Origin of the sequence: Sphingopyxis sp. PET50, assembly GCF_025244705.1 — a bacterium.
In the GTDB taxonomy this organism is placed as follows: domain Bacteria; phylum Pseudomonadota; class Alphaproteobacteria; order Sphingomonadales; family Sphingomonadaceae; genus Sphingopyxis.
The window spans coordinates 57672-507229 of the sequence record NZ_CP104207.1 but is presented as its reverse complement, the minus strand read 5'-3'; the positions used below and the strand labels follow the sequence as shown (position 1 = coordinate 507229).

Sequence of the window (449558 nt, the reverse complement as noted above, 5' to 3'; positions counted from 1 at the left end):
GCCCCCGCGCGCGCATTGACGATCGGCGCGCGGAAACCGGTCGAGAAGGTCGCATAGGTGGTGAGGCTGTCGCTCGGCTTGAAGGTCGCGCTCGCCTTCCACGACGGCTTCGACCCCTTCGCCTTGACGCCGGTCGCCGCCGCATAGGGGGTGAAGGTGTCGAAATTCGCAGGCAGGCCGAGCAGTGCATAGTCGTAATAGTTGAAGCCGAAGGCGGTCGCGAGGTAGCCCCCCGCCTCGGTGAAGCCTTGTGCCGACGTCTCGCCATAGCGCATCCCGCCGGTCAGCCAGAAATTGTCCGAAAAACGATAGGTCAGCTCGCCGAAGCCCGCGAGTTCCTCGCTGATGAAATGCGTATATTGTTTCTGGAAATATTTGTCGGGCAGCCCGGTCAGCCCGCGCGCCGCGAGAAAAGCGAGGTTCGAGCGATAGAAATAATCGACGTCGCGGCGACGATGGAGATAGAAACCGCCCAGCACGAACTGGAACGGCCCATCGAGCGTCGAGGCGAGCCGCGTTTCCTGGACGAACACCTTGTCATAGGCGTCGGCGTCGAGGCCGAAGGCGATCGGCGCCCCCGGAAAGGAGCCCGGCGCAAAGGTGCCGGCGAGATCGACATAGAAACGCTGGTCGAAGTCCGAATAGGTCGACGAGCTGGTGAGCTTCGCGAAATCGAACTCATAGTCGATCGTCGCGTTGGTGATCGCCTGCTTGCCGGTGAAGCGGTCGGGTTCGTCCGACACGCGCTTGTTGCGGCCGAGCGAGGGCGCGGTCAGCGAGCTGTCCTTGGGATTGCTGTATTCGTAGCTGCCGAGCAGCTTGATCGACAGCCGGTCGGTCGGACGCCACAACAGCACCAGCCGCCCGCCGTAATCGATCAGCGTGTTGGAGTTGTGGACACCCGTCCCGACATTGTCGAGATAGCCCTCCTCGTCGCGGTAGAAGCCGACCGCACGCACCGCGAGCCGGTCCTCGACCAGCGGCACATTGACCATCGCATTGTAACGCTGGCGAAAGCTGTCCGACCCGGTCAGCCCGAAATCGACAAGCGCGGCGGTGTCGAAATCATCGAGGTCGGGGCTCTTCTGCAAGATGCGCATCGCGCCCGACAGCGAACCCGACCCGAACAGGGTCCCCTGCGGCCCGCGCAGAAATTCGACGCGCTCGACGTCGAAGAGATTGGGGTCGACGACGGTGGTGTTGCCGATCGTCGAGACCGGCAGCTCGTCGATATAGATGGCGACCGAGCTTTGCAGGTTCGCGTTGTAACCGTTGGTCGCGATGCCGCGGGCGGTGAAATTGTTGAAATTCGCGGTCGGCTTGTTGAGCACGACCCCCGGCGTCTCGCGCCCGATGCCTTCATAGCCGACGATGCCCTTTTCGGTCAGCTCCTCCTGCGAATAGGCCGAGATGCTGAGCGGGACGTCCTGGATGCGCTCTTCGCGGCGGGTCGCGGTAACGATGATCGAGCCGTCGTCGGTATTGTCCTCGGCCTGCGGCGCGGTGTCGGCGGCGTCCTGCGCGGCGGCGTCCGCCGGCATAGCAAACAGCGCGCCCGCGCAAACGGACGCAAACAACATTGCCCTCATGATGCCTCTCCCATGTAGCGCCGCTCGAATGGCGGCATGGCCATTTCATGCCAGCGGTCCGCAGGCGAGTCAATATTCACTCTCTTGTGTGTGAATATTTTAAACGGCGCCTGGGCGAGCTACGACGGTCCGGCGAGCGAAGAGCATTGCCGCGGACGGGAGGGTGATTTGCAGACCCGAACGGGCGATGGCCACGGCAGTTCCGCGCGCAGCCACCGCCTGCCGGATTATTGTTGCGGCGCTTCGACAGCCGGCTCGGGATCGGCGGGCGCCGGTTGCTCGGCGGCCTGCTGGTCGGCCGGGGCGTCCGCATCGGCCGCCGCCGGAGCGGTGTCGGGGGCCGGAGCCGCCGGCTGCGCATCGGCACTGGGGGCGGCGGGCGCTTCCGCCGGAGCTTCGGTCGCCGGCTGCTGCTCCTCGGCGGGAGCGTCCTGCGGGGCGGGTGCGGCCGGGGCCGAAGCCTCGGCCGGGGCGTCCTGGGCATGGGCCTGAGCCATCAGGCCGAAGGCGGTCAGGGCGGTAAGGAAGAGTCTGTGATTGCGACGCATATGGTTTTTCCTTTTGGCAAACAGAGACGAGACGATGGGTCCCGGATTTGGCGGATCGTGATACGGGAAAGGCGATGCCCCCTTACGCGCAAGCCATGACCCACCGATCCAAGGGGCTAAATTTGCTTTTGACCGAGGCCAATCCGCGATGCGCCCGGCATCCCCACCGGGCGATGAACGTCACATCGGATCGGTCGGGTCCGGCGATCCCGGTCGGGGTCCTTCAGCCATACCGGGCGTCTTCATCGCCCTGGATGCGGCCGAGAAAGGTTCTGAGCCCGCCGCTATAGGTGCGTCCCACCGGCGCCTCGTCGCCATTGACGAGCGTCGCGGTGACCGCGCCGGTCGCCTTGCGCCGGACCCGTACGATGGCGCTCCTGCGGCAAATGGCGGACCGGTGAATGCGAATGAACTGGCCGGGATCCAGCATCGCCTCCAGTTCGGACAGCGTGGTCCGCGCCATACCGCCGCCGGTCCGCGCATGGATCCGGACATAGTCGCCCTGCGCTTCGAACCAGAGGATGTCGTCGATCGCCACCCGATCGAACGCCTGATGACGATGCACCCAGAGGCTGTCTTCGTCCGACGGGCCGCATGGCCGGCTCACTGTGCGGCTCCCGCAGCCGGGCGGCGGCCGCCGTGTCGCGGCCGAGCCAGCGCTGCGCCCGGCGGATCGCCGTGCGCAGCCGGTCACGCGAGACGGGCTTCAGCAGATAGTCGACCGCTTCCACCTCGAACGCCCTGGCGGCAAATCCGGCGTGGGCCGTCACAAAGACGATGGCGGGACGCTTCCCCTGGGGAAGGCGTTCGAGAAGATTGAAACCGTCGAGGCCGGGCATGGTGACGTCGAGCAGCACAAGATCGGGCTTCAGTTCCCCGATCATTTCGACGGCCCGGCGCGCGCTGGTGGTGGACTCGACCAGCCGTACCTCGTTCATGCCCCGCAGCGAAGCGGCGAGGCGGCGGAGCGCCAGCGGTTCGTCATCGACGAGCAGTGTGCGCAAAATCCTCATGACGGTCTCGAAAGCGGCAGGTCGAGGACCGCGCGATAGCCGCCCCGCGCATCGGGCGCCGCGATCAGGCGGCCGCGGCTGCCGAAATGGGCCTCCAGCCGGTCCCTGACATTGGCGAGTCCGAGGCCGCTTCCGCCCTCGGGTATCTCGCCCGCCCCGCCGTCGTCCTCGACGATCAGGCGCAGTTGCTGATCCCGCTCCTCGGCCGCGATCGTAATCGTGGTCATCGTCTCCGACCGGCCGACGCCATAGCGCACGGCGTTCTCCACCAGCGGCTGCAGGATCAGCGACGGCACCAGCGCCGAGCGCAAGGCGTCGGGAACATGGATGGCGACCTGCATCCGGTTGCTGAAGCGCGCCTCCTCGATCGTCAGATAGAGGCGCAGCAGGCGAAGCTCTTCGCCGAGGCGGATCATGCCGTCCGATTCACCGGCCGGCCGCGGCGCGGATAAAGGTCGACAGATTGAGCAGCATGGCCTCCGCCTGCCGGTTGCGGCGCTCCAGAACCAGCGCGGAGATGGAATTCAGCGTGTTGAAGAGGAAGTGCGGATTGATCTGATATTGCAGCGCCGCGACCTTCGACTTCTGGGCCAGTTCCTGCAGCACGAGCGCGCGTCTCAACTGGTCTTCGGCTTCCCAATGATAGACGAGCGCAAGATGGGTGCCGGTCCAGGCCAGCGTATAGCCGAACCAGGCCATGATCCATTGCGCCGATTCGGAAGCCGAGATGCCGGAGGTATCGGGAAGCGGCGCGATCACCCGGTTCAGGGTCAGGCTGAACATGGCGATCAGCACCGCCATGACGAGCGCGCCGACCAGCCCGCAAATCACGCGCCGCGAAAAGGACAGGCTCCGCAGCCCGTCGAGGATATAGGCCATGGCCAGGCAGAGCGCGGTCCCGAACGCCGCGGTGAGAAGGCGGCGCGGGGCAACGACGTCAAAGGACCAGGGCGTCGCGAACGACGCCCTGATCGACAACATCAGGAAGGCGAAGAACCAGAACGCGCCGATCAGGATGAGCACCGAGCGGCGTCGGGAGCGTTTCGCCTCCCGCGTAACGCCAGGAGAATCGTGGGACATCGCGACCATTCGAGAGCATCGAAAGCGCCCAGCTAGAACAGTCGGCCAGCAAAGCCAACAGGCGTGAGGCGGCGCCACAAGCGCTGCGAGGGACGTTGACCGCGCCTGCGCGACGTCTGGCGACCGGTTAGTCCGCCAGAACCTCCACCTCGCGCATTTCGCGGATATCCTCCGACGATGCCCCGGCCATGATCCGGTAGCGGCCCGGGACCACCCGCCAGCGGCCCTCATCGGCGTCGAACCGGGAGAAGGCGCGAGGATCGAGCGTCACGCTGACGGTCTTGCGCGCGCGGGTAGGGAGGTCGATCTTCGCGAAGCCGCGAAGCGCGAAGGGCGGATCGGCGGGAACCGGCGTCACCGGCGCGACATAGAATTGCACCACCTCCTTGCCGGCGCGCGCGCCGTCGTTGCGCACCGTCAGGCGCACCGGCAGCGCCTCGCCGCCGCGGGCGCGGGCTGGCGCGGACAGGCCCGAATAGGAAAAGCGCGTATAGCTCAGCCCGTGCCCGAAGGAGAAAAGCGGCTTCACTCCTCTGGCCGCATAGCCGCGATAGCCGACTAGCAGCCCTTCCGAATAGGCGACCTTGGCGCCCTTGATATTGACGATGTCGTCCTCGCTGCGCGCGGGGAAGGTCACCGGCAGCTTGCCCGAAGGATTGACCTGGCCCGTCAGAACCCCAGCCAGCGCCGCCGCCCCGCCCTCGCCCGGCAACCACATATCGACGATCGCCGGCGCCTTGTCGTGCCAGGGCATGGTCATCGCCGCGCCGGCTGTTCACGACCACCACGGTCCTTGGATTGGCCGCGAGGATCGACTCGACCAGCCGGTTCTGGTCGCCGGGCAGGTCGATCGTCTCGCGATCATAGCCCTCGCCCTCGGTGGTCGAGGAAGAGCCGACGAAGACCACCGCCGCATCGGCGCCGCGCGCCGCGGCGACCGCCTCTTCGAGCGAGGGCAGCGGCTCGCGCACGCCAAAGCTCAGATATTCATAGGGCGTCTGCCCCGTCGCATAGTCGATGCGGACCGGATAACCGCGCCCTGCCTCCAGCGTCACCGCCACGGTGCGGCGCGGGATCGGAAAGCCCAGCACGTCGCGCGTGTCGGGCTTCGGCGCGGTATCCTTGCTCAGCACGGTCTTGCCGTCGAGGCTGACCGTCGCATTGCCCGTGCCGCGGACGCTGAATTCATAGGCGCCGCTCTTTTCGGGCCAGAACGTCCCTTCCCAGCGCAACGCGGCATAGCCGGTGACCTGCGGGCTCGGCGATATTGCCGCTGATCCGCTTGAGGAAGCTCGTCACGGTCTCGCTCCGCACCGGCGCGCCGCTCATCGCGGCATCGGCATAATAGGTCGCTGCCAGCCCCTTGGTGCCGCGATCCGGGCCGGGGCTGAACCATTCGGGGTTCGCGCCCGGCGGCGTCTCCTCATTGTCGACACCCTTGGCATAGGCGACATCGACGCCCGGCAGCGCGGCCTTGAGCGCGTCGAGCGGCGTGATCGTCTCGAACGGCGCGACCTGCGAACTGCCGCTGCCCTGGATGCGGACCACATCGGCATTGGGCCCGATCACCGCCAGCGACTTGATCGACGACGGAAGCGGCAGGACACCCTCATTCTTCAGAAGCACGATCGCTTCCTCGGCCGCCTTCTGCGCGAGCGCGGCGTGGCGTGGCGGCGTATCGGCCACCGGGCGCGGAGCGCCGCGTTCGATCGCGCCGCTGCGCACGATCATCCGCACGACGCGGCGCGCATTGTCGTCGATCTGCGTGGGGCTGATCTCTCCCTTGTCGACCGCCGCCTTCAGCTTGGGGCCGAAATGGGTGGGCGGCCCCGGCATTTCGATATCGAGCCCGGCGTTGACCGCCGCCGCCGTCGAGCGCGTCGCACCCCAGTCGGACACAACGGCGCCCCTGTAACCCCATTCGGTCTTGAGCAGGTCGGTCAACAGCCAGCGGTTCTCCGAGGCATGGGCACCGTTGACCTTGTTGTACGCGGCCATCACCGACCAGGGATCGGCCTCCTTCACGACGGTTTCGAAGGCGGGGAGATAGATTTCGCGCATCGTGCGCGGGTCGACGACCGAATCGACGATGAAACGGTTGGTCTCGCTGTTGTTGGCCGCGAAATGCTTGAGCGAGATGCCGACGCCGGTTCCCTGCACACCCTTCACATAGCCCGTTCCCATCCGCGCGGTCAGATAGGGATCTTCCGAATAGGTCTCGAAATTACGGCCCCAGCGTGGCGTCCGCACGATGTTGACGGTCGGCGCGAGCAGCATGTCGGCGCCGTGCGCGATCGTCTCTTGTCCGATCGCCCCGCCGACCTCTGCCGCAAGGTCGGGATTCCACGTCGCGGCAAGCGCGACCGCCACCGGAAAGACGGTCGCGGGCCGCCCCTCCGGCGAACGCACGCCGGTCGGGCCGTCGGTCATGCGGAAGGACGGGATGCCGAGCCGTGGGATCGGGTTCAGCGTCATCGAAGATTCGCCCGCGAGCAGCAGAATCTTCTCGTCCAGCGTCAGCCGTGCCATCAGATCGTCGACCCGCGCTTCCAATGGTGCGTCCTTGTCCTTGTAGACCATGTCCTGCGCCGCGGCGCCGGACAGCGCCGTCACCGACGACAGGAGCGCCGCTGCGAGACAGGCTGTCCGGCCCTTCATCACTTGATCTCCGCCAGGTCCGCCGCGGTCGCGGCCAGCATCTCGTCGGTGATCTTGCCATTGGCGTAGGGCTGAAGCTGGTTGAGGCTGATCGCCTTGAACATCTCATATTCGGGCAGCGCGATCATGCCGGGGAAATGTTTTTCGATCACCGCCTTGCCCTTTTCGTCGGCGACGATGTCCTGCAGCGGCGTGTCGAGGGTGAACTTGCCGTCGGCGGCAGGCGCCTTCGCCTCGTCGGTGGGGGCCGGAGCCGGAGCGGGAGCCGGCGTCCCGCCGGTCTGCGCCTGAGCCGCGGCGGCAGCGGCAAGCATCGCGGCGGCAAGCATCATCTTCTTCATCACATATCTTCCTTTCCTAAGTCTGCGACCATTGTTTCGCGAATCAGATATTTCTGGATCTTCCCCGTCACGGTGGTGGGGAAGGCATCGACGATACGGACGTATCGCGGCACCTTGTAATGCGCGATCTGCCCCCGGCAGAAGGCACGAATGGCCTCGTCATCGGCCTCGGTCCCGGGCTTCAGCCGGACCCAGGCGCACAGCTCCTCGCCCATCCGCGCATCGGGCACGCCGACCACCGCGACATCCTCGACCGCCGGGTGGCGATAGAGATAATCCTCGATCTCGCGCGGGTAGATATTCTCGCCGCCGCGGATCACCATATCCTTCAGGCGCCCGACGATATTGCCATAGCCCTCGGCGTCGATCGTCGCGAGGTCGCCCGAATGCATCCAGCCTTCGGCGTCGATCGACTCCGCGGTGCGCTCGGGCTCGCCCCAATAACCGAGCATCACCGAATAGCCCCGCGTGCACAGCTCGCCCGGCTGGCCGGCGGGAACGATATTTCCGTCGGAATCGACGATCTTGCATTCGAGATGCGGCTGCACCCTTCCGATCGAACCGACGCGGCGTTCAAGCGGATCGTCGGGCGAGGTCTGGAAGCTGACCGGGCTCGTCTCGGTCATGCCATAGGCGATGGTGACATCGCGCATGTTCAGCCGCCCGATCACCTGCCGCATCAGCGGTTCGGGACAGATCGCCCCCGCCATGCAGCCGGTGCGCAGCGACGAGACGTCGAAATCGTCGAAGCCGGCGTGGGCCAGCACCGCGATGAACATCGTCGGCACGCCGTAAAGCGCGGTGCAGCGCTCCGCCTCGACCGCGCGCAGCACGGCCTCCGGATCGAAGCCTTCGGACGGATAGACCATCGCCGCGCCATGGGTGACGCTGGCCAGATTGCCCATCACCATGCCGAAGCAATGATAGAGCGGTACCGGGACACAGATGCGGTCGCCCTCGCCCAGCCCCTGTGCGCGGCCAACGAAATAGCCGTTGTTGAGGATGTTGCGATGGCTGAGCGTCGCCCCCTTGGGCAGGCCGGTGGTCCCGCTGGTGAACTGGATGTTGATCGCCCCGTTCGGGTCGAGCTCCGGGCCGATCTCCGCAAGGCGGGCGCGCTCTGCCGGCGCCCGCCAACTCCGCGACATCGTCGAAACCCAGCCAACCCGCGCGCGGACCCCTGCCGATCAGGATCGCGGCGCGCAGGCTCGGCAGCCGCTCGGCGTGCAGTCCGCCCGGCGCGCTTTGCGAAAGCTCGGGCGCCAGTTCCTCGATCATCGCCGGATAGTCGCTGGACTTGAAGCTGGTCGCCGCGACGAGCGCCGACAGGCCGACCTTGTTGATCGTATATTCGACCTCCGACAGGCGATAGGCGGGATTGATCGTGACAAGGATCAGCCCGGCGCGCGCGGCCGCGAACTGGGTCAGCGTCCATTCGGCGCAATTGGGCGCCCAGATGCCGATGCGGTCGCCCGGCTGCAATCCCAGCGCCAGCAGCCCCGCCGCGAAGGCGTCCGACCGTTCGAGCAGCTCGGCGAAGGTCCAGCGGATATTCTGTGCGACCGAGACCAGCGCATCGCGGTCGCCCCAGCGCCCGGCGGCGCGTTCGAGCGCCGCACCGATCGTGTGCTCGATCAGCGGCGGTTCGGCGGCGCCGGTGACATGACTCATCATTGTCCCGGCGCCTCGCAGGTGAAGCTTGCCGCTTCGTCGGTCGGCCCCTTGCCATCCCATTTCGCGATCTTCGGGAAAGGGCACAGCGGCCGGGTCCGCCCCGCCTTCAGCCGGCAGGCCGAGATAGGCGAAGAGATCATTGTCATATTTGGTCGCGATAATGCGGTCGGGCGCGGGGCTGCCCTGCCGCCACGCATCGACCGTGCCCAGTGCGTCGAAGATGTTCGGTCCCGGCCCGGCGAAACAATGCGACATGCCGGGCACCATGAACAATCGCACCGACGTCGCCGCCGCCTTCGGCTGGGCTGCGACGAGCCGCTGGTAATAGGCGATCGTGCTGCCCGGCGGGATCGCGGCATCGTTCCAGCCGTGATAGAGCAGCAGCTTACCGCCGCGCTTGAAGAAGGGGGCGAGCGCCACGCCATCGGCATCGAGATCGCCGCCGACGCGCTCCTTTGCGAGCGGATAGTCGCGCGCGAGGTCGAAATCCGATAGCTGCCAGTCGGCCTTCCCATGCACGAAATAGCGGAAGAATTGCGTCGAGAATTTCGCATGTTGCGAATTGGCGCCCGTCAGCCACTGGCTCCAGGTGCCCGCCTCAGCCTCGGCACCCGGCGCGAAACCGGGGTAGAAGGATTTGCCGTCGGCGGTCTTGGGTCCTTCGTAGAAGTGCGTCGCGGTCGCGACCTCGGCCGGCGTCAGGCAGTCGGCGCCGCCCTCCCCCGGCATGCAAGCTTCGCCGGGTCGAAGCGGCAGACGCGCGGGTCCTCGATCACGCCGTCGGTGACGCCGTCGAGCGCGTCGCACTCCCCGAGCGAGGCGGTCTGCAACAGTTTGAGTTTCGCCGGCGAGAGGTCGCCGCCGGGCTTGCCGGCCGCGATCGCATTGGTGGCAAAGGCGCTTGCCATGCGCGTCCAGGGGATCGCCGGCGCGCCCGCGACGATCGCGTCATAGTCGGCGGGATAGCGCTGCGCGAACGTCAGCGCCTGGCGCCCGCCGTCCGAACAGCCGTGGAAATAGCTCGCGGCGAGCGGCGCCTCATAATAGGCCGCGATCACCTCTTTCGCGGTCTCGGCGCCGGCATGATTGGCGCGCCAGCCATAATCGCGCACCTTCTCGGGCGCGTTCAACGCCCAGCTTGCATCGACGTCGCTCTCGCCGACATGCCCCATGTCGGTACCGACCGCCGCATAACCCTTTTGCACCGCACCGCGCATCAGCAGGGAGGGCAGCAGCATGTTCGCGCCGAAACCGCCGTTGCCCGCGCCCATCAGCTTGCCGTTCCAGCCGCTGCGCTCGGGCAGCCACACTTCGACCTTGATCGACGATCCCGGCACCGGCGTCAGCGTCGCCTGCACGCGACAGAAGGCGGCGGGCGCAGGCAGGCCCGGTTGCCCCGCCTGCAGGTTGACGACCGCCCCGCTGGAAAGCGGGGTCGCGGCATCGACCTTGCCATACGCCAGCCCCAGACCGGCCAGCGCTTCGCAGCTATCGACCTTTTGCACCGCCGGGACCGCGGGAGCGGATGCCGTTTCGCCGGTTGCGCAGGCGGCAAGCGACATGGTGCCGGCGAGCAGGAGGAAGGATACCGCCCTCATTGGCCGAGCAGTCCCTGGCTTCGCATCCACCCGGCCATATCGTCCGGCCAAGCATCGCTCGGCTTGCCGCTTTTCGCCATGCCGAAGCCGTGGCCGCCCGCGGAATAGGTGACGAGCTTCGCGGACTTGGCGGCGCCGGTCCACGCCTCGGCCAGCCGGAGGCTGTCGCCATGCGCGAGCTTGTCGTCGTCGGCGACCGCAACGAACAGCGGCGGGGCATCCTTCGGCGCCGCGATCGTATCGGGCAGCAGGCCCGGATAGATGGCGATGGCGAAATCGGGGCGGCTCTCGGGCTTGTCGGCGAGCAGCGTCCACACCGTGACCGCACCGCCCGCCGAAAAGCCCATCAGGCCGACGCGGTCGGGCTTCACCCCATAGCGCGCGGCATTGGCACGCACCCAGGCGACCGCTTCCTCGCCGTCCGCCGTCGCGAGCGGGCGCAGCGGCTCGACCGCGGCGCGCAGGCCGGGAAGATCGTTCAGATAGCGCATCAGGCTGAGCGGGAAATCGGCGCCGGTCTCGATCAGGCGATATTTGAGCACGAAGGCGGTCACCCCTTGGCTGTTCAGCCATTTCGCGACCGCCGCGCCTTCATTGTCGATCGACAGCATGTGAAAGGCGCCGCCCGGCGCGACGATCACCGCGGTGCCGTTCGCCTTGCCTTCCTCGGGCAGATAGGCGGTCAGCGTCGCATCCGACACATTGCGCACGATCGTGCCGAAGGGGCCGGTTTCGGTCACTTCGGCCGACGTCGCCGGGACCGGGTCGGACGACAGGCGGATCACCTCCCACGCGCAGGCGGGGATCGCGGCCAATGCGAGCGCACCGGCGGCCAGAATGGAGAGACGCATGATCATATCCTTCACTTTCTCGCCTCGCGCGCTGCTGCGATCGCCGAGAGCGCCGGGCTCGCGGCGGATTCCATGGCCGTCGCCGCGACACCGATCGACAGAAGCTGCGGCGCGCCCGCGTCGAGACGCGACCATCGCGCCAGGCTGTTTCCGTTCGGGTCGCCGGTCCTGGCGAAATTGGTCCAGTAATCGCCGATCGCCCTGGCGGCAGCGCGGTCGGCCGCGCTCGCGTCGGGCGGCAGATTGCCGAACTGGAAGGCGACGTCGGACGCATGGACCGCGCCCACGTCCGGTTTGCGCTGCGCCTCGGCGACATAGCCGAAGCGATAGAGATAGGCTGGCGCACCCGCGCGCGTCTGCATCAGGCCAAAGGCCAGCGCGGGTTCGGCAAAGATGATGTCGCCGCCGACACGCCGGTTCGCTTCCTCCTCGTCACCATAAGCCGCCATGACGGCCTCGCCCCCCGCACCGAGCCCTTCGAGCGCGGGCTTGTTCACCATGCCCCGGAAGGCGCCGGGCACGAAACCTAGTTCGTCGTCGTTGCTGCCGACGATGAGCGGGATCTTCGGCTGCCCGCCCGCCGCGAAGATCGCGTCGGCGTGCCCCGGCACGACCGCACCGTCAGTGATCGGCCCCGAATAGCGGTCATCTTCCTTGCTGAAGAGCGTGATCCCGCCCAGCACCGTGTCGGCCGGCAGCGCACGCAGCGCCGCCGCGTCGGCGGCCTTGACGCCGGCGGCGAACGCCTGTCCTTTGGCCTGCGCCTCGGCAAGCGCGGGCCAGCGGTCGCGGCCGCCGCCCGAGGCGACGATCGCGCGCGCGAACAACCCCTTCGCTTCGGGCGAAGTCATCAGACGAATTACCGATTCGCCACCCGCGCTTTCGCCGAAGATGGTGACATTGGCCGGATCGCCGCCGAAGGCCGCGATATTGCGCCGGACCCATTGGAGCGCGGCGATCTGATCCATCAACCCCCAGTTGCCGCCGCCCTCCAGGGCAGGATGCGCGAAGAAGCCGAAACGCCCGAGCCGATAATTGAAGCCGACCACGACGACATCGCGCCGCGCCAACGCCGCCCCGTCGGTTTCGGGCAGCGACGCCGATCCCCCGACGAAGCCGCCGCCGTGGATCCAGACCATGACCGGCAGCTTTGCGCCTTTCTCGGCGCGCGGCGTCCAGACGTTGAGGAACAGGCAGTCCTCGCTCATCGGCCGCTCGCCCGCCTTCGCGCCCGGCAGCGGATTTTGCATGCAGTCGGCGCCATAGGCGGCGGCGTCGCGCGGCGCGGTCCAGGGCGCGGCGGGCGCGGGCGGGCGCCAGCGGCCCTCGCCGACCGGCGCCGCGGCATAGGGCACGCCCTTGAAGGACATAATGCCATCGGCTGTCGCGCCCGCCACCGGCCCGCTGTCCGTCGCCACCTGCTGTGCGGCGGCGGGGACGGCCATCGCGCAGAGCGCGGCGAACAGAGCGATGCTGCGGATCATGGGGTCCCTCCGGTGGTGAAAATGAACGTGCCGGGACCGGTGCGATAGACGGCATGGCCCGCCTCCCGCCGCACCGCCTCGGCGCCGACGGGGCGGTCACCGCCCCGAAAGCCTCGGGCACCCAGATTTCGCCGCGCGTGTTCGGCGGAACCTCGGCGGTCAGCGTCAGCTCGGCCGTCCGCGACCGTCCATCCCGAAAAGGCGCGGCCGTGGATCGTGTCCATCGCCGCCTCGGCGTTCGCCAGCCCGTCCGGAATCGCGGGCTTGACAAGCACGACCTTGTATCCCGGCGCGCCGGGGCGCAGGCCCGCGACCCGCTGACGCAGCCAGTCGGCGATCGAGGCGAAATAATGATGATCGCGCGAGCGGCTGTTCAGGCTCCACGTCTCGAACATGGTCGAATGGCCGTTGGCGATCCACCACCCCCAGCCCGGCTCGTCGGTGCGCGTCGCGACGCGATAGGCGATGTCGGCATGGCCGTAATCGCTCAATATTTCGAGCAGATAGCGCGTACCAAACACCCCGGTGCGCAGCCCCTGGCGGTCTACATCGCGCGCGATCGCGTCGGCGACTCCCTGCTCCGCCCCCTTCGGCGCCATGCCGAAGGCGAGCGGCAGGACATTCTGCACCTGTGTCGGCGGCCCGGCGGCCCCCTTTGCATCGACGGTGCGATACCAGCCGTTCGCGGCGTCCCAGTAGCGCGCGTTATAGGCCGTGCGGATGTCCTCCGCGAGCCTGGCATAGCGCGCTGCATCCTCGGCCTTGCCGACGATGGCGGAGGATTTCGCGAGCAGGTTCGCCTGATGGAAGAAATAGGCGGTCGTCACCGCGTCGATGCCGCCCCCGCGCGCATTGGTGAAATCCATCCCGCCGACGGCTGCCCATTCGGACAGGCCCGCCGCCCGCTGGTAGCCGGGCGCCTTGATGAAGGTCGCGGTATAGTCGACCAGCCGCCGCTGCATGTCCTGATTGTCGGCCAGCACGCGCGTGTCCCCATAGGTGGTATAAAGTTCCCACGGCAGGATCATCGCCGCGACGTCCCATGGCGTCGTGGGTCCCCAGATGACGTTCCAACCGGGGCTGTCCTCATAGCCATAATAGGGGGTCGTCGGCGCGATTTCGGGCAGTTCACCCTTGTCGGACTGAGCATCGCGGAAATCGCCGAGCCATTTCGTCCAGACGCGCGCGATGTCGAGGCTGCGCGCCGCCGCCCCCGCGGACGCCTGCGCGTCGCCGGTCCAGCCGTTCTTTTCATAGGTCGGCGTGTCGGTGACGAAGCCGTGCAGATTGTTCAGGATCGTCGCGGTCGCGGCCGCGTCGATCCGGTCCAGCAACGGATTGCTGCTCGCAAAGCGGCCGGTGCGCGCGACCGCCGAATGGACGATGCGCGCGGTCAGCGCGCCTTCGGGCGGCGTGCCGGGAAAGCCCTGCACCTCGACATAGCGAAAGCCGCGATAGCCGAAGCGCGGTTCCCATCGCTCCTCGCCCCTCCCCGCCAGCGTATAGCGATCGGTCTGCAACTGCGCGTCGATCAGGCCGGCGGCGGGAACCACCCGGCCGTCGTCGGCGATGCGCTCGCCCGCGACCATCGACACCGTCGTGCCCGCCGCGCCCGCGACCGTCAGCACCGGCCAGCCAGCGACGATGCGCCCGAAGTCAAAGACATGGATGCCCGGCGCCGCCTCCGCCACCGCGACCGGAGCGATCGAATCGACCGGTTCGATCGTTTCCGAATTGGCGGCGACGAGGCGGCCGAGCGGGTCCGGCGACCAGCGTCGCTGCCTGCCATTTGCGGTCGCGGAAACCCGGCACGTCCCAGCCCGCCGGAACGCGGCGCGCGTCGAAACGCTCGCCGCGATGCACCGAATCGTTCAGCGTCGGACCCGACACCGTCCGCCAGCTGCCGTCGGTCGCGACCGTCTCGCGCGTGCCATCGGCATAGGCGATTTCGAGCTGCGCTTTCAGCGCCGGTTCGCCGTGCCAGGGCGCGGCGTGGAAATACCATTCATTGGGATCGGTCAGCCCGTACCAGCCGCGCCCCAGTTCGGCGTCGGCGACATTCTCGCCCCGCCGCAGCAGCGCGGTCACGTCATGGGTGTAAGTCAGCACCCGCTTGTCATAGGCCGTGAAACCGGCGCCGAGCGGCGAGCCCACGGCCTGTCCGTTGATCGACAGCCGCGGCATCCCCGCCCCCGCGACATAGAGGCGCGCGCTCGCGATCGGCTTCGTCACGCGAAAGGCGCGGCGCACCAGCGGCGCGGGACTTTCGATCGGCAGCACCAGGTCGACGCCGCGCACGCCGCTCGCGACCACCAGCCCCGCCCCGGTCACATCGCCGCCGGTGAAGGGATTGTCGCCGCCCGCGAAATCGACCGTCACGGCTGCGCTGCCGCTTCCCGAAACGCGCACGCCATGCACGATCGCCGATTCAGCTTCCTTGCTAGGCAAAGCCGATCGTGCCGTGCGAATGCGCCGCATCCTCGATCGTCGCGACCACCGTCCCGTCGAAACTGGTCACGATCCGCGCGCCCTCGGCCCGGATCGTTAGCCGGATCCGCCGTCCCCTGATCGTTTCCGGAAGCTTCACCTGACCCAGCCGCTCGGTCTTGACCGCCGAACTGGCGCCGCCAGGGTAGCGGCGCACCGACTGGATCAGCTCGGGCCCGTTCCCGTCCTCGGCGAGCGTCCAGACATAGGCGTCGCCATAGCTTTTGCCGTGCGGCAGCGCGCGGAACAATATGTCCACCGCCTTGCCGGTCAGCGTCAGATCGACATCGAGCGTCAGGTCGCTCCAGTCATGGTCGCGCCGCTGCGGCCCGCCGATCCACCGCGCTTGCCAGTCGGACGGCGCGAGCAGCCCCATTTCCCACCAGCCGGGCGCGCTCCAGCCGCTCGCCCGGCCATCGGCATCCCACACCTGCACCTGCCACCAATAGCGCTGGCGCGCAGCGAGCGCCGGACCGGCATAGGCGATCTGCACATTCGCATCCGATTCGACCCGCCCGCTGTCCCACAGCGGCGCGCGTTCGAGAGCTTCCGCCGAGGTCGCGACGCGAATCCGATAGGCGGTTTGCTGCGCGACCGGCGACCGCCAGGCGAAGCGCGGCGCGGCGACGTCGAGCCCGAGCGGCGCCTCTGCATATTCGGTGCGGAGCGCCGACGGTTCGCCCTGCGCCGTGGCGGCGGAGGCGAGCGCGATGCCGACCGCCGCCAGCGCGCCCAGGATCAGGCCCCGCAAGCTTCCGGTCGGCAACAACACATCCTCCTCGTCAGAATTTGGTGCGAATACCGAAGGATATCAGACGGCCCAGCGTGCTGCCATTGGTATAGCCGGCGGCATTGTTCAGGAAGGGCGGATCTTCGTCCAGCACATTGTCGATGTTGAGCGTCAGCAGCGTGTTCGGCAGCAGATCGTCCAGATTATAGCTGAAGAAGAGATCCACCGTGTTGAAGGCGGACACGCGCGTCTGCGGCGGTACGCCAAGCAGCGGATAGCCGCCGCGATGATTGAGCGTCGCGCGCGCCGTGAAGTCGCCGAGCGTGCCGCCGAGCGATGCGGTGAAGAAGAAGCGGCCGACGCCGTTCTTGAGGTCGTCGCTGAAGGGTTCACCCTGAACGACCTGCGTTTCGCGGTTCAGCAAATAGGTGCCCGCAAAGGCAGCGTTCAGCGAACCGAAGCCCGTCGGCTTGGCTATAGGCGAGATTGAAGTCGATGCCGTCGACATTCACCGCGCCCAAGTTGGCGCGTTGTGCGAAGAAGAGCACATAGGGCGAACTGATCGCATAAAGCGTCGCAAGGTTCGGGACGCCGTCGATGCGCAGATCGCCCGCCGCCGCCTGCGCCTGCGCAAGCGTCGGGTTCAGGATATAGAAACTCGAATAGGCGGGGTTCGAGAAGAGCACGGGCGACGTCACCGGCGGTACGGCGATCGCATTCTTGAACTTCACGTTGAAATAGGTCGCGCTGGCGACGAGCCCCTCGATCGCCGCGGGCTTGAGATCGAAGCCGAGCGACCAGGTATCCGCCGTCTCGGGCTTCAGATTGGCGTTGCCGCCGGCGATCACCAGCGTCGGGCGCAGCGCGTCGAAGGGCGAGCTGTCGGGCGCGCGGAACGGACTGAACGGCAGCACCTGCACGCGCGAATCGACCGAATTGCCTAGGTCGGCAAGGCTCGGCGCATGGAAGGACGTGCCGTAATTGCCGCGGATGGTCAGCGCCTCGAACGGCTTCCAGGTCACGCCGATCTTCGGATTGGTCGTGCTCCCGACATCGTTGTAATCATCGTAGCGGATCGAGCCCGACAACTCGAGGCTGTAGAAACCCGGCGTCGCATTGTCCGACCCGAAGATCGGCACCAGCACCTCGCCGAACAGCGACTTCACCGTGCGCGAGGTATACGCATTCATGCCCGTGATGGCATTTTGCGGGCCGCTGCCGGTGAAGGACTCGATATTCTCGTAGTGATATTCGGCGCCGACCGCGAGACGGACGTCACCGCCCGGCATCGCGAAGAGCGGCCCGTCGAGCACGAACCGCCCTTCGGCCAGTTCCTGCGTCGCCTCGCCATAGTTGACGAAATCGTTGATCGCCGCGAGCACCGCCGGCGAAGTGGCCGACAGATTATAGGGATTGAGCGCGGTCGCTGCCGTCGTTCCGGCGAGCGCCAGCGTCACTGCGGTGGCGTTGATCGAATCTTCGGTCGATTCATTTTCGCTGCGCCCGAAATTGGCGAGCGCGCGCAATTGCCAGCCGCCGCCCAGCTCGAATTCGAAGCTGGGGGTGACGCCGTACGAGGTGAAGCTCGACGGGCTGACATTGGCCGGGCCGAACACATCGTCGAAGGCAAAAGCGACATTGTGCGACGTCTCGGCTCCGATCGGCTGAAAGAAGGGATTGAGCGCGGTGATCGTCCCGCTCTGGCTGCTCTGCGCCGTGCGATGCACCGTGTCGCGCTTCGACCAATAGGCCGAAAGATTGAAATAGACGCTGTCGCTGAGTTCCTGGGTCAGGCCGGCAGAAGACGCTGTGCCGCTCCTCGCGCGGATAGATGGCGGCATAATCGGTCTGGTCGCAGCGGTTGAGCGTCCCCGGCGCGCGGCCGGGCAGTGCATAGGTCGTCGTGCCGACGGTGATGTTCGCGAGCGAACAGGCGGTGCTGCGGAAATCGCCGCCGCCGCGTGCGGCTTGGTCGGCGGTCGCATAATCGCGGTCGAGCCCGATCAGATCGTCGTGCCAGGCATAGGCATAGGAGATGAAGACCGAGCCCGAACCCCAGTCCTTGCCCGCTATGATGCTGGCGTCGACCGTCTGATAGTCCTTGGCAAAGCCGTAGCGCGCGTTGACGCCGATGCCGTCGTAGCGGTCGCGGGTGATGAAGTTGATCACGCCGCCGATCGCGTCGGAACCATAGATGGAGGAGCCGCCGTCAGGGATGACGTCGACGCGCTTGATCACGTCGGGCGGGATGACCGAAGGATCGAAGCTGGTCTGCAGGATGCCCGCGCCGACCATGCGATGGCCGTTCATCAGCACGAGCGTGGTCGACCCCCCGCTGGCGCCGAGATTGCGGATATTGGGGCGCACGATCGGATTGCCGAAATTGCCGACACCCGCCGGGATTGTCCCGAAATTGCCGACCTGCGGAATCGAGGCGAGCAGGTCGTTGGCCGAGGCGGCGCCGGTGGCGATCACCTCTTCCTCGGTCACGCCGATGACATTGGTGCCGACCGGCGCAACGCCGCGCAGCAGCGTACCGGTGACGACGATCGCGGCATCTTCCGATTCGCTGCCCGAGGCATCGGCGTCGGCATCCTGGGCATGGGCGACGCTCGCCGCCATGAGTGCCGCCGCGCATGCCAGCGCTGAAGCGCCGCGGCACCGGATATCGCGCCGCGCAAGAAAAACCGAACCCGCTGCAGTCATCACCTTCATCGCATTCCTCCCTGCCCCGCATCGCTGGCGGAAATCTCTTTGGCTGGAAGGCGGGCGGATGTTCCGTCGGCAACCCTCCAATACGCGCGCTTCTTTCGAGCGCTTTTGCATCATTGCTCAATATTTGTCTTTAATGATCACGTCAATGATCAAATTCAATCATCACGCGACACAAGAACGGCCGCACAGAGGGTGGAATTCCCGAAAAGGGGCCGTCAGGCGATGATGATGCGGATGCCGGCGGCTTCCATCATCAGCCGGTAGCGCGGATCAATGCCGGCGTCGGTGACGACAACGTCGATCTCGTCGAGCGCGCAGACGACATTGCCCGAGGGGCCGGAGAATTTCGAGCTGTCGACCAGCACGATGATCTCGTCCGCCCGCTCGATCAGGCGCCGTTCGGCGGCGACCAGGATGACGTCGGCCTGCATCAGCCCGGCAGGCCCCATCGACGCCGCGCCCATGAACAGCTTCGGCGCGTGAAAGCGCGGCATGCCATCGTCGCCCGCCGCCGACAGCACGATATTCTGCTCGCGGAACACCTGCCCCGACGGTACAAGGATGCGCGTCGTCGGCTGCGGCAGCAGCGCGCTGACGATGTGCAGCGAGTTGGTGAGCACCTGCAGCCCGAGCCCGTCGAGGTGCGGGCACATCTGCAACGTCGTCGATCCGCCGTCGATCATCACGCCCTCACCGGGAATGCACAATCGGGCGGCGGCGCGGCCGATCGCTTCCTTCGCGGCGCGGTTGCGGCCTATATTCTCGTGGAACGGCACGCCCGACAGCCCCTCCTGCGCGACAACCGCGGCGGGCGGAGCCGGGTCGGCGCGTTTTGCACCGCCGCGGATGCGCGTGATCAGCCCCGCCTCCTCCAGCCGGTCAAGGTCGCGGCGGATCGTCGCCGGCGATGCCGCCACCCGCGCCTCCAGGTCGCGGAACGACACGAAACCGCGCTCGCCCAGGCTGTCGAGGATCATCTTTTCGCGTTCGGCTGCGTGCATGTCGGCCCCTGTCTATGCGCCTATTTGACGGGAGCTGCGCCGGGTTGCAACGAAATGATTAGACGATGCCCGCCGCGGTGCCCGCCGCCTGGCGCTCCCGCGCCTTGCGCGCGCGCCAGCCGCTGGCGCGATAGGCGGCGATCGGGTCGATCGCCCCGCCCGCCCCGGCCCGCGCTTTCGCGAGGATCGGCGTCACATCGGTGCGGTACGCCTTCCGCAGCGCCTGGAACGCCATCATCGTGTCGTTCGCTTCCTGCGCCGCGAGCAATTCCTCGCGGTCGACGAGCAGCGCCTTCGCATAGGCACCGGCGATCGCCTCGGCCGACGACAGCATGCTTTCGATCGGATCGGTGACATTGTGCGACTGGTCGATCATATAGGCAGGGCGGAAACCGCCGCGCGGGTTCATCTCCGCCTCGACCAGCTCGTTGAACACCAGGAACAGCTGGTGCGGATTGATCGAGCCCGAATCGAGGTCGTCGTCGCCATATTTGCTGTCGTTGAAATGAAAGCCGCCGAGCTTGCCGAAGCGGTGCAGCCGCGCGACGATCTGCTCGATATTCACATTGGGCGCGTGGTGGCCGAGATCGACGAGGCACTTCGCCTTGTCGCCCAGTTCCTGCGCGACGAGGATCGAACTGCCCCAGTCGGAAATGACGGTCGAATAGAAGGCGGGCTCGTAGAGCTTATGCTCGATCAGCATCCGCCAGCCGTCCGGCAGCGCCGCATAGACCGCCGACGCCGCGTCGATATAGCGGTCGAGCGAGCGGCCGAGATCCTGCTGTCCCGGAAAATTGGTGCCGTCGCCGACCCACACGGTCAGGTCGGTCACGCCCAGTTGGGCCCCGATCCCGATGCATTCGATATTGTGCGCGATCGCCTGTTCGCGCACCTCCGCGCGGGTCGAGGAGAGCGAGCCGGTGGCATAGCTCGCCGCCTGCCCCGGCTGGTCCTGGAAAGTGTTGCTGTTTACCGCGTCGAAGCCGAGGCCCAGCGCCGCCGCCTCCTCGCGCAGCGCGCGATAGTCGCTCACCCGGTCCCAAGGGAAATGCGGGCTGACGCGCGGCGTCATGCGGCAGAGCTGCTGGATGACCGCGCAATCCTCCAGCTTCTCGTGGATGTTGGTCGGCTCGCCGGGAATCGGGAATTTGGCGAAGCGCGTGCCGCCGCGCCCGGCGCCCCAGCTCGGCACCGCGACCGAAAAGCCCGCGACCTTCGACGTCACCGCCTCGATGTCGATCCCGCGCCGGTGAAGCTGGCGGCCGAGGCTGTCAAAATCATCGTCGAGTGCGTCGGAAAGCCCGGCGTTCAGGCGTTCGACGATATCCCGCGCCACAGGCGAATCGGTCGCCATATCCGTCTCCCATCTTCGTTTATCGCGTAAAGGCCTGGGCGTTGCCCGCATCGACGTTGATCATGTTGCCGGTCGACTTTGCCGCCATATCGCTCGCAAGGAAATAGACGGCTTCGGCGACATCCTCGGGCAGCACGTCGCGCTTCAGCAGCGAGCGGTTGCGATAATGCGCCTCCAGCTCGCTCCCCGCGTCGATGCCGTGCGCGCCCGCGCGCTCGCGGCGCCAGTCGCCGTCCCAGATGCGCGATCCCTTGATCACCGCGTCGGGGTTGACCGTGTTGACGCGGATGCCATGCGGCGCGCCTTCGAGCGCGAGGCAGCGCGCGAGATGCAGCGACGCCGCCTTGGCCGAGGCATAGGCCGCGGCGTTGGTCGCCGCCGCGATGCCGTTCTTCGACCCGATGAAGACGATCGAACCGCCGCCCTGCGCCTTCATCAGCGGAAAGGCGGCGCGCGCGGTCAGGAAATAACCTTGTGCGAGCACGTCATAATTGCGCTGCCACAAATCGAGGCTGGTATCCTCGATCGGCGCCGAAGAGGCGATGCCGGCATTGGCGACGAGGATGTCGAGCCCGCCGAACTCGCGCGCGCATTCGGCGAAGGCGGCGGCGACCTGCGCCTCGTCGGTGACGTCGCACAGCGCGGCGCGGACCTTGTCGCGGCCGAAGCGGCCTTCGAGCTGCCGCGCCGCCGCGGCCAGCGCGTCGGCGTCGCGGTCGACCAGCATCACGCAGGCATCGTCCGCCGCCAGCCGCTCGGCGGTCGCCGCGCCGATCCCGCCCGCGCCGCCGGTGACGAGCGCGATGCGCCCGGCGAGCGGCTTCGGCCTGGGCATGCGTTGCAGCTTCGCCTCCTCGAGCAGCCAATATTCGATGTCGAACGCTTCCTGCTCGTCGAGCCCGACATAGGAACCGATCGCCTCCGCCCCGCGCATCACATTGATCGCATTGGCATAGAATTCGCCCGCCAGCCGCGCCGTCGCCTTGTCGGCGGCAAAGGTCATGCGGCCGATGCCGGGCACCAGCACGACGACCGGATTGGCGTCGCGCATCGCGGGTGAATCGGACCGGGCGCAGCGCTGATAATAGGCGGCATAGTCGCGGCGATAGGCCTCGATGCGTTCGCCCAGCCACGCGGCCTCGCCGATCCGCGCCGGGTCGAGCACCAGCGGCGCGATCTTGGTACGCAGGAAATGATCGGGGCACGAGGTGCCGATCGCGGCGAGCCGTTCGAAATCGCGGCCGCCGACGAACTCCAGCGTCTCGGCATCGTCGGCGAAATGGCCGACGCGCCATCCGCCCATCAGTCCGCGCAGCAGCGGCATCAATACCCCTGCCGCCGACGCGCGTTCGGCAGGGGATCGCGGCGGTGCGACCTCCCCGCCGAACGCGGGCCCCCCGGCCAGTTTCCGGTTCAGATAGTCGGCGGCATCGGCAATCAGGTCGATCGTGTTGGCATAGCAGGCCTGCGCCGTGTCGCCCCAGCAGATAATGCCGTGCCCCGCCAGCATCACGCCGCGCAGCCCGGGATTCGCCGCAACGAAATCGCGCAGCTTCAACCCCAGATCGAAGCCTGGCCGCTGCCACGGCAGCCATCCGACCGCGCCGCCCCAGATCGCCCGCGTCGCGGCCTCGCCCTCGCTCGACGCCGCAAGCGCGATGATCGCGTCGGGATGGACGTGGTCGACATGGTCGAAGGGCAGATAGGCATGGAGCGGCGTGTCGATCGACGCCGCGCGCGGGTTGAGCGCAAAGGTGCAGTGCGGCAGATAGCCGACCATTTCATCCTCGTGCGCGAGGCCGCGATAGAGGGTTTCGAGCCCCAGCAGCTTGTCGAGATAGAGCGTCGAAAAACCGTCGAGCCGCATCGACCCGATGTCGCCGCCCGATCCTTTCACCCACAGCACGCGCACTGCATCCCCGGTGAGCGGATCGCGCGCGTCGAGCTTGGCCGAAGTGTTGCCGCCGCCGAAATTGGTCACGGTCAGGTCCGAACCCAAAAGATTCGAGCGATAGAGCAGCAAGTCCTCGGGCGTCTTTCCTGCCGCCTCCGCATCCGACCAGCGATTCGGCGGCACGGCGAAGCGAAGCGCAGCGGCCTGGGATTTGGGTGAGGCATCCAATAGCTCGGACATGCGGTTATCCGTTGTTTCGTTGTCGGGCGGCTTGTATCGAAATCGCTGGCATGTTGCAATCAGTTTCGATAAAGTTCGATCAAATTCGGTCGCAAAGAAGCAAAGAGGGAGAGCATGACGGGCCGCGCTACCATCGTCCTCGACGTCGGAAAGACGCTGGCGAAGCTCAGCCTCTGGTCGCCCGGAGGCACACTGATCGAACGGCGGATGCGCGCCAATGCACGGGTGGAAGCGGGCCACTATATCGCGCTCGATGCCGCGGGAATCGAAACGTGGGTGGCCGAGACGCTCCGCGACCTCGCCAGGCTAGCCGACGTCGGTGCAATCGTGCCGGTCGGGCACGGCGCCGCGGCCGCGATCATTCGCGGCGACCGCCTCGCCTGCCCGCCCCTCGATTATGAAGAGCCGATGCCGACGATGCTGCGCGCGCCGTACGACGCGGAGCGCGGCCCCTTTACCGAAACGGGATCGCCCGCCCTCCCCGATGGGCTCAATCTTGGGGCGCAATTGTACCGGCTCGAAGCCATCGACCCCACCCTGCGCGAAGGCACCCGGATATTGCCCTGGGCACAATATTGGGGCTGGCTGCTGTCGGGCGTCGCGGCGTCGGAAGCGACCAGCCTCGGCTGTCACACCGACCTCTGGAACCCGCTCGCCGGCTGGCCGTCGGCGCTCGCCGAGCGGCAGGGCTGGGCCAGCTGGCTCGCACCGCTCCACCGCGCGGACGATATTCTCGGTACGCTGACGCCCGCCTGGGTCGCACGCACCGGCCTGCCCGCCGACACCGCGATCTATTGCGGCCTTCACGATTCGAACGCCGCGCTGCTCGCCGCGCGCGGCTTTGCCGAGATTGCCGGCCATGAATCGACCGTGCTGTCGACCGGCACCTGGTTCGTCGCGATGCGCTCGCCCCGGGACGCGGCTTCGGTCGAGACCGGCGCGCTCGACCCGGCGCGCGACTGCCTGATCAATGTCGATGCTTTCGGCAAGCCGGTCCCTTCGGCGCGCTTCATGGGCGGGCGCGAGATCGAGACGCTGATCGGGCTCGACACGCGGCGCATCGACATCCGGCCCGACCAGTCCGCACTGCTTGCCGCGCTGCCGCAGGCGATCGAAAGCGGCGCCATGGTCCTGCCAAGCTTCGCCCCCGGCTTCGGCCCCTTCCCGCATGGCCGCGGCCGCTGGGTCGCGATGCCCGGCGACCCTGCGGCGCGGCGCGCGGCCGTATCGCTCTATGCGGCGCTGGTCGCCGACACCGCGCTCGACCTGATCGGGACGAAGGAGCGCCTGCTGATCGAGGGGCGCTTCGCCGAAAGCCAGGTCTTCGTCCGCGCGCTCGCGACGCTGCGGCCCGATGTCGCGGTCTACGTGGGCAAGGCGCACAACGACGTCTCCTATGGCGCGCTTCGCCTGCTGGGAGCCGCGCTGCCGCCCGCCGAGCCCCTCGAACGGGTCGCGCCGCTCGGTCTCGATCTTGCACCTTACCGCGACCAGTGGCGACGCGAGGCGGAGCATATGGAGGAAGCGGCATGAAGCCCGCGTCGATCGCCGACTATCGCAAGGCCGCGCGCCGGCGCCTGCCGCGCTTCCTGTTCGATTATTTCGACGGCGGCTCCTACGCCGAAACCACGCTGCGCGCGAATATCGCCGACCTTCAGGCGATCGCGCTGCGCCAGCGGGTGCTGAACGATGTGTCGGCGATCGACCTGACGACCGAATTGTTCGGCCAGCAGCTCGCGATGCCCATCGCGCTCGGTCCCATCGGGCTTGCCGGCATGGCGGCGCGGCGCGGTGAGGTGCAGGCGGCGCGCGCCGCCGCCGCCGCCGGTATTCCCTTCACCCTGTCGACCGTGTCGGCCTGTTCGCTCGCCGAGGTCGCGCGCGGCTGCGATACGCCCTTCTGGTTCCAGCTCTATATGGTGCGCGACCGCGGCTTCATGCGCGCGCTGCTCGAACAGGCGCGTGCGCATCGCTGTCCGGTGCTGGTCTTCACCGTGGACATGCCGTTGCCCGGCGCGCGCTATCGCGACTATCGCTCGGGCCTCGCGGGGGCGCCGGGCCTCGGCGGAAAGCTGCGCCGCGCCGACCAGGCGGTGCGGCGCCCGCGCTGGGCGTGGGACGTCGGGGTGAACGGCCGGCCGCACCAGCTCGGCAATGTCGCGCCGCTGCTCGGCCCGAAGTCGGGGCTCGAGGATTTCCTCGGCTGGATGAAGCATAATTTCGACCCCGGCACGAGCTGGCGCGACCTCGATTTCATCCGCGCGCATTGGAGCGGTCCGATCGTCGTCAAGGGCATATTGGACGCCGAGGACGCGCGCGCCGCCGCCGCCGCCGGGGTCGACGGCCTCGTCGTCTCCAACCACGGCGGCCGCCAGCTCGACGGCGTGCCCTCGGTCGCGCGCGCCTTGCCGGCGATCGCCGACGCGGTCGGCGACCGGCTGACCGTTCTCGCCGACGGCGGCGTGCGGTCGGGGCTCGACGTCGTGCGGATGCTCGCGCTCGGCGCCCGGGGCGTGCTGCTCGGCCGCGCCTGGGCGTTCGCGCTCGCGGCGGCGGGCGAAGGCGGCGTCCGCCATGTGCTGGAATTGATCGAAGCGGAGATGCGCGTCGCCATGGCGCTCACCGGCAAGACGCACATCGGCGCCATCGGACCGGAGTCGCTGGCCGCCTGACCATCGTCACAAGGGGAGGAGAGGATTATGGACGCGAACCCGCTGCTCGGCGTGTTCTTTCACTGGCTGGGCGGGCTGTCCTCTGCCAGCTTCTACGTGCCCTACAAGCGTATCCGCGGCTGGTCGTGGGAAATCTTCTGGATCACCGGCGGCATCTTCTCCTGGCTGTTCGCGCCCTGGCTGCTCGCCGGAATCCAGACACACGACCTGCCGGGCGTGCTCGCGGCAACACCCGGCGACATCTGGTTCTGGTGCTGGTTCTGGGGCGCTATGTGGGGACTCGGCGGGCTGACCTTCGGCCTCACCATGCGCTATCTCGGCCTGTCGCTCGGCATGGCGGTGGCGCTGGGGCTGACCACGGTGATCGGGACGATGGGGCCGCCGGTCTTTCGCGGCACGCTGGGTGAGCTTGCCGCGACCGACGCCGGGCGGATCGTCTTCATCGGCATCGCGATCACGCTTGCCGGCATCATCCTCGTCGCGCAGGCGGGCCGCCGCAAGGAACGCGAGATGGGCGGCGCGGACGCGGCGCCCGACGCCGGCGAGTTCGACCTGCGCAAGGGGCTCGCCATCGCGGTCTTCTCGGGCATCATGTCGGGCTGCTTCGCCTGGGGCCTCGATGCGGGCCAGCCGATCCGCGACCTGACGCTGCGCGCCGGAACCGATCCGCTGTGGCAGGGGCTGCCGGTGCTGTGCGTCGTGCTGCTCGGCGGGCTCACCACCAACCTCGTCTGGTGCGCGATCCTGATCGCCCGCAACCGCAGCGCGCGCGAATTCGTCGGCGCGCCGGTACGCGGCACGAGCGAACGTCCGCCGCTCGCGAGAAATTATGCGCTCGCGGCGCTCGGCGGGACGCTCTGGTATTTCCAGTTCTTCTTCTACACGATGGGCGAAAGCCAGATGGGGCGCTTCGGCTTCTCCAGCTGGACGCTGCACATGGCGAGCATCATCCTCTTTTCGACCCTGTGGGGCTTCGCGCTGCGCGAGTGGGCGCCCGCAAGCTCGCGGACGCGCACGCTCGTCTGGTTCGGGATCGGCGTGCTGATGCTGTCGACCGTGGTGATCGGCTACGGCAACGCGCAGGGCTGACGGGTCAGCGGATCACCAGCCGCACCAGCGCGTCGATATGGGCGTCGATCGCGGCCTTGTTGGTTGGATCGACGCCCCAGACGCGCTGCACCTCGGGTGCCAGCGTATAGAAAAGCTGCGCGCCGCCGACGAGGATATAGACGAGCGCCGGCAGCGACGCGGGCGGCACCAGCCCCTCGTCCTGCAGCCACTGGACGAAAGCGCCCGACGAGCGGCTGGTGCGGACGATGAAGGTGTCGACCATCCAGCGGAACCGTTCGGTGTCGCGGCAGCTTTCCTGCACCATCAGCCGCGCATGTTCGGGATGCTGCGCCCAATAATGGACACGCTGGCGCAGCATGTCGCGCGCATAGTCCTTCTTGTCCTCATAATCCTCCAGCTTCGGCGAATGGGCGATCTCGCCGAGCTGGCGTTCGAACAGAAAGGTCACCGCCTCGCGCCACAGCGTTTCCTTGTTCTGGAAATGATATTTGATCAGCGCATGGTGGACGCCCGCCAGGTCCGCGATGGCGCGCGTCGAGGTGCCCTCGAAGCCATGCGTCGAAAATTCGTGCAGCGCCGCTTCCAATATATTCGCCTTGGTGGCTTCCTTCTGCCGCGCGCGCATGTTCAAGGTCGATGTCCCGTTGCTGTGGCCCGAACATCCCCGGTGCCCGCAGATCGACGGGACATCAAGTCATTATGCATCTGAATAGCGAATGCCCCTATTGCCGGCTGCACCAGCCGCACCGGACCGATCAGGCCCGACGGCATCAGCGGCGCATCGGCACGATAGCCGACCGTGGTGGTAAAGGTTCGCTTCTCCGCCCCCGGCTGGGCATCGCCGATCAGCCGGTTGACCCACAGGTTGGTGACACGAAGCTCGATCCGGTTGGCGCCGGGAACCAGCGCGTCGGTGATGTCGAGCCGATAGGGCGGCTTCCACAGCGTACGAAGCGACCGGCCATTGACGACGACATCGGCCAGTTCGCCGACCTCTCCGAGATCGAGGAGCAGGCGCCCTGTGCCGAGGTCGCGGCGTGCCAGGGCGATCTCGCGGCTGTAGGTGCCGGTGCCGGAGAAATAGCGGATACGCGGATCGGCGCTGTCGCTCCACGATCCGGCATCGGCGGCGATCGCGGCTTCGGGACCGCCGCGTTCCGCCTGAAAGCGGAGCATCCAGCCCTTCGACAGGTCGCGCAGCAGTTCTTCGCGCGGGGCGGCCGCCGTGGCCGCCGCCCCCTCGCCCTCGCCGAAGACGACGAAGGCCGCACCGTCGGGGTCGAAGGCCAGGGGCACAATGGTCCGCCCCTCCTCCACGCGATGGGGCAGCGTCGTCACCGCGCCGCTGTCGGCATCCCACAATTCGGGAACGCGCCCAGCCACCCGGAACGATATTTCGGTCCGCACGGCCCCGCGTGCGCCGCTGGCGAGGAAATAGATGTCGCGCTCGCCGGAGACGCGATGGAGCACGCGCAGCGGCACGGTATCGCCGGCGACCCGCCAGTCGGGCGCGATACCCGCGCGCGCCAGCGCCTCGGCGGCCGGCATGTCCCATATCCTGCCCCCGCCCCATAGCCGCGCAGTCAGCCGCTCATATTCGGCGGGATCGTCAGCGAGGCTGGGCGAGGCAACGGGCCGCGCGCCGATCACCACCGCGCCGGCATCGGCCAATGCAGCGATCTTGCGTAATATTTTCAGTGTCATGCGCGACGACGTCCCGCCGAGCTGGAGCACGCGATATTCCATCCCCGAAGGCGTAACCAGCCGCCCGTCGCGAACCTGCAACAGGTCGAGCAGCGCGTCGGCGTTGACGAAGTCGAAAGCGTGGCCGGGGGGTATGTCGGCAACCTCATGCTCGCCATAGAGCCCGGTCAGCGGCGCTTCCTCGCCGTAAAAATAGGCGATGTCGGCGACATAACGCCCCTGGCGGAGCAGATATTGCGACCGTGCGAGATAGTCGGTCCAGGCGCGCGCCTGCCCCGCCCAGGTTTCGTTGCGATTGAAATATTGGCCGAAGATGCCGAGCGTCAGCCCGGGCAGCTTGCCCTCGACCGGCTGGTGCACCGTGCTGTGCAGCATCAGGCGCGTAACGCCCAGCGCGAAGGCGGTGTCGGCGACGCGCTTCAGCCGGCGCGGCGAGCCCGTCCACGGCGCGAGTGCGGAGGTGAACGCCTCGGCGGCGACCGGATCGCGGCCGTAAAGATGCGCGACCGACGCCGCGCCCTTGAGGTCGGCAATCGACGTCGCCTCGAAGCCGCTGGTCTCGTTCGGCGCCCAGATCGCGCCCGCGGGCTCGTCGGCGTGCGAACGCATCGCCATGTCGTCGCCCAGTGCCGGGCGGTGATCCTCGAGCGCTTCGGCCCGAATGCGGAGGCCCGCGGCGCGCGCGCTGGCCGCGACCTGTCCATAATGGTTCGCGGCGAGCAGGTCGGCGATCGTCGCACGATAATCCCACAGGAAGCGGTCGCTCGCCTCGGCGCTGCCGACGATCCGGCCGGTCAGCGCGGGAAGCCATGGCGTCGGATCATAGCCACGGCGCGCCTTGAACGCGGCGATCATCGCCGGGGTCCAGTTCTGGCTGCCGACCTCGATGCTGTCGTTGAGAATGGTGGTGACCCCGCGCGCGCCGACCAGGTCGGGCGGCAACGCGGCGCGATAGGTGTCGAGATAGCGCCCCATATAGGCGGCGACCGCCCCTGCATCGAGCTTGTCGACCTCATAGCCCGTCGCTTCGGCGGGCGCGGGGGCGTTGACCGCGCCGGTCAGCGAGTAGCCGAGGCGCAGCACCTGCCATCGGCCCGGCGGCGGGGTCCAGTCGAGCATCCCGTCCGGCTTCAGCCGCGCGGTGAGGTCTACGACTTCCGAAAGCGGAATCGTCGATCCCGCACCAGCCTCAGGCGTCGCAAGCGCATAATAATCGGGGGCGGCGGCAAAACCCGCCTTTTCCTCGAAACGCGTCACCCGCGCGTCGGGCAACAGCATCAGGCGTTGCAGCCGCACATCCTGCACCGGCGGCGGACTGTCATAGCGCGTGTTGGCGATCCCCGGCGCACGGAGGTTGAGCACGCGGCGCCACAGATTGCCCATCCCCGCCGCATGGCCGGAAGACCACGCGAAAGCTGCGCGCCGTTACCGCCGGAAAGGAAATCGTGCCCTGGTGAAAGGCCGATAACGGCAGGTCGCGGACGGGCCGGAAATGCGCGCCGTCGTCGCTCGCTTCCAGCGTCGCCAGCGGCGCGACATCGAACGGCCCGGGCCGCGTCAGCCCGACCACCACCGAGCGGATCGTCTGCGGCCGGTCATAGTCGAAGCGGATCCATTGCGGGGATGCGGCAGCGAGCGGCAGCACGACGCCCGGCGCGCGCTCGAGCGCCGGGCCGGTGAGCAACGCGGCGTCGAGCGTCCCGCCGCTCGCGCTGACCCGCGCCTCGGGCAAAGGCACGGCGTCGGCGGGCACACGCCAGGCGAGCAGGGCGACGTCGCGATAGAAGGCGGTGGCCTTCGCCTCGTCGTTCCGGGCGATATCCTGGAACGGGCCGGGCACCCCCGGCGGCGGCGCGAGGCGGCCGGTGAAGCGTCGACCGCCTTCGATCAGCGTCTCGCCCCACACCAGCTTCTTCATCGCGTCCTCGGGCGCGACCCACGGGCCGCCGGTCTCGCTCCAGCCGGGGGAGGAAGCGATGCCCGCCTCGATGCCGCGCGCCGCCGCTCCGGCGATCGCTCGGTGGAACGCGGCCTGCCAGTCGGGGTGCATATAGATCAACCGCCGGTCGACCAGTTGCGGCACGCCTGGCTGCGCGACGTCGAACAATTGGAAGCCACCGATCCCGATCTGCTCGAACCAGGCAAGATCGCGGTCGATGCCCTCGGAGGTGACGTTGCCGTCCATCCAGTGCCACCACAGCCACGGTCGCGCCTCGTGCGGCGGTTCTTCGAATCCTTCGCGCACCGGATCGGACGGCTGCGCCGCGGCCGACGCCAGCATCAGGGGAAGGACGAGGGCGATCGCGAAGGTGCGGATGCTCATATCGTTTCTCCTTCGCGGCGGGCAGCGATCTCGGCGACGATGCGGTCGTGGACGCCGCGCCGGAGCGGGTTGAGAAAGATGAGCGCCGCCGACAGGCCGACGCCGGCGAGCGGGATCAGCACCATGATCGTGCGGATGCCCTCGATCGTCGCGGCGCTCTGATGCCGGTTGGCGACGAAACCGACGCTACCCAGTGCCACGCCGAACAGCCCCGCCCCGACGCCCAGCGCCACCTTCTGGAACAGCAGCGCGAGTCCGAAGAGCAGACCCTCGCTGCGCAGCCCGGTACGCCACTCGCCATATTCGACCGTGTCGGGCAGCATCCCCCAATAGGCGAAGACGATGCCGAGAAAGGCCGCCTGCATCGCGACGACGAAGATATTCATCTGCCACACCGCGTCGAAGCGCAGCAGACCGAAAAGCACCAACCCCGCGCCGAACAGGCCGCAGCCGATCAGCCAGATCGTCCGCTTGGCGGCGAAGCGCGCGGCGAACATCCACGCCGGCACCGCGACCAGCCCGCTCGCCCCGGCGAGCGCCAGCGCGGTCGGCCCGGCGTCCGGCGCCTCGAGCACATATTTGAAGTAATAGAGCAGCGATTTGGCGAAGGCGGTGTAGCAGGCGACGAACAGCGTCCCCGCCAGCACCACGGTCCAGAAGGCGCGGTTGCACAGCACCGCGCGGCGTTCCGCCCACGACGCCGGGCGGTGCGCGGCGGCGGCGCCCGCGCCTTCGCGCGTCGTCAAAAAGACGAAGAAGAGGATCGGCGTCGCAAGCAGCGCGAAGACGGCGGCGGCGGCGAAATAGCCCCGCGCGCCGTCGGGGCTGCCCGTCACCCAGGTTGCGATGCGCGGCGTCGCGAGCGCGACGATCACGCCGGCGCAAGTGCTGAACACCAGGCGCGCCCCCGCGATATTCGCGCGATCGGCGCCGCTGCGCGTAATCTGTGCCGTCAGCGCGACATAGGGGACGTTCACCGCCGCATAGAGGCTGCGAAAAAGGAAGTGCGCCGCCATCACCACCGCGACAAGCGTCGCTCCCTCAAAGGGCGGCGGCCAGTAGAGAAGGCAAAAGCCGAGCGCAAGCGGCACCGCGCCCAGCAGCAGCCACGGGCGATAGCGCCCCCAGCGGGTCCGCGTCCGGTCGGCCGCCACGCCGATCAGCGGATCGACGATCCCGTCCCAGATCGACGCGGTCATATAGAGCAGACCCGCCGCCGCTGCGGCGAAAGCCCGACCGCCTCGGTATAATAGAAGAGCAGAAAGAGCGAGAGGCTCTGCCAGTAAAGGTTGAAGGCGAAGTCGCCCGAACCAAAGGCGATCGTGCGTCTCCAGCCGAGCCGGGTTTCCATCACGGTGCCTCCAGCACGAAACGCACCGGCTCGCCGGCCTCGGCATGCGGCGCGATCCAAAGATCGAACGCGCCGGGTTCGACCGTGCCGTCGGCCCGCGCCAACAGCGAGCGCGTGATGCCGAAATCGACCTTCGCCATGCCGCCTGCCGGAACCGCAAGCTTGCGAAATCCCTTGAGCTCGCGCCCGGGCCGCACGGGCATCGAGGCGATGTCGCGAATGTAGAGTTGCGCCGTATCCTCGACCGCGACCCCGCGCGTTTCGCACAGGATGCACGACGCCCTGATCTCGCCGTCCCAGGGCAGAACCGCGCTGTCGAGCCGCACCGCGCCATAATCCGCCCGGCCATATCCGAGCCCGAAGCCAAAGGGGAAAAGCGGGCCCGGCGCCGCGTCGATATAGCGCGCGGTGAAGGGACCCGGCACGTCGCCCGGTGGCCTGCCGGTCGGCTTGCGCGCATAATAGATCGGAAGCTGCCCGACGTGGCGCGGAAAGCTCATCGGCAATCGCCCGCTCGGCGCGGCGCGGCCGAGCAGGAGATCGGCAACCGCGCTTCCCGTCGCGGCGCCGAGGAACCAGGTCACGAGCAGCGCATCCGACAAACCGGCGAGTTCGGGAATCACCAACGGACGTCCGGTGCGCAACAGGGTCACCAGCGGCTTGCCCGTTCGCCGCATCGCCCGCGCGAGTTCCATCTGCACCGCGGGAACCGCCGGATCGGTTCGCGAACGCGATTCCGCCGACATATGCTGCCCCTCGCCAAGCGCAAGCACCACGACATCGGCCCACAGCGCCGCGCGCTCGGCGGCCGCGAAGCCGCCGCGAATCGGCCCTTCGATCTCCGATCCCGCCTCGACGCGCAGCAGGTCCGCGTCGATGGCGTCCGTCAGCCCTTCGGCAAGGCTTTCCGAATCCCGCCCGTCGCTGAACAGCGCCCATGCACCGTTCAGATGCGCCTTGTCGTCGCCGAACGGCCCGATCAGCGCGATCTTGGTGCCACGCTTCAGCGGCAGGAGGCCGCCTTCGTTCCGCAGCAGCACCGGGCAGCGCGTTGCCGCATCGCGCGCCAGCGCCCGCGCTGCCGAGCGATCCGCCGCCTCACCGATCCCGCGATAGGGTTCGTCGAACAGTCCCAGCGCGTCCTTCGCCTTCAGCACGCGCATAACGGCCGCGTCGAGCGCCGCCGCCGCAGCACGTCGCCCACGCTGACAAGCTCCGCAAGATGGTCGGCGTAAAGGCCGCTGCCCATGCACATGTCGAGCCCGGCGAGGAAGCAGAGCCGCGCCGCTTCGCGCGGGGTCTCGGCGAGCCCGTGGGCGATCACCTCGCGATCCGAATTGAAATCGGAAACGGTGAAGCCCTCGAACCCCCATTGATCGCGCAGCAGGCCGGTCAGCAGCTTCGCGTTGGCGCTGCACGGCACCCCGTCGATATCGTTGAACGCGGTCATCACCGCCCCCGCTCCCGCCGCCAGCGCGGCGCGATAGGGCGGCAGATACACCTCGGCGAGCGTCGTCGGCGACAGCTCCGCCGTATTGTAATCGAGCCCCGCCTCGGCCGCGCCATATGCGGCGAAATGCTTGACCGTCGCCATCACATGCCGGCGGTCGGACAGATCGCCCTGGAAGCCGCGCACGCGCGCCGCGGCGAAGGAGGCGGCGAGGAACGGGTCTTCGCCATGGCTTTCGATCGCCCTGCCCCAGCGCGCGTCGCGGCAGACATCGGCACCCGGGGCAAAGGTCCAGTGGATGCCCTCCGCCGCGGCCTCGGCCGCCGATGCCTCGGCGGTTCGTCGCGACAGGTCGGGCTCGAAGCTTGCCGCCTCGGCAAGCGGCACCGGAAAGGCGGTACGAAAGCCGTGGATCACGTCGGCCCCGAACAGCAGCGGAATGCCGAGCCGCGATTCCTCGACCGCGATGCGCTGCAATCGCCGTACATGCGCCTCGCCCGGCAGGTTGAAGACCCCGGTGACCCGCCCCGCCCGAATGTCGTCGATCCGCTTTTCGGGCGCGTCGAAGCTGATCCCGGGATTCACCGGATCGCCGGTCCACTGGACATCGGCCGAATAGAGGGAGAGCTGGCCGACCTTTTCGTCGACCGTCATCCGGGCGAGCAGATGCTCCAGCCTGTCGATCGCCATCGGCTCAGTCCGCCGCGAGCCGGGCGAGCAGGAAATCGCGCGCGGTGGCGATCGCCTGTCGCCCTTCGGGCGTGTCGGCGAGATAGCTCATGAAGACATGCGGCATCCCCTCGTAAAGGTCGAGCATCGCCTCGCGCCCCGCCCCGCGCATCACCTGATATTGCCTCACGAAATCGCTGAGCAGAAGCTCGCGCGTTCCGCCCTGGATCAGCGTCGGCGGAAAGGGCTTGCGATAGTCGCCGCGAACCGGCGACGCCCAGGGATGGAGCATCCCCGCCGCCGCATCCTCGCCCGCATAGGCAAGCCGCATCGCCTCCAGCGTCTCCGGGACGTCGAGTACCGGATCGGCGTCGGCGAGCGTGCGCCGCGTATCGCCCTCCGCGCCCAGATCGGTGCAGGGCGACAGGCCGACGAGCGCGGCCGGGAGCGGTTGCCCCTCGTCACGCAGTCGCAGGGTCGTACCCAGGATGATGTTGCCCCCGGCACTGTCGCCGAACAGGCCGATCCGCGATGCATCGTGCCCCGCGGCGAGCAACGCGCGATAGACCGCCGCGACCTGTCCGGTCACGCCGCGAAAGTCCTGCTCGGGAGCCAGACCATAGTCGACCGACACCACCTCCAGCTTCGTCGCATCGGCGAAGATCGCCGCGGTGCGAAAGCTCGACCGCGCCGAACCCGTCGCCCATCCGCCGCCATGGACATAGATCAGCAGGCGCTTGCCCCGCGCCGCATCCCTGGGCACCACCCGCAGCACCGGCACGCCGTCGAGCGTCGCCGGCGTCGCAACGACGCGATAGCGGTCCGCCACCGCCGCCATCCGCTCTGCGGCGCCCTGTTCGGCCATCGCGCGGATGCTCAAGAGATCGGTGCCGAGGTTCACGCGCTGCGGGCGCGCCTGACGCTGCGCGGCAAGCGCCGGAGCGAGGATCGCTCTGGCCTCGGGCGAGACGCTGTCCGGCACGGTGAAGCGCGGTTCGTCTTCGGCAGGGGCCTGCTGCGCCGGCGCGGCAGAGGGCAGCAGCAGCATCGCGGCGCAGGCCGCCTTGATCGACACTCTCATCCGCCTTCCCTCCGCTTCAGCGCTTCGAGCCGCGCTTCGCATCGCCGACGCGCGCGAGCACGTCGAGCGCCCCCGAACTGGCGCTCTCCGCCTTGGTGGCGTCCGCGCCGAGCCGCAGCCGCTCGCCCTCGGGCCGGAAGCGCGGCCAGGCGGGGCGGCCCGCGCCGTTCGGATCGCCGCTGCGCGCGAAAGCAACCCAATAGTCGCCGATCAGCTTCGCCATCGCCCGGTCCTCGTCGGACGCGGGGACCTTCAGATCCTCCAGATTCCCGAAGACGAAATAGACGTCGGCGCCGTGCGGCGCGCCTTTGTCGGTCGCGCGCTTCGCCAGCCGGCACATAGTCGAAATGATAGAGATAGCTGATATTCGGCGCCGCCAGCCCGGCGAGGAAACGCGCCGGTTCGACGAAGATCGCATCGCCCGCCAGGTTACGCTCATAATCCTCGGGCGAGGCATAGGCGGCTTTCGCCTCCGCCTGCGCCGCGCCGAGCTGAGCGCCCAGTGCCAGGGTGAACATCCCCTGCATCGCTTCGGGGATGAAGCCGATCTCGTGACTGTTCGCACCCGCCATATAGGGAACCTGCGCCTGCCAGCCCTCGACGAACGCGGTGTCGACCCGGCCCTGCACAAGCCGCCCGTCGACCATCGGGCCGGAATAGGTCGCGGCCTCGGGATTGAGCAGGGTCATATTGCCGCGCACGACATCGGCCGGGATGGCGCGGAGCGCGGCGAGATCGTTGTCCTCGATACCCGCGCCCTTCGCAAAGGCCACGCCCCTGGCCTCGGCTTCGGCCAGCGGCACGCCGTCATCGCGTCCGCCGCCCGATTGCGCGATCGCCTTGTGGAACAGACCGCGCGCCGCGGGGATCACCATCATCTGGTTCACCGCGCCGCCGCCCGCCGATTCGCCGAAGATCGTCACATTGCCCGGATCGCCACCGAACGCGCCGATGTTGCGCTTGACCCATTGCAGCGCGGCGAGTTGATCCATCAGTCCCCAATTGCCTGTCGGCGCGTCCCCTGCCTCGGCGGTCAGCGCCGGATGCGCGAAGAAGCCGAAACGCCCGAGCCGGTAGTTGAAGGTCACCACCACCGCGCCGCGCGCCGCAAGCTTCGCGCCGTCATAAGCGCGCTGCGCCCCCGATCCGGCGGTGTTGCTGCCGCCGTGAATCCAGAACAGCACGGGCGCCCCGCCGCTCACCGGTTTCGCGGGCGCCCAGACATTCAGGAACAGGCAGTCCTCGCTCATCGGCGCGCCTTCGCGGTCGGCCTCCCAATCGCGGCGGCTGTGGACGCAATCGGCGCCATAGTCGGCGGCGGAGCGCACCCCCCGCCATTTGGCGGTCGGCGCCGGCGCGCGCCATCGGCCCTCGCCCGTGGCAGGCGCGGCATAGGGAACGCCCTTGTAGGCGACGACATCGCCGGTCCGGACTCCCGCCAGTTCGCCACTGTCGATCGAGATGCGTACTGCGTCCTGCGCCATCGCCACGGGCGCCGCCACGCTCGGCCAGACCGAGCATCAACCAGCCTATCGCATTTTTCACGACCCTCTCCTCTTCCATCCGCTTTAGCTATCCGCCTGCATAATGAACTTGTCGAGTCCGGTTCAGCGCGGAAGCCGTTGATATTCGGCCTCGTGCGGCACCGCGCTCTGCCCCGCGGCAGGCCGGACACCGACCGCGATCACCCCCGGCACGGTTGCCTCGATCTGCAGCAGCCGGCTTTCGCGATCGAAGGTCCAGCGCGCCGCGCGGGTCGATGGTCACCGCAATGTCATCGGGAAAATGCGCTTCGGGCACCACGATTTCGCTCGGCGCGGCGATCGCCGGATCGACGTCGATCCGGGCCTCGAACAGGCCGGTTTCCGCGTCGAAGCGCATCGCGGCGATCCGCCCCTGCGCGCGGCGGACATAGGGGCGCGCAAATCCCTTCAACGCCCGCGCGCCGTCGCCGCCGTCCGCCACCTGGTCGGGCGAGAAGATCGACAGATCCTCCTGGTTCCAGCCGTCGCCGATGCGCAGGTCATTGCGGTTGCTGGCCGTATAGTTCCACTGGGTCGACGAGATGCCGAGCGCGTCGAGCGCGTCGTACATCGCGGTCAAGGCCGCGACATGCGGCGCCCATATGGCTTCGTCACGCCGCCCCGCCGCCCAGCGCGCATAGGCGCGCCCCTCATCCAGGTCGAAGGGGATGCCGAACTCGCCCATCAGGCGCGGCATCGCGCGCGCCGGGTCGGCGGCATCGAACAAGGCGCCGATCTCGTCGATATAGCGTGCGCGGAGGGCCGCCGGACCCGCCTCGGCATCGAAACGTTTCTTCCACAATATGCCGACGTCGTACCAATGGCTCGCATTGACGCAGCGCTCGGGCATATCGGCGGGAAAACCGCGCCCATGCCCAAGCTGATAAGGATTGACCTCGGCAAACAGCAGCCAGTCGGGATCGATCGCGCGCAAAGTGTCGGCTATCCGCTGAAAAAAGGGGAGCAGCAGGTCGGTATCGGGGTCGATCGCGCGCCCGTCCACAATGCGGAAGAAATCCTCATCGAGGACGCGCGCCTCCTCACCCGCCCCCGTCCAGGCTCCCGCTACCGCATAGGGGTCTGCGGCGCCGGGAACCCAGATCGACACGCCGCCGGGGTTGGCGACCTCCTCACCGGCGATTTCCATCGCGCCGTCCGCGCCCGGCGCCAGCACCGGCAGCGTCACGGCCCGGCCGCTTGCGGCCTGCAACGCGGCGAAGGGGGTCCAGCACGGCCCGGCACGGACCGGGATCGGCGCTTCGCGCGTCGCGGCGAGTTGCGGCGCGCTCATCGCCTGGCCGATCCAGCCGGGGCTCGGCTCATTGAGCGTATCGAAGCCGATCACCGCCGGATTGCCGGTCAATCGTTCGGCGAGCGCCGCCATCGCCCCCAGATAGTGGCGCTGCAGATAATGCTGCACATTCTCGCCGTCGATCCGCCATTCGGGGGTGAGCAGCGCCCCCGCGAAAAAGGCGGTCCAGATCAGGCCGTTCGCGGGCAGGCGATAGTTGCGCGCCCAGCTCATCATCGGATAGGCGTCCTCCTGCCGCGCCTCGGCGCCGGCGGGATCATAGCGATATTGCATGACGTTCGCCGCGCCCGCCGCGTCGAAGCGCGTGAAGTCGAGGCCCAGCTTCCCGAAAACCCAGCCCGGCGCCCCGTCGCCGCCGGTCATCCGGCTCCACACATCCTGGTGCATGTCGATGAACAGGACGAAGCCATGCGCCTCGGCACGCCGTGCGACCGCTGCGACATAGTCGAGATAGGCGGCATCGTACCGGCCCGGCCCCTCATGTTCGATCGCTTCCCATGTGACGAGCAGGCGTAGGCAGTTGAAACCCCAGCGGGCGATGCGCGCAAGATGGGCGTCCGCCTCGCCCAGCGGAAAGGGCTTAGCCAACAAAGCTGACGCTGCGATGATCCGAAAAGTCGGTCGGGACATGGGTGCCGCCGTCGGGAAAGGGCAGCTTGCAGTCGCCGCCCAGGTTGACGCCGCGCAGTACGACCTCGCGCCCGTGGGTATCCACGAACCGCCCCTTGGCCACGTCGATCATCCGCCTGCGCATTCGCTCTTCCCTTGGTTCGCGATTTTCATTATGCAATCGGTTAATAACGGCATAGGTCGAACACGTCCATAGCCAAATCAGAAACAGCGTCATCCATCGGAAGGCGTCGGAGGGAGGATAAAATGCCTAAGAAATTCAATCTGAAATCGTCCGTTTCCAGCATGGCGGCGCTGGCCGCCCTGCTGCTGCCCGCGGCGGTCCGCGCGCAGGACACTTCGTCCGAGTCGCGCGAAGAAGCGGCTATGCAATCGGACAATGAAGGGCAGGATGAGACGATCGTCGTCACCGGTACGCTGATCCGCGGCATCGCGCCCACCGGCACCAATGTGATCGGTGTCGATCGGGCCGAAATTGTCGAAAGCGGTGTCTCCTCCTCGACCGACCTGCTCGCCAATATCCCGCAGCTCAGCTATTTTGGCAGCGTGCCGCGCGCGAACCAGGACCGCGGCAGCCCGGTATTCTTCCCCAACCTGCGAAACCTCGGCGCGACCGGTGGGCAGAACACGCTGATGCTGGTCGACGGGCGGCGCCTGGTCGGCCAGGGCATCTTGTCCTCGACCGCCGATCCCACGGTCATTCCGCCGGTGGCGATCGAGCGCGTCGACGTCATCCCCGACGGCGGCTCCTCCATCTATGGCTCCGACGCGATCGGCGGCGTGATCAACTTCATCACCCGCCGCCGCTTCAACGGCATCGAAGCGAGCGCGCGTTATGGCTTCGCCGACGACTATAACCAGGCCGACGGCGACATCATCGCGCGGCAAGGACTGGGGCACCGGCTCGCTCTACCTTGCCTATGCCTATGCCTGGCACAGCAACCTCTCGGGCGCCGATCGCGATTACATGACGAGCAACCATCTCGACCAGGGCGGGTCGGACCTGCGCAGCACCGCCTGTGCGCCGGGCAATATCCTGATCGGCACGACCACCTATGCGTTGCCCGGCCGCGTCGCCGGCACAGTCAACCGCTGCGACGAACCGAAGCAGATCGACGTTTATCCGCGCGAGGAGCGGCATAGCGTCTTTGCGTCCTTCGTGCAGGAACTGACGCCCGGCATCGAATTCAATGCCACGGCCTATTGGTCGGGCCGCAAGACGACCGTGCGCACGGCGCAATCCTCGACCAGCGGCACGATCACCGCCGCCAACCCATATTTCGATCCGATCGGCGCGGAGACTTCACATAACGTTGCCTTCTCCTTTGCCGACGTCTTTGGACCCAGCAACATCACCCGGCAGAATTTCCAGTCGGCGGGAATCACCGCCGGGCTGAACGTCGATGTCGGCGGCGGCTGGCAGCTCCGCACGCTCGGCAATTTCGGCCGCAGCCACAGCGAAATCCACGAGGATCTGGTCAACGCCGCCGCCGTCACCGCCGCCCTCGCGGGCACGACGCTCGCAACCGCGCTCAATCCCTATGACCCGGGCGCGAGCAACCCCGCCGTGCTCGCCGCGATCGACGATTTCGAAAATCACGACACCGGCGTGCAGGAACTGGTCGAAGGGCGCCTCGTCGCCGAAGGACCACTGTTCGCGATCGGCGGCGGCGACGTCCGCCTCGCGGTGGGCGCCGAATATCATTACAACAATCTGAAGCAGACGCTGATCCCCGGCCCGCGCGGCACGCCCGTTTCGGCGCCCGGCGTCACCCGCGCCTATTCGGCGCGCGACGTGAAGTCGCTGTTCGGCGAACTGGTCGTGCCGATATTCGGCTCCGCCAACGGCGTGCCGGGGCTGCGCAGCCTGACCTTGTCGGGGTCGGTACGCTACGACGATTACAGCGACGTCGGCAGCACCACCAATCCCAAGATCGGCGTCACCTGGAAGCCGTTCGAGGATCTGACGATCCGCGGCAATTACGGCACCTCGTTCCACGCGCCGGGGCTCGAATCGACGAGCGGCCTCGGGCAGCAGGCGCAGATTCTGCCGATCAGCCCCTTCCGCCGCGCCGACAGCCCGGTCACCGACCTGTTTCGCCCGACGATCATCCTCGCCGGCGGCAATCCGAATCTGAACCCGGAAACCGCGACGACCTTTTCGGCGGGCTTCGACTGGCGGCCCGACGCGGCGCCGGGGCTGCTCGTCAGCGCGACCTATTACAAGGTGGATTTCAAGGATGCGATCGGGCTGATCTCGGCCGCGACGCTGTTCACCGATCCCAATTTCGCTTCCTTCTACACGATCAACCCGACGCTCGATCAGGCGCGCGCGGCGACCGCGGGAATGCAGCTCGTCGGGGTGCCGGATATCGGACTCCTTTATGTCGGCACCTCGCCCTATCTGCTCGCCGACGCGCGGCTCAACAATTTCGGCGCGCTCAAGACCGAGGGGATCGACTTCCACCTCAACTACACCCGCCCCGTCGGCAACGTGACGCTGATGGCCGATGTCGCGGGCAATTATGTGCTGAAGCGCGATTTCTCGACCGGCGGCGCCAATGGCCCCTTCACCGACACGCTCAAGAACGGCACCGGCCGCCTCTTCTTCGTCGCGACGCTCGGCGGCAAGATCGACGGCTTCACCGGCCGCATCGTCTATAATTATCGCGGCGGCTTTCCGATCCAGGGCCTCGTCAACCAGACGCGGGTCGGCGCCTTCCGGACGGTCGATCTGCGCTTTTCCTGGGATCTGCCCGCACAGGGCGTGCTGGCGGGGACGCAGCTGATGCTCAACGTCGACAATCTGTTCGACGTTGGCCCGCCCTATGTGAATACGGCGCGCACCAATTTCAGCCAGCTCAACGGATCGACGCTGGGCCGCTTGTTCCAGTTCGGCATCCGCAAGACCTTCTAGCCAAGGCGCCCAAGCCACCCTTTCCGACAGAAAGAACCAAAAGCCATGAGGCGATTTCATCCGGCAATGGTCCTTGGCGCGGCGGCGATCGCCTCGCCTGCCATCGCAGCAATGGCCCCTTCGCCCGAACAGCGCTGCACATCGCTCGCCGGACTGGCGCTCCCGGATACGGTGATCGCCTCGGCCGTCTTCGTTCCGGCCTACCCCTATACGGGCAAGGATGCCGACATCGACGGCGCGGGCATCACCCTGCCCACCCATTGCCGCGTGACCGGAACGATCAGGCCCACGCCGCGATCGAACATCGTCTTCGAAACCTGGCTTCCGGCCGAGGGCTGGAACGGCAAGTTCCACGGCGTCGGCAACGGCGGCTTCGCGGGCGACATCAACTATCGCGGCGGGCTCGTCGAAGGGACGGCGCGCGGTTATGCGGTCGCGAGTACCGACACGGGCCATTCGCCGGGCGGCTTCACCGCGCCATGGGCCGTCGGCAACATCGAGGCGCAGATCGACTATGGTCACCGCGCCATCCATCTGACCGCCGTCAACGCAAAGGCGCTCATCGCGGCCTATTATGGCAAAGGCCCGCGCTACTCGGTCTTCAGTTCCTGCTCGAACGGCGGACGCCAGGCGCTGATGGCGGCACAGCGCTACCCCGCGGATTACGACGGCATCATCGCCGGCGCCCCGGCCTGGGATTTCACCCGCCTGTCGCAGATCTTCATCTGGAACGGGCTCAGTCTGACGCGGACGCCGGGTTCCAATATCCCGCTCGGCAAAGCTGCCCGCGATCCAGTCCGCGGTGCTCGCCCAGTGCGACGCGCTCGACGGGCAGAAGGACGGGCTGGTGCGCGATCCGCGCGCCTGCCGGTTCGACAGCCGCCCGCTGCTGTGCACCGGCGCCGACAGCGACGCCTGCCTGTCGGGCGAGCAGGTCGCAGCGCTCGACGACATCCTGCGGGGGCCCCCGCTCAGCCGCGGGCCGCGCATCGGCTATGCCCCGGCGGGGGTCGAGGCGCTGCCCGGCGGCTGGGCGCCGTGGATATCCTCGACCGACCCGATGATGACCGGTGCCGGCGTTTTCGGCCTCGGCATTCCGCGCTTCTTCGCGGGCCTGCCCGACGCCAGCTTCGCGAATTTCGACTTCGGCCGTGACGGCCCGTTGCTCGACCAGCGTGTCGGGTCGATCCTCAACGCCGACAGCGCCGACCTGTCCGCCTTCTTCGGGCGCGGCGGCAAGTTGATCCTCTACCACGGCTGGGGGGACGCCGCGATTCCGCCGCAGATGAGCATCGAATATTTCGACCGCGTTCGCGCCGCCATGGGGCGCAAGGCCGACAAGGCGATGCGGCTGTTTATGGTACCCGGCATGCAGCATTGCAATGCCGGGTCGGGCATCAACAGCTTCGGCCAGGGCGCGCCACCGCCGCCCTGGGCGACGCCCGAGGAGGATATCGGCGCCGCGCTCGAGGCCTGGATCGAACGCGGCCGCGCGCCCGAACAGATTGTGGGCGTGTCGGCGAGCAATTTCCGTATCGGCCCGATGGACCGCCGCGCCGCCCAGGTAACGCGCAGCGGCCTGCTCTGCGCCTATCCGAAGGTCGCCGAGTGGAACGGCAAGGGCAATCCCGACATCGCGGACAGCTATCGCTGCCGATGGCCGCGATGAGATGGCGCCGCGGCAAAAGTCATCGACGAAGGGCCCGATAATTGTGCGCGCGGCGCAGGCAGGCCCGATTTCCCGCGATGGCGGGGACAGCCGGATCGGTTTGGGATCCGGACTTCAAAAGACAGGCGGGGCTATGCTGTCCGCCGTCAGCGCCAATGGCACAGATTTGAGGTTGTGATTTAAGGAGGATTTGGGCTTCGTCGTAGTGACGAAGGAACGAAGATGAAGCCCAAATCCTCCTTAAAAAAATCGCCGCCCAAGGCTCCCGCGGAGCGGGTGGTGAAGGACATCCGGCGTGCGACGCGTCGGCACTTCTCGGCCGAAGACAAGATCCGGATCGTGCTGGAAGGCTTGCGCGGCGAGGACAGCATTGCCGAGCTGTGCCGCAAGGAAGGGATCGCCCAGAGCCTGTATTACACCTGGTCGAAGGAGTTCATGGAGGCCGACAAGCGGCGCCTCGCCGGAGACACCGCCCGCGCTGCGACCACCGGCGAAGTGCATGACCTACGCCGCGAGGCCCGAGCCCTGAAGGAATGCGTTGCCGACCTGACCTTGGAAAACCGCCTGCTCAAAAAAAGCATGATCGCGGATGGGGGCGACGACGAATGAGGTATCCGGCATCCGAGAAGCTCGAGATCATCCGGATCGTCGAGCAGTCGCACCTGCCCGCCAAGCGCACGCTGGACCAGCTGGGCATCCCTCGCCGGACCTTCTACCGCTGGTATGATCGCTTCGTCGAAGGCGGGCCGGAGGCGCTGGAAGATCGACCATCGGCGCCGAGCCGGGTGTGGAACCGCATCGGCGACGATATCCAGCAGCAGATCGTCGAGATGGCGCTGGATTACAGCGAACTGTCACCGCGCGAACTGGCGGTGCGCTTCACCGACGAGAAGCGCTACTTCGTGTCGGAAGCCACGGTTTACCGTCTGTTGAAGGCCCATGATCTGATCACCAGCCCGGCCTATATCGTGATCAAGGCCGCCGATCAGTTCCACACCAAGACCACGCGGGTGAACGAAATGTGGCAGACCGACTTCACCTACTTCAAGATCATCGGGTGGGGCTGGATGTACCTGTCGACCGTGCTCGACGACTTCTCACGCTACATCATCGCCTGGAAGCTGTGCACCAACATGCGGGCCGAGGATGTCACCGACACGCTGGACCTCGCGCTCGAGGCCTCGGGTTGCGACAGCGCAACGGTGCTGCACAAGCCTCGGCTGCTGTCGGATAATGGCCCGAGCTACATCGCGGGTGAACTGGCGGAATATATCGAGGCCCGGAAGATGAGCCATGTGCGCGGCGCTCCGATGCATCCCCAGACTCAGGGCAAGATCGAGCGCTGGCATCAGACCCTCAAGAATCGCATCCTGCTCGAAAATTACTTCCTGCCCGGTGACCTTGAGGCTCAGATCGAAGCGTTCGTCGAGCATTATAACCACCGACGTTACCACGAGAGCCTGAACAACGTGACGCCCGCCGACGCCTACTTCGGCAGGGCCGATGCCATCGTCAAACAGCGCGAAAGGATCAAACGGAAGACCATCGAACATCGGCGCTTGCTGCACCGCAAGATCGCCGCTTAATATCAACCCCAGGACGAGGCCCGCACTCCGCTAATTTACGCCGCGAGTTGTGCCAAATGTTCTGACGACGGACAGTTTAACTGAACAAAGTTCTGAAAAACCTAGAATTTCTGGACATTCCCGAACGTCCATGGACGTCACCGGACGGTGAATGGCAGAAGAGGACTCAAATATTATCTCTAATACATTGATTATTATGAAGTTTTCTCCGAATTAAAATGACTAATACCCAGTTCAATACCCTAGATAAAATTCAGTGCAGTGGTTCGAGTCCCGAATGACTGCCCTTGCATCAAAAGCCCGCCTGATTCGGCCGGGCACGGACGTCGACCCACCCGGGCGCAAGCCGCGTCAAAAATAGTATCGGGACGGGCGAAAATCATGATCGTCATCGTCACCGAAGAGCCTGTTCTTTTCGAAGCGCCGCTGTAGCCCATCCGCCGAGAATGCTGCCTCGCGGCTCGCCAGGCGCTTCTCCGCGAAGGCAAGGAACGCCTCGGCCCGTCCTTCCGCTGTCGAAGCGAGTTCGGAACGCAAGCCGCCGACCAGGCTGCGCAGGCGTTCGAGCGCAGCGAGTTCATCGAGAATATTGTCGAGTGCTTCATAGCGGCGTTTTTCGACATGCTCTGCACGCTCGGCCCGCTCGCGCTGTCGCCTCTCCTCCTCGCGTTGCCGCGCATCTTCTTCCCGGCGAACGCGGTCTGCTTTCATCGCCGCGGCATAGACGGCAATCCCGACCGCGATATCGCCTGCGATCAACTCGAGACGTTGAACCTTGGCGTCACGAAAAGATTTGCGCGGGCTCGCATTCCAGAAATGCTGTTGATCGAGCTCGAACGAGAGCTGGCCGGTAGGATGATAGTCCCATTCGGGAAAGCGCGGTGGAAATAGATCAACATCATCGTCGTCATCCCAACCCCGCGGCGTGCTTCGCCGAGCCCAATAGCGGTCCCGCTTGCTCTTCCATGCGGCGTACTCCGCCTGCTCCTTCTCGGTAAGCACATGCTTCTCGCGTCGCGTGAGTTCCGAAACCGAAAAGCCGATCGCCTCCCCATCGCATATGAAGACCGCGCCCTTTTCGCCGCGCTCGAATTTGATTCCGAGCGTCGCCGCAGCGGCGACGATACGGTTCAGCACCTGCTCGAAGCGATCCACGGACTCGGAACCGATCAGCGTGCGAACGACTCCGGCACCTTCTACCGACACCAGAATAGAACCGGCAGCGGGCTTCGCCTTCCGCAACTTCGCGGCTGTCCGCTCGATGATCGGATGGGACGGCACATCCGCTTCGCTGTCGATGCTGGACGCCGCGATCCGGGCCTCTTCGCGCGCGACGGCCATAAGCTCCGGTTCCCCGCGCAATTCGCCGGCGGTGATGCTGATCCTGGTCTCCTTGCCCTCTGCGGCGAGTGGTAACGGCGTCTGCTTCACCGGTTTTCCGGCCTGCTTTTTCGCCCACCAGCCGAGCGGGGGCTTGGGAATATCATGCTTCTTGCAAATTTTGTGGAGCGCGACGTCGGAAAGCCGAAACTCCTTCGCCAGGTGCGTCATCGGCTTCGACCAGACGAGGTCGTAGAACTCTTCGCGCGTAAAGGATTGCGTCATCGGGACCGGCTCCAATCAGATAGGCGGCAAGGCGATATTGGATCATAGACGTCGGCCCGCCGAAATCCCCTGTCACCAGCCGCAGAAATTTACCGGACCGGCAAAACGGTCATCGCCCAAGAGCCAAGAACAAATGCCAGAGGGCGCTTGTCAACATCCGGTCTCGCTGCTAGTGGCGCCCCTCGTTGCCGCTTTAGCTCAGTTGGTAGAGCACATCATTCGTAATGATGGGGTCACAGGTTCGAGTCCTGTAAGCGGCACCATCCAACGCATTGAAATAAAACGCTTTTTTGGCGCGTTCGCGGTGCCAGGCCGCAGCATTGTTGCTCTCGCGCGCATAGGCGCGCAGCATCGGACGACCATCAACTGACACTTGAGGTAACGTCCATGTTGACCCTCCGGCAGATTCGGTCGCTCCGCCCACGCTCGAAACCCTACAAGATCTACGACGGCAACGGGCTCTTCCTGCTGATCCAACCCAATGGCTCGCGCCTTTGGCGCTTCAGATACCGCCTGTACGGCCGCGAGCGAAGGCTCTCGCTCGGGAAGTTTCCGCAAGTCGGATTGCGCACCGCCCGCGCGAAATGCCACGACGCCCGCGACCAGCTCGCGGGAGGAATTGATCCGGCTGTCGCCAAACGGAACAAGCTCGTGACCATGGTCGCCTCCACGGCGACCTTCCGCGCCATTGCCGATGAATATATCGACAAGATGAAAGCCGAAGGCAAAGCCCCCGCCACGCTTGCCAAGCTGCGCTGGTTTCGGGATCTGCTCGATCCGCACATCGGTTCGATGCCGATCGGCGGTGTATCGCCGCACGATCTGCTCATCGCGCTCAAGCTGATCGAACGCCGTGGTCATCACGAAACCGCCGTTCGCACCCGCGGATTCGCTGGACGCATCTTTCGATACGCGATCGCGACTCTCCGGGCCGAACATAACCATGCCGAGGTTCTTCGCGGTGCATTGATCGTTCCGAAAGTAACGCACCGCGCCGCGATCCTCGACCCGCGACATGTTGGCGAGCTGCTTCGCGCCATCCAAAGCTATACGGGTCGCCCCGAAACGCGGATCGCGCTTCAGCTCGCCCCGCATGTTTTCTTGCGCCCGGGCGAACTACGGGCGGCGAAATGGAGTGACATCGATTTCGACGACGCCGTGTGGACCATTCCCGCGGCAAGGACGAAAATGCGCCGGTCCCATGCCGTGCCGCTGTCGTCCCAGAGCCTCGCACTGCTTCGTGAGCTCGGTACGCTCAATAATCCAAGCCACTATCTCTTCCCCGCCCTGCACAATTGGCGACAGCCGATCTGCGAAAATAATCTCAACAACGCGCTGCGGCAGCTCGGGTACGACGGCGACGAAATGACCGCGCACGGCTTTCGTGCGATGGCGAGCACGTTGCTCAACGAATCTGGCTTGTGGCATCCCGACGCGATCGAACGCGCACTCGCGCACTGCGATCCCGATCCTGTTCGCGCGGCCTATAATCGAGCCAGCCATTGGGCCGAGCGTGTGCGGATGGCGCAATGGTGGTCAGATCATCTCGACGAACTGCGAAGCGCCGGAAACGTGATCCACGTCGATTTTCGTGGCGGAAGATCGACCTGCAGCCCGGAATAATGGCGCGACGGTGTTCGCAGCTCAGTATTTCTGGAAAAGGCGCTTCAGGCTCGCGTAGAGAATGAAGGTCGATCGGCCGATCTTTACGGTATCGATCGTGCCCGCCCCGATCAGCTCATAAAGGGCCGTGCGCGGAATGCCGGTGAGTTTCACGGCATCAGCAACGCGCACGCTGAGCGGTTCGGTCGGCAGTGCGCCTTGCGCAGCCAGCGCCTCTGCCGCGATCCGCTCGCGCTCCTCGAGACTGATCCCTCGCCTCATTTCGGCATCCCCGAGGAGGAGGGACTCATTGCGGTTTCATCTCGCAAGAGCCAGCCTTCTACATCGGCCTGCCGCCTCGCAAGATCGAGTGGCGGTAGCGCTGCGGCAAATCGTGACACGCCCGATCCGTCGAAGCTGTCGACGCCCGCCGCCGCGCAAAGCCGGATACGCCGCGCGCTGTTGACCCGGCCGACATGGCATATTGCGCCGCGTGCGTGTGCGAGCCTTGCCCATCCCGTCATCGTCGCCAGCTTCCATTCGGTATCGCCACCGACGAAGATCCCGACGCGCGGGCCAGTCAGGTCGCGGATATGCCCTGGCGCGATCCCGTTCTGGACAGCTATCATGAAGGTCGCACTGGAAAGGCTTCGACGATTGCGGAGCCGGGCGAGCCACATTCGCGAAAACTTCAGCGATGCCATGCCGCCCATGACGATATCGGGCACGGCGATCCAATCCGCATCGGCACCGAGCAGGGCAACCGCTCGCTCGAACGCAGCTTCGTCGAATGGCTCGCCGCGCTGGAACGAGGTCCACGCTCCGTTGTCGAGAGCATAGCGGAAGCCCTCCGTCCGCAAGGCACCGCGTGCCGACACCATCAGCCTCCATCCGGCGCGGCGCAGGGCATCGAGGTTGCGGCGAGTGCCGGTACGGGAGGCATAGGCTATCATCATCCCCCCTTTCCGCTCCGTTCGCGGCGCAACCGCTGAAATGAGCGATCATTGTCGAGAAACGCCGAGAGCATGTAGGGGATGAGGTCAGATACATGGGCCTGTTCACCATAGGCATCCGCATAGACGGCTGCATAATCGAGCAACGCACAGTGAAGGTCGGGCATCACGCTAATGGTGAGCTTGGTCGGGGCGCGGTCGGGCAGCTTCGGCAATTTGAGATCAGCCACGCGCGCCTCCCCAAGCCCGCCCGACGACAATATCCCTGTGGACGATGACCCGAAGCGGCCAGCCCGGACGGACGCGCACGGTCGGCTGGATATCAAGGCCTCGCGCGACAAGTTGGTCGCCTGCACGCGCACCGCCCTGCTGCGCGGACTCGCGAATAGCGCGAACGAGATCGCTTTCGGTGCTGCCGAAACTCAATTCGGTGCCGACGCCGAGCAGTGTCGACAGCGCGACGCCCTTCAAGAGCTGCCATGTGTGCCGATCGATCTTGTCGGAAAGGCCCGCATAGCCCTGTGTGTCGGTGGCAGGAACATTGTCGATGCGGACCGACGACCCGTCGGGCAGGATAATCCGCTGCCATACGACGAGCGCACGGCTCTGGCCGAAGGCGACGACGCTATCGTAACTGCCGATCAACCGCGAGCCATGGGGAATGAGCAGGCTTCGCCCGGTCACGCTGTCATAGACATTTTCCGTGACCTGCGCCGTTACCAGTCCCGGAAGGTCCGAATTAAGCCCGGTGATGAGACTGGCCGCAATGACGCTCCCGGCCTGTAAGGTCCAGCGCGAGATAGGCGCGACCAGCCTGTGCGGGCTCACATCGGCGGTCTCATTGGCGCGCCCCACCATCGCGTTCTTCCGCTGCTGTCCAGTGGGGTCGGTCGCTTCCTCGGTCTGCGCGATCGGCGGCAATTCGGAGTCCCGCACTGCCGGGACCGCAACAGGGCTGGCGGAAGCCCGGTTGCCGGCGATTTGCAGCATCACCCCGGATTCCCGCGCTGCACGCTGTTCGGCCGCGACCCGCTGGCGCTCGGTCTCCGCCTCCTGGGCCGCACGCCGCGCGGCTTCGTCGCCCTCATCTTCCGGCAGCATTTCCGGCCCGCGTTGATGATTGAGGATCGGACGCCCCAAATCTCCGGGAAGCGGAGCACCGAGCGGCGGCACGTCGCCATAGCTGGTCGGCGCGCCCGCAAGCGCATCGGGCGCCGCCTTCGCGCCATGCGGCTTGTCATCGGCGGGCGCGACGATGCCGATGCTTGCCGGTTTCAGCGCGAGCCATGCGACGCCGACAATCGCGGTCGATCCGGCGGCGGCAATGGCGATGACCGCTCCGCGGCGGAAGCGAGTGACGCGACCGGGCGCCGCGCGCAGGACCAGCGTTTCCGGATCGGCCTTGGTCAGGCGCGGCGCTGGCGGGGGAAACGGCAGGATCGGTCATTTGCCCTTCCCCCGCTTCGGCTGCGCCGTCTCGATCCGCACGACCTTCTGCTTTTTGCCGCCAAGGCGCAGTTCAGCCGCACCGAACAGGCGATCGACGACATAGTAACGCCCCGCGACACGGTAGTTGACGAGCTGTGCCTCACCCTCCTCGCCGATGACGAACAACGGCGGCGCTTCACCGACGGCGATGCTCGGCGAAAACTCGATGAAGGTTTGCTCGGCCATCATCGAACGCGCGCAGTGGTCGCCATGCCGGCTTGTCGCCCGAGATCGCGTAGTTGAAATTGAGATTTGCGACGGCAAGGCCCGAAGCCACTGGCATTGCCGCCTCGGCAGCCTCCCGGTCATGGCGCAGAGCGATCAGCTCGTCCTGCGGATAGGTCCAGGAAAGTGCCGCCATTGCGCCGCTCAACCGGCTTTCGAGTTCGATGTGATAGACGCGCCGATCGGTCGTGATGAGCAAATTGGTGCGCAGCCCGGCGGAAAAGGGCTTCACCAAAATATGCGTCCGTTTGCCCTGCCCGCTCCCGCTGCTCGTGTCGCCGACCGTCCAGCGCACCGTATCGCCTGCCGCGACCGAGGTGATCGTCTCGCCAGGCTGCAGCGCGATATCGGTCACGCGTTCGGGCGCGGCGTAGAGGCGATAGAGCGTGCCTTCCGACCACGGGTAAACTTGAACGGCACTGATATAGCCCGCTCTCGTCGGTTCACGCAGCGCCGCTCTGTTGGCGGCATCGACGCGCGCGGCTGTCTGCGCGGCGGCGGGAATGGCGAGCGCGAAGCAGCTCGCCGACAAGAGGACGGCACGGATCATTGGGCGTTCCTTTCGGGACTCGAGGGAGTTGCGGGCTCGGCAAGCCCTGGATCAAGCGGCGACCCGAGCGGGAGGTCGCGATGCAGCGGCGCTTCCGGGAGCAAATCCGACGGCAACGGAAATTCTCTGGGCATGGCCCGTTCGGAGGACGGCTCCAGTTCGCGGCTCCAGTCGATCGCGTCGACATAGAGGCCGAGCGGATTCTTCCTCAGCACCTCGGCCGAACGGGGCGGCTGGATTTTTACCGTCAGCATCGCGGTCCATCGCGATGTGCTGGTGAGGCTCCCGCGCTCATATGCGCTCTCGGTCCATTTGACTTGGAAGCTGTTGTCGGACGCGCGCACAACGCTGGTCACCTGCACCGACACCGTCTTGCGGCCGACCTCGGCGAACGGATCGGCGGCGCGGGCATATTCGCCGAGGAACAGCGAAGCGCGCTCGGTCGCGAAATCATAGGCCGACAGCCAGTTCTCGCGCATCAGCACCGGATCGAGCGAGCGCGCTCGGATGTTCGCGATGAAGCGTCCGAGGTGCCAGGAAATCTGCGGGTCGGTCGGCCGATAGTCGGTCACCGCGGGCGCGACGCTGCGCGCTTCGCCGAGGCGGTCGACCTCGACCACATAGGGGACGACGCGGCTTTGCAGCGACTGCCACACCAGCGCAGCCGACAGGCCGGTGGTCAGGAACAGCCCGCCGAACGCCATCATGCGCCAATTCCTCGCCTGAACGCGGGCGGACCCGATCCGTCCGTCCCATAGCTGCCCGGCGCGCTGATAAGGCGTCTCCGGTTCGGGCGTTCTCCCATAGCGCTCGACGGCACGCTTGAATCGCATGATCTAGTCCCTTTCCCTGATGTCTGGAGTGATACTGCCGCCGCCGCGGTCGCCACCCTGGACGGTGTTGATCGCCATCTGGCGGCGGTGGCGCGACGCCTGCGTGGACTGGAGTTTTTGCGCCCAGGCGGGCATGGATTCCTGCCTCGCGGCGCCGTTCGCAGCGGTCGCAGACCCCGCCGATGTACTGCCCGCGGCCCAGGCCGCTTGCTGGCCACGGTCGGCAGCCGCGCCGAGATCGAGGCTCCCGCGCATCCGATTGGCGGCAGTGCCTTTTGCCGCGGTCGCCATGCCGCCAAGACCGGCGCGGATGGTGGCGGAGCCCGATGTTTCCTGTCCGAGCTTGTAGGCGGTCGTCGCGGCCGATCCCATCGACGTGCCCGCGCGGATCGCGCCGAGACCCGCCCCCGCGACGCCGCGCGCGGCCGCGACAGCACCGGCACCGCCCATGGCGATGCCGCCCGCCGCGAGCGCGGTCGTGGCCATCGCCGACCCCGCGCCGAGTTGCGGTCCGCCAGAAACGAGACCCGAAGCGATTCCGGGTCCGAAGATAGCGAGCCCGAAGATCACGAGGCTCGCGAGCATGAGCGACACGGCCTGCTCGATCGACATCTCGTCGGTGATCGCGCTGGTGAAGTCCGCGAAATAGTTCGACCCGATGCCGACGATCACGGTGAGCACCATGACCTTGATGCCCGAGCTAACGACATTGCCGAGCACGCGTTCGGCGAGAAAGGCGGTGCGGTTCCAGAGCGCGAAGGGCACGAGCACGAAGCCCGCGAGGCTCGTCAGCTTGAATTCGAGGATCGTGATAAAAAGCTGGATCGCCATGATGAAGAAGGCCGCGATCACGACGATCCACGCGATCACCAGCACCGCGATCTCGACGAAATTGTCGAAGAAATCGATGGGACCGACGAGATCCTTCGCCTGCTCGAGAAGCGGCCAGGCCGCTTCGAATCCAGTTCCTGCCAGGCGCCCCGGTTTCAGCAAATCGTCGGCGGTGATCGCGCTGCCGCCAGCGGTCAGGCCGAGACCGGCGAAGCTATTGAAGACGATCTCGGACAGCGTCGAGAAACTGTTCAGGATCAGGGCGAACACGCCGACATAGAGGATCTTCTTGAGGAATTTGGCGATGACATCGTCTTCGCCGCCGAGCGCCCAGAACAGGCCGGCAAGCGTGATGTCGATGCCGATCAGGATCGTGGTGAGGAATCCGACGTCGGGACCGAGAAGCCCGAATCCGCTGTCGATGTAGCGGATGAAGGCTTCAAGAAACATGTCGATGACATTGAGATCATCCATGTCGGATTCCTGCAAAAGCGAATGATGTCGCGGGCGTCATGGGCCGAGCTTGGAGGGGTGCCTTGCGACGCCCGCGACGAAGGAAGGGCGGCTTTGGACGGGGGGGAAGCCGCCCTCCCCCCAGCTCATGGGTGCGGCGTGTAGGCCTTGCCGTCGCCGAGGAAGCGCTTCGTTCGTTCGCGCGCTTCGCGCGCGCTCTGTCCGCGCCGCGCGGCTTCGAGCGATTGGCTGCGGAACTGTGCCGCCATCAGGTTCTGGATCTGAAACTGCTGCTTCGCAGTGAGCGCGAGAAGCTGGTTGGTGGCCTGCCCGACCTGCAATGAGCCTTCGGCACCCTGGCTCTTGGCGACGATCTGGCTGAGCGCCTGCGCATCGTCGCGGACATTTTCGACGATCTGGCTCTGGACGCCCATGGTCTGGCGAAACGCCGCCATCTCGGTGTCGAGCCGCTGCTTCGCGGCGGCAACGCGCTGATCGCGCTTCAGAAGCCGGTCGAAATCGGAAGGAAAGATCTGGCGATAGCGTTCGTCGAGCTGACCGACACGGAAGTCGACCCCCTGCGCCTGCCCCATCAGCCGATCGATGGCGCCGAGCTTCTCGCGGAGCCGGTCGAGTTCGGGGAAGTCGATCCGGCTGAGATTCTTCTCCATACCCTCGATCATCCGCGCCTCGTTCTGAAGCGACTGGATCTGCTGGTTGATCTGTCGCAACGTGCGCGCCGCGGTGAGCAGGTTCTGCGAATAGTTGGCGCTGTCGAATACCGGCATCGCATGGGCAGGCGGCACCGCCATCGCCAAGCTGGCGCCGAGCGCGGCGGCTCCAAGCAATGCGGCCATCACATCATTCTTCACGGTCTTTCTCCTTCGGGGGTTGAGGGATGGGGAATGCGGACAAGCAGGTCGGCTGCCCATTCAAGGCCAGATCCGGCGAGAAAGCGCCGCGCGAACTCGAGTGGATCGCGCCATCCGACGCCGAGCGGGTCGATGTGCGACAGGATCGCGTCGATCCGCTTCTGCGTGTCGGGATCGGAGGCGCCGCAGAGCGCGAGCGCGATCGGGCCCAGCCCGAGTTCGAACAGCCGGTTGCCGCGCGCCGATTGCAGATAATATTGCCGCTTGGGTGTCGCCCGGCTGACCAGTTCGATCTGCCGCGCATTGAGGCCGAAGCGTTCATAGGCCGCGCGCGACTGCGGCTCGATCGCGCGGTCGTTCGGCAGCAATATGCGCTGCGGACAGCTCTCAATGATCGCGGGCGCAATGGCGCTGTCGGCGATGTCGGCGAGCGATTGCGTCGCGAACACCACCGCGACGTTGCGCTTCCTGAGCACCTTCAGCCATTCGCGAATGCGCGCGGCGAACAGCGGATGGTCGAGGAAAACCCAGGCTTCGTCGAGGATGAGCAGCGTCGGCTGCCCGGTGAAGCGTTCCTCGAGCCGGTGAAACAAATAGGTGAGCACGGGCGCAACGACGCCCGACTGGCCCATCAGCGCCTCGGTCTCGAAGCATTGCACATCGGCGACAGCGAGATCATCTTCCGCCGCATCGAGCAGCCGCCCGAACGGACCTTCAAGCGTATAGGGCGCAAGTGCGACACGAAGCGGCGCGGACTGGAGCAGCAACGACAGGCCGGTGAGCGTGCGTTCCTCGACCGGGGCCGTCGCGAGGCTGGTCAATGCCGACCAGACGGACTCTTTGACCTCGGGCGTGACCAGCAGCTTTTCGTGTGCGAACAGCGCACATATCCATTCGGCGGCCCATGCTCGTTCGTCGGGGCGGTCGATATGGCGGAGCGGCTGAAAGGCGATCGCCTTGCCGTCTCCCTCCTCGCCGCCGAGTCCAAGCGCGTGATGCGCGCCGCCCATCGCCAACACTGCGGCGCGCGCCGAGAAACCCTTGTCGAAGATAGTGACTTGGGAGCCCGGATAGCGACGGAACTGCAATGCCAGCAACGCGAGCAGGACAGACTTGCCGGCTCCGGTCGGGCCGACAATCATCATGTGCCCGACATCGCCGACATGGGTCGACAAACGAAACGGGGTCGAAGCGCTGGTCTCGGCATAGAGCAATGGCGGCCCGTCGAGATACGTATCGCGCGCCGGGCCCGCCCACACCGACGACAGCGGCATCAGGTGCGCGAGATTCAGCGTGTGGACGAGGGGCTGACGGACGTTCGCGTAAACCTGCCCCGGCAGGCTCGACAGCCAGGCTTCGACCGCGTTTACGCCCTCGCGGATACAGGTGAAGCCGAGCCCGTTCACGATCCGCTCGACCCTGCGGACCTTTTCCTCGACGCGGGCGCGATCTTCATCCGCAACGGTGATCGTCGTCGTCAGATGACCGAAGGCGACATGATCGCCGCCGAGCGCTTGTAACGCGAGATCGGCATCGACCACCTTGTTGTCGGCGTCGCTGTCGAGGAGTTGAGCGGGCTGGTTGTAGATGACCTCGCGCAACAGCGCGGTGATCGACTTCCGCTTGTTGAACCACTGGCGCCTGAGTTTGGTGAGCGCCTTGGTTGCCTCCTGCTTGTCCAGCGCGATGAATCGCGTGACCCAGCGATAGCCGAAATCCTCATGATTGAGCGCGTCGAGGATTCCGGGCTGGCTCGCGTTCGGGAAGCCGAGGATGGTGAGGGTGCGGAGATGCATACCACCCAGCATCGGCTCGAGCCCGCCGGTCAGTGGCGTATCGGCGAGCAGCCCGTCGAGATACATCGGCGTGTCCGGCACCGCGACGGGATGCGAGCGCTCGGAGATCGTGCCGTGCAGGAAGCTCAGCGTCTCTGCATCGCCCAGCGCGCGAACCTCGGGCATGAAACCCGAAAAGAGATCGAGCGCGCGTTCGGTCTCAGCGATGAAGGCTTCGAGCGCCTGCCGCCAATCGCGACCCTTTATATTGTCGCTACGCTCGACGAGCACACGGCCCGCCGTATCGGCCTGATCGGGCGGCGGCAGGAAAGTGAGCGTCAGATAATAAAGGCTCTCGAAATGCCTGCCCGCGCTCTCGAAGCCCGCGCGCCGCTCCTCGTCGACCAGCCGCGATACCGCTTCGGGAAACGGGCCGTCCGGATAACCCAGCGCCTCGCGCCGTTCGGCCTCGAAGTGCAAGGCCCAGCCCGAACCGAAACGCTTGAGGACATTGTTGGCGCGCGCGCACGCAGCGATCAGTTCTGCATCGGTCGCCGATTCGAGGTCGGGCCCGCGAAAGGCAAGCGTGCGCTGAAAACTGCCGTCCTTGTTGAGGACCACGCCGGGCGCGACCAGCGCCGCCCAGGGCAGATGATCGGCGAGCCGGTCGGCCCGGCTGCGATATTCGCGCAAGTTCAGCATGAGAGATATCCCTTCTGGCGAAGGTGACGCGCGAGAACGGCTGCGAAGTCCGGGTCGCGCTTGGCCGCGAACACGGCGAGCGTATGCCCGAACGCCCACAGGGCGAGCCCCGCGATCCATTGCTGAAGACCGAGGCCGATCGCGGCCGCGAGGGTGCCGTTGGCGATCGCGATCGCGCGCGGCGCGCCGCCGATCAGGATCGGTTCGACAAGCGCACGGTGCATCGGCGCCTCGAAGCCGTCGATCTGTTGTGTCGCGCCAGTCATATGATCAGCGCCCCACCGCCGAACGAGAAGAAGGACAGGAAGAAGGAACTCGCAGTGAAGGCGATCGACAGCCCGAAGATGACCTGGATCAGCCGCCGGAAGCCGCCTGCCGTCTCACCGAACGCCATCGTCAGCCCGGTCGTGATGATGATGATCACACCGATGATCTTCGCGACCGGACCCTGGACCGATTCGAGCACCTTCTGGAGCGGTTCCTCCCACGGCATGCCCGAGCCGGCGGCCTGTGCCGTCGCGGCGATGGCGACGCCGAGCGCAGCCGCGGCCGTGATGGAGGCGATCTTGTGAAATCGGGAGGTACGGGACAGGTGCATGTCATTCTCCATCGGAAAGACGGGCTGGATTGGGGGTGAGGCCGCAGACGGCATAATTTCCCTGCGCGTCGAGGCCGGCGACACGCCCGATGGCATCGACACGGCGCGCCAGTCCGCGCCCGGAAATGAACACCACCATGTCGATCGCCTCGGCGATCAGTCGCCGCGGCACCGTGACGACGCTTTCCTGCACGAGTTGTTCGAGCCGGTAGAGCGCGGCGACGGCGCTGTTCGCATGGACCGTCGCGATGCCGCCGGGGTGCCCGGTGTTCCAGGCCTTGAGCATATCGAGGGCTTCCCTGCCCCGGACCTCGCCGACGATGATGCGGTCGGGGCGAAGCCGGAGGGTCGACCGGACGAGATCGGCCATGGTGACCCCGCCTGCACCGGCGGCGCCGGTCGGGCGCGTGCGCAGCGCGACGACATCGCTCGCGGCGCACTGCAATTCGCGCGTATCCTCGATCAGGATGACGCGCTCGTCGAGATGCCCCATTTCGGCGAGCAGCGCGTTGGCGAGCGTCGTCTTGCCCGACGAGGTGCCGCTCGGCGACGAGGATATTCTTCCGCTCGACCACCGCCATCGACAATTGCCGCGCGGTATCCGCCGACATGATGCCGTCCTTCACATAGTCGAGCAGCGTATGGATCTTCGATGCGGGCTTCCGGATCGAGAAACAGGGCGCGAGGCTAACCGGCGGCAGCACGCCCTCGAACCGTTCCCCTGCCCCTTCCCCATGTGGCGGAAGTTCCGCCGACACGATCGGCGATGCCGCGTGGACCTCGGTCCGGGCATGGCTCGCGACCAGGCGGATAATGCGTTCGACCTGCGCCGGATCGTAGCGCGTTCCGGTATCGATCCGCCCTTCGCCGAGCCGGTCGAGGCGCAGGATGCCGTCGGGATTGACCATGATCTCCTGGGTCGCGGGATCCGACAGCGCCGCCGCGATCGCCGGCCCCATCGCCGTGCGCAGCATCGCGCGACGTCGGCCGAGCGAGTTATTGGCGTCGATCAGCATCTCGCTCATGGCCGCACCTCGGGATCATTCGCGCCGAGCGTCCGCTTGCCGCCGGCAATCTGGCGGCCGAGCTGCGCGATGAAACGCTCGAACCGCTGGTTGCCCGTCGCGAGCGCGGCTGCATCGGCTTCGGGAAGCGGCGCAGTGACGGTAAGTTGATAGCGCACGAACAGTGCCAATGCCTCGAGCGCCACCTCGATGTCGCGCCTAGCCCGCCGCGACCTCGCGCGAGATACGGTCGAGACGGACCTTGAGAAGATCGTCGACCTCCTTGGTCGCCCGCCGAGCCAGCCAGCTCTTGAGAGCATCGTTGACCATGTGGGACTTGTTGCCGCCGCGCCGAACGACCAGCGCGTCGAGCGCGTCGCTGAGTTCGCGATCGATATAGAGATTCTGCCGAACCTTCATCGCTCAGAGCCCCGGCAGCAGGTCTTGCGACTGCGACTGGTTCATCGCGTGCCCACGCACCATCGACGCACGCACCTGATCCATCACGCGCTTGTCACCGGCGGGATCGGAATCGTCGCGTTCGAGATCGGGCAGTTCGAGCTGTTTCGCCAGCTCTGCCTTGACGGATGCTTCCTCGATGCCGGGATGCCGCTGCTGCTCGAGACCGCCATCATCACGGGCGGCAGCATCTGTCTTCCGTTCCGCGCCGAGGCGGATATCGACCGCGCTGGTCGTCCCGCTCCAGTCGTCGGCACGTGGGCGCGGCCGATCGGGATATTTCTCGGCGGAGAGGGTTGGCGGCGCGATCACACGACCGCGGAAATTGCCGTCCTCGAAATAGCGCAGCTTCTTCGCACGGATCGGCGCCATGCCCGAGACGAGCACCAGCTCGTCGGCGGGCGGAAGCTGCATCACCTCGCCTTGCGTCAGCAGCGGGCGTGCGGTTTCCTGCCGGCTGACCATGACATGCGCGAGCCACGGCGCGAGCCGGTGCCCGGCATAGTTGCGCATCGCGCGCTGTTCGGTCGCGACGCCGAGCGCATCGGAGATGCGGCGGGCCGTCCGCTCGTCGTTCGTCGCGAAAGCGACGCGGACATGGCAGTTGTCGAGGATCGCATTGTGCTCGCCATAGGCTTTCTCGATCTGGTTCAGCGATTGCGCGATCAGGAAAGCACGCACGCCGTAACCCGCCATGAAAGCCAGGCTCGTCTCGAAGAAGTCGAGCCGCCCGAGCGCCGGAAACTCGTCGAGCATCATCAGGAGTTGGTGCTTGCGTCCCCTGGCCGGATCGGCATCGAGCTTTTCGGTCAGGCGGCGCCCGATCTGGTTGAGCACGAGACGGATCAGCGGCTTAGTGCGCGAGATGTCGGACGGCGGAATGACCAGATAGAGCGAAACCGGATGCTCCGCTTCGACGAGATCGGCGATGCGCCAGTCGCAGCGCGATGTGACCGCGGCGACGGTCGGATCGCGATAGAGGCCGAGGAACGACATCGCGGTCGAGAGCACGCCGCTGCGTTCATTCTCGCTCTTGTTCAGCACCTCGCGCGCCGCCGATGCGACAACGGCATGAACCTGCGGCGCATCCTTGGTGCCGAGATGATTGGTCGACATCATGCGCCGGAGCGTGGCGACGAACGGACGCTGCGGATCGGACAGGAACGAGGCGACGCGCGCGAGCGTCTTTTCTTCCTCGGCATAGAGGATGTGGAGGATCGCGCCGACGAGCAGCGAGTGCGACGTCTTCTCCCAGTGATTGCGCCGTTCGAGCGCGCCTTCGGGATCGACGAGGATGTCCGCGATATTCTGGACGTCGCGGACCTCGTGCGCGCCGCGGCGCACTTCGAGGAGGGGATTATACCTGGCTGACGCGGGGTCGGTCGGGTTGAACAGCAGCGCGTGGCTGAAGCGCGCACGCCACCCGGCGGTGAGCTGCCAATTCTCGCCCTTGATGTCGTGAATGACCGCCGAGCCGGTCCAGCTCAAGAGCGTCGGGACGACGAGGCCCACGCCCTTGCCCGAGCGGGTCGGCGCGAAGGCCATGACATGTTCAGGACCATCGTGACGCAGATAGCGTCTGCCCTGGCGCCCGAGGAACACCCCTGCGTCATGAAACAGGCCGGCGCCGTCCATCTCGCGAGGTGTCGCCCAGCGCGCCGAGCCATAGGTCGTAACGTGCCGCGACTGGCGCGCACGCCAGAGCGAGCCGCCGATCGCCGCGGCGCAGCCGAGAAAACCGCTCGCGCCGGCAAGCGTCCCCGCCTTGTCGAAGACGTGCGGCGCATAGGCCTCGAACGAATACCACCACCAGAAGATCGCCCACGGGCGGTAGATTGGAAGCTCACCAATCCGGAACCATGCCACGCCGAGCTCGGCTTGGTAGCCGAGCATCGCCGCACACCATTGCGTGGCTGCCCAGACGCCTGCAACGACGATCGCGAACACGAGCAAAATCTGGCCAATGAGCAATTTGGTCGGCGTCATGATGAGCTCCGCCCGGGGACGGAAAATCGCCCCGGTTCAGGGCTCGAGAAATCGACCAAAAGGCGATTTGAGAAAATCACACCCTCGAAGCGCCACGAAGCGCCTGGACGCGTCCTTGTTAGTCGCCAGCTACAATGGCTCTGGCGGCTGCCCGCCCGTTCGGGCCATGGAATGCTAAAAAGCACACAGGGTCGCGGACATAATCTGAATGAACACAGGCGAGGTCATCCACCCGAACAGGGTGCTCCCTCCTTGCAGACGAGCAGTTTTTGACGCTCGCGCGCTCTATGTTATGATCTGTCAAACATAACCGGAGTCGCAACTATGGGAGCAAAGGCCGATCAGGACCTTTGGGGCCAGGTAATGGCCGCGGAACTGCGGCATGGCGACCATGCGCCCGAGTTCATCACGCAAAAGGCGCAAGCACTCCGCCGGGCTCGGCGAATATTGCGAAGCCGAATTCTGGACGCAGGTCGCCGAGTGCCTCCGTGACTTGCATGCCATCAAGTTTGCTGGCGCAGGCAAGGTGCTCGGGAATATTGACGAGCGCCAGGCGTCGCAAATCGCGAACTATCGATCCGGCTCCGCGCCCCGGACGATGGGCGGTCCAAGTCCGAACTCGAACAGCTGACCTCCGGGGCCGCTTTCTGACATCTTGTGTTCGAATCGATCGGGCGGTTAGCGACCGGGTCAGGAAATACTCGGCCCACCGCGCTGGCGCCCAAGCGCCCAACTGATCCAGCCGTCGCGCATGATGCCCGACACTGATTTGCCGACATGACGATCGAGCACCGGACGCCAGGGGACAAGCGTGAAGTCGCGCGACCTTTCGACCAGCGCGTAGCGCCCACTCATCGTGTCGACCGGTCGTCGGTACATGCCGTCGATCCGCTCTCCGGCCTTCGCCTCCGTGAACGGCAATCCCAACTCGCCCGAGAGACCGCTTGCGACCCGCAACAGCTCGCGCCGCTGAAGCGTGGAAATCATGCCGCTCCGATAAGAGAATTGCCCTGCCCTTTCCTCGGCCAATCCCTCGGCCACCAGCCATTGCCGCCGCCGTGCCTGCGCCTCGCGCACGTCATGCCCGAAGCCAGTATCGCGCAGTGGCTCGGGAAGAGATGCAATAAGCTCTCGGTCGAGCCAGGTCGCGGCGTCGGCATCGACGAGCTTTTCGAGCGGCAGCGGCGACAGCGTTTCAACGGAAACGGGCCGGTCTTTCGCGCGGGCGTTCTCATAGGCGGCGGCGCGATCGAGATGATCGGGCGCTATGATCCAGCTTCCATCGGGATCGCGTTCGACGTTGCGGGTCAGTCGGCGCATGGCTTCCAGCCTCCGGACATGCGTTTCGGCGAAGGCTTCGGTCGCGCTCGCATCGTGACGAAGATGCGCGTCGATCGAATAGCGTCCCTCATTGGCCGCGGCGACTTCGGCAATCGTGCGATCCGAAGTGCGGATGCCGGTTTCGACGGGCGCGATCCGGACGATGGCACCGGGCACGTGGCTCTCTACATTCTCCCCCTTGCCGATGTCGACATAATGCGAGCGACCATCGGTCGCTTCGACGATGACATAATGACGATCGGCAATCTCGTCGGAGAGGCCGCGATGGACGACACGACCGACCAGCGCATGCGCATCGGCGACCGCCGGATCGTATATGGCCTGATCGACCAGCGCTCGGCGTATCGCCCCGTGCCGCATAGGTGCGCTGCATGGTGCGGATGATGTCGCCGCGCTCACCCATGCGCCGCAGCGTATCGGCGAGGTCCGGCGCGAGGCGCCAATGCGACGCACCGACCTGCGCCGCGAGCCCGAGCCGTTCGAGCGTCTTCAGCCGCCCCATGCGGATGGTCTGGTCGAACGCGCCGCGCGCACGGGTGCTCACAAGGATGTTCTCGTCGGCCTCGCGGATCAATGCCCGGTCGATGCTGGTCAGCCGTTCCTGCCCGACCTCGGCACGAAGACGCTGTTCAATCGCATTGTCGGTGCGCGGGCCAAGATCGAGATCGACCAGTTCGCACGCGCGCTCGCGCAGACCGTGGCTGATATAGTCGCGTGCGATGATCAGATCGTTGCCGCGCCCGTCCTTGCCGCGCACGACGATATGCGTGTGCGGATGGCCCGTATTATAATGATCGACCGCCACCCAATCGAGCGGGGTGCCGAGATCCTCTTCCATGCGCGCCATGAGCCGCCGGGTTAGCGGTTTGAGAGCGTCATAGTCCGCGCCATCCTCGGGGCTGACGATGAAGCGGAACTGGTGGCTATCGGTCTGCGCCCGTTCGAGCCAGGCGCTGCGATCGATCTTGTCGCTGTCGGCGCCATAGAGCTGGCCGCGCCCGCCCTCGCGCGTCGTGCCGTCGCGCTCGACGTAACGAAGATGCGCCTTCGCACCGTCGAAACCCCTGCCCTTGAACGATATAAGCCGCGCCTTGACGATCACGCGGCGCTGCCGGAACGCCGCAAAGCGATCGCGCGCCGACAGGACGCGTCCGACGCCGGCGCCGCGTCCGATCCGGCTGCCGGTAAAGCCGCTCCGGCGCGAACGCACGGAGGCACCGCCGCGGGCAAGGTTCGCGGCGGCCAGAACCCGGTGCAAGAACTTGCGCGGCCGCGGGTGCCTGTCCCGGCTCCGAAGGCGCCCCGGTTCAGGTTCGAAATCATCGTCGTCGGACATGCACCAAGGCTCGCGGGAGGGAGGAAGCGGCGATCATGCGCGCCTGCTCGCCCATTGAAAATCGGTGCCGCCAAACGCCGCTGAATTCCGCCACTTTCGGGCGCACCGGCACTGCTGGGAGCCAAGGGGCACTGTTTTTCCACCCATAAAAAGGATGTGCAGACAATCGCTTACGGCAACCAGGGGTGCCGTAGCTTCTCTATCTTGCCTTACGCCGCAACCCCCTCGCCCGTCCGTTCGCGTTCCCCCGCCACCCCCCTCTCGCACGTAGAAAGGGAAGCGGCGCCCGTTGGCACCGCTCCCCTTGTCGCGCTGGAACAATGGCGCGGCAGCTTAGGCCGGTCGCGCCTCTCGACCACCGCGCCCGGCCCGATTGCCGCGCCGCCATTGCTTCTCGGCGGCGCGCAACTCGGCCTCGATCTGGCGCCGTTCGGCCGCGTCGTCGCACCATGAAAGCTCCGCACGCAGTTCCTCGATTTGCTGTTCGATGCTCATCGTCCGTCTCCTGATCTTGTGAAAGACAGGTGTCTCGCCCGGCGGCGGGCGGGCCGGGTCAGGGACCGCGAAGCGGCCGCGCCAGCGGCGATGGGGGTCACGATTTTGCGCAGCAAAATGGTGGGGCCCCGTCGTCCTTGACGCGGCCCGTCCGTCGCCGGATGCTTGGCCTATCCGAGCAGACAGCCTCTTCCCCGCCCCCGGTTACAGCCCGGCACCTTCGGGATTTCGGGGCGTGGCCCGCAGCCTGTCGGAAGGATGGAACGTGCATAAAAGCGCCGCCCGAACCGCGAAAGCGGCGGGCGGCACGATAGTCGGGAAGGCAGGCGGCGGCAGAGCCGCCGCCTGCTCAAAGGTCACGCAGCTTCGCGTTCAGGCTCCGGTTTCGGCTCGACTTTGGCGGGTGCCGGAAGCGCGACCACCGCGCCGGGACCGCTGGGTTCGGGGTCGTGATCGGCCCGCGCGGCCTGCACATGGGCATGGGCCGCGACTGTGCCGATGCCGCCGCGCGCGGTGTAGGCGGACGGTGGGAAGACCATCCATTTCGGCACCCAATTCTCGACCTTGGTGCGCCCGTTCGCACCGTCGAGATGATCGCGGACGATCTGCTTCAAGGTCTTGGTCTTCTCCAACGAGTTGGCCGTCGCGACGCCTTCGCCCGCGACCTCGGCGACTATGCAGGTCAGTACATCCTTGTCGCGCAGGCACTCGAAAAAGGCATCATCGGCTTGCCAGTATTTGGCAATGTCAACGCCGACCTCGATACCCACGGCCTCGACCGCCGCGCTGCCCGATGCCAGGGTTTCGCCGATGACAATGGCGATCACCTCCATCACCGCACGGTCGGGAAGGTCGAGCAAGCGCAGGAACACTCCCGCAAGACCATAGCCTTCGCCATTGCCGCCGGTCACGGTCGGCTCCTCGGCGGAAAAGCCGAGAAGGTCCAATACGGCGCGGCGCTTCATATCGAATTCCGTCTCGCCCTTGCAGGTTTCGACCGACTCGCGAACCGCCTCGTTGCGGCAGGTCTGCGGTTCGGGCTGCACCTTCCACAAATGCGATCCGGTGATGGCATGCGCGACCATCAGACGCAGCGCGACCTTTGGATGGCCGGTGAGCGCGGCGCGAACGGCGGCATGACGATGGAGGTCGATATAGGTCTGCATCGTGCTGGTGACTTCGGGGCGCGGCGCCTTGGGGCCGGTATCGATCACCTCGCCGCGTTCGAGCCTTTTCGCTTCCTTAGCTGTCACATAGCCTTCGTAGAAGGTGATTTCGCCATTCTCGCGCACATCGATATAGATGCGCCCGCCCTTGCGTTTGGGTGCCTTGGCGAACTCGTAGCGGGGAAAATATTCACCCGCCGGAACAATCACCACGTCGCTCCACCCCTCGTCGAGATAATCCTCGCGCCGCGCCGCGATGGCCGCATCCTGCTCTTTCCAGAAGGCATCGGCATCGGCGAAATAGCGGTCCTCGCCGAACAGGTCGGCGATGATCGCGAGGCCGCTCGCCTCGACGTCGAACAGCGCATGTTCGACCTTGATCGATGCGCCGCCGAACAGCCATTCCTTGAGTTGATGGCCGGTCGGACAATAGGCATCGGGATCGTCGTGAAGGACGAGCCACGCCTTTTGCTGGTTCTTGCTCGCCAAGGTCAGATGCCGGACGGTCGCCGCGTTGATCTCCTCCTTGCGGTAGAGATCGCGGATGCGCGGCAGAAGATTGCCGAGCGCGAGGATGCGCTTCACGCCCTGCTCGGGAATGCCGAAGGTCGCCGAAATATCCTTGATCTCGCGGCCTTCCTTGACGAGGCGGGTAAAGGTTTCCCAGCGCGTCACCTCGTCGGGTGCGAGCCGCGCGATATTCTCGATCAGCGACGCCTCGATGGCGTCGGCATCGTCACCGGCTTCAAGAATGGCGCACGGCAAGGGATTGACCTCGCCGCCGCTCGCGGCGCAGTCCGCCGCGACGATCTGCGCGGCGGTAAAGCGCCGCGCGCCCGCGACGATCTCGAAGGTATCGGGACCGCCATTGGGACGAACGAGCAACGGCATGAGCACGCCGCGCTTGCGAACGGTTGGAAGGATGTCCGCCACGTCGGGCGCCTTCTTCGCGTAGCGCATATTGGCCTTGCTGATCGACAGCTTGCCAAGGTCGATAAAGTCGAGTTTCATTGTCGTCACCTTTCTTACGGGAAGGTGCCGGTCCGTCGGGATTTCGCGATTTGGGCGGACCGGCTTCGATTGCGGCGGAACGCGCCGCGCGTCATCCACCCGAAGGCGGAAGCTCGTTGGCGCTGCGGCGCAGTTCGCTTTCGGCGACGATGATCGAACCGAGACGCCGCGCGGTGTCGGCCCAGACCGACAGCGGACGCAGCGGCATGAAATGTTCGTCGCGCTCAATGGCAAGGCCGAAGGGAAGCCGGACGCCCGCAATTTCGCGGAGCGAAAAGACGCCGAGTTCGGGGCAGCCGAAACCGAGATCGGCGAGCCCGAAGAGCGTGTCGCCGTCAGCGTCGAGCTCGGTCGCGATCCACGTCGCCGCGCCGATCGGCGAGAAATATTTGACGACGGGCAGTGGGTCGGGTTCGGCTTTGCCGCTTTCGACGGCGCGCCGATGCGCGGCGGCATTGGCGCGGAGCGCCGCGCGAAGCTCGGGCGGGAGCAGGATCATGCCGCTACCCTCCCCTCGTTGTACGCATCCGCATGGCGAGCCAATATCCAGTCGGCGGCCTTGCTCGCGTGGCTCGCGGCGCGGAAGATCGCGCGGCTATCCTCGTTCAGAAGCTCGAGCCAATGCGCGAGATAGTCGGCGTGGCGGACGGTCGGCACGATGCCGAGCGCGGCGCACAGGAAGGCGCTGCCCATTTCGGCGACGAGTTCCTCGCGCGCATAATGTTTGCCGCCGAGGCCGTTCATGAGTTTGCGGTCGAGCCGCGAGACATGGCCGGTCGCGTGGGTCAGTTCGTGCAGGGCGGTGCGGTAATAGTTGATCTGCTCGAAGAAGGCGGGTTGCGGCGGCACCCCCACGAAGTCGTGCGCGGGCACATAAAATGCCTTGTCGCCGCCGATCCGGAAATCGACCCCCGATGCGGCGATGACCGCCTCGGCGAGCGGCACGATCTCGCGTTCTGGAAGCGGCGCGGGGTCGGCCGCGAGACCTTCGCCAAGCCCCTCGCACTGTGCGACGTTGAACAGGGTGAAGCGCTTGAGGAAGGGAATGGCCTTGGCGTCCTCGCCCGCCTCGCGCGCGCGTTCCTTCTCGGCCTCGGGGGTGAAGCTGTCGGCGTAGACGACGGCGGTGCCGCGCTCGCCCTTGCGAACGCTGCCGCCCGCTGCAAGCGCCTGCCGGAAGGTGAGCCATGTTTGCGACGGCCAGCCGTGGTCGATCACCGCGCCCCAGAGGATGAGAATATTGACGCCGCTGTAGGGACGGCCGGTCAGCGCATTGCGCGGCAGCCCGGGCGCGACAGCGCCCTCGCCTTCGCCGCGTCCCCAAGGCTGCACCCAAGGGAAGCGCCCTGCTTCGAGCTCGGAAATGATGCGGCGGGTGACCTCTTCATAGAGATCGGCGCGGGGCTCCCCCCTGCCCTCGCGGGCTGCGCGGCGCTTGCCGGTCTGGCGCATGGCTGTCCTCCTCACACGCCCGAAAACCCCATGGGCCTCCCCGGAGTGGGGGTGGGCGGCGAGTTGCGACCTGCCGGGCGCGGCCAGGAGGCGGCGCGCATCCGGAGGACCGGAACGAAGAGGAGAAGCCGGGCCCGAAGGGCCGGCTTGCACGGCGCCGGGCCGCGCCCAGAAGGGCGCGCCGCCCACCGCCACGACGGCGGGAAGGCCCGACAACGAACCGCCGCGCGGCACGCGCGGGCAACGTACGGCCGCAAGGCCGGCGCCAGGGATCGTGACCGAAGGCCGGGACGCACAGCGGCCCGGCGCCTCGCGCCCGCGGGAGGCGTAGAGCCCGGCCGCACCCTGGTGCCGCGGCGCACCTGGTCGCTCCGGACTATTTTTCACCCCCGACTCTCGACGCGTCACGCCGCAAGACATATCGGACGAGGACATGCCCCGGCCGGACCGGCGCGGGGCCACCGGCGCGATGGAGACAGGTCATTGATCGACTATGAGATGGCGGTGAACGAGGCGTGGGATCGCCTCGACTCCGATGAGCCGGAGAGCGCCGCGCCCCTTGCGCGCGCGATCCTCGCCGACCATCCCGATGCCATCGACGCCTATGTGGTGCTGGCCGCAACCTGCACGGTCCCGGCCGAGGCCGCGGCGCTGCTGCGCGAGGCGGTCCGGATCGGGGCCGCGATGGCCGGCGGGACCGGACATGCTGACCCGGAGACGATTGCCGCCTATGATCGCGACGCGCATGTGCGCGCCCTGAACCATCTCGCCCGGCTACTCTGGTATGATTGCCATCGGTCGAACCGGAAAGAGGCGCTGATCCATGCCCGCCGGGCCTTGCGAATGGACAATGACGACCGCAACAATACGCGGATCCTGCTCATGGCGTGGGAGGCGGCCGAAGGACATTGGGCGGCCTCGCGCAGGATCACCCGCAGCTGCCGCAAGGAACCACGGACCGAGATACGCTACTGGCTCGCGCTCCACGCCTTCAGGGACGGTACGCCCGACGCCGAAGCGCTGCTCGACAAGGCGATTGCGACGAACCCGCATGTGCCGGCGGCGCTCGATCGGCGCATCACGCTGTTGCACGACCGGAATCCGTACTGCACATGGGGCTCGCCCGAGGAGGCGGTGCTCTACGCGCGCGCCACGGGTCGCGTTCTGCCACTGTGCGAGACGTTGATGTGGCGTCAGGCGGCTCGCCTGCTGACGCGGCAGGAAGAGGCGGCCGCAAGCGTGTCGCTGGCGGAACTCGCAAGTCTCGCGGAGACCGATCTCGCTCGACAGTCATCTTGGCGTCGCGCGCGGTATGGAAGGCATCGGTCTTGCCCGCCATCGTAATCTGGGCCTTGCCGAAGACCTTCTTCGCCGGGGAATCAACCTTTGCAACATCAGCAATTTCGGCCAGTTTGTTCCGTGGTTCACCGGCGTACTCGCGACCGTGCTTGCCCGACTTGGTCGTCTACGCGAAGCGGGCGCATTGCTGGATGCCTATCGTGCTTCGGACACGAACCACGAGACATGGTGCACCGCGGAATTGCTTCGTCAGCATGCAATCGTGGAGCATCTCTCCGGCGCCTCGAGCGCTATCGTCATCGAGAGCCTCGACAAGGCGGCCGCGATGGCAATGCGGCAAGGAGCTCGTGCCTGGTCGACCGCAATCGCCGAGACCCGGAGACAGATTCTCGCGCCGAGACCGGGGCGGGCGGCGCTCTGACATCGTCATATACCTGACGTCTTCGCCGATCGACTAACGGACCACTATCCCGGCGACTCTGCCGCCCTCGCCGCCGATAGCCCAGAGTGGCGCCGCCGCCGGTCCTGCCGAGCGGAAGCAATGGGCCGATCGCGCGGCGTAAGCTCCTCCTCTCCCGCCCGGATCGCGCCCATTGCGCCTTGGTCGATGAACCAACGCCGGTCGGCTAGAGCCCGTTCGCGAGACGCCGGCTGCCCAATATCAAGTCACATGTTACCGCGCCGTCGTCACTGGCCAGGATCTCCCGCGTCCTTCAGTCCTGCGCGGGGAGTTCGACGAAGGCGTTGCACCTCATCGTCGCAGCAAAGCCTCATAACCGGAATTGCCATGGTCCTGTCGAGCACTGCTCTGGAAAATATGCACGCGATCGACGCGGCCTGGAATGGCCGACAATGGGAGCGATATGCCTCTTTCCTCGCCGACGATCTCGAGGTCCAGACGGCAGGCGAGGCCTCCAGTCACGGGAAGCGCGACCATGTCGAGAAGGCCCGCGCACTCTGCGCCGCCTGTCCGGACGCGGTCGTCCATTCCGACCCCTATATCGAGTTCTTCACCAATGCCGAAGGCGACAAGAGTTGTTCGGTCGCCCGCATTACCGGCACCTTGTCCGGCCTGCCCTTCGAAACATCCTTCGCGTCGATTTGCACCTGGCGCGACGGGCAAATCGTGCATCAGCTTCAGTTCATCGACACGGAAACCGCCAAACGGCAAGTCGGAGCAGGCGAACAGGCTGCGGAACCGTGATCGGGTCTGGGAACGCCCGCAACTCCTTCTTTGCCGAATCCGGTGCAGGCCGATATCGTCCTGTTCGATCGGTCAACCGGCGAAAGGACGCTAACATGCCGCTATCGCAAGCTCGCTTTCGCGTCATGGCAGTTGATGCGAAAAGCTCCCGCATCGCTACCCTCTTTCTCCCGCGGTGGCGATGTCGGCTCCCCCTCCCTGCCTCGAGCCGACGCAAAACTGGATCGGCGCCCCGACCTGATGACCCCTGCCGGGTGCGCCGGTCCATTTTGTCGAAGAACGATCGGGTCGCCCGCGCGACACCGTCGAGCAATGACCGATGTCGGGCCCGTCGTGGCCCATTGAAACGAAATCGAACCGACAACACCCTTGCATGAGAGGAAATAAATCATGGGCTTTGTGAGCACGCAGGACGGAACGCAGATTTTCTACAAGGACTGGGGCCCGAAGGATGCCCAGCCGATCGTCTTCCATCATGGGTGGCCGCTGTCGTCGGACGATTGGGACGCGCAGATGCTTTTCTTCCTTGCAAATGGCTACCGCGTCGTCGCGCACGATCGCCGCGGCCACGGCCGGTCGGAACAGGTGAGCGAAGGCCATGACATGGCGCATTATGCCGCCGACGCCGCAGCGGTCGCCGAGCATCTCGACCTCCGCAACGCCGTGCATATCGGCCACTCCACCGGCGGCGGCGAGGTCGCGGCCTATGTCGCCCGCCACGGCATCCCGCAGGGCCGCGTCGCCAAGGCGGTGCTGGTCAGTGCGGTGCCGCCGATCATGCTGAAGACCGACCGCTACCCCGGCGGACTGCCGGTCGAGGTGTTCGACGGCTTCCGTGCCGGTCTTGCCGCCAATCGCGCCAGCTTCTTCCGCGAGGTCGCAGCGGGTCCCTTCTACGGCTTCAACCGCCCCGGTGCGAAGGTCGATGAAGCGGTCATCGACAATTGGTGGCGCCAGGGCATAATGGGAAGCGCCAAGGCGCATTATGAAGGCATCAAGGCCTTCTCCGAAACCGACCAGACCGACGATCTCAAGGCGATCTCGGTTCCGGCGCTCGTATTGCACGGCGACGACGACCAGGTCGTACCCTACCAGAATGCGGGTGTGCTGCAGGCCGAAATCCTGCCGAACGCGACCCTCAAAGTCTATCCGGGCTTCTCCCACGGCATGCTCACGGTGAATGCCGACGTGCTCAATGCCGACCTGCTGGCATTCGTCGAGGCCTGAGCGCGTGGCGCCGATACACGGAGCGGTGACCTGCCGCCGCTCCGGAAGCTTGCAGGGTTGGTCCGCTTAAGCTCGGACCGGCATTCGCCCCCGCCTAACAGCGCTATCTGCCTATCGGGAGATTTCGGCTGAGCGGCAGACGGCCCGAGTGATGCCCGTCAGCCAGACGCCGCTCGCCGCCCTCCAAAATTGGGTTTGAGCAGTTTGGCACCGGTGCGTAGCCGGTCGAGCTCGTCCGACCAGAACTGCATCATCGTGACGCGTTCATCCCAATATTCGCCGCGGGTATAGGCACGCCGCACACCATCATTCTCCATATGCGCAAGTTGGCGCTCGATGGCGTCGGGATTGAACCGCCCGCTCTCGTTGAGCAGCGTCGCCGCCATGGCGCGGAAGCCATGAGCGGTCATCTCCTCCTGGCCGAAGCCGAGCGCGCGTAGCGCGGCGTTCACGGTGTTCTCCGACATAGGCTGGCGGTCGGTCCGAAAGGACGGAAAACAGTAGCGGCCGGTGCCGGTCAGGTCCCAAAGCTGCTCGAACATCCCGACCACCTGCGTGGAGAGCGGTACCCGGTGCGCGCGCCGCATCTTCATCTTCTCCGCGGGAATGTTCCAGACCGACCGGTCGAAGTCGAACTCGCTCCATTCGGCCTGCCGCAGTTCGCCTGGACGAACGAACAAATGTGCCGACAGCCGAAGCCCGAACAGGGTGATCGCGTGGCCGGTATAGCCGTCGATCGCGCGCATCAGTTCGCCGGCGCGGGTCGCTGTCGTGATCGCCGCGAGATGCTTGGGCTTGGGCACGGTGAGAGCGCCGCGCAGATCACTCGTGGGATCACGCTCGGCCCGCGTCGTGGCGACAGCGTAGCGGAACACCCGACCGAGGACACTGCGCATCCGCCGGGCGCTTTCATAGCGTCCGGTCGCCTCGACCGACCGGAGCACGACGAGCACCTCGTGGGCGGTGATCTTGGCGATCGGACGCGTACCGATTTTCGGATAGGCCTTGTCGAGCAGCCAACGGATCTTGCTCAGCGTGATCTCGGCCATGCCCTCACGCTCATTCTTGCCGATCCATTCGAGCGCAACCGATTTAAAGCTGTTATCCTCTTCAACGCGGGCTTTCGCGAGATCGACCTTCCGCTGATGCGACGGGTCGACCCCCAGCGCCAGCAGGCGCCGTGCCTCGTCACGCTTCGCCCTTGCATCCGCGAGACCGAGGTCCGGCCATTGTCCAAGCGACTGCGTCTTCTGTTTGCCAAGCCAGCTGTAGTTCAGGCGCCAGAGCTTCGAGCCGTTCGGCTTGACGAAGAGGTGCAAACCGCCGCCATCGAACATCTTGTAAGGTCGCTCGCGGGGTTTCGCGTTGGCAATGGTCGTGGTAAAGAGGGTGCTCATAGGGGTATCGCCTTTTCGAAAAGGCGAAAACGATACCCTTCGGGATACCCTATTTGTTCCTGATTGGTGCCGTATCCGCCCGGATTTGACCGGACGGCTATAGCACAAAAAATGGCTGAAATCTCCCGTTTTTCGGACGTTCTCGGACGCCCCCGGAAGAACAAATGGTGCCCAGAAGAGGATTTGGCGGGCAATCCATTAAGCCTTGGAAAACAAGAGAAGTTTTCTAAATGCCTAGCCCGGCTGTACTAGCCCGTTGTACTAGGAAAATCAAAGGTTTTCCGTCGATGTGGGTCCCTGTTTGGGCATCGAACCTCAGCCATAGCATGATGATGAAGCCGTCGGAGAAAGCACCTTAGCGGGAAAGGACTGGATTTCATTTGGCCTTACTAAGAACGCTGAAAATCCGAGGATTTTGGAACACACACCCTGTGGGATTATGCTAAGCACCGGTTTATGCGATCTCCCAGGTTCGGCCACGGTAGACCGCCAAACTTCGACGGCCTGCGAGACAACCCCATTGACTAGCCGCATATCCCGCCCGACGATAGCGAACTCAAAACATCGAGTAGGACGCACAAAATGAAGCTGGAAGTTCTCGGCTTAGATTATGACCAACGCATTGCTTGCTTTATGATCAACGCCCGTGCTGACTATGACTGGTATTTGGCCAAAACACAGGGTTCGGAAGCCAACCTTGCGATCCAGCGTGACGTAATTAAAGGCACGAAGCCGTACAGAACCCTTCGTGCAGACCTCAAAATGGGATGTATACTTCCAACAATCGTTCTAGCCGTTAGGGACGTAGACCTCACGCCTACCGAGCGCTACAGTAAAGAACAAGGCTTTATTGAAGCATCAAGAGACGACTTGCTTTTGTTGACTGCAGCCATAGACGCAGCAACCCCTGCTGACATTGATATCGTGGATGGACTTCAGCGTACCAATGCGCTTCGCCAAACTTTATCTGAACTTGAAGGAGCGGCAAAAGCGGCGTTTCTCGCACGGTCTTTGCGATTAGAAATTTGGGTTGGCATCCCTTTTTATTCGCTGGCTTATCGGATGCTTCTGTTGAATGCTGGTCAGAAGCCCATGTCGATGAAACATCAAATCGACATTCTCTCTCGCGGATTAGCTGACGATCTTAAAGATTTGCCTGGGATAGAAATAATAACAATTAAGGATCATAAACGCAGAGTTAAACCAGGCCAGTTCCATCTCTCAACTCTTGCTCAAGCATTCCAGGCTTGGCTTCAGCGCAACCCAAATGTTGATGTTAGCAACATGGTTGTTGAGACACTGATAGTAGATGAAGCATTGGAGACGCTAGGCGTTGACCTGCAGAGCGGCGACGGAGCCAATCACCGCGACAATTTTAGAGAGTTCGTTACCTGGTTGCTTGCATTGGATAAAATACTCGGAGAGGGCAATAATCGCTTCCTCGGGAATGACACGGTAGTTCTCGGCTTTGCGGCGGCTGTCGGCTTTGCATATAAGAACGAGCAGCTGCGGGATCGCGTACAACCGGCTATGACGAGCCTGCTAGAGGAAGCCAAGGCTGACCCAGATGACCCGATGGGAGTGAACTCTTTTGATGCACTTCGGCGCAGCATTGATACCCGTAGAAGCAATGTCGGCGAGGCAACTCGAGAATTCGTGTTTAGGGCAGTACGTGAATATATAATGCAGAGCGGAACTAGCTCTATGACCGAATGCTGGACCCAATCTGCTACGATGATGTAAAATGAACTTACTGGATCTAATTGGCCTAGGCAGTCCGGACGATATTGACCCCGACCGGCCATTGGACATTGCGGGTTTTACGTTAGGCCCCGACGCTAGCAGGGAAGCCGCCCTTCTGGCCACTCATGGCATAACTAAAAGCGTACAATGCTCTAGCAAATCTAACGTCAGCATTCCCCTGTATTGGCTCTTGTCCCGACAAGGCAACGAGATCGGCGAAGCGTTCTGCTTCCCGAAGGGGCAACTGATAGGACTACCAACCGCACTTGAGATCGCTTTTGTGAGGAGCATAGCAGCAGTTGAAGAGCAAGAATTTTCAAAAATAGTTGACGGAGACTGCTTGGTATCAATAGGCGATGCCGCCGACTTATCCAAGATATGTGAAGTCTTATACGCAGTACGTCCACCTATCTTTGGCCATAGTGTTTTGGCAGGTCAATACGGTTCGATTGATTTGACAGAAGCAGACGATAAGCAATTGTCTCGCCCAGTCATAAAATGTCTGCAAGGCTCTTTTGAAGCCATGCCTGTTAAGTTTAGATTTCTGGAGCTTTACCGGTCTATGGAAGCTCGGTTTTTGAGGGAACTAAAAGAAAGTCTCTTAGCGGAGTTCGATGCGCAACCGAAAGCCGCACTGGAAAGTGCAACGAAAAAGCTCAAGTCCGAACTGGCACAGTTCCTTCTCTTGTCGGAAATAAAAAAGCCTTACTTCGAAATGATTTGGAGTGCCGCTCACAATTTAAGAACGACAAATAGGCTGGCGATTGCTCTGTTCAGAAAATTGTCCGAGCATGATCTAGCAAACTCTCAATCTAAATCAGGAGCCGCGCTTATATACTTCCTTCGCTGCGCCATAGTACACGCAGGACAGAAGGATATGATATATGAGGCATATCCGGATGGAGAACACTTCCTCAACGTGATTATGGAGCACGTCGAAGAGGCGTCCCTTGCACTCGCGGGTATTCATTTGTCCTAGGATATCTTCGGCTTCCCTCAGGACGTTATTTTTACCGATTGGCACTCGACGGTCAGAATTTGCTATTTTTACGAGAGGCAGGTCCTACGAGTATCGCCTCTTCTCTGCCCCCATGCCCCTGCCCGCTCGCCCTCGCCCTCGCCCTCGTCGCCACGCCCTCTTGCGATAGCCCTCAGCAATGCTTGCCAAACTCATTGTTCATTGGTAAACGAACGTATAGGCATGAACAGGACAAGGCATCTATGAACGATCATCGACATACCAAGGCAGTCGCATACCTGCGGGTATCGACCGACCGGCAGGGCAAGAGCGGGCTGGGATTGGACGCGCAGCGGGAAGCCGTCGCCAGATACATCGCCGCCAACGGACTTGAACTGACCCGCGAATATGTGGAGGTAGAGACTGGCAAAGGCAGCAACGCCTTGGCTAGGCGCCCCGAACTGGTCGGCGCATTGGCAGAGGCCAAGCGGACGAAGGCTCTGCTCATTGTCGCCAAGCTCGACCGGCTTGCGCGCAATACGCGGTTCTTGTTGACCCTGATCGACAGCGGCGCCGACGTTGCATTCGCCGATATGCCGCAAGTAGCGGGACCCATGGGGCGCTTCATCATTACGCAGATGGCGGCTGTCGCTGAACTTGAGGCCGGGTTGATTTCCCAGCGGACCAAGGCGGCCCTTGCCGCTGCAAAGGAGCGCGGTCAGGAACTCGGGAAGCATGGCAAGATACAAGCCGCCCGCAACAAGGCAGAGGCAGCGGAACGGCTAGCGCCGGTTGCACCTATCCTGCGAGAATTGAAGGCAGGGGGAATGACGTTGCGCCAGATGATCGCCGCGCTCAACGAGCAAGGCGTTGCCAGCCCAGCGGGCGGTAAGTGGCATCTCGGGAATTTGCACAAGGCGCTTGGTCGTCTGTAATGGGAATGAGCAAGCCGCACTCTGCGGCTGCTATTTCAAAGCGCGGCGCAACAATATCTGATAGCAAGTGCGCGCACCTCATCCGTATGTTGTCAGATTGTCATTGAATACGACCTTATGGTTCAATTCCCAGCGGCATCAATGAGATGCCTATTGTAATTGGTGCACACTAGAGGAAACCATATTTCTGTATCTATCTGACCGAAGGAAACCGGGTAAACCCAGCCATGATAGGTTCGCCCTTGGTAATGGAATGGCAAGGCACTGATGATGCTAGCAGCGGAATGATATGCTCCTGAAAACCTAGGGATTGGATAGGCCAGCCGATGGCAAGCCTAGGCTCATTGATGGATACTCGCATCAAGCATAGGACTTGGCAAAATCATCAAGTCCCAATGCCACCCCGGACTGAGATAAGCTTTCGATCAATCGGTTGATGGCCAGTACCCGCGTTGAACGGCCCATGGCATCGGCAAGCCGAGCATTCTTGACCAGCTCACGGGTAACCTCATGACGAGGATAGCTCCGTAAAAATCCCAGACCCTTGTCGAATACAGCATCGGCTCTCCGCTGAGCATCAACTGGCAAGCTGTCGATACCACCGCCTGCTCCGATCGGCATGGCATGACGAGTGCGCTCCATAGCTTCGATAATGTTTGTCATCCGTGTCAGGTGTTGCCCCATTCGGAACTGACGCAGCGGTCGTCGCACGGTGAAGTAACCGAACAGCCCTACACCAAGCACAAGAATGATTGATCCCCAAGGGCCTCTGTCGATGGCCGCGATTAGTGTCTGATAGAACGGACCATCATCGGCGAGCCGCGCCGCCTCTTCGCGCTCAGCCATCTGATTGATGTACAAGGCATCGCCGGGCTGGGTGGCGTCCATTGTCGCCTCAGAACTGCCGGGGGTTATATTACCTGACACCCTCCGCAGTATGATCCCGGCAGCAGTCGGCTTAGGCTTCGCGTCCTCGCGGGTTACCCGCTTAGGCAACAGGCCCCGACTTCCGAATACCTCATTTGGGGCCATACCGATAAGGTCGGCGGAGGTAATCGTTTCTCCTGTCGTGACAACCGTTGTTGCTCGCTCAGCAGTCAACTTACCGCCTACGTCTTCGTGAGCAGCCGGTACCGCAAGCTCCTGAGCTGATGCTTCGAGCGGAGCGAGCGTACCGATTAGGCTAAGGGCTACGGCATAACGCATGAATAAACGGGGGCCGCTTGAACTGGCTCCCGCCACTCTCGGCATAGAGGTACGTTCAATAGACAGGCTTGGCATAGTCCCCTCCCCGTTGGCGCGACGCTAACATGGCGGCACGCCTTGAGCAATTGGGTCGTAAATACCGTGGTCATAGAATAATGAAACCCCGACCGTCGCCTTGTGGTCAGGGTAGCGGGGCATCGAGACGATCAAGGTCAATTGGCCCTGTTGGGTCAGGCTATCCGCAATCGACGGAAGGGCGCGGGCCTGTCGCAAGAGGCGCTGGCCGACGCAGCCGAAATTGACCGCTCCCACATGGGTAAGATCGAGCGGGGCGAGCGCAATGTCAGCGTCCTGAATATCCTCAAGATCGCCGCTGCGTTGAACTGCCCCGCCTCCGCCATCTTCATCGACGCGGGAATGTAGTCCAATTTCGCCTGCGCTCGCCGGACAGCGCCATTGCACCGCGAGACGAAGAAACGGGCCAGAATGACCGACAGGCACTCTACGGCCTGCAAATGAGCATTTCAGGCGCGCTAGATTTTCAGCCCCGGTATGCGATAGCTCGCAATGGCCGCAACAAGGGTCGCCATCGAAGGCTTGGACCCATATTTGTCCGCCGCGTCCTTTCCTCTATGCCCCTGAATTTCTCGGCACAAACGTTCAGAAATTCCCGCATTCGTAGCTTGCGTTTTCCAAGTGTGGCGGAACGAGTGAAAGACTTTAGTGTTGTCAGAGATACCGAGAGAGCGCTTATACCGGGTGAACCATTGCCCCCATTTGTCGGTCAGCGACTGCCCAACTCCAATCGGCTTCAAGTCAGGAAACACCCTACCTTGCTGGTTGGAGAGGCCCTGCACATAGGCGACGAAACCAAGTTCGATCAGCTTGGGATGCAGAGGAATTAGGCGACGGCTCGCAGCGTTTTTTATCTTGTTGACCAATGCCCCTTCCGCATCAGGGCGATCGGTGATGTCCATGCACCATGCCTGCTGAGGCTGTTCAGCGTCATCTAGATATACGGACTGACGCACGTCACTGACACGCAACTGCCCAAGCTCCTCTCTGCGCGCACCCATAAACAGGGCCAGCAATGGTAGCCAATATGCTGCCTCGCCGCCGCAACCCTTCGACCGTTCACCTTTTGAATGGACTGGACCAGAAAACAGTTTGGCTAGATCGTCGATGTCCCAGTCTGACCGGTCTTCCCTTTTCTCGGTCACCCAGATGCGAACATCCTTTGTGGGATCGGTTTCAATGACGTCGTTCTGTGCCGCCCAACCGAGCAGCGTGCGCAGATACGCTAACTGGTTACGCACATTGACCTGCGACCGGCTGGCATCAGCTATCAGGCTTTGCTTGTATGCCTGCACGTCTGCCTTACTGATGAGTTCGGCGGACTTCCTGCCCATGATCGAGTTGAACAATCTGGCGGAACTTTCATATGCGGCTCGCCCCTTGGCCGAAGGGCTGCGCTCAGTCGCCCAGCCATCAACAATGTCGGTATCTAGGAAAATCCCGTTACCCTTGGGCGCAACGACGGCCTTTTCAGCTACTACAGCCGCTCCCGGCGCATTGCGTTTGTTCGCCTCGCGCTCCAACTCCGCGCCATATATCTGTCTTACATTGGCAATGGCCAGTTGGGCAGCACGGGCGACATGCTGAGGAGCCGCGTCAGGCACCTGCCCAGCCTCAAGGGCATCCATGATCGGCGCGAGTTCCTCGGCCTCTTCATCGGCGTTTTGAGCAGCCTCAGAAGCCAAGTCGGCTTGTTCCTCATCCCATTCCCAACGCGCCCGCTCGCGGTCTAAAAGAGCCTGAGACTTGGGGGCTGTCGGAGGTTGCGCCGCTGCGTCGAACGAGGCCTGCGCTTTGTCCAAGCGGGCCTGAGACCAACTCGCCCATTGATCGAGGATCAACCGCTTGGCCGCGTCCCGGTCCTTTGTGCGTAACGTGAATTTCATTTCCCGCTTGCCGCCGAAGAACGGGTGCAGGTGTTCAGGGATGGCTCTGCGGAAGTAATAGACCCCGTTGGGGGCCTTGTGCCGATAGTTGCACATGTCATCGTCTCCTAGCACAATTGTACTAGGCGATTGTGAAAATCCCTTATTTTCCAACATTATCCAGAGCCTTCAATGCCCTAGGGTAAATGGTGCCCAGAAGAGGACTCGAACCTCCACGACCTTGCGATCGCCAGCACCTGAAGCTGGTGCGTCTACCAATTCCGCCATCTGGGCACGGGGTAGGAGCGGGCGCTTAGCGGCGCGCGCCTTGGCTTGTCAACCGCGCTGCGCGCCCGCGCATGCATTTTATCGCAAAGTCGCGCTTTTCGGCCCGCACGGGCCGCTCGCCCCTTGCCCGCACCGGCGCTTCGCGGCATGGGGAGCGCGACGGCGGACGGTGCCGGGACAGAATCACCACGGGCTGATGCGATGCGAAATCTCGACGGACAATTGATCACGGTCTTCGGCGGCAGCGGCTTCATCGGCCGCTATGTCGTGCAGAAGCTGCTCGCGCGCGGCGCGCGGGTGCGCGTCGCCGAACGCGAACCGCGCCGGGCGCTGTTCCTGAAGCCGCTCGGCGGGCTCGGCCAGACGCAGTTCGTCGCCGCTGACGTGCGCGATGCCGCCGGCGTCGCGCGCGCGATCCGGGGCAGCGACGCGGCGATCAACCTCGTCGGCAGTTTCGACGACATGCAGGCCGTCCACGCGGCGGGCGCCGAGCCATATCGCAGCGGCCGCCGCGGCCGCCGGCGTCGCGACGCTGGTCCATGTCTCGGCGATCGGCGCCGACAGCGACGCCGCTTCCGCCTATGGCCGCAGCAAGGGCGACGCCGAGGCTGCGGTGCGCGGCGCCTTCCCCGCCGCGGTGATCCTGCGCCCCTCGATCGTCTTCGGCCGCGAGGACAAGTTCATCAACCGCTTTGCCGCGATGATCCGCCTGTCGCCGGTCGTCCCGGTGATCGCGGGCGCGACAAAGCTCCAGCCGGTCTATGTCGGCGACGTCGCCGCGGCGGTGTTGGCGGCGCTCGGCGCCGCGCCGGGCAGCCGTTTCGAACTCGGCGGGCCGCAAATTCTGACGATGGGCGAATTGCAGCGCTGGATCGCGGACGCCACCGGCCGCAAGCGCCTGTTCGTCGATGTGCCCGATGCCGTTGCGGCGGCGCTCGCCACCGGTTTCGGCTGGGCGCCGGGCGCCCCGATCACCCGGGATCAGTGGCTGATGCTGCAACGCGACAATGTCGTCGCTTCGGGCGCGGCGGGGCTTGCCGACCTCGGCATTACGCCCTGTTCGCTCGCGTCGGTCGCCGACGGCTGGCTGGTGCAGTATCGCCGCCACGGCCGCTTCGCCGAACTCGCCGCCCGCTGAGCCCCCGCCCCCGCCTTCCTCTGGCGCGGGCCGCAAAAGCTGCTAGTCTGGGGACGGGGTCGCTTCTGCTTTGCGGGGGTGTGCGATGAAATATGGGGGGATGACCGCGCTGCTGACGGTGGCGATGGTGCTGGCGGGCTGCGACAATACGCCGGCCGATTTGCATGGATTGCCGAAGGATGCGGCCGAACGCGCGACCTTGTGCGGCCGCGCGGCGGTGGCCTTTGCCGCGGCCGGCAGCGGCAAGGGCGCCGCCGAGGAGAAAAGGCGCCAGGACCTGCTCCAGACCGTCGTCGACAAGACCGGCTTTTTCGGCGCGACCGGGCTCGACGATGAAAAGGGCAAGGCGCTGCTCGGCGATATCGAGGGCACGCTGAAGGGCGGCAACTGGCTCGGCACGCTCAACCAGTGCAAGGCCGCCTATGCGCTCGGCGATCCCGAAGCGCTCCCCGAACTGCCCGGCGATCCCAAGGAAAAGCCCGCGGCCTGCGCCGCGGTCGCGGTCGCCTCGGCATTCCGCGACGGGTCGGGCGACCTGGCCGCGCTGCAGAAGAATGTGCTGATGAACCCGCAATCCTCCTATTTCCTGATCGCCGCGGCGGCACAGGACGGCGGCATCGCGGCGGCGCAGAATGCCATGGTCGGCAAGGTCGAATGGGCGATCTCGTCGGGCGCGGTCGGCCCGCTGACCGAGGCGTGCGTCAAGGAATATCCGAAGGCCGCGGCGACCACCGCCGTGACCCTGCCCGCCGACGACGGCCAGGCGGTCGCCGCCTGCGGGTTCAACGTCGGCCTGATGGGCGCGCTCGAAGGCGAGGAGGGCGCGATGGCCAAGGCGGTCGAGGCGAAATTGCGGGGCGGCACCGCGCTCCCGGACATGAGCCTCGCCTCCAATCCGAAGAAGCTGATCGAACAGGCGCTCGACCTCGGCCCGCTCGGCCAATGTGCTGAAGGCCTGCGACGCGCGGTTCAAATAGCGGCTGGCCAAGCCGCGCCCCGCCCCTTAGGGGCAGGGGCGGGACGGGGGCGTCCGGCACCGACCGGGCGCCCTCGCCGCATATCGGCATATCGGCAGCCAGTCGCAGGACCTTCATGAACGAGATCATCACCGCCATCATCCTCGGCATCGTCGAGGGGTTGACCGAATTCCTGCCGGTCTCGTCGACCGGTCACCTGATCCTCGCGACCGAATTGCTCGGCTATGACGCGGCGCGCTGGGCGATCTTCAACATCGCGATCCAGCCGGGGGCGATCCTCGCGATCGTGGTTTTGTACCGCAAGCTTTTCTGGGAGATGTTCACCGGCCTGTTCCGCCGCGACCCGCAAGCGATCGCGTTCGTGCGCAACCTGCTGCTCGCCTTTTTCCCGGCGGTTCTCCTTGGCCTCGCGTTCGGCGACTATATCGAGCTGCTGCTCGAAAATGCCGTCGTCGTCGCCTGGGCGCTGATTATCGGCGGCTTCGCGATCCTGCTCGTCGAACGTTATGCCAAACCCAGGGAAAGCGGCGGGGTCGCCAATCTGTCGGCGCGCCAGTCGATCCTGATCGGCCTCGTCCAGTGCATCGCGATGATCCCCGGCGTCAGCCGTTCGGGCGCCACGATCCTCGGCGCGATGTCGCTCGGGGTGGACCGCAAGACCGCGGCCGAGTTCAGCTTCTTCCTCGCGCTCCCGACGCTGACCGGCGCGACCGCGCTGCAACTCTTCAAGCATCGCGACGCGATCTCGTCCAACGACCTCGGGTTGATCGCGGTCGGCGCCTTCGTCTCGTTCGTCGTCGCCTGGGCGGTGATCAAGGCCTTCCTCGCGGTCGTCACGCGCTATGGCTTCACGCCTTTCGCCTGGTACCGAATCATCGTCGGCGCTGCGGCATTGCTGTGGCTCGCGGCCAGATAGGACCGAACTGGTACCATTAATGAAAGATAGTTGCGCGCGAGACTTTTCCGCTTGCCAATGGCATCCGTTTTAGGACAAAAATACTGTCCTATTGCACATTTCTTTCGTGACATCGGCGCTTTGGCCATGCATTCGCCTCGCAACGAAGGGAAAATAGCATGGCTGCCGATCGCATGCTCCAATTTGTGGGGCACGGACAATCCTACCCCGAAAAGCGCAGCGCCGAGGAACGCGCGCGCGATTTCCGCGAGATTGCGGAACGTTATGCAGCCCCGCAGGCCGACGCGCAGGCCGCGCGCTGCTCGCAGTGCGGCGTGCCCTATTGCTCGGTGCATTGCCCGCTGCACAATCACATCCCCGACTGGCTGCGCCTGACCGCCGAGGGGCGGCTGCGCGAGGCGTATGAACTCAGCAACGCGACCTCGACCATGCCCGAGATCTGCGGCCGCATCTGCCCGCAGGACCGCCTCTGCGAAGGCAATTGCGTGATCGAATTTTCGGGCCACGGCGCGGTGACGATCGGCAGCGTCGAAAAATATATCACCGACACCGCCTGGGCAGAGGGCTGGGTCGAACCCGTGTTTCCCGGCAAGCCCACCGGTCAGTCGGTCGGCATCATCGGCGCGGGGCCCGCGGGCCTCACCGCCGCCGAATACCTGCGCGTCGCGGGGCACGAGGTGCATGTCTATGACCGGCACGACCGGGCGGGCGGCCTTCTCACCTACGGCATCCCCGGCTTCAAGCTCGAGAAGGACGTCGTGATGCGCCGCGTCGAGCGGCTCGCAGCCGACGGCATCCATTTCCACCTCGGCTTCGAGGTGGGCGCCGACGCGACGCTCGACGAGCTGCGGCAGCGGCACGACGCGATCCTGATCGCGACCGGCGTCTACAAGGCGCGCGAGATTGCGGTGCCCGGCAACGAGGCCGAAGGGGTGATCGCCGCGCTCGACTATCTGATCGCCTCGAACCGCAAGGGTTTCGGCGACGACGTCGCGGCGTTCGACGACGGCCGCCTCGATGCGAAGGGCAAGCATGTCGTCGTCGTCGGCGGCGGCGACACCGCGATGGACTGCGTCCGCACCGCCGTGCGCCAAGGCGCGAAGTCGGTCAAATGCCTCTATCGCCGCGACCGCGCCAATATGCCCGGCTCGCAGCGCGAGGTCGCCAATGCCGAGGAGGAAGGCGTCGAATTCGTCTGGCTCTCCGCTCCCGAAAGCTTCACCGCCGACCGCCATGTGAAAGAGGTCGCGGTGGCGGGCATGCGCCTCGGCGCGCCCGACGCCAGCGGCCGCCGCAGCCCCGAACCCGATCCGGGCCGCCAGTTCGACCTGCCCGCCGATATGGTCATCAAGGCGCTGGGCTTCGACCCCGAGGAACTGCCGCACCTGTTCGGCGCCCCCGATCTCAGCGTCACCCGCTGGGGCACCTTGCGCGTCGATCATCAGACGATGATGACCAGCCTGCCCGGCGTGTTCGCCGCGGGCGACATCGTGCGCGGCGCCAGCCTGGTCGTGTGGGGCATCCGCGACGGCCGCGACGTCAGCGATCAGATGCAGCGCTGGCTGAGGGCGAAGGCCGCCGGTGACCGCCAGGCCGCCTGATGATGCGTTTCGGACCATTGCAATCGCTCCGCAATCCGATAGCGTCGGATGGGGGTCGCACCTGCCCGGGACCGGCGTCCCGGGCCCAAGAAAGGCGACCCGAATGACGTTGCGATTTTTGACCCTTGCCTGTCTGGCATCCCTCGCGCAGGGCACGCCCGCGATGGCACAGGAAACGGCGCAGCAGGTGTATGACGCCTATGTCGCGGCCTATACCGATGGCCAGAGCATTGATGCCTATCCCGAATATCTCGCGAACCTCACGCTCAAAGATCATATCGGCTCGATCCTGAAGGACGATCCCGAGCTCAAGGGCTGGGCCGACACCGACACCAGCACCGCCGTCGCCGCGTTCGGCGCCCCGATCCGCGCTCCCTACAAGCTGCGCGTCACCGGCCGCCTGATCGGCACGCTGTCGATCGCCGACGCCAAGGCCGCGACCGCGCTCGCCGCCGATCCCGCCGCGCTCAAGACGATCAACTGCGTTGCCAGGCAAACCCAGCCGCGCCGCGTCCGAATGGGCCGCCTGCGCCGCCGACGGCGGCCGCGCCTTCACGGCGGAGGAACAGGCGCTCGGCACCAGGGCGATCACGGCGGTCAACCAGGCGCTGGCCAGTCCCGACCTCAACTCGGCGGTGGTCGGCATCGTCTGCCACACGCTCGACCGCTTCAGCGACCGCGTCTCCACCGAGGAAATGACGCGCAAATATTCGATGACGGTCACCGTCATCAGCGCCGAGCCGCCGCTGGCCTGCGACCGCGCCAGGCCGCGCTATGCCGCGCTCGCCTAGCCACGACGCCTATCTGAAACTCGAACCCAGCCTCATCTTCGACAGCGCCAGGAAGGGCGAATGACCATGACCAAGTTCAAACTGCTTCTGTTCGTCGGCACCGCCACGCTCGCGTCATCGCCCTTGCATGCCGCGCCGAAAGAGGCCCCCGCCGCGGAAGTCATCCCGGTCGAAATGACGGAACCGGATTATGTCGATCCCGCGTCGCCCGAAGGCAGGGCCCAGGCCAAGGCGAAGATGCAGAAGGAGATCGACGAAGCGATCAAGACGGTCGAAAAGATCTTCGGCACCGACAAGTTGCCCGCGATCGCCCCGGCGCAGCTCGCGCTCGCGCAACAGACGACGGGCGCGCTCGTCCCACCGGGCAGCCTCGAAAAGATGATGGACAATCTCTATGGCAAGCTGTTCCGCGGCCTGGTCGGCGAACTGGGCGGCATGTCCGACCTCATGCTCTCGTACAAGACCGGCGTCGAAAGCGACAAGATCGCGGCGCTCGACGCGCCGAGCAAGGAGGCGATCGCCGACATTTTCGACCCGCACCGCAAGGCGCGCGAAGAGCAGATCATGACGAACGTCAAGCCGATCGTCAGCGAAGTGCTGCGCGATCTGGAGGCGCCGATGCGCGACGGCATGGCGAACGCCTTCGCGCGCAAGTTCAGCGCCGACCAGCTGACCCAGATGAACGGCTTTTTCGCGACCCCGGCGGGCAGCGCCTATGCGAGCGAATGGATGGCGCTGCAGGCCGATCCCGAGGTGATCCTGGCGATCATCAAGTCGGTGCCGCCGATGGCCGACAAATGGATCGACCGCGCGCCCGAGCTCGAAAACAAGTTCAAGGACGACCTGCCGAAGGAAAAGCAGCTCACCGACCTCAGCGACGCCGAGCTGACCAGGCTCGCCGGCCTGATGAAGGTCGACGTTCAGGTGCTCAAGGAACAGCGCGACCTCTACAATTCGGCCGAAGACTATTCGGGCAGCGACGACTGGAGCGCGGGGGACGCGGCCGCCGATGCGGCAGCGGCGGCGGCCGACGCGACGATGGACGGCTTCGATGCCGGCTACGACCGCAGCAACTGGTCCGACGCCGACCGCGAAAAGGTCGAGGCACTGGAGGCCGCGGTCAGCGACGCGACCGCCGCCGCCTATGAGGCCGAGGCCGAGGCCGCCGCCAAGGCCCGCAAGAAGCTCGGCCTGCCCAACCCCGCCGAATGAGACGCCTGCCCCCAACACGAGCCCATGACATGACCCACGCAAAGATATTCATCGCGGGCGGACTATTGGCGCTGGCCCTGCCGCGCGGGTTTGACCTTGCCTGCTGCCGAGGCCGCCGCGCAGAGCAGCGTCGCGGTTTCGCCCGAATCGCTGGCGCTGGGCGTCGAGATCGCAACGCTGCTGAACAGCGAAGAGATCACGCGGGTGCAGACCACCAAGCTGTTTGACGAAACGATGCCGGCGACCTTTGCCGGGAACCCCGATTTTGCCGCGCTCGAAGCCGATTTTCCGGGCGTGACGCAAGAACTTCTCGCCGCCATGCGGCCGGAAATCGAAAAGCAGGTGATCGCCAGCCTGCCGGACCTCTGGAACCGGCTCGGCGCCGTTTATGCCGGCTCGCTGACCGATGCCGAAATGCGCCAGATGCTGCTATTCTATCGCAGCGACACGGGGCGATGGCTGATCGACCAGATCGCGACCGGTGTCGATTTCTCCGGCATGATCGACACGATGATCAAGAACCCCGAGGCCCGCGTCACGCCCGACGATCTGCGCAATTCGCTTCAGGGAGCGGCCGTCACCGGTGTCGTGCGCACCATGACCAAGCAGCGCGAAGCCGATCTGCGCGCCATGTTGGCGACGTCGGCGGGCCGCAAGATCCGCGCGCTGAACCCCAGGCTGCTCGCCATTGCGGCTGCATGGTCGAACGAACCCGACCCCGAGGGCGATGCGCGCATTGACGCCATCGTCGAAGGGGTGATCGGCAAATATATCGACGCGGACGATGACAAAGCGGAAAGAAGCTGAGGTGACCCATTACCCCACCCCCGAACATGCGCGCCTCGAAACCGAGGGCATGTACCGTCCGGACCTCGAATCCGATGCCTGCGGCGTCGGCATGGTCGCCGCGACCGACGGCAAGGCCTCGCGCCGCGTGGTCGAGGCGGCGATCGAGGCGCTGCGCGCGGTGTGGCACCGCGGCGCGGTCGATGCCGACGGCAAGACCGGGGACGGGGCGGGAATCCATGTCGACCTGCCGGTGCGTTTCTTCGACGATGCGATCGCCGCATCGGGGCACAAGGTGCGCCCGAACCGCCTCGCGGTCGGCATGGTCTTCCTGCCGCGCACCGACCTCGATGCGCAGGAACATTGCCGCACGATCGTCGAGTCCGAGATCATCGACGCGGGCTACACCATCTACGGCTGGCGCCAGGTGCCGGTCGACGTCTCGGTGATCGGCGACAAGGCGCAGCGCACGCGCCCCGAGATCGAACAGATCATGATCGCCGGGCCGCTGCCCGAAGAACAGTCGCTCGCCGAGTTCGAAAAGCGCCTCTATCTCGTCCGCCGCCGGATCGAGAAAAAGGTCGTCGCGGCACAGATCGCCGATTTCTATATCTGCAGCCTGTCGGCGCGCTCGATCATCTACAAGGGGCTGTTCCTCGCGGAAAGCCTCGCCGATTTCTATCCCGACCTCACGAACAAATTGTTCGAGAGCCGGGTCGCGATCTTCCACCAGCGTTATTCCACCAACACCTTCCCGCAATGGTGGCTGGCCCAGCCCTTCCGCTGCCTCGCCCACAATGGCGAGATCAACACGATCCGCGGCAACAAGAACTGGATGAAGAGCCACGAGATCAAGATGGCCAGCCTCGCCTTCGGCGAGCATAGCGAGGACATCAAGCCGGTGATCCCGGCCAAGCGCGTCGGACACCGCCGCGCTCGACGCCGTGTTCGAAACCCTGTGCCGCGCCGGCCGCGACGCGCCGACGTCGAAGCTGATCCTCGTGCCGGAGGCCTGGGCCAACGAGGACGACATGCCGCCGGCGCACAAGGCGATGTACAATTATCTCGCCAGCGTCATGGAGCCGTGGGACGGCCCCGCCGCGCTCGCGATGACCGACGGGCGCTGGGCGGTCGCCGGCATGGACCGCAACGCGCTGCGCCCGCTGCGCTATACGCTGACCGCCGACAATCTGCTCGTCGTCGGCTCCGAAAGCGGCATGGTGCTGCTGCCCGAGGCGAGCATCCGCAAGAAGGGCCGCCTCGGCCCCGGCCAGATGATCGCGGTCGATCTCGACGAGGGCACGCTCTACGAGGATCGCGCGATCAAGGACAGGATCGCGGGCGCGCACGACTATGCCGCGCGGGTCAAGGGTTTCCGCACCATGGCCGACCTGCCCAGGGGCGGCAGATCGACCCTGCCCGTCTTCGACCGCGCCGAACTGCTGCGCCGCCAGGTTGCCGCCGGCCTGACGATGGAGGATATGGAGCTCATCCTCTCCCCCATGGTCGAGGATGCCAAGGAAGCCGTCGGCTCGATGGGCGACGACACGCCGCTCGCGGTCATCTCCGACAAGCCGCGCCATGTCGCGCAATTCTTCCGCCAGAATTTCAGCCAGGTCACAAACCCGCCGATCGACAGCCTGCGCGAACGGCATGTGATGAGCCTCAAGACGCGCTTCGCCAACCTCGCCAACATCCTCGACGAAAGAGGGCAGAGCGACCACGTCCTCGTCATCGACTCGCCGGTGTTGGTGGGCGACGACTGGGACCGGCTGCGTGCCTATTTCGGCGACGCGGTCGCCGATATCGACTGCACCTTTCCCATGCGGCGGCAATGCCGCGACGCTGCGCGAGGCGATCGCTCGCATCCGCAAGGAGGCCGAGGATGCCGTGCGCGCGGGACGCAGCGAGCTGTTCCTGTCCGACGAAAGGATCGGAGAAAACCGCGTCGGCGTCGCGATGGTGCTCGCCGCCGCCGCGGTCCACACGCATCTCGTGCGCAAGGGGCTGCGCAGCTACGCCTCTATCAACGTCCGCTCGGCCGAGGTGCTCGACACCCATGCCTTCGCGGTGCTGATCGGGGTCGGCGCGACCACCGTCCAGGCCTATCTCTCCGAAGCCGCGATCGCCGACCGCCACGCGCGCGGGCTGTTCGGCGGCGAGCTGTCGCTCGACGATTGCCGGGCGCGCTTCCGCAAGGCGATCGACGACGGCCTGCTGAAGATCATGGCGAAGATGGGGATCGCGGTGATCTCCTCCTATCGCGGCGGCTATAATTTCGAGGCCGTCGGGCTCAGCCGCGCGCTCGTCAACGACCTCTTCCCCGGCATGCCGGCGAAGATTTCGGGCGAGGGCTATCAGTCGCTGTTCATCAACGCGACCGAGAAGCACGAGGCCGCCTTCGACAGCCGCGTGACCACCCTGCCCGTCGGCGGCTTCTATCGCCAGCGCGCGGGCGGCGAGACCCACGCCTATTCGGCGCAGCTGATGCACCTCTTGCAGACCGCGGTCGCGACCGACAGTTACTCGACCTATCTGCAGTTCGCGCGCGGCGTCGCCGACCTGCCGCCGGTCTATCTGCGCGACCTGCTAGAATTCAACTATCCGGCGCAGGGCGTCGCGCTCGACAGCGTCGAGGCGATCACCGAGATCCGCAAGCGTTTCGTCACCCCCGGCATGTCGCTCGGCGCGCTGTCGCCCGAGGCGCACGAGACGCTCGCCATCGCGATGAACCGGATCGGCGCCAAGGCGGTGTCGGGCGAAGGCGGCGAAGCCGCCGAACGCTATCAGCCCTATGCCAATGGCGACAATGCCAACAGCAACATCAAGCAGATCGCGAGCGGCCGCTTCGGCGTCACCGCCGAATATCTCGGCGCCTGCGACGAGATCGAGATCAAGGTCGCGCAGGGCGCCAAGCCCGGCGAGGGCGGCCAGCTTCCGGGCTTCAAGGTCACCGAATTCATCGCGCGGCTGCGGCATTCGACGCCGGGCGTAATGCTGATCAGCCCGCCGCCGCACCACGACATCTATTCGATCGAGGATCTGGCGCAGCTCATCTACGACCTCAAGCAGATCAACCCCAAGGCGCGTGTCTGCGTGAAGCTCGTCAGCTCGGCGGGCATCGGCACCGTCGCGGCGGGGGTCGCGAAGGCGCATGCCGACGTCATCCTCGTCTCGGGCAACACCGGCGGCACCGGCGCCTCGCCCCAGACCAGCGTCAAATATGCCGGTACGCCTTGGGAAATGGGCCTGTCCGAGGTCAATCAGGTACTCACCCTCAACGGGCTGCGCCACCGCATCCGGCTGCGCACCGACGGCGGGCTCAAGACCGGCCGCGACATCGTCATCGCCGCGATCCTCGGCGCCGAGGAATATGGCATCGGCACTTTGAGCCTGGTCGCCATGGGCTGCATCATGGTGCGCCAGTGCCACAGCAACACCTGCCCCGTCGGCGTCTGCACGCAGGACGAAAAGCTGCGCCAGAAGTTCACCGGCAATCCCGAGAAGGTCATCAACCTGATGACCTTCATCGCCGAGGAGGTGCGCGAAATCCTTGCCAAGCTCGGCTGCCGCAGCCTCGACGAGGTGATCGGCCGCACCGAACTGCTGCGTCAGGTCAGCCGCGGCGCCGAACATCTCGACGACCTCGACCTCAACCCGATCCTCGCCAAGGTCGACGCCCCCGACGAGCAGCGCCGTTCGCAGGGACCGCATTTCCGCAACCCGGTGCCCGACAGCCTCGACGCGCAGATATTGAACGACGCCAAGCCTCTGTTCGAGCGCGGCGAGCGGATGCAGCTCACCTATAACGTCCGCAACACCCACCGCGCCGTCGGCACGCGCCTGTCGGCCGAGGTCACCGCACGCTTCGGGATGAAGGGGCTCGCCGACGATCATGTCCAGGTCCGTCTGCGCGGCACCGCCGACCAGTCCTTGGGCGCCTTCCTGTGCAGCGGCATCACGCTCGAAGTGTTCGGCGACGCCAACGACTATGTCGGCAAGGGCCTGTCGGGCGGCCGCATCGTCGTGCGCCCGACCGTGTCGAGCCCGCTGGTCAGCCGGCACAACACGATCGTCGGCAACACCGTCCTCTACGGCGCGACCGCGGGCACCCTGCTCGCCGCGGGCCAGGCGGGCGAGCGTTTCGCGGTGCGCAACTCGGGCGCCAACGTCGTCGTCGAGGGCTGCGGCGCCAACGGCCTCGAATATATGACCGGCGGCGTGGCGGTGATCCTGGGCAGCGTGGGGTCGAACTTCGGCGCCGGCATGACCGGCGGCATGGCCTTCGTGCTCGATGCCGAAGCCAGCTTCGAACGCCGTGCCAATCCCGAATCGATCCAGTGGCAACGGGTCGAAAGCAGCCATTGGGAAGGCGTGCTCAAGGCGCTGGTCGAGGATCATGCCAAGTCGACGGGCAGCAAATGGTCGAGCGAAATCCTCGCCGACTGGGACCGCTGGCTCGGCCAGTTCTGGCAGGTCTGCCCGAAGGAAATGGTCGGCCGCCTGACGCATCCGCTCAGCGACGCCGACATCGCGGTGGTGGCGGCGGAGTAGAATCCGTCGCCCCCGCGAAGGCGGGGGCCGCAATCGGTTTACGCAGCGGCGCAGAGTAAGGCCGACAGCGGCCCCCGCCTGCGCGGGGGCGACGATTTGCCGCATCACCCCATCGCCTCACCGCAACCCCCGGCCATGTTCAGCCCAGCGAAAGCCTGCTATCCCTAATCACCGCGTTTTCACCGACCCCGCTCCCTTCCCGAAAGGAAGATGCCGATGACCCGCTGGACTCTCGCTGCCCTCCCCCTGCTTGCCCTCGCCGCACCGGTGCCGGCGCAGGCCGCCGATGTGCGCGACGCGGCCGAAGCGCTGACCGATCCGGTCGAAACCGACCACATGGCCGAGACCGTGACCGTGCTGGTCGACGCGCTGATGCGCACCAACATCGGCCCGCTTGCCCAGGCCATCGCGCACGTCGATCCCGACTCATCGGCAGCTTCCATCCCGCCCGACGCAACTTTGGGCGAGGTCACGGGCAGCGATCCCGACTATGGACGGCGTCTCGGCGACGATGTCCGCGCGACTTCGCGCATGGCGGGTCACCTCGCCGCCGCGGCGGCGGCTTATGCGCCCGTTCTCAAGGAGATGGCGCGCGACATGGCGGCGCAATGGGAACGCGAACGCGACGCCGCGCGGCGCTGATCCACAGGCCCGAACGCCGCATCGCACCATAGCCGTTGCGCGTCGCGGCCCGCTGCCGCTATGCCGACGCCATGTGGCAACTTTACCAATTTCCGCTCTGCCCCTTCTCGCGCAAGATCCGCCTCCTGCTCGGCGAAAAGGGCGTCGGCTACGACCTCGTGCGCGAATCGCCGTGGGAGCGCCGCGACGAATTCATCGACCTGAACCCCGCCGGGCGGACGCCGGTGATGGTCGACAGCGCGCGCGGCCAAGTGCTGATCGACAGCAATGCGATCGCCGAATATTTCGAGGAAACGGTCGAGGGCAAGGCGATGATCAACGGCACCGCCGCCAATCGCGCCGAAATCCGCCGCCTGACCGCCTGGTTCGACCAGGACTTCTATTATGAGGTCACCGGTCCCCTCCTCTTCGAGCGCATGCAGAAGCGCATCGTCCACCGCCAACCCCCCGACGGCGGCGCTCTGCGCGAGGCGATGAAGGCGGCGAACCAGCATCTCGACTATGTCGATTATCTGATCGACCACCGCACCTGGCTCGCCGAGCGCGACGATGAGCCTCGCCGACCTAGCCGCGGCGGCGCATATCTCGGTCGCCGACTATCTCGGCGGCATCGACTGGACGGGGCACGAGCAGACGAAAGGATGGTATGCGGGCCTCAAGTCCCGCCCCAGCTTTCGCCCCCTTCTGGCCGAACGGATGGAAATCGTGACGCCGCCGAAATATTACGAAGACGTCGACTTCTAAGCCTCGTCATTGCGAGGAGCAAAGCGACGCGGCAATCCAGAGCCCGCGTAAACCGCCCTGGATTGCTTCGCTTCGCTCGCAATGACGCGCGAGGAAATCAGCAGCTCTTATATTTCCAGTTCCGGTCCTTGCCCTCGGCGATCCATAAGATCGCCTGCGCGACGCGCTTGTCACGGGTTTCCTCGCGCTTCGCTTCGGCCACCCATTCGCAATATTCGCGGCGATGGCTCGGCGCGAAACCGCCCCATGTCTTGCGCGCCGCCGGATTCGCCGCCAGCGCCCCGGCGAGTGCCGCAGCGGCACTTCGGCTTCGGGCTTTTTGGACCTGGCCGCCGCACGGCGCGGATCGGGCACCTTGTCGCGGATCAGGCGGGCGGCCTTCGCGATCAGCGCGGCCAGTTCGGCATCCGCCGGCAGGTCGCCGAGGCCGGTCAATCGGCCGAGACTTCCCATCGCCCCCGCGCGCTCCGCCGTTCCCGTCACTTCGGCATGGCGCCAGAAACCGAAGACGGCGTGGGCCTTGAACGCCGCCATATTGGCGAGCGGGCTGCCGCCCAGAATGAAGGCGGGCATGCTCCATTTGATCGCTTCCTCGACATCGGGAAGCTCGCGATGCACCAGGTCGCGCAAATGGGTCAGGATCGGCTGCGCAAAGGGCTGCGCCTTCGCGATATAGGCATCTACGCGCGGGTCGCGGCCTTTCACCCCGGCCACCGCGCCGCGACCAGATAGTTCATCGCCTCGTTGCCGCCGAGCTTGAAGCCCCGCGCGGGCGACGGCGACAGGCCGGTGCGGTCGATCACCTCCAGACCCGCATCCTCGATCAGTCCCGTCAGCTCCTCGGGCTTTAGAAACCGGTCCCAGTCGTGCGTCCCGCGCGGCACCGCGCCGATGCGCTCGGCGGCCTCGACAAGCAGCAGCTTCGACAGCGCGGTGCGATTGGGGGTCGACAGGATCATCAGCCCGCCGGCCGCGAGCCGCGCCGCGAGCTGGCCGATGAAGGCCGCGGGGTCGCTGACATGCTCGACGACCTCCATCGAGGTGACGAGGTCGAACTTGCCCGGAGGCAGATCGGCCAACTCCCCCGCGAAATAAGCAATGTTCAACCCCTGCCCCGCCGCATGGCTCTGCGCCGCCGCGATATTTTCGGGCGCGGCATCGACGCCGGTCACATCGGCCCCCATCCGCGCCAGCGGCTCGGCGAGCAGCCCCGCGCCGCAGCCGACGTCGAGCGCGCTTTTGTCGCGCAGCGGATGCCGCGCGCGCGCGTCGCCGTGCCAATGCGCGTCGATCCGACCGCGGATATACGCCAGCCGCACCGGATTGAGCTTGTGCAGCATCGCCGACGAGCCGTGCGGGTCCCACCAGTCGGCGGCGAGGGCGCCGAAATGGGCGGCTTCGTTCGGGTTGATCGTGGCGGCGCTCATGCCCCGCGATGTGGCACCACGGCATCGCGGGCGCAAGAAATTCTATCCGCGGCAGACGACAGCCGGCCTTGCCTTCCCCCGCCCCCTTCCCTAACAGCCGAGCGCCGCGAAATTGTACGAATGTTGCGGTGGAAACCAGTTTCTTGAAAGCGGGGCGAAATGGCGCGGATCGTGATGAAATTCGGGGGCACGTCGATGGCGGGCACCGAACAGAATCCGCACCGTCGCGAAGCTCGTCGCGCGCGAGGTCGCGAACGGCAACGAGGTCGCCGTCGTCGTCTCGGCGATGGCGGGCGAGACCGACCGGCTCGTCAATTTCTGCCGCGAGGCGAACCCGCGCTACGACCCCGCCGAATATGATGTCGTCGTCGCCGTCGGCGAACAGGTCACGTCGGGCCTGCTGGCGCTGACCCTTCAAGCCATGGGCACCCCGGCGCGCAGTTGGCTCGGCTGGCAGCTCCCGATCCGGACCGAGGAAGCGCACGCCCGCGCGCGCATCGCCGACATCGACACCGGCGCGCTCGGCGCCGCGATGGCGCGCGGCGAGGTCGCGGTGATCCCCGGTTTCCAGGGCATGATGGACGACGGCCGCGTTGCGACGCTCGGCCGCGGCGGGTCGGACACCAGCGCGGTTGCGGTCGCAGCGGCGGTGAAGGCCGACCGCTGCGACATCTACACCGACGTCGACGGCGTCTACACCACCGACCCGCGCATCGTCTCGCGCGCGCGCAAGCTCGACTATGTGACCTATGAGGAAATGCTCGAGCTCGCGAGCGTCGGCGCCAAGGTGCTGCAGACGCGCTCGGTCGGCCTGGCGATGAAAGAAGGCGTGCGCGTGCAGGTGCTCTCTAGCTTCGTCGAGGGCGACGAAGCCCCCGCCAGAGGCACGATGATCGTCAGCGACGAGGAAATAGAGGAACATCAGATGGAACGGCAGCTGATCACCGGCATCGCCCACGACAAGAATGAAGCGAAGATCATCGTCACCCGCGTCCCCGACCGGCCGGGCGCCGTCGCGACGATCTTCGGCCCGCTCGCCGCCGCCGGGATCAACGTCGACATGATCATCCAGAACGTCGGCCGCGACAAGGGCGAGACCGACGTGACCTTCACGGTGCCGCAGACCGACCTCCTGCGCTCGATCGACCTGCTCGAGGGCGCGAAGGACAAGATCGGGTTCAACCGCATCATCAGCGACGACAAGATCGCCAAGATCAGCGTCGTCGGCGTCGGCATGAAGAGCCACGCGGGCGTCGCCAGCACGATGTTCCGCGCACTGGCGGACCGGGGGATCAACATCCAGGCGATCTCGACCAGCGAGATCAAGGTCAGCGTGCTGATCGACGAGGACGAAACCGAGCTCGCGGTGCGCGTGCTGCACACCGCCTACGGCCTCGACGCCGAATAATGTTCCCCGGCGAAAGCCGGGGTCCAGATGGTGCGGCGCCAGGGGAGCATGGGCCCCGGCTTTCGCCGGGGAACACGGGCTTCTATTCGGCGGGCTGAAGCTCTCCGGCGCGGCGGCGCAGCCGCGCCTGGCCGATGACATGCACCGTCGCGACATGGATCGCGAACAGGCCGAATTTCGACGCCAGCGGAAAGACGCCGATGAACAGCGGCCACCATGCGGTGAAAAGCAGCGCGACGATCAGGTTGAGCGCAGCGCTGGCGAACATCATCGCCGACCAGATCATGCCGAACCGGTCCATCACATCGCCGACCAGCGCCAGTTGTGCGGGCGGAATATAGCGGTTGAGCCAGCCGCGGCGGAGCATCACCGTGCCGACGATCAGATAGACGATCGTCGGCTTCGCCATCACGAAGCGCGGGTCGCCGGTCAGCAAGGTCGCAGCGGCGGTGAGCAGGACCGACGCCAGGCTGATCCACTGGAGCGCCGCGACCCTGTGGCCCCGCCCCAGTTCGTACCCGACGACCCCGATGGCGACGACGGTTCCGGCGATTGTGGCCGGAACGATGCCTGCCCCGGCGGCGAGCAGCACGGCGAAGACGATAATGCCGAGCGAATCGAACAGCATCGGCCCCAGGGCATAGAGCAAGGTCCGCATGACCCATCCTTTCGCAATCCAATGTTACCGACGTCAACATTGGCGTCCGGCCGCGATCGGGTCAAGGCAAAATTTACATCGTTAACATGGTTTGCGGTGAACCGAGCCGAATGCGGCGGTCAGTTGCGCAGCCGCACCTTGGCGGTCACCGACAGGCCGGGCCGGAGCTGCGCCAGCGCCGCCTGCCCGGGATCGAGCCGGATGCGCACCCCGACGCGCTGGACGATCTTGGTGAAATTGCCCGACCCGGGCTCGAACGGCAGCAGCGTGAACTCGCTCGCCGACCCCGGCGCAAGGCTTTCGACGGTGCCGGTCAGCGTCTCGCCCAGCGCATCGACATAGACCTCGGCCTTCTGCCCCGGACGCATCGCATGCGTCTGCGTCTCCTTGAAATTGGCGACGACATAGACCGACCTTATCGGCACCAAAGTCAGCAGCCGCGAGCCCGGCTGGACATAGTCGCCGACCTGCACCTGCCGGTTGCCGACGACGCCCGAGATCGGCGCGCGGATCAGCGCATGGCCCCGGTCCTGTTTCGCCAGCGTCAACGCAGCGCGCGCCTTCAGGGCCGCCGCCTCGGCCGCTTGCACCTGCGCCAGCAGCACCGGACGGCGCGCCCGCGTCACCGCCGCCTGTTCCTGGCTGGTGCCGAGGTCGGCGCGCGAACGCTGCGCCGCCGACGCCGCGCCGACCGCGGTCGCACGCACCTGATCGGCGTCGCGCCGCGTCACGAAGCCATCGACGAGCAGCGCGTCATAGCGTTTGAGGTCCGCGGATGCGCGATAAGCCTCGGCATCGGCGGCGGCGATCTGCGTGCCCGCCGCCCTGATCCGCGCCGCCGCGAGCCGCTCGTCGGCGCCGAGCGCCGCCAGCGCCGCCCTCGCCGTCGCGACCTGCGCATCGGCGTCGGCAACGGCGGCTTCGGCCGATTGCAGCCGCGCGTCATAATCCTTGGCATCGATACGCACGAGCGGGTCGCCCGCCTTCACCGCCTGATTGTCCCGCACCAGCACCGCCGCGACCAGCCCGCCGACCTTGGGCGCGACATTGCTCGAATCGGCCTGCAGATAGGCATTGTCGGTCGATTCCGCGGTGCGCGGCGAGGTCAGCCACCAAATGCCCGCCGCCGCGACGGCCAGGGCGATCAGCGCCACTTTCCAGGCCTTTTTCGGCAGCGCGAAGCGGCGACGCTTTCCCTCGCCCACCGGCACCTCCGCCTCGGCGGCGATCGGACTCTGCGCGTTCATTGCTGGATCACCAGCAGGGTCGAGGTCGCGGTCGCATAGAGCCGCCCCGCCGCATCGGTCAGCCTCGCCTCGACATAGGCGACGCGCCAGCCGACCGAGATGACATGCCCCTCGGCGCGCACCTTGCCGGTCTTGTCGGTCATCGCCTTCAGATAGGAGGTCTTGAGTTCGAGCGTCGTCATCGCCTGGTCGTCGGCAAGCTTGGTGACCACGGCTATTCCGCAGGCGGAATCGAGCAGGGTCGCGGCATAGCCGCCATGGACGATCCCCATCGGATTATAATGTTCGGGTCCCGGCACGCCCTCGAACGCCGCCCAGCCATCGCCCGCGTCGACGAGCTGGAAACCCAGCGTATGGCCGATCGGCGGCCGCCCGCCGCTCGCGATCAGCCCCCGCACCTTGGCGAGCGTCATCGCGCCGCCTCCAGCCCGTAGCGCGCCACGATGCTGGCGTGGGTGTCGGCGAGCATCGCGTCGGACAGCGCCGGATCGCCGACCGCGCGGGCCAGCGCGACCCCGCCCACCAGCTGCGCGAGCAACGCACGCGATTCGGCCTCGGCATCGGCGTAACCCAGCGCCGCCAGCGGCACCGCGAGGCGCGAGGCGATGCCGACCACCCCCGCCCCGAACCGCTCGCGCGTTGCCGGTTCGGCGCGCGCGAAATCGCCCGACAATGTCGGCAGCGGACAGCCCCGGTCGCGGCTGTCGCGGTGCGCGGGCGAGAGGTAGAAATCGACATAGGCGCGCAGCACCGCGCGCGGATCACCGTCGGCATCGATCCGCTCGGTGCGCGCGCGCGCATCGGCGAACATCGTCCCGATCGCTTCGCCGACCAGCGCGTCCTTCGACTGGAAATGGGCATAGAAGCCGCCGTGCGTCAGTCCCGCGCGCGCCATGATGCCGGCGACAGCGACATTGTCGGGGCCCTTCGCCCGGATTTCCTTCGCGGCCTCCTTCAGCACGCGGGCGCGTGTCTCGGCCTTATGCTCGCTCGAATAGCGCACTTGCGGTCTCCTTTATATGATGCATATAATATAATGACAGCAGGACACAAGCCCGATGGCATCGATTCCCCTCTCCGCCGGGCAAGGCCCCGCGTCGGCCCCCAAGAGCGACGACGCGCCGTTCGACCCGGCGGGCCTGACCAATGCGCGCAAATATCTGATCTTCGCGGTAATGGCGTTCGGCCAGTTCATGGCGCTCATCGACATCCAGATCGTCGCCGCCTCGCTCAACGAGGTGCAGGCGGGACTCAGCGCGGGACCCGACGAGATCAGCTGGGTGCAGACCGCCTATCTGATGGCCGAGCTCGTCATGATCCCTTTCTCCGCCTTCCTCGCGCAGGCCTTGTCGACGCGCTGGCTGTTCGCGGCGTCGGCGGGGCTGTTCACCGTCGCGAGCATGGCGTGCGGGCTCGCGTGGAGTATCGAATCGATGATCCTGTTCCGCGCCGTGCAAGGCTTCGTCGGCGGCGCGATGATCCCGACCGTGTTCGCGACCGGCTACATGCTGTTCCAGGGCAAGCAGCGGGCGATGATCCCCGCGATCCTCGGCATGGTGTCGGTGCTCGCGCCGACGCTGGGGCCGACGGTCGGCGGCTGGATCACCGACGCGATGGGATGGCGCTGGGTCTTTTTCATCAATGTCGTGCCGGGCGCCGCGGTGACGCTCGCGATCGTCGCGCTGGTGCGCGTGGACAAGGCGGACCTGTCGATGCTGCGCCGGATCGACTGGGTGCATCTCGCCTCGATGGCGATCTTCCTCGCCGGTCTCGAATATGTGCTCGAGGAAGGACCGAAGCACGACTGGTTCGGCGAACCGTCGATCGCGGTCGCGGCCTGGGTGTCGCTCGTCGCCTTCGGCCTGTTCCTCGAACGCTCGTTCCGCTCGGCGGGGCCGATCGTGAAGCTGTCGCCGTTCCGCAAGCCGACCTTCGCCTTCGCCTGCGTGTTCAACCTCGTGATCGGTTTCGGCCTTTATGCCAGCACCTATCTGATCCCGATCTTCCTCGGCCGGGTACAGGGGTATAACGCCTCGGAGATCGGGACGACGGTGTTCGTCGCCGGCATCGCGCAACTGCTCGGCGTGCCCATCGCCGCCGCGCTGTCGCAGCGCGTCGATCCGCGCATCGTCATCACCTTCGGCCTCAGCCTCTTCGCCATCGGCCTGTGGATGTTCAGCTTCATGACCCCCGATTGGGGCTTCGCCGCCCTCTTCTGGCCGCAGGTCGTGCGCAGCTTCGCGATCATGCTGTGCATCGTGCCCTCGGTCGGGTTGGCGCTGGGCAATTTCGAGGGGGCGGAGCTACGCTATGCCTCGGGGCTGTTCAACCTGATGCGCAACCTCGGCGGCGCGATCGGCATTGCGCTCGTCAACACCTGGCTTGGCGACAATATGCGGCTCCATGCGCTGCGCCTCTCCGAAGCGCTGGGCCGCTCGGCCGAGACCGCGAACGAAGTCGCGGCGGGGCTGGCGCAGCATATCGGGCGTTATGTGTCGGACCCGGCGGTCGCGCAGCGGATGGCCGAGGGCACGCTCGGCCGCCTCGTCAGCCGCGAGGCGCTGACGCTCGCCTTCGACGATGTCTTCCGCCTGATGTCCTACTTCTTCCTCGCCGCGCTGCTAATGGTCCCCTTCTGCAAACCCCCGCCGATCGGCGACCCCGCGCCAAAGGATGCGCATTAGAGCCTTTCCGTTTCGGATGGAATCACCCCCCCTTCAGGGGAGGGGCTTCAGATAGGCATCAATCAACGTCGGAAAGACGCTAACGTTCAGCAGCCGAACTCAACGCTCTTCCGCCCGGTCGACCATATCCATGAAATCGCGCGCCAAATCGCGTTCGCCCGCGTCCTTGAACGCCACGTCGAGGTCGGGCGCGACGCCCAGCATATACATCAGCGCCCACAGCGCGAAGCGGCGGCCGGGGTTGGTTTCGAGGCCGAAATCGACGCGCATCCGCTCGGCGTCGGCGGCGAGCGCCTCGGGGTGGATGGCCGCCACGTCGGTGGTGCCGAAATAGCGGTCCAGCTGGTCATCGAAATCCATGGCGGTGCCCTACTGAAAATCGGACTGTTCGAAAAGTCGCCCCGTTGTCATTCCCCATGCCGCCCGATAGGGCGGCGGCGGTGAGACAGGCATGAAGACGAGCATCGACATCGGGACCGACGGCGCCGGGCAGGGCGTGCGCATCGACGTGCAGGAACTGCTCGCGACGCGCTTGCTCGTGCAGGGCAATTCGGGGTCGGGCAAATCGCACCTGCTGCGCCGCATCCTCGAGGAAAGCGCCGCGCTGGTGCAGCAGATCGTGATCGACCCCGAGGGCGATTTCGTGACGCTCGCCGATGCCTACAGCCATGTCGTGATCAACGGCGGCGACTATAACGAGCGCGAGATCGCGGCGATGGGCGCGCGCATCCGCGCGCATCGCGCCTCGGTCGTGCTCAGCCTCGAATCGCTCGATATCGAGGCGCAGATGACTTGTGCCGCCGCCTTTCTGAACGCGCTGTTCGATGCGCCGCGCGAGCATTGGTTTCCGGCGCTGGTCGTGGTCGACGAGGCGCAGATGTTCGCGCCGAGCGTGTCGGGCGACGTCGCCGACAATGTCCGCCGCGCCAGCCTGTCGGCGATGACCAACCTGATGTGCCGCGGCCGCAAGAGGGGACTGGCGGGCGCGATCGCGACGCAGCGGCTCGCGAAGCTCGCCAAGAATGTCGCCGCCGAGGCGAGCAATTTCCTGATGGGGCGCACCTTCCTCGACATCGACATGGCGCGCGCCGCCGACCTGCTCGGCATGGAACGGCGGCAGGCGGAGCAAATCCGCGACCTCGAACGCGGGCATTTCCTGGGGCTCGGCCCCGCCATCTCGCGGCGCCCGCTTGCCGTGCGCATCGGCGCGACGCGGACCGCGACCCGGATGGGGACGCACAGCCTGATGCCGCTGCCCGACGCGCGCGGCGCCGACATGCGCTCGATGCTGTTCACCGAGACGGAGGCGCCGGCTGACGCCGCGCGCCTTCGCGCCCCAGCCCGAACCGGTGGCGGCGGACGAACTGCTTGAACGCATCGCGGCGCGGGACGCGCCGCTCGAAGACAGCCATGCGCCGCCGGTGCTCGACATCGTCGCGGCGGCCGAGGAGGCCGGGCACAGCGATGCGGTGGTGATCGCCACGCTGGAGGAGATGCTGGCCGACCCCGACTGCGCCTTCCAGGCTGAAGCCCTCCTCTATCAGGATTTTTCGGTGCGCTGCCGGATGCAGAAGCTGAAGGCGGTGCCGCTTGACCTCGTGGCCTTCCGCCGCCGCTTCGCCCTGGCGAAGGGCGGGGTGTTCGACCCGGCCGAGCCGCGCTGGCGCGAGGCGCTGGCGGTCGCGGGACGCTTGCCCGAGGAGATGATCGCCCCCTTTCTCCAGATCGCGCGCGCGGCGATGGACGGCGAACCCTGCCCCGGCGACGAGATATTGGGCCGCGCCTATGGCAGCCGCTCGCCGGGGCGCATCCGGCGGCTGGTCGACTATATGGAAAAGCAGGGCGCGATCGTCGTGCGCTCCGATTTCGGCGGGCGGCGCTCGATCGGCATTCCCGAGCTGGGGCTGAGCACCGAGGCCGAGTAGGCGGGGCCACATGGTCGGGAGACGATCTACCCTTTCCGGAACAGCGCCTCCGCGCTCATCTTGAAGGCGCCCGCGGCGTCGCGGTGTTTTCGGGTGCGCTCGATCTCGCTTTCCAGCACCGCGATACGGTCGTTCAGTTCGTCGACCGACAGCGGATCGAGCGGCTGTCGGGTCAGCGCCGCCAGCACATCGTCGCGGCGGCGGGGAAGGTCTTCGTCGTCCATCGCACCGGGCCTCCTCTTTATCGGCGGCGGACTGTTGACCCGCCGCCCCGCGCTGTCAATAAGCGCCCTGTGGGAAGCAGGGGGACAACAACGTGACCAGCGTGCCGGACAGCATGACCGCCATCGCCATAAGCGAGCCGGGCGGCCCCGAGGTTCTTGTCGCGGAGACGCGCGCGGTGCCGCAGCCGGGGCCAGGCGAGGTGCTGATCCGCGTTGTGGCCGCCGGGGTGAACCGCCCCGACGTGCTGCAGCGCATGGGTTTCTACCCGCCGCCGCCGGGGGCGTCCGACCTGCCGGGGCTGGAGATCGCCGGGACGATCGTCGCGGTTGGTCCGGGGGGCGACGCCGGGACCGTCGGCCAGGCGGCATGCGCGCTCGTCGCGGGCGGCGGCTATGCCGAATATTGCACCGCGCCGGCGGGAAGCTGCCTGCCGGTGCCGGCCGGATTTTCGATGGCCGAGGCGGCGGCGCTGCCGGAGACGGTCTTCACCGTGTGGCACAATCTGTTCGAGCGCGCCTGGGTGATGGAGGGCGAGACGGTGCTCGTCCATGGCGGCACCAGCGGCATCGGCACCACCGCGATCGGCCTGTGCGGGATTTTCGGGATCAAGGTGATCGTCACCTGCGGCAGCGCCGACAAATGCGCCGCCGCGACCGCGCTCGGCGCCGACCTGGCGGTCGACTATTCGAGCGAGGATTATGTCGAGGCGGTGAAGGCCTTCACCGGCGGGGCGGGCGTCAATGCGGTGCTCGACATGGTCGGCGGCGATTATCTGCCGCGCAACCTGGAATGCCTCGCCGAAGACGGACGCCACGTCACCATCGCCTTCCAGCGCGGCGCCAAGGCCGAGATCGATATCAGCCAGGTGATGCGCCGCCGCCTGACGCTGACCGGATCAACGCTGCGCGCGCGCAGCGCCGACTTCAAGGCGGCGCTCGCCGACGAGATTCACCGGACGCTGTGGCCGCGCCTGTCCGAAGGCGCGTGGAAGCCGGCGATGGACCGGGCCTTTCCGCTCGCCGAGGCAAGCGCCGCCCATGCGCGGATGCAGGCGGGCGCGCATGTCGGAAAGATCGTGCTGGCGGTGGAGTGAAGCCGGACGCAAACGGGGAACGGGTAGCCAGATCGTGATTGCCTTTGAATCAAGCACCCATGTGTCCCCGCGAAGGCGGGAACCCAGGCTTCGTCACTCAAAGCCGATCATGATCTGACCACCCCAGCACCGCAGCAGCCTAAAAACTCGCCCGCGCCGTGATCCGGATGTCGCGGCCAGCGAGCGGCACATAGTCCTTGGTAAAGCTCGCGTGACGACGGGCGTCGACGTCGAAGATATTGTTCGCGGCCAGCGTCAGCGACAGGTTCTTCGTGTCGGGCAGCGGGCGCCAGGTCAGCGACGCGTTGACCAGAGTGAAGCCCTTGGTCGGTGTCTCGAACGTCGTGACGCGGTTCTGATCGTCCGTCCATTCGACTTCGGCGCGCGCGTCGATGCGTTCGCCCTGCGCTTCGAGCCCGCCGAGCACGCGCAGCGGAGGGATGCGCGGCACGGCGCCGCCGCCCTTGATCTTCGCGCGCGTCATGTCGGCGGTGATATCGCCGACGATGTTGAACCCGCCAATCTGCGCGATGGGTGCGCTGCCCTCGAACTCGAAGCCATAGGTGCGCGCCTTGTCCTGCCGGAACTGGAACAGGGGAAGCTCGTCTTCGATCAGGCCGGTGTCGCTTTCATAGATAAAGCCGTCGAACCAGCTCGCATAGCCGGTCAAGGCGAGCGAATAGCCGTCGCGGTAGAATTTCAGCGAGGCTTCGCCGCCCCAGCTCGTTTCCTTGTCGAAATCGGGGTTGCCGCGTTCGAACGCCTGGGTTGCGGCATGCGGGCCGTCGGAGAGCAATTCCTCTGCCGAGGGTGCGCGCTCGCTGTGCGATACCGAGAAACTCGCCTTCACGCCATCGGCGAGCGCATAGCTGAACCCGCTCGGCGCCCGAGAAGGCATTGAACGAGCGGTCGAAGCCGATGCTGCTCGCCTTCACGTTCGATTTTTCATAGCGCAACGCGCCTTCGAGCGTCAGCGGCCCCATCTCCTTTTCCTGCAGCGTAAAGGCGGCGAGCCGGGTGGTTTCGTTCGGCGGCAAAAAGGCCTCGTCGCCAATCGCCGCAAAATCGCGGAAGCTGTACTGCACCCCGCTCGCGCCGCGCCAGCCGCCGCGATCGTTCTGCGCCAGCTCGGTGCGGAACTCGATGCCCTTGTTGAGGAAGGTGGTGCCGGGTACGCCGTCGTCGAACTCGGTATGGGCATAATCGCCATAAGCGCCGCGAACCCGCAGCTTTTCGAACAGGCCGTCGCCCAGTTCGACTTCGCCCCGCAGGTCGACACGATATTGGCGCGACGAAATCGTCGGTTCCTCGCCCAGGTCGGCGCGCGGCGGGATGCCATAGTCGCTTTCGAGATAGCCGAACGAAACGCCGAGCATGCCGCCGTCGTTGATATAGCTGGCGCCGATGCCGGCGCTCGTGCTCGTGCTCGCGCTGTTGGGAATGCGGCCGCGGCTGTTCGCCGCGCCGGTCAGCCGCGCGGCTTCGTCGGCATCGCCATCCGCGGCCGCATCGGCCGCGAGATCGAGCAGGTGCTGCCGCAAGGGCTGCGCATAGATCGGCCCGCCGGCGCGGACATTGTTCGAATCGCGGTAATTGCCATCGACATGGACCACGAACTGTTTGGTGAGCGCGACGTCGACCGAGGCGCCGATGCTCTTGTCGTCGGCGGCGCTGCCGTAGCTGGCGAGCGCGTCGATGTGAAAGGGCGTTTCGGGAATGCCGCGCGGAATGCGGCGGTCGAAGACATTGACCGCGCCGCCGATCGCCTGGCTCGAAAACAGCAGCACCGACGGGCCGCGCAATATCTCGATCCGCTCGGCGGTCAGCGGGTCGATGCTGACGCCATGATCGGCCGAGGTCGACGAAGCGTCGATCGCGCCGAGGCCGTCGACCAGCACGCTGACCCGCTCACCCGAAAAACCGCGCAGGATGGGGCGCGAGGCGCCGGGCGAGAAGCTGCTGGTCGACACGCCGGGCTGGCGGGTCAGGCTGTCGCCGATCTGCCCGCGAATGTCCTGCGCCAGCCTTTCGCCCTCGACGACCGACACATTGCCCAGAATGTCGAGGCTGCGGACATAGGGCGCGGTGACCACGATCGGTTCGTCGGTGTGAAAATCGTCGTCGCCGCTCTGGGGCGCCGCACTCTGCGCGAAGGCGGGAGTGGCGAGCAGAAAGGCAAGGGTCGAGACGGCGGAGCAAGGCAAGCGCATGAAAGGGAGTATCCTGTTTTCGTGGGCGACTGTCGCGGCGGCAGTAATGATATATTGTTACAATGGCAAGAGCCGGTTCCCGCCGTTCGTCGGCGCCAACGTGCAGTCCGTCGATGCGAGGGGGTGGGAGATGGGCGGTTGGGGCGGGATCGGCGGGGAGCCCAAGCTAGGCATGGTGCAAAAAAGGGCGGCCGACGACCGCCCTGTCGCCTATTTTAGGCGTTCATATCCTTTGCAAACCCGAGCGGTCTGTGGGGATCGGGATGGGAAGCGGACGTTGCCGATCCTCCCCGGCACGGGGAGGGGGACCAGCGAAGCTGGTGGAGGGGCACAGGCGGTTTGCCTTGCCGGTGAGGTCGTGCGCTACGGCTCCGTTGCAGAAATGAGGGCTTTACGGTCTGGCGTCGCGTATGCCTCCTGTGCCCCTCCACCACCCTTCGGGTGGTCCCCCTCCCCCGTTGGGGGAGGATCGCTTACGCCCGCTCCCGCCCGAAACCAGCCATTCCCGCCCCGCGTTTGCAAACAACATCATCGCCCTTTTTCCGGAACACTCCGGCCGGGCCGGGAAAAAGCCGCGATTATTCGGCGCGCGTCGGAATCCCGTCCATCAGCTGGTGCAGTTCACCCGCCTCCCACATCTCCATCATGATGTCGGAGCCGCCGATGAATTCGCCCTTCACATAGAGCTGGGGAATCGTCGGCCAGTCGGAATAATCCTTGATGCCCTGGCGGATTTCCATGTCCTGCAGCACATCGACGGTGTCATATTCGATGCCCAGGCGGTCGAGCATCGTGATCGCGCGCGACGAAAAGCCGCATTGCGGGAACAGCGGGGTGCCCTTCATGAACAGCAGGACGGGGTGGTCGGCGACCAGCTTGGCGATACGGTCATGGGTGGCGTCGGTCATGGTGCGTCTCCGGTGGGGCGCCAAACGCGCCGGCAAATCATCTGCTCCCTATGAAGGAACGCCGGTGGTCAATTGCAAGGCATGAAGTTCGCCGCCCATGCGCCCGCCGAGCGCGGCGTACACCGCCTTGTGCTGGGCGACGCGCGTCATCCCGCGAAAGGATTCGCTGACCACATGCGCCGCATAATGGTCGCCATCGCCCGCGAGGTCGGTGATCGTCACCGTCGCGCCGGGAAAGGCCGCGGCGATCATCGCCTGCAGATCGGCCTCGTGCATCGCCATCGGACGGGCCTTACTGCTTGTCCATGAACTGGCGGCGCGCCTCGACTGCCTTGTCGTTCAGCGCGGAGCGGATTTCGGCGTCGCTGATCTCGACCCCGGCCGCCGTGAGGTCGCCCGCCAGCTTGCGGATCACATCCTCGTCGCCCGCTTCCTCGAAATCGGCCTGGACCACCGCCTTGGCATAGGCGTCGGTCTCTTCGGGGGTCAGTCCCATGCGTTCGGCCGCCCATTCGCCGACCAGCCGGTTGCGGCGCGCGGTGATGCGGAACTGCACCTCCTGGTCGCGCGCGAACTGCGCTTCAAATGCTTTTTCGCGGTCGTCGAATGCGCTCATCATATCCTCTTGGGCTTGGAAACCGAGATTTGCAGATAGGTCGGGCGCGCGAGGCGCGCAAGCCGCCTGTGCCGCAGATCACTTCCCTTTTGCATGCGAAGGGTTTAGGGTCCGGCCCAACGGGATTTGGGTCGTACCGCAGTAACAATGACTGCGCCTTGCTAGGCAACGCGCCGGCGCGGCGCCCTCGCGCTTGTTTGGGGGATTGGGTACATGGCCGCTCGACGTCCGTTTTTCCTGTCGATTCTGGGGGTGCTGGCGGCCGCCGCACCCGCGGTGGCATCGGCACAGAGCAGCGACCCCACGCTGCGCGACAGCTTCGCGATCGGCGACAAGGGCGGATCGCTGTGCGAGGTCCAGGCGACGGTGCGCGATTCGGTCATCGAGGGAATGTTCGACCGCGCCTGGATGATCCTCTGCCGCGACGCGAGCCAGCCGGTCGGCTATGTCCGGATGCTCCGCGCCTCGCCCGCCGACGCGCAGGCGCGCATCGAGCGCGCGCGGGCGGGCACGATCGTCTGCACCGCTCCCGACCGCTGCGCCGTCAAGGACAGCGACGTTCAGTGGAACACCCGCATCGAGGGCGACGGCCGCTCCAGCTACGCGGTCGAGGGCTTTGCCGCCTATAATGACGCGCTGAACCTCGCGCTCGAATCGATCCGCCAGCGCAAGCTGGTCTCCGGCGTGATCAACGTCGCGACGACGTCGATCGGCGGCAACGACGGCTTTGCGCGCACCCTGGCGGGCACGATCGACGTCGACCGTGCCCTCGCCGAGGGCTATCGCCGCAATCACAGCGGCGACTATGCCGAGGCCGCCGAATTTTTCGAGGCGCTGTCGCGCCGCGCGCTCGAAGAGCAGTCGGCGGCCGACATCGACCCGACCGAATTCACCCTGAACCGCGCGCTGCAAAAGTCGAATCTCGGCGAATTCGCCGAAGCCGAGCGGCTGTTCGGCGAGGTCGAGGCGATCCCGACCACCGACCCGGTGCAGTTGCGTCTGCGCCGCAATTTCCGCGCGATCCATGCACTGAACCAGCGCGATTATCGCCGGCGCCGCCGACCTGCTCAACACGCCGATCCCGCCGCTGACCAGCGCGGTCACGGTCGAGGGCGATGCGGTGACGCTGACCCCCCAGATCGTCGCGGGCGTCAACAGCGGCAGCAATGCGCGCGCCATCCGCCAGACGTCGGACGACGAACGGCTGACCCCGCTCGAACGCGCACAGATCATCGACGCCCAGGCGGTCCATCTGCTCGGCACCGTCGAACGGCTGCGCGGCGAACCCGCGGCCGCCAAGGCGGCGCAGCTCAAGGGACTGGCCGACGCCATGGCGGTGCGCGAAGGCCGCGTGACCTCGATCGTACGGCTGCGCTCGCAGATGCTCGGCGAACTCGCGCTCGCCGAGGAAGCGGCGGGAGACAAGGAGGCGGCGGACGCGCGCTTCCTCGAATCGGTCAGCGCCCTGGCCGTCGAATATCCCGAAACCAATGCGCTGGCCTCGGCGCGGGCGCGCTACGCCGCCTTCCTGACCCGCCAGGGCCGCGACGACGAGGCGATGAAAATCTATCATGACGTCGTCGGGACGCTGGCGAATTCGCAGCGCTCGACGTCGGGCATGGCGAACATGATGGCGCCCTATTACCGCCTGCTCGCGGCGCGGGCCGCCGCCGACCCCGCCGCGGTCGCCGACTTCTTCGTCGCCAGCCAGCTCCAGGTCCGCCCCGGCGTCGCCGACACCCAGGCGGTGCTGGCGCGCGAATTATCGAGCGGCACCGAGGAAGGCTCGCGCCTGTTCCGCCAGGCGACGACGCTGAACCGCGATATCGAACGCGCGCGGATCGAGGATGCGCGGTTGGCGCAGATGATCGCATCGCCGGAAATCAACGCTTTGCGCGCCGACCTCAAGGTGCGGCTGGACAATCTGGGCTTCCAGCAGGCGGAGACCGTCGCCGCGCTCTCGGCCTATCCGCAATATCGCGTCGTCGCGCCGGGCAAGCTCGACCTCGCCGAACTGCAGCAGGTGCTGCGCGCCGACGAGGCCTATCTGAAGATGCTCGTTGTCGGCGATGCGGTCTATGCGATGCTGATCGACAACAAAGGGGCGCAGCTGTGGCGTTCGGACCTCAGCGCCGCGCAGCTCGACGCCGCGGTCGACAGCGTGCGCTCGACGATCTCGATCGTCGAGAACGGCCGCCGCGTGACCTATCCGTTCGACGCCGCGACGGCGCGCAGCCTCTATAGCAAACTGTTCGGCCCCGTTGCCGACCGCCTGCCGACGATTGCCAACATCATCTTCGAACCCGACGGCGCGATGCTGCGGTTGCCGATCAACCTGCTCATCACCTCCGACGCCGGTCTTGCCGCCTATGAGGCGAAGCTCGATGATCCCGAGGCCGACGCCTTCGACATGCGCGGCATCGCCTGGCTCGGGCGGACGACGCGGCCCAGCACCGCGGTGTCGGCGCTGTCGTTCCGCAACGCGCGCCAGGCGGCGCCGTCGAACGCCGCGAACCAGTATTTCGGGCTCGGCCAGAATCAGCCGGTCGGCCCCACCCTGCCCTCGCTCGGTACCCGCGCCGCCGCGGGCGGCGTCGACGACAGCTGCCACTGGGACCCGATCCAGTGGAACCGGCCGATCTCCGCCGACGAGCTCAACACCGCGCGCAGCGCGATGGGCGACCGCGCGGCGGCGCTGCTGACCGGCGGCGCCTTTACCGATACCGCGGTCAAGGCGCGCGCCGACCTCGATGACTATCGGATCATCCATTTCGCGACCCACGGGCTGGTCACCGCGCCGCGTCCGTCGTGCCCGGCGCGCCCGGCGCTCGTCACCTCGTTCGGCGACAGCGATTCGGACGGGCTGCTGACCTTTCAGGAAATCTACGACCTCAAGATCGACGCCGACCTCGTCATCCTGTCGGCGTGCGACACCGCGGGCGCCGCATCGGTCAGCGCGACGCGCGAGGCCGGCGTCGCCAGCGGCGGCGGCAATGCGCTCGACGGGCTGGTCCGCGCTTTCATTGGCGCCGGCGGCCGGTCGGTGATCGCCAGCCACTGGCCCGCGCCCGACGATTTCGACGCGACGAAGCGGCTGATCGGCGGCCTGTTCGCGGCGCGGCAGGGCGAAAGCGTCGCCGATGCGCTCTGGGCGACGCAGATGCGGCTGATGGACGAAAAACAGACCTCGCACCCCTATTACTGGGCGGGTTTCGCGATCATCGGCGATGGCGGCCAGGCGCTGCTCCACGGCGGCACCGCAACCGCCGCCGCGCCTAAAAAGGGGAAGGCCGACGGCCGCGCCGCCCGCTGATCCGATGAGCGAAGTTCCGACGACCGACACTGCGCCGGCGACCGAAGCCGCGAGCGAGAAGCGCGCCGCAGTGCCGCTGCGCAAGCAGCTGCGCCTAGCTGGTCACCCAGCTCGGCACGTCGCGGATGATCGCGACGCTGCTGTTCCTGGCCTTTGCAGTACTGATCGCCCGGCTGAGCTGGGGTATCCCGCTCGTCGGCGATGCCGAACGCGCGCTCTATGACGGCCGCGCGACGACGATGGCCGAGCATGTCGATCAGGATTCGCGCATCGTCATGATCACCTATACGGACGAAACGGTGTTCAACACCGGCATCCGGTCGCCGCTCGACCGGACCCTGTTGGCCAACGCCCTCGCCAATATCGACGCGATGGGCGCCAAGGCGATCGGCATCGACATTCTCTACGATGCGCCGCGTCCCGACGACGACGCGCTCAAAGCGCAATTGCGCGCGATGAAGACGCCGACCTGGCTCGCCTATCTGTCACAGTCGGACAATCCGACGACGATACAGTTCCAGCAGCAGCAATTCCTCGACCGCTTTCTGGCCGATGTCACGACGGCGAAGACCCGTCCGACGAGCGTGCGTTTCCGCGTTGATGAGGATGGCGTGATGCGCAACTGGCCCAACCGGCCGAAGGGGCTGCCGCCGCTGATGGCGAATGCGCTGGCGCCGGTCGACAGGGAATATGCGGATTATCAGGGGAATATCCGCTTCCGCCTGCCCGCGCGCGCCAATGCGAACGAGGAAGAAGGGGTCTTTCCCAATCTCCCGATCGACCTGTTCGGCGAGCCGATGGACGACGAGACCCGCGCCGGATTCGCCGAGATGGTGCGCGGCCGCTATGTGCTCATCGGCGCCGATATCGTCGATAACGATCTTTTCTCGATCCCCTTCTCGCGCCTGCCCGACCTGCAGACGGGCGAGCGCGAGCAGATGATCGGGCTGGAGGTCCACGCCCATATGCTGGCGCAGCAACTCGACGGCGCCTGGTCGAAACCGGTGCCCGGCTGGGCGCTGTGGGGGCTGGCGGTGCTCGTCGTACTCGCGGGCGGACTGACCAGCCTGATCGACCTGCTCGGCGCGCTGGGTGGTGCCGATCTTCATCGCGCAGCTGATCTTCTTCATCGCCTACCCCTTCTGGCTGCAGAAGATCGGGGTCGATACCACCGGCCTGCCCGCCTTCGGCCAATCGCTCGGCTGGCTGTTCGGCTATGCCGCGGTCGGCAGCGCGGCGCGCACCATCGGCTCGCACCAGCGCGCCTTCGCGCAATCGGCACTGGGCAAATATCTGCCCGCCGATGTCGCGGCGCAGATCATGCGCGACCCCGAACAACTGTCGCTGCACGGCGAACGCCGCAATATCTTCTGCGTGTTCACCGATCTCGAAGGCTTTACCAAGCTCAGCCATGCGACGACGCCGGAAACCGTGGCGCGCCTGCTCAACGAATATCTCGACCGGCTGTCCGACGTCGTCCTCGACCATGGCGGCACGATCGACAAATTCGTCGGCGACGCGGTCGTCGCTTTCTGGGGTGCGCCGCTCAGCCGCCCCGACGACGGGCAACAGGCCGCCGCCGCCGCGCTTGCCATGTATGAGGCGGGCGAGAAGTTCCGCGTCGATCTCGCGGCCGAGGACGTCCCGCCGCTCGGCATGACGCGCGTCGGGCTGCACGTCGGCGATGCGATCGTCGGCAATTTCGGGGGCGAGGGCCGCATCCAATATACCGCGCTCGGCGACAGCATGAACACCGCCTCGCGGCTCGAGGCGGCGAACAAGAGCCTGAAGACCGGCGTGCTGATCTCGGCCGAGGCCGAATCGCGCGCCGGGCGCGACGACCTGGTGCCGATGGGCCGGGTGACGCTGCGCGGCCGCGCCCAGCCGGTCGACACCTTCACCCCGCGCCCCGATCTCAGCCCCGAACAACGGGCAAAAATAGCGGAAATGGTTGCGGCGCACGCGTCAGGCGATAAAAATCTCTATGTGACCTGCGCCACAGCGCTGGGCGAACAATTCAGTCAGGATACATCCATCCTGTTCTTAATAGAACGATTGAACGTGACCGAGAGTGGAGAAAGCTATGTCCTATCCTGAGTTCCGCATGCGCCGAGCTGGGATTGGCCGCAACCGCAGCCTTTGCCGCGATGGCGCTGACCGGCGTCGCCGCGGCGCAGTCGATGGTCGTCCGCTCGACCGGCCCGTCGGCAGCGAAATATCCGACCGGGACCAAGTTCAAGGCGGGCGACCGCCTGACGCTGGTCGCGGGCGACAAGGTCGTGCTGATGCAGGGCGGCAAGACGCGGACGCTGTCGGGCGAAGGCACCTTCAACGCCAACGCGACCGTCGTCGCCAGCCAGTCGATGGGCCAGACCGTCACCCGCATGATCGCCAAGCGCCCGCCGACGCAGACGCGCGGCGGGGCATCGCGCGGGAAGGACGAAACGCCGCCAGACGAGACGCGCGCGCCGAACCTGTGGCTGCTCGACTATCGCGAAGGCGGCACCTTCTGCGTCGCCGACCCGGCCGCGCTGCTGCTGTGGCGCCCGAATGCCGACGCGGCGACGACGGTGACCGTGACCGGCAGCCGGCGCCAGCGGCAAGGTCGAGCTCGCCAAGGACAGCTGGTTCCGCAAATGGTCGAGCGAATGTCCCGCTGCAATATGACGTCGACTACAGCTTTTCGGGCGGCGGGCTGGCGGCGCCGGTGACGGTGCGCTTCACGCCGCTCGAGGCGCTGCCCGAGACCCCCGACGCCTCGTACGAGATGCTGTCGGGCAAGGGTTGCTCGTCGCAAGTGGAACGTCTGGTCGACGCGATGGCGCAGGCCGAAACCGAATCCGCAACGGGATGAAGCGAGCCGGGCGGCCATTGAAACCGCCCGGCCCATCTGGTAGCAAGCATTTGAAAAGCTGCCGTCCGAGCGGCAAGTCCTTTCCTTGGGTCGAAAGTTCGCGTGGTGGTCCTGACCGCCACGCCTGAAGAATTTGACGTGCGGCAGCGGCGCCGCGCGTGGTCGAACGCAAGGGGTGGTGATGACCGTTTGGGGCTTGAAGGGACAGTCGCGCGTGGCCGGGGGACACGGCCGCGCGATCGGGCGAATCCTGTCGACATCGGGACTGGTCATCGCCGCGCTGCCGGTCGCCGCGCAGGCGCAGGTTGCGACACCGCAAATCCCGACCCGCGAGGAAATCCAGCGCCCGGCACCGCCCGCGGCCCCGCCCCCGAACGAACAGATCGTCGCCGCCGACGACGCGATCGAGCGGGCGCCCTGCCCGCTCGCTAACCCCGAATTCGCCAATGTCCGGATCACGCTGCGCGGCGTCGAATTTTCGAGCGTCGAGGGCATCGACCCCGCGATGCTGGCGCCAGCCTGGTCCGATCGCGTCGGCCAGGACCTGCCGATTTCGGTGGTCTGCGACATCCGCGACCGCGCCGCGACGATGCTGCGTTCGCAGGGCTATCTGGCCGCGGTGCGCGTGCCGCCACAGACGATCGGCGACGGCATCGTCAAGCTCGACATCCTCGCCGCGCGGATGAGCCGCATCGAGGTCCGTGGCGACGCCGGCGCCAACGAGAAGCTGCTCCAGCGCTATCTCGCCCATCTCGAAGACCAGCCGGTGTTCAACATCGTCGACGCCGAACGCTATCTGCTGCTCGCGCGCGACATTCCCGGCCTCTCGGCGCGCCTGACGCTGCGCCCCGGCGCGGTGCCCGGCGAAGTCGTCGGCGAAGTGACGGTCGACCGCACCGCCGCGATCCTCGACTTCAACGTCCAGAATTTCGGGTCGAAGGACGTCGGCCGCTGGGGCGGCATCGCCCGCGCGCGCGTCTTCGGCCTGACCGGCATGGGCGACATGACCACGGTCAGCTTCTATTCGACCCCCGACTTCGACGAACAGAATGTCGCGCAGATCGCACATGAATTCCGCGTCGGCGACGAGGGGCTGAAATTCGGCGCCAGCTATACCTATGCCTGGACCCGGCCGAGCGTCGCGGCGCTGCCGATCAAGTCCGAAACCCAGATCGTCAGCCTGTTCGCCTCTTATCCGCTGGTGCTGACGCAGGCGCGCCGCCTGACCATCGGCGGCGGGCTCGACCTGATCGACCAGGACATCGCGCTCGGCGGCGTGCCGATCAACCGCGACCGGCTGCGCGTCTTCAACCTGCGCGCCGACGGCACCTGGGTCGATCCCGCATCGGTCGCGGGACGCGGCGGTTACAGCCCGGCCGAGCCGCGCTGGTATCTGGGCGCGTCGGTCGAAGCGCGGCAGGGCGTCAATTTCCTGGGTGCCAGCGACGATTGCGGCCCCACCGGCGCCACCTGTTTCCTGCCCGGCGCGATCCCGCTGACCCGCGTCGAGGGCAAGCCCGACGCCTTCCTCGTCCGGGCCAACGCGCTTGCCGAATGGCGTCCGGTCAAGAATTTCACCTTCTCGCTCGCCCCGCGCGCGCAATGGGCGAGCGATCCCCTGCTCGCCTATGAGGAATTTTCGGGCGGCAACTTCACCGTCGGCCGCGGTTTCGACCCCGGCACGGTGATCGGCGACAGCGGTGTCGCGGTGTCGGTCGAGGCGCGCTACGGCTCGCTGGTCCCCGCCAACACGCAGAGCGGCGCGCTCCAGCCCTTCGTCTTTTTCGACGCCGCCTGGGTATGGAACAAGGACCTCGCCTTCGCGGGGCTCAATCCGCAGAAACTTTATTCGGCGGGCGGCGGCGTCCGCCTCGCCTATGGCGATGTCGGCCAGCTCGACCTGACCGTCGCGGTGCCGCTCAACCGCGCCGGCTTTCTGGCGCAGAAGCCCGACCCGCGCTTCTTGGTCAATTTTACTACCCAGTTCGGCGTGAAGGCGCGCTGACATGAATTTTGCATCGAGGACTTCCGCCATGCGTATGACTGTCCCCACCGCCTCCGCCCGCAAGGGCAAACAGCGCCTGCTGACCAGTTGCGCGATCGCGGCGGGGATGGCCGCCCTCGCGCTCGGCGGCCCTGCGCTGGCGCAGGTTCAGGGCACCGGTCAAGTCGTCGCCAGCCCCGGCCTCGGCACCGCGACGATCGTCAACAACCCGCCCGCCAAACCGAACACGACGCAGGTCGTGACCAACGGCAACCAGACGATCATCAACTGGACTCCGACCGATACCGCCGCGACGGGCGCGCCGATCGACTTCCTGCCCGCCCTCAACACGCTCGAATATTATGGCGCCGGCAATTATACCGTGCTCAACCGTTTCGTCGCGATCGATCCGCTTTCGGGCCTGCCGATCCCGATCAGCCGCCAGATCGCGCTGAACGGCACCGTCAATTCCTACATCGGCTCGCCCGCGGCGGGCGCGGGCGCGGTCCAGGGCGGCAATATCTGGTTCTACAACGCCGCAGCGGCATCCTGATCGGCCAGAATGCGGTGATCAACGTCGGCAGCCTGGTGCTGACCGCGAACGACATCGACACCAACGGCGGCCTGTTCGGCCCGGGCGGCGAAATCCGCTTTCGCGGCGCCTCGGGCAGCACCTCGGCGGTCGAAATCGCGGGGGGAGCGTTCATCAGCGCCGCCAATCCCGGCAATCCGGGCAGCAGCTATATCGCGCTCGTCGCGCCGCGTGTCGCGCAGGCGGGCATCATTGATGTCGACGGATCTGCGGCGCTCGTCGCCGCCGAACAGGCCGACATCACGATCAACAACGGCCTGTTCGACATCAATGTCACCGTCGGTGCGGAGGGTGGCGACGTCATCACCCACACCGGCACCACCGGCGGCCCGTCGCACGAGCAGGACGACGCCGACCAGAGCCGCGTCTACCTCGTCGCAATTCCCAAGAACGACGCGGTCACCATGCTGGTGTCGGGCCAGATCGGCTATCAGGATGCCGCGGTCGCCCAGACCGACCCCGATGGCGCGGTGGTGCTGTCGGCGGGCTATAATATCCAGGGCGGCGCGCTCGCGGCCGCACCGGTGAACACGACCGCCGCGAACATCTCTGTCAGCGACACGATTTTCCAGAGCAGCGTCACCGCGCGCGCCAGCGGCGCTTTCGTCGGCGCCCCGCGCTTCAGCCTGCCGACCGGCGGACCGGTGACCGCCCCGCCGCCGCCGCAAAACGGGCGCATCGTCGTCCAGGGGAATGCCACCTTCATCGGCGACGCCAGCGCGACGCTGAACGTCGGGCCGAACCAGCTTGTCGGCGCGATCGGCAACATGATCGTGCAATCGAACGGCACCGGCGGGACGCCGGGGAGCGCGACCGTCAATGTCACCGGCGGGACGCTCGCGGTGCTCGGCAGTCTGGGCATCGCATCGAACGGCGTCGCCGATGCGGTGACCGGCGACAGCACCGGCGGCACGGCCGAACTCAACATCAGCGGCGGCCAGGTCGTCGCCGGCGGCAATGTGATCGTCCAGGCCCAGGGGACCGGCGGCCTCGACGTCGATGGCAACGGCGGCGACGGAACCGGCGGCACCGCCACCCTGACCGTCGAAACCGGCGGATCGCTGACCGCCGACACGATCAGCGTGTCGGCGAGCGGGCGCGGCGGCGGCCTTACCTCCAGCCCGCTGGGCGAGGTCACCGTGGCCGACATCGGCGGCAACGGCCAGGGCGGCACCGCGACGCTGGTGGCGCAGAACGGCGGCAGCATCACCGCCAGCAATGCGATCAACGTCAGCGCGACCGGCAGCGGCGCCACGGGGAATCTACAGTCAGGCAGCGGAACCGGCGGCACGGCCACCTTGCGGATCCTGACCGGCGGCACGACCGTTACCACGCCGTCGACGACGGTGGACGCCAGCGGGACCGGCGGCGGCTCCATTTCCCTACCGATCGTCGGTACCTTTCCGTCGGCGAATGGCGGCGACGGCGATGGCGGTACTGCCGAACTCGAATATGCGACCGACTTTTCCTCGCCCTCGTCGCTCGGCGCCGTCACCCTGGCGGCGGCCGGCACCGGCGGCGGCGCAAACGGCGCGGATGCCACGGGCGGCAATGCGACCGGCGGCGATGTCATCATCGGCGCGACCGCGGGCAATCTGACCGTCGATTCGCTGACGCTGAACGCCGGCGCGACCAGCGGCGGCGCCAGCGATACGGCCGGATCGAACGCCACATCGGGCAATGCGACCGGCGGCACGATCGACATGAGCGCCGGCAATGGCGCAACGCTGGGCGTCACCGGGACCGCGGTCGCCGACGCGAGGGCGATCGCCGCCGTCGCCGATAATGTCGGCAGCTCGACGGGCGGCGATATCGCGGTCAGCGCGACCGGCGGCGGCACGGTAAACGTCGGCGCGGACTTCCAGATCACCGCAACGGGGGGTCAGCTGGTCAGCACCTTGCTACAGACGGTGGGTACGAGCACCGGCGGCGATATCGACCTGACCGCCGACGGCGGCACCATTTCGGTGGGCGCCATCATGGCCGAGGCCAATGCGAACACCAACAATGTCGCGGGCGCCGACGGCGGCGCGCAGGGCGGCACGATCGACGTGCGCGCGTCGAACAATGGCGTGTTCACGACGGTCGACCAGTCCGCCGTCAACGAATTGAGTACCGACGCAATCGCAGGCTCTTCGGCGGGCGGCACCGACGCCACGGGCGGCACGATCCAGCTCATCGCCGATGGCGGCACGATCGATTTCCAGGGCGGCAGCTCCTTTTCGGCAGGCGGCAGGGCCGGCGGAGACAACGCGCTCACGGCCTCCAATGTCACGGTCGGACGCGGCGGTTCGATTCTGGTCCAGTTACTGCCGAGCGCCGGCGACACGAGCGTGATCAGTTTCACCGACGCGCTGATGGCGTCCGACGGCAGCGCTGGCACCGCAATGGAGGGCAGCGGCTCGCAGTCCGGCGCGGCCAGAGGAAATGGCGGCGGCGTCACCATCGACGTCCAGGCCAGGCACGCTGACCGCCAACAGCATCGCCGCCTCCGCTTCGGGCTTCGGGGGCTCGGTGCAGGGTCAGGGCAGCGAGGGCCGTGGCGGCACGGCGACCTTCACCCAGTCCGGCGGGACGGCGAACGTCAACGCGCTGATGGTCGCCGCGGACGGCTTTGGCGGAGCGGCTCCCGGCCCGGGCAAGTCGGGCCCCGGGTTCGGCGGCGATGCGGTCATCAACCTGAACAGCGGCGCGATCGACGCCCAATCGCTCACCGCCAGCGCGTCCGGCATCGGCGGCTTCGGCGCCGGGGGCGACGACCTCGATCCGCTGGCCCCGACCGTTCCGGGCGCGGGCGGCGACGCGCAGGGCGGCAACGCGACAATCACGATCCTCGGCGACGCGACGGTGACGGTGCAGAGCCTTTCGGCCATCGCCACCGGCGAAGGCGGCGCGGGCGGCGATTTCGTTTCGCTGTTGGGCGGCAACGCCGATGGCGGCACGGGCGGCGATGCCACCGGCGGCAACGCCAATATCGTGCTGGCCAGCGGCGTCATGACCATCGGCGACGTGACCGCCGACGCGTCGGGCGTGGGCGGCAGCGGCGGCAGCCTGTTCCTCAGCAGCAGCGGACCCGTCGCCGCCGCGTCGGGCGGCAACGGCGGATCGGGCCAGGGCGGCATCGCGCTGATTTCGACCTTCACCGACACCGCCGAGCGTGACCGGCACGATCGGCAGCTTCGCCGCGGGCCTTGGCGGCGATGGCGGCAGCAACAGCCTCGGCGGCGACGGCGGGACCGGCACCGGCGGCGACGCGACGGTCCAGATCGACGCGATCGACACCACGCTCACCGCCGTTCTTGCCGACGCGGGCGCATTCGGCGGCAATGGCGGCTTCGGCAATGGCGGCCCGGCGGGGAACGGCGGCGCCGCCGGCGCGGGCAATGCGACGATCGTGCAGACCGGCGGCACGCTGACCGCGACGACCATCGGCGCGTCGGCCGTCGCGTCGGGCGGGTCCGGCCAGACCGGCGGCAATGCCGCCGGCGGCCGCGCCACGGTCAATCTGTTCGGCGGCACGCTGGCCGCGACCAGCATCACCGCCGCCGCGGCGGGCATCGGCGGGATAGGCGCGACGGGCAACGACAATGACCCCGCGAATCCGGCCGATGGCGGCGACGGCGGCGACGGCCAGGGGGGCACCGCGCTGATCGACCTCGACGGCACCGCGACGGTAACAGCAACCACGGTAGGCGCCTTTTCCTCCGGCATGGGCGGCGACGGCGGCGGTTATTTCGCGTTCAACGGCGTCGTCGGCGACACGGGCCGGGGCGGCAATGGCATTGGCGGCGACGCGATCGTTCGGCTGACCGCGGGCGACCTGTCGACCGGCGACGTCACCGCCGATGCGCTCGGCCTGGGCGGCAATGGCGGGAATTTCTCCAGCGCGACCTCCGGCCCGCCGCTGACCGGTATCGGAACGGGCGGCGACGGCGGCACCGGTCGCGGCGGCAATGCTTCGATCGAATTCACGACCGCGATCGGTGCGGCCGGCACCGTCGCCAGCTACTCCAACGGCCAGGGCGGCACGGGCGGCAGCAATAGCGTCGGCGGCCAGGGCGGCGCCGGGATCGGCGGCACGGCGCAGGCCGTCATCGACAATATCGACGCGGGGGCGCTCGGCGTCCTGCTCGATTCGAGCGCGACCGGCGGCGACGGCGGCATCGGCCTCGACGGCGCGGGCGGCCAGGGCGGCCTTGGCGCCGGCGGCATCTCGCTCGTCGACGTTCGCGGTCCCGACGGATACGCGCTGGTCACCGATGCGAACTTCGAGGCGACGGGCATCGGCGGTACGGGCGGTAACGCCTTTGCGCGTCCGGGCGGCGACCGGATCTTCGGCCCTTCGGGGGGCAATGGCGGCGATGGGGTCGGCGGCACGGTCCGGATTCTCGTCACCGACGGCGCGGCGGATCTGGGCGTCGGGCGCCTGGGCACGAGCGGGCTCCGCAGCAACGGCGTGGCCGGTGACGGCGGTCGCGGCGCCGACAATTTCGGCTCGACGACACTCCCCGGGACGCGACGGCATTCTCGGCACGATGGACGACATCGTGGTGGACTTCGTCGGCGGCGACGGCGGCATCGCGGGCGCCGGGATCGGCGGCACGGTCCAGCTGACCACGATCGGCGGCACGATCGGCTCGCTCGGCGCGCCGGTGTCCCTGTCGGCGAACGGCCAGTCGGGCAACGGCGGCGACGGCGGCGACGGCACCGGCGGAGCCGACGGTGGCGGCTCGGGTTTCGCCGATCAGGGCGGCACCGTCATCCTCGAAGCGCGCAGTTCGCCAGCGAGCACCGGCGCGATCAGCTTCGGCGACACCAATATCAATGCCGACGGCTCCATCGCCGGCCGGATCGAGCTGATCGCCGAGGGCGACATCAGCATGGCCAGCCTGACCGCGAGCGCGACGGGCTTCGCCAACCAGACCAACAACGACACCGACCTCGCGCCCGCGGGCATCTTCCTGGGCATCAACGACGGCGGCCTCATACAGACCGACGGCGCGGTGTCGCTGACCACGGGCAGCTCGGTCGGCGTCTATGCGCAGGGCAGCGGCCAGCTCAACGTCGGCGGCGACCTGACCGTCACGGTCGACGACCAGGTCGATATCCGCCACGATTTCCGCGACGGCACCGCGCCGACGATCCAGACCGGCGGCAGCGCCAACTTCACCGCGGTCAATTCGATCCGCAGCGCGCCGGGCAGCCTTGTCAGCGCGGGCACCAGCCTGTTCATGAACGCCACCGGCCTCAACAGCGCGATCGACGTCGACTCGCTCGATGCCCAGACGCTGACCTTGCTGCTGGCGACCGAGGGCCGGATCAACGTCTATGGCACGACGACCAGCGGCGACGACCTGACCGCCAATGCGGGCGGCGAAGTGGCGATCAACGACGCGGCCGCCGGCGACGACATCAGCCTGATCGGCGGCACGGTGGTGGCGGGCACGCTGAACACCGACGGCTCGGGGCTCGATTCCGAAGTCGACGGCAGCAACATCTTCATCGGCACCGCAGGCGCCGCGACGGTCGAGCATGCCGAAGCCGACAATGATTTCATCGCCGACGTCGGCAGCTTCGCGACCGGACTCAACTCGATCATCACCGGCGGCGACATCATCATCACCTCGCCGGGCGCGGTCGATCTCGGCAATTCGACCGCGGGCGGCTTCGTGTCGGTCGACGGCGAATCGATCGCCTTCAACATCATCGACGCGGGCACGACGATCGGCCTCAACGCGACCGGCACCGCGCCGGGGGCCGAGGGCATCCTGGGCAACAACATCATCGCGGGCGGCGACGTCACGCTGACCGGCAACACGATCCGGATCAACGACAGCGCGGTCACTTCGGCCTCGCTGTTCGCCAACGCTACCGGCGGCGACGCCAATCTGTCGGCGACCACCGACGGCAATATCGCGATCTTCGCCGACGGCAATATCGGCGGCGCCTTCCTGGCGGGCGGCAACATCAACCTGAACGCGACCGGCGACATCACCGCGCAGGCGACGGCGACCGGGGGCTATACGGACACCAGCGGTATCGGGGCGGAAGGCTATGTCTTCGTCGATGCCAATGGCACGGCCAGCATCCTCGCGGGCAGCGGCGCGGCGACGATGTTCGGGGTCCGCGCGGGAACCAACGCGAGCGTCGACGGCGCCACCGTGGGCGAGGATCTCTATGTCCTGGCCGGCAACACCGCGACCGTCACCAATTCGGCCGCGGGCGACGACCTGATCGTGAGCGGCACTTGCTGCGTCATCGTCGACAATGTCTCGACCACGGGTCTCGGCAACGACACGCGATCGATCGGTTACAACGACAATCCCAGCGCGATGACCGGCTTCGGCATCTTCACCTCGCCCGGCAATGGATCGAACATCGTCCTGACCGCCTCGGCGGGCACCATCGACGCCAACGACGCTGACGCCTTCGACAATCTGACCGCGACCGCCAGCGATGTCGTGCGCTCGACGGGGACGCTGCGGTCGGGCCTCGTGACGACAATCACCGGCAGCGCGCTCGACCTCGAATCGGTTGCCGCGGGCACCGACATCCTCCTGACTTCGACCAGCGGCGGGATCACCGCGATCGGCGCGCTATCCGCGGGGCATGACCTGACGATCAGCTCCGCCGCCGACGGCGTCCTTGGCGATCTGGCGGCCGGCGACGATATCCGCATCACCGCCAGCGGTGATGTCGCCATCGGCTCGATCCTGACCACCGCAGGGGGCCTCGACAATGAAGCCGACTTCTCGGGCGCCTATGTCGATACCCCCGGCAGCATCACGATCACGGGGACGACCAACACTGCAGGCCAGACGCGTCTGACCGCGGGCGGTACGGTCGATACCGGCCCGATCACCGCCGATTTCACCTTCATCGACGCGGCCGGCGCGGTCAACGTCACCGGCGATATCACCAGTGGCGGCATGTATGTCGAGGGCAGCAGCGTCGCCATGCGGAACGGGTTCGGCAATTCCGGCCAGATCGTGCTGCGCGCGACCGACGGCGACGTCACGGTCGACGGCACGGTGACCACCCTCGCCTCGCTCGAGGTGGAGGCGCCGGGCGCGATCAGCATCACCGGAACGGCGAACGGCGGCAACTATGTCCAGATGACCGGCGGGTCGATCGCCGCCGCCGATATCAGCTCCAACTCGTTCGTCTTCCTGACCTCGACCGCCGGAGCGATCAATGCGACCGGCACGATCAGCGCCGAGCACCGACGTGATTCTCGACGCCGCGACGGGCGGCACCTTCAATGCGCTGGTCGCGGGCGACGACGTCTCGATCACCGCGGGCGGCAATGTGACGATCGCGTCGATTACCGCCGACGGCAGCAATCCGCAGGGCGAGGAGATCGGCAGCAACGTGTCGGGCACCGTCGCGGGCACGCTGACCGTCACCGGCAGCACTTTCGCCAATGACGACGTCAATTTCAACGCGCTCGGCATTTCGCTGCAGGACGTCGAGGCGGGCGGTTCGCTGACCGCGACGACCACCGGTGGACCGCTGACGCTGACCAGCGCCGATGTCGGCGGCGATATCGCGCTCACCTCGGCGCGCGATGTCGTCGCGACCGGCACGCTCCAGTCGGGTCTGACCACCAGCGTCAGGGGCCGGAACCTCGACCTGCAGTCGGTCATCGCCGACACCGACGTCGACCTGACCGCGACGGTCGGCAACATCGTCACGGGCGGCGACGTCAGCGGTGTCAACGTCACCTTTTCCGCGAACGGCGACATCACGCACGACAACGACAGCCTGCTGAGCGCCGACAATATCCTGACACTGACCGCCGCAGCGGCAATATCGACGTCGGCAACGCCAGTTCGGGCGACAATATGGTCTTCGATGCGGTCGGCGCAATCGCCGCCAACGCGCTGACCTCGGGGCGCAATATCTCGCTCGAGGCCGGCGAGACGGTGAACCTGACGGGCAATGCCGACGTCACGGGCATCTTCCGCATCCAGGCGGGCGATATCGAGCTCAACGGCATCGACATCGACGCCGCGACGGTCGGCTTCCTCGCGACGACCGGCGGCATCCACGCCACCGGCACGCTCGACATCAACGGTCCGGTCACGATCGAAGCGGCAGGCGCGGTCGACATGACCGGCGACATCCTGGCGCCGAGCGTGATCGACATCCGCGGTGCATCGGTCGCTCTCGGCAATGTGACGGGCGGCAGCGTCGTCGGCATCGCCGCGACCAACGGGGCGGTCAATTCGGACGGCACGATCAGCGCGGGCAGCGACCTGTTCATCTCGACGACCGACGGCGGCACGTTCGACACGCTGCTTGCGGGCGACGACATCGGCATCACCGGCAGCGGCGATATCCGCGTCGCGCTGATGGACGCGACCGGCAGCAATCCGCAGGGTGAGGAAATCGGCAGCAATGTCGGCATCGACATCGACGGCAATGTCGTCGTCGGGCATGGTGAAGCGGCAGGCGACTATATCGTCAACGCCACCAGCTTCACCACCGGGCTCAATTCGATCATCGCCGACGGCAATATCGAGATCACGACCAGCGGCGCATCGAACCTCGGCAATTCGACCGCGGGCGGCCATATCGAGGTCGATGCGCAGTCGATCGCCTTCAACACACTCGACGCCGGCGACTATGTCAATCTGAACGCCAACGGCACCGCGACCGGCGCCGAAGGCATCGATGGCGCGGCGATCGTCGCTGCGAGCGACGTCATTCTGATCGGCAACAGCATCACGGTGGGCAACATCGACGCCGGCGGGCTGCTCTCCGCCTTCGGCAGCGGCGGCGACGTCGCGATCGGCACCGCGGTTGCGGCGAGCAATATCGGCGTGATCGCCGCCGACGATATCGGCGGCGGCTATGCGGCCGACGGCGATATCGAGATGAGCGCCGACGGCATCATCGCGGTCACCGCCAATGCCGCGGGCGGCGCGCCCGACCCGAGCAACGGCGACGCGAACACCGCCGGCAATGCCTATTTCGACGCCGGCGGCAACGTCGTCCTGACCGACAGCAGCGGCGCGGGCATGGTCGGCGTCAGGGCCGGCGGATCGGCGACGCTGACCGGCGTCACCGCGGGCGAGGACATGCTGGTGCTGGCGGGCACGACCGCGGCGCTGTCGGACGTGACCGCGGGCGACGACCTCGATGTCGTCGCGGCGGGCGATGTGACCGCGTCGAACGTCGCCGCCACCGGCGCCGGCCTCGACGGCTTCCTGCTCCGCTATACCGCCGCAAGCGGCTTCACCATCGGTCAGGGCGAAGGCGTCTCTTCGCTCGACGGCGCCGATATCGACATCCGCTCGTCGGGCGGCGCGATCGCCGCGAACGGACTCAGCGCGGGCGACGACATCTTCCTCACCGCGGCGACGTCGCTCGACGTCGATGGCGCCGAAACGCTGGGCCTCGGCCAGACCGGCGGCGACAGCAGCATCCGCACGCAGAGCGCCGACGCGACGCTGGCCGGGCTCGACGCCTTCAGCGACGTTGCCGTCTCCGCATCGGGCGCGGTCGGGGTCGCAGGCCCGGTCGCCGCCGGGCGCGACGTCACGATCGACGCGGGGTCGGTGAATGTCGCGACGCTGACGACGGTCGTCGGCGGCAACACCCTGCTGGTCGATTCGATCGCCGCGGGCCGCGACATCGACATCGCCGCCGGCGATGCGATCGACGCCGGCGCGCTGCGCGCTGGCCGCGACCTGTCGCTGACCGCGGGAACGACGGTCAACGTCCTGCAGGCGGTCAGCGGCGCGGGCGGCACGCTGTCGCTTTCGGGCGCGCTGGGCGTGACCGGCGACAGCGTCATCAGCGGCGGCGCGACCAATCTGACGAGCGACGCCGGGCTCATCCAGATCGCCAATCTCTCGTCGGCGGGACCGGTCGCGGCGAGCGCCGACGCCATCCAGATTGCGGGACCGGGATCGCTGATCTTCAGCCAGCTCGACGCCGACGCCGGCGATGCGTCGGTCACCGCCAGCGGCAATCTGGCGGTGACCAGCGGCTTCGTTGCCGGAACCGCGACGCTTCGTTCGACGAACGGCGACCTCGCCGTGACGCAGCTTCAGGCCGCCGATGTCCGGCTCGACGCCGACGACGACATGACGCTCGGCACCGTCACCGCCGACGCGACGCTCATCGGCGAGGCGGGCGGCGTGCTGACCGTCAACGGCGGCGTCACAGGCCGGCAGATGGCGCTGGGGTCGAGCGACATCGTCATCGACTCGAACGGCCGCCTCGGCACCGGCGGCACAACCGAAATCCTCGACATCCGCAACACGTCGAACACCCGCGTGACCTTCATCGGCGGCACCGGCACGCGCGATGGCTACCATATCGACCAGACCGAAATGACGCGGCTGTTCGGCAACGACATCACGATCTTCGCGCCGAAGGTCGACGAGAATCTGGGCGGCTTCGTCGCGGCGGCGCCGGGCGCCCTGCCCGTCCCGATCGCCAGCATCGGCAGCAGCGAGCAGCCCGACGTTGTCATCGACGATTTCACGATGACCGCGGGCGGATCGACTGCGAACCTCGGCGCGAGCGGATCGCTGACCATCGCGACGCCCGGCAAGGCGCGCGTGATCGGCGACGTGTCGCTGACCGGCATGTCCGACGGCAACAGCCTCAACATCTTCGCCGACGACGCGCTGGAGGTCATCCTGGGCGAAGGGACGATCAAGCTGACCGGCAGCGGCACGGCGCTGGGCGGGATGCTGAACCTTCAGTCGGACGACGTGATCGTCGCGACGGCCGGCGCGATCGCCGACGTCGGCAGCGCGACCGGCATCGACGCGATCGACGACCGGCTGGCGCAGAACGACGGCATCCTCCTGGACGAGGGGGCGCTGGCGGCGGGCGGCATCGACGTCAGTGTCGTCGGCGGCTTCTATGTCCAGAACAGCGGCGCCGGCGACCGCTTCGCGCAGCGCCGCGGGCTGACCTTCGGTCCGCTCGGGCTCAATGTGAATGTCGAGGGCTCTGCTACACGCATCGTCATCAATGGCGTCCACCTCGGCTCGTCGGGCCAGGTCACCGGCCTCGACGCGATCCCGCTGCTGTCGATCGACGGCTTTGTGATCGGCAGCGGCCCGCTCGCGGGCAGCGGCCTCGCCTTCGATTCGGGATCGACGATGAACGGCTGCCTGATCGTCAGTTCGACGACCTGCGCCTTCCTCGAATTCGAAAGCTCCTTCCCGGTCCAGGACGTCATCCGCGACCGGGAAGACGATGGGGAAGAGGGCGACGACGCCGAGGGCATGGGCCTGCCGATCCCCCTGATCACGATGCGCAGCCTCGACCCGCTCACCGGCCAGCCGCTGCTCGACGATCCGGTGACCGGCGCGGGCAACGACGATCTGTGGACGCCGCCGAGCGAATAAGCGTTTCGGTTGACGGGAAACCCCGGCGCGGGGCATGGGCGCGGTGATGACCGACGCCCCTGCCCCGCCGCTGAAGCTGTTCAACAGCCTGACGCGCTCCCTCGAGGAGTTCGTGCCCGTCCACCCCGGCGAAGCGCGCGTCTACAGCTGCGGCCCGACCGTCTATAATTACCCGCATATCGGCAATATGCGCGCCTATGTCTTCGCCGACACGCTCGGGCGCACCCTGTCGTTCAAGGGCTACAAGCTGACCCACGTCATCAACATCACCGACGTCGGCCATCTGACCGACGACGCCGATGCGGGCGAGGACAAGCTGGAGAAAGCGGCGGCCGAGCGCGCGCAATCGATCTGGGACATCGCGCGCCATTATACCGAGGCCTATTGGGCCGACGTGAAGGCGCTCAACATCCGCCAGCCCGCGCACTGGTCGATCGCCACCGACTATGTACCGCAAATGATCGAGTTCGCGAAAGCGATCGCGGACCGGCATTGCTACGAGCTCGACAGCGGCCTCTATTTCGACACTACGACGGTCGCCGACTACGGCCGCCTTGCACGCCACGGCACCGACGAGGGCGAGAGCCGCATCGACCCGGTGGAGGGCAAGCGCCACGCCGCCGACTTCGCGATCTGGCGCAAGACCCCGCCGGGCGAGACGCGCCAGATGGAGTGGGACTCGCCCTGGGGCCGCGGCGCGCCGGGCTGGCACCTCGAATGCTCGGTGATGTCGGAAGCGCTGCTCGGCTTCCCCTTCGACATCCACACCGGCGGCATCGACCACCGCGAGATCCACCATCCGAACGAGATCGCGCAGAACCAGGCGCACAGCTGCAGCGACGCCAGCGGCGCGCGCTTCTGGATGCACAATAATTTCCTCGTCGAACGCAGCGGCAAGATGTCGAAGTCGAGCGGCGAGTTCCTGCGCGTGCAACTGCTGATCGACAAGGGCTACCACCCGCTCGCCTATCGGCTGATGTGCCTGCAGGCGCATTATCGCAGCGAGCTCGAATTTTCGTGGGAGGGGCTGGGGGCGGCGCTGACGCGGCTCAAGCGGCTGGTGATGGCCGCCGCATCCGTCCGCGATGCCGATGCGGCCGCGGTGACCGACCGCCGCCTGACCGACCTGCTGGCGAAATTCGACGCCGCCATGTCCGAGGATCTCAACACGCCGGTCGCGCTGACCCTGCTCGAAGAGGCGGCGGCGATGAAAAAGATCGACGCGGGGCAGAAACGCGCCGCGCTCGCGGCGATGGATGCCGTTCTCGGCCTCGACCTGCTGACGATCACCCGCGCGGATTTGCGCGTCCGCCCCAAGGCGGTAACGATCGCCGAAGCGGAGATCGAGGCCGCCCTCACCCGCCGCAAGGAAGCGCGCGCCGCCAAGGATTTCGCCGCCTCCGACGCCCTGCGCGACGAACTCATCGCCGCCGGTGTCGAGGTGATGGACGGCGATCCGCTGGGATGGGACTGGCGGCTGGAACCTTGAATTCCCCTCCCGCTTGCGGGAGGGGTTCGGGGAGGGCATGTTCCGTCCTCAGATGAATCGCCGTGAGCGGACAGGCCCTCCCCGGCCCCTCCCGCAAGCGGGAGGGGAGATATATGACCAAGACCGTCACCGTCCTCTCGGGCCTCATCCGCCCGCTCGTCGAAAACCGCCTGCCCGAATGGGTCGAGCCGCGCTTCTTCCAGTCGAAGGAAGAAGCGATGGCGCTCGCGCCGGAAGCGGAGATCGGCTGGTTCGACATGTACGACAAGCGCGACATGGCCGCCGCGATCACCGCGGCGTCGAAGATGAAGTGGCTGAACTCGATCTACGCCGGCGTCGACGGCATCCCGCTCGACCTGCTCGCGCGGCGCGGGACGATGCTGACCAACGGCGTCGGCATCAACGCGATCACCATCGCCGAATATGTGGTGATGGGCATGCTCACCGTCGCCAAGGGCTATCGCGAGGTCGTGCGCGCGCAGGAACGGCGCGAATGGCTCCACGATTCGCCGGGCAAGGTCGAACTTTTCGGATCGAAGGCCCTGCTCCTCGGATACGGTGCGATCGGCAAGCTCGTAGAGGAGCGGCTGAAGGCGTTCGCGGTCGACGTCACGGTCGTCCGCCGGACACCGGGACCGAACACGCTGACCCCCGATCAATGGCGCGCACGGCTCGGCGATTACGACTGGGTGATCCTCGCGGTCCCGGCGACCCCGGAAACCGACGGCATGATCGGCGCCGCCGAACTCGCCGCGATGAAGCCGACCGCGACGCTGATCAATATCGCGCGCGGCAGCGTCGTCGATCAGGCGGCGCTGGTGACCGCGCTCGACGCGAAACAGATCGCCGCGGCCTTCCTCGACGTGACCTCGCCCGAGCCGCTCCCCGCCGACGATATTCTGTGGACGCTCGACAATGCGCATATCACCATGCACCTGTCGGGCCGCGCGCAGGACAAGATGTTTGTCCGCGCGGCGGAACGCTTCCTCGAAAATCTGGACCGCTGGCACAAGGGCGAACCGGTCGAGCCGCGCGTCGACCTGACATTGGGTTATTGAAGCGGCGCGCCGCTTGCGGCACACTGGCCGCATGATCCTATCGCGGCGGACAATCCCGATCATGGCGGCCACGCTTGTCGCCGCCGCGCCACTACCCGCGGGAGGCGAGACCGTGACGGAACAGATCGCATCGGGCGAATTCGAGGTGAAGATGACCCCGTCAAGCGCCGCCGATGCACCGGTCGGAAGCTTCGCGCTCGACAAGAGCTACCACGGCGACCTCGAAGCGCATAGCGCCGGCCAGATGCTCGCCGTGCGCACGGCGGTCGACGGATCGGCGGGCTATGTCGCGATGGAAAAGGTCAGCGGCACGCTCGCCGGCAAGCAAGGCACGTTCGTCCTCCAGCACAGCGCGACGATGACGCGCGGCAGCCCCGACCTGTCGATCACCGTCGTCCCCGATTCGGGCACCGACGGCTTCGTCGGCCTCGCCGGACGGATGGACATCCGGATCGAGGGCGGAAAGCATTTCTACAGCTTCCGCTATACGCTGGGCGGTTAGGCCTAGCCGTTCGGCCTTCAGTTCGCGCACCAGGGGCTGCAACCGTTCGTCATATTTGGCGAGCATCGTGTGCGCACCAGCGTGGTCGTAAAAGCTGACCAACTCGCGCCCGTTCCAGCGGTGCAGCGCATAGGCCGGATCCTCGGCCACGATCATCGGGCGGTCGTCGGGGTGGTTCTCGTCGATCGGGCGCAGGTCGAGCGACACCTGCGGCGCGGTCGACGAACAGATGGCGACGGTGCGGCCCTCCCACGACACGGTGACGCTGCGGTGCAGATGGCCGCAGATCAGGCCGCGCACTTGGGGATGGCGGCGGATGACGTCGGTGAAGGTCGCGACCCACGGTTCGTCGGGGTGGGTGTTCATCCACTCGATGCCGCTTTCGACCGGCGGGTGGTGCATGACGACATAGGTCGGCTTGGCCGAATCCTTCGCCAGTTCTGCATCGAGCCAGGCGGCGCGGCGGTCGCAAAAGGCGCCGCCATGGCGCCCCTCCTCGAGCGTGTCGATCGTCACCAGCCGCAATTCGGGCAGGTCGATCGTATATTGGATAAAGCCGTTGCCGTCGTCGAAGCCCGGGAACTGCGCATGGAAATTGTCGCGCAGGTCATGGTTGCCGACGCTCGGCCATACCGGAAAGGGGCAGCGCGAAAAGGCGGTCGCCAGCCGAGCGGTAGCTGTCGGGGTCGCCGCGGTCGGTGATGTCGCCCGTCGCCAGCAACAGGTCGGGCCGGTTCGGGCCGTCGATGAGTATATCGAGCACCTCGTCCAGCCGCTTGCGGTTATATTCCGCCGGATTGTCCTGATCGAACCCGATATGGATATCGGTGATCTGCGCGATCAGCATATCCGTCCCCTGCTCCGGCTGAGCTGGTCCGACCGCCCCCGTTCATCCACCCCGTTCAGCGACTTGTAACGCGGGTGTGCGCCAAGTCACACTATAAAGACGCCGCCCCGTCCGCCCTGTGATCTGGCTCACAGTATAAGTATCGCGCGGGGGTTGTTTTGTGATGAATGCGGTCTTTTTCTTGCGCTGGGTGGGCGGCATCCACGGTTTGCCGCCGTCGTCATGATATTCGTGGCACATCGCGCAGGGCGATTCGGTCGCGGTCTCGACCTTCACCAGCCGCGCCCCGCCCTCGCCGACATGGCAGTCGCGGCACTGGCGCAGCCCGGGGACGAGGAAGTCGGTCGACGCCTTCGATCCGGTGGCCGCCGTGTGGCAGTCGGCGCATTCGGTCTCGCGGTGCGCATCATGATCGAACCAGCCCTTTTGCAGGAAGCGCGGCGTCTGGTCGACCGCCGCCACGCGCCAGCCGGTGCCCGCGGTGGGAGCGAAGATCGTGTGGCAGTCGTAACAGGCGCCGCCCTTGGAGAAGACCGCGCGCACCGCATCCTCGGCGCGGCTCGGGCGCACCGCGACTTCGCGGAAATAGATGTTGTACACCTGCCCCTCGGCATATTGGCCGGGCCGCCGCCGCGCCATGCCGCCGAGCTGCAGCGGCCGCGCCAGCGGGGTCGAGCGGTAATAGGCGGTCAGGTCGGCGGCCACCTGGTCGGGCTCGCCATGGCGCAGCGTGCGCGTCACGCCGCCGACGGTCTCGAAGGCGAGGCTGTGGCACATCGCGCAGTCGCGCTCCATCTCGACCGGCGCGATCCGCACACCGTCGGCGTCGGGGCGGTGGCAGTTTTCGCATTCGAGCTTCTTGCCGAAATCATGGCGGCCGCGGAAACTCGCCGCCATGCGCGCAACGCCGCCGGTCGCCTGCAGGTGCAGGTCGTGCGGGAATTTCAGCCCGTTATAGTCGGCGAGCCCGCTCGTCATCAGCGTGCGCACCGGCTTCGCCCCCGGCGCCGGGCGGACAAGCGGGCGGAAATCGGGGTGGCGGGTGCCGAAATCGCCCGCGTCGGCCAGCATCGTCGGGAAACCCGCCGCTTTCAGCCGCCCGCTCATCCCGTCGTGGCAATCGGCGCAGAATTTCTGCGGCGTCGCCGCCATCGGCCCCGCTCCTTCATGCTCGGTATGGCATTCGACGCAGCGCCCCTGCGGCCGGTTGAAGGCCTTGGCGAAGCCCGCGAGGATTTTCTCGCCCACGCCCGGCGGGTGCCGCGCCGCGAGCAATTTCGCGGTCGAGGCATTGGCGTGGGCATTGCTCATCGCCTTGTGCTCGCCGGTGTGACAGCCGACGCACGCCTTGTCGGTCACCGCGACGAACGGCTCGACATGGCACGACTGGCAATCGTTCTTCAGGCTCTTGTGCGCGCTCGACAGCGGCCCCGACAGCCATGCCTGGTCGGCATGATAGCCCTTGGGGCGAACATTGACGTCCTTGTAGCTCTGCCACGCCCAGATCGGCCCGACCAGAAAGGCGAGCAGCATCAGGACCGCGAAGGTCCAGGCGCCCATGCGCTTGCCCGGCATCACGCCCTGCAGAGAGAAGGCCTTCGCCTCGTCGACATCCTTCGACGATTGCGACAACTCGTCGATGCGCTCGACGAGCAGGATGATATTCTCGCCCTCGCGCGCGATCGTCAGGCGGTGCCCGCCGAAGCGCAGTTCGGCACCCGCCGCGCTGTCGAGGTCGGCGGCATCGACGGCGCGACCGTTGAAACCAAAGCCCAGCCCCTCCAGCGCCTGTACCCGGACGTGACGGCCGTCGGTGCTGCTGATCGTCGCATGATGCGGGTTCACCGCTAGGTCGGCGATGTGGATGGTGTTGCTGCCCTCGCGGCCCAGCGTTATCGTGTCGCCCGGCAGCGGCGCGTCGCGGATGATCTGCTTGCCCGTCTTCGTCGTCGAGATACGGCGCAGGATGAAGCTCATGTTTCCCCCTCCCCTCGCCTTACCAGTAGAAGAAGACGCTGATGATGTGCGCCGACAGCGCCGCGATCAGCGCAAAGGTCAGCGGCACATGCACATAAAGCCAGATTTCGAGCAGCGCGCGGATCCTGAGATGCTGGCGCAGCCGTCCGAGCGCCGCCTGTTTCTGCGTGAGCAGCCCGACCACCTTCTCGCGCGCCTCGGGGTTGCTCGTTCCCGGCCGGCGAGCGCGTGCAGCGCGGCGGCGGTCGCGCATCGGGGATAACGGCCCGACAGCCGCGCGCCGATGCCGCCCGCGAAGGGATCCTCGTCGAGCGCCTTCAGCACCGGCGCGGTGTCCTGCGGGGTCAGCGGCTGCGCGGCGGCGTGGAGCTGACGGTCGAAGGCGCGGATCGCCTCGAGCATCTGCATCTGCGTCATCTCGTCGCGGTTGTTCGACAGCGCCTGCGGCAGCGTCGCATAGACGATGATGCCGTACAGCCCCGACAGGATGACGAGCATCATCAACGCCCAGGCGAGCGTATGGACGTTCCAGCCGAGCTGGAAGCCGGTGTGCCAGGTGCCGATGACCATCAGGCTGAGCCCGAGATAGACATGCGCCGAGGTCCAGGCCTTCAGCGACCAATAGTCGCTCGTCATCTTGCGCTTGCGATAACCCAATGCGGTGAGCCACAGGATCAGCCCGGCGCCGAGTGTGCCGAGCGTATAGCCGTACCAGCTGCCGCCATTGTGCCGCGGCGTGACGTCGATCAGCGCATAGGACACGATGATCAGCAGACAGAGCCCGCCCGAAATCTTGGCCCAGCGGAAATTGGCGTAGCGCAGGAAACCCTCGTGCCGCCGTTCGCGCACGCGCTCGGTCTGCGTCGCCTTGCTCCGGCGGCGAGCGCCGAAGAGGCTGGAAAAGAGGCTCGCCATCAGTCCGCGTCCTCTTCGAGCCGTGCGATCGACAGGAATTCCTCGGGCGAGACGCGGATCGCGGCGCCGGTCGGACAGGCGCGCACGCACGCCGGGCCGTCGGCGATGCCCTTGCACATATCGCATTTGACCGCGATCTTTTTGGGCTTCTCCTCGCCCAGCTTTTTCTTGGTCCATTTGGGCGAGGGCTCGCCGGGTCCGGGGCCGAAGCCGGTGAGCAGCCAGCGGATCAGGCTCGGCTTCTCGGGCGGCGCCGCTTCCATGCGGATCACCCCATAGGGGCAGTTGCGCATGCAGTTGCCGCAGCCGATGCAGCCCGGCTCCATGAACACCTCGCCGTCGGGGCCCCGGTGGATGACGTTGGGCGGACAATCGGCCATGCAATGCGGATGCTCGCAGTGGCGGCAGCTCGTCGGAACGTGCAGATGGGCAAAGGTCTTGCCCGCCTCGCGGTCGAGCCGCGACAGGCCCTCATGGCTGTCGGCGCAGGCCTTTTCGCAATTGTCGCAGCCGACGCAGAGATTCTCGTCGATCAGCAACGCGTCGGTCGCCTCGCCCAGCCCTTCCTTCATGATGAAGCTGGCGGTGTCCGAATACATGTCGACCGCGCTCGAATAATTCGCCTTGCGCGCCTCGATGAAGCTGTTCATCTGCGCGCGCTCGGCCACCGCCGCCTCGGTCGCCTCGCGCACCTTGGGCTTCGCGGCGAGCATCTTGCGGAAACTCTCGCCGGTCAGCTTGATCAGTTCGGAACCGACCGCGGCCTTCACCGTCGCGTTGCGCGGCTGGCCGCTGAGCACGCCCATTTCGCCGAAGAAGCTGCCCGCGGGCAGGTAGCGCAGGAAGATGGGTTTGCCGCCGATATCCTTTTCGACCACCATCGATCCCGAGCGGATGACATAGACATCGTCACCCTGCTCGCCTTCGGTCAGCACGACCTTGCCCGCCGACACGCGTTCGACCTGGGCCTGATCGACGACCGGCTGAAGGTCCTCGACCGTCAGGCCGCCGCGGAAAATCTGCAGCAACTGGCGTTCGAGCGAGATGCGTTCGATCACGCGCTTGGCGCCCGGCACGCCCGCCATCAGCTTCAGCGCCGCGGTGCGCGACACCTCGATGAAGATGCTGTCCTCGCCCGCGCGGATCGTCGCACCGCGCTTGCGGCCCGAAATCAGGCCGACCTCGCCGAAGATCGAGCCCTGCTCGATCTTCACCGTCGCGCCGCCGCCGATCTCGACCACCGCATGGCCGTCGGCGATCGCGAACAGCGACGATCCCGGCTCATCCTTCTCGAAGACGATCTCGCCCGTGCGATAATGGGTGGCCTTCGAATCGAGCATGAATTCGCGCATCTGCAGCGGCGACACTTCGGAAAAGATGCGGACGCGCTGGCGGAAAAATTCGAGCCATTCGCTGACCGATATCTTCTGCGGCAGATTGGCGAAGATCGCCGCCAGATCCTTTTCGTCGGCCGGGGTCAGCCCGGTGTTGCCGTTGATGAACTCGACGACGTCATAGCCCTGATTCATGCAATGCTTGATCAGCGGATAGCCCGCGAGCGCGCCGATCACGAAGATGCCGGGGACGGTCGATTCAAAGGTCGGCGACAGCTTCGGAAAGGCTTCGCGGTCGGGCCCGGTGAATTCGATGCCCATCGCTTCGACGAAACCACGCGGTGCCACCGATCCCAGCCGCGCGACGATGACGTCGCACTGGATCTTTTCCTCGCCGGTCGGCGTCTCGAGCGTCAGCCAGCCGGGCTCGACCGCCTTCGGCTGCGTCTCGGTGCGGATCGACATAAAGCCATTCTCGCCCGCCTCCATCATGTCGGAGACATTCTTGGCCTTGGCGCGCGCGAAATCCTTCGAGCGGTTGAGGATGGTGACGGTATTCTCGAGCGCTTCCTCGGCGACGCCGAGCGCATTTTCGATCCCCGCATCACCCGATCCGACCACGGTGATATGCTTGTCCTTGAAATCCTCGGGATCGTCGACGGTATAGATGATGTGCGGCAGGTCGTTGCCGGGGCAGCGCATCCGGTTCGGGTTGCCCTGCGTGCCGATCGCCAGCACGATATTCTCGGCCTTGACCACGCCCTTGCTGGTCTTGATCTCGAACGCGCCCTTCTGGCCGGTCACCTCGGTGACTTCGGCTTGCTTGACGGCATAGACCTTGTTGGTGTTCGCGTCGTCGTCCCAGTTGCCGAGGATATATTCGCGCGCGCCTTCGGCGAAGCGGCAGTCGGAGCGCAGGTCGAGCCGGTCGGGCGTCGCCAGCACGCGCTTGCCCTTCTGATATTTGAAGATGGTGTCCGACAGATGGTCGGTCTTTTCGAGCAGGACATGGCTCAGGCCGAGCTGCCCGGCGCGCGATGCCGCGCTCAGCCCCGCCGGTCCCGATCCGATGATCGCGACCTTGACCGCCTCCGTCGGGAGCGGCTTCCACTCGACCTTGCTTGTCATGCGCGCGCCCGCGCCCGGCGCCTTGCGCCGCGCCGTTCCATGGCCTTGATGCTGACGAACCTGCGCACGGGCATCCCTGTCCCCCTATCGCCAGCCCCCCGGCGAGTACAATCTGGATGCGACCCGGACTTATGTCCTGGGTATCAGGCTATGCCCTTGAAAGCGGGGAGAGGTCAACCGGTGAGCGGCGGAAATCCGTTGTTGCGAGTGGTTCTCAACTGACGGAAAACAGACGGGGAAAAGGGTCAGGCGAGCGCGAACAGCGCCGCGGCCGGCGTCGGCAGCAGCCGGCTCGAAGCGCGACCAGCCGTCGGGGCCCAGTTTTTCGAGCGGCCGGAACCGCGCCTTGTACGCCATGCGCGCCGACCCCTCGATCCAGTAGCCGAGATAGACATAGGGCAGCCCCGCCTTCGCGGCGCGCTGGATATGGTCGAGGATGATATAGGTGCCCAGCCCCTCGCGCAGCGGATGCGCGGTGTCGAAAAAGCTGTAGATCATCGACAGCCCGTCATTCTGCCGGTCGGTGAGGCAGCAGCCGATCAGCCGCCCGCGCCCGCCATCAGCGGTGGGCTCGCGATATTCGATCAGATAGGAATCGACCGGGGTCTGTTCGACCATGTCGGCGAAATCCTGTTCGTCCATGTCGGCCATGCCGCCGTTGGGATGGCGCGACGTCAGATAGGATCGCAGCAGCGCATATTGCTCCTCGGTCGCCCAGGGCCTGCACGCGGTGGCGACGATGTCGCCGTTGCGGCGCAGATTGCGCTTCTGCGAATTGCGGGGCACGAAATCGGCCGTGGGCACGCGCACCGACACGCAGGCGGTGCAGTCGGCGCAGCTCGGGCGATAGGCGACCGACTGGCTACGGCGGAAACCGATCCGGCCGAGCGCGTCGTTCAGCTCGCCCGCATTATGGCCGCTGAGTTCGGTGAACACCTTGCGCTCGGTCTTGCCCTCCAGATAGGGGCAGGGCGCCGGGCTGGTGACGAAAAAGCGCGGAAAACGGAACGGGGCGGACACGCGGGGCAAATCTCCGAATGGGCGCGTCGGACCCGGCACAAAGCCCTCCCCGTCGCTTGGATGCGACGGTTATGCCGCGCCGCGCCGATGGTGCAAAGAGGATTCACCAATTTTGAGCGCCCCGGCGGGGGTCGGTGCGAAAATTCTTAACCCGTTGCCCGGCACCTGTGCCGGACTGAATCAATCATCCGCCATAACCGCGCAATTCGTCGCCGGTCAGCGTCGCGACGTGCAGCACATTGGTCGATCCCGGCGTGCCGAACGGCACCCCCGCCATCATGACGAGCTTCGATCCCGCCTTGCCGATCCCGTGGCGCAGCGCCATGCGCTTGCCCTTGGCGATCATCTCCTCGAAGCTGCCGATATCCTTGGTCGGCACCGCATGCGCGCCCCACAGCAGCCCCATGCGCCGCGCGGCCTCCTTCTTCGGCGTCAGCACCAGCAGCGGCGCGTTCGGCCGCTCGCGCGCGACGCGGCGCGCGGTCGACCCCGACGCGGTGAAACAGATGATCGCGTCGGCGGCGATCGTCGTGATGATGCCCCCCGCCGCCTCGGCCAGCGCGTCGGCGGTGGTCGCGTCGGGATGCGTCTCGGTGAAATGCAGCCGCCGGTAATAGTCGGGATCGCTTTCGACCGAGCGCGCGATCCCGTCCATCATCGTGACGGCCTCCACCGGCCAGGCGCCCGCCGCGGTCTCGGCCGACAGCATGATCGCGTCCGCCCCGTCGTACACCGCGGTCGCGACGTCGCTCACCTCGGCGCGCGTCGGCGAGGGCGAGACGATCATCGATTCGAGCATCTGCGTCGCGACCACCACCGGCTTGCCCATCCGCCGCGCCGTGGCGACAATCCTTTTCTGAAGCGGCGGTACGGCTTCGGGGGGAAGCTCGACCCCCAGGTCGCCGCGCGCGACCATCGCAGCGTCGGCGAGCTCCAATATCTCCTCGATCCGCTGCACCCCCGACGGCTTCTCGAACTTGACGAGCAGCGCCGCCTTGCCGCCGATCAGCCGCCGCGCCTCGGCGACATCCTCGGGCCGCTGGACGAAGGACAAGGCGATCCAGTCGACCCCTTGCTCGAGCGCGAAGGCCAGGTCCTTCCTGTCCTTCTCGGTCAGCGCCGCCAGCGGCACGACGACGTCGGGGACGTTCACCCCCTTGCGGTCCGAAATCCTGCCGCCGACCTCGACCACCGTCTCGATCCGCGTCGGCGCGATGTTCCTCACCCGCAGCACCAGCTTGCCGTCGTCGATCAGGAGCCGCGTACCGGGCGCGAGCGCCGCGAACAATTCGGGATGCGGCAGGTGGACGCGCGTCGCATCGCCCGCCGCCTTGTCGGCGTCGAGCACGAACACCTCCCCCTTGACCAGCTCGGCCGCCCCGTCGGCGAAGGCGCCGACGCGCAATTTCGGCCCCTGCAGATCGACGAGGATCGTCGTCGGCCGCCCCGTCTCCTTTTCGAGTGCGCGGATCGCCGCGATCACCTTGGCATGGCCTTCATGGTCGCCGTGGCTCATATTGACGCGGAAGGCGTCGGCGCCGGCGCGGTGCAGCGCCGCGATCATGTCGGCGTGGGCGCTCGCGGGACCCAGCGTCGCGAGGATGCGCACCTTGCGCTGGCGGGGGGTGAAGCTCTGGACCACGGGGTGCTCCGGTCAAGATCGGGGGTGAAGGGCGACCGCTTGCCTAGGCGCGTTGCGGCGGGCAAGGCAAGCCGCGTATAGCTATTCATCCCGCCATCCGAAGGAAATCCGCCATGTCCTGCAGCGACGACACCGCCCCCGGCACCGACGACCTCGACAGCCTCGACGACGCCGTCGCCGCGGCCGCCTTCCGCCGCCTCGTCCGTCTGCTCCGCCACCGCAGCGACGCCGCGAACATCGACCTGATGGGCCTCGCGGGCTTTTGCCGCAACTGCCTTGGCGACTGGATCGCGGAGGCCGGCGGCATGGACCGGGAGGCGGGCCGCGCGATCGTCCACGGCATGCCGACCGCCGAGTGGAAAACCCTGCACCACACCCCCGCGACCCCCGAACAGCTCGTCCGGATGGAAGAAAGCATGGCGAAAAATCCCTGACCCTATTAGGGGGACCGCGAGGCGATTCTCGCCGCAACCCATCCTCACCATCGGAGTCAAAAATGAGCGAAGCCACCGTGTCCGACCAGCAGCTGCGCCTGTTCATCGAGCGTATCGAGCGGTTGGAAGAAGAGAAAAAGGGCATCGCCGACGATATCCGCGACACCTATAACGAGGCGAAGTCGCAGGGTTACGATCCGAAGATCATGCGCCAGATCGTACGCCTGCGCAAATTGCCGCCGCATGATCGCAAGGAGATGGAAGCGATCCTCGACGTCTATAAATCGGCGCTCGGCATCGACTGACCGGGCCGCCAAGCCAAAGGAGAGAGACGATGTTCAGCACCACCACCAACGCCGTCGAGGGCCGTCCGGTTCGCGAATATCTGGGCATCGTCACCGGCGAGGTGATCGTCGGCGCCAACCTGTTCCGCGACCTGTTCGCCAGCATCACCGACATCGTCGGCGGCCGCTCGGGCAAATATGAGGATGTTCTCGCCCGCGCCCGCAGGGAGGCGCTCGGCGAGATGGAGGCCGAAGCGGCGAAACTCGGCGGCAACGCCGTGATCGGCGTCGACCTCGACTATGAGGTGCTCGGCCAGAACGGCTCGATGCTGATGGTCTCGGCCAGCGGCACCGCGGTCGTCCTCTGACGCTGTGGTTGTCTGCCCGGCGCGCCCGCGCTAGGGCGGCGCCCACGCATCAATACCGAATGGAGGACGGCGATGGCCGGCCATAGCAAATACAAGAATATCATGTACCGCAAGGGCGCGCAGGACAAGAAGCGCAGCAGCCTGTTCTCGAAGCTCAGCCGCGAAATCACCGTCGCGGCGAAGATGGGCCTGCCCGATCCCGACGCCAACGCCCGCCTGCGCGCCGCAATCAACGCCGCGAAGGCGCAGTCGATGCCCAAGGACAATATCCAGCGCGCGATCGACAAGGCTGCCGGCAACGACGGCGATAACTATGAAGAGATCCGCTACGAAGGCTACGGCCCCGGCGGCGTGTCGCTGATCGTCGAGGCGCTGACCGACAACCGCAACCGCACCGCGACCAACGTCCGCACCGCCTTCAGCAAGAATGGCGGCAACCTCGGCACCTCGGGCAGCGTCAGCCACGGCTTCGACCGGCTCGGCCTGATCAGCTATCCCGCCGGCGCGGGCGACGCCGACACCGTGTTCGAGGCCGCGCTCGACGCGGGCGCCGACGACGTCGAATCGTCCGAGGACGGCCACGAGATCTGGACCAGCGTCGACAGCCTGCACGAGGTCGCCAAGGCGCTCGAAGCCAAGCTGGGCGAAGCCGAAGGCGTGAAGCTGGCGTGGAAACCCACATTGAAGAGCGAAGTGTCGGACGAAGCCGTCGCGCAGACCCTGTTCAAGCTGATCGACACGCTCGACGACGACGACGACGTCCAGACCGTCTGGGGCAATTACGACATCCCCGATGCGGTGATGGAGAAACTGGGCTGATTTCTGAAGCCCCTCCCCTTCAGGGGAGGGGTTGGGGTGGGGGCTGGCAGTGAAGCACCAACGCAAGACCGCCAGATTGGACGTCGGCATCTGGTTCAATTCGAACACCGGCCACATCCACCTCGCCGCCAAGGATCATTTCATCTCGACCGTCAGCGCAGACCCGGCATCCAGGCGCTATCACCCCAATCTGTACCGGAAACTGGCAGCGGCGCTGCGTGATGCCGACTGCCCCCACCCCAACCCCTCCCCTGAAGGGGAGGGGCTAAAAGAATGATCATCCTCGGCCTCGACCCCTCGCTCAGTTCGACCGGCTGGGGCGTCATCCGCGTCGAGGGCAGCCGCATCAGCCACATCGCCAACGGCCAGATCAGGACCGATGCCAAGGCGCCCCTGCCCGACCGCCTCGCCCATCTCGACACAGTGCTCGCCGCGGTGATCGCCGACCACACCCCGGCGCAGGCCGCGGTCGAGGAGGTGTTCGTCAACGACAACCCCCAATCGACGCTGAAGCTCGCGCACGCCCGCGGCGTCACCCTGCTCGCCTGCGCGCGCGGCGGGCTGCCCGTCGCCGAATATGCCCCGCGCCTCGTCAAGAAGGCGATCGTCGGCACCGGCGGCGCGGCGAAGGAACAGGTGCAGGCGATGCTCCGCGTGCTGCTGCCCGGCGCCAGGGTCGCGGGGGCGGACGCCGCCGACGCGCTGGCGGTCGCGATCTGCCATGCGAACCACCGGCCGCGCGGTTGAAATCTCACGCAAAGGCGCAAAGGCGCGAAGAAAAAGAGGACTCACACAAGGACACGAAGATGACGGTCTCGACCGCGAGATCGCATCTTCATCCGGCCGGGCGGCATGTTCTTCCGGACTTCGTCCGGCCATCGAATGCGGAGGTCGCGTCACAAGCACGGCGATCATGAGGGACACTGGCCTCTTTGTGTCTTTGTGTGAGAATATTCTCTCTCTTCCTGCTTCGCGCCTTTGCGCCTTTGCGTGAGACATTTTTCCTTCCTTGTTCCCTTTTCATTCCCGCCGCGCTACGCACATCGCATGATCGCGAAACTCACCGGACGGCTCGACAGCAGTGGCGCAGGGCATGCGGTGATCGACGTCGGCGGCGTCGGCTATCTGGTCGAGGCGTCGGCGCGCACCCTCGACGCGCTCGGCCCGGTCGGCGGCGACGTCACCATCCACACCGAAATGCTGGTGGGTGAGGATTTTCTCCGCCTGCTCGGCTTCGCGCGCGCCGAGGAGCGCGACTGGTTCCGCCTGCTCACCAGCGTCCAGGGTGTCGGCGCCAAGGTCGCGCTCGCGATCCTCTCGGCGCTGGAGGTTACCGATCTGCAACGCGCGCTAGCCAGCGGCGACAGCGCGATGATCGCTCGGGCGAACGGCGTCGGGCCGAAACTCGCGCAGCGGATCACGCATGAACTCAAGGACAAGGCGGGTGTGTTCGGTGGCGTCGAAGGTTCGAATCCTACCCGAGGAGCCACACCTGGCCCGCTCGGCGACGCCGTCGCCGCCCTCACCGGCCTCGGCTTCAAGCCCGGCGAAGCGAGCGCTGTGGTCGCGGCGGCGAGCGAGGAATTGGGCGCGGACGCGAGCCTTGATGCGCTGGTGCGACTGGCGCTGAAGAAGGCCGCGAAGTGAAGTCCGTCGGCTTAGCCCTCGCTACGGCAGCATTGCTGGCGAGCAATATCGCAAAAGCCGACGAGATATGTTTAAGACTGAAGTCGTTCGAGACCGCCGCCCGTTCGGATAATCCCGTCGAGCCGCAGTGGATCGACGTCTATTGGGCCGTCGATGATGAGGCCATATTTTCATCAGCCTGCATACACGGCGAGAAAGCAGCGTCCGGCGCGCTGTGCGAATGGCTGGTCGAAAATATGTCGCGCGAGTTTTCGGGCCTGTTACCAAAACGCATACTGGATTGCGCGAAGACCGGCCGCAATCCCTATGGCGCTACAGACTTTCCCGCCCGAGCCACGTTCTTCGCAGGCCATCAGGGCGGGCGCTTTTATCTACAGACCGCTCATCGGAAGGATTCGGAGAAGCCCTGGATGCGATTGACCATTTTCCCCGACCGCCGGAGATCGGATGCAAGCACTCTGCCTGAGCCCGTCGATTACAAGCGCACGGTCGAATAGTGACGTGACCGGCCGTCTCGTAGATCACGCGATGACCACCCGCCACGCCGCCTGCCGCTGCGGCCAGCTCCGCATCGCCTGCACCAGCGAGCCGATCCGCGTGTCGGTGTGCCATTGCCACGAGTGCAAGGCGCGCAGCGGCAGCGCCTTTGCCGCGCAGGCCCGTTTCCCGAAGGAGAACGTCCGAACCGAGGGCGAAGCGAAGATGTGGCAGTACACCGGCGCGAGCGGCAACACCGCCGACTTCTTCTTCTGCGCCACCTGCGGCGCGCACGTCTGGTACCGGGCGCGGCCCTATCATGACGCCTATGCCGTGCCGCTGGGCAATTTCGAGCCCGGCCACGGCTTCGTCCCCGACTATTCGGTCTATGAGGAGCGCAAGGAGCCTTGGGTTTCGATCACCGGCGAAGGGATCGAGCACTATGATTGATGGGATGCTCCGCCTATCCCCTCTCCCGTCGGGAGAGGGTTGCGCAGACTTGGCGGCGAAGCCGCCTAGTCGAAGCTGGGTGAGGGGATCGCCGAGGGCCCGCAACTGCAACGCCGATCCCCCTCATCCAACTTCGCCTAGCCGCTTACAGCGGCAAGGCTTCGTATCCTTCTCCCTCGAAGGGAGAAGGTATAAGGGGACACCGTGACCGACCTCACCACCCCCCTCCGCATTCCCGAGGACGCCGACGCCGCGCTGCGCCCCAAGTCGCTCGCCGAGTTCGTCGGCCAGGCGGCGGCGCGCGAGAATCTGCGCATCTTCGTCGAGGCGGCGAAGGCACGCGGCGACGCGCTCGACCATGTGCTCTTCTTCGGCCCGCCGGGGCTCGGCAAGACTACGCTGGCGCAGATCGTCGCGCGCGAGCTCGGCGTCGGTTTCCGCTCGACCAGCGGCCCGGTGATCGCCAAGGCGGGCGACCTCGCCGCGCTGCTGACGAACCTCGAGGACGGCGACGTGCTGTTCATCGACGAGATTCACCGGCTGGCGCCCGCGGTCGAGGAGATCCTCTATCCGGCGATGGAGGACCGCGCGCTCGACATCATGATCGGCGAGGGACCCTCGGCGCGCTCGGTGCGCATCGACCTGCCCAAATTCACGCTGGTCGGCGCGACGACGCGGCAGGGACTGCTCACGACGCCGCTGCGCGACCGTTTCGGCATCCCGGTGCGCCTGAATTTCTACACCCATGCCGAACTCGAGCAGGTGATCACGCGCGCCGCGCGGCTGCTCGCGCTGCCGATAGCCCCCGACGGCGCGCTCGAAATCGCGCGCCGCGCGCGCGGCACCCCGCGCATCGCGGGCCGCCTGCTCCGCCGCGTGCGCGATTTCGCGACCGTCGCGGGGCATGAGGTCGTCGATGCAAAGGCCGCCGACGCCGCGCTCAACCGGCTCGAAGTCGACGCGCTCGGGCTCGACGCGATGGACCGGCGCTATCTCCTTATGATCGCGGACATCTATCGCGGCGGACCGGTCGGGGTCGAGACGCTGGCGGCGGGCCTGTCGGAGCCGCGCGACACGATCGAGGATGTGATCGAGCCCTATCTGCTCCAGATCGGCCTGATCGCCCGCACCGCGCGCGGTCGCATGCTGAACGCAAGCGCCTGGAAACATCTCGGCCTCAATCCCCCCGCCGGGTCGCAGGACGGGCTTTTCGACAAATAGGTTGCGCCGATGCGGCCGCAAAAAGGATCGACCATGAAGAGATTTGCCTTTTTCCCGATCGTCGCCCTCGCCGGCATCGCTGCTCCGATCGCCACGGCGTCGGAGGCTCCGTCGATCGACAGCCTTGTCGTCTGCGCCTCGCTGCACGGCTGGTTGGCCCAACATCCCGACGTTTCGGAATCCGACCGCGTACTGGCGAACCGGGAAGCGTTCTGGTTCCTGAGCCGCGCATGGGAAGCGGCACCTTCCGAGCAGGAGGTGACCGCCGAGAATTACAAGCGACGGGTGAGCGAGCGAAAGCAGCGGGCGGCGATGGCCGCTTTCCATCCAGACCCGGGCGCCGAAGCCGACATGATGCAGGATGCCCAAAAGGAAATCGGTTCATGCAGCGCGGTAGGCGCGGCGCTTGTCGCGAAAAAATGACGGAAATCCGACCGTTTCTGCCACCAATCGGCCCATCGTTGCGACGAAACGTTTAACAGGGGTTTGCGACGAGTCGTTGCGCCGCTATCGGTCATTGCCATGACCGCCGTGCCGCCCCCTTTTGTTCCCGGAGCCTTTGTCGGGGCCGAGCATCATTACCGGACGCGCGTCTATTTCGAGGATACCGACCTGTCGGGCATCGTCTATCACGCCAATTATCTGCGCTATATGGAGCGCGCGCGATCGGACATGCTGCGCCTCGCCGGCATCGACCAGCGCGCGGCAATGGAGGCGGGCGAGGGCGCCTGGGCCGTCACCGACCTGGGCATCAAATACCGCAGCCCCGCGAAGCTCGACGATGATTTGCTCGTGGTCAGCACCGTCGAGGCCGTGCGCGGTGCCAGCGTCATTATCGCCCAGCGCATCCTTCGCGGTCAGGCGGCGTTAAGCCCGGAAACGCTTACCGAGGGCCGTGTCACAGCCGCCTTCCTGTCCCCCGCAGGCCGTCCCCGCCGCCAGCCCGGCGACTGGGTCCAGCGCTTTTCCGCCGTCATGAATGGAGAGACCATCCCTTGCTGAACAATATCTCGCTGGCTGCCGACGCGGCGACGCTGTCGCCGATCGCGCTGTTCCTTCAGGCCGACTGGATCGTGAAGGGGGTGATGATCGGCCTGCTCCTCGCGTCCATCTATGTCTGGACGGTGATCTTCAGCCACGGCCTTGGCGTCGGCAAGCTGATAAGGGCGTCCGAGCGGTTCGAGCGCGATTTCTGGCGCGCGGACAATATCGACAAATTCTATGACAAGAACAGCGGCGAGGAGCTTCCGAGCGCCAAGGTTCTCGCCGCCGGGATCAGCGAATGGCGCCGCTCGACCAAAGGCAAGGCCATCGACCGCGAGGGCACGCGCGAGCGGCTCGGCATCGCGATGAACGCCGCGCTCGCGGGCGAGGTCGACCGGCTGGCCGAGAAGATCGGCACGCTCGCCACCATCGGTGCGGTCGCACCTTTCGTCGGGCTGTTCGGCACCGTCTGGGGCATCATGCGCAGCTTCACCGCGATCGCGGCGGAGAATAACAGCAGCCTCGCGGTCGTTGCGCCCGGCATCGCCGAAGCACTGTTCGCGACCGCGATCGGCCTGTTCGCGGCGATCCCCGCGGTCATCGCCTACAACAGCTTCTCGCAGCGGCTGAACCGGCTCGAATCGCGGCTCGGCCGCTTCGCCGACGGGCTGCACGCGACCTTCAGCCGCGAACTGGAGCTCGAAGCCTGATGGCGATGTCGGGTCTTTCGGCCGGCGGCTCCGGCCAGCGGCGCGGGCGCCGCGGCGGCCGTGCGCCGATGTCGGAGATCAACGTCACGCCGCTCGTCGACGTGATGCTGGTGCTGCTGATCATCTTCATGATCACCGCTCCCCTGCTGGCCTCCGCCGTCCCCGTCGACCTGCCCGAAAGCCGGGCAAAACCCGTCGAGACCGAGGAACAGGAGCCGGTGCAGCTGTCGATCAACGGCGACGACACCATCTATATCGGCGAAGAGATCGTGGCCGAGGCCGAACTCCCCGCCCGGCTCGACGCGATCGCCGCGGCGCAGAGGGACGGCGAACGGCCGCGGCAGATCATGCTGCGCGCCGACAAGGGACTCGACTATGGCCGCGTGATGCGCGTCATGGGTGAACTCAACCGCGCCGGGCTGACGCGCATCGCACTGGTCACCACGGGGTCGGACAGCGCACCGGCCGCGGTCACCGGCGGTTCAGCAACGGCGCCATAGGCTCACCCCATGGCGGCAACACGGGCAGTCACCGGCAACGAGGCACGCGGCATCGCCATCGCGGTGGTCGCGCATGTCGTGATCATCGGCCTGTTGTCGGTGCAATGGACAGCGGGCGAGCGGCGCTTCGACAATCCGCCGATGGAGGTCGATCTGGTCGCCGAGACCGCGCCGGAATCGAGCGCGCCGATCATCAGCGAGGCACCGCCCGCGCCGCGGCTTGGCGAGGAAGACGCGGTCGAGATCGCCGCGCCCGAACCGCAACCGGTGCCCCCGCCGCCGAAGCCGTTGCCCGAACCCGTGGTCCGTCCAAAACCGGCGCCGAGCACCGAAGCAGGTCGCCCAGCCGAAGCAGGCACTGCCGAAAAAGACGCAGCCCCCAGCGCAGAAGGCAACCCCAAAGGCGACGCCAAAGAGTTCGACCAAGAAGGCGGGCATAACGCCCAGTGGGCGGCTCGACGGCATCGTCGAAGGGCTGGGCCGCGATGCGACGAAGTCGCAGAGCAAGGGCGCGCCCGCGAAACAGACCGCCGCGCAAGTGCAGCGGTCGGCCCAGTTGGCGGTCGATCGCGAAATCAAGCCTCATTGGCAACGCAATGCGCCGTCCGGCTACGAGGTCGAATTGCTGCGCCTGACGCTGGAAATACGCCTCAGCGCCGATGGCAAGGTCCTCGATGTCCGGCAGATCGGCGACCTGACCGGAACGACCGATTCCAATGCGCCGCAACAAAAGCGCTTCATCGAACAGGCGCGCAAATCGATCACCCAAGCCGCACCCTTCGAAATTTCAGCGGATGGTTATGATGGCGTCATCGTCGTCAGACAGCCCTTCGCCGCCGTCAGGAGATGAAGATGAAAACCCCGATCGCCCTATTGGCTAGGCCTTCTGGCGCTGGGGGCCACATCGGCTTCGGCGCAGCAATCCGCCCCGGCGCAGCCCGCCGAACAGGTTCAGGACTCGCCCGAAGTCGTCGCCGAACTTGGCGGCGAAAAAGCCGTCATCGCCGTTCCCGCGCTCGCGACGCCCGCAGTCACCACCGTCGCCGGGCTGCGCACCGACAGCCTTGGCCGCCAGATCGCCGAAGTCATCGCCGCCGACCTCGAACGCAGCGGGCTTTACGCCCCGCTCGGCCCCGGCAGCGTCCGCGCGATCACCATGGCGGAAGTCACCGCGCCGCGCTTCGCCGACTGGCAGGCGCGCAATGCCGAAAATGTCGTCCATGGCTTCGTGCGCACCAACAGCACCGGCGGCCTGATTGTCGGCTGCTATCTCTACGACACCGACCTCGGCAGCGAACTGGTGCGCCAGGGATTCGAAATCCAGCCCGCCGACTGGCGCCGCGCGGCGCATAAATGCGCCGACGCCATCTATTCGCGCCTGTCGGGCGAAGCTCCCTTCTTCGACAGCCGCGTCGCCTATATCGCGGAGAGCGGGCCGAAGGGGAACCGCATCAAGCGGCTCGCGATCATGGATTCGGACGGCGGCAACCACCGCTTCATCACCAACGGGCAGGCGCTGGCGATCAGCCCGCGCTTCTCGCCCGATTACAAGAAGATCGTCTATGTCAGCTATCTGAACGACCGCGTCCGCGTCTTCATCTACGACGTCGCGGCCGGGACCCAGAAACTGGTCACCGAAAGCCGCAACGCGACCTTCGCCCCGCGCTGGTCGCCCGACGGCCGGCAGATCCTCTTTTCGATGGCGGTCGCCGGCAACACCGACATCTACCGTATCTCGGCGGAAGGGGGCACGCCGGTGCGGCTGACCAACACGCCGGGCATCGACGTCGGCGGCAGCTTCTCGCCCGACGGCAGGAAGATCGTCTTCGAAAGCGACCGGTCGGGCAGCCAGCAAATCTACACGATGAACATCGACGGATCGAATCAGCAGCGCATCAGCTTCGGCGGCGGCCGCTACGCCACGCCCGAATGGTCGCCGCGCGGCGACCTGATCGCCTTTACCAAGATGGGCGGGGGCGAGTTCCGCATCGGGGTGATGACCCCGGCGGGCGGCGGCGAGCGGCTGCTCACCAACGACTGGCAGGACGAGGCGCCGACCTGGTCGCCGAACGGCCGCGTCATCCAGTTCTTCCGCACCACGCGTGGCAAGGACGGCCGGTCGAGCCTGTGGCAGGTCGACCTGACCGGCGTGAACATGCGCCGGTTGCAGACACCGCAGGACGGCTCCGACCCCAGCTGGGGACCGGTGCTGCCCTGACGCGCCAAGCGGCACAAAATGGGGGGCAGAACCCATTTCGGAACCTTGGGTTCGACCTTGGGTTCAACATGGGTTAATCTGAAGATGAACACGACCATCCGGATCAACACGAAAGGGACGAGAACATGACGACGATACGGAAAACCAGCGCCATGATCGCCGCGATCGCAATGCTCGCCGTGGGCGCCTGCGCCAAGAAGGCGCCCGATACCCTGCCCCCCATCCCCGATGGCATCGACGATGGCAGCGGCGGTTCGAGGGGCAGCGGCACTGTGATCCCGGGATCGCAACAGGACTTCCTCAACAATGTGTCGTCGGACCGCATCTTCTTCGGTTTCGACCAGTTCAACGTCGATGCCGAGGATCAGGCGACGCTGCAGAGCCAGGCACAGTGGCTGCAGCGCAATTCGGCGGTGCGCGTCCTGCTCGAGGGCCATGCCGACGAACGCGGCACCCGCGACTACAATATCGCGCTCGGCGAGCGCCGCGCGAATGCCGCGAAAAACTATCTCGCCTCGCTGGGCGTCGATCCGTCGCGGATCGAGGTGATCAGCTATGGCAAGGAACGTCCGGCCGAACTCGGCTCGACCGAGGAAGCCTATGCGAAGAACCGCCGCGCGGTGACGGTCGTCATCCAGCGCTGAGCAGCGGCCAGACCGGCACCGCCGCCCAGGCGGCGATGGCCAGAAAGACACCGAAGGGGACCGTTCGCAACGACAGCGGGCGGTCCCCTTTTCCTTGGGTGAAGAGCGCCCAGACAAGGCCGCCGAAGCTCGCCAGCAGGATCATGAGCGGCAGCGCCTGCCAGCCGATCCAGCAGCCGATCGCCGCGACCAGCTTGGGATCGCCGCCGCCCATGCCATCACGCCCCCGACCGCGCCGATAGGCGAGCGCGATCAGGGCCAGCACCGCACCGCCCGCGACCGCGCCGATCCAGCGGTCGAGCAGCCCGGTACCGAGCATCGGTCCCGCAAGGAGCAGGCCGGCGAAGGCCAGCAGGGCGCTCAGCCGGTCGGGCAACCACATATGCCGCGCATCGAGCAAGGCGAGCGGCAGCAGCAGCCAACCGAACAGCGCCCAGAGCCAGCCCGCGAGCCCCGGCACCACAGACAGCGCAATGGCTCCGATCAGGGCCGACGCCAGTTCAACCTGCATATGAAACGGATCGATCGGCGCGCCACAAGTCCGGCAACGCCCGCGCTGGAAAATCGCGGAGGCCAGCGGGACGAGATCCAGCGGGGCAAGCGGCCTTCCGCATCCGTCGCATACCGAGCGCCCCAGCACGGAGCGCCCATCGGGCCAGCGCAGCACCAGCGTCGCGATGAAGCTGCCGAGGGTCAGCCCGAGCAGCGCCGCGAGCCCGACGCCCGCTCCATGCGGCAAGGCGGCAAGCGCCACGGCCATCGGATCAGAAACGGCCCGTGCTCACCAGCACGAAGCCGCCGTTGCCGGGCCGGAAACCGATCGCCGACAGCGCCGCCGCCATCGCCGGATCGTCGGCCTGGATCGCGAATTGCGCGCGGTACGCGCCGCTGCCGTCGAAACCGAGCGTCAGCCGCTCCATGCCGGACTGGCTGGTCAGCGCCGCCTCGGCGCGTCCATCGGCGCAGCGCAGCGGCCCCGACAGGCCGCGCGACAGGTCGAGCCCGGCGATCGAGGTGCCGACATTCAGCTGGATGCGGCCCGCCGCGCTGACGCACCGCCCGCGCTCATCGAAACGCACCGCCGTGCCTTCGAATCGCAGGCTGTCGACCGGCACCATGCCGAGACCGCCCGAAAGCGACGATGTGCCGTTGAGATCGGACAGCCCGCGCGGATTGCTCCCGTGCAGGCGACCGGCCAGATCGCCGAGCCGCGGATCGGGGCGCTTGAACGCCATCTCGACATCGCCGCCGAGCAGCGCCAGCGGCGACAGGCTGGCCTGCACATTGCCGAGCGGCAAGGCACCGAGCCGCGCCTCGATCAATTCGCCTGCCCACACCGACCCGTTCACCTCGCGCGCGGTCAGGCCCGATCCTTCGGCCCCCGCCATCGCGAGCGCGAGCCGCATCGGGAAAGTCGCGACGATCAGCAGCAGCGCGACCGCCACGGCGGCGAAGATCAGGCGGCGGCGCATCAGGCCCCGCCCCGCCGCAATTCGGCGGTCATGCCCACGGTGCCGTCGGCCGCCGGCGTAATCGTCAACTGGTCGACGACGAAGCCCTGTCCTTCCAGCGACGCAAGCCAGTCGGTCAGCACCGTCGCCTTGGCCGTCGCGATCGCGATCGTCGCCTGCCCTTGCCCGCGCGCCTCGTTGCGGTCGAGCGTCAGCCCGATCTCGCCCGCCGATTGGGTCAGAAACTGGTCGATGGCGACGCCGTCAGTGGCGGCGGCCACCGCGGGCGTAGCCGCCGGGCGCTGCGTGAGCAATTGTACCTTGGCGGCGATCCGGCCCTGGCGCTCGATCGCGGCGCGATGATCGGCCTCCAGATTGCCGAAGGCGGCATAGGCCGGGCGGCCGAGCAGCCAGATCAGCACGCCGAGCACGAGCACCGCCGCGACGCCGACCAGCCAGCGTTCGCGGCGCGACAGCCCTTGCCACCAACTGGCGATCCGCTCGCTCATGGCACCGCCCTCACCGTGATATTCGCCATCTGGTTCCCGTCACTGCCCGCCATCGGCTGCGCCGTGACCTTGTAGCCGCGTGCCTGCAATGCGAGCAGCACGGCGTTCAGGTCCTCCGTGCGCGGCGCCGCAAGCGTCGTCGACAGCGTGCCATCTGTCCGGTGCGACAGCGTCTTGAGCGCCACGCCCGGCGTATCGCGCATCGCATCGTAAAGCGCCGACGCCGGCACCGAGAAGGCGAGCGGTCCGCCCCCCGCCGCGGCGAGACGGCGGTCGAGTTCGGCCTCCGCCGCCGCGGCGTCGGTGGCGGTCACGCCCGCCTTCTTCGCCGCGGCCACGCTCGCCTCGTCGGCGCGCGCGATGTCGGCGTTGACGCGGATCACATGGATGACCGGGATCAACAGCGTGACGGCCAGCAGCGCCAGCGCGAGCCGCTTCATCCAGATCAGCATCGCCGGATCGATCAACCAGCCGCGCTTCGGCTGCCACGCCCCGCTGAGCAGGTCGAGCGGCGGGGCGGCGAGCGACAGCAAGAGCGCCGCACGCATCCGGTCGGCATCGAGCGGCGCGATCGGGCGCCCGGCGGCAATCAGCGGGTCGAGTTCGGGGTCCGAGGCGAAGCTCCGGTCGTCGCTGCGCACGATCTGTTCGCGCCCCAGTTCGGCGGTCCACAGGCTGCCGGGCTCGGGCGGCGGCACGATCGCGGCGGCGGGGATGATCGCGGCGGGCGACAGCCCCTGCGCCTTCAGCCAGTCGGTCCACGCCGTCATCGCGGCGTGCGTCGTGACCGCGACCGGCACCGCCTGCCCCGCGTCGGCCGGCTGACCCGTGACGACATGCAGCAACGCGGCAGCGCTCAGGCTGTCGCGCAGCGTGTCGACGCGCGCGATCGCGGCGGCCTGCGCGGGGGCGGCATCGGGATAGGCGCGCCAGCGCAGCGGCGCGTCGGCGGCGGGCGCGAACGCGATCAGCCGGTCGTCGCCTTCATCGTCCTGCGGCTTTTCCCAGGCATCGACCCAGCCGTCGCCCTGCCCCGAATCGACGATCACCCCGTCGTCGACGCGCAGCCAGGCCGCGTCGGCGCCGCCATCGGCCAGCGCCGCCTGCGTCGGCAGCCAGAGAAGCAATGTGCGCGCCATGTCAGTCGGTTTCGCCCCAATCGCGCCGCACGACCACCGGCGGCGCCTGCCCTGCGGCGGGCGCACCCCCATTGGCGTCGATCAGCGAAACAGACGTCAAGAAACCATCCCCCATCGTCACGTCGGTCTTCAGCACCAGCCAGCGGCTCGTCACCCCCGCCTGCTCGGCGACATCGGGGGGCGGGTCGAGCCGGGCAAGCGGCCCCGATTCCCAGAATCGCACGCTGCTGCCATAGCCGCTGCGGCGGGCCGCGCCGCCAGCGCCGCGCGCGCATCGGCGACGCTCAACTGCCCCGGCAGCAGCATCGCGACAAGCGGCGCCTGTTCGGGCGCGAGCGTATTGACGTTGAGCTTGACCGGCCCCGACGCGGGCAGCGCGCAAATCCACGGTTTGAGCCGCGCATAGAGCTTCGGCGTCACCCCGCGCACGGCACGCAGCTCGCTGATGTCGGCCATGCGGCGGTTGCCGGGCAGGTAGCTGCCGGGCAGCGCGCGATAGACGCCGTCCTCGGCGCCGAGCGGACCATCGACGCTGTCGCTGTCGATCCAGTCGGCGGTCGCGCCGGCCACCGCGCGCGCCTCGTCGGCGTCGACGCCGAGCAGCGTCATCAGTTCGGCGAACTGGCCGGTGCCGCCGGGGCGCTGGGTGAAGCGCCCGGCTATGGTCTCGGCGACCAGGCTGTTGAGGTTGAAGCAATTGCTCGCATCGGTCAGCCGCGCCGTCCCCTGCCCGTTCGGAAGTGGCAGGGCGAAATCGCGGCCGAGCCAGTTGTCGGCGAGGGTCAGCTTGGCCGGATCGCGCCCGACAAGGTCGGCGACGCGGCGCAGCGCGATCTGCTCGGCCGCGAAGCTGTAGGCGCGTCCCTGATCGACCGTCGCCGCGCTGCCCGCGATGCGCGTCGCGAGCGTCAGCCGGTCGAGCGCCGTCGCGGCGATCACCGCCATCACGGCGACGAGCAGCAATACGCTGAGCAGCGCGGCGCCGCGCTCATCGGGCGTGCGGCGGATCATGGTGCGGGCGCCACGGGCATGGGCGGCGGGACCGGCGTCGGTGCGGTCAGGAACAGCATCACCAGCGGGGCGCGGCCCTGCCGCGTCAGCCGCACCTCGACCGCGCGCGGCAGGCGGTCGCCGGGTTCCGACGTCCAGCTGCCCGCCCATTGTCCCCGCTCGTCGCGATAGCGCACGGCGATGCCGGTCACCTCGTCCACCAGCCGGTCGCCATCGCCGAGCGGGGTGCCGTCGAGCATCGGCTGGACCGCGCGGCGCCATTCGCCGCCGACGCGCGCATAGGCGACGCGTTCGACATTCGGGCGCGCGCCGCCGTCGAGCGAAACCGCGCCGCCATGGACCAGCGCAAAGCCCGTTTCGGACCCCGCAAAGGCCGGGATCGCCTCGCCCGAAGGGCCACGCGTCGCGCGCGGCAATGCCTGCGCCAGATCATTGGCCATCACCGCGCGCAGCCGGTTGATCCCGCCCATCGCCTTCAGCCGGTCCTGCACCGCGTTCTGCGTATCGACGCTGCTGCGCAAGAGGCCGACGCCGATCGCGGCGATCGCCGCGAACAGCGACAAGGCGACGAGCATTTCGACGAGGGTGAAGCCGCGATCATCGCCAGATGATCGCGCCCCGGCGGAAGCCGGGGCCTCGTGAGACCATGCCGAACGTTGCTTCAGCCAACCATGGACCCCGGCCTTCGCCGGGGAACAGCCATGAGATAACAACGCCCTCATCGGCTGGGCCGTATGATCGTCAGCGCCGCCTGCCCGCGCCCGTTTTCGGGGCGGATGATCAGGTCGATGCGCAGCAGGCTGTCGTCGGCGGTCTTGGCGACGCGCTGGTCGATGCGCCAGTTGCGCCCGGCGTTGGACACGCCGACCGCGCTGTTGCCGATCGTCGGCGGCGCCGGGTCGGTCCACAGCTCGACCGCGCGATTCTGCGCGACGATGCCGGCAAGCGTGCTGTCGTCGAGGTCGCCGGCGGTCCGCACCGCATAGGCGTCGAGCCGTACCAATGTCAGCGCAGCGATGCTGATGATGCTGAGCGCGACCAGCATTTCGAGCAAGGTGAAGCCCCGCTCATTCGCCACGGCTGACCTCCCCGGTCGCCGAGACGCGCACGACCTCGCGCGCGCTGCCGCCGCTCAGCACGATCGCCTGCGGGGTCGGGCTGGTGCCGACGCGGTCGAACAGGATGCGCGCCGCGTCCTGCCCGTTCCCGGCGGCGAAGCGCACGTCGGACGGCCAGTTCCGCTGCCGGAACGATCGCCCCGGCAGCGACTGCCATTCACCGCCGACCCGCCGTTCGAAGCCATAGCCCGAGGGCGCGAAATTGACCGAGACGCTGCGTCCCTCGATCACCGCGATGTCGCGCGCGGCGGCGAGGCGCGCGGCGAGCCGGTCGGCTTCGCTGCGCACGCTCTGTTCGTCGCCGGGGATCGTCATCACCACCGCGGTCGCGGCGAGCGCCAGAATCGCCAGCACGACCATCAGTTCGACGAGGGTGAAGCCGCGTTCGGACCGACGCGCGCGCGCCTCAGCTGTCGGCGCGGATATCCGCATTGTCGTCGCTGCCTCCGGGCGCGCCGTCGGCGCCGAGCGAATAGATGTCGAAGGGCGTGCCATTGGGGCCGGGCACCTGATAGTTATAGGGGCGGCCCCACGGGTCTTCGGGCAGGCGCTTGATATAGCCGCCGCGGCGGTAGCGTTCGGGCTGCGTCAGCGATGGCGGCGGCGTGATCAGTGCTCCCAGCCCGTCGCCCGACGCCGGATAGCTCAGATTGTCGAGCCGATATTGTTCGAGCGCGGTTTCGAGCGTTGCGATATCGGCCTTCGCCTTGGTCACCATCGCCTTGTCCTGGCTGGGCAGCACGTTGATCAGCACCACGGTCGCGAGCAGCCCGATGATGAAGATCACGACCATCAGCTCGGTCAGGGTGAAACCGCGCTCGTCGCGCTTGCCGCGCCGCCGGGGCGACGGACGGGCGGGATCGAGCATCAGGCGGAAGAAGAGCTTCATCAGCGACATTTTCATAGTCCGGCAAGGTTCTGCAACTGGAGGATCGGCAGCAGGATGGCAAGGATGATCAGGGCGACGCACGACCCCATAACGACAATTATGACAGGTTCGAGTAAGGCCATGGACGCCGCCGTGAAGCGGTCGAATTCGCGCTCCAGATAGTCGGCGGCGCGTTCGAGCATCACCTCGAGCCGCCCCGCGCTCTCGCCGCTCGCGGTCATGTAGACGAGCAGCGGCGGGAACACTCCGGCGTCGCGCAGCGCCGCCGACAGCCCGCCGCCGGCGCGCACCTGATCGACGATCGTCGCGGTCGCGCCGGCAAGCGCGGCGTTGCGGATCGTCGGCACCGTCAGCCGCAGCCCTTCGACCAGCGGCAGGCGGCTCGACACCATCGTCGCGAGCGTGCGCGCGAAGCGCGCCGCGTAAAGGTCGCGGAGCAGCCGCCCGAGCAGCGGCAGGCGCAGCAACCGCGCATCGACGCCCGCCTTGAACGCCGGACGGCGCATCGCGGCGACCCAGGCGAAGGCCGCCGCGGCGAGCAGCAGCGCGATCAGCCACCACCAGTTGGCGGCGAAGCCCGAGATCGCGATCACCGCGCGGGTCAGGAAGGGCAATTGCTGACCCGTATCAGTGAACTGCTCGACGACGCGCGGGACGACGAAGATCATCAGCGCCGCGACGACGCCGATCGCGACGATGGCGAGCACGATCGGATAGGCGAGCGCGGCGATCAGCTTGCCGCGCACCTCGGCCTGGCGTTCGAGCAGATCGGCGAGGCGCGCGAGGATGGTGGTGAGGCTGCCCGTCGTTTCGCCCGCCGCGACCATCGCGCGATAGAGCGGCGGGAAGCTGCCCGGCTGGCGCCCCATCGCATCGGCGAGGCGGCGTCCTTCGAGCAGGCCGGCGTGGACGTCGCCGATGATGAGGCGCGCGGCCTCCGCCTCGCTCTGGCGGGTCAGCGTGCGCAGCGCCTCTTCGAGCGGCGCGACCTCGGCGAGCGTCGCGAGCTGGCGGGTGAAGAGCGCGAGCTGCTTCGACGATAATCTGTTGCGGCGGAACGCGAGGAGCGAGGCCCCCGCGGCCGGCTTCGCGCCCGTGGCCTCGACCGCGACGATATGGAATTTGCGCCGCGCGAGGTCGGCGCGCGCGGCATCGTCGTTGGCGGCGGTCAGCCGCCCCTTGCGTTCGCGGCCCTGGGGATCGATCGCCACATAGCGATAATCAGGCATCGACATCCTCGCGCCGCGCGATGCGGATCGCTTCTTCGGCGGTGGTCAGCCCCTTGGCGACCATCGCCCGCGCCGCCGAGGCGAGCGTCGGCGATTTGAGGAAGGCGTGCTTCACGATCATCGCCTCGTCGCCGCCATTGTAGATATAGCGGCGCACGGTGTCGTCGACCTTGATCGCCTCGAACACGCCGATCCGGCCCTTGAAGCCGGTGCCGCCGCACTGGTCGCAGCCCTTCGGCTTCCAGATGACGGTGCCGATGTCGAGACCGAGCATCGCGGCGACGCTGTTGTCGGCCTGGATCGGCTCGCGGCAATTGTCGCAGAGCTTGCGGACGAGCCGCTGGGCCAGCACCGCACGCAGCGTCGAGGCCAGCAGAAAGGGTTCGACCTTCAGGTCTTTCAGGCGCGTGATCGCACCGACGGCGTCGTTGGTATGCACGGTCGAAAGCACGAGGTGACCCGTCAGCGACGCCTGCACCGCGATGTCGGCGGTTTCGCGGTCGCGGATTTCGCCGACCATCACCACGTCGGGGTCCTGGCGCAATATCGCGCGGAGGCCCGCCGCAAAGTCGAGACCCACCTTGGCGTTCACCTGCGTCTGGCCGACGCCGTCGACGGCATATTCGACCGGATCCTCGACCGTCAGGATGTTGCGCTGGCCGTCGTTTAGCTGTTTCAGCGCCGCATAGAGCGTCGTCGTCTTGCCCGAACCCGTCGGGCCGGTGACGAGGATGATGCCGTTCGGTTCGGCGAGCGCCTCGCGCAAAATCTGGTCGGCGGCGCCCGTCAGGCCGAGCACGTCGAAGTCGATGCCCGCCGCATCCTTGTCGAGGATACGCATCACGACGCGTTCGCTAGGCGCGGCTGGGCAGGGTCGAGACGCGGACGTCGACCGCCTTGCCCGCCAGCGTGAGCCCGATGCGGCCGTCCTGCGGGATGCGGCGCTCGGCAATGTCGAGGCGCGCCATCACCTTGATGCGGCTGACGACGACGGGCGCGACGTGCGGCGGCATGCGCAGATGTTCGCGCAGCACGCCGTCGGTGCGCATCCGCACGACAAGGCCGCTTTCATAGGGTTCGATATGGATATCGCTGACCCCCTGCCGCACCGCTTCGGCGATGATCGCGTTGATCAGGCGGATCGCGGGCGCATCGTCGGCGCTGTCGAGCAGATCCTCGGCGCTGGGGATACCGAGTTCGAGGTCGGCGCCGTCGAGCGACCCCGCCATTGCGGCGGCCGAGGCATCGACGGCATAATGGTCGGAAAGCAGACGGTCGAAATCGGCGTTGGTCGCGGCCGCGACCTTGAGCGGCGCGGCGAGATAGCGTTTCACCTCGATCAGCACCGCGGGGTCGGCGCCCTCGCGCAAGGTCGCGAGCCATACGCCGCCTTCGCCCGGCGCGATGACGACGCCGTGCGTTCGCGCGAAACCATAGGGGATGTCGACCGGCGCCGGGGAAGCGGCGATCGGATCGTCTTCGGTCACGGATAGTCTCCCGGCGGCGGAGCGGGGGCGTTGGCGACCGAGGGCGGCACGTCGGTGGTCGTAACGGTGCCGTCGGGACCGCGCAGCGCCGGCAGGTCGACCGGACCGACGGTGATGTCGGCGGCGGTCGGCGGCGACGGGGGCGTGGTGCCCATATAGTCGCGCACCAGCGTATCGATCGCGGGCTCCTCGTCGGGATTGCGGCGGAGCTGCGTGTCGCGGATATAGCCGTAGCGGCGCGCGGTGAGCGCGGCATTATCCTCGCGGTTGCGCAGGATCGTCGGGCGGATGAAGACCATCAGATTGGTCTTGGCGCGGCTGCGGCTGCGCGACTTGAAAAGTTCGCCGATCAGCGGGATGTCGCTCAAGAGCGGGATGCGCTCGATCGTCCTGCGCTCGTCGTCGTTGAGCAGGCCCCCGATCGCGAGGATCTCGCCGTCGTCGACGGTCAGCACGGTTTCGAACGACCGCTTGTTGAGGATGAGGTCGCTATTGCGCGACGATACGGGGCTGGCGACGCTCGACACTTCCTGGCGCAGGAACAGCTTGACCTCGCCCGCGCCGTTGACCTGCGGCGTGACCTCCAGCTTGATGCCGACCTCCTCGCGCTGGACGGTGCGGAAGGCATTGTCGAAATTGTCGCTCAAAGCCTCGCCGGTGGTGATCGGCACTTCTTGACCGACGAGGAATTTTGCCGCCTGATTGTCGAGGGTTACGATATGCGGGGTGGCGAGCAGGTTCGACGTCGTGTCCGACTTCACCGCATTAATGATAGCCCCGAAAATCGTGTTCTTGCCGATGTCGCCCGCAAAGCCGGCAAAGCCGCCGGTCGCCTGGAGCAGCTGCGCGGCCGCCGCTTCCTGCAGGCTGTTGCCGAAGGCGCTCGATGTCTGGGTAACGACCGTGGTGCCATCGACGGTGGTCGTGTCCTGCGCCAGCTGCGTTGCGGCATAGGCGCCGCCGAGCGTCAGGATGTTGGGCGAGGCATTGCTGTAGCTCGTCGCGACGAAGGGGATATTCTTGCCGCCGAGCAGGAACTGGACGCCGAGCTGCTTGGCGGCGCTGTCGCCGATCTCGACGACGATCGCCTCGACCAGTACCTGTTCGCGGCGGCTGTCGAGCTGACGGATCAGCTCGCCGAGCATCCGCTGCACCTCGCTGTTGGCCGCGACGATGATCGCATTGGCGCCTTCGTAGCGGGTGACGATCGCCGGGCCGCGCGTCGAAATGCTGCCGCCCGAGCCGCTGACCGAGGTCGGGGTGGAGGCGACCGGGGCCGCCGTCGGCGCCGATGCGCCGCCACTCGACGACGAGGAGGACGAAGAGGTTGCCGGTGGCAGCCCCGCCTTCTGCGCCGGATCGCTGCCGCCGCCGATCAGTTGCTGCAGCGTCGGCAGCAGCGTTTCGGCATTGGCATGCTCCAGCCAGTAGACGCGCAATTCGGTGCCGCCCGCCGCCTTGGCGTCGAGGTCGTTCGCCATCGACACGAAACGCGCGACGAGCGCCTGGTCGCCGCGCAGCGCGATCGCGTTGCTGCTGTCGATCGGCACGATCGCGACGGGCGACTGCGCGCCCTCACCCGCCGCGGGCACCAGCGCCTGCAACGCGGCGGCGATCTCGCGTGCGCCGGCATTTTTCAGCGTGACGATCTGGCTGGTCGTGCTGTCCCGGTCGATGCTCGCCGCAAGGGCACGGATGCGGCGGATATTGTCGGCGAAGTCGGCGACGACCAGACTGTTGGCGTTGCGGTTCGCGGTCAGCGAGCCCTGCGGGCTGACCAGCGGGCGCAGTGTCTCGACCGCCGCGACGGCGTCGATATGGCGCAGGCGGATGATTTCGGTCACGAACTGGTTCTGCGCCGCACCCTTGCCGCCGATGCGGCCGGGCTGGGCGGCGGCGCCGTCGATCGGCTGGATGCGATAGGCGCCGTTCGGTCCCGGTACGGCGACGAGGCCGTTCGAGCGCAGGGTGGCGAGGAAAATCTCGAAATATTCGCTGCGCGACAGCGGGCGGTCGGTGACCACCGAGACCTTGCCGTTGACGCGCCCGTCGATGACGAAGGTCCGCCCGGTGATGCGCGCCGCATCCTGGATGAAGGCGCGGATGTCGGCGTCGCGGACGTTGAGCGTATATTGCGCCAGCGCGGGGCCCGGCGTGGCGGAAACGAGCGCGGCGGCAAGCATCAGGGACAGTTTGAGGCGCATATACCCTACTTCGAGACGAAAATGGCGATCGGGACGACTTCGGCGCCGCGCTCGACTTCGAGCGAGAGGCGCGCACCCGGTGCGAATTGATTGGCGAGCGCGGCGGCGTCGCCCGCCGAGCCGATCGGGCGGCCATTGATGCCGCGAATGACGTCGCCGGGACGTAGCCCCGCAGCGCGGAAGGTCGCCCCATCGCCCTGCGGCTGGACGACGACGCCGGTGACGCGGCCATTCTCGCTGCGCGGCACGAAGCCGACGCCGCTCTTGAGCGCGGCCGAGCGACAGTTCGCCGGTGGCGGCAGTGGGATTCGCCGGGGCCGACCCGACCTCGGGGGTCGGCGCGGGCAGCGGGGTGACCGGCGTCGCGGTATCGGCGCTGCCGCTCTGGTCGAGGAACAGGCTTTCGCGCGCGCCGCCCCGGTCGAGCAGCACATGGTCGAAGGCGACCCCGGCGAGCTTCACGCCTGGGACGATCTCGTCGCCGACCGCATAGCTCGACTGCACGCCGTCCTCGCCCGCGATGATCGCCGATCCGCCGCCCGTCGCTTCGTTGATGTTGACCCCGAACAGGGTGAGGCCGAGCGCGGTCACCGTTGCCGACGCCGGTCCCTGACCGCCGGTGCGGAAGAAAGGATCGAAGCCGGCGAAAAGCGCGCGGCGTTCCGCGGGCGAGGCGATCACCGCGGTCTGCGGCTGCCAGGCGCCGAGCGGCGCCAGCGGCGTGACCAGTGTCCAGACGAGCATCACGAGCTGGAACAGGAGGAGAAGCGCGAGCAGACCGACGAGCAGCACCGGCCACAAGGTGCGCGGCGACCGCTTGCCGAGCGCGCAGCCATGCGGGCAATCCGCGCGGCAGCCGAACGGCCGATCGGGACATCAGCGTCGCCATGAAATGCCCGTCTTACCCCCGCCTGAAATTGCGTCCTTGCGAGATCGCCTAGGGGCGATCGGTGACAATCAGCTGACGGGAAGATTACAGTTTTTTGACAATGGAGCGAGTCCGGTGCGACCGCCCGAAAAGCCTCTCCCCTTCAGGAGAGGGATTGGCTGGGATCTATCGGCCTTGCGCGAGGCCGATAGATCCCAGCCGCTGCGCCCCGGATCAAGTCCGGGGCTCGCTACTCTCCCCTTATGGGGGCGTAATATCGACGTCAGAACTTCAGCGACGCGCTCAGCGAGAAGCTGCGGCCGAGCTTGTAGCGGTTGAAGAAGATGCTGTTGTCGCCTGCTTCCTGCACTTCCTTGTAGGTCCGCCCCGTGAGGTTGCGCGCCTCGAACTTCAGCTCGATTTCCTTGCCGAAGGCGGCGAAGCCCTGGCGGGCGACAAAGTCGAGCTGGAGGCCCGGCTTTTCCCGGATGTCGGGCTGGCCCGACGGACCGCGGCTGGTCACGCGCGGGCTGGCATAAGTCAGGAGCAGGGTCTGCTGCGACAATTTGTCCTGATCCTCGAGCCCGATCTGGACGTTGACCAGATGGTCCGACTGGCCGGTGAGCGGCGCGCCGTCGAAGAAGAAATTGTTCGCATCGAGCTCGACACCGTTGATGACGGTGGTGTCACCCGCGCCGACCTTAATTTTCGACTGCGTCCAGGTATAGTTGCCAATCAGCACCAGGCGGCGGCTCGCCCAGAAGGCCGCGTCCGACATGGAGTCGAGCGCGATATATTTCTGCACTTCGAATTCGGCGCCATAGAGCGTCGCCTTCGGCGCATTGGCATAGCTGGTGTTGCCGACCGAATCGGTGAGCGAGGTATAGGCCTCGATCGGACGGTCGATCGACTTGTAGAAGCCGGCGACGGTCAGGCGCTGATCCTTGGCGAAATACCATTCATACCGTGCCTCGGCGTTCCACAGCTCGCTGTCGGTCAGCGACGGGTTGCCGCGGAAGTTGCGGTTCGATTCGGGATCGTTGTAGATTTGCGCGACGAGTTCGCGGAACTGCGGGCGCGCGATCGTCTTCGACCCGCTGACGCGCAGCTGCATGTCGGGCGCGACTTCCCAGGTCAGCGTGACCGCGGGTAGCCAATAATCATTCTTCAGGTTCGTCGCCGCGATCGCGGTGCCGCCGGTGTTGAACAGGTCGATCGGAACAACCGTCTGCTTGCCGTCCTCGTAACGGACGCCGGCGTTGATGTTCACGCCCGACAGCAATTCGGCCTGCAACTGCGCATAGCCCGCGTGGGTGGTGAGGTCGGCCGCGAACGCCGCGGTGCCGTCCTGCGCCGAGGTTTCGACCAGCGTGATATCGTAAAGCTGGATCGAGGCATCGGAGAGCAGATAATCGGGGCGCAGTTGCTGCACCGGAACCGGCAGGCCCGAGGCGCGGAACTGGAAGGCGCGGCGCACCGAGACGCGGTGGGTGTCGCTATAGGCGTAACCCACGGTCGCGGTGATGCGCGGGGCAATCTCATACGACAGATCGACGCCGCCCGACCACAGCTCCTCGTTCAAATCCGAAAAGGCGATGGTCGCATCACCCTTGTTGCCGCCGAGGTCGTTGACGAACTTGTCGCCGGTCGGGTCCTGCTCGGTCGGCAGGTTGGTGCGGACATAGGTGAAGCTGCGCTCATAGGGCGCCTCGCGCTGCGTCTTGGCATAGCCACCGCGCAGGTCGAGCTGGAGCTGATCGAAATCGAATTCGGCCACCAGCTGGCTGTTGATCAGCTGGCGCTCATACCAGGCGGTGTCCTGGCGCAAGATGTCGCGGCCGACCTGGTTCGCATCGCTGCCGAGACCGAGACGCGCCTGTTTCAGCGTGTCGCGGATATAGAGGTTGGTCCAGCGGAACTTGTGGTCGCCGAGTTCGAGGCCGAAGCCGAGCAGGCCGTTGACGACGATGCGGTTGTCGGTGACGACGCGCTGGAAGCTCGACTGCGGATCGCCGGACAGATCCTGTTCGACCGAGCTTTGCTGCAGCGTGTCGCGCGTGCGCCACTTGTTGCTGATGCCGGCAGTGGCGATGATGCCCAGTTCGCCATTCGGCAGCTGGATCGTCGTGCCGCCGGTGATGCCCGCCGACCAGTTGACCGGGATATGGTTGTTCTGCTGGAGCAGGGTCGTCTCGGCGTTGACCAGTTCCATCTGGATCGCTTCGAGGTCGTCCTGCGTGAAGTCCGCGCCTTCGAGGATCGGCTTGCCGCTCGCCAGCGCTGCGCTCAGCAGCGGCGGAATGTCGCGCGTGCCGTCATCGAAACCGGTCCAGTCGGTGTCGCTGCCATAATAGGTATAACCGAGTTCATTCGTCGTTTCGCTATCCCAGCCGATCCCGCCCGAGAAGGTCAGGAAGCTTTCGCGCGGGGTCGCCTTGGTCGTGAGGTTGATCACGCCGCCGCCGAATTCACCGGGGAAGTTCACCGAATAGCTTTTCTGGACCAGCGTCGAGTCAATGACGTTCGACGGGAAGATGTCGAGCGGCACGACGCGCTTCAGCGGTTCGGGACTGGGCAGCGGCGAGCCGTTGAGCAGCGCGAGCGAATAACGGTCGCCGAGGCCGCGGACATAGACGAAGCCGCCGCCGACGACCGACAGGCCGGTGACACGCTGCAACGAGCCCGAGATGTCGCCTTCGCCGGTGCGCGCGATATCGGCCGACGAGAGCACCGACACGACTTCGGGCGTCGCGCGGACGACATTGGGGGTATAGCGGCCGGTGACGACGATCTCTGCATCGGCGCCGCCGGGAATCGAAACATCGACTTCTTCCTCATCCTGCGAGGCCGGCTCATCGGCGGCGGCAGGCTCCGGCGCTTCGGAAGCGGGATCGCTATCGGTGCCCTGGGCGAGCGCCGCCGAGCGCAACGAGGGCGGAACTGAGAAGAAGCAGGCTGGCGAAGATCGACCGCTTGGTCATGATGAAATGTCCCCAAGGATATGCAGGAAGGGAGCGGGCCAGCCATGGAAGGCCCGCCCGCTCCCCAATTGGATCGCGAGCGATCAGGTCGTCGGAATGCGATTGCAGAGCCCGCTGGCACTGCCGAAGTTCGCGGTCGACGAGTTGCAGGTCCAGCCCTGGTACCAGGTGTCGTTGGCGTCACGGACCGCGCCGACATAGGCCGTCGTGTCGAAGAAGGCGTTCAGCGTCTTCGCGTCGAAGGCGGTGAAGCCGCTTTCGGTCGCTCCGTTGACGAACAGGTTGGTCAGCGAAGGCACATAGTTCGAACGGTTGTTCGTTCCGGCCTCGAAGATCGCCTGCACCTGCGCGTCGGTCACACCGTCGGTGCCGCGGAAGGGCGAGCCGTTGCACTGCATCGACACCGAGAAGAATTTCGGCGGGCCGGCTTCGTCGGGACCGGTGGTCTGCGTCGTCGTCGCGCTGTTGAAGCCGAGGCAGCGGAAGCCCGGCGCCACGATCAGACCGTTGGCGAAAGTATAGTCGGCACCGCCGCGGACGAGGATCGACACGCCGTTGCCCGCCGCATTGTTGCGGTGGATATAGGTGAAGTTCGACAGATTGACCCGTTGGCGCGGCGTCGTGTTTTCGTTGCCGTTCGAGTCGATTTCCATCATCGAGTCGCCGACCGCGCCGCCTTCGCGCTGCACGCCGATCACATATTGGATGTTGCCCTGATAGCCGACGTCGGTGTCGAGACCATCGTCCTCGGCGCCGGTGATCACCAGATGCTTCATGTTGACGCGGCCGCCGAACACTTCGATGCCGTCGTCCGAGCTGTTGTGGATCTGGATATGGTCGAGCTGGGTGCCCGAACCGGTGCCCGACGGGGTCAGGCCCTGCAATTCAGCCGCTGCCGACAGGATGAAGCCCGAATAGCGAATCTGGACATAGGACATGCGGCCCGAACTGTCCGCGGGCTGCGCGCCGCCGTAGAGCGCGTTCGACGTGCCCTCGGTGTCGCGTTCGCAAGCGACGGTGCCCGGCGTGGCGCCCGGTGCGAGGCAGTCGGTGATCGGCGCGCGGCCGAGCAGGACGACGCCGCCCCACAGCTGAGAGGTCTGGTCATTGGCCGAACCGACGACGTTGCCGCGGCCAGTGAAGATGATCGGCTGGGTCGGTGTGCCGACGGCGTCGATGCGGTTGCCGCGGTTGACGGCGAGGAAGGAAACGCCCGTTGCGCCGAAGATGGTGACGCCGGGGTCGATCGTCAGCGTGACGACGGTGTTGGTGCTCGCGGCGCCCTGGTCGGTGCCGACGTCGACACGGCCGGGCAGCGAATAGATGACGCCCGGAACCTTGGGGATCGCGGTGGTCGAATTGAAGCGCGCCGGGAAGCCGCAGTTGCGCCACTCGCCTTCGGGACCCGAGATCGTGCCAAGATTGGTGAGCTGGTCGGCACCAGCGATGGTCGGGCAGTTCGCCGCCGGGGTGACGCCCGTCGGGGTCGGCGTGGGGGTCGGCGTCGGCGTGGGGGTCGGCGTCGGCGCCGGGATCACGATGACGCCTTCGCCGGGCGAAGCGACGCCGTCGGCGCCGCAGGCGGCCAGAATTGAACAGGCCACGCCGCTGAGCATGACCAAACGAACGCGCGCGAAAGCCGCCATGAAAATCTCCGTTATCCGCTGTGCGCCCCCAAAACGGTCGAGCGGCGCCCCTGCTGAAAAGTCACCGGCCGATGCGCAGGGATTGTCCCGACACGCCCCCGGTGAGGCCGCCACTAGGGTGATTCGGTGACGGTCTGACGCCAGAGCGATGACATTTGGGTGACTCTTTGGAGTCGCTTTCGTGACAACCGCCGAAGCGCGCCATGCGTCTTGTTCGCAGATGCGGAAATAAATGCGGTACAGCTTGCTTGCATCGCCCGGAAAGCTTTGCTAGGCGCCCGCTCCTACCTGGAGCCGGACCCGAGCCGGACCATCATGATGTGCGGTCGTGGCGGAACTGGTAGACGCGCAACGTTGAGGTCGTTGTGGCCGAAAGGCCGTGGAAGTTCGAGTCTTCTCGACCGCACCATCATCTCCATTTCACCCAATGGTTTCGGCAGGTCTGTCCCGCCGTGGCATCGCGGTGTTCCGCCAAATGTTCGCGCGGGCCCCGCAACCATGCTAGGTTGGCCCCGGGCGCGGCAGGAGGAGATGAGCGATGCGGGGTTCCGGGTCCTTGTGGGGGCTGCTCAATCAGGCGCGTCGCGCCAATCTGGCCGAACAGGGCGCGCCGCCGCCGGTCGCCGCCTCTCAGGGGATCACGCGCCGCCGGATGCTCGCGGCGCTGGGCGCGGCGGCGGCGCTTCCGGTGATCGGCTGGCCCGCGCCGTCACGCGCCGCGTCCGGCCTGCGCGTTGCGGTCATCGGTGGCGGGCTCGCGGGGCTGACGGCGCTCGACGCGTTGAACGCGGCGGGGGTGGACGCGCATCTCTACGAAGCGCGGGGACGCCTCGGCGGGCGCGTGCTCACCGCGAACGACGCGCCCGAGCCGGGCCTGAACATCGAGGACGGCGGCAATCTGATCAACACCGATCATGAAGATATGCTCGCGCTGGCGAAGCGGTTCGGCATTCCGCTGATCGACCGCAAGCCGATGCCTGCGCACAGCCGTTATGTCGCCGACGGCCGCCTGCTGGACGATGCCGGTCTGGTCCGCGATCTGCGCGCCATCGCCGCACAGATCGGCAAGGATGCCGAGGCGCTCGACGCCGATTACGAGGCGGTCGCGCCGCGGCTCGATGCCATGTCGGTGACGGCCTATCTCGACGGCCATGCCAAATTGATGAAGCCGCATATCCGCGCCCTGCTCGAAGCGACGATCCGCACCGAATTCGGCGCCGAGCCGGGTGAGGCCTCGGCGATCGAACTGCTGTTCAACCTGCCCGTGATCGACGGCAAGCAGGCCGAGCTGATTTCGCTGAGCGACGAACGCTTCATCCTGACCGGCGGGTCGTCGAGCGTGGTGAAGGCGCTGTCCGAGCCGCTGATGCCCAGGATTTCGACGGGCCATGCGCTGGTGTCGATCGCCCCGGCCGCGGAGGGAGTCGATCTGCGCTTCGCCAATGGCAAGACCGACCGCGCCGATCGCGTGATCGTCACGGTGCCCGCGCCGCTGATGCGCACGATCGACTATGGCGGCCTGCTGTCCGAAGACTGGGCGGCGCTGGTGAGCGAGATCGGCTGCGGCCGCAACGAGAAGATCAACGCCGGCTATGCCGAGCGCGTCTGGGAAAAGGCGACCGGACCGGCGGGCGCGGCCTGGGCGGTCGACAGCAGGGGACCGGGCATCTTCTCCGAATTCTGGGACGCCAGTTCGGGCCAGCCGGGCGAGGCGGGCGTGCTCACCTGGTTCTTCGGCGGCGACCAGGTCGACGCGCTGATGGCGGTCGAACCCGAAACCAGCCTGCGGCGCGCCGAAGCGGCGATCGCGCCCGCGGTGCCCAGCCTGCGGGCACGGACGATGCGGCGCACCGCCTGGGGGCAGGACCCCTACGCGCGCGGCGCCTATTCGACTTTCAAACCCGGACAGCTCACGCGTTTCGCGCCGCATTTCTGGGTCGAGGAGGAGAGCGGCGTCACCCAGCAGGCGATGGCGGGACCGATCGTCTTTGCCGGCGAGCATCTGTCCGACGCCTTTCCCGGCTATATGAACGGCGGCGCGCAGACCGGCCGGCTGGCGGCGGCGGCGATCCTGGCGGAACGCACCGTCGCGGGCTGACCGCGCCGCCCGGCCCGCGCTGCCGCCGCCATGGCAATGAAAGTTTCAGTCTGTTCCTCCGCGTTTCCGCGTGGCGCGACACCTGGCCCTGTGCCCTGTTCTTCGGCGCGCTGATCGCCGTCAGCCTTTGTCATAAGGCGACCATGTCCTTTGCGGACTCAAGCGGCCTGTCGGGTTCGGGGTGGGGAGCGGACGTTTGGCGACGCGCCGAGCAAGCGTTGTTCGAGGCTGATGGGGCGGATATTTTGTTTCGCACAAAGGCACAAAGGCACGAAGAGGGCCGTTCGCGGCCGAAAGGCCGCCTTCTCATAGACGGCGATGTTTTGACGAGGCCCAAGAGGTAAAGCCGCTTCGCGGCAAGCACGACATCTTCGTGCCTTTGTGCCTTTGTGCGAAATCAATCTCACCAACGTCGGCGCACAATGCCTTCGTTGCTGTGTCCGCTTCCGCCCGATACCAGCCATTCCCGTCCTGGGTCTGCAAAAGACATCATCGCCTATCATAAGGGGCGGGTTTCGCCGTTCCTCTACACTGGGTTCTGCCCCCCTCGGCCGCCCTATTGCCTGGGCGATGGCTTCGGTGGCGGCTCGGGCGGCGGGCCGATCGCGGGCGTGCCGCCGTCGATCGGCAGGCGCAGGTCGATGCGGGTGCCGTTGATCTCGGTCGTCACCACCGCGCTGCCGTCCCTGACCCCGACCGTCGTCGTCTCGCCGACCGGGATCGCCTGGACGTCGGGGACGTCGAGCGGCTGGACAGGGCCGCGCGGATTGCTCCTGGGCGCGGGCGGGCGTTTGGCGCCGTGCGCGTCGGCCATGAAATCGCGCCAGATACGCGCGGGCAGCCCGCCCCCGGCGATGCCGACCAGCGGCGAATTATCGTCGTTGCCGATCCACACCCCGACGACCAGCCCGCCCGCATAGCCGATGAACAGCGCGTCGCGGCTGTCCTGGCTGGTGCCGGTCTTGCCGAAATTGGCGATCGGCAGCCGTGCCGCCCGCCCCGTGCCGCGGTTGACCGCGGCGCGCAGCATCTGTTCGATCGCTTCATGATCGTCGGAACCGAAGCGGTCGGGGCCCGAGAAGAGGCTTTCGAACCAGCCCTTTTCCTCCGCCTTGAAGGCGTGCGGAACGACGGGATAGCTGTTCGCCGCGACGCCGGCATAGGCGGCGGTCAGTTCGAGCAGGGTCATGCTCGACGTACCCAGCGCCAGGCTGGGATCGCCCTCGGCCAGCGGCGAGGTCACGCCCAGGTCGCGCGCCATCTTGATGACCTTGTCGCTGCCCACTTCGTTGAACAGCCGCACCGCCGCGACATTGCTCGACGTCGCGAAGGCGTCCTCGAGGCTGATTGTCTCCGAATAAGAACCGCCCGCGTTCTTCGGGCGATAGGAGCCGGTTTCGATCGGCGTGTTGGCGATCGTGTCGTCGGGGTCCCAGCCGTCGCGCAGCGCCGCAAGGTAGACGAAAAGCTTGAACGTCGATCCCGGCTGGCGCCGCGCCTGCGTCACGCGGTTGAAGGGCGAGGCGCCATAGTCCCGGCCGCCGACCATCGCGACGACCTCGCCATTCGGGCGCATCGCGACGAGCGCGACCTGCGCCTTGCCGAGCCCTGCCCGGTTCACCGCGCGCCGCGCCGCCGCCTGCAACCGCGAATCGAGCGTCGTCGTGATCGTCTGGCGCGAATAGCCGACGTCGCTCAACTTGCGCGCCTCGGGCAGCGCCCAGTCGGCGAAATAAGTGCCGGTGGGCAGGGTGTTGCGGGTACGCACGTCGATGCGCGGGGTGCGCACCGCCTTCGCCTCGGTCTCGGTCATATAGCCGGTGTCGGCCATCGCGCCGAGCACGAGCCGCATCCGCGCTTCCGCCATGTCGGGGTTCTTCGTCGGCGCCAGCCGCGACGGCGCCTGCACCAGCCCCGCGAGCATCGCCGCCTGTCCGGGGGTCAGCTTTTCCGGCTGGCGATAGAAATAATGGAGCGACGCGGCGCGCAGCCCATAGGTGTTGTCGCCGAAATAGGCGTTCGACAGATAGCGTTCGAGAATCTCGTCCTTGCTGAGCCACGCCTCCAGCCAGAAGGCGATCAGCGCCTCGCGCGCCTTGCGGCCCAGCGTCTTCTTGGGCGTCAGGAAGGTGAATTTGGCGAGTTGCTGGGTGATCGTACTGCCGCCCTGCGTCGTGCCGCCGGTGACATTGCTCCACACCGCGCGTGCGACGCTGCGCGGATCGACGCCCCAATGGCTGTAGAAACGCCGGTCCTCGATCGCGAGGAAGGCGCCGGTGACATGCCTCGGCAAATCCTTCGCCTTCACCGGCGCGTCGACGATCGCTCCCGTTCGCGCGATCGGCGTGCCGTCCGAGGCCAGCAAGGTGATCTGCGGCGGCGCGATCGGTTCGAGCGATTTCGACAAGGGCGCGGTGATCGCGAGCCAGCCGACGAGCAGGATGAAAAGCACCGCGAAAATCGCGAAGCCGCGCGACAGGCGCCGCAGCCATTTGCGGCGCCGCGACAGCGGCGGGGCGACGGGCGGCGGCGCGGCGCCATCGGGCAGCGGGACGCCACCGGCGGGGACGGGCTCGGGCGGGGGAGCGGCGGGGCGACGGAAAGCGAACATGCCTGGAAACCGTATTATAGGGGCAATACGGCATAAGCAAAGAGACAAAAGCCGATTGCGTAAGCCCGAGCTTTCGCTATGGAGCGGCGCGCGGGGGCTTTGTCCCCGCATGATCGCGCCGGTGCCCGAAAGGGCTTAAAACGGGAACGCGGTGAGAAGGTCCGAAGGGACTTTCGAATCCGGGGCTGTCCCTGCAACTGTAAGCGGCGAGCGCGATGCACCGGTCCGGACCCGTCCGGACCAGCCACTGGGGCGACCCTGGGAAGGCGTGCATCAAGCTGTGACCCGCGAGCCAGGAGACCTGCCGGCGCACCGGTCGCTCTTGCCTTGGTCCAGGGGATGGTCATGGCACGGTAATCCTCCGTCTGAGCGACGACCCGTGCGGCTGGGGCCGCATCGGTGCGCGGTGGCGGAGCTTTTTGCGCCTAGCCCTTCATCCGCACCGACCGGTTCGCTCAGCACGCCCCGCCACCGTTGCTCCGGCGCGAAGGGGCTTACCCATGTTGAAGACCGGTTTCATCTCTCTCATCGCGCTGACCGCGGCCACGCCCGCGCTCGCACAGTCCAATCCAGACGAATCCACCACCGACGCCAGCGGCGACACGATCGTCGTCACCGCCTCGCGTTCGGGCGAGGGCGTTCGCATCGACCAGCTCGGCGCTTCGGTGACTGTGATCGACGCCGACGCGATCGAACAGCGCCAGACGCGCATCCTGTCCGACGTGCTGCGCGACGTGCCCGGCGTCGCGGTCAGCCGCCTCGGCGCGATCGGCGGTCAGACGCAGGTCCGCCTGCGCGGCACCGAAGGCAATCACACTTTGGTGCTGATCGACGGCATCGAGGCGTCGGACCCGTTCAACGGCGAGTTCGACTTCGGCACGCTGATCGCCTCCCCCGAAGCGCGGGTCGAGGTGCTGCGCGGCCAGCAGTCGTCGCTCTATGGCTCGGACGCGATCGGCGGCGTCATCCACTATATCACGCTGACCGGCGCCGAGGCTCCCGGCTTCAGCGCGCGCGCCGAGGGCGGCTCGTTCGAGACCTTCTCGGGCGATGCCCGCGTCGCGGGCGTGTCGGGCGACCTCGATTACAGTCTGTCCGCCGCCTATCTCCACACCGGCGGCTCGCCGACCGCGCGTTTCGGCACCCGTGATATCGGATCGGACAATGTCGGTGTCTCGGCCAAGCTGATCTGGACCCCGTCGGAGAGCTTCAGGCTGACCGGCGTCGCGCGCTATTCCTATGTCGATGCCGAGTTCAACAACAGCGAGTTCGACAGCGCGAGCCCGCTGTTCGGCTTCATCGTCGACAGCCCCGACACCTATGCCAAGACCCGGTCCTTTTATGGCCTGCTCCGCGCCGAGTTCACCGCGCTCGACGGGCGCTGGACCAATGCACTGACAGGGCAGATCGTCGACGTGACGCGCAAGAGCTATTCGTTCGGCACGCGCGACGGCGGCAGCGAAGGGCGGCGCTACAAGGGGTCGTTCGAATCGAGCCTGCGCTTCGGCACCGACGCCATCGTCCACCGCATCACCGCCGCGGTCGATGTCGAGCGCGAGGAGTTCCGCAACACCACCCCCTCGCCCTTCGTCTTCCAGGGCAAGCGCGACACCGACAATGTCGGCCTCGTCGGCCAGTACGAACTGCTGGTGAACGACGTCTTCTCGCTCGGCGCCTCGGTGCGCCGCGACGAGAATGACCGTTTCGACGACGCGACCACCTGGCGCGTCCAGGGCAGCTACAGCCTGCCCACCGGCACCCGCATCCGCGGCGCCTATGGCACCGGGGTCAAGAACCCCGGCTATTACGAGCTCTACGGCTTTTCCGACGGCGTGTTCATCGGCAACCCCGACCTGCGCCCCGAAAAGTCGAAGGGCTGGGAAGCCGGGATCGAGCAGCGCATCGGCGACGGCGCCGCCACCATCGGCGCCACTTACTTTGACAGCAAGCTCGACGGCGAAATCTTCACCACCTTCCCGCCGCCGAACTTCGTCGCCACGCCGGCGAACCGCACCACGACCTCGAAGCAGCGCGGCGTCGAAGTCTTCGCGAGCGCGCGGCCGATCCCGCAGATCCAGCTAGATCTGGCCTACACCTGGCTCAAGGCGCGCGAAGATGGCGCGGTCGAGGTGCGGCGCCCGAAACATATCGGCAGCTTCAACGCGACCGTCTTCAGCCCCGACGAACGCTTTTCGACGACGCTGACCGTCCGCTACAACGGCCAAGCAGGACGATGTCGCCTTCACCGATCCCAGCTTCGCGCCAGTGCCGGTGTCGCTGCACGAATATGTGCTGGTGAACCTCAACGCGCGCTACAGGCTGTCGGACGCGATCGAGGTCTTCGGGCGTATCGAGAATCTGGCGGGCGAAAAATATGAGGAAGTGTTCAGCTATCGCACCCAGGGCCGCGCGGCCTATGGCGGCGTGCGCGTGAGCTTCTGATGCGCCGCATCGGCCTGGCTTTCGGGCTCGCCGCCGCCGCGCTGCCGGTTTCGACCGGCAGCGCGGGGGTGGCGCCGCCCGCGCCCTTGCCGATGCGCGTCATGTCCACCAACCAATGCACCGACCAGCTCGTGCTGGCGCTGCTGCCCCCCGAACGGATCGCGTCGGTCACCTGGCTGTCGCGCGATCCGTCGGGATCGCTGATGGTGGAGGCGGCAAAGAAGGTCGGGATCAACCACGGCCTTGCCGAGGAAGTGGTGCGGCAACAGCCCGACCTGATCGTCACCGACCGTTTCTCGAAGCCCGCGACGCGCGCGATGCTGAAACGGCTCGGCTATCCGATGATAGAGGTCGACGATGCCGCCAGCTTCGCCATGATCCGCGCCAATGTGCGGCAGGTCGCGCGCGCCGTCGGCGAAGTCGCGCGCGGCGAGGCAATGATCGCCGACATGGACCGCGACCTTGCCGAACTGGCGCGCGACCCGGGCCCGCCGCTCCGCGTCGTCGCCTGGGACGGCGGCGGCTTCAGCGCCGGCGAAGGCTCGCTCTACAATGAAGTGCTGAAGGCGGCGGGCGCGGTGAACATCGCCAACCAGCCGCCGGTCTCGGGCTACAACCGCCCCGATACCGAGGTGCTGCTCGTCGCCGCGCCGACGCTGCTGGTGAAGGGCGCCGGGGTGCGCCCCGAATATGGGATGCGCGAGAATATCGAACGCCACCCGCTCGTCCGCCGTTACTGGGACGGCGCGCGCACGCTCGCGATCTCGCCGGCCTATTACACCTGCGGCACGCCCAGGATCACCAAAGCGGCGATCCGGCTGCGCGCCGAACTGCGCGATGCCGCGCGGCAGATCGGCTCCCCCCTTCCCTTTGCGGCGGGCAAGAGGCCGTGACGCGCTGGCTGATCCCGCTGCTCATCGTCCTGCTGCTGCTCGCGGGCTTCGCCTCGCTGCTCGCCGGGACGGTGTGGCTGACCCCCGAGCAGGCGCTCGGCGGGCTGTTTGCGGGGCGAACCGATCTCGCGGCGCTGATTCTTACCGAAATCCGCCTCCCCCGGCTGATCCTCGGCCTGATGGTCGGCGCGATCCTCGGCCTGTCGGGCGCGGTGCTGCAGGGGCTGCTGCGCAACCCGCTCGCCGAGCCCGGCCTGCTCGGCGTGTCGGCGGGCGCCTCGCTCGGCGCGGTGATCGCCATCTATTTCGGCTTCGCCGCCAGCTTCGCGATGGCGCCGCCGCTGTTCGGCCTCGCCGGGGGCTTCATTACGGCGGGCACGGCGCTCGCGCTGTCGCGGCGCGGCGGCACACTGTCGCTGATCCTCGCGGGTGCGGCGGTCAGCAGCATCGCTGCCGCCGGGGTCAGCGTCGCGCTCAACATCGCGCCCAACCCCTATGCCGCCTATGAGATCATGGTGTGGCTGATGGGGTCGCTCGTCGACCGCAGCTGGGATCATGTCACGCTCGCCGCGCCCTTGATCCTGCTCGGCGGCCTGCTGCTCCTGCTCACCGGGCGGGCGCTCGACGCGCTGGCGCTGGGCGAGGCGCAGGCCGAGAGCCTGGGCGTCCATGTCGCGCGCACGCGCCTGCTCGCGCTGCTCGGCACCGCCATGGGGGTCGGCGCGGCGACATCGGTGGCGGGAGCGATCAGCTTCGTCGGGCTGATCGCGCCGCATCTTGTCCGCCCGCTCGTCGGGCACCGGCCGGGCAGGACGCTGATCCCCGCGGCGCTCGTCGGCGCGCTGCTGGTCACGCTCGCCGACATCGGCACCAGGCTGCTGGTCGTCGACGGCAAGATCCTCGCGCTCGGCGTGTTCATCAGCCTGTTCGGCGCGCCCTTCTTCCTGTGGCTCGTCCTCCATGTGCAAAGGCGCACCGCATGAGCGCGCTGGCCTTTTCGTCGGTGACGGTGAAGCGCGACCGGCGCGTCGTGCTGTGCGATATCGACGCGGTCTTCGCGCCCGGGCGGCTGACCGCGGTGATCGGGCCCAATGGCGCGGGGAAAAGCACGCTGCTGGAAGTCGCGGCGGGGCTGCGCGCGCCAGACGCGGGGCAGGTCGAACTCGGCGGGCAGTCGCTGGCCGGCATCGGGCGCCGGATGCTCGCGCGGCGCCGCGCCTATCTGCCCCAGCGCGCCGAGGTCGAGTGGCCGATCAGCGTCGAGCGCGTCGTCGCGCTTGGCCTGACCCCCGTGCTGCCCAGCTTCGGCGACCTACCCACCGCGATGCTCCCCGCGATCGACGAGGCGCTGGCGGCCTGCGACCTGACCAGTCTCCGCGACCGGCCGGCGACCAGCCTGTCGGGCGGCGAACTCGCCCGCGCGATGCTGGCGCGGGCGATCGTCGGTGATCCCGAACTGCTGATCGTCGACGAACCGACCGCGGGGCTCGATCCACGCCATGCGCTCGATGCCAGCCGCCGCCTGCGCGCGCGCGCCGACGCCGGGCGCACGGTGGTCATGGCGATCCACGACCTCGACCTCGCGCTCCGCCACGCCGACGATGTCGTCGCGATCAAGGACGGCGCGCTGCTGGCCGCGGGTCCGGTGGCCGAGGTGATGACCGAGGACATGCTGACAAGGCTCTACGACGTCCGGGTCCGCATCGCGCGCGACGCCGACGGCGCCGCGATCCGCTTCTTCGACTGACCGGGCGGCGGTTTTTCCCACGGCACCCAACAAGTTATTCGATCTTCGGCTCAGCCGCTGTTAGAAGACGGCAGGTTTCAGGGGATCGCATTTGGCCGCTTTCTTCGCATTTATCGCGATTTTGTCCCTCTTCATCATGCTGATGGATACGCGCAGCCGGTTGAAGCGCGCCGAGACGACGCTGGCCGAAGCCGCGAAGCGGATCGGCGCGCTGCAGCGCCACGTCGGCCTGTTGCCGCCCAGGGAAGGCGAGACCCGCGAGCAGGCAAGGGCCGCCGCCGGCGCGCCGCTGTCCGCCGTTCCCCCGGCCGCTTCCCCGTCTCCTGCGCCCGTTTCGCCTTGGGCAGCCCCGTCGCCCGAAACGCTCGATCGCTGGAAACCCAGAACCGACGAGCCCGCTCCTCCACCGGAGGAGAAGGTGCTGCCCCCGCTCCGCAGGAAGAAACCCCGGAACAGGCGCCCAACGAAGAACAGCCTCCCGTGCCCGCCACGGTCGCCGCGGCAAGCGCGCCGCTTCCGGGCGTGTCGGCGCCGGTGCCGGAGGAAGCGCTGGAAGAAGAAGCCGCCGCGCCTCGCGTCGAAGCCGAAGCGGCCGTTCCGGAGCCCGAGCCCGTCGCAGCACGTACCACGCCGCCGCCAGGCCCGCCCGAACCGCCGCCGACCATGGCGTCGCGCTTCGAAAATCTGTTCGGCAAAACGCTGCCGATCTGGGCCGAGCGGCATCACGCTGGCGATCGCGGGCGTGCTGATCGTCCGCTACGCGATCGACGCCGGCTTCTTCGCACGTGTCTTCACGCCGGGGGTTCAGGTTGTCGCCGGCATCCTGTTCGGCCTCGGCCTGATCGGCGGCGCCGAATATGCGTGGCGCAACGAGGACAAGGTCCGCGACCTGCGCGTGCCGCAGGCGCTGTCCGGCGCGGGCATCGCGACGCTCTATGCCGCGATATTGGTGGCGGCGAATGTCTATGGGCTGATCGGGCCGCTCGCGGCCTTTATCGGCCTCGCAGTCGTCACGGCGGGGGCGCTCGGCCTGTCGCTCCGCTTCGGCCCGCCGAGCGCCTTGCTCGGCCTCGCGGGCGGCCTCGCCGCCCCGGCGCTGGTCGGGGCGATGGAGCCCAATGTGCCGCTGCTCGCGGTCTATCTCGGCCTCACCATCGCGGGGCTCGCCGGGGTCGCGCGGATGAAGCGCTGGCCTTGGCTCGCCCTTGCCGCGCTGGTCGGCGGGGTCGGGTGGAGCCTGTGGATGGTGCTGGCGACGAGCGCGCTCGACACGCTCGGCTCGCTGTCGATCGGCGGCTATGTCCTGCTGCTGTCGCTGGCGCTGCCGATGCTGGCGTTCGAGGGGCCGCGCGCCGCGCTGTTGCGTGCGGGCTCGGCGATCGTCGGCGCGCTGCAGCTGGCCCTGCTCGTCGGTTACGGCGGCTTCGCGCCGCTCCATTGGGGGCTGTTCACCCTCCTCGCCGCGGCGGGCCAATGGCTCGCCTGGCGTGAAAAGGGTTTCGCCATCGTCCCGTCGATCAGCCTCGCGCTGTCGGTGCTGCTGCTGGCGGTCTGGCCCGATCCGACGGCCTATTGGTTCGCGCTGATCGCGCTGGCGCTCGCGGCGATCCATGCCTTGCCTCTGCTCGCGCGGCTGTGGGGCGAGGCGCACACCCTGCGCCGGACGCTCGAGCTCTGCGCGCTGGCGCTCGCCGCGCCGCCGCTGGTCAAGTGGCATTTCTGGGACGCGGGCGACACGGTGCCGGCGCTGGCCGCGCTCGGCGCGGCGGCGCTGACCGGCGCCGGGATCGCGCTCGGCTGGCGCGCCGACCGCCGCGGCGACAGCCGCTTCGCCTGGCTGACCGCGGTCACCGGCCTGCTGATCGCCATCGGCGCGGCCCTGCTCCTGCCGCATTGGGTCACGCCGCTTGCGGTCGGCGCGGTCGCCGCCGGCCTGCTCTTCTTCGGCAAGGCGGCGGAAGATCGCCGCATCGAGCCGATCGCGGCGGGCTTTGTCGCGCTCGCGCTCGTCGCGCTGATCGCGACCCCGCTCGCGCTCGCCGAACTGCCGCGCCTAGCGGTCGGCGCGGGCGACGGGTTCGCGGCGCAGGCGCTGCTGCGCTGGGGCGCCCTCGCCGCCCTGCTCGCCCTGTTCGCCGGCAAGGCGGCGGATCGCTATATCCGTTCCATCGCACTGATGCTGACGGGCGGGCTTGCTTATGGCGCGCTCGCGCAGATCGTTCCGGGATGGAGCCTGCCCCTCTCCATGGGCGCGGTCGCGGCGGCGGTCTTCGCGCTGGCGCGCCGGCGCGGCTCGCTCGGCACCGAACTGCTCGCGCTTGCCTTCGCGCTGCTCGCCGTGATGCTGCTCGCCGGGACCGGGCCCGATCCGCTCGCCGGGTGGTCGCGGCTTTACGGCAGCGACGCGGCGGTCGGTGCGACCGAAATCCTGCGCTGGGCCGGGCTCACCGTGCTGGCGCTGCTGTTCGCGATCCTGTCGGAACGTCCGGCGATCCGGCGCGGCGGCCAGGTCGCGGCGGTGCTGCTCGGCTATGGCGCGCTGGCGCAGATCGTGCCCGGTGGGTGGCTGATGCTCGTCCCCGCGATCGGCGGCGCGGCCGCCCTGCTCGCGGCGCGGCGCTTCGATCTGGCGCGTTTCGACGCCGCGGCGGTCAGCTTTGCTGGGCTCAGCCTAGCCTGGGCGGTGCTGCCCGCCGGGGCCTGGGCGGTGGAGGCGCTGATGTCGATCGCCGGGCAGCCGATGCTGCTGGACAGTCCGGCGCTCGCGGTCGACCAACTGCTGCTCCGCCTGTTGCTGCCCGCGCTGCTCTTCGCCGCGCCGTTGCTGCCGCTTCGCGACAGGCTGCCGCGATGGCTGCTGATCGCGATGCTCGCCATCGCCGGCATCGCGGAAGGGATCGCGCTGCACAGCCTTTACCGCCTCGGTTTCGCGGCCGCTTTCGGCGCCGATTTCGTCGCGACCGGGGTCGGCCAGCGGCTGGTGTGGGAAGCCCTGCTGATCGGCGGCGGCTGGCTGGCGATGAAGCGCGGATGGACCGCCCTCGCCCGCCCGCTCGTGATCGCGGGGACGGCGCACGCGATCTGGTACGGGCTGCTGCTCCACAATCCGCTCTGGACGGAGCAGGCGATCGGCGCCTGGCCGGTCGCCAATATGCTGATCCCGCTGTTCCTGCTGCCCTGGCTCGGGCTGACGCTGATCCAGCGGCTGTTCCCCGCCGCGCCCGCCACACTCGACCGCGCGGTGCAGGTCGCGACGATGCTGCTCGTCGCGGGCTTCGCCTGGGCGAGCCTGCGCCAGCTGTTCCACGGCGCGCTGCTTGTCGAATCGGGGGTGACCGCGAGCGAGAATATCCTGCGCTCGATCCTGATCCTCGCGCTCGCGATCGGCTTTTTGCTCTGGGGCATCCGCAAGGGGCGCCACGACTGGCGCATCGCGTCGCTGATCCTGATGCTCGGCGCGGTGGGCAAGGTGTTCCTGTTCGACGCCTCGGGGCTCGAAGGATTGCTCCGCATCGGTTCGTTCGTGGTGCTGGGCTTCAGCCTGATCGGCATCGGCTGGCTTTACAGCCGCCAGCTCGCGCGGCCGGCGGCGGGGGACGAAGCGACGACCGCATGACGATCCTGCTGACGCTGGTCGCGGTCATCGGCCTGCTGCCGCTCGCCGTCGGTTTCCTGCGCCTGAACGGCGGCGGTGGCCGCGTCGATGCGCAGAGCTTCGCCGCCTCGACCCTGCTCTGCGCCTTGGCGTTCAGCCTGACCTTCCTCGTGCAGGAACTCGGCCTTGTGCTGCCGAAGGCGCTGGTGCCAGGGCTGGACCCCATCCTCTATCACAACGATCATGACTGGAGCGGCGACGCCCCTATCGCCGAGCTGCTGCAGGGCGGCGGCGCCGTCGCGACCCTGTGCAGCGGGCTGCTCTTCCTGTGGCTTGCGGGACGTATCGGGCAAGCGCGCCCCACATGGCGGCTCTTCGCTTTCTGGATGGCCTTTCAGGGACTGTTCCAGTCGCTGAGCCAATGGGCGATCGGTTGCCTGATTCCGGGCAACGACGTCGGACGGGCACTGGCGTGGCTGGACGCGGGGCCGCTCGTCACCGGACCGCTGCTGGTGACGTCGGTGATCGCGATGTTCGCATCGGGCCTGTTGCTCGCGCGGCGCTATCCGCTCCGCGGCAACGACCGGCGAACGGCGCTGCAACTGGCCGCCGCCGTCGCCCTCGCCATCGTGCCGATCGTCCCGTTCCGCATCCCGCGCGAACCGGTCGAGGTGGTGCTGATCCCGTTCGTCGTCCACCTGATCGGGCTGGGCTGGCTGGTGCTGGGCCTCGGGTTCGCCAGACGCCAACCGGCGCCTGCAAGACCGGGCATCATCGGCCCGTTTACAGCACTGGCCGCGCTGCTCGCCGCCTTCCAGCTCATCCTGCGGCCGGGCATCGCCTTCTGATCTCAAGGGAAAGGTGGGACGATTCTGTTGCCCGGCTCGTCCCCAGCCGCTGGTATCCGATTCTGTTGCCCGGTTCGGTCCGAACCGCGTTCTATTTGTCTAACCTTAGGCCGTGAGGCTTATCGGTTAGGCAGCAAGAGCGAGTGCTTCGTTATCGTTAGCACTTATTGGTTTTGAGCCTTTAACGGGTTACTCAGCCCGGAAGAAACCACCGTCTTTGAACACACGTCGATCCTGGTTCGGCCCCGTCAGAAACCCGCGCGCTCCTTCGAAATCGCGGGCTTGTGGTGGAGCCGCCGGGTACTGCCCCCGGGTCCGCTGTGCCTATTCCACGGCAACATTTATCCTCATAGCTCAGCCGAAACCGGCACGACCCATATAGGAAACCCGCCCGCGCTTGGGAAGGGCGCGGACGGGCCATTCGTCCCGAATTCGGGTCGATTCCCTATTTCTTGCGCAATTCGTCGCGGATTTCGAGGAGGACATCGACATCGGTCGGCCCGGCGTCGGGCATCGCAATGATCTTGCTGGCCTGCCGCACGAGCAGGAAGACCACGAAAGCGAGCAGGACGAAGTTGATGATCGCGGTGACGAAGCTGCCCAGCGCCATCACATTGGCGCCCGCGGCCTTCGCCGCGGCCAGCGTCATGCCCTCGGTCACCTTTTCGCCGCCCGCGAGAACGACATATTTGTTGGTGAAATCGACCCCGCCGCCGGTGACCCAGCCGATGAAGGGCATCAGCACATCGTCGGTCAGCGACGACACGATCTTGCCGAACGCGCCGCCGATGATGACGCCGACCGCCAATCCCATCACATTGCCCTGATTCAGGAACGCCTTGAAATCCTTGAACATGCTCCAACCCCTACGATCCCATGCCGGCATCCACACGCGGCAGGCAGGGTTAATCTGCGTCAATCATTGCGGGCGCGCAAGCGTCTTACTATGTTAGGGCAGTTGGCGCGGCGCCGTGCCGCGCGGAGGGAGTTCGTGACCATGACCTTTCGTTCCGCCCGCTGGATGATGATCCCCGTTGTGGCCGTGTCGCTGTCCGCCTGCGGCATCAACAGCGTTCCCACCAAGGAAGAGGCCGCCAAGGCGAAGTGGGCCAATGTCGAGGCCGCCTATCAGCGCCGTGCCGACCTGATCCCCAACCTCGTCGAAACCGCCAAGGGCGCCTCGCGCATCGAGCAATCGACGCTCGAAGGCGTGATCCAGGCACGCGCCTCCGCCACGCAGGTCAAGCTGAGCACCGACGATCTGGAAGATCCCGCCAAGGTGCAGGCTTTCCAGCAGGCGCAGGGCAATGTGTCGAGCGCGCTCGGCCGCCTGCTCGTCACCGTCGAAGCCTATCCCGACCTCAAGAGCCAGGCGCGCTTCGCCGACCTGATGACCCAGCTCGAAGGGACCGAGAACCGGATCAACGTCACGGTGCAGGATTATAACGCCGCGGTGCAGGACTATAACACGACGATCCGCACCTTCCCCGACATCATCGGCGCCAAGATCGTCCACGGCGCCAAGCCGATGACGCCGTACAAGGCGGTGACGCCCGACGCCAACGTCGCACCCAAGGTCGATTTCGGCCAGTAAGCGTGCGCCGCACCGCCCTTGCCCTTCCGCTCGCGATCCTGCTGGTCGCGGGCGGATGCAAGGAGGTGCCGGCACCCGAAGCCGCTTATTGTGTCGGCGTTCCGCAGATAGCGCTGCAGGGACGTGTAACCGATGCGGCGGCGATCCTGAACGACGAGGAGGAAGCCCGTTTGGCGCAGCGTCTCGCCCGTTACGAAGCCCGGACCAGCCATCAGACGGTCGTAGCGACCGTGGCGACGCTCAATGGCGCCACGGTGGAGGACTTCTCCACCTGTCTCGGCAATCGCTGGGGTATCGGACGCAAGGATCATGACGACGGCATCCTGATCCTTGTCGCGCCCAACGAGCGGCGCGTGCGCATCGCGACCGGAACGGGCATGGAAAAACTGCTGCCCGACGAAAGGGCCAAGGCCGTGATCGACGCGATGACCCCACGCTTTCAGGCGGGCGACTATGCCGGCGGCCTGACCGTGGGGATCGACGCCATCGCCGCGCAAACGGGAGAGCCGCAATGAAGTCGATCCTGCTCGGCTGGGCGCTGGGCCTGTCGCTGCTCGCCGCGCCTGACCGCCGCCCAGACCTTTCCGAAGCTGACCGGCCGCGTCGTCGATGAGGCCGGGATCATTCCCGATGCCGAGGAAGCGGCACTGACGACGCAGCTCGAGGCGCTGGAGACCAGGACCGGCCATCAGTTCGTCGTTGCCACGGTCAAGGACCTCGAAGGCCATGACATCGCCGATTACGGCTACCGGCTCGGCCGCGAATGGAAGATCGGCGACGCCGAAAAGGACGACGGCGTCGTCTTCCTGATCGCGCCCAACGAGCGGCGGATGAACATCTCGGTCGGCTATGGTTTGGAGCCCGTATTGACCGACGCGATGTCGGGGCGGATCATCCGCGACACCGTCACCCCGCTGTTCAAGGCCGGCGACATGCCCGGCGGCATCCAGGCGGGCGTCGACGCGATCGCCGAGCAGATCCAGCTGACCCCCGAGGAGGCCGCGGCGCGCGCGGCGCAGATCGAGGCGCAGGAACGCGACCGCGCCAACGACGGCGATATCGGCGGGCTCTTGTTCGTCGGCCTCATCATCTTTTTCTTCTTTGTCCTGCCGATCCTGTCGAGCATGGGGAGGAAGGGCCGGCTGCCGCCGCAAGAACAGCCCCTGGGGCGCGCCCATCGTCATCTGGGGCGACAACGACTGGGGCAGCGGCAGCGGCGGGTCGAGCTGGGGCGGCGGCTGGGGCAGCGGCGGCGGATCGTCATGGGGCGGCGGCGGCGGCTTTTCGGGCGGCGGCGGCAGCTTCGGCGGCGGCGGCGCGTCGGGCGGCTGGTAGGGGAACGCAGGGAAATGCCACGCAAAGTCAGCCATGTCGGCGAAGCCGATCACGACCTCGTCACCGCGGCGGTCGCCGAGGCCGAGGCGCATACCAGCGGCGAGATCGTCACCGTCATCGCGGCGCAGTCGAACGATTATGACGATGTCGCGCTCGTCTGGGCGAGCATCATCGCCTTCATCGCCATGTCGGTGATCGCGCTCTTTCCCGATTTCTATCGCGGCCTTTATGACCGGCTGACCGGCGGCTGGGGCTATGAGCTGACGGCCAATCAATGGCTTGGCACGGTGATCGCGATCGGCGTGCTCAAATGGATCGGCATGTGGCTGATCCTGCTGTGGCGTCCACTGCGCCTGTGGCTGACCCCGCGCGCGATCCTGGCGGGCCGCGTCCGCGCGCGCGCGATCGACCTGTTCAAGGTCGGCACCGAGGCGAAGACGCTCGGCCGCACCGGCATATTGCTCTACGTCAGCCTGAAGGAGCATCGCGCCGACATCGTCGCCGACGAGGCGATCGCCGCGAAAGTCTCGCCCGAGGTGTGGGGTGACGCGATGGCGGCGCTGATCGGCCATGTCCGCGCGGGCTCGACCGGGCGAAGGCATGGCGGAGGCGGTGCGCCAGATGGGTGCCGTGCTCGCCGAACATTTTCCCAAGGGTGACGAGAATCCCAACGAACTGCCCGACCGGCTGATCGAACTCTGATCCACGACCTTTTGCGTTCCGATTCCCCGAGCGAAGACGAAGGGGCCGTTCGAGCGTAGCGAGAAACAGCATCATCGCAGCCTCGACTGCGCTCGGCAAAGCCCCTCGTCTTCGCTCGGGGAATCGGTCTAAGAGCCAACATCAGCCCCGACAAAGGACCAGCCATGCCCCGCCCCACGCCCGACACCCCGATCGAAACGCGCTGGGAAGGCCGCTTCATCACCGTTCGGCAACAGGGGACATGGGAATATGTCTCGCGCTCGCGGGGCATCCATGCGGCGGTGATCCTGGCGATCGACGATGCCCCCGACGGACGCCATGTCATCCTGGTCGAACAATATCGCGTGCCGATGGGCATGAACTGCCTCGAACTGCCCGCGGGGCTGGTCGGTGACGACACCGCGGGCGAAGCTGCCGAACTCGCCGCGGCGCGCGAACTCGACGAGGAGACGGGCTATGCCGCCGCGCATTGGCGCAATGCCGGCGAATTTTATTCGTCACCGGGCATGGTCACCGAAAGCTTCACCCTGCTGGTGGCCACCGGCCTCACCAAGGTCGGCGAAGGCGGCGGGGTCGACAGCGAGGACATCACCGTCCACCGCGTCCCGCTCGCCGAAATCGAGGATTTCGTGGCGGCGAAACGCGCCGAGGGCTGCGGCATCGACGTGCGCGTGGCGATGCTGCTGGTGGGCGGGTTATTGGACCACGTCTAGACCCGTTCGTGTCGAGCGAAGTCGAGACACCTGGCAGGCATGCACGGCCGTTGGGCATCTCGACTTCGCTCGATGCGAACGGAGAAAGAGTTATTTCCCCTTGAAGCGCCAGCGCAGCACCGGTCGCGCCAATAACAGCCCGGCGACAAACCCGCCGACATGCGCCCAGATCGCGATATTGCCGAAACCCGCGCCGCCCGTGAGGCCAATCAGCAGCTGCAGCCCGATCCACGCCGCGGCAAGCCACAGCGCGCGCACCCAATGGCCGGGGATCGGCCCGATCGCCGAGCGCACGCGAGCGGCTGAAGATCAGCGCATAGACCGCGACCAGCGCCGAAATCGCTCCGCTTGCGCCGATCACGACGGTCAGCGATTCGGGGTTGGCGATCCATTGCGCCAGCGCCCCCGCATATGCCCCCGCGACGAGCAGCAAGGCCGTTGCCAGGGATCCCAGCGGCGCTTCGAGCTGGCGTCCGATGAAGATCAATATGACCATGTTGAAGACGAGATGCAGCATCCCGCTGTGCAGGAAGGCCGAACTGAGCGGGGTGAGCGCAAAGGGCAGCATCGTCCCCGGCGGCGCGATCAGCTCGCTGCCGAAACGCCCCGGGATGAAACCCGCGCCGATGAAGGCCTGATGCTCGAACCCGGTGATCGCCAGCAGGATCGACACGACCACGCACGCCGCGGCATAGCCGGTGACGACGGGCGTATTCCGGGCGCCGTTCATCGACGCGGCCCGATCAGACGAATTCGATCTTGGTCACCAGATAATATTTGTCGCCCGCGGGCACCGTCACCTCGATCTCGTCATCGACGCGGCGGCCGATCAATGCGCGGCCGAGCGGCGAGTTATAGCTGATCTTGCCGTCCTTGGCGTCGGCTTCGGCCTGCCCGACGATCTGATACTTGACCGGCTTGTCGTCCTCGTCGGCGAGGGTGACGGTCGCGCCGAACACGATGCGGTCGCCCGACAGCGTCGTGGGGTCGATCACCTGGGCGCGCGACAATTTGTCTTCCAGGTCGCCGATCGAGGCTTCGACCTGGCCCTGGCGTTCCTTGGCGGCGTGATATTCGGCATTTTCCGAAAGGTCGCCATGCGCGCGCGCTTCCTCGATCGCGTCCACGATCAACGGCCGCTCGGCCTTGAGCGCATTGAGCTGCGCGCTCAGCTTCTCATAGCCTTCCGCCAGCATCGGCACCTTTTCAACGCTTGCCATTATCCTGTTGTCCTTCGTCAAATATTCCGCCTCGGCGGGAGAGCGCCGGGCGGCAGAGCCGCTGGTTCCGTCGATGTCGGGGGGTGAAGCGGTCCCTCAATAATAGTCCTGAAGCGGCTTTACTTCAAGACTGTGCGCGCGCAGTGCCCCGATCGCATGGGTCGCCGCCTCGCTGCCCGCCGCGGTCGTATAATAGGCGACGTCGGCCGCGAGCGCCGAGGCGCGGATCGACTGCGAGTCCTGCAACGACTGCCACCCTTCGGTGGTGTTGAAGATCAGCTGCACGTCGCCGTCCTTGATCCGGTCGACGATATGCGGACGCCCTTCGGCCACCTTGTTGACGCGCTCGACCGCGATGCCCTGCGCATCGAGATAGTCGGCGGTGCCCCCCGTCGCGATGACGCGCCAGCCCCAGGCCCGAAGCTGCTTCACCGCATCGACGATGCGCGGCTTGTCGCTGTCCTTGACCGACACGAACAGCCGCCCGTCGGTCGGTAGCCGGTCGCCCGCGCCGAGCTGCGCCTTGGCAAAGGCGAGGTTGAAATTGCTGTCGATTCCCATGACTTCGCCGGTGGACTTCATTTCGGGCGACAGCACCGGATCGGTGCCGGGGAAGCGCGCGAAAGGGAATACCGCCTCCTTCACCGCGACATGCCGGATGTCGCGGTTGATCCGGGGCAGGTCGGCGAGCTTCTCGCCCGCCATCACCCGCGCCGCGATCTTGGCGATCGGCGAGCCCACCGCCTTGGCGACGAAGGGCACCGTGCGGCTGGCGCGCGGGTTGACCTCGATCAGATACACCTCGTCGCCCTTCACCGCGAACTGGATGTTCATCAGGCCGCGCACGTCCAATGCGCGCGCCAGCGCGTCGGCCTGCCGCTCGATTTCGGCGACGATGTCGGCGGACAGGCTGTAGGGCGGGATCGAGCAGGCGCTGTCGCCCGAATGCACCCCGGCTTCCTCGATATGCTGGAGCACCCCCGCGACGACCACATCGGTGCCATCGCATAACGCATCCACATCCACCTCGATCGCGTCGCGCAGATAGCGGTCGATCAGCACCGGGGAATCGCCCGACACCTGCACCGCGGTCTCGATATAATGTTCGAGCTGCGCCTGATCGTCGACGATCTCCATCGCGCGGCCGCCGAGCACATAGGAAGGGCGCGTCAGCACCGGATAACCGATGCGCGCCGCGACCGCGACGGCTTCCTCGCGGCTGCGCGCGATGCCATTCTCGGGCTGTTTCAGGCCCAGCTTGTTGACGAGCGCCGCGAAACGCTCGCGGTCCTCGGCGAGGTCGATCGCATCGGGCGAGGTACCCAGGATCGGGATACCCGCTTCCTCCAGCGCCTGCGCGAGCTTGAGCGGCGTCTGGCCGCCGAACTGGACGATCACGCCGACGAGCGTGCCGTTCGACATTTCGACGTGCAGGATTTCCAGCACGTCCTCGGCGGTCAGCGGTTCGAAATAGAGGCGGTCCGACGTGTCGTAATCGGTGCTCACCGTTTCCGGGTTGCAGTTGATCATGATCGTTTCATAGCCCGCCTCTTCCAATGCGAAGCAGGCGTGGCAGCAGCAATAGTCGAACTCGATCCCCTGCCCGATCCGGTTCGGGCCGCCGCCCAATATGACGACCTTCTTGCGGTCGCTCGGGTTCGCCTCGCACTCGGGCTCGCCAAAGGTCGGCGCCTCATAGGTCGAATAGAGATAGGGCGTCTGCGCCTGGAATTCGGCGGCGCAGGTGTCGATGGTCTTGAACACCGGCCGCACGCCGAGCCGATGGCGCAGCGCGCGCACCTCGGCCTCGGTTACGCCGCCGGTCATCGCCTTCACCGCCTCGTGGATCAGCCCGCTGCCGCGCGCGGTCGCGCGCGCCGCGCCGGGGCGCAGATGCGCCGACTGGAGCGCCAGATAGGCGAGCCTCTTGTCGCTGAACCCCATCGCTTTCAGCTTGCGCAGACCCGCGGCCTCGCGCGGCAAACCATTTTCGAGCACATCTTGCTCGGCCGCGACGATCTCGGCGATGCGTTCGAGGAACCACATGTCGTAGCCGGCGACGCGATTGATCTCGGTCAGCGGCAGCCCCTCGCGGATCGCCTGCGCGGTGTTGAGCAGCCGATCGGGCGTGCGCTGCGCCAGTTCGCTGCGCAATTGATCGTGGCTCGCCCCGACGAGGCGCTCGACGAAGTTGAAGCCCGACAGGCCGGTTTCCAGCCCGCGCAGGGCCTTTTGCAGCGATTCATGGATCGTGCGGCCGATCGCCATCACTTCGCCGACCGACTTCATCGCGGTCGACAGCACCGCCTCGGCGCCCTTGAACTTTTCGAAGGCAAAGCGCGGAATCTTGGTCACAATATAGTCGATCGTCGGTTCGAACGAGGCCGGGGTCACCCCGGTGATGTCGTTCATGATCTCGTCGAGCGTATAGCCGACCGCCAGCTTCGCCGCGACCTTGGCGATCGGAAAACCCGTCGCCTTCGACGCGAGCGCGCTACTGCGCGATACGCGCGGATTCATCTCGATCACGATCAGGCGGCCGTCCTTGGGGTTCACCGCGAACTGGACGTTCGACCCGCCGGTCTCGACCCCGATCTCGCGCAGGCACGCGATGCTCGCGTTGCGCATGATCTGATATTCCTTGTCGGTCAGCGTCAGCGCCGGCGCGACGGTGATGCTGTCGCCGGTATGCACGCCCATCGGATCGACATTCTCGATCGAGCAGATGATGATGCAATTGTCCTTGCGGTCGCGCACCACCTCCATCTCATATTCTTTCCAGCCGAGGAGCGATTCCTCGATCAGGACTTCGGTGGTGGGCGAGGCGATCAGGCCACCGCGTACGATATGCTCGAATTCCTCGCGGTTATAGGCGATGCCGCCGCCGGTGCCGCCGAGCGTGAAGGACGGACGGATGATCGAGGGCAGCCCGGTGCGTTCGAGCACCGCGAACGCCTCGTCGAGCGTGTGCGCGACGCCGCTGCGCGCGCTTTCCAGCCCGATCTTGTCCATCGCGTCGCGGAACTTCTGCCGGTCCTCGGCCTTGTCGATCGCCTCGGCATCGGCACCGATCATCTCGACGCCATATTTGGTCAGCGTGCCGTCGTTGAACAAGGCGAGCGCGGTGTTGAGCGCGGTCTGTCCGCCCATCGTCGGCAACACCGCGTCGGGGCGCTCCTTGGCGATGATCTTGGCGACGATCTCGGGCGTGATCGGCTCGACATAGGTCGCGTCGGCAAGGTCGGGATCGGTCATGATCGTCGCCGGGTTGGAGTTGACGAGGACGATGCGATAGCCCTCCTCCTTCAGCGCCTTGATCGCCTGCGTCCCCGAATAGTCGAACTCGCACGCCTGGCCGATAACGATCGGGCCGGCGCCGATGACGAGGATGGTTTTTATGTCGGTTCTTTTGGGCATTAAAAACTCCAGGCCTTCCCCCGAGAGGGGGAAGGATGTGTAGCCTTGGCGGCTTCGCCGCCTAGGCGAAGCTGGATGAGGGAGTGGAGCGGTGGCGTTCGCCCTTGACCGTCGAACCCCCACACCCCAACCCTCTCCCCACCGGGGAGAGGGGGAAGATCGTGACGGACAAGCGATTGACAAGGGTGGCGCGCAGATTGCGACGCGAACCCACCGAGGCGGAGAAGAGGCTTTGGTCGCGGCTGCGCGGAAAGCAGCTGAGCGTCCAATTCACCCGGCAGTTCCCGATCGGCCCGTTCGTGGCCGATTTTGCCTGCCGGTCGATGAAACTCGTCGTCGAGGTCGATGGCGGGCAGCACGCCGACAGCGTCGATGATGCCGAGCGCACGCGCGTGATCGAGGCGCATGGCTACAGCGTGATCCGCTTCTGGAATAATGATGTGCTCGCCAACACCGACGGCGTAGTTGCGATGATCCTCGAACAACTCGCCATCGCCCGCGGCCAATAAAGCCCTCCCCCTTGAGGGGGAGGGTTGGGTGGGGGTGTACGCACGCCAGCGAGGACGCGCGGCCTGACGGCCTCGCTCCCCCACCCCCAACCCCTCCCCGACGGGGAGGGGGGTAGCAATGCCGAAACCCTGGTTCACTGCACATTCCGATCGACACCAATCTGCGGATCGGTCCCGCCCACCTCGGCGATGAAGTCGAGCACCGGCCGCGCCGTCGCCGCAACCCAGGCCGCGTCGGGCACGACGTCCTCATATTCGAAGATCAGATGATGCCGCCCGACCCCGCGCGCTTCGGCAAAGCCGCGCGCCTCGGCGAGCTGCACCGCCTCATAGGGCAGGCGCCGCGCGCAGGTGATGTTGAGCCGCACCCCCGCGCCCCAGCGCTCGGGATGCGCCGCGGCATCAGCGGCGAGCGCATCGAACTGGTCTGCAAAATCCGTCATGCGCTACCAACTTTGCCAAAGTTCAACTCGACCGACTCGATATATCCCGAGGAGCCGTTCTGGATTGGCTTCAGAAAGCCTGCATGTTCAGCGATCTTGATACATCCACGATCCAAGAACACCTGACCTCGCCCGCCAAGCTCAAAAACAACGGGAATCTCCGTCGAGTGAATTGTTTCAGCCAGACGAATCAGATTGCGATAGAAACTCGCCTGCCGAGCAGTGAAACCTGCGGGCTTATCCGATAGGTCTTCGGCTCTCATCGGCTTGTACGACGCGTTCATGTCTCGAACGGTGTCGAACCCCGGACCGTCTTCAAGTTCGGCGACAATGTGAATCATTTCAACCCGCCCACGAACTTCTCGAACAGATAGAAGCTGTCCTGCGGCCCCGGACTCGCCTCGGGATGATATTGCACGCTGAACGCCTGCTTCCCCGTCACCGCGATGCCGCAGTTCGATCCGTCGAACAGACTCTTGTGCGTCTCGACCACGCCCTTGGGCAGCGTCGCGGTATCGACGGCGAAGCCGTGGTTCATGCTGGTGATCTCGACCACGCCGTCGCCCTCGTCGCCGCCGACGCGCTGCACCGGGTGGTTCGCGCCGCGATGGCCCTGGTGCATCTTCACCGTCTTCGCCCCCGCCGCGATGGCGAGGAGCTGATGGCCGAGGCAGATGCCGAAGATCGGTACGTTGCGCTCGAGCAGCCCCTTGATCACGGGCACGGCATATTCGCCCGTCGCCGCGGGGTCGCCCGGGCCGTTCGACAGGAACACGCCGGCGGGGCGCAGCGCGATGATCTCGTCGAGGCTCGTCTTCGCGGGCACCACCGTCACCCGCGCCCCGGCCTTCACCAGATTGCGGAAGATATTGTCCTTCGCGCCATAATCGACGGCGACGACATGGGGTTTCTGCGCTGTCCCTTGATTTCCGTTCGTGTCGAGCGAAGTCGAGACACCCCGCGTTGGTTCACTGCCGATGGGCATCTCGACTTCGCTCGATGCGAACGGTTTTTCATAACCCGACCCCAGATGCCATACCCCCGCATCCCACGCCCCCTGCCGCTCGCGCGTCACCGTCTTGGCGAGGTCCATCCCCTCCAGCCCCGGCCAGCCCTGCGCGAGCATCAGCAGCCGATCGAGGTCGAACTGGCCGTCGGGGCTGTGCGCGACGACGCCGGTCGGCGCGCCGGCGTCGCGGATGCGGCGCGTCAGCGCGCGCGTGTCGATACCGGCAAGGCCGATCAGCCCCTGCGCCTTCATCCAGTCGGGCAGCGGCTGGACGCTGCGGAAATTGCTGGGCGCCGTCGGCAGTTCGCGCGTGATGCAGCCGATCGCGGCGCGCTTGTCGCGCTCCATATCCTCGGGGTTGGCGCCGACATTGCCGATGTGCGGAAAGGTGAAGGTGATGATCTGCCCGGCATAGCTCGGGTCGGTCAGGATTTCCTGATAGCCGGTCATCGCGGTGTTGAAACAAATCTCGCCCACACCGGCCCCGGCAGCGCCATAGCCCAGCCCCCACAGGATCGTCCCGTCGGCGAGGACGAGGACGCCGGTGGCGCCGGCGGGCTGGCTTTTGGGCGCGGCTGTGGGGTTGGCTGGTGCCATTCAACATGCTCCGGACAGAAGGCTAAACGGCCGACCAACTAGGCGGCAAAAAAGTGATTCACAAGCTATCGGTTTCGGAAACTTGGCGCTAGAGAGGGCCTTTCCGAAATTTGCAGCGCATGGGGACACGCATGATTCGTGACGACATCAAGGCTGCGCAGGTCGCCGCGATGAAGGCCGGCGACAAGGCGCGGCTCGGCACCATCCGGCTGATGCTGGCCAAGATCAAGGACAGGGACATCGAACTGCGCACCGGCACGCCGCCGGCCGACGACGATGTGCTGGTCACCGACGTGCTGCAGAAAATGGTCAAGCAGCGCCGCGAGTCGATCGCCATGTACGAACAGGGCGGCCGCCAGGAACTCGCCGACATCGAAGCCGCCGAGGTCGCGGTGATCGAGGATTTCCTGCCCGCGCAATTGTCCGACGACGAGGCGACGGCGGCGATCAAGGCGATCGTCGCGGAACTGGGCGCGGCCAGCCTGAAGGACATGGGCCGCGTGATGGCCGCGGTGAAGGAGCGGCTGGGCGCGCAGCTCGACATGAGCAAGGCGAGCGGGTGGGTGAAGGCGGCTTTGGCGGGGTGAAGCGGCGGGTCCTCCCCTAACCCCTCCCGCAAGCGGGAGGGGAACTGGTCGGGCCGCAAGCGCATATTCTCCCCTCCCGCTTGCGGGAGGGGTCGGGGGAGGGCCTGTTGGATAAGGGCTACAAACGACCCACAAAGCGCTCCCGCGAACTCCGCAACAACGCCACCGAAGCAGAGCGCAAGCTTTGGACTTATATTAGCGCCCGGAAACTTGCTGAGCGTGCGCTTCAATCGGCAGTTTCCCATCGGCCCCTGCATCTGCGATTTCGTGTCTCGGACCGAGAAGCTCGTCATTGAAGTCGATGGCGGGCAGCACGCGGTTGATGTAGCGAAAGACGAAGCGCGCACGGCCTATTTGCAAGTTCAGGGATATCGGGTGATCCGTTTCTGGAACAATGATGTGTTGGAACGGATCGAGGGCGTCGTGGCCGAGATCGAGCGAGTGCTTTCAAACAGGCCCTCCCCCGCCCCCTCCCGCAAGCGGGAGGGGAGTTGATGACCCTCACCCCGCAATGGCTTGACGAACTGCGCTCGCGCATCACCCTGTCGTCGCTCATCGGCCGCACGGTGAAGATCACCCGCGCCGGCCGCGAATACAAAGCCTGCTGCCCCTTCCACAACGAAAAGACCCCCAGCTTCACGATCAACGACGAAAAGGGCTTCTATCACTGCTTCGGCTGCAGCGCCCACGGCGATGCGATCCGCTGGATGACCGACCAGCGCGGCCTGTCCTTCATGGACGCGGTCAAGGAACTCGCCGCCGAAGCGGGCATGGAAGTCCCCGCCCCCGACCCGCGCGCCGCCAAAAAAGCCGAGGAACAGGCGAGCCTGCGCGACGTGACGCAGGCCGCCGCCGACTGGTTCTCCCAGCAACTCGGCAGCAGCAACGGCGCCCCCGCGCGCGATTACCTGACGAAACGCGGCATTTCGGAGGCGACGCGCAAGGCCTTCGGCTTCGGCCTCGCCCCCGACAGCCGCAGCGCGCTGAAGGAGGCGCTCAGGAAATTCCCGACCGCGATGCTCGTCGAATCGGGCATGCTGATCGCTGTCGACAACAAGGAGCCTTACGACCGCTTCCGCGGCCGGCTGATGATCCCGATCCGCGATGCGCGCGGGCGAGTGATCGCCTTCGGCGGACGCATCCTCGGCGACGGCGAGCCCAAATATCTGAACTCACCCGACACGCCGCTCTTCGACAAGGGCCGCACCCTCTACAATCTCGACAAGGCCTCGCCCGCCTCGCGCCAGACGAACCGGATCATCGTCGTCGAAGGCTATATGGACGTGATCGCGCTCGCCGAGGCGGGCATCGCCGACGCCGTCGCGCCGCTCGGCACCGCGCTCACCGAGAACCAGCTCGGCCTGATCTGGCGGATGGTCCCCGTCCCCATCCTCTGTTTCGACGGCGATGCCGCCGGGCAGAAAGCCGCGATGCGCGCCGCGATGCGCGCCCTGCCCTTGCTCCGCCCCGGTTTCAGCCTTGCCTTCGCGACGCTGCCCGCCGGACAGGACCCCGACGATATCGTCCGTGCGCGGGGCGCGGCGGGTTTCCGCGAAATCCTTGAGGATGCGCAGCCCTTGGTCGAGCGCCTGTGGGCGCACGAGGTCGCGGCGGGCCCGCTCGCCACCCCCGAGGAGCGCGCGGCGCTCAAGACCCGCCTGCTCGCCCACGCCGATGCGATCGACGACGCCGACGTCCGCCACCATTATCGCGAAGCCTTCCGCGAACGGCTCGACGCGCTCTTCACGCGCAAACAGCCCGAGCGTGGACCGCGCGTCCCCTGGGCACCGCAGGCCCCGCGCGGCGGCCAGCGCCGCTTCGGCCCCGACCCGCGCCTGCAACCTCCGGGGGATGCGACGCGTAGCATCGGACAGGCGGGCATCGCCGGCCCCTTGCTCGCCGCGCTGCTCGGCGGGCTGCTGCGCTACCCCGCCGCGCTGCGCCGCCATGAAGAGGCGCTGTGCCGGCTGCCGGTCGCCGATCCGGTCGATGCCGAACTGCTCGGTATAATGCTTGACACGGCAAATGCCCAAGAAGGGCTTGATACTGAGGGCTTGCTTGCCATATTGGAGCCGATGAAAGTGTATAATAGGGCGACGACATTGCTCAGAGCCGATGGAATGCACTTTTCGTTCAATCGCAGGCTGGACAGCAAAGATGGGGCCGATGCGGCGCGGGAAACCGCGCTTCGCGACCTCGACGAATATATCGGTGTGCTCGTGACGCAGCCCGAGATCCGTGCCCGGCTTGCCGAGGCGACCGCGGATTATATGCGCACGATGGACGACGAAGGCCATGCGCGGCAGCAGAAGCTGCGCGCGATGGACGAAGACTTGACCCGCCGCCTGGCCGCGTTGTCCGACAGCGGCGGCCAGTAACGACCCGTTGATGCCCCATTAGGCAGGAAGAATAGATGGCCACCAAGAATAGCGAAACCGAAGCCGACACCGACGGCCCGCTGATCGACCTCAACGAGGCCGACGTCAAAAAGCTGATCGCGCGCGGCAAGAAGCGCGGCTACCTGACCTATGACGAGCTCAATGCGGCGCTGCCGCAGGACGAAATGTCGTCCGAGCAGATCGAGGACATCATGTCGGCGATCTCCGACATGGGCATCAACATCGTCGAGAGCGACGAGGATGTCCAGGAAGAGGCCGAGCAGGAAACCGACGACGAGGTCGATGTCAGCGCCGGCACCGGATCGCTGTCGAACCCCGCGATCGAGAAGAAGAAGGAAACGGTCGATCGCACCGACGATCCCGTTCGCATGTATCTGCGCGAAATGGGCGCGGTCGAACTCTTGAGCCGCGAAGGCGAAATCGCGATCGCTAAGCGCATCGAGGCGGGCCGCGACACGATGATCCTGGGCCTCTGCGAAAGTCCGCTGACCTTCAACGCGATCATCGAATGGTCGAACGCGCTCAACAACGGCGACATGCAGCTGCGCGAGATCGTCGATCTCGAAGCGATGCTGTCGAAGGACCCGGCGCCCGAAAATCTCGAGGAAGAAGGCGCCGAGGACGACGGCGAGATCAGCGAGAAGAACGCCGGCGTCTCGTTCAAGGACGAGGATGAGGTCGAGGAAGAACCCGCCGCCGACGGCGACGACGAGGACGGCGAAGGCTCGTCGGGCAAGCGCGAGAGCTTCGAGGACGACGACGAGGACAATACGCTGAGCCTCGCGGCGATGGAGGAATTGCTCAAGCCCGACGCGCTGGAGAAGTTCGCCAACATCACCAAGAGCTTCAAGGCGTTCCAGAAGCTGCAGGAAGCGCGGCTCGACTCGCTGTCGGGCGGCGACGAATTCCCGTCGGCGTCGGAGAAGAAATATCACAAGCTGCGCGAGGAGCTGACCGCGCAGGTCGAAAGCGTGCAGTTCCACGGCACCAAGATCGAATATCTGGTCGACCAGCTCTACAGCTACAACCGCCGCCTGACCGCATTGGGCGGCCAGATGCTGCGCCTCGCCGAGCGCCACAAGGTGCCGCGTAAGGCCTTCCTCGACCATTATGTCGGCCGCGAGCTCGAAGAGAATTGGCTCGACGAGGTCGGCAAGCTCGACAAGAAATGGGCGGCTTTCGCCGAGAATGAAGCGGGCGCGGTCGACCGTATCCGCATCGAGATCAGCGAAATCGCGCAGGCCGCGGGCATGAGCCTGACCGAATTCCGCCGCGTCGTGAACATGGTGCAAAAGGGCGAACGCGAAGCGCGCATCGCCAAGAAGGAAATGGTCGAGGCGAACCTGCGCCTCGTCATCTCGATCGCCAAGAAATACACCAACCGCGGGCTGCAATTCCTCGACCTGATCCAGGAAGGCAATATCGGCCTGATGAAGGCGGTCGACAAGTTCGAGTATCGCCGCGGCTACAAGTTCAGCACCTATGCGACCTGGTGGATCCGCCAGGCGATCACCCGCTCGATCGCCGACCAGGCGCGCACGATCCGCATCCCGGTGCATATGATCGAAACGATCAACAAGCTGGTGCGGTGCAGCCGCCAGTTCCTCCACGAAAGCGGCCGCGAGCCGACGCCGGAGGAAATGGCCGAGCGCCTGTCGATGCCGCTCGAAAAGGTCCGCAAGGTGATGAAGATCGCCAAGGAGCCGATCAGCCTCGAAACGCCGATCGGCGACGAGGAAGACAGCCACCTCGGCGATTTCATCGAGGACAAGAATGCGGTGATCCCGGTCGATGCCGCGGTCCAGTCGAACCTCAAGGAAACGGTGACCCGAGTCCTCGCGTCGCTTACCCCGCGCGAGGAGCGCGTGCTGCGCATGCGTTTCGGCATCGGGATGAACACCGATCACACGCTCGAGGAAGTCGGCCAGCAGTTCAGCGTGACCCGCGAACGCATCCGCCAGATCGAGGCGAAGGCGCTGCGCAAGCTCAAGCACCCGAGCCGCAGCCGCAAGATGCGGTCGTTCCTCGACCAGTAAGACAAGGCCCCGCTTCGGCGGGGTCTTTTTTGTTTGTGGGTTTCGGGCGGTGGGATGGCGGGTATCGGGCGATACCTGCCGTTCCCCGGCGCAAGCCGGGGTCCATGAGAAGGCTGCGTTCGCCATCTGGACCCCGGCTTTCGCCGGGGAACGGGAAGGGCTGAAACGAGGCAATCGCGATCAAGCCGCCTCATGAATCCCGTTCGTGTCGAGCGAAGTCGAGACACCCATTGGTCGCGTGCGCCTTCGGGGTGTCTCGACTTCGCTCGACACGAACGGACATAGAGGACGGTCCGCCTTCCACCCCGATCCCGCCACCTTTCCATCGCCCCGCCTTCCCGGCCCAGCGGCGTCTCCACCACCCATTGACCCCGCGTTAACCATTGTCGGTCATAGCTTTGCGATCAATTCGACGTGGGTGGCGCAATGAAATTCGATTCCATCAATCCGGCGGCTCCGATCCTCGACCAGTCGGTCGCCAGCGACTGTGGCGAGCTTGCCGTCGGGTGCAGCGAGGCGGCGGGGCGGATCAAGCGGTCGACCGACCAGATGGATCGGCAGATCGTCGAGCTCGGCTAGGCTCGAGGAGTTCGTCGTCAGCCTCGAATCCGACCAGCGCCAGATCGCGGATTCGACCGACGAAGCGAAATTGCTCTCGGCGCGTGCCTGCGAACAGCTCGACACCGGCGCCGAGCGCGTCAATGCCGCGGTCACCGAATTCCGGTCGGTCATCGACCTCGTGGCGCGGCTCGGCACGCATGTCACCAATTTCGCCGCGGTGATGGAGCAGGTGCAGCAGGTCAGCCAGTCGATCGAGTCGATCGCCAAGACCACCAATATGCTCGCGCTCAACGCCGCGATCGAGGCCGAGCGGGCGGGCGACGCCGGGCGGACCTTTGCGGTGGTCGCCGCCGAGGTGAAGAAGCTGGCGCAGAATACGCGCAGCGCCACCGACGAAATCCGCCGCAGCATAGGCAGCCTAGCGACCGAAGCGAGCGGGCTGGTCACCGAGATCCAGTCGGGGGTCGAACAGTCGAGCCGCGCCGAGGCGCAGTTCGAGACGATCACCGACGCGCTGCACGACGCGACGCACCTCGTCGCGCTGCTCGACGACCAGAGCGACCGCATCGCGCAGTCGAGCGCGATGGTCCACGCCAATGGCGCCAAGGTGCGCGAGGCGGTCGACCGCGTCGTCGCGTCGGTGCGCGACAACAGCGCCACCTTGGACGGCACGCGCGATTCGATCCTGAAGATGGAGAGCGTCTCCAACCGCATGTTCAATGCGGTGATTTCGGCGGGCGTGTCCCCGCGCGATTCCGCGGTGGTCGAGCTGGCGTCGCGGGTGCGCGACCAGTTCGTCGCGATCGCCGAACTCGCCATCGCCAAGGGCGAGCTGTCGATGGAGCAATTGTTCGACACCGATTATGTCCGCGTGCCGGGGTCGAATCCCGAACGTTTCCGCACCACGCTGTGCGACTGGGCCGACGTCAACTGGCGGCCGCTGTTCGACCATATCGTCGCCAACCATCCCGAGGTGAAGATGTCGTCGGCGGGCGACATGAACGGATTCCTGCCGACGCACATCACCGACTGCTCGCGCGCGCCGACGGGCGATATCGAGCATGACACCGCGCATTGCCGCAACGGCCGCATCCTGTTCGACGAGACCGACAAGGCGGCGAAAAAGAGCAATGCGCCCTTCTTCATGGCGGTCTATCGCCAGGAAGGCGACGGCACCAATTATGTCACGGTGCGCAATGTCTATATGCCGGTGGTGATCAACGGGCGCCGCTGGGGCGATGTCGAGGTGGCGTACCAGCTTTAGCGCCCGCGCCCACGCTGTTTCACTCCGTTTCCCCGAGCGAAGACGAGGGGCTATGCCGAGCGAAGTCGAGGCAGCGACGTCGCTGGTTCTCGCTGCGCTCGAACGGGCCCCTCGTCTTCGCTCGGGGAAACGGTTGCTTCATAGGGCGGGAGCGATTTCGCTCAGCTCCCTTGGCGCCGCGCCATGAAGGCCAGCTTTTCGAAGAGCATCACATCCTGCTCATTCTTGAGCAACGCGCCGTGGAGCGGCGGGATCGCCTTGCCGACGTCGCGGTTCTGGAGCACTTCGAGCGGCATGTCCTCGGCGAGGAGCAGTTTCAGCCAGTCGATGAGCTCGCTCGTCGAGGGCTTTTTCTTGAGGCCGGGAACGTCGCGGACTTCGTAGAAAATATCCATCGCGCGGCTGACCAGCGTCTTCTGGATGCCGGGGAAATGCACCTCGACGATCGCCGCCATCGTGTCGCGGTCGGGGAATTTGATGTAGTGGAAGAAGCAGCGGCGCAGGAAGGCGTCGGGCAGTTCCTTTTCATTGTTCGAGGTGATGACGACGATCGGGCGTTCCTTCGCGACGATCGTCTCGTCGGTCTCATAGACGTGGAAGGCCATGCGATCGAGTTCCTGGAGCAGGTCGTTCGGGAATTCGATGTCGGCCTTGTCGATCTCGTCGATCAGCAGGACGGGGAGCTTGGGGCTGGTGAAAGCCTCCCACAATTTGCCCTGGCGGATATAGTTGCGGATATCATGGACGCGCTCTTCGCCAAGCTGGCCGTCGCGCAGGCGCGCCACCGCGTCATATTCGTAGAGCCCCTGCTGCGCCTTGGTCGTCGACTTGATGTTCCAGGTGATCAGCGGCGCGTCGAAGGCTTTCGCGATTTCCTCGGCCAGCACGGTCTTGCCGGTGCCGGGTTCGCCCTTCACGAGCAGCGGGCGGCGGAGCAATGTCGCGGCGTTGACCGCGACCTTCAGATCGTCGGTCGCGATATAGGCGCTGGTTCCTTCGAAGCGCATGGGCGGAGAGCCTTTCCCTTAACGTGAACGTCAAGGGGCATAGCGGGGGGAGGGAGAGGGTGCAAGCGAAGCGTCGCCCCCGCGAAGGCGGGGGCCGTCGTCGGTTTCTGCAACGGTGCTGAGCAAGGCCGCCAGCGGTCCCCGCCTGCGCGGGGACGACGATTTAGTGAGTGCGGCTCGCGGCACGCGCCTCAAGCAGGTCCCACAGGCCGCTGTGCTGGGCAATCAGCTGCTGCGCGCCGAACACCAGCGCGCGTTCGGCGGCGGGGGTGTCGGCGACCGCGCCGGCGAGGCGGGCGGTCTCGCGCAGGTCGGGCAGCGCGCAGCGCGGCGGCGCCATGTCGAGCCGCTGCGCGCTGATGTCGAGCAGCACGCGGATCGTGCGCCAGTCGAGGGTCAGCGCGATCGCGGCGCCGACCGCGCAGCCGTGGCGGTCCGATTCGGCGAGCATGTCGAGCGCCTTGCGCTGCGCCGCGACCGCGGCCTCGCACTGGTCCTGGCCCTGGGTGCTCGGCACCGGGCCGACCGCGGCGGCGATTTTCGACAGGAAGGCGCGTTCCTGGGCAAAGGCGTCGGCGGCTTCGTCCATCCACTGGCGCGAGACGGGATCGACCGCCTTGCGCGCGGCGAGGTCGATGACGCCGGGGTGACGGCCGTGGAGCAGGCAGAGGAAATGGACGGCATCGGCCAGGTTGCGCATGGCGTCGGGTCCGTTCGACAGCCCGCGCGGCGCGCACGTGGCGATGCGCGCCGGTGCCCTCAGCCGGCGACCAGCGAGATCGAGCATTTCGGCGACGTTGCGTGTCTGCGGCTGGAGCTGGGGCGACTGGCTCAACGCGTCTTCCTTGCCTGCGGGCAGCATGGGCTGCCGGACTTCAGCCGCCAGTCATAGCGCAACGTCGTAAACAGCGCGTTTATGAGGGGGCGGGCAATCGACCAAGCGTTGTGTCAGGCGGAGACAAAAGAGACCGGCAAGCGGGGGATGCTTGCCGGTCCCTGTTGCGGCACGGCGTGTCCGAAGAGGACTCGGGCCGTGCGGGTCGTGGCGCGGGCGGGCGCGGGGGAGAGGGAGGGCCCGCCCAGCGCCGATCAGGCTGCGAGTGCGAGGTCCTGCGCCGTTTCCGCCGGGCGGTCCGCCGCCGCCTCGACCTGGGTCAGAGCGGGCTGTGCCGGAGCGGCCGACTGACGCGGGAAGACCAGCCGCGAGGCGAGCACGACCGCGCCGAGGCCGAAATAGGCGGCGAAGGTCTGCACCGGGAAGAAGAAGAGCGGCGCGATGAAGGCAAGCCGCAGCCACGTCGGGCTGAAGCCGAAATCCTGGCCCACGGCCTCGCAGATACCGAACATCGTATCGCGGCGGCGGAAGAGATTGGTGGTGTCGTTGTCCATTTTTTTCGTCTTTCCTGATGGCCGCGGGTTCCGCCCCGCGTTTCTGCCCGTCGCTAAGCAACGGGCGTGCCAATTTTTGTCTTTGCCGGTTTTGCTGGGGTTTCCGGATCCGACCCGGCTTTCTTTCGTCTTCCTGGTTCGAATCCATTCCCATCGTTTGGGAATATTCGCCATTTACCGGTCGGTGCCTGAACGGCGGCTGAAGGCCGTCCGACGTCCGTCCGGCCGCTATGTGGCGGTGAAAGATGAAGATTTTAAGGGGCTGGCGAAAATATTTGTGCGGCGCAGCAATCAGCTCCCGCGAAGGCTTTCGCGCCAGAGCCGCTTGTTGTTGCGCTCGATGCGCAGATATTCGCGGAAGGTCGGGGTGGTGAAATGGCGCTCGGCCTTCTGGCTGGTTGCCGCAGCGGCATGGGCGTCCCAGTCGGACAACAGCGCGGCAAAGGCCTCGGGCAGTTCCTCGCGCACCTTGTCGTTGGTGCGGCGGATCGTGTCGGCCAGCTTCGGCTGGAAGTCGATGTCGACCGCGCGCTTGTAGAGCACGTCGCCGGTGTCGATGCCCTTGTCGATGCGGTGGATCGTATAGCCGGTCTGCGTCCGCCCGAAATAGATCGGCCAGATGACGCTCTGCGCGCCGGGATATTCGGGCAGCAGTTCGCCGTGGAAATTGATGAAACCCTCGCGCGGCACAGTGAAGACGCGCGAGGCGATGTAGCTGTTGCCGGTCGAGATGCCGAGGTCGGGGGCATATTGCCGGAGCGCGGCGACGGTCTCGTCGCAGTTGACGCGCGGCACGGTGACGATCGGAATGCCGTGCGCCTTCGCCACTTCGCGCGCGTCGATGGTCATATTGTGGCCGAACCATTTGCGGATGCGCACGCCGTTCAATGCGCCGAGCAGGCCGATCTTCCAGACCTTTTGCAGCATCTTCTTGCGGCTGCGCTTCGCGACGATCGTCTCGGAGACGATCAGACAGGCGATCTCGACCTCGGGCATGCGGGTCAGCCGATCGAGCACCGCGCCCGCGCCGCCGACCGGGCCGCTGGTCATCAGGACGACGCGCAGCGTCATGGCTCGCGAAACCCTCGCGCCCAGACCATCAGTTCGTGGAGCGGCCAGTGAAATTCGAGCTGGTGGCGCGGGATGTTCATGACGTCGGTCGTGCCGGGCTGCACCGCGCCGCGCACCGCGCTGAAATTGCTGGTGAAGCCGGCATCGGCGATCGCCGCGCGGCCCGCGGCGTCGATGTCGCTCGCGGTGCCATAGGGCCAGGCGAAGCTGTCGCACGTCTGGCCGACATGGCGCTCGATAATCGCCCTGGCGCCCGCGATTTCGTCGGTCAGGCGCGCGGGGTCGCCCGAGATTTGCGACAGCCGCGCATGGGTGCGCGTGTGGCAGCCGATCTCGCCGATCCCTTCGGCGGCGGCCTTCGCCTGACCCCAGTCGAGCGTGCGTACGCGCGCGCGATAGGCGGGCATATGCGCAAAATAGCTGTTCAGCGTCTCGGGATCGGCGTCGATCAGGTCGGTCGCGACGAACATCGTGTAGGGGACGCGCTCCTCCTCCATCACCGGGCCGCGCGGCTTCATAGACGCTGGCGAAACCGTCGTCGAAGCTCAGGTGAAAGAAGCGGCCGTCGGACGGCTTGCCGTCCCTGATGATCGCGCGCAGCGTCGCCGTGTCGACGAATTCGCCCTCCTGCTTGGCGGTGCGGAGGAAGGCACGGAAGGTCGGGACGGTGTCGGGGAAGACGGCATGGGCATAGAGGCAGCGGACAAAGGGGGCGGTCGCCGGGCCCTGCCGCATCGCCTCCAGCCGGATCCGCGCCGCGCGGGCCGTGCTTCGCGCTCGCGCCTAGCCAACCGCGAACGGGGGCCCAGGCTTCGGCGGCGGTTTCGGCGAAACTCATCGCGCGCCGCCTGCCGCGCGGACCGCGCCATGCCAACAGAAAAACATCGCGGCCAGTAGGCAGACGCCGAACAGCAGCCCCTCGATCCCCGCCGTCGCGACCCGGCTGACCGGGCCGAAGCCGGTTTCGCCGAACAGCCGGCCGATCGCATCGAGCCGGAAGCGGGCGTCTGGAAACTGCGTCAGGAGGCGATCGAGGCTGCCCGCGAACAAGGTTCCGCCGAGGAGCGGGATCAGCAAGCCCGCGAGGCCCGTGGTCAAACCGCCGATGGCGGCGCTTTGCGCCAGGCTGCACTCGCGCCGCCGCGCCGTCCACACCGCCAGCCCCACCGCCGCGCCGAGGAACGCGCCTTCGGCCGCACCGGTGATATTGCCCGGCGACCGGCCCAGGAGCAGGTTGAAGGCGTCGAGCCCGACGAGTTCGGTTAGGCCGCCGACGAGCAGTCCGCCGACGGCACCGCCCAACAGGCTCCAGTGCCAGCGGCGGGTCGGCGCATAGTCGGCCGCTGCGATTCCCAGACCTATGCCGATGCCGCCGGCCAGCCCGACGAGCATGTTCATCGCGAGCAGGACGAAGAGCACCGATGTCGCACCCAGCGCGGGCCGCATCGCCTGCAGATCGACGCTGAGTCCATAGAAGAGCCCGCCCATGATACCGGCGATCCCGCCCCCGATCGTCGCGGCGCCGCGCGAGCAGCAGGGCGTTCCGGCGGCGGTCCGTCGACGGGGCGCCGAGCCAGGGGCGTTCCGGCGGTTTCGATCGACCCGATGAAGCGATAGCCATGCTTCGGCACCGTCTCGATAAAGCGCGGCCGCCCAGCATCGTCGCTCAGCACGCGGCGCAGCGCGCGGATGCACTGGGTCAGCGCTTCGTCGGTGACCGGCACGCCGCGCCAGACCTCGTCCATGAAGCGATCCTTGGTCACCAGCCGCCCCTTCTCGCGGAGCAACAGCGCGAGCGCGTCGAAATAGCGGTTGCTGATCTCGAGCGGGATGCCGTCACGGCACAGCCGCAGCGGTCGTGCGCATCGACGGTGAAAGGATCGAAATGGAACTGGTGCGGGGCCATTTTTCAGCGAAATCTCAGATGTTGCTCATGCCCGTCATCGTCCGGTGCGCCACTGTAAAGCCGCAAATGGCAAAGGAGGCAAGCGAATGGTGGACGAAGTCGGAGCGCGCTCGAACCGGTGGCGGGTGGCGCGATGGAGCGCCGCGGCGGCGCTGCTGACGGTGCCGTTGATCATGATGCATATCGGCGACGCGTGGAACTGGACCGGCAGCGATTTCCTGTTCGCTGCATTCATGATCGGGGGCGCGTTGCTGCTCTATGAATTCGCCGGGCGGCTCTCGACGAGCTTGGCATATCGTGCCGGCGCCGCGCTGGCGGTGGCTGCGGCCTTTCTGCTCGTGTGGATCAACGTCGCGGTGGGCATCGTCGGCAGCGAGGACAATCCGGCCAACCTCGGCTTCTTCCTGCTGGTGCTCGCGGCGGCGGTGGGCGGTTTTGCCGCCGAGTTTCGCGCGCGCGGCATGGCGCGGGCGATGCTGGGCGTCGCGATCGTGCAGATGCTGCTCGGCCTCGTCATCGCGACCGCCCCCTCGACCGCGCGGGTCGAGCCGATGGGCGCGTGGGGCGTGCTGGCGATCAGCGGATTTTTCGCCGCCCTATGGCTGGCGTCGGCGGCACTGTTTCGCGCTGCGGGCCGGGGCGAGGGTCCGGGGTAAATTATCGGCTGAGCTGCTATGGAGTGCGAAGCGGACGGTGCCGATCCCCCCCGATGCCCCCGCGCGCACGGATTGAAGGCGACAAAGGCCCCGGTTCGGGCGTGTGCATGCGGGGCTTTTGGGGCTCCATGCGGCGGGCGATCCGATGCGCAGCCGCGATTTGCGAATGAAGTTTCGCAATTTTCCGCCACGCGCGCTTGCTCAAGCGCCAACACTTTCCGTTTACGTAAAGCGGTTGCGTCCTCCCCGGTGACAGGGTACCCCTGACCCATGCTGTTCGGCTTTCTCGAAGAACTCCGCACCGCGGGCATTCCCGTGAGCATGAAGGAGCATCTGCTGCTCCTGGAGGCGCTCGACCGCGAGGCGATCGACCGCAGCCCCGAGCAATTCTATTACCTCAGCCGCGCCATCTATGTGAAGGACGAGGGGCATCTCGACCGCTTCGACCAGGTGTTCAACAAGGTCTTCAAGGGCCTGCTCACCGATTATGGCCAGAACCCCGTCGATGTCCCCGCCGACTGGCTGAAGGCGGTCGCCGAGAAATTCCTGACCCCCGAGGAAATAGCCGCGATCGAATCGCTCGGCGACTGGGACAAGATCATGGAGACGCTGAAGCAGCGGCTCGAGGAACAGCAGAAGCGCCACGAGGGCGGCAGCAAGTGGATCGGCACCGGCGGCACCTCGCCCTTCGGCAATTCGGGCTACAACCCCGAGGGCGTGCGGATCGGCGGCGAAAGCAAGCACAAGCGCGCGCTGAAGGTCTGGGAAAAGCGCGAGTTCGCCAATCTCGACAACACCAAGGAACTCGGCACCCGCAACATCAAGATCGCGCTCCGCCGCCTGCGCAAATTCGCGCGCGAGGGCGCGGCCGACGAGCTCGACATTCCCGGCACGATCGACGGCACCGCGCGCCAGGGCTGGCTCGACATCCGGATGCGGCCCGAGCGGCGTAATGCGGTCAAGCTGTTGCTGTTCCTCGACGTCGGCGGGTCGATGGATCCCTTCATCAAGCTGTGCGAGGAATTGTTCAGCGCCGCGACGAGCGAATTCAAGAATCTCGAATTCTTCTACTTCCACAATTGCCCATACGAGGGCGTGTGGAAGGACAACAAGCGCCGCTGGTCCGAACGCCACCAGATGTGGGACATCCTCCACAAATATGGCCATGACTACAAGGTGATCTTCGTCGGCGACGCGTCGATGAGCGCCTATGAAATCACCCATCCGGGCGGTAGCGTCGAACATTTCAACGAGGAATCGGGCGCGGTCTGGCTGCAGCGCATCACCCATGTCTATCCCGCCGCGGTGTGGCTGAACCCGGTGCCCGAGCAGCATTGGGGCTACACCCAGTCGGTCAAGCTGATCAAACAGTTGATGAACGACCGCATGTACCCGCTGACGCTCGGGGGCCTCGACGACGCGATGCGCGAGTTGACGCGCAAGCATTGACGCCAACCATATAAAAGGCAAAGCATCCGTCTCCCCGAGCGAAGACGAGGGGCCCGTTCGAGCGAAGCGAGAACCCGCAAGGTCGCTGCCTCGGCTTCGCTCGGCCTAGCCCCTCGTCTTCGCTCGGGGAGACGGGAATCTGATATCGAGTTCCCATGTTCGACCTCCCCCTCATCACCATCCTCCTGCTCACCGGCTTCATCAATCTGATCGGCGCCCTTGCTTACGCCGCGCGCATCGCCGGGGTGCGGACGCGGCGGATCGCCATGTCCTTCGCGCTGTTCAATATCCTCGTGCTCTTCTCGCGCACCTCGAACAGCTTCCTCGGCCCCTTCCTCGCCAAACGCATCGAGACGCGCATCCACGACGGCAGCGGCGCGTCGCTGTTCATCGACATGCAGTTCGTCCTCGCCGCCGCGAGCATCGCGACGCTGGCCGGCATCCTGCTCGTCCCCACCGGACAGCGCATGTTCGCGGCGGCGATCGGCTGGTACCAGAATAACCGATCGACAACGAAGCTCGCGATCAAGGCGGTCAGCCCCAGCGGGCTGCGTACCCTGCGCCAGTCGCTGACGATTCCGAGCCTCGCCCATCTCAAGGGCTGGAAAATGCCCAAGGGCATCGGCTGGGGCGTGCTGGTCGCGAACTGCCTCGCGCAATCCTTGCTCGCGGTCGGCGTCGTCGCCTCGCTCTACGCCGGCTATCTCGCCCCCGAATTTCGCGTCACCGCGTCGCAGCTGTCGGCGCTGATCAACGGCTTCGCGACGATCCTGCTCTTCGCCTTCATCGACCCGCAGCTGTCGGTGATGACCGACGACGCGGTAGAAGGAAAGGTCGACGAGGCCGATTTCCGCCGTGCGATCACCTTCATCTCGCTGAGCCGCCTCGCCGGCACGATCCTCGCGCAGGCGTTGCTGCTGCCCGCCGCGATTCTGATCGCCTGGGTCGCCGTGCATGTCTGAACCCGGACGCGGCCACAGCCGCTTCCACGCCGTCCGCGCCCGGCTGGAGGCGATGGCGGTCGAACCGGGACCGCGCGGCTGGTTCCTCGAATTCCTCGTCTTCGGCTTCAAGCAGGGCTGGGCCTGCCTGTTCGGCGCCTTGATGCTCGCGCTGCTGCTCGGCGCGCATCTCTTCTGGCCGGAGAATGCGCCGCTGCACCGCTATGACGCGATCACCATCGGCGCCATCCTGATCCAGTTCGGTATGCTGGCATTCCGGCTGGAGACGCCGAAGGAAGCGATCGTCATCCTGATCTTCCACATCGTCGGCACGGTGATGGAATTGTTCAAGACCGCCGCCGGGTCGTGGCAATATCCCGAAGCGAGCCTGCTCCACATCGGCGCGGTGCCGCTCTTCTCGGGCTTCATGTATGCCGCGGTGGGCAGCTATATCGCGCGCGTCTGGCGCATCTTCGATTTCCGCTACACCTTCTATCCATGCGGCCTGGACCAGCTATGTGCTCGCCGCCGCGATCTACGTCAATTTCTTCGCCCACCATTGGCTCTATGACATCCGCTGGTTCCTGTTCGCCGCAACGGCTTTGCTCTTCTGGCGCTGCCAGGTCTGGTTCCGCCCGCTCCACATCCACCGCCGGATGCCGCTGCTCCTCGGCTGGGCCATGGTCGCCCTCTTCATCTGGTTCGCGGAGAATATCGGCACCTTCGCCCGCGCCTGGACCTATCCCAGCCAGAACCACGGCTGGCACATGGTCGGTGTCGAGAAACTCGGCAGCTGGTATCTGCTGATGATCATATCCTTCGTCCTGGTCAGCCTCGTCCAGCGGCCGAAGGCCCCGGATCAGCCTTTACTCCCCTCCCTGAAAGGGGAGGGGCCGGGGGTGGGTCGATGCCTTGAACCGTGGCCAAAGGAAGAACGGCGAGCGTCGCTCGCCAAACCCACCCCTAACCCCTCCCTTTTAGGGAGGGGGATTCAGCCGAAAGGCTGGTCGATCGACGGCGACGGCATACTGAACCATTTCGGCCCCGTCTCGGTCATGTAGAAACAATCCTCGAGCCGGATCCCGAACTCGCCGGGAATATAGATGCCCGGCTCGTTCGAGAAGCACATGCCCGGCGCGAGCCTGGTCGGTTCGCCGCGCACGAGATTGACCGGCTCGTGCCCGTCGAGCCCGATGCCATGGCCCGTGCGGTGCGATGTGCCGGGCAACTTGTACCCCGGCCCCCAGCCGAGGCTTTCGTACCAGGCGCGCACCGCATCGTCGACCTTGCCCGCCGGCGTGCCGAGCTTCGCCGCGGCGAAAGCGACGTCCTGCCCCTTGCGCATCTGGTCCCACACCTGCCGCTGCCGCGCGCTCGCCTTGCCATAGACGAACGTCCGCGAAATATCGGACTGATAGCCATGCACCGTCGCGCCGCAATCCATCAGCACCACCTCGCCCTCGCGCACCGCCTGCGGCTTGCCGCTGCCGTGCGGATAGGCGCTTGCCTCGCCGAGCAGGATCAGTTCGAATTCGCTCTGCCCGCCCAGCGCCGCCGTCGCGGCGCGCATGATCGCGCCGATGTCGGCGGGCGTCATCCCCGCCTCGATCCGCGGCGCGGTGTGGCGATAAGCCGCGATGGTAATGTCGTTGGCGATCTGCATCAGCGCGATTTCGGCCGCCGACTTGTGCATCCGGCACCCGCGCACCACCGGCGCGCCATTGACCACCGTCGCCCCCGGCATCGCCTTTTGCAGTCCGTCGACCGCGAAATAACGCACCGTTTCCTCGACCCCGATCCGCCCCTTTGCCAGCCCGCGCTTGCCGAGCCACGCCGCAACCGCCGCCAGCGGATTCTCGTCCTCGTTCCATGTCAGAACCTCGGCTTCGATGCCCGGGCTCTCACGCACCGACGGTTCCTCGAAAAAGGGCGTGACGATCGCCGCCTCGCCCTCGCGGGTCAGCACCGCGGCGGTCAGCCGCTCGCTGCGCCACCACTGCACCCCGGTGAAATAGACGAGGCTCGATCCCGGCTCGATCAGCAGCGCGCCGATATCGTTCGCGGCCATCAGTTCCTTCGCCTTGGCGATCCGCGCCATGCGCTCGTCCTTGCCGATCGACACCGCCCCGGCGGCGAGGTTGGGCAGACCCGCCGTATCGGCGGCGAACACCGATGACGGCAACGCGGCCGCCATCCCGGTCAGCGCCGCACTGCCCAGAAATTGCCGCCGCTGCATCACGCTCACTTTCCCTTCTCCGTTTGCCCTGAGCTTGTCGAAGGGCCGTATTTCTTCTGCAACCTTTGATAGGAAGAACGGTCCTTCGACAAGCTCAGGACGAACGGCATGGGAATATCCCCCACCGCGCTAACGATACAGCAGCAACTCTTCCACGGTTTCCTGCCACGCCGCCTCGTCGGGCAAAGCGAGCGCATCGAGATCACCCGCCTCGGCGCCCGCATCGTCGACCCACTCGCGCAGGCCCGTGCCGCCGTTGATCACGTCGATCGCCAGCACATCGTCGGTATATTCATATTTGAAATCCTTGCCGCGCCAGATCGGATAGTCGGGCCAGAGCGAGCGGATCGCCTTGAACCCCAGCGCCTGGACGCGCCACGGACGGAAGGCGGCATGATCATACCAAGCGCCCTCGGCATGGATATGGATGCCGTTGTTGAGCTGACCCGCATGTTTGTGGAAGGTTGGCTGGAACCAGATGTCGCGCAGCTTGCACCCCACCAACCAGTCGGGCGCGAGGCGGTGCATTTCGGCAATCACCGCCTTCGCGTCGATGTCGGGGGCGCCAAACAGTTCGAGCGGGCGCGTGGTACCGCGACCTTCGCTTAAGGTCGCGCCCTCGACCATCACCGTCCCGGCGTAGGCGCGCGCCATGTTGAGGTTCGCGGCATTGGGGCTCGGGTTGATCCAGACGCGCTCCATCGGCCAGCCAAAGCCGGGGCCATCGGGCTGCCAGCCGTCCATTTCGATCACGCGATAATCGACATCGAGCCCGAAGTGGCGGACGAACCAGCGCCCCATCTCGCCCATCGTCAGCCCGTGGCGCATCACCATCGGCCCGGCGCCGACGAAGCTTTCCCAGCCCGCCTGCAGCAATGTCCCTTCGACCGGCCGCCCCGCGGGGTTCGGGCGGTCAAGCACCCATACCGCCTTGCCATGCTCGGCCGCCGCTTCGAGCACATAAAGCAAGGTGGTGACATAGGTGTAGATGCGGCAGCCCAGATCCTGCAGGTCGACCAGCATCACGTCGAAGGTGTGCATCGACTGGCCCGACGGCCGCCGCACCTCGCCATAGAGGCTGAACACCGGCATTCCGTATGTCGGGTCGCTGAAGTCGGGCGACTCCATCATATTGTCCTGCAGGTCGCCGCGCACGCCATGCTGCGGCCCGAACACCGCCGTGACATTGATCCCGGCTGCGACGAGCGCGTCGAGGCTGTGGGTCAGGTCGGCGGTGACCGAGGCCGGATGCGCGAGCAGCGCGACACGCTTCCCTTCCAGCGGTTTGCGAAGCGCAGGGTCGGCGAGCAAGCGGTCGATACCGAAGAGGACAGTCATGCCGCGGGGGGTGCCCCAAGCGTCAGCGCAAAGCAATCGGGATGATGGAAGTCGGGCTTGCCGGGCGGATGCGCGAGCGCCCAATAGCTTTTGGTGCCGCCCTTTTCCTCGATCACGACCGAAAGGCCGACACGCCAGGCGGCATCGTGCAGGTCCGGCTGGTCCGTGAAATCGAACATCGCCTGAAAAATGCCGCCGACGCGATCGAAATTGGGGGCTGCATCGGCCTCCCGCATTCCCGCACGATAATCGTCGAACTGGTATGATGCCCATGCGGTCGACGGCGACAGGTTGAATTCCAGATAGTCGCGGCGCCCCTCGGGCTTCAGAAACGCCTCGCAGCAGGTCGTTTGCCACAGCCCGTCCGTCCGGCCGAGCGTGCGCCGCGGCGGCATGACGATCTTGTCCATGTCGCCGTCGATGATGAAGCGCAGGTAGAGAAGTTCCGGCCGGTTGCGGATTGCATCGACCGAGATGAACAGGTCGGTGGAACAGGGAGTGTCGGGATGGCAGGTAAGCAGCATGGTGCGTCCCTAGCCCAATCGCGATGGAGCGGGAATGACGGGTTTTAGGAATGCCGCACCCATGCTAAGCGCCCGCGCGTCATGACCAGTTACAAATCCGACCTGCTCCGCGTGCTCGACGCCCGCGGCTACATCCACCAGGTGACCGACGCCGAAGGGCTCGATACCCTCGCCGCGCAGCAGATCGTGCCCGCCTATATCGGCTTCGACGCGACCGCGCCCTCGCTCCATGTCGGCAGCCTCGTTCAGATCATGATGCTGCGCCGCCTGCAGCAGACGGGGCACAAGCCGATCGTGCTGATGGGCGGCGGGACGACGCGGATCGGGGACCCGACGGGCCGCGACGAAAGCCGCAAGATGCTGTCGGACGAGACGATCGCCGCGAACATCGCGTCGATCTTCAGCATCTTCCAGCGCTTCCTGACCTTCGGCGACGGTCCGACCGACGCGGTCATGGTCGACAATCAGGACTGGCTCGGCAAGCTCGGCTATATCGAACTGCTCCAGGAGGTCGGCACCCACTTCACGATCAACCGCATGATGACCTTCGATTCGGTCAGGCTGCGGCTCGAGCGCGAACAGCCGATGACCTTCCTCGAATTCAACTACATGATCCTGCAGGGCTATGATTTCCGCCACCTGTCGAAGACGATGGGCGTGCGGTTGCAGATGGGCGGATCGGACCAGTGGGGCAATATCGTCAACGGGATGGAGCTGGGGCGCCGCATGGACGGTGCCGATCTGTTCGGGCTGACGACGCCGCTGCTGACCACCGCCGCGGGCACAAAAATGGGCAAAACCGCCGCCGGGGCGGTCTGGCTCAATCCCGAACAACTGTCCCATTTTGACTATTGGCAGTTCTGGCGCAACAGCGACGACCGCGACGTCGGCCGGTTCCTGAAGCTGTTCACCGACCTGCCGCTCGACGAGATCGCACGCCTCGAAGCACTCGAGGGCGCCGAGATCAACAGCGCCAAGAAAATCCTCGCCGACGCCGCCACCGCGCTGTGCCGCGGCGAGGAAGCCGCGCGCACGGCCGCCGAAACTGCGGTGCAAACCTTTGAAAAAGGCCAGATTGGCGGCGATTTGCCGCAGGCGGTCGCGCCCGCCGAAGGACTTCGCATCCTCGATGCGCTACGCGAACTCGGCTTCGTCGCCTCGAACAAGGAGGCGCGGCGCAAGCTCGAAGAGGGCGCGGTCAAGGTCGACGGCGCGGTGATCCGAGACCCGAACCATGTCATCGCGCCCGCCGCCGATCCGGTGCCCGTCAGCCTGGGCGCGAAAAAGCACGGCCTTGTCACCCGCTAACGTCCTGCCGCGGCGTTTACCACTTCTTAGGTGAATCGGGGCGAACGTGCCCGCTCGACCAGCAAGGGTTTGCATATGCGGAAGATCGACACCCACAAGGCCCATTATGTCGGCCTCGACCAGCGCCTCGCGCCGCGCAGCGACGTCTATTGCCGCCTGCCCTTCCTGCTGCCCGACGGCGCGCAGGAAATGTGCACCTGCGTCAACATCAGCGCCGACGGCCTGCTGATGCGATACGAGCGCGGGCTCGAAGTCGGCGACATGGTGGTATTCCGTATGCCGATCATCGGCCGTATCGCGGCGAAAGTGATCTGGTCGCTCGCCGGAAAGACCGGCGTTCAGTTCGAAAAGATGATCGCGGTCGAGGATTATCTGCCGATGATCCGCGCGATGGGCGCGCGCGGCGACGTCTAACCGCTAATATTCAAAATCCGTTCGCCCTGAGCACCTCGACTGCCTTGCAGGCGCTCGGGAGAGCCTTGTCGAAGGGCTGTTCTTTCTTTCAGCCTTGGAAGAGAGAAGGACGGTGCTTCGACAAGCTCGGCACGAACTGCGCTAGTGGTTCAGCCGCTCCTGAGCAGCGGCACCGCCGCGTCGCGCTCGAACAGATAAAGGCACAGCCGCACCGCTTCGCCGCGGACGCCTTCGATGCCGCCGTCGCGTTCGACGAACATCCGTGCATCGTCGTGCGCCACCGGGAGCAACCGCACCAGTTGTTCCGGCGTCGCCACCCGGTAATCGGCGTCCCCCGACTGCTTGAGCCCCAGCAGTTCGCCGCCGCCGCGCAGTTCGAGATCCTTTTCGGCGATCAGGAAACCGTCGTTCGTTTCGCGCATCAGCGCCAGCCGCTCGCGCGCCGTCTCCGACAGATTCAGGGATCGCAACAGCAAACACACCGATTTCGCTGAACCACGCCCGACCCGCCCGCGCAGCTGATGCAACTGCGCCAGTCCGAAATTTTCCGCATGTTCGACGATCATAAGGCTGGCGGCGGGGACATCGACCCCGACCTCGATCACCGTGGTCGCGACGAGAACGCCGATCTCGCCCGCCTGAAAGCGCGCCATCACCGCATCCTTGTCGGCGCCCTTCATCCGGCCATGCACCAGCCCCACGCGATCCTCGCCCAGCCGGGCGCGCAGCAGCGCCGCGCGTTCCTCGGCGGCCGCCAGTTCGCTGACCTCGCTCTCGGCGACCAGCGGACACACCCAATAGGCCTGCGCCCCGCGTGCCAGGTGACGCTCCAGCCCGCCCACCACCTCGTCGAGCCGCTCGACCGACACGACGCGCGTATCGACCGGCGTACGCCCGGGCGGCATCTCGTCGAGCCGCGACACGTCCATCTCGCCATGATTGGCCAGAAGAAGCGTGCGCGGGATCGGCGTCGCGGTCATCACCAGCAGGTGCGGCGGCCGCGCGCCCTTGTCGGTCAGCATCAGCCGTTGCGCGACGCCGAAACGGTGCTGCTCGTCGACCACGACCAGCGCCAGGTCGCGATAGCTTACGGCCTCCTGGAAGATCGCGTGCGTACCGACGAGGATGTCGATGCTGCCGTCGGCGAGTCCCATCAGCGTCGATTCGCGCGCCCGGCCCTTGTCGCGCCCGGTCAGGATCGCGATGTTGAGCGGCAGACCGCCGAGCATATGCTGCAACGTCGAAAAATGCTGGCGCGCGAGGATTTCGGTGGGCGCGAGCAGGGCCGCCTGCGTCCCCGCCTCGACCGCCGTCAACATCGCCCGCAGCGCGACGAGCGTCTTGCCCGATCCGACGTCGCCCTGCAGCATGCGCAGCATCGGGCGGTCCTGTGCCATGTCGCCCGCGATCTCGCGCCCGACGCGTTCCTGCGCGCCGGTCAGCCCGAAGGGAAGTTTCAGTGCATCGGCAAGCCGCCCGTCACCGGCGATCGCCCTGCCCTTTCGCGCGCGCAGCCCTTCGCGGATCAGCATCAGCGCGACCTGGCTCGCGAAAATCTCGTCATAGGCGAGCCGGTCGCGTGCCGCGGCATCGTGCGGGCTGGCGTGGGCGCGGGTCAGCGCCTCCCCCATGCCGGCCAGCCGCGCGTCGTCAGCAAGGGTCCGTCGATCCATTCGGCGAGGTCCGGCCGCCGTTCGAGCGCGATCTCGACCAGCTGGTTCAGCCGCGCATTGGTCAGCCCCTCGGTCAGCGGATAGACCGCCTCGCTTGTCGCTATATCCCCTTGGCCCGGCTCGCCGACATGGTCGGGGTGGACGATCTGGCGCATGTCGCCATAGGCGTCGAGCCGTCCCGAAACCTGCCGCGCTTCGCCGAGCGGAAACAGCTTTTTGGCGAGCCCCGCGGTGCGGCCGAAATAGACGAGCCGGACATGATCGCCCGCGCCGTCGAAGGCCTCGACGCCAAAGGGCGCGCGCGGGGACCGGCCCGGGCGATAATCCCGCGCGGTCAGCGTCACGATGATCTGCTGCCCCACCTGCGCCTGATCGAGCCGGTCCACCGGATAGCGCTGCACCAGCCCCGTCGGCAGGTGAAACAGCACGTCGACCACCCGCTCCAGCCCCAGCCGCGTGAGCGGCTTGGCAAGCTGCGGTCCGACGCCTTTCAGGTCGGTCAGCGCGGCAAAGAGCGGATTGAGTATCTCGGGTCGCATCGCTAGGGCGTGTCTAGCCTCGTCTCTCCGTTCGTGTCGAGCGAAGTCGAGACACCCCGAAGGCAAGCCATCTCGGCCGTTAGGTATACCCTGAGCGCCTGCCAAGGCAGTCGAAGGGCTCGATGCGAACGGGATGGGGAAAGTCCGTCAACACCTTACCGCTCCGTTCAAGAAGAACCGTCATGCAAGACCGCCTGAAACGCCTGAAATTCCGTGCCTGGCATCGCGGCACGCGCGAGGCCGATTATATGATCGGCGGCTTTTTCGATCGCTACGCGGCCGAATGGGGCGAGACCGAGGTCGCGTGGTTTGAAACCGTCTGCGAAGAGGACGACGTCGAGATCATGGCCTGGGCGCTTGGCACCGGCCATCCGCCAGCCCATCTCGACAATCCGCCGCTGATCGCGGCGATGCGCCGGCTGGACTATATCCCGCTGCCATGACGCGCCCCGCCGCCGACATTTTCGCCGCCATCGCGCGCGCCGGGGCGCCGCTGACGCTGGCGCGCGCGGCAGACGGCTTCCTGCCGCTGCTGCTCGCCGACCTGGCGCGGGCGAGCGACAAAAGGCTCGTCTATATAGCGACCGACGATGCCGCGATGCAGGCGCTGGCCGACACAGCGCCCTTCTTTGCGCCCGACCTGATCGTCCACCGCTTTCCGGCATGGGATTGCCTTCCTTACGATCGCGCCGGCCCGTCGATGCGCGTCAGCGCCGACCGGCTGGCGACGCTGTCGGCGTTGCAGGCGCCACCGAAACGCGGCGAACTGATCCTGACCACGGTCGCGGCGATCACGCAGCGCACGTTGACGCCATTCCGCATCCGCCAGCTTGCGACGACGCTCGCAACGGGGCAGCGGATCGACCGCGACGCGCTCGCCGATCTGCTTGTCGCCAATGGCTTCAGCCGCGTCGATACCGTGGCCGATCAGGGCGAATTCGCGGTGCGCGGGGGTCTGGTCGATCTTTTTCCGGCGGGCGAAGATGCGGGGCTGCGCGTCGATTTCTTCGGTGATGAGATCGAGAGCATCCGGCGTTTCGATCCCGCCGACCAGCGCAGCCTTGGCCCCGCCAAGGCGCTGCAATTGCTGCCCGCCACCGAAACCCTGCTCGATCAGGACACGATCAAGCGCTTCCGGTCGAGCTATCGCGAAATCTTTGGCGCGCAGGCGACCGGCGATCCGCTGTATCAGGCGGTCAGCGAGGGCCGACGGCAGGCGGGCATGGACCATTGGCTGCCGCTGTTCGAGGAACGGCTGGCGACGCTGTTCGACCATATCGACGCCGCGACGCCGGTGCTGCGCGGCCACCGCACCGACGCGACCGCCGAAACGCGCTTCGATGCGATCCGCGACTATCATGCCAACCGCGTCGCGGCCGAACGTGAGCAGGCGGGCAGCTATCGCCCGCTTGCGCCCGAAACGCTGTACCTGACGGCGGACGAATGGGGCGCGGCGGAGCGGGCGCGGCCCGTGCATGTGGTAACGCCGTTCGACGTGCCGCCGAGCGGCATCCGTGATCGACCTCGCAAGCTTTGCGGCGCGCGATTTCACGCCCGAGCGAACGGCCGACCTCAACGTCTATGACAAGGTCGCCGACCATCTGTCGGACGAGCGCCGCAAGGGCCGCAAGACGATCATCGCGAGCTATTCCGGCGGCGCGCGCGAACGCCTGTCGGGTCTGCTCCGCGACCATGGCGTCACGGGGCTGGTTCAGGCCGAGACGTGGCAGGAAGCGCTGGGTGTCTCTTCTCCCCTCCCGCTTGCGGGAGGGGGCGGGGGAAGGCCTGCTGCAGAGCGCGCCGACGAAACAAGCCCCCCCTAGCCCCTCCCGCAAGCGGGAGGGGGACAGGCATCGTCGCGCTTATCGTCCTCCCGCTCGACCATGGCTTCGCCTCGGACGCGATCAGCCTGCTCACCGAGCAGGACATCCTCGGCGAACGGCTCGTCCGGCGGCAGAAGAGCCGCAAGAGCGCCGATGCCTTTCTCGCTGAACTCGCGACGCTCAGCGTCGGTGATCTCGTCGTTCACCTCGACCATGGCATCGGCCGCTATGAGGGGCTGACCTCGATCCCGGTGGGCAACAGCCCGCACGATTGCGTCGCGCTGACCTACGCGGGCGGCGACAAGCTCTACGTCCCGGTGGAGAATCTCGACGTCCTCTCGCGCTACGGCGGCGAGAGCGAGGGCGTCGCGCTCGACAAGCTCGGCGGCGAGGCCTGGCAGCGCCGCAAGGCACGGATGAAGGAACGCATCCGCGAGATTGCGGGCGAACTGCTCGCGACCGCGGCGGCGCGCGCGCTCCGTCCGGGCGAGGTGCTCGCGGCCGATGCCGCCTATCCCGCTTTCGTCGACCGCTTTCCCTATCAGGAAACCGACGATCAGGACCGCGCGATCGGCGACGTGCTCGCCGACCTCGCCTCGGGGCGCCCGATGGACCGGCTCGTCTGCGGCGACGTCGGTTTCGGCAAGACCGAGGTGGCACTGCGCGCCGCCTTCGTCGCGGCGATGGCGGGGATGCAGGTCGCGATCGTGTGCCCGACCACCTTGCTCGCGCGCCAGCATTACAGCAATTTCGTCGAGCGCTTCAAAGGTTTCCCGATCGAGATCGGGCGCCTGTCGCGCCTCGTCCCCGCCGCCGAGGCGCAGAGGACGCGCGACGGGCTCGCGAGCGGCCAGATCGACATCGTCGTCGGCACCCATGCGGTGATCGCAAAATCGGTCGAGTTCAACCGGCTGGGGCTGGTGATCGTCGACGAGGAACAGCGCTTCGGCGTCGTCCACAAGGAGCGGCTGAAGCAGCTCAAGACCGACGTCCACGTCCTGACGCTGACCGCGACGCCGATCCCGCGCACCTTGCAGATGGCGATGTCGGGCCTCCGCGAACTCAGCGTCATCCAGACTCCGCCGGTCGACCGGCTCGCGGTGCGGACCTATGTCGCGCCGTGGGATCCGGTCGTGATCCGCGAAGCCTTGCTGCGCGAACATGATCGCGGCGGACAGAGCTTCTTTGTCACCCCGCGGATCAAGGACCTGCCCGATATCGAGGAATATCTGCGCACCCGCGTCCCGGAGGTCAAATATGTGGTCGCGCATGGCCAGATGGCGCCAGGCGAGGTCGAAGAGCGGATGAGCGCCTTCTATGACCGCAAATATGACATTCTCGTCTCGACCACGATCGTCGAATCGGGTCTCGACATACCGAGTGCCAATACGCTGGTCGTCCACCGCGCCGACCGTTTCGGCCTTGCCCAGCTTTATCAGTTGCGCGGCCGCGTCGGGCGGTCAAAGACGCGCGCCTATGCCTATCTGACGACGCCCGAAGGCGGCGCCATCACCGACACCGCCGAAAAGCGGCTGAAGCTGCTCGGCGATCTCGATACATTGGGCGCGGGTTTCCAGCTGGCAAGCCACGACCTCGACATTCGCGGCGCGGGCAATCTCGTCGGCGACGAGCAGTCGGGGCATATCCGCGAGGTCGGCTTCGAACTCTACCAGTCGATGCTGGAGGAGGCGATCCTCGTCGCCAAGGCGACAAGCATGGGCGCCGCGCCGCCGCGCGAGGCGCTGTCGCCGGTGATCACCATCGACGCGCCGATCCTGATTCCGGAGGATTATGTCCCCGACCTGCCGCTGCGCATGGCGCTCTATCGCCGCCTCAACGAAGCCGAGGACCGCGCCGCACTCGACGGTTTCGCGGCCGAAATGATCGACCGCTTTGGCCCGCTGCCGCCCGAGACGGCGAACCTGATCCAGCTGATGGAGATCAAGGCCAGCGCGAAGCTGGCCGGGATCGCCAAGCTCGACGTCGGCACCAAGGGCGCGCTCGTCAGCTTCCATGGCGACGAGTTCGCCAACGTGCCGGGCCTCATCGCCTATGTCGAGCGGCTGAAGGGCCGCGCGCGCATCCGCCCGGACCATCGGCTGTCGGTCAGCGGCGATTGGGCCAGCACCGGCGCACGGCTGAACGGCGCGCTGCAGTTGTCGAAGGGGTTGGGCAAGCTGGCGCGGCAGGCGGCCTGAAAAACCAGCGTCATTGCGAGCGGCGAAGCCGCGCGGCAATCCAGAGTCGCGTAAACCGCCCTGGATTGCTTGTCCCGGCTTTCACCGGGATCGCAATGACAGAGGCTATTGCATCAAAGCGAGAAGCTCATCCCCCGGCACCGGCCCCGATTTCAGAAACCCCTGCCACGTTGCGACCCCCAGTTCGGCCAGCCGCGCGAGCTGCGCCTCATTCTCGATTCCTTCGGCGACCACCAGCAGCCCAAGCGCGCGCGCCAGATCGACGATCGCGCGCACGACGATGCGGTCGCGGTCGCTGCCGTCGAGGCTGCGGGTGAAACCGCTGTCGATCTTGAGATAATCGATCGGCAGCCGCGCGAGCAGCGACAGGCTGGAATAGCCCGTGCCGAAATCGTCGATCGCGATCGCGCAGCCCAGCGCCCGGATGCGCGCGAGTTGCTCCGCCGCGCTCGCCGGGTCGCTCAGCATCGCCTGTTCGGTGAGTTCGAGCGTCAGCCGGTCGGGATCGACCCCCGTCTTTTTGGCCATCGCAGCAAAGCGATCGGCGAAATCGGGATCGCCGAGGTCGGCCGCCGTGATGTTCAGCGACACGCGCAGCTTCGACAGCGGCTTCGGCCACTTCGCCATTTCGGCGAGCGCCACGCGATGCGCCTGTTCGGTCAGCTCGCACTCCATGCGCGCCGCGCGCGCCGCCGTCACCAGCGCGCCCGCGCCGAGCAGGCCGAGTTCGGGGTGCTGCCAGCGGAGCAGCGCCTCCACCCCGGTCATCGCCCCGGTCGCGACGTCATATTGCGGCTGATAGAAGATCACGACCTCGCCCGCCGACAGTGCCGCCTTGACCATTGCTCCGTCACGCGCCGACGCCGGACGCGCGAGCTGGTCGCTGGCCGTGCGCAGCTGCTCGGCGACCGATTCCTCGCGGACGATCTGCGCCGCCGCGATCCGGATCGCGAGCCGCCCGTTGGGGTCGCCGACCATCGGTTCGGCAAGCGCGACATGCAGCGCGCGCTCCTGCGCCCGCAAGGCGCCGATCGACAGCGCAGCCGCCGGCGACGATCAGGAAACGCGGCCCGTCGAGCCGGTCGACGTGCGAGCCGCGCCCGAACTCGTCGTCGGCGAAATTCTCGAGCCGCCGCGCGATTTCCTCGAGCACCGCGTCGCCCGCTTCGGTGCCCGCGCTGTTGTTGATCCGCGAGAGCTGATCGACCTGGACCAGAATGACGCCGATGTCGGCGTCGTGGCGCTGGTGCAATGCTTCGAGATGGCTCACGGCCGCAGCAAATGTGTCAACTATGCGATTCATCGGCGCGGCCATAGCAGGCATTGCTTGCCAATCCCCTGTCTTTTGCATCACAATCGAAGACAATGGCCGCTCCGCTGCCTTCTCCCGCGCCCCTGACCGACGGCCACGGCCGCCGGATCGACTATCTGCGCCTGTCGGTCACCGATCGCTGCGACCTCCGCTGCCGCTATTGCATGGCCGAGGATATGACATTCCTCTCCAAGGCGGCGGTGCTCAGCATCGAGGAAATGGCCGAACTCGCCGAACGATTCGTCGCGCGCGGCATCCGCCGCATCCGCCTGACCGGCGGCGAGCCGCTGGTCAGGCGCGGCATCGACACGCTCGTTGGCTCAGCTCGGCAAGCTCATCGGGCGCGGCCTCGACGAACTGACGCTGACCACCAATGCAATGCGGCTGGCGGACCATGCGCCGATGCTCGCCGCAGCTCGGCGTTCGCCGTATCAATGTCAGCCTCGACACCCTCGACCCCGCCGCCTTTCGCCATATCACCCGCGTCGGCAACCTGTCGGTCGCGCTGAAGGGTATCGCCGCGGCGCAGGCCGCGGGCCTCGCGGTCAAGATCAACATGGTCGCGCTCGCCGGGCTGAACGCGGATCAGTTGCTGCCGATGCTCGATTGGTGCGCCGCCAACGGCTGCGACCTCACCCTGATCGAAACCATGCCGTTGGGCGAGGTCGAGGCCGACCGCAGCGACCATTATATTCCGCTCCACGCCTTCATCGCCCCGCTGCGCGCCGAACGGGCAATTTTCCCCATCGACAAGAAGACCGGCGGTCCGGCGCGCTATTTCGCGGTCGAGGACAGCCCGGTGACGCTCGGCCTCATCACCCCGCTCAGCGACAATTTCTGCTCGACCTGCAACCGCATCCGCCTGACCGTCGAGGGCCGCATCTATATGTGCCTGGGGCGCGACGACCATGTCGACCTGCGCGCCGCGCTGCGAGAAGGCGGCGCGGCTGCAGTCGATGGCTTGATTGACGGCGCATTGGCTGGCAAACCCCGCGCCCATGACTTTCATATCGAACGAAAGTCCAAACCGGCGGTCGCGCGTCATATGAGTGCAACGGGCGGGTAGGACCCCGCTCCCTGGGGGACCAACATGCATCGCAAGATCGCGCTTGTCGCGTCCAACGCGCCCGCGGGGCTGGAGGCCGAGGCCGAGCTCCGCCCGCTTTACGATTTCGTCGACTTGAATGAGGCCGACCTCTTGATCGTGCTCGGCGGCGACGGATTCCTGCTCCATATGCTGCACCAGCTGCTCGACCAGCGCCGGTCGATGCCGGTGTTCGGCATGAACCGCGGCACGATCGGTTTCCTGATGAACGAATTCCGCGTCGAGGGGCTGATCGAGCGGCTCGCCGCCGCGCGCCCCTATCTGATCCATCCGCTTTCGGGCGACATCACGACGATCAGCGGCGAGCGGCACATATTGCCCGCGATCAACGAAATCTCGCTGCTGCGCGAAACGCGCCAGGCGGCGAAGCTCGAAGTGCTGATCAACGAAAAGTCGATGCTGGAGGAACTGGCGTGCGACGGCGTCCTCGTGTCCACTCCGGCCGGATCGACCGCCTATAATCTCAGCGCCAATGGCCCGATCCTGCCGCTCGAATCGCAGATGCTGGCGCTGACGCCGATCAGCCCCTTCCGCCCGCGGCGCTGGCGCGGCGCGCTCGTCCCCGAATCGACCAGCATCCGCTTCAACGTCCGCGAGGCCGCCAAGCGGCCCGTCAGCGCGGTCGCCGACCAGCGCGAGATCCGCGACGTGAAGACGGTATTGGTCACCACCGACCGCAGCCGCCCGCTGACCCTCTTGTTCGATCCCGACCAGGGCCTCGACGAGCGCATCGCGATGGAACAATTTATCGTCTGAAGGGGCTTGCAAAATGCTCCGCACGGCGGCAAAGGAGCCGCCTCGTCCGCCACGGCGGACTGTTCCTCGGTAGCTCAGCGGTAGAGCAATCGACTGTTAATCGATCGGTCGTAGGTTCGAATCCTACCCGGGGAGCCATACTCTCACGCAACGCAGCTTCCCTAGGGGATCTGCATTTTTGCGTCATGATGTACCAGATCGGTTAGGGACCGTTCTTCCGAATTTCTATAACAACTTAATTTAAATAGAAATTACTCGACTCTAAAAGTTCGAATCCGATCCGGGGTTTGAGCTACTCCGCAAGGCGTCCCCCGACCCCGCCAAGGCGCCTGTGCACGCCCGCCCCAACCTGTGTTGAACAGGCTTATCGCATCCTTCCGGAAATGGCCGACAGCTGAAAGTCCGTTCTTGGGAGAAATCTTGAGAAAGCGGCCGTTAGGCGCTCCGTGTTCTGCAACCTCCGACAGTCGGGCCCGAACAGCTAACCGGTCAGGACAAACGGTATTTCGACCGACCCACGGACCTGCACCGCGACGCCCTGCCGCATCGTGGGGCGCCAGCGCCATTTCCGCACCGCCGCGAGCGCCGCATCGTCGAGGCGGCGATGCCCGCTGCTCTTTGCGACGCCGATATCCGCGACCGTTCCATCGCTTGCCAGCAGCACGCTCAGCACGACCGTCCCCTGCTCGCGCAGCCGGCGCGATTCGCGCGGATAGCGCGGTGGCGGGGCATGGATCATCGATGCCGAAAGGTCACCGGCGGACACCGGCCGAGCCGAAACCAGCGCGGCGGATGCCTTCGCCGGTTCGGGGCTGGCGACCGGTTCGGCCGGAACCGGGTCGGGCTGCGCCTGGACCGGCGGCGCCGAAGGTGAAGGGATCGGGACGAGCGGGGGCGGCACGAAGGCCGCGACGGGCGGCGGCGTGCGCGGCGGCGGCGGCGTTGCCGGCGGGGGCGGCGGGGGCGGCGGCGGCGCGATGTCGAGGTTCACGACTTCGATCCGATGTTCGACGCGCTTGGCCTCGGGCTGGCCGCGATAGGCGGTGAGAAGGAACAGCAGGCCCGCGGTGATCAGGAGGACGAGCGCCGACGCGACGGGGTCGAGGCCGCGATGCCCCTCGTAGCGCGAGGACGGCGGCGCGGCGCCGGGGCGGGCGATACGGCCGTGCATCATGCGCGCGGCGCCAGGACCGAACGGTCGATCGCGGCGATATCGGAGCAGCCGGTCAGCGCCATCGCGAGTTCGAGCTCGGCGCGCAGCAGGCGCAGCGCGTGCGCGACCCCCGCGACGCCGGCGGCGGCGAGCGCGAAGATATAGGCGCGGCCGACGAGCACTGCGCTGGCCCCCAGCGCCAGCGCGCGCAGCACATCGGTGCCGCGCCGGATTCCCCCGTCGACCAGCACCGGCACCGCCCCGGCGACGGCCTCGACGACCGGCGGCAGCAGGTCGATCGCGCCCGCGACGCCGTCGAGCGTGCGGCCGCCGTGATTGGACACGATGAGGCCGTCGACCCCCGCCGCGAGCGCGCGGCGCGCGTCGTCGGGGTCGACGATGCCCTTGAGCAGGACCGGCAGCCTGGTCAGGGAGCGCAGCCAGTCGATCGCCTCCCACCCCGGCGCGGCGGCCGCGAGCGGGGTGCCGAACAGCAGGGCCTCGGGTGGCGGGGGGGCAGGCCGCGCATGCCCTTCAGGTTCACCGCCTCCACCCCCGGCGGGAGGGCGAAACTGGCGCGCTGTTCGCGGTGCCGCATGCCGTTCACCGGCGCGTCGACCGTGACGACGAGCGCGCGATAGCCGGCCCGTTCGGCGCGGCGCACCAATGCTTCGGTGAAATCGCGGTCGGGCTGGATATAGAGCTGGAACCACAGCGGCGCCGACGCCTGTTCCGCGATCGTTTCGAGATCGAGGCTCGCCTGCGTGCTGACCACCATCGGCAGCCCGGTCGCCCCGGCCGCGAGCACCGTCGCCAGTTCGCCGTCGGAATGCGCCATGCGCTGGAACGCCACCGGCGCGAGCAGGATTGGCGCGGCGAACTCGCTGCCCAGCAGGCTGGTGCGCGTCGTCGCCCGCGACAGGTCGCGCAGCACGCGCGTCCGCAGCGGCAGGCGGTCGAACGCCGCCTGATTTTCGCGCAGCGTCCATTCGTCGCCCGCGCCGCCCGCGAAATAGGCCCAGGCGGCATCCGACAGCCGCTCGCGCGCCAGCGCCCCATAATCGGCGATCGCGGCGACGTGCGGCGGCACGCGTTCGAGCGGCGGCAGCGTCATGTCTCCGACCATTCGCGCAGCAGATTGTGGTAGAGGCCGGTCAGCCGCACGATCTCGGGGTCCGCGGCATCGCGCGCGGCGAGCGCCTGGATGCTGTCGTCGAGGTCGAGCAGCATCGACCGCTGCGCCTGGTCGCGCACCAGGCTCTGCACCCAGAAGAAAGCGGCGAGCCGCGTGCCGCGCGTCACCGGCGTCACCTGATGCAGCGAATTGGCGGGATAGAGCAGGAGCGACCCGGCGCCGAGCTTGACCGGCTGGCGCACCGCACCGAATTCGGCGACCAGTTCGCCGCCCTCATAGCTGGCGGGGTCGCTGAGGAAGAGCGTCGCCGACAGGTCGCTGCGCACCCGCTCGCGCGTTCCGGGGGCGCTGAAGATCGCGCTGTCGATATGGCGGCCATAGGCGCCGCCGCCCGCATAGCAGTTGAAGCGCGGCGGCAGGATGCGCAGCGGCAGCGCCGCGGCGATGAAACGCGGCGTCGCCGCGAGCCGCTCGACGATCGCCGCGCCGATCTCGGCCCCGAGCGGGTCGTCGTCGGCGAGCTGCAAATTGGTCTTGGCGCGCGCGGCGACATGCCCCGCGGTCCCGGCGCCATCGCGCCAGACCGCGCTTTCCAGCCGGGCACGGATTCCGGCCGTCTCCTCGGGTGAGAATAGGGCCGGAATCTCGATCAACATTGCCTGTCTCCGCCCCTCTGCCGCCCGGTCCGCCGGGCGGCGCAAGGCGTCACCCCTTCATCAGAAGCGGAAGCCCGCGCTGATCAGATAGGAACGCGGCGCCCCCAGGCTGGCACGCGTGCCGTTCCAGTTGGTCGTCAGCGCATACTTCTCATTAGCAATATTGTCGATGTTGAGCCGGATATCGATATTCTCGGTCACATCATAGGAGATCATCGCATTGATCAGCGTGTAGGAGGGCAGCTTGCCGAAGATGCCGTTGGGGATCACCCGCAGCGCATCGTCGGGGCGGCCGAGGAAGGACGATCCGACATGCTGGACGCCGCCGCCGACGGTCAGGCCGAAGGGCAGCCGGTAGCTGGTCCACAGCGTCGCCTGAAAATTGGGCGTGAAGGCGAGCCGGTCGCCGCTGAGTCCCGAAGCCGGGAAATCGGCGCTATAGTCGCCCGGGTTGCCGAAGCCCAATGCGGCCTCCAGCGCGTCGCTGATCTTGCGCTTGCTGTCCATGACGAGCACGCCGCCGAAGATGTTCCAGTCGGGGGTGATCTGGCCGCTCGCGCTGAACTCGACGCCCTCGGCGATCAGCTTCTGATAGCCCTGCAGGCTGTTGGCGCCCGCCGCGGCGGGGCGGCCGACAACGGGCACGTTGCGCTTTTCGCCGCGGAAACCCGCGAGCGCCAGCGACAGGCCGCCGTCGAACAGGTCGACCTTGGCGCCGATCTCGTAATTGTGCGAGCGGACGAGCTTCGCGCTCGGCGACGAGGCCGGGGAAGGCATTGTCGCCCTCGCGCGAGATGTCGGGGTTGGAGAGATAGGAACCCGGCGGCAGCGCCGATGTGCCGAAGGAGGCATAGATGCTGGCGTTTTCGACCGGCTTCCAGTTCAGTCCGACCTTGCCGCCCCAGGTGAAGGGCGACTGGCGGAAGCCGTCGAATCCGCCGTTCGGCGCGCCCGCGACGGTCTCACTGCCCAGCTCGACGCGATAGCCCTCGCCGCGGATGCCGCCACTGATCTGCAGCTGTTCGCCGATCGAGATGGTGTCGTAGAGATAGACGCCGAAGGTCTCGACATCGGCGGTCGCGACCTGGGTCGGATTGAGCGGCGCGGCCCCGGCGCGGCGCGGGTCGGGGTCGAACAAATTGGCGTTGCCCGACGCCGGCACGGCGGCGCCGAAGCGCAGCGCGTCCGACTTTTCCCAGGTCAGCTCGACGCCCGCGGCGACCGAGTGGCGAAGGCCGCCGGTGTCGAACTCGGCGTTGAGCGAGGTCAGGTTGGTCAGGCTCTTGTTGACGCGGTCGTAGAATTGGGTGCTCGTTCCGGCCGTGGCGGGCGCCGTGAAACCGGTCGGGATGGTGAAGCGCGCTGTGCGATCGACCCGCGACCAGCGCGTCTGGTTGGCGACGACGAAGCCGTCGAACGGTTCATATTCGATCCGGCCGAACACCGAATCGCTGGTCGAATCGTCGAAGTCGGTGACGAGACCGTAGAAAGCGTCGCGCGGGGCTCCCGCGGTCGCGGCGTTGTAGCGGAACAGCCCGGGGATCGTCGCGGCGGGCACACCCCAGTCGGGCCGGTCGTCGCGCTCGACATGCTCCCACGACAGGATGACGCGCAGGTCGGTACCGAGGCCGACCGCGACCGACGGCGCGACGCCCCACAGCTTGTTCTTCGCCAGCTCGCGGCCCGGAACGCCGCTGTCCTCGACGACGGCGTTGAGGCGGACCGCCGCGGTGCCGCCGATCGGCTGGTTGACGTCGATCGACCCACGCAGCCGCGACTTGCTGTCATATTGGTCGAAACCGAAGCTGGCGTCACCCGACACGAAGGCGTCGAGCGTCGGCTTCTTGGTGTTGATGTTGACATAGCCGCCGGCGCTGCCGCGGCCGTTGCCGGCATCCGCGCCCTTCACCACCTCGACCGATTCGATGTTGAAGACGTCGCGGGCGTAGCTGCCCGAATCGCGGGCGTTGTCGACGAACACGCTGCCGCTGGTGTCGAAACCGCGCAGGGTGAAGTTGTTGGTCGAGGTGCCGAAACCGTTCTCGCTCGGCGTTGAAGCTGATCCCCGGCGTGTTGCGCAGCACTTCGGACAGCGTGCGCGCGGCGCGGTCGCGGATCAGTTCCTGCGGGATGACGCTCACCGTCTGCGGCGTGTCGAGCAGCGGCGCGGTCGCCTTGGCTGACTCGGTCTCGGCGCGGGTATAGCTGTCGTCGATCGCCGTGTCGGTCACGATGACGCCGCCCAGGCGCGGCTCTTCCTGTGCCATCGCGGGGCTGGCACCGGCCATCAGGCCGATCCCGGCGAGCGCGAGCAGCGCGCTCGGCGAGGCCGAAACGGCGGGCTGTCCCGACAGGCGGTCGATACTGGTCTTCTCGGTCACTTTGCATTACCCCCTTAGGAATGATAATCAGTCGCAATCTCAACGGCGCCTAAGGGGGGTATGCGGATCGGCTGTCAACGATGGACGAAACCGCGCAAAAATAGAAAATGCTTACGCAACAAAGCAGCAATAATTCGCCGATGTCCGCGGCAGCTCTGTCGGCAGATAGCCAGTACGGCAACGATCCTGATCGTCGACGACGATCCCGGCATGCGCGCCGCCCTGCTCAAGGTCTTGCGTACAAACGGCTTTCATTGCCTCAGCGCACCCGACGGCTATTCCATCATGACCATCCTGACGGAGCAGGATGTCGACCTGATCCTGCTCGACGTGATGATGCCGGGAATCAGCGGTTTCGACATCTGCCGCGACCTGCGGCTGCGTCACGACAATCCGGTGCCCGTGATCATGATCAGCGCCCGCGGCGACGAGGCCGACAAGGTGACGGGACTCGAGCTGGGCGCCGACGATTATATCGCCAAGCCCTTTGGCGACAGCGAACTCCTGGCCCGGGTCCGCGCGATGCTGCGGCGCGCGCATATCGCTCCGGCCCCGGCGGCACCGCGCGTGCGGCAGCTGCGCTTCGGCGATTGGGCCGTCGACCTGCCGCAGCGGCAGCTGTTCGCGCCATCGGGCGCGCGTGTCGAACTGTCGGGCGCCGAATATGACCTGCTGCTCGCGCTGCTCGAACATCCGCAGCGCGTCATCGGGCGCGAGCCGCTGCTCGAGATGTCGCGCTCGCGGCTCGGAAACGCGTCCGACCGGACGATCGACGTCCATATCTGCCGCCTGCGCCGCAAGCTCGGCGACGAGGAGCGGCGCGAGCTGATCCGCACGGTGCGCGGCGTCGGCTATATCTTCACCGCGGCGGTCGAGCGCGCTTGACGCCGCGCCGCTTCGCCTGGCTCGACGGGCTGCGCGCCCGGATCGCGGTGGCGCTGTTCGCGGCGCTGCTGATCCAGTTCGTCGGCGGCGAGATCATCTTCGACCGGGTCGAATCGGCGCGCATGGAGCGCGGCCGCGCGCAGCGGCTGGCGGACTGGCTGCAGTTCGCCGACGAATTCATCGGCACCCGGCCCGACGCGATCGAGCGGATGAACGCCATGTGGGAGCCGCGTCTGCACATCGTGCGGACCGCGGCGCCTCCGCCACGCGACATCGCGCAAGGCGACGTCGGCGATCCCGAAATCGTCGAACGGATCGTCGCCGCGCAGCCGCGGCTCGGGCGCATGGGCCTTCGCGCGGCGCGCGAGGGCGACGCCCTGCACGGCACGGTGCGGCTCGGCGACGGCGGCTGGCTCGCCTTCCGGTCGGAAGACTATTTCGAGGGCCACTCGCAGCTTTATCATTATACCGCGTCGGTCCTGTTGCTGATCCTGTGCGTCGTCCTGCTCGCGCTGCTGTTCGGCCGGATGATCGCCCGGCCGCTCGCTCAGATCGCGAAGGCGGCCGAACGCGTCGGTCGCGACGAGGCGGTCCCGATCAGCGTCGAGGGACCGCGCGAAGTGCGGCAGGTGGCGGCCGCCTTCGACCGGATGCAGACGCGGCTGCTGGGCCATGTCCGCGACAAGCTGCAATCGCTCGCCGCGATGTCCCACGACCTGCGCACCCCGCTCGCGCGGCTGCGGCTCAACGCTTCGACGGTCGAGGATGCCGAAACGCGCGCGGCGCTGGAGCAGGATGTGCGGGAGATGGAGGCTTTCGTCACCTCGGTGCTCGATTATCTGCGCGGCAACGACCCCGAAAAGGAGCAACAGGCGGACATTGCCTCGATCGTGATGACCGTGGTCGACGAGGCGCGCGATGCGGGCGATGCGGTGACCTATGACGGCCCCGACCGGCTGGAAAGCGTCACCCGGCCGCTGAAGCTGAAGCGGCTGGTCCGCAACATCGTCCAGAATGCCACGCGCCACGCGGGGAATGCGGCCGTGACTCTGTCTTCACCGCCGCATGCGATCGTCATCACCGTGGACGACGATGGTCCGGGCATCCCCGAATCGGAACTTGAGTCGGTCTTCGCACCCTTTACGCGCCTCGATGCATCGCGCAGCCGCCACACCGGCGGCGCCGGGCTTGGTTTGGCGATCGCGCGGCAGCTTGTCGGCCGCCTCGACGGCGCGATATCGCTCCAGAACCGCGCCGAAGGCGGCCTGCGTGTCACTATCGAGCTGCCGTGGACGACGAACTGCAATACACCGCTCGAGGACCATATTTGAAGGAATCCGCTCGAAGTCTTCCTTTGGACCGACAGCGGATCGGCAGCTTTTTGGGGTGGAAACCGAGGAAAGCGGGCTTTCGATATCGAACGGGCCGCGACGACGCAAAGCGACCGATTGCGGACATATCAAGCTGCATGTGCTATTCGTAAAAGCTCTCCCGGCAATCCGGATTCACTTAATGGGAATCAGAAACTATCTGATCGAAGGCGTTTCAGGGACCGGCAAAACGTCGGTCTGCGAAGAACTGGAACGACGCGGCTATCACGCCATTCACGGTGACCGTGAGTTAGCCTACCAAGGCGACCCACGTACCGGCGAACCGCTTGATGGCCTCGCGCACGAGCATCATATTTGGGACGTCGCGAAGGTCAGGAACATGGCGGGCGACCAGCGTCATGCCGTCTCTTTCTTCTGCGGCGGCTCCCGCAACTTCGAGCGTTTCATTGATCTGTTCGATCAGATATTCGTTCTTGAGATCGATAGGGACACCCTGCATCAACGTCTCACCAACAGACCATCAAGCGAGTGGGGTGGGACTCCGCCGCAAAGAGCGATGATCATGCGGCTGCATGAAACGCGTGCGGACGTTCCCAGCAACGCGGTTGGAATTGACGCGACCGTGCCGGTTAGCCAAGTCGTTGATGACATTCTTTCCAAATGCATATGATCTACAGATGGCTTGGCGGGCCGGTATCCACAACTGGAATTGGCCGGAAGCGGAACGTCGGGTTTTCAGGTGCGAAACGGGACGGATCTTGCCGCCTCGTCCGCTTTCAGAAACGCAGCGTCGCTTCCACACCATAGGTGCGCGGGTCGCCCAGCCCTTCGATGATCGTCCCGAAGAAGTCGCGCTCATAGCCCTCGACATAAGTCTTGTCGAAGATGTTGCGCCCGTAGAGCGCAATCTCCCATCGGCCATTCTCGGTCCCTAGCGCGAGCCGGGCATCGCCATAGCCGAAATCGCCGGCCGGGCCCACTTTCAGGGCCGTTGGGCCGGTCGGCGAGCCGACGATGATCTGCCGCCTATTCTCGATATCGGAGAAATATTTGCCGCGATAGGTGTAGGTGAAATTGCCGCGCAGCATCAGCCCGCTGCTCCCGAGGGCGGTCTCATAGTCGATCGAACCGCTCGCCTGGACGTCCGGAGCGTTCGGCAGTTTGCCGCTTACGATCGTCGTCGGGTTGACCGGAAGATTGTCGTAATCGGCCTCGACGAAGCCGATACCGCCTGCCAGGGTCAATCCGCGCGCAGGCCGCGCCGTGGTCTCAAATTCGATGCCCTTGGTTTTCACCGTCGCCGCATTGCCGATCACGATCGCGCTGCGCCCGCCGCCGAGATCGCGGAACTGGTTGATCTGATAATCCTGATAGTCGGCGATGAAGCCCGCGAGCGCGAAGGTCAGCCTGCCGCCGACGACCGATCCCTTGATCCCGACCTCATAATTCTTGACCGTTTCCTTGTCGAACTCGATCCCGTTCGGGAATGTCGCCTGACTGATGAAGTCGAGGTTGTAGCCGCCGCTCTTGTAGCCTTCGGCATAGCGGGCATAGGCCGAAATCTCGGGCGTCACCTTATAGGTCAGCGTGACGCTGGGCGAGAAATCCTTGTCGGTGCGCTTGTCGGCGAAATTGCCGGTCGCGAGGCCGATCGCGGGGATCGTCGTTCCGTCGATCGAGAAGGTCGCATCCTTCGTCTCGCGCGACAGGCGGAAGCCGACGCCGAGTTCGAGCTGCGGCAGGATGTCATAGGTGACATTGGCATAGAAGGCGATGTTGCGGGTGAACACCCTACCGATCGTCGGCAGCCGCGCATTGTTCGGCGACCCCAGCAGCAGAAAACCCTGGCTGCCGGTCAATGCGGTGCGGTTCGAATCCGCGTCGGTCTGGTAATAATAGATGCCGGCGAGATATTCGAGCGGCTGGCCCGCCGGCGACACGAGCTGTACTTCCTCGATGAACTGTTTGTAGCGGTCCTGGAAGTCGACATAGAAGATGTCGGCGGGCGAATAGTCGGGGTCGATGATCGAACGGAACTTCGTATAGCGATAAGAGGTCTGCGACTTCAGCGCATGGCCACTGTCGAAATCATAGGTCGCGTCGAACGCCAGGCCCCACAGACGCCGGTCGTTGGTCTGGACCCGGCTGACCGCGATCTCGCGCCGCCCCGGCGCCAGCGTGTCGGTCGCGTTGCCCAGCGTGTTGGTAAGGACGTTGCCGCCGCTGCCATGCTCGTTGCCGATCAGCCCGTCGCCGGTCAGCAGGAATTGCAGATTGGGAGTCGCATCGACGCGGAGCTGGCCGCGCCAGGCCCAATTGTCGATATCGTCGCCGCGCTTGCCGTCGACGAGGTTGAGGATAAAGCCGTCACGCTTGTTGCGCGAAGCCGACAGCTTCACCGCCACGCCGTCGGCGAGCGGCACATTGACGCGTCCGGTCAGCGCCCAGGCATCGTAATTGCCGTAGCGACCACTCACATAGGCCGAAAATTCGTCGGTCGGCTTGGCGGTAACCAGGTTGATCGCGCTCGGCGACGGTGTTCTTGCCGAACAAGGCGCCCTGCGGTCCGCGCAGCACCTCGACGCGCTCGATGTCGACGAGCTGCTGGTTCATCGCGGGCGACTGGCCCAGATAGACGCCGTCGAGATAGACGCCGACGCGGCTGTCGAAGCCGATGTTGCGGCTGTTCGACCCGACGCCGCGGATCGCAACCGCCGAGCCGAGCCCGGTGCCGTCGGCGATGACGACGTTGGGCACATAGGAGCCGAGGTCGCCGACATCCTGCGCGCCGGTCGCCTGGATGCGGTCCTGGCCGATGGCGGTGACCGAGGCGGGCACGTCGATCAGCCGCTCCTCGCGCCGCTGCGCGGTCACCACGATGATGCCGCTTTCCTCTTCGTCCGCGGCGGAGCCGCATGCCGGCGTCCTGCCCCCGCGCCGCGCGCGGCGGCGAGCAGGAAGGCCGTCGCGCACAGCGCGGCTCCCGTGTGGAAATGCCGATATTTGGTCATGTCTGTCCCCCTCTGGTTATGGCTTTGCGGCACGGCTGCGGATGGCGGTGCCGAAGATGCTGGCGGTGTCGGTCGCGGCGCGTTCGGCGTCGGCGACGACGCCCGATGCCTGCAGGAAACTGTGGTTCAACGAGGCGTAGTTGAGGTAGATCACGCTGACCCCCTCGCGCTCGAGCCGCGCGGCATAGGCGCGGCCCGCGTCGCGCAGGATGTCGAAACCGGCGGTCGCGAGGATCGTCGCGGGCATGCCCTTCAGCGACGCGGCGCGGATCGGCGAAATTTCCGGATCTTTGAGGTCGCGGCCCGGAAAGACGCGCGCGACGGCATAGTCGGCATAGCCGGTATCGAGTCCATAGCCTTCGCCGAACAGCCTCCACGACGGATAATCGCGGCCCATATCGAGGGCGGGATAATAGAGAAGCTGGTAGAGCGGCGGCGCCTTGCCCGCCGCCAGCCGCCGCGCCGAGACGGACACGGCGAGGTTGCCGCCCGCGCTGTCGCCGCCGACCGCCATCATCGCCGGATCGCCGCCAAAGCCTTTCGCATGGTCGAGCGCCCAGCCATAGGCGTCCTCGGCATCGTCCCACGCGGCCGGATAGGGATTTTCGGGCGCGAGGCGATATTCGACCGATACGACGATCGCCCTCGCCTCGTTGGCGATCAACCGGACAGCGCGGTCGGAGCTAGGCGATGCTGCCGGTCAGCCAGCCGCCGCCGTGGAAATAGACGAGAACGGGGAACGGACCCTCGCCCGCCGGGCGATAGACGCGCACCGGAATGGCGCCGCCGCGCCCCGGCACGGACCGGTCGAGCACGTCGGCCATCGGCGCGGTGACCTTGGTCCGAAAGGTCCACGAGCGATCGGCCGCGGCGCGCATCGCCGCCCGGCCCTCGACCGTCGCGCCGGGGTCGACCGGCGGTCCGCCCGGCCTGGGCGCCCTGGCCGCAAGCTCGAGCGCATAGTGGATCTTGGCGTCCAGCGTCTGGCCGTCGATCGTGCGGCGCTGGCCGCCAAGCTGTTCGACGAACCAGCTTTCGGGTTGGGCGAGCAGTTCGAGCTGCGCGGCTTCGGCCGGCGTCGGCGCAGGTTCCTGCGCGGCGGCGGGCAACGCCAGTGCTGCGGAGAGGCCCAGGACGGCAATGGCAATGCGATTCATATTCCGATCTCCCTTGATTGAAACTTACGCCCAATTGGACTAGGAGATACCGCCAGTTTAAAAAGAATGAAGGGTCCAATTGTGCGTCCTTGGAAGCTCGATCTCGCGGCGGAGCCTACAAACGACCCCGGCCAGCCGCTGCGCACCCGGATCATCCACGCGCTGATACGCGACATTCAGCGCGGCCTAGCTGATGCCCGGCACCTTCCTGCCGAGCAGCCGCGAGCTTGCGGGGTCGCTGGGCGTCAACCGCAAGACGGTGGTGTCGGCCTATGACGAACTGATCGCGCAGGGCTGGCTGGAGACGACGAGCACGCGCGGCACTCGCGTCCCTGCCAGCCTCCCCGATCGCCTGCCCGACAAGATGATCGGCCATGGCGACCCCGGCCATGCCCCCGATTTCCCCTTCGATCCGGGCACCGCCTGCCCCTATCATGCGGGCGGCAGCGAGACGCTGACGCTCGACGTCGGATCGCCCGATTGCCGCGCTGTTTCCGATCGACACGCTGGGCCGCGCCTATCGCGATGCCGCGACGCGCGCACGGCGCGCCGGGCGGCTCAGCTATGGCGACCCGCGCGGCTCGCTCGCGCTGCGCGACCGTATCGCGACCATGCTGCGCGCGCAGCGCGGCATGGTGGTGCGGCCCGAACAGATCTGCGTGACGCGCGGCAGCCAGATGGGCATCGCGCTCGCGGCGCGGATGCTGATGCGGCCGCGCGACGCGGTGATCATGGAATCGCTCGCCTATACCCCCGCCATCTCCTCCTTCGCCATGGCGGGCGCCAAGGTGCTCGGCGTTCCGCTCGACAATCAGGGGATCGACGTCGAGGCGGTCGAGGCGCTGTGCCGCCGCGAGCGCGTGCGCGCGCTGTTCCTGACGCCGCACCACCAGTTTCCCACGACGGTCTCGCTGCGCCCTGAGCGGCGGCTGCGGCTGCTCGAGCTCGCGCGCCAGTTCGGCTTCGCGATCGTCGAGGATGATTACGACCATGAATATCATTTCGAATCGCAGCCGCTGCTGCCGATCGCGAGCTATGCGCCGGGGCGGACCATCTATATCGGCTCGCTGTCGAAGCTGACGCTGCCGAGCCTGCGGATCGGCTATGTCGTCGCCTCGACCCAGGTGATCGACGCGATCGCGGAGCTGGTGATGACCGTCGACCGGCAGGGCAATCTATTGACCGAGGAAGCCGCCGCCGACCTGATCGCGTCGGGGGAATTGCGCCGCCATGTGCGCAAGACGCATGCGATCTATGCCGAACGCCGGCAGAGCTTCGCCGCGGCGCTCCGCCGCCATCTGGCGGACCTCGCCGAATTCGACATGCCCGAAGGCGGGCTCGCCTACTGGCTGCGCTTTCGCGACATGGCGGCGCTCGACCGGATCGACCGCGGCGCCGCGTCGGACAAGCTGCGCTTCGCGCCCTCGACCTCCTTCGCGGTGCCTCCGTCGCGGGAACGCGGGCTGCGGCTGGGCTTCGCGAGTCTGGAAGAAGAGGAAGCCGACCGGGCGCTGCGCGATCTTCGCGCGCTCGCCGAGCTAGGATGGGTCCGCCATGGCCTGACGAATGAAATCCGCGCCGTCTTCGATCGCATCGCGCGCGACCTTCGCCACCGACATCGCTTCGAGGAAGCTATGCGTGGCACCAGGGTAGATTTTCGCTTTCACATCGACAGCCGCCCTGCGCAGCCGCGTCTCCATCGCCAGCGACTGCTCGGCCAGAAGGTCGCATTCGGGAATCACGAGGAACAGCGGCGGTAGTCCGGCGAGGTCGGCCAGCAAAGGGGAGGCGAGCGGGTCATCCGCTTCAGCCCAGTCGCTCAGATAATTGACGTAGTAGCTTTGCGCCTCCGCCCGATCCATGATCGACCCCGGCCCGCCGAAGCGCGCTTCCGCCTCGTCCGACACCTCAGGCGAGAAATAGCCATAGTTGGACAGGATCGCGCGCACCAACCCGGCCTCGCCGCGGGCGGCGAGGCGCAGCGCGGCCGCGATGGACAGGTTCGCACCGGCGGAATCGCCGCCCATCGCCAGCCGATGCGGGTCGACGCCGAGGTCGCGGCCATTGTCCCTCAGCCACAGCATCAGCGCTTCGATCCGGTCGAGCGCGACTGGATATTTATGTTCGGGCGACAGCGGATAATCGACGCCGATCACCGCGAAGCCGCCGCGTGCGGCATATTCGCGCATCAGCCGGTCGTGCGTGTCGATCGAGAACAGGGTGAAACCGCCGCCGTGCAGATAGACGAGCGCGGGCGCCGGATCGCCCGCCCCTTCGGGCTTGTGGACGCGGATACGCAGTTCACCGGCGCCGGGGTCGAACAGCCGTTCTTCGGCCCCCGCCATCGCCGGTCCACCCTCGGTCCAGCGCGCCCGCACCGCTTCCGAAACGCGGCGCTGCTCGGGAAACGACAGATCCGCGAAGGGCGGATGCTGCGCCCAGCGCGCCGTCATCTCGTCGAGGAACAGCCGGATTTCCGGGTCGATCGTCACTTTACTGGCAGCCACTGCGCGTCCCCCTCGCTATTCGCGAACCAGGGCGCTAGCCGCTTGCCCGGCACGGGCCACAGCTCGTCGAGGGTGTCCGCGTCGAACAGCTGGCCGCCGCGCATCACGAGCGTCAGCGACCGGGTGTTGCGGATGTCCGCCAGCGGATCGGCGTCGAACACGACCAGATCGGCATATTTTCCGGTTTCGAGCGTGCCCATGTCCTGCAATCGCCCGATCACCTCGGCCGCCCCCGCCGTCGCGGCATGCAGGATCGCCGGCGGCTTCATCCCGCCCAGCGCATGCGCCTCCATCTCATAGTGAAAGCCGATCCCCGGCTCATCGCCGTGCGATCCCATGCCGACGAGCGCCCCCTGCTCCGCGAGCGCCGCCACGTCCGCCGCCAGGGCCGGCATGCGCGAGGCGTCGAGCGAGCCCCAGCGGCGGTGGCCCAGCCGGTGCGCGATCGCCATCGGCGACCAGAAGCGCCGCACCTTGTCATCCAGCGCCGGATCATATCTTGCCACATAATAATGGCTTCCCGTCAGCCCGCTGGTGTTGACGAGCAGCGTCGAGACATAGCTGGCGCGCGTGAGCCGATAGAGCGTCAGCACATCCTCCTGCAACGGCGCGAGCGGCAGCGCATGTTCGTTGCCGGCATAGCCGTCGAGGATCTGGGTCAGGATCAGCTTCGGATTGTGGCTGCCCTCGGTGGTCGGCAGCATGCCCTGTTCGCGCGCGGCCATCGCGATCCATTGCCGCACGGTTCGGCTCTCGCCGCGATATTGCTTGATGTTGCGCAGACCCCACGCCCCGCGATAGCGCCGCAAGACGGCGCGCACCTGATCGAGCGAGGTGAAGCGCTCCTTGGAAAAGAGCGCCGGGCCGGTCGAGCGCAGCCGCGGCCCGGCGATCAGCCCGGCGTCGATCATGTCCTGATAGGCGATCTGGTCGATGCCGAGCGTCGAGGGATCGAAGGAGGTCGTCACCCCGAAGGCGAGCCGCGCCGCCAGGTCCCATTCGTCATAGCCGACGATATTGCGGCGCACCCCGCCGATATGGTCGTGATCGTCGATGAAGCCGGGCGCCACGGTCTTCCCGCCCAGCTCGCGCTCGGGCGTTCCGGGCGGCACCGCGAAACTGCCGCGCGGGCCGATCGCGGCGATGCGGTCGCCGGTGACCAATATGTCGGCATCCTCGATGATCCGATCGCCGTCCGCCATGGTCAGCGCGCGGGCGCCGCGCAGCAACAAGCTGCCCGCCGGCCGCGCGCGGGGCAGTTCGGCGATCAGTTCGACATGGTCCTTCGGCGTCGGCGCGGCCGCGTCGGGCAGCGTCTGAAGGAAATTGCCGACCGACCACATCAGGCCGCCATCGGCGCGCCAGTCGAAATAATCGGCACCCATGTCGGTGACCTTGCGTCCCGGATTGCCCGGCGCGGTCAGATCGACCTCGACCTTCGGATCGGTGGGCGTGGGCAGCAGATAAAGCTGTTCGCTGGTCTGCGCGGCGATCCACTTGCCGTCGGGGCTGATCTGCAGGTCGTCGGCATAAGCGAGCCGTTCGGTAAAATAATAATCCTGCGCCCTGACCGTCGCGATGGGCCGCTGCGCTCCGCTCGCAAGCTCGATCGCGACGAGTCCGCTGGCGCCGAGCAGATAGGCGGTGCCGGGATCGCCCGCCACGAAATGGGGTCGCTGCCCCAGCCGCGCCGCTGGTCACGACGCGCGGCGCGCCGCCTGCGATCGGGAAGGAAACCAGGTCCGAGGGACGCAGCGTCCCGAACTCGAAACTCGTTTGCTGCCGCGCCGCGGCCGGCGAGCGCACGGCGAGGATCGCGCTGCCGTCGGGAGTGTAAGCCGGATGGCTGTAAAAGGCCGCCACGTCGCTGACCTTCACCGGCGCGCCCGATCCGTCCGCGGCGACGGTCCACACCGCCCCGCCCGCCGCGTCGCTCCAGGTCACATAGACGATGCGCGATCCGTCGGGGCTCCAGCTCGGCAATGACGGCGGATCGCCGCACGATCGGCAGGCGCAGCGATGCCCCGCCCTTGCCGGCTGCACATAGACGGCTCCCAGCGCCGCATAGGCGACGCGTTCGCCGTCGGGCGACAGGCTGGTACCGTTCGGCAGTTTCGCGCGTATCGGCCCCGTTTCTTCGCGGAAGGAAATGCGCGTGCTCGGCCCGACCGCGAGCTTGAGCTTCGCGGTGAAGTTTATTCGGGTCGGCGCCGTCCCGTCGAGCGGGCGGCGCTCGATCCGTCCTTCATGGGCGATGAGGATCGCCTTGCCGTCGGGGGTGAAGCTGTAGCGCGGGATCAGGTCCATCCACGCCGCGCCGTTCGTCAGGTCGAGCGGCGCCGGCTCGAGGTCGCGATCGAGCCCGGTCGCCAGATCGCGCACCCGCAGCCGCGTCGCCCCCAGCCGCCGCGTCGCATAGGCAAGCAGCCTGCTGTCGGGAGAGATGGCGGGGCGGAAGAAGGTCTCGCCCCCGGCCTCGCGCCCGCCCGAACTGGTGACGACCGGCTGCTCGGCCCCGGTCGCAAGGTCGCGGCGCACGATCGTCCATTGCACCGGCTCGTCGACCGACAGGTCGCCCACGCGCCGCGCATAATAGAGATATTTGCCGTCGCGCGACGGCGACACGCCCAGGGTGCTTTGCCAGGAGTCGCGCGGCGCGTCATCGCCCGCGCGGATTGCGGCGACCAGCTCGCCCGGACGGCCCCCTATCGGATGGCGCCACAGTTCATAATGGCCGAGCCGGATGCGATAGCGGCTGACATAGACCGATTGGCCGTCGGCGCTCCATTCGGGCGAGGTACGCACCGCGCCATCGTCATCCTCGCTGATCCGCCGCGCATCGCTGCCGTCGGCGCGCGCGATCCAGACATTGTCGCCGCCCGACCGGTCGCTGACATAGGCGATCCATTGGCCGTCGGGGGAAAAGACCGGCTGTACCTCGAACGCCAGGCCGGTCGAGACCGGCACCGCACGACCGCCCGTCGCGGGCAGCGCATAGATTTCGCCGAGCATGTCGAAGAGGATCGTCTTGCCGTCGGGCGACAGCGCGAGCGACATGAAGGTGCCGCTCGACACGTCATATTCGAGCGTCCGCGCGGGCTTGAGCGGCAATCCCTCCTGCGCGCCTGCGGGTACCGCGAGCGCCATCGACACCCATGCCGCCAGAACCGGCCGCCTCATTGCTTTGCCCCTTCCTTCGCCTCAGTTCGGCTCCCACGTCTCCACGCGGAAGCTGTCCGGATGATAGCGGGTGACCGGCGCGCCGCCATCCCGCCCCGGAAATTCGGTGGAATCGGCATTGACCAGATAGAGCCGCCCGGTGCGGCGATCGATATCCATCATCCGCGCGCCGAAATGGGTGCGGACGGTAGCAAGGTGGCGCAGCGCGTCCGGCCCGTCCAGCGCGACCACCGTCATCGTGCCCTCGTAATTGCTGGTGACGGCGCGCTCCCGCGCCGCGTCGATCGCCAGCGCGTCGAGCCCCTTGCCGATCGCGACGCGCGCCGTCACCATGCCCGTAGCGGGATCGAGGATGAACAGTGCCGGCCGGTCGCCCCCGCACGCGCCCAGCAACCGGTTGGTCGCGGCGAGGTATCTCAGCTTCGATACGTTGCAGCCGACATCCCAGCGGGCCAGTTCCTTCAACGTGCGCGAATCCAGCGTGAGCACCAGCCCGTCGAGGCGCACCGGCGCATAGAGACGGCCCTTTCCGTCGGCGGCGGGGTCGTCCATCTTGCGGAACGGAAAGCGCGTCGTCGCCAGCAGCTTGCCCGTCGCGGGGTCAATGCTGAACCAGGTCGATTGCGCCGGGCGCGAGCCGGTAATCATGTGCAGCCGGCCCGACGCCGGATCGAAGGCCCCGCTGTTGAGCCCGCCATCGTCCGCCAGCTTCACCCGCGCGAGCGGCTCCAGCGTCTTCAGGCCAAAGCTGAGCAGCGACCCGTCGGCCATCGCGGCATAGCCGCGGTCGAATTGGGGCAACAGCACCGGCCCGTTCGCTCCGACCGAATCGGGCATCGTCATGATCGGCTGGCCGCGATCGACGTCGTAGACCGTGAGCCCGTCCTGCAACCGCGCCATGAACAGCCGCGCGCTGCCGGGTTCGAACTTCACATAGTCCCAATCCGTGTCGGAGCTGGGCAAGGTGACGCTGCCCGTCTTGACATAGGGCAGGTCGGGTGCGGCCTCCTGCCCCGCGACCGTGCCGCCACCGAGCAGAAACGCCGCAAAGGCGATCCGAAAGCGCTCCATCCTCATCTCCTGTCAGCCGGCAAGTTCGCGCGAGCGCGCCGCCGCCGCCGCGACCACCGCCCGCGCCAGCCGGTCGATCGCCTCGTCCGTATCCATCTCGGCCAGCCCCGCCGCGGTCGTGCCGCCGGGGCTCGTCACCTGCCGCCGAAGCTCGCCAAGCCCGGCCGAGTCCGCCTCGGCCAGCGCGGCCGCGCCGCCGAAGGTCGCCCGTGCGAGCTGCATCGCGAGCGAGGGCGGCAGGCCCGCCTCCACTCCCGCCGCCGCGAGCGCTTCGGTGAAGCGGAAGAAATAGGCGGGGCCGCTGCCCGATACCGCCGTCACTGCGTCGATCTGTCCCTCGTCATCGAGCCACACCAGCGCGCCCGTCGAGGCGAGCAGCGCATCGACCGCCGCGCGGTCGCCGTCCCGCAGCCCCGGCCCGGCGACCGCCGCCGTGATCCCCTTGCCGATCGCCGCCGGGGTGTTCGGCATCGCGCGCACGATACGGCCGCTGCCGAGTTCGGCTTCCAGCCGGGCCAGCGGGATACCCGCCATGATCGAAACGAACAGCGCGCCCTGCCGCGCCAGCGGCCTCAGCGTCTCCGCGATCGGGGCGAACATCTGCGGCTTCACCGCCAGCACCGCCACCAGCTCGCCGCCGGCATCAATCGCTTCCAGCCTGTCGACCCGTTCGGCGCCCTTCGGCAGCGCCGCGAGCATCGGATCGAACACCAGCACGCGATAGGCGCCCGTCCAGCCGCGCGCCATCGCGCCGCCCATCCGCCCGCAGCCGATGAGCAGCACGTCCATCAGCGCGCGTCCTTGTACCGTTCGGCGAGCAGATCCTGCCGCGAGCGGGTCGATGCCTGCCGCCCCTCGACGATCACCGCGACCGCATTGGTGGACGGCTCGAGCGGATCGCCATCCCACACCACCAGATCGGCGTCGCTGCCTTCCGCCAGCGTGCCGCCGCCGCGGCCCCAGATGCTGAGCGGATTGACCGTCACCGCGCGCAGCGCCTCGACATAGGTCAGCCCGTTCGCGACCGACAGGCCCGCGCCCTCGCGCAGCGCCATGCCGGCATTATAGGTCATGTGGATGATCCCGCCCGCCATGCCGAAGGCCACCGGCACGCCGGCGCGGGTCAGGATGACGGCATTGTCCTGTCGCGTACCGACCTGATCGAAGGCGAAGGGCAGGTTGGCGAGCGGGTCGAGCACCACCGCGACCTTCGCCGCGGCGAGCACATCCGCCGCGCGCCACGCTTCGGCGCCGCCGACGATGACCACCCTGATGCCGAATTCCTGCGCGAGCGCCGCTGCCTGGCGAATATCGGATTCGCGGTTGGTCTGAATCGCGAGCGGCAGTTTGCCCGTCACAATCTGGACGAAGGACGCGTCGCCGCCGGGCGGGACGCCGGCACCCGGCGGCGGACCCCCGGGCCTGTCCTTGCCCTTTCCCTTTTTCTCCGGCGCGGGCGGCGGCGCGGCGGCGCGCTTCGCGTCGGAGAGCAGCTTGCGAAGCGCCGTCCATTGCTGGGCGCGCGCGCCGAGCCGGTCCCACGCGCCGCCGCCGATGACGACATAGACCGCGACGCCGGGCCGATCGAGGATGTTCACGCCATCGCGCAGCCGCGCGAAGGACGGCTCGCCCGACAGCGGCGCCGCGCGCGACTGCGACGGATAGATCAGCGCGCGTGTGAGACCGTCGGCGCGGGCGAGGCTCACCAGCGTCGAATTGCCGTTGAGCGCGCGGCTGACGTCGAACCCCGGGCTGCGCTCGTCGGTGGAGGCATCGTCGCGCGTATCGAGCGCGGAGGCCACTTCGACGAGCCCGATCTGGGTCGCGGCATTGACGAGGCCCGGCGTCACCGGCTTGCCGCGCGCGTCGATCACCGTTGCGCCCTCGGGCACCGCGCCGCCGGGCGTCACCGACAGGATGCGCCCGTCCTCGATCAATATGGTCGCGCCTCGCACCGGCTCGTCCGCTTCCATCGTCCAGGCCTCGGCATTGGTCACCGCGAGCGTCTGCGCCGCAGCGGGGCTTGTGGCGGCGAGCGCCAGCAGCATCGCAAGACTTTTCATCGCACCGTCTCCTGCTCGGCCGAGCTCGAAGTCGGATATGGACGGCGGCGGGGGCTTCGACCGGTCCCACGCGATCGCGCCGTCAATCAGCACGAGGTCGGCCTTGCTGTAGATGCTGAACGGATCGCCCGACCACAGCACGACGTCGGCCTGGTAACCCGGCGCGATCGTGCCCACGCGCGTGTCCAGCCCCAGCAGCTTCGCCGGGTTGCTGGTGGTCCAGCGGATCATCTGTTCGGGCGGAATGTCGATACCGATGCGCCGTCCCGCCGCCGCGGCCTTGGCTGCCGCGATGTTCAGCCGCTGGCCGTCGGCGGCCGAATCCGAATGCATCATCACGCAGGCCCCGGCGCGTTCGAGCAGCGGCGCCTCGGCGCGCACCGCGTCCTGCGCCTCCATCTTGAAGCCCCACCAGTCGGCCCAGACCGCCGAACAGGTGCCCGCCGCGGGGAGCTGACCGGGAATCTTGTAGGCTTCGGTCGCATGATGGATCGCGCCGATCCGGAACCCGAACTCCTTGGCGACATCGAGCACCGCCTCGATATCGCCCGCGCGATAGCAATGGAGGTTGACGCGAATGTCGCCCGCGAGAATGCCCGCCAGTGCCTCCAGCTTCAGGTCGCGCTTCGGGGCGGCGGCGGTGCCGGCGCGGTATCGCTCCCACGCGCGCTTATAGTCCCGCGCGTCGCTGAAGGCCTGGCGCATATAGGCGATCACGCCTTGGCGGCTGGTCGGTCCGTCATTGTCGTTTTCGGCGCCCCAGCTCTTGGGATTTTCGCCGCACGCCATCTTGAAGCCCTGGACCGCCCCCGCAACCTTCATCGCCGACACGGTCGGCGCGCGAACCGGCTTCACCACGACCGAGCGGCCGGCGAAGATCGGGGTGGAGCCGGGCAATATCTGCATCGTCGTGACGCCATTGGCGAGCGCGCGATCGAAGGCCATGTCCTGGGTATTGACCGCGGTTTCGACCCAGGTATCGGCGACATTGGGCGCGCTGACGTCGGACACGTCGCTCGCCATGCGATCGATGGTGGTGAGCGGCAGCACGAAGGTGCCGTTATGGGTGTGGACGTCGATCACGCCGGGCGTCACCCAGCGGCCCCTGGCATCGACCTCGCGCACCCCCGGATTGACGAGTCCCTTGCCCACCGCGACGATCTTTCCGCCGCGCAGCAGCACGTCGCCGCCGTCGATCCGCCCGCCCGCGCCGTCGAGGATGGTCGCGCCGCGCAGCAGCATGTCGTCGGGCGGCGGCGCGCGATAGGTGCTGGGAAAGGGATCCTCCTGCCACGGAGTCGGCACCGCGCGCTGCGCTGCGCCGGGAGGCGCCACGGCCAGCAGCGCCCCTGCGGCAATCGCCGACATGAACCGAATTGCCTTCATCGCTCCCCTCCCCATCGTTCAGCGCCCGGCGTTGAACCGTCGCATCCAGCCGGTCACCGCATCGCCATCAAGCGCGGCGAGAATCCGGTGCAGCGTTTCCGCGCCTTCGTCCTGACCCAGCTTGAATTTGCCCGAAAGGCCCGTCACGCGGGCGCGGAAGCCGATGATGCGCTCCAGCATCGCATGATAGCGCGGTCCCAGCTCATCGACCTCCCAGGGCTCGGGCCGTCCCGCCTCCATCGCGTCGATCAATATCTTCAGCGAATATTCGGTCAGCCCCGCGTCGATGACGATCTCTGTACCGATGCGCAATTGCGCATAGTTCCAGGTCGGGGCCCAGTCGCGCCGCCCGGCATGCTCGGGACTGACATAGGCGTCGGGGCCGCTGAACAGGATCGTCGCACGCGGATCGCGTTGCAGCGCCGCATGGAGCGGATTGGACCGCATCATATGGCCGATCAGTTCGACCAGCTGGCCGTCCGCGTCGAATATCGGGATCAGCGGCAGCAGGCTGGCGTCGATCGCGGCGCCTTCGCCGGCGCAGACCCACGCCAGAGGGTGGGCCTCGATCAGCGCACGGACATCCGCATCGCTGAACCGCTCGAACAAGGGAAGTTTCGTCCCGACCCCATCCCTCGCCCATTCGGTTGCCGCTTCAGCTTCGTCCATCCGCCCCTGTACCTGCAGTTGAGGGCCCTCTTCTTTCCCAGCGTTGGAGCTGCGACAAGCACCAATACATAAAAGGTCGATGGTCCAGCATGCCATTGCGGAGCCGCGAGGTTGGCGCTAGGCTTGGTTCCGCAAGCGCCGATTTTATTGCAGAAAGGACGGTCCAATGCTTCGTCCATGGCAGGTGAGCCTCGGGGACCGGATCGACCCGGCGCGCGACGTTCCCATCTATATGCAGATCATCCAGGCGCTGATCCGCGATATCGAACGCGGTCGGCTGACCTCCGGCACCTACCTCCCCTCCAGCCGCGAATTCGCGCAGATATTGGGCGTCAACCGCAAGACGGTGGTCATCGCCTATGAGGATTTGATCGCGCAAGGCTGGCTCGCGTCCGTCGGCACGCGCGGAACGATGGTCGCGACGACGCTGCCCGAGCCGGTAAAGCGGCAGCACGGCGAAGCCGAGGCGACGATGAGCAATGCGGTGATCGACTACCGCTTTGCCCCGCCGCCCGAACGGCCGCTCGCGCTGCCGTCGGGGCCGGGGCTCAAGCTCGACGAGGGCGCGCCCGACGGACGCCTGTTTCCGGCCGAGCTGCTCGCGCGCGCCTATCGGGCCGCGGCGCATCGCGCGTCGCGGGAAAACGGCTTTCAATATCGTGACCCGCGCGGATCGCCGGCGCTGCGCGAAAGCATCGCGACGATGCTCAAGAGCCAGCGCGGCCTGCCCGTCGCGGCGGAGAATATCTGCATCACGCGCGGTAGCCAGAACGGCATCTTCCTCGCCGCGCATGTGCTGGTTCGCCCCGGCGATTCGGTGATCGTCGAGGCCGTGACTTATGAGCCCGCGGTCGCGGCTTTCCGGGCACTGGGCGCGAACGTCCTGCCCGTCGGCCTCGACGAGGAAGGGATCGACGTCGAGGCGGTCGAACGCGCCTGCCGCCGCAACGCCGTGCGCGCGGTATTCGTCACGCCGCACCACCAGTTTCCGACCACCGTCTCGCTGCGCCCGCAACGGCGGCTGCAGCTGCTCGAGCTCGCGCGCCAGTTCGGCTTTGCGATCATCGAGGATGATTATGATCACGAGTTTCACTTCGAATCGCAGCCGCTGCTGCCGATGGCGGGTTATGGACCCAGCCATGTCATCTATGTCGGGTCGATGTCGAAGCTGCTGCTGCCCGCGCTGCGTATCGGCTATATCGCCGCACCGCCGTCGGTGATCGATGCGATCGCGCACATGGTCTCGCTGACCGACGGCATGGGCAATACGCTGACCGAGGATGCCGCCGCCGAACTGATCGAAAGCGGCGAACTGCGCCGCCACGCGCGCAAGGTTCGCCAGGTCTATGCCAGGCGCCGCGAGGGCTTTGCCGCGGAGATCGACCGCACGCTGGGCGATATCGTCGATTATCGCATGCCCGATGGCGGCCTCGCCTTCTGGCTGCGCTTTCACGATACCGACCTCGACCAGATGGAGACGCGCGCCGTCGCGATGGGCCTGCGCTTCGCTTCCTCGCGCTCGTTCATGAGCAGCGACGACGCGCCGCGCGGGCTGCGCATCGGTTTCGCCAGCCTGAACCAGCATGAAGCGCGCACGGCGCTGGCGGCGCTCCGCAAGGCGGCCGAGCTGACCCGGTCACTGGTCCCATTGCTCCCATGAATCTTGGATGTTTTCCGATCCATGACGAGGGCAGAGCCTGATCCTCGTCCAGGAGGGAAAAATCATGAAATATCGTGTCGCATTATTGCTCGCCGCCGCGCTGCCGCTCGGCCCGGCGCTTGCCCAGCAGACGCCCTCGCCGCCGCCCGCCGCAGAGGATGAGGCGTGGCCCGAGGCGTGGTTCGAAATCTTCAAGCTCGCGCCGGGCAAGCAGGAAGAATTCATCCGCCAGATCGCACTCGGCGATCAGGTCTATGCCGCCGCCGGCCTGCCGCCGACGCAACTTTTCTTTCATGAAAATGGCGCCGACTTCGACGTGATCCTGTTCAAGCCGTCGACCGGCGCGGCGCCGACGCCCGAACAGCTTGCGGCGATGGCAAGGAAGCAGAAGGAGCTCGGTCTGCCGAGCGGGCCCGCCTATTTCGTCTATATCCGCGAATATATCGCCGAACACACCGACTCCAAAACCTATGGCCCGCTTTCCGCGGCGCAGTGGCTCGGTCGGCTCGACAAGTGGCGCGCCGAAAATCCGGCCCCGGCCGCGGCGAAGAAGTGATGCTCGGCCGCCGCAGCCTTCTCGCCCTCGCCGGCGGAACCGCGGCGGCGGCCGTGACCCGCAGCGCCTTTGCGGGCGGCGGCGAGCCGCTGGATACCGCCTATGTCAACGCCCGCGTGTGGACAGGTGCCGGCCCCGCCCTACGGACCGATGCGATCGGCGTGCGCGGTGAGCGTATCGCCGCGATCGGCAGCGATGCCGTGCGGGCGCGCACCGGAAAGAACACGCGGGTCGTCGACCTCAAGGGCGCCTTCGTCACGCCGGGCTTCATCGATCCGCACGTCCATTTCGTGATCGCCTCGACGATGCTCTCGCAGCCCTCGCTGCGCGACGCCGCCAACCGCCAGGAATTCGTCGAGCGGATCGCCGCGGCGGCGAAGGCGCTGCCGAAGGGGCAATGGCTCGAAGGCGGCAACTGGGACCAGGACCGCTGGGGCGGCGAAATGCCGCACCGCTCGTGGATCGACGCGGTCACGCCCGACACGCCCGTCGCGGTCATCCGCTACGACCTGCACATGCTGCTGCTCAACTCGCTGGCGCTGGAGCTCGCGGGCATCGACCGCAACACTCCCGACGTGCCGGGCGGCGTGATCGAACGCGACGAGGCCGGCGAGCCCACGGGCATCGTCAAGGACGCCGCCAAGGATCTGGTCCAGCGCGCGATCGCCGCGCCGACGCCCGAGCAGATCGACGCGGCGACGCGCAACGGGATCGCGCACGCGCTCGGCAAGGGCGTGACGCAGGTCCATCCGACCGAACTCGACACCGCGACCTTCGAATCGACCCGCCGCCTGCGCGCCAAGGGCGAGACCGGACTGCGTTTCCGCCACTATCTGCCGCTCAAGGACTGGGAGGCACAGGTCGCGCTGATCGGCGCCGAAGGGCGCGGCGACGACTGGGTCCAGTGGGGCGCGTGCAAGGTGGTGTTCGACGGCTCGCTCGGTTCGCGCACCGCGCGCTTCTACGAACCCTATGCCGACGATCCCGCGACGCGCGGCATCGTCGTCACCGATCCCGCCGACCTGCGGCGCTGGATCGAGGGCGCCGACAAGGCAGGGCTTCAGGTGACCGCGCACGCGATCGGCGACGAGGCCAACGACATCGTCCTCGACAGCATGGCCGCCGTCGCCAAGGCAAACGGCCCACGCGACCGCCGCTTCCGCGTCGAGCATGTCCAGCATATGAAACCGCACGCGATTTCCCGCTTCAAGGAGCAGGGCATCGTCGCATCGGTCCAGCCCTATCACGCGATCGACGACGGCCGCTGGGCGGTGCGCCGGATCGGCGAGGAGCGGCTGAAGACCAGCTTCGCCTTTGGTTCGCTCGTCCGCTCGGGCGCGCATGTCTGCATGGGCTCCGACTGGCCCGTCGCGCCGATCGATCCGCTCACCGGGCTCGATGCCGCGGTCAATCGCGAGACGCTCGACGGCAAGAATCCGCAAGGCTGGCATCCCGAACAGCGCGTCACGTTGGCGCAGGCGATGCACAGCTATACGCAGGAAGGCGCCTATGCCGGCTTCAATGAAAAGCGGATGGGGCTGATCGCGCCGGGCTTCCTCGCCGACCTGGTCGTCTGGGACAGCGATTTTTTTGATATTGACTCGCATTCTCTGTTAAAAGCAAAGGTGCTGCAGACAATCGTGGGCGGGATTCCGCGGTTCGGCTAAGATTCTTGTCCCCGATTGTTATTTTGCTGCTCGACTGGTCCCTTCTAACTGTCGAAACTGGATGTTTTGGGGCCCAATCCCGACAATCATATTACAGTTCTGAAACAGGCCTGGTCCCGGCAAGTCTTGTTTCGAAGGGGAATCGGGACACCAGTGGGGGAATAGCAATGGTCGCCTATCGTAACATCATGGGAGCAAGCGCGCTCGTCGTCGCGTTCATCACCGCCGCACCGGTCCTGGCGCAGGAGACGGGCGAGGACGAAAGCATCGTCGTCACCGCGCAGCGCAACAACCAGACCAAGGTCACGGGCGGAGGCAATGTCGGCGTATTCGGCACCAAGGCGGCCGAGGATATTCCGTTCAACATCCGCAGCTACAATGAAGCGCTGATCCTCAACCAACAGCCCGATACGCTGGGCGAAGTGCTGGAGAACGATCCCACGGTCCGTACCGCGCTGGGCTTCGGCATCGCCGACGAAGTCTTTGTCATCCGCGGTTTCGATCTGTCGTCCGACGACGTCGGCTTCGACGGCCTCTACGGCATCACGCCCCGCCAGCTCGTCGCGCCCGAGCTTTTCTCGTCGGTTCAGGTCATCAACGGCGCAAGCGCCTTCCTGAACGGCGCCGCGCCTGGCGGCAGCGGCATCGGCGGCAGCGTCAACCTGATCCCCAAAGCGGCCGAACGCGATGTGATCCGCGGAACGCTGGGTTATACGTCCGCCCAGCATTTCTCGGGAGCCGTCGACGTCGCCCGCCGCTTCGGCGCCAATGACGAATGGGGTTTGCGTGTCAACGCATCGGCCCGCCGCGGCGACATCGCGATCGACGACGAATTCCACTCAAGCTATGTCCTCGGCGCGACCCTCGACTACAACAACGGCCCGCTCCGCGCCGCGCTGAACCTCAACTACCAGCGCCTGAACCATGTGAACTGGCGCGGACAGGTCGGCATCGGCGCGGTCATCCCGCGCGTGCCGGACGCCGACACCAACTATTCGCAGCCGTGGAGCCAGATCCTGACCAAGGATTTCTTCGGCACCTTCAGCGTCGAATATGACCTCTCCGACGCCGCCATGGTCTATGCCAAGGTCGGGGCGCGCGACGGGCGCGAAGACCAGACCACCGCCAGCATCACCGTTCTGGACGCCGTGACCGGCGTTGCGACGGGTAGCGGCTCCTATGTGCCGCGCGAGGACAATAATGAATCCGCCACCGCCGGCATCCGCGTCAAGCTGGAGGGCGGCGGCGTCAGCCACGAGATCAACGCTGGTTTCGCGGTGAACTGGCAAGTCAACCGCAACGCCTATGACTTCGATCTCGTCGGCTACGTCACCAACCTCTATGATCCGGTCGTCGCGCCTCGGCCCGCCCCCAATCAATTCGTGGGCGGCGACCTCGACGATGTGTTTCCGATCACCCGCCGCCGCCTGTCGAGCGTCTTCGTTTCGAACACCCTCGGGTTCTGGGACGACCGCATCCTCATCACCGGCGGCCTTCGGCTGCAGGAGATCAAGACGTCCTCCTACTCCTATACCGATGGCGCGCTCTCCGGCGGTTACAAGGAATCGGGGGTAACCCCGGTGTTCGGCCTCGTGATCAAGCCGGTGGAGGGGCTGTCGATATACGCCAACCGGATCGAAGGGCTGATCGCGGGTACGAACGCGCCCGCGACCTACGACGATGACGGCCTGCCGGGAACGCCCCCTCTGCCCGTCGTCAACGGCGGCGCGGCATTGCCGCCGGTCAAGTCGAAGCAATATGAAGTCGGCGGCAAGCTGAACTTCGGCCGCTTCAACGCGGGCCTCGCCCTGTTCCGGATCGACAAGCCCAACAGCTTCGTCGATCCCGCCACGATCATCTATGGCAATTACGGCACCCAGCGGAACCGCGGCATCGAGGTCACGCTCGACGGCGAACCGGTCGACGGCCTCCGCATCATCTCGGGTGTGACCTTCAACGACGCCAAGCTGCGCCGGACCGAGGGCGGCGTGAACGAGGGCAATGACGCGGTAGGCGTGCCCGAAGTGCTCGCCAACGCGAACGTCGAATGGGATCTGCCCTTTTTCCCCGCACTCACGCTGGTCGGCCGCGTCGTCTATACGGGCAAGCAGGCGGCGAACGACGTCAATACGCTGGAACTCGACAGCTGGACCCGCTTCGATCTTGGCGCGCGCTATGTCGCACTGGTGGGCGACACCCCGCTGACGCTGCGCTTCAACGTCGATAATGTCGCCGACAAACGCTACTGGGCTTCCGCCTACAACGCCTTCAGCGCCTTCGGCACGAGGCTGCTTCAGGGTGGCCCGCGCACCTTCAAGGCGTCGGCCTCGATCGAATTCTGATCATATGGCGATTGCTTCGAAAGCCCGGCCTGCCCCGGCCGGGCTTTTTGCCGTTCCGCGCTTTGCGGTGGGACATTTGGACCCGTCGGGTCCTCCAAAAGTGGACGTTTATCGGACCGGCACGAGGCGGCAATAGCGCAAGATGACCGAAGCAACCCGCAAAGCGAAGGTTTCGCTCCGCTCCCCCGTCCTGAAGATCCACCGCTGGCTCAGCATCGGCGCGGCGATCTTCTGGCTGCTCCAGGCGATCACCGGCGTGCTGATCGTCTTCCATTGGGAAATCAACGATGCCGCCATCTCCCGGCTCGAGCGGCCGACCGATCTTGCCGCGATCGAGCGCCGGATCGACGCTCTCGCGCCGCCCGGCGGCGCCGCGATCGTGCAGTCGGTGTGGGACAGCGGCAGCAACAGCGACCGCTATGTCGTGTTCATGCAGGACGCCGAAGGAGTGCGGCGCGGCGTGCGGCTGGCGGGGGACGGAACGATACTTCGCAACGCCGCGCCCGACGACAGCACACTGATGGAATTCCTCGTCGGCTTTCACCATGATCTGCTCGGCGAATGGGGAAGCTGGATCGTCGCGATCAGCGGCATATTGTTGTGCAGCAATCTGTCGCTGGGACTCGTCGCCGCTTGGCCGAAGCGCGGCACCTGGCGCCGCGCGCTCGTGCCGACGCGCAAGGGCCCCGTCGCCGCGCGCCTCTATTCCTGGCACCGCGCAATCGGCCTGTGGGCCGTCGTTCCGGCATTGGTGATCGCCGCGACGGGGACGATGATGAAGTTCGAGGACGGCGTCGGCAGTCTCGTCGGCGCCGCGCCGGTGGCGCTTCCCGCCAACCCGCGCGGCAGGCGCGCCGGTCGGTTTCGCCGCCGCCGCGCGCGCCGGCTGTCGCCGCGATCCCGGGCAGCAGCCTGACGTCGGTCGGCTGGCCGACACCTGGCGACGCAACCTACAGCGTCCGCGTCCGCGCGCCGGGCGAAATCCGGCGCGACTGGGGGGCGAGCGTAGTGCTGGTCGATGCCAACACCGGCGGCATTCGGGGTGTCTTTCCGATCGGCGAGGCCGCGCCCTCGCGCCGGTTCATGATGGCGCTGTTCCCGATCCACACCGGCGAAGCGGGCGGATTCGTCGGGCGCCTGTTGTCGATTGCCATCGGCCTGTGGCTGATCACGATGATCGTGGCGGGATGCCTGCTCTGGGCGAAGCGCCGCAAGGCGCGCGCCGGAAAGCGATGGGATTGAGCAAGTGACGATGAGAACGACAATATATCCTCTTTGCGGGCGGCTTGGCCGCTTTCGCGGCACGCTTTTGGCCGTTGCGCTGCTCGCGCCCCCCGCTTGGGCCCAGGAAGACCGTCTTGCCAGGCTGGAGCAACAGCTTGCGGCGCAGCAGGAGCGGATCGCTCAGCTTGAGGCGATGGTCGCGCGGCAGGCAGAGATGATGCAAGGGCAGGGTCACGCTCCGCCGGTCGCGCCGCCCACCCCAGTCACTCCCGCCAACACGGCGGCGTTACCGGCGCCGACCACCTCGGCCTCGCCGCAGCTGGCGGTGGCCACCCCCGCCGCATCTCCGGACGCCTTTCGCATCCCGGGCCTCGATGTGAGCGGGGACATGCGGGTGCGGCAGGAGTGGAACTTCGTCGACGGACGCGACCGCGCGCGCACCGCGGTGCGCGCGCGCGTCCGCGCAACCTATGCGGTGAACGACAGGTTCGCGCTCGGCACGCAGATCGCGACCGGTGATCCCGACGACCCCAACTCGACCGACGTCACCCTCGGCAACTTCGTGGATGATTTTCAGGTCTCGCTCGACCAGGCATGGATCCGCTATCACAGCGGCGGGCTCACCGCCTATGCCGGCAAGTTCCCGCAGGTCTTCCAGCGCACCGACATGCTGTGGGACGGCGACGTGTCGCCCCAAGGCGTCGCTGCCGTCTATAGCGCCCCGCTCGGCGGCGGCGCCAAGCTCGATGCGCGCGGCATCTGGTTCGTGATCGACGAGGCGGCCGTGGCGCGCGACAGCGACATGCTCGGCGGCCAGCTCGCCCTCTCCGTACCGCTCGGCTCCGCCGTCAAGGCGGGGCTGACCGGCAGCTATTATCATTACCGCCTCGGCTCGGTCGCCGGCGCCGAGGCGGGCGACTTTCGCGGCAACCTGCTGGCGGGCGGCCGCTATCTCTCCGACTTCCATCTGATCGAGGGGATCGGCACGCTCGGCTGGACGGGTCCCTCGGAGCGCTGGCCGGTGACCTTCACCGCCGTCTATGTCCGCAACCTCGGCGCCGCGGTGCCCGGCGACACCGCGTTCAACCTCGAACTCGCGGCGGGCCGCACCGCCAAGCCCGGCGACTGGCGCATCGCCTATAATTTCTCGGAGGTCGAAGTCGATGCGGTGCTCGCGGCGTTCAGCCACGACAATATCGACCTTTCGACCAACTACCGCCTCCACGGCCTCGGCCTCGCCTATGTCCCGGCGCCGAACCTCCAGCTCGACCTGCTCTGGTATCATTACCGCCCGCTCGACGCAGCCTACGCCGGCGCGCTGGCGCCGTCCGACTGGCTCGACCGCATCCGCCTCGCCTTCCTGGTCAGCTTCTGACGCTGCTCTGCGCCCTGATGCTCGCCGCGGCGAGCGACGCCGCGCCCGCAGCACCCGCGCCGCACCCGCACGGCCACCTGCCGCACGGCCATACCCACGCGCCCGGCGAGATCGACGAGACGCACGGGCCGCTGCTGCTCCAACTCACCTATACCGGCGAGGTGATCGGCAACGCGGCGGGCGGCGTGAAGCGCGGCGCGCGCTATCTCGATAATCTCGACATCGTGTTCGAGGCCGACATGGAAGCGCTCGCGGGCTGGACCGGCGCGCAGGTCCATGTCTATGGCCTCTACAACAATGGCAAGTCGATCAGCGACCTGGCCTAGCGACACCCAGGCGGTCAGCAATATCGAGACCGGCACCCGCGCGCTGCGCCTCTACGAAGCGTGGATCGACCAGAAGATCGGCCGGCATGCCTCGCTGCGCGCCGGCCTCTACGACCTCAACGCCGAGTTCGACGCGCTCGACGCCGCCGGCCTGTTCGTCAGCAGCCCGAACGGCATCGGCACCGACTTCGGACAGAGCGGCGAGAACGGCCCGTCGATCTTCCCCTCGACTTCGCTCGCCGCACGGCTCGCGGTAATGCCCGCCGAGGGCTGGACCCTCCGTGCGGCTGTCCTCGACGGCGTCCCCGGCGACCCCGCGCATCCGCGCCGCACCGCGATCGAGCTGGGGAACGGCGACGGCGCGCTGCTCGTCGGCGAGGTCGAGGCGCCGCTCGGCGGCGGCAAGCTTCTCCTCGGCCACTGGCGCTACACCGCGAACTTCGAGCGCAACGACGGCAAGGGCGCGGGCGACGGCAATGAAGGCACCTACATCCGCGCCGAGCTCCCGCTCCTCGAACGATCGGGCCGCACCGTCGATGCATTCGTCCGGCTCGGTACCGCCCGCGGCCGCTTCAACATGTTCGGCCGCTTCGCCGACGGCGGCCTCACGTTCGGCGGCTGGATCCCCGGCCGCGAGCAGGACGCGTTCGGCATCGCGCTCGCCGCGGCGTTTACATCGGACTCGCATCGCGCCGCGACCGGTGCCGCCGCATCCGAGGTCGCCGTCGAAGCAACCTACCGCGCCCAGCTCTCACGCTGGCTCGCCATCCAGCCCAACATCCATTACATCCGCCGACCATCCGCCGACCTCCGCATCGCCGATTCCCTGGTCCTCGGAATCAGAGCCGAAGCCAGCTTCAACCTCTCCGGATTCTGAACAATCGGCCCCCCGCCGCGTCGTCGCCCTATCGAATGTTCGAATTGCGGCGAAAGCCGTCGATCCCGGTCTGCCCGATGGCATGACAGCTTTCGAGCGCAAGATTATAACGGCCCGAATGGCCGACATCAGGCGCGAAGCGGGCTATGCCGCGCGGCTGGACGGGCTCGATCCGCTGGCGGCCGAACGGCTCGCCGGCCTTTATGGCGGCGAGGCAGGCGAACTCGTCGCCTCGATCAATGACGTCGCGCAGGCGATCGGCGGCGGATACGCCTTTTCCGACGCCACGGGCGCGAGCGCGACGATCGTCAAGCTGGCGCGCGTCGCGCTGCTCGCTCCGGTCGTCGCACTCGTCGGCCTGCGGCTGAAACCGCGCGACGGCGGCGACAGGCGCATCTGGCGCCGGCTCGCCCTCCCCTGGTTCATCGCCGCCTTTTTCGCGATGGTGACGTTGAACAGCGTCGCGCCGGTCCCCGACGCGGCACGCGACGCCGCGCTGACGGCGTCGAAGGCGCTGCTCCTGCTCGCGGTGACCGCGACCGCGATGCGCACGCGGATGGACCTTTTGCTCGAGATGGGCTGGCGCGCGGCGGTACCGGTGGCGCTGGCCTCACTGACCAGCTTCGTCGCCTCGCTGCTGTTCGCGATCGCGATCGTTCCGGGCCACCCGGGCTGACCGGCCATTGCCAGCGGGCGCGCGACGGCGATCACGGACGATAGGGTATCGAGTCCGGGGCGACGATGCCGACGTCGCGCGCGTAACGGTCCCACGCCGCCGCGAGTTCGTCGCGCTTTGCGGGTGCGGCGAGCGACAGGTCGCGCGTTTCACCGGGGTCGCGCCCGATGTCGAAGAGGCGCCACTGGCCGTCGCCGATGTCGGTCAGCTTCCAGTCGCCCCGACGATAGGCGCGCGAGCCGAAGAGTTCGCTGCCGAAACCGTCGCCGGTCCCATAGACCCGCGCCGCCGGATTCCGGAGCCACGCCAGCCACGAGCGGCCCGTGATCGCCCGCACCGTCCTGCCCCCGACTTCAAGCGCGTCGGGATCGATGCCGGCGAGGTCGAGCAAAGTCGGCGCGATATCGGCAACCGAGAGAAACTGGGTGTCGGCGCCGCCGCGCTGCGGAATATTCGCGCCGCTGACGAAGGCAACCGCCCTCGTGCCGCCCTCGCTCTGATAGCCCTTGGTCAGCCATGACGGCGCGGTCGCCGCCTGCGCCCAGCCGGCGCCGTAGGTGACATAGGAGGTCGCCGCGCCGCGGTTGGCGAAACCGTTGTCGGCGCCTTTCGCATAGCGGCCGAGCATTTCGGCGCCCGTGGTCTCGATATCGAGCGCCTCGGCGCCATTGTCGGCGAGGAAGAGGATCACCGTATTGTCAAGGTCTCCCGACGCGCGCAGCGCCTCGATGACGCGGCCGACATTCTGGTCGAGGCGGTCGACCATCGCGGCATAGATTTCCATGTTGCGCGCAGCGGTACGTTGCTGGTCGGCGGTCAGCGAATCCCAGCTGCCGTCGCGGTTGCGCGGGGTGTGCGGCACGACGTCGGCGGGCAGGATGCCGAGTTCGCGCTGCCGGTCGAGGCGCTGCTGCCGCAGCGCGTCATATCCCGCATCGTAGCGCCCCTTGTAGCGCGCGATATCCTCGGCGGGCGCCTGCAACGGCCAGTGCGGCGCGGTGAAGGCGAGGTAGGCGAAGAAGGGCCGCGCTTTCCCTGCCGCGGGCCGCTCGCCGAGAAATCCGATCAGCCGGCTCGCGAAAGCGTCGCTCGAATAGAAGCCGACGGGGAGCGCGCTCAGCGGCTTGCCCTGTTCGGTATAGGTCGCAGTGGTGCCAACGTCGGTGCCGAAGTGATTGTGACCGCCCTGCAGCAGCGCAAAGCTGCGCTGGAATCCGCGCGCGTGCGGGTCCTGCTCCGGCGTCAGCCCCAGATGCCATTTGCCCGAAAACAGCGTGCTGTAGCCGCCAGCCGCCAGACGCTCGGCAAGCGTCGCGACGTCGCTGCGCAAATAGCCTTCATAGCCGGGCTTTCCTTTCTGGTTCGGCCGGATGAGTTCGGCCATCGTGCCGAGCCCGGCGAGGTGATTGTCGGTTCCCGACAGCAGCATCGAGCGCGTCGGTGAACAGGTCGGCGCGGTATGGAAGCTGGCAAGCCGGATACCCGCGAGCGCCAGCCGGTCGAGATTCGGCGTCCGGATTTCGCCGCCAAAGGCGCCGATATCCGAATAGCCCAGATCGTCGGCAACGATGACCAGGAAGTTCGGACGCCGCTCCTTCGCGTGGGCGGGCGAGGCAACGATCAGAAAGGCAAGCAGCAGCGAGGCGAAACGCTTCATCGGGATATCCTCGGGAAAAGGAAGGGCGGCGCGCCACGGGCGAATGGAACCCGGGCGCGCCGCAGTCGGGACCGGCGCAGTCGCAGGAAGGGAGAAGAGGTCGGCGCTAGGCCGGTTTCGATCAGGCGGGTTCGTATTCGACCGCCTTTTCCTGCCGCACGGTGCGGCTGCGGCGGCCGTCGATCGCGACCGGAACCTCGCCGTGGATCGTCGCGCGGCGGAGCGTGCGGCGCTGGAGCCCGAAGTCGGCGGTCGCGCGATGCTGGGTCGCCTGATTGTCCCAGATCGCCACGTCGCCCGCCTGCCAGCGCCAGCGCACGACATTCTCCGGCTTGGTGATATGCTCCTGCAGCGTCTGGAACAGCCGCGCGCTGTCGACCTGGTTCAGCCCGACGAACTGCTTGACGAAATGGCCGAGCAGCAGGCTGCGCTGGCCGCTGACCGGATGGACGCGCACCACCGGATGTTCGGTCTCGTACACGGTCGAGGCGAAGACGTTGCGATGCTCCTTGATCCGCTTCGCGGCGCTTTCGGCGTCGGGTGCCGACTGGAGGATCGACGCATAGTCATAGAGGTTGGTGTGCGTCGCCCACAGATTGTTGACAAGCTGGCGCAGCACCTCGGGCAGGCCTTCATAGGCGGTTTCGCCGTTCGCCCACTGGGTGTCGCCGCCCGCTTCGGGGATGGTGATCGCGCGCAGGATCGACGCCTTGGGATAGGCGTCGACGAAGGTCACGTCGGTATGCCAGCTCGACGCGGCATAGCCTTCGCGGCTGTCGAGTTCGAGCAGATAGCGCGAGCCTTCGGCCACCGGCACCGTCGGATGCGCGACCGGATCGCCCAGCAGCGCGGCGAAATCCTCATGCTCCTGGTCGGTCAGATGCTGCTGGTCGCGGAAGAAGAGCACCTTGTGCCGCACCAGCGCGGCCTCGATCGCCTGCACCACCGGCGCGGGCAGGTCGCCCGACAGCTCGATGCCATGGACGATGGCGCCGATCGTGCCGGTCACCGGCGTGATGTCGAGCGGGATGTTCTTGTCGCGGGCATTGGCATAGCTGTTGTGAAGATCCGTCATGTCAGTCTCCTTTGGGGGTTATGTGTTGGCGGCGGGGTTCATTCGGCGAAGGCGTAATCCGGCGGTTCCGGGTCGAGCTGTCGGCGAATTTCGGCGTGCGCCGCCTCGTCGAGCGGGAAGCGCGCGACGAGAGCGGCGGACAAGGCATGGGCGATGGCGGGGCCAAGGGCGAAGACGAGGAGCAGGCCGTTCAGCGCCTCGGGGCCGTTCGCCCCCTTCGGATCGAAGCCGAGCCAGGCGACGAGCGGCAGCGCGATGCCGACCGCGACCGCGGTCGCGGTCTTTCCGGCGAGGCTGAACACCGAATAATAGAGGCCGGTGCGGTCCTCGCCGCTGTCGAGGCGATGCTTGTCGGCGACGTCGGCCACGATCGCGCGGAGCATCAGATTGCCCGACCCCTGCGCAAGGCCCTGCGCCAGCGTCAGCGCGAGCAGCAGGCCGAAGCTGTCCGGAGTGACGAGCAGCAGCGACAGGTTGATCGTGACCTGCACCAGCTCGCCCGCCACCGCGGTGCGATGCTTGCCGTAGCGGCGCCCGATCTTCAGCCAGATCGGCCCGGCGAAGATGCCGAAGACGAACTGGAAGAGGAAGAGGCCACCCGCCCATTCGGGGCGCCCCATGTAGAAGGTCACGAAAAAGACGATCAGCGAACCGCGAATAGTCTGCGCCAGGGTCACCGCAAAATCGGATGCGAGGACGCGGAGCAGCAAGGGTTCGCCGGCGATCGCGCGGAAGGTTTCCCGCAGGCCGGGCTTGCTGGCAGGCCGGATCGGCAGCGGCGGTTCATCGAGCGCCGTCAGCGTCAGGATCAGCGACGGCACGATGGTCGCCAGCACGAGCCCGCCCATCAGCGTCAGTTGCAGCCGCCCGTCGCCGGGGCGCAGCTGGTCGGCGACCGTCGGCAAGACCAGCGTCAGCAGCAGCGCCGCCGCGGCCACCACCTGCTGATAGGTGGCGATGCGCGTGCGCTCGTGATAGTCGCCCGACACCTCGCCCGACCAGGCCTGGAACGGAATCTGCACCGCGGTCCAGCCGAGGTAGAGGAAGAAGAGCACGATCCCGAGCGACCAAGGCGTCACGCCGAAGGGCGGGAAAAAGAGGAAGACCGCCGCAATCGCGAAGATCACTCCGCCCGCCGCGATCCATGGCTTGCGCTCGGCCGTAGCGGCTGCGTGTCGCGTCGCTCAAGGACCCCATCAGCGGGTCGGCGATCGCATCCCACAGGCGGCCGAGCAGGAAGATCACGCCGATGACGGTCAGCGACAGGCCGTAATCGCGCGCATAGATGGCGGGGAGATAGACGCCGAGCGGCAGCCCGGCGGCGGCGAGCGGGATGGCGACCGCGGAGAAGCGGATCAGCTGGCCCGAGGTCGGGGACGCGGCGCTCACAGCTTCGTCCTCAGCGTCACGCCGAGCGTGCGCGGTTCGCCGATCAGCGCGGTGACGATGCCGGTGACCATGCCGGCGACAAGGTCTGGAAATAATCCTTGTCGAACAGGTTGCGCGCCCAGAGCGACAGGTCGAACAATCCGTCCTCGGTGCGGATGCCGATACGCGCGTTGGCGATCCCGTAGGCCGGGACATCGGCATAGATGCTGTTGCTCGACGAGGTGTTGAACGACGAACGATGCGAATAATCGCCATGCGCGTAGACCGAGAGATCCCGCCCGCCGAGACTGCCGAGCGGCGCCGACACATCGCCGCCCAGCGTATAGGTGAATTTCGGCACGCCCGGAAGCTGCTCGCCGGTCAGGTCCTGTATCGCACCCTGATTCAGCCGTTCGGGCGCCTGCGGGGCACTGCGGTAATCGCTGTAGGTCGTGTCGGCATAGGCGACCGACGCGTAAAAGCTCGCCCTGCTCGACGGCGCGACGACCAGGTCGCCCTCGACCCCGCGCGAGCGCACGCCGGGGATGTTCGCGATATATTGACGGACGTTGACCGTGTTGGGCACCTGTTCGGTGATCGCGGTCTGATAATCGCCGATCTCGGTCCAATAGCCCGCGACGTTCAGCGTCACGCGCCGGTCCCACCATTGCGACTTCACGCCGATCTCGTAATTGTCGACCTTTTCGGGCGCGACGTCGGGGTCGATCCCGGCCAGCAGGTTGGTGAGGTTGAGCCCGCCCGACTTGTTGCCGCGCGAATAGGTCGCATAGGCGAGCGCATCGTCGCTGAACTGCCACGACAGCGTCGCAAGCCCCGACAGGCTGTTGTCGCTGAACGCGGTCGAATAGCTGACCACCGGATTGAACTGGTTGCGGATGGTCAGCGCCGCCGTCGCGACCGCTTCGGGCAAGGTCGACAGATCGATCCCGGCAACATGGAATTGGCTGAACGATCCGTCCTTCTTTTCATGCGTGAAGCGCAGGTCGAGCAGTGAGCGTCAGGCGCTCCGTGAATTTCCAGTCGAGCTGGCCGAACAGCGCATAGCTGCGCGTGCGCGGGTCGGAGGTCGAATTGGCCTCGAAACCGTCGAGCGCGGCATTGCCGACCACCGCCGGGACGGTCGGCAGGTTCCACAAGGCGGCGGCGGAACCATAAGCGGTCGCGCCCTCGCCCCGAATGATCTGCCAGAAATAATAGGCGCCGACGACATAGTCGATTGGGCCGCCGCTGTCCGACGCGAGGCGGATTTCCTGGCTGAACTGGCGCTGGCGGTTCGCCTGCTGCGCCTTGGTGATAATCGGCAAGGAGGTGGCGTCGGCGTCGTTCGCGGGGTTCCAGTCCCACCAACGATAGGCGGTGATCGAGGTCAGCTTGGCCGCGCCCAGGTTCCAATCGACCTGCCCCGACACGCCATAACCATCCATGTTCGACTGATAATGGCCGTCTGACTGGCCAAGCCGCGCGAAGGGATCGATCGTCGGGAAGGTGTAGGAGGGAAAGCGCGCCGCGCGCTGCGCGAAATTGTTCGCGATGACGGCGCCATTTTCATAGGTGCCGAAATAGCTGGCGAAGATGTTGAGGACATGATTCTGCTTCTGGCGCGAAAAGTCGCCGATGATCCTGACCTCCAGATCGGGCGCCGGGTTGATCAGAAGCTGCCCGCGCACGCTCCAGTTCGAATAATCCTGCGCGCGCTCGTTCTGGGTGACGTTGTACAGGAACCCGCGCCGTTCGGTGACCGCGCCGCTGAGGCGCACCGCGATCAGATCATCGACGACGCCGGTCGAGGCCGAACCGCGCAGCTGGTAATAGCCATAGTCGCCGATGCTCGCCTCACCCGAAAATTCCGGGTCGAAGCTGGGCTTGCGCGACGTGATGTTGATCGCGCCCGAGGTGGTGTTCTTGCCGAACAGCGTACCCTGCGGCCCGCGCAGCACCTCGATCTGCTGCAGGTCGACCAGGTCGAACTGCGTCTGTCCGACGCGGCCGTAGTAGACGTTGTCGATGTAGAAGCCGACGCCGTTTTCGAGGCCGTCGTTGGTCAGCGCGACATTGCTGCCGAGCCCGCGGATGTTGATGTTGGTGTTGCGCGGGTTGAAGCTGAACACCTGAAGGCTGGGCACGATCTGCTGGATCTGGGTCAGCGTATAATTGCCCGTCTTTTCCAGCGTTTCGGAGCCGACGACGGTCAGTGCGATCGGCACCTCCTGCGCGCTTTCGTCGCGGCGGCGGGCGGACACGATGATTTCGGTGCCGTCATAGCCGTCGGCCGCGGCCTCCGCGGCAGCTTCGCCGCCCACGGCGGCGGCGGCGTCGACCGCCGCTTCCTCGGTCGCCCAGGCGGGCGCCGCCGGAACCAGCAGCGCCGCGCCGAGCAGCAGCTTCAGACGATGATCGGGAGAATATCTGGACATTATACGAGTTCCCCGGGCGGCAGTCCCGCCCCCTTTTTGATGTGATGGATGGTGGCGCGGGGCGCCGGGCCGGACCCGGCAGCCGTCCGCTGCGTCCCCCACAGCGCACGGGCGGCGCTGCGCAGGGACGCAGGATAGCGAGCCAGATCCGACAGGTCGGATTGGGTCAGATAGGGCATGATTCACCTGCCGCTGCGGCGCGCGCAGGCGCCGGACGCAAAGCCGCATGACGCCCTTGCGAAAGGGAGGCGCGGCCAGGATGAAGAAAAGCGCCGCTACGCGGAGGGGACGCGGTCGTCCGCTGTCCCGCGCGCAGGATCGGCCATGATCTAGGTGGTGCTAGTACAGATATGCATCGCAATACCCCTTATGGGGGGAACGCAACACCTGGCGCTGTCGCCCGAGCATCACGCGCTTTAGCCGTTGGTAACGCGGAGCAAGCTGCTTCCCGGTCAAAAGCCGCGGGTCGAAGGGGAGAGCCTGTCGCCCGTCTCGACCAGTTTCGAGCGACAATCTCTACTTAAAAGATAGATATTGGATTCGTCAATGCACGCGTGGTGTTTCTGCGACGAAGAAAATCTTTCGCAAGACGAGTTGCCGCTATGGGCGGTGCGCAGACGCCGGGCCGCCACGCGGGTTGGCCGGCGCCTCGGGCGCGTGCATGACGCGATGAGGACATGGCCGACGTCGACCCTCTCGTGCCCGACCTTGGTGCAAAATGGTGCACCCGACAGGATTCGAACCTGTGGCCCCCAGATTAGGAATCTGATGCTCTATCCTGCTGAGCTACGGGTGCGCTGCGCGCCCGTGTAGCGGTGCGGGGCGCAGAGCGTCAATCGGCAGCGATCAATTCGCGGCTTCGGGCGGAACGAACGGCACCAGCAGCGGCATCGCCGCGATCCCGTCGTCGCGCAGCGCCTGCGCCTCTTCGGGCGAGGTCTGGCCGTGGATCAGGTCCTCCTTCGCGCGGCCCTCGTGCATCGCGCGCGCCGCATCGGCGAAATCGCGGCCGACCCAGCGCGACTGCGGCAGCATCTCGGCCTGTTGCGCCGCGATCCCGGCCACCACCTTGCGAACCAGTTCGGGCGAAATGTCGCCGCCCTTGGGCGACTTCATGGACTCGGCCGGCACCGCGACGGGCGCCGACGGAGCGGTCCCCTGATTCGACTTCGCCCCGACGCGCGGCGCCATCACCGCCTTCGCGACATCGCTGTCGCCGCAGACCGGACAGGCGATCAGCCCCCGTGCCTGCTGATCGGCAAAGCCGTCGCTGCTGTTGAACCAGGCCTCGAACCGGTGATCACCGGCGGCACAGCAAAGGTCGAAGACGATCAAGGGTCAGGCCATCCCCAGCAGCGGGTCGAGCCCGCCGCGGGCGTCGAGCGCGGCCAGATCGTCGCTGCCGCCGATATGCTTGCCGTCGATGAAAATCTGCGGAACCGTGCGCCCGCCGCCCGCGCGCTCGACCATCGCGTCGAATCCGGCGCGGTCCATCGTCACGTCGATTTCCTGATACGCCGCCCCCTTGCGGTCGAGCAGCGCCTTGGCGCGCGAGCAATAGGGGCAGAATATTTTCGTAAAGACTTCGATCCTGGGCATGCGCCTATCCTGTCATCATCTGGTCATTGATATCGGAATCCAACGACGCAAAGTCAAATATGTTGCTCGTCATCAGCGCTTCGGGGACGACGCGCGCCCAGCTCAGGGCCGACACGCGCGCCGCGCCGCTGCGCCGCAGCGCCCTGGCGGCGGCGCGCAGGGTCGCACCGCTGGCGTGGACATCGTCGATCAGGATCAGATGACGCCCCGCCGCTTTCGCCCTGGCATCATCTGCCAGCGCAAAGGCGCCCGCGACGATCCGCTCGCGCTCGCGCCGGGTCTTGCCGCGCAGCGAGGCGGTCGGCCTGGCGCGCAGCAACAGATGATGATCGTGCGCGGTGCCGGTCAGCCGCGTCAGTTCGTCGGCGACCAGCGCCGCCTGGTTGAAACCGCGCGACCACAGACGCCAGCGGTGAAGCGGAACCGGGACGAGCAGCGCCTGGCCATCCCCCGCCAGTTGCTCCAAGGGCCGGGCCATCAGCCGCGCCATCAAGCGCGCGTGACCGAGCCGGCGTCCATATTTCAACCGCAGCGCGACGGTACGCGCCGCCGGGCCATAGGCCACCGCCGCAGGCGCGCCGTCGAAGGGCGGCGGACTGGCGAGACAGGCCCCGCACTGCATCTCGCTATCGGGCAAGGCGGCCGAGCAGCGGGATCGAACAGCGCGCGCAGGCGGGGCCATCGAGAAATTCGAGGCCCTGCCAGCAATCGAGGCAGAACTGCCGGTCGTCGGCGACGATGACCCCGCAGGCGGGACAGCGCGGCGGCAGCGCATAATCGAGGACCAGCCGGCCCGCCCGGCGCAGGCCGCGCATCAGCCCCGCCGCCCGCACCGGCACCCCGCTTTCGACCTGCCCCGCCGCACGTCCCATGTCCGAACTTGTGAAGCATCGCATGAGGCGGCACAAGCGCCGCATGTCGCAGCAGCCGCCTTCGCTTTTCTCGTCCGCCCGCCACCGCGCCCAGCGCGACCGGCTGGCGCGGCTGCCCGCCGGCGCCAATTTCCTCGCGCCGATCATCGCCGAAACCCTGCTCGACCGGCTGTCGATGGTGACGCGCGATTTTCCGCGCATCCTGCTCATCGGCGCGCATGACGCGGCGCTTGCCGACCGTCTGCGCGGCATCGGTCGCGATGTGAAGATCCTCGAGGCCGGTCCGGGCCTCGCCGCCGCGACGGGAGCGATCGCGGGCGAGGCCGATACGATCGACCTGCCCTTTGCCAGTTTCGACCTGATCGTCTGGCCCGGCGGGCTCGACAGCGTCAACGACGTGCCCGGCGCGCTCGTCCGCCTGCGCGCCTTGCTCGCCCCCGACGGCCTGCTGCTCGGCGCCTTCGTCGGCGACGGCAGCCTTGGCCGGCTGCGGCGCGCGGTGATGACCGACGGCGTGCGGCCAATCGCCCGGATGCATCCCCAGATCGATCTCGCCGCGACGGGTAACCTGCTTCAGCGGACGGGCTTCACCATGCCGGTGGCCGATGTCGACGATCTGACGGTGCGGTATGGCGACTGGTTCGCGCTGGTCCGCGACCTTCGCGCGGCGGGCCTGTCGAGCCGCCTCTCGCCCGCCCCGCCCCCGCTGACCCGCGAGGAGACGGCACGGATCGCGCTCGCCTTCGCGGCACAGGCCGATCCCGACGGCCGCGTCGCCGAAACGATCCGCATCATTCATTTCAGCGGCTGGGCACCGCATCCCGACCAGCCCAGGCCCGCCCGGCGCGGCAGCGGCACGGCATCGCTCGCCGCGGCGCTGAAACCAAAAGGCTAAAGCAAAGCCTGCAGCAGCCCGATGAGCGGCCGGTCGGCGGGCGGCATGTCGAGGCCGTAAAGCTCGACCGGACGCACCCAGCGCAGCGCGGTGGCATGCCGTGCCTCGGGCACGCCCCGCCATTTGCGCAGTGCATAGACGAGCAGCAGCAGATGCCGGTCGCCGAGCGGTTCGCTCGCGAAACAGGCGGGCGCCAGACAGGCATGATCGACCACGATCCCCAACTCCTCGGCGAGTTCGCGGATCAGTGCGGCTTCGGGGGTTTCGCCGGGTTCGATCTTGCCGCCCGGAAATTCCCACAGACCGGCCATCGACGTGCCTTCGGGCCGCTGCTGGACGAGCACGCGGCCGTCGCGGTCGACGAGCGCGGCGGCGACCACAATGAGACAGTTTTCGGGGGTTTTTATCGGTACAGACGAGGACAAATTGTTAACCCTGATATGCGAAATCCGGAAGCCTCGGGAACTCTAGGACCAGAATCCCCGAATTGCACGGCTGAGGTTAGACACAGTTTTGTTCAGGGCAACGGCGCAATGGGGCACGGACCAGTGCCGCGGAGCGCGAAACACGGGCCAGGAACGATCGGCCGGACGATTCCGAGGACTCTGGCCCTGGGCAATAGGCAGGGGCAGAACAATGACCAATATGGCCAGGTTGCTACGGTCGACCAAAGCCGCGACGGCCGTCGAATATGGACTGATCCTCGCGCTGATCTTCATCGCCGCGATGGGAGCTATAACGTCAGTTGGCAAATCGACCATCGGCATGTGGAACAATGTTTCTTCGGCCGCAACGGATGCGATGTAGCCTGTCCATTTATGGGACTCGAAACCCTCACGGACGCGACCGGCGCATTAAGAAATTCAAAACCAATTCAAACTAGAACCACCGTTGTTGACCCGACCAGACCGTCAACAGGGTAAGTGAATCATCAGGAGACCAGACATGAAGTTCATCAAGAAGCTCGTTCGCGACACCAAGGCCGCGACCGCCATCGAATACGGCCTGATCGCCGCTCTCATCGCCGTCGCCGGCATCACCGCGATGGGCGCCGTTGGCGACAGCGTCAGCAACACCTTCAACAACGTCGATACCGCCCTGAAGGACGGCTAATCGTCGACGAACCTCTTCGCTCGCCATGGCGGGCGAAGGACGGACAGGAAAGGGCGGTGGAGCGATCCACCGCCCTTTTTCCGTTATCCCGATGCCAATGCCGCTCAGCGGCTGGCGTAGACCACGATCTTGACCTTCTGCCCCGGCGAGAGCCGCTCGTCGCGCTCAGGCGATTGAGCACCTGGAATCGCTCGGTCTGATAATTGCTGTAGGCCATGCGCCGCGCCAGCGTCGCCACCGTGTCGCCGCGCGCCACCGTCACCACATCGACCCGCCGCGGCCTGATCGCCGCCGCCTCGGCCGTGCTCAGCCGCCGGACGCTGCTGTACATCGGGTTGAACACGCTGCCTCCGCCCGCCTTGGTCAGCGCGACGAAGTGAAAGGCGCTGGTCCGCGAAAATTCATAGGCGAAAACGGTGACGTCGACCGCGCCCGACTGGGTGTTCGCGCGCGCCGTCGAATAATAGGCCGGGATGCCGTTGACCGTCGTGCGCTGGATGCTGCCTGGCGACAGCGACGTGTTGCCCGCCACCGCCTTGAACGCCGCGGCGATATAGGCGTTCATGTCGCCATTATAGGCGGCGGTGGTGAACTGCGCCTGCCCGCCGCTGCCGCTGACCGACACAGCGGTCGTGCCATTCTGCATTCCATAGCCGGTCGGGACCGAAAATTTGAGCCGAAGATCGGGATGGAGGAACTCCTGGCCTTCGACCACGCCCTGCGCCGGATCGTCGCCATAGAGGACGCCGTCGACCGCGGTCAGGAAGGCTTCGGCATTACGCACCCCGCCGGCCCCGGCGCTCGTCGCCAGCGCCTGCGCGTTGCGCACGCGCGAGGCGGGGTCGGGGTGGGTGCTCGCCCATTCGGGCAGCGCCCGCGCGTCGCCGCCCGACAGGCGCGCCTCGAGATTGGTCTGATTGGCCAGGCTGGCGAGCACCGTCGACAGCGCCTGCGGGTCGTAACCCGCGCGGCGCAGATATTGCACGCCGAGTTGGTCGGCCTCCAGCTCCTGCCCGCGCGAGAAGCCGAGCGTCGCAAGCTGCGCCACCTGCATCGCATTGTTCTGGAGCAACCCGCCGAGCCCGCCGAGCAATCCGCCATTGTCGCCGATCGCGCCGCCGAGCACGCCAACGAGTACCCCCAGCACGGCGTTGCGCGTCGCCGCCGACTGGCGCTTCTTGCTGTGCTGCGCGGCGACATGGCCGACCTCGTGCCCCAGCACGCCGGCGAGTTCCGCCTCGTCGTTCATCAGCGCCATCAGCTGGCGCGTGACATAGATATAGCCGCCGGGAATCGCGAAGGCGTTGTTCACCGGCGAATTGAGCAGGGTGACGGTAAAGTCGCTGCGCGCGTTCGACAGGCCCGACTGCACCGCGATATTCTGACCGACGCGCCCGACATAGGCCGCCTGCGGCCCGTCGTAGCTGCCGCCGAACTCCTGCACCAGCTCGGGATGCGCCTCGGCGCCCTGCTTGCGCTCGCTGGCAGTGATCGCGGTCGCGGTCTTGATCGTCTTGGTCTTGGCGTCGGCAACCCTGCCGGCGGTCACCGCCGCCGCCAGCAGCGCCGCTATCGCCAATTTCGTCCGGGCCATAGTCTTGCCTCCCTTGGTCCTCTTCTGTCCACATAGCCTATATCCGGGCACGACAAGACGCGCCATGAACATCCGGCTCATGCGGTTGACAGAAAAAACGTCGGCCCCGCGATCGGGTTCCGGCGGATAGGGGGGTCAGGCGCGGCCCATCGCGAGGAATTTCTCCTCGCGCGCGGCGAGGATCGCCTCGCGCGACAGGCCCGACAGCGCGTCGAGTTCCTGCGCGATCGCATCGCCCAGCGCCTTGATCGCGATCTCGGGCGCGCGGTGCGCGCCGCCGACGGGTTCGGGCACGATGCGGTCGATGATCTTCAGCGCCAGCAGATCCTCCGGCGTCATCTTCATCGCCGCCGCGGCGTCGGCCGCCTTGTCGGCGGTGCGCCACAGGATCGAGGCACAGCCCTCGGGCGAAATCACCGAATAGACCGCATGTTCGAACATCAGCACGCGGTTCGCCGCCGCGATCGCGATCGCGCCGCCCGACCCGCCCTCGCCGACGATCGTCGCGACCATCGGCACGCCCAAGGCCAGACACTGCTCGGTCGATCGCGCGATCGCCTCGGCCTGCCCGCGCTCCTCGGCCTGGATGCCCGGAAAGGCGCCCGACGTATCGACCAGCGACACCACCGGCAGCCCGAAGCGGTCGGCGAGCTGCATCAGGCGGATCGCCTTTCGATAGCCCTCGGGCTTCGCCATGCCGAAATTATGCTTCATCCGCGACGGGATGTCGTCGCCCTTCTCGTGCCCGATCACCATCACGCGGCGCCCGCGAAACCGCGCGAGGCCGCCGAGGATCGCCTGATCGTCGCCGAAATTGCGATCGTCGGCCAGCGGCATCCAGTCGTCGAACAGCCCCGCGACATAATGTTTGAAATGCGGCCGGTCGGGATGGCGCGCGACCTGCGTCTTCTGCCACGGCGTCAGCTTGGCATAGATGTCGCGCAGCATCTTGGAGGATTTGTCCTCGAGCCGGGCGATATCCCCTTCGATATTGAGCGTCGGATCGTCGCCCATCTCGCGCAGTTCGGCAATCTGGCGATCGAGCGCCGCGACCTGTTTTTCGAAGTCCAGAAAGGCTGTCATGCGGGCAGTCGCTAGGCCGAAGGCGGCGTCAGGTCAACGCCGTCCATCCGCGCCAGCGGATGCCGCCGGTTGACCAGTTCGACCAGCCGCTGCGGCTGTCGATATGGGTGTAGATTTCCGTCGTCGCGATATCGGCATGGCCGAGCATCAGTTGCAGCGCGCGCAGATCGGCCCCGCCTTCGAGCAGGTGCGTGGCAAAGGCATGGCGCAGCACATGCGGGCTGACCGCTGCCGGGTCGATGCCCGCGCGGCCGGCAAGATCGCGCAGCATCTGGAACAGGCGGACGCGCGAGATATGGCTTTTGCCCGAAGGAAAGAGCCAGGGCGATCCCTCGACGACGAGCGGTAGCCAGCGATCGAGCGCCCCTCGTGCGCGGTCCGAGAGCGGCGCCAGCCGTTCCTTGTCGCCCTTGCCGCGAATGATCAGATATTGCCGTTCGCCCGCAACCGCACGGCGCGGCAGCGACACCAGTTCGCTCGCGCGCAGGCCCGATCCGTACAGCAGTTCGATCAGCAGCAGCATCCGCACCGCCGCCGCCGGGGGCGCGGCGCCCGACGCCTCCGCGCCCGCCTGCGCGAACAGCCGCTCGACGTCGTCGTGGGTCAGGATGCGCGGCAGCGGGCGCCGCGTCGCCGGCCGCGCCAGCGCCTGCGCGGGATCGTCGGCGCGTTCGCCCTCGTCGCGGAGGAAGGCGTAGAACTGCCGCAGCGCCGACAGCTTGCGCGCCGCGCTGCTCGCCGCGAGCGATTGATATCCGGCCATGACCTGGCGCAGCGCGTCGGTATCGGCATCCGCCAAGCCGCGCGCGACCAGTCCCGCCGCCTGTTCCAGATCGCGCCGATAGGCGGCGAGCGTGTTGCGCGCCGCGCCGCGTTCGGCGGCCATCATTTCGAGGAAGCGGTCGATCAGCGCGGCGTCGCGGTCGCGCACCTCAGACCCGGACCAGCGCCTCGGCCGCGATCATCCGCGCCTCCGAAGCCAGCCCCACCTCGCGCAGCGCCTTGACGATATGATACAGATGATGGGGCGGCATCGTCGACCAGTCGCCCTGCATCCCCGCCGCCGCGAGCAGTGCGACCATGCCCGGCTCGCCGCGCCGCGCGGCTTCCGAAATCGCGCGCGTCCAGCGCGTCTGCTTGCCGAGGTTGATGTCGAGGTTGCTCGCCGCCGACGCCGCCTGCCCGCCGTCGATGCGGCCGAGCCCGGCAAGACCCGCGAGGAGCAGCTTGCTGCGCTGATAGTCGGCGCTGTCGTCGTCGCCCGAAAAATTCGACACAGCGCTCGCGCCGATCCCGTTGAGCGGGCGCGGCGAGCCGACCGCCAGCACGCCCCACGCGCGGCTACCGACATTGACCGTCGGCACCCAGTCGACCGCGCGATTGTCGTACCCGCCCGCGAGCATCGATCCGATCAGCTGCCACGGATCGTCGCCGACGTCGGTCCCGACCGGCAGCGCCGCCGCGGCACGCGCGGTGGCGACCATCGCCGCATAACGGTCGATCGGATTGCTGCCACCGCCCCACAGGCTTTCCATGGCGGCGTAACGCTCGGCACCGGTCGCGCCGCCGAACGCCGTGCGCAGCAGATCGATCTGCGCGGCCAGGCTTTCGGGCGCCTCCTCCTCGCTCGCCGCGGCGCTGAGCAGCGAGACATAGGCCTCGCTCGACAGCACGCCGCGCGCCGCGGCATCGGGCGCCGCCGCGATACGGTCGGTCATCTCGCTCATCGGCGCCAGCACGGTCCAGGCGCGCATCGCCGGATCTTCGCCCCGGCGGAGTTCGGCGGGGATCGGCGTCGCGGTCGCGGTCGCCATGCCGAAGCGCCAGCTCGTCAGCCGGTCGATCCTGTCCCACTGGATGGTGATCGAACGGCCGCCGGCTGCCGCTCGCGCCGAGCACGCGTTCGGCGAGCAAAATGTCGAAATTCGCGATCTTTCCGCTCGACCGCACCCGGCTCATCGCCCATCCGGCCGGGCCGGAATCGCCCGACAGCCCGGAGCAGATCCCGGCGGCAAGCCGCCAGCTATGCTCGTCGCCATGCGCCAGGCCGGCGGGAACATAGGGGCAGAGCCCCGCAGGATCGGCGTTGGCGAGAAACACCTGCTGCGCGGTCTGCACCAGCCGCGGGCTCGCGCGGTCATAATCGACCGACTGGACGATCGAGCGTGCGACATTCGCCTCGCCCATGCGCAGCAACAGCCCGGCGCGCGCCGCGGCAAGGTCGGCACCGTTGATCGTCGCGGGCGTGTCGATCGCCGAGGCAAGCGAGCGCCGCAGCAGGATCGCGCCCCAGCGCGAGGCGAGCGGCCCGCGCGTCGCGCGCATGATCTCGGCCGCATATTGGCCGCGCACGCCGAACGCGTCGGGCGCCAGCCCGCCGGTTTCGGGGGTCAGCGGGCCAATGCGGCTGAGCAGGCGCCGCGCCCCCGGCGGCAGGTCGTATTTCAGCGTCCCGGGTTCGACCTCTTCGCCGTCCCCGCCTTCCTCCGCATCGGTCGCGGCGGTGCCGGTATCGGGCAGCGTGGCCGTGACCGCCGGCGCGGCCGATGCCGCTTTGGGAGTCGGCGACGGCGCCGGCTGTCGCGGTAGGCGCGGGCGTTGGCGACGGGCTCGGCGCAGGCGCCGGAGCCGACTTGCCGAAACCTTCGGGCAGCAGCGATTCCTGCGCCAGCGCCGGCAGCACCAGCGCGGCGGCCACGGCAGCACTCGAAAGGCCCAGCGTCAGCGGCAGCCGATTCTTCTTCATCGCGGGTTGCTTTCGGGCGTCGCGCTTGCGGCAATCTTGTCGGTCACATCCACCTCAACAATTCGCGGTTCGATCGGCCCGCCCATGAAAATCAGCAGCAGCCAGAAGGCCAGCAGGACAAGCGACAGCACGACCAGCCGCCCGATCCAGCGGCCTTTCCCCGATCTGCCGTGCCTGCGCAATATCCAATGCCACCCTGTTGTCGACCCGATCCCGTTTTGCGCGGCGCAGCAAAACCATTGTCCCGCGCAGTTCAGCCGGTATAGCCGCGCCCAGCATGACGCGAAACCCGAAAAGCCCGGCCCCCGTCGCATCGGGGCCCCTGTCCGCGGCGATCCGCGAGCGGCCCATCGTGCTCGTCGGACTGATGGGCTCGGGCAAATCGACGATCGGCCGCCGGCTCGCCTCGCGGCTCGGCATGCGCTTCGCCGACGCCGACGACGAGATCGAGCGCGCCGCCGGCATGACGATCTCGGAGATTTTCACGCGGTTCGGCGAGGCGCATTTCCGCGACGGCGAACGCCGCGTGATCGCGCGGCTGCTGTCGGGAACGCCACTCGTGCTGGCGACCGGCGGCGGCGCCTTCATGAACGAAGAGACGCGCGCGCTGATCAAGGACGGCAGCCTGTCGATCTGGCTCGATGCCGACATTCCGACGCTGGTCGAGCGCGTCGGTCGCCGCCATCACCGCCCGCTGCTGAAGGACCGCGATCCCAGGGAGGTGCTGCGCGAACTCGCCGCGGCGCGCAACCCCGTCTATGCCGAGGCGCATCTGCGCGTCAGTTCGGCATCGAGCCCGCACGACCACACGGTGCGCGCGATATTGGAGGCCCTGTCAAAGTGGGAACATCCGCAATGGAATCCGTGACCGTCGATCTCGGCAGCCGCAGCTATCCGATCCTGATCGGCGACGGGCTGATCCGCGACATCGGCGCGCACGTCGCGCCGTTGCTCAAGCGCCCGCGCACGATGATCGTCACCGACCGGAATGTCGCCGACCATTATCTGATGCCGGTGGGCGCCTCGCTCGGCGCCGAGGGCATCGGCTTCTCCTCCTTCGTCCTGCCGACGGGCGAGGGGACGAAGAGCTGGGACGGGCTCGCACGGCTCACCGAATGGCTGATCGGCGAAGGCATCGAACGCAGCGATCATGTCATCGCGCTCGGCGGCGGGGTGATCGGCGACCTCGTCGGTTTCGCTTGCAGCATCGTCAAGCGCGGCTGCGGCTTCATCCAGGTCCCCACCACCCTCCTCGCCCAGGTCGACAGCAGCGTCGGCGGCAAGACCGCGATCAACGTCGCGGCGGGCAAGAATCTGATCGGCGCCTTTCACCAGCCCGCGCTCGTCGTCATCGACCCGGCGACGCTCGGGACGCTGCCGCGCCGAGAACTGGGCGCGGGCTATGCCGAGGTCGTCAAATATGGGCTGATCGACGATGCCGCCTTCTTCGCCTGGTGCGAAGATCATGGCGCCGCGCTGCTCGCAGGCGACAGCGCCGCGCGGCACAAGGCGATTGCCCACAGCGTCGCCGCCAAGGCGCGCATCGTCGCCGCCGACGAGCGCGAGACGCAGGACGTGCGCGCGCTCCTCAACCTCGGTCACAGCTTCGGCCACGCGCTCGAGGCCGAGACCGGCTATTCGAACCGGCTGCTCCACGGCGAGGCGGTCGCGGCGGGCATGGTCCTCGCCCACCAGTTTTCGGCCGCCAACGGCCTCTGCCCGCCCGAAGACGCCGCGCGCGTCCGCGACCATCTCGCCAGCGTGGAGCTGCCGCACAGCCTCGCCAGCGCCGGGGTGAACAGCGGCGGCGCGGCGCTCGCGGCGCATATGGCGCACGACAAGAAGGTGCGCGGGGGCAAGCTGCCGCTGATCCTGACCCGCGGCATCGGCCGGTCGTTCGTCACCGAAGACTATGGCCTCGACAAGGTCGTCGCCTTTCTGGACGGAAGCCCGGCGGCCTAAGCCGCCTCGCCCCCGGCCTCTTCGCGCGCCACTTTCGCCGCCAGCCGCTTCTCGCGCAGCTTTTCGAGGATGCTCGTCCCCTCTCGGCTCCCGCCGGGCTGAAAGCGATGGTCCATGCCCGCCGCGATGTCGCCCTCGCTGATCTGCGCGCCGAGCCGCGCCGCGTCGAGGTGGCGCAGGGCCGCCTCGACATCCTCGATCTCGCGACCGTCGATTTCGAGCTGGTGCAACGCCATCAGCCCCAGCGCGATCGAGCTTTCGAACACCTCGCGCACCGCACCGCTCGCTCCGGCGCCGTCGATCGCCAGCAGCTGGCGGCGGTCGAACACGCGCGTCAGCACCTTTGCGTGGGGGAAAGCATCGACGACCGGACGCAGCGCCGTCGCATCGACGCTGCGGTCGTCGATGCAATAGACGATCAGCTTGGCCTCGTCGGCGCCCGCCCGGCGCAGCAGGTCCAGCCGCAACCCGTCGCCGAAATAGACCTTGGTATCGAAGCGTTCGGACAGTTCGATCTGGCTCGGCTTCTTGTCGATTAGCGTCACCGAGCAATCGACGGCGTGCAGCATCTGGGCGACGATTTGTCCGAAGCGGCCATAGCCGATCACGATCGCCGCGCCGCGCGGCGCGCCCTCGGGTCCTTCGAGATATGTTCCGTCGCTGTCGGGCGAAAATTCGAGGTTGCGCGCGAACAGCATCAGAAAGGGTGTCGACATCATGGAGAGCGTGACCACCGCACTGAACAGGCTCGCCGCCTGCGGCGCAATGAGCAGCGCCTCCGACGCCTGGGTGAAGAGCAGGAAGCCGAACTCGCCGCCCTGGCTCAGCAGCAGGCCGAGCCCGAACGCCACCTTCCACGGGCGGCCGAAGGCGCGTACGATCGACGCCAGCACCACCGTCTTGGTCGCCACGAGCCCCGCCGCGAGCGCGACGACGAGCAGGGGCCGCTCCATCACCGCGCCGACGTCGAGTACCATGCCGACCGCGAGGAAAAAGAGCCCGAGCAGGACGAGGCGGAAGGGCTCGACATCGGCCTCTATCTCATGCCGATACGGGGAATCGGCGAGCATCACCCCCGCGACGAAGGCGCCGAGCGCGGTGGACAGGTGCAGGCTGTGCATGAAGGCCGCGCTCGCGAGCACGACGAGCAGGCCGACGACCACGAACAGCTCGCGCTCCCCATAACGGCCGACGAGTCGGAGCAGCGGATTCACGAGGAAACGCCCGACGAGCACGAGCGCGACGATCGCCGCGACCGTATAGAGGGCCATCTGCCACCCCGGCGGCGCCGAAGGATCGGCTCGGCGCGCGCGACAGGGCGGCGATGATGGTGATCATCGGCACGATCGCGAGATCCTGGAACAGCAGGATCGAGAAAGCCTTTTCGCCGAAAGGCGCGTTGATCGTCCCCGAACTCTTCAGGCTGGGCAGCACCTGCGCGGTCGATGACAGGGCGAGCGGCAGGCCGAGCGCGAGCGCCGCCTGCCAGCTGAAACCCATCGTCGCGAAGATCAGCGCGGAGAGGATCAGTCCGCTGACCACCACCTGCGCCAGCCCGAGGCCGAAGATCGCGCGGCGCAGTTCCCAGAGCCGGCGCGGATGGAGTTCGAGGCCGACGAGAAAGAGCAGAAAGGCGATGCCGAGTTCGGCAAAGGCCAGTTTCGATTCGCCGCCGCCGACGAGGCCGAGCCCGTGCGGCCCGACGAGAGCCCCCGCGATCAGATAGCCCAGCACCGCGCCGAGCCCGAGCCGCATGGAACAGCAGCACGAACAGCGTCGCGACGCCGAGCAGGATCGCGCCCTCGAAGAGCAAGGTGTCGGTCGCGGCCTCACCCGCCTTCTCGGCCGCGATATCCGACGCCGCGGCCGCAAGCAGGCAGAGGGTCATGGGCGCGCCGCCTGCGGTTCAAGGGCCGCGATCACGGCGTCGAAGGGCAGCAGGATCGCACCGTGGCGCGCCGGATAATCCTTCGCCGGGGCGAGCAGGTCGAAGCCCGGCCAGTCGGGCCGCTCTCCGTCGCCGGCGAACCACGCCGCAATCGCCGCGCGCGCGGCGCGGATGTCGTCGAGGCTGCGCCCCGCCGCGTGGCGCGCGAGCAATGCCGCCGACGCCTGCCCGAGCGCGCAGGCCTCGACATGCAGGCCGATCGCCGTCACGCGGCCCACATCGTCGGCGTCGAGGTCGAGCAGGATGCGGCTGCCGCACAAGGGCGCGCGCAGCGACGCATGATAGCGCGCGCCGGGCAGCGGCAGATAATCGGCGGTCGCGACCGCCAGCGACAATATGTCGCGGTTATAGAGCGGCGCGCTCATTTCGCGCGCGCAGCGGACGCGTCCTCCGCTTCATTGGCGTCGCTCCGCGCCTCGGCCTCGCGCGCCGCGGCGCGGCGCTCGGCGATCACCTTGCTCATCGCCGCGCTCGTCGCGTTCAGCGCCGGGTAGGTGCGGCTGTCGGTCATCCACGCCGGGCGCTGCGCATTGCCATAGCCGATGTCGTAAAGCAGCGTGACCAGCATGAAACCGATCGAGGCGATCAGCAGGCCCTTCACCGCGCCGAAGCCTGCCCCCAGCCCACGGTCGAAGCCGCCGACGATCGAGGCGCGGCTACGCTTGCCCATCGCGCGCGAACCCCATTTGGCCGCCGCGAAGACGCCCCCGAACAATATCACGAAAGCGAGCATCGCACCGCCGCCCTCGGTCCCGACCCAGCCGCTGACCAGCCCCGTCACCATGCCGTGAAACAGCCGCACCGCAAGGATCGCGAGCACCCAGGCGAGGAGGCTCGTCACTTCCTGCACCAGCCCGCGCGAAAAACCGAGTACCGCCCCGCCGCCGACGAGCAGCAGCACGAGGATATCCAGAGCCGTCAAACTTCCCATGCTGCGATCAGACCAATGTACATAAATAAACCGTTCGTGCTGAGCCTGTCGAAGCACCGTCCTTCTTCTTCCGAGGCCGAAAGTAAAGAACAGCCCTTCGACAAGCTCAGGGCGAACGGAAAAGGATGGTGCGCGACGATCTAGTCACGGCCCAGCATCAGGTCAACGAGTTCGCCGAGTCGGGTGAAACCGGTGACCGAAATACCGCCGACGCCCTTCATCCCCTTCGGCCCCCAGCCCGTTGAAAAGCCGAGCTTCGCCGCCTCGCGCAGCCGCAGGCCGTCGTGCGCCACCGGCCGCACCTCGCCCGAGAGCGACAGTTCGCCAAAGACGATCGCGTCGGCCGGAACCGGCCGCTCGCTGAACGCGGAGATAAGCGCCGCCGCCACCGCGAGATCGGCGGCGGGGTCGGTCAGCCGGTATCCGCCCGCGATATTGAGATAGACCTCCGCACCGCCAAGCTGCAGCCCGCAGCGCGCCTCCAGCACCGCGAGCACCATCGCCAACCGTCCGCTGTCCCAGCCGACCACCGCTCTTCGGGAGTCGCGCCGCTCGCCAGCCGCACGGTCAGCGCCTGCACCTCGACCAGCACCGGCCTTGTGCCCTCCAATGCGGGAAACACCACCGATCCGGGCACATCGCAGCTGCGGTCGGTCAAGAACAGGCTCGACGGATTGGCGACCTCGCCCAGCCCGCCCTCGCCCATCGCGAACACACCGATCTCGTCGGTGCCGCCGTAGCGGTTCTTGACCGCGCGCAGGATGCGATATTGATGGCTGCGCTCGCCCTCGAACGCCAGCACGGTGTCGACCATATGTTCGAGCACGCGCGGCCCGGCGATCGTCCCGTCCTTGGTGACATGGCCGACGAGCACCAGCGCCGCACCGCTGTCCTTGGCGAAGCGGATCAGTTCCTGCGCCGAGGCGCGCACCTGGCTCACCGTGCCCGGCGCGCCCTCGATCAGGTCGCTGTGCATCGTCTGGATCGAATCGATGACGACGAAATCGGGGTCGCCGCCGCCCAGCGTCGCCAATATGTCGCGCACCGATGTCGCGCTCGCCAGTTGCACCGCCGCCTTGCCGAGGCCGAGCCTTTGCGCGCGCAGCCGCACCTGCGCCGCCGCCTCCTCGCCGCTGATATAGACGACCGACCGGCCCGCGAGCGCCAGCCGCCCCGCTGCCTGCAACAGCAGGGTCGACTTGCCGATCCCCGGATCGCCGCCGATCAGCGTCGCCGACCCCGCGACGAAACCGCCGCCGAGCGCGCGGTCGAACTCGGCGATGCCGCACAGCATGCGCTCGGGCATGACGCTGTCGGCATCGAGCGATTCGAGCGCGATCGTGCGCCCGCCCCTGCTCAGGTCGTGCTTCGCCGAAAAGACGGTCTCGCCCGCTTCCTCGACCAGCGTGTTCCATTCGCCGCAATCGGCGCATTGTCCCTGCCAGCGATAGGTGACAGAGCCGCAATTCTGACAGACATATTGACGCTTCGCTTTGGCCATGTTGCCCGCTTAATAGGAACAAAGGCGGAACGCCACTAGATTCGGGAGAATGACGATGACGGCCCTGATCACCGACCGCCGCATGCTGCTGTCGGGTCTCGCGCTCGCGCCCCTGCTGACGCTGCCGGGCTGCGCGAGCCTGCCGGGCTTCAGCATGAGCGATGCGATCCGCGAGCTGCTGACGCTGTCGTCGCAGCGCGCCTTCGCGCTGCTGCTCCAACCGAACGGCTTCTACGACAGCCAGGTCGCGCGCATCGACCTGCCGCCGCAGCTCGGCGGCGCCAGCGCCTCGTCGATCGTCTCGAAGGTGCTGATGACCGGTGCCTTCAAGACCCGGCTGACGCGGCAGGTCAACAGCGCGGCGGCAAAAGGCGCCGAGCGCGCCGCACCGCTCGTCGCCGACGCGATCCGGACCATCAGCATCGCCGACGCCGCCGCGATCGTGCGCGGCGGCCCGACCGCGGCGACCGACCTGCTCGAACGCTCGATGGGCCGCAGCCTGGTCGGCGCGATGTTCCCCGGCATCGACGAAGGGCTGCGCCTCGCCGACAATGCGGTGGTGACCGAAGCGTTGCGCGCCGCGACGGGCATCGATTTTCGCGGGCTGGTGCAGGACATCGGCGACCGCACCCACGATGCCATCTATCGCGCGATCGGTCATGAGGAAGCCGCGATCCGCGCCAATCCGCGCGAGACCGGCAGCCCGCTGTTGACCGCCGTGTTCGGTTTGGCGAGATAAGATCCATCTCGTCATTGCGAGCGAAGCGAAGCAATGACGATGGTTCTGTTTTGCCGCGTCGTGCTTTAGGGCGATCACAACCGAATCGCCCTCCCGACAGGAAGCCCAAGCGCCATGAAATTCTTCGCCGACACCGCCGAAATCGCCGACATCCAGGAACTGGCCGCGACCGGCCTGCTCGACGGTGTCACCACCAACCCGTCGCTGATCGCCAAGTCGGGCCGCGACTTCAAGGAAGTGACGAAGGAGATTTGCGCGCTGGTCGACGGCCCCGTCTCGGCCGAGGTCGTCGCGCTCGACCATGAGACGATGATGAAGGAGGCCGAAATCCTCCGCCGCATCGCCGACAATGTCTGCATCAAGGTGCCGCTGACGATCGACGGGCTCAAGACGTGCAAGGCGCTGACCGGCGACGGCACGATGGTCAATGTCACCCTCTGCTTCTCCGCGACGCAGGCGCTGCTCGCGGCCAAGGCCGGCGCCACCTTCGTTTCGCCCTTCGTCGGCCGCCACGACGACAATGGCTTCGACGGGATGCAGCTGATTTCGGACATCCGCCTGATCTACGACAATTACGGTTTCGCAACCGAAATCCTCGTCGCGAGCGTCCGCCACGGCATCCATGTGCTCGAAGCCGCCAAGATCGGCGCCGACGTGATGACCGCGCCGCCCTCGGTCATCAAGGGATTGTTCAAGCATGTCCTGACCGAAAAGGGCATCGAAGGCTTCCTCGCCGACTGGGCGAAGACCGGGCAGTCGATTTAAGGAGACGTCGCCCCCGCGCAGGCGGGGGCCGTTGTCGGCCTTGCTCTTCGCCGCTGCGTAAACCGACGGCGGCCCCCCGCCTGCGCGGGGGGCGACGGTTAGCAGTTGACGTAAACGTCAACCCGCGCCGATACTCTCCCGCGACAAAGGGAGAGATTCGATGACCGACACCGCCGCCCCCGCCGTCCTGACCGAGCGCCGGGGCCATGTCCTGATCGTCACGATCAACCGCCCCGAGGCCCGCAACGCGGTCAATGCCGCGGTCCATGCCGGCATCGGCACCGCGCTCGAAGAAGCCGAAAACGACCCCGAAGTCCGCGCCGTCGTGATCACCGGCGCGGGCGACAAGGCTTTTTGCGCCGGCGCCGACCTCGTCGCGCTGTCGCGTGGCGAGAATCTGGCGCCCGACGACAAGACCCAGCAGGCGTGGGGCTTCGGCGGCTATGCCGCGCATCCGATTTCCAAGCCGATCATCGGCGCAGTCAACGGCTTCGCTTTCGGCGGCGGCTGCGAACTCGCGCTGATGTGCGACCTGATCGTCGCTGCGGAAAACGCGCAATTCGGCCTGCCCGAGGTCAAGGTCGGGCTGTTCGCCGCGGCGGGCGGCGCCTTTCGCATCGTCAAGCAATTGCCGCAAAAGCTGGCGATGGAGCATCTGCTGACCGGCGATCCCTTCGACGCCGCCACGGCGCTCCGCTATGGCTTCGCCAACCGCGTCGTGCCGCTGGCCGAGCTGATGTCGACCGCGCTGGCGCTCGCCGAAAAGATCGCGGGCAACGCGCCGCTGTCGGTGCAGGCGTCGAAGCGCGTCGCGCTGCGTATCGTCGATGGCGCGATCGCCGGCGACGACGCGCATTGGGACGACAACAGGCGTGAGCGTACGAAATTAATGGCAAGCGAAGACGCCCGCGAGGGCCCGCGTGCCTTCGCCGAGAAGCGCAAGCCCGAATGGAAGGCGCGCTGAGATGGTGATGACCGATCCCGAGCGCATTCCCGTCATTATCGGCGTCGGACAGGTCAACGACCGGCCGGAGGACCCGGATCAAGGGCTCGATTCGCTCGGCCTGATGGTCGCGGCGCTGGAGGTCGCGGCCGAGGATGCCGGCGTCTCGCTGACCGGGATCGACAGCCTCGCGATCGTCGACCAGATCAGCTTTCACAGCCTCGGCAAGCTGCCCGGACCGCTCGCCGCGGCGATCGGCGCGAACCCGGCGGTCAGCTATCAGTCCGACGCCCCGCACGGCGACACGCCGATCCGCCTGCTCAACGAGGCGGCGAACCGTATCGGCGCGGGCGAGGTGAAGCTGGCGGCCATCGTCGGCGCCGAGGCGCTGCGCACCGCCGCCGGCCGTGCCGCCAAGGCCGCGAGCGGCGAGGACAAGAGCTACAACGCCGTCCGCCAGGTCGCGACCCGCCGCGAGCCCAATTATGCGCAGGTCCATGGCCTGTCGGCACCGGTCGACGTCTATCCGCTCTATGAAAATGCGACGCGCGCCGCCTGGGGCCAGAGCCTCGAGGAAGCGCAGTTCGAAAGCGCCGAAATCTGGTCGCGCTTTTCCGAAGTCGCGGCGGCGAACGACGGCGCCTGGATCAGGAAGCCCGCTTCGCCCGCGGACATCCTCCGGGTCGATGAACGCAACCGCCCGATCGCCTTTCCCTATTCGAAGCTGATGGTCGCCAATTCGTCGGTGAACCAGGGCGCGGGTTTCATCGTGACGAGCCTCGCCGAAGCGCGCCACCGCGGCATCGCCGAGGAGCGGCTGATCTACGTCGGCATGGGCGCCGCGGCGAAGGAGCCCGCCAGCATCCTCCACCGCGACCGCTATGACGGCAGCGTCAGCATGGAGACGTCGATCACACGCACGCTGGACCTCAACGGCATGACCGTCGAGGATTTCGACTGCGTAGAACTCTACAGCTGCTTCCCCTGCGTGCCGAAAATGGCGCGCCGCATCCTCGGCTGGCCGTGGGACCGTCCCGCGACCGTGTTCGGCGGCCTGACCTTCGGCGGCGGCCCGATCGCCAATTATATGAGCCACGCGGTGGTCTCGATGGTCGAAAAATTGCGCAAGGAAGGCCGTTACGGTTTCCTCTTCGCCAACGGCGGCTTCGCGACCGACAATCATTGCATCGTACTGGGTCGCGAACCGATCGCGGCGGCGCGCTTCCCGCAGGATTTCGACTATCAGGCCGAAGCCGAAGAAAAGCGCGGCCCGGTCCCCGAACTGGTCAAGGACTATGCGGGACCGGCGACAGTCGAAAGCTACACCATCTTCTATGGCCGCGACGGCACGCCAAAGGCGGGCGTCGTGGTCGCCCGCACGCCCGACGGAAAGCGCACGCTGGCGCATGTCGATGTCGGCGACGCGGCGACGCTGGCCTTTCTGACCGACGGCAAGGTGGAACCGGTGGGGACGGCCGGGCGGATCGTGCCGCTGGACGAAGGCTTCGGTTGGCGGGCCACCTAAAATCCTCCCTGCTTGCGGGGAGGGGGACCGCGAAGCGGTGGAGGGGGTTCTCGGCCTTACGCAACGCTTAATGACGCCACCCCCCTCCGTCAGCGCGACGCGCTGCCACCTCCCCGCAGGCGGGGAGGATTTTGAGGGTCAAATCTCGAACGAAACCCCCTGCGCCAGCGGCAGCGCGTCCGAATAATTCACCGTGTTCGTCGCGCGCCGCATATATTGGCGCCACGCGTCCGATCCGCTTTCACGCCCGCCCCCAGTCTCCTTCTCGCCGCCAAACGCGCCGCCGATCTCGGCGCCCGAAGTGCCGAGATTGACGTTGGCGATCCCGCAGTCGCTTGCGGCAAGGAAGCGCTCGGCCTCACGCATGTCGGTCGTAAAGATCGCCGACGACAGCCCTGCCGCAACGTCATTGTGGAGGTCGATCACCGCATCGAGGTCGTCATAGCGCATGACATAGAGGATCGGCGCGAAAGTCTCTTCGAGCACCGGCCCGAGTTGCCCCGGCATTTCGACCAGTGCGGGTTTGACATAATAGCTCGCCCCCTCACCGACGCGCTCGCCGCCATGGACGACGCCGCCCTCGCGCTGCGCGGCCGCGAGTGCCGCCGCCATCATCTCATACGCCGCACGGTCGATCAGCGGTCCGACCAGCACATCGCCCTCCAGCGGATTGCCGACGCTCACGCTGCCGTAAGCCGCCCTCAGCCGCGCGACGAAGCCGTCGTAGATGCTGTCGTGGACGAACAGGCGCCGCGTCGTCGTGCAGCGCTGCCCCGCCGTTCCCATCGCCCCGAACGCGACCCCACGCAGCGCGAGGTCGAGGTCGGCCGACGGCGCGACGATCACGCCATTGTTGCCGCCGAGCTCGAGGATCGCGCGCGCGAAACGCCCGGCCAGCCGCGGCGCGACCGCGCGGCCCATGCGCGTCGATCCCGTCGCCGATACCAGCGCGACGCGCGCATCGTCGACCAGCGCCTCGCCCGCCTCGCGTCCGCCGATCAGGATCTGCGACAGGCCGTCGGGCGCACCACCGAAGCGCGCGACGGCACGCTCGAAAACCGCCTGCGTCGCCAGCGCCGTCAGCGGCGTCTTTTCCGACGGTTTCCACACGACGCTGTTGCCGCACACGAGCGCGAGCGCCGCGTTCCATGCCCACACCGCGACCGGGAAGTTGAACGCCGAAATCACCCCGACGACGCCGAGCGGATGCCAGACCTCCATCATCCGGTGCCCCGGCCGTTCGGTCGCGATGGTCAGGCCATAGAGCTGGCGGGAAAGGCCGACCGCGAAGTCGCAGATGTCGATCATCTCCTGCACCTCGCCCGAGCCCTCCGACAGGATCTTCCCCGCCTCGATCGTCACCAACCTGGCGAGGTCATCCTTCGCCGCGCGCAGTTCCTCGCCGAAGAGCCGCACCAGCTCGCCGCGCCGCGGGGCGGGGACGGTGCGCCATGCCCGGAACGCGGCGGTGGCACGATCGAGCGTTGCATCCATATCGACCGCGTCGGCGACGCGCACCGTCGCGACCTGTTCGCCGGTCAGCGGCGACAAGGAGGGCATCGACCCGTCGGTCCATGCTGCGCGATCCACGCCCAGCCCGTCGAGCAGGCGCCCGACCTCTTCGCCGATCCCGGCCATCGTCTATCCTTCCGTATAGGGGCTGCGCCCTTGCAGTTTGCGGTTCGCGGGTTATCGCAGCCGTCAGCCGAGTCAAATCGAAAGCGGGAGAATTGCCGTGTCCGACCTGTCCCCCTCCGAACCGCTGGTTCCCATTCCCGCCGACGCCGCCGCGAACACCCATTGTACCCCCGCGGACTATGACCGGCTCTATGCGCAGAGCATCGCCGACCCCGACGGCTTCTGGGCCGAGCAGGCGAAGCGGATCGACTGGATCGAGGCGCCGACGAAGATCGGCGGCTGGTCCTACGATCCGGTCGAAATCAAATGGTATGAGGACGGCGTCCTCAACCTCTGCCACAACGCCGTCGACCGCCATGTCGCCGCTCGGCCATGGGACGCGCACCGCGATCATCTTCGAACCCGACGCCCCCGATGGCGAGACGCGCCATATCAGCTATGCCGCGCTGCTGGCCGATGTCGTCCGCTTCGCGAACACGCTGAAGAAGATGGGCGTCCAAAAGGGCGACCGCGTCACCATCTATATGCCGATGATCCCCGAGGGCGCAGTGGCGATGCTCGCCTGCGCGCGCATCGGCGCGGTGCACAGCGTCGTGTTCGGCGGCTTCTCGCCCGAGGCGATCCACGGCCGCATCGAGGATTGCGCGAGCGACTGGGTGATCTGCGCCGACGAAGGGCTGCGCGGCGGCAAGGTCGTTCCCCTGAAGGCCAATGTCGACAAGGCGCTGGAGCGCGTCGATGTGAAGGCGGTGCTCGTCATCGCGCACACCGGCGGCGAGGTGAGCATGAAGGAAGGCCGCGACCATTGGTACGACGCATTGTCCGTCGATGTGCCCGAACAATGCCCGTGCGAGCCGATGGGCGCGGAGGACCCGCTGTTCATCCTCTATACCTCGGGCTCGACGGGCAGCCCGAAGGGCGTGCTCCACACCGTCGGCGGCTACAGCGTCTGGACCGCGACGACCTTCTGGTACGGCTTCGACTATCGTCCCGGCGAGATATTCTGGTGCAGCGCCGACATCGGATGGGTCACGGGACACAGCTATGTCGTCTATGGCCCGCTCCAGAACGGCGCGACGACCCTGATGTTCGAAGGCGTGCCCAACTATCCCGACCACGACCGTTTCTGGCAGGTCGTCGACAAGCATCAGGTCAACATCCTCTACACCGCGCCGACCGCGATCCGCGCGCTGATGCGCGAGGGCGACGATTATGTGACGCGCCACGACCTGTCGTCGATCCGCCTGCTCGGCAGCGTCGGCGAGCCGATCAATCCCGAGGCGTGGCGCTGGTATCACCAGACCGTCGGCAAGGGCCGCGTTCCCGTGATCGACACCTGGTGGCAGACCGAAACCGGCGGCATCATGATCACGACGCTCCCCGGCGCGCACCCGATGCAGCCGGGCAGCGCGGGACGCCCCTTCTTCGGCGTCCGCCCCCAGCTGGTGGATGCGGAAGGCGGCGTGCTGGTCGACGAACAGAGCGGCGGCGCGGCCGAGGGCAATCTCTGCATCACCCACAGCTGGCCGGGGCAGGCGCGGACCGTCTATGGCGACCACGAGCGCTTCATCCAGACCTATTTCTCGACCTACAAGGGCAAATATTTCACCGGCGACGGCTGCCGCCGCGACGCCGACGGATACTGGCGGATCACCGGGCGGGTGGACGACGTCATCAACGTCTCGGGCCACCGCATGGGCACCGCCGAGGTCGAAAGCGCGCTGGTGCTGCACGAGGATGTCGCAGAGGCGGCGGTGGTCGGCTTCCCGCACGACATCAAGGGTCAGGGCATCTATGCCTATGTCACCTTGAACGCGGGGGTCGAGCCGACCGAGGAGGTCGCCGCCGCGCTCAAGCAGCAGGTGCGCAAGGAAATCGGTCCGATCGCGACGCCCGACCATATCCACCTGACGCCCGGCCTGCCCAAGACCCGCAGCGGCAAGATCATGCGCCGCATCCTGCGCAAGATTGCGGAGAATGATTTCGGGTCGCTCGGGGATACCTCGACGCTTGCCGACCCCAGTCTGGTCGATGGGCTGATCGAGGGACGGAAGAACCGGTAACGCAAACCAAAATTTGGTTCACGCTGTCGACCCTCACCCTCCCGGCGCTTCGCGCCTCCCTCCCTCTCCCCCCGGGAGAGGGAAGGGGCCCGCCGACAAAGCCGGTGGGAAGGGTGAGGGTGGCCGGATCAATTAAATTAAGCCCCATGCCCCCGCGGCATCGCGAGGATGCGCGCCTCGACCTGATCGAGCGCCGGGCGCGGTCTGGACAGCAGGCTCAGGCCAGCACCGCCCAGGTCGGCGCATGGTCGCTGGCCTTTTCGCGCCCGCGATGGTCCTTGTCGACGCCCGCGTCGACCAGCCGGTCGGCGAGCGCGGGGCTGAGCAGCAGATGGTCGATGCGGAACCCATGGTCGCGCTGCCACGCGCCCGCCTGATAATCCCAGAAGGTCCAGACACCGCCCACCGGATGACGGCTGCGCAGCGCGTCGGTCCAGCCGTCGCCGAGGATGCGGAACCAGGCATCGCGCGATTCGGGCTGCATCAGCGCGTCGCTCGCCATCGGCCCGTGGGGGTCCCACACATCGTCGTCGTGCGGGATGACATTGTAGTCGCCGGTCAGGATCGTCGGGATTTCGGCGGCGAGCAGCGCCTTCGCCCGCTCGCGCAGCCGCGCCATCCAGCGCAGCTTGTAGTCGAATTTCGGCCCCGGATGCGGATTGCCGTTGGGAAGATAGATGCACCCGACGCGCAGACCATCGACGTCGGCCTCCAGATAGCGCGACTGCTCATCCTCGGCCTCGCCGTCGAGTCCACGCTGCACCTCGACCGGATCGGCCCCCCTGGCGAGGATCGCGACGCCGTTGAAACCCTTTTGCCCATGATAGAGGAAGCCGTAACCCGCCGCCTCGATCTCCTTCGTCGGGATCGTCTCGTCGCTCGATTTCAGCTCCTGCAGGCAGGCGATATCGGGCTGGGTCTCTTCCAGCCATTCGATGAGGCGCGGCAGCCGCGCCTTGATGCCGTTGATGTTGAAGGTCGCGATCTTAAGGGGCACGAAACGCCATCTCTTTCCGTTCGCCCTGAGCTTGTCGAAGGGCCGTTCTGCTCTTCAGCGTAAAAGAAGGACGGTGCTTCGACAAGCTCAGCACGAACGGAGTTTGGAGATCAGATCGAGAAGCTCGACCCGCAGCCGCAGCCCGAGGCGGCGTTGGGATTTTCGACCTTGAACGACGATCCGCCGAGCGAATCGACGAAATCGACGGTGCAGCCGCGCACCAGGTCGATGCTGATGCTGTCGACAACCAGCTTCACCCCGTCGGTCTCGGTAACGATGTCGTCGGCGTCGATCCCTTCGGCGAGGCCGAAGCGATAGGTGAAGCCCGAACAGCCGCCGCCATCGACCGCAAGCCGCAACGCGGCCTCGGCTTCTCCGTTGCGCTGCGCGATCCAGCGGACGCGCGCCGCGGCGGCGGGGGACAGGGTGATGTCGGAAAGCTGCGTGGCCATGGCATCAAGATAGGGCGTGTCCGCGCGAATGGAAGGGGGTTGTCGCGATTGCCATGGCGCGGGCGGCAGCGGTTTTGAGGTGGAAGGCGGACGTTGCCGATCCTCCCCGGAACGGGGAGGGGGACCAGCGAAGCTGGTGGAGGGGTACAGGCGGTTTGCCTTGCCGGTGAGGTAGCGCAGCACAGATTCGTCCGGAACCGAGGGCATTGAGGTCTGGCGCGGCTTGGACATCCTGTACCCCTCCACCACCCTTCGGGTGGTCCCCCTCCCCCGTTGGGGGAGGATCGCTTGCGACCGCTTCCGCCCGATACCAGCCATTCCCGTCCCGCGTTTGCAAAAAACAGCATCGCCAAACGAAAAGGGCGCCCCGGATCGACCGTTGGGCGCCCCTCCTCTCCGACCCGGAAAAGTCTGTTATTCTGGACCGCCCATCGCGGCCTTGTCGCCGGTGATCGCCGCGATCGCCATCGAATCCTGGCGGCAGAAGGGCATCGGATTGACCGGGGAGCCCTCGATGCGGACTTCATAATGGAGGTGGTTGCCGGTCGAACGGCCGGTCGAGCCGACATAACCGATGACGTCGCCCTTCAGCACCCGTTGGCCGGGGACGACATTATAGGCGGACATATGGCCGTAGCGCGTCTGGATCGCGTTGCCATGCTCGATCTCGACATAATTGCCGTAGCCGCCGAGGCGCTGGGCGCGGCCGACGATGCCGTCGGCGGTGGCATAGATGGGGGTGCCGTGCGGCGCGGGAATGTCGATGCCGTTGTGGCGCGCGACCTTGCCGGTGATCGGGTGGACGCGCATGCCATAGGTGGACGAAAGCGACATGTTCTGGATCGGCACGCGCGACGGAACGGATATGCCGAGGGTCGCGGTCAGGCCGGTATCGAGGCGCTTCCATGCCTGGAAAATCGCGCGCGCTTCGCTGTCTTCATTGGGAGACGGAACCCCGGCGGTGAAGCTGTCGTCATCGGGTTCGTCGGGAACGACGATGCCCGCATCGGCGCTGGTTTCGGCGGCCTGGACCGCCGGGGCGGTAAAGCCCATCAGCGCAGTGGCGCAAAAAATCAGTCCGAAACGAAACTTTTGCACCAGAAGAGTGTTAATCACTTACGACCCCGCATCTGCCTTGTCACCGACGATGTCTCCACACCATCGGTGCCGGTTTAGTCTGCTCTGGATGATTGATCATCCGCCCGCGAGCCTGTCTGCGGGGTCAATCGTTACGAAGCAATAACGGCGTAGTATTCTTGCGTTAAACCGGCGTCACGGCGCGCCGAGTCGTTGAACGGAGGCTTCAGCGACCCGCGAAATCGCGATTTTACGAGGCTTTGCCAGGTTAACGCCGGTACGAATCCCCACTTCTCGCACGCCCAGTTGAACCAGTCTGTGCCCGCGGTCACATGACGGATTTCGTCGCGATAGATGCGCCGCAGGATCGCCGCGGACGCCGTATCGCCGACCGCCTCGAACCGCTCGATCATCGCCGGCGTCACGTCGAGCCCGCGCGCCTCGAGCACCATCGGCACGATCGCCAGCCGCGCGAGCGCGTCGTCGCTCGTCTCCTGCGCCGCCTCCCAGAGCCCGGCATGCGCCAGCAGTGCGCCATAATGGCTGCCCAGCGCACGCAGCCGCCGGTCGAGCAGCGCGAAATGCATCGCCTCGTCCGCCGCGACGCCGATCCAGTCGTCGACGAAGCCGCGCGGAAATTCGCCCCCGAAACGCCCGACCAGATCGACCGCGAGGTCGATCGCGACGAATTCGATATGCGCGAGCGCGTGCAGCATCGCGATCCGCCCGCGTTCCGACCCGCCCTTGCGGCGGCGCGGCATCCGGTTCGGCGGCAGCAGCTCGGGAGCGGCGGGCCACGCCGGCTGGTCGGGCATGGCGACATCGCAGCGGCACGCGAGATCGCCGCGCCGCCACGCCCGCGCCAGTTCGCGCGCCGCGCGCCTTTTGGCGTGCGGGTCGGCGGTCAGCAGCACCGCCCGCGCGGCTTCGCCCAAGGTGATCACAGCTTTCCTATCCCGTTCGCGTCGAGCCCTTCGACTGCCTTGCAGGCGCTCAGGATAAACTTCGGCCCCTTGGCCGAAGTCGAGACGCCCCTCGGTCCAGCACGGCGTCTCGACTTCGCTCGACGCGAACGGAAAAAGGAGGTCGCAAACATTACAGCGCCCTCGCTGCCTCCAGCACCGCCTCGGCATGGCCCTTCACGCGCACCTTGCGCCATTCCTTTGCCAGCTTGCCGTCGGCGCCGAACAGGAAGGTCGATCGTTCGATCCCCATATAGGTGCGGCCATAATTCTGCTTCTCGACCCAGGTGCCGAAGGCTTCGCACACCGTGCCTTCCTCGTCGGAGGCGAGGCGCACGGTCAGCCCATACTTGTCGCGGAACTTGCAGAGCTTTGCCGAGCGCATCGCGCGACACCGCCAGCACTTGCGTGTCCAGTTTGGCGAATTCGGGCGCCAGCCGCGTGAAATCCTGCGCCTCGACGGTGCAGCCCGGCGTGTCGGCCTTGGGATAGAAATAGACGATCAGCGGCGCGCGCCCCAGCGCCGCAAGGTCGATCGCCGCGCCGTCGGCGTCGAGCAAGGTCACCGCCGGAATGGCATCACCGATGGCAAGCGTCATGGCTCTTTCTCCTGCTGATCGGGGCGAATCGACGCCCACCAGTTCGCGATCTCCTGCCGCGCCGTATCGTGCGCGGCAAGCAGTTGCGGCCAGCCCGGCTCGCCGCACTGGCTGGCGACCAGTTGCCGCGCGGCGGGCGTCGCGGGCTCGCCTTCGGGCGCGGTCAGGCGCAGCATGACGAGCATCCGCGCGAGCAGGGCGTACGCGTCGCAAATCTCCGGTGGCGCCAGCCCCTCGACCTTCAGGCAGGCGAGCGCCGAGCCGAGATTGGGATCGTGGCAGCGCCCGCTGGCAAGCTGCGTCACCTGCATCGCGAATTCCAGATCGACGAGCCCGCCGAATCCGCCCTTGATGTCGAGCGGTCCCTGCGGCGGTTTGTGCGCCGCTATCCTGGCGCGCATTTCGGCGGCGTCCTGAGACAGTTTCACGGGATCGCGGGGGATCGCAAGCAAGGCGTCGATGATGTGCTGCACCGCGCCGCGCGCGCGGTCCGAACCATAGACCGGCCGCGCGCGGAGCAGCGCCATATGCTCCCACGTCCACGCCTCCTCGCGCTGATAGCGTTCGAAGCTGTCGAGCGTCACGACGAGCGGCCCCTGCGCCCCTTGCGGCCGCAGCCGCGTGTCGACCTCGTACAGCTTGCCCGCCGCGGTCGGCACCGACATCGCCGCGGTCAGCCGCTGTGCCAGCCGGTTGTAATAGGTCGTCGCGCCGAGCGGCCGCGGCCCGTCGGATTCGGCGAGATGGTCGCCGGTAAAGAGGTAAATGAGGTCGAGGTCGGAGGCGTGCGTCAGCGCGCGTCCGCCGAGCCGCCCGAGCGCGAGGACGACAAGCTCGCTGTCGGGCACGCGGCCATGCGCCTGGACATATTCGGCGACCGTCGCGTCGGCGAGCACCTGCAGCGCCGCCTCTGCCAGTTCCGAATAACCGCAGGCGACCGTCATCGGATCGCCGACCCCGGCGATCAGTTGGACGCCATAGGCAAAGCGCCTTTCGCCGACGCGGTCGCGCACGCGGTCGAGCAGCCGCTCATAATCGAGCCCCGCCAGCCCCGGCGCCCATTCCGACAAAAGCTCCGCCTTGGTCGCGGGTGCCTCAAAGGCACGCTTGTCGATCAGCCCCTCGATCAGTTCGACCCGCGCGCCGAGCGCCTCGGCCAGCGCCGGGGCGAGCGTCAGCACGCGCACCGCCACCTTCGCCAGTTCGGGCTGCGCCGCGAGCAGATGAAAAAATTGATCGCGCTCGGCAGCCCGGAGACCAATTTGTCGAAGCGCGTCAGCGCCACATCGGGATCGGGCGCCGCGCCCAGCGCCCCCACCAGTCCGGGCAGCACCGTTTCGAGCGCGTCAAGCGCGGCGGGGCTGCGCAACGCGCGCAGCTTGCCGCCGCGCCATTCGGCGATCGTGCGCAGCGCCGCATCGGGAGGCTCGAACCCTGCCGCCATCAGCGCGCCCGCCAGTTCGCCCGCTTCGCGCGGCAGTCCGCTCGTCGCCGCGCGCTCGTGAACGAGCCGGTCGTAACAGGCGGCGACATCGGCGGTGACGGGCTCGAGCATCGCGAGCAGCGCCGCGCCGTCCTGATGTCCGTCGAGCCGCGCCACCGCGTCGAGCGCGGCGGGCTGGACCGGCAGGCCATGCGTCTGCTGGTCCTCGATCATCTGCAGCCGGTGCTCGATCCGGCGCAGCACCGCGTAATGGCCGGTCAGGTGCGCCGCGACATCGGCGTCGATCCGCCCCGCCTGCGCCAGCGCCGCGAGCGCATCGACCGTCGCCGGCACGCGCAGCAAGGGGTCGCGCCCGCCATAGATGAGCTGATGGACCTGCGCGAAAAATTCGATCTCGCGAATGCCGCCGCGCCCGCGCTTGAGGTCGTAGCCGGGACCGAAGGCCTGCCCCTGCGCGAAATGGTCGCGAATCCGGTCGCTCATCGCGCCGATTTCCTTGAGCTGGCGGAAATCGAGGCTGCGGCGCCAGATGAAGGGCTGGATCGCCGCCAGGAATTCGCCGCCCAGCGCGCGGTCGCCCGCCGAGGCGCGGCTGCGGATAAAGGCGGCCTGCTCCCACGCCAGCGCTTCGGACTCGTAATAAGAGATCGCCGCATCGACGGGCAGGACGATCGGCGTCACCTCGGGGTGCGGGCGCAGCCGCAGGTCGACGCGCAGCACATGGCCGTTCGCCGTGCGCGCCGACAATATTTCGCACATGCGCCGCGCAATCCGCACCGCCGCCTCGGTCGGGTCGTCGCGCTGGCGCCGCGGCATCGTTTCGGGGTCGAAGATCAGGATCGGGTCGATGTCCGACGAATAGTTGAGTTCGTGGCTGCCGAGCTTGCCGAGCGCGATCACCGCCAGCCCGCGCGGTTCCTCGTCGGGGGTGCGCTCGGCAAAGGCGGCGGCGAGCGCGGCATCGCAGGCGGCATCGGCGAAATCCGACAGCAGCCGGGTGGTCGTCGCGACATCATGCTCGCCCGACAGGTCGCCGAGCGCGAGCAGCAGCGCGGTCCGCCCGCGCCAGTGGCGCAGGGTCGCCATGATGTCGTCGTCGACCGGCGGCGCGGTCACCGCCGCCAGCGCGGCGTCGGTGCCGTCGGTCAGGAAGCGCGTCACATCATCGGGATGCAACTCGGCGAGGCGTGCCAGAAAGGGCGCGTTGGCGGTCAGGCGAGCGAGCGCGGATTGGCGTTGGGACGTCATCGAGCGGCGCTATCGCCCGCACGAGCCAAGGCCGCAACCCAAAGCTCGCTGAAACTACGCCGGAACCGTGCTTTCGTCGAAGAACAGCACCTGCGCGATCGCCGCGCGCAAGGTCGCCGGCTGGTACGGCTTGGTCAGCAGGAAGGCCGGCTCGGGCCGGTCGCCGGTCAGCAGCCGTTCGGGGAAAGCGGTGATGAAGATGACCGGCACCTTCACGTCGGCCAGGATTTCCTGCACCGCCTCGATCCCCGAACTGTTGTCGGCGAGCTGGATGTCGGCGAGCACCAGGCCGGGTTTGTGCGTCTGTGCCTCGGCGACCGCCTCGCTATGCGTCGTCGCGACCGCGACGACCTCGTGCCCCAGGTCGCGCACGATCATCTCGATATCCATCGCGATGATCGGCTCGTCCTCGATGATCAGGATGCGCGCGCGCGTCTGGCGGTCGATCTCGGCCATCGCCTCGTCGATCAGCCCATGCACCGTCGCGGCGTCGCGGCCGATGATGCGTCCGGCATCCTCTTCGCTGAAGCCCTCGACCGCGGTCAGCAGCAAGGCCTGGCGCGCGAGCGACGGAATGCGGCGCAGCCGCGCGTCGGCGATCGCGATATCGGCCGCGACGGGCTCGTCGGCGCTCATGCGGCTGCCCGGCGCTCAGGCCGAAATGATCGTGGACCATGCGATAGAGCTGGATGCGCAGGTCGGCGCTGGCATCGACCGCTCCCGGATTGCCCACCAGCGTCTGCAACAGGCCCGCGACCAGCGCATCGCCGCTCTGCTGGCTCCCCGAAATCGCGCGGCCGTACCGGCGCAGATAGGGAAGATGCGGCGCGATCGCCTGACCCAGTGACATAGTGTACCTCCTGATACAGGTCGGCGCCTGCTTTGAAACCCGCGCAAAAAGGGGAAAAGCTCCGCCTGCCTCCGATATTATTGCGCGGACGTGGAACGATCTAACGGCAAATTGGTTTCATGGGGAAGAAGAAACGCGCCATTGCGCTTTGCTCACGGCGCGGTTAGCTACGGGCCCCATGTCCATTGGATATCACGATAATGTCGTCTGAGTCCGGTTCCTCTTCGCAGAAGCCAACCGGAAAAGACGGGGAAAAGAAACGACCCAGGAAGGTGCAGGATGTGAACATCGCCCTGCGCCGCGCCTATGAGTCCGCGATCGACGAGACGATTCCCGATTCGATGCTGGACCTGCTCAACAAGCTGAACTGACGTCAGCGCGCCGCGCCGCGGCGATAGCGATCCTCGAAATCCGACTGGAAGGTGGCGAAGCGGCCGCCCGCGATCGCGTCGCGCATCGCCTGCATCAGCGCCTGATAGAAATGCAGATTGTGCTGCGTCATCAGCATCGCGCCCAGCATCTCGCCCGCGCGCACCAGATGGTGGAGATAGGCGCGCGTCCAGGTCGTGCAGACGGGGCAATCGCAGCCTTCGTCGAGCGGCGCCTGATCCTCGGCATGGCCGGCGTTGCGGATGTTGACCGGGCCGTTCCAGGTAAAGGCCTGTCCGTTGCGCCCCGAGCGCGTCGGCAGCACGCAATCGAACATATCGACCCCGCGCGCGACCGCGCCGACCAGGTCGTCGGGCTTGCCCACCCCCATCAGATAGCGCGGGCGGTCGGCGGGAAGCTGGCCCGGCGCATAGTCGAGCACGCCGAACATCGCCGCCTGCCCCTCGCCGACGGCGAGGCCGCCGATCGCATAGCCGTCGAAACCGATGTCGGTGAGCGCCGCCGCCGAGCGGGCGCGCAGCTTTTCGTCGAGCGAGCCCTGCTGGATGCCGAACAAGGCCGCGCGCGCCGCATGGTCCTCGCCCGCGTCGAAGCCCGCGCGGCTGCGCGCCGCCCAGCGCATCGACCGCTCCATGCTCGCCTCCGCCCGCTTGGCATCGACGCCGTTGGGCGGGCATTCGTCGAACGCCATGACGATGTCGCTGCCGAGCAGGCGCTGGATTTCCATCGAGCGTTCGGGGGTCAGCATGTGGCGCGACCCGTCGAGGTGACTCTTGAACGCAACCCCCTCTTCGCTCTGCTTGGTCAGCGCCGACAGGCTCATCACCTGATAGCCGCCGCTGTCGGTCAGGATCGGGTGGTCCCAGCCCATGAATCGGTGGAGGCCGCCGAGCCGGTCCATGCGTTCCGCGGTCGGGCGCAGCATCAGGTGATAGGTATTGCCGAGGATGATGTCGGCGCCCGTCGCGCGGACCTCTGCGGGGCGCATCGCCTTCACCGTCGCGGCGGTGCCGACGGGCATGAAGGCGGGCGTGCGGATATCGCCGCGCATCATGCGGATCGTGCCGGTGCGCGCGGCGCCATCGGTCGCGGCCACCGAAAAGGCGAATCTGTCGGTCATGGCGCGCGCCTATGGCCGGGGTCGGCGGGAATGTCGAGGCGGGGGTGGTCGGCGATGATGTTGCAATGACAGGATTGGGGTGGGGAGCAGCCATTTGAGGAATGAACCGGTTTCCCCTCCCGCAAGCGGGAGGGGCAGCGAGACTTACGAACTTGTTCGTTAGTCGCAGCGGGGTGGGCTATCGCGACGCCGCTGCCCACCCCCAACCCCTCCTGCCTGCGGGAGGGGAGAATAACATCCGGTAGTGGGTCAGTTTGAAATTGCCCGGTGAAAATCCGACCGACCGCGCTATATGTAGGGCATGACCGAAAAAACGCCAAAGCGCCCGCGCGACCCGAACCAGCTTGCAAAGCTAATCACGGACATCGCTACCGGCGAAATTGAGGAAACGCCGCCCGCTCCCTCAAAAGGTCGGGCCGGTGGGCTTAAGGGCGGCGAGGCGCGGGCTAACGCGCTGAGTCCTCAAAAGCGTCAACAGATCGCTCAAAAAGCGGCAACCGCACGGTGGGCGAAGAAACAGGGGTAGGCTGCGCCAGCAAAAGGTCGCCGATCAATTGCACAATCGGTTTCGCTACGTCTGCCGGTAAAATTGTCGTCGCCCATTCCGCGCACATGGCTTGCCAGAGCGTTTCACCGGGCAGGGTGAGCTTGCTGGCTGCGGCGTTCACCCAATCGTGATGGTCTGTCAGCGACATTGACTTGATGCAAGCGTCAGCCACTTCGGCGTAAGGGCGCCCAACCCTATCGCGCAACTTGCCCCAAGCGTAACTCTGCAAATCGCCAAAGACGACGCGCTCCGGCGCGTCTCCACCGGGGAGCAATGAGCATCCGGGCGCATCCGACTGGTCGCCGTCCAAGAACACGTGCGATGGCCTCGGGAAGCGACCTTGCGACACCATAATTCCGAGCGTGCGGCCTACACTTGCCATGCCGAATGGTATCATTGAGCATCGCTCGATTAGCCCCTTCGAGTGGGCGACGATAATCTCGCGCAGCAACGTCTCCGAGCGGCTATCCTCGACATATAATTCGCACTCGGGATGGGGGTATTCGTCCATCCGAGTCATCGCAAATTCGGGGCTTACTCCCGTCATTACGTGGCGACCAGACTGGCCTTGCATCAAATAGACACGCGCCTCCAATGGCAGTTCAGCAAGCACATATGGCGAGTGTGTGGTCACAATAATTTGCATGTCACGCTCGCGGCACAGCTCCGCGAGATCGCGAATTAGACGGCGTTGGGCACGAGGGTGAAGCGACGTTTCAATCTCGTCGATCAGAAGAAGGCTATACTTCTCGGGATCGACGCGCAGGAGATCGGCGACGGTCATCTGGCCAGCGCCAGAGTGGTATCCGGAGTAAGTCTTATCGCCGTCGCTGAAAACGGGGACGATCCTGTTGTTGTCGGCATCGGTCAACGCCATGCGCGTCGCGCTGAATTGCCGCCCCATGATTTGGCTCAGTCGGTTTAGGCGTTCCTTGTCGAAATTTGCCGCTGACATTTCTTTCGTCGCGTCTTTGGCCAACTTTGAATAGCCTGTCCGGGCGACGATAGGCTGGATACGCCTTAGATCGATATAATCGACCTTCCGCTTCGGGCGCTCGGGGTTCCCCCTCCACCGATCACCTGGTTTCCGAACAGTGCTAGTTTTGGACGCATCGCCTTCTCGAATGGAATAGCCGATCTCGCCATTGCGGACATCTTCCCAGATGGTTTTCGGCAGAAAGTCGGACGCAAACCACCCTTTGTCCTTGGTATCGTCGTTGGGCTGATACACCGCCGCAGCAGATTGAAGAATGGTGCTCTTACCCGATCCATTTTCACCAACGATTGCTACGATAGGAAAATTGAACGGGATTCTTTGGCCGTCCCAGCCACGAATGCCGTCAATCTCGATCCAATCCAGACGCTTCGGCCAGCCGGTGTTTTGCTGCCACTTGGCCACCAACCGGCGCATCTCTCGGCTATTGCTCATGGCGGTTCTCCGAATGCTTCAAAACCGGGCAAGTCCGGCAATGGTGCCCCTTCAAAACCGGGACAATGGCCATTTAATTGCACAAATATCCGCAATATGCAAGAGTGTCCCGGTAGTGACCCCATAGTCCCTGCCTTCAAAATGACCTTTATACTTGACAATTAGGAGAACCGATTGCATTACACTGACTATGAACAGGCTCTCAAATGACGACCGTGCCAAAATCCTCCACCTTCTTTGCGAGGGTATGAGCATCCGCGCCATCACCCGGCTGACCGGGGCCAGCAAGAACACCGTCGCCAAGCTGCTTATTGACGCCGGGAAGGCTTGCGCCGCCTACCACGATGCTTACGTCCGTGATGTGAAGGCCGCCCGCGTTCAGGTGGATGAAATCTGGTCGTTCACATACGCCAAGCAGAAGAACGTCGCCGACGCCAAAGCCGCTCCGGCGAACGCTGGTGATACTTGGACGTGGACTGCCATCGACGCCGATAGCAAGATGATCCTGTCCTACCTCGTTGGCGGGCGCGATGCCGAATATGCCATGTGGTTCATGGATGATCTGGCTTCGCGCGTCGCCAACCGCGTTCAACTGACCAGCGACGGCCACCGCGCCTATCTCGAAGCGGTCGAAGGTGCGTTCGGCTGCGATGTCGATTACGCGCAGCTCGTGAAGCTCTATGGCAGCGAAGGCGGTAAAGGCAGCGAAGTCCGCTACAGCCCCGCCGAATGCACTGGCATCCGCAAGCGCCGCGTCGAGGGCAACCCGGATGAGGCGCACGTCTCGACCAGCTATGTCGAGCGCCAGAACCTGACCATGCGGATGCACATGCGCCGCTTCACCCGCCTGACCAACGCCTTCTCAAAGAAGGTCGAAAATCACGCCCACGCGGTGGCGCTCCACATGATGTACTATAATTTCGTCCGCATCCATAAGACGCTTCGCGTCACCCCGGCGATGGCCGCTGGCGTGACGGATCGGCTTTGGGAAATTGCCGACATTGCAAAGCTGGTCGAACAGGCGGAAGCTAAGCCCGGAAAGCGCGGCCCGTATAAAAAGCAGGGTCAGATTTCAAACTGACCCACTACCTAACATCCGCTTCCGCCCGAAACCCGCTACTCCCGCGCGCCCTCGCTCGAAGGCTCCTCTGCCGCGGCCTTCGCCTTTTCCTTCGGCTCTTCCTCGTCGATCCGATCGAGCAATTCGCGATGCCGGTCGTGGTCGGCCTTCAGCCGGTCGAAAATCCTTGCTTCCGCCATGATCGTCTCCGTCGTTGTCCGGCGGTGGAACGGATCGGCGGGCGATCGGGTTCCGGCGGCTGCGTTTCAGGGCGCGTCGGCGGGCGTCTCCGCGGGACGCACGGGCAGCGGCTGCACCGGCCGGACATATTCGGAATAGATTTCGGTCGCCCGCGCGGCGACGCGATCGAGCACCTCGGTCTTCTGATCCTTGAGCAGCAGGTCGGACACCGCCTTGGCCTGTTCGTCGCCGACCGCGGCGCCGACCGAGAACCAGGCGGCCGCCTCTTCGCCGTTTTTCGGAACCCCCTGCCCTTCGAGATAGAGCACGGCGACGCCGTAAAAGCCCGCCATCTCGCCGCGCGGCGGCGGCCGCCTTATAGGCCTCCATCGCCTTGGCATAGTCGACCGGCGTGCCATGACCGGTTGCGTACATGACCGCGAGGCTCGATTGCGCGCTCGGCATTCTTCTGCACTGCTGCCTTGGCAATCCAGTCGAACGCCGCCTTCGGATCGGCCTCCACGCCCTCGCCGATGTCGTACATGACGCCCAGCCGCCACTGGCACTGGCTCAGCCCCTGGTCGGCGCATTTGCGATAATAGGCGGCGGCCCTGGCTTTGTCGGCAGTGATATGCTGGCCGCTGTCATAGAACCAGCCAAGGGCGAACTGCGCCTCGGGATCGCCCTCGCCCGCCTTCTCCTGCGCCAGCGCAAAAGCCTCGATCGGCTTGTTCGCATCGAGCAGGTCGGCGATCTGCTCGCCGGTCGATGCAGGGGCCGATGCGGCGGTCAGCATGGTCCACGCCAAGCCCATCGCCGCGACTATCTTGATAGGACGGATGTCGATCATGCCGCGCGTTGTGGCAGCATGTTGGGCAAAGCGCCAGATGGAGAAATCGCCTTCGCGCGGCGCCCCTATTTCCCCGTCCAGTCGCTCGTCGTGGTGAACATCGGCAACGACAGCCCGCCCGATTGCTGCGCGGCGGCGGCGATCAGATAGGGCGACACACGATGGCGCGTGCACAGGCCGCCATTGCCGTCGCTGACCAGCGGGGTTTCGAACTGGATGCCCTGCTGATGCTGCTTCGAGCGGCGCACGGTCGCGGTCACCAGCTGGCCCTCGCCGAAATCGATCACGAACTGGGTCCCCAGCGGCACGTCCTGAATACCTTCGATGAAGGCGCCGGTCGCCGACAGGTTGCGCATCACTACGGCGTAGCGGTGGTTGTCGTGGATCGCCCCGACCTTGCGGAACATCTGGAACCGGTCGTTGCGCTGGCGGGCCGGGCCGGTCGGCTTGATCGTCCAGCTGCCCGATTCGGCATGGCCCAGCAATTCGCCGTTCGACACCGGCTTGCTGTACACATAGCCTTGGACATGGCTGACGTTGAGCTTGCGGATCAGATCGAGCTGGTCGAGCGATTCGATGCCCTCCGCGGTCGTTTCCATCTCCAGCGCCTCGGCCAGCGCGACGATCGCGGCGATGATCGCGCCGTTGCGCGACCCCGGCTCGGTCGCCCCGCGGACGAAGCTCTGGTCGATCTTGATCTTGTCGAACGGCGCCGACTGCAGATAACCGAGCGACGAATAGCCCGTCCCGAAATCGTCGAGCGCGAGGCGCACGCCGATCGCCTTCAGCGCCTTGAACATATGGCTCGTCTCGGCCGAATCGCCGAGGAAGACGCTTTCGGTGATTTCGAGCTCGAGCTGCTCGGGAGGCAGCCCGCTGGCGGCGAGCGCGTGGGTCACGATCTTCGGCAGTTCGGCATTGGCGAACTGGATCGGCGAGACATTGACCGCGACGCGCATCTGGCCGGGCCAGGCCGCGGCATCCTCGGTCGCCTTGCGGAGCACCCATTCGCCGAGCGCCCAGATGAGGTTGGTTTCCTCGGCGATCGGGATGAACAGCGACGGCGAAATCGGCCCGCGCTCCGGATGCGTCCAGCGCACCAGCGCTTCCATCCCGGTCACCGTATCGGTCTTGGCATTGACGACGGGCTGGTACGACAATTCCATCTCGCCCCGCGCCAGCGCGTCGCGCAAATCCTCTTCGAGCGCGCGGCGGTCCTCGGCCGACTGGTGGAGATCGCTCGAATAGAAGCGGAAGCGCCCGCGGCCGTTGCCCTTGGCGGCATAGAGCGCCAGGTCCGCGTTGCGCACCAGGTCGTCGCTGGTCATCCCGTCGAAGGGGCTGATCGCTACGCCGACCGACGCGCCGATGATGCAGCGGCTGCCCTCGACCGAATAGGGCTGCGACAGGCTGGCGATGATGTCGGCGGCCATGTCGCCCAATTTGCCGCGGTCTTCGACGTCGGGCAGGAGGATCTGGAATTCGTCGCCGCCGAGCCGGCTGACCATTTCCTTGTCGCCGACGATCTTGAGCAGCCGCTCCGCGACCTGTTTGAGCAGCGCGTCCCCAGCGGGATGGCCGAGCGTATCGTTGACCTGCTTGAAGCGATCGAGGTCTAGCAGCATGATCGCGCACGACCGGTGTTGCTGCGAGAAGGCGGCGAGCGTGGTGTCGAGCTTTTTCGAGATGTTGAAGCGGTTGGCGAGCCCGGTCAGCGAATCATACATCGCCAGCCGCGAGGCGTCCTCGGCCGACTGGCGCTGCTGCGTGATGTCGGTGCCGCTGCCGCGGTAGCCGGTGAACCGGCCGCCGCCATCGAAATGCGGGCGCCCGGACACCGCCCACCAGCGATCACCCTCGAAGGCGCTGCGGAGCGGCAGTTCGTCGAACTTCGACTGTTTGGTGAGCAGGAAGGGCAAGGTGCGCTGGCGCTCACCGTGGCTGTCGACGGGCAGGAACAGGTCGCTGAAGCTCGCGCCGATCAGCGCGGCGGCGGTGCGCCCCATCTGCTCGGCGACATATTGGGTGATATAGGTCAGGCGGCCTTCCGCGTCGGTCGACCAGAACCAGCCCTGGCCGCTTTCCTCGTAATTCCGGAGCAGCAGCAAGGCTTCGCGGGTGTGGATGCTCGGGGCGGCCTCGGGCCGCGGCGGCGCCATGCGGGCGCCGATCTTGCCCAAAAATCCGCGCCCGCCGCCGTCTGGCACCGCTTGTCCCCCCTGGCCGTCCGGACGCGGTGCCGGATTACTCATGATGCGTCATCGTGCTGGTCCCCACCGATGAAGGGGATTTGCCGGAAATGCCTTGCGAATCGGTAAATGCGCCGTGCCAGATCGGGACGTCAGGGAAGCAACAAACTGGCGTCGCCATAGCTGTAGAAGCGGTAGTCATGCGCGATCGCATGGGCATAGGCCGCCTGCATCACGTCGAGCCCCATCAGCGCACTGACCAGCATGAACAAGGTCGATTTCGGCAGGTGGAAATTGGTCATCAGCCCGTCGATCGCCTTGAAACGGTAGCCGGGGGTGATGAAGATCGCGGTGTCGCCTGCAAAGGGCGCGATGACGCCGTCATCGCCGGCCGCGCTTTCGAGCAGGCGCAGGCTGGTGGTGCCGACCGGGATCACGCGGCCGCCCGCCGCGCGCACCGCATTGAGCCGTTCGGCAGTGCTGGCGTCGATCCGCCCCCATTCGGCGTGCATGACATGGTCGTCGGTGTCGTCGGCCTTGACCGGCAGGAAAGTGCCCGCGCCGACGTGCAGCGTCAGCGTCTCGCTCTTCACCCCCGCCGCGGCCAGCGCGGCAAGCAATTCGGGGGTGAAATGCAGCGCCGCGGTCGGCGCCGCCACCGCGCCATCCTCCTTCGCGAACATCGTCTGATAGTCGCGGCGGTCGTCGGCATCGGTCGGCCGCTTGCCCGCGATATAGGGCGGTAGCGGCATCGTGCCAGCGCGTTCGAGCAGCAGTTCGACGGGCTCGTCACCCACGAAGGCAAGGACGAAGCTGCCGTCGGCAAGCCGATCCTCGGCCAGCGCCGCCACCCCCGATCCGAAATCGACCGTCTCGCCGACGCGCAGCCGTTTGGCGTTGCGCACGAACGCCTGCCAGCGGCGCAGGTCGATGCGCTTGTGCAGCGTGGCGCCGATCTTCGCCGCCCCGCGTCGCCCGTCGAGCTGTGCCGGGATGACGCGCGTGTCGTTGAACACCAGGCAATCGCCCGCGCGCAGCAGCGACGGCAGGTCGCGCACGCCCCTGTCCGATATCGCGCCGCCCTCGACGACGAGCATCCGCGCCGCATCGCGCGGACGCGCGGGACGGAGCGCGATGCGCTCGCTGGGCAGGTCGAAATCGAAGGCGTCGACGCGCATCGCGCGCCTCTCCTTACTGGATCGGCGCGTTGAGCTGGTCGGCGGTGATCGGTGCGGCGGGCGCGGCCGGTTCCGGATCGGTCAGCATCGACGCCGGCGGCATCGGCTTGTTGTCGGCGGCGACCGACACCTGGACCATGCGCGACATCACTTCGGGCGGCTCGCCCTTATGGATCGCATCGACATATTGCATGCCGGAGATCACGCGGCCGAAGGCGGTGTAGCGGCGGTCGAGGCTGAAGCGCGGCTGGAGCATGATGAAGAACTGGCTGTTCGCGCTGTCATCGCTCTCGGCACGCGCCATCGACAAGGTTCCGCGCAGGTGCGGCATCGCGTTGAATTCGGCCTTGAGGTCGGGAAGCTGCGAACCGCCCTGCCCGGTCGCGGTCGGGTCGCCCGTCTGCGCCATGAAGCCGTCGATCACGCGGTGGAATTTCACTCCATCGTAAAAGCCCGCGCGCGCCAGCTGCTTCACCCGCTCGACATGGTTCGGCGCGACATTGGGATAGAGCTGCACGACGATCCGCCCGCCGGTCGAAAGGTCGATGTTGAGCATATATTCGGGGTTGCCGATATATTGGTCGGGCGTCATCGCGGGCACCGCCGGGGCGACCGTGGTCTCGGCTGTCGCATCGGAAGCGGGCGGAGTCGCCGGTTCGGCCTCCTGCGCCGCGAGCGGGGCCGACAGGCCGAGCGCGATCGCCGTCAGGAACAGGGGGCGAAAAGTGAAAGTCATGCTGGATCGGCCTTTGTGAACTATATGCGGTTTGCGCCCCGTCTGGCGCGCCCTAGCGGGAAAAAGCTGAACGCTCAATGATTGCGATCAGGCTTCGCCCTGGCGGAGTCCCCGCTCGGCGATGCGCGAGACCACCGCCTCCTTCACCATGCGGCGTGACGAATTTGCGGATGTCGCCGCCGAAGATCGCGATTTCCTTGACCAGCCGCGACGCGATCGGCTGCAATCCGACATCGGCCATCAGGAACACCGTTTCGATGCGGTCGTTGAGCTGCTGGTTCATGCCCGCCATCTGATATTCATATTCGAAGTCGGCGACCGCGCGCAGCCCGCGCACGATGACGCTCGCGCCCTCGCGGGTCGCGAAATCCATCAGCAACGCGTTGAAGCCGACGACGCGGATGTCGCCGCCGATGCTCGCCACCTCGCGCCGCACCATCTCGATGCGTTCCTCGTCGTCGAACAGCGGCGATTTGGTGATATTGGTCGTCACCCCGATTACCAGCCGGTCGACCAGCTTCGCGCCGCGGCGGATGATGTCCATATGGCCGAGCGTGATCGGGTCGAACGTCCCCGGATAGACTCCAATGCGCATCAATGGTCCCTTTCCACGATATAGCGGGCGATCGCGCGGAGCAGCGCCGCTTCGTCGCCGAAGCCGGCGAGGTGGGTGATCGCCTGATCGACGAGCGCCCGCGCCTGTTCGCGGGCGCGGTCGAGCCCCATCAGCGTGACGAAGGTCGCCTTGCCCGCCGCTTCGTCCTTGTGCAGCGCCTTGTCGGCCAATTGTTCGTCGCCCTCGACGTCCATGATGTCGTCGGCGATCTGGAACGCGAGCCCGATATCGCGCGCATAGCCGCGCAGCGGCGTCCGCCCCTCGGCCGGAATGCGCGCGAGGATCGCACCCGCCTCGACCGAAAAGGCGATCAGCGCACCGGTCTTGAGCTGTTGCAGCCGCGTCACCGTCGGCAGGTCGAACTGCGCAGTCTCGGCGGCGAGATCCATCATCTGTCCCCCCGCCATGCCCGCGGGCCCCGCGGCGTGCGCCAGCTCACGGATCAGCTCGCTGCGCACGAAGGGGTCGGCGTGCGTCGCGGGGTCGACGAGCCATTCGAAGGCGAGAGCATGGAGCGAATCACCCGCGAGCACCGCGGTCGCCTCGTCATAGGCGCGATGCACCGTCGGCTTGCCGCGGCGCAGATCATCGTCGTCCATGCACGGCAGATCGTCGTGGATCAGCGAATAGACGTGCATCGCCTCGACCGCCGCCCCGACCCGCAGGGTCGGGGTGCGATCGACATGATAAAGATCGCCCGCCGCACGCACGAGCAAAGGCCGCAGCCTCTTGCCGCCGCCGATCGCGGCGTGGCGCATCGCCTCGTAGAGCCTGTCGCGCGGGTCGTCGGGAATGGGCAGCAGCTGATCGAACAGCCGGTCGGTCGCCTCTACGACCTCGGTCTGGGCCCGTTCGAGCAGACGGCTGCCCGCGACGATCTCCCCCTCGGCGGCCGTCACCGCGCGTCAGCCTTCGCCGAACGGCACGGTCCCCGCCGTACGTGCCGTCGGCGCCCAGGCTGACCTGTTCGATGCGCGCCTGCGCGGCGGCGAGCCGCGCTTCGCAATGCGCGCGCAGCGCATGGCCGCGTTCGTAGAGCACGACCGATTCCTCGAGGCTGACATCGCCGCTTTCCAGCCGCCGTACGATCGTTTCGAGCTCGCCCATCGCGGCTTCGAAGGACAGGGAGGAAATCGCGGGTTCGCCAGGCTTGTCGGGGGTGTCCGTCATGGCGCCTGCTTTGGCCCCTTCGCCCCCCCATGGTCAAGTGCGGTCACGCTTGACGTCGCGGACGATCACCCTAGCATCGCCGTCCATGTTCATCGGCCATTTCGCCCCGGCGCTGGTCGCCGCCGCCCGGCCGAAAGCCGCAGGCCTCGGAACCCTGTTCGTCGCGGCGCAGCTCGTCGACATCGGTTTCGCCGCCTTGCTGATCCCAGGGATCGAGTCGATGCGGATCGTTCCCGGCATCACCGCGATGAACCCGATGGACCTCCATTACATGCCCTATACGCACAGCCTGCTCGGCGCGCTGATCTGGGCCGCGATCTTCGGCGTGCTCGTGTGGCTCGCGACCAGAAGGAAAGCGGCGGCGATCGGCGCGGCGCTCGTCGTCGTTTCGCACTGGTTCGTCGACCTGATCGTCCATATCCCCGACCTGACGCTCCATGGCGCGCCGCCGAAGCTCGGACTCGGGCTCTGGAACCATCCGATGATCGCCATGCCGCTCGAGATCCTCTTCATCGGCGCGGCGCTCCTCTATTATGCGCGCCGCACCCAGGCCCCGACCGGAAACCGGCGGCTCTGGGCGCTCGCGGGCCTGCTCGCGCTGTTCCAGGCGATCGACTGGTTCGGCCCGAAGGAGCCCGCCTATTCGCTGGCGATCCCCGCGACGATGCTCCTCGCCTATGCGCTGCTTGCGGGAACCGCGGCCTGGGCGGGCGCCAACCGCCGCCGCGCCGGATCGACGCGATAACGCCACAGCCATCGCGGGGTACGGCTTCAACAGGCAGGTCTCCGGTGCCTTCGACGCGCTGCCGCGCGCAATCACGATTCCGCTTTTTGCAATTGCCCGCCGTGCTCGCGCAAGTCATGCTGCACTGCACAAGAAGAGAGGGGCGTAAAGGCAAGTTTTGTTCTTTCAAACAAGGACTTGCATCATGAAAAAACTCATCCTCCCCACCCTCGCGCTGTTCGCTATCCTGCCTGCCGCGGTCCATGCCGAGGAAGTGCGCCGGTTCGAGCATGAAGGCCGCGTCTACAGCTATACGATCAAGACGGTCGGCGACCGCCGCATCATCACCGGCATCGACGAACAGACGGGCAAGCCGTTCAAGCTGCGCGTCGGCACCCACAAGGTGCGCGGCACCGTCGGCTCGCAGCAGGTCGAATTTTCGCTGAAGGACGTCGAACGGCTCGACAAGGCGGTGACCGTCCTCGCCGCGCGCTGATCCGCTCTCCGAGGCAGGCCCCGTGGTGCAAAATGCACCATGGGGTCTGTTCGTTTTGCGCCTGTGTCGCTAAAGGCGCGCCATGACTCAGACAGCAGCCGCGCCCGCCTCCGTCATCACTCCCGAGATCGTTGCCGAGCACGGCCTGTCTCCGGAAGAATATGAGCGCGTGCTGTCTGCGCTCGGGCGCGAGCCGAACCTCGTCGAACTCGGCATCTTCTCGGTCATGTGGTCCGAGCATTGCAGCTACAAAAGCTCGCGCATCCACCTCAAGAAACTGCCGACCGAGGCGCCGTGGGTGATCTGCGGTCCCGGCGAGAATGCGGGCGTCATCGACATCGGCGAAGGGCCGGGCGGCAAAAGACTTGCCGCCATCTTCAAGATGGAGAGCCACAACCACCCGTCGTACATCGAACCCTATCAGGGCGCGGCAACCGGTGTGGGCGGCATCCTGCGTGATGTGTTCACCATGGGCGCGCGGCCCGTGGCGAACCTCAACGCGCTGCGCTTCGGTCGCCCGGACCATCCGAAGATGAAGCATCTCATCTCGGGCGTCGTCCACGGCATCGGCGGTTACGGCAATTGCGTCGGCGTGCCGACGGTCGGCGGCGAGGTCAATTTCCACACGGCCTATGACGGCAACATCCTCGTCAACGCGATGACCGTCGGCGTCGCCGAGCAGGACAGAATCTTCTATTCGGCCGCATCGGGCGTCGGCAATCCGATCGTCTATGTCGGGTCGAAGACCGGCCGCGACGGCATCCACGGCGCAACGATGGCGTCGGCCGACTTCGGCGAGGATGCCGAGGAAAAACGCCCGACGGTGCAGGTCGGCGACCCCTTCACCGAAAAATTGCTGATCGAGGCGTGCCTCGAGCTGATGGCGTCGGACGCGATCGTCGCGATCCAGGACATGGGCGCCGCGGGCCTCACCAGCTCGTCGGTCGAAATGGCGTCGAAGGGCGGCGTCGGCCTCCACCTCAGGATGGACGATGTGCCGCAGCGCGAAAGTGCCATGACGGCGTACGAGATGATGCTGTCCGAATCGCAGGAACGCATGCTGATGGTGCTGAAACCCGGCAAGGAAGAGTTCGCCAAGGCGATCTTCCACAAATGGGAACTCGACTTCGCGGTCATCGGCACCGTCACGGACACCGGCCGCATGGTGCTCGAACATCATGGCGAGATCGTCTGCGACATCCCGCTCGCCCCGCTCGCCGACGACGCCCCGCTCTACGACCGGCCGCACGTCCCGACCCCGAAGCAGGCCGCGCTGACCAACGTCCCCGAAACGAAGGATGTCGCCGCCGACCTCAAGACGCTGATGGGCACCCCCGATATCGCCAGCCGCCGCTGGATCTGGGAGCAGTATGACAGCCAGGTCGGCGCCGACACGGTGCAGACCGGCGGCGATGCCGCGCTCGTCCGCATCCACGGCACCAACCGCGCGCTGGCGATGAGCACCGACTGCACCCCGCGCTATTGCTACGCCGACCCGGTCGAGGGCGGCAAGCAGGCGGTCGCCGAGACATGGCGCAACATCACCGCGGTCGGCGCGACGCCGCTCGCGATCACCAACTGCCTGAACTTCGCCAATCCGCAGCGTCCCGAAATCATGGGCCAGATCACCGGCTGCCTCGACGGCATGGCGCAGGCGTGCCGCGCGCTCGACTATCCGATCGTGTCGGGCAACGTCAGCCTCTACAATGAATCGAAGGCGACCGGCGGCGGCAGCGCGATCCTGCCGACCCCCGCGATCGGCGGCGTCGGCGTGATCGAGGATCTGAACAAGGCGGTCGGCATCGGCTTCAAGCGCACCGGCGACATCGTATTGGCCGTTGGGGAGCGCGCCGGCCATCTCGGCCAGTCGGTGTGGCTGCGCGAAATCCACGGCCGCGAGGAAGGCCCGCCGCCCGAAGTCAATCTGCGCTGCGAAAAGCGCACCGGCGATTTCGTCCGCCATGCGATCAACGCCGGCTGGATCACCGCCTGCCACGACGTTTCGGACGGCGGCATCGCGGTGACGCTCGCCGAGATGGCGCTCAAATCGAACATCGGCGTTCTGGTCAGCGAAGAACAGCCTTTCGGCGTCGCCGAAAGCTTCTTCGGCGAGGATCAGGGCCTGTACCTCGTGACCGTCTGCGACACCTGCCTCGCCGATTTCCTCGACGCCGCGGGCCGCGCCGACGTGCCGGTCGATCCGCTCGGCCGCACGATCAAGGACCGCATCGTCTTCGAACTGCCGGGCAGCGACCACAGCGTGACGCTCGCCGAGCTGCGCGAAGCGCATGAGGGCTTTTTCCCGAAGCTGATGGGGGCCGACGCGGCGCTTGCCTGACGCGTCTGCGCGAAGGACTCGCACAAAGGCACGAAGGCACAAAGAGGGCGCGGGAGCGTAGCGTCGTCACATGCCGATTGCGCGAACCGCTCTTTCGAACGACTTTCGCAATGGGCGAGGGACTTTGGAACAGCGCGCCCCCTTTGTGCCTTCGTGCCTTTGTGCGAGATAATGAAAGAGGCGCAGCAGCCAGTGGGAGGTAACGGTGTCATGAGCATCCATGTTGGTATCGGCGGCTGGACCTACGAACCCTGGCGCGGCACTTTCTACCCGGACAAGCATCCGCAGAAGCGCGAGCTCGAATATGCCGAGCCAGCATCTGACCGGCATCGAGATCAACGGCACCTATTATGGCAGCCAGAAGCCCGAAAGCTTCGCCAACTGGGCCGCCTCGGTTCCCGACGGGTTCAAGTTCAGCGTCAAGGCGTCGCGCTTCACGACCAACCGCAAGGTGCTCGCCGAAGGCGCCGCCTCGATCGAGAAATTCCTGACACAGGGCCTCACGCGGCTCGGCGACCGGCTCGGCCCCATCCACTGGCAGTTCATGGCGACGAAGAAGTTCGACCGCGACGATTTCGCGGGCTTCCTCGACCTGCTGCCCGACAGCCAGGACGGACTGAAGCTGCGGCACGCGATCGAGGTCCGCCACGAAAGCTTCCGCGATCCGGCCTTTATCGACCTGCTCCGTGCGCGCAACATGGCGGTCGTCTACGCCGACAGCGACGAATTTCCGTGCATCGACGAGCAGACCGCCGACTTCGCTTACGCGCGGCTCCAGCGGTCGCGGGACGACGTCGAGACCGGCTATGACGATGCCGCGCTCGACAACTGGGCGAAGCAGGCCAGGGAATGGGCGAAGGGCGACCGCGACGTCTTCCTCTTCTTCATCGCGGGCGCGAAGGTGCGCAACCCGGCGGCCGCACAGGCGCTGATCGCGCGGCTGGGCGCATGACCGCGGGCTATTCGGGCACGCCGCTGGCGAAAAAACTGTCGCTCAAGGACGGCCTGTCGGCGTGGTTTCACGCCATGCCCGCAAGCGTCCGCGCCGAGATCGGCGACGTCGCGCTCGACGAACGCAAGGCTCCCGAGGCGGGCCTGCAGGCCGCGCACATCTTCACCACCGAACGCGCCGAACTCGAACGGCTGCTGACTGAACTCCGCACGCTGATCGATCCGGCGGGTTTCGTCTGGGTCAGCTGGCCGAAGAAGGCGTCGAAAGTCCCGACCGACATCACCGAGGATGTCATCCGCGACATAGGCCTGCCGATGGGCTGGGTCGATGTAAAGGTGTGCGCCGTCGATCAGGTCTGGTCGGGGCTGAAACTGATGATCCGCAAAGAGTTGCGCTGATCGACAGGGCCAGCGGTGCGTCTATGATAGATCCTCCCCTTCGCGAAGCGTTGGGGAGGGGGACCGCGCCCGAAGGGCGTGGTGGAGGGGTCGAGCGTGCTGAAGCAAGCAACCGCGCTTACAAGTTACAAGAATGCAAAACGGCTCCGCCGCACAATGTCCCTGCCCGAGGTTCTGCTCTGGCAAATATTGCGCAAGCAACCAGGCTACGTCAAATTCCGGCGCCAGCACCCGATCGGCCGATATGTGCTCGATTTCTATGTCGTGGAGTCGAAGCTCGGAATCGAAATCGACGGCATTGCGCACGACATGGGCGACCAACCAAAGCGTGATGAAGAACGCGACCAATGGATCGAAGCGCAGGGGATACGAATGCTGCGCATCGCCGCAAAGGACGTCCTCGCCGATCCCGCCGCTGTGGCGGACAGCATCGTCCGCCTCTGCACCGAGAGGTAGAACCCCTCCACCACCCGCTTCGCGGGCGGTCCGCCTCCCCATGGCTTCGCCAAGGGGAGGATCTAATCGCTCACGCCGTCGCGGCCTTCGCCGCAAGGAAATTATACGGGTCGATCCCGCGGCTGCGGTACGCGCGGTGCGCTTCCTCATAGAGCGTCGGCTTGGCGATCCCCAGCCGCGCGCGCGCGGCTTCGAGCGGCTCGGCGAGCAGCGCGCGAATATCCTGTTCGATGATCGCCTTCGCCGCCTTGCCGTGGCGCTGACCCTGGCGGATCGCGCCCATCACCGGAGCGTTGCCCTTGACGCGGCGCTTCAGCTCGTAACCGCCCGCATAGGCGATGAAGAAATTGCCGTAATTGCCGGTCTGGCCATAGGTGAAGCCGAGCACGCACTGTTCGCCGAGCGCATCGCGGCCGTAACCGGTCAGGACGTGGAACAGATCGTGCGTGTCCCGGAGGCGGTTGGCGTACCATTGCAGCTGGTCGTCGAACTTGGGACGCCCCATCTTGTCGGCTTCGGCGACGAGGCCCGCGGCCGACAGCCCCTCGCGGCGCATGAAGGTGACATAGGCGTGTCCGACGCTGTCCTCGGGCAACGCGCCGATCCAGCTGTGATCGTCGAGCAGGTCGGGCAGATAGGGTTCGCTTTCCATCAGCCGCTTGCCGAGATCGCTTTCGACGAAGGCGCGGGCATCGTCCATAAAACCCTTGCGCGGGAGATTCTCGAAGATGTGGAACACCTGCTCGGTGTCTTCCTTGTCCTTGATCAGCTTGCGGAAGTGCGACAGCGCCTTGAACGGGCGGAATTTCGGCATCTGGCGGTCGGGGTGGGAAAAGATGGTCGGGGTCATGGGGACTCTCTTTGACGAATCATCCGATGCCGTGCAGATAGCATTACTGACATAGATGTCAATAGTAGATGGGCGCCGCGAGAAACTCCTCGACGCTCCGCCTGCCGCGCGATAGGCCTGCATCCTTGGCGGCAGGGGACAGGCCATGGCGACGCAAGCGGCAACGGTTCGATATGAAAGCCTCGACGCGATCCGCGGCGTCGCGGTGATGGGCATATTGGCGATGAACATCGCCGCCTTCGCCCTGCCCTTTCCGGCCTATTCCAACCCCGCCGCGGGCGGGCCGCCCGCCAGCCTCGACCTGGCGACCTGGTTCTTCAACTTCGTCTTCGTCGATTCGAAGATGCGCGGCCTGTTCTCGATGCTGTTCGGCGCCAGCACCCTGCTCGTCATCGAAAGCGCCGCGAGCGGCGGGCGCAGCGCCGCGGGCGCGCATTATTCGCGGATGTTCTGGCTCGCGATCTTCGGCCTGGTCCATTTCTATCTGATCTGGTTCGGCGACATCCTTTTTCTCTATGCCATCTGCGGCCTGCTGCTCTTTCTGTTCCGCAAATTGTCGGTGAAGGCGCTGCTGCTCTGGTCGATCCCCTTCTTCCTCGTCGCCCTCGCCCTGCCGGGAAGCCTGTGGACCATGCTGTCGATGGCCGAGGCGGGACGTCTGCCCCCCGAAGCGATGGCGGGAATGAAACAGGCGCTCGCGGACATGAACACCGACATGGGGCCGGGCACGCCGAGCCTATGCCAAGGAAATCGCGCTGTATCTCGGCAGCTATCGCCGGCATCGTCGCGCACCGCACCGGCGAGATGGGCGGCGATCCGCTGTTCTTCATCGCGATGTTCTCGTGGGAAACGATCGGTCTGATGCTGATCGGGATGGCGCTGTTCAAATCGCACATGCTGACCGGCGAGTGGGAGATTGCGCGCTATCGCAAATGGGCGGTGCGATGCTTCCTGATCGGTGTGCCGCCGCTCGTCGCGCTGGCCTGGTATCAGATGAACGCCGGGTTCAGCGCGGTATCGGTCTTCGGCGCATCGATCGTCTGGTCGGTCCCGTTCGATACGCTGATGACCGTCGGCTGGGCGTCGCTGATCATGCTGCTGATCAAGACCGCCGCCAGCCCCGGCACCCGCGAGCGGCTCGCTGCAACGGGGCGCATGGCGTTCACCAATTATCTCACGACCTCGATCGTGATGACGACGATCTTCTACGGCTATGGGATGGGGCTGTTCGGCAGCGTCGGGCGCGCGGCGCTATACCTGTTCTGCTTCGGCATGTGGGCGGCGATGCTGCTGTGGTCGAAGCCTTGGCTCGACCGCCATCACTACGGCCCGCTCGAATGGCTGTGGCGCAGTCTGTCGCGCTTCAGCCTGCAGCCGATGCGAAAAGCCGCCGTCGTTCAGTAACCGACGGCGCGCCCGAAACCGGCAGGACGGCGCTGGACCAGCGGATTGGCCTCGCGCTCCAGTTCGGCCAGCGTCTTTTCGAACAGCGGGCGCAGTTCGACCACGCGCGGCAGATATTCCTCGGGGCTGATCTGCGCCTCGACGCAGTGGCGCGCGAAGGTTTCGATATCCTCGGCCAGCGCGGCGAGCTGTTCGGCGCCGAACTGACGCGATTCGCCCTTCAGCGTGTGCGCGGGCATGACGAGACCGCGCGCGTCGCGGGCCCGCATCGCTTCCTCGATCGCGACGACCGACTTGGTGCCGTCCTCGCGAAAATAGCCCAATATCCGCACGAAAGCGGCGCCGAGCTGCGTGCGCGTGGCGCGGAATTCATCCCAATCGACCAGGATATCGTCCACTTGTTCGTCCTTGGCGTTAAAATCGGTCCTTGGTCCCATCGCCGTCATGCCGCGAAGGCAGTAAAAAAGCCGTTACGATCGGGAGGGGCGCTCGATATGCGCGCCGTTTTGGGTCAGCTGCGACGGACCAGCCAGCGACCGCCGCCTTCGGGTTCGACCGACCAGCCATGCTCGCCCGCCAGCGCAGCGATTTCGCGTCCCGCCTGCGGATCGTCGGCGAGCAGCGCGACGCGCGTTTCGCTCCGCATCGCGCGCGCGAGCCGCAGCGCGGGCCAGGGGCATTTCATGCCGCGCGCATCGACGACGACAACCGCGGCGTCACTCGTCATAGGGATTGCGCGAATTGCGGAAATTGAGCCGCACCGGCACGCCCTGGAACCCCAGCTCCTTGCGCATGCCGTTGACCAGATAGCGCTCGTAACTGCCCAGCAGCGCGTCCGTCCGCGTGCCGAACACGACGAAGGTGGGGGGCCGCGTGCGCGCCTGGGTGATGTAGCGCAGCTTGATCCGCTTGCCCCCCGGCGCCGCAGCGGCGGGTTGGCGTCGACCGCCGTCTCGAACCAGCGATTGAGCCGCGCGGTCGGCACGCGGCCCGACCAGATCGCGCGCTGTTCGAAGGCGACGCGTACCAGCGTGTCGATGCCCTTGCCCGTCGCACCCGAAATGCTGAGCACCGGCACGCCCTTGACCTGGCTCAGTCCGTCGTCGAGGGCATTGCGCACGCCGTTGAACAGCGACGAGGGATCCTCCGCGATGTCCCATTTGTTGAGCGCGACGATCAGCGCGCGGCCTTCCTGGAGCACCTTGTCGGCGATGCGCAGATCCTGCGCCTCCAGCCCCTTGGTGGCGTCGAGCAGCAGCACCACGACCTCGGCGAAATCGACCGCATGGAGCGCATCGGCGACCGACAATTTCTCCAGCTTGTCGACCACCTTGGCGCGCTTGCGCATGCCCGCGGTGTCGAACAGCTGAATCTCGTGGACCTCGCCGTCCTTTTCCCATTGCCAGTCGACACGGATCGAATCGCGGGTGATCCCCGCTTCGGGCCCGGTGATCAGCCGGTCCTCGCCGATCATGCGGTTGATCAAAGTCGATTTGCCCGCGTTCGGCCGCCCGACGATCGCGAGCTTCATCGGCCCCAGCGGAACGTCCTCATCCTCTTCGCCTTCGGGGACCGGCAGCGCCTCCGCCTCGGCGGCGGCATCATGGCCCTCGACGATCGGCCGAAGCGCGTCGAACAGGTCGACGACGCCCTCGCCATGCTCGGCGCTGAGTGCGATCGGATTGTCGAAGCCGAGCGAATAGCTCTCCATCAGGCCGTTCTCGCCCTGCTTGCCCTCGGCCTTGTTGACCAGCAGGATGATCGGCGTGTCCTCGCTGCGCAGCCAGCGCGCGATTTCCTCGTCGAGCGGGGTCACCCCAGCGCGGCCGTCGATCATGAACAGCGCGGCATCGGCCTCGCGCACGGCTTTCTCGGTCTGCACGCGCATCCGCCCGGGCAGCGTCGCAGCGTCATCATCCTCGAAACCCGCGGTGTCGACGATGGTGAATTTCAGGCCGAGCAGTTCGCCGTCGCCCTCGCGCCGGTCGCGCGTCACCCCCGGCTGGTCGTCGACGAGCGCCAGGCGCTTGCCGACGAGCCGGTTGAACAGCGTCGATTTGCCGACATTGGGCTAGGCCGACAATGGCGATCGTCGCGGACCGCGCCATCACATATTTCCCATTTTCCTTGCTCCGGACCCCATTCGACCCGGAACGGACAACATAACTAGCCGTTCGCCCTGAGCTTGTCGAAGGGCCGTTCTTTCTTTCGACGTCGGAAAGAAGAACGGTGCTTCGACAACCCCGGATCAAGTCCGGGGATGAACGGATTAAAAATTTTGCTTACCCGCTCAGCGCCAGGCCGTGATGCGTCCGTCGTCCGCCAGAATATAGAGGACATTGTTCGCGACGATCGGCGGCTGCGACAGCGGCGTCTTGAACTCGGTCGTCGACAGCGTCGAACCGTCGGCCGAGCGAAAATTCGGCCAGCTGGCCTTCGCTGTTCACTGCGATCAGGCGGCCGCCCGCCAGGATCGGCCCGGTCCAGCGGATCGGATCCTTCTTTTTCTTTTCGGTCTCGACGCGGAAACGCGCGAGTTGCTGGATCCAGCGCACCTTGCCGGTCGCGCGCGCGACGCACAGCAATTTGGCATCGTCGGTCATCGCATAGACCCACTCGCCGACCACATAGGGGGTCGAAATGCCGGCGATCGAGATTTCCCAGCTGCGCTGGCCCGTAACGAGTTCATAGCTGGCCATGCGGCCACCCTGGCCGAGCGCGAAGACGCGGCCGCGGTCGATCACCGGATCGGCGTCGACGTCGGACAGCGTCGACACCGACAGCGCCATCGAGGTGCGGGCCAGCGCATCTTCCCACAGGTCGCGGCCATTTTCGTAACGATAGGCCTGGACCTCGCCCGACGAATAGCCGGCGACGATCGTCCCCTGCCCTGCCGCAGGCGAACCGGCACCGAAGATGCTGCCGGCCTCCAGCGACGCGGTCGCCTGCCACAGCACCGCGCCATCGGCGGCGTTGAGCGCGATGATCTGATTGTCCTGGCTGATGACATAGACGCCGCCGAAGGCGATCGTCGGCGCGCCACGCAGCGGACCCGCGGGCTTCACCTTCCACAGCACCGTGCCGTCGGCCGCGTTGAGCGCCGCGACGTCGCCGACGCCGCTGGTCGCATAGACGACATTGCCGTCGGCCGACGCGCCGCCGCCGAACAGTGAATCCTTGAAATCCTTGCCTTCGCTGCCGATCGGGGTGCGCCACAACGCCGATCCGGTGTCGGCCGAAAAGGCATAGACGACGGCATCGGTGCCGACCGCGAACAGGCGGCCGTCGGACACGACGGGGGCGGAGGCCAGCCGCTGCTTGTTGTTGCCGCCCGCGATATCCGCGCTCCAGATCTGGCTGCGCGAAGCGCTGAGCGCCGGATGGCCCATCGATTTGGAGGCATTGCCGCCCGACTGCGCCCAATTGGCGTTGACGACCGGGTCGGGCAGCACCACCGCGACCGACGCCGTGGCGGGATCGACCTTGACGCTGTTGTCGTTCGACAGGATCGACACGCGCTCGCCGACGGTCGGGGTCTTCGGCCCGCCGTCGCCCTTCAGGACGCCGCAGTCGGCAAGCGACAGCGCGATCAGCGCGACGCCGAGCGAATCTGGCTTTACGCATTATTTCTTTTCCTCAGCTTGTCCGGCGGTGTTCGCCTTGGGTGCGACCCCGGCTTGCTCGTCCTTTTCGGCGCTTTCGGCCGCGCGGTCCTTCACGGCGTCGACGCCCAGCATGCCCGCCATCTGGACGGCGCGCGACTGGAGCGACTTGGGAATCGTCGGCACGTCGGCGATGCGGCCATAGAGCACGCCCGCCTCCTTATACTGGCCCAGCTGGTAATGCGCGATCGCCGACAGTTCGGCGGCGCTCGGGAACCAGGCCGAGACGGGGTCCTTGGCATCGACCATCGGCTTCATGCGCGCGATGACCGTTTCGGGCTTCAGCGTGTCATATTCAAACGCCGTCTGGCGCAGCAGCGCGAGGTCGCGAAGCGACTGGTCGAGTTCGGTGTCGGCGGCCGCCTTGGCCATCAGGGCGGCGGCGCCCTTCAGGTCGCCGCGATCGGCCTTCAGATTCGCCTGCTGGAACAGCGACGCGGCCCGATAGGCTCCATTGCCGTCGGCCTCGATCGCCGTCAGCTCCTTCGTCGCCGCGGTCGGCTCGCCGCTCTTGAGCTTGTCGAGCGCGGCGATCAGCGCCTCGGCATTCTCGCCGCGCTTGCTGTCCTGCAGATGGCCCCAATAGAGGTAGCCGCCGAAGGCGAGCAGCGCCGCGATGACCCCCGCGATGATCCAGCGGCCAAAGCGTTGCCAGATGCTGTCGAGCTGATCCTTGCGGACGGCCTCGTCCACTTCCTGCAACAGGGCCGCATTGTTCGTCGGGCTCAGCGCCACGCATATCCTCCATAACCGGGCCGCGCGACGGCGCGGCCGGTGGTTTCCTTAGCGACGGCTCCGGAAAAGGCCAAGCTTTTCACTCGGCCTTCGCCTTTGCCCCGCGCCGCATCAACCGGCGTAGGTCTGATCTTCGGTGGGGAATGAACGGGACCTGACTTCGTCCGCATAATTCTTGACCGCGCCACCAATGACGCTCGGCCATATCCTGATATTTTTTCACGAATTTGGGCACGCGCTCGAACATGCCCAGCATGTCGTCGGTGACCAGCACCTGACCGTCGCACTGCGCCGAGGCGCCGATGCCGATCGTCGGGCAGGCGACCTTGCTCGTGATCTCGATCGCGATCGATTCGAGCACGCCCTCTATGACGATCGAAAACGCCCCGGCCTGCGCCACCGCGACCGCATCCTCGACGATCGAGCGCGCCTCCTCCTCGCTCTTGCCGCGCACGCCATAGCCGCCGAGGATGTTGACCGCCTGCGGCGTCAGCCCGACATGGCCCATCACCGGGATGCCGCGCTGGGTCAGGAATTCGATCGTCGGCGCGAGCACGCGCCCGCCCTCCACCTTGACCGCCGCCGCGCCGGTTTCCTTGAGCAGCCGCGCGGCATTGTCGAACGCCTGCTGCGGGCTACCCTCATAGCTGCCGAAGGGCATGTCGACGATCACCGCGGCATGATAGCTGCCGCGCACCACCGCCGCGCCGTGCAGCGCCATCATCTCCATCGTCACCCCGACGGTGTGCGGCAGGCCGTAGATCACCTGGGCCAGCGAATCGCCGACGAGCAGCATGTCGCAATGCGGGTCGAGCAGCTGCGCCTGACGCACGGTGTAGGCGGTCAGCATCACGATCGGTTCGCCGCCCTTGCGCTGGCGGATGCGCGGCACCGTCAGGCGCTTCATCGGCTGCGGCGTCGGGTTGGCGCGGCTCGTCGACGTGTCGAAGGTGAGCGTTTTGGAGATGGTGGACATGGGTCGGCGGCTTAGCGGCTTATGCCCCGGCGCGAAAGCGGCAAAGCCGCGGGCATGTCACTCCTGCTTGACTCCATGTAAAAAATATTAGACATAGAGTTCGAATCACCTGACATGGAGCTGACGATGGCATTGCGCGAGAAAATTCACTGGGTCACCTTGGTGACGATGGCCGCGGCGTTCGGCTGGTATTTCCTCGTCTATCCCTGGCAGATCGCGGACAGCCCCGCGGGCGTCTGGGCGACCGCCGGGCTGCTCGTGCCCATGACCATCGCGATCATCGTCGTGATGACGGTGGCGACCGCCTTTCTCGCGATCCGCAACCGCGCCGAGGTCGACATCGAGGAGGATGAGCGCGACCGCAGCTTTCACATGCGCGGCACCCACTATGCCTATTATCCGCTGGTCGTCGGCATCTGGATCAACATCTTCCTGATCTTCTGGGGCGTCAGCCAGGCGCAGCAGCTCAACCTGATGCTCGCGACGCTCGCCGTCGCCGAGCTCGTGCGCATCGGCGCCCAGCTTTACCTCTATCGCCGGGGCACTTGAGCCATGTCCCCCGCGATCCTCGAATCCGCGCGGCAGCTTGCCGGCGCCGACACCGGAGACCACCAAATGAACTTCCGTGAAAAGACCGCCTGGCTGAACGTCATCGCGATGGTCGCCGCCTACACCCTCTATTTCGGACTTCTGCTCTCCGGGCATCCCGCCGGGCGCGAAGTGTTCCCCATGCTGTGGCTGTTCGGATCGATCGCCATGGCGCATGCGGTCACCGTCATCGTCGGCACGATCATCCTGTCGGCGCGGACGCCGAAGTCGGAGCGCGCGCGCGCCGACGAGCGCGACCGCGCGATCCGCCGGCGCGGGGCGACCATGCGGCTATTATGTGCTGCTGGTGGGGATGATGGTCGTCGGCGTCTATTTGCCCTTCGTCGATGGCGGCGTGCGGCTGGCGAATTGCGGCCTGTTCGCGATCGTCGCCGCCGAACTGGTGAACAGCGTCGTCGCGCTCATGAGCTACCGGAGGGGATGGCATGGCTAAGCCCCCCTTCACCAACGACATCAGGACGCTGCGCTTCCTCGCGGGCGAGATGACGCAGGGCGAGCTCGGCGACCGGGTCGGGGTGACGCGCCAGACGATCGCGGCGATCGAACAGGGCAAATATTCGCCCTCGCTCGAAGTCGCCTTCCGCATCGCGCACACCTTCGGCAAGCCACTCGAGGCCGTGTTCCAATGGGACGAAAGCGCGGATTGAAACAGCGCGGCCGCGCGGGTGCGGCGCCGGCTCTCCCGGGGCCGGCGCCGCACCTCGATTTGGCAACCGCCCCCAAAAGGCCTAGGCTGGGATCGTCCGAAAGGAGTCGCCGATGCCCCGCCTCGCGTTGCTCTTGTCCGCCTTGCTGGCCGCCGCGCCGCTGCCGGCGCAGCCTCCCGCCCCGCTCCCCGCCGACCTGCATCTGCTCCCGGCCGCCCCCGACCCCAAACCGCGCCCCTGGGCCATCTTCTTCCCGCGTGCCGCGGGCGTCGGCACGCTGGCGCCGGGCAATCAATATGCCGACCTCGCGGCATTCCTCAATGAGCGGGGGATCGACGTGGTCGTCGTCGACGATGATGCGGCGCTCAAGCGCCTCGACCCGTCCGGCTCGGCGGGCGAGAAACGCGCTGCGATCGCGGTCGACGCCCTCCGGCGATTGCGCGAACAGGACAGGTTCGACACGCGCTGTCCCGGCCTCGTCATCGGCTGGTCGCGCGGCGGCGAGGGGGCGCTGACGCTGGCGTCGAGCGCGCGCGGCACCGACAGCGGCATCCGCGCCGCGATCGTCTATTATCCCTCGGTCGGCGGCCAGCCCTCGCCTTGGCCCCAACACATGCCCGTGCTGGCGCTGCAGGGAACCGCGGACGGCATCGCACCGGCCAAAAAGCTCGAAACACTGGTTGCGAACCGGGCGGAGAACCACGCCTATCCGTTCGTCGTGAAGCTCTATTCCGGCGCGAAGCACCGCTTCGACGTCGCGCATCCGGTCGACGATCCGGCGAGCGCGAAGATCGAGAAGGATTTCGACGCCAAGGCCCACGCGGACGCCCTTGCGGCAATCGACGCGTTCCTGAGCGAGCAAGCGATCGGCGGCACAAGCTGCGCGCCGGATTGAGTCCTGTCGTCATTGCGGCCCGGCGAACGCCGGAGAAAGCAAGGGCGCCTTCTAGGCAGCGGCCCCGGCGGCGGTCAGCGCGGCCAGCTGCTCGTCGGACAGTGCCACACTCTCGCTGCCCAGAAGCTCGTCGAGCTGTTCGACGCTCGTCGCGCTCGCGATCGGCGCGGTGACGCCGGGCTGCGCCGCGATCCAGGCGAGCGCGATCTGCGACAGGCTGGCGCCCGTTTCGGTGGCGATGCGATCCATCACCGCGAGCATCGCCGGCCCCTTGCCTTCGACATAGGGCTTCACCCGCGGCCCGCGGGCGCTCTGGCCGATGTCGCCGGCGCCGCGATATTTGCCCGACAGATAGCCCGAGGCGAGGCTGAAATAGGTCACCACGCCCAGCCCCTCGGCGATGCAGAGTTCCTGCAGCGCGCCTTCATATTGGCCGCGTTCGAGCAGGCTGAGTTCGGGCTGCATCACGGTGAAGCGCGGCAGGCCGCCGTCGTCGGCGACGCGCAGCGCCTCGGCCAGCCGATTCGCCGAATAGTTGGACGCCCCGATGGCGGAGACGATCCCCGCGTCGAGCAGTTCGGCGAAGGCGCCGAGCACTTCGTCCAGCGGTACGTCGGGATCGTCCTTGTGCGCAAAATAGAGGTCGATCCGGTCGGTGCCGAGCCGGTCGAGCGATCCCTGCACCGCGCTTCGGATCGCGTCAGGCCGCAGCCCGCCCGGCATCATGCCTACCTTCGTGGCGATCAGCACCTGTTCGCGCGCGCCGCTCGCCTTCAGCCACGCGCCCATCATCGTCTCGGACTCGCCGCCCTTGTGGCCCGGCACCCACGCCGAATAGACGTCGGCGGTGTCGATCATGCCGCCGCCGCGTTCGACGAAGCGGTCGAGCACGGCGAAGCTGGAATCGCGGTCCGCGGTCATGCCGAAGACATTGCCGCCGAGCACGAAGGGACGGATCGACAGGCCGCTCTGGCCCAGGGGTCGTTCGGTCATGGCTTGTCCTTCAACGTCGCGACGGCTTCGCGCGGATTGTCGCTGAACAGCCCGTCGATGCCGGTCTTCAGAAAGGCGTCGATCTCTGCCGCGAGGTCGCCGTGGCCGGCCGGGTTGATGCCGCCCTTGTCGCCGAGCGGCAGGAAATAATTTTCGCGGCGAAAGGTCCAGGGATGGACTTTCAGCCCCGCGGCATGCGCGTCGCGCACGAGGCTCGTCGGATCGCCGAGCGTGCCGAGCGCGCCGCGCGGGATCACCATCGCCTTGTTCGGGCCGATGCCGTCGGCATAGGCGGCGATCGCTTTCAGCCCGGCGGGCGTCGCCATCGCGGCATAGCCGGTCTTGCCGTCGTCGGCGGGCCCGCCCTCGCCGTCCATCAGCTGGATCAGCGGCAGGTCGCTCTTCGCGCGGATCGCCTTGAGGTTGCCGACCTCGAAGCTCTGGATGAACACCGGCGCGGCGCGGCCCTTATAGCCATATTCGCCGAGGATTGCGAGCAGCGGCCCCTCGTGCGGCAGGCCGATCGCGGCGAAATAGCTCGGATGCTTGGTTTCGGGATAGACCCCGACCGGTACCTCGCGCCCCTTGTTCACCAAGGCCAGCAGGTCGAGGATTTCGGCGAAAGTCGGGACCTCGAACCGGCCGTCATAGTCGGTGTTGCGCAGCTTCGGCAGGCGTTCCCTGGCGCGCAGCGTCTTGAGCTCGGCAAGCGTGAAATCCTCGGTGAACCAGCCGGCGACCTGCTGCCCGTCGATCGTCTTAATCGTCTTGCGGCCCGCAAATTCGGGGTGGTCGGCGACGTCGGTGGTCTCCGAAATCTCATTCTCGTGCCGCGCGACGAGAATGCCATCCTTCGTCAGCACCAGATCGGGCTCGATAAAATCGGCGCCAAGGTCGATCGCGAGCCGGTAGGCCTCCAGCGTATGTTCGGGCCGCTCGCCCGACGCGCCGCGATGCGCGATGACGATCGGCGGTTTGCCGTCCAGCGTCGGCTGCTGCGCCGCCATCGGATCAGCGCCGCACGCGGCGAGCAACAGCGCCGGCAGCAGGGCCCAACGCCGGATCATGCAAAGCGCGTCTGCCATTCGGCGGCCGAAAAGCCGACGCTGACCCCGTCCGCCGCCTCGACGACCGGCCGCTTGATCATCGCGGGCTGGTCGAGCATCAGCGCCTTCGCCTTGCCCGCGTCCAGATCCGCCTTGTCGGCGTCGGGCAGGCTGCGAAAGGTCGTGCCCGCCTTGTTCAGCAATTTCTCCCAACCGACCGCATCGATCCAGCTTTGCAGCTTGGCGAGGTCGAGCCCATCCTTGCGAAAATCGTGGAAAGCATAGGCGATGCCCGCCGCAGCAAGCCAGGTCCGCGCCTTCTTCACCGTGTCGCAATTGGGAATTCCGTAGAGAGTCAGTGTCATATATCCACGCTAGAACCTGCCGATGACAATGTTGCGGCAATCCTAGGCGATGGGTGGCATCTCGGCAATGCGGGCGTTGGCGCTCGCCAACTTGCCGCGCAGCGCGCGGGCGAAGCCTTCGTGCAGCGCCGCGGCGATGCTGGGGTTGGCGGCGAGATAGCTGCGCAGCGCCGCCGCGGGGATGAACCACAACCGCGCATTGCTGGCGAGCAGCACCGTCCCCGTTGCGTGCGTGCCGTCGAGGACCGTCGCCTCGCCGATCAATGCGCCGCCCGTCACCGTGCCGACATCGACGCCGTCGCGCCGGATCGTCGCCACCCCGTCGGCAAGGTAGAACAGGCTGGGCGCCGCCTGATTCTCGCGGATCAGCACTTCGCCGCGCCGTGCCGAAATCCAATGCCCCTGGTCGATCAGGCGGCGCGTCGCGCCGGGGCCGAGGCTTGCGAAATGCAGCCGCCGCAATTCCTGTTCCTCGGGCGAGAAACTGACCTTCGCATCGCCGAACCACGCCCGCGCGGCCTGCCCCAGGTTGACCAGCAGGATCAGCACCGTCAGCAACAGATAGCCCGGCGCGGAAGCGTGGAACAGCATGATCGGCAGGGCGACCAGCGCGGCGGCCGCCAGCCCGATCCGGACATGCGCCAGGGTCAACGCGAAGCTGGTCGCCAGCACCAGCAGCAGCGCAGCATAACCGAACCAGGCGGGATCGAAATTCGCCATAGCCACCGTTTCGCTTGATCTGAGCCCCTTAACCTGGGTCACTAGGTATATAAGGTTACGGATTACCGAACGGGCGCCCGCGCACCCCCATGCGCATGTCCAAAAACCATAGCAAACTATCAGTTTTTGACAGCAAAGAAAAGCATAGGTGCGCAAAAGCGCCGTCGATGCTAATTTCCTTACCCTTGCCTCTTCGGCCCGTTCGCGCCATGGCGGCGCGCGATTCGGATTTTGGATTTTGATTATGACACAGCCATGGCAACCGCACAGCTGGCGCTCGCACGAAGCGCGCCAGCTTCCGACCTATTCCGACGACGCCGCGCTCGTCGCGGCGGAAAAGGAACTCGCCGGTTATCCGCCGCTGGTCTTTGCGGGCGAAGCGCGCGATCTGACGAACGACCTCGCCCGCGTGGCCGAGGGCAAGGCTTTCCTGCTCCAGGGCGGCGACTGCGCCGAAAGCTTCGCCGAGTTCCATCCCAACAACATCCGCGACACCTTCCGCGTCCTGCTCCAGATGGCGGTCGTGCTGACCTTCGCCTCGAAGATGCCGGTGGTGAAGCTCGGCCGCATGGCGGGCCAGTTCGCCAAGCCGCGCTCGGCCGACATGGAAGAGGTGAACGGCGTCGAGCTGCCGAGCTATCGCGGCGACATCATCAACGACATCGCCTTCGAGGCCGCGGGCCGCGCGCCCGACCCGGCACGCATGGTCAAGGCATACAACCAGTCGGCGGCGACGCTGAACCTGCTGCGCGCCTTCGCCGGCGGCGGCTATGCCAATCTGCACCAGGTCAACGCCTGGACGCACGACTTCATGGACCGCAGCCCTTGGGCCAAGAAATATCAGGAAACCGTCGGCCGCATTTCGGAGGCGCTGGCCTTCATGCAAGCGTGCGGCGTCACGCCCGAAACCGTGCCGCAGATCAAGGGCACCAGCTTCTACACCAGCCACGAGGCGCTGCTGCTTCCCTATGAGCAGGCGCTGACACGGCAGGACAGCCTGACCGGCGGCTGGTACGGCCTGTCGGGCCATTTCCTGTGGATCGGCGACCGCACGCGCTTCGAAGGATCGGCGCATGTCGAATATCTGCGCGGCGTGGGCAATCCGATCGGCATGAAGTGCGGGCCCAGCCTCGAGCCCGACGCGCTGCTGCGTCTGCTCGACACGCTCAACCCGAACCGCGTGCCCGGCCGCATGACGCTGATCACCCGCTACGGCCACGACAAGATCGAGGCACATCTGCCCCGGCTGGTGCGCGCAGTGAAGGAATCGGGCCATCCGGTCGTCTGGTCGTGCGACCCGATGCACGGCAATGTCATCAAGACCGCGACCGGATACAAGACGCGCCCGTTCGAGCGCATCCTCGCCGAAGTGCGCGGCTTCTTCGCCGTCCACCGCGCCGAGGGTACGCATGGCGGCGGCATCCATATCGAGATGACCGGCCAGAATGTCACCGAATGCACCGGCGGCGCGATGGACGTGACGCAGATGGATCTGGCCGACCGCTATCACACCCATTGCGACCCGCGCCTCAACGCGGGGCAATCGCTCGAGCTTGCGTTCCTGCTGGCGGAAATGCTCAATCAGGAAATGGCCGAGCGGGCGAAGCAGGCGGCCTGATGACCCGTCGCCCCCGCGAAGGCGGGGCCGCAGGCAGCCTTGCGCAACAACCCGATTCCCCGAGCGAAGACGAGGGGTTTGTTCGAGCGTAGCGAGAACCGCAGCGTGGCAGCCTCGTCTTCGCTCGGGGAATCGGATTTTTATCCGACGGCTATTGGCCGTCCCCCGGCCACGCCTGCGTATCGGCAAACACCCGCCCCAGCGCGACATGCAGGTCGGCATCCTCCGCCGCGCCGCCGAGCGGCACGGAATCGCTGAAATTGTCCGCCGCGCGGTGATAGTCGCTTTCGAGGAATTTCTCGAGCAAGGGCATGTCCGAAAAGCTGCCCCCGACCATCAGCGACACCACGCCCTTCGCGCCGAGCGCCCAGCCGTCCTGCCGCTGGACGAAGGCGTCGGCCTCGCCGTCCTCGTCGAGCTTGCGGCCGAGGTCGGTCGCGACCTTGCGCACCACCGCGTCATAGGCGGGATGCCCGCGCCCGATCGTCGCGACCGGCGTGCCGCGCGGCGAGATGGCGATGGTGTCGATGTTCAGCGCGACGGTGATGTCGCCGAGCGGCACCACCGGATGATCGGCGAAATAATAAGCGCCGAGCAGCCCCTTTTCCTCGGCGGTCGTCGCCATGAAATAAATGTCGCGGTCGGGGCGCGGGCCGCTGGCGAGGCGTTTGGCGACCTCGGTCAGCACCGCGATGCCGCTGGCATTGTCGACCGCGCCGTTGCAGATGCGGTCGGCCTCGCCCTCGTCGCCGCAGATGCCCAGATGGTCCCAATGCCCCAGGAACAGCACCGCCTTGCCGTCGGGCTTCGCGCCGGACAGCTTGGCGATGACATTGTGGCTGGCATAGGGCCGCACATCGGTTTCGGCGCTGAGGTTGGCGGTGACCGCCAGGTCGGTGCCGCGATAGTCGGGCGACCTCGCCGCTTCCAGCGCCGCGACCGCGGGTTTGCCCACCTTGGTCAGCAGCGCCTGCAGCGCGGGCGCCGCGATGAAGCCGGTCGCGGGCGCACCGGGCCTGGCGCCCGCCAGCTTCGTGCTCTGCGATCCGAACGAGCCCTGCACCGCCGCCCAGGGCAGCGCGTCGCTCGCGACGACGAGCACCGCGGTCGCGCCGGCATCGGCCAGCATCTGGCGCCGGTCGCGATAGCGCGGCATCTTTTCGCCGAACGGCACCGCGCCGGACAGCAGGATCGCGACCTTGCCCTTCACATCGGCGGCGACCTTGCCCGACGCGTCGACGCCGTAACCGACGAAGATCACCGGCACATCGGCGAGCGCCAGCGACGCGTCGCGCCCGGTCAGGACGATGCTGTCGCCGCGCAGCGGAAAGGCGCGGCCGCGCACCTTGAACTGGACGCTGCCCGACACCGCGGCGCTTTCGATCAGCGGTACGGGCTGGAGCCAGGGAGTATCGCTGCCCGGCACGGGCTGGAGCCCCATCTTGGCCCATTCACCGACGATATAGGCGATGGTACGGTTCTCGCCTTCGGTCCCCGGCGCGCGGCCTTCGAAGGCATCGCTCGCCAGCACGCGCATATGCGCGGCGAGGTCGGCTTCGGTGACCGGAGCATCGGCGGGCTTGGCCTGAACGGCGGAAGCGGAGGAGGCGACCAGGGCGACGGCCGCGACGACGGCCCGAAACGTCATTTTCTGCATGGGCGCGGCGCATGGCATGTTCTTTTGAGCCCGACAAGGCTCGTTCGTCGAACGACGAACGGCCTCCGGCCTCCCCTCCCGCAAGCGGGAGGGGCAGCGAGACTTGGGCGCTTGCGCCCTAGTCGCAGCGGGGTGGGCCATTGAGACGTCGCTGCCCACCCCCAACCCCTCCCGCCTGCGGGAGGGGAGATTTACGACCGCCCCGCCCGCTCCAGCAGCGCCCGCGCCGCGGCGACATGCATATCCTCGATCATCCGCCCGTCGTGCCGCTGCGCCCCGCCGGTCGCCGCCGCGACCAGCGCCTCGGCCTCGGCGATCTCGTGCGGCGACGGCGCAAAGGCGGCGTTGCACGGATCGACCTGCGACGGATGGATCAGCGTCTTGCCGTCGAAGCCGAGCCGCCGTCCTTCGGCGGCCTCCGCCGCGAAGCCCGCGGCATCGTCGATCGCGTTATAGACCCCATCGAAGGCCCAGACGCCGCCCGCGCGCGCCGCGAGCACGATCGCCTGGATCGCATGGCTCATCGCGCCGCGGTCCATGCCGCCGGGCAGCTTCAGCTCGTGCGCGAGGTCGTTGAGCCCCGCGATCAGCCCCGCGACCGATGCATCGGCGGCGATGTCGCGCGCGGCGTAAATGGCGGCTCGGCGTCTCGATCATCGCGAAGACCGGCAGGCCGAGCCCCCGCGCCGGCTCGATGTCGGCGACCGCATCGACCTTGGGCAGCACGACGGCGTCGACCGGCAGGCCGGCTGACCGCATGGATGTCGGCGGCCTGATGCGGGCTGCCCGTCCCGTTGATCCGCACCGCGACGCGCTTGCCCGGATAACCCGCCGTCACCGCGGCGCGCATCGCCTCGCGCGCCTCGGCCTTGCGGTCGGCGGGCACCGCATCCTCCAGGTCGACGATCAGCATGTCGGCGGCGAGGCCCCGCGCCTTCTCCAGCGCGCGGGCGTTCGAACCGGGAACATAGAGGAGCGAGCGCGGCGCAAAGGTCGTCATGCGCTTTTCTGTGGCGCAGCCGCCGCATTGCCGCAATAAGAGAAGCCGGATAGCGACGGAAATTTTGCAGAGGGGATGACGCATGGGTTACGTTGCAATTGCCGCGGTCGTATTGGCGCTGGTGTTCGTCCTCTGGGCGCTCACCCCGGTCCGGCAGGGCTACAGCTATACGATCGAACGCTTCGGCCGCTACACCCACACCGCGCAGCCGGGGCTCAACTTCATCATGCCGATCTTCGACCGCGTCGGGCGCAAGGTGAACATGATGGAGCAGGTGCTCGATATCCCGGGCCAGGAAATCATCACCAAGGACAATGCGATGGTCGCGGTCGACGGCGTCGTCTTCTTCCAGGTGCTCGACGCCGCCAAGGCGGCCTATGAGGTCAGCGACCTCTATCTCGCGATCATGAACCTGACGACGACCAACCTGCGCACCGTGATGGGCTCGATGGACCTCGACGAGACGCTGTCGAAACGCGACGAGATCAACACCCGCCTGCTGCACGTCGTCGACGATGCGACCACCCCCTGGGGCGTCAAGATCACCCGCGTCGAGATCAAGGACATCCGCCCGCCCGCCGACATTTCGAACGCGATGGCGCGGCAGATGAAGGCCGAGCGCGAAAAGCGCGCCAACATCCTCGAGGCCGAAGGCATGCGGGCGTCGGAAATCCTGCGCGCCGAGGGCGAGAAACAGGGTCAGATCCTGCAGGCCGAGGGCCGCCGCGAAGCCGCCTTCCGCGACGCCGAGGCGCGCGAACGCGAAGCCGAGGCCGAAGCCAAGGCGACCCAGATGGTGTCCGACGCGATCGCCGGCGGCAATGCGCAGGCGATCAACTATTTCATCGCGCAGAAATATGTCGAGGCGGTGAGCCAGTTCGCGACCAGCCCCAATGCCAAGACGATCCTCTTCCCGGTCGAGGCGACGCAGCTGATCGGCACGCTCGGCGGCATCGGCGAACTCGCCAAGGACGCGCTGGCGAACCGCGACGGAGGCCGCTGACATGCCCGACTGGCTGACGAACCTGGAACCGCACTGGGCGTGGCTGTCGCTCGGCGTGCTGCTCGCCGCGGCCGAGATCGTCGCGCCCGGATTCTTCCTCGTCTGGATCGGCGCCGCGGCGATCGCCACGGGCCTTATCGCCTGGCTGCTGCCGGTCGGCATTCCGCTGCAGCTCGCCATTTTCGCGGTGCTGTCGTTCGTCGCGCTCTACAGCACGCGGCGCTGGCTGAAGGCGAACCCGATCACCACCACCGACCCGCTGCTCAACCAGCGCGGCGGCCGGCTGGTCGGCGAGGTGCTGACGCTGACCCAGCCGATCGAGAACGGCCGCGGCCGCGCCAAGGTCGGCGACGGCGAATGGCCGGTCCGCGGGCCCGATGCGGCCGAAGGCAGCAAGGTGCGGGTGGTGGGCGCCGACGGCAATGTGCTGGTGGTGGAGCACGCCTGACAAATAGATAGAATTTCGTCATTGCGAGGAGCCGAAGGCGACGCGGCAATCCAGAGCAGGCGTAAATCGCTCTGGATTGCTTCGCTACGCTCGCAATGACGAATGTTCCGCGCGCCGCCGCGCATAGATATTGACCACCTCGGGCAGCACATCGCTCTCGCCGATCAGTGCGAACCCCAGTTTCGCCGCGACCCGCTCCGACGCGCCGTGCCCCGGTTCGATGATGCAGCGCACCTCCGCCGCGTCGAGGTTCGCATCGGCCCACGCCAGCACCGCGGACATCGCCTCGGTCGCCAGCCCGCCACCCCAATGGTCGGCGTCGAACGCCCAGCCCGCCTCGGGCTGGCCTTCCAGCTCGGGAATCCCGCGCCCGAAATAGCTGAGCCCGCCCATGCCGATCAGCCGGTCGGTGACCTTGTCGGCGAACACCCAATAGCCATAGCCCATCACCGGCCACAGCCCGGCCGCCGACAGGAATTTGCCCCAGCTGACGTCGGGCGCGCGCGGTTCGCCGCCGATGAAGCGCGTCACGCGCTCGTCGGCCCACATCGCGATATGGTCGGCCTTGTCCGACAGGCGATGCTCGCGCAGGCGCAGGCGCGCGGTTTCGATAGTCGGGGGAGCGGTGACCATGGCGCGGGGCTATCAGCGGACGCGCCGCGCGGCAAGCCGCTGATCCCGCGAAGGCGAAGCCCCGAAAACGGGGGAGAGAGAGCCCTTTGGGGGCTCCGCCTTCGCGAGCCGGTCAGGCGGCAGCCGCCGCCAATTCCTCGTGCCGTGCTCGGCTGCCGCCGAGCTGTGCTGCGGCATCACCGCGTCGGCATAATCGCTTTCATGGAGCTTGATCAGCGCGCGGTCGTCGTGGTTCCACGGGTGGAAGCCCGGCAGGAAATAGCTGAGCCACGGCAGGAAGCTGCGGCGCAGCACGCCGGGCTTGCCCAGCAGATACCACCAGATCCGCGCCGTCACGCGCCAGCCGGTCAGCCCGTCCTGCCTCAGCAGCGCCTTCATGCCCTTCACCCGCTTCGGCCAGAAACGCGTGGTGACGAGCAGCATCATGATCGACTTGGCGCGCCAGCGCCGGAAACGGCTCCAGTCGCGGGTCGCGTGCAGCCAGGTGTCGTAGGCGACGCCCTTGTGCTCGATCTCCTCGATCGCGTGCCATTTCCACAGGGCCGCCCATTCGGGCTCGGCGCCGGCGTACATCCTGGGGTCCTTCAGCATCACCGCCGCCATCATCGCGGTATAATGTTCGAGCGCGATCGTCGCCATCAGGTTGACGATCTGCGGGCGCTGCTTGATCAGGTCGAGCACCTGGTTGACGTCGTCCTCAAGCTCCGAAAGGTCGTAGCCCGCTTCGGCGGCCTTCTTGTTGAACACGACATGCTCACGGCTGTGGATGACCTCCTGCTGGGTGAAGGCGCGGATTTCGCGGGCCAGTTTCTCGGGCACGCCGTCGCGATGCGCCTTCACCGCCTCGATGAACATCGCCTCGCCGCGGGGAAAGGTCACCGACAGCGCGGTATGGAACGCCGAGGCGATCGGGTCGCCATTCAGCCACCAACGCCCCTGCCGGTCGTCGCGGCCGAAGCGCATGTCGCGCGGCGTGATCGACAGGTCTTTCGGGGTCGGCGAGAGCGAAAGGCTGGACATATGCGTCACTCCGTCGGAAAGCGGGACTCGGCGTTCGGGGACGCCATGGGGCAATGGCTAGGAATTACTTACAGTGGTGTCAATAGTAAAGAAACGCCTGAGTCCGGAGGAAAGCCGGTCCGCCGCGCTCGACGCCGCGCGCCAGATTTTGATCGAGATGGGTCCGCAGGCGGTGACGCTGAAGGCGGTGGCGGCGCGGGTCGACCGCACCCACGCCAATCTGCTGCACCATTTCGGCAGCGCGGCGGGGCTGCAACAGGCGCTGATCGAAAATATGGCCGAGTTCGTCACCACGACGATCCGCGAGACGGTGCTGCGCCAGCGTGCGGGCGACCAGAATCCGCGCGAGGTCGTCGATCTCGCTTTCGATGCGTTCGACACCGGCGGCGCGGGCGCGCTCGCGAGCTGGATGATCCTGTCGGGCAACGAGGATGCGCTCGACCCGATCCTGAAGGCGATTCACGACCTCGTCGAGGAATTGCGCGAGGGGCACAGCGATGCCGAAGCGCCGCTCGAGGACGAAACGCTGCAGCTTACCCTGCTCGCGCTCGGCGATGCGCTGTTCGGCGCGCCGCTCACCCGCGCGCTCGGCCTGCCGCGCAGCCGCGCGCGCGAGATCGCGCTCGAATCGATGATCGCGAGCGGCATCGGCAAGCGCGGTTGAACTCTAAATCCCGTTCGTGTCGAGCGGGAATAAGGGTGCAATTTGGTCGTCATCCCCCTAAAGCGCCGCCATGCATTTCCTCGACCAGGCCAAGATCTTCATCAAATCCGGCGACGGCGGCCCCGGCGCCGTGTCGTTCCGGCGCGAGAAATATATCGAATATGGCGGCCCCGACGGCGGCAACGGCGGCAAGGGCGGCGACGTGATCTTCGAGGCGGTCGCGGGCCTCAACACCCTCATCGACTTTCGCTACACCCAGCATTTCAAGGCTAAGCGCGGCACCCCCGGCGCAGGCCGCGACCGCACCGGCGCGGGCGGCCCCGACCTCGTCATCCAGGTACCGGTCGGCACCCAGATCCTCGCCGATGACGAGGAGCGCAGCCTGCTCGCCGACCTGACCAGGGAGGGCGAACGCATCACCTTCCTGCGCGGCGGCGACGGCGGGCGCGGCAACGCATCGTACAAGACCAGCACCAACCGCGCGCCGCGCCAGCACGGACCCGGCTGGCCGGGCGAGGAAATGTGGGTGTGGCTGCGCCTGAAGCTGCTCGCCGACGCGGGGCTCGTCGGCCTGCCCAATGCCGGAAAGTCGACCTTCATCAACGCGGTGAGCAATGCGCAGGCGAAGGTCGGCGCCTACGCCTTCACGACGCTGCGCCCCCAGCTCGGCGTCGTCAGCCACAAGGGCCACGAGTTCGTCGTCGCCGACATCCCCGGCCTGATCGAGGGCGCCGCCGAGGGCGCGGGCGTCGGCGACCGCTTCCTCGGCCATATCGAACGCTGCCGCGTGCTGCTCCATCTGGTCGACGCCAACGACACGGATGTCGCGACCAGCTACTGCATCGTGCGCGACGAGCTGGAGGCCTATGGCGCCGACCTCACCGACAAGCCGGTGATCGTCGCGCTCAACAAGATCGACACGCTCGACGACGAACTGATCGCGGCGCTCTCGGCCGAACTCGCCGAGGAAAGCGGCCACCCCGTGATGGCGCTGTCGGGCGCGAGCGGTGCGGGCATCGGACCGGTGCTCGACAAATTGCTGGAGATCATCGCCGGCGACAAGGCGGGCGAAGACCCGGCGGACGATGGCGACGGCGAATGGTCGCCGGTCTGAACCCCGTTCAACGCCAGACGGGCGGCCGTCGGGTCTTGGCGGAAGTTGGAAGAAAGATGCTCTCTGTCCTTCAGGGGGAGAGGGCATGATGTCCGCTCCCCACCCCGAAGCCGCTGTTCGCAAGCGGATTTGCAATCTGTACAATCGCCAATAATTTCGCGCAGAGATCGCGGAGAGTCCGGCAGATGTTCACGCGGAGGCGCGGAGAAGCCGGTTCGGAACCGGCAGGCTCCCTTCATCCGCATGGTGCGGTCTGTTTCTCCCGTCGAACAAGAAAAGCCGCTTCGCGGCCCGCGCGATCTCCTCCGCGTCTCCGCGTCTCCGCGTGAACCCTATCCTCTGCGATCTCTGCGATCTCTGCGCGAATCTCATTCCATCCGGCGATCGCGGGGAATGTCCGCTTCCCACCCCAAAGCTGCCGCGGCGCGATCGACCGTTGGCGTCGCGCCTTCCGCACGCTATCGGCGGCGCAATGATCCTGTTTCCGCCCGCCTCCTGCCCCCGCCTGATCGTCAAGATCGGCTCGGCCTTGCTCGTCGATGCGGACGGCGCGGTGCGGCGCGACTGGCTGGCGGGGATCGCCGCCGACATCGCGGAACGGACGCGCGCGGGTCAGCAGGTCGCGGTCGTCTCTTCGGGGGCGATCGCGCTCGGCGCGCGGCGGCTCGGACTTGCCAAAGGCGGGCGCGCGAGCCTCGAGGATGCGCAGGCCGCCGCCGCAACGGGGCAGATCGCCTTGAGCCATGTGTGGGCCGAAGTGCTCGGCGCCGAAGGGCTGACGGCGGCGCAGATGCTCGTCACACTCGACGACCTCGAACATCGCCGCCGCTATCTCAACGCCGCCGCGACGCTCGACCGGCTGCTCAGCCTTGGCGTCGTGCCGATCATCAACGAGAATGACAGCGTCGCGACCGAGGAAATCCGCTTCGGCGACAACGACCGGCTCGCCGCGCGCGTCGCGCAGGCGGCGGCGGCGGGCGGCGTGATCCTGCTCAGCGACATCGACGGCCTTTACGACCGCAACCCCTCGCAGCCCGGCGCCCGGCATATCGCGCGGATCGAGCGCATCGACGCCGCCGTCGAGGCGATGGCCGACAGTGGCTCGGCATCGGGCATGGGATCGGGCGGCATGGTGTCGAAGATCGCGGCGGCGCGCATCGCCAATGCCGCGGGCGCGCATCTCGCCATCGCGTCGGGCCGCATCGACCGGCCGCTGTCGACCGAGGCGCGGCACAGCCTGTTCGTCGCCGAAAGGGGTGCGAGTGCACGCAAGGCCTGGCTCGCCGGCGGGCTGACCGCCAAGGGCCGCCTGACCATCGACGCGGGCGCGGCGAAGGCGCTGCGCGGCGGCGCCAGCCTGCTCGCCGCCGGGGTCACCGCGGCATCGGGCCGCTTCGCGCGCGGCGACATCCTCGACATCGCCGGGCCCGACGGGCGTGTGGTCGCGCGCGGTCTGTCCGAATATCCCGCCACCGACGCGGCCGCGATCCTCGGCCTCGCCCGCGACGCGCAGGAAGCCGTGCTCGGCTATGCGCCGCGCAGCGCGGTCGTGCATCGCGACCATATGGTGCTGTTGTGATCCTCCCCGAAACGGGGAGGGGGACCATGCGAAGCATGGTGGAGGGGCACGTGCAGTCGAACACAGCGTGTGGCCTCCTGTACCCCTCCACCACCCTTCGGGTGGTCCCCCTCCCCCTGCGGGGGAGGATCGTTCCATGACCATCCCGACTCTCGCGATGACCGGTGCCACCGGCTTCGTCGGTGGCGCGACCTTGCAGCTTGCCGTCGCGCAGGGCTGGCATGTCCGCGCCCTCACCCGCCGCCCGCAACCCGATCGCGAAGGCGTCACCTGGATCATGGGCGCGCTCGACCAGCCGGAAAGCCTCGCCGACATGGCGCGGGGCAGCGATGCGGTGATGCACATCGCGGGGGTGGTGAACGTCCCCACCCGCGCCGCCTTCGAGGCGGGCAACGCCACCGCCACCAGCCGCGTCGTCGAAGCCGCGCGCACCGCCGGCGTCACCCGCTTCGTCCATGTCTCCTCGCTCGCCGCGCGCGAGCCCGGCCTTTCCAACTATGGCTGGTCGAAGGCGCGCGCCGAAACCATCGTCAAGGCCAGCGGGCTCGACTGGACGATCGTGCGCCCGCCCGCGGTATTCGGTCCCGGCGATACCGAAATGCTCGACCTGTTCCGCATGGCGCGGCGCGGCGTCGCGCTGCTGCCCCCCGCCGGGCGCATGTCGGCCATCTATGTCGACGAACTCGCGCGCCTGCTCGTCGCGCTCGCCGCCGACCGCGACGCGACCATCGGTCAGGTTTACGAGCCCGACGACGGCAAGCCGCGCGGCTGGTCGCACCGCAGCTTCGCCCGCATGATCGGCCGCGCGGTCGGACGCAGCCATGTCTCGACCCTGTCGGTGCCCGCCGCGGTGCTCAAGGCCGGCGGGCGCCTCGACCGGCTGGTGCGCCGCAGCCGCGCCAAGCTGACCCCCGACCGCGCGCGCTATATCGCTCACCCGGACTGGGTCGCGACCGATGGTGCCTGCCCGCCGTCCGATCTGTGGCGTCCGGAATTGGACACGGGCGAGGCGCTGGCCGAAACGGTGCGCTGGTATCGGCGCGAGGGCTGGCTGTGATGAAGCCCCTCCCCTGAAGGGTAGGGCGGGTTGTTGTTCGCCCCCTCCCCATCCGACACCCGTCGAAGCGTGCATTGCCAACGGCGAACGTCATCCCTAGATTTGCGCCCATGACCGACAGCACCGCGACCCCGCCCAACGACCCCGCTCGGCCCCTGGGCTATTCCCGTCCGCGCTACCACTGCCCGGCGAGGACAAACCCAGGAGCACGACCAGCTTTCCGCGCAAGGTCTGGAACCTGCTCGTCGCGATCAAGGACGGGCTGGCGCTCGTCTTCCTGCTGCTTTTCTTTGTCGCGCTGTTCGGCCTGCTCGCGGGACGCCCCAATCCCTCGCTGCCGGTCAGCGAGGGCGCGCTGCTGCTGAACCTCGACGGCGTCGTCACCGAACAGCCGGCATGGAGATCGACCCGCTCGCGGCGCTGTCGGGCGGCAACGACCTCAAGGAAATCCGCGTCCGTGACGTCGTCCATGCGCTCGAAACCGCCGCCGACGACAAGCGCGTCACCTCGGTCGTGCTCGACCTCGACCGCTTCCTCGGCGGCGGCCAGGTGTCGCTCGCCGAAATCGGCACCGCGGTCGACAAGGTACGGGCGAAGAAGAAACCCGTGCTCGCCTTCGCCACCGCCTATACCACCGACAGCTACCAGATCGCCGCGCACGCCAGCGAGATCTGGGCCGACCCGGTGGGCGGCGTCGCCATCGCGGGGCCCGGCGGATCGCGCCTCTATTACAAGGGGCTGATGGACAAGCTGGGCGTCACCGCGCACATCTATCGCGTCGGGACATTCAAGAGCGCGGTCGAGCCCTATCTGCGCGCCGACCAGTCGCCCGAAGCCAAGGCCGCCGACATGGCCTATGCCGAGCGCGCTGTGGGAAAACTGGCTGACCGACGTCAAGAAGGCGCGGCCCAAGGCGAAGATCGACCCCTTCATCGCCGACACCGCCGGCGCGGTGCGCGCGGCGGGCAACGACCTGTCGAAGGCGTCGCTCGATGCCGGGCTGGTCGATACGCTGGGCAGCCGCATGGCATTCAACGCCCGCGTCGCCGAGATCAGCGGCGCCTATGACGACAAGCGCCCGTGGGAATATAATGCGATCCCGCTCGACAATTGGGTCGCCGCCAATCCGCCGAAACAACCGGGCAGCGCGATCGCCGTCGTGCCGGTGATCGGCGAGATCGTCGACGGCGAGGCGCCGAGCGGCCTCGCCGGCGGCACGACGGTCGCGCAGCACATCCTCGATGCTGCCGCCGACGACGATATCAAGGCGATCGTGCTGCGCGTCGACTCGCCCGGCGGGTCGGTGCTGGCGTCGGAGGAAATCCGTCAGGCGCTGCTCGCGGCCAAGGCAAAGAAGCTGCCCGTGGTGGTGTCGATGGCGAACGTCGCCGCGTCGGGCGGCTACTGGATTTCGACCCCCGCCGACCGCATCTTCGCCGAGCCGGAGACGATCACCGGCTCGATCGGCGTCTTCGGCATCTTGCCGAGCTTCGAACAGACGCTGGCCAAGGCCGGCATCACCACCGACGGCATCGCGACGACGCCGCTGTCGGGCCAGCCCGACATTCTCGGCGGCGTGAACGACGAATTCAACACGCTGGCGCAGGCCAGCGTCGAGGACATCTACACCCGCTTCACCGGCATGGTCGCCAAGAGCCGCAAGCAGCCGCTCGCCAAGGTGCAGGAAATCGCCGAGGGCCGCGTCTGGGCCGGCGGCACGGCGCGCCAGCTCGGACTGGTCGACCAGTTCGGCGGCCTGCCCGATGCGATCGCCGCGGCGGCAAAGCTCGCCAAGGTCGATGGCGAGGTCCACGCCAAATATTTCGAAAACGAGCCGAGCGAATTTTCGAAGCTGCTGGCAAGCTGGGCTTGGCGCCGAACAGCCCGAACAGGCCACGGCGCTCCCGCGCGGCTGGTTCGGCATCGCGGCGATGAACCGCCAGATGATCGAACGCCGGGTGGTGCAGGACCTGTCGCTGCTGACCGAGGCAGGATCGGTGCAGGCATCGTGCCTCGACTGCCGCGCCTATCTTCCCGCCGTGCCGCGGCCGGGCAGGGCGGAGGCGAAAGGCTTCTTCGCGACGCTGGCGCTGTTGATGCGCTAAAACTCCCCCCTCCCGCTTGCGGGAGGGGAACCATTTCTCCGCCGCCGCTGGCGCACGAACAGCATCGCGAAGCCCAGAATGACGGTGACGAGGCTGACCGCCGCAAAGCCGGTCAACAGCGGATGATGCGTGTCCTCGCGCGTCTGCAGGTCCATGATGTGCAACCCCCAGAAGACATCATAGGTTCGCCACCAACGCGTCCGCAGCGCGAGCAATTCCCCGGTATCGGCATCGACATAGGCATGAAGGCCATCGGCATAGGCGACCTGCCACGCCGGGCGGTCGCGCCTCAGGTCGAGCGGATTGGCGTCCGCCGCGAAACGTGCGACCGATACCGCCCGGCCCGGCGCCTTTTGCGCCGCATCGGCGATCCCACGCGCTTCGGCGGCGGTCACGGGCGGCAACAGCGCCCCCGTCGCCGCATCGGCGGCGCGGCTATCGCCCCCGGCATAGCGGATCAGCCACACCGGCCGCGCCTTGCGCATAGCCAGTTCCAGCTTCTCGACCGGCCGCCCATCGAACCGCGGCGGCACCGCGGCCAGCGCCGCGGGAATGGCCGCCGGTTCGCTCCGCAAATCGCTGCCGCGCACCTCGTCGATCGGCTTGATCACCATGATGAGCCCCGACAGCGTCCACAGGATCAGCGGCACCCCGACCAGCCAGCCGAGCCAGATATGGATGCGAAGCAGCTGCGCCCGCAGCCGCGTCTTCAGCGCGCTCATGCGGCCGCCGCCAGCTCCCGCGCATGGCCGGCAACGGCGTCGGCGAGCGTATCGACCAGGGCGAGCGGCAGGTCGTGCCCCATGCCGGGAATCGTCATCAGCCGCGCGCCGGGGATATTGGCCGCCGTATCCTTGCCGCCCGCCAGCGGCACCAGCGGATCGGCCTCGCCATGGATGACCAACGTCGGCGCCTTTATCGTCTTCAGCATCGCGCGCCGGTCGCCGTCGGCGACGATCGCCGCCATCTGCCGCGCGACGCCCTGCGGATACCAGCCGCGCTCGAAATCGCCGCGCACCCGGCGTTGCAGCCGCTCTTCCTCCGCCGGGTAACCGGGGCTGCCGATCACCCGCGCGGCGCGCACCGAATAGGCGATCATATCCTCGGGATCGCCGCTCATCGGGCGGTTGGCGAGCACCGCCATCGCTTCCTTCTGCGCGCGCGGCAGGCGGGGATTGCCGGTTGTCGACATGATCGAAGTCAGCGACAATGTGCGGTCGGGATAGCGCGCCGCGATATGCTGCGAAATCATGCCGCCCATCGACGCGCCGACGACATGCGCCTTGCCGATCCCCAGATGGTCGAGCAGCCCCACGCCGTCGGCCGCCATGTCGGCCAGACTGTAGGCGGGCCGCACCGGCAGCCGCAGCATCGATTTCACGAACATCCATTTCAGGTTGGGCACCCCCGCCGCGTCGAAGCGCGTCGACAGCCCGACGTCGCGATTGTCGTAGCGGATGGTGCGAAAGCCATGCGCGACCAGCGCATCGACGAACTCGTCGGGCCACAAGGTCAACTGGCCTCCCAGCCCCATCACCAGCAGGATCGCGGGCGCATCCTTGGGGCCCTTGTCCTCATAAGTGATGTTGATTCCGTTCACCCGCGCTTCGCCGATCGTCATGGCGCAACCCCCTTGTTTCCAGCTGTCCCAACCTCGCCGCCGGGATCGGTCCGGTCAAGCAAATTGGCAAGCCGCGACGGCAAGGCGCGCAGGCGATCGCGCAGCAGCCAGAGGGAATAGGTCAGCGGCGCAGCCAGCAGCATCGCCCCGGCGGTTCCGGTCACGCTGCAATCGGCCGCGCCGACCGGTGCGACTCCCGCGCCAAAGCTGATCAGCAAGACTTCCAAGGCCCCCACGCGCCCCTTTCGCTGGGCGAGGGCTAGGGGCGGCGGGTTAATCGTTTCTGACACCGCTCGCCCGGCGCAACCGATTCCGTCCCGAAACGAGACGGCTCAGCGCGCCGGATCGCGATAGGCGGGGAGCGCGAGCGACCAGTGGATCGCCGCACCGCGCAGCGCAAAACCCGCCACCGCGCCGCACAGCGCCGCAATCGGCGTGCCGACCGCTGCCCACAAAAGGACGAGATACAGCCCCGAGGCGAGTGCCGCCGCGGTGACATAGATTTCGGGACGCATGATGATCGACGGCACCCCTGCCAATATGTCGCGGATCGTGCCGCCGACGCAGCCGGTAATCACCCCCATCAACAGCGCCGGCACCGGCGGCACGCCCCAGGCGAGCGCCTTCGCCGTGCCGAACACCGCATAGGCGGCGAGCCCCACGGCGTCGGCCCATTCCAGAAGCTGGCCCTGCCACCAGCGTTCGGGCGTGATCCAGACGACAAAGGCTATCGCGATGCACACCGCGGCGATCGCGCCATCCTGCACCCAGAACACCGGCGCCCCGATCAGCAGGTCGCGCACGCTGCCGCCGCCGACGCCGGTGACGAGCGCGAAGAACATCGCGGTCACCAAAGTCTGCCGCAGCCGCACCGCCATCAACGCGCCCGACAGCGCGAAGACGCCGATCCCGGCAAGATCGAGCAGGCGGAGGAGGGTCTGAGGTTCCATGGCGTCCAACATCACTCGCGAGACTATAGGATAAGTTTCACGTTCAGCACTTCGTCATTGCGAGCGTAGCGAAGCAATCCAGAGCGGTTTACGCCACCCTGGATTGCTTCGCTCGCGCCCAGCGCGAGTTTATCCTGAGCGCCTGCAAGGCAGTCGAAGGGCTCGCAATGACGTCGTTGGTGAGGCGTTCAGATATGGATCGGCTTACCCGTCACCGCCATCGCGGCTTCCTTGATCGCCTCGCTGTGCGTCGGATGCGCGTGGCAGGTGTAGGCGATGTCTTCGGACGTCGCGCCGAATTCCATCGCCTGCGCGGCCTGCGCGATCATCGTGCCCGCGACGCTGGCAATGATCCAGACGCCGAGCACGCGGTCGCTGTTCGCATCGGCGATCACCTTCACGAAACCGTCGGGTTCGTGGTTGGTCTTGGCGCGGCTGTTGCCCGCCATCGGGAATTTGCCGACCTTGACCTCACCGCGCTCCTTCGCCTGCTCTTCGGTCAGGCCGACGCCGGCGATTTCGGGCATGGTATAGACGACCGACGGGATGACATCGTGGTTCACGATGCCGGTCAGCCCGGCGATATTCTCGGCCACCGCGATGCCCTCGTCCTCGGCCTTGTGCGCGAGCATCGGGCCGGGGATGACGTCGCCGATCGCCCAGATGCCGGGGACCTGCGTCGAAAAATCATGGTCGGTCTCGATCTGGCCGCGCTGGTTGACCGCAAGGCCCGCCTTGTCGAGGCCGAGCCCTTCGGTGTTCGGACGGCGCCCGATCGACACCAATACGACATCGGCCTCCAGCGTCTCGGCGTCGCCGCCTGCGGCGGGTTCGAGCGTCAGCACCGCCTTCTTGCCCTTGACCTCGGCCTTGGTGACCTTGGTCTTCAGCTTGAATTCGATGCCCTGCTTCTTGAAGATGCGGTTCGCGTCCTTGCGGACGTCGGCATCCATGCCGGGGAGGATCTGGTCGAGGAATTCGACGCAGGTCACCTTGGCGCCCAGGCGGCGCCAGACGCTGCCGAGTTCGAGCCCGATCACGCCGCCGCCGATGACGACCATATGCCCCGGGACCTTCGCCAGTTCGAGCGCGCCGGTCGAATCGACGATGATCTGCTTGTCGTTATCGACCGCGACGCCGGGCAGCGGGGTGACCGACGAGCCGGTGGCGATGACGATATTCTTCGCACGATAGGTCTTGCCCGCGACCTCAACACTGTCCTTGCCGGTGAACTGCGCGTAACCTTTGAGCCAGTCGACCTTGTTCTTCTTGAACAGGAATTCGATGCCGCCGGTCAGCCCCTTGACCGCGTCGACACGCTGACCGTGCATCGCGGGGAGGTTCAGCTTGGGGGTCACGTCGATCCCCATCTTCGCCATCGCACCGCCCGCCGCCGCCTCATAATATTCCGACGCGTGGAGCATCGCCTTCGACGGAATGCAGCCGACGTTGAGGCAGGTGCCTCCCAGCGTCTCGCGCCCTTCGGCGCAGGCGGTCTTCAGCCCCAGCTGCGCCGCACGGATCGCCGCGACATAGCCGCCGGGGCTCGGCACCGATGACAAGCACGTCATAATCATAATCAGCCATCATTCACTCCATCTCGAGCCCCGGCGCCGCAACATAGACCCAGGCTTCGCGCCCCGATTCCAATGTCACGCGCCGCCGCTCATATTCGCTGAGCCTCATAAATATCGGCCGCTTCGAGTTCGCTTTTCGTAATCCGATATAGGGTGCCGTCGATCCGCTGCGAGGCCGCAGCGTCCTGCACCAGCACGGGATAATGCGTTTCGCCGCTTTTGCGGACGACTTCGGGGTCCGCAATGGCGATCCGCCCCTTGCGAAATCCGGTCAGCGCATCGGCCGTCCCGTTCAGCAAACGCCCGAACTGTTCGCGCTGCACGGCCGGATATTGCAGCGTGCCGTAGGAGAATAGGGATTGGGTCGCGCCATCCATGGCCTGATCCTCGCGGCTAGATGCCGAGACCGTTCTTCTTGGCGCAACTCTCCATCGCCGGCGCGGCGTCCTCCGGCGATAATTTCATCAGTTCGGACGGGCTATGCTTGCGCGCAAGTTCGTCAGCCGCACAGGAACAGACCTTGTTCGCAATCTCGGCGGGGGCACCGCTACCGGTCGCGCTCGACACGCAGGACGGAACGAAGGATTCGACGAACTGCTTCTCGAAGCCTTCCTCGAACCCCTTCTGCGCCTCATCGCACCCCGCCAGCCCCGCCGTGGCGGCGAGCAACGCAGCTAGGGACACGGCACGGCGGGATAGGGCAAGTGTTCCGACCAGCATGATATTCTCCTGTTCCCGGTTCGAACGGATCAAAGGTCGATCAGCAGCCGCGTCGGATCCTCGATCGCTTCCTTGATCGTCTTGAGGAAGGTCACCGCCTCGCGGCCGTCGACCAGGCGGTGATCATAGCTCATCGCGAGGTACATCATCGGGCGGATCACGATCTCGCCGTTCCGCACCACAGGGCGGTCCTCGATGCGGTGGAGGCCGAGCACCGCCGACTGCGGCGGGTTGATGATCGGGGTCGACATCAGGCCGCCGAACACGCCGCCGTTCGAGATGGTGAAGGTGCCGCCGGTCATGTCGTCGATGGTCAGCGTGCCTTCCTTGGCGCGCCTGCCGAGGTCGGCGATCGCCTTTTCGATGTCGGCGAACGACAGGCTGTCCGCGTTGCGGACGACGGGGACGACAAGGCCGTTCGGCGCGCTCACCGCGACCGAGACGTCGAGATAATTGTGATAGACGATCTCGTCGCCTTCGATGCGCGCGTTCACTGCCGGAATGTCATGCGCCGCGAGCGCGACCGCCTTGGTGAAGAAGCTCATGAAGCCCAGGCGCACGCCATGCTTCTTTTCGAAGCTTTCGCGATATTTGTCGCGCGTCGCAATCACCGCCGACATGTCGACGTCGTTGAATGTGGTCAGCATCGCCGCGGTGTCCTGTGCGGCCTTCAGCCGCTTGGCGATCGTCTGGCGCAGGCGCGTCATCTTGACGCGCTCTTCCTGGCGGCCCGGCGCGCCCGACGTGGCAGGGGCCGGAGCGGCGGCGGGCGCCGGTGCGGGCGCCGCGGCGGGCGCGCTGTTCGCGGCGGCGAGCACATCTTCCTTGGTCAGCTCGGCCGTCCTTGCCGCTGCCCTTGATCCTGCTCGGGTCGAGGCCATGCTCGAGCACCAGGCGGCGCACCGCGGGCGACAGGGTGGTGACGCCGTCGCCGGTCTCTTCGCTCGCCGTCGCGGCGGGCGCGGGCGCGGCGGCTTCGGCCTTGGCGGGGGCGGGAACCGGAGCGGCGGCGGGCGCCGCGGCCTTGCCGTCACCGGCCTCGATCGTCGCGATCACCGCGCCGACATTGACCGTATCGCCCACCGCGACAACCTGCTGGCCCATCACCCCGGCGACGGGCGAGGGCACTTCGATCGCGACCTTGTCGGTTTCGAGGCTGGCGATCGGCTCGTCGAGCGCAACCGCCTCGCCGGGCTGCTTCAGCCACTCGCCGATCGTCGCTTCGGTGACGCTTTCGCCCAGCGCGGGAACTTTGACTTCGGTGCTCATCTTCTCTTCTCTTTCCGTACCCCTGCGAAGGCGGGGGTCCATCATCAAACGGTTGGGGATGGGCCCCTGCCTTCGCAGGGGCACACCGCTTAAATCCTAACCCTTGCTCTTCGCGCGCCTGATTTCCGCGCGAACCGACAGCCCCAGCGCATCGGCAACGAGCGCCGCCTGCTCGGTCTGGTGGCGGCTCATCAGCCCGGTTGCGGGCGATGCCGCGGCGGCGCGGCCGGCATAGCGCGGACGCATGCCCATGTGCCCGGCCTTCTTCAGCGCTTCCTCGATGAAGGGCTCGACAAAGAACCAGCTGCCGTTGTTGCGCGGCTCTTCCTGCGCCCAGACGACTTCCTCGAGCTTCGGCATCCGCTTCAGGCGCACGCTCAGCGGTTCGCCGGGGAAGGGATAGAGCTGTTCGAGGCGGATCACCGTCGTGTCGGTCAGTCCGGCCGCATCGCGCGCTTCGATCAGGTCGTAGCCGACCTTGCCCGAGCAGAGGACGACGCGCCTGATATCGCCATCGGCCGGCGGGGTACGGTCCGACATGATGCGCCGGAAATGCGCCTCGCCGATGAAGTCCGAACGCTGCGACACCGCCAGCTTGTGGCGCAGCAGCGACTTGGGCGTCATGATGATCAGCGGCTTGCGGAACGGGCGCAGCATCTGGCGGCGCAGGACGTGGAAATAGTTCGACGGGGTCGAAATATTGCACACCTGGATATTGTCGCCCGCGCACAGCTGCAGGAAGCGTTCGAGGCGCGCCGAACTATGCTCGGGGCCCTGGCCTTCATAACCGTGCGGCAGCAGCATCACGAGGCCGTTGGCGCGCAGCCATTTGGCCTCACCCGACGCGACGAACTGGTCGATCAGGATCTGCGCGCCATTGGCGAAGTCGCCGAACTGCGCTTCCCAAAGGACCAGCGACTTCGGATCGGCCATCGCATAGCCATATTCGAAGCCGAGCACGCCATATTCCGACAAGGGGCTGTCGAGCACCTCGAACCGGCCGTGCGGCACGGTGGTCAGCGGAATATATTTGTGCTCGTCGGTCTGGTCGACCCAGACGGCGTGGCGCTGGCTGAACGTGCCGCGACCCGAATCCTGGCCCGACAGACGCACCTGATAGCCCTCGCTGAGCAGGGTTCCGAAGGCGAGCGCTTCGGCGGTCGCCCAATCGAATACCTCATCGTCGCTCTTGTCGGCGAACATCGCGGCGCGCGCGTCGATCACACGGCGCAGCGTCTTGTGCACCTCCAGATCGTCCGGGATGGTGGTCAGCGTGCGGCCGATCGCGTCGAACAATTTGTCGCTGACGCCGGTCGAGATGTTGCGGCGCGCATTTTCGGGATCGGCGGGAGCGTGGAGCCCCGACCAGCGCCCGGCGAACCAGTCGGCCTTGTTCGGCTTGTAGCTCTTGGCCGCCTCGAAATCGCCTTCGAGCTGCGCGACGAATTCGGCGCGGCGCGCGTCGGCCCATCCGGCGTCGATCACGCCCTCGGCCTCCAGCTTGGCGGCGCAAAGCTGCGAAACCGGGGGATGCTGGCGGATGACGGCGTACATCAGCGGCTGGGTAAAGCTCGGCTCGTCGCCCTCGTTATGGCCAAAGCGGCGATAGCACCACATGTCGATCACGACATCGCGCTTGAAACGCTGACGGAAGTCGATCGCGAGCTTGCACGCAAAGGTCACCGCTTCGGGATCGTCGCCGTTGACGTGCAGGATCGGCGCCATCACGCCCTTGGCGACGTCCGACGGATAGGGCGACGAGCGCGCATATTGCGGGCTGGTGGTGAAACCGATCTGGTTGTTGACGATGAAATGGATGCAGCCGCCGGTATTATAGCCGCGAATGCCCGAGAAACCGAGGCATTCCCAGACGATCCCCTGCCCCGCGAAGGCCGCGTCGCCGTGGATCAGCACGGGCAGCACCTGCTCATGCTTGTCGAGGTCGTCGCGCACCACCTGCTGCGCGCGCACCTTGCCGAGCACGACCGGATCGGCCGCTTCGAGATGCGACGGGTTCGGCACCAGCGACATATGCACCGACGCGCCGCCGAATTCGCGGTCGGTCGAGGTGCCGAGGTGATATTTGACGTCGCCCGACCCGCCGACATCGTCGGGATTGGCGCTGCCGCCCGAAAATTCGTGGAAGATCACCTTGTACGGCTTCGCCATGACGTTCGCGAGCATGTTGAGACGCCCGCGATGCGCCATGCCATAGACGATTTCCCTGACCCCGTACTGGCCTCCATATTTGATGATGGCTTCCATCGCGGGGATCATGCTCTCGCCGCCATCGAGGCCGAAGCGCTTGGTCCCGACATATTTGCGCGCGAGGAATTTCTCCCATTCCTCGGCCTGGATCACCTTGTTCAGGATGGCGCGTTTGCCCTCGACCGAAAATTCGATGATCTTGTCGGCGCCCTCCATCCGCTCCTGCAGGAACTGGCGCTCCTCGACGTCGGAGATGTGCATATATTCGAGGCCGACATTGCCGCAATAATTGGCGCGCAGGATCGCGACGATCTCGCGGACGGTCCCCTTTTCGAGCCCGAGGGTACCGCCAAGGTAGATCGGGCGGTCCAGGTCGGGGCCGACAAAGCCGTAATATTCGGGCGTCAGATCGGCGGGCAACTCGCGCTGGCTGAGACCGAGCGGGTCGAGATTGGCGGCGAGGTGGCCGCGCACGCGATAGGTGCGGATCAGCATCATCGCGCGGATCGAATCGTCGGCCGCGCGCTCAACCTCGGCATTCGACAATGGCGCCCCCGCTTTCGCGGCAGCCGCCTTCACCGCGACCTGCATCTGCTGCGGGTCGAGCGCGGCGGTCAGGTCGTCGCTGTCGATCGGCGGCCAGTTCTTCGGCGCCCAGCTCGGGCTCGGCCTGGGGTTCGTCGATGTCGAAGCTTTGTCGTTCGAGGTTCATTTCACTAACCTGTCCGTGCCCCTGCGAAGGCAGGGGCCCATCTCCTGGGGCCAAAATATGGTGCCGACCGGGATGATTTTCATCACCCCCGAATATCGAACCACAAATCCCGCCAATCGGGATTCGTTTCCTCGATCATCCGCACCTTCCAACTTCGTTTCCAACGCTTGACCTGCAGTTCACGCAGCCGCGCCTGCTGCAGATCCTCATGCACTTCAAACCACACCAAACGCACGCAACCGTGAGTCTTCGTGAAGCCGTCAATCAACATCTCGCGGTGCTGATAAACACGCAGCACCAGCTTCGATGTCGATCCTGTGTAAATGGCGCCGTTTTTGCGGTTCGCCATGATGTAAACTGCGCCGCCTTTCACATTTCACCCCTTGGGTGATGGGCCCCTGCCTTCGCAGGGGCACAGCAAAATCAGACGCGTTCCTTCAACACTTCGACCAGCGTCGTCCCAAGCTCCGACGGGCTCGCCGACACCTTGATGCCCGCGGCTTCCATCGCCGCGATCTTGCTTTCGGCGTCGCCCTTGCCGCCCGACACGATCGCGCCGGCATGGCCCATGCGGCGGCCCGGAGGCGCGGTGCGGCCCGCGATGAAGCCCGCCATCGGCTTCTTGCGGCCGCGCTTCGCCTCGTCGATCAGGAACTGCGCCGCCTGCTCCTCGGCGTCGCCGCCGATTTCGCCGATCATGATGATCGACTTGGTCGCGTCATCGGCGAGGAAGAGTTCGAGCACGTCGATGAAGTTGGTGCCGTTGACCGGATCGCCGCCGATGCCGACCGCGGTCGTCTGGCCCAGGCCCGCATTGGTGGTCTGGAACACGGCTTCATAGGTCAGCGTGCCCGAGCGCGACACGACGCCGACGCTGCCCTTGGAAAAGATGCTGCCCGGCATGATGCCGATCTTGCATTCGCCGGGCGTCAGCACGCCGGGACAGTTCGGGCCGATCAGCCGCGACTTCGAACCCGACAGCGCGCGCTTCACCTTGACCATGTCGAGTACCGGAATGCCCTCGGTGATGCAGACGATCAGTTCCATCTCGGCGTCGATCGCCTCGAGTATCGAGTCGGCGGCGAACGGCGGCGGGACATAGATGCAGCTCGCGGTCGCACCGGTCGCGGCCTTCGCTTCCTCGACGGTATCGAACATCGGCAGGCCGATGTGCGTCGTGCCGCCCTTGCCGGGGGTCACGCCGCCGACCATCTGGGTGCCGTAGGCGAGCGCCTGTTCGGTGTGGAAGGTCCCCGTGGCGCCGGTCATGCCTTGCGTGATGACCTTGGTATTCTTGTCGACGAGAATGGACATTGTTCAGTTAACTCCGTGGGTTTGGCCACAGGGACGGCCGGGGTTGGTCAGGACGCCTTCTTTCTTTCGAGAAGAGCCAGGTGAATGCGGTGCTCGCTGCCACGCGACAGCGAACGGGCGAAAAGGATGCGCTCGTGGGTCGGCGCCGAGCCGCATGAAGATCCAATAGGGCCGCGTCGCGTCATTGGGCTTGCCGTCGGAACCGAACATCTCGGCATAGTTGGCGGGCTGGCCGTAGCGCGCCTTGAGCACGGGAAACAGCTCGGCCGCGGGATAGTGGGTCGCGGTCGACACCGTCAGTACGCATTGCGGATTGGGTGAGAAGAAGACATCCTTCGCGACCCCCAGCGAATGATCCTCGCCCTGCCAGCCGCCAAGGTCGACCTCGCCCGAGGCCATCGCCATCATGCTGGGCATATAGGCGCCGCCCCAGCCCGATCCGGCGATAACGGGATTGACCTTCAGCTTGTCGAAGTCGGTCTTCATGCACAGCGCATCGAAACCCTCGACGATCTGCGCGGGGGTCCGCGAACCGGGCTTCAGCGGTTCGACGGGCGCGCCCTCGACCGCGAGGCCCGACAGAGCGCCGCCGGGATTGACCCACATGATATCGGGCGCCGCGAGCGCGGGCGATGCAAAGGCCAGCGACGCGGCACCGGCCGCGAGGGTGCGGATGACAGAGATTTTCATGTCCACTCCTTCCTTCGCGACCCGATTGCGCCCCGAACCGACGGGGCTTCCTTCCACATCTGCGGCCGTCGCCCGGTCGTCAGGGCTTCAAAATGCTGCGTTCGACGACGAGGCGCGGTTTCTGGCATCCGCTCGCCGTAAAGCAGGGCGGTGTCTGGATCGAGACGCTCGTCGTCTTGTCGCCGCCGAACGACCAGATGCGCAGCTGGCCGTCGGCGAGGTTGAGCTTCTGAGCGGGCGGCTGCCCGATCCAGCCTAGCCATCGCCTCTTCGGAGGGCAGCGCCGCCACGCTGAAATCGAAAATCTTGCATTCGACGAACTGGCCGACCGGGGCGGGAATCGTCTCGCGCACCCAGATGAACAGATTGTCGCCGTCGCGGCGAAAGACACGGTCTCCGCTGCGCCCGGCGATCGCCCGCGTCACGCCGACGACATAGCCCATCGGGCTGGTCCGCTCGGGCTCGAAATCGCTCCACCCTTCCGCCACCGCCCGCGCTCCGATCGTCTCGACCGTGTCCGCCTTGGCACACACCGAGTCATAGGCCATGAAGGCGGGCGCGGCGGCCCCGAGATCGGGTGCCGCCATCAGCATCAGGGCGAGCGAAACGCTCATGCGAGGCTGGGGTCCAGCCCTTTGCACGCGTCGAGCAGTTCCTTGACCGCGTCGACCGAGACCTGCAGGCCCGCCTTGTCGGCGTCGTCGAGTTCGATCTCGACGATCTTCTCGACACCGCCCGCGCCGATCAGCACCGGCACCCCGACGTACAGGCCGTCGAGGCCGTACTGGCCATCGACATAGGCGGCGCAGGGCAGGATGCGCTTCTGGTCGCCGAGATAGGCTTCGGCCATCGCGATGCCCGAGGCTGCGGGCGCATAGAAAGCCGAGCCGGTGCCGAGCAGCGCGACGATCTCGCCGCCGCCGCCGCGGGTGCGCTTGACGATCGCGTCGATCTTGTCCTGGCTCGACAGGCCCATCTTGACGAGGTCGGGAACGGGGATGCCGTTGACCGTCGAATAGCGGACGACCGGGACCATCGTGTCGCCATGGCCGCCGAGCACGAAGGTGTTCACATCCTTCACCGACACGTCGAACTCGTCGGCGATGAAGTGGCTGAAGCGTGCCGAGTCGAGCACGCCGGCCATGCCGACGACCTTGTTGTGCGGGAGGCCCGAGAATTCGCGCAGCGCCCAGACCATGGCGTCGAGGGGATTGGTGATGCAGATGACGAAGGCGTCGGGCGCGTTCGCCTTGATGCCCTCGCCGACCGCCTTCATGACTTTCAGGTTGATGCCGAGCAGGTCGTCGCGGCTCATCCCCGGCTTGCGGGCGACCCCGGCGGTGACGATGATGACGTCGGCGCCGGCGATGTCGGCATAGTCGTTCGAGCCGGTGATCTTCGCGTCGAAACCCGCGATCGGGCCGACCTGCGACAGGTCGAGCGCCTTGCCCTGCGGCACGCCTTCGACCACGTCGAACAGGACAACGTCGCCGAGTTCCTTCTGCGCCGCGAGGAGGGCCAGCGTTCCGCCGATATTCCCGGCTCCGATCAAAGCGATTTTCTTGCGTCCCATGGCGCGCGGCACTCCCTTCGTGGCAAGCCCGGCAATGAAGCACAAACCGGCAGGCGCACGGGCCGAAGCGCTGTACCGGTCCCTAGACTGGGCGCCGCCCTACGCCGATTCCGCCCGCGAAACAACCGCGAAAAAAGCCGAAAACCGGCCTTTTTATGCAAATAGTTCGCAATAGCTTTAATGCCTACCAGAGGTTGATCTTGGCCTTGATCATCAGCCGATTGAGCACCGGATCGTCGACGACGAAATCCTTCAGCACATTATGCTCGATGCCGATCGATCCAAAGGCGTCGATCTTGTAGTCGAGCCCGTAACCGACCGACACGCCGACCCCGAAGCGGTCGCGATCGGCGCTCATGTCGCCCATCGTCCCCATGCCTTCGGCATAGAGCGACGGCAGCCATATCCGCTGCGGGTCGAAACCCACGCCGGCCCCCGCGCCCAGCGTCTTGATCGGCCCGCCAAGCTCGGTCTGTCCGACGCCATAGAGTCGCAGCTTGTTGCCGAGCGTCGAGAAGAACTGCTGGCGATAGCTTGCCTCGAACGACACCGATCCGCCCAGTGCACCGCCCTGATCGTCGCCCGCGGCCGTGACACTGGCCCCGATCTGCAGCGCGTGGATCCGCAGCCATTGGTCGAGGCTGTGCGGGCTGTCCCAGATCAGGCCGAACCCGCCCGCCGCGCCCTGCCCCGCCGCGTCGAGCGTCTCGCGGACGAAGGTCGTGCAGTTGTAGCTGAACAGATTATAGGCGGGCTGCCTGGCACAGGTCGATCGCGCATAGGCCAGCGCCGCGGCGAACTGGTCCGCCGTCAGTTCGTAGCTCTGCGAACCGGTGATATGGCCGTCATGGGCGGTATCGGGATGATGCACGCACCCGTCGACGCTTTGCGTGGCGTTGTCCGGATCGAACCCTTCCGCGTAGCCAGAAGCCATAGGTCCAGAAATTGCCCTGGTCGTCCTGCAGCCGGAGCCAGGCGTGCCCGACCCCGGAGGTCAGGGGGATCAGCAGGAACGGCCCTTCCTTGTCGGACATGATCGTCAGCCGGAACTTGCCCTTCTCCGCGCCGCTGCCGCTCGCGCCGGTGCAATCGGTGGCGCATTGGTCGCGCGAGACGCGGCGTATCACCCGGCCGTCGCCATCCTGCTGCATCACATGCGCCAGTTCGTGCGCGATCAGCTGGCGCCCCTCGCCCGTCCCCGGCCGATATTCGCCGCGGGCAAAGGCGATGTCGCTGCCCAGCGTGAACGCCCGTGCCGCGATCGACTGCGATGCGGAGTCGGCGGCGGGGCCGTCGTGGATGCGGACTTCCGACAGATCGCGGCCGAAGCGCGGCTCGAAAAAGCTGCGTTCGCTCGCCGACAACGGTGCCCCGCTTCCCAGCGATCCGATCGCCGACCGCGCCGCGCCGCTCGCCGCGCCGCCGCCTGCGCCGCCCGATGCCTCGCGGCGGATCGGCGTTTCCTCTTCGCACGCCGCGCATTTGCGCTGAATCTGCCCGCCCGTCGCGGCGGCGACGGAAACCGGTGCGGCGCCATCCCCCATCCGCATGACCTGGTCGGCGGCCCGGTCGGCCGCCTGTTCGGCGGGGTCGTTGGCGGCCCCGACGATCAGCTTGGGTTGGAGCAGCGCACCATGGCCGGGCCGCGCCGGAATATTCGCCAGCGACGACAGCGGCGATGCCATGCGTCGCAACGGCACCTGCTGCTGCGGCGCGGCGGCGGACTGGAGACGGCTTTTGCGGCGGATCGCGCGTCGGTACATGGCAGGTCGCCTTCGGGCCCGGTCGGGCGGATTGTATCAGGACGCCCCCTTTGCGTCACCCCGATACAAACCGTCCCGGCAGGAAAATAGCCGTCGCGGTCGCGGTGCGATTGGACCAATCCGCCAAAAGGGGGCGCGATCTTGGCAATCGCCGTACTTGGTCTATGGTTGGGTCCATGAAGAGGCGACCCCGATGATGCGACAGGCGCTGACCGCCGCCGGAATGAGCGCCGCGCTGGCCCTTGCCGCCCCCGCCCACGCCAGCGACAAGGGGTGGGACGATGCCGGCACCGCCGCCAAGAACGCGCTGATCGTCGCCGCCTTCGGCGTCCCCGCGGTGCAGGGCGATTGGGAGGGCGTGCTGGAAGCGGGCGGCAGCATCGGCGGCACCATCCTGATCACCCAGGGGCTGAAGGAGGCCTTCCCCTCGCGACGCCCCGACGGCAGCGACGACAAGAGCTTCCCGTCGGGCCATACCTCGACCAGCTTCGCCGCGGCGGCGACGCTGCACAACCGGTACGGCTGGGAGGCCTAGCCTGCCCGCCTATGTCGTCGCCTCCTTCGTCGGCCTGTCGCGCGTCGAAGCCCGCAAGCATCGCGTCGGCGATGTGCTGGTCGGCGCCGCGATCGGCACCGCGACCGGGCATCTGATCACGACGAAGGCCGACGACCGGGTACGGATTTTCCCATGGGGCGACACGAACAGCGCGGGCGTCGATGTGACGCTCCGCTTTTGAGGATCGACGCAGACAGGGATTAACCGTCCCTATACCCCGTCCCTGCTAGGCTGGCGGGGATGACGCGGGCAATCATCAGTTTCGACACCGAATTGTCGGCGGGCCTCTATCAACGGGGCGCCGACGCGCGCGCCAATTTCGACAGCTCGATCCTCGGCCGCTGCCGCGAGGGCGACTATGGCATCCATTTCCAGATGGACATGCTCGAACGCTACGGGCTGACCGGGGTCTATTTCGTCGATCCGATGCCCGCGCTCGTCTATGGCCCCGATATCATCGACCAGATCGTCCAGCCGATCGTCGCGCGCGGGCACGAGGTGCAGCTCCATATCCACACCGAATGGCTGGACTTCGCCCGCTTCAATCCGGTCGCGCCGCGCACCGGGCGCAACATCGGCGATTTCCCCCTGCACAAGCAGCGCAAGCTCATCGCGCTCGCGCGCGACATTTTGATCGGCGCCGGCGCGCCCCGCCCCACCGCCTTTCGCGCCTAGGCAATTTCGGCGCCAACGACGACACGTTGCGCGCGCTCGCGGCGCTCGGCTTTCGCTTCGACAGCAGTTTCAACGGCGCCTGGCGCGATCATGGCTGCGACATTTCGCTCGATCCCGGTGACCTCGGCATCCGCGAGCATGAGGGGATCCATGAAGTTCCCGTCAGCGGCCTGATGGACCGGGTCGGCCATTTCCGCCCCGCGCAGCTCTGCGCCATGTCGGAGGAGGAGATGCGCGACGCGCTCGACCATAGCGCGGCGAGCGGCGCGATCCAGTTCTCGGCCTTCAGCCACAGTTTCGAGCTGCTGAGCCGCGACCGCGCGGTGCCCAACGGCCTCGCCATCGCGCGCATGGAGGCGCTGTGCCGCGCCGTCGTCGGCGATCCCCGCGTCACCGTGCGGCGGCTTTGCGACGCTCCCGGTCCCGCCGCGTCCGCGCCCCATCCGCGTCGCGGCACCCAAGCCGCTCCGCACCTTGCGCCGCACGATCGAGCAAGGCGTCGGCTATGTCGTCCATGAGGTCCGCTATGTGCGCGACCTGATCGCGATAACGCTCAACTCGTCGCGCTGGGGCAAGGTCGCGAGCGGCGTCCTGCTGGTGCTTGCCTAGCCGGGTTCGGCCTGGCCGTGGCCCAGCGCCAGATAATCGTCCGATTGCATTTCGGACAGGCGGCTCGCGGTGCGCTCGAACTCGAAGGCGCCATCGCCCGCGACATACAGCGCGTCGGGCATCGCCGCCGCGCTCGCGAGCAGCTTGACCTTATATTCGTAGAGCGCGTCGATCAGCGTCACGAAGCGCGCTGCCTCGTTGCGGTTTTCGGGCCCCATGCGCGGGATGCCGACGATGATCACGGTGTGGAACTGCCGCGCGATCGCCAGATAGTCGGGCGCCCCCCGCGCCTCGCCGCACAGCCGCTTGAACGAGAAGACCGCGACGCCCTTCAGCGCCTTGGGCACATGCAGGATACGCCCTCCGCCGAGATCGAGATCGAGCGTCGGCACGTGCGCGCGGTCCTCGGGCGGATAGTCGGTCAGGCGAAAGAAGGCCGCCGACAGCGCCGCGCTCGCCGCATCGTCCGCCGGCACGAACCAGCGCGCGCCGTCGCCGAGCCGGTCGCGGCGATAGTCGGTCGGGCCGTTCAGCCCCATCACGTCGAGCCGCTCGCCGATCAGCGCGATGAAGGGCAGGAAATGCTCGCGGTTGAGCCCATCCTTGTAGAGGTCCCTCGGCGGCCGGTTCGACGTCGCGACGACCGTCACCCCGCTGGAGATGAGCGCGGTGAACAGCCGCGACATGATCATCGCGTCGGCGCTGTTGTTCACCACCATCTCGTCAAAGGCGATGCAGCGCGCCGTCTCCTTCAGCGCGGCGGCGACGGGCGGGATCGGGTCGCCCTGCGCCTTGTCGCGCGCGGCGCGCAGCCGGGCGTGGATGTCCTGCATGAATTCGTGGAAATGGACCCGGCGTTTCCGCACGATCGCCAGATTATCGTAGAACAGGTCCATCAGCATCGATTTGCCGCGGCCGACCCCGCCCCACATGTAAAGGCCGCGCGGCGCCTCGGGCTTGCGCCCCGCGATGCGCCAGAGCAGGCTGCCGCGCGGCGGCACCGCCTCCAGCTCCTCCTGCAACCGGTTCAGCCGCTGCGCCGCCGCGCGCTGTTCGGGGTCGGGTTTCAGTTCGCCGCCCGCGACCAGCGCATCATAAGCCGCGAGGACTCCGCCCGTCATTTGCTCGCCTTGCGGATCGTGCCGGCGAAGGTCAGCACGATATGGCTGTCGCCTTCGCCCTGCACGACCAGCCCGCGCAGGAAGACCAGCCGGCCCGTTTCGCGCACCAGTTCGACGACGGCATCGAGCGGCTCGCCGAGCTGGCCCGCGCCGACGAACTGCGTCGACAGGTCGAGCGTCACCGAATGCCCCGCATTGAGCGAACCGAACTGATGCGACGCAGCGAACAGCGCGATGTCGACAAGCGCGAGGCTGACCGCGCCATGGACATTGTCGCCGAGGTTGCTGTGCTTGCGCTCGGGGATCATCCGCACCCGCGCGCAGGGGCGGCCATCGGGCGTATCGGGTTCGATGCGCACCGACAAAGGTTCGATGAAGGCATTGAAACGGCTCGGATCCTTGATGTTCCAGCTGACCCAGCCACCCTCCAATTCCTCTGCGCTGAAATTGTCGCGGCGCTTGGGTTCCTCGATGCCGTCGTTCATGCGCTGCAATATCCGTCCAATTTTCCCGAGCGTATCAGCTCGCCATAATAAACCGCTATCGCCTCGGCGCGCGAGGTGTCGGGGCCGATCCACCGCGCGGCGCCTTTCAGCCAGCCAGCCGAACAGGCCTCAAGCGCGCCCGGCCCGCGCGCGCAAGCGATAAAATCGGCAAAGGCGGTTTTCCAGTTGTCGAACGCGGCGATGTCCATGATCGGGCCGTGGCCCGGCACCACCTGCTCGGCGCCCGAAGCCGCGACCTCGTCGAGCGCCTTCAGCCAGCCTTCGGGGCAGGCGGTGTCGAGAAAGGGCACGGGCACGGTGACGAGGTCGCCGACGATCGCGCGCTTTTCGGCGGCGTCGTAAATCCACAGGTCGCGCTCGGTGACGGCACGGTGCGCGACGCGCAGCGACAGCGGCCGCCCGGCGATCGCCATGTCGCGCGATTCGTCGATGACGATGTCGGGCCGCAGCTCGGCACCGCGCGCGATGGTCGCGAGGTCGGCCTCGATATCGGCCGCTGCGCCCACCGGGACGCTGCCTTCGGCCAGCGCCCGCCGCGACGCTTCGGCGCTCTCCGCGAGGAAACCGGTGAGCGCCCCGTCGATCGCCGAGGTCCCATAGACCTTGATGTCCGGAAACGCCGCTTTCAGCCCCGGATTGCCGCTGACATGGTCGAGATGCCAGTGGGTGTTGACGATCGCGACGGGCGTCATGCCGATCCCGCTCAGCCCCTGCTTGATCAGCGTGAGATGCTCGGCGTGCCGCCCGGTGTCGATCACGAAGGCGCCCTCGGGCCCATAGAGGATCAGGCTGTTGCCGTCGGGCGACCGGTCGGGATCGAAGCCGCCGCCGATCAGGAAGGTGCCACCGCCGATGCCATGCGCATAGGTGCGCGGCATCGCGGCATATTCGACCTTGGGATTGGCGGCGCAGCCGGCTGAGCGCCAGCGCGACCAGCGCCGGCAGCCAGCGCTGCATCAGACCTGCCGCTCGGCTTCCAGCTTCTTGATCTCGGCGATCGCGCGCGCCGGGCTCAGCCCCTTGGGGCAGGCGTTAGAGCAGTTCATGATCGTGTGGCAGCGATAGAGGCGGAAGGGATCTTCCAGCTCGTCGAGCCGCTCGCCGGTCATCTCGTCGCGGCTGTCGGCCAGCCAGCGATAGGCCTGGAGCAGGATCGCCGGGCCCAGGAACTTGTCGCTGTTCCACCAGTAGCTGGGGCAGCTGGTCGAGCAGCAGGCGCACAGGATGCACTCATAGAGTCCGTCGAGCTTTTCGCGCTCTTCGGGCGACTGCAGCCGTTCCTTGCCGCTCGGCGTCGTCGTCTTGGTCTTCAGCCAGGGTTCGATCGAGGCATATTGCGCATAGAAATGCGTGAAGTCGGGGACGAGGTCCTTGATGACGTCCATCGACGGCAGCGGGGTGATGCGGATATCGCCCTTCAGATCCTCGATCGCGGTGGTGCAGGCGAGGCCGTTCTTGCCGTTCATGTTCATCGAACAGCTGCCGCAGATGCCCTCGCGGCACGAGCGGCGGAAGGTCAGTGTCGAATCCTGCTCGCTCTTCATCTTGATGAGCGCGTCGAGCACCATCGGGCCGCATTTGTCGAGGTCGATCTCGAAATTGTCGTAATGCGGATTCTCGCCCTTGTCGGGGTCGTAGCGATAGACCTTGAACTTGCGGACCCGCGTCGCGCCTTCGGCCTTGTGGGTCTGGCCGCCCTTTTGCAGGCGGCTGTTCTTGGGCAAACGAAATTCGGCCATCGTTGCGGCTCCCCTGTGCAGTCGCGGTCGGACTAGACCCGTTGCGCGGCGGGGGCAAGGGTTGTTGGAGGCAAAAAACTTCCTGTGCCCCTGCGGAGGCAGGGGCCCATCTCCTGCCCGCGGACTCCGCCGCCGCCGGGCGTTTCATGCCGAACGGTCCGGTGATAGGCCCCTGCCTCCGCAGGGGCACGATGCCCGCTTTCTTCCTTGTCCAACAATCGCTACTGGCGCCGCAATGAGCGACGACACCCCCGCCCCCGCCGTCACCAGCCGCCACGTCGCGCGCGGGCTCGGCACGACCGTGCTCGCACGGCTGGGCGCGGTGGTCGAAATCGTCGCGCAGCCGCTGTACGTGCTGATGTTCGGGCTCGCAGGCTATGGTCTTTATGCGGTACTGTGGGCGACGATCAACCTGCTCGAAAATCTCTTCGACCTCGGCATGACCAGCGCGATGCAGCGCACCGTGCCGCAATCGGCGAGCGACGCCGATGCCGCCGCGGCGCTGCGCACCGCGATGCTGTGGGGCGTCGGCCCCTGCCTGATCGTCGCGGCGCTGATCGCCGTCTTCGCCGCCGATCTCGCGCCCTACCTCAACGTCGCGGCAAAGGACCGGCCGCTCGTCGTTCCCGCGATCCAGCTCTTCGTCTGGGCTCTGCCGCTCTGGGCTTTTGTCGAGATCGCGACCAGCGCCATGCGCGCGCGCATGGTGTTCGGCGCCGAAATCCGCCTGCGCATCGTCTGGGAACAGATCATGCGGCTGGTCTTCGCGGGCCTGTTCTTCGCCGGCGGCCTCGGGCTCAAGGGCCTGTTCATCGCGCATCTCTGCTCACTCGGCATCACCGCGATCCTCTGCGTCCGGCTGCTGCGGCGCTATTATGTCTTCGGCGAACTGCTGCGCGGCGGGCGCGGCGGCGAGACGGCGCGGAACACCTTCTGGGCCGGCCTCTCGATCCTGCCGTCGAACGTCATCGCGCGCCTGTTCGGCGACGCCCCGGCGCTGGTGCTCAACCTGATCCTGCCCGGCGCGGCGGGCGCGGCGGCGGCGGGCCTGTTCACCATCGCGCGCAAGCTGTCGAGCGTCGTCCAGCTCGTGCGCATCGCCTTCGTCTATGTCCTCGCGCCACTGGCCGCGAGCGCCGAGCGGGCTGACCGCGCGCAGGTCGCCGACATCTATGCCTATGCGACGCGGCTGATCATGGCGATCGCCCTGCCGCTCGCCGCAGTGCTCGCGGCGGGCAGCGCGCCTTTGCTCAGCCTGTTCGGCGCCGAGGCGAGGATCGCGCAGGCGGCGGTCGTCATCCTGCTCTTCGCGCGCGCGGCCGAGGCGGTGCTCGGCATCTCGCTGCCGGTGCTTCAGGTCGTCGCGGCCTTCCGTCACCAGCTCACCGCCAGTATCGTCGGGGTGATCGTCGCGGTCGGCGCGGGCTGGCTGATCGTCGGCCATATGGACGCGCTCACCGGGGTGACGCTCGCCATGTCGATCGGGCTCGTCGTGATGGGCGGCATCCCGATGCTCCAGCTGGCGACGGGCGAAAAGCTCCACCCCTTCGATCACCAGTTTCCCGGCGTCGCGCTGCGCGGGATCGCCATCACCCTGGTCGCGGGCGGCGCGGCCCTGCTCGCCGGACGCCTGCCCGACGCCGCCGCGCTGCCGCTCATCGTCCTGCTCGCACTCGCGGCGATCTGGCTGTCGCTGCGCTTCGCCCTCCCCCACGCCGACCGCGCCTCGCTCGGCAAGACGGCGCGCAAGCTGCGGCTGGTTTCCTGATCCGCCAAGCCCATCCTCTCATCCGTTCGTGCTGCGCTTGTCGAAGCACCGTTCTTTCCTTTTGGAGCCGCGGAAAGAAAGGACGGCCCCCTTCGACTGCCTGCCAAGGCAGGCGCTCGGGACAGGCTTCGACAAGCTCAGGGCAAACGGGTTTTTGGATTTGCGTTTTCACTTGGGTCTTAATTTGGCCGCAAAAATCGCTAGAGGGGTGCCACCTTATTCTGACGCCGCATCGGCGGCCAACAGGCGGAACCCATGTACCAGACCGAACTCGCCCGCAGCGGCAAGCGCCTCTTTTTCATTCGCGGCACCTATATCTACATCACCATCGCGATTTCGGTGCTGATCGCCTGGTGCAGCAAGGATTGGGGTCCGTTCAAGACTCCTTTCGGCGACTGCGCGTGGTTCTGGCTGTCGCTCGGCGTCGCCAGCGCGGGCGCGATCGTCCGCGTCTTCACCAGCGGCTGGGCCGCGCTCGGCACCTCGGGCCGCGCCAAGGTCGCGGCGGAAGCCAGCGAGCTCAACACCACCGGCCCCTACAGCCTGGTGCGCAACCCGCTCTATGTCGGCCGCATCCTCAATTTCACCGGCCTCGCCATGCTCTCGGGCAGCTGGGTGTTCGGCGCGATCGTCTTCCTGCTCGGCGTTCTGATCTACGAGCGCATCTCGATCTATGAGGAAGAGTTTCTGCGCGAGAAATTCGGCGCCGCGCATGCCGAATGGGCAAAGGATGTCCCCGCGCTCCTCCCGCGCCTCCACGGCTGGGTGAAGCCCAAATATCCCTTCTGGTGGAAGCGCATGATCTGGCGCGAACAGAACAAGCTGTTCCTGCTCGCGACGACCGTCTTCCTGACCTGGTTCGCGCGCCTCGACTTCCACTTCGACGCGCTGACCCCGGCGCAGTGGAACTGGGTCTATGCTTTTGCCGCGCTCGTCGTCGTCCGCTTCATCATCGGCGGGCTGAAGATGGCCGGTTTCTTCAAGGAACTGAGCTGATTTCATGGGGGGCGACTTCGCTCCCCTGATCGCCGTCGTCGGCAGCGACGGGTCGGGCAAATCGACCCTGTCGGCGGATCTGCTCGCGCATATCCGGCAGACCCGCGCGGCGGAGAGCGGCTATCTCGGCCTCGGTTCGGGCGAGCAGGGACGGCGCATCGGGCGCTGGCCGATCATCGGCCCGCCGCTGCACCGCTTCCTCGACGGCATCGCCGACAGGCTCCGCGAACCCGGCGAGCCGATCCCCGGCCTGATCGCCGCCCGCTATGCCCTGAACAAGTCGAGGAAACGCCGCGCCAGGTTCGACGCCCTGCTGAACCAGCGCCGCGCGGGCAAGGTGATCGTCACCGACCGCTATCCGCAGCTCGAGGTTCCCGGCCTCCACGACGGCCCGATCCTCGCAGGCGTCGCGACCACCCCGCGCCTTGCCGCGATGCAGGCCGAGGAGCGCGCGCTCTACGCCGAGATGGCGGCATATAAACCGACGCTGGTCATCCGCCTGCACGTCGATGTCGACACGGTAATGGCGCGCAAGCCCGACCACGACCGCGCGCTGATCACGCGCAAGGTCGGGACGGTGCCGCTGCTGACGTTCAACGGCGCGCCGATCGTCGATATCGACGCGACGATTCCCTATGCGGAAGAGCTGGCGCTGGCGACAGCGGCGGTGGACCGGGCGCTGGCCAAGGTCTGATCCATTTTCGTGTGTCCCCGCGAAGGCGGGGACCCATCTCCCGCCGGTTCAAACTGGCGCCGTCCGGAGATGGGCTCCCGCCTTCGCGGGAGCACGCAGCTTTTTAGTCGCGCCCCGCCATGATCTTCTCGATCAGTTCGATATCCGCCGGCTTGTCGGCATCGATACACGCCTCGGGCGCCGACATCGGCACCACCGTCGCATTCAAGCCGAACCGCAGCCCGGCGCGCGATACCCCCTGCTGGATCGTGAACAGCCGCAACAGCGCCCCGATCAGCAGCCATGGCCCGAAGGCCGCGATGATTTTGAGCCCCTTCTTGCGGTCGCGCTCGATCCGCCCCCAGAAGTCGAGCAAAGGCAAAACACGCCGTCCGCGCAGGCGGAACATATTCGCCCCCGACCACCAGCCGCCGCGGAATTTCAGCCAGGTGCGCTTCGATTCGGGATAACGCGCCAGCAGCACCTCACGCTCGACCATCGCCACCGCGACGTCGCTCCCCTCGGCACCGCCCAGAAACTCCTCGATCATCGCGGGGGTCAGCAGCACATTGTCGGCGGTGGTCACCAGCACCGGATCGTCGCCCGGCGGCAGCGCCGCGGCGAGCGAGCTGCTGATCCCCTGTCCCGAATCCGCAAAGCGCAGGTCGGCGAGTCCGGCCAGTCCCGGCTCGGCCGCCAGCTCGGCGCTGTCCTGCGCCAATATCGTGATCGGCCCCACGCGCGGCGAGGCCCGCAGCGCGGCGGCGACATGCACGAGCATCGGCCGCCCCGCGATCGGCAGCAGCGCCTTGGTCGACACGCCCGTGCCGCCGAGCAAGGGGTCGGGGCCGGGCTGGCTGCCCGCCATCACGATCGCCGGAATCGTGCGGGTCATTGCGCGGCCGCCACCCGCTTCGCGGTCGTGCCGCGCAGGAAGTCGCTCGCCTCGGTCAGGATCGGCCCCTTCCAGGCAAGCGGCCCGGTCAGCGCCATGACGAGGTCGTTGTGGTTCAACCCGTCATAGGTGCGAAGCTGCGCCGACCCGCCGAGCCCTGGTCATCGCCGCCGCCAGATTCTGGCTGTTGCGCACCCGCACCACCGTGTCGGCGGTGCCATGGCCGAGCCACAGCGGCGGCGCATCGGGCCGCACGAAACTGATCGGCTGGGTGCGTTCGAGCGGCCTTATATCGCCCATCGCGACATCGGCGCGCCCGCCCTTTTCAAAGGGCAGGAAATCATAAGGGCTTAGCCAGCGCCGCGACACCGCGAATATGCGACGCATCGCTGCCCGCCGCCGCCATCCACTGCGGGTCGAGCGCGATCATCACCGCATTATAGGCGCCCGCCGAATGGCCCGCGAGCGCGATCCGCCGCGCATCGCCGCCATAGTCACCGATATGCCGCTCGGTCCACGCCACCGCCGCCGCGCTATCCTCCAGGAAATCGGGCCAATGCCCCTCGGGCACGATGCGATAATCGGGGATCACGACGACGAAGCCCTGTTTCGCGAAAGCCCGTCCCGCAAACCCGTAATCGCCCCGCGCGCCGCTGTACCAGCCGCCGCCATAGAGCCAGACGATCACCGGCAGCCGATCACTTTTCCGCGTGCCCGTGCGGCACCCAGATATCGAGCTTGCGACGCGGCCCCTCGCCATAGGGCTGGCCCGCCACCTGCAGCGTCGCGCCCTCGCCGTCGCCGAGCCATTTGTCGCCGAGATTGAGCGATTTGGCACCGCCCGCGACGACCAGCCGCGTGCCGCCGCCGAACAACAGGATCAGCAGGCCGATGACTATCAGATATTTGATCAACCGCCGCTGTCCCTTGACTGGCTTATCCATGGGCCCCTCTCGCCCGCGCCCTACAGGGCGATGCGCCGCCGAACAAGCCGCCACCTTTTCGCGGCTCGTGCGTAGGAACGGGAGATGACCAATGCCTTCACCCGCCCCGCGCTGATCTGCAACGACCAGAGCGGCAGCTTCGACCCCGCGACCCGCGACGCGATCGAGGATGCCTGCCGCACCGCTGCGGCGCGCCGCTCGCCGCGACCTTCGCGCTGCCCGATGCCGATATTCCCGACGCCGATGCGTTGCGCCGGCAGGGCATCGACCTGCTGCTCGTGTGGACCGGCGACGGCACGATCAACGCCGCCGCGAGCAAGGCGGCGGGCTGGGACGGCGCTTTGCTGCCGCTGCCCGGCGGCACGCTCAACCTCCTGTCGAAACAGCTCCATGGCGACCGCTCCGCGCCCGACATTCTCGCCGACGCGCTCGCGGGCAAGGGCCGCTGCGGCGCCCGATCCCGACCATCAGGTCCGAGGGTGGCGAGGCGTTCATCACCATCGTCGCCGAGCCCCGCGACGCGCTGGGCCGAGGTGCGCGAGACGATGCGGCAGGACGGGCTGATCGAGGCGAGCCGCGCCGCGCCCGAGGCGCTCGACACCATGCTGAACGCGCCCGGCGTCGGCATCGCGGGTCAGGACAAGACCTACCCGGCCGTCATCCTGACCCCGACCGAACAGGGCATCGCCGCCGACGGCATAATGACCGAGGGCACGGCGGACGTGCTGCGCCATGGCCTCGCCTGGCTCGGCGGCGATTTCCGCGACGGGCCGAGCGAGCGACTTGCGACCGCCGGGACGATCCTGCTCGAAAGCGAGGCGCCGATCAGCCTCGAATATGACGGCGAGCTCGGCGAAATCCCCTCGCCCGCCCGCTTTTCGATCGCCACGAGCGCCGTCGATTTCCTCGCCACCGCATGACCCGCCTGTTCCACATCAGCGACCTGCATTTCGGGCTGGAGGACCGCGCCGCGATCGACTGGTTCGGGCATATCGTGAAAAGCGAACAGCCCGACGCGGTGCTGATCACCGGCGACCTGACGATGCGCGCGCGCTCCCATGAATTCGCCGCCGCCTGCGACTGGATCGAGCGGCTCGACGTGCCGGTGACGGTCGAGGTCGGCAACCACGACCTGCCCTATTTCAATCCCCTCGCGCGCTTCTTCTGGCCCTACGCCCGCATCCGCCGCATCGAGCGGCTCGTCGAGCGCGAGCTCGACCTCGCAGGCGTCGCGGTCGTCCCGCTCAAGACCACCGCGCGCGCGCAGTGGCGGCTCGACTGGTCGAAGGGCTGGGTGACGCGTAGCGCGCTCGACAGGACGATGGCGGCGATCGACGCGCTGCCGCGCGGCACGCGAGTCTTCGTCACCGCGCACCATCCGCTCGTCGAGGCGGGCACGCGCGGCCGCGCCCTCACCCGCGGCGGCGAGACGGCGCTGCGCGCCCTCGCCTCGCGAGGGGTGGCGGCGGTGCTCACCGGCCATGTCCACGACGCCTTCGACCTGGTGAAGGAAACGAAAGACGGCCCGATCCGCATGATCGGCGCCGGCACCCTGTCGCAGCGCCTCCGCTCGACCCCGCCGGGCTTCAACGAGCTGCGCATCGCGGATGACGAAATCGACGTCCGCGTCCGCAACCTCGAAAAGGTGCCGACCCCCGACATGCAGATCGACGCGGTGCCCCCCGATGCGCTGCCGCCGCGCGAGCCGGGCGAACCGGTCGCCCCCGTTGGCGCGGTGCCGCCGGTCGATCCGCCGGTGCATTGAAGAGGCGGCGCCCGCCCGACGGCTTCGGGGCGGGGAGCGGACCTTGCCGATCCTCCCCGGCACGGGGAGGGGGACCAGCAAAGCTGGTGGAGGGGTACAGGCGATTTGCCTTGCGAGTGAGGGCGTGCCGTGCGGCGGCATCGGGCTGGAAGGTGGATGGGGGATCCTGTCACGCCCTCCCCTTCAGGGGAGGGCAGCGAGACTTGGCAGCTTGCTGCCTAGTCGCAGCGGGTGGGGGCCGTCGGCCTCGCGCAAGGCCGATGGCCCCCACCCCAACCCCTCCCCTGAAGGGGAGGGGCTTTATGTCCGCTTCCGCCCGCAACCCGACATCGCCCGATGCCCCGCAAAAGGTCTTTCCTAAAAAACATCGCCATGGTCTACCCTGTCGGATGACCAAGTCGCGTGCCTCGAGGAATCCAGATTCCAAGCCCGGCCCATATTGCGCGCTTAAAGCGACAAAGGAGACAATTCGGATGCGTCCGTCCGTATCCTTTGTCTCCTTAAGGGCGAAACCAGCCCCTTCCCATCCCCCAAACCCCGCTATAGGTTGCAACAAAAAACGGGATGAGGACGAGCCATGCTGACCAAGGGCGATGATTTTCCGCTGCACCAGACGTGCGAGCCGGTGGCCTTCGCGGGCACCGACCGCAATTTCTACGACCGCTATTTCTTCAACGGCACCAGCCCCGACGGGTCGGTGTTCTTTGCCGCGGCGATGGGCTTCTACCCGCAACTCGGCATCGTCGACGCGGCCTTCTGTGTGCTGGTCGATGGCGTGCAGCACAACCTGCGCGCCAGCCGCCGCTCGACCGGCGAGCGGCTCGACCTGTCCGTCGGCCCGATTTCGATCGCCATCGACGAACCGCTCGAACGCGTCACCTTGACCATCGCACCCGACGGCGGCCCGCTCGCCGCCCAACTGGCCTTCACCGGCCGCCATTTCCCGATCGAGGAACCGCGCTTCGTCCGCCGCAACGGCACCCGCCTGTTCATGGATTATACGCGCATGACGCAGAACGGCCGCTGGGCCGGCTGGCTGTCGGTCGACGGCGCGCGCGTCGCGGTCGGCGACGGCTGGACCGGCACGCGCGACCGCAGCTGGGGCATCCGCCCGGTCGGCGCCGCCGAGCCGCAGCCGCCGCCGCAGGGCAATTTCAACCAGTTCTTCTGGCTGTGGACGCCGTGCAATTTCGACCACGCCTCGCTCTTCTTCCACAGCAACGACGATGGCGAAGGTCATCCCTGGAATCGCCGGGCGGTCCTCGTCACGGACAACGGCTCCGAAACCCATTTCGACGCCGCGACCTTCGCGCTCGACTGGCAGCCGGGCAGCCGCCGCGTCGCCGCGCAGCGCACCGACCTCGGCGGCGGCCGGTCGCTGGCGCTGGCCCCGACCGGCCCGGTCTTCGCGATGAGCGGCCTCGGCTACACCCACCCCGTCTGGGGTCACGGTTTAGACCACGGCCCCGATCCCGCCGTCGCGTTCGACAGCATGGCGGAGGACGAGCGCGGCTGGGGCAATCCGCTCGCGATGCACATCCAGGCGCTGGTCACCACGGAGCTGGTGGACGGCGGCTCGGTCCATCGCGGCGTCGGGGTGCTCGAACAATTGTTCGTCGGCCCGCACGCCCCCACGGGTCTCACCGGCCTGCTCGACCCGGCGTCATGAGCTTCCCGACCTCGCCCGAAGCGATCAAGCCACTCTTTCTCGGCGCGCTGCTCGGCCATCGCGAGGCGCTGCGCGGCTTTACCTGGACCAAGGTTGGCACCGGCCAGATGTGCGACAGCTATCGCCTGGCGCTCGACTGGGAAGAAGGCATCGACGCCCCCGCGACCGTCATCGCCAAATGCCCGAGCCACGACGAGGCCAGCCGCAACATCGCCAGGCTGACCGGCACCTATGTCAAGGAAGTGAACTGGTATCGCCATCTCGCCGCGGCGAGCGGGGTGCCCTCTCCGGCCTGCTATTTCGAGGATATCGCCGACGACGAGGTCGAATTCCTGCTGATCCTTTCCGACCTCGCCCCCGCCACGGCTGGCGACCAACTCGCCGGGCGCGGCCTTGCGGGGCTCGTCCCGTGCATCGAGGCGGCGGCCAAGCTCCACGCCTTCCTGTGGAACGACGCCCGGCTCGCGCACATGCCCTATATCGCGCGCGACAATGGCGATCTGATCCGCGCGATGTTCCCGCAGCTCTATCTCGGCTTTCGCGAACGCTACGCCGAACGGCTGTCGCCAGAGATCCTCGATGTCGGGGCAGGCATCGTCGATCGCCTCGACGCCTATCTTGGCCGCGAACCCGCCGCGCGGACGCTCGTCCACGGCGACCTTCGCATCGACAATATCCTGTTTTCGCCCGAGGGCGACCGCTGCTGGCTCGTCGACTGGCAGACGCTCGGCCGCGGCAGCGGCGCGACCGACCTCGCCTATCTCATCGGCACCAGCATCGCCGACCCCTTCGAACGCGCCGCCGCCGACCGCCCCGCCTTCGATCACTGGATCGCCGCGCTGCAGGCCGAGGGTGTCCGGGCCGACCCGGCGATGCTGTGGACCGACTACCGCATCGGCGCCCTCAGCGGCTATTTCATGGCGGTCTTCGCCTCGATGAGCGTCGAGCGAACCGCGCGCGGCGACGAGATGTTCGCCGTCATGGCCGAGCGCCCGGCCCGGCAGGCGCTGGCGCTGGGAAGCCTCGACCTGCTTAGCTGACCGCCGCCACGCCCGCGAAGGCGGCCAGCCCGACCACCGATCCGATGATCGCGCCGCGCCGCATCTGCGGCATCTTCAACGCGACGATCAGCCCCGATGTCACCAGGAAAAACAGCCCCAGCGCGAGCACCACGGCATAGACTTTGAACGGCGTCCCGCCCTTCGCCTTGTGCAGCTGGACGAAGAAGCGGTGCCAGCCGGTGTCCTTGACGATCAGCTTCGCCGTGGTCGCGCTCTCGCCGGGTTCCAGCGTCACGTCGCGGCGCGATCCCGTCCAGTCGAGCTGGAAGCTGTCGCCCACCGGCTTGACCGATGCCCCGCCGGTCGGCGGCGCGATGCCGCGCTCGGCGAGTTCCCTGACGACGATCGCCTGCAACGCGGCCTTGTCATCGGTCAGCGGCGCCGACAGCGTCACCGCATAATCGGTCGTCGCATAGTCGCCCTTCGCGCCCCAGGTATAAAGCGCCCCGGTGACCAGATAGAGAAGGATCGCCGGAAACAGGAAGGCCGCAACGAGCATGTGCCAGCGGATCAACAAACGGTGCATCGATATTCCCCGGATGAAAGGACCTGGACGGCCTTGATGGTCGCCAATGACCGGCCCGATGGTGGCACTGGCTGCATCATATTACAATCGCGCGCTCAAGCACGCCCGAACATCGGGCAGCAAAAAGGGCGGCCCGTTGCCGGACCGCCCTTCTCTTTTCCACCCGTCGGCGGAAAAAGCTCTTAGCGCTTCGAGAACTGGAAGCTGCGGCGGGCCTTGGCCTTGCCATACTTCTTGCGCTCGACCGCGCGGCTGTCGCGGGTCAGGAAACCGGCCGACTTGACGACGCCGCGCAGCGCGGGCTCGAAGCGGCTCAGCGCCTGCGCGATGCCGTGCAGCACCGCGCCCGCCTGGCCCGACAGGCCGCCGCCCTTGACGGTGGCGACGATGTCATAGCTGCCGACGCGGTCGGCGAGGCCGAAGGGCTGGTTGATGACGAGGCGCAGCGTCGGACGCGCGAAATAGACTTCCTGGTCGCGGCCGTTGATCGTGATCTTGCCGGTGCCGGGCTTCAGCCACACGCGGGCGACGGCGTCCTTGCGGCGGCCGGTCGCATAGGCGCGGCCCTGCGCATCGACCTTCTTCTCGCGAAGCGGCATCGTGCTGACGGGAGCGACGGTGCCTTCAACGGCGCCGCCGAGATCCTTGAGATCGGTCATGGTCTGTTCGTCGGCCATTATGCACCCACCTTGTTCTTGCGGTTCATCGACGCGACGTCGATCACTTCGGGGTTCTGCCCGGCATGCGGATGGTCGGTGCCGGCAAAGATGCGCAGGTTGCGCATCTGCTGACGGCCGAGCGGACCGCGCGGGATCATGCGTTCGACGGCCTTTTCGAGCACGCGCTCGGGGAAACGGCCTTCCAGCACCTTGGCGGGGCTGGTTTCCTTGATGCCGCCGGCATAGCCGGTGTGCTTGTAGTAACGCTTGTCCTGCAGCTTCTTGCCGGTGAACGCCACCTTCTCGGCGTTGATGACGATGACATTGTCACCGCAATCGACGTGCGGGGTGAAGCTCGGCTTGTGCTTTCCGCGCAGGATGTTGGCGATGATCGATGCAACGCGGCCCACGACCAGACCGTCGGCGTCGATCAGCACCCATTTCTTTTCGACCGTACCGGCATTGGCGGAAACGGTCGTCTTGGTCAGCGCCTTCATGGCGACCTCCTTGAGACATGGGGGACGGCCCGGCCGCCCGAAACGAACCGCGCCGCAAGGTCCGGATGGACACCGCGGCGCTTCGGAGCGGGCCAATGGCGACAATGGGGCCGAAAGTCAAGCGAACAGCGGCTTTGCTGACGGGTAAAATAATACCTGCCGGGATTGCCCTACCCGGGATCGCCCGGCGTCAGCACGCGAACGCGCTCTTCCGCGAGTGTTCGCGCGTCGCTGCCCGGTTCGACAATCCAGTTCTGCCGTTGCTCGCGAAGCACCAGACCAGTGGTCTTGTCGATAGCCCACAGCATGTCGATATCGAGCGCCGACGCACCCCGGTCCGCCGCAGCCACCGCGCCCTTCTCGACCTTGGCAATGCTGAGCTGCCCCCCGTCGTGCCGGATCGAAACCGACGCATCGTCATCGGTCGTCGCCGGAATGGCCGCGTTGGCGGGAGCGATCAGCGCGCGAATATCCGCCGTGACCAGCTTTTCGCGCTCGGCTTCGGGCAGCGATGCGAGCAGCGCCGCGACCTGCTGCGCCTCGGGCGCCGTGGCCTCCGCCGCCAGCGCCCGCGTCCGCTCGGCCACCCGCGCCCACAAGGCGTCGGGGTCGGCAAGCGCGACGCTGCGCCCCTCGGCATCGACCAGATAGGTCACCGATTCGCCGACGAGCGGCCGCACCAGCCCGGTCAGCGCGCGGACGAGTTCGGGCCGCGCATCCGACTCGATCCGCCGCAGCACGGTATCGAGGCGATAGCCGCGCCCCGCGCCCTGCCAATCGAGCGCATAGACCAGCGAAAAGCTGATCAACGTGCCGCCGCGGCTGATCCGCCGCGTCGTGACGCGATAGGTCATCGGTTGCCCGACCGGCGGCTGGAACTGCAGCCCACCGACCGCCGCGGGAGCGGACGGCTCGGCAGCCGCCATGCCGGGCGCGGTGAACAGCAGCATCGCCGCTGCCCAGGCGCCCCTGCCCGTCATGTCCCGGTCCGGCCCAGCCGGTGCAGCCCGGCCGCGGCCGTGGCGACCAGAATCGCGCCCGTCACCTGATGCAGGACCGCGATCCACAGCGAAACGCCGGTGATCACCGTCAATATGCCCAATGTCATCTGCGCCACGACCACCGCGACCAGCATCGCCGCGACGCCGGTCGCGCCGCGCCGCGCCAGCGTACGCGCGAGCCACAGCAAGGCCAGCGCCGCGACCCACGACCACCAGCGATGCAGGAAGTGCAGCAGGAAGGGGTCGTTGGTCAGCGCCATCCACACGCCGTCCGACCAGTCGATCCCCTCGGGCACGAAATGACCGTTCATCGCGGGCCAGCTGTTGGCGACCTGTCCCGCGTTCAGCCCGGCGACCCAGGCGCCGAGCAGAAGCTGGACGAAGAGGATCGCGATCACGATGACGGCGGCGCCCGTGAGGCGCGCCGGTCTCGCAGCGGGATCGCGCGCCAGCGCCGACAGATCGCGGGCCGTCCACACCAGCCCGGCGAGCAGGAACAGCGCGGTCAGCAAATGGGTCGCGAGCCGAAAATGGCTGACGTCGGTGCGATATTCGAGGCCCGATGCCACCATCCACCAGCCGATCGCCCCCTGCAGTCCGACGAGCGACGTCAGCGCAAGCAGCCGCCAGCCATAGCCGACCGGAATCGCCCGCCGAAGCGCGAACCAGGCGAGCGGCACGAGCATCGCTCCGCCGACCAGCCGCCCGAGAATGCGGTGCAGCCACTCCCAGAAGAAAATCGCCTTGAAAGCCGCCAGCGACATCCCCTTGTTGATCTCCTTATATTCGGGGATTTGCTGATATTTGTGGAACTCTTCCTGCCAGCCCGCCTCGTTCAGCGGCGGCAGCACGCCCGACACCGGCTTCCATTCGGTGATCGACAGCCCCGATTCGGTCAGGCGGGTGATCCCGCCGACCCCGACGACGAAGATAACGAGCAATGCCACGAGCCACAGCCAGCGCGCCAGCGCGGCGGGGCGAGGGCGGCGGACGGAAGCGGACGTATCGGCCATCGCCGCCCTATCGTCGCTCGCCCCGCGATAGGCAAGGGGGCCGCGCCATGCCCGCGCCGAAAATTCATGGCCGCAGGGCGAGCGCATTGGTATCAGGCCGCGATGCGCCGGTCGTTCCTTCTCCCGCTGTCCGCCACCGCGATGCTCGCGGCAAGCGGCGCGGCGCATGCCGCTGCCGAAGACGGCCTCGCCGCACAGGAATTGCGTCTCGCAACCGCCGGTTACCGCCTGACGACGGGCAGCGCGGGCTGGTGCCCCGTCACCCGGCCGCAGCCGGGCTGGTTGCTCAGCGACGCGCGCCGCTTCGGGGCCCGCGAATGGAAGGAGGCCGGACCATCTTATGGCGCGCCGGGCGATGGCCCCTTTGTCGCCGCCATCGCTCCCGGTTCCCCCGCCGACCGCGCCGGGCTGCCGCGCGGCGCGACGATCGCGGCGATCGACGGCCAGAGCGTGCCGGCTGCTCGGCGACGGGGCGACGGTCCGCATCGACGCGGCCATCATCATGCTCGCCCGTCTCGACCCCAACGCGACGCCAACGATCACTGATGGCTCGGGCCGCCACTACCGCCTCGCCGCGGCTCCCGGCTGCGCCAGCAGCTTCAGGATCGAGCGCGGCGGGCCGCAGGCGGCGGCGAACGGCCAGCTCGTCCGGGTAACGCTGCGGCTTGCCAGCTCGATCGCCGATGACGCCGAATTTGCCGCGGTGGTCGCGCATGAACTCGCTCATAATATCCTGCGCCATCGCGAGCGGCTTGCCGGCGGGCGAGCGGTCGGTCTTGTGCGCGCGACCGAGATCGAAGCCGACCGGCTGTCGGTCTGGCTGATGGCCGACGCCGGTTACGACCCGCGCGCCGCGATCCGCTTCTGGGAACGGCACCCGAAACCTCTGATCCGCGACGCGTCGCATCCGCCGCGCCGCGAAAGAATCGCGGCGATCGAGGCCGAGATCGAGGCGATGGGCGCCGCGCGGGCGACGGACCCGCGGGCGCGGCCGTCGCTGATCGCCGCGCTGCCGCCCTTGGAATAGGCCCGCGGCTTCTTATTTTGACGCCGATCCCCCCACAGTCGACAAGGACAAACACCATGACCCAGGAAACCGCCATTTTCGCCGGAGGCTGCTTCTGGTGCACCGAGGCGGTCTTCCAAGGCCTTGCCGGCGTCGACAAGGTCGAAAGCGGCTATATCGGCGGCCATGTCGAAAACCCGACCTATAAACAGGTCTGCACCGGCGATACCGGCCATGCCGAGGCGATCCGCATCACCTTCGATCCCGGCGTGATTTCCTACGACGACCTGCTCGACGTCCATTTCGCGACGCACGACCCGACGACGCTCAACCGCCAGGGCAACGACATCGGCACCCAATATCGCAGCGCGCTCTTCCCGCTCGATGCCGCCCAGGCCGACGCCGCGCGCGCCGGAATCGATCGCGCCCAGGCCGACCAGTCCGCCCCGGTCGTCACCACGATCGAACCACCCGCGGCCTGGTATCCGGCCGAGGACTATCACCAGAATTATTGGGACGGCGAGGGCCAGCGCAATCCCTATTGCATGGCGGTGATTCCGCCGAAACTCGCCAAGCTGCGCAAGGGATTCGCCGAACGGCTGCGCGGTCAGGATCAATAGACGGCTCAGCTGGCGAGCAATATCGTTACCCAAATGGGACGCGGCACGTAGCGGTGTTGCGAAATGGCGGCGTGACGTCACTTCTCGTTGACTTGTCCGTCGTTTAGGTTAGCGGACGCCGCCAAGTTGGGCTAGGCTGCCCAGGCGCGGTGGGGGTCGCAAACCGGGTGCTGGCATCATTGTTCCTGATCGTCGCCTTGTCGACGACACCGCAAATGTCGGTGCAGGCGGCGAGCCAGACGATCGTCGAGGACGGCGCCGACGGCATGACACGTGCCGTCAACCGCATGGTCGGTGGCTTCATATCCTATGCCCGATGGCCCCACGGCTCCGCCGCCACCACCCGCACGCTCTGCCTCGTCGGCACGCCGCAACTGACGGGCAGCATCGCCCCCAGCCTGCCCGGGGGCGGCGGCACTGTCGTCGTCCGGCGCATGAGCGCGGCCGCCGTGACGGGCGGCGACGATTGCGACATTCTGTTCTTCGGCCGAATGCCGGTCGCCGACCGCCAGCGTCTGATCGGCTGGGTGCGCGGCCGTCCGGTGCTGACGATCAGCGACGACGATCCGGCCTGCCTGTATGGCGCGATGTTCTGCCTGACCCGCAAGGCAGGCGGGCTCAGCTTCGCGGTCAATCTCGACGCGATCGGCCGCGGCCCGCTCCGCATCGACCCGCGCGTGCTCAAGATCGGCCAGGGCGAAGGGGATCTGCCATGAGCCCCCGCTCGCCTGCGCGAACCACCCTGCAAAAACTGCTGTCGCGCTTCCATTTCGGCGTCACCCTGTTCGCGGTGGCGCTATCGGGGATCACGATCCTGCTTGCGGGCATCACCGCGATGCGCGGTTATGCCGACCGCAATATCGAACTCGCGGCGCAGCTCGGCGCCTATGGAGTCGAACCGGCGCTGGTGTTCAACGATGCCGCCGCGGCGCGCGAGGGGCTGGCCCCCTTGATGCGGATTCCCGGCATCGCGAAGCTGCGCGTGCTCGACGACCGCGGCCTACCGCTGACCGAATGGGAATCGCCCGCCGCCGACCCCGCACCGCTGCTCACCCGCGCCTTTTTCGCCAAACCCGTTTCGGTGACGATCCGCCGCAACGGCTCGGCGATCGGGACGATCCAGGTCTGGGGCGACAGCTCGACGCTGATCGACTATGTGCGGATCGGCCTGCTCGCGGGGCTCGCCTGCCTCATCGTCACCGCGCTCGGGACGGTCGTCATGGCGCGGCGGTTCGAATATGAACTGGTGAAGCCGCTGGGCGAGATCGCGACGGTCGCGCACGATGTCCGGCTGCACCGCCGGTTCGACAAGCGCGTCCAGCCGCTGCGGATCGCCGAGCTCGACCGGCTCGGCGGCGACATCAACGCGCTGCTCGACGAGCTGCACGGCTGGCAGGGCAGCATGGAGAGCGAAAGGGCGATGCTCGCCCACCGCGCCTCGCACGACGGCCTGACCGCATTGCCCAACCGCGCGGCCTTCGACGAACAGCTGGCGCTGCGGATCGCGGCGGCGCAGCAGGACGGCCGCCGCCTCGCCCTGCTCTTCATCGACGCCGACAATTTCAAGGCCGCCAACGACCGTTTCGGCCATGCGGCGGGCGACGCCGTGCTCGTCGCGCTGTCGCAGCGGATTCGCCAGACCCTGCGCGAAGGCGATTTCGCGGCGCGCATCGGCGGCGATGAATTTGTCGTGCTGATTGATCCGCTCGACCTGACCATCGAGCCGCAGGTCCTCGCCAGGCGGATTCGCACCAGCGTCTCGCAGCCGGTCACATTGCCCGGCGGCGAATCCTATCATCCCACGGCAAGTGTCGGCGTCGCCGTCTTTCCCGACGATGCCGGTGACGCCGCCGCGCTGCTCACCGCTGCCGATGCCGCCATGTACGCCGACAAATTATCCAACCGCACCCGAAGCTGAAGCCGAAAGCGTGATCCGATGACCCCTGCATTGTCCCGCTCCATCAAGACTCTCTTCACCCTCGCCGCCGCGGCGTTGCTCGCCGCCTGCCAAAGCCTGCCGCCGCCGAAAGGGTTCAGCCCGGAGCAGATCGCGATGCTCCAGTCGCAGGGTTTTGTGGAAACCGGCGACGGCTGGCAATTGACGCTCCCGGAGCGCCTGCTGTTCGCGAGCGACGACGCCAATCTGAAACCCGAACAGATCGAGACGATTTCCGAAGTCGCGCGCCGGCTGTCCGGCGTCGGCATCGTCTCGGCGCGCGTCGAGGGCCACACCGATTCGACGGGCAGCAGCGCCTATAACCTCAAGCTGTCGCAGGCACGGGCGGAATCGGTGGCGGCGCCGATGCGCACCAACGGCATGATCCTTGCCGGCGACCAGGTCGTCGGGCGCGGCGAGGCGTTGCCGCTGTCGAGCAATGCGACACCCGAAGGACGGCAGGACAACCGCCGCGTTGTCGTGATCGTCACACCGCAATAGCGCGCCTTTCCTTGCCCCGCGTTCGCCGCTAAGCCCGCGCCCATGAAACCGATCCGCAAAGCCGTCTTCCCCGTCGCCGGCCTCGGCACCCGCTTCCTCCCCGCGACCAAGGCGATCCCCAAGGAGATGCTGCCGGTCGTCGACCGCCCGCTGATCCAATATGCGGTCGACGAGGCGCGCGAGGCGGGGATCGAGCAGATGATCTTCGTCACCGGGCGCGGCAAGAGCGCGATCGAGGATCATTTCGACATCGCCTTCGAACTCGAAAAGACGATGTCCGAACGCGGCAAGGACCTGTCGGTCCTCGAACCGACCCGCCTCGGCCCGGGCAACTGCGCCTATGTCCGGCAACAGGAACCGCTCGGCCTCGGCCATGCGATCTGGTGCGCGCGCGACATCGTCGGCGACGAACCCTTCGCCATCTTCCTTCCCGACGAATTCATGCACGGCACGCCCGGCTGCATGAAGCAGATGGTCGATGCCTATCACAAGGTCGGCGGCAATCTGATTTCGGTGCTCGAAGTGCCGCACGAGCAGGTGTCGAGCTATGGCGTCATCACTCCCGGCGCACGCGACGGCGCGCTCACCGAAGTGCTCGGCCTCGTCGAAAAGCCGAAGGTCGAGGAAGCCCCGTCGAACCTGATCGTTTCGGGCCGCTACATTCTCCAGCCCGAGGTGATGCGCGTGCTGCAGCGGCAGGAAAAGGGCGCCGGCGGCGAAATCCAGCTGACCGACGCCATGGCCGAAATGATCGGCAGCCAGGCGTTCCACGCCGTCACCTTCGACGGCGCGCGCTACGACTGCGGGTCGAAGGCGGGCTATATTCAGGCCAATCTCGCCGTCGCGCTCGAACGGCCCGACATGGCGGACGAAGTGCGCGCCTTTGCCGTCGACCTGCTCAAATAGGATCGGCGGAGACTGCCCGTCTCCGCCGCCCCGAAATCAATTGCCCTCGATATTGGGCTTGGGGAAGGTGTCGGCCCCGATCGTGCGATAGAGCCAGCCGCCCACCGCGCCGCCGATCAGCGGCGCCACCCAGAACAGCCACAATTGCTGCAAGGCCAACCCGCCGACGACCAGCGCCAGCCCGGTGCTGCGCGCCGGATTGACCGAGGTGTTGGTCACCGGGATCGAAATCAGGTGGATCAGCGTCAGCCCCAGCCCGATCGCCAGCGGCGCGAAACCCGCCGGCGCGCGCCCGTCGGTCGACCCCATGATGATCCACAGGAAGACGGCGGTGAGCAGGATCTCGATAATCAGCGCCGAGGTGAGATCATAGCCGCCCGGCGAACCGCCGTTCGCGCCATAGCCGTTCTGCGCCAGCCCCTTGGTCGCGAGGTCGAAGGCGGTGCTGCCCTCCGCGACATGCCACAGCAGGAACGCCGCGACGATCGCGCCCAGCACCTGCGCCACCACATAGAGCGGAATGTCGCGCGCCGCGAAGCGCCCGCCCGCCCACAGGCCGACGGTCACCGCCGGATTGAGGTGGCATCCCGAAATATGGCCGATCGCATAGGCCATGGTGACGACGGTCAGCCCGAACGCCAGCGACACGCCGAGCAGCCCGATCCCGACATCGGGAAAGGCCGCCGCCAGCACCGCGCTGCCGCAGCCGCCGAACACGAGCCAGAAGGTGCCGATGAATTCGGCCAGTCCTTTTTGCATATTACTCATATGACCCTCTCCTGCACACCGACGGCCATGAGCGCCGCAGGCGCGGAGAAGAGCCTAGCAGCGCCGCGCGCCGCCGCAAGCCTTTGGTTTGGTGCGGATCAGGCCGCCGCCACCGCCTCGACGAAATGCCGCGCGCGCAGGTGCAGCGACTGCGCCGCCCGCGTCAGGCCCGCCGACAATTGCCCGAGTGATTGCGCGCCGTCGCCGACCGCGGTCGCGCCGCGGCCGATATGCTGGACGCGCGTGTCGATCTCGCGCCCCGCCGCGACCGCCTGCTCGACATAGCTCGCGATCATCAGCGTCGTCGCGCTCTGCCCGTCGACCGCCCTGTCGACGGCATCGGAAAAGCCGTTGTTCGCGACGATGGCCTTTTCGACCTCGTCGAACCCTTCGGTCACCTGGCCGACGATGTCGCGAATACCGTCGATATGTTTGGCGATGTCGCCCGCCGCGGCGCGCGTCTGTTTGGCGAGCGCCTTGACCTCGGTCGCGACCACCGCAAAGCCCCGGCCCGCGTCGCCCGCATGCGCCGCCTCGATCCCGGCGTTGAGCGCGAGCATGTTGGTGCGGCTCGCCATGTCGATGATCAGCGCCAGCATCTGCTCGATCGACTGGCTCGCGGCCTTGAGCGCCGCGGCGCGCTCGCTCGCCGCCCTGACCTTGCGGTGCGCCTCCCCGCGCACGCTACGCGCATGGGTGCCGTCATCGACGATCCGCCGCATCGCCGCCGCCAGCGCATGGCCGCGCTCGCCGAGTTCGCCGAGCCCGGTCAGCGTCTGCGCGGTCGCCCCCGCGACCGATACCGCGTCGCGGCCGGTCTGCTGCGCGCGCTCGGCGAGATCGCGGGCGACGCCCTCGACCTGCCGCGCGGTGTCGGACAGCGCGGCGGTCAGCGCGGCGATATCCTCATGAAAGCGGTCCCCCGCCTCGTCGATCCGCGCGGCGCGGGCGCTGCCCTCCTGCGCCAGCTCGACCTCGCGCAGCATCGCGAGCTTCGCGAGCTGGCCGCTGTCGAGCGTCTCGACGAAGCGGCCCTCGCGGATCAGCACCAGCCCCTCCGCCCCCGCCGAGCGCGAGACGATGGCGAGCAGAGTCGCGGTCGATTCGGCGATATCGGCGGTCAGGCAGGGTTCGGTCATGCCCGCGATCGAGCCGCCGATCGTCGGATTCTGCATCAGCGAAAACCAGTAAGGACAGAAGAGCAGTTCGCGCACCTTCTGCTCGCGCACGATCCCCACCGGCCGCAGCGGTCCGTATCGAGCACCGCCAGAATGCGCAGCTGCGGATTGTGACGGAACAGGTCGATCACCTCCGACAGATGGGCATCGGTGCGGACGGCGGCGGAATGGCCGGGGGTCGGAGCAAGGGCAAGATCGACGGGGCTCATAGGTCTCTTTGGCTTGGCGTGGCGGGCACCGCCGACCTAAGGCACGATGGTAAACACCGCTTTAACCATTTGTTTCAATGATATGACATCCACGCCCGGCCGCCGCTCCGCCCGCCGCAATATCCTGTTCAGCCGCGCCGCATTATGCGATGGAAACCCCCTGCTTCTCCGAAAGGCTTTGCCATGCGCGCGATGGTCCTGCTCCTGCTCTCCGCCCCGCTGCTCGCCGGCTGCGTCAGCGCGGTCAAGACCGTGGTCACCGCGCCGGTGAAGGCGGTCGGGCAGGTCGCCGACTGGTCGACCACCAGCCAGGAAGAGGCCGACCGCAACCGCGGCCGCGAGATGCGCAAGCGCGAGGAACGGCTCGGCAAGCTGACGCGCGAACGCGACAAGGCCGCCGAGAAATGCCGCGACGGCAAGGAAGAACAATGCCAGCGCGCCGAAGTGCTCGAGCATGAAATCGAGGCGGAGATGGCGGCGCCTTACTGACGTTTCCCGAAATCGGCGGAAAACGCGCTCAGCGCATATAACGCTCCAGACCTTCTATCCCCAGGAGACGCGGCGCCCTCATGATATCTTCTGCTTGGGACGCCCGCTCGGCGGGGTCGCACCCCCGATCGAATATCAGGCTGTCTTCCCGTCCTTCCTCGCGCCATTTGATCCTAAAACCACCGGAGTCCGTCCAGAAGGTCTTGCAAACCTCCTGGTCGAGACGGAAAAATCCATCGGGGCGATAGGGCTGAAGCTGCGCCCGGAAAGCCGCGACCCGCTCGGGCGGGACTTGAAATCGGCGCTTTGTGGTACGCCAATCCCGGTACCGACCTGCCCAATAACCTTCTTCGGTCCAGACACGCCCGTCCGACGCGACCACCAGTTTCAGGCTGTCGCATCGCCCGCAAAAAGGAGGGCTTTCGGTTTCCCATTCAATCACCGCCAGTCCGATCGGATCAACCGGCGGTGACAATGACGCACACCCATAGAGCACGCCCGCCGAAGCACATATCAGGGCCCTTGCCGCAACGGTCAAAATCGTCATCGAACAATATTCCCCCCGCCCCCGTCACCGCACCCGCCGCCCGGTCCACACCACGCGCCCGACGAGCTGCACCGCGCCCATCGAAAGATCGGGGTAGCTGGGATAGTGCGGATTGTCGCTGATCACCGAAATCCGGCCCGGCCCCGGCGCGCGCGCGACGCGCTTGACCATCAGCCCGTCGTCCATGCGCAGCACATAGATGCCGTCGCGCAGCCGCGCCGCCGCGTCGCCGCCGTCGACCAATATATCGTCGCCGTCGTTCAGCGTCGGTGCCATCGAATCGCCCTCGACGCGGATGATGCTGAGCGCGCGCGCGTCGGCGCCCAGTTCGCGCAGCCATTTGGGGTCGAAGGCGACCGCGCCCTCGACCGGTTCGCCGTCGATGCTCGCCCCCGCGCCCGCCGAGGCGCCGATCGCGAGCTTGGGCACCAGCACCATGTCGGGTCCGCGCATCCGCGCCGGCGCCGCGACGCGCTGTACCGGTCCGCCCAGCATCGCCTCGGGCACCCCCAGATAGGCGGCGATGCGAGCGCGATCCTCTTCGGCGAGCCGCCGCGGCGAACCGCGCTTGATATATTGCTGGATATAGGCGGGGTTGCGTCCGATCTTTTCCGACAGGCGGACATAGTCGACCCCCCGTTCGGTCAGCAGCCGGTCGAGCGCGGCGCGTGGATCGTCGACAAAATCGGCCATGGCGGGTTCCCTTTCCTATTTCGTCCTTAGCAATAGGATTTATCCTAGACAAGTAGGAAAAAGCGCTTCAAATAGGAAATATCCTATCGTACGAGTCGTCCGGCGGTTGGAGCGATCAGGGAGGATTTATGGCGCAAAATCTGTTGCAGCGGATCGAGGGGTTTCTGGCCGAATCGGCGATCCCGCCGAGCGTCTTCGGGCGCGAAGCGGTGCGCGACCCGCGCCTGGTCAAGGATCTGCGCCAAGGCCGCATCGTCGGGCTTCGCGTGACCTGTCGCGTGGAACATTTCATGAACAAATGGCGCGCGGACCATCGCGCCGGACGCGTCGCGCCGCGCGGCGACCGGCGCCTCTACGTCGTCCGCCATCCGGGGGGAGAGGCATGATGCGCTGGTCCCCCGTCCGCCCGGTCCGCCCCGGCTGCCCGCACCGCCGCCTCGCCCGCCTGCTCGCGCGCGAGCTGCCGCACGGGCTGCTGCTCGGCGCCTCCACATTGCGCCCGTGGGCAAGCGCCAATTTCGTCGGGGCGCGGCATCTGTTTCCGTGCAGCATCGGCGAGGAGGATGCGGCGGTGCTGCGCCCTCTGCTGCAGGCGCGGCTCGAGACGATCGAATGGCGCCTGCCGGGCCATATCGTCGCCGACCTGGCGGTCGAGATCGCCGATGACGGCGCCGGGCTGCGGATCGAAATGCTGACGGTGGAGGATTAGGGACTCCCCTCCCACAAGCGGGAGGGGAATTCCATCACCCCACCGCGCGGCGCGTCATGCGTTGCAGCGTGCCGAGCGCGGCTTCGAGCGCGAAGTCGGGCTGTTCGACATCCTCGCCGGCGGCGGGTGCCGACGCGGCGGCTTTCCGCCGCTGCGCGAGTCCCGCCTCGAACCGCGCGACCATCGCGCCCAGGCTGTTGTCGACGGGCTCGGGCATCGCGGGCTTTGCGATTTCGGCGGGTTGCAGCCACGGCGCTTCGTCATCGTCGGCGGCATAATCCACCGGCGCGAGGTCGGCGAGGATCAGTTCATCTTCTTCGGCTTCGGCGACATCGGTCGCCACAAGGTCGAGGGTTTCGGTCTCGTCCGCCGCCGCGGCGCGACCAGCGGACCCAGCCCGCCTTCGGGCAGGTCGCGGCCCGCGCGGATCGGCGGCCGCGGTGCATCGTCGGGGTGCCTGTCGGCGCGGCGGCGCGGCAGCGCCGCCTCGGCTTCAGCCTCCGCCCGTTTTTTCGCGCGCGCCGAAACGCGGCGGTTCAGCCCGTCCTTGCCGCGCACCGCCGGCTTGGCGAGCAGCAGCGCGATCAGTCCGGCGAGCAGCGCGGCGATCACCGCCATGCCCAGCGCAAGCGCCAGACGCCCGGCGTTCCCGATGGGCGGCAGGAAGAAATCGGACAGCCGGTCGAGATAAAGCTGCCAGCTGATCGCCGCGACCCAGGCGAGCGGCATCACCGCGGCGAACAGAAAGGTCAGCGCCGCTGCGCCGATCGCCGCCGCGCGCAGCCGGGCGCACGCCCCGCCACAGCGCGGCGAGCGTTTCGCCTATCCAACTCTGCCGGTCTTCGTCCATATCGTCCCAAATGCCTGCCCGCGTCATGCGGCGAGCGCGGAATCGCGTCGCAACAGCCGCTGGTAAACGGGTTCGTAACGTAAAATGTTTGACGACCAGTTACGATGCTTTTCGACGAAAAGTCGTGCGACCTGCCGCTGCTCGTCCCAATTTTCGCGCGAGGCCAGCAGCCCGTCCAGCGCCGAGGCGATCGCCGCCGGATCGTCGGGCGCGAACAGGGTGCCCGTCACGCCATGCTCGATCAGTTCGCGATGTCCGCCGACGTCCGATGCCGCGACCAGCTTGCCCTGCGCCATCGCCTCCAGCGGTTTCAGCGGGGTGACCAGATCGGTCAGCCGCATCTTCTTGCGCGGATAGGCGAGGATATCGGTCAGCGAATAATAGCGCTCGACCTGGCTGTGCGGCACGCGGCCGACGAAATGGATGCGGTCCGCGACCGGCGAAGCCGCCGCCTGTACCTTCAGCGCCGCCTCCATCGGCCCGCCGCCAACGAGCAGCAATTGCGCCCCCGGCTGCGCCGCGACCAGCGCGGGCATCGCCGCGATCAGGTCGTCGATGCCCTCATAGTCGTAAAAGCTGCCGATGAAGCCGATCACCGCATCACCCGCGCCCAGCCCGAGCTCGTCGGCAAGCGCGGCATCGCGCGGCGGCGGATCGCCGAACAGGTCGAGGTCGACGCCGTTCGGCGACACGATGATCTTGCCGGCATCGACCCCGCGCGCGATCAGGTCGCCGCGCAACCCTTCGCAGATCACCGCGACGGCATCGGCCGATTTTACGGCGTGGGTTTCCAATTGCCGGGTCAGAAAATATTTGGCGCTTCCCTCGCGCCCCGTGCCGTTGCCGACCGCCGCATCCTCCCAAAAGGCGCGGATCTCGTAGAGCACCGGAATGCCCAGCCGCTTGCCGACGCGCAGCGCCGCCATGCCGTCGAGCACCGGCGAATGCGCATGGAGCAGGTCGGGCCGCCATTCCTTCACCAGCGCCTCGATCCGCGCCGCGAGCGCGCCGATCTCGCGCCACTCGCGGATCGGCGAGCGCGCCGGGGCAATCTCCGGCGTGCGATAGAAGGTCAGCCCGTCGACCGTCTCGCCGTCGGGTCCGGGTTCGGGATGGCGTACCCCGGTCACCCCCGCAACCTGCCAGCCTTTCGCGACCTGCGCCTTCATCAGCGCGCGGGTGCGGAAGGTATAGCCGCTGTGCGCGGGCAGGCTGTGGTCGAGAACGTGGAGGATGCGGGTCATGACCCGCGCTCAATGCCAGACAAGGCTTAACGCGCCGTCAACCCCGATCGCGTAGGCGTGCGCCATGGTCGACAATTTCTCCATCGGTCTGACGCATGTGCTGCTGGCGATCGCGCTGTGGCGCCTGCTGTATCGCGACGATCTCGACCATGAGGTCAGCCCGCGGATGCTGTGGCAGCGCCGCCGCGACGAGGCCGCCAGGCAGCAGGAACAGGGCGATGCGTGACATTGCCTTTGTCGCCTTTCTCTTCGCCTTCATCGGGCTCGGCTTTCGCAAGCCGTTCCTGTTCGTCCTGTGCTTCTGCTACATCGACATCGTCGCGCCGCAACGGCTGAGCTATTTCCTCATCAACTCGATCCCGATCTCGCTGATCGTCTTCGGCCTCGCGATCGTCGGCTGGCTTGCGGTCGACGACAAGCGCGACACCAGGTGGTCGGCGCGGCAATTCATCCTCGCCGCGCTCCTCCTCTATTGCTGGATGACGACCAGCCAGGCCGATTTCCCGGTCGAGGCGCAGGAAAAATGGAGCTGGGTGTGGAAGGCGCTCGTCTGGGCGATCTTCCTGCCGCTGACCCTGCGCACCAAGCTCCGGATCGAGGCGCTGATCCTCACCATGCTGCTGTCGGCGGCGGCGATCGCGATCGCGGGCGGCATCAAGACCGCGGCGGGCGGCGGCGGCTACGGCACGCTCCAGCTGCTGCTCAACGAAAATTACGGCCTGTACGAAGGGTCGATCATGTCCGCCGTGGGCATCTCGATCATCCCGCTGATCCTCTGGTACCGCAGGCATGGCACGATCTTTCCGCCCGACTGGCGCGTCTCGCTCTTCTGCTTCGCCCTGATCTTCGCCTGCGCGCTGCTCCCGGTGGGCACGCAGGCGCGCACCGGACTCGTCTGCCTCGTCATCCTCGCGGTCCTGTCGCTGCGCGCGGTCAGGCACCGCTTCCTCTATGCGGCGGGCGCCGGCCTGCTCGCGCTCGCCGCCATCCCCTTCCTGCCGCAAAGCTTCACCGAGCGCATGGAAACAATCCAGAATCACAAGGCGGACCAGTCGGCCTCGACGCGCGTCGCGGTGTGGGCCTGGACGTGGGAATATGCGAAGGACCATCCCTTCGGCGGCGGGTTCGAGGCCTATATCCAGAACCACGTTCGCGTCGAAAAGGCGGCGAGCGCCTATGACCCCGACAAGCCGCAGGAAGCCGAACCCACGGTCTATGAGGAAAAGGGCCGCGCCTATCATTCGAGCTATTTCGAAATGCTCGGCGAACAGGGTTATCCGGGCCTCGCGCTGTGGCTGCTGCTCCACCTGACCGGCCTCATCCAGATGGAGCGGCTGCGGCGGCGTTACCTCAAGACGCGGCGCGCCGAGGAGCAATGGATCGCCCCGCTCGCGACCGCGCTCCAGCACGGCCATATCACCTATATGGTCGGCTCGCTGTTCGTCGGCATCGCCTTCCAGCCCTTCATCTACATGATGCTGGCGCTGCAGATGGGCCTCTCCACCTATGTCCGCCGCCGCGAGCGCGAGGTCGGCTGGCGCCCGCTCACCGCGCGCCCGGCGCAGGTCCCGACCCGGCATCCGGCGGTTCAGGCAAACTAGGATTCCGATTCCCCGAGCGAAGCCGAGGGGCTTCTTCGAGCGCAGCGAGAAACCACGCCGTCGCTACCTCGACTTCGCTCGGCCGGGCCCCTCGGCTTCGCTCGGGGAATCGGCTGGGTGCAGGCAGTAGGGGGTTGGAACCATCCTGCCCAACAAAACGCTATCCCCTCATGGCCGCCCAGACCTCCGCCGCGCGTCTCATCCACATCGACGACAGCCTGCCGGGCATCAGCCGCGAGCGGCTCGCCGACGGCTGGCGCTACCGCGATGCCAAGGGCCGGATCATCCGCGACGCCGCCGAAATCAGGCGGCTGAATGCCATCGCCCTACCGCCGGCCTATGAGGACGCCTGGTTCTGCCCCGCCCCCAACGGCCATATCCTCGCGACCGGCTATGACGCGCGCGGGCGCAAGCAATATCGCTACCATCCCGATTTCCGCCTCGCGCAGGAGGCGGACAAATATGACCGCTGCGCCGAATTCGGCCATGCCCTGCCTTTGCTCCGCGCGCGGCTCCAGGAGGATCTCGGCCGCCGCACCCTCTGCCAGGAACGCGTCGTCGCCGCCGTCGTCCGCCTGCTCGACCTCGCCGCGCTGCGCGTCGGCAACGAGCAATATGCCGCCGCGAACAACAGCTTCGGCGCGACCACGCTGCGCCGCCGCCACGCGAAGCTGACCGGCAAGTCGCTCCGCCTGAAATATCGCGCCAAGGGCGGAATGAAGCGCGAGGTGGTGGTCAGCGACCGCAGCCTGACCACGCTCGTCCGCCGCCTTCAGGACCTGCCCGGCCAGCATCTGTTCCGATATGAGGAGGACGGCGACTATTGCGCGGTGGGGTCGGACGAGGTGAATGCCTATATCCGCGATGCGATGGGCGACGCCTTCAGCGCCAAGCATTTCCGCACCTGGTCGGCCAGCGTCGAGGCTTTCGCCTTTCTCTACGGCGCGCCCGAGCCCCCGACGCTCAAACAGCTGTTGACCCATGTCGCCTAGCCATCTCGGCAACACTCCCGCGATCGCGCGCAAGGCCTATGTCCACCCCGCGATGATCGCCGCGGCGCAGGAACGCGGCGACTTTACCGCCGCCGTCGGCCCGCTGCCGCGCGCGACCAAATATCTTTCGCGTGTCGAACGCGGCTTTTTGACCTATCTGGAGCGCGCGCCCGATGCGGCCGCCTTGCTCCGTTCCGCCTGACCGATCAAAAGGACCGACGTGACCTTCTCTCTTTTCACCGCCGCCAGCAGCGCCGCGACCAAGGCCGCCCCCGCGACGAGAACCGCGCCTGCCAACAACCCCATGGACGACCTCCGCTACTGGTGGGACGCCAGCATCGCGTGGATCAACAGTCACTGGCTGCAGATCGGTATCGCCATCGGCGCCGGCCTGATCATCTATTTCCTGCTGTCGATGCTGCGCGGCTTCGCGCTCAAGCATGCGCAGTCGGCCGAGGGCGATTTCACCATCACCCACATCGCGGGGCGGGTGATCCACAAGACCAAATCCTTCGTCCTCGCGATCGTCGCGATCCGGCTCGTCGCGGGCTATGCCAATCCGCCCGCGCTGATCCTGCAGATCATCCAGTTCGTCTTCACCATTTCGGTCGTCATGCAGGTCGCGATCTGGGCGCGCGAGATCGTGCTCGGCCTGATCCAGCGCCGCGCCGCCGAGGGCCATAACGAGACGCTGGCGAACGCGATGGGCATCATCCGCCTGCTGATCAGCGTCGCGCTGTTCGCGATCGCGGGCATCGTCATCCTCGACAATATGGGGGTCAATGTCACCGGCCTGATCGCCGGCCTCGGCATCGGCGGCATCGCGATCGGCCTCGCGGCGCAGGGCATCTTCTCCGACCTCTTCGCCTCGCTGTCGATCATCTTCGACCGCCCGTTCCGCGTCGGCGAGACGATCAAGTACGACACGAGCACCGCGACGGTCGAGCGCATCGGGCTGAAAAGCACCCGGTTGCGTTCGGTCAACGGCGAACTGCTGGTGATTTCCAACACCAACCTCCTGTCCAAGGAGATCAGCAATTACGCGCATCTGTTCCGCCGCCGGATCAGCTTTGCGATCGGCGTCATCTATCAGACGACGCCCGAACGGCTTCGCGCCCTGCCCGCGCTGCTCGAGGAGCAGGTCAAACTGGCGGGGCATGATTTCATCCGGTCGAGCTTTACCGGCTTCGGCCCGTCGAGCCTCGACTTCGAACTGGTGTTCGACGTGCATCAGGAAGACCTCGGCCTTGTCGCGGCCGCGCGGACCGATGTCGGTATCCGCCTGTTCGAGGCACTGACCGCCGCGGGCTATGAATTCGCCTATCCGACGCAGACGACCTTCACCGCCGCGCCAGACGGCACGATGATCATGCCCTGGCCCGAGTCTCCGAAGGGCAAGACGGCGGCGTCCGGGGGCGCCAGGCCCGGCTGACGCTACGGCGCCGTAGCGCAAAGCCCTTGGCTCTTGTGCAACCCCGCCGCCCGGGCCTAGAACGCGCCCCGAACAACCGTTGAGGGGATGAGAAATGGGCGCGATTCCGCCGCAGGACATGAAGGAACTGGTCGGCAAGCAGCTCGGCACATCCGAATGGCTGCTCGTCGATCAGGACATGATCGACAAATTCGCCGACGCCACCGGCGACCATCAGTTCATCCATGTCGACGAGGAAAAGGCGAAGCTGACGCCGTTCGGCGGCACCATCGCGCATGGTTTCCTGACGCTGTCGCTTTTCCCGGTGCTGATGGCGACCTCGGACTGCCCGCGCCCCGCAGGCGTCAAGATGGGCGTCAACTACGGCGGCAACAAGGTCCGCTTCCTCGCCCCCGTCCGCTCGGGCAAGCGCGTGCGTGGCCATTTCAAGCTGCTCGAACTCGACGAAAAACGCCCCGGCCAGTGGCAGCAGACGCTCGAATTCACCGTCGAGATCGAGGGCGAGGACAAGCCCGCGCTGATGGCCGAATGGATCAGCCAGTTTTTCGTGTGAGGTGATTAAGCCCCTCCCCTTCAGGGGAGGGGTTGGGGTGGGGGCCTGAAACCTTGTGCAAGGTTTCTGGCCCCCACCCGCTGCGACTAGGGAACAAGTTCCCAAGTCTCGCTGCCCTCCCCTGAAGGGGATGGAATTGAGTTTGTTCTAGGAGAAACAGAATGCGTGACGCCGTCATCGTTTCCACCGCCCGCACCCCGCTGACCAAGGCGGCGCGCGGCTCGTTCAACAACACGACCTCGCCGACGCTCGGCGCCTTTTCGGTCAAGGCCGCGGTCGAGCGCGCCGGCCTCGAAGGCGGCGAGATCGACGACGTCCTCTTCGGCGCCGCGATGCAACAGGGCTCGCAGTCGCCCAACGTCGCGCGCCTCATCGCGCTGCGCGCCGGCTTGCCCGTCACCGTGCCGGGCATGTCGATCGACCGCCAATGCTCGTCGGGCCTGATGACGATCGCGACCGCCGCGAAGCAGATCATCGTCGATCGCCAGGACATCGTCGTCGCGGGCGGCGTCGAAAGCATCTCGAAGGTCAGCGGCAGCGGCAAGGTGTTCATCGAACCCGATGCCGAGCTGATCGCGATGCACAAGGACACCTATATGCCGATGATCGGCACCGCCGAGGTCGTCGCGAAGCGCTATAATATCAGCCGCGAGGCGCAGGATGAATATTCGCTCCAGTCGCAGCAGCGCACCGCCGCCGCGCAGGCCGCGGGCAGATATGACGACGAGATCGTGCCCTGCAAGGCGACGATGGCGGTCGTGAACAAGGAAACCAAGGAAGTTTCCTATCAGGAGGTCGTCGCCGACAAGGACGAATGCAACCGCCCCGACACCACGCTCGAAGGGCTCGCCAGCCTGAAGCCGGTGATGGGCGAAGGCCACACGATCACCGCGGGCAACGCCAGCCAGCTTTCGGACGGTTCGTCGGCCGCGGTGCTGATGGAGGCCAAGGTCGCCGAAAAGCGCGGCCTGACTCCGCTCGGCCGCTATGTCGGCATGGCGGTCGCGGGCACCGAGCCCGACGAAATGGGCATCGGCCCGGTCTTCGCGATCCCCAAGCTGCTCGAACGCTTCGAGCTCAAGATGGACGACATCGGCCTGTGGGAACTCAACGAGGCGTTCGCGGTGCAGGTCCTCTATTGCCGCGACACGCTCGGCATTCCGAACGAGCTGCTCAACGTCAACGGCGGCTCGATCTCGATCGGCCACCCCTTCGGCATGACCGGCGCGCGCTGCACCGGCCACGCACTGATCGAAGGTAAGCGCCGCGGCGCCAAATATGTCGTCGTCACCATGTGCATCGGCGGCGGCCAGGGCGCGGCGGGGCTGTTCGAGGTTTTCTGATAATGGATCGGGCTGGCCTCGCCACCGGCCCGGTTTCTTTGCGAACAAGAGGGAGAAGAACATGAGCGCCATCGGCATTATCGCAACGATCCGGGTACAACCCGGCAAGGAAGAAGAATTCGAGGGCGTCTTCGCCGAACTCGCGCCCGCGGTCCGCGCCAACGAACCCGGCAACAGCTATTACAAGCTGTTCCGCACCAACGAGACCGGCGTCTACAAGGTGCTCGAATGCTATGACGACGAAGCGGCGGTCGAGGCGCACCGCGCGTCGGACCATTTCCGCTCGCTCGGCGCGAAGCTCGGCCCCTGCCTCGCCGGGGCGCCCGAGATCGAAAAGCTGGGCGCCGTCTGAGCCGATGAACGGCGCGGTCCTCGCCCTTCCGCTGGCGCTCGCGGGGGCCGCCGCCGCGGCGACCCCCGCGCCGCAGGCGGGCCGATGGACGCATGTGACGCGGCTGGTCAGCGCCGACATCCCCGGCGTGCCCGAAACGCTGATCCGTGCCGCCGATAAACAGACGCCGCGCACCACCTGCCTTACCGCGCGCCAGGCGGCGAGCACGCCGCAGATATTGCTGCACGCCCCCGGCGCGAAGTGCAGCGTGCGGACCTACACGCTTTCCGCCGGAAAGATCCGCGGCAATTCGACCTGCACGGTCAAGGAGCTGCCGACCCCGATCCGCACGATCACGACCGGCACCTACAGCGCCACCGGCTATGCCACGCGCAGCGTGACCAAGGGGGTCCGCAACGGCCAGCCGCTGACCGTCGTCACCGCGACGAGCGGCAAGTGGCTCGGCACCGCGTGCAAATAGCCCGCCGCCGGAGGCTTGCCACCGGACGCGATTGACCCCAATCTCCGCCGCATCGAAACAGGGGATATGCGATGACCGATGCCGTAACCGCCGCCCGATCCGTTTACGAGGCCTTCGCCGCCGCCGACATGGCCGCGCTCGCCGCCCTGCTCGGCGCGACCGAGTGGCACGAGGCCGAGGGCATGCCCTATGGCGGCGTATGGAACGGCATCGGCGAGATTGCGCAAAATGTCTTCGGCCCGATCGGTGCCGACATCCCCGACTTCACCGCCATCCCCGACGAGCTGCTGCCGCTGGGCGACGATCGCGCCATCGCCTTCGGCCTCTATCGCGGCCGCGACGGCGCGGTCGCGACGCCCTTCTGCCATGTGTGGACGGTGGTCGAGCGGCACGATCGTGAAATTCGTGCAATATGCCGACAGCCACCTCTACCGCCAGCAGACGGGGCTGCTTTAAATCCCTTCTCCCCTTGCGGGAGAAGGATATGAAGGCTTGTGAGCGAAGCGAACTAGCCGCAGTTGGATGAGGGGTCGCGAGCCCATGGCTCGCGCGGTCGCTTCGCGACCGCACCCCTCACCCAGCTTCGACTAGGCAGCAAGCTGCCAAGTCTGCGCATCCCTCTCCCGCAAGGGGAGAGGGTTTCAACCAACCTCCGCAATTTCCCCCGCCCGGTCGCCCATCAGATAGCGCGGCCCCGCGCCGCGCTGCGCCGCCTTGTCCTCGCGGTTGTACAGCGCGCATCGCTTCAGGCTCAGGCACCCGCAGCCGATGCACTGCCCCAGCAGTTCCTGCGTCCGCTCCAGCGCCGCGATCTGCGCCGCGATGCGTGCCTGCAATCCGCCGCTGATCCGCGCCCAGTCGGCGGCGTTGGGCGTGCGCCCGGCGGGCAGCCGCGCCAGTTCGCCGGCGATCTCCTCGAGGCTCAGCCCCAATTGCTGCGCGATCAGGATGAAGGACACGCGGCGGATGTCGGCACGCAGGAAGCGCCGCTGCCCGCCGCGCGTGCGCAGCGCCGCGACCAGCCCCTTCGCCTCGTAGAATCGGATCGCCGACACCGCGACCCCGGTGCGTCTCGCCAGGTCGCCGATCGCGATCAGGTCGGTCCGGTGCATCATATCCTCCCGTCATTGCGAGGAGCCGAAGGCGACGCTGCAATCCGGAGTATATGCAAACCGCTCTGGATTGCGTCGCTCCGCCCGCAATGACGAACCGGAGAATCGGGCGCGTCAATATCGCTTGATCTAAACCTCACTTGAGCTTTCATAACCCGCTGCGTCAACCGAATCACGAAAGCCCAATCATGACGCGCCCCTTCATCGAACATGTGAACCTCACCGTCAGCGACCCCGACCGCAGCGCCGGCATCCTCTCGGCGATCTTCGGCTGGCACGAACGCTGGCGCGGCCCGGCGCGCGACGGCGGCCGCACGATCCACCTCGGCACCGACAGCGCCTATGTCGCGCTCTACACCGGCCCCGACGGCGAACATGCCAAGGCGCGCTATGCCAAGGGCGAGCCGCTCAACCATGTCGGCGTCCAGGTCGACGATCTCGACACCATCGAAATGCGCGTGAAAGCGGTCGGCCTCATCCCCTTCAGCCACGGCGATTACGAACCCGGCCGCCGCTTCTATTTCCTCGACCCCGACGGCATCGAATATGAAGTCGTCAGCTATGCCGAGCCGCGCCCGCGCTGAATCGCCGCAACGTCCGCGCCGCTGCCGCGTATAGCCTTCATCGAGGGGGAAAGAGGAGTTTCCCCATGAGCGAGGATATCAAGAAGAGCTTCTGGAAGGCGCTGGATGCCAGTCCCTTCGTGATGGTCGGCCTGACCGGCGAGCGCGACCATCATGTGCCGATGAACGCACAGCTCGACAAGGACGCCCACAGCGCTTTCTGGTTCTTCACCGCGACCGACAACCGCCTCGCGGCGGGCGGCCCGGCGATGGCGCAATTCGCATCGAAGGGCCACGACCTGTTCGCCTGCATCGCGGGCACGCTGCGCGTCGAGACCGACCGCGCGGTGCTCGACAAGCTCTGGAACAACAGCATCGCGGCCTGGTACGAAGGCGGCAAGAGCGACCCGAAGCTCGTCCTGCTCCGCTTCGACCTCGACAATGCCGAAATCTGGACCGCCGACCCCGGCATCAAGGGGATGTTCAAGATGGCGACCGGCATGACGATGAAGGAAGGCGACCTCGGCCAGCATGCCGAGGTGGCATTGTAATCATTCTCCCTCCCCTTCAGGGGAGGGCAGCGAGACTTGGCAGCTTGCTGCCTAGTCGCAGCGGGTGGGGGCCAGAAACCTTGCACAAGGTTTCTGGCCCCCACCCCAACCCCCTCCCCTGAAGGGGAGGGGCTTATTCGCTCCATCAGGCTAGGCCCCGATATCCGCCCATCCTCATACCGGAACCCGCCTTCGCGGTCCTTCGCCAGCAGCGCCGGCCCGTCGAGATCGACCCATTGCGCCCGCTGCGCCAGCACGAAGGCCGGGGCGACCGCCAGGCTCGTCGACAACATGCACCCGACCATGATCGACAGCCCCGCCGCATCCGCCGCGTCGGCCAGCCGCAGCGCCTCGGTCAGCCCGCCCGCCTTGTCGAGCTTGATGTTCACCCCGTCGTAAAAGGGCCCCACGCGCACCACATCGGCCGCGATGTGACAGCTTTCGTCGGCGACGAAGGGGATCGGCGCATAGATGGGATCGAGCAGCGCATCGGCGCCCGCGGGCACCGGCTGTTCGATCATCTCGACCCCCAGCTCGGCGAGCGCCTCGGCCTCGGCGAGCAGGTCGAGCTGGCCCCAGCTTTCATTGGCATCGACGATCAATCTCGCCCCCTGCGCTCCGTCGCGTACCGCGGTGACCCGCGCCCGGTCGCCCTCGCCGGTCAGCTTGAGCTTGAGCAGCCGATAGCCCGCATCCCAGGCCGCCGCCGCCTGCGCCGCCATCGTATCGGGCGGGCCGAGCGAAATGGTGAAGGCGGTGAGGCGCGGCGTCGGCGGCGCCTCGCATCCCGCCAGATACCATAAGGGCAGGTCGCACTGCTGCGCCTCGAGGTCCCACAGCGCACAGTCGAGCGCATTGCGCGCCGCCCCCGGTGCGAGCAACAGCTGCACCGCGGCCCGCGCCTCGGCGGGGTTCAGCTCGGCGATATGCGGGGCGGCATGCAGCAACTGGTCGCGGCACGCCTCGGCACTTTCTCCCTGATAATAGAGCGGCGTCCCCTCGCCCCGCCCGATCGCGCCACCCGCCTCCACCTCGGCGACGACGACATCGACATGGCTCGTGGCGCCGCGGCTGATGACGAACGCGCCCGCGACCGGCCAGCGTTCGACACGCGCGCTTTTCAGTTGGATAGCCATGGGCGAAGGCTAGAGTGAATCGCGATGACCGGCAAATCCCTTTCCGAACGCATCGGCGATCTCGGCCACCGCCTCGCGGTCGAGGCGCATGCCGCCTGGCTCGCCGCACGCGACCCGCGCGTGCCATGGGCGGCGCGTATCCTCGCGATCGTCGTCGCGGCCTATGCGCTGTCGCCGATCGACCTGATCCCCGATTTCATCCCGGTCCTCGGCTGGCTCGACGACCTGATCCTCGTACCGCTCGGGCTATGGCTCGTCCGCCGGATGATCCCCGACGCACTCTGGACCGAACTCCACGCCACCGCCGAAGCCGCCGCCGACCGCCCCTCGAGCCGCGCTCGGCATGGTCTTCATCCTGCTGCTCTGGGCGGGATTGCTTTATGTCGTTTACTGGAGCGTTCGCGTCTCGCCCTGGCATTGACCGCCATACCTCCCCTCCCGCAAGCGGGAGGGGCAGCGAGACTTGCGGACTTGTCCGCTAGTCGCAGCGGGGTGGGCATGGCGACGTCGCAAAGCTCACGGCGTTCGCGCCCACCCCCGACCCCTCCCGCCTGCGGGAGGGGAGATTTGCGCGCAACCCGCTTTGCCGGTCACCCCCCGTTGCTGCGAATCCACCCCTCGACGACCGGCGCGATATCCTCGCGCCATTTGCGGCCGTTGAAGATGCCGTAATGGCCGACGGTCTTCGCCATCAGATATTTCTTCTTCTCCGTCGGCAAATTCTTGGTCAGCGTCAGCGCCGCCTTGGTCTGGCCGATCCCCGAAATATCGTCGCGCTCACCCTCGATCGCCAGGATCGCGATATCCTCGATCTTCGTCAGGTCGACCTTCTGCCCGCGATGCAGCATCTCGCCCTTCGGCAGCGCGTGGCGCTGGAACACGAGATCGACGGTCTGGAGGTAGAATTCGGCGGTCATGTCGCACACCGCGCGATATTCGTCATAGAATTCCTTGGTCTTGTCGGCGCTCTCGCCGTCGCCCTCGACCAGATGCTTGAACATCGTCCAGTGGCTCATCATGTGATTGCCGAGGTTCATCGACATGAAGCCCGCGAGCTGCAGGAAACCGGGATAGACGCGGCGCCCGGCGCCGGGATACCAGGCCGGCACGGTGACGATGACATTTTCCTGGAACCAGGCGTGCGGGCGCGTCATCGCATGTTCGTTCACCGCGGTCGGCGCCTTGCGCGTATCGATCGGCCCGCCCATCATCGTCAGCGTGGCGGGGCGGCACTTGTGCCTGTTCGCCGCCATGATCGCGGCGGCGGCGAGGCTTGGCACCGACGGCTGGCACACCGCCAGCATATGCGCGCCCGGCCCGATATGTTCGAGCCACGCGATCAGATAGTCGATATAATCGTCGAGGTCGAACTTGCCCGCCTCCAGCGGCACGTTGCGCGCGTCGCGCCAGTCGGTGATCCACACGTCGTGGCCCGGCAGCATGCGCTCGACCGTCCCGCGCAGCAGCGTCGCATAATGGCCCGACATCGGCGCGACGATCAGCAGCTTGGGCGCGCCCTCGCTGCCCTTGTGGCGGAAATGCTTGAGTTGCCCGAACGGCTTGCGCGCCTCGACCTTTTCGCTCACCCGCACCGTCTCGCCGTCGACGATCGTCTCGTACAGGTCGAACGACGGCTTGCCGCGCGGCGCCGCGGCGTGCGCGAACACCTCGAGCGCCGAGGCGAAGGCAGGACTGCCGCCGAAATAGCCGAGCGGATTCGCCGGATGCTGGATCGCCTGCGCCCCCGCGGTCGCCAGCGCGCTCGCCCCCGCGAGCCAGCTCTTGTGCATGTCAAAGGCGTGATACAGCATGTGCGAAATGTCCTTGCGTTGCCCGCGGCGCTCTGTCGGCGCCTGCTCGTTGCTTCGCAGTCTAGGCGTTCGGCCTCATTGTGCAATGCATCATTTTGTCCCGCTTCATGGCGTATGAAGCCTAACCGCCATTTTGCGCCGTTGAGCGGACCCGCCGCCGCTGCTAGGGCGGGGCATGGCGACAAGATCAGACCAGACAGCCACCCCCGCTTCCGTCCCCGAATCGTCCGGCGCGCCGGACAGGCGCCCGCGCAAGCTCGGCAGCCTCCGCATGATCTGGCGCTACGCCAGCCGCTATCCGCTGCAATTGCTGATCGCCGCGGTCGCGCTCGGCGTCGCGGCGCTCGCGACGCTCGCCATCCCCTGGCAGTTCAAGGAAATGATCGACAGCGGCTTCGTCGCCGGCGGCGGCGACGTCGCCCCGCATTTCCGCCTCTTCTATCTGATCGTGATCGCCCTCGCGCTCGCCACGGCGCTGCGCTTCTATTTCGTCAGCTGGCTCGGCGAACGCACCGTCGCCGACATCCGCCAGGCGGTACAGCGCAATCTGCTCCGCCTCGCTCCCGGCTTCTTCGAGGAAAACCGCCCCTCCGAAATCGCCTCGCGCATGACGTCGGACACGACGGTGATCGAGCAGGTGGTCGGCACCACGGTCTCGGTCGCGCTGCGCAACATGGTGATGGGCATCGGCGGCATCGTCTATCTCTTCTCGCTCTCGCCGGGTCTCACCGGCGGCATCCTGCTCGGCATCCCCGTCATCATCCTGCCGATCGTGCTGCTCGGCCGCCGCCTGCAGAATGTGTCGCGCACCAGCCAGGACCGCGTCGCCGACATCGGCGCGACAACCGCCGAGCAATTGGGCGCGATGAAGATCGTCCAGGCCTTCGGTCAGGAAAGCCGCGAAGCCGAGCGCTTCACCATGGCGGTCGAGAATAATTTCGCCACCGCCAAGCGCCGCATTCGCCTCCGCGCGATCATGACCGCGATCGTCATCGGCCTGCTCTTCGGCGCGATCACGACCTTGCTCTGGTACGGCGCCGCGGGGGTCGCGGCGGGGACGATCACCGGCGGCACCATCGCCGCCTTCGTGCTCACCGGCGGGCTCGTCGCGGGCGCTTTCGGCGCGCTCACCGAGGTCTATGGCGACCTGCTGCGCGCCGTCGGCGCCGCCGAACGGCTCTCCGAACTGCTGAACGCCGAACCGAGCATCGCCGCGCCCGCCAACGCCCGCCGCTTCCCCGATCCGCCGCAGGGACGGCTGGAGTTCCGGGGTGTCGAATTCCGTTATCCGACGCGCCCCGACGCGCCCGCGCTCCACGATTTCAGCCTGGCGATCGAGCCGCGCGAGACCGTCGCGATCGTCGGCCCCTCGGGCAGCCGGCAAGTCGACCCTGTTCCAGCTCGCCGAGCGATTCTACGATCCGCAGGGCGGCAGTATATTGCTCGACGGCATCCCGCTCACCGACGCCGACCCCGCCGACATCCGCGCCCGCATCGCGATGGTGCCGCAGGAAACGGTGATCTTCGCCGCCTCGGCGCGCGACAATCTGCGCTACGGCAATTGGGCCGCGACCGACGAGGAGCTGTGGGACGCCGCGCGCGCCGCCAATGCCGAGGATTTTCTCGCCAGGCTGCCGGACGGCCTCGACACCTTCATGGGAGAGGGCGGCGCCCGCCTCTCGGGCGGCCAGCGCCAGCGTGTCGCCATCGCCCGCGCTTTGCTCCGCCGCGCGCCGCTGCTGCTGCTCGACGAAGCGACCTCGGCGCTCGACGCCGAATCGGAAAAGCTGGTGCAGGACGCGCTCGACGCGCTGATGCACGACCGCACCACGATCGTCATCGCGCACCGCCTCGCGACCGTGCGCGCCGCCGACCGCATCATCGTGATGGACGAGGGCCGCATCGTCGAGGAAGGCCGGCACGACGCGCTCGTCGCCGCCGACGGCCTCTACGCCCGCCTCGCGCGCCTCCAGTTCCAGGACAATCTCGCCGCCGCCTGACGGCGTTTCCCTCACCCCTTCGAAGGAAGAGACGATGCTCTACGACATGACCGTGCCCGCCTATCGCAACGGCCTCCGCGCCCTCTCGGCGTAGCTCGGCAAGGCGCTCGCCTGGGGCGCCGGGAACGGTGTCGGCGAATTGCAGTTCATCGCCGCGCGCCTCGCCCCCGACATGTTTCCATTGTCGGCGCAGGTCCGCTTCTCCTGCCTCCAGGCGATCCAGGCGGCCGGCCCGCCTCGGCGCGGCGGGCGCTCCGGCATTCGCCGACGACGCCACCGATTTCGCCGGTCTCCAGGACCAGATCGCGACGACGCTCGCCTGGCTTGACGGCGTCGATGCGGCGACGATCGACGCCGATCCGGCCCGCGCGGTCGCCTTCGAGCTGCCGAACGGCATGGCGTTCGACATGACCGCCGCCACCTATGTGCGCGACTGGGCGCAGCCGCAATTCTACTTCCACCTCGTCGCCGCCTATGCGGTGCTCCGCCACATGGGCGTCCCGCTCGGCAAGGCCGACTATGTCGATTACATGATGGCCTGGCTGCGCCCGGGCACTGCCCCGGCGGGCTGACCGCTGCGGGTCGGGAACGCCGGTCTCCGCGAGGAAGCGGACGATCCAAATCCTCCCCGGAACGGGGAGGGGGACCGCCGGAGGCGGTGGAGGGGGCTGCCCGCCTGAAGCGGCGTCGCTTCGGGACGCGAATCCCCTCCGTCAGCGCTGCGCCAAAGGCGCAGTTTATCCTGAGCGCCTGCAAGGCAGTCGAAGGGCGCCGCCACCTCCCCGCCGGGCGGGGAGGATTTGGGAATGACCGCGATCCACCCGAAAGCCGCTGCTCAGATCAGCCCGCCATATTGGTGGATATTCGGGAAGGCGAGGCGCGTCCCGCCATTGCGGCGGATCGCCCCGATCGCCTGGTCGACACGCAGATAGCGCGCCCGCGCTTCGGGTTCGAACATCAGCACCGGCTGGTCGGGCCGTTCCGCCGCCAGCTTCACCCGTTGCCCGAGTTCGGCCAGATCGATCGCCTCGCCGTTCCAGCGAATGATGTCGCTGGTGTCGATGGTCACGAGATTTTCATCGAGAATTTTTCCCGGAACCTCGGGCCCTGTCGGCAAGGTGATATCGACGCTGTGCGTCGGCGGCGGGATGGTGATGATGAACATCACGAGCATCACCAGCATCACGTCGATCAGCGGCGTCGTGTTGATGTCGGGATCGCCAGCAGGATCGGCCCGGAAAATGCTGCGGTGAAATTGGCTGCGACGTCTGTACATCGTCTCTCTCCCTCTCGGGCGCGGAGCGAAGCGGCTACGTAGCCATCGCCCTTTCGCGCCACAGACCGGGCCGCTCGCGCCGCCCGCAGGCAGTCACCGATCTTTTGTTATGGTATAACATTATCATCACCGCGCAAACAAAAAGCGCACCATCCCCTGCAGGCCGGTCCGCGACGCCGATTGCCCATAAGGAAAGGGCGGCGCCTTGCGGCACCGCCCCTCCTTGTTTCTGGCCCGAACCGGGCGGGAAATCTTAGTTGCCCGAACCCGGACCGTATTTGATTTCCACGCGGCGGTTCTGGTCGTTGCGCACGCCATCGGCAGTGGCAACGGCCGGACGGCTTTCGCCGAAGCCTTCGGCGGTGATCGAACCATCCGAGATACCGCGAGCGGTCAGATAGGCACGAACCGCGTCGTTGCGGCGATTCGACAGGCCGACGTTGTACGTGGCCGAACCCGAACGGTCGGCGTGACCGGCGAGCCAGACCTGCGTGCCGGTGCAGCCGCGGTTGTAGGCGCTGATGGCGTTGTCCAGCGTCGACGCCGCTTCGGGCGTGATGTTCGACTGATCCCAGTCGAAATAGACGATGTACGGGCCAGGCTCACACACCGGCGGCGGCGGCGGCGTCACGATCGGCGGCGGCGGGACCACGACCGGCGGCGGCGGAACCACGACCGGCGGCGGCGGCGGCTCGGCGCCACCGAAGTTGTAGGTCAGCGTGCCGAGGATCGAGTGCGAACGGAAGCGCGTCGAAACGTCGCGGCCACGCTGATCGACCAGGTCGAGGTTGTCGGCGTTGAAGAAGCGATACTTCAGGCCGACGTCCCAGTTGCGGGTCAGCGGCGCGCGAACGCCGGCGATCGCCTGCCACGCGAAACCCGTGTCCGAATCGTCGAGGAACGGACCGGCGAAGACGGGCTCGACCGAAACGCGGGCCACACCGGCACCACCGCCGACAAAGCCCTGCAGGCCGTCGTCGTCGCCGAAGTCGAGCATCGCATTGACCATGAAGCTCAGCGCGTTCGAATCGCCGTTCAGGTCGAAGTTGCCGGTGACCAGGCTGCCCGAGCCATTGACCGAGCCCGGAATCCCGGGCGTGTTGAAGCGGCTTGGCCTTGATATCGGCTTCGCGATAGCCGACTTCGACTTCCGCGCGGAAACCGCCGAAGTCATAGCCGACGACGCCTTCGAAGTCGTAGCCGGTCTTGTGATCGAGCGTACCCGAATTGTTGAAGGTGTCGATGTCGAGATCCATGTCCTCGACGATCATGACACCACCCCCAACTCCAACATACCAGGAGTCGTCGCGCGCCAGAGCCGGCTGTCGCAAGGGCGGTGGAGGCCAACGCCACGGCGGCGGCAAGCTTCCTCATAATAGATTCCCCTTTCAATTGAGATTCACGTCTCGCAGACGTCCTACCTCCGCCTTTGGTTCCGCGCAAGCGAACAAATCGCCAATCTGTTGCCAAAATGCCGCACTTGTCGCGGGATATTGGGTAAATTCAGCCTTAAATCAGAAGACCATGGCCGACGAGCGCCAGAATCAGGGCCCCGATCGCGGCGCGCGCTTCGGAATCGACCGTCGCGCCGCCCGCCGGACTCGCGATCGTGCCGGGCTCGACCCATGCCGCGCCGTCGAATCGCATCCAGGCGCCGTCGCTCAGCCGGAACGTGCGCATGCCCGCCCGCGGGGTCACGAAACGCCAGCCGCCGCGCGGTCCACAGAGCCAGCGCGCCACCCTCGCCGTCCCACGCCCCGGAAGCGCCCGCGCCGACGATCCAGCCCTGTCCGGGGTCCGGCGTCGCCGCATGGGGTCGCCTGCGGCCCGGCCTCGACCACCGGCTGCACCAGCAGGTCGAGCAGGGTCAGCGCCTCGTTGTGCGTCACCTCCTTCTGCGCCTGCGCCATCGCCAGCAACGGGAGCGCCAGACGCGCGGTACTCGGCAGGTCGGTCATCGGCCAATCCTTTCAATCGAGGGCAAGAATCAGCGGCAGCGACAGCGCGAAATCGCCGACCTGCCGAATCTCCAGGCTGGTGCCGGGCGCCATCGCGCCGGCCTCGGCCGGGCTCAGATGGAGCGACGGCAGGGCGCAATCCCACGGACCCAGCCCCGTGGCCGCGGGCACCGCGGTCACGCGCCAGGCCTCGCGGCTCTCGCCGAGCGGCAGGTCGACACCGTCGCGCCAGCCGGGATCGACCCGGCTGCGGCGTATCCAGTCGACCAGCAACCCGCCGGCACCGTCGCCGCGCAGCCGTCCGTGCACCGGCGCCAGCGGACGCAGCGCCGCCGCGCCGCCCGGAACCGCGACATCGTCGAGATCGCTCCCGCCGCGCGCCGTCCATTGCAGAATCGCCGCGCCGCTCTCGGCCCAGCCCGCGAGCGCATCGGGCAACAGGAAAAGCGCGGCATCGTCGAGCAGGACGAAGGGCGTCCCCGCCGGATGCGGCGCCAGCCGCTCGGTCCCCGCGCGCCCGCGCAGCAGGCGCGACAGGCGCCATTCGCCGGGCGCCAGCGCCTCGGCCACGCCGAACTGGATCAACTCGTCGCCGACCATCGCCCGATTCGCGCCGCCGAGCAGCAGGCCATCGTCGACCGAAACCAGCGTCATCGCCGGATTCGCCAGCGAAACCAGGATCCTGGATTCCCCGTCGAACAGCGCGGGGTCGCCGGCTTCCAGCGTCGCCGTCAACGCGCCGAGCGCCGCGGCGGGGCGAATCGTCCCCACCGCTATCGGCTCGCTTCCCGGCGTCGGCACCAGCCAGGTCTCGGCGCCGCGCCACCCGTCATTGTCGCCTGCGGCGGCGAGCAAAACACGCGGCGCGATCGCCGCCCCGGCCCCCAGATTCGGAATATCGAACAGCCGCACCAGCCCCACGCTGTCGGGCCAGTCGGGTGCCGGCACCGACACGCCGGGATCGGCCGCATCATCCATCACCGCGACCGGCTGGTACCGCGACAGCTCGATCCGCACCTCGCCATCCTTCACCGTCCGCGACGCGACGCGCCAGGCGCTGGTATCGCCCAGCGTCACCACCCCGCCGACCGGCAGCGCGAGCGCCGCCAGGTCGCCGCGCCACACCCGCGTTTCGCGACCGTCGCCCGCCGCCGCGGCCAGCCGCCGCGCCAGCGCCCGCGCGCCGCCCGCGGACAGCACCGCCGGCAGGTCGATCCGCTCCTCGCGCCGCCCGCCGCCCGCGACAACCGCCGTCTGCTGCCCCAGCTGATAGTCGCGCCCGGGCTCGTAATGCCGCAGCCGGACCGTCCCCGGCAGCGCCGCCAGCGGCAACCGCCGCGTCTCGGCGCCGTCGGCCGCGGCCTCGATCCGCCGCGTCTCGGCAAAAGCGCCCAGCGCCACCGGATCGCCGGCAAGGCCCGTCGGCGCCAGCCGCCAGCCGTCCGCCGCGCCGATCAGCCGCACGCCATCGGCGTCGAACAGCGGCGCCAGCGCGTCGCGCACCCGGTCGCCCGACGCGGCATAGCCCGAAAACAAAGTCCGCCCCGCGCACCGCCCAGCCTCGCCGAGCAGCGTGTCGCCGACCAGCCCCGCGTCGATCGCCCCCGCATCGGCCTCGACCTCGAAGGTCAGCGCCGGAATGCGGTTGCCGAAACTCGCCAGTTCCAGTTCCTCGAACACCGCATAGCTCAGCCCGCGAAATGCGCTCGCCGACCCCATACCCACCGCCGCGGCGATCAGCGGGTCGACCGCCTGATCCTCGCTCCCGTCGTACCAGCGAAAGGTGCAGCGCTCCTGGAACGTCCCGCTCGTTCCCCGCAGCAAATTGCCGTCGGCCCAGATCCGGCGGATCGCGCGGACCGGCCGCGAAGACAGGGCGATCGCCAGCGACACCGCATAGCTGTATTCGGTGGCCGAGGGCCGCCCCTTGCCGCCGCCATGCTTCTCGCGCCGCTCGATCAGGTCGGTCGCCCAGATCACGCTGCCCGCGACGCGCATCGTCCCGAACAGTTGCGGAATCTGCTGGCCATAGGTCGACGCCTGCACCTTCAGATCGGCCAGCCGCGGCCCCTCGCGCCCCTTGGGCTTGAAGATTTCGGCGTCGATCTGCTGCCCTGCAAAGGCCCCGATCGCCGCCCCCACCGGCCCGCCGACGATCCCGCTCAGCCACCGTCAGCACCAAGGTTGCCATGAAACACTCCATAGAAAAGGACAGCGCGGCGCGCGGCGAAGGGGCACGATGGCGGGTTTTTGGGCGGGGGCGGACGTTTGTCCTCCCCTCCCGCAGGCGGGAGGGGTCGGGGGTGGGCAGCGACGTTGCGATGGCCCACCCCGCTGCGACTAACGAACAAGTTCGTAAGTCTCGCTACCCCTCCCGCTTGCGGGAGGGGAAACCAGTTCATTCCTCAAACGTCCCCTCCCCACCCCGAAACCGCCATCGTTCGACCACACCACTTTCCCGGCCCAGCGGCGTCTCCACCACCCGCCGCAATCCCGCATGCGCCTGCACCAGGCTCGCCGCCCCGATCAGCCCCAGATGAAATTGCCCCGCCGCCAGCGCGATCAGCGCGACATCGCCGACAGCCTCGTCCGCCACCGGCGCAAACCCCGCCGCAACCAGCCCCGCCTCGACGCGCTCGCGCGCCCAGCCCCGCAACGGATAATCCCCCGGCCGCACCAGCCGCACCCCCGCCGCCGCATAGGCGGCCCAAACCAGCCCGACGCAATCGAGCCCCGTCGCCGGATCGCACCCCTGCAACCGGAACCGCACCCCGACCAGGCCCCGCGCCGCAACAAAGGCCCGAGCGCCGATCCTCTCAAACCCCTCCCGCAAGCGGGAAGGGCAGCGAGACTTGCGAACTTGTTCGCTAGTCGCAGCGGGGTGGGCATCGGGCCCGCCGATCTCATCCACCCGGATATCGCGTCAGCAAATCATTGCCCGGCAAATGCGCCTCCCCCCGAAAATTCTCGGCATTGCCGAACCGCCCCCCGCACGTCGCCAGCTGCCGGTCGCACCCCTCGGTCAGCCGCACCCGCGCCGGCAGGTCGGGCAGCGCCCCCGGCACCTCGGCCAGAGTCAGCACCGTCCCCTCGTCGGCGATCACCGGCGACGCCAGCCCGCACGCCGCGCCTTCGATCCACAGCAATTCGCCATAGGCCATCGTCCCCGCCGCGACCGGGGCATCGAGCGTCACCGCCCGCCCGGCCACCGAAACCACCCGCCGAAAATGCGTCAGCGGCGCCAGGTCGACGCGGCACGCCCGGTCGCCCAGCGCCGCGCGGCACGACGGCGAGGTCGCGGGGCACGCCGGCCCGTCGAGCCAGCGCATCACCCCCTGCAGCTCCGCCGCGAAGGCCGATCCCCGCCGCTCGACCGCCCCCAGCTCGCCGCGCGCGACGACCACCGGCGCCGCATCGGGCGCGCTCCAGTCGGTCACCATCAGCACCAATTGCGCGCCGTCCCAGCGTCCCGCGTCGAGGTCCGCCGCCGCGATCGCCGCGCTCGACACCGCGCCCTCCAGGTCCATCGTCTCGACCTCCAGGCTGTCGCTCGTCTCCAGCGCCGACGGCTTCATCCCCGGCGCCGCGCGATACAGCGTGCCATCGACGAACAGGTCGCGGTCGTGCGAGGTCAGCCCCACGACCACCCCGTCGCGCCGCGCCAGCCGCCAGCACCACGCCAGCGTCACCAGCTCCTCGCGCAGCCAGCCGGGCGCCATCGTCATCACCACGGCGCCCGCACCTCGACCAGCGGCACGCTCGCCATCTCGCCCGCCAGAAAGGTCGCGCGGCTCACCTCCAGCCGGTCCTCGGCAAAGCGCACCGGCACGTCGAAGCGGAACCCCGCGCGCACCGCGCTTCCCTCGGCGGGCGCCACATCGAGCAGCACCTCGCCCTCGCCGGTCACCGCGAATGCCGCCGTCTCGACCCCATCGACCGATACGCGCACGCTGTCCGCAACCGGCAGGCGGATCGCCCGTAGCTGCACCGCGTCCCCCGCGCCGTACCGCTTGACCAGCGCGAACTGCCGCTCGGCTCCCGTCGCCGATCCCCAGCAGCTGATCCTCGGGTCCTGGCAGTCCGCCATCGGCCGCCGACCCATTGTCGAACGGATCGCGAAAGCGGAACGCCCGCGCCGCCCCGCGCCGCGCGCGAAAGAAATCGGTCAGCGCGCGCACATCGGCCTCGGAGCGCACCCCCGGCCCGGCGTCGTAACGCATCCGCGCCTCGGCCCATTCGCTCGCGCGCTGCTCGTGCCCCGACGGCGCGCTCACGATCTGCGTCGAAAATTCGGTGATGCCGAGCGCCTCGCGCCCGATCGCCAGCGGGAAATCCACCGCATCGAAAGCCTGCACCTCATCCTCCCCGTCGAACCAGACAAAGCCGTCGCGCGCGACCTGCGGCAGCGCCCAGACGAACGTGCGCGCCACCCCCGCGCGCACGCTCGCCCCGGCCGCCCCGGCGATCGCCGCCCATTGGCCGCGATCCTCCGTCCGCAGCACGAAACCCGCGAAATAATGCTGCTCATCAACCGGATAGCCCAGCCGCGCCGTCATCGCCGCGCGCGCCAGGCCCTGTCTCGGCCCCGCGCCCGCCGGTCACCCAGTCATAATCCTCGAGCTGCAGCACATCGAAGCCCGGCGCCGCCCAGCCGACCGGCACATTCGCCCGCCGCAGCTCGGGCGCCGCCGGGTCGAGCACCGTCGGCAGAAAGACGAGCAGATGGCTGGTGAAATCCGCTGCACCCGCCTCGTCGCGCGCCGCCGCGGCCAGCGCCGCGGTCGAACCCGCCAGCAGCGCCCCCAGCGCATCGAGCATCGCGCACTGCCCCGCGTCGAGCCCCCCGCGCACGTCAGGAATCGCGACGCTCGCCGCGCCCAGCGCCGCCGTCGTTGCCGCGTCATAGGCGCAGATCCGCCCGCCCGGCGCCACCCACCACCAGGGCTCGCCCGCCTGGAACTTCACCGGCAGCCCCGCCGCCCCCGCCACCGCGACGAACGCCCGCGCCACCAGTTGCAGATAGCCCATCGCCACCGCATTCGCCGAGCGACAGCAGCGTCGACGGCGGTACCCACCCGGTCAGCGCCTAGCGCGCCCTCGGCATCGCGCTGTTTCCAGTCATCCGGACAATATTCGTCGAAAACTTCGTACGACAGCGACCAGATCACTCCCAGCCCGGCCGCCGCGCATTCGTGCGCGAAACCCGCGTGCCACGCCGCGCAGGGCGCGTTGATCGCCCCGCCTAGCCAGGCTGGCATAAAAGCCGCCGCCCTCCGCCGCGAGCCGCATATAGTGGCTCATCCCGACATAATGGACGATATCGCCGCGATAGCCGAGCGCGACGATCTGCCGCACCACCCGCGCCGGGGTCAGGTGATAGCAATCGTCATAGCCGTTCGCGATGCCCAGCCCATGCTCGGGCAGCATCGCATCGCCGACCGCCAGCACCGACCCCGATCCCGTGACGGCGATCTCGCTCATCTCGGCCCATCCCCCGGCCGGTCCCGCCAGCACGCCCTCGCCGCCGTCATAGGCCGTAGCGGCACCAGCGACACGAACATCCGGTCGATATCGCCCGCCCACACCGGATCACCCTCGCCGGGGAGCAGATAGCCGCCGTCGAGCGCATCGAAATCGAGCGTGACGACGGCATCCTCCCCCGTCCCCACGGCATAATTCCACAGCCGGACATACCAGGCGCGCGGCTCCCCTTCGGCATCGCGCCCCTCGATCGTCAGTGTCGGCCCGTGCAGCGCATCGAGCGGCTTCACCCCGCCCGAGCGCCAGCGGAAGCTGAGCTGCGTATGTCGAAAATCGCGCTTCGTCTCATAGGCCAGCAACGGATGATCCCAGCGATCCTCCGCCTCCCAGATCAGCCCCGCCAGATCCTGCTTGCGGTAGAAGACCGTCTCGACGCGCAGCGCCCGCGGCCCCGTCGTCGCCACCGCCGCCATCATCGGCCGCGCGAAATTCACCGTCCAGAAACGCGGGTCGAACCTTTTGATCCAGCCCCTGCGATGATGCGGCTCCGCCGCCACCAAGGCCCAGCCCATCACAAAAACCCTCCCCTCCCGCTTGCGGGAAGGGCAGCGAGAGTTGCGAGCTTGCTCGCTACTCGCAGCGGGGAGGGCCGTCGCACCGCCACTGGCCCTCCCCCAGCCCCGCCCCTATGCGGGAGGGGAGCCACGGCGTCGCGCCGGGAATTTTGAACCTTGACCATGGCATCATTCCCTATGCTTGGCCCGCCTCGACCGCGCGCCGCACCGCGCGCGCCAGTTGCCGCCCGGTCTGCGCCAGCCGCGCCGGCTCGCTCGATGCCTCGCCGCGCACATTCACCGTGATCGCGATGTTGCGCACGCTTCCGCCCGCCGCCTCGATCCGTCCGCTCGCCGCCGGCACGAACAGTTCGGGCCCGCGCTCGCCGACGCGATAGGCGCGCCCCGCGCTCACCGGTCCGCCCGTCGCGCGGCCGGGCGCCCCGCCGATCGCCCCCGCGATCGCCTGCCCCAGCGCCAGCAGCCCGCCGCCGCTTCCTCCGCCCGCGCCGCCACCCAAAATCGCGCCGATCCCGTTCTCGATCGCCGCGCGCGCGATGTCGGCCATCACCGCCAGCGCCAGCCGCTTCAGATCCTCGAACCCCAGCTTGCCGGTCAGGATCGCGCGCGTCAGCGCATGTTCGATCCGCCGTCCCGCCGCCTCGGCGCCCACGGCAAGCGGCCCTTCCAGTTCGGCGCGCAGCGCCGCCACGTCGCGCCGGAACGCGCCGGTGTCGGCGCGCACCGACACCAGCATCTCGTCGATCTCATCGGCCATCGGGAAACACCTCCATCATCGCCGCCAGTGCGCCGCGGTCCACCGGCGCCGTGCCCGCATCGTCGGCCCAGGCCGCGAGCACCGCCGCCACATCGGTCGGCGTCGACGCCCAGAACATGTCGGGCGCCCAGCCCGCCAGCCTGGCCATCAGCCCGGCAAGCCGCAGCGCGACATCCCCGATCATCGCGCTCGCCTCGACGGCGCGAAAATCTCACGCGAAGACGCGAAGGCGCGAAGAAGATGGAAAAGGGGCGGCAAAGCCGCCTTTGAAAACACCCTATGCCGCGGGCGTACACGTCCGCCACGCAAGAGACCGTGCCTCTTCGCGTCTTCGCGTCTTCGCGTGAACCTCATGTCACCGCCCCTGCAATATCTGCCCCAGCAGCACGCGCAGCGCCGGCGTCACCGCCGCCAGCCCCTGCGCGACCACCGCCTCGCCCACCGCCTCGCGGGTCAGCGCCTCGGGGCGGTCGCGCACGCAATGCCAGAACAGCGACGCCAGTTCGCCCAACCCCAGCCGCCCGTCGGCGGCGCGCTCGACCAGCGCGAACAGCGGCCCCAGCTCGCCCTCCGCGGCGACCAATGCTGCAAAGCTCGGGCGCAGCAAAAACACCGCGTCGCCGACCCGCAGCTCCGCTTCGCCGCGCAATATATTCGCGGCCCCGCTCACAGGCTCACCACCGGTCCGCTCGACTCCAGGTTCAGCATATATTGACGCTCGCCATTATAATCGCCGGCATAGTCGAGCCGCGTCACCAGGAATCGCCCCTGCATCCGTTCGCCGCTTTCGAATGCCAGTTCATAGTCGTCGATCGCGCCCGACAGCGCATGGCCGCGCAGCCGTACCTCGGAATCCGACCCGGTGAAGATGCCCGCCGCGCTCACCGACACCGACCGCACCCCCGCGCCCGACAGCAGCTCGCGCCAGCCGCCCGAATCCTTGGTCGTGACGTTGACCGCCTCGCCGTTCACCGACAGCTGCGTGGTGCGCAAACCCGCCACCGTCGCATAGGTCGGCGGCGCCTCGCCATCGCCGATCTTGAGCAAAAAGGCGCTCCCATTTTCGATTGCCATGGTTTAATCTCCTTGCCTCACAAGAACATCCGCAAACGGGGAGTCGCGGGATGCTGATCACAACGTTATTGCTGGCCGCCATGGCGCCCGCCTCGACCGCCCAGGTCGACACGACGCGCGCCGCCTTCACCAAATGCCTGCGGCAGACGATGAAGAAGTCGCTGCAGGACAAGATGGGCGAAGCCGAATTCGAAATGAGCCTCAAATCGGTCTGCAACGAACAGCGCGAGGCCTTCCGCACCGCGGTGATCGCCTTCGACCGCGCGGGCGGCGACAAGGACGCCGAAGACAATGCCGAGATGCAGATCGAGGACTATCACGCGAACTTCACCGACAAGTTCAAGGATTACAGCGCATCCAACACCCTGCCCGGCGACGACTGACACCGCAGCATTGTTGCAGCATTAGGTGCAGCATAGAATGACACCCCCCGTTTCAGGGCGATGATGTCTTTTGCAAGCCCGGGACGGGAATGGCCGGTTTCGGGCGTTAGCGGACGCAGGCTTATCGGCGGCACCGAAGGCGCAGTGCGCCGACGTGGGTGAGATTGATTTCGCACAAAGGCACAAAGGCACGAAGATGTCGTGCTTGCCGCGAAGCGGCTTTACCTCTTGGGCCTCGTCAAAACATCGACGTCGATGAGAAGGCGGCCCTTTCGGCCGCGAACGGCCCTCTTCGTGCCTTTGTGCCTTTGTGCGAAACAAAATATCCGCCCCATCAGCCTCGAACAACGCTTGCTGAGCGCGTCGCCAAATGTCCGCCTCCCACCCCGATCCCGACAGCCCGCCTGGGTTTGCAAAGCACAGGATCGTCCCTTTCAGGGCGGAGAGACGAGCCCCGCCAGACACCGGCACCGTACCACCAGCTCGTGCCGCCACCCGCCGTCCTTCACAAAGGCGAACCGCGTCCGCACAACGCGTGCGCCGACGATCCGCCATCCTTCGCTGTCGCCGCGCAGCCCCGGTGCCAGAGCCTCGATCCGCGCCGCCGCGGCATCGCCCGCCGCCTCGCCGACGCCCGCCAGCGCGAGCGTCAGGCGCACCTCGCGGCCCGCGACGTCCTTGGTTCCCCAGTCGGCGCCCTCGGCCGCGCCGACCGTGACATAGGGCGCGCTCGCCCGTGCCGGCACGCCGTCGAATACGCCATGCACCAGCTCCGCCAGCGCGCGATCGTCCGCCAGCACCGCCAGCGCCCGCGCACGCACCGCTTGCTCGGCACTCATCGCCCGATCCCCACACGCCGCCATGGCTGCCACAGCGCCGCGATGATCGCCGGCACCGCCGCCGCATCACCGTCGCGCGCGGCGTGCAGATGCTGGATCATCCGCGCAAGCCCCTGGCGGATCGCCTCGGGTACGCCATTCGCCTCCGCCGCCAGTCCGGCGCGATAGGCAATGCGTATCCGCGTCGCATCGCCCGGCGCCTCGATCCGCAGCCGCGCCGCGCCATCGCGATCGACCTCGGCGCGCCAGGCATCCGCGCCCAGCAAAACCTCGTCCTCGCCCGCCAACGCCGTCACCGCCTCGATTTCGGCGACCGGCCTCTTGGTCAGCTGGACCCATCCGGCGCGCAGCGGCATTTCTTCGGTCACCGTCCGCGCGATCAGCATCTGCCCGGTAAAGGCCTCGCACAGTTCGACGGCGCTGCGGATCAGCCCCGCGACCACCGCATCGTCCTGCCCCGCGCCCAGCCGCAGCCACGCCTTCGCCTCGGCGACCGCCACCGGCGCCGCGCCCTTGTCGATCCCGACGATCATCAGCGTTCCTCCACCCGCACGGTCAGCGACCGTTCGTCGATCTGTCCGTCGCTCAGGGTCACCCGGTTGGTGACGCGATAGACGCCGCCCGCCGCGCCGCCCTCCAGCGTCGCGGCGCAGCGCAGCAGGTCGTGGCTCGCCGCCACCACCGCGATGCCGCCGGCCGCCTCGGGCTCGACCGCCCAATCGCTCGCCACGATCGTCTGATCGTCCAGATAGGCATCGCCCCAATCGAACATATAATCGACCCGCGCCCCCGGATCCTTGATCACCAGCATGAAATGTCTCCCGCTCACCTGAATCCCCTCACCGCGACCGATCGGCGATCTCCCCTCCCGCAAGCGGGAGGGGCAGCGAGACTTACGAGCTTGCTCGTTAGTCGCAGCGGGGTGGGCAAGGGCGACAGCGCAGGAGCGAGCCTGCGGCTCGCGCCCACCCCAACCCCTCCCGCCTGCGGGAGGGGAGAAGATGCACCCAAGCCTGTTGGATCATCACCGCCGCACCGGCACCACCCGCCGCTCGCCCGCCCGCGACCCGACGCCCATCCGCCGCCCGTCGCCGCGCGCGGCATTCACCCGCGGCTCCTGATATTCGCTCGCCAGGTCGCGCAGACCCGCATCGCCGATCGCGCCCGCGCCGATCGCCCGCGCGTCGATCATGCCGCGGCCCCGCTCGCCAGCCCGGCGATCAGGAACAGCGCCAACTGGTCGCTGCGCACCCCGAACCGGTCATGCGCGACGCCCTCGGCATCCTCCCACCGGTCGAAGCACAGAAAGCCATAGGGCGTCCGCCCCGGCAGGCCGCCGGCATCGATCGGATCGACCAGCCCTTCGTCGGCCATGATCGCCCACACCGCCTGCGCCCGCACCCCGAAATGCCGCCGCGCCTGGTCCGCGCCTTTGGCCGCGATCGCATCGTGCCACTGGAAAAAGCCCAGCTCGCCCGATATCCGCCGCGCCGCGCGCCGTTCCGCCGCGCTTGCTAGCCCGTGCCACAGCTTCTCGCGGGCATCCGACGTCTGGATCGCCCCCGTCGCCGCATAGAGTGCCGACCAGCGGAAACTGCTCAGCCCCAGCGTCTGCAGATTGTCGGCGCCGGGGCGAAACCGCCCCGTGCTGTCGAGCACCGCCGACCGGTCGAGCAGCGCCGCGGTCGAGACGCTGAATTTCAGGTCGGTCTGTCCGCCATGCGTCGCGGGCATCGTCGCCGCGATCTGGGCGCGCACCCCGGCCCCCGCGACCGATCCATCGCCGGTGCGAAAATTGAGCGCCGCAAAGGCCGCGTTGGCGGTCCAGTTTCCGACGCCATTCTGCGTGTCGGCGATCTCGATCGTCACCGGCGCGCTGCCGTCGATCGCCGAACTCGCCCTGACCACCAGCCGCTGCCCCGGAGCCTCCTCGCCGACGCCCAGATTGCCCGCGCAGACGAAAGCCCCGCCGCTCCTCTGGTGCACCAACGCCGCCGCCGGGACATTCACCCAGCCGCCGCCCCGGCGCACCGTGACGCTGTCGGTCGCCTCGACCGCGGTCGCCGGCGAATGGCCGGTCGAAATCGGCTGCTTGCCCGCGATCGCGGTGTCGTGCGCGGTGATCGCCTCGCCCTGCGCTGCAACCGTCGTTCCCATTGCCGTCAAAGCGGCGCCATGGGCGGCAACCCCGGCGCTCGCCGCCGCCAGCGCGCTATCGGCCGCGGTCAGCCACCCGGCGCCCACGGTCAGCGCGACCGTCTTGATTCCCGCCAAAAAGGCCACCGCCGCGCCGCCGTTCGACGAGGCCGCGACGACCTCGCGCACCAGCCGGCCCTCGCCGTCGAGCGATCCGGTCCCGGCCTCCCACTCGTTCGCGTGCCGTACCCCGGCAATGCTGTAATGAAAGCTCGCACCCTCGGGCACGACGTCGGCAAAGCGCCGATGCCCCGCCACCGCGCCGCCCAGCGCCAGCGGCCCCGCCCCGGCCGTGCTGCTCGTCTCGCGCACCAGGTCGGCGAAAAACAGGCTCGGCATCACCGCGCCTCCTCATATCCAGTGGAAAAAATAAGCGCCCGGCCCGATCCCGAAAGGGAAAGGCACCGGGCCGGGCGCCGCATCGCGCGCCAGCCGCGATCAGCTGGCGGCGAATTTCATCAGCTTGATCGCCTCCGAATCGATGATCGCGCCGCCCACCCGCTTGGTTGCATAGAAATGCACGAAGGGCTTGTTGCTGAACGGATCGCGCAGGATGCGCGTCTCGCCGCGGTCGGCGATCAGGTAACCGGCGCGGAAATTGCCGAAGGCGATCGACAGGCTGTTCGCCGCCACCGCCGGCATGTCCTCGGCCTCGACCACCGGATAACCGAGCAGGGTCGCCGCCTGTCCCTCGACCATCCCCGGCTGCCACAGAAAGGCGCCGTCGGTGGTCTTGAACTTGCGGATGCGCGCCAGCGTGTCCGAATTCATCACCCAGCACGCCCCCTGCCGGTACGGCGCGCGCAGCGAATGGACCAACTCCACCAATTTGTCCTGCGGGTTCGACGCCGCGAACGCCCCCGCCGCGCCCGACGCCAGATATTGCAGCGTCCCGAACGCGCGCACCCCGTCGGCCTCGTTCGTCGTCGCATAGTCGAGGAAACCCTTGGGCCGGTTCGTGCCATTGCCGCCGACGAAGGCCGCCCCCTCGGCCACCGCGAATTCGCGCGCGATCTCGTCGGCCAGCCAGGTCTCGACATCGAACATCGCATCGTCGAGCATCGCCTGGCTCGCCGCCGGATTGGCGTAAAGCTCGCCCGACGGCGGCGCGATCTCGGCGAAGCTGCGCGTCGCCGTCTCGGGCCGCGCCGCGGTCTCGCCGACCCAGCCAGCCCCCGTCGCGCCGGTCGCGACCAGCTTGCGATAGCCGCTCGTCCCGGTCTGGACGACCGTCGCGATGGCCCTGATCGGCGACAGCGACTTCAAGGTTGCGGCGATCGACCCGTCGATCTCGCGCGGCACCGCATAACCACCCTCGCCGCCCGAAGCGCCCGACAGGCTCTTCATCTCCACCCCCGCATCGATCCCGCGCCGCAGATAGCGCTCGACAAAGGCGTCGCGCGCCGGATCGGCCGCCTTCGCCCCGTCGAGCGGCAGCCGCGCCGCCGCCACCGCCTGTGCATCGACCTGTGCCTTCAGCGCCGCGACCGACGCCTTCAGCTCATCGACCGCCTCCGCCGCCAGCACCGCATCGAACGCCCCGTCGAGCGCATCGGCCTTCACTTCCATCTCCAACTCCATGCCCGTCACTCCTTCTGAAATTTCTTCCCTCCCCCTTGACGGGGGAGGGTTGCAAAGACTTGCGAACTGGTTCGCTAGTCGAAGCTGGGTGAGGGTGAAGCGACCTCTCGCCGCTCACCAATGTCGATCCGAACAATCCGCGCCAGCGCCTGCATCGGCGCCGCCACCAGACTCACCTCTGCAAGGTCGAGCCCCAGCAATTCGCGCGGATTGCTCCCGCGCGCCGCGGTCACCCGGTACCCGAACGACAATCCCGTCAGCGCCCCGCGCGCGACCAGCGCCGCGGCGGTCGGATGCATCACCCGCGCCACCACGCGCAGCCCGCGCGCATCCTCGGCCAAGGCCTCGATCGTCCCGATCACCGCGCCGAGCCCGGTGCTGCCACAGCAAGGGCACCGCGCGCCCCGCCGCCAGGCTCGCCGCGAACGCCCCCCGCCGCACCACATCGCCCCCGCGATCGACCCGGTCGAACACCGAGGCGTAGCCCGCGAAACGCAGTCCCCCCTCCCGCTTGCGGGAGGGGGTCAGGGGGAGGGCCTGTTCCGCCGCAAAACTCACCGCAGCAGCCCCGGCAGTCCCATCTTCACCGCCAGCCCGACGACCAGCAGCGCCAGCATCCCGCGCACCGCCCAATCGACCGCCGCCTTCCACGCGCTCGTCTTGGCATCGCGCCACGCGCCGAGCAGTTGCCGCAAATCCCCGATATCCTCGCGCGCCGCCGCGTCGGCGAGCCCCAGCCGCGCCAGCGCCCGCCGCGCCCCCAGCTCGCTCGCCTCCTCGATCAGCGCGCGCAGGATCGCCGCATCGGCGGGCGCACCGGCCGCTCCGGCCGCACCCGTCCCCGCCAGCGCGATCAGCCGCGCCAGCGCCTCTTCCTCATCCATCATGATTTCCTCGAAAAATCACACCAAGGCACAAAGGCACAAGGAGGTCTCAAACCCCGTTTGTCCTGAGCTTGTCGAAGGACCGTTCTTCCTTTCGGCGGCGCGGGCAAAGGACGGCCCTTCGACAAGCTCAGGGCAAACGGAACAGGCGAAAATCTTCGTGCCTTTGTGCCTTCGTGCGAGAAAAATCGTTGCCGCACCGCCAGCAGGTCTACCCCACCCCCAGCAACGCCTTCTTCTCCTCGGCGCTCAGCCAGTCCGCCCCCGACACCTCGCGCCACAGCGCCATCCGTTCCTCGACCAGCGCCAGCACCTTGTTCAGATCGACGCGCAAGGCCGCATCGGGAAACCAGCCGCGCAGCCCCTGCGCGATGCCGCCCAATATCTTCCCCGCCAGCGGCAGCACGGTCAGCCGCCACAGCGCGCGGTTCGCCTCCCGGTAATTGGCATAGGTCGCATCCCCCGGCAGCCCGAGCAGCATCGGCGGCACGCCGAAGGCCATCGCGATCTCGCGCGCCGCGCTATGCTTCAGCTCCAGGAAATCCATGTCCGCCGGTGACAGCGACAGCGCCTGCCACTTCAGCCCGCCCTCCAGCAGCAGCGGCCGCCCCGCATTCGCCCCGCCCGCGAACCCCTCGGCCAGTTCCTCGCGCAGCCGCTCGACCTGCTCGGCCGACAGCGGCATCCCCTTGTCGCCCGGATCATGCACCAGCGCCCCGGAGGGCCGCGCCGCATTGTCCAGCAGCGCCGCATTCCATTTGGTTGCGGCATTATGCGCCGCGATCGCCGCCGCCGCCGCGCCCAGGCAGCCCGCGCCATAATGATCGTCCAATGGATGCGGCGCCTTCAGATGGACGACCGCGGTCCGCCCCGCACCATCCTCCGCCGCCAGCACCGCCGCGCTCCCCCCGGCCTTGTAGCGATAGGCGACCGGCCATCCCCGGCTGTCGGCCTCGACCGTCACCCGCTCGGGCCGCAGCGCGAACAGCTCGGCGGGCGCCCCCGCCCCGTCCGCCAGTATCTGCACATAGCCATTGCCGTGGAGCAGCAATTGCGCCGCCAGCGTCTCGATCAGCCCCTGCCCGCCCGACGTGCCCGACACCAGCGCGACCAGCGCCGGATCGCTCGCCTCCAGCGGCGCTCCGCCCGCGGCTTCCGCCACCAGCCGCACCGCCCTCTGCACGATCGGGTTCGCCAGATACCCCTCGCGCACCTGCGCCTCGAACGACAAGGGCGCGGGCGCCGACCACGTCCCGTAAACCCGCGACAAAGCGGGCCGCGCAGAACCCTGCGCGGCCTTGCGGCCAAACCAGTTCATAAGATTCTCCCACAAGATCCTCCCCGGAACGGGGAGGGGGACCGCCCGCGAAGCGGGTGGTGGAGGGGGCTATCGGCCTTGCGCCGCCGCCATCGCCCCTCCCCCGTTCGCATCGAGCGAAGTCGAGATGTCCATCGGCCGCGAGGGCCTTCGAGGTGTCTCGACTTCGCTCGACACGAACCGGTTTACAGCGACGCGACTAGACCCGCCGCACCCCCGGCCCGGTCACCCCGGCCCCACGCAACAATTCCGCCAAAGCCCAAACGCACGCATCCGCCCGGTCGGGCGACCGCCCCGGTCCCGCATAGCCGCCGCCGACCTGCAACCCGCAAAGCTGGTCTTCCAGCTCGCCGAACGCCCCCGCATGCACCACCTGCCCGCGCTCGTATGCCAGCGCCACCGGCTCCGCGCGCCGCGCCTTGCCGATGCTGGCATGCACCGCCTTCACCGGCAGCGCGATTTCCGCCGCGCGCAGCGTTTCCAGCACCATCTCGCCGCCCATATTGCTTTCGGCCACCACCCGGTCGGCGCCCCAGCGCGCCGCCGCCGCCGCGACCGCCTGCGCCCACGCCGATGGCGAAGCCTTCTCCACGCTCGCATCCTCCAGCACCGCCAGCCGGCGATCGCGCAACAGCGCCGCGACGACGATCCCGCACGCATCGCCTTCGCTCGTCGCCGGTGGATCGACGCCGATCACCACCCGCGCCGCCTTGCCCACCGCATCCGCATCGACCCGGGACGCCTCGATCAGCGCCCGCGTCCACAGCGCGCCCTCGACATCCTCCAGCAACTCGCCGTCCAGTTCCTGCTCGGCCCAGCCGCGTCCCGCCATAGCTTTCCAGCATCGCGACCACGAAATTGTCGGGCAGGTGCGGATTGTCCTTCGTCCGCCCGAATGTCTCGGTCAGCCCCGGCGCCGCCTTGACCCGCCACATAACCGCATTGGTTCGCGGCGTCGTCGTCACCAGCACGCGCGGCCGCTCGCCGAGCCGCATCCCCAGCATCAGATTGTCCCACGCGGCGATCCCGCGCCGCCATTTCGCCAGCTCGTCGCACCACGCCGCCTGATGTTCGGGCCCGCGCAGTTCCTCGCCGGCCTCGGCCGAATAGAGCGTCGCCACCGCCCCGCTGTCGAACAGCAGTTCGCGCCGCCCGGCAATCCAGCGCGGCTTTTCATGCGCGCGCGCCACCGCGATCAGCCCGCTCGGCCCCTCGATCATCACCCGCACCCCGTCGGCCTGCGTCGCCGCGACCAGCGCGATCCGCGCCAGCGGCATGTCGCGGGCGATCTCGCTCACCCATTCGGCGCCCGCGCGCGTCTTGCCGAAACCGCGCCCCGCCTGGATCAGCCAGATGCGCCAGTCCCCCGGCGGCTCGCGCTGCCCGTCATTCTCGAAACCGTACCAGCGGCGGACCAGCTCGCGTCTCTGCGCCCTGGTCAGCCCGCGCAGCACGAAGTGCCGCTCCTCCTCGCTCATCGCGGCGAATTCCTCGGCGATGCCCCGCGTCGCGGCGCGCAGGGCCTCCGCGTGCCCGGCCGGCACCGTCACGCACCGCCCTCCGCCGCGCCGTCCGCCCGCGGTTGCGCAACCAGCTCGCCGCCATCGACGCACGCTTCGCGCCGCGCCCGCTGGCACTTGACCATCGCGATGCGCTTCAACAGCACGGCGTCGGTCTCTTCCTGCGTCGCCACATGCCGCGCCTGCGACCGATAGGTCCGCGCGCGCCCCTGCTCGACGCTGCGGCGATGCTGTTCGAGCAGCTTGATCGCCTGCTCGACGCTCATCGGCGCGACCAGCGCGGCCCCCTCCTCCACGGCCTCGACCGCCAGCACCCCCGTGACCTCCAGCGCCCGCTGCAGCAACGCCGTCTCCAGCCGCTCGTAACCCAGCGTCAACGCCTCCTGCCACGCCCGCGCGAACAGCGGATCGCGCTGGCGCAGCACATAGGCGCTGCGCTGTCCCATGCCGGCGGCGTCATGCGCCCGCGTCACGTTGCAGCTCGCCGCCAGCTCGGCCAGAAAGGCCGCGCGCCGCGCCTTGGTCCAGCTATTCCGCTTCGCCTTGCGCTTCTGCAGCGGGCCGTGCTGGCACCCCGAAATCTCCTCCTCGCCATCGCCCATATCGGTCTCGCCCCAAACGCCAGCGGGCCGGAAGCCCCCTCTCCTCGAAGGGGCCCCGGCCCGACTCGCAATTGTCCATGATGCGAATGATGTGGAGTTAATGTAGTTTGCAAACCCACAAGCATCCGTGATCGGCGGTCGCCCCTGCGATGGACGCGATTCGCCATGATGTAGAAAGCTCTACATCAAGCGTGACGCTGTGTCAAGGAAAATAACCTATTTGGTTATCAACTTCTCAGGAAGGCCATCTGCGAAGGATATAGGACATGCGGCATATAGAAGACGAATTGCGCCGCATCGGCGCGCGCCTAGCCGCTTTCCCCGATCCGTTCGAACACGCCGGGCTATACGCGGCCCAACAAGCGCTGAGTTGGGCCGCGAAGCCTGAAGCGTTCAAAGCCCCCTTACGATCTCGTCACGGGCAGTGGGGCAGGTACAGGAGGTTGTTGTATGGATAAGAGTCGCGCACCGTCTTCAGATAGCGACGCTTTGAAACCGGATGCGTCGCCACCTCAATGAGCGCTACCTTGCCATCGACCATGGTGTAGAAAATATCGTTACCACCGTCGATCATGCGGATTATAGTGTCGATCCCGTACCACCATACATGAGGGTGTGAGCCGCCCAAGCCCTGTAGCCTGCGATCTGTGTCAAGGTTATCGGGGGTGTGGCACTCTGCTCTATAGGTCGTCATGCGATTTGGCTCCTTGGCCGTTCATCGCAATCGCCTTGACCCATCGCCTTATGAGAGTAGGGTAATCCCGCACTAGAGCTAGTCCGCTGGCGATTGCTAGATCGTAGCAGATGATCAGGCCGGGGCTGTGGAGGCCCCGGCCTTTTCTTTGTCAATTGTACTCTATCTGTTCCGGCGCTGGCAGAGTCGAGTCCGGATTGCCAAAAGCTAGAAAAAAGTTAACGAGGTGTTGCGCGAAAACATCGCTGAGACATGTACATGTCTTTATGTGGCGCTGGAATCCTTGCTTTTTGGTTCCACAGGCTTGTGCTTCACTATCGTTGCGTCCTTCTTGTCAAAGTGGTCGGGATCATCGTCACATTCTAGTTCCGGCGCTGCTGCCTCGAACTTTTTGCTTTGACTCAAAGTGGTCAAAGGTGCTGCTTTCTCCGTCATGGCGAACAATCCTCCTGAATACGGCTACATTGCATATATCGACGAAGCTGGTGACCCCGGCACGCGGCGCGTTCGTCCCATCGATCCAAACGGCGCCAGCGAATGGTTGGTCCTCAGCGCAGTCGTAATTCGGGCGTCGCGAGAGCCGACCGTCAAGACCTGGTTGTCGAATATTGTGAACCATCTGGATATTCGCCAACGCTCGGATCTGCATTATCGAACATTGTCGCCAACACGAAAGTTGGTGGCTGGGCAGATGATTGCACAACTCCCCCTTCGCGGCTTTGCGATTTGCTCGAACAAAAAAAACATGCGCGACTACAAGAATGCACGCGCCTCAAAAATCCCGTCGCAACAATGGTTCTACAACTGGTGCATCCGTTTGCTCTTGGAGCGCGTGACAGCATTCTGCGCTGGGCGCACCATGGCCGACCACGGAAAGCAACTACCGGTGAAGATCGAGTTCTCCGAGCGCGGCGGCGTCCGATACAGCCAGACTGCGGCCTATCAATATTACCTCAAGCTGCAGCAAGAGGGTAACAACATCTACCTCAAGAAGCGCGAACCGGTGACCAAGATGTTAGACTGGCACCTAATGGAAGCGCATCCCCACGCCGAGCGCGCTGGGCTGCAATTGTCCGATTTCGTCGCCAGTTCGTTCTACCAAGCGATTGACTGCCTAGGCCCCGGCGAGTGGGACACTGCGGCTAACCAAAGCGCTAAAGCCGATCATGGCAAAAGAGGGTGGCTTTCCCCATGATTTCGGCGTCGCGCTATTCCCAACGCCCGCGTGGCGCGCCGAACTCACTCCCGACCAGCGAACAATATTTGCGGAGTATGGATACGATTTTGCAAGGTGGTAGGCCCCCGGCACCCGGACCTTGTGTGCGTTTAGGTTACCATCCTAAGGGCAACCGTCACTCAAGGGGCGGAAAGTTCTTTCCTCAATCCACGGGGCTTATCCGGCGTTGCCTACCACCGCCAGAATCGCCGAAAAACGCCTAAAAGTCAAGATTCGTCCAACGAATCCATAAACTTAAAGCTAAGCCGTTGAGGTTGAGTCGTTTTCTCGACCTTACGCGGTCGCTTCGTCGTCAATCCGCCGGTAGGTAAGGCGCTTCCCGACGATGCCGCGCGCCGCCTCGCGAGCACGGCCCCTGTCATCAATGCCGTTCGCCTGACGAGTGTTATAGCGGAACTCGAACTCAGCCAGATAGCGATGCAGATGCTGCTCGCCGCAATGCTGATAGACGCCCTTCATGCCGCGCTTGAAGATCGAGAAGGCGCCTTCGACGGTGTTGGTATGGATGGTGCGGGCGCTGTAATCGACGTGCTGGCGGGCGCCGTGGAGCGTCGTGCCATGCTCGGCGAACTCGCGGCCGATTGGTAAATTCTGTCTCTGTGTCCGGCCTCAGTACCGCTCGGACACATACATCTCCGGCGGCACGGGGTGCCGCACATAATCGGCGTGGCGGACGCGGTCGGGCAGCACGACCGGCGATTTCTCCACTTCCCGATAGGGGATCTGTTCCAGCAGATGCGCGATGCAGTTCAGCCGCGCCTTCTTCTTGTCGACCGCCTCGACGATCCACCACGGCGCCTCGGCGATATGCGTGCGCTCCAGCATATCCTCCTTGGCGAGCGTATAATCCTCCCAGCGCCGCCGCGATTCGACGTCCATCGGCGACAGCTTCCACTGTTTCAGCGGGTCGTGGATGCGCATCTGGAACCGGAACTGCTGCTCCTCGTCGGTGATCGAGAACCAATATTTGACCAGGATGATCCCCGACCGCACCAGCATCCGCTCGAACTCGGGCACCGATCGGAAAAACTCCTCGCATTCCTCCTCGGTGCAAAAGCCCATGACGCGCTCGACCCCGGCGCGGTTGTACCAGCTGCGGTCGAACAGCGCGATCTCGCCCGCCGCGGGCAAGTGCGGGACGTAACGCTGGAAATACCATTGCGTCCGCTCGCGCTCGCTGGGGGCGGGCAGCGCGACGACGCGGCACACGCGCGGGTTCAGCCGCTGGGTGATGCGCTTGATCGCCCCGCCCTTGCCCGCCGAATCGCGTCCCTCGAACAGCACCGCGACCTTCAGCCCCTGTGTCTGGACCCAATCCTGCAGCACGACCAGTTCGTGCTGCAGCCGGAACAGCTCGCGAAAATAGACACGGCGGTCCAGCGCCTCGCGGTCGGGGTGGTCGGACAGGTCGGCGAGCAGCGCGTCGAGCTGGCTCTCGTCCATCTCCATCTCCAGCTCCTCGTCGAAGCTGTCGGCGATTTCATCCTTGATACGGTCGAGGTCGGAAAGGCTGTCGTCCATCGTCGCGCTCCTGCGGTCCCCCGCGATGCTATGAACGCATGATTGCCGCGATGTGACACGGCGGGGCCAAGCCCACGCCGGCTCCCTTCATCGCACGCTGGCGGCGGCCGCCGACCGCGGCTAGGCTCCGCCCCAACAGCAACCGGGAACCTCATGTCATGTCTCTCCGCCTCGCCGCCGCCCTGATCGCCGCCCTCCTCGCCGCCCCCGCCGCCGCGCAGGACATCTCCGCCGCGAACCTCACCGAGACCGTGCGCACCCTCGCCTCCGGCCAGTTCCAGGGCCGCGCCCCCGGCACCGTGGGGGAGGAACGCACCATCGGCTATCTGATCGGCCGGCTGCAGGCGCTCGGGCTCGAACCCGGCGGCGTCGATGGCGGCTGGACCCAGCCGGTTCCGCTGCTCCACACCCGCCTCGGTTCGCCCGCGAAGCTGCAGTTCGAGCGCGCCGGCCATCATAATGTCCAGCCGCTGATCCAGGGCACCGACATCTATGTCTCGACGCTCCAGCCGGCCGATGTCGCCGCGGTCGCCGCGGCGCCGCTCGTCTTCGTCGGCTATGGCGTCCACGCCCCCGAACGCGGCTGGGACGATTTCAAGGGCGTCGACCTTCGGGGCAAGGTCGCGGTCTTCCTGATCAACGACCCCGATTTCGCGGCGCAGCCGGGCGAGCCTGTCGCGGGCCGGTTCGGCGGCAAGACCATGACCTATTACGGCCGCTGGACCTACAAGTTCGAGGAGGCCGCGCGCCGCGGCGCCATCGCCGCGCTGATCGTCCACGACGAGGGCGGCGTCGGCTACGGCTGGAACGTCGTGAAGGCACCGGCGGGCGAAAATTACGGCCTCGTCGTCCCGCCCGAAAAGCGCAGCTCGCTGCAGCTTCAGGGCTGGATCGCGCACGATGTCGCCGACCGGATGTTCGCCGACCTCGGCCTCGACCTCGACCAGCTCCGCGCCACCGCGCGCCGCGCCGACTTCCGCCCGGTGGCGCTGCGCGGCGTGACGCTGGAGGCCGAAATCCCGGTCGCCCACGAAGTCGTGCAGAGCCAGAACGTCCTCGCGCGTATCCCCGGCGCCACGCGTCCCGACGAGGTGGTGATGTACGGCGCGCACTGGGACGCCTATGGCGAGGGCAAGCCCGACGCGCAGGGCCGCATCTACCGCGCCGGCGCCAACGACGACGCGCTCGGCGTCGCGGGCCTGTTCGAGATCGCCCGCGCCTTCAAGACGGCGCCCGCCCCCGACCGCAGCCTCGTCTTCGCCTTCTGGACCGCCGAGGAACGCGGCCTGCTCGGTTCCGAGGCCTATGCGCAGAACCCCGTCTATCGGCACGAAAAGACCGTCGCCAATCTCGGCCTCGACATCCTGCAGACCGCGGGCAGGGCGCGCGACGTCATCCTCGTCGGCAAGGGCCAGGGCAGTCTCGAGGACGACCTCGCCCGCCTCGCCGCGGCGCAGGGCCGCACCGTCAGCGTCGAAAGCCTCCCCGAACGCGGCCTCTTCTACCGCGCCGACCATTTCTCGATGGCCAAGCGCGGCGTCCCCGTCCTCCTCATGATGGGCATCGCCGGCGCTTCCGACCTCGTCGACGGCGGCACCGCGGCGGGCCAGAAATGGGTCGATGACTATACCGGCAATTGCTACCATCAGGCCTGCGACGCCTGGGACGAAAGCTGGAATCTCGACGGCGCGGTGCAGGACATCGAGCTGTTCCGCGCGATCGGCGACGAGCTCGCCCGCTCGGCCAGATGGCCCGGCTGGAAGGACGGCAGCGAGTTCAAGGCGATCCGCGACGCCAGCGCCGCCGCACGCCAATAGCCGCCGCCAGGACGTCACCTCTCGTCGCGCAAACCACTCCGCTGGCCGCGCCCCCGCCGCGCGCCTGCAACAATGGCCCGCGGCCCGCGTAGCCGAAGGTGCAAGCGCCGGGGGAATCCCCGCCCCTGCGCCTTTTCCAAGGAGCGATCCCCATGCGTTTCACCCCCCTCATCGTCACCGGGGCGACCGCCCTGCTGCTGTCGGCCTGCTCGAACAGCGAGGAAGTCGCCTATGCGCCCCCGCCGCCGCCGGGCGCGGTTGCGGGCAGCGTCGCCGCCGACCGCGACGGCGACGGCATCATCGACGGCTATTATACCTCGGACGGCGTCTATCATCCGAACCAGCTCGGCCTATGCCCCGCCGCCACCCCCGCCGCCGACCCGCGTGGGCGAAAAGGGCTGATCGCCCGTTGAACCCCACGATTTCGCGGGGGATGCAGCACCGCTGCATTCCCCTGTTTCTCGCTCTCGCCGCCGTCGCCGCCCCGGCAACGGCCCTCGCCGCGCCCGCAAACGCCAGCGCGACGGCGGGCTTCGACATCGCCCTGCGCGACCAGGCGGGCGGCGACCTCGAACGCTTCTACGCCGAACGCGGCTACAAGCCGCTCTGGGTCCGCGGCGGCAAGCTCGGGCCGCAAGCCGCGACCCTGCTCTCCTGGCTGGATTCGGCCGCTCTCGACGGCCTCAAACCCAAAAGCTACCGCCCCGACAAAATCCGCACCCTCGTCCGCGACGCGCAGGGCGGCGATGCACAGGCGCTCGCCCGCGCCGAACTCGCGCTGTCCGAAGCCTTCGCCGCCTTCGTCCGCGACCAGCGCAAACCCGGCAAGGACCGCACCATCTACGCCGACAAGGCGCTGAGGCCCAAGGCCCCCGGCACCCTCACCGTGCTGCGCGCTGCGGCCTTCCCGAAGGATTTCGCCGCCTATGTGTCCGGCATGGACTGGATGAGCGAAGACTATGTCCGCCTCCGCACCCTCGCCTAGCCAGGCGCGCAAACAGGGCGCCTCGCGCGATCAGCTCGAACGCCTGGCTCTCAACCTCGACCGCGCGCGTCTGCTGCCCGGTCCCTGGGTGCATCATGTCGTCGTCGATGCCTCCTCGGGCCAACTCAGCTATTACAGCGCCGGCAAGCGCGTCGGCACGATGCGCGTCGTCGTCGGCGCCGCCGCCACCCCGACCCCGCTGCTCGCGGGCAAGCTGCAATGGGCGATCCTCAATCCCTATTGGAACGTCCCCGACTATCTCGCGCAGAACAGCATCGCGCCCAAGGTTCTCGTCGGCCGCAGCCTCGCCTCGCTGCGCATGGAGGCGCTGTCGGACTGGGGCCCCGCCGCGCGCAAGCTCGACCCGTCCGAAATCGACTGGCACGCCGTCGCCGCGGGCGACCGCGTGCTGCGCCTGCGCGAACTGCCCGGCGGCGCCAATTCGATGGGCCGCGTCAAATATCTCTTCCCGAACAAGCTCGGCATCTATCTCCACGACACGCCCGACCGCGACCTGCTCAAGAAGGACGACCGCCACTTTTCGAACGGCTGCATCCGCCTCGAAAACGCCGCCGAACTCGGCCAGTGGCTGCTGCAACGCCCGGTCAAAGCCAAATCGAACGCCCCCGAACAGGCCGTCGCGCTTCCGCACGAAGTCCCGGTCTACCTGACCTACATCACCGCCGTGGCGACCAAGAAGGGCGTCGCCTTCCGCGAGGATGTATACGGGCGGGATGGGTAGAAGATCCTCCCCCAACGGGGGAGGGGGACCACCCGAAGGGTGGTGGAGGGGCACAGGCGGTTTGCCTTGCCGGTGAGGTCGTGCCTTGCGGCCGGGTTGCCGGAAAACGGAGTTCTTTGAGTCTGGCGCCGCGTAAACCGCCTGTGCCCCTCCACCAGCTTCGCTGGTCCCCCTCCCCGTTCCGGGGAGGATCGGCATCGTCCGCTCCCCACCCCAATCCCGACAGGCCGCTTGGGTTTGCAAAGGATATGATCGCCCGCCTGCAGGAGGCGAGAGGAAAGACATGCTACCGCCCGTCGACCCCCAACTCCATCTCCAGCACCGTCAGCCCCCGCGCCAGCGCCTCGCGCGTCACCGCGCCGCCCAGCGACACGCGCAGCGCCGCCCCGCCGCCCGCCCCCGCCGCAAAGGCATCGGCGGGGATCGCGGTGATCCCGGCCCCGCGCAAGGCCTCCGCGATCCGCCCCTGATCGGCCCCGGCGGGGAGCGGCACCCACAGATGATAGCCGCAGCGATGCGCCGCATAGGAACCCGGGGGCAGGGTCGACGCCGCGATGCCCTGCCGCGCCACCGCCTCGGCGCGCGTCTCGGCGGTCAGCCGGTCGTAACTCCCGTCCTCCAGCCAGCGCGTCACCAGCGCCGCGTCGAGCGGCGGCGCCATCACACAGCTCTTGTGGACCTCCGCCGCCAGCGCCAGCGCATCGCGCACCGACGGCGCCCGCACATGCGCGACGCGCAGCGCGGGCGACAATATCTTGGAACAGCTCGCGACATAGGTGCCGAGTTCGGGCGCGAAACAGGTCAGCGGCGCGATCGTCCGGTCGGGCAGCTGGCCATAGGCATCGTCCTCGATGATCCGCACCCCGTGCCGCCGCGCGACCTCGGCCAGCGCGCGCCGCTCGCCTTCATCCAGCGTGTACGCCGTCGGATTGTCGTTGGTCGGCACCACATAAAGCGCCGCCACCTTCGTGGTCCGGCACAGCGCCTCCAGCGCATCGGCGTCCAGCGCCGCCAGCGGCGCCAGCGTCAGCCCCGTCTTGCGCGCGAGTTGCAGGAACACCGAATAGACGTGCACGCCGCACGCCACGACATCGCCGGGCTTCAGCGTCGCCGCGACGATCGCGTGCAGCGCGTTCTGCGCGCCCGCGGTCACGATCACCTCGTCCGCCGAACAATCGAGCCCCAGCCGCGCGAAGATCGCCGCGCCTGCGGCGCGGTCGGCGGCGCGCCCGCCCGCGGGCACATAATGCAGCCGCCCGCCCGCGCCCGGCGCGCGCAGCAGGGCGCTGGCGGTGCGCTCCCACGCCGCGAGCAGCGACCCGCCCGCGACCTCGGGCGGCATGTTCATGCCGGTGTCGAGCGGCGGCGGCCCCGCCGCGATCGCGTCCTGCGGCAGGATGAAGCTCCCCGCCCGCCCGCGCGCGCCGATCAGCCCGCGCTGCCGCGCCTGTTCATATCCCTTGGTGACCGTGGTCAGATCGACGCCCAGCCGCGCCGCCAGGTCGCGCTGCGGCGGCAGGCGGTCGCCCGCGCGCAGCCGCCCCGTCTCGACCGCCGCCGCGATGCCGTCGGCGATCGCCAGATATTTGGCGCCCGGCGCCGCGCTCAGGTCGGGAACCCATGGTTCAGCCATCGTGCTCCCCGGTCTCCTCCCCCTTTGCCCGGGCATTCAGCCCGGCCCACAGCGCGCCGGTCCCCGCTTCCTGCGCCTTGTTCACATATTGCGACGCGACGAGCCAGCCCTTGATTGGGTGCAGCACCAGCAGGCAGGGGATGACCATCAGCGGCACCGAGGTGACCAGATGCACCCACCAGGGCGGATTGAGCGCGACCTCGAACCACACCACGAGGAACAGCAGCGGAAAGGCCACGAAGCACAGCGAGAAAAACGCCGGCCCGTCGTCGGGCGTAGCGAAATCATAATCGAGCCCGCACGCCTCGCAGCGGTCGGTGACCTTCAGCCAGCGCCGGAACATCCTGCCCTCGCCGCAGCGCGGACACAGGCCATGCAGCCCCGTCCGATAGATCCACCGCCATTTGTCGCGGCCTTCCAGCTCGCTTGTCATCGCCATCATCCTGCATGTTACCGTGCATATATCCATACACAATACCATACATAATAGCGAGTGCGCCATGAGTCCAGAGGCGCCGCGAACAATGCCGCGCCTGTCACGCCGCTTTCACGAACCCTGCCTAACCGCCCCTTGCGACAGGCGATGATGTCTTTTGCAAACCCAGGACGGGAATGGGGGGTATCGGGCGGAAGCGGACGTTGGAATAGATCAGGCCCTCCCCTTCAGGGGAGGGCAGCGAGACTTACGAACTTGTTCGTTAGTCGCAGCGGGTGGGGTCCATCGGCCTTGCGCAAGGCCGATGGACCCCACCCCAACCCCCTCCCCTGAAGGGGAGGGGCTTTATGTCCGCCTCCCACCCCGATCCCGACCGGCCGCTTGGGTTTGCAAAAGACATCATCGCCTTCCGAAAAAAGGAAAAACCATGACCTTCAAACCAACCGCCTTGCTGCTCTCCACCAGCCTCTCCGTCCTCGCCGCTCGGCGCCGCTCAGGCGCAGGAAAGCGACGAAGGCGACACCATCGTCGTCACCGCGCAGCTGCGCGAACAGAATCCGATCGAGGTTCCGATGACGCTCAGCGTCGTCGGCGGCGGCGATCTCGAACGCCTCGGCATCCAGGATTTCGAGGAATTGTCGCGCTTCGTGCCCGGCTTCGAGGTCCAGAACCAGTCGCCGAACAACCCCGGCTTCGTGATTCGCGGCATCACCTCCGACAGCGGCGCCGCGACCAACGAACCGCGCGTCTCGCTCTATCAGGACGGCGTGTCGATCTCGAAATCGCGCGGCTCCTATGTCGAATTGTTCGACATCGACCGCGTCGAGGTCGCCAAGGGTCCGCAATCGACCCTCTATGGCCGCGGCGCGCTGATCGGGGCGGTCAACATCATCCAGAACAAGGCGCGCGTCGGCCGCAACGAGGGCGCCTTCGGCATCTCCTACGGCAATTTCGACGGCTGGACCGCCGATGCGATGGGCAATGCCGCGATCGGCGACAATGCCGCGATCCGCCTCGCGGGGCGGGTGCGGATGCGCGACGGCACCGTCGAGAACCTGCTCGGCGGAGAGGATTACAATTCGGTCGACACGCGCGCCGTGCGCGGCGCGTTCCGCGCCGAAACCGGCGGCCTGACCTTCGACCTCATCGGCAATTACCAGGAGGATCATCCGAACGGCACCGCGTTCAAGTCGATCGCCTACAACCCCACCGATCCCGTGACCGGCGCCGTGATCGGCGACCGCGGGCGCAACAGCGGCGCGGCGCTCGCCCCGGGGGCGGGCTTCGAGGACAATCGTCCGCTGGGCCTCGACCGCACGGTCTGGGGTGTCACCGGCATCGCCGGGCTCGATCTCGGCGGCGATTTTTCGCTGCACGCGACGACCGCCTACCGCCGCTTCAAGGCGCTCGAAATCTTCGACGCCGACGGCCTCTCGCTGCCGGTGCTGACCGCGGCGGAGGATGCGCGCGGACGCCAGTTCAGCCAGGACCTGCGCCTCGCCTATGAAGGCGACCGGATCAGCGCCTTCGTCGGCGCCAGCTATTTTTACGAAAACGGTAGCCAGCGCACCCCCGCGCAGTTCGACGAACGCGTCGCGCTGGCCCGCCTCGCGGGCGTGCTGAACGGCGGCGGCGCGATTCCCGGCCGCCCCGCGACCGATCCCGCGCCGCTCGCGCTGTTCGCCAACCCCGCCTTCACCAGCCAGCTGCTCCAGGGCGTCGCCGGTGCCTATGGCGTCCTGCTGCCGGCATGGCGCAGGCGCAGGCGATCGCCGCCAATCTGAAGCCCGGCCACCTCGAAACCTCGACCAACGAATCGCGCACCCGCGCGATCGACCTCTATGGCGACGCGACCTTCCACGTCACCGACCGCTTCGAGATCGGCGGCGGGCTGCGCTACAGCCACGACAGCAAGCGCAGCCGCTACACCGCCGCCGTGCTCAACGGCCGCTCGATCCTCGGCGGTTTCATCGGCGCGCTGTCGCAGCCGGCGGCGGTCCGCACCGCGCTGCTCCAGGCGCTCGCGGTGCCCGGCGCCGCGACGATCCCGCCCTCGGCAGTCTATCCGGTGCCGCTGTTCGGCCTCGGCGCGCAGCCGACCGACGGCAACGGCTCCATCGAGGAAGCGACGCTCAAGAGCGACGGTTTCTCGTGGCGCGTCACCGCGCGCTATGCGCCGACCGGCGACAGCAGCCTCTATGCGACCTATGCGCGCGGCCGCCGCCCCGAAATCCTCGCGCCGCAGGGCCCCGGCGCGCCTTTCGGTCCGGTGCGCTTCAACATCCTGCCCGACGAGACGGTCGACAGCTATGAAGTGGGCTTCAAGACCGCGCTCGCCGACCGCACCCTGTTCGTCGACGGCGCCGCCTTCCTCTACGATTACAGCGATTTCCAGACCACGGTGCAACAGGGGACGCAATTCGTCGTCACCAATGCCGGCAAGGCGCGCGGCTATGGTTTCGAGGGCCAGGTCCGCTGGGTGCCGAGCGACGCGGTGACGCTGTTCGGCTCCTATGCCTATAACCACAGCCGCTTCCGCACCGGCGCGCGCGACGGCAATCATTTCCGCCTCAGCCCCGATCACAGCGCCGCGATCGGCGCGATCGCCGGCGTGCCGCTCGGCGACGGCCGGATCACCTTCACCCCCAGCGCGACATATCAGTCGAAGATCTTCTTCGACGACGACAACGACCGCCCCGACCTGCAACAGCCGCTGCAGCGGCGCTCGTCGCCGACGATATCCAGGACGAGTTCCAGAAGCCCTATGTGCTGGTCAACGCGCGCCTCGGCTACGAAGCGGAGGGCGGCGGCTGGCGGATCGAGGCATTCGCCGACAATCTGCTGAACCGCAAATATATCATGGACGCGGGCAACACCGGCGACAGCCTCGGCCTGCCGACCTTCATCGCGGGGACCCCGCGCACTTACGGGGTTGCGGCCAGCTTCCGCTTCTGATCCGCAGCGGATGGCGCCCCGGTTCCGGCGGGGCGCCATCCATATTGTGCGGCGCGACAAAAACGGTCAAACTCGCGCGATGACGACCGACAAGATTTTCATCAGCGCCAACGACCTCCTCGCCGATTCGCTCCGCCTCGGTATGCAGGTGGTCGAAAGCGGGTTCCGGCCGACCCATCTCGTCGGCATCTGGCGCGGCGGCGCGCCGGTCGGCATCGCGGTGCAGGAACTGCTCGACTATCACGGCCAGCACTGCGACCACATCGCGATCCGCACCTCCTCCTACAAAGGCATCGACCGGCAGGACCCGGAGGTGAAGGTGTTCGCGCTCGGCTATCTCATCGACACGCTCAACCCCGGCGACCGGCTGCTGATAATAGACGATGTCTTCGACTCAGGCCGCAGCATCCGAGCCTTCCTCTCCGAATTGCAGGCGCGCTGCCGCTGCAATATGCCGCGCGACATCCGCATCGCCACCGTCTGGTACAAGCCGCGCCGCAACGTCACCGACCTGAAGCCCGACTATTTCGTCCACGAAACCGACCAATGGCTGATCTTCCCGCACGAGATCGACGGGCTGACCGCCGAGGAAATCCGCCGCCACAAGCCCGAGGCGGCGATCATCCTGCGCGAGGAGGAGGTTCCGCATGGCTGAGGGTTTCGCATCATCGGCCGAACGCGCCGCCTTCATCGCTCGGCCTGCCCAAGGCCGAGCTGCACCTCCATATCGAAGGTTCGCTCGAACCCGAGCTGATGTTCGACCTCGCGCAGCGCAACCGGGTCGCCATCCCCTTCGCCAGCGTCGAGGAGGTCCGCGCCGCCTACGCCTTCTCGAACCTCCAGGATTTCCTCGACATCTATTATCAGGGCATGGGGGTGCTCATCGGCGAGCAGGACTTCTACGACCTCACCGCCGCCTATCTCGCCCGCGCCCACGCTGACAACGTCCGCCACGTCGAAATCTTCTTCGACCCGCAGGGACACACCGAACGCGGCGTCGCCTTCGAAACCGTCGTCACCGGCATCACCCGCGCGCTCGACGACGCGAAGACACAGCATGGCATCTCCGCGAAGCTGATCCTCTGTTTCCTCCGTCACCTCAGCGAGGCGGAGGCCGAAGCGACGCTCGATCAGGCACTGCCCTGGCTGCATCGCATCGACGGCGTCGGCCTCGACAGCAGCGAGGTCGGCCATCCCCCCTCGAAATTCGCCCGCGTCTTCGCCCGCGCCCGCGACCTCGGCCTCCGGATCGTCGCCCACGCCGGTGAGGAAGGTCCGCCCGCCTATGTCCACGAGGCGCTCGACCTGCTCCGGGTCGATCGCATCGACCATGGCAACCGCAGCCTCGAAGATCCCGCACTCGTCGCCCGCCTCGCCGCCGAAGGCATGACGCTCACCGTCTGCCCGCTCTCGAACCTCAAGCTCTGCGTCGTCGACGACATTGCCGCCCACCCGCTCAAGACGATGCTCGACGCCGGCCTCGCCGCGACGGTGAACAGCGACGACCCCAGCTATTTCGGTGGCTATGTGAACGCCAATTACCTCGCGGTGGCCGACGCCCTGGACCTGTCGAAAGCCGACCTCGTGACCCTCGCCCGCAACAGCTTCACCGGCTCCTTCCTCGACGAAACGGAAAAGGCGAAACATCTCGCGGCGATCGAGGCTTACGCCTGACCAGACTCACCCCGCGATCAGCACCCCGTGATAGGCGGGCTCCTCGAACGCCATGCCCGCGCCCATCGCGACGCAGATCAGCGCGTTATCGGCCACGCGAACGTCCAGCCCGGTCGCCGCGGCGATCGCTTCGTCGATCCGCCCGAGCAGCGCGCCGCCGCCGGTCAGCGTGATACCCTCGTCGATGATGTCGGCCGACAGTTCGGGCGGCGTCTGTTCCAGCGCGGCGCGCACCGCGCTGACGATCTGGCCGACCGGTTCCGCCAGCGCCTCGGCGATCTCGGCTTCCGACACGCGAGATCTCGGCCGGGCGGCCATTGACCAGGTCGCGTCCCTTTACGCTGATCACCATGCCCTCGCCCTCGGGAGCCACCGCGCAGCCGATTGCCAGCTTCACGCGCTCGGCGGTCATCTCGCCGATCATCAGATTATGCTTGCGGCGGATGTAGGAGGAAATCATCTCGTCCATCTTGTCGCCGCCGACACGCACCGACGTGCTGTACGCGATGCCGCTCAGCGACAGGATCGCGACTTCGGTCGTGCCGCCGCCGATGTCGACCACCATCGCGCCTCTCGGTTCGGCGACCTGCAGCCCCGCGCCGATCGCCGCCGCCAGCGCCTCCTCGACCAGTTGCACCGACACCGCGCCGGCGTTGGTCGCGGCGTCGCGGATCGCGCGGCGCTCAACCATCGTCGATCCCGACGGCACGCAGATCACGACATTGCTGCGTCGCCGCAGTCGGCTCGCGCCGCCCAGCACCTTGTCGATGAAATGCTTGATCATCTGCTCGGCGACGTCGATGTCGGCGATCACCCCATCGCGAAGCGGACGGATCGCCTCGATATTCCCCGGCGTCTTGCCCATCATCAGCTTGGCGTCGTTGCCGACCACCTTGACCCGCCGCACCCCGCCCTGCGTCTCGAGCGCGACGACCGAGGGTTCATTTAGCACGATGCCCTGGCCGCGGGCATAGACGACGGTGTTCACGGTGCCGAGGTCGATCGCCATGTCGTGCGCGGCGGACCCGAAATTGTGGAAGAATTTCATAAAGGAAAAGACGACCTTGTCTGTTTGATGCGGGGGAACGGGCGCGGCCGGGCCCTGCCCCTCTGCGTCCGTTCCGACCGGCTTGTGGCGCGCGCGGGGGTCCGTCAACCGGCGCCATAGCCGGAGCGTTGGTTAATCAGGATCGAACGAAAACGCGGCGCCAGGCCGTGCAGAGACTGCGCTAGTGCGAGGCACCCATCGACACCTGCTTGGGCAAGGGAGCGCACCACACCGCGATCGCGGCGATCACGAACACCACGCCGGCCGCCAGGAACAGGTGTAGCACGCCGATCGTCGCCGCCTGCACGTCGACCAGCCGCTCGACCGCCGCGCGCGCCTGTTCGAGCGTCAGCCCGGCGCGCTGCATCAGGTCCATCGTCTCGGCGGTCCCGTTCATGTGGCCCACCAGTTCGGATCGCGCGATGCGGTTCTGGCTGTCCCACGCCGAGGTCGCGATCGCGGTGCCCATCGCGCCCGACAGTGTGCGCAGGAAACTCATCAGCCCCGCCGCCGACGTCTGCTTCTCCGCCGGCACCGAACTCAGCGCCAGCGCGGTCAGCCCGACGAAGAAAAAGGGCATCCCCATCCCCTGCAACAGATGCGGCAGGGCGAGCGTCCAATAATCGACATCGGCATTCCAGCTCGCGCGCAGCACCGAGATGAAGGCCATCCAGAGGATACCCGCGCTGATCGAGATGCGGATGTCGATCTTGCCGATCAGCCCCGCCGCGACCGGCGACAGCAGCACCGCGAACACCCCGATCCACGCCACGACATATCCGGTGTCGGTCGCGGTATAGCCGGCGACCTGCTGCAGCCACAAAGGCGTCAGCACGACCTGCGCGAAAAAGGCGCCGAACCCCAGCGAGATCGCAACCGTCGCGAAACTGAACCCCCGGAACCGGAACACGCGCAGGTCGACGACCGGATTTTCGTCGGTCAGCTCCCAGATGACGAAGGCGGCGAAGGCGATCGCCGCAACGATCGCGAGCGTCACGATCCAGGTCGATTCGAACCAGTCATGCTCGCGCCCGGTATCGAGCATCAGCTGGAAGGCGCCGACCGACAGCACGAGCAGGATCAGCCCGATGGTGTCGATGCGCGCCTTCGCGCGCCTGGTCTCGAACGGCCGCAGCAGGCTCGCGACCCCGAAGGCGCAGATCGCGACCACCGGCAGGTTGATGAAGAAGATCCAAGGCCACGTCCAATTATCGCTGATCAGCCCGCCCAGGATCGGCCCCAAGATCGGCGCCGTCGTCGTCGTCATCGCCCAGATCGCAAGGCCGATCCCCGCCTTCTCCCTGGGGAAGATGCGCAGCAGCAGGATCTGCGACAGCGGCATCAGCGGCCCGCCCGACAGCCCCTGCAAAATGCGGAAGATGATGAGGCCATCGAGCGTGCGCGAAATGCCGCACAGGAAGGAGAAGATACCGAAGCCGACGATCGAGAAGAGGAACCAGCGCACCGTGCCGAAGCGCATCGCCAGCCAGCCAGTCAGCGGCACGCTGATCGCGTCGGCGACCGCATAGCTGGTGATCACCCACGTCCCCTGCGTCGGCGACACCGCGAGTCCGCCCGCGATATGCGGCACCGACACATTGGCGATCGTGGTGTCGAGCACGACGACGAAATTGGCGAGCGCCAGCGCGAACGCCGCGGCGAACAGCCGCACCCCGGTCAGCGGCGCGGGCTCGTCGGGCAGGGCCGCCGGGGCCGAAGCGGCAGCGCTAGCCACGGTTCACCTCCCGACCTCGTCATTGCGAGGAACCGGAGGCGACGCGGCAATCCAGAGGTGCGGTAACCGCCCTGGATTGCTTCGCTGCGCTCGCAATGACGATGCCATGATGGGCATCGGCCGGGCCCTAATTCCGGCCGCGCGTGTCGATCGTCGCTTCCATCGACAGACCGACGCGCAAGGGATGCGCCTGCAATTCCTTGGGGTCGAGCGCGATGCGCACCGGCAGGCGCTGCACGACCTTCACCCAGTTGCCCGTCGCATTCTGCGCGGGGATCAGCGAAAAGGCCGCGCCGGTGCCGCCCGCGATACCGACGACCTTGCCGTGGAACACCACATCGTCGCCATAATAGTCCGACACCAGTTCGACCGGCTGACCCAGCTTGATGTCCCTGAACTGGCTTTCCTTGTAATTGGCGTCGACATAGGCGGTCGAAATCGGCACGATCGTCATGATCGGCGCCCCCGCCGCGATCCGCTGCCCGACCTGCACCTGCTTGTTCGTCACGATCCCGTCGACCGGCGCGCGGATCACCGTGCGCGCGAGGTCGAGCTCGGCCTTCTCCAGCCGCGCCTGCGCCGCCGCGACATCGGGCGCGGTGTCGATCGTCGTCCCGCGCACCAGCGCCTCGGCGGCGCCGAGGTCGCCCGCCGCCGAACCCTGCGTCGCCTGTGCCGAAGCGATCGCCGCCGAGGCGAGATCACGCGCCGCCGTTGCCGAAACGAGCGCCGCCCGCGCCGCCGTGATTTCCTCCGCCGATACCGCGCCGGTGCCCGAAAGGCTCTCGCGCCGCGCAAGTTCGGCGTGCGCCTTCTCGACCGCGGCATTGGCGTCGCGCAGCCGCGCGCGCGACTGGTTGACGTCGGCGCCGCGCGCGACGACGCGCGCCCGCGCGGCATCGGCATTGGCGCCCGCCTGGCCATAGCGTTGCCGCGCCAGCCGCAGCGCCGCCTCGGCATTGGCCACCGCGAGCTTCGCATCGCTGTCGTCGAGGATGACGAGGATGTCGCCCTTCTTCACCGCCTGCGTGCCCGCGACGCGCACCTCCCGCACCGGCCCCGCGACGAGCGCGGTGACGACGGCGGAATCGGCACCGACATAGGCATTGTCGGTGTGGACCCGCCCCGCCTGCGTCAGATAATACCAGGCCGCCCACAACAGCGCCGCGACCACCACGGCGATCAGCAGGATACGCAGGAACTTGGCACGCTTGGCGCCGTTGGTCCCGGCCTGCTCGGGAGGGGTTTCGGCGGGGATCGCAGCCGTATCGTCGGCCATCATATGTCTCCTGTGGAAGTCTTGTTCCGATAGCCGCCGCCGAGCGCGCGGATCAGCGATATGTCGAGCGCCAGCTGCCGCGCCTCGAGGTCGGCGACGGACCGTGCCAGCGCGACCGCGCTGTCCTCTGCGGTCAGCGCGACGATCTGGTTCGACAGCCCGGCGCGGTAGCGCAGGCCCGCCAGCCTCGCCGCCTCCTCCGCCGCCGCCAGCGCCGCGCGCCGCTCGGTCAACTGCCGCGCATTGGCCTCGCGGCTGCGTACGACATCGGCGACGTCGCGCAGCGCCGCGATCAAGGTCTTGTCATAATTGGCGACTGCGACATCATAGTCGGCCCGCGCACCGCGATAGCGTCCCTGCAACCGCCCGCTGTCGAAGATCGGCAGGGTGAGGGCGACCCCGCCATTGCCATATTCGGACCCCTTGTCGAACAGGTTCGACAGGCCGAGCGACTGCAAGCCGACCAGCGCCGACAGGCTGATATTCGGATAGAAATCGGCGCGCGCGACGTCGATGCGCTTCGCCGCCGCCTCGCCGCGCAGCCTTGCCGCAACGATATCGGGCCGCCGCCCGACGAGCGCGATCCCGGCATCGGCCGGCAACCCCGATGCCCGAACGACCAAAGTCGGGCGCGTGAGCGCCAGCCCGCGATCGGGTCCCGCGCCGACCAGCGCCGCGATGCGGTTGCGGGTCAGCGATATCGCCTCCTCCAGCGCGACGACATCGCCGCGCGCCGCCGCCACGCGGCTTTCGGCCTGCCGCTGCGCCGCCTGATTCTCGATCCCTGCTTTCGCCCGCGCCGCCGACAACTCGGCGCTCGCGCCGCGTACCCGCACCGCGTCCTTCGCGACGTCGAGCGCAGCGAACTGCCCCGCCAGATCGGAATAGGCCGCCGCGATTCCGGTCGCCAGCATCAGCCGCGCCTGCGCCGCATCGACCCGTGCCGCCTCGGCCTCCGACGTCGCCGCCGCCAGCGCCGCGCGGTTCCTGCCCCACAGGTCGAGGTCGAAGGCAAAGGTGGCGGCGACGCGCCCGGTATCCTGGATGCCGTCGGGCACGAACTGCGGCGGGATGCCCATATTCTTGCTCTGCTGGACGCCGCCCGCGCTGCCCTCGACGCCGATCCGCGGCCCGAGCGCCGCCCCCGCCTGCTGCGCCAGCGCATCGGCGGCGCGCACCCGCGCCGCAGCGATCGCGACGTCGGGCGATCCCGCCAGCCCTTCGTCGATCAGCGCGGTCAATTGCGCATCGCCCATCGCCCGCCACCAGCCTTCGGCCGGCCAATCCCCCGCCGCATCGGCAAAGGAGGCGCGCGACTCGAGCGACCCGGCGGCGACCGGCACCGGCTTCGGCCCGACGTCGGGCGTGCTCACGCAACCCGCAAGCAGGCCGAAAAGCGCGGTTGTAAGAATTAAACTGCGGGGCATGGCATCCAACGATACTAGCTGGTATCATGCGCCATTGAACCGCGCACGATGAGTTGTCAATTGAAATGATACCAGCCAGTACAGCCACTATCGACGATGCCGCCGCCGCGCGCCGCAAGGCGTTCGTCGACGCCGGGCGCGCGCTCTTTTTCGCCAACGGCTATGCCGGCACCACCATGTCGTCGATCGCGTCGAAGGTCGGCGGATCGAAGACCACGCTGTGGACCTATTTCCCGTCGAAGGAGGAATTGTTCGCCGCCGTGGTCGACGACATCGTCGGCGAATATGGCACCGCGCTGCACGTCGATCTGCCCCTCGACGAGCCAGTCATCGACGTGCTCACCCGCTTCGGCAATGTGCTGATGACGGCGCTGGTGACGACGCCGCTGCTCTCGCTGTTCCGTCTCGTCGTCGGCGAGGCCGAGCGGTTTCCGCATCTCGCCGAAACCTTCTACGACCGCGGCCCGCGCCGCGGCAAGGCGCGCGCCGCGCTGTGGGTCGCCGCCAAGATGGCGCGCGGCGAATTGCGGCAGGGCGACCCGATGCAGGCGGTCCGGCATTTCGCTGGCCTCTGCCAGTCGGGCGTCTATCAGCAAGCCGTGCTCGGCCTTCCCGAAGGCCGCGAAACGCACCGCCTCGCCGCCGAGGTCGATGCCGCCGTCGACACCTTCTACCGCGCCTGGGGACCGGAAAAGCGCGCCTGACGGATTATCGCCCGTGCAACCGCGCAAGCGCGATCCCCGCCAGATTCTGCGACCGACCGACATGCCGCACCCGCGGCGGCGCACCGTCGCCGACCAGATCGCGATATGCCGCCAGATGCCGCACGGCATCGCCGCGCGCAGCCACGGTTCCGTTCGCCTGCGCCACTACCGCTGCCGCGTCACCGAGCAGCACGAAGTCAGCCAGCCCGCGCGATCTCGCCAGCCGCAACGCCGCGATCAGCGCCAGCCATTCGGCATCCTGGCTGCTGCCGCGCCCGATATCGCGTTCGACATAGGCTACCCCGCCGCAGACGACGGCGATCTCGATCGCTCCCGGATTGGGCCGCGCGCCGCCGTCGAAATAGATTTTGGTCCGCCGCCGCATCATGTCGCGACCATAGCCTATCCGCTCCCCGGCGAAAGCCGGGGTCCAGCGAAGCCCGCGCCCCGGCTTTCGCCGGGGAGCGGATCGGGTCAGAACTTCCCGCGCACCGAAAAAGCGAAGATCGGCCCGATCAGCCGGTCGCGCTTCTCCACAAAGGCGACCGGGCTCTCGCCGCGCACCCCGGTGTAAACGGTCCGGTCGCGCTTCGATCGCGCATTGACCGCATTGGCAAGTTGCGCGCGCACGGTCAGCCCGAATACATCCTTATGCTCGACGAAGACATTGGCGAACACCGGGCCTTCCCACACCTTGTCAGTCTGGTTGCGGCGGTAATTGGGCTGGTAATGCCCATAGTTGGCGGCCGCTCCCAGCGCCCAGTCGCTGGCCGGGATATCGTACCGCACGCTGCCCTCGATCACCGTGTCGGTGAAGCCGCTCCACTGGCGCTTTTCGCCGGTAAAGGGATCGCGCAGCGAGCTCTTCTGCAACAGCACCCGCGTCTCGACCTTCATGCCCTTGATCCCCGCGGGATCGAGGTTGATCGTCGCGGTCCAGTCGATCGCCCCCGCCTTGGCCTTGGCGATATTGCCGACCGCCTCGCCGTCGGGACCGATGGGCACGACATCGACGCGGTCCTCGACGTCGCGATAAACCAGGATGATCTTGGTCGATCCCCAGGCGCCGAACTTCTTGTTGATCTCCGCCTCGTAGCTCCAGTCCTGCTGGGGGCGCAGGTCGTTGTTGCTCTCGTTCTGGTTGCCGTCGTTGAGGAAGGCGCGCGCGAGAAAATCATAGAAGGACAATTGCAGCACCCGCCGCCTGATCTTCAGCGACGCGTCGAAATCGGGCGTCGGCGTCCAGGCGAGCGACAGCGAGCCCTTGGGCCGGAAGAAGGTGCGCGTCAGGCCGTTCATCCCGGTCTGGGTGATCGTCGAATGTTCGGCGCCCGCGACGATCTGGAATGTCAATGTGTCGGTCAGCTTGCGCCCGAAGCTCAGCAGCCCCTCATAACGATCCTCGCTGACTCCGCCGGTGCCGCCCTCGAAGGGCACGTCGACGAAGACCCCATTGGGATCGAGCACCGCCAGCGACGCGACATTGTCGAGCGTGTTGAAGGCCGCCTCGCCCGACAATTGCCAGTCGCCGCCGAACATCTTCCACTGATATTCGCCGCGCGCGATCGTCTCGCCCAGGTCGCCGACCTGCGCAAAGCGGTCGCCCGTCGCGATGCCGCCTTCGGGCGTGGTGACGATCTCCTGCCGGTAGGGCTCGTGGCTGAAGCGCCGCAGGCCGATCAGCTTCAGCTTCCCCGGCCCGGCGCGGAACTGGTAATCGCCGCTGATCTCGTAATTCCAGCTGTCGGCATTTTCATAGACGGTGCGCAGCCGGTCGGACTGTCCCGGCGACATGCGCAGGCCATCCTCATAATAGCGGTCGTATTTGCGCTGATAATGGCCGCCCAGATTGGCGACCGTGTCGCCCGCCGGGTCCCAGCTGATCCGCCCCGACAGCTTGGGCGTGTCATAATGGGTGTTCCAGATATCGCGGCGGCGTTCGATGACGTTGCCCGCGCCGTCATGGATCAGGGTCGGCCCGCCCGCGCCGCTGCGCGCCGATTCGTCGTTGTTGAGCGCCGCCTCATATTCGAGGTCGCCCGACCGCCCGCGCACCGACACGTCGCCGCGCGTGAACAGGGGGTCGGTATAGTGCGCGCGAAATTCGGGCTTCCACGAAAATTGCCCCGAAAAGCTGTCGGCGCGATAGACGATATTGGCGACCTGCCCCGACAGGCCGGGGATATCGAGCGTCGCGCCGTCGACGATCTCGATCCGTTCGACATTGCCCGCCGGGATGCGCGACAATTGGGTGTACATGTCGTCGGCCTTGTTCGACGGCCGTTCGCCGTTGAACAGCACATTGCCCGTCGCCTGCCCCAGTCCGCGCAGATTCTCGTTGTCGCGGATCGAGAAGCCGGGAACCTGGTTCAGCATGTCATAGGCGTTCTTCGGCGCGTAGCGGGCGAAATCTGCGGGGGTATAGACCTGCCGCGCGGTGCCGCTCGCCGTGCCCGCCGGCACCCCGGCCGCAGCGGGCGGCGGGGTTTCTCTTGTGGATGCCTCCTGCGCCGCGGCCGGTGCCGCGGCCAGCATCGCGGCGATCGTCGAAAGGCTCGCCAAATGCTTCACCGGCCCGCCTCCGCGCCGTTCATCGCTTTCGCATAGGCCCCGGTCACGCCCATCGCCTTCATGCCGATCACATCCTGTACCGACAATTTTTCATAACCCGCCGCCGCCAGCGCGCGGACATAGTCGCCGGTGACCCCCAGCGCCTTCATCGCCGTCACATCCTCGACCGACAGCTTCGCATAGCCAGCGGCATTGAGATCGCGGACATAGTCGCCCGTCACCCCGAGCGCGCGAAAGGCGACCGCGTCGTCGATGCGGCTCAGCGCCAGCGGCGTGCCCCGGAATCCGCGCACATAGCCGGGCGTCACCTCGAGCGCACCGGCGGCGATCAGACCGTCGCTGTCCCTGGGCCTGACCCCCTCGGCGGTCAGGCCGTCGGCGAGCGCGATCGTCGCATCGACGATGAGCATCGCGAACAGATCATCGCGTTTCTTGGGCGCCAGCCCGCGCGTCGCCAGCTCGCGCTCGAACCCGGCATCGGGCGCAAAGCCGCACGTCCCCTTGCCTTCGAAGGCGTGCGCCAGATTGCCCGAGCAATCGAGCGTCCCCGCCTCGTGCCGCACCGAAAAGCGCACCTGCCCCGTGCTGCCGAGCGCGGCGCGCGCCTCGTCGAACTCGGGCCGCTTCGCCGCCAACTGGTCGTCGAGCGACAGGTCGCTGCTCGACTTGGCGTGCTCGAGCCGCAGCTTGGGCGCGCCCCCCTTGCCGGCATCGGCCTCGACGGTCCAGCGGACCTCGCCCGTCTCCTGCGCCGTGGCGGTCGCGGACTGGCCGGGCCCGGCGCAGGCCAGCACCGGCAACAGCATCAGGCTCGACCCGAAGATCATGGCTTTCATGGCAACACTCCTCCCTTGCGTGCGCCGGACGAGCGCCATCGCTCGCCGCCGCAACGGCAATTCAAAACAAGCTTTCGATCAGTGACCCCCCGGTTCGGACGAACGTCCGGGCGTCAGTCCTCCGGGGGCTCCGGCGGTTCGGGCGGCGCGGCCACTTCGATCCGCGCGATCCGGCCGTCGGCCGACCGCGCCTCGATCACATTGCCCCCGGGGCCGAAGCTGACCGTGGCGGATTTCTCGCCCTTCGGTCCTTTCGATCCCCTGGGTGCGGCAGGCCGCCGCGGCATCGCGCGCAGCGCGATCGCCTCGTCGGCGCTGCGCATCTTCACCCCGGCCTTCTGCATGTCGGTGACGAAGTCGCAGTCGATCCCCATCGCCTTCAGCGCGATCAGATCGTCCATCTGCACGCCGGGGAAATGCGATTTCATGTCGCGGGCAAAGGCCGCGTTGACCCCCATCTGCCGCGCCCCGACCAGCTCGCCCATTTCGGCGTTGGGAATGATCGCGCGCATCGACCGCACATAGCCGGCGTCGATCCCCGATGCCCTTGCGGCGATCAGGTCGTCGGCGTTGATCGGCGCGCCCTCGGCGCGCATCTCGGCGGCATATTCGGGGGTCACCCCGACCGCGCGCAGGCTCACCAGCTCGTCGGCGGTCAGCTTGCGCGCCGTTGCAGCCGTCGCCGCGGCTTCGGCCTCGGCGGCATCCTTCGCCGCCACCGCCGCGTGCGACGATGCTACAGCGGTCTGTTGCCCGGCGACCGCAAGCGCCTTGGCCTCCTGGGCTGCATGCTGCTCCCCGGGCGCGGTTGCCGAGAAAGCCGCAAGCGGCACGGTCAGCCCGGCGAGCAGCAGGAAACTTCCCAGCATCCAGCCGCCGCTCGCGCGGCCCGCGCTTCAGATCGCCGTCGAGCACGCGGGTGATCCGCCGCTTGAGGCTGCTCTTGGCGGGCGCCACGCCATGCGCCGCCAGCAGCGCCGCCTTGTTGTCGTGCCGCGCCGCACCGACCAGCAGCGTCGCATAGTCGGGGCCGTCGATATCGGCCATCAGCACCGCATCGTCGGCCGCTTCCTCGCGAAGCTGGTGGCTCTCGCGCGCCAGCATCCACACGAACGGATTGAACCAGAAGACCGCACAGGCGACGCGCGCACCGAGCAGTTTCGCCCAGTCGAGCCGCGCGACGTGCGCCAGTTCGTGCGCGATGATCGCCTCGGCCTCGCCGGTCGCCGCGACCGCCTTCGGGCTCAGCACGATCGTCGGGCGCAGCACGCCCCAACTGATCGGCGAGCGCAGTTCCTCGCTCACCAGCAGCGCGGTGCCATGCTTGAATCCCATCCGCCGCTGCGCCTCGGCCAGCGCCGACAGCCACGACGGCTGCACCAGCACCTCGGCGCGTCCGCGCATCGCGAACAGCCGCACCACCGCGAGCAGCATCACGCCGACCAGCAGCAGCAGCGGGATCGCGTAGACATAGGGCACGGCATCGCCCAGCGACGCCAGCACGACCGGCGGCGAACTGCCCGCGTCCGCCGCGACAGGGACTGAGGTCGCGGCGGGGACGGCCAGATCGGCCGCCGGTCCCCCTGTTGTCGCCAGATCGCTCGCCGCGAGCACGGCGGGCGCCGCGGCGGCGAACCATCCGGCCGGCAGCGGCGCCCATTGCGGCAGCAGCAGGATCGCGGCGGGCAAGGCGAGCAGCGCGAACAGCCCGCTGTGCGCGATCATCGACCGCTCGCCCGAAGACCGCGCGCGCGCAAGGCGCAGCAACAGCAAGGTGGCACCCGCAATCGCGGCGGACTTCCACGCCAGACCCAGCAGCGTCGCGGCGCTGATCGTCATCTCCGGCATCATTTCGCCCTCCCTTCGCGCGCCTGCGCGATCAGTTTTTCCAGCTCGTCCAGCTCGTCGCCGCTCATCTCGTCCTGCATGCCGAGCAAGGCGGCGGCGGCGCTCGTCGCCGATCCGTTGAAAAAGACGCGCACCACCTGCCCCAGCGCCGACTTGCTCGCCGCCTTTTCGGGCACGCTCGGTGCATAGAGGAACCCGCGTTCGGAATGCTGGCGCGCGACGAAGCCCTTGCCCTCGAGCCGCTTCAGCATCGCGCGGATCGCCGAGCCCGACAGCTCGTCGGCCAGCGCCTCGCCGATCTCGGTGACCGTGGACGCGCCACGCTCATAGAGAATATCGACGATTTCGCGTTCCCGCGGGGGCAGACTGGACAGCATTCGAATCACCTCGTGCGCTACATTTGTAGCGTGCTACATTTGTAGCGCCGAGCTTGGCAAGGGGTTTTATTACGATAATACACGCCGCCGCTCCGGCACCCGGTTGACCCTCCGCCGCATAAGGTTCAGACCCGCGTCATCCAATCGAAAAGGGGGCCGTAACACCATGCGCAAACTCGCGATTCTCGGGGCCAGTCTCCTCGCCCTCACCACCCAGATAGCCGCCGCACAGGACGCCGAGCCCGCCGCCACCGAAACCTCCGCCGGGCAGGCACCGATGTCGGCCTCCGCGACCGGCAGCGCGCGCACCGCGCCGCAGCGCCGCTTCACCGGCGAGGATCTGTTCGACCTCGCCATCGCCTCCGATCCGCAGATCAGCCCCGATGGCCGCCGCATCGCCTATGTCCGGCGCCAGAACGACATCATGTCCGACCGCGCGGTCAGCTCGATCTGGCTGATCGACACCACGACCGGCGAGGAAACCCCGCTCGCGGGCCGCACCGGCGCCGCCTTCGCCCCGCGCTGGTCGCCCGACGGCAAGCGCCTCGCCTTCGCCTCGACCGAGGGCGGCAGCGCGCAGCTCTGGGTGCGCTGGATGGACGGCGGCGAGGCGGTCCGCCTCACCGGCCTGCCGACCTCGCCCTCCTCGCTCGCCTGGTCGCCCGACGGCAAGTCGATCGCCTATACGATGCTCGTCAAGGACGATGGCCCCGCGTTCGGTTCGCCGCCGAAAAACAAGCCCGAGGGCGCCCAATGGGCGGAGCCGCTCGAAGTCCGCGACCTGCTGACCTACCGCGCCGACGGCGAAGGCTATCTCGAGCCGGGCTTCGAGAAGATCTTCGTCGTGCCCGCGACCGGCGGCTCGCCGCGCCAGCTCACCTTCGGCCCCTATCATGACGGCGGGCCGCTCAGCTGGTCGCGCGACGGCCGCACGATCTATTTCTCGGCGAACCGCAAGCCCGGCTGGGAGAAGGACCCGGTCGAAAGCGAAATCCATGCGCTCGACGTCGCGAGCGGCGGCGTCACCACGCTTACAAGCCGCAACGGCCCCGACGCGAACCCGCTCGTCTCGCCCGACGGCGGCAAGATCGCCTACGTCGGTTTCGACGACAAATTGCGCGCCTATGAAAACACCCAGCTCTATATCATGAACCGCGACGGGTCGGGCCAGCGCAGCCTGACCGCGAACTGGGATTACAGCGTCGACGCGGTGCAATGGGCCGCCGACGGCAAGTCGCTCTATGCGCAATATGATGACCATGGCGAAACGAAGGTCGCGCGCATCGGCCTCGACGGCTCGGTGCGCACCGCGGCGACCGGCCTCTCGGGCGGCGGTCTCGACCGGCCCTATACCGGCGGCAGCTTCACCGTCTCGGACGGCGGCGCGATCGCCTTTACCGGCGGCACCGCGACGCGCCCCGCCGAGGTGCAGTTGAACCGCGGCGGCACCGCGCGCATCCTCACCGACCTCAACCGCTCGCTTCGCGAAGTGAAATCGCTCGGCGAGGTCCGCAAGATCACCGCCGCCTCTAGCCACGACGGCAAGACGATCGAGGGCTGGCTGACCCTGCCGCCGGGCTATCGCGAGGGGCAGCGCGTGCCCCTGATCCTCGAAATCCACGGCGGTCCCTTCGCGGCCTATGGCGGCCATTTCGCGACCGACAACCAGCTGTACGCCGCCGCGGGCTATGCCGTGCTCTCGGCGAATCCGCGCGGCTCGACCAGCTACGGCGCCGCCTTCGCGAACGAGATCGACAAGGCCTATCCCGGCAACGACTATTTCGACCTCATCTCCATCGTCGACCGCGCGATCGAGCTCGGCATCGCCGACCCCGACGCCCTGTTCGTCACCGGCGGCTCGGGCGGCGGCGTGCTGACGAGCTGGATCGTCGGCAAGACCAATCGCTTCAAGGCCGCGGTCACCCAGAAACCCGTCATCAACTGGACGACGCAGGCGTTGACCGCCGACGGTCCCGGCTTCTTCGGCCCCTATTGGCTCGGCGCCGAACCTTGGGAAAAGCCCGAGCTTTTCTGGTCGCTTTCGCCGCTGTCGCTCGTCGGCAATGTCGAGACGCCGACGATGGTCGTCGTCGGCGCCGAGGACTATCGCACCCCGGTCAGCGAGTCCGAGCAATATTATACTGCGCTGCGGCTGCGCGGCGTGCCCACCGCGCTGGTCAAGGTCCCCGGCGCCAGCCACGGCGGCATCGCCGCGCGCCCGTCGCAATCGGCCGCGAAGGCCACCGCGATCCTCGCCTGGTTCGAGAAATACAGGAAAGGCTGGACGCGGCCGCCGGACGCCCCGGCGCAATAGGCCCGCACCGCGTGCGGCGCGGCCCGACGCCCCTTCCCTTCGCCGCACCGCGATCTATTGAGGGCATGGTTCCGCAAGAAAGTCCCGCCCATGCCGATCATGGCCGCCCGCCATTATAACCGAGGCAAGCTCGTCCGCGAACTCGGCCCCGACGATATCATTCCGGAGGATTGCGCCGACGACGATTTCTTCTGGCTCGGCCTGTTCGAACCGACCCCCGAAGAACTCGCCGGCATCGCGAAACGCTTCGGCCTCCACCCGCTCGCGGTCGAGGACGCGCTCAAGGCGAAACAGCTTCCCAAGGTCGAGGTTTATGGCGACCAGCTTTTCGTCATCGCCGCGACCGGCAACCGCGAAGGCGACACGATCCAGTCGGGCGAGACCGCGATCTTCGTCGGCCGCCATTTCCTCGTCAGCGTCCGCCACGGCTCGGCGCGCGCGCATACCGAGGTCCGGTCGCGGCTCGAAACCCTGCCCGCGAAACTGGCGCATGGCCCCGACTATGTCCTCTATGCGATCCTCGATTTCATCGTCGACGGCTATTTCCCGGTGATCGACGGAATCGAGGACCAGCTGCTGTCGCTCGAGGAAAGCGTGATGGACACGCCGCTCGACGCCGAGGAAATCCGCCACCTCTACGCCCAGCGGCACGAGGTCATCCGCTTCCAGCGGATCGTCGGCTTGATGAAGGACGTCGCCTGGCGCCTCGTGCACGCCGACGACCTGCCGTGGATCGACGACGCCGTCCGCCCCTATTTCCGCGACATCTGGGACCATGTCCAGCGCGCCGAATTCCGCCTCACCGGCCTCCGCGAAATCACCGCGTCGGTCATCGAAACCAATTCGATGCTCGAACAGCAGCGCCAGGGCGTCATCACCCGCCAGCTCGCCGCCTGGGCCGCTATCCTCGCCGTGCCCACCGCGATCGCGGGCATTTACGGGATGAACTTCGACTTCATGCCCGAACTGGGCTGGAAACTCGGCTATCCCTATGCGCTCGGCCTGATCTTCGGCGGCTCGGCGCTGGTCTTCTGGCGCTTCAAGCATATCGGCTGGCTTTGACCGGGCGGCAAGGGCGGTTTGGGGTGGGGAGCGGACATTTGAGGAATGAACCGGTTTCCCCTCCCGCAAGCGGGAGGGGCAGCGAGACTTGGGCGCTTGCGCCCTAGTCGCAGCGGGGTGGGCATCTGCGACGTCGCTGCCCACCCCCAACCCCTCCCGCCTGCGGGAGGGGAGATAAATCGGAAACCGCTCCCCAACGCCCTCACCCAGCGTCCAACGGCACCCACTTCCCCTTCGTCCGGCTGGTCGAATGGAACCGCCCGCACCGGTCGCACCGATAGGCGCGCAGCACCAGCCCGCTCGCCCGTCCCGCCTCCATCGCCTCCGCCGCCGAAGCGTAGCGCGCCTTGCGCGCGCAGATGCTCGCCCGCGTGCGCATGGTTCAGGGCCGCTGCGCCGCCCAGTCGATCGGCCCGGTCGCGAAGCGCTGGCGCAGATTGCCCAGCGCCAGCGCATTGCCGCCCTCGAAAAAGCCGACCAGCGCGCGTCCGCCGTCGCTGCCCGGATAGCCGCGCGAGGTCAGCCGCACCCGCGTCTGCTCACCCGCCGCTTCGATCTCGAAGACGCTGCCGACCTGCCGGTATTCGTCCCAGTGCGGAAAGCCCGCCGGCGCCTTGACCGTCCGGAACGCCAGCCGCTTGCCCGCGACCCGTTCGCCGAACCGCTGCTGGATCGTGTCGGGACCACCGGGCTCGGAGGCCGGATCATAGCTGCTCTCGATCAGGTCGGCATCGCCGTCGACGATCCGCGCGACCGGCACCGCCCACGTCATCCAGCCCTCGGCGGTCGAGATCGCGGCCCACACCTCGGCCGGCGTCGCATCGACCAGCACTTCGTGGACCATCGTCGTCGTGGCATCGGCCTCGACCGTCTTGCCGACCGTCACGTCGCCGACTTGCGCGGCGCCTGGCACCGCCAGCAGCAGCGCCGCGGCCATCCCGAACGCCAGCCCGCGCATCAGGCGAGCACCTTCGCCATCATCCGCTCTTCCTTCGCGACCCAGGGCGCCATGCTCGGCCGCGCGAGAATCGCCGCGCTCCACGCCGCGATCTTCGGATGTACCGCCGGATCGACGCAGGCGCCGCAATGTCTGAAATTCATCAGCGGCGAGACGACCGCGAGGTCGGCGAGCGTGATCCGGTCGCCGACGAGGAAGCCCGATGCGGGAATCGCGCTTTCGAGATAGGCGAGCAGCTTCGGCAATTCCTCGCTCTCGGCCAGCGCCGCGGCGGCGAGGTCGCCCTCGCGCCCGAGGAATTTCGGCGCGACGATGCGGTTGAAGAACATCTTGCCGCTGCACGCCGCGAACACCGTGTCGGCGAACTCCTCCCACCAGATCGTCCGTCCGCGTTCCTGCGGGTCGGCGGGGATCAGTTCAGGCGCGGGATGCTTCGCCTCCAGATACTGGATGATCGCGCTGCTGTCGGCGAGCAGAAAGCCGTCGTCGTCCATCGCCGGCATCTTGCCGAGCGGCGAGGCGGCCTGGAATCCCGGATCGGGATCGCCGATGCCGACGCCCTTCAGCTCGAATTCGAGCCCCTTCTCACCCAGATAGCCGAGCAATTTGCGCACGAAAGGCGACACCAGCGAACCGTAGATAATCATGTGACCGCTCCCTTTTCCTGCCCCCGTCTTACGCCACGGGCTTCAAACTGCAACCATCGCGCGCCGACGCGCCCGCCCCGCCATATTGCGCTTGCCAGCCGTCGTCGTGCATGGGAATGTGACGGCCGGACCAGGCGTCAAGCACAGCATTAAGCCGCAGGAAAACAGACAATATGGGCTCGGTGTGGGCAGATCGGCTGATGGCGCTCTCGATGCGCGTGATCGGCTTCGTGATCGTCGCCGCCGCGCTCGCCGGCGCGACCGCCAGCTTCTTTTACAACCAGTCGCAGGAAGCCGATCAGGCCGCCCGCGTCGCGCTGCAGATGAACACCCGCCTCCGCGACCATGTCGCGGTGCTCGAAGGCGTCCGCGCCATGTACCAGTCGGACACGGCGGCGAGCGGGCCCGGCATCCGCGCCTATCTCGCCGCGCTGCGGCCGCAGGAACAGGCGCCGGGCATGGAAGGCGTCGGCATCGCCGCCGCCATGCGCCGCGACGATCCCTCGACCGCCGAGGCGCAGCTGCGCGCCAACTACGGCCGCGACATCCGGGTCTGGCCCAGGGCGAGCAGCCAGAAGGTCGGCTTCCCCGTCGTCCTCGTCGAACCCTATACGCCCCGCCGCGACGCCGCGCTCGGTTTCGATATGTACAGCGAAACGACGCGGCGCGAGGCGATGCGCCGCGCCTGGCAGACCGGGCAGCCCGCCGCGAGCGGCATCGTCCAGCTCGCACAGGAACGCGCCGCGCGGGTGAAGCAGCCCGGTTTCCTGATCTACATCCCCGTCTATGCCCGCCGCCCGGTCGAATCGCCGGCGCTGCCGCCCGGCGGCCCGCCATCCGCAACCGACGCCCCGGTCATCGCCACGCTGCCCGGCCAGCGGCCGGTCGAAGCCTTCATCTACGCGCCCTTCCGCACCGAGGACATGATGCGGGCGATCCTCGGCGAGCAGCTGAAATCGATCGACGGGGTCGAGGTGAGCGCGGGCAAGGGGCCGTCCGCGCCCGTCGTCTTCCGCCACGGCACGCTCGGCTGGGACGCGCATGAACAGGTCCTGCGCGTCGCCGACCGCCAATGGACGATCCGCATCAGCTACGGCCGCTTCCTCGACCGGCTCGGCCGCCCGCTCGGCATCTTCCTCTTCGGTCTCGCGCTCGCGCTGCTCGCGATGCAACTCCATCGCCTCCAGCGCCGCCGCCTCGACGCGGCACAGACGCTGGCCGAGGAAAGGGCCCGCCACGCCGAGGACCGCGAACTGATGATCGGCGAGATGGCGCACCGGATGAAGAACGCCTTCGCCCGGATCGGCGCGCTCGCGCGCATCACGGCCCGCGAATCGAGCGACCTTGCCGATTTCGAGACCCGGTTCGACGGCCGTCTCCGTGCCCTGTCCGACGCGAAGCAGATGCTCGTCACCGGTGCGGTCGATACCGTCGATCTGGGCCAGATCGTCCGCCGCGAACTCGAACTCGCCGGGCGCGTGGCCGACAGC

At 67.1% G+C, this 449558-nt stretch carries 416 protein-coding genes, 5 tRNA genes, 1 other RNA gene, 63 pseudogenes and 1 riboswitch (2 of these 486 cut by a window edge); of the genes and pseudogenes, 201 read left to right on the top strand and 284 right to left on the bottom strand.

Annotated elements, in window-relative coordinates:
• From N0A20_RS02685 to N0A20_RS02595, 23 genes and pseudogenes are all read right to left on the bottom strand, one after another.
• On the bottom strand, window positions 1-1541 hold the 5' portion of the coding sequence (locus tag N0A20_RS02685; protein ID WP_260582491.1) for a TonB-dependent receptor. 712 nt of this gene lie to the left of the window's left edge; 1541 of the gene's 2253 nt are visible here — the first part of the coding sequence; its start codon is at window positions 1539-1541; its stop codon lies off the left edge, out of view.
• 275 nt (window positions 1542-1816) lie between these two features.
• Complete coding sequence (locus N0A20_RS02680; protein WP_260582490.1) at window positions 1817-2137, bottom strand: hypothetical protein; 321 nt, start codon at window positions 2135-2137, stop codon at window positions 1817-1819.
• 223 nt (window positions 2138-2360) lie between these two features.
• Window positions 2361-2675, bottom strand: a complete 315-nt coding sequence (locus N0A20_RS02675) for a LytTR family DNA-binding domain-containing protein (RefSeq protein WP_260582489.1) — start codon at window positions 2673-2675, stop codon at window positions 2361-2363.
• Between the two features lie 190 nt (window positions 2676-2865).
• A pseudogene (locus N0A20_RS20470) lies at window positions 2866-3075 on the bottom strand (LytR/AlgR family response regulator transcription factor); the annotation flags it as partial.
• Window positions 3076-3146: 71 nt separating this feature from the next.
• Window positions 3147-3566 (bottom strand): sensor histidine kinase, encoded by a 420-nt coding sequence (locus N0A20_RS02665; RefSeq protein WP_260582487.1) that lies wholly within the window; start codon window positions 3564-3566, stop codon window positions 3147-3149.
• Window positions 3567-3576: 10 nt separating this feature from the next.
• Window positions 3577-4173 carry a histidine kinase gene (locus tag N0A20_RS02660; RefSeq protein WP_260582486.1) on the bottom strand — a complete coding sequence of 199 codons (597 nt, stop codon included), beginning with the start codon at window positions 4171-4173 and terminating at the stop codon, window positions 3577-3579.
• A 184-nt stretch (window positions 4174-4357) separates the two neighbouring features.
• On the bottom strand, window positions 4358-4990 hold the full coding sequence (locus N0A20_RS02655) for a fibronectin type III-like domain-contianing protein (RefSeq protein WP_260582485.1): 633 nt from the start codon (window positions 4988-4990) through the stop codon (window positions 4358-4360).
• Between the two features lie 73 nt (window positions 4991-5063).
• Window positions 5064-5462, bottom strand: a pseudogene (locus N0A20_RS20465) (PA14 domain-containing protein); the annotation flags it as partial.
• Entirely contained in the window at window positions 5416-6888 is a 1473-nt protein-coding gene (locus N0A20_RS02650) for a glycoside hydrolase family 3 protein (protein ID WP_260582484.1), read from the bottom strand. The pseudogene N0A20_RS20465 and the gene N0A20_RS02650, both read right to left, overlap by 47 nt.
• A complete protein-coding gene (locus N0A20_RS02645) occupies window positions 6888-7229 on the bottom strand; it encodes a hypothetical protein (RefSeq protein ID WP_260582483.1) in 342 nt (113 codons plus the stop codon). The genes N0A20_RS02650 and N0A20_RS02645 overlap by 1 nt, the downstream gene beginning before the upstream one ends.
• Complete coding sequence (locus N0A20_RS02640) at window positions 7229-8377, bottom strand: AMP-binding protein (protein WP_312846592.1); 1149 nt, start codon at window positions 8375-8377, stop codon at window positions 7229-7231. The genes N0A20_RS02645 and N0A20_RS02640 overlap by 1 nt, the downstream gene beginning before the upstream one ends.
• A gap of 169 nt (window positions 8378-8546) precedes the next feature.
• Window positions 8547-8900: pseudogene (locus N0A20_RS20460) on the bottom strand (AMP-binding protein); the annotation flags it as partial.
• Complete coding sequence (locus tag N0A20_RS20455; RefSeq protein ID WP_409574762.1) at window positions 8900-9043, bottom strand: tannase/feruloyl esterase family alpha/beta hydrolase; 144 nt, start codon at window positions 9041-9043, stop codon at window positions 8900-8902. The pseudogene N0A20_RS20460 and the gene N0A20_RS20455, both read right to left, overlap by 1 nt.
• Window positions 9044-9098: 55 nt before the next feature.
• A pseudogene (locus N0A20_RS20450) lies at window positions 9099-9632 on the bottom strand (tannase/feruloyl esterase family alpha/beta hydrolase); the annotation flags it as partial.
• Window positions 9602-10501: a tannase/feruloyl esterase family alpha/beta hydrolase gene (locus tag N0A20_RS20445; protein WP_409574715.1), complete on the bottom strand. Its 900-nt coding sequence runs from the start codon at window positions 10499-10501 to the stop codon at window positions 9602-9604. The pseudogene N0A20_RS20450 and the gene N0A20_RS20445, both read right to left, overlap by 31 nt.
• Window positions 10498-11352, bottom strand: a complete 855-nt coding sequence (locus N0A20_RS02630) for an alpha/beta hydrolase (RefSeq protein WP_260582482.1) — start codon at window positions 11350-11352, stop codon at window positions 10498-10500. The genes N0A20_RS20445 and N0A20_RS02630 overlap by 4 nt, the downstream gene beginning before the upstream one ends.
• 11 nt (window positions 11353-11363) lie before the next feature.
• Complete coding sequence (locus tag N0A20_RS02625; RefSeq protein ID WP_260582481.1) at window positions 11364-12836, bottom strand: carboxylesterase/lipase family protein; 1473 nt, start codon at window positions 12834-12836, stop codon at window positions 11364-11366.
• Entirely contained in the window at window positions 12833-14527 is a 1695-nt protein-coding gene (locus N0A20_RS02620; RefSeq protein WP_260582480.1) for an alpha-L-rhamnosidase, read from the bottom strand. The genes N0A20_RS02625 and N0A20_RS02620 overlap by 4 nt, the downstream gene beginning before the upstream one ends.
• Window positions 14493-15284, bottom strand: a complete 792-nt coding sequence (locus N0A20_RS02615; protein ID WP_260582479.1) for an alpha-L-rhamnosidase N-terminal domain-containing protein — start codon at window positions 15282-15284, stop codon at window positions 14493-14495. Before N0A20_RS02615 ends, N0A20_RS02620 begins: the two co-directional genes overlap by 35 nt.
• A complete protein-coding gene (locus N0A20_RS02610; protein WP_260582478.1) occupies window positions 15277-16089 on the bottom strand; it encodes a hypothetical protein in 813 nt (270 codons plus the stop codon). The genes N0A20_RS02615 and N0A20_RS02610 overlap by 8 nt, the downstream gene beginning before the upstream one ends.
• A gap of 16 nt (window positions 16090-16105) precedes the next feature.
• Window positions 16106-16477 carry a TonB-dependent receptor gene (locus N0A20_RS02605; protein WP_260582477.1) on the bottom strand — a complete coding sequence of 124 codons (372 nt, stop codon included), beginning with the start codon at window positions 16475-16477 and terminating at the stop codon, window positions 16106-16108.
• Window positions 16443-17579: a TonB-dependent siderophore receptor gene (locus tag N0A20_RS02600; protein ID WP_260583795.1), complete on the bottom strand. Its 1137-nt coding sequence runs from the start codon at window positions 17577-17579 to the stop codon at window positions 16443-16445. The genes N0A20_RS02605 and N0A20_RS02600 overlap by 35 nt, the downstream gene beginning before the upstream one ends.
• Window positions 17542-18675, bottom strand: a complete 1134-nt coding sequence (locus N0A20_RS02595) for a TonB-dependent receptor plug domain-containing protein (RefSeq protein WP_260582475.1) — start codon at window positions 18673-18675, stop codon at window positions 17542-17544. The genes N0A20_RS02600 and N0A20_RS02595 overlap by 38 nt, the downstream gene beginning before the upstream one ends.
• Between N0A20_RS02595 and N0A20_RS02590 the strand changes: the two genes are divergently transcribed.
• Entirely contained in the window at window positions 18674-18994 is a 321-nt protein-coding gene (locus N0A20_RS02590) for a hypothetical protein (RefSeq protein WP_260582474.1), read from the top strand. The two genes, N0A20_RS02595 and N0A20_RS02590, sit on opposite strands and share 2 nt — an antisense overlap.
• On the opposite strand, the gene N0A20_RS02585 is transcribed toward N0A20_RS02590, so the two are convergent.
• The 3 genes from N0A20_RS02585 to N0A20_RS02575 are packed head-to-tail and all read right to left on the bottom strand — an operon-like array spanning window position 18984 to window position 23257.
• A complete protein-coding gene (locus N0A20_RS02585) occupies window positions 18984-19769 on the bottom strand; it encodes a DeoR/GlpR family DNA-binding transcription regulator (RefSeq protein ID WP_260582473.1) in 786 nt (261 codons plus the stop codon). The two genes, N0A20_RS02590 and N0A20_RS02585, sit on opposite strands and share 11 nt — an antisense overlap.
• Before the next feature lie 58 nt (window positions 19770-19827).
• Window positions 19828-21123, bottom strand: a complete 1296-nt coding sequence (rhaI, locus tag N0A20_RS02580) for an L-rhamnose catabolism isomerase (protein WP_260582472.1) — start codon at window positions 21121-21123, stop codon at window positions 19828-19830.
• A gap of 19 nt (window positions 21124-21142) precedes the next feature.
• On the bottom strand, window positions 21143-23257 hold the full coding sequence (locus N0A20_RS02575; RefSeq protein WP_260582471.1) for a bifunctional rhamnulose-1-phosphate aldolase/short-chain dehydrogenase: 2115 nt from the start codon (window positions 23255-23257) through the stop codon (window positions 21143-21145).
• Between the two features lie 114 nt (window positions 23258-23371).
• On the opposite strand from N0A20_RS02575, the gene N0A20_RS02570 reads away from it, so the two are divergent.
• The 3 genes from N0A20_RS02570 to rhaT are packed head-to-tail and all read left to right on the top strand — an operon-like array spanning window position 23372 to window position 27018.
• Window positions 23372-24790 (top strand): FGGY-family carbohydrate kinase, encoded by a 1419-nt coding sequence (locus N0A20_RS02570; RefSeq protein WP_260582469.1) that lies wholly within the window; start codon window positions 23372-23374, stop codon window positions 24788-24790.
• Window positions 24787-25929 (top strand): FMN-dependent L-lactate dehydrogenase LldD, encoded by a 1143-nt coding sequence (lldD, locus tag N0A20_RS02565; RefSeq protein WP_260582468.1) that lies wholly within the window; start codon window positions 24787-24789, stop codon window positions 25927-25929. Before N0A20_RS02570 ends, lldD begins: the two co-directional genes overlap by 4 nt.
• Before the next feature lie 27 nt (window positions 25930-25956).
• Window positions 25957-27018, top strand: coding sequence for an L-rhamnose/proton symporter RhaT (rhaT, locus tag N0A20_RS02560; RefSeq protein ID WP_260582466.1), 1062 nt, complete (start codon window positions 25957-25959; stop codon window positions 27016-27018).
• Between the two features lie 4 nt (window positions 27019-27022).
• Here rhaT and N0A20_RS02555 read toward each other — a convergent pair whose 3' ends face one another.
• The 12 genes and pseudogenes from N0A20_RS02555 to N0A20_RS02505 form a co-directional block, all read right to left on the bottom strand.
• Window positions 27023-27625, bottom strand: a complete 603-nt coding sequence (locus N0A20_RS02555; RefSeq protein WP_260582465.1) for a TetR/AcrR family transcriptional regulator — start codon at window positions 27623-27625, stop codon at window positions 27023-27025.
• Window positions 27626-27627: 2 nt separating this feature from the next.
• Window positions 27628-30087: a glycosyl hydrolase gene (locus N0A20_RS02550; protein WP_260582464.1), complete on the bottom strand. Its 2460-nt coding sequence runs from the start codon at window positions 30085-30087 to the stop codon at window positions 27628-27630.
• Window positions 30023-31027: a glycosyl hydrolase gene (locus N0A20_RS02545; RefSeq protein WP_260582462.1), complete on the bottom strand. Its 1005-nt coding sequence runs from the start codon at window positions 31025-31027 to the stop codon at window positions 30023-30025. Before N0A20_RS02545 ends, N0A20_RS02550 begins: the two co-directional genes overlap by 65 nt.
• Window positions 31024-32226, bottom strand: coding sequence for an MFS transporter (locus N0A20_RS02540; RefSeq protein ID WP_260582461.1), 1203 nt, complete (start codon window positions 32224-32226; stop codon window positions 31024-31026). The genes N0A20_RS02545 and N0A20_RS02540 overlap by 4 nt, the downstream gene beginning before the upstream one ends.
• Window positions 32223-32378 carry a hypothetical protein gene (locus N0A20_RS02535; RefSeq protein ID WP_260582460.1) on the bottom strand — a complete coding sequence of 52 codons (156 nt, stop codon included), beginning with the start codon at window positions 32376-32378 and terminating at the stop codon, window positions 32223-32225. The genes N0A20_RS02540 and N0A20_RS02535 overlap by 4 nt, the downstream gene beginning before the upstream one ends.
• Window positions 32378-33541: a glycoside hydrolase family 3 C-terminal domain-containing protein gene (locus N0A20_RS02530; RefSeq protein ID WP_260582459.1), complete on the bottom strand. Its 1164-nt coding sequence runs from the start codon at window positions 33539-33541 to the stop codon at window positions 32378-32380. The genes N0A20_RS02535 and N0A20_RS02530 overlap by 1 nt, the downstream gene beginning before the upstream one ends.
• On the bottom strand, window positions 33529-34518 hold the full coding sequence (locus N0A20_RS02525) for a glycoside hydrolase family 3 N-terminal domain-containing protein (protein ID WP_260582458.1): 990 nt from the start codon (window positions 34516-34518) through the stop codon (window positions 33529-33531). The genes N0A20_RS02530 and N0A20_RS02525 overlap by 13 nt, the downstream gene beginning before the upstream one ends.
• A gap of 4 nt (window positions 34519-34522) precedes the next feature.
• Window positions 34523-35572 (bottom strand): alpha/beta hydrolase, encoded by a 1050-nt coding sequence (locus N0A20_RS02520; protein ID WP_260582457.1) that lies wholly within the window; start codon window positions 35570-35572, stop codon window positions 34523-34525.
• Between the two features lie 22 nt (window positions 35573-35594).
• Complete coding sequence (locus N0A20_RS20440) at window positions 35595-35918, bottom strand: carboxylesterase family protein (protein ID WP_409574761.1); 324 nt, start codon at window positions 35916-35918, stop codon at window positions 35595-35597.
• A 253-nt stretch (window positions 35919-36171) separates the two neighbouring features.
• A pseudogene (locus N0A20_RS20435) lies at window positions 36172-37062 on the bottom strand (carboxylesterase/lipase family protein); the annotation flags it as partial.
• A gap of 88 nt (window positions 37063-37150) precedes the next feature.
• Window positions 37151-39001, bottom strand: coding sequence for a cellulase family glycosylhydrolase (locus N0A20_RS02510; protein ID WP_260582455.1), 1851 nt, complete (start codon window positions 38999-39001; stop codon window positions 37151-37153).
• On the bottom strand, window positions 38994-39167 hold the full coding sequence (locus N0A20_RS02505) for a hypothetical protein (protein WP_260582454.1): 174 nt from the start codon (window positions 39165-39167) through the stop codon (window positions 38994-38996). The genes N0A20_RS02510 and N0A20_RS02505 overlap by 8 nt, the downstream gene beginning before the upstream one ends.
• Before the next feature lie 122 nt (window positions 39168-39289).
• Between N0A20_RS02505 and N0A20_RS19965 the strand changes: the two genes are divergently transcribed.
• The 5 genes and pseudogenes from N0A20_RS19965 to N0A20_RS02485 all read left to right on the top strand — a co-directional run bounded on the left by N0A20_RS19965 (window position 39290) and on the right by N0A20_RS02485 (window position 45215).
• Window positions 39290-40186: a TonB-dependent receptor plug domain-containing protein gene (locus N0A20_RS19965; RefSeq protein WP_312846591.1), complete on the top strand. Its 897-nt coding sequence runs from the start codon at window positions 39290-39292 to the stop codon at window positions 40184-40186.
• A 16-nt stretch (window positions 40187-40202) separates the two neighbouring features.
• Window positions 40203-41960, top strand: a complete 1758-nt coding sequence (locus tag N0A20_RS02495; RefSeq protein ID WP_312846631.1) for a TonB-dependent receptor domain-containing protein — start codon at window positions 40203-40205, stop codon at window positions 41958-41960.
• A 45-nt stretch (window positions 41961-42005) separates the two neighbouring features.
• Window positions 42006-42638 (top strand): annotated as a pseudogene (locus N0A20_RS20430) (tannase/feruloyl esterase family alpha/beta hydrolase); the annotation flags it as partial.
• A gap of 124 nt (window positions 42639-42762) precedes the next feature.
• Complete coding sequence (locus N0A20_RS02490; RefSeq protein ID WP_409574714.1) at window positions 42763-43629, top strand: tannase/feruloyl esterase family alpha/beta hydrolase; 867 nt, start codon at window positions 42763-42765, stop codon at window positions 43627-43629.
• 222 nt (window positions 43630-43851) lie between these two features.
• Window positions 43852-45215, top strand: a protein-coding gene (locus tag N0A20_RS02485; protein ID WP_260582452.1) for an IS3 family transposase whose coding sequence is annotated in 2 segments (ribosomal slippage) — window positions 43852-44199 and window positions 44202-45215 — 1362 coding nt in all. Because the reading frame shifts where the segments join, the coding sequence is not laid out codon by codon here.
• A gap of 351 nt (window positions 45216-45566) precedes the next feature.
• On the opposite strand, the gene N0A20_RS02480 is transcribed toward N0A20_RS02485, so the two are convergent.
• Window positions 45567-46820 (bottom strand): hypothetical protein, encoded by a 1254-nt coding sequence (locus tag N0A20_RS02480; protein ID WP_260582450.1) that lies wholly within the window; start codon window positions 46818-46820, stop codon window positions 45567-45569.
• A 187-nt stretch (window positions 46821-47007) separates the two neighbouring features.
• Here N0A20_RS02480 and N0A20_RS02475 point away from each other — a divergent pair.
• Both N0A20_RS02475 and N0A20_RS02470 read left to right on the top strand, forming a co-directional pair.
• A tRNA-Thr gene (locus N0A20_RS02475) sits at window positions 47008-47083 on the top strand.
• Between the two features lie 124 nt (window positions 47084-47207).
• Entirely contained in the window at window positions 47208-48443 is a 1236-nt protein-coding gene (locus N0A20_RS02470; RefSeq protein ID WP_260582449.1) for a phage integrase central domain-containing protein, read from the top strand.
• Between the two features lie 21 nt (window positions 48444-48464).
• On the opposite strand, the gene N0A20_RS02465 is transcribed toward N0A20_RS02470, so the two are convergent.
• The 15 genes and pseudogenes from N0A20_RS02465 to N0A20_RS02395 all read right to left on the bottom strand — a co-directional run bounded on the left by N0A20_RS02465 (window position 48465) and on the right by N0A20_RS02395 (window position 61151).
• Window positions 48465-48704 carry a helix-turn-helix domain-containing protein gene (locus N0A20_RS02465; RefSeq protein ID WP_312846590.1) on the bottom strand — a complete coding sequence of 80 codons (240 nt, stop codon included), beginning with the start codon at window positions 48702-48704 and terminating at the stop codon, window positions 48465-48467.
• Window positions 48701-49378 (bottom strand): hypothetical protein, encoded by a 678-nt coding sequence (locus tag N0A20_RS02460; protein ID WP_260582448.1) that lies wholly within the window; start codon window positions 49376-49378, stop codon window positions 48701-48703. The genes N0A20_RS02465 and N0A20_RS02460 overlap by 4 nt, the downstream gene beginning before the upstream one ends.
• A complete protein-coding gene (locus tag N0A20_RS02455) occupies window positions 49375-49605 on the bottom strand; it encodes a DUF2274 domain-containing protein (RefSeq protein WP_260582446.1) in 231 nt (76 codons plus the stop codon). The genes N0A20_RS02460 and N0A20_RS02455 overlap by 4 nt, the downstream gene beginning before the upstream one ends.
• The gene (locus N0A20_RS02450) at window positions 49598-50476 is read right to left on the bottom strand and encodes a TrbI/VirB10 family protein (protein ID WP_312846589.1); all 879 of its coding nucleotides are present in this window, start codon (window positions 50474-50476) and stop codon (window positions 49598-49600) included. The genes N0A20_RS02455 and N0A20_RS02450 overlap by 8 nt, the downstream gene beginning before the upstream one ends.
• Before the next feature lie 342 nt (window positions 50477-50818).
• A pseudogene (gene trbG / locus N0A20_RS02445) lies at window positions 50819-51638 on the bottom strand (P-type conjugative transfer protein TrbG).
• A complete protein-coding gene (gene trbF, locus N0A20_RS02440) occupies window positions 51635-52471 on the bottom strand; it encodes a conjugal transfer protein TrbF (RefSeq protein WP_260582445.1) in 837 nt (278 codons plus the stop codon). The pseudogene trbG and the gene trbF overlap by 4 nt, the downstream one beginning before the upstream one ends.
• A 3-nt stretch (window positions 52472-52474) precedes the next feature.
• Window positions 52475-53776 carry a P-type conjugative transfer protein TrbL gene (trbL, locus tag N0A20_RS02435; protein ID WP_260582444.1) on the bottom strand — a complete coding sequence of 434 codons (1302 nt, stop codon included), beginning with the start codon at window positions 53774-53776 and terminating at the stop codon, window positions 52475-52477.
• A gap of 125 nt (window positions 53777-53901) precedes the next feature.
• Complete coding sequence (gene trbJ, locus N0A20_RS02430) at window positions 53902-54627, bottom strand: P-type conjugative transfer protein TrbJ (protein ID WP_260582443.1); 726 nt, start codon at window positions 54625-54627, stop codon at window positions 53902-53904.
• Window positions 54624-57104, bottom strand: a complete 2481-nt coding sequence (gene trbE / locus N0A20_RS02425) for a conjugal transfer protein TrbE (RefSeq protein ID WP_260582442.1) — start codon at window positions 57102-57104, stop codon at window positions 54624-54626. Before trbE ends, trbJ begins: the two co-directional genes overlap by 4 nt.
• Window positions 57098-57370, bottom strand: coding sequence for a VirB3 family type IV secretion system protein (locus tag N0A20_RS02420; RefSeq protein ID WP_260582441.1), 273 nt, complete (start codon window positions 57368-57370; stop codon window positions 57098-57100). The genes trbE and N0A20_RS02420 overlap by 7 nt, the downstream gene beginning before the upstream one ends.
• Entirely contained in the window at window positions 57367-57702 is a 336-nt protein-coding gene (locus N0A20_RS02415; protein WP_260582440.1) for a TrbC/VirB2 family protein, read from the bottom strand. Before N0A20_RS02415 ends, N0A20_RS02420 begins: the two co-directional genes overlap by 4 nt.
• Window position 57703: 1 nt before the next feature.
• A pseudogene (trbB, locus tag N0A20_RS02410) lies at window positions 57704-58718 on the bottom strand (P-type conjugative transfer ATPase TrbB).
• Window positions 58719-58723: 5 nt separating this feature from the next.
• The gene (locus N0A20_RS02405) at window positions 58724-58912 is read right to left on the bottom strand and encodes a hypothetical protein (protein WP_260582439.1); all 189 of its coding nucleotides are present in this window, start codon (window positions 58910-58912) and stop codon (window positions 58724-58726) included.
• 13 nt (window positions 58913-58925) lie between these two features.
• Window positions 58926-59126 carry a hypothetical protein gene (locus tag N0A20_RS02400; RefSeq protein ID WP_260582437.1) on the bottom strand — a complete coding sequence of 67 codons (201 nt, stop codon included), beginning with the start codon at window positions 59124-59126 and terminating at the stop codon, window positions 58926-58928.
• A 3-nt stretch (window positions 59127-59129) separates the two neighbouring features.
• The gene (locus tag N0A20_RS02395) at window positions 59130-61151 is read right to left on the bottom strand and encodes a conjugal transfer protein TraG (RefSeq protein ID WP_260582435.1); all 2022 of its coding nucleotides are present in this window, start codon (window positions 61149-61151) and stop codon (window positions 59130-59132) included.
• Between the two features lie 382 nt (window positions 61152-61533).
• Here N0A20_RS02395 and N0A20_RS02390 point away from each other — a divergent pair, with 382 nt between their 5' ends.
• On the top strand, window positions 61534-61782 hold the full coding sequence (locus N0A20_RS02390) for a hypothetical protein (RefSeq protein ID WP_260582434.1): 249 nt from the start codon (window positions 61534-61536) through the stop codon (window positions 61780-61782).
• Window positions 61783-61841: 59 nt separating this feature from the next.
• Here N0A20_RS02390 and N0A20_RS19960 read toward each other — a convergent pair whose 3' ends face one another.
• The 6 genes and pseudogenes from N0A20_RS19960 to N0A20_RS02365 form a co-directional block, all read right to left on the bottom strand.
• Window positions 61842-62852: a DUF3363 domain-containing protein gene (locus N0A20_RS19960; protein ID WP_312846588.1), complete on the bottom strand. Its 1011-nt coding sequence runs from the start codon at window positions 62850-62852 to the stop codon at window positions 61842-61844.
• Between the two features lie 46 nt (window positions 62853-62898).
• Window positions 62899-62994: pseudogene (locus tag N0A20_RS19955) on the bottom strand (hypothetical protein); the annotation flags it as partial.
• A 1167-nt stretch (window positions 62995-64161) separates the two neighbouring features.
• Window positions 64162-64323, bottom strand: a complete 162-nt coding sequence (locus N0A20_RS02380; RefSeq protein WP_260582432.1) for a hypothetical protein — start codon at window positions 64321-64323, stop codon at window positions 64162-64164.
• A 356-nt stretch (window positions 64324-64679) separates the two neighbouring features.
• Window positions 64680-66500, bottom strand: a complete 1821-nt coding sequence (locus N0A20_RS02375; protein WP_260582431.1) for a ParB/RepB/Spo0J family partition protein — start codon at window positions 66498-66500, stop codon at window positions 64680-64682.
• A gap of 91 nt (window positions 66501-66591) precedes the next feature.
• A complete protein-coding gene (locus tag N0A20_RS02370; RefSeq protein ID WP_260582430.1) occupies window positions 66592-66999 on the bottom strand; it encodes a DUF2958 domain-containing protein in 408 nt (135 codons plus the stop codon).
• Window positions 66996-67952: an ArdC family protein gene (locus N0A20_RS02365; protein ID WP_260582429.1), complete on the bottom strand. Its 957-nt coding sequence runs from the start codon at window positions 67950-67952 to the stop codon at window positions 66996-66998. The genes N0A20_RS02370 and N0A20_RS02365 overlap by 4 nt, the downstream gene beginning before the upstream one ends.
• Window positions 67953-68435: 483 nt before the next feature.
• Between N0A20_RS02365 and N0A20_RS02360 the strand changes: the two genes are divergently transcribed.
• From N0A20_RS02360 to N0A20_RS02345, 4 genes are all read left to right on the top strand, one after another.
• The gene (locus N0A20_RS02360) at window positions 68436-69296 is read left to right on the top strand and encodes a hypothetical protein (protein WP_260582427.1); all 861 of its coding nucleotides are present in this window, start codon (window positions 68436-68438) and stop codon (window positions 69294-69296) included.
• Window positions 69265-69672: a hypothetical protein gene (locus N0A20_RS02355; protein WP_260582426.1), complete on the top strand. Its 408-nt coding sequence runs from the start codon at window positions 69265-69267 to the stop codon at window positions 69670-69672. The genes N0A20_RS02360 and N0A20_RS02355 overlap by 32 nt, the downstream gene beginning before the upstream one ends.
• Before the next feature lie 366 nt (window positions 69673-70038).
• A complete protein-coding gene (locus N0A20_RS02350; RefSeq protein ID WP_260582425.1) occupies window positions 70039-70455 on the top strand; it encodes an ester cyclase in 417 nt (138 codons plus the stop codon).
• Window positions 70456-70845: 390 nt separating this feature from the next.
• Window positions 70846-71682, top strand: a complete 837-nt coding sequence (locus N0A20_RS02345) for an alpha/beta fold hydrolase (RefSeq protein WP_260582424.1) — start codon at window positions 70846-70848, stop codon at window positions 71680-71682.
• Between the two features lie 158 nt (window positions 71683-71840).
• On the opposite strand, the gene N0A20_RS02340 is transcribed toward N0A20_RS02345, so the two are convergent.
• A complete protein-coding gene (locus N0A20_RS02340) occupies window positions 71841-73079 on the bottom strand; it encodes a phage integrase central domain-containing protein (protein ID WP_260582423.1) in 1239 nt (412 codons plus the stop codon).
• A 582-nt stretch (window positions 73080-73661) separates the two neighbouring features.
• On the opposite strand from N0A20_RS02340, the gene N0A20_RS02335 reads away from it, so the two are divergent.
• From N0A20_RS02335 to N0A20_RS02325, 3 genes are all read left to right on the top strand, one after another.
• Window positions 73662-74822 (top strand): hypothetical protein, encoded by a 1161-nt coding sequence (locus N0A20_RS02335; protein ID WP_260582421.1) that lies wholly within the window; start codon window positions 73662-73664, stop codon window positions 74820-74822.
• Window position 74823: 1 nt separating this feature from the next.
• Window positions 74824-75801 (top strand): hypothetical protein, encoded by a 978-nt coding sequence (locus N0A20_RS02330; RefSeq protein WP_260582420.1) that lies wholly within the window; start codon window positions 74824-74826, stop codon window positions 75799-75801.
• A gap of 242 nt (window positions 75802-76043) precedes the next feature.
• Window positions 76044-76715 (top strand): recombinase family protein, encoded by a 672-nt coding sequence (locus N0A20_RS02325; protein ID WP_260582419.1) that lies wholly within the window; start codon window positions 76044-76046, stop codon window positions 76713-76715.
• A gap of 360 nt (window positions 76716-77075) precedes the next feature.
• Here the strand turns inward: N0A20_RS02325 and N0A20_RS02320 are convergent, their stop codons facing one another.
• Window positions 77076-77603, bottom strand: a complete 528-nt coding sequence (locus N0A20_RS02320) for a hypothetical protein (RefSeq protein ID WP_260582418.1) — start codon at window positions 77601-77603, stop codon at window positions 77076-77078.
• Window positions 77604-78137: 534 nt separating this feature from the next.
• On the opposite strand from N0A20_RS02320, the gene N0A20_RS02315 reads away from it, so the two are divergent.
• Window positions 78138-78344, top strand: coding sequence for a helix-turn-helix domain-containing protein (locus tag N0A20_RS02315; RefSeq protein WP_260582417.1), 207 nt, complete (start codon window positions 78138-78140; stop codon window positions 78342-78344).
• A 110-nt stretch (window positions 78345-78454) separates the two neighbouring features.
• Here the strand turns inward: N0A20_RS02315 and N0A20_RS02310 are convergent, their stop codons facing one another.
• Both N0A20_RS02310 and N0A20_RS02305 read right to left on the bottom strand, forming a co-directional pair.
• Complete coding sequence (locus N0A20_RS02310) at window positions 78455-79978, bottom strand: site-specific integrase (protein ID WP_260582416.1); 1524 nt, start codon at window positions 79976-79978, stop codon at window positions 78455-78457.
• Window positions 79979-80068: 90 nt separating this feature from the next.
• A tRNA-Leu gene (locus tag N0A20_RS02305) sits at window positions 80069-80155 on the bottom strand.
• A gap of 195 nt (window positions 80156-80350) precedes the next feature.
• Between N0A20_RS02305 and N0A20_RS02300 the strand changes: the two are divergent.
• The 10 genes and pseudogenes from N0A20_RS02300 (at window position 80351) to N0A20_RS02255 (ending at window position 93510) form a co-directional block, all read left to right on the top strand.
• Window positions 80351-81287: pseudogene (locus N0A20_RS02300) on the top strand (complex I NDUFA9 subunit family protein).
• 100 nt (window positions 81288-81387) lie between these two features.
• On the top strand, window positions 81388-82383 hold the full coding sequence (locus tag N0A20_RS02295; RefSeq protein WP_260582415.1) for a hypothetical protein: 996 nt from the start codon (window positions 81388-81390) through the stop codon (window positions 82381-82383).
• A complete protein-coding gene (locus N0A20_RS02290) occupies window positions 82380-83180 on the top strand; it encodes an undecaprenyl-diphosphate phosphatase (RefSeq protein ID WP_260582414.1) in 801 nt (266 codons plus the stop codon). Before N0A20_RS02295 ends, N0A20_RS02290 begins: the two co-directional genes overlap by 4 nt.
• 158 nt (window positions 83181-83338) lie before the next feature.
• The gene (locus N0A20_RS02285) at window positions 83339-84781 is read left to right on the top strand and encodes an NAD(P)-dependent oxidoreductase (RefSeq protein WP_260582413.1); all 1443 of its coding nucleotides are present in this window, start codon (window positions 83339-83341) and stop codon (window positions 84779-84781) included.
• 485 nt (window positions 84782-85266) lie between these two features.
• Entirely contained in the window at window positions 85267-85572 is a 306-nt protein-coding gene (locus N0A20_RS02280) for a hypothetical protein (protein WP_260582412.1), read from the top strand.
• Window positions 85573-85638: 66 nt separating this feature from the next.
• The gene (locus tag N0A20_RS02275) at window positions 85639-86784 is read left to right on the top strand and encodes a DUF2059 domain-containing protein (protein ID WP_260582411.1); all 1146 of its coding nucleotides are present in this window, start codon (window positions 85639-85641) and stop codon (window positions 86782-86784) included.
• Between the two features lie 96 nt (window positions 86785-86880).
• Window positions 86881-87591: a DUF2059 domain-containing protein gene (locus tag N0A20_RS02270; protein WP_260582410.1), complete on the top strand. Its 711-nt coding sequence runs from the start codon at window positions 86881-86883 to the stop codon at window positions 87589-87591.
• A pseudogene (gene gltB / locus N0A20_RS02265) lies at window positions 87569-92124 on the top strand (glutamate synthase large subunit). The gene N0A20_RS02270 and the pseudogene gltB overlap by 23 nt, the downstream one beginning before the upstream one ends.
• A gap of 216 nt (window positions 92125-92340) precedes the next feature.
• Complete coding sequence (locus N0A20_RS02260; protein WP_260582409.1) at window positions 92341-92766, top strand: hypothetical protein; 426 nt, start codon at window positions 92341-92343, stop codon at window positions 92764-92766.
• A gap of 71 nt (window positions 92767-92837) precedes the next feature.
• Window positions 92838-93510 (top strand): annotated as a pseudogene (locus N0A20_RS02255) (glutathione S-transferase family protein).
• A gap of 97 nt (window positions 93511-93607) precedes the next feature.
• On the opposite strand, the gene N0A20_RS19950 reads toward N0A20_RS02255, so the two are convergent.
• The 3 genes and pseudogenes from N0A20_RS19950 to ubiG form a co-directional block, all read right to left on the bottom strand.
• A complete protein-coding gene (locus tag N0A20_RS19950; protein ID WP_312846629.1) occupies window positions 93608-93787 on the bottom strand; it encodes a YdeI/OmpD-associated family protein in 180 nt (59 codons plus the stop codon).
• 158 nt (window positions 93788-93945) lie between these two features.
• Window positions 93946-94215: pseudogene (locus tag N0A20_RS19945) on the bottom strand (DUF1801 domain-containing protein); the annotation flags it as partial.
• Window positions 94212-94937, bottom strand: coding sequence for a bifunctional 2-polyprenyl-6-hydroxyphenol methylase/3-demethylubiquinol 3-O-methyltransferase UbiG (gene ubiG / locus N0A20_RS02245; protein ID WP_260582408.1), 726 nt, complete (start codon window positions 94935-94937; stop codon window positions 94212-94214). The gene ubiG and the pseudogene N0A20_RS19945, both read right to left, overlap by 4 nt.
• A 159-nt stretch (window positions 94938-95096) precedes the next feature.
• On the opposite strand from ubiG, the pseudogene N0A20_RS02240 reads away from it, so the two are divergent.
• Window positions 95097-96345 (top strand): annotated as a pseudogene (locus N0A20_RS02240) (aspartate kinase).
• Between the two features lie 82 nt (window positions 96346-96427).
• On the opposite strand, the gene N0A20_RS02235 reads toward N0A20_RS02240, so the two are convergent.
• The 4 genes from N0A20_RS02235 to N0A20_RS02220 form a co-directional block, all read right to left on the bottom strand.
• On the bottom strand, window positions 96428-97003 hold the full coding sequence (locus N0A20_RS02235) for an inner membrane-spanning protein YciB (RefSeq protein WP_260582406.1): 576 nt from the start codon (window positions 97001-97003) through the stop codon (window positions 96428-96430).
• Window positions 97004-97122: 119 nt separating this feature from the next.
• Window positions 97123-98250 (bottom strand): HlyD family secretion protein, encoded by a 1128-nt coding sequence (locus tag N0A20_RS02230; RefSeq protein WP_260582405.1) that lies wholly within the window; start codon window positions 98248-98250, stop codon window positions 97123-97125.
• On the bottom strand, window positions 98247-98663 hold the full coding sequence (locus N0A20_RS02225; protein ID WP_260582403.1) for a PaaI family thioesterase: 417 nt from the start codon (window positions 98661-98663) through the stop codon (window positions 98247-98249). The genes N0A20_RS02230 and N0A20_RS02225 overlap by 4 nt, the downstream gene beginning before the upstream one ends.
• On the bottom strand, window positions 98660-99253 hold the full coding sequence (locus N0A20_RS02220) for a TetR/AcrR family transcriptional regulator (protein ID WP_260582401.1): 594 nt from the start codon (window positions 99251-99253) through the stop codon (window positions 98660-98662). Before N0A20_RS02220 ends, N0A20_RS02225 begins: the two co-directional genes overlap by 4 nt.
• Window positions 99254-99308: 55 nt before the next feature.
• Here N0A20_RS02220 and N0A20_RS02215 point away from each other — a divergent pair, with 55 nt between their 5' ends.
• Complete coding sequence (locus N0A20_RS02215; protein ID WP_260582400.1) at window positions 99309-100934, top strand: DHA2 family efflux MFS transporter permease subunit; 1626 nt, start codon at window positions 99309-99311, stop codon at window positions 100932-100934.
• Between the two features lie 99 nt (window positions 100935-101033).
• Here N0A20_RS02215 and N0A20_RS02210 read toward each other — a convergent pair whose 3' ends face one another.
• Window positions 101034-101294, bottom strand: coding sequence for a hypothetical protein (locus N0A20_RS02210; protein ID WP_260582398.1), 261 nt, complete (start codon window positions 101292-101294; stop codon window positions 101034-101036).
• 91 nt (window positions 101295-101385) lie between these two features.
• Here N0A20_RS02210 and N0A20_RS02205 point away from each other — a divergent pair.
• Window positions 101386-102859, top strand: a pseudogene (locus N0A20_RS02205) (helicase HerA domain-containing protein).
• A gap of 26 nt (window positions 102860-102885) precedes the next feature.
• On the opposite strand, the gene N0A20_RS02200 reads toward N0A20_RS02205, so the two are convergent.
• Entirely contained in the window at window positions 102886-103083 is a 198-nt protein-coding gene (locus N0A20_RS02200; protein ID WP_260582397.1) for a DUF1192 domain-containing protein, read from the bottom strand.
• A 92-nt stretch (window positions 103084-103175) separates the two neighbouring features.
• On the opposite strand from N0A20_RS02200, the gene N0A20_RS02195 reads away from it, so the two are divergent.
• A complete protein-coding gene (locus N0A20_RS02195; RefSeq protein WP_260582396.1) occupies window positions 103176-104177 on the top strand; it encodes an NAD(P)H-quinone oxidoreductase in 1002 nt (333 codons plus the stop codon).
• A 139-nt stretch (window positions 104178-104316) separates the two neighbouring features.
• Here the strand turns inward: N0A20_RS02195 and N0A20_RS02190 are convergent, their stop codons facing one another.
• The 5 genes and pseudogenes from N0A20_RS02190 to N0A20_RS02170 form a co-directional block, all read right to left on the bottom strand.
• A complete protein-coding gene (locus tag N0A20_RS02190; protein WP_260582395.1) occupies window positions 104317-105075 on the bottom strand; it encodes a TonB-dependent receptor in 759 nt (252 codons plus the stop codon).
• A 913-nt stretch (window positions 105076-105988) separates the two neighbouring features.
• A pseudogene (locus N0A20_RS02185) lies at window positions 105989-106387 on the bottom strand (TonB-dependent receptor plug domain-containing protein); the annotation flags it as partial.
• 578 nt (window positions 106388-106965) lie between these two features.
• Window positions 106966-107295, bottom strand: coding sequence for a Grx4 family monothiol glutaredoxin (gene grxD / locus N0A20_RS02180; RefSeq protein ID WP_260582394.1), 330 nt, complete (start codon window positions 107293-107295; stop codon window positions 106966-106968).
• 48 nt (window positions 107296-107343) lie between these two features.
• Entirely contained in the window at window positions 107344-107577 is a 234-nt protein-coding gene (locus N0A20_RS02175) for a BolA family transcriptional regulator (RefSeq protein WP_260582393.1), read from the bottom strand.
• Between the two features lie 10 nt (window positions 107578-107587).
• Window positions 107588-107911, bottom strand: coding sequence for a DUF1476 domain-containing protein (locus N0A20_RS02170; RefSeq protein WP_260582392.1), 324 nt, complete (start codon window positions 107909-107911; stop codon window positions 107588-107590).
• A gap of 213 nt (window positions 107912-108124) precedes the next feature.
• Between N0A20_RS02170 and N0A20_RS02165 the strand changes: the two genes are divergently transcribed.
• The 9 genes and pseudogenes from N0A20_RS02165 (at window position 108125) to N0A20_RS02125 (ending at window position 119815) form a co-directional block, all read left to right on the top strand.
• Window positions 108125-109486, top strand: a complete 1362-nt coding sequence (locus N0A20_RS02165) for a hypothetical protein (protein ID WP_260582391.1) — start codon at window positions 108125-108127, stop codon at window positions 109484-109486.
• On the top strand, window positions 109470-111224 hold the full coding sequence (locus tag N0A20_RS02160; protein WP_312846628.1) for a CHAT domain-containing protein: 1755 nt from the start codon (window positions 109470-109472) through the stop codon (window positions 111222-111224). The genes N0A20_RS02165 and N0A20_RS02160 overlap by 17 nt, the downstream gene beginning before the upstream one ends.
• Before the next feature lie 125 nt (window positions 111225-111349).
• Window positions 111350-112216 (top strand): annotated as a pseudogene (locus N0A20_RS02155) (CHASE2 domain-containing protein); the annotation flags it as partial.
• A gap of 103 nt (window positions 112217-112319) precedes the next feature.
• Window positions 112320-113321 carry an adenylate/guanylate cyclase domain-containing protein gene (locus tag N0A20_RS02150; RefSeq protein WP_260582390.1) on the top strand — a complete coding sequence of 334 codons (1002 nt, stop codon included), beginning with the start codon at window positions 112320-112322 and terminating at the stop codon, window positions 113319-113321.
• Between the two features lie 23 nt (window positions 113322-113344).
• Window positions 113345-113935, top strand: coding sequence for a hypothetical protein (locus N0A20_RS02145; protein WP_260582389.1), 591 nt, complete (start codon window positions 113345-113347; stop codon window positions 113933-113935).
• Window positions 113932-114078 (top strand): hypothetical protein, encoded by a 147-nt coding sequence (locus N0A20_RS02140; protein WP_260582388.1) that lies wholly within the window; start codon window positions 113932-113934, stop codon window positions 114076-114078. Before N0A20_RS02145 ends, N0A20_RS02140 begins: the two co-directional genes overlap by 4 nt.
• 181 nt (window positions 114079-114259) lie before the next feature.
• On the top strand, window positions 114260-116083 hold the full coding sequence (locus N0A20_RS02135; protein ID WP_260582387.1) for a ShlB/FhaC/HecB family hemolysin secretion/activation protein: 1824 nt from the start codon (window positions 114260-114262) through the stop codon (window positions 116081-116083).
• A gap of 28 nt (window positions 116084-116111) precedes the next feature.
• The gene (locus N0A20_RS02130; protein ID WP_260582386.1) at window positions 116112-116615 is read left to right on the top strand and encodes a hypothetical protein; all 504 of its coding nucleotides are present in this window, start codon (window positions 116112-116114) and stop codon (window positions 116613-116615) included.
• A gap of 14 nt (window positions 116616-116629) precedes the next feature.
• Window positions 116630-119815 (top strand): beta strand repeat-containing protein, encoded by a 3186-nt coding sequence (locus N0A20_RS02125; protein WP_260582385.1) that lies wholly within the window; start codon window positions 116630-116632, stop codon window positions 119813-119815.
• Here the strand turns inward: N0A20_RS02125 and N0A20_RS02120 are convergent.
• Entirely contained in the window at window positions 119794-121284 is a 1491-nt protein-coding gene (locus N0A20_RS02120) for a hypothetical protein (RefSeq protein ID WP_260582384.1), read from the bottom strand. The genes N0A20_RS02125 and N0A20_RS02120 overlap by 22 nt on opposite strands.
• On the opposite strand from N0A20_RS02120, the gene N0A20_RS02115 reads away from it, so the two are divergent.
• From N0A20_RS02115 to N0A20_RS20425, 6 genes are all read left to right on the top strand, one after another.
• On the top strand, window positions 121202-124081 hold the full coding sequence (locus tag N0A20_RS02115) for a hypothetical protein (RefSeq protein ID WP_260582383.1): 2880 nt from the start codon (window positions 121202-121204) through the stop codon (window positions 124079-124081). The genes N0A20_RS02120 and N0A20_RS02115 overlap by 83 nt on opposite strands.
• On the top strand, window positions 123963-124541 hold the full coding sequence (locus N0A20_RS02110) for a hypothetical protein (protein WP_260582382.1): 579 nt from the start codon (window positions 123963-123965) through the stop codon (window positions 124539-124541). Before N0A20_RS02115 ends, N0A20_RS02110 begins: the two co-directional genes overlap by 119 nt.
• Window positions 124499-128029, top strand: coding sequence for a beta strand repeat-containing protein (locus tag N0A20_RS02105; RefSeq protein WP_260582381.1), 3531 nt, complete (start codon window positions 124499-124501; stop codon window positions 128027-128029). The genes N0A20_RS02110 and N0A20_RS02105 overlap by 43 nt, the downstream gene beginning before the upstream one ends.
• Window positions 128030-128075: 46 nt before the next feature.
• The gene (gene cysS / locus N0A20_RS02100) at window positions 128076-129518 is read left to right on the top strand and encodes a cysteine--tRNA ligase (RefSeq protein WP_260582380.1); all 1443 of its coding nucleotides are present in this window, start codon (window positions 128076-128078) and stop codon (window positions 129516-129518) included.
• A gap of 113 nt (window positions 129519-129631) precedes the next feature.
• On the top strand, window positions 129632-130576 hold the full coding sequence (locus N0A20_RS02095) for a D-2-hydroxyacid dehydrogenase (RefSeq protein WP_260582378.1): 945 nt from the start codon (window positions 129632-129634) through the stop codon (window positions 130574-130576).
• A 31-nt stretch (window positions 130577-130607) separates the two neighbouring features.
• Window positions 130608-131078: a DUF3224 domain-containing protein gene (locus N0A20_RS20425; RefSeq protein ID WP_409574760.1), complete on the top strand. Its 471-nt coding sequence runs from the start codon at window positions 130608-130610 to the stop codon at window positions 131076-131078.
• A gap of 6 nt (window positions 131079-131084) precedes the next feature.
• Here N0A20_RS20425 and N0A20_RS02090 read toward each other — a convergent pair.
• The 6 genes and pseudogenes from N0A20_RS02090 to pyk all read right to left on the bottom strand — a co-directional run.
• Window positions 131085-131925, bottom strand: a pseudogene (locus N0A20_RS02090) (metallophosphoesterase); the annotation flags it as partial.
• A 42-nt stretch (window positions 131926-131967) separates the two neighbouring features.
• Window positions 131968-133902 carry a cytochrome c3 family protein gene (locus N0A20_RS02085; protein WP_260582377.1) on the bottom strand — a complete coding sequence of 645 codons (1935 nt, stop codon included), beginning with the start codon at window positions 133900-133902 and terminating at the stop codon, window positions 131968-131970.
• A gap of 19 nt (window positions 133903-133921) precedes the next feature.
• Window positions 133922-134817: pseudogene (locus N0A20_RS02080) on the bottom strand (hypothetical protein).
• A complete protein-coding gene (locus tag N0A20_RS02075; protein WP_260582376.1) occupies window positions 134817-137279 on the bottom strand; it encodes an NAD(P)-binding domain-containing protein in 2463 nt (820 codons plus the stop codon). Before N0A20_RS02075 ends, N0A20_RS02080 begins: the two are co-directional and overlap by 1 nt.
• Window positions 137280-137408: 129 nt before the next feature.
• Window positions 137409-138299, bottom strand: a complete 891-nt coding sequence (locus N0A20_RS02070) for an arginyltransferase (RefSeq protein ID WP_260582375.1) — start codon at window positions 138297-138299, stop codon at window positions 137409-137411.
• Window positions 138300-138483: 184 nt separating this feature from the next.
• A complete protein-coding gene (pyk, locus tag N0A20_RS02065) occupies window positions 138484-139941 on the bottom strand; it encodes a pyruvate kinase (protein WP_260582373.1) in 1458 nt (485 codons plus the stop codon).
• Between the two features lie 113 nt (window positions 139942-140054).
• Between pyk and N0A20_RS02060 the strand changes: the two genes are divergently transcribed.
• From N0A20_RS02060 to tolR, 14 genes are all read left to right on the top strand, one after another.
• Window positions 140055-140375: a DUF1244 domain-containing protein gene (locus N0A20_RS02060; RefSeq protein WP_260582372.1), complete on the top strand. Its 321-nt coding sequence runs from the start codon at window positions 140055-140057 to the stop codon at window positions 140373-140375.
• 62 nt (window positions 140376-140437) lie between these two features.
• A complete protein-coding gene (locus tag N0A20_RS02055) occupies window positions 140438-140680 on the top strand; it encodes a DUF2312 domain-containing protein (RefSeq protein WP_260582371.1) in 243 nt (80 codons plus the stop codon).
• Window positions 140681-140709: 29 nt separating this feature from the next.
• On the top strand, window positions 140710-141027 hold the full coding sequence (locus N0A20_RS02050) for a YbjQ family protein (protein WP_260582370.1): 318 nt from the start codon (window positions 140710-140712) through the stop codon (window positions 141025-141027).
• 72 nt (window positions 141028-141099) lie between these two features.
• Window positions 141100-141846: a YebC/PmpR family DNA-binding transcriptional regulator gene (locus tag N0A20_RS02045; protein WP_260582369.1), complete on the top strand. Its 747-nt coding sequence runs from the start codon at window positions 141100-141102 to the stop codon at window positions 141844-141846.
• A gap of 76 nt (window positions 141847-141922) precedes the next feature.
• Entirely contained in the window at window positions 141923-142123 is a 201-nt protein-coding gene (locus N0A20_RS02040; RefSeq protein ID WP_260582368.1) for a hypothetical protein, read from the top strand.
• Window positions 142120-142593, top strand: a complete 474-nt coding sequence (gene ruvC, locus N0A20_RS02035) for a crossover junction endodeoxyribonuclease RuvC (protein WP_260582367.1) — start codon at window positions 142120-142122, stop codon at window positions 142591-142593. Before N0A20_RS02040 ends, ruvC begins: the two co-directional genes overlap by 4 nt.
• Window positions 142594-142893: 300 nt before the next feature.
• On the top strand, window positions 142894-143493 hold the full coding sequence (gene ruvA, locus N0A20_RS02030; protein WP_260582366.1) for a Holliday junction branch migration protein RuvA: 600 nt from the start codon (window positions 142894-142896) through the stop codon (window positions 143491-143493).
• The gene (locus N0A20_RS02025; RefSeq protein WP_260582365.1) at window positions 143490-143990 is read left to right on the top strand and encodes a hypothetical protein; all 501 of its coding nucleotides are present in this window, start codon (window positions 143490-143492) and stop codon (window positions 143988-143990) included. Before ruvA ends, N0A20_RS02025 begins: the two co-directional genes overlap by 4 nt.
• 4 nt (window positions 143991-143994) lie before the next feature.
• Window positions 143995-144420, top strand: a complete 426-nt coding sequence (locus N0A20_RS02020) for a GFA family protein (protein ID WP_260582364.1) — start codon at window positions 143995-143997, stop codon at window positions 144418-144420.
• A gap of 204 nt (window positions 144421-144624) precedes the next feature.
• Window positions 144625-145641: a Holliday junction branch migration DNA helicase RuvB gene (gene ruvB, locus N0A20_RS02015; protein ID WP_260582363.1), complete on the top strand. Its 1017-nt coding sequence runs from the start codon at window positions 144625-144627 to the stop codon at window positions 145639-145641.
• Window positions 145642-145674: 33 nt separating this feature from the next.
• Window positions 145675-146064 carry a hypothetical protein gene (locus tag N0A20_RS02010; RefSeq protein ID WP_260582362.1) on the top strand — a complete coding sequence of 130 codons (390 nt, stop codon included), beginning with the start codon at window positions 145675-145677 and terminating at the stop codon, window positions 146062-146064.
• Window positions 146065-146163: 99 nt separating this feature from the next.
• Window positions 146164-146643: a YbgC/FadM family acyl-CoA thioesterase gene (locus tag N0A20_RS02005; protein WP_260582361.1), complete on the top strand. Its 480-nt coding sequence runs from the start codon at window positions 146164-146166 to the stop codon at window positions 146641-146643.
• On the top strand, window positions 146637-147335 hold the full coding sequence (gene tolQ, locus N0A20_RS02000; RefSeq protein ID WP_260582360.1) for a protein TolQ: 699 nt from the start codon (window positions 146637-146639) through the stop codon (window positions 147333-147335). Before N0A20_RS02005 ends, tolQ begins: the two co-directional genes overlap by 7 nt.
• The gene (gene tolR, locus N0A20_RS01995) at window positions 147335-147835 is read left to right on the top strand and encodes a protein TolR (RefSeq protein WP_260582359.1); all 501 of its coding nucleotides are present in this window, start codon (window positions 147335-147337) and stop codon (window positions 147833-147835) included. Before tolQ ends, tolR begins: the two co-directional genes overlap by 1 nt.
• Window positions 147836-147837: 2 nt before the next feature.
• Here tolR and N0A20_RS01990 read toward each other — a convergent pair whose 3' ends face one another.
• Window positions 147838-148029 (bottom strand): hypothetical protein, encoded by a 192-nt coding sequence (locus N0A20_RS01990; RefSeq protein WP_260582358.1) that lies wholly within the window; start codon window positions 148027-148029, stop codon window positions 147838-147840.
• Window positions 148030-148055: 26 nt separating this feature from the next.
• Here N0A20_RS01990 and N0A20_RS01985 point away from each other — a divergent pair, with 26 nt between their 5' ends.
• From N0A20_RS01985 to pal, 3 genes are all read left to right on the top strand, one after another.
• Window positions 148056-148685 (top strand): hypothetical protein, encoded by a 630-nt coding sequence (locus N0A20_RS01985; protein WP_260582357.1) that lies wholly within the window; start codon window positions 148056-148058, stop codon window positions 148683-148685.
• Between the two features lie 36 nt (window positions 148686-148721).
• Window positions 148722-150053 (top strand): Tol-Pal system beta propeller repeat protein TolB, encoded by a 1332-nt coding sequence (tolB, locus tag N0A20_RS01980; protein WP_409574759.1) that lies wholly within the window; start codon window positions 148722-148724, stop codon window positions 150051-150053.
• Window positions 150054-150187: 134 nt separating this feature from the next.
• The gene (gene pal / locus N0A20_RS01975; protein WP_260583785.1) at window positions 150188-150697 is read left to right on the top strand and encodes a peptidoglycan-associated lipoprotein Pal; all 510 of its coding nucleotides are present in this window, start codon (window positions 150188-150190) and stop codon (window positions 150695-150697) included.
• Here pal and N0A20_RS01970 read toward each other — a convergent pair.
• The 17 genes and pseudogenes from N0A20_RS01970 to N0A20_RS01890 form a co-directional block, all read right to left on the bottom strand.
• Window positions 150684-151457: a prepilin peptidase gene (locus N0A20_RS01970; protein ID WP_260582356.1), complete on the bottom strand. Its 774-nt coding sequence runs from the start codon at window positions 151455-151457 to the stop codon at window positions 150684-150686. The two genes, pal and N0A20_RS01970, sit on opposite strands and share 14 nt — an antisense overlap.
• A gap of 4 nt (window positions 151458-151461) precedes the next feature.
• Window positions 151462-152169 (bottom strand): type II secretion system protein N, encoded by a 708-nt coding sequence (locus N0A20_RS01965; RefSeq protein WP_260582354.1) that lies wholly within the window; start codon window positions 152167-152169, stop codon window positions 151462-151464.
• The gene (locus N0A20_RS01960) at window positions 152169-152657 is read right to left on the bottom strand and encodes a type II secretion system protein M (protein WP_260582352.1); all 489 of its coding nucleotides are present in this window, start codon (window positions 152655-152657) and stop codon (window positions 152169-152171) included. The genes N0A20_RS01965 and N0A20_RS01960 overlap by 1 nt, the downstream gene beginning before the upstream one ends.
• Window positions 152654-153796, bottom strand: coding sequence for a type II secretion system protein GspL (gene gspL / locus N0A20_RS01955; RefSeq protein WP_260582350.1), 1143 nt, complete (start codon window positions 153794-153796; stop codon window positions 152654-152656). Before gspL ends, N0A20_RS01960 begins: the two co-directional genes overlap by 4 nt.
• A 1-nt stretch (window position 153797) precedes the next feature.
• On the bottom strand, window positions 153798-153950 hold the full coding sequence (locus N0A20_RS01950; RefSeq protein WP_260582349.1) for a hypothetical protein: 153 nt from the start codon (window positions 153948-153950) through the stop codon (window positions 153798-153800).
• Window positions 153947-154807 carry a type II secretion system minor pseudopilin GspK gene (gene gspK, locus N0A20_RS01945; RefSeq protein WP_260582348.1) on the bottom strand — a complete coding sequence of 287 codons (861 nt, stop codon included), beginning with the start codon at window positions 154805-154807 and terminating at the stop codon, window positions 153947-153949. The genes N0A20_RS01950 and gspK overlap by 4 nt, the downstream gene beginning before the upstream one ends.
• On the bottom strand, window positions 154804-155382 hold the full coding sequence (locus N0A20_RS01940; protein WP_409574713.1) for a type II secretion system protein GspJ: 579 nt from the start codon (window positions 155380-155382) through the stop codon (window positions 154804-154806). The genes gspK and N0A20_RS01940 overlap by 4 nt, the downstream gene beginning before the upstream one ends.
• A 143-nt stretch (window positions 155383-155525) precedes the next feature.
• Complete coding sequence (gspI, locus tag N0A20_RS01935; protein WP_260582346.1) at window positions 155526-155885, bottom strand: type II secretion system minor pseudopilin GspI; 360 nt, start codon at window positions 155883-155885, stop codon at window positions 155526-155528.
• Complete coding sequence (locus N0A20_RS01930; protein WP_260582345.1) at window positions 155875-156357, bottom strand: GspH/FimT family pseudopilin; 483 nt, start codon at window positions 156355-156357, stop codon at window positions 155875-155877. The genes gspI and N0A20_RS01930 overlap by 11 nt, the downstream gene beginning before the upstream one ends.
• The gene (gspG, locus tag N0A20_RS01925; protein WP_260583783.1) at window positions 156332-156793 is read right to left on the bottom strand and encodes a type II secretion system major pseudopilin GspG; all 462 of its coding nucleotides are present in this window, start codon (window positions 156791-156793) and stop codon (window positions 156332-156334) included. Before gspG ends, N0A20_RS01930 begins: the two co-directional genes overlap by 26 nt.
• A gap of 32 nt (window positions 156794-156825) precedes the next feature.
• Window positions 156826-158043, bottom strand: coding sequence for a type II secretion system inner membrane protein GspF (gene gspF / locus N0A20_RS01920; protein WP_260582344.1), 1218 nt, complete (start codon window positions 158041-158043; stop codon window positions 156826-156828).
• A pseudogene (locus tag N0A20_RS01915) lies at window positions 158036-159530 on the bottom strand (GspE/PulE family protein). The gene gspF and the pseudogene N0A20_RS01915 overlap by 8 nt, the downstream one beginning before the upstream one ends.
• Window positions 159527-161734 carry a type II secretion system secretin GspD gene (gene gspD / locus N0A20_RS01910; RefSeq protein WP_260583781.1) on the bottom strand — a complete coding sequence of 736 codons (2208 nt, stop codon included), beginning with the start codon at window positions 161732-161734 and terminating at the stop codon, window positions 159527-159529. The pseudogene N0A20_RS01915 and the gene gspD overlap by 4 nt, the downstream one beginning before the upstream one ends.
• A gap of 5 nt (window positions 161735-161739) precedes the next feature.
• The gene (locus N0A20_RS01905; RefSeq protein ID WP_260583779.1) at window positions 161740-162168 is read right to left on the bottom strand and encodes a PDZ domain-containing protein; all 429 of its coding nucleotides are present in this window, start codon (window positions 162166-162168) and stop codon (window positions 161740-161742) included.
• Window positions 162169-162184: 16 nt separating this feature from the next.
• Window positions 162185-162478, bottom strand: a pseudogene (locus N0A20_RS01900) (type II secretion system protein N); the annotation flags it as partial.
• Between the two features lie 407 nt (window positions 162479-162885).
• Window positions 162886-165583: pseudogene (locus tag N0A20_RS01895) on the bottom strand (TonB-dependent receptor domain-containing protein).
• An 83-nt stretch (window positions 165584-165666) separates the two neighbouring features.
• Window positions 165667-167229 carry a hypothetical protein gene (locus N0A20_RS01890; protein ID WP_260582343.1) on the bottom strand — a complete coding sequence of 521 codons (1563 nt, stop codon included), beginning with the start codon at window positions 167227-167229 and terminating at the stop codon, window positions 165667-165669.
• Window positions 167230-167551: 322 nt separating this feature from the next.
• On the opposite strand from N0A20_RS01890, the gene N0A20_RS01885 reads away from it, so the two are divergent.
• Together N0A20_RS01885 and N0A20_RS01880 are read left to right on the top strand one after the other, a co-directional pair.
• Window positions 167552-167638 (top strand) — tRNA-Leu (locus N0A20_RS01885).
• A 129-nt stretch (window positions 167639-167767) separates the two neighbouring features.
• Window positions 167768-169327, top strand: a complete 1560-nt coding sequence (locus N0A20_RS01880; protein WP_260582341.1) for a flavin monoamine oxidase family protein — start codon at window positions 167768-167770, stop codon at window positions 169325-169327.
• A 556-nt stretch (window positions 169328-169883) separates the two neighbouring features.
• On the opposite strand, the gene N0A20_RS01875 is transcribed toward N0A20_RS01880, so the two are convergent.
• Entirely contained in the window at window positions 169884-171938 is a 2055-nt protein-coding gene (locus tag N0A20_RS01875) for a transglycosylase domain-containing protein (RefSeq protein WP_260582340.1), read from the bottom strand.
• A 102-nt stretch (window positions 171939-172040) separates the two neighbouring features.
• Window positions 172041-172262: riboswitch (cobalamin riboswitch) on the top strand.
• Between the two features lie 176 nt (window positions 172263-172438).
• Between N0A20_RS01875 and N0A20_RS01870 the strand changes: the two genes are divergently transcribed.
• The 4 genes from N0A20_RS01870 to N0A20_RS01855 all read left to right on the top strand — a co-directional run bounded on the left by N0A20_RS01870 (window position 172439) and on the right by N0A20_RS01855 (window position 177020).
• Entirely contained in the window at window positions 172439-174316 is a 1878-nt protein-coding gene (locus tag N0A20_RS01870; protein ID WP_260582339.1) for a TonB-dependent receptor plug domain-containing protein, read from the top strand.
• A gap of 63 nt (window positions 174317-174379) precedes the next feature.
• Window positions 174380-175273: an ABC transporter substrate-binding protein gene (locus N0A20_RS01865; RefSeq protein WP_260582338.1), complete on the top strand. Its 894-nt coding sequence runs from the start codon at window positions 174380-174382 to the stop codon at window positions 175271-175273.
• Window positions 175270-176256 carry an iron ABC transporter permease gene (locus N0A20_RS01860; protein ID WP_260582337.1) on the top strand — a complete coding sequence of 329 codons (987 nt, stop codon included), beginning with the start codon at window positions 175270-175272 and terminating at the stop codon, window positions 176254-176256. Before N0A20_RS01865 ends, N0A20_RS01860 begins: the two co-directional genes overlap by 4 nt.
• Window positions 176253-177020 carry an ABC transporter ATP-binding protein gene (locus N0A20_RS01855; protein WP_260582335.1) on the top strand — a complete coding sequence of 256 codons (768 nt, stop codon included), beginning with the start codon at window positions 176253-176255 and terminating at the stop codon, window positions 177018-177020. Before N0A20_RS01860 ends, N0A20_RS01855 begins: the two co-directional genes overlap by 4 nt.
• Before the next feature lie 60 nt (window positions 177021-177080).
• Here the strand turns inward: N0A20_RS01855 and N0A20_RS01850 are convergent, their stop codons facing one another.
• Window positions 177081-177746, bottom strand: coding sequence for a hypothetical protein (locus tag N0A20_RS01850; protein ID WP_260582334.1), 666 nt, complete (start codon window positions 177744-177746; stop codon window positions 177081-177083).
• A gap of 16 nt (window positions 177747-177762) precedes the next feature.
• Here N0A20_RS01850 and N0A20_RS01845 point away from each other — a divergent pair, with 16 nt between their 5' ends.
• Window positions 177763-180636: a DUF2339 domain-containing protein gene (locus N0A20_RS01845; RefSeq protein ID WP_260582333.1), complete on the top strand. Its 2874-nt coding sequence runs from the start codon at window positions 177763-177765 to the stop codon at window positions 180634-180636.
• Complete coding sequence (locus tag N0A20_RS01840) at window positions 180633-181463, top strand: hypothetical protein (protein WP_260582332.1); 831 nt, start codon at window positions 180633-180635, stop codon at window positions 181461-181463. The genes N0A20_RS01845 and N0A20_RS01840 overlap by 4 nt, the downstream gene beginning before the upstream one ends.
• Window positions 181464-181514: 51 nt before the next feature.
• Here the strand turns inward: N0A20_RS01840 and ssrA are convergent.
• Window positions 181515-181871: a transfer-messenger RNA gene (ssrA, locus tag N0A20_RS01835) on the bottom strand.
• Between the two features lie 37 nt (window positions 181872-181908).
• On the bottom strand, window positions 181909-182319 hold the full coding sequence (gene mscL / locus N0A20_RS01830; RefSeq protein ID WP_260582331.1) for a large conductance mechanosensitive channel protein MscL: 411 nt from the start codon (window positions 182317-182319) through the stop codon (window positions 181909-181911).
• A 141-nt stretch (window positions 182320-182460) separates the two neighbouring features.
• On the opposite strand from mscL, the gene N0A20_RS01825 reads away from it, so the two are divergent.
• The 5 genes and pseudogenes from N0A20_RS01825 to N0A20_RS01805 all read left to right on the top strand — a co-directional run bounded on the left by N0A20_RS01825 (window position 182461) and on the right by N0A20_RS01805 (window position 185807).
• A complete protein-coding gene (locus tag N0A20_RS01825) occupies window positions 182461-183057 on the top strand; it encodes a LemA family protein (RefSeq protein ID WP_260582330.1) in 597 nt (198 codons plus the stop codon).
• A gap of 2 nt (window positions 183058-183059) precedes the next feature.
• Entirely contained in the window at window positions 183060-183572 is a 513-nt protein-coding gene (locus tag N0A20_RS01820) for a TPM domain-containing protein (RefSeq protein WP_260582329.1), read from the top strand.
• A gap of 75 nt (window positions 183573-183647) precedes the next feature.
• A pseudogene (locus N0A20_RS19940) lies at window positions 183648-183971 on the top strand (TPM domain-containing protein); the annotation flags it as partial.
• 435 nt (window positions 183972-184406) lie between these two features.
• Window positions 184407-185094, top strand: a pseudogene (locus N0A20_RS01810) (TPM domain-containing protein).
• Between the two features lie 164 nt (window positions 185095-185258).
• Complete coding sequence (locus tag N0A20_RS01805) at window positions 185259-185807, top strand: NUDIX hydrolase (RefSeq protein WP_260582328.1); 549 nt, start codon at window positions 185259-185261, stop codon at window positions 185805-185807.
• Between the two features lie 90 nt (window positions 185808-185897).
• Here N0A20_RS01805 and N0A20_RS01800 read toward each other — a convergent pair whose 3' ends face one another.
• Both N0A20_RS01800 and N0A20_RS01795 read right to left on the bottom strand, forming a co-directional pair.
• Window positions 185898-186101: a rhomboid family intramembrane serine protease gene (locus N0A20_RS01800; protein ID WP_260582327.1), complete on the bottom strand. Its 204-nt coding sequence runs from the start codon at window positions 186099-186101 to the stop codon at window positions 185898-185900.
• 52 nt (window positions 186102-186153) lie between these two features.
• Window positions 186154-186303, bottom strand: a pseudogene (locus N0A20_RS01795) (rhomboid family intramembrane serine protease); the annotation flags it as partial.
• On the opposite strand from N0A20_RS01795, the gene N0A20_RS01790 reads away from it, so the two are divergent.
• Window positions 186296-186445: a hypothetical protein gene (locus N0A20_RS01790; protein ID WP_260582326.1), complete on the top strand. Its 150-nt coding sequence runs from the start codon at window positions 186296-186298 to the stop codon at window positions 186443-186445. The pseudogene N0A20_RS01795 and the gene N0A20_RS01790 overlap by 8 nt on opposite strands.
• A gap of 105 nt (window positions 186446-186550) precedes the next feature.
• Here N0A20_RS01790 and greA read toward each other — a convergent pair whose 3' ends face one another.
• Both greA and carB read right to left on the bottom strand, forming a co-directional pair.
• Window positions 186551-187027 (bottom strand): transcription elongation factor GreA, encoded by a 477-nt coding sequence (greA, locus tag N0A20_RS01785; RefSeq protein ID WP_260582325.1) that lies wholly within the window; start codon window positions 187025-187027, stop codon window positions 186551-186553.
• Between the two features lie 96 nt (window positions 187028-187123).
• Entirely contained in the window at window positions 187124-190444 is a 3321-nt protein-coding gene (carB, locus tag N0A20_RS01780) for a carbamoyl-phosphate synthase large subunit (RefSeq protein WP_260582324.1), read from the bottom strand.
• A 104-nt stretch (window positions 190445-190548) separates the two neighbouring features.
• Here carB and N0A20_RS01775 point away from each other — a divergent pair, with 104 nt between their 5' ends.
• Window positions 190549-190953 (top strand): DUF559 domain-containing protein, encoded by a 405-nt coding sequence (locus N0A20_RS01775; protein ID WP_312846587.1) that lies wholly within the window; start codon window positions 190549-190551, stop codon window positions 190951-190953.
• A 134-nt stretch (window positions 190954-191087) separates the two neighbouring features.
• On the opposite strand, the gene N0A20_RS01770 is transcribed toward N0A20_RS01775, so the two are convergent.
• From N0A20_RS01770 to carA, 3 genes are read right to left on the bottom strand one after another with little or no spacing between them, the layout of a single operon-like run.
• Window positions 191088-191396 carry a hypothetical protein gene (locus N0A20_RS01770; protein ID WP_260582323.1) on the bottom strand — a complete coding sequence of 103 codons (309 nt, stop codon included), beginning with the start codon at window positions 191394-191396 and terminating at the stop codon, window positions 191088-191090.
• Window positions 191393-191737 (bottom strand): hypothetical protein, encoded by a 345-nt coding sequence (locus N0A20_RS01765; protein WP_260582322.1) that lies wholly within the window; start codon window positions 191735-191737, stop codon window positions 191393-191395. The genes N0A20_RS01770 and N0A20_RS01765 overlap by 4 nt, the downstream gene beginning before the upstream one ends.
• The gene (carA, locus tag N0A20_RS01760) at window positions 191734-193002 is read right to left on the bottom strand and encodes a glutamine-hydrolyzing carbamoyl-phosphate synthase small subunit (protein WP_260582321.1); all 1269 of its coding nucleotides are present in this window, start codon (window positions 193000-193002) and stop codon (window positions 191734-191736) included. The genes N0A20_RS01765 and carA overlap by 4 nt, the downstream gene beginning before the upstream one ends.
• Before the next feature lie 131 nt (window positions 193003-193133).
• Here carA and N0A20_RS01755 point away from each other — a divergent pair, with 131 nt between their 5' ends.
• The 7 genes from N0A20_RS01755 to N0A20_RS01725 all read left to right on the top strand — a co-directional run bounded on the left by N0A20_RS01755 (window position 193134) and on the right by N0A20_RS01725 (window position 199849).
• Window positions 193134-193589: a GatB/YqeY domain-containing protein gene (locus N0A20_RS01755; protein ID WP_260582320.1), complete on the top strand. Its 456-nt coding sequence runs from the start codon at window positions 193134-193136 to the stop codon at window positions 193587-193589.
• An 80-nt stretch (window positions 193590-193669) separates the two neighbouring features.
• The gene (locus tag N0A20_RS01750) at window positions 193670-193885 is read left to right on the top strand and encodes a DUF559 domain-containing protein (protein WP_312846586.1); all 216 of its coding nucleotides are present in this window, start codon (window positions 193670-193672) and stop codon (window positions 193883-193885) included.
• The gene (locus N0A20_RS01745) at window positions 193809-194084 is read left to right on the top strand and encodes an endonuclease domain-containing protein (RefSeq protein WP_260583985.1); all 276 of its coding nucleotides are present in this window, start codon (window positions 193809-193811) and stop codon (window positions 194082-194084) included. Before N0A20_RS01750 ends, N0A20_RS01745 begins: the two co-directional genes overlap by 77 nt.
• On the top strand, window positions 194084-195967 hold the full coding sequence (gene dnaG, locus N0A20_RS01740) for a DNA primase (RefSeq protein WP_260582317.1): 1884 nt from the start codon (window positions 194084-194086) through the stop codon (window positions 195965-195967). The genes N0A20_RS01745 and dnaG overlap by 1 nt, the downstream gene beginning before the upstream one ends.
• A 35-nt stretch (window positions 195968-196002) precedes the next feature.
• Window positions 196003-198024, top strand: coding sequence for an RNA polymerase sigma factor RpoD (rpoD, locus tag N0A20_RS01735; protein WP_260582316.1), 2022 nt, complete (start codon window positions 196003-196005; stop codon window positions 198022-198024).
• Window positions 198025-198450: 426 nt separating this feature from the next.
• Entirely contained in the window at window positions 198451-198603 is a 153-nt protein-coding gene (locus tag N0A20_RS01730; protein ID WP_260582313.1) for a hypothetical protein, read from the top strand.
• A gap of 70 nt (window positions 198604-198673) precedes the next feature.
• The gene (locus tag N0A20_RS01725; RefSeq protein WP_260582312.1) at window positions 198674-199849 is read left to right on the top strand and encodes a methyl-accepting chemotaxis protein; all 1176 of its coding nucleotides are present in this window, start codon (window positions 198674-198676) and stop codon (window positions 199847-199849) included.
• A gap of 161 nt (window positions 199850-200010) precedes the next feature.
• On the opposite strand, the gene N0A20_RS01720 is transcribed toward N0A20_RS01725, so the two are convergent.
• The 7 genes from N0A20_RS01720 to N0A20_RS01690 form a co-directional block, all read right to left on the bottom strand.
• Window positions 200011-200856, bottom strand: a complete 846-nt coding sequence (locus tag N0A20_RS01720) for an AAA family ATPase (protein WP_260582311.1) — start codon at window positions 200854-200856, stop codon at window positions 200011-200013.
• A 163-nt stretch (window positions 200857-201019) separates the two neighbouring features.
• Window positions 201020-201691: a DUF6975 family protein gene (locus N0A20_RS01715; RefSeq protein WP_260582310.1), complete on the bottom strand. Its 672-nt coding sequence runs from the start codon at window positions 201689-201691 to the stop codon at window positions 201020-201022.
• A gap of 254 nt (window positions 201692-201945) precedes the next feature.
• Complete coding sequence (locus N0A20_RS01710; protein WP_260582309.1) at window positions 201946-202245, bottom strand: PspC domain-containing protein; 300 nt, start codon at window positions 202243-202245, stop codon at window positions 201946-201948.
• Between the two features lie 291 nt (window positions 202246-202536).
• A complete protein-coding gene (locus N0A20_RS01705) occupies window positions 202537-203316 on the bottom strand; it encodes a formyltransferase family protein (protein WP_260582308.1) in 780 nt (259 codons plus the stop codon).
• On the bottom strand, window positions 203313-203834 hold the full coding sequence (locus N0A20_RS01700; RefSeq protein ID WP_260582307.1) for a polysaccharide deacetylase family protein: 522 nt from the start codon (window positions 203832-203834) through the stop codon (window positions 203313-203315). The genes N0A20_RS01705 and N0A20_RS01700 overlap by 4 nt, the downstream gene beginning before the upstream one ends.
• 316 nt (window positions 203835-204150) lie before the next feature.
• Window positions 204151-204804: a hypothetical protein gene (locus tag N0A20_RS01695; RefSeq protein ID WP_260582306.1), complete on the bottom strand. Its 654-nt coding sequence runs from the start codon at window positions 204802-204804 to the stop codon at window positions 204151-204153.
• A complete protein-coding gene (locus N0A20_RS01690) occupies window positions 204711-205103 on the bottom strand; it encodes a transcriptional regulator (RefSeq protein ID WP_409574712.1) in 393 nt (130 codons plus the stop codon). Before N0A20_RS01690 ends, N0A20_RS01695 begins: the two co-directional genes overlap by 94 nt.
• A 205-nt stretch (window positions 205104-205308) precedes the next feature.
• Between N0A20_RS01690 and N0A20_RS01685 the strand changes: the two genes are divergently transcribed.
• The 4 genes and pseudogenes from N0A20_RS01685 to N0A20_RS01670 form a co-directional block, all read left to right on the top strand.
• Entirely contained in the window at window positions 205309-205878 is a 570-nt protein-coding gene (locus tag N0A20_RS01685; RefSeq protein WP_260582305.1) for a hypothetical protein, read from the top strand.
• A gap of 270 nt (window positions 205879-206148) precedes the next feature.
• Window positions 206149-207327 carry a vWA domain-containing protein gene (locus N0A20_RS01680; protein ID WP_260582304.1) on the top strand — a complete coding sequence of 393 codons (1179 nt, stop codon included), beginning with the start codon at window positions 206149-206151 and terminating at the stop codon, window positions 207325-207327.
• A gap of 155 nt (window positions 207328-207482) precedes the next feature.
• Window positions 207483-208289 (top strand): lipid II flippase Amj family protein, encoded by an 807-nt coding sequence (locus tag N0A20_RS01675; protein WP_260582303.1) that lies wholly within the window; start codon window positions 207483-207485, stop codon window positions 208287-208289.
• Window positions 208282-209131: pseudogene (locus tag N0A20_RS01670) on the top strand (DUF817 domain-containing protein); the annotation flags it as partial. The gene N0A20_RS01675 and the pseudogene N0A20_RS01670, both read left to right, overlap by 8 nt.
• A gap of 128 nt (window positions 209132-209259) precedes the next feature.
• Here the strand turns inward: N0A20_RS01670 and N0A20_RS01665 are convergent.
• The 3 genes from N0A20_RS01665 to N0A20_RS01655 all read right to left on the bottom strand — a co-directional run bounded on the left by N0A20_RS01665 (window position 209260) and on the right by N0A20_RS01655 (window position 212366).
• Window positions 209260-210504, bottom strand: a complete 1245-nt coding sequence (locus tag N0A20_RS01665; protein WP_260583983.1) for a M24 family metallopeptidase — start codon at window positions 210502-210504, stop codon at window positions 209260-209262.
• 129 nt (window positions 210505-210633) lie between these two features.
• Window positions 210634-211842 (bottom strand): DUF1343 domain-containing protein, encoded by a 1209-nt coding sequence (locus N0A20_RS01660; RefSeq protein ID WP_260582302.1) that lies wholly within the window; start codon window positions 211840-211842, stop codon window positions 210634-210636.
• Complete coding sequence (locus N0A20_RS01655; protein WP_260582301.1) at window positions 211839-212366, bottom strand: DOMON-like domain-containing protein; 528 nt, start codon at window positions 212364-212366, stop codon at window positions 211839-211841. The genes N0A20_RS01660 and N0A20_RS01655 overlap by 4 nt, the downstream gene beginning before the upstream one ends.
• Before the next feature lie 81 nt (window positions 212367-212447).
• Here N0A20_RS01655 and tyrS point away from each other — a divergent pair, with 81 nt between their 5' ends.
• The gene (gene tyrS, locus N0A20_RS01650) at window positions 212448-213674 is read left to right on the top strand and encodes a tyrosine--tRNA ligase (RefSeq protein ID WP_260582300.1); all 1227 of its coding nucleotides are present in this window, start codon (window positions 212448-212450) and stop codon (window positions 213672-213674) included.
• Window positions 213675-213749: 75 nt separating this feature from the next.
• Entirely contained in the window at window positions 213750-214088 is a 339-nt protein-coding gene (locus N0A20_RS01645; RefSeq protein WP_260582299.1) for a PilZ domain-containing protein, read from the top strand.
• Between the two features lie 149 nt (window positions 214089-214237).
• Here N0A20_RS01645 and recG read toward each other — a convergent pair.
• Window positions 214238-216300, bottom strand: a pseudogene (gene recG, locus N0A20_RS01640) (ATP-dependent DNA helicase RecG).
• 182 nt (window positions 216301-216482) lie between these two features.
• Between recG and N0A20_RS01635 the strand changes: the two are divergent.
• Both N0A20_RS01635 and mfd read left to right on the top strand, forming a co-directional pair.
• Window positions 216483-216743 carry a succinate dehydrogenase assembly factor 2 gene (locus N0A20_RS01635; RefSeq protein ID WP_260582298.1) on the top strand — a complete coding sequence of 87 codons (261 nt, stop codon included), beginning with the start codon at window positions 216483-216485 and terminating at the stop codon, window positions 216741-216743.
• A pseudogene (gene mfd / locus N0A20_RS01630) lies at window positions 216740-220306 on the top strand (transcription-repair coupling factor); the annotation flags it as partial. The gene N0A20_RS01635 and the pseudogene mfd, both read left to right, overlap by 4 nt.
• Window positions 220307-220426: 120 nt before the next feature.
• Here mfd and N0A20_RS01625 read toward each other — a convergent pair.
• The gene (locus tag N0A20_RS01625; protein ID WP_260582297.1) at window positions 220427-221299 is read right to left on the bottom strand and encodes an EAL domain-containing protein; all 873 of its coding nucleotides are present in this window, start codon (window positions 221297-221299) and stop codon (window positions 220427-220429) included.
• A gap of 115 nt (window positions 221300-221414) precedes the next feature.
• Window positions 221415-221624: pseudogene (locus N0A20_RS01620) on the bottom strand (diguanylate cyclase domain-containing protein); the annotation flags it as partial.
• A 62-nt stretch (window positions 221625-221686) separates the two neighbouring features.
• On the opposite strand from N0A20_RS01620, the pseudogene moaA reads away from it, so the two are divergent.
• From moaA to N0A20_RS01605, 3 genes and pseudogenes are all read left to right on the top strand, one after another.
• Window positions 221687-222699 (top strand): annotated as a pseudogene (gene moaA / locus N0A20_RS01615) (GTP 3',8-cyclase MoaA).
• A 24-nt stretch (window positions 222700-222723) separates the two neighbouring features.
• Window positions 222724-223494, top strand: coding sequence for an NAD kinase (locus tag N0A20_RS01610; protein ID WP_260582296.1), 771 nt, complete (start codon window positions 222724-222726; stop codon window positions 223492-223494).
• A gap of 63 nt (window positions 223495-223557) precedes the next feature.
• Window positions 223558-223632 (top strand) — tRNA-Asn (locus N0A20_RS01605).
• A gap of 343 nt (window positions 223633-223975) precedes the next feature.
• Here N0A20_RS01605 and N0A20_RS01600 read toward each other — a convergent pair.
• The 7 genes and pseudogenes from N0A20_RS01600 to N0A20_RS20415 all read right to left on the bottom strand — a co-directional run.
• On the bottom strand, window positions 223976-224668 hold the full coding sequence (locus N0A20_RS01600; protein ID WP_260582295.1) for an energy transducer TonB: 693 nt from the start codon (window positions 224666-224668) through the stop codon (window positions 223976-223978).
• The gene (locus N0A20_RS01595) at window positions 224665-225069 is read right to left on the bottom strand and encodes an alpha-hydroxy acid oxidase (RefSeq protein WP_409574813.1); all 405 of its coding nucleotides are present in this window, start codon (window positions 225067-225069) and stop codon (window positions 224665-224667) included. Before N0A20_RS01595 ends, N0A20_RS01600 begins: the two co-directional genes overlap by 4 nt.
• A gap of 5 nt (window positions 225070-225074) precedes the next feature.
• Complete coding sequence (locus N0A20_RS01590; RefSeq protein WP_260582293.1) at window positions 225075-225761, bottom strand: alpha-hydroxy acid oxidase; 687 nt, start codon at window positions 225759-225761, stop codon at window positions 225075-225077.
• Window positions 225758-226438: a Fe2+-dependent dioxygenase gene (locus N0A20_RS01585; RefSeq protein WP_260582292.1), complete on the bottom strand. Its 681-nt coding sequence runs from the start codon at window positions 226436-226438 to the stop codon at window positions 225758-225760. The genes N0A20_RS01590 and N0A20_RS01585 overlap by 4 nt, the downstream gene beginning before the upstream one ends.
• Before the next feature lie 60 nt (window positions 226439-226498).
• The gene (locus N0A20_RS01580; RefSeq protein WP_260582291.1) at window positions 226499-227215 is read right to left on the bottom strand and encodes a TonB-dependent receptor domain-containing protein; all 717 of its coding nucleotides are present in this window, start codon (window positions 227213-227215) and stop codon (window positions 226499-226501) included.
• Between the two features lie 85 nt (window positions 227216-227300).
• Window positions 227301-228446 (bottom strand): annotated as a pseudogene (locus N0A20_RS20420) (TonB-dependent receptor); the annotation flags it as partial.
• Window positions 228447-228543: 97 nt separating this feature from the next.
• Window positions 228544-228705, bottom strand: a pseudogene (locus N0A20_RS20415) (hypothetical protein); the annotation flags it as partial.
• A gap of 324 nt (window positions 228706-229029) precedes the next feature.
• On the opposite strand from N0A20_RS20415, the gene N0A20_RS01565 reads away from it, so the two are divergent.
• The 3 genes from N0A20_RS01565 to N0A20_RS01555 all read left to right on the top strand — a co-directional run bounded on the left by N0A20_RS01565 (window position 229030) and on the right by N0A20_RS01555 (window position 231705).
• Window positions 229030-229704, top strand: a complete 675-nt coding sequence (locus N0A20_RS01565; RefSeq protein ID WP_260582289.1) for a response regulator transcription factor — start codon at window positions 229030-229032, stop codon at window positions 229702-229704.
• Window positions 229701-231035 carry an ATP-binding protein gene (locus N0A20_RS01560; RefSeq protein WP_260582286.1) on the top strand — a complete coding sequence of 445 codons (1335 nt, stop codon included), beginning with the start codon at window positions 229701-229703 and terminating at the stop codon, window positions 231033-231035. The genes N0A20_RS01565 and N0A20_RS01560 overlap by 4 nt, the downstream gene beginning before the upstream one ends.
• Window positions 231036-231216: 181 nt before the next feature.
• Window positions 231217-231705 (top strand): AAA family ATPase, encoded by a 489-nt coding sequence (locus N0A20_RS01555; protein ID WP_260582284.1) that lies wholly within the window; start codon window positions 231217-231219, stop codon window positions 231703-231705.
• A gap of 106 nt (window positions 231706-231811) precedes the next feature.
• Here N0A20_RS01555 and N0A20_RS01550 read toward each other — a convergent pair whose 3' ends face one another.
• Genes N0A20_RS01550 through N0A20_RS01535 form a run of 4 tightly spaced genes read right to left on the bottom strand, consistent with a single transcriptional unit; the run spans window position 231812 to window position 235203 of the window.
• On the bottom strand, window positions 231812-233512 hold the full coding sequence (locus N0A20_RS01550) for a TonB-dependent receptor (protein ID WP_260582282.1): 1701 nt from the start codon (window positions 233510-233512) through the stop codon (window positions 231812-231814).
• A complete protein-coding gene (locus N0A20_RS01545) occupies window positions 233403-234008 on the bottom strand; it encodes a Plug domain-containing protein (protein WP_260582281.1) in 606 nt (201 codons plus the stop codon). Before N0A20_RS01545 ends, N0A20_RS01550 begins: the two co-directional genes overlap by 110 nt.
• A gap of 54 nt (window positions 234009-234062) precedes the next feature.
• Window positions 234063-234710 carry an alpha/beta hydrolase gene (locus N0A20_RS01540; protein ID WP_409574711.1) on the bottom strand — a complete coding sequence of 216 codons (648 nt, stop codon included), beginning with the start codon at window positions 234708-234710 and terminating at the stop codon, window positions 234063-234065.
• Between the two features lie 19 nt (window positions 234711-234729).
• Window positions 234730-235203, bottom strand: coding sequence for a hypothetical protein (locus N0A20_RS01535; protein ID WP_260582280.1), 474 nt, complete (start codon window positions 235201-235203; stop codon window positions 234730-234732).
• A 193-nt stretch (window positions 235204-235396) separates the two neighbouring features.
• Here N0A20_RS01535 and N0A20_RS01530 point away from each other — a divergent pair.
• Both N0A20_RS01530 and N0A20_RS01525 read left to right on the top strand, forming a co-directional pair.
• Window positions 235397-235474 (top strand): annotated as a pseudogene (locus tag N0A20_RS01530) (hypothetical protein); the annotation flags it as partial.
• A gap of 208 nt (window positions 235475-235682) precedes the next feature.
• Window positions 235683-236660: pseudogene (locus N0A20_RS01525) on the top strand (PLP-dependent aminotransferase family protein); the annotation flags it as partial.
• An 81-nt stretch (window positions 236661-236741) separates the two neighbouring features.
• On the opposite strand, the gene N0A20_RS01520 reads toward N0A20_RS01525, so the two are convergent.
• The 7 genes from N0A20_RS01520 to N0A20_RS01490 all read right to left on the bottom strand — a co-directional run bounded on the left by N0A20_RS01520 (window position 236742) and on the right by N0A20_RS01490 (window position 246019).
• The gene (locus N0A20_RS01520; protein ID WP_260582279.1) at window positions 236742-237710 is read right to left on the bottom strand and encodes an alpha/beta hydrolase fold domain-containing protein; all 969 of its coding nucleotides are present in this window, start codon (window positions 237708-237710) and stop codon (window positions 236742-236744) included.
• Window positions 237692-238048 (bottom strand): amidohydrolase family protein, encoded by a 357-nt coding sequence (locus tag N0A20_RS01515; RefSeq protein ID WP_260583981.1) that lies wholly within the window; start codon window positions 238046-238048, stop codon window positions 237692-237694. The genes N0A20_RS01520 and N0A20_RS01515 overlap by 19 nt, the downstream gene beginning before the upstream one ends.
• Window positions 238049-238712: 664 nt before the next feature.
• Complete coding sequence (locus tag N0A20_RS01510; protein WP_260582278.1) at window positions 238713-240890, bottom strand: hypothetical protein; 2178 nt, start codon at window positions 240888-240890, stop codon at window positions 238713-238715.
• A gap of 21 nt (window positions 240891-240911) precedes the next feature.
• Window positions 240912-241961 (bottom strand): YncE family protein, encoded by a 1050-nt coding sequence (locus tag N0A20_RS01505; RefSeq protein ID WP_260582277.1) that lies wholly within the window; start codon window positions 241959-241961, stop codon window positions 240912-240914.
• A gap of 12 nt (window positions 241962-241973) precedes the next feature.
• Window positions 241974-242750 (bottom strand): pyrroline-5-carboxylate reductase, encoded by a 777-nt coding sequence (gene proC, locus N0A20_RS01500; protein ID WP_260582276.1) that lies wholly within the window; start codon window positions 242748-242750, stop codon window positions 241974-241976.
• A complete protein-coding gene (locus N0A20_RS01495) occupies window positions 242750-245410 on the bottom strand; it encodes an amidohydrolase family protein (RefSeq protein WP_260582275.1) in 2661 nt (886 codons plus the stop codon). The genes proC and N0A20_RS01495 overlap by 1 nt, the downstream gene beginning before the upstream one ends.
• A gap of 18 nt (window positions 245411-245428) precedes the next feature.
• Window positions 245429-246019, bottom strand: coding sequence for an FMN-binding negative transcriptional regulator (locus N0A20_RS01490; protein ID WP_260582274.1), 591 nt, complete (start codon window positions 246017-246019; stop codon window positions 245429-245431).
• A gap of 226 nt (window positions 246020-246245) precedes the next feature.
• On the opposite strand from N0A20_RS01490, the gene N0A20_RS01485 reads away from it, so the two are divergent.
• The 10 genes from N0A20_RS01485 to N0A20_RS01440 all read left to right on the top strand — a co-directional run bounded on the left by N0A20_RS01485 (window position 246246) and on the right by N0A20_RS01440 (window position 256782).
• Entirely contained in the window at window positions 246246-247739 is a 1494-nt protein-coding gene (locus N0A20_RS01485; protein WP_260582273.1) for a PLP-dependent aminotransferase family protein, read from the top strand.
• A 64-nt stretch (window positions 247740-247803) separates the two neighbouring features.
• Window positions 247804-248295 (top strand): hypothetical protein, encoded by a 492-nt coding sequence (locus N0A20_RS01480; RefSeq protein WP_260582271.1) that lies wholly within the window; start codon window positions 247804-247806, stop codon window positions 248293-248295.
• Window positions 248295-249962: an amidohydrolase gene (locus N0A20_RS01475; RefSeq protein ID WP_260582270.1), complete on the top strand. Its 1668-nt coding sequence runs from the start codon at window positions 248295-248297 to the stop codon at window positions 249960-249962. Before N0A20_RS01480 ends, N0A20_RS01475 begins: the two co-directional genes overlap by 1 nt.
• A gap of 167 nt (window positions 249963-250129) precedes the next feature.
• Window positions 250130-252304 (top strand): TonB-dependent receptor, encoded by a 2175-nt coding sequence (locus N0A20_RS01470; protein ID WP_260582268.1) that lies wholly within the window; start codon window positions 250130-250132, stop codon window positions 252302-252304.
• A gap of 142 nt (window positions 252305-252446) precedes the next feature.
• Window positions 252447-253220 (top strand): PepSY-associated TM helix domain-containing protein, encoded by a 774-nt coding sequence (locus N0A20_RS01465; RefSeq protein WP_409574710.1) that lies wholly within the window; start codon window positions 252447-252449, stop codon window positions 253218-253220.
• On the top strand, window positions 253202-253546 hold the full coding sequence (locus tag N0A20_RS01460) for a PepSY domain-containing protein (RefSeq protein ID WP_409574812.1): 345 nt from the start codon (window positions 253202-253204) through the stop codon (window positions 253544-253546). The genes N0A20_RS01465 and N0A20_RS01460 overlap by 19 nt, the downstream gene beginning before the upstream one ends.
• A 67-nt stretch (window positions 253547-253613) precedes the next feature.
• Window positions 253614-254903 carry a putative porin gene (locus N0A20_RS01455; protein ID WP_260582266.1) on the top strand — a complete coding sequence of 430 codons (1290 nt, stop codon included), beginning with the start codon at window positions 253614-253616 and terminating at the stop codon, window positions 254901-254903.
• Between the two features lie 17 nt (window positions 254904-254920).
• A complete protein-coding gene (locus tag N0A20_RS01450) occupies window positions 254921-255229 on the top strand; it encodes a carbohydrate porin (protein WP_260582265.1) in 309 nt (102 codons plus the stop codon).
• Complete coding sequence (locus N0A20_RS01445; RefSeq protein WP_260582264.1) at window positions 255201-256106, top strand: carbohydrate porin; 906 nt, start codon at window positions 255201-255203, stop codon at window positions 256104-256106. Before N0A20_RS01450 ends, N0A20_RS01445 begins: the two co-directional genes overlap by 29 nt.
• A 118-nt stretch (window positions 256107-256224) precedes the next feature.
• Entirely contained in the window at window positions 256225-256782 is a 558-nt protein-coding gene (locus N0A20_RS01440; RefSeq protein WP_260582263.1) for a putative sulfate exporter family transporter, read from the top strand.
• A 31-nt stretch (window positions 256783-256813) separates the two neighbouring features.
• Here N0A20_RS01440 and N0A20_RS01435 read toward each other — a convergent pair whose 3' ends face one another.
• From N0A20_RS01435 to N0A20_RS20410, 11 genes and pseudogenes are all read right to left on the bottom strand, one after another.
• A complete protein-coding gene (locus tag N0A20_RS01435; protein ID WP_260582262.1) occupies window positions 256814-258439 on the bottom strand; it encodes an arylsulfatase in 1626 nt (541 codons plus the stop codon).
• Window positions 258440-258560: 121 nt separating this feature from the next.
• Window positions 258561-259514 carry a TauD/TfdA dioxygenase family protein gene (locus N0A20_RS01430; RefSeq protein WP_260582261.1) on the bottom strand — a complete coding sequence of 318 codons (954 nt, stop codon included), beginning with the start codon at window positions 259512-259514 and terminating at the stop codon, window positions 258561-258563.
• 38 nt (window positions 259515-259552) lie between these two features.
• The gene (locus N0A20_RS01425; protein WP_260582260.1) at window positions 259553-260641 is read right to left on the bottom strand and encodes an MFS transporter; all 1089 of its coding nucleotides are present in this window, start codon (window positions 260639-260641) and stop codon (window positions 259553-259555) included.
• 88 nt (window positions 260642-260729) lie between these two features.
• Window positions 260730-260903 (bottom strand): annotated as a pseudogene (locus N0A20_RS01420) (sodium:melibiose symporter); the annotation flags it as partial.
• Between the two features lie 43 nt (window positions 260904-260946).
• Entirely contained in the window at window positions 260947-261813 is an 867-nt protein-coding gene (locus tag N0A20_RS01415; RefSeq protein ID WP_260582259.1) for a TonB-dependent receptor, read from the bottom strand.
• Window positions 261814-261868: 55 nt separating this feature from the next.
• Entirely contained in the window at window positions 261869-263317 is a 1449-nt protein-coding gene (locus tag N0A20_RS01410; protein WP_260582258.1) for a TonB-dependent receptor, read from the bottom strand.
• Window positions 263318-264036: 719 nt separating this feature from the next.
• Window positions 264037-264113, bottom strand: a tRNA-Arg gene (locus tag N0A20_RS01405).
• A gap of 50 nt (window positions 264114-264163) precedes the next feature.
• A complete protein-coding gene (locus N0A20_RS01400) occupies window positions 264164-264652 on the bottom strand; it encodes a DUF1178 family protein (protein WP_260582257.1) in 489 nt (162 codons plus the stop codon).
• 3 nt (window positions 264653-264655) lie between these two features.
• Complete coding sequence (gene grxC, locus N0A20_RS01395; protein ID WP_260582256.1) at window positions 264656-264916, bottom strand: glutaredoxin 3; 261 nt, start codon at window positions 264914-264916, stop codon at window positions 264656-264658.
• A 4-nt stretch (window positions 264917-264920) separates the two neighbouring features.
• Window positions 264921-265598, bottom strand: a complete 678-nt coding sequence (locus N0A20_RS01390; RefSeq protein ID WP_409574709.1) for a ComF family protein — start codon at window positions 265596-265598, stop codon at window positions 264921-264923.
• Window positions 265543-265788: a double zinc ribbon domain-containing protein gene (locus N0A20_RS20410; RefSeq protein ID WP_409574708.1), complete on the bottom strand. Its 246-nt coding sequence runs from the start codon at window positions 265786-265788 to the stop codon at window positions 265543-265545. Before N0A20_RS20410 ends, N0A20_RS01390 begins: the two co-directional genes overlap by 56 nt.
• 22 nt (window positions 265789-265810) lie before the next feature.
• Between N0A20_RS20410 and N0A20_RS01385 the strand changes: the two genes are divergently transcribed.
• A complete protein-coding gene (locus tag N0A20_RS01385) occupies window positions 265811-266683 on the top strand; it encodes a class I SAM-dependent methyltransferase (protein WP_260582255.1) in 873 nt (290 codons plus the stop codon).
• Here the strand turns inward: N0A20_RS01385 and N0A20_RS01380 are convergent.
• Window positions 266680-267063 (bottom strand): (deoxy)nucleoside triphosphate pyrophosphohydrolase, encoded by a 384-nt coding sequence (locus N0A20_RS01380; protein ID WP_260582254.1) that lies wholly within the window; start codon window positions 267061-267063, stop codon window positions 266680-266682. The two genes, N0A20_RS01385 and N0A20_RS01380, sit on opposite strands and share 4 nt — an antisense overlap.
• A gap of 256 nt (window positions 267064-267319) precedes the next feature.
• On the opposite strand from N0A20_RS01380, the gene N0A20_RS01375 reads away from it, so the two are divergent.
• Both N0A20_RS01375 and N0A20_RS01370 read left to right on the top strand, forming a co-directional pair.
• On the top strand, window positions 267320-267490 hold the full coding sequence (locus N0A20_RS01375; RefSeq protein ID WP_260582253.1) for a Flp family type IVb pilin: 171 nt from the start codon (window positions 267320-267322) through the stop codon (window positions 267488-267490).
• 138 nt (window positions 267491-267628) lie between these two features.
• Window positions 267629-267796, top strand: a complete 168-nt coding sequence (locus N0A20_RS01370; RefSeq protein ID WP_260582251.1) for a Flp family type IVb pilin — start codon at window positions 267629-267631, stop codon at window positions 267794-267796.
• Window positions 267797-267900: 104 nt separating this feature from the next.
• Here N0A20_RS01370 and N0A20_RS01365 read toward each other — a convergent pair.
• From N0A20_RS01365 to N0A20_RS01350, 4 genes and pseudogenes are all read right to left on the bottom strand, one after another.
• Window positions 267901-269390 (bottom strand): annotated as a pseudogene (locus N0A20_RS01365) (M48 family metalloprotease).
• Window positions 269391-269525: 135 nt separating this feature from the next.
• Window positions 269526-270473, bottom strand: coding sequence for an acetyl-CoA carboxylase carboxyltransferase subunit alpha (locus tag N0A20_RS01360; protein WP_260582248.1), 948 nt, complete (start codon window positions 270471-270473; stop codon window positions 269526-269528).
• Between the two features lie 11 nt (window positions 270474-270484).
• A pseudogene (locus N0A20_RS01355) lies at window positions 270485-271362 on the bottom strand (tyrosine recombinase).
• A gap of 43 nt (window positions 271363-271405) precedes the next feature.
• Entirely contained in the window at window positions 271406-272287 is an 882-nt protein-coding gene (locus N0A20_RS01350; protein WP_260582247.1) for a hypothetical protein, read from the bottom strand.
• On the opposite strand from N0A20_RS01350, the gene N0A20_RS01345 reads away from it, so the two are divergent.
• Complete coding sequence (locus N0A20_RS01345; protein ID WP_260582245.1) at window positions 272286-273062, top strand: hypothetical protein; 777 nt, start codon at window positions 272286-272288, stop codon at window positions 273060-273062. The genes N0A20_RS01350 and N0A20_RS01345 overlap by 2 nt on opposite strands.
• Window positions 273063-273215: 153 nt before the next feature.
• Here N0A20_RS01345 and N0A20_RS01340 read toward each other — a convergent pair whose 3' ends face one another.
• Complete coding sequence (locus N0A20_RS01340; RefSeq protein WP_260582244.1) at window positions 273216-273401, bottom strand: hypothetical protein; 186 nt, start codon at window positions 273399-273401, stop codon at window positions 273216-273218.
• A 95-nt stretch (window positions 273402-273496) separates the two neighbouring features.
• Here N0A20_RS01340 and N0A20_RS01335 point away from each other — a divergent pair, with 95 nt between their 5' ends.
• Window positions 273497-274087 carry a shikimate kinase gene (locus tag N0A20_RS01335; RefSeq protein ID WP_260582242.1) on the top strand — a complete coding sequence of 197 codons (591 nt, stop codon included), beginning with the start codon at window positions 273497-273499 and terminating at the stop codon, window positions 274085-274087.
• Window positions 274075-275181, top strand: coding sequence for a 3-dehydroquinate synthase (gene aroB, locus N0A20_RS01330; RefSeq protein ID WP_260582241.1), 1107 nt, complete (start codon window positions 274075-274077; stop codon window positions 275179-275181). Before N0A20_RS01335 ends, aroB begins: the two co-directional genes overlap by 13 nt.
• Here the strand turns inward: aroB and N0A20_RS01325 are convergent.
• The 4 genes and pseudogenes from N0A20_RS01325 to radA all read right to left on the bottom strand — a co-directional run bounded on the left by N0A20_RS01325 (window position 275178) and on the right by radA (window position 279561).
• Window positions 275178-277069, bottom strand: a pseudogene (locus tag N0A20_RS01325) (cation:proton antiporter). The gene aroB and the pseudogene N0A20_RS01325 overlap by 4 nt on opposite strands.
• A complete protein-coding gene (locus tag N0A20_RS01320; protein WP_260582240.1) occupies window positions 277066-277494 on the bottom strand; it encodes an iron-sulfur cluster assembly scaffold protein in 429 nt (142 codons plus the stop codon). Before N0A20_RS01320 ends, N0A20_RS01325 begins: the two are co-directional and overlap by 4 nt.
• Window positions 277491-278060 carry a CvpA family protein gene (locus N0A20_RS01315; RefSeq protein WP_260582239.1) on the bottom strand — a complete coding sequence of 190 codons (570 nt, stop codon included), beginning with the start codon at window positions 278058-278060 and terminating at the stop codon, window positions 277491-277493. Before N0A20_RS01315 ends, N0A20_RS01320 begins: the two co-directional genes overlap by 4 nt.
• A 140-nt stretch (window positions 278061-278200) precedes the next feature.
• Window positions 278201-279561 (bottom strand): annotated as a pseudogene (radA, locus tag N0A20_RS01310) (DNA repair protein RadA).
• A gap of 55 nt (window positions 279562-279616) precedes the next feature.
• Here radA and N0A20_RS01305 point away from each other — a divergent pair.
• The 4 genes from N0A20_RS01305 to N0A20_RS01290 all read left to right on the top strand — a co-directional run bounded on the left by N0A20_RS01305 (window position 279617) and on the right by N0A20_RS01290 (window position 283533).
• Entirely contained in the window at window positions 279617-280300 is a 684-nt protein-coding gene (locus N0A20_RS01305; RefSeq protein ID WP_260582238.1) for a DUF4197 domain-containing protein, read from the top strand.
• 114 nt (window positions 280301-280414) lie between these two features.
• The gene (gene fsa / locus N0A20_RS01300) at window positions 280415-281065 is read left to right on the top strand and encodes a fructose-6-phosphate aldolase (RefSeq protein ID WP_260582237.1); all 651 of its coding nucleotides are present in this window, start codon (window positions 280415-280417) and stop codon (window positions 281063-281065) included.
• 160 nt (window positions 281066-281225) lie between these two features.
• Complete coding sequence (locus N0A20_RS01295) at window positions 281226-282029, top strand: enoyl-CoA hydratase-related protein (RefSeq protein ID WP_260582236.1); 804 nt, start codon at window positions 281226-281228, stop codon at window positions 282027-282029.
• Between the two features lies 1 nt (window position 282030).
• Window positions 282031-283533: an acetyl-CoA acetyltransferase gene (locus N0A20_RS01290; protein WP_260582235.1), complete on the top strand. Its 1503-nt coding sequence runs from the start codon at window positions 282031-282033 to the stop codon at window positions 283531-283533.
• Between the two features lie 138 nt (window positions 283534-283671).
• Here the strand turns inward: N0A20_RS01290 and N0A20_RS01285 are convergent, their stop codons facing one another.
• Window positions 283672-285171, bottom strand: a complete 1500-nt coding sequence (locus N0A20_RS01285; protein ID WP_260582234.1) for an aldehyde dehydrogenase family protein — start codon at window positions 285169-285171, stop codon at window positions 283672-283674.
• A 97-nt stretch (window positions 285172-285268) separates the two neighbouring features.
• On the opposite strand from N0A20_RS01285, the pseudogene acs reads away from it, so the two are divergent.
• Window positions 285269-287225: pseudogene (acs, locus tag N0A20_RS01280) on the top strand (acetate--CoA ligase); the annotation flags it as partial.
• 226 nt (window positions 287226-287451) lie between these two features.
• On the opposite strand, the gene xth reads toward acs, so the two are convergent.
• The 8 genes and pseudogenes from xth to N0A20_RS20405 all read right to left on the bottom strand — a co-directional run.
• Window positions 287452-288231 carry an exodeoxyribonuclease III gene (gene xth / locus N0A20_RS01275; protein ID WP_260582232.1) on the bottom strand — a complete coding sequence of 260 codons (780 nt, stop codon included), beginning with the start codon at window positions 288229-288231 and terminating at the stop codon, window positions 287452-287454.
• Between the two features lie 110 nt (window positions 288232-288341).
• Window positions 288342-288683 (bottom strand): iron-sulfur cluster insertion protein ErpA, encoded by a 342-nt coding sequence (gene erpA / locus N0A20_RS01270; protein ID WP_260582230.1) that lies wholly within the window; start codon window positions 288681-288683, stop codon window positions 288342-288344.
• Between the two features lie 414 nt (window positions 288684-289097).
• Window positions 289098-289781 carry a M23 family metallopeptidase gene (locus N0A20_RS01265; RefSeq protein WP_260582228.1) on the bottom strand — a complete coding sequence of 228 codons (684 nt, stop codon included), beginning with the start codon at window positions 289779-289781 and terminating at the stop codon, window positions 289098-289100.
• Window positions 289782-289912: 131 nt separating this feature from the next.
• A complete protein-coding gene (locus N0A20_RS01260; protein WP_260582227.1) occupies window positions 289913-290704 on the bottom strand; it encodes a ferritin-like domain-containing protein in 792 nt (263 codons plus the stop codon).
• 151 nt (window positions 290705-290855) lie between these two features.
• A pseudogene (locus N0A20_RS01255) lies at window positions 290856-291321 on the bottom strand (peroxiredoxin).
• Window positions 291318-294013: pseudogene (locus N0A20_RS01250) on the bottom strand (bifunctional [glutamine synthetase] adenylyltransferase/[glutamine synthetase]-adenylyl-L-tyrosine phosphorylase). The pseudogenes N0A20_RS01255 and N0A20_RS01250 overlap by 4 nt, the downstream one beginning before the upstream one ends.
• A gap of 54 nt (window positions 294014-294067) precedes the next feature.
• The gene (locus N0A20_RS01245; protein ID WP_312846585.1) at window positions 294068-294649 is read right to left on the bottom strand and encodes a response regulator; all 582 of its coding nucleotides are present in this window, start codon (window positions 294647-294649) and stop codon (window positions 294068-294070) included.
• A 91-nt stretch (window positions 294650-294740) separates the two neighbouring features.
• Window positions 294741-294863: pseudogene (locus tag N0A20_RS20405) on the bottom strand (response regulator); the annotation flags it as partial.
• Between the two features lie 281 nt (window positions 294864-295144).
• Between N0A20_RS20405 and N0A20_RS01240 the strand changes: the two are divergent.
• Window positions 295145-295234 (top strand): NepR family anti-sigma factor, encoded by a 90-nt coding sequence (locus N0A20_RS01240; RefSeq protein WP_260582226.1) that lies wholly within the window; start codon window positions 295145-295147, stop codon window positions 295232-295234.
• Window positions 295235-295236: 2 nt separating this feature from the next.
• Here N0A20_RS01240 and tgt read toward each other — a convergent pair whose 3' ends face one another.
• Together tgt and N0A20_RS01230 are read right to left on the bottom strand one after the other, a co-directional pair.
• Window positions 295237-296373 carry a tRNA guanosine(34) transglycosylase Tgt gene (tgt, locus tag N0A20_RS01235; protein ID WP_260582225.1) on the bottom strand — a complete coding sequence of 379 codons (1137 nt, stop codon included), beginning with the start codon at window positions 296371-296373 and terminating at the stop codon, window positions 295237-295239.
• A gap of 446 nt (window positions 296374-296819) precedes the next feature.
• Window positions 296820-298349 (bottom strand): ATP-dependent nuclease, encoded by a 1530-nt coding sequence (locus N0A20_RS01230; protein ID WP_260582224.1) that lies wholly within the window; start codon window positions 298347-298349, stop codon window positions 296820-296822.
• 190 nt (window positions 298350-298539) lie between these two features.
• Here N0A20_RS01230 and N0A20_RS01225 point away from each other — a divergent pair, with 190 nt between their 5' ends.
• The gene (locus N0A20_RS01225) at window positions 298540-299430 is read left to right on the top strand and encodes an IS1 family transposase (RefSeq protein ID WP_260582223.1); all 891 of its coding nucleotides are present in this window, start codon (window positions 298540-298542) and stop codon (window positions 299428-299430) included.
• Between the two features lie 35 nt (window positions 299431-299465).
• Here N0A20_RS01225 and N0A20_RS01220 read toward each other — a convergent pair whose 3' ends face one another.
• The 9 genes and pseudogenes from N0A20_RS01220 to xseB form a co-directional block, all read right to left on the bottom strand.
• On the bottom strand, window positions 299466-299609 hold the full coding sequence (locus N0A20_RS01220) for a hypothetical protein (RefSeq protein WP_260582222.1): 144 nt from the start codon (window positions 299607-299609) through the stop codon (window positions 299466-299468).
• 66 nt (window positions 299610-299675) lie between these two features.
• A complete protein-coding gene (locus N0A20_RS01215) occupies window positions 299676-299942 on the bottom strand; it encodes an SEL1-like repeat protein (RefSeq protein WP_260582221.1) in 267 nt (88 codons plus the stop codon).
• 23 nt (window positions 299943-299965) lie between these two features.
• Window positions 299966-300439, bottom strand: coding sequence for a tetratricopeptide repeat protein (locus tag N0A20_RS01210; RefSeq protein ID WP_260582219.1), 474 nt, complete (start codon window positions 300437-300439; stop codon window positions 299966-299968).
• A 65-nt stretch (window positions 300440-300504) separates the two neighbouring features.
• Entirely contained in the window at window positions 300505-302691 is a 2187-nt protein-coding gene (locus N0A20_RS01205; protein ID WP_260582218.1) for an EAL domain-containing protein, read from the bottom strand.
• Window positions 302692-302780: 89 nt separating this feature from the next.
• A complete protein-coding gene (queA, locus tag N0A20_RS01200; protein WP_260582216.1) occupies window positions 302781-303806 on the bottom strand; it encodes a tRNA preQ1(34) S-adenosylmethionine ribosyltransferase-isomerase QueA in 1026 nt (341 codons plus the stop codon).
• 13 nt (window positions 303807-303819) lie between these two features.
• Entirely contained in the window at window positions 303820-304542 is a 723-nt protein-coding gene (locus tag N0A20_RS01195; protein ID WP_260582215.1) for a peptidylprolyl isomerase, read from the bottom strand.
• An 87-nt stretch (window positions 304543-304629) separates the two neighbouring features.
• A pseudogene (gene coaD, locus N0A20_RS01190) lies at window positions 304630-305137 on the bottom strand (pantetheine-phosphate adenylyltransferase).
• Window positions 305137-306036 carry a polyprenyl synthetase family protein gene (locus N0A20_RS01185; RefSeq protein WP_409574811.1) on the bottom strand — a complete coding sequence of 300 codons (900 nt, stop codon included), beginning with the start codon at window positions 306034-306036 and terminating at the stop codon, window positions 305137-305139. The pseudogene coaD and the gene N0A20_RS01185 overlap by 1 nt, the downstream one beginning before the upstream one ends.
• Window positions 306037-306148: 112 nt before the next feature.
• Window positions 306149-306265 (bottom strand): annotated as a pseudogene (gene xseB, locus N0A20_RS20400) (exodeoxyribonuclease VII small subunit); the annotation flags it as partial.
• 148 nt (window positions 306266-306413) lie between these two features.
• Between xseB and N0A20_RS01175 the strand changes: the two are divergent.
• The 6 genes and pseudogenes from N0A20_RS01175 (at window position 306414) to N0A20_RS01150 (ending at window position 311692) form a co-directional block, all read left to right on the top strand.
• A complete protein-coding gene (locus N0A20_RS01175) occupies window positions 306414-307073 on the top strand; it encodes a hypothetical protein (RefSeq protein WP_260582214.1) in 660 nt (219 codons plus the stop codon).
• 184 nt (window positions 307074-307257) lie between these two features.
• Window positions 307258-307548 carry a hypothetical protein gene (locus tag N0A20_RS01170; protein ID WP_260582213.1) on the top strand — a complete coding sequence of 97 codons (291 nt, stop codon included), beginning with the start codon at window positions 307258-307260 and terminating at the stop codon, window positions 307546-307548.
• A gap of 82 nt (window positions 307549-307630) precedes the next feature.
• Window positions 307631-309886 (top strand): phosphoribosylformylglycinamidine synthase subunit PurL, encoded by a 2256-nt coding sequence (gene purL, locus N0A20_RS01165; protein WP_260582212.1) that lies wholly within the window; start codon window positions 307631-307633, stop codon window positions 309884-309886.
• Between the two features lie 210 nt (window positions 309887-310096).
• A pseudogene (locus N0A20_RS01160) lies at window positions 310097-310838 on the top strand (DUF72 domain-containing protein).
• Window positions 310835-311236: a hypothetical protein gene (locus N0A20_RS01155; RefSeq protein WP_260582211.1), complete on the top strand. Its 402-nt coding sequence runs from the start codon at window positions 310835-310837 to the stop codon at window positions 311234-311236. The pseudogene N0A20_RS01160 and the gene N0A20_RS01155 overlap by 4 nt, the downstream one beginning before the upstream one ends.
• A 96-nt stretch (window positions 311237-311332) precedes the next feature.
• Window positions 311333-311692: an endonuclease domain-containing protein gene (locus N0A20_RS01150; protein ID WP_260582209.1), complete on the top strand. Its 360-nt coding sequence runs from the start codon at window positions 311333-311335 to the stop codon at window positions 311690-311692.
• 70 nt (window positions 311693-311762) lie between these two features.
• Here N0A20_RS01150 and N0A20_RS01145 read toward each other — a convergent pair whose 3' ends face one another.
• Window positions 311763-312542, bottom strand: coding sequence for a ubiquinone biosynthesis protein COQ4 (locus N0A20_RS01145; protein WP_260582208.1), 780 nt, complete (start codon window positions 312540-312542; stop codon window positions 311763-311765).
• Window positions 312543-312687: 145 nt separating this feature from the next.
• On the opposite strand from N0A20_RS01145, the gene N0A20_RS01140 reads away from it, so the two are divergent.
• Together N0A20_RS01140 and N0A20_RS01135 are read left to right on the top strand one after the other, a co-directional pair.
• Window positions 312688-313404: a DUF418 domain-containing protein gene (locus N0A20_RS01140; RefSeq protein ID WP_260582207.1), complete on the top strand. Its 717-nt coding sequence runs from the start codon at window positions 312688-312690 to the stop codon at window positions 313402-313404.
• On the top strand, window positions 313404-313946 hold the full coding sequence (locus tag N0A20_RS01135) for a DUF418 domain-containing protein (RefSeq protein ID WP_260582206.1): 543 nt from the start codon (window positions 313404-313406) through the stop codon (window positions 313944-313946). The genes N0A20_RS01140 and N0A20_RS01135 overlap by 1 nt, the downstream gene beginning before the upstream one ends.
• Here the strand turns inward: N0A20_RS01135 and N0A20_RS01130 are convergent.
• From N0A20_RS01130 to panB, 6 genes and pseudogenes are all read right to left on the bottom strand, one after another.
• Window positions 313940-314383: an Hpt domain-containing protein gene (locus N0A20_RS01130; protein ID WP_260582205.1), complete on the bottom strand. Its 444-nt coding sequence runs from the start codon at window positions 314381-314383 to the stop codon at window positions 313940-313942. The genes N0A20_RS01135 and N0A20_RS01130 overlap by 7 nt on opposite strands.
• A gap of 74 nt (window positions 314384-314457) precedes the next feature.
• On the bottom strand, window positions 314458-314592 hold the full coding sequence (locus N0A20_RS20395; protein WP_409574810.1) for a hypothetical protein: 135 nt from the start codon (window positions 314590-314592) through the stop codon (window positions 314458-314460).
• A gap of 70 nt (window positions 314593-314662) precedes the next feature.
• Window positions 314663-316054, bottom strand: a pseudogene (der, locus tag N0A20_RS01120) (ribosome biogenesis GTPase Der).
• Between the two features lie 182 nt (window positions 316055-316236).
• Window positions 316237-317539 (bottom strand): annotated as a pseudogene (locus N0A20_RS01115) (PQQ-binding-like beta-propeller repeat protein).
• A 30-nt stretch (window positions 317540-317569) separates the two neighbouring features.
• Complete coding sequence (locus N0A20_RS01110; RefSeq protein WP_260582203.1) at window positions 317570-318343, bottom strand: tetratricopeptide repeat protein; 774 nt, start codon at window positions 318341-318343, stop codon at window positions 317570-317572.
• A gap of 111 nt (window positions 318344-318454) precedes the next feature.
• Window positions 318455-319319: pseudogene (gene panB, locus N0A20_RS01105) on the bottom strand (3-methyl-2-oxobutanoate hydroxymethyltransferase).
• Between the two features lie 126 nt (window positions 319320-319445).
• On the opposite strand from panB, the gene N0A20_RS01100 reads away from it, so the two are divergent.
• From N0A20_RS01100 to N0A20_RS01085, 4 genes are all read left to right on the top strand, one after another.
• The gene (locus N0A20_RS01100; protein WP_260582202.1) at window positions 319446-319868 is read left to right on the top strand and encodes a hypothetical protein; all 423 of its coding nucleotides are present in this window, start codon (window positions 319446-319448) and stop codon (window positions 319866-319868) included.
• A 214-nt stretch (window positions 319869-320082) separates the two neighbouring features.
• Window positions 320083-320361, top strand: a complete 279-nt coding sequence (locus N0A20_RS01095) for a hypothetical protein (protein ID WP_260582200.1) — start codon at window positions 320083-320085, stop codon at window positions 320359-320361.
• The gene (locus N0A20_RS01090; protein ID WP_260582199.1) at window positions 320354-320575 is read left to right on the top strand and encodes a helix-turn-helix transcriptional regulator; all 222 of its coding nucleotides are present in this window, start codon (window positions 320354-320356) and stop codon (window positions 320573-320575) included. Before N0A20_RS01095 ends, N0A20_RS01090 begins: the two co-directional genes overlap by 8 nt.
• Before the next feature lie 112 nt (window positions 320576-320687).
• Entirely contained in the window at window positions 320688-321470 is a 783-nt protein-coding gene (locus tag N0A20_RS01085; protein ID WP_260582197.1) for a dienelactone hydrolase family protein, read from the top strand.
• 51 nt (window positions 321471-321521) lie between these two features.
• Here N0A20_RS01085 and N0A20_RS01080 read toward each other — a convergent pair whose 3' ends face one another.
• From N0A20_RS01080 to N0A20_RS01065, 4 genes are read right to left on the bottom strand one after another with little or no spacing between them, the layout of a single operon-like run.
• Window positions 321522-322463, bottom strand: a complete 942-nt coding sequence (locus tag N0A20_RS01080; protein WP_260582196.1) for an aldo/keto reductase — start codon at window positions 322461-322463, stop codon at window positions 321522-321524.
• Window positions 322460-323530 (bottom strand): glycerophosphodiester phosphodiesterase, encoded by a 1071-nt coding sequence (locus N0A20_RS01075; RefSeq protein WP_409574707.1) that lies wholly within the window; start codon window positions 323528-323530, stop codon window positions 322460-322462. The genes N0A20_RS01080 and N0A20_RS01075 overlap by 4 nt, the downstream gene beginning before the upstream one ends.
• Window positions 323527-323874 (bottom strand): ArsC family reductase, encoded by a 348-nt coding sequence (locus N0A20_RS01070; protein ID WP_260582195.1) that lies wholly within the window; start codon window positions 323872-323874, stop codon window positions 323527-323529. Before N0A20_RS01070 ends, N0A20_RS01075 begins: the two co-directional genes overlap by 4 nt.
• 42 nt (window positions 323875-323916) lie before the next feature.
• On the bottom strand, window positions 323917-324594 hold the full coding sequence (locus tag N0A20_RS01065; protein ID WP_260582194.1) for a Crp/Fnr family transcriptional regulator: 678 nt from the start codon (window positions 324592-324594) through the stop codon (window positions 323917-323919).
• A gap of 244 nt (window positions 324595-324838) precedes the next feature.
• On the opposite strand from N0A20_RS01065, the gene N0A20_RS01060 reads away from it, so the two are divergent.
• Window positions 324839-326212 carry a class II 3-deoxy-7-phosphoheptulonate synthase gene (locus N0A20_RS01060; protein WP_260582193.1) on the top strand — a complete coding sequence of 458 codons (1374 nt, stop codon included), beginning with the start codon at window positions 324839-324841 and terminating at the stop codon, window positions 326210-326212.
• A gap of 151 nt (window positions 326213-326363) precedes the next feature.
• Here the strand turns inward: N0A20_RS01060 and N0A20_RS01055 are convergent, their stop codons facing one another.
• The 3 genes from N0A20_RS01055 to N0A20_RS01045 all read right to left on the bottom strand — a co-directional run bounded on the left by N0A20_RS01055 (window position 326364) and on the right by N0A20_RS01045 (window position 328869).
• Window positions 326364-327869, bottom strand: coding sequence for a M28 family peptidase (locus N0A20_RS01055; RefSeq protein WP_260582192.1), 1506 nt, complete (start codon window positions 327867-327869; stop codon window positions 326364-326366).
• Between the two features lie 191 nt (window positions 327870-328060).
• Entirely contained in the window at window positions 328061-328456 is a 396-nt protein-coding gene (locus tag N0A20_RS01050) for an aldolase/citrate lyase family protein (protein ID WP_260583977.1), read from the bottom strand.
• Complete coding sequence (locus N0A20_RS01045) at window positions 328456-328869, bottom strand: aldolase/citrate lyase family protein (RefSeq protein WP_260582191.1); 414 nt, start codon at window positions 328867-328869, stop codon at window positions 328456-328458. Before N0A20_RS01045 ends, N0A20_RS01050 begins: the two co-directional genes overlap by 1 nt.
• A gap of 82 nt (window positions 328870-328951) precedes the next feature.
• Between N0A20_RS01045 and N0A20_RS01040 the strand changes: the two genes are divergently transcribed.
• Together N0A20_RS01040 and N0A20_RS01035 are read left to right on the top strand one after the other, a co-directional pair.
• Window positions 328952-329872: an SPFH domain-containing protein gene (locus N0A20_RS01040; RefSeq protein WP_260582190.1), complete on the top strand. Its 921-nt coding sequence runs from the start codon at window positions 328952-328954 to the stop codon at window positions 329870-329872.
• 1 nt (window position 329873) lies between these two features.
• Window positions 329874-330320, top strand: coding sequence for an NfeD family protein (locus tag N0A20_RS01035; protein ID WP_260582188.1), 447 nt, complete (start codon window positions 329874-329876; stop codon window positions 330318-330320).
• 84 nt (window positions 330321-330404) lie between these two features.
• Here N0A20_RS01035 and N0A20_RS01030 read toward each other — a convergent pair whose 3' ends face one another.
• Together N0A20_RS01030 and N0A20_RS01025 are read right to left on the bottom strand one after the other, a co-directional pair.
• On the bottom strand, window positions 330405-330953 hold the full coding sequence (locus N0A20_RS01030; protein ID WP_260582187.1) for a GNAT family N-acetyltransferase: 549 nt from the start codon (window positions 330951-330953) through the stop codon (window positions 330405-330407).
• A gap of 12 nt (window positions 330954-330965) precedes the next feature.
• Window positions 330966-331973 carry a metal-dependent hydrolase gene (locus tag N0A20_RS01025; RefSeq protein WP_312846583.1) on the bottom strand — a complete coding sequence of 336 codons (1008 nt, stop codon included), beginning with the start codon at window positions 331971-331973 and terminating at the stop codon, window positions 330966-330968.
• A 76-nt stretch (window positions 331974-332049) separates the two neighbouring features.
• Between N0A20_RS01025 and N0A20_RS01020 the strand changes: the two genes are divergently transcribed.
• From N0A20_RS01020 to N0A20_RS00990, 7 genes and pseudogenes are all read left to right on the top strand, one after another.
• Window positions 332050-332637 (top strand): TetR/AcrR family transcriptional regulator, encoded by a 588-nt coding sequence (locus tag N0A20_RS01020; protein WP_260583976.1) that lies wholly within the window; start codon window positions 332050-332052, stop codon window positions 332635-332637.
• Between the two features lie 70 nt (window positions 332638-332707).
• Window positions 332708-333751 (top strand): GTPase ObgE, encoded by a 1044-nt coding sequence (gene obgE / locus N0A20_RS01015; protein WP_260582186.1) that lies wholly within the window; start codon window positions 332708-332710, stop codon window positions 333749-333751.
• A 472-nt stretch (window positions 333752-334223) separates the two neighbouring features.
• The gene (gene proB, locus N0A20_RS01010) at window positions 334224-335330 is read left to right on the top strand and encodes a glutamate 5-kinase (RefSeq protein WP_260582185.1); all 1107 of its coding nucleotides are present in this window, start codon (window positions 334224-334226) and stop codon (window positions 335328-335330) included.
• Window positions 335331-335466: 136 nt separating this feature from the next.
• On the top strand, window positions 335467-336387 hold the full coding sequence (locus N0A20_RS01005) for an NAD(P)H-binding protein (protein WP_260582184.1): 921 nt from the start codon (window positions 335467-335469) through the stop codon (window positions 336385-336387).
• A 396-nt stretch (window positions 336388-336783) separates the two neighbouring features.
• Complete coding sequence (locus N0A20_RS01000; protein WP_260582183.1) at window positions 336784-337455, top strand: S49 family peptidase; 672 nt, start codon at window positions 336784-336786, stop codon at window positions 337453-337455.
• Window positions 337412-338125, top strand: a pseudogene (locus N0A20_RS00995) (S49 family peptidase); the annotation flags it as partial. The gene N0A20_RS01000 and the pseudogene N0A20_RS00995, both read left to right, overlap by 44 nt.
• 61 nt (window positions 338126-338186) lie before the next feature.
• Window positions 338187-338492: a hypothetical protein gene (locus tag N0A20_RS00990; protein ID WP_260582182.1), complete on the top strand. Its 306-nt coding sequence runs from the start codon at window positions 338187-338189 to the stop codon at window positions 338490-338492.
• Here the strand turns inward: N0A20_RS00990 and N0A20_RS00985 are convergent.
• The 17 genes and pseudogenes from N0A20_RS00985 to N0A20_RS00905 all read right to left on the bottom strand — a co-directional run bounded on the left by N0A20_RS00985 (window position 338489) and on the right by N0A20_RS00905 (window position 352889).
• The gene (locus N0A20_RS00985) at window positions 338489-339214 is read right to left on the bottom strand and encodes a PepSY domain-containing protein (protein WP_260582181.1); all 726 of its coding nucleotides are present in this window, start codon (window positions 339212-339214) and stop codon (window positions 338489-338491) included. The genes N0A20_RS00990 and N0A20_RS00985 overlap by 4 nt on opposite strands.
• Window positions 339211-340113, bottom strand: a complete 903-nt coding sequence (locus tag N0A20_RS00980) for an alpha/beta fold hydrolase (protein ID WP_260582180.1) — start codon at window positions 340111-340113, stop codon at window positions 339211-339213. Before N0A20_RS00980 ends, N0A20_RS00985 begins: the two co-directional genes overlap by 4 nt.
• A complete protein-coding gene (locus tag N0A20_RS00975; RefSeq protein WP_260582179.1) occupies window positions 340110-340340 on the bottom strand; it encodes a hypothetical protein in 231 nt (76 codons plus the stop codon). The genes N0A20_RS00980 and N0A20_RS00975 overlap by 4 nt, the downstream gene beginning before the upstream one ends.
• A gap of 105 nt (window positions 340341-340445) precedes the next feature.
• Window positions 340446-341063 (bottom strand): trimeric intracellular cation channel family protein, encoded by a 618-nt coding sequence (locus N0A20_RS00970; protein ID WP_260582178.1) that lies wholly within the window; start codon window positions 341061-341063, stop codon window positions 340446-340448.
• A gap of 188 nt (window positions 341064-341251) precedes the next feature.
• Window positions 341252-342650 (bottom strand): annotated as a pseudogene (gene lpdA / locus N0A20_RS00965) (dihydrolipoyl dehydrogenase).
• Window positions 342651-342729: 79 nt separating this feature from the next.
• The gene (locus tag N0A20_RS00960; protein ID WP_260582177.1) at window positions 342730-343017 is read right to left on the bottom strand and encodes a gamma-glutamylcyclotransferase family protein; all 288 of its coding nucleotides are present in this window, start codon (window positions 343015-343017) and stop codon (window positions 342730-342732) included.
• Between the two features lie 16 nt (window positions 343018-343033).
• Complete coding sequence (locus N0A20_RS00955) at window positions 343034-343360, bottom strand: hypothetical protein (RefSeq protein WP_260582176.1); 327 nt, start codon at window positions 343358-343360, stop codon at window positions 343034-343036.
• A 29-nt stretch (window positions 343361-343389) separates the two neighbouring features.
• Complete coding sequence (odhB, locus tag N0A20_RS00950) at window positions 343390-344241, bottom strand: 2-oxoglutarate dehydrogenase complex dihydrolipoyllysine-residue succinyltransferase (RefSeq protein ID WP_260582175.1); 852 nt, start codon at window positions 344239-344241, stop codon at window positions 343390-343392.
• A pseudogene (locus N0A20_RS00945) lies at window positions 344231-344629 on the bottom strand (biotin/lipoyl-containing protein); the annotation flags it as partial. The pseudogene N0A20_RS00945 and the gene odhB, both read right to left, overlap by 11 nt.
• Before the next feature lie 96 nt (window positions 344630-344725).
• Entirely contained in the window at window positions 344726-347416 is a 2691-nt protein-coding gene (locus N0A20_RS00940; protein WP_409574706.1) for a 2-oxoglutarate dehydrogenase E1 component, read from the bottom strand.
• Window positions 347417-347631: 215 nt separating this feature from the next.
• Window positions 347632-347898 (bottom strand): GIY-YIG nuclease family protein, encoded by a 267-nt coding sequence (locus N0A20_RS00935; protein ID WP_260583975.1) that lies wholly within the window; start codon window positions 347896-347898, stop codon window positions 347632-347634.
• A 74-nt stretch (window positions 347899-347972) separates the two neighbouring features.
• On the bottom strand, window positions 347973-348863 hold the full coding sequence (gene sucD / locus N0A20_RS00930; RefSeq protein WP_260582173.1) for a succinate--CoA ligase subunit alpha: 891 nt from the start codon (window positions 348861-348863) through the stop codon (window positions 347973-347975).
• Between the two features lie 3 nt (window positions 348864-348866).
• A complete protein-coding gene (locus tag N0A20_RS00925) occupies window positions 348867-349553 on the bottom strand; it encodes a hypothetical protein (protein WP_260582172.1) in 687 nt (228 codons plus the stop codon).
• Window positions 349550-350167 carry a hypothetical protein gene (locus N0A20_RS00920; protein ID WP_260582171.1) on the bottom strand — a complete coding sequence of 206 codons (618 nt, stop codon included), beginning with the start codon at window positions 350165-350167 and terminating at the stop codon, window positions 349550-349552. Before N0A20_RS00920 ends, N0A20_RS00925 begins: the two co-directional genes overlap by 4 nt.
• On the bottom strand, window positions 350164-351126 hold the full coding sequence (mdh, locus tag N0A20_RS00915) for a malate dehydrogenase (RefSeq protein ID WP_260582170.1): 963 nt from the start codon (window positions 351124-351126) through the stop codon (window positions 350164-350166). The genes N0A20_RS00920 and mdh overlap by 4 nt, the downstream gene beginning before the upstream one ends.
• Window positions 351127-351310: 184 nt before the next feature.
• Window positions 351311-351997, bottom strand: a complete 687-nt coding sequence (locus tag N0A20_RS00910; RefSeq protein ID WP_260582169.1) for a hypothetical protein — start codon at window positions 351995-351997, stop codon at window positions 351311-351313.
• The gene (locus N0A20_RS00905) at window positions 351972-352889 is read right to left on the bottom strand and encodes a DUF4157 domain-containing protein (protein ID WP_260582168.1); all 918 of its coding nucleotides are present in this window, start codon (window positions 352887-352889) and stop codon (window positions 351972-351974) included. The genes N0A20_RS00910 and N0A20_RS00905 overlap by 26 nt, the downstream gene beginning before the upstream one ends.
• Window positions 352890-353082: 193 nt before the next feature.
• On the opposite strand from N0A20_RS00905, the gene N0A20_RS00900 reads away from it, so the two are divergent.
• The 5 genes from N0A20_RS00900 to N0A20_RS00880 are packed head-to-tail and all read left to right on the top strand — an operon-like array spanning window position 353083 to window position 354729.
• A complete protein-coding gene (locus tag N0A20_RS00900; protein ID WP_260582167.1) occupies window positions 353083-353424 on the top strand; it encodes a hypothetical protein in 342 nt (113 codons plus the stop codon).
• On the top strand, window positions 353363-353626 hold the full coding sequence (locus tag N0A20_RS20390; RefSeq protein WP_409574809.1) for a phosphatase PAP2 family protein: 264 nt from the start codon (window positions 353363-353365) through the stop codon (window positions 353624-353626). Before N0A20_RS00900 ends, N0A20_RS20390 begins: the two co-directional genes overlap by 62 nt.
• Window positions 353627-353685: 59 nt before the next feature.
• Window positions 353686-354120 carry a hypothetical protein gene (locus N0A20_RS00890; protein ID WP_260582164.1) on the top strand — a complete coding sequence of 145 codons (435 nt, stop codon included), beginning with the start codon at window positions 353686-353688 and terminating at the stop codon, window positions 354118-354120.
• A 26-nt stretch (window positions 354121-354146) separates the two neighbouring features.
• Window positions 354147-354638, top strand: a complete 492-nt coding sequence (locus tag N0A20_RS00885; protein ID WP_260582163.1) for a hypothetical protein — start codon at window positions 354147-354149, stop codon at window positions 354636-354638.
• Window positions 354595-354729 (top strand): hypothetical protein, encoded by a 135-nt coding sequence (locus N0A20_RS00880; RefSeq protein ID WP_260582162.1) that lies wholly within the window; start codon window positions 354595-354597, stop codon window positions 354727-354729. Before N0A20_RS00885 ends, N0A20_RS00880 begins: the two co-directional genes overlap by 44 nt.
• Here the strand turns inward: N0A20_RS00880 and zapE are convergent.
• The 4 genes from zapE to N0A20_RS00860 all read right to left on the bottom strand — a co-directional run bounded on the left by zapE (window position 354726) and on the right by N0A20_RS00860 (window position 358095).
• Window positions 354726-355850 (bottom strand): cell division protein ZapE, encoded by a 1125-nt coding sequence (gene zapE, locus N0A20_RS00875; protein WP_260582161.1) that lies wholly within the window; start codon window positions 355848-355850, stop codon window positions 354726-354728. The genes N0A20_RS00880 and zapE overlap by 4 nt on opposite strands.
• Window positions 355847-356335 (bottom strand): PaaI family thioesterase, encoded by a 489-nt coding sequence (locus tag N0A20_RS00870; protein ID WP_260582160.1) that lies wholly within the window; start codon window positions 356333-356335, stop codon window positions 355847-355849. The genes zapE and N0A20_RS00870 overlap by 4 nt, the downstream gene beginning before the upstream one ends.
• Window positions 356332-357234 (bottom strand): MBL fold metallo-hydrolase, encoded by a 903-nt coding sequence (locus N0A20_RS00865; protein WP_260582159.1) that lies wholly within the window; start codon window positions 357232-357234, stop codon window positions 356332-356334. Before N0A20_RS00865 ends, N0A20_RS00870 begins: the two co-directional genes overlap by 4 nt.
• A 78-nt stretch (window positions 357235-357312) precedes the next feature.
• Entirely contained in the window at window positions 357313-358095 is a 783-nt protein-coding gene (locus N0A20_RS00860) for a succinate dehydrogenase iron-sulfur subunit (protein WP_260582158.1), read from the bottom strand.
• A gap of 235 nt (window positions 358096-358330) precedes the next feature.
• On the opposite strand from N0A20_RS00860, the gene N0A20_RS00855 reads away from it, so the two are divergent.
• From N0A20_RS00855 to N0A20_RS00845, 3 genes are all read left to right on the top strand, one after another.
• Complete coding sequence (locus tag N0A20_RS00855; protein ID WP_260582156.1) at window positions 358331-359863, top strand: lipopolysaccharide biosynthesis protein; 1533 nt, start codon at window positions 358331-358333, stop codon at window positions 359861-359863.
• 255 nt (window positions 359864-360118) lie between these two features.
• Window positions 360119-360859 (top strand): methyltransferase family protein, encoded by a 741-nt coding sequence (locus N0A20_RS00850; protein ID WP_260582155.1) that lies wholly within the window; start codon window positions 360119-360121, stop codon window positions 360857-360859.
• 4 nt (window positions 360860-360863) lie between these two features.
• Complete coding sequence (locus N0A20_RS00845; RefSeq protein WP_260582153.1) at window positions 360864-361553, top strand: nucleoside triphosphate hydrolase; 690 nt, start codon at window positions 360864-360866, stop codon at window positions 361551-361553.
• Between the two features lie 103 nt (window positions 361554-361656).
• Here N0A20_RS00845 and N0A20_RS00840 read toward each other — a convergent pair whose 3' ends face one another.
• Genes N0A20_RS00840 through N0A20_RS00820 form a run of 5 tightly spaced genes read right to left on the bottom strand, consistent with a single transcriptional unit; the run spans window position 361657 to window position 363371 of the window.
• Entirely contained in the window at window positions 361657-362427 is a 771-nt protein-coding gene (locus N0A20_RS00840; protein ID WP_260582152.1) for a nucleotidyltransferase family protein, read from the bottom strand.
• Window positions 362424-362546, bottom strand: coding sequence for a hypothetical protein (locus N0A20_RS00835; protein ID WP_260582151.1), 123 nt, complete (start codon window positions 362544-362546; stop codon window positions 362424-362426). The genes N0A20_RS00840 and N0A20_RS00835 overlap by 4 nt, the downstream gene beginning before the upstream one ends.
• 4 nt (window positions 362547-362550) lie before the next feature.
• A complete protein-coding gene (locus tag N0A20_RS00830; RefSeq protein WP_260582150.1) occupies window positions 362551-362814 on the bottom strand; it encodes a hypothetical protein in 264 nt (87 codons plus the stop codon).
• Window positions 362768-363115, bottom strand: coding sequence for an alpha/beta hydrolase (locus tag N0A20_RS00825; protein ID WP_260582148.1), 348 nt, complete (start codon window positions 363113-363115; stop codon window positions 362768-362770). Before N0A20_RS00825 ends, N0A20_RS00830 begins: the two co-directional genes overlap by 47 nt.
• A gap of 10 nt (window positions 363116-363125) precedes the next feature.
• The gene (locus tag N0A20_RS00820; protein WP_260582147.1) at window positions 363126-363371 is read right to left on the bottom strand and encodes a hypothetical protein; all 246 of its coding nucleotides are present in this window, start codon (window positions 363369-363371) and stop codon (window positions 363126-363128) included.
• Between the two features lie 248 nt (window positions 363372-363619).
• On the opposite strand from N0A20_RS00820, the gene N0A20_RS00815 reads away from it, so the two are divergent.
• The 4 genes from N0A20_RS00815 to N0A20_RS00800 all read left to right on the top strand — a co-directional run bounded on the left by N0A20_RS00815 (window position 363620) and on the right by N0A20_RS00800 (window position 367845).
• Entirely contained in the window at window positions 363620-364291 is a 672-nt protein-coding gene (locus N0A20_RS00815) for a diacylglycerol kinase family protein (protein WP_260582146.1), read from the top strand.
• Window positions 364288-365136, top strand: a complete 849-nt coding sequence (locus N0A20_RS00810) for a metallophosphoesterase family protein (protein ID WP_260582145.1) — start codon at window positions 364288-364290, stop codon at window positions 365134-365136. Before N0A20_RS00815 ends, N0A20_RS00810 begins: the two co-directional genes overlap by 4 nt.
• A gap of 577 nt (window positions 365137-365713) precedes the next feature.
• Window positions 365714-366805: a hypothetical protein gene (locus N0A20_RS00805; RefSeq protein WP_260582144.1), complete on the top strand. Its 1092-nt coding sequence runs from the start codon at window positions 365714-365716 to the stop codon at window positions 366803-366805.
• A complete protein-coding gene (locus tag N0A20_RS00800) occupies window positions 366802-367845 on the top strand; it encodes an ecdysteroid 22-kinase family protein (RefSeq protein WP_260582142.1) in 1044 nt (347 codons plus the stop codon). Before N0A20_RS00805 ends, N0A20_RS00800 begins: the two co-directional genes overlap by 4 nt.
• Here N0A20_RS00800 and N0A20_RS00795 read toward each other — a convergent pair.
• The 5 genes from N0A20_RS00795 to N0A20_RS00775 all read right to left on the bottom strand — a co-directional run bounded on the left by N0A20_RS00795 (window position 367838) and on the right by N0A20_RS00775 (window position 371562).
• Window positions 367838-368392: a PepSY domain-containing protein gene (locus tag N0A20_RS00795; RefSeq protein WP_260582141.1), complete on the bottom strand. Its 555-nt coding sequence runs from the start codon at window positions 368390-368392 to the stop codon at window positions 367838-367840. The genes N0A20_RS00800 and N0A20_RS00795 overlap by 8 nt on opposite strands.
• Before the next feature lie 182 nt (window positions 368393-368574).
• Window positions 368575-369069, bottom strand: coding sequence for a 30S ribosomal protein S9 (gene rpsI, locus N0A20_RS00790; RefSeq protein ID WP_260582140.1), 495 nt, complete (start codon window positions 369067-369069; stop codon window positions 368575-368577).
• Entirely contained in the window at window positions 369069-369548 is a 480-nt protein-coding gene (gene rplM / locus N0A20_RS00785) for a 50S ribosomal protein L13 (protein ID WP_260582139.1), read from the bottom strand. Before rplM ends, rpsI begins: the two co-directional genes overlap by 1 nt.
• A 170-nt stretch (window positions 369549-369718) precedes the next feature.
• Complete coding sequence (locus N0A20_RS00780) at window positions 369719-370528, bottom strand: hypothetical protein (RefSeq protein ID WP_260582138.1); 810 nt, start codon at window positions 370526-370528, stop codon at window positions 369719-369721.
• Complete coding sequence (locus N0A20_RS00775; RefSeq protein WP_260582136.1) at window positions 370525-371562, bottom strand: COX15/CtaA family protein; 1038 nt, start codon at window positions 371560-371562, stop codon at window positions 370525-370527. Before N0A20_RS00775 ends, N0A20_RS00780 begins: the two co-directional genes overlap by 4 nt.
• Before the next feature lie 66 nt (window positions 371563-371628).
• On the opposite strand from N0A20_RS00775, the gene N0A20_RS00770 reads away from it, so the two are divergent.
• The 7 genes from N0A20_RS00770 to galU all read left to right on the top strand — a co-directional run bounded on the left by N0A20_RS00770 (window position 371629) and on the right by galU (window position 376531).
• Window positions 371629-372108 (top strand): PDZ domain-containing protein, encoded by a 480-nt coding sequence (locus N0A20_RS00770; protein ID WP_260582135.1) that lies wholly within the window; start codon window positions 371629-371631, stop codon window positions 372106-372108.
• A complete protein-coding gene (locus N0A20_RS00765) occupies window positions 372065-372589 on the top strand; it encodes a M48 family metalloprotease (protein WP_260582134.1) in 525 nt (174 codons plus the stop codon). The genes N0A20_RS00770 and N0A20_RS00765 overlap by 44 nt, the downstream gene beginning before the upstream one ends.
• Window positions 372590-372645: 56 nt before the next feature.
• On the top strand, window positions 372646-373188 hold the full coding sequence (msrA, locus tag N0A20_RS00760; protein WP_260582133.1) for a peptide-methionine (S)-S-oxide reductase MsrA: 543 nt from the start codon (window positions 372646-372648) through the stop codon (window positions 373186-373188).
• A gap of 149 nt (window positions 373189-373337) precedes the next feature.
• A complete protein-coding gene (locus N0A20_RS00755) occupies window positions 373338-373904 on the top strand; it encodes a YfiR family protein (RefSeq protein ID WP_260582132.1) in 567 nt (188 codons plus the stop codon).
• Window positions 373901-375106: a diguanylate cyclase domain-containing protein gene (locus N0A20_RS00750; protein WP_260582131.1), complete on the top strand. Its 1206-nt coding sequence runs from the start codon at window positions 373901-373903 to the stop codon at window positions 375104-375106. Before N0A20_RS00755 ends, N0A20_RS00750 begins: the two co-directional genes overlap by 4 nt.
• An 18-nt stretch (window positions 375107-375124) precedes the next feature.
• Window positions 375125-375625: an OmpA family protein gene (locus N0A20_RS00745; protein WP_260582128.1), complete on the top strand. Its 501-nt coding sequence runs from the start codon at window positions 375125-375127 to the stop codon at window positions 375623-375625.
• 42 nt (window positions 375626-375667) lie between these two features.
• Window positions 375668-376531 carry a UTP--glucose-1-phosphate uridylyltransferase GalU gene (gene galU / locus N0A20_RS00740; RefSeq protein ID WP_260582126.1) on the top strand — a complete coding sequence of 288 codons (864 nt, stop codon included), beginning with the start codon at window positions 375668-375670 and terminating at the stop codon, window positions 376529-376531.
• Window positions 376532-376567: 36 nt separating this feature from the next.
• Here the strand turns inward: galU and aqpZ are convergent, their stop codons facing one another.
• The gene (aqpZ, locus tag N0A20_RS00735) at window positions 376568-377299 is read right to left on the bottom strand and encodes an aquaporin Z (protein ID WP_260582125.1); all 732 of its coding nucleotides are present in this window, start codon (window positions 377297-377299) and stop codon (window positions 376568-376570) included.
• A 98-nt stretch (window positions 377300-377397) separates the two neighbouring features.
• On the bottom strand, window positions 377398-378528 hold the full coding sequence (locus N0A20_RS00730; RefSeq protein WP_260582124.1) for a methyl-accepting chemotaxis protein: 1131 nt from the start codon (window positions 378526-378528) through the stop codon (window positions 377398-377400).
• Between the two features lie 341 nt (window positions 378529-378869).
• Here N0A20_RS00730 and N0A20_RS00725 point away from each other — a divergent pair, with 341 nt between their 5' ends.
• Entirely contained in the window at window positions 378870-379175 is a 306-nt protein-coding gene (locus tag N0A20_RS00725) for a hypothetical protein (RefSeq protein WP_260582123.1), read from the top strand.
• Between the two features lie 28 nt (window positions 379176-379203).
• Here the strand turns inward: N0A20_RS00725 and N0A20_RS00720 are convergent, their stop codons facing one another.
• Together N0A20_RS00720 and N0A20_RS00715 are read right to left on the bottom strand one after the other, a co-directional pair.
• On the bottom strand, window positions 379204-379722 hold the full coding sequence (locus tag N0A20_RS00720; RefSeq protein ID WP_260582122.1) for a hypothetical protein: 519 nt from the start codon (window positions 379720-379722) through the stop codon (window positions 379204-379206).
• Window positions 379723-379746: 24 nt separating this feature from the next.
• Complete coding sequence (locus tag N0A20_RS00715) at window positions 379747-380415, bottom strand: S24 family peptidase (protein ID WP_260582121.1); 669 nt, start codon at window positions 380413-380415, stop codon at window positions 379747-379749.
• Window positions 380416-380543: 128 nt separating this feature from the next.
• Here N0A20_RS00715 and N0A20_RS00710 point away from each other — a divergent pair, with 128 nt between their 5' ends.
• Window positions 380544-380801: a hypothetical protein gene (locus tag N0A20_RS00710; protein WP_260582120.1), complete on the top strand. Its 258-nt coding sequence runs from the start codon at window positions 380544-380546 to the stop codon at window positions 380799-380801.
• Window positions 380798-381124 (top strand): hypothetical protein, encoded by a 327-nt coding sequence (locus N0A20_RS00705; protein ID WP_260582119.1) that lies wholly within the window; start codon window positions 380798-380800, stop codon window positions 381122-381124. Before N0A20_RS00710 ends, N0A20_RS00705 begins: the two co-directional genes overlap by 4 nt.
• A gap of 34 nt (window positions 381125-381158) precedes the next feature.
• On the opposite strand, the gene N0A20_RS00700 is transcribed toward N0A20_RS00705, so the two are convergent.
• The 3 genes from N0A20_RS00700 to N0A20_RS00690 all read right to left on the bottom strand — a co-directional run bounded on the left by N0A20_RS00700 (window position 381159) and on the right by N0A20_RS00690 (window position 383218).
• A complete protein-coding gene (locus N0A20_RS00700; protein WP_260582118.1) occupies window positions 381159-381467 on the bottom strand; it encodes a hypothetical protein in 309 nt (102 codons plus the stop codon).
• On the bottom strand, window positions 381428-381853 hold the full coding sequence (locus tag N0A20_RS00695) for a hypothetical protein (protein ID WP_260582117.1): 426 nt from the start codon (window positions 381851-381853) through the stop codon (window positions 381428-381430). Before N0A20_RS00695 ends, N0A20_RS00700 begins: the two co-directional genes overlap by 40 nt.
• 144 nt (window positions 381854-381997) lie before the next feature.
• Complete coding sequence (locus N0A20_RS00690; RefSeq protein WP_260582115.1) at window positions 381998-383218, bottom strand: TIGR04063 family PEP-CTERM/XrtA system glycosyltransferase; 1221 nt, start codon at window positions 383216-383218, stop codon at window positions 381998-382000.
• A 64-nt stretch (window positions 383219-383282) separates the two neighbouring features.
• Here N0A20_RS00690 and N0A20_RS00685 point away from each other — a divergent pair, with 64 nt between their 5' ends.
• The 9 genes and pseudogenes from N0A20_RS00685 (at window position 383283) to N0A20_RS00645 (ending at window position 390439) form a co-directional block, all read left to right on the top strand.
• Window positions 383283-383444, top strand: coding sequence for a hypothetical protein (locus N0A20_RS00685; RefSeq protein WP_260582114.1), 162 nt, complete (start codon window positions 383283-383285; stop codon window positions 383442-383444).
• Window positions 383437-384819, top strand: a complete 1383-nt coding sequence (locus tag N0A20_RS00680) for a putative O-glycosylation ligase, exosortase A system-associated (protein WP_260582113.1) — start codon at window positions 383437-383439, stop codon at window positions 384817-384819. The genes N0A20_RS00685 and N0A20_RS00680 overlap by 8 nt, the downstream gene beginning before the upstream one ends.
• A 170-nt stretch (window positions 384820-384989) precedes the next feature.
• Window positions 384990-386013, top strand: a pseudogene (locus N0A20_RS00675) (DNA topoisomerase IB).
• Between the two features lie 102 nt (window positions 386014-386115).
• Window positions 386116-387243, top strand: a complete 1128-nt coding sequence (locus tag N0A20_RS00670) for a mechanosensitive ion channel family protein (RefSeq protein WP_409574808.1) — start codon at window positions 386116-386118, stop codon at window positions 387241-387243.
• A 94-nt stretch (window positions 387244-387337) separates the two neighbouring features.
• Entirely contained in the window at window positions 387338-387796 is a 459-nt protein-coding gene (locus N0A20_RS00665; RefSeq protein WP_260582111.1) for a MaoC family dehydratase, read from the top strand.
• Between the two features lie 161 nt (window positions 387797-387957).
• On the top strand, window positions 387958-389139 hold the full coding sequence (locus N0A20_RS00660) for an acetyl-CoA C-acyltransferase (protein WP_260582110.1): 1182 nt from the start codon (window positions 387958-387960) through the stop codon (window positions 389137-389139).
• Between the two features lie 61 nt (window positions 389140-389200).
• Window positions 389201-389491, top strand: coding sequence for a putative quinol monooxygenase (locus N0A20_RS00655; protein WP_260582109.1), 291 nt, complete (start codon window positions 389201-389203; stop codon window positions 389489-389491).
• Window positions 389492-389495: 4 nt separating this feature from the next.
• A complete protein-coding gene (locus tag N0A20_RS00650) occupies window positions 389496-389951 on the top strand; it encodes a DUF3617 domain-containing protein (protein WP_260582108.1) in 456 nt (151 codons plus the stop codon).
• Window positions 389952-390022: 71 nt separating this feature from the next.
• Entirely contained in the window at window positions 390023-390439 is a 417-nt protein-coding gene (locus N0A20_RS00645) for a hypothetical protein (protein ID WP_260582107.1), read from the top strand.
• 153 nt (window positions 390440-390592) lie between these two features.
• Here N0A20_RS00645 and soxR read toward each other — a convergent pair whose 3' ends face one another.
• On the bottom strand, window positions 390593-391063 hold the full coding sequence (soxR, locus tag N0A20_RS00640) for a redox-sensitive transcriptional activator SoxR (protein WP_260583974.1): 471 nt from the start codon (window positions 391061-391063) through the stop codon (window positions 390593-390595).
• A 188-nt stretch (window positions 391064-391251) separates the two neighbouring features.
• Between soxR and N0A20_RS00635 the strand changes: the two genes are divergently transcribed.
• Together N0A20_RS00635 and N0A20_RS00630 are read left to right on the top strand one after the other, a co-directional pair.
• On the top strand, window positions 391252-391647 hold the full coding sequence (locus tag N0A20_RS00635) for a VOC family protein (protein WP_260582106.1): 396 nt from the start codon (window positions 391252-391254) through the stop codon (window positions 391645-391647).
• Between the two features lie 65 nt (window positions 391648-391712).
• A complete protein-coding gene (locus N0A20_RS00630) occupies window positions 391713-392177 on the top strand; it encodes a pyridoxamine 5'-phosphate oxidase family protein (RefSeq protein WP_260582105.1) in 465 nt (154 codons plus the stop codon).
• A 158-nt stretch (window positions 392178-392335) separates the two neighbouring features.
• Here N0A20_RS00630 and N0A20_RS00625 read toward each other — a convergent pair.
• Window positions 392336-393313 (bottom strand): annotated as a pseudogene (locus tag N0A20_RS00625) (dipeptide epimerase); the annotation flags it as partial.
• 81 nt (window positions 393314-393394) lie between these two features.
• On the opposite strand from N0A20_RS00625, the pseudogene N0A20_RS19930 reads away from it, so the two are divergent.
• Window positions 393395-393649: pseudogene (locus N0A20_RS19930) on the top strand (YkvA family protein); the annotation flags it as partial.
• 254 nt (window positions 393650-393903) lie between these two features.
• On the opposite strand, the gene N0A20_RS00615 reads toward N0A20_RS19930, so the two are convergent.
• Window positions 393904-395124, bottom strand: coding sequence for a polyhydroxyalkanoate depolymerase (locus tag N0A20_RS00615; RefSeq protein WP_260582104.1), 1221 nt, complete (start codon window positions 395122-395124; stop codon window positions 393904-393906).
• 175 nt (window positions 395125-395299) lie between these two features.
• Between N0A20_RS00615 and N0A20_RS00610 the strand changes: the two are divergent.
• From N0A20_RS00610 to N0A20_RS00605, 3 genes and pseudogenes are all read left to right on the top strand, one after another.
• Window positions 395300-397124 (top strand): annotated as a pseudogene (locus N0A20_RS00610) (ABC transporter transmembrane domain-containing protein).
• 139 nt (window positions 397125-397263) lie between these two features.
• Window positions 397264-397452 (top strand): DUF1993 family protein, encoded by a 189-nt coding sequence (locus tag N0A20_RS19925; RefSeq protein WP_312846663.1) that lies wholly within the window; start codon window positions 397264-397266, stop codon window positions 397450-397452.
• A pseudogene (locus tag N0A20_RS00605) lies at window positions 397412-397696 on the top strand (DUF1993 family protein); the annotation flags it as partial. The gene N0A20_RS19925 and the pseudogene N0A20_RS00605, both read left to right, overlap by 41 nt.
• 263 nt (window positions 397697-397959) lie before the next feature.
• Here N0A20_RS00605 and N0A20_RS00600 read toward each other — a convergent pair.
• From N0A20_RS00600 to N0A20_RS00550, 12 genes and pseudogenes are all read right to left on the bottom strand, one after another.
• Window positions 397960-398400, bottom strand: a complete 441-nt coding sequence (locus N0A20_RS00600) for an ExbD/TolR family protein (RefSeq protein ID WP_260582102.1) — start codon at window positions 398398-398400, stop codon at window positions 397960-397962.
• Window positions 398401-398653: 253 nt separating this feature from the next.
• On the bottom strand, window positions 398654-399574 hold the full coding sequence (locus tag N0A20_RS00595; RefSeq protein ID WP_312846582.1) for an OmpA family protein: 921 nt from the start codon (window positions 399572-399574) through the stop codon (window positions 398654-398656).
• Between the two features lie 243 nt (window positions 399575-399817).
• Window positions 399818-400180: a hypothetical protein gene (locus tag N0A20_RS19920; RefSeq protein WP_312846662.1), complete on the bottom strand. Its 363-nt coding sequence runs from the start codon at window positions 400178-400180 to the stop codon at window positions 399818-399820.
• The gene (locus tag N0A20_RS19915) at window positions 400095-400358 is read right to left on the bottom strand and encodes a hypothetical protein (RefSeq protein ID WP_312846581.1); all 264 of its coding nucleotides are present in this window, start codon (window positions 400356-400358) and stop codon (window positions 400095-400097) included. The genes N0A20_RS19920 and N0A20_RS19915 overlap by 86 nt, the downstream gene beginning before the upstream one ends.
• Before the next feature lie 12 nt (window positions 400359-400370).
• Window positions 400371-402500, bottom strand: a complete 2130-nt coding sequence (locus tag N0A20_RS00585) for a phage tail protein (protein WP_260582101.1) — start codon at window positions 402498-402500, stop codon at window positions 400371-400373.
• Window positions 402501-402756: 256 nt separating this feature from the next.
• Window positions 402757-403128 (bottom strand): C40 family peptidase, encoded by a 372-nt coding sequence (locus N0A20_RS00580; protein ID WP_260582100.1) that lies wholly within the window; start codon window positions 403126-403128, stop codon window positions 402757-402759.
• Between the two features lie 133 nt (window positions 403129-403261).
• Complete coding sequence (locus N0A20_RS00575; protein ID WP_260583973.1) at window positions 403262-404077, bottom strand: DUF2163 domain-containing protein; 816 nt, start codon at window positions 404075-404077, stop codon at window positions 403262-403264.
• A gap of 5 nt (window positions 404078-404082) precedes the next feature.
• A pseudogene (locus N0A20_RS00570) lies at window positions 404083-406411 on the bottom strand (DUF2460 domain-containing protein).
• A gap of 178 nt (window positions 406412-406589) precedes the next feature.
• Window positions 406590-407171, bottom strand: a complete 582-nt coding sequence (locus N0A20_RS00565) for a tail tape measure protein (protein WP_260582099.1) — start codon at window positions 407169-407171, stop codon at window positions 406590-406592.
• Entirely contained in the window at window positions 407161-407355 is a 195-nt protein-coding gene (locus N0A20_RS00560) for a phage tail assembly chaperone (RefSeq protein ID WP_260582098.1), read from the bottom strand. The genes N0A20_RS00565 and N0A20_RS00560 overlap by 11 nt, the downstream gene beginning before the upstream one ends.
• A 171-nt stretch (window positions 407356-407526) precedes the next feature.
• The gene (locus tag N0A20_RS00555; protein ID WP_260582097.1) at window positions 407527-407841 is read right to left on the bottom strand and encodes a gene transfer agent family protein; all 315 of its coding nucleotides are present in this window, start codon (window positions 407839-407841) and stop codon (window positions 407527-407529) included.
• Window positions 407838-408245, bottom strand: coding sequence for a phage major tail protein, TP901-1 family (locus N0A20_RS00550; RefSeq protein ID WP_260582096.1), 408 nt, complete (start codon window positions 408243-408245; stop codon window positions 407838-407840). The genes N0A20_RS00555 and N0A20_RS00550 overlap by 4 nt, the downstream gene beginning before the upstream one ends.
• 50 nt (window positions 408246-408295) lie before the next feature.
• Here N0A20_RS00550 and N0A20_RS00545 point away from each other — a divergent pair, with 50 nt between their 5' ends.
• Complete coding sequence (locus N0A20_RS00545; RefSeq protein WP_260582094.1) at window positions 408296-408628, top strand: hypothetical protein; 333 nt, start codon at window positions 408296-408298, stop codon at window positions 408626-408628.
• Window positions 408629-409062: 434 nt separating this feature from the next.
• Here the strand turns inward: N0A20_RS00545 and N0A20_RS00540 are convergent, their stop codons facing one another.
• From N0A20_RS00540 to N0A20_RS00485, 12 genes and pseudogenes are all read right to left on the bottom strand, one after another.
• Window positions 409063-409467, bottom strand: a complete 405-nt coding sequence (locus N0A20_RS00540; protein ID WP_260582093.1) for a DUF3168 domain-containing protein — start codon at window positions 409465-409467, stop codon at window positions 409063-409065.
• Entirely contained in the window at window positions 409464-410000 is a 537-nt protein-coding gene (locus tag N0A20_RS00535) for a hypothetical protein (RefSeq protein WP_260582092.1), read from the bottom strand. Before N0A20_RS00535 ends, N0A20_RS00540 begins: the two co-directional genes overlap by 4 nt.
• Window positions 410000-410278, bottom strand: coding sequence for a hypothetical protein (locus N0A20_RS00530; protein WP_260582091.1), 279 nt, complete (start codon window positions 410276-410278; stop codon window positions 410000-410002). Before N0A20_RS00530 ends, N0A20_RS00535 begins: the two co-directional genes overlap by 1 nt.
• 213 nt (window positions 410279-410491) lie before the next feature.
• Window positions 410492-410659 carry a hypothetical protein gene (locus N0A20_RS00525; RefSeq protein ID WP_260582090.1) on the bottom strand — a complete coding sequence of 56 codons (168 nt, stop codon included), beginning with the start codon at window positions 410657-410659 and terminating at the stop codon, window positions 410492-410494.
• The gene (locus N0A20_RS00520) at window positions 410656-412002 is read right to left on the bottom strand and encodes a tail fiber domain-containing protein (RefSeq protein WP_260582089.1); all 1347 of its coding nucleotides are present in this window, start codon (window positions 412000-412002) and stop codon (window positions 410656-410658) included. The genes N0A20_RS00525 and N0A20_RS00520 overlap by 4 nt, the downstream gene beginning before the upstream one ends.
• Window positions 412003-412101: 99 nt before the next feature.
• Complete coding sequence (locus N0A20_RS00515; protein ID WP_260582088.1) at window positions 412102-413244, bottom strand: phage major capsid protein; 1143 nt, start codon at window positions 413242-413244, stop codon at window positions 412102-412104.
• Window positions 413245-413318: 74 nt separating this feature from the next.
• A pseudogene (locus tag N0A20_RS00510) lies at window positions 413319-413742 on the bottom strand (HK97 family phage prohead protease).
• A 56-nt stretch (window positions 413743-413798) separates the two neighbouring features.
• The gene (locus tag N0A20_RS00505; RefSeq protein ID WP_260583972.1) at window positions 413799-414128 is read right to left on the bottom strand and encodes a DUF6127 family protein; all 330 of its coding nucleotides are present in this window, start codon (window positions 414126-414128) and stop codon (window positions 413799-413801) included.
• A gap of 211 nt (window positions 414129-414339) precedes the next feature.
• Window positions 414340-415446 carry a phage portal protein gene (locus N0A20_RS00500; protein WP_260582087.1) on the bottom strand — a complete coding sequence of 369 codons (1107 nt, stop codon included), beginning with the start codon at window positions 415444-415446 and terminating at the stop codon, window positions 414340-414342.
• 199 nt (window positions 415447-415645) lie between these two features.
• Window positions 415646-416924, bottom strand: a pseudogene (locus N0A20_RS00495) (DNA-packaging protein).
• A gap of 68 nt (window positions 416925-416992) precedes the next feature.
• Entirely contained in the window at window positions 416993-417568 is a 576-nt protein-coding gene (locus N0A20_RS00490) for a hypothetical protein (RefSeq protein WP_260582086.1), read from the bottom strand.
• A gap of 415 nt (window positions 417569-417983) precedes the next feature.
• Entirely contained in the window at window positions 417984-418262 is a 279-nt protein-coding gene (locus tag N0A20_RS00485) for a DUF3892 domain-containing protein (RefSeq protein WP_260582085.1), read from the bottom strand.
• A gap of 433 nt (window positions 418263-418695) precedes the next feature.
• On the opposite strand from N0A20_RS00485, the gene N0A20_RS00480 reads away from it, so the two are divergent.
• Entirely contained in the window at window positions 418696-419457 is a 762-nt protein-coding gene (locus tag N0A20_RS00480) for a DUF3800 domain-containing protein (RefSeq protein WP_260582084.1), read from the top strand.
• A gap of 315 nt (window positions 419458-419772) precedes the next feature.
• Here the strand turns inward: N0A20_RS00480 and N0A20_RS00475 are convergent.
• Window positions 419773-420081 (bottom strand): annotated as a pseudogene (locus N0A20_RS00475) (transposase); the annotation flags it as partial.
• Between the two features lie 27 nt (window positions 420082-420108).
• Window positions 420109-421020: a polyphosphate kinase 2 gene (gene ppk2, locus N0A20_RS00470; protein ID WP_260582082.1), complete on the bottom strand. Its 912-nt coding sequence runs from the start codon at window positions 421018-421020 to the stop codon at window positions 420109-420111.
• Between the two features lie 158 nt (window positions 421021-421178).
• On the opposite strand from ppk2, the gene N0A20_RS00465 reads away from it, so the two are divergent.
• The 4 genes from N0A20_RS00465 (at window position 421179) to N0A20_RS00450 (ending at window position 424564) form a co-directional block, all read left to right on the top strand.
• Window positions 421179-422837, top strand: coding sequence for a M20/M25/M40 family metallo-hydrolase (locus N0A20_RS00465; RefSeq protein ID WP_260582081.1), 1659 nt, complete (start codon window positions 421179-421181; stop codon window positions 422835-422837).
• 152 nt (window positions 422838-422989) lie between these two features.
• Window positions 422990-423250 (top strand): hypothetical protein, encoded by a 261-nt coding sequence (locus N0A20_RS00460; RefSeq protein ID WP_260582080.1) that lies wholly within the window; start codon window positions 422990-422992, stop codon window positions 423248-423250.
• Entirely contained in the window at window positions 423247-423822 is a 576-nt protein-coding gene (locus tag N0A20_RS00455) for a hypothetical protein (protein ID WP_260582079.1), read from the top strand. Before N0A20_RS00460 ends, N0A20_RS00455 begins: the two co-directional genes overlap by 4 nt.
• Window positions 423797-424564: a L,D-transpeptidase family protein gene (locus N0A20_RS00450; RefSeq protein ID WP_260582078.1), complete on the top strand. Its 768-nt coding sequence runs from the start codon at window positions 423797-423799 to the stop codon at window positions 424562-424564. Before N0A20_RS00455 ends, N0A20_RS00450 begins: the two co-directional genes overlap by 26 nt.
• A 286-nt stretch (window positions 424565-424850) precedes the next feature.
• On the opposite strand, the gene N0A20_RS00445 is transcribed toward N0A20_RS00450, so the two are convergent.
• Window positions 424851-426197 carry a PLP-dependent aminotransferase family protein gene (locus N0A20_RS00445; protein WP_260582077.1) on the bottom strand — a complete coding sequence of 449 codons (1347 nt, stop codon included), beginning with the start codon at window positions 426195-426197 and terminating at the stop codon, window positions 424851-424853.
• A complete protein-coding gene (locus tag N0A20_RS00440) occupies window positions 426190-426630 on the bottom strand; it encodes a DUF983 domain-containing protein (RefSeq protein ID WP_409574705.1) in 441 nt (146 codons plus the stop codon). The genes N0A20_RS00445 and N0A20_RS00440 overlap by 8 nt, the downstream gene beginning before the upstream one ends.
• Window positions 426631-427205: 575 nt before the next feature.
• On the opposite strand from N0A20_RS00440, the gene N0A20_RS00435 reads away from it, so the two are divergent.
• The 5 genes from N0A20_RS00435 to N0A20_RS00415 all read left to right on the top strand — a co-directional run bounded on the left by N0A20_RS00435 (window position 427206) and on the right by N0A20_RS00415 (window position 431262).
• Complete coding sequence (locus tag N0A20_RS00435) at window positions 427206-428417, top strand: TonB-dependent receptor plug domain-containing protein (RefSeq protein ID WP_260582076.1); 1212 nt, start codon at window positions 427206-427208, stop codon at window positions 428415-428417.
• Complete coding sequence (locus N0A20_RS00430; RefSeq protein WP_260582075.1) at window positions 428384-429478, top strand: TonB-dependent receptor domain-containing protein; 1095 nt, start codon at window positions 428384-428386, stop codon at window positions 429476-429478. The genes N0A20_RS00435 and N0A20_RS00430 overlap by 34 nt, the downstream gene beginning before the upstream one ends.
• Window positions 429400-429588: a TonB-dependent receptor gene (locus N0A20_RS00425; RefSeq protein ID WP_260582074.1), complete on the top strand. Its 189-nt coding sequence runs from the start codon at window positions 429400-429402 to the stop codon at window positions 429586-429588. Before N0A20_RS00430 ends, N0A20_RS00425 begins: the two co-directional genes overlap by 79 nt.
• Before the next feature lie 79 nt (window positions 429589-429667).
• On the top strand, window positions 429668-430243 hold the full coding sequence (locus tag N0A20_RS00420; RefSeq protein ID WP_260582073.1) for a phosphoribosyltransferase: 576 nt from the start codon (window positions 429668-429670) through the stop codon (window positions 430241-430243).
• On the top strand, window positions 430135-431262 hold the full coding sequence (locus tag N0A20_RS00415) for an adenosine deaminase (protein ID WP_260582072.1): 1128 nt from the start codon (window positions 430135-430137) through the stop codon (window positions 431260-431262). The genes N0A20_RS00420 and N0A20_RS00415 overlap by 109 nt, the downstream gene beginning before the upstream one ends.
• A gap of 6 nt (window positions 431263-431268) precedes the next feature.
• Here N0A20_RS00415 and N0A20_RS00410 read toward each other — a convergent pair.
• The 4 genes and pseudogenes from N0A20_RS00410 to N0A20_RS00395 all read right to left on the bottom strand — a co-directional run bounded on the left by N0A20_RS00410 (window position 431269) and on the right by N0A20_RS00395 (window position 436697).
• Window positions 431269-432310: pseudogene (locus tag N0A20_RS00410) on the bottom strand (rod shape-determining protein).
• Between the two features lie 181 nt (window positions 432311-432491).
• On the bottom strand, window positions 432492-434045 hold the full coding sequence (locus N0A20_RS00405) for a DHA2 family efflux MFS transporter permease subunit (RefSeq protein ID WP_260582071.1): 1554 nt from the start codon (window positions 434043-434045) through the stop codon (window positions 432492-432494).
• 127 nt (window positions 434046-434172) lie between these two features.
• The gene (locus N0A20_RS00400) at window positions 434173-435324 is read right to left on the bottom strand and encodes an efflux RND transporter periplasmic adaptor subunit (RefSeq protein WP_260582070.1); all 1152 of its coding nucleotides are present in this window, start codon (window positions 435322-435324) and stop codon (window positions 434173-434175) included.
• Entirely contained in the window at window positions 435324-436697 is a 1374-nt protein-coding gene (locus tag N0A20_RS00395) for an efflux transporter outer membrane subunit (RefSeq protein WP_409574704.1), read from the bottom strand. Before N0A20_RS00395 ends, N0A20_RS00400 begins: the two co-directional genes overlap by 1 nt.
• A 119-nt stretch (window positions 436698-436816) precedes the next feature.
• Between N0A20_RS00395 and N0A20_RS00390 the strand changes: the two genes are divergently transcribed.
• On the top strand, window positions 436817-437455 hold the full coding sequence (locus N0A20_RS00390) for a TetR/AcrR family transcriptional regulator (protein WP_260582067.1): 639 nt from the start codon (window positions 436817-436819) through the stop codon (window positions 437453-437455).
• 4 nt (window positions 437456-437459) lie between these two features.
• On the opposite strand, the gene N0A20_RS00385 is transcribed toward N0A20_RS00390, so the two are convergent.
• The 6 genes and pseudogenes from N0A20_RS00385 to N0A20_RS00360 form a co-directional block, all read right to left on the bottom strand.
• Window positions 437460-437843 (bottom strand): reverse transcriptase-like protein, encoded by a 384-nt coding sequence (locus N0A20_RS00385; protein ID WP_312846580.1) that lies wholly within the window; start codon window positions 437841-437843, stop codon window positions 437460-437462.
• Between the two features lie 86 nt (window positions 437844-437929).
• On the bottom strand, window positions 437930-440026 hold the full coding sequence (locus tag N0A20_RS00380; protein WP_260582066.1) for a TonB-dependent receptor plug domain-containing protein: 2097 nt from the start codon (window positions 440024-440026) through the stop codon (window positions 437930-437932).
• Window positions 440023-440862, bottom strand: coding sequence for a hypothetical protein (locus N0A20_RS00375; RefSeq protein WP_260582065.1), 840 nt, complete (start codon window positions 440860-440862; stop codon window positions 440023-440025). The genes N0A20_RS00380 and N0A20_RS00375 overlap by 4 nt, the downstream gene beginning before the upstream one ends.
• Before the next feature lie 113 nt (window positions 440863-440975).
• Window positions 440976-441731, bottom strand: a complete 756-nt coding sequence (locus N0A20_RS00370) for a hypothetical protein (RefSeq protein WP_260582064.1) — start codon at window positions 441729-441731, stop codon at window positions 440976-440978.
• A 109-nt stretch (window positions 441732-441840) separates the two neighbouring features.
• Window positions 441841-442296: pseudogene (locus N0A20_RS20385) on the bottom strand (M56 family metallopeptidase); the annotation flags it as partial.
• A 413-nt stretch (window positions 442297-442709) separates the two neighbouring features.
• On the bottom strand, window positions 442710-443087 hold the full coding sequence (locus N0A20_RS00360; protein ID WP_260582062.1) for a BlaI/MecI/CopY family transcriptional regulator: 378 nt from the start codon (window positions 443085-443087) through the stop codon (window positions 442710-442712).
• A 166-nt stretch (window positions 443088-443253) separates the two neighbouring features.
• Between N0A20_RS00360 and N0A20_RS00355 the strand changes: the two genes are divergently transcribed.
• Window positions 443254-445401: an alpha/beta hydrolase family protein gene (locus N0A20_RS00355; RefSeq protein ID WP_260582060.1), complete on the top strand. Its 2148-nt coding sequence runs from the start codon at window positions 443254-443256 to the stop codon at window positions 445399-445401.
• A gap of 90 nt (window positions 445402-445491) precedes the next feature.
• Window positions 445492-446463, top strand: a complete 972-nt coding sequence (locus tag N0A20_RS00350) for a magnesium and cobalt transport protein CorA (protein ID WP_260582059.1) — start codon at window positions 445492-445494, stop codon at window positions 446461-446463.
• 202 nt (window positions 446464-446665) lie between these two features.
• On the opposite strand, the gene N0A20_RS00345 is transcribed toward N0A20_RS00350, so the two are convergent.
• From N0A20_RS00345 to N0A20_RS00335, 3 genes are read right to left on the bottom strand one after another with little or no spacing between them, the layout of a single operon-like run.
• On the bottom strand, window positions 446666-446842 hold the full coding sequence (locus N0A20_RS00345) for a hypothetical protein (RefSeq protein ID WP_260582058.1): 177 nt from the start codon (window positions 446840-446842) through the stop codon (window positions 446666-446668).
• A 3-nt stretch (window positions 446843-446845) separates the two neighbouring features.
• Window positions 446846-447421: an SRPBCC domain-containing protein gene (locus N0A20_RS00340; protein ID WP_260582057.1), complete on the bottom strand. Its 576-nt coding sequence runs from the start codon at window positions 447419-447421 to the stop codon at window positions 446846-446848.
• Window positions 447421-448068, bottom strand: coding sequence for a glutathione S-transferase family protein (locus N0A20_RS00335; protein WP_260582056.1), 648 nt, complete (start codon window positions 448066-448068; stop codon window positions 447421-447423). Before N0A20_RS00335 ends, N0A20_RS00340 begins: the two co-directional genes overlap by 1 nt.
• 173 nt (window positions 448069-448241) lie before the next feature.
• Here N0A20_RS00335 and N0A20_RS00330 point away from each other — a divergent pair, with 173 nt between their 5' ends.
• Window positions 448242-449558, top strand: partial view of a CHASE domain-containing protein gene (locus N0A20_RS00330; RefSeq protein ID WP_260582055.1) — the 5' portion only. It continues 105 nt past the right edge of the window; 1317 of the gene's 1422 nt are visible here — the first part of the coding sequence; it begins with the start codon at window positions 448242-448244; its stop codon lies beyond the right edge, outside the window.

What these genes read in the sequence shown, in the direction of transcription:
- N0A20_RS00745 (WP_260582128.1), top strand. Translation starts at nt 375,125, where the DNA reads ATGACCCCTGCATTGTCCCGCTCCATCAAGACTCTCTTCACCCTCGCC.
- N0A20_RS00985 (WP_260582181.1), bottom strand. Translation starts at nt 339,214, where the DNA reads ATGAGCGCGCTGAAGACGCGGCTGCGGGCGCAGCTGCTTCGCATCCAT.
- N0A20_RS01090 (WP_260582199.1), top strand. Translation starts at nt 320,354, where the DNA reads ATGGCTAAGCCCCCCTTCACCAACGACATCAGGACGCTGCGCTTCCTC.
- N0A20_RS00430 (WP_260582075.1), top strand. Translation starts at nt 428,384, where the DNA reads ATGGCGCAGGCGCAGGCGATCGCCGCCAATCTGAAGCCCGGCCACCTC.
- N0A20_RS00980 (WP_260582180.1), bottom strand. Translation starts at nt 340,113, where the DNA reads ATGACGATCGGCGAAGCGCGGGTGAACGGAATCAACATCACTTATGAG.
- N0A20_RS02160 (WP_312846628.1), top strand. Translation starts at nt 109,470, where the DNA reads ATGAAAATCTATCATGACGTCGTCGGGACGCTGGCGAATTCGCAGCGC.
- N0A20_RS01065 (WP_260582194.1), bottom strand. Translation starts at nt 324,594, where the DNA reads ATGGCGAATTTCGATCCCGCCTGGTTCGGTTATGCTGCGCTGCTGCTG.
- N0A20_RS01155 (WP_260582211.1), top strand. Translation starts at nt 310,835, where the DNA reads ATGACCGCGGGCTATTCGGGCACGCCGCTGGCGAAAAAACTGTCGCTC.
- N0A20_RS20410 (WP_409574708.1), bottom strand. Translation starts at nt 265,788, where the DNA reads ATGGGACGTGCGGCGGGGCAGGTCGAAAGCGGGGTGCCGGTGCGGGCG.
- mscL (WP_260582331.1), bottom strand. Translation starts at nt 182,319, where the DNA reads ATGTTCAAGGATTTCAAGGCGTTCCTGAATCAGGGCAATGTGATGGGA.
- N0A20_RS01655 (WP_260582301.1), bottom strand. Translation starts at nt 212,366, where the DNA reads ATGCTGCTTACCTGCCATCCCGACACTCCCTGTTCCACCGACCTGTTC.
- N0A20_RS00820 (WP_260582147.1), bottom strand. Translation starts at nt 363,371, where the DNA reads ATGGATAAGCCAGTCAAGGGACAGCGGCGGTTGATCAAATATCTGATA.
- N0A20_RS01220 (WP_260582222.1), bottom strand. Translation starts at nt 299,609, where the DNA reads ATGGCGGAAGCAAGGATTTTCGACCGGCTGAAGGCCGACCACGACCGG.
- N0A20_RS01635 (WP_260582298.1), top strand. Translation starts at nt 216,483, where the DNA reads ATGCAAGACCGCCTGAAACGCCTGAAATTCCGTGCCTGGCATCGCGGC.
- N0A20_RS01730 (WP_260582313.1), top strand. Translation starts at nt 198,451, where the DNA reads ATGAAATTCGATTCCATCAATCCGGCGGCTCCGATCCTCGACCAGTCG.
- N0A20_RS02350 (WP_260582425.1), top strand. Translation starts at nt 70,039, where the DNA reads ATGGTCCTGTCGAGCACTGCTCTGGAAAATATGCACGCGATCGACGCG.
- N0A20_RS02595 (WP_260582475.1), bottom strand. Translation starts at nt 18,675, where the DNA reads ATGGCGGCGAGCGTCGCCCATGCCCAGGATGCCGACGCCGATGCCTCG.
- N0A20_RS01085 (WP_260582197.1), top strand. Translation starts at nt 320,688, where the DNA reads ATGCCCCGCCTCGCGTTGCTCTTGTCCGCCTTGCTGGCCGCCGCGCCG.
- N0A20_RS02395 (WP_260582435.1), bottom strand. Translation starts at nt 61,151, where the DNA reads ATGACGCCGACCAAATTGCTCATTGGCCAGATTTTGCTCGTGTTCGCG.
- N0A20_RS00435 (WP_260582076.1), top strand. Translation starts at nt 427,206, where the DNA reads ATGACGCTCAGCGTCGTCGGCGGCGGCGATCTCGAACGCCTCGGCATC.
- N0A20_RS01475 (WP_260582270.1), top strand. Translation starts at nt 248,295, where the DNA reads ATGCTCGGCCGCCGCAGCCTTCTCGCCCTCGCCGGCGGAACCGCGGCG.
- N0A20_RS01095 (WP_260582200.1), top strand. Translation starts at nt 320,083, where the DNA reads ATGCGGTCACCGTCATCGTCGGCACGATCATCCTGTCGGCGCGGACGC.
- N0A20_RS00385 (WP_312846580.1), bottom strand. Translation starts at nt 437,843, where the DNA reads ATGATGCGGCGGCGGACCAAAATCTATTTCGACGGCGGCGCGCGGCCC.
- N0A20_RS00855 (WP_260582156.1), top strand. Translation starts at nt 358,331, where the DNA reads ATGAGCGACGACACCCCCGCCCCCGCCGTCACCAGCCGCCACGTCGCG.
- N0A20_RS01410 (WP_260582258.1), bottom strand. Translation starts at nt 263,317, where the DNA reads ATGTCCAGATATTCTCCCGATCATCGTCTGAAGCTGCTGCTCGGCGCG.
- N0A20_RS01765 (WP_260582322.1), bottom strand. Translation starts at nt 191,737, where the DNA reads ATGATTCACATTGTCGCCGAACTTGAAGACGGTCCGGGGTTCGACACC.
- N0A20_RS01465 (WP_409574710.1), top strand. Translation starts at nt 252,447, where the DNA reads ATGACCGAAGCAACCCGCAAAGCGAAGGTTTCGCTCCGCTCCCCCGTC.
- N0A20_RS02590 (WP_260582474.1), top strand. Translation starts at nt 18,674, where the DNA reads ATGAGTGCCGCCGCGCATGCCAGCGCTGAAGCGCCGCGGCACCGGATA.
- N0A20_RS00805 (WP_260582144.1), top strand. Translation starts at nt 365,714, where the DNA reads ATGCTGACCAAGGGCGATGATTTTCCGCTGCACCAGACGTGCGAGCCG.
- N0A20_RS02650 (WP_260582484.1), bottom strand. Translation starts at nt 6,888, where the DNA reads ATGAAGGGCCGGACAGCCTGTCTCGCAGCGGCGCTCCTGTCGTCGGTG.
- N0A20_RS20395 (WP_409574810.1), bottom strand. Translation starts at nt 314,592, where the DNA reads ATGCGGAGCGAAACGCGCGTCGCGCTGCTCGCCGACGATCCGCAGGCG.
- N0A20_RS01000 (WP_260582183.1), top strand. Translation starts at nt 336,784, where the DNA reads ATGGAGATCGACCCGCTCGCGGCGCTGTCGGGCGGCAACGACCTCAAG.
- N0A20_RS02210 (WP_260582398.1), bottom strand. Translation starts at nt 101,294, where the DNA reads ATGGATTTCGATGACCAGCTGGACCGCTATTTCGGCACCACCGACGTG.
- ruvC (WP_260582367.1), top strand. Translation starts at nt 142,120, where the DNA reads ATGATCATCCTCGGCCTCGACCCCTCGCTCAGTTCGACCGGCTGGGGC.
- N0A20_RS00340 (WP_260582057.1), bottom strand. Translation starts at nt 447,421, where the DNA reads ATGCGCGGGCTGGCGTTCGGGATGGCCGCGGCGCTGCTGCTGGCGGTG.
- N0A20_RS00535 (WP_260582092.1), bottom strand. Translation starts at nt 410,000, where the DNA reads ATGATCGTCGGGATCGACAAGGGCGCGGCGCCGGTGGCGGTCGCCGAG.
- N0A20_RS00415 (WP_260582072.1), top strand. Translation starts at nt 430,135, where the DNA reads ATGGCTGATCTTCCCGCACGAGATCGACGGGCTGACCGCCGAGGAAAT.
- N0A20_RS20440 (WP_409574761.1), bottom strand. Translation starts at nt 35,918, where the DNA reads ATGTGCCGGCTGGCGAAGCGCGCGACCGACAAAGGCGCGCCGCACGGC.
- N0A20_RS00575 (WP_260583973.1), bottom strand. Translation starts at nt 404,077, where the DNA reads ATGGCGCCCGGCTGGCTGCGCGAGGAGCTGGTGACGCTGGCGTGGTGC.
- N0A20_RS00665 (WP_260582111.1), top strand. Translation starts at nt 387,338, where the DNA reads ATGGGCGCGATTCCGCCGCAGGACATGAAGGAACTGGTCGGCAAGCAG.
- N0A20_RS02005 (WP_260582361.1), top strand. Translation starts at nt 146,164, where the DNA reads ATGACCGCCGTGCCGCCCCCTTTTGTTCCCGGAGCCTTTGTCGGGGCC.
- N0A20_RS00615 (WP_260582104.1), bottom strand. Translation starts at nt 395,124, where the DNA reads ATGCTGTATCACGCCTTTGACATGCACAAGAGCTGGCTCGCGGGGGCG.
- N0A20_RS00890 (WP_260582164.1), top strand. Translation starts at nt 353,686, where the DNA reads ATGACGCGGGCAATCATCAGTTTCGACACCGAATTGTCGGCGGGCCTC.
- carB (WP_260582324.1), bottom strand. Translation starts at nt 190,444, where the DNA reads ATGCCCAAAAGAACCGACATAAAAACCATCCTCGTCATCGGCGCCGGC.
- N0A20_RS02200 (WP_260582397.1), bottom strand. Translation starts at nt 103,083, where the DNA reads ATGGACGACGAAGACCTTCCCCGCCGCCGCGACGATGTGCTGGCGGCG.
- N0A20_RS02530 (WP_260582459.1), bottom strand. Translation starts at nt 33,541, where the DNA reads ATGCGCGTGCTGAAGGCGAAGGACGCGCTGGGACTGTTCGACGAACCC.
- N0A20_RS02010 (WP_260582362.1), top strand. Translation starts at nt 145,675, where the DNA reads ATGAAGAGATTTGCCTTTTTCCCGATCGTCGCCCTCGCCGGCATCGCT.
- N0A20_RS02465 (WP_312846590.1), bottom strand. Translation starts at nt 48,704, where the DNA reads ATGAGGCGAGGGATCAGTCTCGAGGAGCGCGAGCGGATCGCGGCAGAG.
- N0A20_RS00445 (WP_260582077.1), bottom strand. Translation starts at nt 426,197, where the DNA reads ATGGCTGAACCATGGGTTCCCGACCTGAGCGCGGCGCCGGGCGCCAAA.
- N0A20_RS01965 (WP_260582354.1), bottom strand. Translation starts at nt 152,169, where the DNA reads ATGCGCCGCCGCCTGATCTTCGCCGCCGTGGCGGTCGCGCTGCTGCTG.
- N0A20_RS02045 (WP_260582369.1), top strand. Translation starts at nt 141,100, where the DNA reads ATGGCCGGCCATAGCAAATACAAGAATATCATGTACCGCAAGGGCGCG.
- N0A20_RS00635 (WP_260582106.1), top strand. Translation starts at nt 391,252, where the DNA reads ATGACGCGCCCCTTCATCGAACATGTGAACCTCACCGTCAGCGACCCC.
- N0A20_RS02645 (WP_260582483.1), bottom strand. Translation starts at nt 7,229, where the DNA reads ATGAAGAAGATGATGCTTGCCGCCGCGATGCTTGCCGCTGCCGCCGCG.
- N0A20_RS02655 (WP_260582485.1), bottom strand. Translation starts at nt 4,990, where the DNA reads ATGACCATGCCCTGGCACGACAAGGCGCCGGCGATCGTCGATATGTGG.
- ppk2 (WP_260582082.1), bottom strand. Translation starts at nt 421,020, where the DNA reads ATGGACGACAGCCTTTCCGACCTCGACCGTATCAAGGATGAAATCGCC.
- N0A20_RS19960 (WP_312846588.1), bottom strand. Translation starts at nt 62,852, where the DNA reads ATGCGGCACGGGGCGATACGCCGAGCGCTGGTCGATCAGGCCATATAC.
- N0A20_RS01905 (WP_260583779.1), bottom strand. Translation starts at nt 162,168, where the DNA reads ATGTGCTGCTCGACCGGGGCGGCGCGCGCGAAAGCCTGTTCCTCGACC.
- N0A20_RS02450 (WP_312846589.1), bottom strand. Translation starts at nt 50,476, where the DNA reads ATGCTGCCGGAAGATGAGGGCGACGAAGCCGCGCGGCGTGCGGCCCAG.
- N0A20_RS01660 (WP_260582302.1), bottom strand. Translation starts at nt 211,842, where the DNA reads ATGACTGTCCTCTTCGGTATCGACCGCTTGCTCGCCGACCCTGCGCTT.
- N0A20_RS02060 (WP_260582372.1), top strand. Translation starts at nt 140,055, where the DNA reads ATGTCCTGCAGCGACGACACCGCCCCCGGCACCGACGACCTCGACAGC.
- N0A20_RS01960 (WP_260582352.1), bottom strand. Translation starts at nt 152,657, where the DNA reads ATGAGCGAGCGGATCGCCAGTTGGTGGCAAGGGCTGTCGCGCCGCGAA.
- N0A20_RS02260 (WP_260582409.1), top strand. Translation starts at nt 92,341, where the DNA reads ATGACCCGCTGGACTCTCGCTGCCCTCCCCCTGCTTGCCCTCGCCGCA.
- rpsI (WP_260582140.1), bottom strand. Translation starts at nt 369,069, where the DNA reads ATGGCCGACGAACAGACCATGACCGATCTCAAGGATCTCGGCGGCGCC.
- fsa (WP_260582237.1), top strand. Translation starts at nt 280,415, where the DNA reads ATGAAATTCTTCGCCGACACCGCCGAAATCGCCGACATCCAGGAACTG.
- grxD (WP_260582394.1), bottom strand. Translation starts at nt 107,295, where the DNA reads ATGACCGACGCCACCCATGACCGTATCGCCAAGCTGGTCGCCGACCAC.
- N0A20_RS01585 (WP_260582292.1), bottom strand. Translation starts at nt 226,438, where the DNA reads ATGTTGATCGAGATTCCGGCCCTATTCTCACCCGAGGAGACGGCCGGA.
- N0A20_RS00935 (WP_260583975.1), bottom strand. Translation starts at nt 347,898, where the DNA reads ATGGCGAACCGCAAAAACGGCGCCATTTACACAGGATCGACATCGAAG.
- N0A20_RS00765 (WP_260582134.1), top strand. Translation starts at nt 372,065, where the DNA reads ATGCTCGCCCGTCTCGACCCCAACGCGACGCCAACGATCACTGATGGC.
- N0A20_RS02135 (WP_260582387.1), top strand. Translation starts at nt 114,260, where the DNA reads ATGACCGTTTGGGGCTTGAAGGGACAGTCGCGCGTGGCCGGGGGACAC.
- N0A20_RS02165 (WP_260582391.1), top strand. Translation starts at nt 108,125, where the DNA reads ATGGCCGCTCGACGTCCGTTTTTCCTGTCGATTCTGGGGGTGCTGGCG.
- N0A20_RS01695 (WP_260582306.1), bottom strand. Translation starts at nt 204,804, where the DNA reads ATGGGCGGGCTCTTCTATGGACTCAGCGTCGATCTGCAGGCGATGCGG.
- N0A20_RS01315 (WP_260582239.1), bottom strand. Translation starts at nt 278,060, where the DNA reads ATGGGAAGTTTGACGGCTCTGGATATCCTCGTGCTGCTGCTCGTCGGC.
- N0A20_RS00500 (WP_260582087.1), bottom strand. Translation starts at nt 415,446, where the DNA reads ATGAACTGGTTTGGCCGCAAGGCCGCGCAGGGTTCTGCGCGGCCCGCT.
- N0A20_RS01145 (WP_260582208.1), bottom strand. Translation starts at nt 312,542, where the DNA reads ATGACCCCGACCATCTTTTCCCACCCCGACCGCCAGATGCCGAAATTC.
- N0A20_RS02290 (WP_260582414.1), top strand. Translation starts at nt 82,380, where the DNA reads ATGAACGAGATCATCACCGCCATCATCCTCGGCATCGTCGAGGGGTTG.
- N0A20_RS01215 (WP_260582221.1), bottom strand. Translation starts at nt 299,942, where the DNA reads ATGGCGGGCTTTTACGGCGTCGCCGTGCTCTATCTCGAAGGGCAGGGG.
- N0A20_RS01610 (WP_260582296.1), top strand. Translation starts at nt 222,724, where the DNA reads ATGCATCGCAAGATCGCGCTTGTCGCGTCCAACGCGCCCGCGGGGCTG.
- N0A20_RS00375 (WP_260582065.1), bottom strand. Translation starts at nt 440,862, where the DNA reads ATGAAAGCCATGATCTTCGGGTCGAGCCTGATGCTGTTGCCGGTGCTG.
- N0A20_RS01040 (WP_260582190.1), top strand. Translation starts at nt 328,952, where the DNA reads ATGGGTTACGTTGCAATTGCCGCGGTCGTATTGGCGCTGGTGTTCGTC.
- purL (WP_260582212.1), top strand. Translation starts at nt 307,631, where the DNA reads ATGACTCAGACAGCAGCCGCGCCCGCCTCCGTCATCACTCCCGAGATC.
- N0A20_RS02545 (WP_260582462.1), bottom strand. Translation starts at nt 31,027, where the DNA reads ATGAGCATCCGCACCTTCGCGATCGCCCTCGTCCTTCCCCTGATGCTG.
- N0A20_RS00525 (WP_260582090.1), bottom strand. Translation starts at nt 410,659, where the DNA reads ATGATCGACGCGCGGGCGATCGGCGCGGGCGCGATCGGCGATGCGGGT.
- N0A20_RS00795 (WP_260582141.1), bottom strand. Translation starts at nt 368,392, where the DNA reads ATGCACCGTTTGTTGATCCGCTGGCACATGCTCGTTGCGGCCTTCCTG.
- N0A20_RS00335 (WP_260582056.1), bottom strand. Translation starts at nt 448,068, where the DNA reads ATGATTATCTACGGTTCGCTGGTGTCGCCTTTCGTGCGCAAATTGCTC.
- N0A20_RS00595 (WP_312846582.1), bottom strand. Translation starts at nt 399,574, where the DNA reads ATGACTTCGGCGGTTTCCGCGCGGAAGTCGAAGTCGGCTATCGCGAAG.
- N0A20_RS02235 (WP_260582406.1), bottom strand. Translation starts at nt 97,003, where the DNA reads ATGCGGACCTTGCTCTATGCCCTGGGGCCGATGCTGTTCGATTCGCTC.
- N0A20_RS02330 (WP_260582420.1), top strand. Translation starts at nt 74,824, where the DNA reads ATGAACTTACTGGATCTAATTGGCCTAGGCAGTCCGGACGATATTGAC.
- N0A20_RS01970 (WP_260582356.1), bottom strand. Translation starts at nt 151,457, where the DNA reads ATGGCCGTGGCGCTTGCCGCCTTGCCGCATGGAGCGGGCGTCGGGCTC.
- N0A20_RS00860 (WP_260582158.1), bottom strand. Translation starts at nt 358,095, where the DNA reads ATGGCCGAATTTCGTTTGCCCAAGAACAGCCGCCTGCAAAAGGGCGGC.
- proB (WP_260582185.1), top strand. Translation starts at nt 334,224, where the DNA reads ATGATCCTGTTTCCGCCCGCCTCCTGCCCCCGCCTGATCGTCAAGATC.
- N0A20_RS00630 (WP_260582105.1), top strand. Translation starts at nt 391,713, where the DNA reads ATGAGCGAGGATATCAAGAAGAGCTTCTGGAAGGCGCTGGATGCCAGT.
- N0A20_RS00350 (WP_260582059.1), top strand. Translation starts at nt 445,492, where the DNA reads ATGCCGATCATGGCCGCCCGCCATTATAACCGAGGCAAGCTCGTCCGC.
- erpA (WP_260582230.1), bottom strand. Translation starts at nt 288,683, where the DNA reads ATGGCCACGCAGCTTTCCGACATCACCCTGTCCCCCGCCGCCGCGGCG.
- carA (WP_260582321.1), bottom strand. Translation starts at nt 193,002, where the DNA reads ATGGCACCAGCCAACCCCACAGCCGCGCCCAAAAGCCAGCCCGCCGGC.
- N0A20_RS20425 (WP_409574760.1), top strand. Translation starts at nt 130,608, where the DNA reads ATGATCCTATCGCGGCGGACAATCCCGATCATGGCGGCCACGCTTGTC.
- N0A20_RS02370 (WP_260582430.1), bottom strand. Translation starts at nt 66,999, where the DNA reads ATGATCCTGCTCCCGCCCGAGCTTCGCGCGGCGCTCCGCGCCAATGCC.
- N0A20_RS01375 (WP_260582253.1), top strand. Translation starts at nt 267,320, where the DNA reads ATGACCAATATGGCCAGGTTGCTACGGTCGACCAAAGCCGCGACGGCC.
- N0A20_RS02050 (WP_260582370.1), top strand. Translation starts at nt 140,710, where the DNA reads ATGTTCAGCACCACCACCAACGCCGTCGAGGGCCGTCCGGTTCGCGAA.
- N0A20_RS00920 (WP_260582171.1), bottom strand. Translation starts at nt 350,167, where the DNA reads ATGAGCGTTTCGCTCGCCCTGATGCTGATGGCGGCACCCGATCTCGGG.
- N0A20_RS01685 (WP_260582305.1), top strand. Translation starts at nt 205,309, where the DNA reads ATGGTGGACGAAGTCGGAGCGCGCTCGAACCGGTGGCGGGTGGCGCGA.
- N0A20_RS00865 (WP_260582159.1), bottom strand. Translation starts at nt 357,234, where the DNA reads ATGCCGCGCACCTATGCGCATGGCATCGGCGGTGGCACCTTCCTGATC.
- ruvA (WP_260582366.1), top strand. Translation starts at nt 142,894, where the DNA reads ATGATCGCGAAACTCACCGGACGGCTCGACAGCAGTGGCGCAGGGCAT.
- N0A20_RS00685 (WP_260582114.1), top strand. Translation starts at nt 383,283, where the DNA reads ATGGTCGACAATTTCTCCATCGGTCTGACGCATGTGCTGCTGGCGATC.
- N0A20_RS01890 (WP_260582343.1), bottom strand. Translation starts at nt 167,229, where the DNA reads ATGGCGGCTTTCGCGCGCGTTCGTTTGGTCATGCTCAGCGGCGTGGCC.
- N0A20_RS01480 (WP_260582271.1), top strand. Translation starts at nt 247,804, where the DNA reads ATGAAATATCGTGTCGCATTATTGCTCGCCGCCGCGCTGCCGCTCGGC.
- N0A20_RS01555 (WP_260582284.1), top strand. Translation starts at nt 231,217, where the DNA reads ATGGGAATCAGAAACTATCTGATCGAAGGCGTTTCAGGGACCGGCAAA.
- N0A20_RS02525 (WP_260582458.1), bottom strand. Translation starts at nt 34,518, where the DNA reads ATGGCGATCGACAGGCTGGAGCATCTGCTCGCCCGGATGACGGTCGAC.
- N0A20_RS01205 (WP_260582218.1), bottom strand. Translation starts at nt 302,691, where the DNA reads ATGAGTAATCCGGCACCGCGTCCGGACGGCCAGGGGGGACAAGCGGTG.
- N0A20_RS01535 (WP_260582280.1), bottom strand. Translation starts at nt 235,203, where the DNA reads ATGAATCGCATTGCCATTGCCGTCCTGGGCCTCTCCGCAGCACTGGCG.
- N0A20_RS01195 (WP_260582215.1), bottom strand. Translation starts at nt 304,542, where the DNA reads ATGACTTTCACTTTTCGCCCCCTGTTCCTGACGGCGATCGCGCTCGGC.
- N0A20_RS02415 (WP_260582440.1), bottom strand. Translation starts at nt 57,702, where the DNA reads ATGCACCTGTCCCGTACCTCCCGATTTCACAAGATCGCCTCCATCACG.
- N0A20_RS01230 (WP_260582224.1), bottom strand. Translation starts at nt 298,349, where the DNA reads ATGAGCAATAGCCGAGAGATGCGCCGGTTGGTGGCCAAGTGGCAGCAA.
- N0A20_RS02540 (WP_260582461.1), bottom strand. Translation starts at nt 32,226, where the DNA reads ATGACCGCGTCGATCTGGGACGGGATCGTCGATCCGCTGATCGGCGTG.
- mdh (WP_260582170.1), bottom strand. Translation starts at nt 351,126, where the DNA reads ATGGGACGCAAGAAAATCGCTTTGATCGGAGCCGGGAATATCGGCGGA.
- N0A20_RS01290 (WP_260582235.1), top strand. Translation starts at nt 282,031, where the DNA reads ATGGTGATGACCGATCCCGAGCGCATTCCCGTCATTATCGGCGTCGGA.
- N0A20_RS01210 (WP_260582219.1), bottom strand. Translation starts at nt 300,439, where the DNA reads ATGATCGACATCCGTCCTATCAAGATAGTCGCGGCGATGGGCTTGGCG.
- N0A20_RS00955 (WP_260582176.1), bottom strand. Translation starts at nt 343,360, where the DNA reads ATGCTGGTCGGAACACTTGCCCTATCCCGCCGTGCCGTGTCCCTAGCT.
- N0A20_RS01320 (WP_260582240.1), bottom strand. Translation starts at nt 277,494, where the DNA reads ATGAGCGCGCCGCTCTATAACCGCGACATATTGTCGCTGGCGGTCGCG.
- rhaT (WP_260582466.1), top strand. Translation starts at nt 25,957, where the DNA reads ATGGACGCGAACCCGCTGCTCGGCGTGTTCTTTCACTGGCTGGGCGGG.
- N0A20_RS19965 (WP_312846591.1), top strand. Translation starts at nt 39,290, where the DNA reads ATGCCTAAGAAATTCAATCTGAAATCGTCCGTTTCCAGCATGGCGGCG.
- N0A20_RS01840 (WP_260582332.1), top strand. Translation starts at nt 180,633, where the DNA reads ATGACGATCCTGCTGACGCTGGTCGCGGTCATCGGCCTGCTGCCGCTC.
- N0A20_RS02075 (WP_260582376.1), bottom strand. Translation starts at nt 137,279, where the DNA reads ATGACAAGCAAGGTCGAGTGGAAGCCGCTCCCGACGGAGGCGGTCAAG.
- N0A20_RS01565 (WP_260582289.1), top strand. Translation starts at nt 229,030, where the DNA reads ATGCGCGCCGCCCTGCTCAAGGTCTTGCGTACAAACGGCTTTCATTGC.
- N0A20_RS00905 (WP_260582168.1), bottom strand. Translation starts at nt 352,889, where the DNA reads ATGTACCGACGCGCGATCCGCCGCAAAAGCCGTCTCCAGTCCGCCGCC.
- N0A20_RS00990 (WP_260582182.1), top strand. Translation starts at nt 338,187, where the DNA reads ATGGCGAGGTCCACGCCAAATATTTCGAAAACGAGCCGAGCGAATTTT.
- N0A20_RS00845 (WP_260582153.1), top strand. Translation starts at nt 360,864, where the DNA reads ATGGGGGGCGACTTCGCTCCCCTGATCGCCGTCGTCGGCAGCGACGGG.
- N0A20_RS00560 (WP_260582098.1), bottom strand. Translation starts at nt 407,355, where the DNA reads ATGATCGGGGATGTCGCGCTGCGGCTTGCCGGGCTGATGGCCAGGCTG.
- N0A20_RS01035 (WP_260582188.1), top strand. Translation starts at nt 329,874, where the DNA reads ATGCCCGACTGGCTGACGAACCTGGAACCGCACTGGGCGTGGCTGTCG.
- N0A20_RS01075 (WP_409574707.1), bottom strand. Translation starts at nt 323,530, where the DNA reads ATGATCCGGCGTTGGGCCCTGCTGCCGGCGCTGTTGCTCGCCGCGTGC.
- N0A20_RS02390 (WP_260582434.1), top strand. Translation starts at nt 61,534, where the DNA reads ATGGCGACCATGCGCCCGAGTTCATCACGCAAAAGGCGCAAGCACTCC.
- dnaG (WP_260582317.1), top strand. Translation starts at nt 194,084, where the DNA reads ATGACCCTCACCCCGCAATGGCTTGACGAACTGCGCTCGCGCATCACC.
- N0A20_RS00960 (WP_260582177.1), bottom strand. Translation starts at nt 343,017, where the DNA reads ATGGATGGCGCGACCCAATCCCTATTCTCCTACGGCACGCTGCAATAT.
- N0A20_RS02170 (WP_260582392.1), bottom strand. Translation starts at nt 107,911, where the DNA reads ATGAGCGCATTCGACGACCGCGAAAAAGCATTTGAAGCGCAGTTCGCG.
- N0A20_RS20455 (WP_409574762.1), bottom strand. Translation starts at nt 9,043, where the DNA reads ATGATCTCTTCGCCTATCTCGGCCTGCCGGCTGAAGGCGGGGCGGACC.
- trbE (WP_260582442.1), bottom strand. Translation starts at nt 57,104, where the DNA reads ATGCTGAACTTGCGCGAATATCGCAGCCGGGCCGACCGGCTCGCCGAT.
- N0A20_RS01130 (WP_260582205.1), bottom strand. Translation starts at nt 314,383, where the DNA reads ATGGGACCAAGGACCGATTTTAACGCCAAGGACGAACAAGTGGACGAT.
- gspD (WP_260583781.1), bottom strand. Translation starts at nt 161,734, where the DNA reads ATGCGCCTCAAACTGTCCCTGATGCTTGCCGCCGCGCTCGTTTCCGCC.
- N0A20_RS02325 (WP_260582419.1), top strand. Translation starts at nt 76,044, where the DNA reads ATGAACGATCATCGACATACCAAGGCAGTCGCATACCTGCGGGTATCG.
- rhaI (WP_260582472.1), bottom strand. Translation starts at nt 21,123, where the DNA reads ATGGCGACCGATTCGCCTGTGGCGCGGGATATCGTCGAACGCCTGAAC.
- N0A20_RS00770 (WP_260582135.1), top strand. Translation starts at nt 371,629, where the DNA reads ATGGCCGCAGGGCGAGCGCATTGGTATCAGGCCGCGATGCGCCGGTCG.
- odhB (WP_260582175.1), bottom strand. Translation starts at nt 344,241, where the DNA reads ATGGCCTCGACCCGAGCAGGATCAAGGGCAGCGGCAAGGACGGCCGAG.
- N0A20_RS02625 (WP_260582481.1), bottom strand. Translation starts at nt 12,836, where the DNA reads ATGATCCGCAGCATCGCTCTGTTCGCCGCGCTCTGCGCGATGGCCGTC.
- N0A20_RS01350 (WP_260582247.1), bottom strand. Translation starts at nt 272,287, where the DNA reads ATGGCGACCGCGACCGCGACGCCGATCCCCGCCGAACTCCGCCGGGGC.
- N0A20_RS01590 (WP_260582293.1), bottom strand. Translation starts at nt 225,761, where the DNA reads ATGACGCTGCCGCCGCTCGAACGCGTGCCGCCGCACGTCGCCGCGATC.
- N0A20_RS00720 (WP_260582122.1), bottom strand. Translation starts at nt 379,722, where the DNA reads ATGACGATTTTGACCGTTGCGGCAAGGGCCCTGATATGTGCTTCGGCG.
- trbF (WP_260582445.1), bottom strand. Translation starts at nt 52,471, where the DNA reads ATGCGATTCAAGCGTGCCGTCGAGCGCTATGGGAGAACGCCCGAACCG.
- N0A20_RS00420 (WP_260582073.1), top strand. Translation starts at nt 429,668, where the DNA reads ATGACGACCGACAAGATTTTCATCAGCGCCAACGACCTCCTCGCCGAT.
- N0A20_RS02420 (WP_260582441.1), bottom strand. Translation starts at nt 57,370, where the DNA reads ATGACTGGCGCGACACAACAGATCGACGGCTTCGAGGCGCCGATGCAC.
- N0A20_RS01060 (WP_260582193.1), top strand. Translation starts at nt 324,839, where the DNA reads ATGACACAGCCATGGCAACCGCACAGCTGGCGCTCGCACGAAGCGCGC.
- N0A20_RS01030 (WP_260582187.1), bottom strand. Translation starts at nt 330,953, where the DNA reads ATGGTCACCGCTCCCCCGACTATCGAAACCGCGCGCCTGCGCCTGCGC.
- N0A20_RS01070 (WP_260582195.1), bottom strand. Translation starts at nt 323,874, where the DNA reads ATGACACTGACTCTCTACGGAATTCCCAATTGCGACACGGTGAAGAAG.
- N0A20_RS02095 (WP_260582378.1), top strand. Translation starts at nt 129,632, where the DNA reads ATGACCAAGACCGTCACCGTCCTCTCGGGCCTCATCCGCCCGCTCGTC.
- N0A20_RS00650 (WP_260582108.1), top strand. Translation starts at nt 389,496, where the DNA reads ATGAACGGCGCGGTCCTCGCCCTTCCGCTGGCGCTCGCGGGGGCCGCC.
- tolR (WP_260582359.1), top strand. Translation starts at nt 147,335, where the DNA reads ATGGCGATGTCGGGTCTTTCGGCCGGCGGCTCCGGCCAGCGGCGCGGG.
- aroB (WP_260582241.1), top strand. Translation starts at nt 274,075, where the DNA reads ATGGAATCCGTGACCGTCGATCTCGGCAGCCGCAGCTATCCGATCCTG.
- N0A20_RS01170 (WP_260582213.1), top strand. Translation starts at nt 307,258, where the DNA reads ATGAAAAAACTCATCCTCCCCACCCTCGCGCTGTTCGCTATCCTGCCT.
- msrA (WP_260582133.1), top strand. Translation starts at nt 372,646, where the DNA reads ATGACCCAGGAAACCGCCATTTTCGCCGGAGGCTGCTTCTGGTGCACC.
- N0A20_RS00400 (WP_260582070.1), bottom strand. Translation starts at nt 435,324, where the DNA reads ATGGCCGACGATACGGCTGCGATCCCCGCCGAAACCCCTCCCGAGCAG.
- N0A20_RS01805 (WP_260582328.1), top strand. Translation starts at nt 185,259, where the DNA reads ATGCCCCGCCCCACGCCCGACACCCCGATCGAAACGCGCTGGGAAGGC.
- N0A20_RS02460 (WP_260582448.1), bottom strand. Translation starts at nt 49,378, where the DNA reads ATGATGATAGCCTATGCCTCCCGTACCGGCACTCGCCGCAACCTCGAT.
- N0A20_RS02175 (WP_260582393.1), bottom strand. Translation starts at nt 107,577, where the DNA reads ATGGCGATGCACGAGGCCGATCTGCAGGCGATGATCGCCGCGGCCTTT.
- N0A20_RS02275 (WP_260582411.1), top strand. Translation starts at nt 85,639, where the DNA reads ATGACCAAGTTCAAACTGCTTCTGTTCGTCGGCACCGCCACGCTCGCG.
- gspG (WP_260583783.1), bottom strand. Translation starts at nt 156,793, where the DNA reads ATGCTCGATCCCGCCCGTCCGTCGCCCCGGCGGCGCGGCAAGCGCGAC.
- N0A20_RS01710 (WP_260582309.1), bottom strand. Translation starts at nt 202,245, where the DNA reads ATGGACAACGACACCACCAATCTCTTCCGCCGCCGCGATACGATGTTC.
- N0A20_RS01680 (WP_260582304.1), top strand. Translation starts at nt 206,149, where the DNA reads ATGCTGTTCGGCTTTCTCGAAGAACTCCGCACCGCGGGCATTCCCGTG.
- N0A20_RS00925 (WP_260582172.1), bottom strand. Translation starts at nt 349,553, where the DNA reads ATGAAAATCTCTGTCATCCGCACCCTCGCGGCCGGTGCCGCGTCGCTG.
- N0A20_RS01440 (WP_260582263.1), top strand. Translation starts at nt 256,225, where the DNA reads ATGGCCGACATCAGGCGCGAAGCGGGCTATGCCGCGCGGCTGGACGGG.
- N0A20_RS01140 (WP_260582207.1), top strand. Translation starts at nt 312,688, where the DNA reads ATGGCGACGCAAGCGGCAACGGTTCGATATGAAAGCCTCGACGCGATC.
- N0A20_RS00520 (WP_260582089.1), bottom strand. Translation starts at nt 412,002, where the DNA reads ATGCCGAGCCTGTTTTTCGCCGACCTGGTGCGCGAGACGAGCAGCACG.
- queA (WP_260582216.1), bottom strand. Translation starts at nt 303,806, where the DNA reads ATGCGCGTCGACGCCTTCGATTTCGACCTGCCCAGCGAGCGCATCGCG.
- N0A20_RS00450 (WP_260582078.1), top strand. Translation starts at nt 423,797, where the DNA reads ATGTCCGCCTCCGCACCCTCGCCTAGCCAGGCGCGCAAACAGGGCGCC.
- N0A20_RS01700 (WP_260582307.1), bottom strand. Translation starts at nt 203,834, where the DNA reads ATGAAGCCGCGCGGCCCGGTGATGGAGGAGGAGCGCGTCCCCTACACG.
- trbL (WP_260582444.1), bottom strand. Translation starts at nt 53,776, where the DNA reads ATGGATGATCTCAATGTCATCGACATGTTTCTTGAAGCCTTCATCCGC.
- N0A20_RS01285 (WP_260582234.1), bottom strand. Translation starts at nt 285,171, where the DNA reads ATGGCCGGGATCGGCGAAGAGGTCGGGCGCCTGCTCGACGGGCTGGGC.
- N0A20_RS02320 (WP_260582418.1), bottom strand. Translation starts at nt 77,603, where the DNA reads ATGGACGCCACCCAGCCCGGCGATGCCTTGTACATCAATCAGATGGCT.
- N0A20_RS00710 (WP_260582120.1), top strand. Translation starts at nt 380,544, where the DNA reads ATGGCGCAAAATCTGTTGCAGCGGATCGAGGGGTTTCTGGCCGAATCG.
- grxC (WP_260582256.1), bottom strand. Translation starts at nt 264,916, where the DNA reads ATGCCCAGGATCGAAGTCTTTACGAAAATATTCTGCCCCTATTGCTCG.
- N0A20_RS00900 (WP_260582167.1), top strand. Translation starts at nt 353,083, where the DNA reads ATGATGCGACAGGCGCTGACCGCCGCCGGAATGAGCGCCGCGCTGGCC.
- N0A20_RS00370 (WP_260582064.1), bottom strand. Translation starts at nt 441,731, where the DNA reads ATGCTGGGAAGTTTCCTGCTGCTCGCCGGGCTGACCGTGCCGCTTGCG.
- N0A20_RS00705 (WP_260582119.1), top strand. Translation starts at nt 380,798, where the DNA reads ATGATGCGCTGGTCCCCCGTCCGCCCGGTCCGCCCCGGCTGCCCGCAC.
- aqpZ (WP_260582125.1), bottom strand. Translation starts at nt 377,299, where the DNA reads ATGAGTAATATGCAAAAAGGACTGGCCGAATTCATCGGCACCTTCTGG.
- N0A20_RS02335 (WP_260582421.1), top strand. Translation starts at nt 73,662, where the DNA reads ATGAAGCTGGAAGTTCTCGGCTTAGATTATGACCAACGCATTGCTTGC.
- N0A20_RS01385 (WP_260582255.1), top strand. Translation starts at nt 265,811, where the DNA reads ATGAGGCGGCACAAGCGCCGCATGTCGCAGCAGCCGCCTTCGCTTTTC.
- N0A20_RS01445 (WP_260582264.1), top strand. Translation starts at nt 255,201, where the DNA reads ATGGCAAGTCGATCAGCGACCTGGCCTAGCGACACCCAGGCGGTCAGC.
- N0A20_RS02225 (WP_260582403.1), bottom strand. Translation starts at nt 98,663, where the DNA reads ATGACGCTCGCCAAGGTGCGGGGGCTGATCGCGAGCGGCGGGCGGCCG.
- N0A20_RS02570 (WP_260582469.1), top strand. Translation starts at nt 23,372, where the DNA reads ATGACGGGCCGCGCTACCATCGTCCTCGACGTCGGAAAGACGCTGGCG.
- N0A20_RS02585 (WP_260582473.1), bottom strand. Translation starts at nt 19,769, where the DNA reads ATGCACGCAGCCGAACGCGAAAAGATGATCCTCGACAGCCTGGGCGAG.
- N0A20_RS01495 (WP_260582275.1), bottom strand. Translation starts at nt 245,410, where the DNA reads ATGAAGGCAATTCGGTTCATGTCGGCGATTGCCGCAGGGGCGCTGCTG.
- sucD (WP_260582173.1), bottom strand. Translation starts at nt 348,863, where the DNA reads ATGTCCATTCTCGTCGACAAGAATACCAAGGTCATCACGCAAGGCATG.
- N0A20_RS01675 (WP_260582303.1), top strand. Translation starts at nt 207,483, where the DNA reads ATGTTCGACCTCCCCCTCATCACCATCCTCCTGCTCACCGGCTTCATC.
- N0A20_RS02480 (WP_260582450.1), bottom strand. Translation starts at nt 46,820, where the DNA reads ATGACGCAATCCTTTACGCGCGAAGAGTTCTACGACCTCGTCTGGTCG.
- N0A20_RS00680 (WP_260582113.1), top strand. Translation starts at nt 383,437, where the DNA reads ATGCGTGACATTGCCTTTGTCGCCTTTCTCTTCGCCTTCATCGGGCTC.
- N0A20_RS01045 (WP_260582191.1), bottom strand. Translation starts at nt 328,869, where the DNA reads ATGACGACCTTTGCGCCGCGCTCGCTCCTCTATGTTCCCGGTTCGAAC.
- N0A20_RS01645 (WP_260582299.1), top strand. Translation starts at nt 213,750, where the DNA reads ATGCGGAAGATCGACACCCACAAGGCCCATTATGTCGGCCTCGACCAG.
- galU (WP_260582126.1), top strand. Translation starts at nt 375,668, where the DNA reads ATGAAACCGATCCGCAAAGCCGTCTTCCCCGTCGCCGGCCTCGGCACC.
- N0A20_RS00850 (WP_260582155.1), top strand. Translation starts at nt 360,119, where the DNA reads ATGTACCAGACCGAACTCGCCCGCAGCGGCAAGCGCCTCTTTTTCATT.
- tgt (WP_260582225.1), bottom strand. Translation starts at nt 296,373, where the DNA reads ATGACCGACAGATTCGCCTTTTCGGTGGCCGCGACCGATGGCGCCGCG.
- rplM (WP_260582139.1), bottom strand. Translation starts at nt 369,548, where the DNA reads ATGAAGGCGCTGACCAAGACGACCGTTTCCGCCAATGCCGGTACGGTC.
- obgE (WP_260582186.1), top strand. Translation starts at nt 332,708, where the DNA reads ATGCATTTCCTCGACCAGGCCAAGATCTTCATCAAATCCGGCGACGGC.
- N0A20_RS01005 (WP_260582184.1), top strand. Translation starts at nt 335,467, where the DNA reads ATGACCATCCCGACTCTCGCGATGACCGGTGCCACCGGCTTCGTCGGT.
- N0A20_RS01855 (WP_260582335.1), top strand. Translation starts at nt 176,253, where the DNA reads ATGAGCGCGCTGGCCTTTTCGTCGGTGACGGTGAAGCGCGACCGGCGC.
- N0A20_RS02365 (WP_260582429.1), bottom strand. Translation starts at nt 67,952, where the DNA reads ATGCGCCAGACCGGCAAGCGCCGCGCAGCCCGCGAGGGCAGGGGGGAG.
- lldD (WP_260582468.1), top strand. Translation starts at nt 24,787, where the DNA reads ATGAAGCCCGCGTCGATCGCCGACTATCGCAAGGCCGCGCGCCGGCGC.
- N0A20_RS00515 (WP_260582088.1), bottom strand. Translation starts at nt 413,244, where the DNA reads ATGGAGTTGGAGATGGAAGTGAAGGCCGATGCGCTCGACGGGGCGTTC.
- N0A20_RS01360 (WP_260582248.1), bottom strand. Translation starts at nt 270,473, where the DNA reads ATGACAGCCTTTCTGGACTTCGAAAAACAGGTCGCGGCGCTCGATCGC.
- N0A20_RS00670 (WP_409574808.1), top strand. Translation starts at nt 386,116, where the DNA reads ATGGACGACCTCCGCTACTGGTGGGACGCCAGCATCGCGTGGATCAAC.
- N0A20_RS01990 (WP_260582358.1), bottom strand. Translation starts at nt 148,029, where the DNA reads ATGATCGGCGCGCTCGATTCCGGCGCGGTCTCGGCGACCAGATCGACC.
- N0A20_RS01450 (WP_260582265.1), top strand. Translation starts at nt 254,921, where the DNA reads ATGCTCGCCGCGGCGAGCGACGCCGCGCCCGCAGCACCCGCGCCGCAC.
- N0A20_RS01625 (WP_260582297.1), bottom strand. Translation starts at nt 221,299, where the DNA reads ATGGTCGGCGACCCCAACGGGCGGCTCGCGATCCGGATCGCGGCGGCG.
- N0A20_RS01080 (WP_260582196.1), bottom strand. Translation starts at nt 322,463, where the DNA reads ATGACCGAACGACCCCTGGGCCAGAGCGGCCTGTCGATCCGTCCCTTC.
- N0A20_RS02105 (WP_260582381.1), top strand. Translation starts at nt 124,499, where the DNA reads ATGGTCTTCGATGCGGTCGGCGCAATCGCCGCCAACGCGCTGACCTCG.
- zapE (WP_260582161.1), bottom strand. Translation starts at nt 355,850, where the DNA reads ATGACGGGCGGAGTCCTCGCGGCTTATGATGCGCTGGTCGCGGGCGGC.
- N0A20_RS01430 (WP_260582261.1), bottom strand. Translation starts at nt 259,514, where the DNA reads ATGACGGATCTTCACAACAGCTATGCCAATGCCCGCGACAAGAACATC.
- N0A20_RS00655 (WP_260582109.1), top strand. Translation starts at nt 389,201, where the DNA reads ATGAGCGCCATCGGCATTATCGCAACGATCCGGGTACAACCCGGCAAG.
- N0A20_RS01345 (WP_260582245.1), top strand. Translation starts at nt 272,286, where the DNA reads ATGCCGAAGCGCCAGCTCGTCAGCCGGTCGATCCTGTCCCACTGGATG.
- N0A20_RS00550 (WP_260582096.1), bottom strand. Translation starts at nt 408,245, where the DNA reads ATGGCAATCGAAAATGGGAGCGCCTTTTTGCTCAAGATCGGCGATGGC.
- N0A20_RS00660 (WP_260582110.1), top strand. Translation starts at nt 387,958, where the DNA reads ATGCGTGACGCCGTCATCGTTTCCACCGCCCGCACCCCGCTGACCAAG.
- N0A20_RS01470 (WP_260582268.1), top strand. Translation starts at nt 250,130, where the DNA reads ATGGTCGCCTATCGTAACATCATGGGAGCAAGCGCGCTCGTCGTCGCG.
- N0A20_RS00505 (WP_260583972.1), bottom strand. Translation starts at nt 414,128, where the DNA reads ATGGATGAGGAAGAGGCGCTGGCGCGGCTGATCGCGCTGGCGGGGACG.
- gspF (WP_260582344.1), bottom strand. Translation starts at nt 158,043, where the DNA reads ATGCCTGATTATCGCTATGTGGCGATCGATCCCCAGGGCCGCGAACGC.
- N0A20_RS02380 (WP_260582432.1), bottom strand. Translation starts at nt 64,323, where the DNA reads ATGAGCATCGAACAGCAAATCGAGGAACTGCGTGCGGAGCTTTCATGG.
- N0A20_RS00565 (WP_260582099.1), bottom strand. Translation starts at nt 407,171, where the DNA reads ATGGCCGATGAGATCGACGAGATGCTGGTGTCGGTGCGCGCCGACACC.
- N0A20_RS00390 (WP_260582067.1), top strand. Translation starts at nt 436,817, where the DNA reads ATGATACCAGCCAGTACAGCCACTATCGACGATGCCGCCGCCGCGCGC.
- N0A20_RS00830 (WP_260582150.1), bottom strand. Translation starts at nt 362,814, where the DNA reads ATGCGTCGCATATTCGCGGTGTCGCGGCGCTGGCTAAGCCCTTATGAT.
- N0A20_RS02680 (WP_260582490.1), bottom strand. Translation starts at nt 2,137, where the DNA reads ATGCGTCGCAATCACAGACTCTTCCTTACCGCCCTGACCGCCTTCGGC.
- N0A20_RS00715 (WP_260582121.1), bottom strand. Translation starts at nt 380,415, where the DNA reads ATGGCCGATTTTGTCGACGATCCACGCGCCGCGCTCGACCGGCTGCTG.
- N0A20_RS02470 (WP_260582449.1), top strand. Translation starts at nt 47,208, where the DNA reads ATGTTGACCCTCCGGCAGATTCGGTCGCTCCGCCCACGCTCGAAACCC.
- N0A20_RS00780 (WP_260582138.1), bottom strand. Translation starts at nt 370,528, where the DNA reads ATGACGGGCAGGGGCGCCTGGGCAGCGGCGATGCTGCTGTTCACCGCG.
- N0A20_RS01720 (WP_260582311.1), bottom strand. Translation starts at nt 200,856, where the DNA reads ATGCGCTTCGAAGGAACCAGCGCCTATATCGCGACCGACGATCTGAAG.
- N0A20_RS00545 (WP_260582094.1), top strand. Translation starts at nt 408,296, where the DNA reads ATGCTGATCACAACGTTATTGCTGGCCGCCATGGCGCCCGCCTCGACC.
- N0A20_RS01505 (WP_260582277.1), bottom strand. Translation starts at nt 241,961, where the DNA reads ATGGAGCGCTTTCGGATCGCCTTTGCGGCGTTTCTGCTCGGTGGCGGC.
- N0A20_RS02055 (WP_260582371.1), top strand. Translation starts at nt 140,438, where the DNA reads ATGAGCGAAGCCACCGTGTCCGACCAGCAGCTGCGCCTGTTCATCGAG.
- N0A20_RS01870 (WP_260582339.1), top strand. Translation starts at nt 172,439, where the DNA reads ATGTTGAAGACCGGTTTCATCTCTCTCATCGCGCTGACCGCGGCCACG.
- N0A20_RS02630 (WP_260582482.1), bottom strand. Translation starts at nt 11,352, where the DNA reads ATGCGTCTCTCCATTCTGGCCGCCGGTGCGCTCGCATTGGCCGCGATC.
- N0A20_RS00490 (WP_260582086.1), bottom strand. Translation starts at nt 417,568, where the DNA reads ATGGGCGATGGCGAGGAGGAGATTTCGGGGTGCCAGCACGGCCCGCTG.
- N0A20_RS01435 (WP_260582262.1), bottom strand. Translation starts at nt 258,439, where the DNA reads ATGAAGCGTTTCGCCTCGCTGCTGCTTGCCTTTCTGATCGTTGCCTCG.
- N0A20_RS00970 (WP_260582178.1), bottom strand. Translation starts at nt 341,063, where the DNA reads ATGGAACCTCAGACCCTCCTCCGCCTGCTCGATCTTGCCGGGATCGGC.
- N0A20_RS00465 (WP_260582081.1), top strand. Translation starts at nt 421,179, where the DNA reads ATGTCTCTCCGCCTCGCCGCCGCCCTGATCGCCGCCCTCCTCGCCGCC.
- soxR (WP_260583974.1), bottom strand. Translation starts at nt 391,063, where the DNA reads ATGCACCGGACCGACCTGATCGCGATCGGCGACCTGGCGAGACGCACC.
- N0A20_RS01825 (WP_260582330.1), top strand. Translation starts at nt 182,461, where the DNA reads ATGACCTTTCGTTCCGCCCGCTGGATGATGATCCCCGTTGTGGCCGTG.
- N0A20_RS01335 (WP_260582242.1), top strand. Translation starts at nt 273,497, where the DNA reads ATGACGCGAAACCCGAAAAGCCCGGCCCCCGTCGCATCGGGGCCCCTG.
- N0A20_RS00695 (WP_260582117.1), bottom strand. Translation starts at nt 381,853, where the DNA reads ATGCCGCTCGCCTGGGTCGCGGCGATCAGCTGGCAGCTTTATCTCGAC.
- N0A20_RS01295 (WP_260582236.1), top strand. Translation starts at nt 281,226, where the DNA reads ATGACCGACACCGCCGCCCCCGCCGTCCTGACCGAGCGCCGGGGCCAT.
- N0A20_RS00800 (WP_260582142.1), top strand. Translation starts at nt 366,802, where the DNA reads ATGAGCTTCCCGACCTCGCCCGAAGCGATCAAGCCACTCTTTCTCGGC.
- N0A20_RS01940 (WP_409574713.1), bottom strand. Translation starts at nt 155,382, where the DNA reads ATGCTCGTCGCCTTGTCGCTGTTCGCGGCGATCGCCGCGATCGGCGTC.
- gspL (WP_260582350.1), bottom strand. Translation starts at nt 153,796, where the DNA reads ATGGCGCGCACATTGCTTCTCTGGCTGCCGACGCAGGCGGCGCTGGCC.
- N0A20_RS19915 (WP_312846581.1), bottom strand. Translation starts at nt 400,358, where the DNA reads ATGACCGACCTGCCGAGTACCGCGCGTCTGGCGCTCCCGTTGCTGGCG.
- N0A20_RS02190 (WP_260582395.1), bottom strand. Translation starts at nt 105,075, where the DNA reads ATGCCTTCTCGGGCGCCGAGCGGGTTCAGCTATGCGCTCGCCGATGGC.
- N0A20_RS01600 (WP_260582295.1), bottom strand. Translation starts at nt 224,668, where the DNA reads ATGATGCACGGCCGTATCGCCCGCCCCGGCGCCGCGCCGCCGTCCTCG.
- N0A20_RS01225 (WP_260582223.1), top strand. Translation starts at nt 298,540, where the DNA reads ATGAACAGGCTCTCAAATGACGACCGTGCCAAAATCCTCCACCTTCTT.
- N0A20_RS00870 (WP_260582160.1), bottom strand. Translation starts at nt 356,335, where the DNA reads ATGAACGACGGCATCGAGGAACCCAAGCGCCGCGACAATTTCAGCGCA.
- N0A20_RS01665 (WP_260583983.1), bottom strand. Translation starts at nt 210,504, where the DNA reads ATGCAGCGGCGGCAATTTCTGGGCAGTGCGGCGCTGACCGGGATGGCG.
- N0A20_RS01515 (WP_260583981.1), bottom strand. Translation starts at nt 238,048, where the DNA reads ATGGGATCGCACGGCGATGAGCCGGGGATCGGCTTTCACTATGAGATG.
- N0A20_RS02550 (WP_260582464.1), bottom strand. Translation starts at nt 30,087, where the DNA reads ATGGGCAATCTGTGGCGCCGCGTGCTCAACCTCCGTGCGCCGGGGATC.
- N0A20_RS01025 (WP_312846583.1), bottom strand. Translation starts at nt 331,973, where the DNA reads ATGTCCAGCCTTTCGCTCTCGCCGACCCCGAAAGACCTGTCGATCACG.
- N0A20_RS01510 (WP_260582278.1), bottom strand. Translation starts at nt 240,890, where the DNA reads ATGAGGCGGCCGGTTCTGGCGGCATGGGTGTCGATGGCGCTCGCGGTA.
- N0A20_RS01175 (WP_260582214.1), top strand. Translation starts at nt 306,414, where the DNA reads ATGTTCATCGGCCATTTCGCCCCGGCGCTGGTCGCCGCCGCCCGGCCG.
- N0A20_RS02535 (WP_260582460.1), bottom strand. Translation starts at nt 32,378, where the DNA reads ATGGAAACCCGGCTCGGCTGGAGACGCACGATCGCCTTTGGTTCGGGC.
- N0A20_RS02310 (WP_260582416.1), bottom strand. Translation starts at nt 79,978, where the DNA reads ATGTGCAACTATCGGCACAAGGCCCCCAACGGGGTCTATTACTTCCGC.
- N0A20_RS00355 (WP_260582060.1), top strand. Translation starts at nt 443,254, where the DNA reads ATGCGCAAACTCGCGATTCTCGGGGCCAGTCTCCTCGCCCTCACCACC.
- N0A20_RS01790 (WP_260582326.1), top strand. Translation starts at nt 186,296, where the DNA reads ATGACCATGTTGAAGACGAGATGCAGCATCCCGCTGTGCAGGAAGGCC.
- N0A20_RS01930 (WP_260582345.1), bottom strand. Translation starts at nt 156,357, where the DNA reads ATGCGGATATCCGCGCCGACAGCTGAGGCGCGCGCGCGTCGGTCCGAA.
- N0A20_RS01880 (WP_260582341.1), top strand. Translation starts at nt 167,768, where the DNA reads ATGCGGGGTTCCGGGTCCTTGTGGGGGCTGCTCAATCAGGCGCGTCGC.
- N0A20_RS01135 (WP_260582206.1), top strand. Translation starts at nt 313,404, where the DNA reads ATGCTGATCGGGATGGCGCTGTTCAAATCGCACATGCTGACCGGCGAG.
- N0A20_RS00750 (WP_260582131.1), top strand. Translation starts at nt 373,901, where the DNA reads ATGAGCCCCCGCTCGCCTGCGCGAACCACCCTGCAAAAACTGCTGTCG.
- N0A20_RS01580 (WP_260582291.1), bottom strand. Translation starts at nt 227,215, where the DNA reads ATGCCTTCCCCGGCCTCGTCGCCGAGCGCGAAGCTCGTCCGCTCGCAC.
- N0A20_RS00690 (WP_260582115.1), bottom strand. Translation starts at nt 383,218, where the DNA reads ATGACCCGCATCCTCCACGTTCTCGACCACAGCCTGCCCGCGCACAGC.
- N0A20_RS00810 (WP_260582145.1), top strand. Translation starts at nt 364,288, where the DNA reads ATGACCCGCCTGTTCCACATCAGCGACCTGCATTTCGGGCTGGAGGAC.
- N0A20_RS02665 (WP_260582487.1), bottom strand. Translation starts at nt 3,566, where the DNA reads ATGATCCGCCTCGGCGAAGAGCTTCGCCTGCTGCGCCTCTATCTGACG.
- N0A20_RS01055 (WP_260582192.1), bottom strand. Translation starts at nt 327,869, where the DNA reads ATGCAGAAAATGACGTTTCGGGCCGTCGTCGCGGCCGTCGCCCTGGTC.
- N0A20_RS00460 (WP_260582080.1), top strand. Translation starts at nt 422,990, where the DNA reads ATGCGTTTCACCCCCCTCATCGTCACCGGGGCGACCGCCCTGCTGCTG.
- N0A20_RS01390 (WP_409574709.1), bottom strand. Translation starts at nt 265,598, where the DNA reads ATGGCCCCGCCTGCGCGCGCTGTTCGATCCCGCTGCTCGGCCGCCTTG.
- N0A20_RS02085 (WP_260582377.1), bottom strand. Translation starts at nt 133,902, where the DNA reads ATGAGCTTCATCCTGCGCCGTATCTCGACGACGAAGACGGGCAAGCAG.
- N0A20_RS20445 (WP_409574715.1), bottom strand. Translation starts at nt 10,501, where the DNA reads ATGAGGGCGGTATCCTTCCTCCTGCTCGCCGGCACCATGTCGCTTGCC.
- N0A20_RS00360 (WP_260582062.1), bottom strand. Translation starts at nt 443,087, where the DNA reads ATGCTGTCCAGTCTGCCCCCGCGGGAACGCGAAATCGTCGATATTCTC.
- N0A20_RS02340 (WP_260582423.1), bottom strand. Translation starts at nt 73,079, where the DNA reads ATGAGCACCCTCTTTACCACGACCATTGCCAACGCGAAACCCCGCGAG.
- N0A20_RS02130 (WP_260582386.1), top strand. Translation starts at nt 116,112, where the DNA reads ATGCGTATGACTGTCCCCACCGCCTCCGCCCGCAAGGGCAAACAGCGC.
- N0A20_RS00775 (WP_260582136.1), bottom strand. Translation starts at nt 371,562, where the DNA reads ATGGCCGATACGTCCGCTTCCGTCCGCCGCCCTCGCCCCGCCGCGCTG.
- N0A20_RS02215 (WP_260582400.1), top strand. Translation starts at nt 99,309, where the DNA reads ATGGCATCGATTCCCCTCTCCGCCGGGCAAGGCCCCGCGTCGGCCCCC.
- N0A20_RS02555 (WP_260582465.1), bottom strand. Translation starts at nt 27,625, where the DNA reads ATGCGCGCGCGGCAGAAGGAAGCCACCAAGGCGAATATATTGGAAGCG.
- greA (WP_260582325.1), bottom strand. Translation starts at nt 187,027, where the DNA reads ATGGCAAGCGTTGAAAAGGTGCCGATGCTGGCGGAAGGCTATGAGAAG.
- N0A20_RS01485 (WP_260582273.1), top strand. Translation starts at nt 246,246, where the DNA reads ATGCTTCGTCCATGGCAGGTGAGCCTCGGGGACCGGATCGACCCGGCG.
- N0A20_RS01755 (WP_260582320.1), top strand. Translation starts at nt 193,134, where the DNA reads ATGATTCGTGACGACATCAAGGCTGCGCAGGTCGCCGCGATGAAGGCC.
- N0A20_RS02355 (WP_260582426.1), top strand. Translation starts at nt 69,265, where the DNA reads ATGGAAGGCATCGGTCTTGCCCGCCATCGTAATCTGGGCCTTGCCGAA.
- N0A20_RS00480 (WP_260582084.1), top strand. Translation starts at nt 418,696, where the DNA reads ATGGCGAACAATCCTCCTGAATACGGCTACATTGCATATATCGACGAA.
- N0A20_RS01705 (WP_260582308.1), bottom strand. Translation starts at nt 203,316, where the DNA reads ATGACGCTGCGCGTCGTCCTGATGACCAGCGGCCCGGTCGGCGGCGCG.
- N0A20_RS00540 (WP_260582093.1), bottom strand. Translation starts at nt 409,467, where the DNA reads ATGAGTGCCGAGCAAGCGGTGCGTGCGCGGGCGCTGGCGGTGCTGGCG.
- gspK (WP_260582348.1), bottom strand. Translation starts at nt 154,807, where the DNA reads ATGATCCGCCGCACGCCCGATGAGCGCGGCGCCGCGCTGCTCAGCGTA.
- N0A20_RS01865 (WP_260582338.1), top strand. Translation starts at nt 174,380, where the DNA reads ATGCGCCGCATCGGCCTGGCTTTCGGGCTCGCCGCCGCCGCGCTGCCG.
- N0A20_RS02575 (WP_260582471.1), bottom strand. Translation starts at nt 23,257, where the DNA reads ATGTCCGAGCTATTGGATGCCTCACCCAAATCCCAGGCCGCTGCGCTT.
- N0A20_RS00345 (WP_260582058.1), bottom strand. Translation starts at nt 446,842, where the DNA reads ATGCGCACGCGGGCGAGCATCTGCGCGCGCAAGGCGCGCTACGCTTCG.
- N0A20_RS00530 (WP_260582091.1), bottom strand. Translation starts at nt 410,278, where the DNA reads ATGCTGGTGATCAAGGATCCGGGGGCGCGGGTCGATTATATGTTCGAT.
- proC (WP_260582276.1), bottom strand. Translation starts at nt 242,750, where the DNA reads ATGGACGTGCTGCTCATCGGCTGCGGGCGGATGGGCGGCGCGATGGCG.
- N0A20_RS00440 (WP_409574705.1), bottom strand. Translation starts at nt 426,630, where the DNA reads ATGACAAGCGAGCTGGAAGGCCGCGACAAATGGCGGTGGATCTATCGG.
- N0A20_RS01770 (WP_260582323.1), bottom strand. Translation starts at nt 191,396, where the DNA reads ATGACGGATTTTGCAGACCAGTTCGATGCGCTCGCCGCTGATGCCGCG.
- N0A20_RS00485 (WP_260582085.1), bottom strand. Translation starts at nt 418,262, where the DNA reads ATGACGACCTATAGAGCAGAGTGCCACACCCCCGATAACCTTGACACA.
- N0A20_RS00600 (WP_260582102.1), bottom strand. Translation starts at nt 398,400, where the DNA reads ATGTACAGACGTCGCAGCCAATTTCACCGCAGCATTTTCCGGGCCGAT.
- N0A20_RS01875 (WP_260582340.1), bottom strand. Translation starts at nt 171,938, where the DNA reads ATGTTCGCTTTCCGTCGCCCCGCCGCTCCCCCGCCCGAGCCCGTCCCC.
- tyrS (WP_260582300.1), top strand. Translation starts at nt 212,448, where the DNA reads ATGACCAGTTACAAATCCGACCTGCTCCGCGTGCTCGACGCCCGCGGC.
- N0A20_RS02400 (WP_260582437.1), bottom strand. Translation starts at nt 59,126, where the DNA reads ATGAAGGTTCGGCAGAATCTCTATATCGATCGCGAACTCAGCGACGCG.
- N0A20_RS01245 (WP_312846585.1), bottom strand. Translation starts at nt 294,649, where the DNA reads ATGAGCGCCGACGAGCCCGTCGCGGCCGATATCGCGATCGCCGACGCG.
- N0A20_RS01100 (WP_260582202.1), top strand. Translation starts at nt 319,446, where the DNA reads ATGGCATTGCGCGAGAAAATTCACTGGGTCACCTTGGTGACGATGGCC.
- N0A20_RS02505 (WP_260582454.1), bottom strand. Translation starts at nt 39,167, where the DNA reads ATGCGCAGGCGGATGATCGACGTGGCCAAGGGGCGGTTCGTGGATACC.
- N0A20_RS02285 (WP_260582413.1), top strand. Translation starts at nt 83,339, where the DNA reads ATGGCTGCCGATCGCATGCTCCAATTTGTGGGGCACGGACAATCCTAC.
- N0A20_RS02295 (WP_260582415.1), top strand. Translation starts at nt 81,388, where the DNA reads ATGACCGCGCTGCTGACGGTGGCGATGGTGCTGGCGGGCTGCGACAAT.
- rpoD (WP_260582316.1), top strand. Translation starts at nt 196,003, where the DNA reads ATGGCCACCAAGAATAGCGAAACCGAAGCCGACACCGACGGCCCGCTG.
- N0A20_RS02345 (WP_260582424.1), top strand. Translation starts at nt 70,846, where the DNA reads ATGGGCTTTGTGAGCACGCAGGACGGAACGCAGATTTTCTACAAGGAC.
- N0A20_RS02640 (WP_312846592.1), bottom strand. Translation starts at nt 8,377, where the DNA reads ATGTCGCGGAGTTGGCGGGCGCCGGCAGAGCGCGCCCGCCTTGCGGAG.
- N0A20_RS02375 (WP_260582431.1), bottom strand. Translation starts at nt 66,500, where the DNA reads ATGAAACTCGACTTTATCGACCTTGGCAAGCTGTCGATCAGCAAGGCC.
- N0A20_RS01370 (WP_260582251.1), top strand. Translation starts at nt 267,629, where the DNA reads ATGAAGTTCATCAAGAAGCTCGTTCGCGACACCAAGGCCGCGACCGCC.
- N0A20_RS02230 (WP_260582405.1), bottom strand. Translation starts at nt 98,250, where the DNA reads ATGAACGCGCAGAGTCCGATCGCCGCCGAGGCGGAGGTGCCGGTGGGC.
- N0A20_RS00725 (WP_260582123.1), top strand. Translation starts at nt 378,870, where the DNA reads ATGCGCGCGATGGTCCTGCTCCTGCTCTCCGCCCCGCTGCTCGCCGGC.
- N0A20_RS01305 (WP_260582238.1), top strand. Translation starts at nt 279,617, where the DNA reads ATGACGGCCCTGATCACCGACCGCCGCATGCTGCTGTCGGGTCTCGCG.
- ubiG (WP_260582408.1), bottom strand. Translation starts at nt 94,937, where the DNA reads ATGAGCGCCGCCACGATCAACCCGAACGAAGCCGCCCATTTCGGCGCC.
- N0A20_RS00840 (WP_260582152.1), bottom strand. Translation starts at nt 362,427, where the DNA reads ATGACCCGCACGATTCCGGCGATCGTGATGGCGGGCAGCCAGCCCGGC.
- cysS (WP_260582380.1), top strand. Translation starts at nt 128,076, where the DNA reads ATGACCGACGCCCCTGCCCCGCCGCTGAAGCTGTTCAACAGCCTGACG.
- N0A20_RS00645 (WP_260582107.1), top strand. Translation starts at nt 390,023, where the DNA reads ATGACCGATGCCGTAACCGCCGCCCGATCCGTTTACGAGGCCTTCGCC.